This window comes from Streptomyces deserti, from assembly GCF_054782695.1.
The window spans coordinates 168,717-625,535 of record NZ_BAAGRZ010000001.1 but is presented as its reverse complement, the minus strand read 5'-3'; the positions used below and the strand labels follow the sequence as shown (position 1 = coordinate 625,535).

The window sequence follows — 456,819 nt, the reverse complement described above, 5'->3', positions numbered from 1 at the left end:
GGTCGCCGCCGGCGTCCTCGTGCACGTGACGTACACGATGCTCGGCGTCGGCCTGCTGATCGCCTCGTCGACCTTCCTGTTCACGGTCATCAAGCTGGTCGGCGCGGCCTACCTCGTCTACATCGGCGTCCGCACCTTCCGCGCCCGCGGCGAGGTCGAGGTCGACCTGAGCGACAAGACGGACCTCACCCCGTTGGCGGCCCTGCGCACCGGCTTTCTGACCAACGTCCTCAACCCGAAGACGACCCTCTTCGTCGTCTCGACCTTCGCCCAGGTCGTCAGCCCGGGCACCCCGGTCGCCCAGCAGGTGGGCTACGGGCTGTTCATGTCGCTGGCCCACCTGCTGTGGTTCGCCGTCGTCGCCGTGTTCTTCTCGCACGACCGGATGCGCACCCTGATGCTGCGCGGCCAGAAGGTCCTCAACAAGCTCATCGGCTCCGTCCTGGCCGGCCTCGGCGTCAGCCTCGCGTTCGCTCCGTCGCACTGATTGCGACCGTCAGGATCGACCGGACCTGGGCGATGATGTCCAGCCGGTTGCGCACGAACTCCGGGTCGGTGACCTCGGCGGTGTTCCCGGCGCCGAACCGCAGCACCGGTGTGTGCACATGCCCGCCCGGCAGCGTGCCGTGCAGCCCGAGACGGTCGCGCAGCAGCGTCGCCCGGTAGGCGATCTCGTTGGACAGGTAGTTCCCGCCGCCCCCTTCCCGGGCGGTGGACCCCTCCGTCGGCCCGTCCGGCCGTACGACGGGCTGGGTGCCGCCCGCCGGGACCTCGGTCACGCTCGTGTTGTCGTACACGGGGAAGCGCCCGGTGTCCGCCGCCACGATCTCCTGGTAGGGCAGGGTGGTCGACGTCCACTGCGGCTGCGAGGCCGGGTCGGCGACCGGGATCGTCCCGGTCCGGCTGATGTTCTCGTTGTCGGGGAAGCCGCCCCGCCAGGCCCCGTTGGTCCGCTCGATGTCGAACCGGCCGACCCGCCCCTGGCTGACGGTCGCGAACAGGTCGGCCTTCGGCAGATACGGCCGCAGCGTCCGCTCCACCGTCCCCTCCGCGAAGTCCTGCCAGCGCACCGGGAACACGGCCGTCTCGACACGCGCCGGACCGCCCGCCGTCTCGATCACCGTGCCGTCCAGGGCGAGCGCGGTGGCGCCCGACGGGTTGGAGATCCGGATGTCCCGGTCCAGGGTGAACGGGTCGAAGCCGGTGACCAGGATCCGCTTCAGCCCCTTGCCGTGCGGATAGCGGATGGCGGTCTGACCGCGCGAGGTCCGCTCCACGGCGGATATGAGCCTGGCCCGTTGTGCGTCACTCAGCCCGAACCGCGGCTCCCAGGCGCGCACTTCCCTCGTCATCCCGAGCCGCGCCCAGTACAGCGGCCGGTCGTCGTCCCGGCTGAGGTCCCCGCCCGCGGGGCCGCGCCCCTGCGCCCGGTCGACGGCCCGCCGCCACAGCTCCGAGCCCTCGCGTACGACGATCCGGCGGGCCTCGGCGTAGGAGCGCGCCGCGATGAGAGCGCGGGCGAACTCCGGTGCCACGGTGTCGAATCCGGAGCGGCGGAGGATCTCCTGGGGCACGGCTTGGCCGAGGCGCTGCTCCTCGACGGTGGGGGAGGGGACCGGCTCGGCGGCGGTGGCGGCCGTCGGGGCGCAGAGGCCGGTCAGCAGGGCGAGGCCGAGCACACCGATCCGAACACGTAGGGAATTCAAGGGAGGTCAGGTCCTTCCGTCGTGAACGTGCGGGACGTGTCGCAGTATCAGTGACGGAAGTGACGTACGCCATGGTGCGCGGCTCAGGGGATCGTCGCGGCCGCCTCCCGCAGCGCGCCCAGGAAGGCCGTCGCTGCCGGCGTGCGGGAGCGTCCCCGCACGGTCGCCGCGTACACCGCCCGGGCCGGGGCGTCCTCGTCGAGCACCCGCAGCAGGGCGACGTCCGGGCGTACGGACCCGGCGGCGAGCGCCGGAACCAGGGTCACGCCGAGACCGGCGGCGACGTACCCCTGCTTGGCCGTCCACTCGCCGACGACATGTGCGACGCGCGGCCGGAAGCCCTGGCGCAGGGCCGCGTCGAGCAGGGTGCCCTCGGGGCGGGGGCTGCCGGAGATCCACTCGGCGTCGGCGAACTCCCCGAGCCGCACCGGGCTGTCGCGGCCCGCCAGGGGGTGGCCGGCGGGGACGGCGACGTACAGGGACTCGTCGAGGAGGTGGTGCAGTGCGTACGTCTCCAGCGGGGCACGGCCCGTGGTCGACACGACCGCGAGGTCCAGGTGACCGGCGGTCAGGCGGTCCAGCAGGGCGGGGGTGAGGCCTTCCTCGCGGGTGACGCGCACGTGGGGGTGGCGGGCGCGGAAGGCGGCCAGGGCCCGCGGTACCAGCGCCGCGTCGGCGGTGGCGAACGCGCCGAACCTGAGGCGCCCGCCGGCCGCCTCACGCAGCGCGGCCAGGTCACGCCGGGCGCCGTGCAGCGCGGCGGCGACCGCTTCCGCGTGCGGTACGAGGATCCGCCCGGCCTCGGTCAGCCGCACCCCGCGCGGCAGCCGGTCGAAGAGCGGGGCCCCGCCGAGCGCGGCCTCCAGGGACGAGATCTGCCGCGACACCGCGGACTGGGTCCAGCCGAGCGTCCGGGCGGCGACCGTGAACGAGCCCTGCCGGGCGACCTCCAGGAAGACCCGCAGCCAGACGGTGGAGAGCTCCGGGAGGCCGTCGTCCGCCACCTCGGCATGCTGTTCGGGCATGGCAGCCATGCTAGACATTCGCTGGTCGCATCGACGGCCCGGCCGTAACGTCGTCGGCATGGAGAAGATCGCATTCCTGGGTCTCGGCCACATGGGCACGCCCATGGCCCGTCGGCTCCTGGCCGCCGGGCATCCGCTGACCGTCTGGAACCGGACGGCGGCCAGGGCCGAACCCCTGGCCGCCGAGGGCGCCGTGCGCGCCGCGTCCCCGCGTGAAGCCGTCCGGGACGCCGACGTGGTGATCACGATGCTCGCCGGGCCGGACGCGCTCGGCACGGTCGCCGACGCCGTCGCCACCGAGGTGCGGCCCGGCGCCTACTGGGTGGAGATGTCCACCGTCGGGCCGGACGCCATAGGTGAGTTGGCCGCCCGGCTGAAGGACGGGGTGACGCTCGTCGACGCGCCCGTCCTGGGCAGCACGGACCGGGCCGCCGCCGGCCGGCTCGGCATCCTCGCGGGCGGGGACGCGGCCGGTGTCGAACACGTCCTGGCCCACCTCGGCGAGGTCACCCGCACCGGACCGGCCGGTTCCGGGGCCGCGCTCAAACTCGTCGTCAACGCGGCCGTGATCGGGGGGATCGCCGTCGTCTCCGAGGCGCTGCGCCTCGCGGATGCGCTCGGCCTCGCCGACGACACCGCCCGGACCGCCCTGGCGCACAGCCCGCTCGGCGGAGCCGTCGCCCGCGCCTTCGCCGAGGGCGCGCACTTCGGCACCGCGCTCGCGGTCAAGGACCTCGACCTGGCCACGCGGGCGGCCCGACTGCCCGCGCTGGAGGCCGCGTTGGAGCACTACCGGCGCGCCGCCGCCGACCCGGCCGTCGCACACGCCGACATCGCCCGGGCCGCCGCCGTCATCCGTACCGCCTGAAAAGCCTCAGGAGACAGCCATGCACGTCACCCTGGACAACCCCGCCTCCGCACCCCAGCCCCTGAGTCCCTACTACTCCCAGGTCGCCCGAGTCGAACAGGCCGACGGCAGCGCCCTGTTGTTCCTCTCCGGCCAGATCGCCGAGGGCGCCACGCTCGCCGAGCAGACCCGCGGCGTCTTCGAGACCATCGCCGCCCTGCTGAAGGCGCACGGCGCGACCCTGGCCGACGTCGTCAACATCCGTACGTACCTCACGGACATCTCCAGACTGGAGGAATACGGCACCGTACGACGGCAGTTCCTGACCGGCACCCCGCCCACCAGCATGACCTTCGAGGTACCGCGCCTGTTCCGGCCCGAGGCACAGGTCGAGATCGAGGTCGTGGCCGCCGTACCCGCACCGGCCGTACCGGCGCCCTAGGCGTACCCGGCCACGACGTCGGTCGCATCGTTGGGGCAGGGCGAGATTCACGGACCGGCTTGACCCTCACGTCGCGTGAGGCTGGAGGGTGGGGTGCATGAGCGACTACTACAACGCGTTCGAGATGAGTCCCGTGCCCGCTCCCGGCCCGGATGCGGTTCCGCCGGAGCCGTTCCGTGGCATCTACGGAATGCCCGCGTTCGTGACGATCCCCACGAGCGATCTGGCCGCGTCGGTGGACTTCTGGACTCGCGGGCTCGGGTTCTTCGAGCTGTTCAGCATCCCCGGCAGGCTTGTGCATCTGCGCCGGTGGGCGTTCCAGGACGTACTCCTCGTCTCGGAGGGGAGTGTTCCGGAGCAGGCACCAGCGATGAGCTTCAGCTTCGCGTGCGTGCTCAGCCAGGTCGATTCCCTTGTCGAGGCCTGTCGTGCGCTGCGCCCGGACTCGGTCGACGGTCCACGGGACACTCCCTGGAACACCCGCGATATGACGGTGATCACCCCCCAGAACGCACGGATCGTCTTCACCGCGGCGAAGCCCTTTGATCCGGCCAGTCAGGAGGCACGGAACCTTGCAGCCATCGGGATCACCCCACCGGGCGTCGGTCGCGGCGATCATCAGGAGCATGCCTGATGACACCGACGCCGACGGCCTGACCGTCGGTCAGGTCTCGACGCGTCTGGGCGTGACAGTCCGCGCGCTGCACCACTGGGACGAGATCGGTCTGGCGCGACCGTCGCTGCGCACGGCTGCCGGATACCGGCTCTACACCGCTGGTGATCTGGAACGCCTGCACCGCATCGTCGTCTACCGTGAGATCGGTCTCGGCCTGGACAGGATTCGGGCCATCTTGGACGACCCGGCCGCAGACGTGCCCGGCGCACTGCGCGCGCAGCGCACCCAGGTCGCTGAACGGATCGACCGCCTCCAGCAGCTCAGCGCCGGACTGGACCGGATGATCGACGCCCACGAGCGCGGCCTGCTGCTGACCGTCGAGCAGCAGGCCGCGATCTTCGGCCCCCAGTGGAACCTCGACTGGCCCTCCCAAGCCCGTCAGCGCTACGGAGACACGGCGCAATGGCAGCAGTACGCCGAACGCTCAGCCTCTCGCGGTCCGGAGGAATGGCAGGCCGTCGCCGACGCCGTGGCCGCCTTCGACCGCGCCCTCGGGAATGCGATGGACGCCGGCGTCACACCCGGTAGCCCAGAAGCGAATCAACTCGTCGAGTGGCACCGCGAAGTCTTCGCCTCGTACTTTCCCCTCACCAGGCAGATGCAGGTCTGTCTCGGCCGCATGTATGAGGCCGATCCGGGATTCGCCGCCCACTACGACGGCATCCGCGCCGGCCTGGCCACGTGGTTCCGTCGAATCATCGACGCCGGCGCGCGCGCCCACGGCATCGACCCCGACACCGCGACCTGGCAGTAGAGCGCGGGTCCGGAAAGCCTGCACCCGTGGGGGCGTCCTACGGGCAGGATGGAGACGTCCAAGGACCCCGACGCGGAGGTGCCGACGTGGTGGACACAGCACAGGTACGGCGGGACGCGGCCCGGGAAGCGGTCGTCGAGGCGGCGCTCGGCAAGCTCGGCCTGGACGCGAAGGCTCGGCTGCTGTCCGGCCAGGACATGTGGTCCCTGCCCGCGCTGCCGGAGATCGGCCTGACGTCGCTCGTCATGTCCGACGGCCCGATCGGTGTGCGCGGGGTGCGCTGGAGCGCCGACGACCCGTCCGTCGCGCTGCCCTCGCCGACCGCGCTCGCCGCCACCTGGGACCCCGAACTCGCCCGCCGGGCAGGCGTGTTGCTCGCCCAGGAGGCCCGCCGCAAAGGCGTCCACCTGCTGCTCGCCCCCACGGTCAACCTGCACCGCTCCCCGCTCGGCGGCCGCCACTTCGAGGCCTACAGCGAGGACCCGTACCTGACGGGGCGGATCGGCAGCGGCTATGTCGAGGGAGTGCAGTCGGGCGGCGTCGGCACCACCGTCAAGCACTTCGTCGCCAACGACGCCGAGACCGACCGGCTCACGGTGAACAACCTCGTCGGCGAACGCGCCCTGCGCGAGCTGTACCTGGCCCCCTTCGAGGCCATCGTCGCGGGCGCCCACCCCTGGGGCATCATGACCGCCTACAACTCGGTCAACGGCACGACGATGACCGAGCACCACCACCTGGTCAACGAGGTCCTGCGCGGCGAATGGGGCTTCGACGGCTGCAACGTCTCCGACTGGACCGCCGCCCGCGACACCGTGGGCGCCCTCGACGGCGGCCTCGACGTCGCCATGCCCGGGCCGCGCACCGTGTACGGCGCCGCCCTCGCGCAGGCCGTACGGGACGGCCGGGTGGCGCAGGCGAAGGTCGACGAGGCGGTCCGCAGGGTCCTGCGGCTCGCCGCCCGCGTCGGCATCCTTCACGGCGCCGAACCGGTCGTGACGGACCTGCCGGCCGAGGTCGACGGCGAGACCCTGGCCCGCGAGATTGCCCGCCGCTCCTTCGTGCTGGTACGCAACCGGAACAACGCCCTTCCCCTGAAGCCCGGCAGGGTCGCGCTGATCGGCGCCGCCGCCCGCGACGCCCGCATCCTCGGCGGCGGTTCCGCCACCGTCTTCCCCGCCCGGGTCGTCTCCCCGCTCGACGGCCTCACCGCCGCCCTCCCCGACGGCGCCCTCACCTACGCCGTCGGCGCCGACCCGAACACCGAACTCGCCGTCGCCGACCAGGGCTTCGAGCTGCGCGCGGTCTGCCGCGACAACGACGGCCGGGTCATCGGAACCCGCTCCGCCCCGAGCGGTCACATCCAGTGGATGGGCTCCGACCTCCCCGACGGCGTGACGCACGACACCCTGCACACCGTCGAACTCACGGGCACCTTCGTCCCGCGCGAGAGCGGCCCGCACACCTTCGGTATCAAGGGCACGGGCGCCTTCACGCTCACCGTCGGAGGCACGACGTACTTCGACGACGTCCAGCGCCCCGCCGAGGACGAACCCTTCGCGGCCTTCTTCGGCGCCCCGGAGCCTCGCGCCCGGGCCGAACTCACCGCGGGCGTCCCGGTCGACGTCTCCCTCACGTACCTCGTCGAGGGCCCCGCCGACCACCCCATGAGCGTCATCGGCTTCACCCTCGCCCACCAGGGACCCCAGCGCCACCCCGACGACCTCATCGCCGAGGCCGTCGAGGCCGCCCGGAACGCCGACACCGCCGTCGTCGTGGTCGCCACCACCGACCGTGTGGAGTCGGAGGGCTTCGACCGCACCGACCTGAAGCTGCCCGGCCGCCAGGACGACCTGGTCCGCGCCGTCGCCGCCGCCAACCCCGACACCGTCGTGGTCGTCAACTCCGGCTCCCCGGTGGAACTGCCCTGGCGCGAGGACGTCGCCGCCGTGCTGCTCACCTGGTTCCCCGGCCAGGAGGGCGGCGCGGCCCTGGCGGACGTCCTCACGGGCGCGCACGAGCCCGGCGGCCGGCTGCCCACCACCTGGGGTTCCCTGGCCGACGCCCCGGTCACCCAGGTCGTCCCGGACAACGGCGAACTGCGTTACTCCGAGGACGTGTTCATCGGTTACCGCGCCTGGGAGAAGGAGGGCCGCACCCCCGCGTACCCCTTCGGCCACGGCCTCGGCTACACCGACTGGACGTACGAGTCGCTCCAGGTCACCGCAACCACCGCGCGGATCCGCGTCCGCAACACCGGCGAGCGTGCCGGGCGCGAGGTCGTCCAGCTCTACCTGGCCCCCAGCACCCCCGACCCCGCGCGCCCGGCCCGCTGGCTGGCCGGTTTCGCCACGGTCGAGGCCGCGCCCGGCGAGAGCGTGGAGGCCACCGTCGTACTGCCGCGCCGCGTGTTCGAGATCTGGGACGAGATGACCAAATCGTGGTCGTTTGTGAAGGGTTCGTACGAGATCCAGGCGGGCCGCTCGATCGCGGACCGCAGGCTCACCGCGACGACTAACGTCTGATCCGGGACAAGCCCCCCCAAGCAGCCCCGGTCCGGCACCTGACCCCGGACCGGGGCTCATCCCGGCCGTCAGCGCGCCGAGAAGCCGTACACCGTCTCCGACCGGAACACCTCACCCGGCCGCAGCACCGTGCTCGGGAACTCGGGCCGGTTCGGGGAATCGGGGAAGTGCTGGGTCTCCAGCGCGATGCCGTCGCCGGGGGCGAAGGGCTCGCTCAGATGATCCGCGGTGTAGAGCTGCAGGCCGGGCTCGGTGGTGGCCACCGTCAGGACCCGCCCGGACGCCGGGTCGTGCAACTCGGCCACCTCCACGGGCGCGTCCGTCACCCCCTTGTCGAGCACGAAGTTGTGGTCGTAGCCGGAACCGGCCTTGCGCCCCGTACGGAAGTCGAAGCGGGTGCCGGAGACGTCCTCCAGCACACCGGTCGGGATCAGGTCCGCGTCGACCGGCGTGTACCGGGAGGCGGCGATCCGCAGCTCGTGCCCGCCCGCGTTCCCGGAGCCGGCGAGGTTGAAGTAGCCGTGGCTCGTCAGGTTCACCACCGTCGGCGCGTCCGTGACCGCCTCGTACGCGATCCGCAGCGCGCCCGCCGCGTCCAGCGTGTACGTCACCGCGACGTCGAGCCGGCCCGGGAAGCCCTCCTCACCGTCCGGGCTGACCCGCGTCAGGCGCACCCCGTGCTCGACCGGGGCCGCGTCCCACACCCGCTTGTCGAAGCCGTGCTCCCCGCCGTGCAGCGCGTTCGGCCCGTTGTTCCGCGCGAGGGTGTACGTCCGCCCGTCCAGCGGGAACCGGCCACCCGCGATCCGGTTGGCGTACCGCCCGATCAGCGCACCGAGGTAGGGCTCCGGGTGCGCGAGGTAACCGTCGAGATCCGCGAACCCAAGCACCACGTTCCCACTGCGCCCGTCCCGGTCCGGCACCTCCACGGACTGCACGATCCCGCCGTACGACAGGATCCGCACCCGTATGCCCGCCCGCTCAAGGGTCCACCGGTGCACCGGTGTGCCGTCGGAAAGTGTGCCGAAGAGTTCGTTCATGCGCGGAACTCTAGGTCAGGAGGTCTTCGCCGTGACCGTCCGGTACGCGATCTCCGCCAGCCGGGCCTGACCGTTCACGCTGGGGTGGAACCAGTCCCAGGGGCTCAACTGGTCCGTGCCGAAGCGGTAGTCGTACACCGCGCCGCCGTCGTGACGGCAGCGCTCGTCCTTGGCGCAGACCTCCTTCAGCACCCTGTTGTAGTCCTCCACCCGCTTTTGCACCGTGTCCCGCCGCAGCGTCGCCGCCGCGTCCAGGGCGTCCGCGTCGCCCAGCATCGACGGGCAGATGCCGAGCTTCCACACCTGCTTGCCGAGCGGGTTCGTACGGCCCTGGGACCACAGCCGCTTCAGGTTCGGCACGCTCGCCACGTACACCTGGGCCTTGGGCAGGGCATCGCGCAGCGTGCGCAGGGCGTCCTGGAAGTCGGCGCGGAAGTCGGCGACCGACGTCATCTGGGATGTCGTCGCCCGGCAGGCGTCGTTCGCCCCCACCATCACCGTCACGAGCTGCGGCTTGCGCGCCACCGCCCGGGCGATCTGCCCGGGCAGGTCCGCGATCCGCGCCCCGGAGACCGCGTAGTTCCAGCTGCGCTCGGCCGCCCTCGCCCGCCCCAGCAGCCGTACGGCCAGACTGTCGACCTCCTTGCTGCTGCCGGTCGCCCAGGACGCCTCCGGGCAGTCCGACAGGACGGAACAGGCGTCGAAGCCGGTGGTGATGGAGTCACCGACGGCGGCGATGGAGCTGGGACTGGTGTCCCAGAGCGGGGTCGGTTTCGGGGACGGGCTGGTCTTCCGCGCCCCGGAGGGCCCGGGGGAGTCACCGCCCACGGCGTCACACCCCGCCACGCCCAGCACGGCCGCGACCGCCACGGCGAGAACGGCCCGTGAGCGGTGGCTTCGTTTCCGCATCCCCTGGTCCCCTCCCTCGCGCGGCCGTCACTCTCCCCAACCCTTACCAGCACCCGAGGGTTCCCGCCCGGCCAGGTGCAACGGCTCACACCCGTACAAGCGTCCCCCTGGGTGAATGGCAGGCGTTTCCCGGCACCGGGAGCGACGGTACGTCACACTCCTTGCGCCGCCGCACGGTAGCCTCGCCATCAACGTGGCCCGCCCGGCCGCGGCCGTTCCGCCCGTTTCCCAGATGTCCCGCTCTGCCCGGAGGTCCCGGTGACGACACGTGGAGTTCTGTACGTGCACTCCGCGCCGCGCGCGCTGTGCCCGCACGTCGAGTGGGCCGTCGCCGGGGTGCTCGGCACGCGCGTCAGCCTGGACTGGATCCGGCAGCCCGCCGCGCCGGGCACCTGGCGCTCGGAGTTCTCCTGGCAGGGCGAGGCGGGCACGGCGTCCAAGCTGGCCTCCGCGCTGAGAGGCTGGCACCTGCTCCGCTTCGAGGTCACCGCCGAGCCCTGCGCCACCGCCGAGGGCGAGCGCTACAGCTGCACCCCCGAGCTCGGCATCTTCCACGCCGTCACCGGCATCCACGGCGACATCCTCATCCCCGAGGACCGCCTGCGCGCCGCCCTGCAGCGCTCCCAGCGCGGCGAAACCGACCTGGAGTCCGAACTCTCCAAGCTCCTCGGCAAGCCCTGGGACGACGAACTGGAACCGTTCCGGTACGCGGGCGAGGGCGCGCCCGTCCGCTGGCTTCACCAGGTGGTCTGACTCCCGCTCAGCACGCGTGAAGGGCCCCCACCGGCCGGTGGGGGCCCTTCACGTATACGGATCGTACGGATGCCGGTCAGACCGTCCGGAACGCCAGCACCACGTTGTGCCCACCGAACCCGAACGAGTCGTTCAACGCGGCGATCCGCCCCTCGACCGGCAGCTTGCGCGCCTCACCACGGACGACATCCGCGTGCGCCTCGGCCTCCGGGTCGAGGTTCTCGATGTTGATGGTCGGCGGCGCCACCCGGTGGTACAGCGCCAGCACGGTCGCCACCGACTCGACTCCACCGGCACCACCCAGCAGATGCCCGGTCATCGACTTGGTCGCGGACACCGCGATGTGGTCCGTGTCGTCGCCGAACACCTTCCGCAGCGCCTTCAGCTCGGCGATGTCCCCGGCCGGCGTCGACGTCGCGTGCGCGTTGACGTGCACGAGCTCCGCCGGGTCCAGGTCGGTGCGCTCCAGCAGGTTCTGCAGCGCGTGCGCGATGCCGCGCCCCTCCGGCTCCGGCTGCACGATGTCGTGGCTGTCGGCGGAGATGCCCTGCCCGACCGCCTCGGCGTACACCCGCGCCCCGCGCTTGGCGGCGTGCTCGGCGGACTCCAGGACGATCACGCCGGCGCCCTCGCCGAGGACGAAGCCGTCGCGGGCGACGTCGTAGGGCCGCGAGGCGCCCTGCGGGTCGTCGTTGTTCTTGGACATCGCCATCATGTTGCCGAACGCGGCGATGGGCAGCGGGTGGATCGCCGCCTCCGTGCCACCGGCGACGACGATGTCGGCGCGGCCGGTGCGGATCATCTCGATGGCGTAGCCGATGGCCTCGGCACCGGAGGCGCACGCGGAGACCGGGGTGTGCACGCCCGCGCGGGCGCCCACGGCCAGACCGACGTTCGCCGACGGGCTGTTCGGCATCAGCATGGGGACGGTGTGCGGGGAGACGCGGCGGACGCCCTTCTCCTTCAGCACGTCGTACTGGTCCAGCAGGGTCGTCACGCCGCCGATGCCGGAGGCGATGACCGCGCCGAGCCGGTCCGGGTCGACGTCGGCGCCCTCACCGGCCTTGGCTTCGAAACCGGCGTCGGCCCAGGCCTCCTTGGCCGCGATCAGCGCGAACTGCGCCGAGCGGTCCAGGCGGCGGGCCTGCGGCCGGGGGATGACCTCGGTCGGCTCCACGGCGACCGGGGCCGCGATGCGGACCGCCTGCTCGGCGGCCCAGTCCTGCTCCAGGGGCTTGACGCCGGAACGTCCGGCGACCAGGCCCTCCCAGGTCGAGGCTGCGTCGCCACCCAGCGGTGTGGTTGCGCCGATACCGGTGACGACCACGGTGCGATTGGTCGAGCTCACGGGAATTCTTTCTCCAACGGATACGAGGATCAGCGGCGCCACCGCCGGGTGGCGGGGCCGGAGCACCGGCCCAGGGCAGGGCTTTTAGGCCTGGTGCTTGAGGATGTAGTCGGTCGCGTCGCCGACGGTCTTGAGGTTCTTGACGTCCTCGTCCGGGATCTTGACGTCGAAGCGCTCTTCGGCGGCGACGACGACCTCGACCATGGACAGGGAGTCGACATCCAGGTCGTCGGTGAAGGACTTGTCCAGCTGGACGTCCTCAACCGGGATGCCGGCGATCTCGTTCACGATCTCCGCGAGACCGGCGACGATCTCTTCCTGAGTGGCGGCCATGTGGCGCTCCTTCGTAGATATCCGTAAGGGTGTGGCGCCCGCCGCGGCAGCGGCAGGTGGTTGCGGTCCTCCTGTGCCGGACCGCGTGATCCGGCACGGAGTGCCTAGGGGAGGGTAACGACAGTCGCGGCGTAGACGAGACCCGCCCCGAAGCCGATGACGAGCGCGGTGTCGCCGCTCTTCGCCTCGCCGGTCGCCAGGAGCCGCTCCATCGCGAGCGGGATCGAGGCGGCCGAGGTGTTGCCGGTGGTGCGGATGTCACGCGCGACCGTGACGTGCTCCGGCAGTTTCAGGGTCTTCACCATCGAGTCGATGATCCGCACGTTGGCCTGGTGCGGGATGAAGACGTCCAGGTCGTCCGAGGTGATTCCGGCCGCGTCCAGCGCCTGCTGGGCGACCTTCGCCATCTCGAACACGGCCCAGCGGAACACCGCCTGGCCCTCCTGCGTGATCGCAGGGAACTTCTCGACCGTTCCGTCGCGGTAGTCCGTCCACGGCACGGTCTGCTTGATGGTGTCGGACTTGTCGCCCTCCGAGCCCCAGACCGTCGGGCCGATCGCGGGCTCCTGGGACGGTCCGACCACGACCGCGCCCGCGCCGTCGCCGAACAGGAAGGCCGTCGCCCGGTCCTCCAGGTCGGTCAGGTCGGAGAGCCGCTCCACGCCGATGACGAGCACGTACTGGGCCGAACCCTCGACGACCATGCCCTTGGCGAGGGTCAGGCCGTAGCCGAAGCCCGCGCAGCCCGCCGAGATGTCGAAGGCGGCGGCCCGGTCGGTGCCGAGCTTGTCGGCGATCTCCGTGGCGACGGCCGGGGTCTGCTTGAAGTGTGAGACGGTCGAGACGATCACGGCACCGATCTGCTCGGCGGAGATGCCCGCGTCCGCGATGGCCTTGCCGGAGGCCTCCAGGGACATCGCGGCGACGGTCTCCTCGTCGGAGGCCCAGTGCCGGGTCTCGATGCCGGAGCGTGAGCGGATCCACTCGTCGGACGAGTCGATCTTCTCCAGGATCACCTCGTTCGGCACGATCCGGGTGGGGCGGTAGCCGCCCACACCGAGGATGCGCGCGTACGGGGCGCCCTTGCCGGGCTTGATCTTCGCCATGCGGTCGGCTCCTTGTCAGGCGCCCGCCGCGTCAGCGGCAGGTGTTGCGGCCTCGGCGATGAGCTCGCGAGCCGCGTCGAGGTCGGCGGGGGTCTTCAGGGCCAGCGTCTTGACGCCGGGCAGGGCGCGCTTGGCGAGCCCGGTGAGGGTGCCGCCCGGGCAGACCTCCAGCAGTGCGGTGACGCCGAGCTCCTTGAAGGTCTCCATGCACAGGTCCCAGCGGACCGGGCTGGCGACCTGTCCGACCAGGCGCTCGAGCACCTCGGTGCCGGTGGCGACGGCCTTGCCGTCCTTGTTGGAGACGTAGGTGACCTTCGGGTCGGCGGGCGCCAGGGCCTCGGCGGCCTTCGCCAGCGCGTCGACGGCGGGGGCCATGTGGTGCGTGTGGAACGCGCCGGCGACCTGGAGCTTGACGACCTTGCGCACGCCCTCGGGCTTGTCCGCCTCCAGCGCGGTGATCTGCTCCTTGGTGCCGGCCGCCACGATCTGGCCCGCGCCGTTGATGTTCGCCGGGGTCAGGCCCAGCTTCTCCAGGTGCGGGAGGGTCACCTCGGGGTCGCCGCCGAGCAGCGCCGCCATACCGGTCTCGGTGATCGCGGCCGCCTCGGCCATCGCCAGGCCCCGCTTGCGGACGAGGGTCAGCGCGGCGGTGTCGTCGAGGACGCCCGCGAAGGCGGCGGCGGTGATCTCGCCGACGCTGTGACCGGCGACCGCACCCGGCGCGATGCCCTGGCCCGCCGCGTCAGCGGCAGATGAGTCAGTACCGAGTGCCGAGGCGGTCAGGAGCCCGGCCGCGACGAGCAGCGGCTGGGCCACGGCGGTGTCGCGGATCGCGTCCGCGTCGGCCTGCGTGCCGTAGTGGACGAGGTCGAGTCCGATGGCGTCGGACCAGGCGGCGACGCGGTCGGCGGCACCGGGCAGTTCGAGCCATTCAGTCAGGAAACCGGGCGTCTGAGCGCCCTGGCCGGGAGCGACGAGTACGAGCACTCTCACACTCTCTCTTGGGGACGGCCACGGCCGCCCGTGGGGACAAGGACGAAGAACAGGAAGGGGTTTTGTGGAGCCCCGACAAAACCTTAGGGCTGGAGATCTCCGTCGGCCAGACGCCCCAGGATCAGGGCGATTCGCAGCGTGAACGCCGAGCGTACATCTGAGGGCGACCATCCGGTGACGTCAGTCACACGTCGAAGCCGGTAGCGCACGGTGTTGGGATGGACGAACAGCATCCGGGCGGCTCCTTCCAGACTGCTGGCCTGTTCCAGATAGACGCTGAGCGTCTCCAGCAGCGCGGCGCCGGCCTCCTCCAGTGGTCTGTAGATCTCCTCCACCAACTGCTCACGGGCCGAGGGGTCCCCGGCGATCGCGCGCTCCGGGAGCAGGTCGTCCGCCAGCACCGGCCGCGGGGCGTCCTGCCAGGCAGAACACGCCTTCAGCCCTGCCGCGGCGGCCTGCGCGGACCGGGTCGCGGCCAGCAGGTCCGGCACCACCGGGCCCGCCACGACCGGCCCCGCCGCGAACGGCCCGATGAGCGACTTCGCCACGGCCAGCGGATTGTCGCTGCCGCCCGCGATGACGACGAGCCGGGCCCCGAGCACCCCGGTCAGGACCTGGAGCTTGGCGTGCCGGGCGGCCCGCCGTATCGCGTCCACGGTCAGCTCGGAGTCACCGTCGGGCGCGGTCCCGAGCACCACGCACACGTGCTCGGGCGAGTTCCACCCGAGGGCGGCGGCCCTGCTGACCGCCCCCTCGTCGGCCTCGCCGCTGAGCACGGCGTTCACGACCAGGGACTCCAGCCGCGCGTCCCAGGCACCGCGTGCCTCGGCGGCCTGCGCGTACACCTGGGCGGTGGCGAACGCGATCTCCCGCGCGTACACGAGCAGCGCCTCGCGCAGCACGGACTCGTCGCCGGGCGCCGCCACCTCGTCGATGGCCGACTCCATGACCTCGATGGTGGTGCGCACCATCTCCACGGTCTGCCGCAGCGTGATGGCCCGGGTCAGTTCGCGCGGCGCGGTCCCGAAGACGTCGGTGGAGATGGCCTGCGGGGCGTCCGGGTGCCGGAACCACTCGGTGAACGCGGCGATACCGGCCTGCGCGACCAGCCCGATCCAGGAACGGTTCTCCGGAGGCATCGCCCGGTACCAGGGCAGCGTCTCGTCCATCCGCGCGATGGCCTGCGCGGCGAGAGAACCGGACGACTTCTCCAGCCGCTTCAGCGTCGCGGGATGCGGGTGGACGTCGTGGGCCGCGGCTTCGTTCTTGCTGGTTTCGGGTTCGGGCACGGGACAAGACTGCCTTATCCGGACGGGAGGGTGCGCCGCCGGGTCGCTGTGAGACCTTCCGACGGCCCGTGGCGGGTCTACGGTGGTGCCCGTGATGGACGTACGGCGCGCGCACGAGCGCTACCGGGGCGGCGATCCGGCGGCCGGAATCAACACCTGGCACGCCTTCTCCTTCGGCCCCCACTACGACCCCGGCAACCTCCGCTTCGGCGCGGTGATCGCCTGCAACGAGGAGCACCTCGCCCCCGGCGCCGGCTTCGACGAGCACCCGCACAGCCACACCGAGATCGTGACCTGGGTCGTCGAGGGCGAACTGACCCACCGGGACTCCACGGGCCACGAGACGGTGGTCCGCCCCGGCGATCTGCAGCGCCTCAGCTCGGCGTCCGGCGTCCGGCACGTCGAACGCAACGACGGCCGGACACCGCTGACGTTCCTCCAGATGTGGCTGGCGCCCCGCGACCCCGGCGGCGACCCGTTCTACGAGGTCGTCCACGGCATCGCGGACTCCACGCCCTACGCCGTCCCGGAGGCGGGCGCGCTGCTGCACGTACGGCGGCTGACCGCGGGGGAACGCACGGCGGTGCCGGACGGGGCGTACCTGTACCTGCACGTCGTACGAGGTGAGGTGCGCCTGGACGGCGAGGAACTGGGCGCGGGCGACGCGGCCCGCATCACGGACGCCGAGGATCTGGAGGCGGTGGCGGTGACCCGGGCCGAGCTGCTGCTGTGGGAGATGTCCGGCTGACACGGCCTCACACGGGTTCCTCCCGGGGCCGGACCAGGCGGGCCAGCTGGGCCGCCAGGGCCCGGTGGCCCGCACGTTCCGCTCCCTGCCGCAGCCGCCCCAGGTCGGGTACGTCCAGCCGCAGTTGCCGCGCGAGCCGGTCGACGTACGACTCGGCCTCCACGCGCTCCACGCGCCGCCCGGTGCCCAGCCGCAGGTCCAGGCGTTCCAGCAGCGCACGCTTGCGCACGTTCTCGTCCTGGCACCACAGGTGGAAGAAGCTGGAGCCGCGCAGGGCGTAGGAGCCGACCCGGGTCAACGCGATGCCGTCCGGGCCGAACGCGGACTTCGGCAGCTCCACCGAGTACGTGCCGTCCGGGCGGCGCCGCGCCAGATGGGCGCCCAGCCCCCGCTGGTTCAGCCACTCCTCGGCGGCCCGGCGACTCGCCTCGCGGTGCTCCGCCTCCCGCTCCTCGGCCTCGATCACGTTCAGCACGTGCACGGCCCGCTCACACACGGCCGTGAGGGCCGGATCGGGCTCGGCATCGCCGACCTGGCTGTAGACGAGCAACCCCGGCCGCCCGTCCTCGCGCAGCCCGCGGACCACCTGGACCGGCAGGAACACCAGCTCCTCGCCCAGGCTCTCCACGTCGTCCAGGGCGGCCGGCAGGTTGAGCCGGTCGCGCTCCTGGTGGCCGACGTGCCGGGTGAGCCGGGTCAGCGCCTGGCGGTCGAAGCCGGACATGGGGTGCACCATCGTGAACCGCGGGTACTGCCTGCCGTTCAGGACCCTGCTCAGGGTGTCGTCCGACAGCAGGGTGACCGTGCGGTCGTCGTAGTGGGTCCGGGGCAGCGCGGTGCAGGCCAGTGCCTCGAAGCAGAGCTTGCGGCGGTCCTCGTGGGTCACCCGGTAGCGCCGGTCGTCCTGCACGGAGCGCAGGCCGAGCGGGGTGAGGGCGAGCCGCCCGGCGCGTTCCTCGATGTGGCCGGTCCTGGTCAGGAAGCGCACCGCCTGCGCGACCAGCGGTTCCTCCAGGGCGAAGAACCGGGCCAGTTCGGCGACGGTGTCCAGACCGCAGTACGCCAGGCCGCGTTCCAGGAAGCGGTCGATGAGAGAGAAGTCCTCGCCCTCGGTGACCGTGGCCCGGATCTCCACCCGCCACACCGGCAGCAGCAGGGCGTGCAGCCGGGTCGGGCTCAGGCCCCGCTCGACGGCGGCGTCCTCCAGGACGCGTTCCGGCGGGAACGGCATCAGCCGCCGGTCGTCACTCATGCTCCGTCCCTTCCGGCCCGGGCTTGCCCAGCCGGGCCATGACGTCGCGGTACGCCCTGATGTCGCCGCGGCTTCTGAGGTGCTCGTGGAGGTCCTGGGCGAGGGCGCGGAAGTCCGGGTCCTCGGCGCGCAGCAGGGTGCCGAGGTCGCCGACGAGGACGAGTTGCCGTTGGGCACGGGTGAAGGCGACGTTGGCGCGGCGCAGTTCCTTCAGGAAGCCGATGTGCCCCTGGGCGTTGCTGCGGGTGAAGCCGTAGAGGATCACCTCCCGCTCGCCGCCCTGGAAGGAGTCGACCGTGCCGACCGAGGCGGCGGCGAGCCTGCCGTCCCCGATCAGCGGGGACAGCTCGGCGATGACCGTGGCGACCTGCGCCCGGTAGGGCACGATGACGGTCCAGTCGCCGCCGCGCCGGTGGTAGAAGGCCGCGAGCCGGGCGAGCAGCCGCGCCTCGCAGCGGTTGAGGACGCCGCTGCGGCCGTAGGACTCCTGGGCGCGCCGGTCCGCCGACTCCTGCCGTTGCCGGGCCGGCAGCGCCCCGGTGTCCACGAAGGCGATCGGGCTGTCGAACAGCGGGTCGTGGTGGGTGTGCTCCTTGTCGGTGCGCAGCACGTTGCCGTAGAAGGCCGACGAGACGAAGCCGGCGATCTCGACGGGCATGCGGCGCTGCACGGTCAGCTGGACGACGTGCGAGGACGGCAGCCCGTCGACCAGCAGCTCCAGGGCGCTCTTCGTCATCAGCTCACGCAGTTCGGGGGAGGCGATGTCCCTGCCCCAGTTCTCCACCTCGGTGTCGAGGAACGGCGGCAGCTGCTGGTGGTCGCCGACGAGCACCCCGCGCCGCGCCCGTACGAGGGGGACGAGGGCGTCCGCCACGCCGATCTGCCCCGCCTCGTCGACGATCGCCAGGTCGAAGTCGATACCGGAGAGCTCCGGCCGGGACGCCGTGCCGATGCAGGTCGCGCCCACGACGTGGGCGTAGCGGATGAACTCCGGGACGAGCTGCTCCGACTCGGCGGCGACCGCGGCCCGCCACTCGGCCGTCAGCGCCCGCCGGGCGGCGAGCAGCGGAAGCCGCTCATCCAGCCAGCGGTGCAGCGCCCGCAGTTCGGCGTCCGCGCCCTCGGCGGGCCGGTTCAGCGGCGGCGGGGAGTCCAGGCGGGCGGCGGCGCCGGCGGCCCGTTCGGCGGCCGTGTACGCCCGGGCCAGGCCGTCCGTCCGTGCGTCGGCCGCCCGCTGCCGGAGCTGTGCGGCGCGGCGTACGGCGGGCGCCTCACGCGTGACCCGCTCCAGCTCCTGCCGCGCCTGGGCGATCGCGGTGCCGGTGGCCGCGAGCGCGGCGCGCAGTTCCTCCTCCCGGGACTCCAGCGCATCGAGCCGGTCTCGGTGGCGTTTCGCCAGGGCGCGGAAGAACCAGCCGGCCGCCGGAGTTCCCGACCGCTCCTGCGCCCGCCGGTGCTTGAGCGCCGCGCGTACCACCTCCCGCCCGACCTGATCCCGTACATCCTGGTCGGCCGCCTGCCGGGCGGTCAGCGCGTCCAGGCGCTCGCGCACCGGGCCGCCGGCCGCGCGGCGGGCCTTCTCCAGCTCGGCGGTCGCGGCGGCCTCCTGGGCCGTCAGTTCGTCGAGCCGGTCCAGCTCCCTGGACAGTTCGCCGGCCCAGGCCGTGGCGGTGTCCACGTGTGCGTACAGCTCCGTGCGCAGGGCCATGACATGGTCGATCTCCTCCGCCAGCTCGCTGATCTGACGGTCCAGCAGGTAGGGGAGGCCGTCCTCGTGGACCTTGCCCTCGTTGCCCACGCGGACCACGACCAGGTCGCGCGGCAGCTTGTCCAGGATGTTGTCGACCGCGCGGTTGGTGTGCGAGGTCACCAGCACCCGGCCCCGCGCGTCGTCCTCCGCCCGGCTGCCGGCCCGGCCGGTCGCGCAGGCGTGCGCGATCTGGGTGATGGTGCGGGTCTTGCCGGTGCCGGGCGGCCCCAGGACGATCAGGACGTCGTCCGTGGCGAGAGCCTTGCGGAACGCGGTCAGCTGATCGGGGTCCAGCGGCTCGACCGGTGCCACCGAAGGCGGCCGCAGGCCCCGCACCTGCTGTTCCGCCAGGGCGGGCAGGAGCCGGGGATTGCGGCTCTGCCCGTCCCTGAGCAGCCGCACAGCCTCCCGCTGCTTGTCGAAGACGACCGAACTCGGCGTCACGACGAGTTCGCCCTGGGGCGGAATGCGTCCCCAGGACACGGACTGGTCGAAGCGGACGGTGACCAGGCCGCCGTCCACCCGCGTGACCTGACCGCGCATCTCGATCTCGCCGCCCACCTGGACGAAGGTGCCCTCCGCCGGCCCCTCGGGGACGGCGAGCCCGAACTCGTACAGCGGACGGCGGCTGTAGCGCTGCCCGCCGGTGGCCGCGACCTTGGCGTACGGGTACGGGCCGTCGCGCCGCTCCTCCCGGGTGGTGATCCGCTGGGTGGCGTCGACGAGTTGCCCGACCCGGTCGAGGAACGCGGACTGCGCCGGGCTCGGCGCCGCCGCCGTCTCGTGGTGCCCGGCACGCGTGGTGCCGAGGCGCTGCCAGGCCCGGTGCAATTGCTCCCAGCCCGCGTCGGAGCCCTGCGGTATCTCGCGGAAGGTGAAGACCAGCTGCCACCCGGGCGGCCGGACCAGCAGGCAGGACCTGGCCAGTTCGTGATGGTCGCGCAGCCGCAGCGGATCGATGGCGCCCAGGAAGTAGCCCCTTCTGTCGTCCGTCGGGTACAGCCGCAGCCGGTACGCGGACGTGTGCAGCAGCAGGCTCGGGTCCCGTCCGCCGCCGCCCTCGTCGATCCGCGCGGGCACCCCACCGGCCAGCGCGGTCAGGTCCCGGGCGATCTGCCCGACGTCCTGGGCGGGCAGCGCCCGGTGGAGCCGGGCCTTGTCGCGCAGCTGCTTGTCCAGGGACTGGCCGGGAACGAGCACCACGGGGTGCGGCAGATCAAGGGTGGCGAAGGACACGAGGCCGCTCACTGCTCCTCTCACCTGGAGTCGGCTGTGACGTCACACGGACCCGGCCCTGAAGTGGTCGCTCAGGCCACGCAACGCCGCAGCCAGCTCCCGCGGACCCGGACGGTGCCCCGGTGCGGGCTCGAGCGCGGCACCGAGCACCGCGGTGACAGGGGACGGAAGGGCCGGGCCCACCGCGCCGAACGCCGTCGGCATACCGGGAACCGGCGGGGTACCGGTGAGCAGATGGTGGACGAGCGCGCCCAGCCGGTAGACATCCGTGGCGCCGTGGGCGTGATCCGCAGGACGGCCACGGGAGCCCCGCCGCTGCTCGGGCGCCTGGTACGGGCCGGGCGCCTCCCCGGGCTCGGGGCCGGTCGCCGCCAGTCCCAGATCGCGCAGGAACAGGTGCCCGTCGTCGCGCAGGATCAGGGCGGTCGGCTGCAGCGCCCGGTGGGACAGGCCCTGGGCGTGCAGGGCGGTCACCGTACGGCACAGCCGGGCCAGGCCGTGCAGCACCCGGTGCAGGCGCCAGGTGTCGAGCGGCCCGGTCCCCTCGGGGAGGACGGCCGCGAGGGTCTCGCAGGGCGTGCCGGAGCGCCGGGACAGCGGCCAGGCCAGGGCGAGGACCGCGGTGTCGCCGCGCCGCACGTGATGGGTGACGGGCAGGACGTCGGGCCAGTGGCGGCGGTGCTTGTGCAGCAGGTCCCGCTCGTCCGACAGCGCCGACAGGGCCGCCTCCGCCGCCGGACCGGGCTGGCTGGCGACGACCTGCCGCAGCCACACATGGCGGGAGGTGCGTGCGGTCTCCGGGGCCGGGCCGGGCAGGACACGGGCCAGTGCCTGACGCCGGACGACGCCGTGGCCGGGCGTCACGGCCTCGGCCAGCAGGTCTCCCGGGCCGTCGTGCAGCAGGCAGCGCTCCCCGTCCACGCTGACGGTGGCTCCGCCGCGCCAGGACGAGGAGTCGAGGGCCTGTCCGGCGGGGCGGGGCGCCAGCACGACCAGCGGAGCACGCGGGGGATCCGGGGGATCCGGAAGATCCGGCCGGGGACGGGGTACGGGCAGTTCCTGCAGGATGCGTACGGCGACGGCGGCCGCGTTGCGGGCGGCCACCGACTGCCAGCCCTGCTGGTCCATGACCCGCTTGCGGCCGTCCGCGAAGTCGCTGATGCCGCGTACGGTCAGCGCCGGGCTCTCGTTCAGGTGCGCGGCCTGCGCCGCCCCGGCGCTCTCCATGTCGATGGCCACCGCGTCGTTGTAGACGCGGTCGATCAGGTCGGCCAGGCGGGACGTCCGGGAGTTCAGGACGACGTCGCCCGCGACCAGCGGTTTGAAGTGCACGCGGGCAGGCGCGGAGCCGCCCGGGCCGGGGAGCCGCCCCCAGGGGTCGCGCAGCGCCCGGCGGACCCGCTGTTCCAGACCGGGCAGCGGAAACCAGGTGCTCGGCCGGGCACGAAACCCGTCGTCCTCCTCCTTGCCGCCGTGGTGCAGATAGATCTTGCTGGGCACCACCACGTCCCCCAGCTCCACGTCGTCGCGCAGGGACCCGGCCACCCCGACGAAGAACACCGCCGCAGGCCGGAAGAAGGCCATCGCCCGCTCGGTGTGCACGGCGGCGCCGCTGTTGCCCTCACCGATCTCGGCGAGCGCCACACGCCACGGCAGGCCCGGCACACGGCCGACGTCGAAGAGGGTGCCCTGCGGGTGTTCCGCCACCTCGACGTGCGTCAGATGGTGGCGTACGGCCTGGAACTCCACGGGCAGTGCCGTCAGGACGACAACCGTGGGCTCTGTGTGACGCGCTCCCCGCAACGGGCTTACCTCGTCCTTCCTGCTGAGACAAGTGGCCGTGAGAACAAGGGAGTTCACTCTAGCGAGCGGAGCGCGCGCCGGAGGCGGGAACGGTCAGGCCTCCGCGAGCACGGCGTCCGTGAACGCCGGCCACGCCTCGATCGCCCACGGCCCGAACGCCCGGTCCGTCAGGGCGACGCACGCCACCCCCGCGTCCGGGTCGATCCACAGGAACGTACCCGACTGCCCGAAATGCCCGAAGGTGCGCGGCGAGGACGAGGCCCCCGTCCAGTGCGGCGACTTGGCGTCGCGGATCTCGAAACCGAGCCCCCAGTCGTTCGGGTTCTGGTGCCCGTATCCGGGCAGCACGCCCTTCGTGCCCGGGTACTGCACGGTCGTCGCCTCGGCCACCGTCCGGGGATCCAGCAGCCGCGGCGCCTGCACCTCGGCCGCGAACCGCAGCAGATCCTCGACCGTGGACACCCCGTCCTTGGCCGGGGAGCCCTCCAGGGCCGTCCGCGTCATCCCCAGCGGTTCCAGCACCGCCTGCCGCAGGTACTCCGCGAAGGGAATGTCGGTCGCCTTCGCGAGGTGGTCGCCCAGCTGCTCGAACCCGGCGTTCGAGTACAGCCGCCGCTCACCGGGCGCGGCCGTCACCTTGTGCTCGTCGAACGCGAGCCCCGAGGTGTGCGCGAGCAGGTGCCGTACGGTCGCCCCCTGCGGCCCGGCCGGCTCGTCCAGCTCGACCGCTCCCTCCTCGTACGCGACGAGCACCGCGTACGCCGCGAGCGGCTTGGTGACCGAGGCCAGTGGGAAGCGCTGCCCGACCGGTCCGTGGGTGCCCAGGACGGTGCCGTCCGCGCGCACGACGCCCGCCGCGGCGGTGGGAACCGGCCAGTTCTCGATCAACGCAAGGCTCTTCAAGGACATGCTGTGAGCCTAAGCCGCTCACAGGTGCGGCCGCATCGAGGGGTCCCGGTCCCGGGTGAACCCCAGCGACGCGTACAGCGGCTCGGCCTCCTCGGACGCCGTGAGGAGCACGTGCCCGGCGTCCCGCTCCCGGAACCACTCCAGCAGGGCCTCCATGCACGCGCGTGTACCCGCGCCTGCGGGCGTCCGGGTCCGTCGCGACACTGAAGACGCACCCCACGCGCCCGTGCGGATGGCCGGCCCGCCCGATCCGGTGGTCCACCGTCCCGGCCGCCTGCGCCGCCAGCGCCCCCGGCCGCCGCGGATGATCGGCCACGAACACCGCGAAATCCCCGTCCGGCTCGGCCAGTCGGGCCCGCAGTGTGGGTCGCGATTCCGCGTGCCAGTGAGTCGGGCCGCCCACGGAGGACAGCGCGTCGAGCGTCACCTGCCGCGGCCGCAGCACTTCCCCGGCGTCGCCGGGCACGGCGCGTCGTACAAGACTCATGGCCCGTACGCCAACCAGCCGGTTCAAGGCGCGTCCCGCCGATTTCTTACCGTCGGCGCTTGCTTGGAGTGCACTCCAAGGTCCTACGTTGAGGTCATGACGGTGATGGAGACCACGAGCACCAGTACCGACACCTGCGCCGGCCCCCGGCCGCAGAACCGCCGGCCGGACGGCGAGGACCAGTACACCATCAGCGAGGTCGCCGCCCTCACCGGCCTGACGGCCCACACCCTGCGCTGGTACGAGCGCATCGGGCTGATGCCGCACATCGACCGCTCCCACACCGGCCAGCGCCGCTACACCAACCGCGACCTGGACTGGCTGGACCTCGTCGGCAAGCTCCGCCTGACCGGCATGCCGGTCGCGGACATGGTGCGGTACGCGGAGATGGTGCGTGAGGGCGACCACACCTACGGCGAGCGTTTCGAGCTGCTGAAGGCGACCCGCGAGGACGTACTGGCGAGGATCGCCGAACTCCAGGGCACGCTCGCCGTGCTCGACCGGAAGATCAGTTTCTACGCGGACGCCGGGCGTGCCCTGGCGTCGGAGAGGTCCCGATGACGGACGGCAGGATCACGAAGGTGAAGCTCGGCGCGGACGGCCCCGAGGTGGGCGTCCAGGGCCTCGGCTGCATGGGCATGAGCTTCGGCTACGGCCCCGCGGACGCGGACGCGTCCCGGGCGACCCTGGAGCGGGCCCTGGAACTGGGCGTCACGCTCTACGACACGGCGGACGCGTACGGCGCCGGGGCGAACGAGCGGTTCCTGTCGCCGTTCTTCAAGGCGCACCGCGACGAGGTCGTCATCGCGACCAAGTTCGCCCTGTCGATCCCCCCGGACGACCCGACGAAGCGGATCATCCGCAACGACCCGCCCTACATCCGCCAGGCCGTCGAGGCGAGCCTGAAGCGCCTCGACGTCGACGTGATCGACCTCTACTACATGCACCGGCGTGATGTGAACGTGCCGATCGAGGAGACCGTCGGCACCATGGCCGAACTGGTCCGCGAGGGCAAGGTGAAGCACCTGGGCCTGAGCGAGGTCACCGCCGACGAACTCCGCGCGGCCCAGGCCGTCCACCCCATCGCCGCCGTGCAGTCGGAGTGGTCGCTGTTCAGCCGGGACATCGAGGCGAAGGTGGTGCCGGCGGCCCGCGAACTCGCAGTGGCGCTGGTTCCGTACTCACCGCTCGGCCGGGGCTTCCTGACGGGCTCCTTCACGAACGCCGAGACAGACCTGTCCGCCGATGACTTCCGCCGCCGGCAGCCCCGCTTCACCGGCGAGAACGCCGCCGCCAACGCGGCACTGCTGGAGCCGATCCGCACGGTGGCCAAGTCCCACGACGCGACCCTCGGCCAGATCGCCCTGGCCTGGGTACAGCAGCGGGCGGCGGTCCACGGCCTCCCGGTCGTCCCGATCCCGGGCACGCGCAAGCCGACCCGGGTGGAGGAGAACGTACAGGCCGCACGGATCGTGCTGACCGAGGAGGAACTGACCCTGCTGGATCCCATCGCGGGCCGGGTGGCAGGCGACCGTTACCCGGACATGCGGTTCGCTTCGGCCGGCCGCGAGTAGCGGGGACACCTTTCGGGCGCTGGAACCGCAACGCGCTCGGGGGCGCGGGGAACTGCGCGAGCTACCCACCCACAACCCGCGCCCCACCACCGGAGGTACCTGGCAGACGCTAGAGCTCAGCCAGCAACTCCGCCTTCTTCACCGAGAACTCCTCATCCGTCACCAACCCGGCCTGGTGCAACTCCCCGAGGTGACGGATGCGCTCGGCGATGTCCGCGGGATCCCGTCGCGGCGCAGCCGCGGACACCGCGGCCACCGGCCCACATGTCCGCACCGCCGCCAACACCGCCGCAGCGAACGGCAGTGACTCGTGCACCGGCCCATACCCCAGCCCGAACACCACCGCCGCCGGATCCTGGTCGGCCTGCGCCGGCTGCGGCGTGGCCGCATCGCGCCGCAACAACCGCAGATGCCCCTCGAACACCTCGGGGGACCGCCACTCCACCCCACTGAGGTCGGCGACCGCGAACGTCTGGTCGCCGGCCTTCCACTTCGCCGACGACGCCCCGGTCCAGAACCACCGGAACGACACCGACGTCCCGTCGAAGGACGCCTTCGCGTCGTACGCCTTGAACGACTGCGGCCCCTCCGGCGCCCGCACCAGGAACCGTTCGGCAGGCCCGGACCCGGTCAGCTGCCCGCGCAGTTCGTCGGCGTAGTACTCGGCGAGCACCTCCCGCTCGGCGGGCAGCACCAGCCGGTAGGGGTCGCAGCTCTCCTTCAACTGCCCGGCCGCCGCCTCCATCAAGGGGTCCGCGCCCGGCCGGGGCTCGGCCCGCAGGACGACCGTGCCACGCTTCCCGGGCGTCAGCGTCACCCGGGCGATCGCCTCCAGCGGAACACGTCTTTCCCCGAGCGCCTGGAACAGCTTGGGTGTTCGAATCCCCCGTTCGTAACGGATGAGCACGGAGTCGGACTCGAACTCCCAGACGGCATGAAATCCGGCCAGTACGTCACCCATGCGGCTCATCGTATGCGGCACGCCCTCCTTCGTCCCCTCCCCGCGCACACCGCAGTTCCTGCTGTCTCTACGCGCGTCCGGCCGTCGTCGTGCCGGGCAGACCCGTCCGGCAGACGCCGTCTTCGCGTGCGCAGTCCACCGCGTCGTACGCGCCGACTCCGATCTCGGCGAAGTTCGCCAGGCTCTCCGTGCCGGGCACGAAGTAGCCGCTGTGTCCCTCGGCGCCCCGTGCCGACAGCACCCGCGCACCGAACCCGGCGGAGACCGGGTCGGCGCCGTGGCCGAGCCCGCCGACCTCGAGGTACGGCACGTCCTGAACCCAGTCGTCGGCGTCCCGCATGGCCCACACGTGGGCGGTGGTGCGCAGCTGGGAGACCTGCTCGACGCGCATGCCGGGGCTGCCGGCCACCGCGATGTCGGCCACCCGGCCCGGCAGGGTGCGCGCGGCGAGCCCGCACACCACGGAGCCGTAGCTGTGGCAGAACAACGAGACCGGCGAGACGCCGGGCAGCCCGCGCAGCATCGCGTTCAGCCGTACGGCACCGACCTCCGCGCGCATCGCCGTGGCCGCGTCCATGCCGAGCCCACTGGGCGCCGTGTAGTCGGCCCAGGCGATCACGGCCGTACGCGTCGCCGGGCTCGCCGCGCGCTCGGCCGCGTACAGCGACTCGGCCATGCCGGCGGGCGCCGAGTACTTGCGGTGGGTGCGCTGGAAGGTGAGCAGGTCGGTGTCGACGCCGGGGACGACGACGGAGACCCGCTCGGCCCGGCGCAGATCACCGAACACCTCGGCGACCCGGCCCGAACCCTCCGGGTCGAAGGCGAGGATGCGGCGGCCGGAGCCCATCAGCGCCTCGAAGCGGTGCATACGGCGGCCCGCCTCGTGCTGCCCGGCCGGAGTGAGGCCGCTGTCATGCATGCGTTCGAGCTCGACCTCGCGCGCCTGGCCGATGGCGATGCGGTTGGCCCGGTAGCGCAGTTCGACCGGGGCGCCGTTCATGTTGCCGACCGCGAGCGGATAGCGGCGGGCGAGGCTCGCGCGCTGTCCCTCGGTGAGGGAGGCGAAGAAACGGGCCAGGCGCGTGGGGGCCGACCGGGGGTCCGGCAGCCGGTGCCCGTCGATGCGGCCGTGCTCCCAGGCGCTGAGCGAGGCCTGGAGCGGTGTCTCACTCCGCTGGCTCCGCAGGGCGGTCCAGCCGGTGGTCGCCAGCATCACGAACACCACGGCCAGCGCGAGCAGGGCGCGCCAGACGTTCAGTTGCGGGGAGGTGTCGAAGGAAGTCACTGAAAGGACACACTAGGAGAACGAGAGGGTCTCGCGTTAACCAAGTGACTGGGATCACGTTTCGACAAAGGTGATACGGGTTTCAGTCCGCACGCCAGTTCCCCACCAGGGCGGGACCCACGTGGTCGAGGTAGGCGGTCATCAGTTCGCGCATCGCCCCGAGGCTGTAGTCGTCCCCGGCGGACCACATCCGTTCCGTGACGCGGATCACTCCGCCGAAGAGGGCCACCACGATCCGCGGGCGCGGATCCGCGTCCACGTCCAGCCCCTCCCGCTCGGCGATGATGCGCGCGAGCTGCTCCTCCAGCTCCGCCGAGCGGCGCAGGTGCGCGGCGAGCAGCGCGGGCGTCGACTCGATCACCTGGTAGACGCGCATGTGGAGGTCGATCGGCACGATCTGCTCGACGGCCTCGTTGATCGTGTCCCAGCTCTCCAGCACGGCGCGGCGCAGCGCCTCCAGCGGGGCCTCGCCGGGCGGGCGGGCCCGTACGGCTGCGACGACGTGCGACTCCGCGAGCCGCGGCACGAAGAACGCCGCCTCCTCCTTGCTGGCGAAGTACCGGAAGAACGTGCGCTGCGAGACGTCGACGGCCGCGGCGATGTCGTCGACGGTCGTCGCCTCGTACCCGCGTGTTGTGAACAGTTCGAGGGCGGCCCGCAGCAGCGCGTCCCGGGTGCGCTGTTTCTTGCGTTCGCGCAGGCCCGGGCTGCCGTGCTCGCTGTCCGCCGTCTTCAAGGGCTCTCTCTCCTCCGAACTGTTTTCCCAGTTCAGGCTATAGGGAGTCTCGTGTCAGTTACCGACTTGTGAATTGGTTTGTCAACTGTCAGTGGCTGTCATTAGCCTCGAACACATGACTAGTCAGACCACCATCGACACGACGGGGCCGGGGGACAAGGCGCCGCCGGCCTCGCCGGACGCGACGCCGGCCAAGGGGCTGCGCGGCCACCCCTGGCTCACCCTCATCACCGTCGCAGTGGGGGTCATGATGGTGGCCCTCGACGGCACCATCGTGGCCATCGCCAACCCGGCCATCCAGAGAGACCTCGGCGCCAGTTTCGCCCAAGTCCAGTGGATCACCAACGGATACTTCCTCGCCCTCGCGGTCGCCCTGATCACCGCGGGCAAGCTCGGCGACCGCTTCGGTCACCGCCAGACCTTCCTCATAGGCGTCGTCGGCTTCGCCGCCGCCTCGGGCGCCATCGGCCTGTCCGACAGCATCGCGCTGGTCGTCACCTTCCGGGTGCTGCAGGGCCTGTTCGGCGCGCTGCTCATGCCGGCCGCGCTCGGCCTGCTGCGCGCCACCTTCCCCGCCGAGAAGCTCAACATGGCGATCGGCATCTGGGGCATGGTCATCGGCGCCTCCACCGCCGGCGGCCCGATCCTCGGCGGCGTCCTCGTCGAGCACGTCAACTGGCAGTCGGTGTTCTTCATCAACGTGCCGGTCGGCATCCTCGCCGTGCTCCTCGGCGTGTGGATCCTGCTGGACCACCGCGCCGAGAACGCGCCGCGCTCCTTCGACGTCCTCGGCATCGCCCTGCTGTCCGGCGCGATGTTCTGCCTCGTCTGGGGGATCATCAAGGCCCCGCCGTCCGAATGGGGCTGGGGCGACGGCAGGACGTGGGCCTTCCTCGGCGCCTCCGTGCTGGGCTTCGCGCTGTTCGCCTGGTGGGAGACGAAGGTGAAGGAGCCGCTGATCCCCCTGGGGCTGTTCCGCTCGGTCTCGCTGTCCGCGGGTGTCGTGCTGATGGTCCTGATGGCCATCGCCTTCATGGGCGGCCTGTTCTTCGTCACCTTCTACCTGCAGAACGTGCACGGCATGGGCCCGGTCGACGCCGGTCTGCACCTGCTGCCGCTCACCGGCATGATGATCGTCGGCTCCCCGCTCGCCGGCGCGATGATCACCAAGCTGGGCCCGCGTGTCCCGCTGGCAGGCGGCATGGCGGTCACCGCGATCGCCATGTACGGCATGTCCACGCTGGAGACGGACACCGGCAGCGGCATCATGTCCGTCTGGTTCGCCCTGCTGGGCCTCGGCCTCGCGCCCGTCATGGTCGGCGCCACCGAGGTCATCGTCGGCAACGCCCCCATGGAGCTGTCCGGTGTCGCCGGCGGTCTCCAGCAGGCCGCGATGCAGATCGGCGGCAGCCTCGGTACGGCCGTACTGGGCGCCGTGATGGCCTCCAAGGTGGACAACGACCTCGCCGACAACTGGAAGGACGCGGGGCTTGCGCAGCTCACTCCGGAGCAGCTGGGTCAGGCCGCCGAGGCGGTGCAGGTCGGCGTGGCGCCCGTGGCCAAGGGCACGCCGGAGCCCATCGCCGCGAAGATCACCGAGGTCGCGCACGACACGTTCATCTCCGGCATGAGCCTGGCGTCGCTCGTCGCGGCGGGGGTGGCGGCCGTGGCCGTGCTCGTCGCGTTCCTCACCAAGCGCGGGGCGAACGCGGAGGCCGGTGCGGGCGTCGGTCACATCTGACCCGGATCCGGTCCCGTTCGCCTATCAGGGTGAACAGGACCGTCGATCTCTCCCCTCCGGCCGCGCCGCAGGTCACAGTGGGTCAAGTCCTCCGCAGGGCACGGGGGACGGTTGCTGCGGGCGCGCTGCCGGAGGGGGGCAGCGCGCAGGCAGCGCACCCGCGTGCCGTACTTCCGTTGAAAACGGCAGGATTGCCGACCGCATCGGGGGTACTCGCCACACCGAACCCCGAACGAACCCGAACTCGACGCGGGGTTCAAGGAGTTGATGATGGCGAGCTTCGGACACGGAACGCGCAGGTACCCCCGCTCACGTGGCCGGACGTGGTCACGGACCGGGCCGGATCGCGCGACGCTCGGAATCATCGGAGTCATCTGCGCGGTCGTCGGATTCTTCGTGCTGGGGATCATCCTCGGCCCCGTGGCGATCGTCTGCGGCTGGCTCGCCATGGGCCGCACCTGGGCGGGTTCCCGCCCCGTACCGGCCGTGGTCGCCCTCGTTCTGGGCGCTATTGACACGCTCCTGGCAGTCATCTGGCTCGCCGGAGCGACAACCCCGGGCAACGGAATGCTGTTCTGACCCGGGCAAGTGAGGGAAGGGCCTCCGGCGGTTCGGCCGGGGGCCCACCTCGTGCCTCCGGCGGTGGGGATGCGTGCCGCCCGGGGCGGCACGGGTGGGCGCGGGCGGGCGCGGGCGGCACCCCGTGGCGCCGGGTTGCGCAACTCCCGGCCCCAGCACCGACGCCGGGCAGCCGGTCACCTGGTCCGCGGCACACCTACTTGGCCGACGTCGACGTCCCCTTCAGCACTGCCAACTCGTCCCGCAACGCCCGCACCTCCTCCGTCAACTCCCGTATCGCCTCCGTCTGCCGCCGCTCCTCCACATCGTCCTTCTCGAACCGCGCTATGAACCACGCCGCGATGTTCGCGGTCACCACACCCAGTAGCGCGATCCCGGACAGCATCAGCCCGACCGCCAGCATCCGCCCCAGCCCCGTCGTCGGCGCATGGTCGCCGTACCCCACGGTCGTCATCGTGGTGAACGACCACCACACCGCGTCACCCAGCGTCCGGATGTTCCCGTCCGGTGAGTCCCGCTCCACCGACAGGACCGCCAGCGACCCGAACATCAGCAGCCCGACCACCGACCCGGCGACGTACGTCGTCAGCCGTATCTGGGAGGCCATCCGCGCCCGCTGCCCGACCAGCAGCAGCGTCGACACCAGCCGCAGCAGCCGCATCGGCTGCAGCAGCGGCAGCAGCACCGCGGCCAGGTCGAGCCAGTGCGTCCGTACGAACTCCACGCGCCGCTGCGCGAGGGCGAGCCGTATGGCGTAGTCGAGCGCGAACGCGCCCCACACCACCCACTCCACGGCCGTGCACACGGCCACCACGTCCCGGCTCGCGTCGGGCCGGACGATGGGCACGGCGTAGGCGACGGCGAAGGCCACGGCCAGGCCGAAGAGCGGCCGTTGTGTGTGCTGTTCCCAACGGACTTGGGCCGACTGCTGCTTCATGGCCGAATCGTAGGAAACGTGAAGGGGTGGTGTACGCCCAGGTACACCACCCCTTGACGGCAGCTCGTGCTTAAGCGTCGCCGCCCGCGACCCCGGGGTCGGCCGCCGCCACGTCCAGCACCTGATAGCGGTCGATGGCCTGCTTCAGCACCGAACGGTCGACCTTGCCCTCGCGGGCCAGCTCGGTCAGCACCGCCACCACGATGGACTGCGCGTCGATGTGGAAGAAGCGGCGGGCCGCACCACGCGTGTCGGCGAAGCCGAAGCCGTCGGCGCCGAGGGACTGGTACGTGCCGGGCACCCAGCGCGCGATCTGGTCGGGAACCGACCGCATCCAGTCGGACACGGCCACGAACGGACCCTGCGCGCCGGCCAGCTTCCGCGTCACGTACGGCACCCGCTGCTCCTCCTCGGGATGCAGCAGGTTGTGCTCCTCGCAGGCCACGGCGTCGCGCCGCAGCTCGTTCCAGGAGGTCGTCGACCAGACGTCGGCCTTGACGTTCCACTCCTCGGCGAGGATCTTCTGCGCCTCGATCGCCCAGGGGAGCGCCACGCCGGACGCCATGATCTGCGCCGGGACGGAGCCCGCCGTGCCCTCGCTGAAGCGGTAGATGCCCTTGAGGATGCCCTCGACGTCCACGTTTTCCGGCTCGGCCGGGTGCTGGATCGGCTCGTTGTAGACGGTCAGGTAGTAGAAGACGTCCTCACCGTGCGGGTACTCCTCGGAGCTGCCGTACATGCGGCGCAGGCCGTCCTTGACGATGTGCGCGATCTCGAAGCCGAACGCCGGGTCGTACGCCACACAGGCCGGGTTCGTGGAGGCGAGCAGCTGCGAGTGGCCGTCCGCGTGCTGGAGGCCCTCACCGGTGAGGGTCGTACGGCCCGCGGTCGCGCCCAGCACGAAACCGCGCGCCAGCTGGTCGGCCATCTGCCAGAACTGGTCGCCGGTGCGCTGGAAACCGAACATCGAGTAGAAGACGTAGACCGGGATGAGCGGCTCGCCGTGGGTCGCGTAGGCCGAGCCCGCCGCGATCAGGGAGGCCGTGCAGCCCGCCTCCGAGATGCCGTCGTGGAGCATCTGACCCTGCGGCGACTCCTTGTAGGCGAGCAGCAGGTCACGGTCGACCGCCTCGTACTGCTGGCCCAGCGGGTTGTAGATCTTCGCACTCGGGAAGAAGGAGTCCATGCCGAACGTGCGGTACTCATCCGGCGCGATCAGCACGAAACGCCTGCCGATCTCCTTGTCACGCATGAGGTCCTTGAGGAGACGGACGAAGGCCATGGTCGTCGCGATGGACTGCTGGCCCGAGCCCTTCTTCACGGTCGCGTACGTCTTGTCGTCCGGCAGGCTCAGCGGCTTCGACCGTACGACGCGCGTGGGCACGTAACCGCCGAGCGACTTGCGGCGGTCGTGCATGTACTGGATCTCCTCCGAGTCCCGGCCCGGGTGGTAGTACGGCGGCAGGCCGGACTCCAGCTCCTTGTCGGAGATCGGCAGGTGCAGACGGTCACGGAAGTGCTTGAGGTCGTCGACCGTCAGCTTCTTCATCTGGTGCGTCGCGTTGCGGCCCTCGAAGTTCGGGCCCAGGGTCCAGCCCTTGATCGTCTTGGCCAGGATGACCGTCGGCTGGCCCTTGTGCTCGACGGCCGCCTTGTAGGCCGCGTAGATCTTGCGGTGGTCGTGACCGCCGCGGCCCAGGTGCAGGATCTGGTCGTCGGTCATGTTCTCGACCATCGCGCGCAGCCGGTGGTCGTCACCGAAGAAGTGCTCGCGGATGTACGCGCCGGTCTCGGTGGCGTACGTCTGGAACTGACCGTCCGGCGTGATGTTCATCTTGTTGACCAGGATGCCGTCCCGGTCCTGCGCGAGCAGCGGGTCCCAGGTGCGGTCCCAGATCAGCTTGATCACGTTCCAGCCGGCGCCCCGGAAGACCGACTCCAGCTCCTGGATGATCTTGCCGTTGCCGCGCACCGGGCCGTCGAGGCGCTGCAGGTTGCAGTTGACCACGAAGGTCAGGTTGTCCAGGCCCTCCCGGGCGGCGAGCGTGAGCTGGCCCAGCGACTCGGGCTCGTCCATCTCGCCGTCGCCGAGGAACGCCCACACATGCGACTTCGACGTGTCGGCGATCCCGCGTGCGTGCATGTAACGGTTCATGCGCGCCTGATAGATCGCGCCGATCGGGCCGAGGCCCATCGACACCGTCGGGAACTCCCAGAAGTCCGGCATGAGGCGCGGGTGCGGGTACGACGACAGGCCGTACGGCGCCTTCGACTTCTCCTGGCGGAAGCCGTCCAGGTGCTGCTCGCTGAGCCGGTCCAGCAGGAACGCGCGGGCGTAGATGCCCGGCGAGGCGTGCCCCTGGAAGAAGACCTGGTCGCCGCCGTCGCCCTCGTCCTTGCCGCGGAAGAAGTGGTTGAAGCCGACGTCGTAGAGCGAGGCGGAGGAGGCGAACGTGGCGATGTGGCCGCCGACGCCGATGCCGGGCCGCTGGGCCCTGGACACCATCACGGCGGCGTTCCAGCGGGTCGCGTTGAGGATCTTGCGCTCGATCTCCTCGTTGCCCGGGAAGAACGGCTCACTCTTGGTGGGGATGGTGTTGACGTAGTCCGTGCTGCGCATCTCGGGCACGGCCACGCGCTTCTCGCGGGCCCGCTCGATCAGCCGCAGCATCAGGTAGCGGGCCCGCTCCCGGCCGCGCGCGTCGACGGCGGCGTCGAGGGAGTCGAGCCACTCCTGCGTCTCTTCGGGATCGAAGTCAGGAACCTGACTCGGAAGGCCGCCAATGATGATCGGGTTTCGATCGGATGCGGAAGCCACGCTGTTCCTTACCTGTCAGAGGGCCGTGCGAGGGCCGCTGTTTCGCTGATGTCGCTGGGGCTGCGCCGCTCCCCATGGTCTACCTAGGGACGGAAAACGTCATCTCTACCGAGTGGTAACCCGGGTGGGGAGCGGTTCCGTGACGTATGGGCGAATACCTTCGAGTCTCGTACTCGCAGACGATTCCCAAACGTGCAAACAGGGCAGAAAGGTGTGGTGTGTGTCACTACGGACCATGATGGTGTGCATGGAGTTGCGGTGACACGGCCAGGATCGTCACCGTTTCGGCGGTCTGAACGGCCGGGTACTTGCGCGATCCGCCCCGCCCGTGTGGACTACGGCCAATGCTTCGCGCACGCGCGTGGCTGAGATATTCCCAAAACATGATCAGGAGGCAACCCGTGAGCGCGACCGCGGACCACGCGGAGGAGCGGACGAACCCTGCCGCCAGGCTGGGGTTCCAGCCCGGGCAGGTGGTCCAGGAGATCGGCTACGACGACGACGTGGACCAGGAGCTCCGCGAGGCCATCGAGGAAGCCATCGAGGGCGACCTGGTGGACGAGGACTACGACGACGTGGCCGACGCCGTTGTGCTGTGGTTCCGTGACGACGACGGCGACCTGACGGATGCGCTGGTGGATGCCACCACGTACATCGAAGAGGGCGGCGCGATCCTGCTCCTCACGCCGAAGACCGGCCGTGCGGGGTATGTGGAGCCGAGCGACATCTCGGAGGCCGCCACGACGGCCGGTCTGACGGCGTCCAAGAGCGTCAGCGTCGGCAAGGACTGGAGCGGCAGCCGGCTGGCGACGCCCAAGGCTGCCAAGTCCAAGCGTTAGTCGTACGGCAGGGCGGGCCGACGACGTCGGCCCGCCCGTCGGCCTGTGACGATCCCTGCGTAGGGTGTTCTCGCCCGAACAACCTCCGAAGGGACGAACAGGACCATGGCGATCCAGGTCGGCGAAAAGGCTCCCGACTTCGAGCTCAAGGACAACCACGGCGCGACCGTGAAGCTCTCCGACTTCCGCGGTCAGAAGAACGTGGTGCTGCTCTTCTACCCCTTCGCCTTCACCGGCGTGTGCACGGGCGAACTGTGCGAGCTGCGTGACAACCTGCCGCAGTTCTCCGACCGCGACACCCAGCTGCTCGCCGTCTCCAACGACTCCATCCACACCCTGCGCGTCTTCGCCGAGCAGGAGGGCCTGGAGTACCCGCTGCTGTCCGACTTCTGGCCGCACGGCAACGTCTCGCGCGCCTACGGCGTCTTCGACGAGGACAAGGGTTGCGCCGTGCGCGGGACCTTCATCATCGACAAGGAGGGCGTCGTGCGGTGGACCGTCGTCAACGGCCTGCCGGACGCCCGCGACCTGAACGAGTACGTGAAGGCGCTCGACACCCTGTGATCTCGACACCCTGTGAAGCCGAAAGTGTTCGACACCCTGTGATTCTTCGGCTCCAGGGCCTGCGGGGGGCGGGAACCCGTCACTAGGATCGACTCGTTGATCCGACATCCGAGTACGACGGGGCATCCCGCCCCTGGACACCAATGGAGGACTCGTGGGAGTCAGCCTCAGCAAGGGCGGCAACGTATCGCTGACCAAGGAGGCGCCGGGCCTGACCGCGGTCATCGTCGGTCTGGGGTGGGACGTCCGCACCACGACCGGCACCGACTTCGACCTGGACGCGAGCGCGCTGCTGCTGAACAACTCCGGCAAGGTCATCAGCGACCAGCACTTCATCTTCTTCAACAACCTCAAGAGCCCGGACGGCTCCGTCGAGCACACCGGTGACAACCTCACCGGTGAGGGCGAGGGCGACGACGAGCAGATCAAGGTGAACCTGGCCACGGTCCCGGCCGAGATCGAGAAGATCGTCTTCCCGGTCTCGATCTACGACGCCGAGAACCGCCAGCAGTCCTTCGGCCAGGTGCGCAACGCGTTCATCCGCGTCGTGAACCAGGCCGGCGGCGCCGAGATCGCCCGCTACGACCTGAGCGAGGACGCCTCCACCGAGACCGCCATGGTCTTCGGTGAGCTCTACCGGCACGGCGCGGAGTGGAAGTTCCGCGCCATCGGCCAGGGCTACGCCTCGGGCCTGCGCGGCATCGCGCAGGACTTCGGCGTGAACGTCTGAGCCACCTGAAAGTCCCGTCGTCCGGCGCCGCACGGTTTACGTGCGGCGCCGGACGCGCAGGACAGCCAGAGAAGCATCACCTCGGGGAGGGACCAGCATCATGGGCGTCACGCTCGCCAAGGGAGGCAACGTCTCCCTGTCCAAGGCCGCACCGAACCTCACGCAGGTGATGATCGGGCTCGGCTGGGACGCGCGCTCCACCACGGGAGCACCCTTCGACCTCGACGCCAGCGCGCTGATGTGCAACAGCGGCCGGGTGCTCGGGGACGAGTGGTTCATCTTCTACAACCAGCTGAAGAGCCCGGACGGTTCGGTGGAGCACACCGGTGACAACCTCACCGGTGAGGGCGACGGCGACGACGAGTCGGTCCTGGTCGACCTCTCCAAGGTGCCGCCCCAGTGCGACAAGATCGTCTTTCCGGTCTCCATTCACCTGGCCGACGAGCGCGGCCAGACCTTCGGCCAGGTCAGCAACGCCTTCATCCGCGTGGTGAACCAGGCCGACGGCCAGGAACTCGCCCGGTACGACCTCAGCGAGGACGCCTCCACGGAGACCGCCATGATCTTCGGCGAGCTCTACCGCTACCAGGGCGAATGGAAGTTCAGGGCGGTCGGACAGGGGTACGCGTCGGGGCTGCGGGGCATCGCTCTAGACTTCGGAGTCAACGTTTCGTAAAGCCGGATGCGGCGCGGGGGAGATACCCGTACATACACGATTGGGTAGCCAGTGGTTCTGAAAACCTTCGGGTGGTCGTTCGCGGTCACCGCGCTCGGCCTCGTCGCAGCCATCTTCTACGGGGGGTGGGCCGCGTTCGGCATCGTGGCGATCCTCTCCGTCCTCGAGATCTCGCTGTCCTTCGACAACGCGGTGGTCAACGCCGGAATCCTGAAGAAGATGAGTGCCTTCTGGCAGAAAATCTTCCTCACGATCGGCATTCTGATCGCCGTCTTCGGTATGCGGCTCGTCTTCCCTGTCGTGATCGTCGCGGTCAGTGCCCAGCTCGGACCGATCGAGGCCGTCGACCTCGCGCTCACCGACAAGGACCGTTACCAGGAGCTCGTCACCGACGCCCATCCGTCGATCGCCGCGTTCGGTGGCATGTTCCTGCTGATGATCTTCCTGGACTTCATCTTCGAGGACCGGGACATCAAGTGGCTGGGCTGGCTGGAGCGGCCCCTGGCCAAGCTCGGCAAGGTCGACATGCTGTCGGTCTGCATCGCCCTGATCGTCCTGCTGATCTCCGCGATGACCTTCGCGACCCACGCCCACCAGCACGGCGGCACGCACGTCGACAAGGCCGATACGGTCCTGCTCTCCGGCATCGCGGGTCTGATCACCTACATGATCGTGGGCGGTCTCTCCGGCTACTTCGAGGACAAACTCGAAGAGGAGGAAGAACGCGAACACGAGCAGGAGGAAGAGGCCGTCCGCGCCGGCAAGCCGCGCTCCGCCGTCGTCGTGGCCGGCAAGGCCGCGTTCTTCATGTTCCTCTACCTGGAGGTCCTGGACGCGTCCTTCTCCTTCGACGGCGTGATCGGCGCCTTCGCCATCACCAACGACATCGTCCTCATGGCCCTCGGCCTCGGCGTCGGCGCCATGTACGTCCGGTCGCTCACCGTCTACCTGGTCCGCCAGGGAACCCTCGACGACTACGTCTACCTGGAGCACGGCGCGCACTACGCGATCGGTGCGCTCGCCGTGATCCTGCTCGTCACCATCCGGTACGAGATCAACGAGTTCATCACCGGCCTGGTCGGCGTCGTCCTGATCGCCTGGTCCTTCTGGTCCTCCGTCCGCCGCAACCGCGCGCTGGCGGCGGCCGAGGGAAAAGCGTCGGGCTCGGACGAGAAGACTGAAGTCTCGTCCGGGGTGTGACACCCCTCCGGGTGAGGAACGCTCTGTGCGGGGCGGCCACCGAGGACGACTCCTCGGGGCCGCCCCGCCGGTCGTCAAGGCCCGTGGGCCCCGCCTGGGCCCATGGGTCCTTCACATGAACCTGGGGGCGGAATGGGCTTCTTGGACGGACTCCGGCGCGGACGTGCGGTCGACTTCGACTCGGGCAACGCGGCGACGAACGCCATCGAGCTGACCAAACGGCACAGCCAGGTCTCCCTGACCAAGCAGGGCGCGGCCACCGGCCATCTGCGCATCAACCTGAACTGGCGCATGCGGACCTCCGACATCGGCGGCTCACAGCGCGAGAGCCTGCTGCGGCACCCCTTCAAGGCGCTCAAGCCCCCGGAGGTGCTCGGCCACAGCCAGAGCATGGTCAACGTCGACCTCGACCTGGGATGTCTGTACGAGCTCGCCGACGGCACCAAGGGCGTCGTACAGCCGCTGGGCGGCCTCCTGGGCGACGTCAACGCACCGCCGTACGTCAAACTCAGCGGCGACGACCGGTTCGGCTCGGCGTCGGGCGAGACGATCTACATCAACCTCGACCATCGCGAGCACATCAAACGGCTGCTGGTCTTCGCCTACATCTACGACCAGACGCCGGCGTTCGACCGTACGCAAGCCATCGTCACGCTGTACCCCAGCAACGGGCCGCGGATCGAGATAAGCCTGGACGAGCGGCATCCGCAGGCCCGCTCCTGTGCGGTGGTGATGATCGAGAACGTCAAGAACGAGATCATCGTGCGGCGCGAGGTGAAGTTCGTGTACGGGTTCCAGGCGGAGCTGGACCGGTTGTACGGGTGGGGGTTGCAGTGGGGCAGGGGCTACAAGACGAAGGTGGAGCGGTAGTGCCCCTCTTCGCCTGAGGGCGGGGCGCGTCGCTCCGCCTAACGCCCGATGAACTGTGGGCCCTGCGGCGGCATCCTGAAGTCCGGGTCGGGGATCGCCGTGACCGGCGGTGGATAGCCGTAGCCGGACTGGGCGCCCGTGGCGGCCGCTGCCGGGTAGCCGTGGGCGGGCTGGCCGGCCGGATGCGGATAGCCGTACGCCGGCTGGGTCGCCGGGGGCTGCTGCGTCGGGTAGCCGTACGCGGGCTGGGCCGGTACGCCGGTCGGCTGGGCGGGGGCCGTCGTCGGCTGTTCCGGCGGCAACGGCCTCGACACCTCGGGCGCGGGCTGGGGCGGAACCGGCTGGGTGGCGGCGGACGCCGACTGGGCGGGGCCGGCCGTGGCGGGTTCCTCCTCCTGAGCCGCCTCGGACTCGTCCACCGAGATGCCGAACTCCGTCGCCAGGCCCTGCAGGCCGTTCGTGTAGCCCTCGCCCAGCGCGCGGAACTTCCAGCCCTCCCCGCGCCGGTACAGCTCGCCGCAGATCAGTGCCGTCTCCTTGCCCGTCTGCGGCTTGACGTCGAAGTACGCCAGTGACTCCCCGTCGGCTTCCGCCGCGTCGTACAGCAGGATGCGCAGGCCCGGCACCCGCTCGAAGGGGAAGTCGTCCGCCGACGCGACCAGCAGAATGCGGCTGACATCGGACTCGACACCCGCCAGATCTGTCTGGATCGTGTCCGTCAGGCCCTCGGCGACCCGCTTCTTGCCCAGCCGCCAGACCTTTCCGGAGGGGTGTCGGGGCTGGTTGTAGAAGACGAAGTCCTCGTCGGAGCGCACACGACCGTCGGGGCCGAGGAGCAGCGCGGAGGCGTCGACGTCCGGTACCCCCTGCCCGGGCGTCCAGCGCAGCACGGCGCGTACCGTGGTGCCTTCCAGCGGGACGTTGGACCCCTTCAGCATCGCGTGCGTCATGCCGTCATCCTGCCCTCTCCGTCCTGGTCACGACAACGCGGGGGTACGCCCTTGACACAGCCGGGTTACCGGAAATTCATGCCTGGAGGGAACCTGAGACATGGACGTCTACGTACTATTACCGGCCACCTTTCGATATTCCACAGGTCGCCCAGCCACCACGGGGGAGTTCCATGCGTCATTTCGGGCATATCGCCCCTGAGGTGCGGAAGCGTCTCTTCCACCAGGAGCCGTGTACGTTCACGCCGGATTCACCGGCCCGACTTCTCTCCGCCGCCCTGGGCGCCACGCTCTACAGCCCGGCGACCCGGCCCCGCCTCGCCGACGACATCCTCAAGCAGGCCGGACGCGGCGTGGTGTCGATGGTCCTCTGCCTGGAGGACTCGATCGACGACGCCGACGTCGTGGCCGGCGAGGAGAACCTCGTACGCCAGTTCGCGGACCTCGCCGGTCGCCCGGAGGCGGATCTGCCCCTGCTGTTCATCCGGGTCCGTGTGCCCGAGCAGATCCCCGACCTGGTACGACGCCTCGGCCCGGCCGTCCGGCTGCTGTCCGGGTTCGTTCTGCCGAAGTTCACCGAGGGACGCGGCATACCCTTCCTGGAGGCGCTCGCCGACGCCGAGGCCGAAAGCGGGCGGCGGCTCTTCGCCATGCCGGTCCTCGAGTCCCCGGAGCTGCTGTACCGGGAGTCGCGCGTGGCGACCCTGGAGGGCATCTATCGCGCGGTCAGCAAGTACCGCGACCGCGTGCTCGCGCTGCGCCTCGGCGTGACGGACTTCTGCTCCTCCTACGGGCTGCGCAGGGCGCCTGACATGACCGCCTACGACGTGCAGATCGTCGCGTCCGTGATCGCCGACGTGGTGAACATGCTGGGGCGGGCCGACGGCACAGGCTTCACCGTGACCGGGCCGGTGTGGGAGTACTTCCGGCTGCAGGAGCGCATGTTCAAGCCGCAGCTGCGGCAGAGCCCGTTCCTGGAGGTGCAGGCCGTGGAACTGCGCGAGAAGCTGATTGAGCACGCCATGGACGGCCTGCTGAGGGAGATCTCCCTGGACCACGCCAACGGCCTGCTGGGCAAGACCTGCATCCACCCCTCCCATGTGCTGCCCGTGCACGCGCTGTCGGTGGTCAGTCACGAAGAGTTCAGCGACGCCCAGGACATCCTGAAGCCCGAGCGCTGCGGCGGGGGTGTACTGAGGTCGGCGTACACGAACAAGATGAACGAGGTGAAGCCGCACCGGGCCTGGGCCGAGCGGACCCTCCTGCGCGCCGAGGTCTTCGGCGTGGCCAACGAGCACATCGGCTTCGTGGAGCTCCTCGCCGCCGGTCTGGCCGACTGAACGCACGGGACTCGAAGAGTTCGCGGAATCCGACGCAAGGAATTCATGGAGAAGGCAGTGAACGAGGGGGTGCACCCCGAGGGGGTGCGCGACGGAGCCCGGGCCGACGCGGCAGACGGTGCGGACGGCGTCTGGTCCGGCCGCTGGGTCGCCGAACGGCTCGGTGTCGAGCTCGCCGGCGACGACACGCTGACCGACCTGCTGGGACTCGCGCTGCGCCGCAACCCCAAGCGCGCCCACCTGCTCGTGTCGAACGTGCTCGGCAAGCACGTACCGCAGACACCGTCCGTCGTGTACGGGCACGGGGTCACGCTCGGCCGCCGGGTGCGCGAGCTGCTCGGCGACGAGGAGGCGAGCCGGGCGGTCGTGCTCGGCTACGCGGAGACCGCGACCGGGCTCGGCCACTCGGTCGCCGACGGCCTGGGGGTCGCCCCCTACCTGCACTCCACCCGCCGCCCGGTCGCCGGTGTCGCCCCGGCGGGCGGCTTCGAGGAGTCCCACTCGCACGCGACCTCGCACCTGCTGCTGCCCGAGGACCCGGCGCTGCTGGCCGGCGAGGGGCCGCTGGTCCTGGTCGACGACGAGTTCTCCACCGGTAACACGGTCCTGAACACCATCCGCGACCTGCACGCACGCTACCCACGCGCGCGGTACGTGGTCGTCGCCCTGGTCGACATGCGCTCGGCCGCCGACGCCGGCCGCCTGGACGACTTCGCCCACGAGATCGGCGCCCGCGTCGACCTGATCGCGGCCGCGTCGGGCACGGTGACGCTGCCGGAGGGAGTGCTGGAGAAGGGGCAGGAACTGGTGGCACGGCAGGAGGCGGCGGCTGGGGCGGCTGCGGCCGGACGTGTGACCGGTTCGGTGGCCGGGGCCGGTCAGGTGGCTGGGGCTGGGGCTGGAGTTGCGGCTCAGGCTGGGGTCGGGGCTGACGACGGGCCCGGTGGCGTTGAGGCTGGGGTCGGGGCCGGCGATGGGCCCGGTGGGGCTGGAGCTGGGGTCGGAGCTGGTGCCGGGCCCGGGGCGGCCGAATCTGGCGGCGGGGCTGACGCCGGGCCTGGGGCGGATGCGGACGGGCCGGGCGTCGGGCTCGGGGCGCCCGTGTCCGACGGTGCGGCCGGGCCGGTGGCCCCCCAGGGGCCGTCGTACGGCCGTGTCGCGCGTGTCGACCTGGGCTGGCCCCGGGGGCTGCCCGACGGTGGGCGGCACGGGTTCACGCCCGCGCACCGTGCGCGGCTGGAGAGCGCCCTGCCCGCCATGGCCGCGCGGCTCGCACAGGCCCTGCCCGCCGACGCCCGCGGCGTGCTCGTCCTCGGTTTCGAGGAGCTGATGTACGCGCCGCTGAGACTGGCCCGGGAGCTGGAACAGGTGGTGAGCGCCGAGGTGCGCTACTCCACCACGACCCGCTCGCCCGTCCTCGCGGTCGACGACCCCGGCTACGCGATACGCACCCGCCTGGTCTTCCCCGCCCACGACGACCCCTCCGACGGCCCCGGCGAGCGCTACGCCTACAACGTCGCGGGCGCCGGCTTCGACGCCGTCGTCACCGTCGTCGACTCGGTCGCCGACACCCCCGCGCTGCACGCGCCCGACGGCCTGCTGGCCCAGCTCGCCGCGCACACCCCGCAGGTCCTCCTCGCGGTCGTACCGAGTTACGTCCCCGAACGCAGGCCCGTCCCCGAAAGGCCCTCCATGCTGCCCGAGCCCCTCCGCGGCCCCGCCTTCTCCTCGTACGCGCCCGACGAGGTCGGCTGGCTGCTCCAGGACCTCTCGGACGTGACGCTGGAGGCCCCGACCGAGGAGCGGGAGGAGGCGATCCAGAGCGGCGGCGCCCACTACGCCGAGTCCCTGCCCGTGGAGTACCAGCCGAGCGAGCAGTACCAGGAGCTGTTCCACGCGGCCCTTCAGGCCTCGGCGGCGCGCCTGGCCCAGGCGATCGGCGCCGTCACCGAGATCGTGCTGGCCGAGCGGTCGCCCCGGCCCGTCCTGGTGTCCCTGGCCCGCGCGGGCACCCCGGTCGGCATCCTGATGCGCCGCTGGGCCCAGCACCGGCACGGACTCGACCTGCCGCACTACGCCGTCTCCATCGTCCGCGGCCGCGGCATCGACGCCAACGCGCTGCGCTGGCTCGCCGAGCACCACGACCCGCGCGACGTCGTCTTCGTCGACGGCTGGACCGGCAAGGGCGCCATCACCCGCGAACTCGCCCAGGCCATCGAGGAGTTCGAGGAGTCCGACGGCATCACCGGCTTCGACCCGGAGATCGCGGTCCTGGCCGACCCCGGCTCGTGCGTGCGGACGTACGGCACCCGCGACGACTACCTCATCCCCTCCGCCTGCCTCAACTCGACGGTGTCCGGCCTGATATCGCGCACGGTGCTGCGCGCGGACCTGGTCGGCCCGTACGACTTCCACGGCGCGAAGTTCTACCGCGAACTCGCCGGTGCCGACGTCTCGGTGGCCTTCCTCGACGCGGTGTCCGCCCGCTTCCCGGAGGTCACGGACGCGGTCGACACCCAGGCCAAGGAACTGCTCGCCGCCGACCGCACCCCCACCTGGGAGGGCTGGGCGGCGGTCGAGCGCATCAGTGAGGAGTACGGCATCCACGACGTGAACCTCGTCAAGCCCGGCGTCGGCGAGACCACCCGGGTGATGCTGCGCCGGGTGCCCTGGAAGGTGCTCGCGCGCGCCGGGGCGGGCCGCGATCTCGACCACGTCCGTCTGCTGGCCGAGCAGCGGGGCGTGCCCGTCGAGGAGGTCGCCGACCTGCCCTACACCTGTGTCGGCCTGATCCACCCCAAGTACACCCGGGGCGCGACCGGCGCCGACGGCAAGGCGGTGACGGTCTGATGCCCGTGCTCGTCGCGAGCGATCTCGATCGCACACTGATCTACTCCTCTGCCGCTCTGGCGCTGACCATGCCGGACGCGCGGGCGCCCCGGCTGCTGTGTGTGGAGGTGCACGAGAGCAAGCCGCTGTCGTACATGACGGAGACATCGGCCCAGCTCCTCACCGACCTCGGCGACACGGCGCTGTTCGTGCCGACCACGACCCGCACCCGCAAGCAGTACCAGCGCATCAACCTGCCGGGCCCGCCGCCGAAGTACGCGATCTGCGCCAACGGCGGGCACCTCCTGGTGGACGGCGCGTCCGACCCGGAGTGGCACGCGCGGGTGACGGCACGGCTGGCCGACGAGTGCGCGTCGCTGGCCGAGGTCAGCGAGCACCTGATGAGGGCCGCCGACCCGGCGTGGGTCCGCAAGCACCGCATCGCCGAGGACCTCTTCGTCTACCTCGTCGTCGAGCGTGAACTCCTTCCTGAGGACTGGGTGAAGGAACTCGCGGTGTGGGCGGAGAACCGCGGCTGGACGGTCTCGCTCCAGGGCCGCAAGATCTACGCGGTCCCCAAGCCGCTCACCAAGAGCGCGGCGATGCACGAGGTCGCCCGCCGCTCCGGCGCCACCCTCACCCTCGCCGCCGGTGACTCCCTCCTCGACGCCGACCTCCTCCTCGCCGCCGACCGAGGCTGGCGCCCCGGCCACGGCGAGCTGGCCGACACCGGCTGGACGGCCCCCGCGATCAGCGCGCTCCCCGAGCGGGGCGTGCTGGCGGGGGAGCGGATCCTGCGGGAGTTCCTGCGGGGGGTACGGGCGCCTCGGTGAGCGGGGCCCGGGTGGGCTGGGGGGAGTCGGCTGTCCTGGCGACCTCAAGAGACAGGGCCATCCAGGTGGCCTGGGATTTGAGGCGCTCGTCGGCCCGGCGTATCTCGGTGAGGCCACCTGGATCGACGGTGGCGTCGGCGGGACTGGGTCAGCGCATGCCGCCCTCGGTGGTGTTGGCGGGCCCAGGCCGGCGTATGACGCCTTCGGCACCGTGGGCCGGCACCGGCCGGTGTATGCCGTCGTCGCTGTAGCCGTAGTCGGCGCGGCGCGGGCGCCCGGCGCCGGAGACATGACCGGTGTACCGCAGGCTCCCGGTGTCGTCGGCCGGATCGGTCGGCTGCGTGCCCTGGTCCTCGCCGCGTCCGCGTCCTCGCCTGCGCTGACCGGCCCCCGGCCGCAGCAGGCGCATGCCGATGAACGCCAGCACCGCCAGGGCGGCCACGCCGAGGACCATCTTCGAGTAGGTGGAGACGATGCGGGTGACCTCGGGCCAGTTGTCGCCCAGCGCGTAACCCGCCAGCACGAACGCGGTGTTCCAGATCGCGCTGCCCAGCGTGGTCAGCCCGAGGAACACGGACAGCCGCATCCGCTCCACGCCCGCCGGCACGGATATCAGGCTGCGGAAGATCGGGATCATCCGGCCGAAGAACACCGCCTTCGTGCCGTGCCGCAGGAACCACGCCTCGGTCCGCTCGATGTCCGCGACCTTCACCAGCGGCAGGCGGCCCGCTATGGCCACCGTCCGGTCGCGGCCCAGCAGCGCACCCACTCCGTACAAGGCGAGCGCGCCGATCACCGAGCCCGCCGTCGTCCACAGCAGGACGGCGAGCAGGCTCATCCGGCCGCCGCTCGCCGCGAACCCGGCGAGCGGCAGGATCACCTCGCTCGGCAGGGGAGGGAAGAGGTTCTCCAACGCGATGGCCAGGCCGGCACCCGGCGCGCCCAAAGCGTCCATGAGGTCGAGGACCCACTGCGGGGCGGCACCGCTGTCCGCCGCCGGGACTGGTGCCGCCCCGGCCGTGGTGTGCGCCGTGATCGTCTGCGCTGCGATGGCTGTCATGTCGATCACGCTAGAAAATCGCGGCTGAAGAGACCCTGAGGAAGACCGCACGAATCCCTGCGGTCGACCGCAGGCGGGAATTGCGGTTTTCCGCAGTGTGCGCGGTACTCGCGCCGGGCTAGCCTCACGATCATGCGAGACATGGCGCGACGTGGAATTCGGTGCGCGGTGGGGCTCATGGCAGGAGCCGCCACGGCTGCCGTCGAGCTGCTCTTCGCCGTTCTGGCAGGGGTAGCCCTGCTGCCGGTGGCGGCCTGGCCGTCCGGCCGCCGCGCCATACTCCGCCCGGTCCTCGCGTGCGCGCGACGACTGGCGGAGCTGGAGCGGGCCCGGCTGAAGATCTGGCTCGGCATCCGTGTCCCGCCCGCGTACGAGGACATGCGGGCACTGCGGTACGTGGCCTGCCGCTGGACTCTGGGCGTCCTGGGCGGAGTCGTGATGGTATCGGTGGCCGGCGGCCTCGGATACAGCACGCTGTGGATGTACGCCTGGCTGCTTCCGGGAGGCGTCGAGCATCCCGGCGCGATCGCGTTCACCGCCCTCGGCGGTCTCTTCCTGCTGTTCCTCGCCGTGCAGGGGGTATTCGGCGTCGCCGAGCTGGAGCGGCGGCTGGTGCGGTACTTCCTCGGTCCCCGCCACCAGGAGGAGTTGGAGAGACGCATCGCCGAACTGTCCGCGAGCCGTGCCGCCGTGGTCGACGCGGTGCACGACGAGCGGCGCCGCATCGAGCGGGACCTGCACGACGGCGTGCAGCAACGCCTCGTCGCCCTCGGCATGTTGCTCGGCCGCGCCCGGCGCAGCCAGGACGCGGACCGCCGGGACCGGCTGCTGCGCCAGGCCCACGAGGAGAGCCGCCAGGCCCTGGAGGAGTTGCGCGAGGTGGCGTGGCGGATCTATCCGACGACGCTGGACGAGGCGGGACTGCACGCGGCGCTGGAGACGGTCGCCGAGCGGGCGTCCGTGCCGGTGCAGGTGGAGTGCGAGCTCACCGAGGAACCAGGGAAAGCCGTGGCGACCGTCGCCTACTTCGTGGTCAGCGAGGCCGTCACCAACGCGGTCAAGCACGGGGCGCCGAGCCGGATATCGGTCGGCGTCGGGACCGAGGAGGGGATGCTGTACGTGTGCGTCGAGGATGACGGCTGCGGTGGGGCCAACGCCTCCGGCAGCGGGCTGTTCGGGCTCGCCCGGCGCGTCGCCGCTCTCGACGGCGATCTCAAAGTGTTCAGCCCGGCGGGCGGGCCGACCGTGGTGACCGCGGAGCTGCCATGCGAGTGATCCTGGCCGAGGACTCGACCCTGCTGCGCGAGGGCCTGGTCCGTCTGCTCGCCGAGGAAGGGCATGAGGTGCTCGCCGCCGTCGGCAATGCCGAGCTGCTGCTGAAGGCCGTCGCCGAGGACCGGCCGGACGTGGTGGTCGCCGATGTGCGGATGCCGCCGACGCACACCGACGAGGGCCTGCGGGCGGCCCTGGAGATCCGGGAGCGCTGGCCCGAGGTCGGCGTGCTGGTGCTCTCGCAGTACGTCGAGAAGCGGTACGCGACAGAGCTGTTGACCGGTGAGTCGGAAGGGGTGGGATATCTGCTCAAGGACCGGGTGGTCCAAGTGGACGAGTTCCTGGACGCGTTGGAGCGTGTGGCCCGTGGCCGTGCGGCCTTCGACCCGGAGGTGGTGCGCCAGTTGCTCGGCCGTACGACGCACACCGACCTCCTGGCCCGGCTCACCACACGGGAGCGGGACGTGCTGGCCGAGATGGCCCAAGGCCACACCAACGCGGCGATCGCGCAGCGGCTGCACATCTCGCAGAGCGCGGTCGAGAAGCACACCAACGCGATCTTCGACAAGCTCGAACTGACGGGAGGTGAGGGCTACTCACGCAGGGTGCTGGCGGTACTTCGCTACTTGGGGAGCTGACCGATCCCACGGGGAGGTGCCCCGGCCGCACGGGAGGTGCCCCGGGCCGCACGGGAAGGTGCCCTGGTGTCAGCCGCAGCACCCTCCGCCGCAGCAGCCGCCCCCGCCGCCCGCGCGGGGGGCGGGCGCCGGGGCGGAGGAGGCTGTGCCGCCCACCGCGACCGTGGACAGCAGCTTCACCGTGTCGTCGTGTCCCGCGGGGCAGGCGGCGGGAGCGGAGGACTCCGCCATCGGACGGCTGAGTTCGAAGGTGTCGCCGCAGGTGCGGCAGCGGTACTCGTAGCGAGGCATGGGCACAGGTTAACCGGCGCCCGGCGGTCGCGACCGATGTCCGGTGAGCCAGTGTCCGGTGAGCCGGTGAGCCGGTGAGCCGGTGCACCGTGGCCGGTGAACCGGTGGTCTGGCGACCGTGGCGGGCGGAACGTGACCGTGGGCGGAACCCGGTCGGGGCTGCCGAGCACGCGCCCGTCCAGGCACGGCTGCCCGCGCAAGGCCCCGCTCCGGTCAGTGCTGTCCGGCTCCGTGCTCCTCGCGGATCTGTGCCACCACCCGTGCCACCGACTGCCGTACCGCTTCCGTCTCCGTCAGGAAGTGCCAGTAGTCGGGGTGGCGGCCCTCCAGGGTGGCGATCGCGCGGTCCAGGCGGGCCACCGCGTCGTCCAGGGGGCGTGCGTGGCGCGGGTCGGGGGTGTTGCGGCCGGCCATGGCCAGGCGCTGGGCGTCGCGGATGGCGAAGCGGGTGCGGTCGATCTCCTGCTGGGGGTCCTTCTGCACGGCGTTCAGGCGCCGCAGGCGGTCCCCGGCGGCGGACACGGCCTCGTCGGTGGAGTTCAGCAGCGCCCGCGCCGTCGACAGCAGGGCGGTCGCGTCCGCCCAGTGCTGTTCGTCGCGTGCGGTCTGCGCCTCGGCCAGCTTCCGCTCGGCCTGCCGTACGGTCTCGGCCGCCTGCCGCGGCACGTGCTGGAGGTCCTGCCAGCACGCCGCCGTGAACCGGCGGCGCAGTTCGCTCAGCACCGGCTCGACCTGTTCGGCGCGGGTGGTGAGCGCCTGGGCGCGGGTGCGCAGGGAGACCAGGCGGTGGTCGATCTCGGCGGCCCGTTCGGGCAGCCGCTCGGCCTCCACGCGGACTGCCTCGGCTTCCCGGGTGACCCGCTCGGCACGCTCGAGGGTCTGCGGCACGCCGTGCTGCCCTGCGCCCTGGTTCAGCTTGGTCAGCTCCGGGGACAGGGCGGCGAGCCGGGCGGCGAGGTCGTCCGCCTTCAGGCCCGACGTCCGCACGGTGTCCAGGGCGTTGGACGCGGCGAGCAGGGCTTGGCGGGCGCGTTCGACCGCGGGGGCCAGCCGGGCGAGCTGGGTCTCGGCCTTGCCGATCAGCGGCCCGAGGCCGTCGGCGAACCGGTCCAGCTCCTGCTTGACCCGCCCGAGCTCCTCCTTGGCGGCGGTCAGCTCGGCACGGGCGCGGGAGGCGGCCGACGCCTCCAGGTCGTCCCGGTCCAGGTCGTGGGCGTCGACGGCGTTGATGTACTGGTGGCTGACCTCGTCGATGCGCCGGCCGAGCGCGTCGAAGTCGGTGACCGCGCGCCGGGCGGCGGGGGAGTCGTCGACGGCGGTGATCGTCTCGATCGAGATCCGCAGGTCGCGCTGTGCGGTATCGAGCTCGTAGAACGCGGCCGCCGCCGCGTCCTTCGCGGCCTGTGCCTCGGCCCGCTGGCTCTCGGCCCGCCCGCCGAACCAGCGCCGGGTGCCGCCGCCGGTGAACGCGGCGGGCAGCGCCAGCGCGGCGACCAGCGGCAGCCCCATCAGGGTGAGCGCGTCACGGACCGGCCCGGGGGCCGGGCGCGAGCGGGCCCGGACGGAACGACGGAGAACGTGACGCACGCGGTGGACACACGGAACCAACGGCGAATCCGGCTGCGCTGGTGTCGCCGTCACATCCCTCTCCCGCACTGTCGTCCACCCTGCCCGGTGTCATTGTCCCACCGGTTATGGACGAACACACGGGCCGGTCAGTTCACGGTCTTGACGGTGACTTTGCCGTCGTGGGTCTCGGCCGACACGACATGGGAGCTGGAGTCGTCCCGGGGCACGGACACGTCCTGCGCACCGTCGCCCGTACGGGTCGAGACACGGTAGGTCGCCTTGGGCAGCGTGATGGTCACCGATCCGTCGCCGGTGCGGGACTCGACCAGGTCCGGTACGGCGCCGAGTTCCAGGTCGACCGAGCCGTCGCCGGTCCGGGCGCGCACCTGGCGGGAGGTGACGTCCGCGCGTACGGAGCCGTCGCCGGTGCGCAGTTCCAGCGGCCCACTGGAGTCGGTGACGTTGACGGATCCGTCGTCCGTGGTGATGCCCAGTGCCTGTCCGTGCGCAGCACCAGGCGGTCGCCGTCCATCGACCAGCGCAGCTCCGGGCCGTCGCCGACCGTGACCGATCCCTCGAACCACCGGGTGACCTCGACCTTGCCCTCCGCGTTGTCGTCGGCCGCGACGATCTCGAGGGCCGAGTCGTCGGAGCCGACGGTGAAGGTGCGGCCGTCCAGGTCGAAGGCCCGGCGGTCGGGGTCCTCGTCGTCGGACGCGGACGGGCCGCAGGCGACGGCGGTGGCGGCGAGCGTCGCGACGAGACCGGTGACGAGGGTCGCGCGGGCCGAGGCGGTGGTGGTACGGGCCATGATGATCTCCCCCTGGGGCGGACCGCGGTCCGAGTCGGTTCCACTGCCTTGGACCGTAGGGATCCGCCATCGGCCGGACGATCGTGCGGACACCCGGATCCGAGGTGGGGACAACCCCCTGCGCGACGGGTTTGCGGGACCGGGGCCCGGGCAATGTAGGCTGTCGACTCGTCCTGGGCGCGCAGCCCGGGGAGCGGGTGCGTAGCTCAGGGGTAGAGCGCCTGCCTTACAAGCAGGATGTCGGCGGTTCGAAACCGTCCGCGCCCACCGGGATCACCCAAGCAGCGCCCCGGGCCGCCGTCGGCCCGGGGCTTTTCTCTAGGATGAGCCCCGTGAACGGCCCCGAGCAGCGTGATCCGCGACCGCCCGTGCGGTGGTGGCGGGCGTTGTGCGTGCTCGGGCTGCTGGCGGGGGTGCTGGCCATGCACGGGCTGGCGCCCGGTGGCGGCGCCCCGGAGCACTCCCACGCCCGGCCGGCCACGGCGGCCGCCGCCCCCGAGCACTCCCACGCCCGGTCGGCCACAACGGTCGTCGTCACCGCGCACGGCGAGTGCCCCGACGGCCAGTGCGGCGGCGGACACGCCCAGCACGCCGATCCGACCTGCGCGTCGGCGGCGGTGAGCGGCGGGCCGGTGCTGCCCACGCTCGTCCCCGACCCGGTCCCCGCGCCCGTACGCGCCGATGCCGTACGGGCGGCTGCGCCCGCGGCTCCGGACGGTGCCCGCGCCCCGCCCGACCTGGCCGAACTACAGCTCCTGCGGATATAGGCCGCACCCGCGCCGCGCCCGGCGGGTGCGGAGCGTCAGCGTGCCCGACATCCCTTTCACCGCAGGAGTTCACCCATGCACAGCAACATCTTCCGTACCCTCACGCGCCGCACCGCCCTCGTCACGGCGACGGCCGCCGCCGCGCTCGTCCTGGCCGCCTGCGGCGGCGACGGCAGCGGCAGCGGCGGCCACGACGGGCACGGCTCCGTGTCGTCCGCGAGCGCCGGGGCCACGGCGAGCGCCGGGGCCGCGACCGGGGCGCACAACGCGCAGGACGTCGCCTTCGCGCAGGGCATGATCCCGCACCACCGGCAGGCGCTGGAGATGGCGCGGCTGGCCGCCGACCGGGCCGCCTCGGGTGAGGTCAAGGACCTCGCCGCACGGATCGAGAAGGCGCAGGACCCGGAGATCAGGACCATGACCGGCTGGCTCAAGGCCTGGGGAGAGGACGTGCCGGAGGAGACGTCCGGGATGGACCACTCGGCCTCCGGTCACTCCGGCATGGCCGGGATGATGAGCGAGGAGGACATGGCGAAGCTGGAGAAGGCCTCGGGCCAGGCCTTCGACACGATGTTCCTGACCATGATGGTCGAGCATCACGAGGGGGCCGTGGAGATGGCCACGACGCAGAAGGGCAAGGGGCAGTACGGTCCGGCCAAGGCGATGGCCGAGGACATCGTCACGGCGCAGACCGCCGAGATCACCGAGATGAACAAGCTCCTCGGCAAGGACTGACGGCCGTCCGACGGGAGGGGCCGGCCACCGGACCCGCTGCCGGGCGTGGTGGCCGGCCCCTCCCACCCGTTCTCATGCCTCCTCGGTGTCCTCCGCGGCAGCCTCGTGGGCGTGCTTGAGCTGTGAACGGGCGTCCACCCGGTCGGGGCCGGTGAGCTCCGCCCAGTAGCGGTGGGTGCTGACGAACACCGCGAGTTCGTGCTCGCGCTTGCGGAGCTTCTCGACCTCGGCCTGTTCGTCGGCGCTCCAGCCGGGCGAGGCGGAACGTTCCACCTTGCGCCAGCCGTTGTCGTCACTGAAACCGTCCAGCGGCTCTACCGACCAGGGCAGCCGCTTCAGCAGGGCCGACAGCTCGGCCCGGACCTGATGCAGTTCCTCCTGACCGGCGAGGAGGTCACTCGGAAAGTCATAGGTCGTAGCCACGGTCCAATGATACGCCTGTTCGATTTTGGGTGGCGAGTTCCTTCTGTGGTTCATCCGAACGGGTGTGCCCTCTGTCCCGTGCCACTGGGCTGTCCGTTTCGGGCGGGCGGCGCCGGTGCGTCCGTTCCGCCGGCCCAAGGGCGGGGGAGAGCTTCGCGGGCTGGTAGTTCTGCGTGACGACCGGACGACGGTGGCTGTCGCGCTACCGCAGACCGCGGTGCCTGCACCGGGACGTTGCCGGGGCCAGGCGGCCGAACCCGGCGAACCCGGGTGACGCGCGTCCACTGCGCTGGCGGAGGGCGCTCCGGCCGCTCCGGTGTCACGGCGGTCGGTCTCGTGGGAATCAGGGAGATCGTGGGTCGGCGGCGCGTCCTGCGAGGGCCGGAAGTGCCCGTCCCAGGCGGGCGAGCGGGGACAGGGCCATCAGCACGGGGGACAGCATCATGCCTGCGGCCGTCACCAGGAGGCTGGTGCGCAACCCCCACTCCTCCGCGAGGAATCCGCCGAGCAGGGAGCCGAGCGGGGTCAGTCCCATGCCGACAAACGTGATCGTGGCGGCCGCACGGCCTTGCATCCCGTCCGGCGTGACCGCCTGCCGGACGGCCATGATCGTGACATTCACCAACTGGCCGGCGGTCCCGAACACGAAGTTGATCGCCAGGAGCGCGGGGACCATCACCGAAGAGGAGCCGTGCAGCGCGGGCACGCACAGGAACACGCCGTCGCCGAGTGCCGCCGCGGACACGAGCACCGCACCATGACCGAACCGGCTCGGCAGGCGGGCGGCCAGCATTGAGCCCAGGAGCGCGCCCGGCCCCGTCGCCGCGAGCGACAGCCCGACGGCGGTGCCCGACAGGTGCAGTTCCCGCGGCAGGAAGAGCAGGTAGACGGTCATCATGGCCGCGAAGGAGAACTGGAAGGCCGCCGAGGCGAGGCACACGGTCCGCAGCGAGGTATCGCTGACGACGAAACGGAGTCCCTCATGGATCCGCCGCCAGACCCGAGGGGGACGTTCCGAGCGCTTCGGGATCGATTCGGTCCGGCGGATCCGTCGGACCGACAGGAACGACAGCGCGAAGAACAGCGCGCTGGAGGCGGCAGCGATCGGCGCCGACAGCAGGGACACCAACACGCCCCCGAGGGCGGGACCCCCGATCTGCGCCGCGGACCGGCTGCCCTCGAGCGCGCTGTTGCCCCGCACCAACTGTTCGCGTTTCACCAGCCGTACGAGAGAGGCCTGGTATGCCACGTCGAAGAACACGGACAGGGCCCCGACGGCGAAGGCGACCACGAGCAGCGCCGGCAGGCCGAGCCAACCGAGGAGGCCGGCCAGGGCGGCGGCGCCCAGTGCGAGCGTCCGGCCGGCGTCCGTCAGCACCATCACCGTGCGGGTCCGCCATCTGTCCACCCACGCGCCGACGAAGAGCGAGAGCAACAGGATCGGCGCCTGCCCCACCGCGCGCAGGACGCCCAACTGGCCGGCACCGGCGTTGAGCGCCAGAACGGCGAAGAGCGGCAGAACCACCAGACTTGCGTGTTCACCGAGTTGGGAGGCCGTCTGGCCCACCCAGAGTCTGCGGAAGTCGCCGTTCCGCCAAAGGCTTGACGGAACAGGTCGACCGGAATCGGATACAGCGGAGGAAGCGGACGGCACGGGGACCCCTTGATTGCCGACAACGAGGCCCGTCGCCCGGCGCACGACAGGTGCACCGACGATTCAGGCGGGATAAGGCTCGCTGTGCCGCAACATCAAGGGCAGCACGCGATGACAGGCCGATCACGGCCTACGAAGTCAACGCGCGCTCGGACGACCGACCATGTTTCAGCTCCTCGTGAGTCACTCGCTGCACTCGAACACTAGCCCCCGGTGGCCAGGCAGGAAAGACAATTGAAGCCGGGGCCGCTCGCCTAAGGCGCGCGGTTACGGGAGCGGGTCCGCCGTGACGTTCGGCCGCGCGGAGCAACGCACCGCCGATCGCGTCCAGTTCGAGGGGGCAGCCCGCCTCGGTGTCGCGCTGCATCGACGACCTGGTCTGGGGAGGGAAGGCGTCGTACCGGCCCTGGCGTGGGCCGGGTGGCGTCGGCCGTCGCATCGCCGGTCAGGCAGATCACCCGGTGGCCCGCGTGGGACAGCAGGGCGGCGAGCAGGCCGTCCACACCGCCGGGACCGAGGACGGCCACGGTGAGACCGTTCGCCATGGTCGGCATCCGTTCGTCGGTCGGCCCCGGGTCGGTGGCCGCCGGGTGATCAACCCAGGGGCGCGGGGTGTGGCCGTTGGGGAGTCCGGCGGGTGAGACTGGGGGTATGTGCCGGAGTATCAAGACGCTTCGTCCCCCTGTGCTGGCCGAGGAGGCCACGGAGGAGGAGATTCGGGCTGCCGCGTTGCAGTACGTGCGGAAGGTGTCCGGGTTCCGGGCGCCGGCCGCCCACAATCAGGAGGTGTTCGACCGGGCCGTGGACGTGATCGCGCAGGCCACGGCCGAGTTGCTGGGCGGGCTGGAGGTGCGGGGGGCCGCGGCCCGGCGGGCCGGATAGCGCACCGCGGGGCCCGCGCCCTGCTCCCGTCCGCTACGAAGCCTGCGAAGCCTGAGGCTGCCTGCGCATCAGGTACGCCGCTCCCGCCCCGGCACCGAACAGGGCTGCCACCGAGACGGCCGTGGCCAGCCAGGTCGCGCCGAGCCAGTGGGCACCCAGGTAGCCGAGGGTGACGCTGTACGCGGCCCAGGACAGGCCGGCCAGGGCGGACCAGGGGAGGAACTCCCGGACCCGGCGGTGGGCGGCGCCGGCGCCGAGGGAGACGACCGAGCGGCCGGCGGGGGCGAAACGGGCGAGGACGACCAGGGCTCCACCACCGCGGGCCAGGGCCGCGCCGAGACGTTCCTGCGCGGCGGTCAGGCGTCGGGAGCGGGCGATGGCGCGGTCCAGGCGGGCGCCGCCGCGCCAGGCGATGCGGTAGGCCACCAGGTCGCCCAGGACGGAGGCGGTGGCCGCGCAGAGGGTCAGGACGAGGATGTCGGGCACGTCGGTCGCTGTGCCCGCGGCCGCCGCCGTGGCGGCCGTGATCACCAGGACGCCGCTCGGCAGCACCGGCAGGAACACGTCGAGCAGCACCGACAGGGCCACCACCGCGTAGATCCATGGGCTGCCCGTCAGCGACCCCATACTTTCCAGCACCGCGACTCCCCGTACTCCCCCGTGGGCCAGACCGTGCCGCGCGATCTCGCGGGGGGAGCGGCAGGAGTGGCCGATGACAGCCATACAGCGTACGCCTGGGGTGTGACAGCAGGTTCGTAGGGGGCTCATGTGTTCGGCACGGTGTGTTCACCGGGCAGCAGGCCGCGTGGTGTCGGGCCGCTGCCCGGTGGTGTTCGGCCAGCAGGCCCCGTGGTGTTCGGTCGGCAGGCCCGGCCCTGCTCGGTCGCCAGACTGCCTGTGGTGTTCGCCCTGCCGGGCCCCGAAAACGGACGGTGCCCTCCCCGCCGTACGGGAAGGGCACCGCGTGGTGTCGCGTCGTAGGTCAAGCCGCCACCGGCGCCTGCTCACGCGTCGACTTCTCCGCCGACGAGCGCCTGGCGAGCAGCCGGTCGAGGCCGAACGCGCCGGAGCCGGTGAAGATCAGCAGGAACATGGCCCAGCAGAACATGGCCGCGCCCTCGCCGTTGTTCTCGATCGGCCACAGGGCCTCGGGCTGGTGGACCTTGAAGTACGCGTAGGCCATCGCGCCGGAGGAGATGAACGCCGCGATGCGGGTGCCCAGACCCAGCAGGACCAGGCTGCCGCCGACCAGTTCGATGACGGCCGCGTACCAGTTGGGCCACGCGCCGGTCTCGACGCTGGCGCCCTTGCCGTCGACGCCGCCGAAGGCACCGAAGAGCCCCATGGCGCCGTGGCAGGCGAAGAGCAGTCCGACGACGATGCGGAAGAGGCCGAGGGCGTACGGCTGGGCGCTGTTGAGGCGTCCGGTCATGTGGGGGGTCGCTCCTTCGGTAGGCCGGCCCTGGGGTGCGGGCCGGTCTGGGGACAGAACCGAGTGGTAACGACACGTTAGGTGCACCTAATCGATGCTTTCAAGTTCAACATTTGGCCATCGATTGACGTCCGCTTGGCCTTCCCCTGGTGTCACAACCGCACGTACCGCCGCTCTCGCCACCGCGTCCGAGTCCGCCAGCGTGACCGAATCCACACCTGGTCTGGCCCCTGCCGCGGTCACCCAGTGCACACCCTCCGTCGGCACTCCGAAAGCCAACCTCCTTGGATGCGAACAGCCTTGACGGTCAATCAGGTGATACGGGCGCTCTGTCACGTCCAGTCCGCCCGTTTCGTAACCGTCGACGACATGCGGACGGCACTGGCCCGTCTTCAGCAGCCCGGCGAGGAGGTCGTCGGCCGTGCGCCGCAGATCCGGTTCCGGCAGGCGGGCCTCTATGAGGGTGGTCACACGGACCGCGGAGCCCGGCACGTCGGGGGAGTGCGCCACCCATCCCCCGTCCTCGTCCGCCACCCTCAGGCGCGGCCCGAGCACCTCCACCACGCCCGCCTCCACCAGGGCCGCGAGCTCCTCGATGCGGCGCCGGGGCGGGCCGATGGACAGGAAGGCGTTGAGCGGGGTGTACCAGCGGTCCAGGTGGTCCCGGCGGGAGGTGCCGGTCAGTCCGCCGTGGTCGACGATCAGCCGGAGTTCGTTGCGCAGGTCGCGCAGCACGTCGAGGGCCGCCTTGAGCGGGCCGCGCACATTGCCCAGCGCGGCCTGCGCGGCGTCCTCGCGCAGGTACGCCAGCAGCCACGCCCGCCAGGCGCCGGGGTGCGCGAACGAACGCCCGTGGTACGGGCGGGAGACACGGTCCCAGCACCACCGCTCGGCCTCCGGTATGCCGAACTCGTCGAGCAGCCGGGCCTCTTCGCGGGCGCGGTGGGGGACGGCGAGGAACCGCTCGGCGAAGTCGGGGCGGCCGGTCAGGGCCGAGTAGTACACCGTCTCCACCTCCTTCGCCACCAACGGCCATATCTCCGCCAGGAAGTCGGGTGCCTCGCCGGAGTCGGCGCGCTTGCGGAAGCCGGCGATCACCTCCGGTGTGAGGACGAGCGGGAGGTGACGGCCGTACGGCCCCTTGGCGTTGTCGCCACGCGCCTGGTACGGGATGCCGCGCCGCGAACCGGCGTACAGGCGCGGCTCGCGGCCCGAGGGGACGTACCTCAGGCCATGGCGGCCGGGTACGAAGCGGCCGCCGCGGCCGGTCGTCAGCAGGGCGGTGTGGTCGAAGAAGTTGAGGCCGAGGCCGCGCAGCAGGACCGGTTCGCCGGGGGCCACGGGGGACAGGTCGACGTCGGCCGGGTTGGCGGGCGGGACGTACCGCAGGCCGTGGCGTTCGGCGTGGGCGGCCAGGCGCCGCTGCTCCGCGTCCGCGACCACCGGCAGGTGGCCCTGCGCGAGAACGACGGCCGACAGGCCGGTCAGGACGCGCCCGTCGTCGAGGGTGAGCACCTGGCGGCCGTCGGGGGCGTCGTCGAGCCGTACCGCGCGGGCCCTGTGGGTCTCGACGTGTACGGCGGGCGGCGCCTCCCGTACGACCTTCGCGAACACCCACTCCAGATAACGGCCGTAGTGCGCCCGGGTCGGATACTCGTCGGGGCCCAGCGTGCCGCCCGCCCACTCGTACAGGCTCGGGCCCGGGCGGATCGGGCCCGAGCAGTCCACGCTGTCGTCGGTGAACAGGGTCACCTGGCAGGCCACGGTGTTCATCAGCAGCTCGGACGACTGCGCGGTGCGCCAGACACGGCCGGGGCCGGGCGGGGCCGGGTCGACGACGTGGACGGTCAGCCGTGCACCGGGCGGGAGGAGTTCATCCGCGGACGCGCAGAGGCGCTCCAGCACGCTGGTGCCGCGCGGTCCCGCGCCGACCAGGGCGACGGAGACCGATACGGCCGGTCCGGCTACCGGTGCGGATTCCTCGGTCGGTGCAGACAAGGGCGGGACTCCCGGGCGTTTGGACGTAGGGGCGCGTAGGCGGCGAACCGCCGTGCTGGAAGCGGACGGTCCGCCTCATCATGCCGTCGCCGGGACCGGGAACCGAGCCCTGGAGGGCACGATCGCCGCCCGCTGTGGGATGCGTCACGAGCATCAAGGTCACGGATGCAGCAAGCAGCGACAACCGGGCAGAACGGGGGGATTCCGGGGCGAGCCCGGCCTCTGTGCGGTCGGTCCTCAGCAGCAGCCCGTCACGGCGCCAGTTCGGTGTCGGTGACCGTCCTGAGACGGGGCTTCGCCCCCTTCGTCGCCCGTGCCTGCTCCAGGCGCAGTCGTGCCGAACGTCCGCGCATCGTCAGGGTCATCAGCTGGTTGCCGAACCAGGGCCCGCCCGTCCTGCGCCAGTCGATGGGCGGGCGCGGGACCCGGCCGTGCCCGGCGATGGAGCGCCCGAGGACCCGGGCGGCGGCGCTCCAGCCGAAGCGGAAGCCGAGGCGGATGGACAGGGGGACGGAGTTGTGGACGGGGGAGCAGGTCAGCTGCACCACCCGGGCGTCGGGGCCGTGCCCCGGCCAGCTCGGCTCGGCGATGTAGGCGTGGTGCACATCGCCCGAGAGCACGCACACCGTCGCCGGCGCATCCGGCCCCGAACCCACCTCGGCGATCAGTTCCGTCAGCGCGTCGAAGGAGGCCGGGAACGCCGCCCAGTGCTCCAGATCCGCCCGGCGCCGCAGGTCCTCCCCGAACCGCGTCCAGCGCGCGCCCTTCTCGCCCCGGCACAGCGCCGCGTTCCACGCCTCGGCGTCGTGCACCAGCTGCGGCAGCAGCCAGGGCAGTGACGTGCCGATGAGGAGGTGGTCGTACGCACCCCGGTCCTCGAGGGCCTGCTCGCGCAGCCACCGCGCCTCGCCGGGGTGGAGCATGGCGCGGGCGTCCTCGTCGAGCACCCGGGCCGCGCGGGTGTCCACCATCACCAGCCGTACGCGGCCGAAGTCGCGCCGGTAGCTCCAGCGCACGGAGGCCGGGTCGGCGTCGGCCCGGGCGGCGAAGGCGCGCAGCACGTCCGTGGCGTCGGGGGTCTCCCGTACGGCCGCGTACAGCGGATCGGCGGCCAGTTCGCCCGGCGACAGGTTTCCCAGGTGCTGGTGCACCCAGTACGACATCAGGCCGCTGAGCAGCCGCTCCCGCCACCACGGCGTGGCGCGCATGTCCGCCAGCCACGCGGCGGAGGTGTTCCAGTCGTCGATGACGTCGTGGTCGTCGAAGATCATGCAGCTGGGCACGGTGGACAGCAGCCAGCGCACCTCCGGGTCGAGCCAGGACTCGTAGTAGAGCCGCGTGTACTCCTCGTAGTCCGCGACCTCGGCGCCCGGGGGCTCGCGCAGGTCGCGGCGGGCTGCCAGCCAGCGGCGCGTGGCGTCGGAGGTCTCGTCGGCGTAGACCTGGTCGCCGAGCAGCAGCAGGACGTCGGGGCGTTCCCCGTCCGGGTCGGCCGCGATGCGTGCGGCCAGCGTGTCCAGGGCGTCGGGGCCGACGGGGTCGTCCTCGGCCGAGGGCGGCGCGGCCCAGCGGCAGGAGCCGAAGGCGACGCGGACGTCACCGGCGCCCAGCGTGCGGATCACCGAGGGCGGAAAGGGCGCGTCGGGCAAGGGCCACACGCGCGTGCCGTCGAGGAACACCTCGTACGGCGTCGCCGTACCGGGCGTGAGACCGGTCACCGGGACCAGGGCGTAGTGGTGGCCCGCCACCTGGAAGGTGCGGGCCGTGCCGTGCGCGCCGTCCGCGCAGCGCACCTCGGCGGTGCACGGACGGCTCGCCTCGACCCAGACGGTCGCGGACGAGCCGTCGGTGTACCTCAGCAGCGGCCCGAGGCGCAGTGCGGCCATGGTGGTCCCTCCTCCGTCGCCCCGTACGGTACGGAACGACGGAGGTCAGCGGGGAGGTTCCGGCGCTGAAATCCGCGGAGGCCGGCGGAAGGTCAGCAGTTGGCGAGGTGGCTCTGCAGCGCGGACTTCTCGGCCGAGTCGACCGAAAGGTCGTAGTAGTACTTCACCTGGACCCAGGCGCGGACGTAGGTGCAGCGGTAGGTCGTGCGGGAGGGCATCCAGGTGGCCGGGTCCTGGTCGCCCTTGGCCTGGTTGACGTCGTCCGTGACGGCGAGGAGCTGCGGGCGGGTCAGGTCGTTGGCGAAGGCCTGGCGGCGGGAGGTGGTCCAGCTGTCGGCGCCGGAGTCCCAGGCCTCGGCGAGCGGGACCAGGTGGTCGATGTCGACGTCGGAGGCGGCGGTCCAGGTGGCGCCGTCGTACGGGGAGTACCAGCTGCCGCTGGTGGAGGCGCAGGAGGAGTCGGTGACGACGTTCGAGCCGTCGCGCTTGAGGACCGTCTCACGGGTGTTGCAGCTGCCGCTGATGGTGATCCAGTGCGGGAACAGGTCGCGGTTGTAGCCGGTGCGGTCCTCGGTGGCCACGGTGAGGGTGGCGAGGTAGCTGCGGGCGGTGGTGGCGCTGACCGGGGTGGGGAGGGCGGCGGAGGCGGTCGGGCCGTTGAACAGGCCGACGGAGGCTATGAACCCGGTGAGCGCCGCGAGTATGCTGAGCCGTCGACGCGCGTAGAACCTGGGCATACGAACTCCCTTGTGAGGTGCGGGCGTTGGAGAGCGAGCGAGGGAATGCTCGCCACGCCGTGTTGCGGTGGGGTGTGTGTTCGGTAAGAAGTTAGTGACGCGTACATGACACGACAATGTCCGTGCGTGAACTTTCACACCCCGGTTCCGGCCGGGGCCTCACGTACCATGGACGGCGCAGAAGGGGAGTAGCTCTTCGCCGGACCGTCGACATACTGCTCAGCCCGCCTGAGCCGGCGCCCGGAGGCGGACCCCGCGTGGATCCGTCAGCGAGACCTTCGGCAAGCAGTGCATTCCACCCGTGCCGCACGGCACGGGTGCCGTGTGTGCTGCCGTGCCGAGGTGTCTTGCCGCAGGATCTCGAAGGCCTTCGAAGAACCCGAAGGAACTCGAAGGAATTCGAAGGCTCAGCACTCTCGGTGGGGCAGCCCCGACCGATTGAGGAACCTTGATCAGCTTCACCGTGACGGCCGTCGTCTTCGGCGTCGTCTTCCTCGCCGAACTGCCGGACAAGACCGCGCTCGCCGGGCTCGTCCTCGGCACCCGCTACCGCGCCTCCTACGTCTTCGCCGGTGTCGCCGCCGCCTTCGCGCTGCACGTCGCGCTCGCCGTCGCGGCCGGCAGTGTGCTCACGCTGCTGCCGCAGCAGATCGTGCACGCGCTGACGGGCGTGCTCTTCCTGGGCGGCGCCGCGATGCTGCTGATGAAGAAGGACGAGGACGACGAGGAGATCCGCAAGCCGGAGAACCAGTCCTTCTGGAAGGTCGCCGGGTCCGGGTTCATGCTCATCCTCGTCGCCGAGTTCGGTGATCTGACCCAGATCATGACGGCGAACCTCGCGGCCCGCTACGACGACCCGCTCTCCGTCGGTTTGGGCGCGGTGCTCGCGCTGTGGGCGGTGGCCGGGCTCGGCATCGTCGGCGGGAAGGCGCTGATGAAGCGGGTGCCGCTGGGGCTGATCACGCGCATCGCGGCACTGGTGATGATCGCGCTGGGCGTGTGGAGCCTGTGGGAGGCCGTGACCGGCTGAGCTGAACCGCAAGCTGAACGGCTCAGTCGACCGGCGGAGCTGACCGGCTCGGTTGAACGGTGAGTGAACGCTTGCCGAAGGTGGTGGCGTAATGCCGGGCTGTTTTGTACCGTGGAGGAACAAAGTGGCTCCCGCCCGTTTTCCCTGACCGGCGGGCGGGGCCGCCTTGTTCCCTCCGGGGCTCACTTCTGTGCCCCTCTTCCGCGCCTGGAGCTTGGAGCTGCCGATGACGGCCACCACCCTGCTCACCGCCCGCGCCCTCCTGCTGGACATGGACGGCACCCTCGTCAACTCCGACGCCTCGGTCGAACGTGTCTGGCGGCGCTGGGCCGAGCGGCACGGGCTCGACGGCGACGAGGTCATGAAGGTCGTGCACGGGCGGCAGGGCTACGCGTCCATGGCGCTGCTGCTGCCCGGCCGGCCCATGGAGCAGAACTACGCGGACAACGCGCGCATGCTCGAGGAGGAGACCGCGGACACGGAGGGTGTCGTCGCGATACCCGGGGCTCGTGAGTTCCTCGCCTCGCTGCGGGGGTTGCCGCACGCGCTGGTGACCTCGGCGAATGTGGCGCTGTCCAGGGCGCGGATGGCCGCGGCGGGGTTGGAGATGCCCGAGGTGCGGGTGACCGCGGAGTCGGTCGGCGCGAGCAAGCCGGACCCTGAGGGGTTCTTGAAGGGGGCCGCCGAGTTGGGGGTCGCGCCTTCGGAGTGTGTGGTGTTCGAGGACTCCGGGGCGGGGATCGCCGCGGGGCGCGCCGCTGGGATGCGGGTGGTGGGGGTTGGGCCCCGGGCCGGGTTTCATGCGCCTGATGTGGTGGTGGGGGATTTGACGCGGGTGCGGGTCGAAGGGCTGGGGGATGCGGGGATTCGGCTGCACGTGGGGTGAATTCGGCTGCACGGGGGTGAGGTGTGCGGCCTGCTGGTGCTGAGCGCGGAGGTTGCGCGACCCTGCGCTGCGGGGGGCCGCTGCGCCCATCTTCCCCCAAGCTCTCGACTCCGCGCGAGCAGGGGGGACCCCCATCGCCCCGACGGCACGACTGCCCGCAGCCAGGCAGCTACGGCTCCTTCGTCTCCGACTCCAGTTTCGCGCGGGTCTCTTCGCCGTACACGCCCAGTTCGTCGGAGCGAATGCCCCGCGACCACTGGTAGTTGCGGAGAGCGCCCTCGACCTGGGTGGTGAAGTGGCCGTCGGCCTCGCCGTTGTAGAGGTACAGCTGGCGCAGGCGCAGTTGGAGTTCGGTGACCTCCGGGCCCCGGTCGCCGCGGCGCAGGACGGGGTTGCCTCTCTCGCGGGCGGCGTCGTCGGACTCCGGCGAGGAGCCGGAGGCCGTCGGGGTCGGTGACGTGGGCTCGGTCGGCTTCGTCGGGCTCGGCGAGGCGCTGGAGGCCGCCGGGGACGGCGACGGGCTCGCGCTGGCGGACGGGGACGGCGAGGGTGCGGCGGACGAGGGCCGTACGGAAGGCGTCGTCCGGGCCGGTTCCTCGGACGGCGGGCTCGTCGAGGTGTCCGGGACGCTCGCCCGGATGTCCTCGGGCAGCGCGGTGTCCCGGGACGGCTTCTCGTAGGAGAACAGTCCGCTCGCGTACCCGGCCGCCGCCACCACCGCGACGAGCGCCCCCGTCACGGCGAGCACGGCCGCGCGGCGCCGACGGCGCGGCCGCTCCTCGCCGGTCTCGTACGGGCCCGGCCCGGCGGGGTCTGGTTCCGTCCCCTCCAACAGGCTCAGGTCCGTGGCGTTCGGCTCGGTCGTGGGAGGGACCAAAGGGGCCGGGAGGACGGAGGTCGCGTCCGGGGCGGGCTGTGCCGCACTCGCCCGTTCCCGTGCCGCACTCGCCAGTCCCTGTGGCGCCCCGTCCAGTCCCTGTGACGCCGCGTCCAGCCCCTGTGACGCACCGTCCAGTCCCTGTGCCGCACCCTCGCGTCCCTGCGGCCCGCCCGCACTGTCCGCCGTACCGCCACCCGCGCTGTCGGCCGTCACGTCACCCGCGCTGTCCGCCGTACCGCCACCCGCGCTGTCCGCCGCACCGCTGTCGGGACGGTCCGCCGTACCCCCGCCCAGTTCGACGTACGGCCGGATCCGCAGCGGGTCGAAGTCCTCCGCCGCGGCCGCCTCGGCCGTGCGGGTCTCGCGCAGGGCTTCGGACGCGCGTTGGGTGCAGGTGCAGGAAGGGGTGTTGTCCGGCTCTCTGGGTGCTCCGCACTCCGGGCACGGGTGGCCGTTGGGCTGTTCCATGCGTTCGTCCCTCCCCTCGCGAACTCCAGAGATTATGCAGACCTTCTTCACAGCGCTGCCCGGAAGCCCCCGGAATACCGACTTCCAACAGGACTCGACAGGCCATAACCGGTCACACCCCTCACCATGGGAAGGTGTCGCGAGAGCCTCGGGAGGTCCGCATGGCCGGGGAAGTGCACGGGATGACGGACAAGGTGGGCGACGCGCCGGAGCCGCGCCCGGAAGGGCGCGACGAGCACGTGCCCGGGAACGTTCTCGTCTCGATCGGTGCCCTGCTCCTCGGCATGCTGCTCGCGGCCCTCGACCAGACCATCGTGTCGACCGCGCTGCCCACCATCGTCAGCGAACTCGGCGGCATGGACCACCTGTCCTGGGTCGTCACCGCGTATCTGCTGGCCTCGACCGCCGCGACCCCGCTGTGGGGCAAACTCGGCGACCAGTACGGGCGCAAGAAGCTGTTCCAGACCGCGATCGTCATCTTCCTGGTCGGCTCGGCGCTGTGCGGCATGGCGCAGAACATGCCGCAGCTGATCGCCTTCCGGGCCGTGCAGGGGCTGGGCGGCGGCGGGCTGATCGTGCTGTCGATGGCGATCGTCGGTGACGTCGTGTCGCCGCGGGACCGGGGACGCTACCAGGGCTTGTTCGGTGCGGTGTTCGGGGCGGCCAGCGTGCTCGGGCCGCTGCTGGGCGGGCTGTTCACCGAGCATCTGAGCTGGCGGTGGGTGTTCTACATCAACCTGCCCGTCGGGGTCGTCGCGCTCGCGGTCATCGCGGCGGTCCTGCACATCCCGCGCAGGCGCATGCCGCACGTCATCGACTATCTCGGCACCTTCCTCATCGCCTCCGTCGCCACCTGCCTGGTGCTGGTCGCCTCGCTCGGCGGGACGACATGGGGATGGGGCTCGCCGCAGATCGTCGGGCTGGCGGTGCTGGGTGTCGTACTGGCGGTCGTCTTCGTGGCCGTGGAGCGGCGGGCGGCGGAGCCCGTGCTGCCGCTGAAGCTGTTCCGGATCCGCACCTTCACCCTCTCCGCGGTCATCAGCTTCGTCGTCGGCTTCGCGATGTTCGGCGCGATGACCTACCTGCCGACCTTCCTCCAGGTCGTCCACGGCGTGAGCCCGACCATGTCGGGCGTGCACATGCTGCCGATGGTGTTCGGCCTGCTGCTGTCCTCGACCACCTCCGGGCAGATCGTCAGCCGCACCGGCCGCTGGAAGGTCTTCCCGGTCGCCGGCACCGCCGTCACCGCCCTCGGCCTGCTCCTGCTCCACCAGCTCGACGAGAACAGCTCCACCGCCGTGATGAGCGTCTTCTTCTTCGTCTTCGGCCTGGGGCTCGGCCTGGTCATGCAGGTGCTCGTCCTCATCGTGCAGAACGCCGTCGCCTACGAGGACCTGGGCGTCGCCACCTCCGGCGCGACGTTCTTCCGGTCGATCGGCGCGGCCTTCGGTGTCGCCATCTTCGGCACGATCTTCGCCAGCCGGCTCGGCACCATGCTCGCCGACGCCTTCCGGGGCGCCCAGCTGCCGCCCGGCGTCTCCGCGGAGGCGCTGGAGGCCGATCCGCGCGGCATCGCCGCCCTGCCGCCCGCCCTGCGCCCGGCCGCCCTGCACGCTTACGCCTCGTCCATCACCGACGTCTTCCTGTACGCCGCACCCGTCGCCCTCCTCGCCTTCATCCTGGCCTGGTTCCTGAAGGAGGACCGGCTGCGCGGCTCCGTCACGGCGCCCGACGGCACGGAGACGTTCGCCAGCAACCCGGTCGAGCGGTCGTCGTACGACGAGGTGTGCCGCGCGCTGTCGGTGCTGGGCACCCGCGAGGGCCGGCGCGAGATCTACCGGAAGATCACCGCACGCGCGGGATACGACCTGCTGCCCGCCGCGAGCTGGATGCTGCTGCGGATCAAGAAGTACGGCTCGGTGGAACCGGCCGTGCTCGCCGAGCGCGGCCCCGTCCCGCTCACCACCGTCATGGAGGCCGCCCGCCAGGTCGAGGAGCGGCGCCTCGCGGTGCGCCAGGGCCTCGACCTGGTCCTGACCGACCGGGGACGCGAGGTCGCCGAACGGCTCGCGCAGGCCCGCCAGGAGTCCCTGGCGGAGCTGCTCGGCGACTGGTGGGGCCCGGACCGGCCGACCGACCTGGTGCAGCTGGTGAAGGACCTGAACGGCGAGCTGTGCGGCTCGGAGCGGGAACGCCCGCACGAGATCCGCCCGGTGACGCTCGTCAGCTGAGGCGCTTGCCGAACCAGTGCTCGGCGTGGACGTCGTCGTTGTACGGCTCGGTCTCCTGGTAGCCGAGGCGGGCGTACAGGGCGCGGGCCTCGACGAGGTCGCCGCGCGTGTCCAGGACCATCCGCGTGGCGCCGAGCGCGCGGGCCGCGTCCTCGGCGGCGTGCACGAGCAGCGGGGCGCCGCCCTTGCCGCGCATCCGCTCGTACAGGAAAACCCGGGTGAGCTCGGCGGTGGCGCCGTCCAGCAGCCGTACGCCCGCACTGCCGGCCGGCTCGTCCCCGTACCGCGCCACCAGCAGCCGCCCCCGCGGTGGCGCGAGGTCGGCTCCCGAACACGCGGCGATCTCCCGCTCCAGCTCGTCCGGGTCGGTGCGGCGCCCCTCGTGCAGCAGGTACCAGCGGTCGCTGACCTCCGTGTAGTACGCGCGCCACAGCGCGGCGGCGACGGGGGAGTCGTACGGTTCCGGGGCGACGGTCCAGATCATGAACCGCATTCTGCGGGCGCGCCCCAGGCGTCACGCAACCGAACAGGCGCGAAACCGGCGGCATTCGGACGCCGTTTGAGGCCTGCCCGCGGGGCTACCCGGTCGGCGAGCCGGCTCGCCAGGAGCCGGCTGGGTCGAGAACCCGGAAGGCATTCATGTCCACAGGCGTGATCATCGCTCTGATCGTGATCGTGGCGGCCGTCGTCATCGTCGCGGCCGTCCTGACCCTGCGCTCCCGCGGACCACGAGGCGGTATGAGCCTCAAGCGGCGCTTCGGGCCCGAGTACGACCGGGCCGTCGCCCGGCACGACGGGGACACCAAGGCGGCCGAGCGCGAACTCGCCGAGCGCGTGGAGCGCCACGGCGACCTGCGTGAACGGCCCCTGGAACCCGCCGAGCGCGAGCAGTTCGAGGCGCGCTGGACGGCCGCACAGGAGCGGTTCGTCGACTCGCCGCACGAGGCGCTCGCCGAGGCGGACCGGCTGCTCTCCGAACTGGCCGGCGCCCGGGGCTTCCCGGACGCCGGGCACTACGAGGAACAGCTCGCCGCCCTGTCCGTGCACCACGCTCACCACGTGGACGGCTACCGGCGCGTGCACCGCGTGACGCACGCACGCGTGAACGGCGCCCAGGACGGTGGCGCGGGCACGGAGGAGATGCGTGAGGCCATGGTCGAGGCCCGCGCCCTGTTCGAGGAACTGGTACGGCCGTCCCGCCACGACGGCGGCCGTCACGACGGCGGACGCCACCGCGCCGGCGCGAACGACGACCAGAAGGCCCCGGCCGCCCGAGGCCACCTGCCCGTGTTCCACCGGCGTCAGGCGAAGGAGAGTTGAGGCACATGTCCGACGTGACCCGGCCGCCCGGCGACGAGACACCCGCCGATCGCGGCCAGAAGGCCCCCGACGCCCGTGGCGAGACCGCCCTGGGCACGGGCCACGGCACTCCGCCCACCGGCTCCCCGGCCGGTGACACCTCCGGGACGGCCGGGGGGAACGTACGCGGCGCGGGGGAGACCAGCGCGGCGGGCGCCGGCACGGGGATCGCCCCGGCGGGGGACGCCTTCGGCACCCCCGGCACCCCGGGCACCACGGGCGCCCCCGGTGGCCAGGAGGCCCCCGGCGCCACCCGGCTCCTCCCCCACGAGGAGTGCGACAAGCTCGAGTCGCGGTTGCGGCACGCCGTCGCCGAGTTCGTGGACAGGCCCCGTGACGCCGTCGAGGAGGCCGACCACGCGCTGGAGGAGATCGCCGCCCGCTTCACGGACGCCGTGACACAGCGCCGCCGTACCCTGCGCAGGTCCTGGCAGTCCGCCGACGCGGGCGGGGGCAAGCCCACGACGAGCACCGACACCGAGCAACTCCGCCTGGCCCTGCGGGACTACCGCGAGCTGGCGGAACGGCTGCTGCGCGTGTGAGTCATGCGAGCTGTGTCAGCCCTGTGACCCCTGCGCGTCCGATCCACCTGCCGCCCGGCGCTCCCGCCACTGCCGTACGACCTCGTCGACGTCGTACGGCTTCATACCCAGCGGGGGCCCGGGCGGCGGCTTGAACATCATGTCGCGGATCCTGACGTTGATGTCGGTCAGGATCTTCCTGACGACCCGCTCGGAGGGGGCCGCGTACGCCGCGGCGAGCGCGTCCTCCGCCTCCTTGCGCAGCGCCAGCGCCGGCGGCAGGACGGAGACGCCCTCCCGGGCCAACTTGCGCTTCACCCACCACAGTTCGTCGTACGACGACTCCAGGTCTCTGGGCAGCGGCTTGCCCGCACCGGGCAGCCGGTCGAAGTCACCGCGTGCCTTCGCGTCACGGATCTGCTTCTCGACCCAGGACTCGAACGGAACACCGGGTGGCTTTCGCTCGGTCATGAGGCCATTGTGCCGGACGCCGTGCACCCGGGCGATTTATCATGCGGCGGCGGACCAACCCGGCCACCGCGCAAGGCCGTTCCGGCCACCAGGACGTCTCAGGAGGAGCGCACGTGCTCGAACTCACCATGGCCGCCGTCTCCGCGGCGGACGCGGGTGCCACGGCCGGCATGCTCATGGCCGACGCGCCCAGCGAGCCGGGCGCCGTGCTGCGGGTGGGCCGTGACAAGTCCGTGTGCCGGCTCGCGACCCCCGACGACTGGCTGTTCGTCTCCCGGGTCCACCTGGAGTTCCTGTGCGGGCCCGACGGCAGCTGGCAGCTGACCTGGCTGCGCGGCTCGCAGCCCGACCCGTCCTCCGAGGTCCGGCTGACGAGCGGCGAGTACGCCCAGCCCGTCGCCTACGGCGGCACCGTGACGCTGCCCCGGGGCGGCAGCGGCGAGGTCGTCATCCAGGACCGCACCGGTCCGCGCAGCGTCAACGTGGGCTTCTTCCACGAGGCCTGACGACGGCCGGCCTACGCCAGCACCCGCGCCAGCGCGAAACCGTCGTAGCCCTTGCCACCGACCGTCTGGATCGCCGTGCCGCTCAGCCTCGGGTGGCCGGCGATCAGTTCGATCGCGGCGCGGGTGCCCTGGATGTCGGGCTCGGTGCTGTCCGCGTCGAGGACCCGGCCGCCCCGTACGACGTTGTCCAGGACGATCAGGCTGCCCGTGCGGGTGAGCTTCAGTGCCCAGTCCACGTAGTGCGGGTTGTTGACCTTGTCGGCGTCGATGAAGACCAGGTCGAACGGGGGCGGGTTCTCGTCGGCCAGCTTGGGCAGCGACTCCAGGGCCGGGCCCACCCGCACCTCGACGAGCTTGTCCAGGCCGGCCCGGGCGATGTTGCGGGTGGCGACCTCGGCGTGCTTGGGGTTGTACTCCAGGGAGATGAGCCGCCCGTCGGCCGGCAGGGCGCGGCCCAGCCAGATGGTGCTGTAGCCGCCCAGCGTGCCGATCTCCAGGATGTGACGGGCGCCCTGCACCTGGGCGAGGATCTGGAGCAGTTTGCCCTGGGTGGCCGTGACGCTGATGGCGGGCAGCCCGGCGGCCTCGCTGTCGCGCAGCGCGGCCTCCAGAGCGTCGTCCTCCGGCGCGAGGTGGGCGGTGAAGTAGTCGTCGACGTCGTCCCAGAGCTGCGACTCGCTCATGCACCTAAGCCTTCCGTATGGCTAGTTAGAATTGCTAACTAGTTTCTCGAATATAGCCGTGAGTCGCCCTTCCGTGAGTGGGTTCATCCACCGGTGTGTCGCCGTGTGCTTCCGATGCTGGAGCGGGGTGGGTGCGTGCCTCCGGCGGTGGGTGCGGGATGCCCGACGCATCAACGCTCAGCCGGCTCCACCGCCGGCGCCGACCCCGGCAGCGGTCGTCCCGCCGACTCCGTCATGCGCCACACCGCGACGCCGCCGATCACGGCCGCGGCCATCATGTAGTACGCGGGCATCATCATGTCGCCGGTCGCCCCGATCAGCGCCGTGACCACCAGCGGCGTCGTCCCGCCGAACAGGGACACGGACACGTTGAAGCCGATCGACAGCGAGCCGTACCGCACCCGCGTCGGGAACAGGGCCGGCAGCGCCGACGGCATCGCCGCCGTGAAGCACACCAGCAGCAGGCCCAGCGCGCCCATGCCCAGGCCCACCGCGGCCAGGCTGCCCTCGCGGATCAGCAGCAGGGCCGGGATCGACAGGAGCAGGAACCCCGCGCAGCCCGCCGCGATGACCGGGCGGCGGCCGACCCGGTCGGTCAGCGCGCCCACGAACGGCTGGGCGATCATCATCAGGGCCATCACGGCGAGGACGACCAGCAGGCCGTGCGTCTCGTCGTAGTGCAGCTCACTGGTCAGGTAGCTCGGCATGTACGACAGCAGCATGTAGTCGGTGACGTTGAAGACCAGCACCAGGCCCACGCAGAGCAGCAGCGCCTTCCACTGCCCGGCGATCATCTCGCGCAGCGGCACCTTCGGCCGGGCCGCCTCCGCCTTCTCGACCTCCGCCGCGAACGCCGGGGTCTCCTCCAGTCGCAGCCGCACGTAGAGGCCGATGATGCCCATCGGGCCCGCGATCAGGAAGGGGATGCGCCAGCCCCAGGACGTCAGGTCGTCGGCCGACAGCAGCGCTGTCATCAGCGTGACCAGGCCCGCCCCGCCGATGTAGCCGGCCAGCGTGCCGAACTCCAGCCAGCTGCCGAGGAAGCCGCGCCGCTTGTCGGGGGCGTACTCGGCGATGAAGGTGGAGGCGCCCGCGTACTCACCGCCGGTGGAGAAGCCCTGCACCAGGCGGGCGGCCAGGAGCAGCAGCGGCGCGCCGACGCCGATCGTCGCGTACGACGGGATCAGGCCGATCGCGAACGTGCCCGCGGCCATCATGATCATGGTCAGCGCCAGGACCTTCTGGCGGCCCACGCGGTCACCGAGCGGGCCGAAGACCATGCCGCCGAGCGGGCGGACCAGGAAGGCCGCGGCGAAGGCGCCGAACGTGGACAGCAGCTGGGCGGTGGGGTTGCCGGAGGGGAAGAAGACCTTGCCCAGCGTGACCGCGATGTAGCTGTAGACACCGAAGTCGAACCATTCCATCGCGTTGCCCAGCGCGGCCGCCTTCACCGCCCGCCGGACGAGTGCGGGGTCGGTGACGGTCGCCTCGGAGGTCTGCGCCTGGCCGGCCGCCAAGGAATTCAAGGACTTCACGGTCTTCGGGGTCTTCGGGGACTTCGGGGGCTTCAGGGTCTTCTTGTCGGACGGGGGAGCGGCGACCGGGACAGTCGACAAGACTTCGCTCGCCTACCTTTCGACGGGAACAGGGACGCGGTCCGCGCGGCGGCGCTGTCGGCGGGCCGAAAAGCGACGATAGGCGCCGATGTGCCCCTTACGGGCCGTACGCCTTTTGTTGCACCCTGCATCTAAATGGGGGATACGCAGGCACGTAGGTCCGGCCCCGCGCGGACCCGCCGGACAGCGCATGTGATCCTTCTCGCGCCCACCAGAGGCAACCCCACCACCTGCGCACTATCGTCATCCGGACAAAAGGAGGACGGACGTCAGGTGAAGCGGGGATTGCCTGCGTCTCATTCCGGGGGTGGTGCGAGCCGCATAGGGTTCGCGAAGGGATCCCCCACGCACGGGACGCGTGGGACGAACGGGGCGGGAGGCCGACGAGGCGTGGCGAATGCGGAGCACAGCGGGCGACCGGCGGAGGCGTTCGGGGCGACGGCCGTCGAAGAGGCAAGGGCACGCCTGCACGTGGCGCGCCTCGGACTGTGGCTGATCGCCGCCGTCCTCGCCGTACGGCAGGTGGCCGTCGTCCTGAGCACCCCGCGCGGGGAGCGGCTGACGGACCTCGAGACCTGGGTCGGCCCGAACGGCGTCCTGCACGTGAACGGGTCGCTGTACGACTCGACGCGCTTCACCGGCACCCCCTTCGGCGGTCTGGTCCTCAAACCCCTTACCCGGTCGGCCGAGCAGGCCCTCGGCTGGGGCTGGACCTTCGGCACGCTGCTGCTGGTCGTCGCGCTCGGCCTGGTCGCCGCCCGCGCCCTGCCGCAGCCCATCGGCCGCCGCACGGCGCTGCTGGCCGCACCGGTCGCGATCAGCCTGCTGATGCTGTCGCTGCCGGTGCGCAACACCCTCTGGCTCGGCCAGACCAGCATCATCCCGGTCCTGCTGGTGCTGCTGGGCTGCTTCGTCGCCCACGGCCAGAGAGTCAGCGGCCTGCTGATCGGTGTGGCGGCCGCGCTGCAGCCCACCCTCCTCCTCTTCACGCCCCTGCTGTGGTTCACCGGCCGCAGACAGGCCGCGCTGTCCACCGGCGTCACGTTCGCCGCCTGCACCGCGCTCGCCTGGGCCGCGATGCCGCACGACTCCTACACCTACTGGGTGCACCACATGGCGGGCGTCGGACTCGGCGGCAGGGCCGACGACCTCGCCAACCAGTCCCTGCACGGCGCCCTGCTGCGCCTCGGCCTGACCGGTCCCCTGGAGATCGGGCTCTTCCTGACGCTCGGCGCGGCCGTCGTCGCCCTCGGTCTGCGCCGCGCCGTGCGCTACGCCCGCGACGGCCAGCTGCTCCTCGCCGTCGCGATCACCGGCTGCGCCGCGATCGTCGTCTCACCCACCGCCTGGCAGCACCAGCTGCTGTGGGTGCTGCTCGCGTTCGTCGGCCGGGTCGGCAGACGCGCCTCCGACCGGTACGTCTGGCCGGTCGCCGTCGTCCTGGTGATGACGCTGCCGGCGAAGATGATGCTGCCGAACATGGCGGCCCTGTACCCGCTGCGCGACAACGTCGTCCTGCTGGCCGCCCTCGCCGCCGCCACCGCCATACCGTTCCTGTCCCGCACCTCGCCGTACTACCAGTCGCCGATCCCCACCGAGTACGCCCCTCCCGTACCCACCCGCTTCAGGCACATCCCCCTGCTGCCGTTCCTGCGCCGGGTCCTCACCCGCCCGAACCTCCTGCTGGAACTGCTCCTCATACGGGTCACGTACGCCGCCTACTCGAAGGTCCGCCTCGCCGCGACCGGCGGCAGCAACTCGGCCGGCCGGGCCCGTGCCGAGGAGCACGGCTGGCAGATCCTCGACCTCGAACGCGTCCTGTACCTCGACATCGAGCACACCATCAACCACGCCGTGGTGAAGATCGGCTGGCTGCGGAACTTCTTCGACTTCTACTACACGTCGTTCCACTTCGTGGTCCCGCTGACCGTCCTCGGCCTGCTCTACTGGCGCCGCCCGGTCGACTACCGCTGGGCCCGCGCCGCCCTCGGCTTCACCACCCTGCTCGCGCTCGTCGGCTTCTGGCTCTACCCGCTGGCCCCGCCGCGCCTGATGCCGACGCTCGGCATCATCGACACCGTGCACGGCGTGCAGGACTTCTCCAAGCCGGACTACGGCACACTGACCGCGCTCACCAACCAGTACGCGGCGATGCCGTCGCTGCACTTCGGCTGGTCGCTGTGGTGCGGCGTGGTGATCGCCGTCATCGCGCCGAAGGCCTGGATGAAGGCGCTGGGCCTGCTGCATCCCCTCTTCACGGTCTCGGCAATCGTGGCGACCGGCAACCACTGGGTGCTGGACGCGGTGGGCGGCGCGCTGGTCGTCGGCGCGGGCTTCGGCCTGACGTACGTCTTCCAGGGCCCGCGCGCGCGGACGGTGACGGCGGCGGCGGTCAGCAGCGAGCCGTCGGACCCGGTGAAGGACCGTACTCCGAGCTGATCCGGTACTCGCCGGGCGCGGACACGGTCAGCCGCGTGAACTCGCCGTCGCGGGACAGGCACCCGCCGTCGGACCGCAGCCACGGCGAGTACGCGATCCGCAGGGTGACGGCCCCCGGCCGCGACACCCGCAGGACGACATCGGCGCTGCTCGCCCGTACGACGGTCCCGGGCGCGGAGACGAGCGGTACGGCGTCCCGCACCCGGTAGACCCGCCAGTGCGCGTCCTGCCAGACCGGCTCCAGCCAGTCGGGCCGGTGGTCGCGCACCAGCCGGGCCTCCTCCTCGGCGAACCCGTCGGGCGTGCCCAGCGGCAGCACGACGAAGCCGACCGCCCACCGGTCCAGCCAGGCCCGGTAGGTGGCGGCGGAGAAGGAACCGTCGTAGAAGAGGCGGGCGCGCTCCATGTCGAGCTGGCGGTTCCAGCCGCGCGCCATGTTGATGTGCGGGGCGAGCTCGACGGCCTCACGGTGGTTGCGGGCCGGGACGACCTCCACCCGCGTACGGTCGGCACCGAGCCCGTCGAGGGCCCGTACGACCCCGTGGGTCTCGGCGGCCCAGGCGGGCACCACGGTGGAGACCCGGAGATCGTCGGCGGTCTTCTTGCCGACCCAGGCGACGGAGAAGACCAGGGCGGCGACGAGCAGGTTGCGGCGCAGCTTGCCGAGGCCGGGCAGGCTGAGGAGGGCGGCGAGCAGGACGGCGGGGGCGAACAGCTCCGCGAACCGCTCGACGTTCGTACCGACCGGGGAGGGGATGAGGTACGCGAGCACGGTCCCGGCCGCGTACACCGACCCGCCCCACCGGGCGACCCGCCACGAGCGCGGCGCCAGCGCGGTGACCGCCAGACCGAGGGCGACGGGCGGCCAGATACGGGCGAAGGGCATCAACTGCTCGCCCGTGAACGGGAAGAAGAGGGTGGTCAGCCCGACCACGGCGGCGGGCGGCGCCAGCAGGGGCAGGGCCCGGCCCCAGTCCCGTACGAGGAGAAAACCGGCGCCGACGACGGCCAGGAACAGCCCGGCGACCGGCGACGCCATGGTGGCGAGGGCGGCATAGGCCCCGGCGAGGACGACCCGCTTCTCCCGGGTGAGCAGCACACAGGCCGCGAGCCCGAAGGCGACGCCGAGCGCGAAGGTGGTGCGGCCGGAGGCGACGTTGCACCACAGCGCGAGGGAGGCGAGCAGGGCGGGGCCGAGGGGTCTTCGGACCCCGGCGCGCCTGATCAGCACGGCCGCCAGCCAGGAGGCGAGGAGCCCGGAGACGACGGTGACGGTCCGCACGCCGAGGGCGGCCATCAAGTACGGCGATATCAGGCTGTAGTTGGCGGTGTGCATGCCGCCGTACCAGAAGAGGTTGTACGCGGAGTCGCCGTGCCGGGACGCGAAGCCGGCCCACGCCTCCTGGGCGGCGAGGTCGCCGCCGCCCGTGGCGAGGAAGATCCACCAGAGCGCGTACAGGGGGAGTGTGGGAAGGGTGGCCAGGAGGGGGACGCGGTGGCGGGCCCACAAGGTGCGGAGGGGGTGGTTCCGCGCTGGGGACGGGAGTTCGGGCCGGGCACGGGTGAGTTCGGCTGAGACCACGGTTTCGAAGACGTGGAATCAGGCGGGAGCGTTCATCGGCGGGTGAAGACGGCTACGTCGCTGTCGAAGGCGCAGGCCAGAAGACCGCTCCTGTCGACGGCGAGAGCATGGCAGGGTCCGGGTACGGGGATGACGTCGACGGTGCCGCGGCTTTCGAGGTCCCAGACCCGGATCGTGTTGTCCGACGCGCCGGTGACGGCGACCGGGCGGTCGTCCAGGACGGTGCACGCGACGGCGAGCACCGCCCCCGTGTGCTCGGTCATCGGCCGGCCCATGGGCCGGCCGGTTCCCAGGTCCCAGACCTCTACCGACCGGTCATGGGAGCAGATCACGGCCACCGGGCGGTCATCCAGCACCACGCAGGCGATGGCATGCGCGTAAACGCCGTACAGGGTCCGTCCCGTGCGCTGACCGGTACGCAGATCCCAGATCCGCACGGTGAAGTCCTCCGAGCCGGTGACGGCGACCGGGCGACCGTCCAGCACGGTACAAGCCGCCGCTGACACCGGTCGCGTGTGGCCTTCGAGAGGCGGGTACAGGGCATGGCCCGTCGGGAGGTCCCACACCCATACCGTGTCGAACGTGCCGCCGACGACGGTCGGGCGGCCGTCCAGGACGGTGCAGGCCAGGGAGGTCACCCAGTCCTTGGGGCCGGTGAGCGGTGGACACGCGGCCTGCCCTGTCTCGATGTCCCACACCCGCACCGTGTCGTCGAGGGAACTGGTGACGGCGACCGGGCGATCGCCGAGCAGCGTGCAGGCCACTGACCACACGTCGCCGGTGTGACCCTCCAGGGGTACACCCACGGGCTGACCCGTGGCCATGTCCCACACGCGCGCCGTGTTGTCGTCGGAGCCGGTGACGAAGACGGGCCTCTCGCGTACCACCGCCAGGTCCATGGACCCGATGTCGTCGGCGTGACCGATCCTCGGCCGGCCGCATGCCTGACGAGGGGACAGGTCCCACACTCGGGCGGTGTCGTCGAACCCGCCGGTGACGGCGACGAGCCGTCCGGCCACCGACGCGGTCGCCACCGACCGCACGGCATCGACACGGCCACTGAGGGGAGTTCCCACCGGCTCGTGGGTTTTCAGGTCCCGGATCCGCAGCTCGCCGTTCACGGAGACAGTGATCGCGACCGGCCGACCGTGCAGCTCCGCACACGCCAGCGACGTCCCCCAGTCGTCGCCGTGATCGTCCCACGTGGCCAGGAGCCGGCTCGTCTCCAGATCCCAGACCTGCACCTTCTCCTCGTGCCCGGTTCCCACCACGACGGCGCGGCCGTCCACCTCGGCACACGCCAGCTCCGTCACCCAGACCTCTCCGTCACCCTGCAGCCGGCCCCGCTCGCGCAGCGTCGCCAGGTCCCACACCCGGAGGGACTCCCTACAGGCCGTGACGGCGACCGGCTCTCCGCCCACCACGGCACACACCATCGAGCCCACGTTGTCGGCGACCTCCACCGGCCTGCCCAGCGGCCGGCCGGTGGTGAGGTCCCAGAGGCGCAGCGTCCCGTCACCTGATGCGGTCACGACGACGGAAGTGCCGTCCAGTTCCGGGCAGGCCACCGCGTTCACGATCGAGGTGTGGCCGGTCAGAGGCCCTCCCCGGGGTCTGCCGGTGGTGAGGTCCCAGACGCGTACCGTCCCGTCCTCCGATCCGGTGACGGCGAGGGAGGCGCCGTTCAGTTCCGTGCAGGCCACGGTGGTCACGACCGCGGTGTGGCCGGTCTGCGGCGCTCCCAATGGTCTGCTGGTGGTGAGGTCCCAGACGCACACCGTCCCGTACGCCGATCCGGTGACCGCGACGGGCCGGCCGTCCAGCACGGTGCACGCCACAGCGGCCCCGCCGTCCGTGTGGGTCAGGGCGATGCTGTGCACGTTGCCCGAAACCCTCGAACCGGACGCGGCGAGCGGCTTCCACACCCGCTCGGCCGCCTTGCCGTTGAGCTCCTCCAGGACGGACGGCACGTTGTGCCGTGCCGCGTCCACCGCGAGGACCCGGCGGCGGCTCTCCGGGCCCAGGTCACGGTGGACGTCGACGGCGGCGAGGTAGACCGCCGCATGGAGCCGCGCGGTATCGCTCCCGGCCTTCAGCAGGTGGACCGTGAGCGTGTCGCAGTCCGCGTGGACCAGGTAGTCGAGGTCGGCCACCAACTCGTCGAGCAGCCCGGCCCGTACCGCGTGCGTCGCCAGATGCCGCAGCGCGTACGGATGCGCCCGCCCCCAGTCCCGCGCCCCGTCCGACCGGTACGGCACCGCCTGCCGCAAAGCCGCCGTGAAGCCCCGGTGCACCCTCCTCACGTCCTGCCCCTGTCGCAGATACTCCGCCATCGCCTCGTGGTACAGCCGGTACACCGACCGGCCGTCCTCGACGGCCTCCACGACGTACGCGCCGGCGTCGCGCCGCAGCCGGTACAGGTCCTGGTTGGTGTACGGCCATCCGGACAGCTCCGAGGCGAGGGGAGCCCAGATGTCCTCCCAGGGGACGCCCTGGCCCTCCGCGTAGGCCAGGGGGCGCAGGAGGCCGAGGATCCGCTCGGCGTCCTCGCCGAAGCGCTGGTGCAGGTCGCGGTGCATGGCGTCGGCGGCTCGGCTCGGCAGGGACCGGAGCCAGGCCGGGTCACTCGGGTCGGGCAGGGCCGGGGTCGCGGCGAGCGTGCCCGCTGTGATGCGGGCGACGAGGAAGGAGTGGTCGGCCGCTGTGGCGACCGCCCGGGCCACGGCGAGCCGGTGCGAGGCGTCGCAGTCGAGGTAGGGGGAGTCGGGGTGGGCGTCGAGGAGGTTGCGGACGGTGTAGGCGAGGACGGCCCGCGGGTCGGCGTAACGAGGTGAGTCGAGGTCGATGTGGCCGGCCCGGTCCAGGCCGAGCGGGGCGAAGAGGTGGGGGCGGGTGCCCAGGAGCAGGCGCAGATGAGGGCCGGCCAGTTCCATCAAGGGGCGAAGGACCCGGCCGCACAGGGTGGACGGCGTGACCGCCTCGTCCAGGCCGTCGATCAGGACGACGTGCGGCCGGTCCGGTTCCGGGCGCGTGTTCAGGTGGTTCAGCAGCTCCGCCAGAACCTCCGTGGACGGCGACCGCAACGCCGCCGCGATCGCCCGTACGACCTGCTGGTCGGTGAGGTTCTGCGCGTACACCGCCGTGCCGACCGCCTTCTCGCGCGGCAGCTGTCCGTCCCTCAGGCCCAGGCTCGCCAGCGGTACCGTACGCCGGTACGCGGGGTCGCTCAGCGCTGCCAGCAGCCCCAGGACGGCGGTCTTGCCCGACCCCGGATCACCGGTGACCACCAGCGTCGGGCGATCGTCCGGCAGGTCGCCGAGCCAGCCGGTGATGTCCCCCAGGGCCCGGTGGCGGCCGGAGAACCACCAGCCCACCCGGGTCGGATCGCTGTGTCCCATCGCCCGCCGCAGCAGCCGCGTCCGGAACTCCACGTCCCGCCGCCGGTCCTGCTCGTCCCACTCGGCGGCCTGCTGAAGGGCCATGTCCGTGTGGGACAGCCGGGGACTGTGCTTGGCGTTGGGCAGGAAGGGAGGGATCTCCCCGGTCAGGCCGATGATCTCCAGGCCGATGTGCTGGAAGCCGGGACGCCTGGGGTTCTTGGCCGTCGCGTTGACCACCGCGTCCAGGGACAGGAGCTCCGGTGTGCAGCCGGCCGTGGCCAGACTCGTCACCGCCTCCGTCAGCAGCTCGGGGAAGGCCCCGGTCCGGGCGAGCTCGGTCGGCTGGGCCGACGTGACCACCGCCAGGCCCGCGTCCTTGTCCCGCCAGTCGTTCTTCAACTTCGCCATGGCGGCGAGCAGTTCGTTGCCGCCGTGCCCGGAGAAGCACGTGTCGAGCATCAGCAGCAGCCGGCGCACCTTCGTCCCGGCGAGGATCTTGCGTGCCAGCGTGCTGGGCAGCAGCGCGTCGTACAGGTCGTCGGGGTCCGTGTCGGAGGTGAGGAGGACGTACTCGCCGTTGTCCAGCACCTCGCCGTGCCCGGCGACGTACACCGCCACCACGTCGTCCGGGCGGCGCTCCGGCGAGCGGCAGAACTCCCGCAGCTCCCACAGGAGTTGGTGTTGAGTCGGGTTCAGGCCCAGGTCGGACACGTGCTGATAGCCGAGCTTGCCCGTGAACAGCTCCACCATCCGACGGCGTGCCTCGGCCAGGCCCGGCCGGTTCCACTCCAGCTCCGCGGGCGCGTGCGGATAGTGGCTGATCGCGGTCGCGATGAGAAAGCGCCGAGGCTCGCTCCCGCTCATGCCAGGCCCTCCGCCACCGCTTCGCCCGTCTCCTTCGCCGTGAGGTAGCGCGTGGCGTCGTGGGCGTGCGAGCCGTTGTGGACGACTTTCCCTGCCACGCCCGTGCCGAAGAACAGCGACAGGTCCCGCACCGCGGCCACCACGTCACCCTCGTCGACGACGTTCGTCCACCGCACGGTGCCCGGCCACGCTCCCGGCTCGGGGCGCAGCCGGTCGTGGACCATCCGCATCCCCAGCGGCGATCCCAGCGTCACCAGCGTCCGCACCTGGTGGTCCTCGGACCGCGCGCACAGCGCCTCGTACGCGACGACCGAGCCCAGCGAGTGTGCGACCACCACCCGCGTGTCCGGCCCGATCAGCTCCTCCACCCGGCTTCGGGCCGCCGCCCGCAGGACGTCGTCCGTCAGATAGCGGTGGACCTGCTTCAGGTCGAAGACGAGGGCCCGCAGGGAGACTTCGGCGAAGAAACGCGAGTGTTGCAGGACCCGCAGGGCCGTCTGCACCGCGCGCGGTGAGCGAGTCAGCGTGTCCGCTCCCGGCGGTGGCACGGCCGGGTCGGTCCGGGCACAGGCCGCCCACCACTCCAGCAGCAGCTCGCTTTCCAGACCCTCGTCACCCTCGTCGACGTCGCTCGCCGTGAACAGCGGGTCGCCGACGGCGAGCGTGTGTCCGGCGGGCCGGAACAAGTCGCCGTAGAACGCCATGCGCAGGTCACCGGAGGCGAGTTTCGGACCGTCCGCCCGGTCCAGTCCGTCGGCGAGCGCCGGCTCCCAGTCCTTCAGCAGCGTATGGGCGCCCAGCCGCTGCTTGCCCACCCCGTGCACACCGACAATCCGCGCCATCGCCCCGTCCCCCGAGCCCCGCAAGGTGCGTTCACTCTAGAGCGACCGGTGCGGCCCCGCATTCGAACCACACGGTCTTGCCGCCCCGGGGCCCGGGATCCACGCCCCACTTGTCGGCCACCGCGTCCAGCAGCACCAGCCCACGACCGCTCTCCGCGTCCCACGCCAACCCGGTCGGCAGCGCGGGCAGTTCGTCGCAGCCGTCCGTCACCTCCACCCTCACCCCCGCGGCCTGCCGCAGCAGCAGGAGGGTGCAGCGCCGGTCCGGGACGTGGCGTACGACGTTGGCGAGCAGCTCGGTCACGCCCAGCTCGACGGTGTCGGACAGCTCGGGCATCTCCCATTCGTTCAGAAACGAGCGGACGATGCGGCGGATGTGCCGGGCCGCGTGCTCGCCGACGGTGAGGCTGAGGGTGTACTGCGAGGGGCGGGGCACCAGGGCGGTGGGGGGAATGTATGCGTTCACGCCACGAGAGTGCCCCCGCGCGACTACTCTCGGCTACCGAACGGATACAACCGGTCCTGGAGTGGGCCGAGTTGTGCGAGAGGGGGCTCTGCGTGACCCACATCAACGCTCTGGACCCGGGCGCTTCTGCGCTCGACTACTACGGCTATGAGCTGCGGCGGCTGCGGGAAGCCGCCGGACTGACGCAGAAACAGCTCGGAAGCATCCTCAGCTACACGGGGTCCCTGGTGGGCCAGATCGAGACGGCCAGGAAGGTCCCGACACCGGAGTTCAGCGAGCGGGCGGATGCGGCGCTGGGGTCGGACGGTTTGCTGTCCCGGTTGGTGGAGTTGGTGTTGCGTAGCCAACTTCCGGCGTGGTTTCAGCAGGTGGCGGAGTTGCAGGCGCGGGCTGGAGAGATCTACTCCTTCGAGACGCACATGGTGCACGGTCTCCTCCAGACCGAGGCGTATGCCCGTGCCGTGCTCGGCGTTCTCGACCAGACTCGCCTTGACGACCGTGTTGCGGCCCGGCTCGCGCGTCAGCGCATCTTCGAGAAGGAGGAGCCACCGGTCTTCTGGGCGATCCTCAGCGAGGCTGCGCTGTACCAGGAGATCGGCGGCCGAGAGACCATGCGGGGGCAACTCGCTCATCTGTTGTCTTTCAAGGGCAACCCTCGGATCAACATCCAGGTGTTGCCGTTCTCCGCCGGGGCGCACACGGGGCTGCAAGGCTCGTTCGACCACTACCGCTTCGACAGCGACCCGGCCATCGTTTATACGGAGGGCTACGGCGGCAGCGGGCATCCAACCGCAAACCCGGACACAGTCAAGAAGTGCTCGCTCCGTTACGATCATCTTCAAGCCGCCGCTCTCTCCCTCAAGGACTCGGCGGCGCTGATCCGGCGGGTAATGGAGGAACGCTATGGAGAACAACGCGATACTGACGGGGATCCAGTGGCGTAAGTCCAGCTACAGCGGAGACGAGGGCGGCAACTGCGTCGAGTGCGCGCCGATCGGGGCCCTGGCCTGGCGCAAGTCCACGTACAGCGGCGACCAGGGCGGCGAGTGCGTGGAGATCGCCGAACTTCCCGGCGCCGCCGTCGCGGTACGCGACTCCAAGAACCCGGCGGGCCCGACCCTCACGGTCGCCCCCGCCGCATTCACCACCTTCCTCACCTGGACGGCGACTACAACCGCTGAATGATCGTCCCGGTGGCCAACCCGCCCCCGGCACACATCGTCACCAGCGCGAACTCCTTGTCCGCCCGCTCCAGTTCATGCAACGCGGTCGTGAGGAGCCGGGCCCCGGTGGCCCCCACCGGGTGCCCGAGCGCGATCGCACCGCCGTTGACATTGACCTTCTCCAGGTCCTGCTCGAAGACCTGCGCCCAGCTCAGCACCACCGACGCGAACGCCTCGTTGATCTCCACCAGGTCGATGTCCCGCAGGGACATCCCCGCCTTGCCCAGCACGGCCTTCGTCGCGTCGATCGGACCGTCCAGGTGGAAGTGCGGGTCGGCACCGACCAGCGCCTGGGCGACGATCCGCGCCCTCGGCCTCAGCTTCAGCGCACGCGCCATCCGCTTCGACGCCCACAGGAGCGCCGCCGCGCCATCCGAGATCTGTGACGAGTTGCCCGCCGTGTGCACCGCCGTCGGCATGATCGGCTTCAGGGACGCCAACGCCTCCATCGACGTGTCGCGCAACCCCTCGTCCTTGTCGACCAGGCGCCACATGCCCTGACCGGCGTACTGCTCCTCCTCCGTCGTCGGCACCTGGACCGCGAACGTCTCCCGCTTGAACCGCTCCTCGGACCAGGCGATCGCGGCCCGCTCCTGCGAGAGGAGCCCGAGTGCGTCGACGTTCTCCCGCGTCAGGCCCCGATGCCGCGCGATCCTCTCCGCCGCCTCGAACTGATTGGGCAGGTCCACGTTCCACTCGTCCGGGAACGGCTTCCCGGGCCCGTGCTTCGACCCCGACCCCAGCGGCACCCGTGACATCGACTCCACCCCGCACGAGACACCGACGTCGATGACCCCCGCCGCGATCATGTTGGCCACCATGTGCGAGGCCTGCTGCGAGGACCCGCACTGCGCGTCGACCGTCGTGGCCGCCGTCTCGTACGGCAGGCCCATGGTCAGCCAGGCCGTGCGCGCGGGGTTCATGGACTGTTCGCCGGCGTGGGTGACCGTGCCGCCCACGATCTGTTCGACGCAGTCGGCGGGGATGCCGGTGCGGCCCAGCAGTTCGCGGTACGTCTCGCCCAGGAGGTAGGCGGGGTGCAGGTTGGCGAGCGCGCCGCCGCGCCTGCCGATGGGGGTGCGTACGGCTTCGACGATCACGGGTTCGGCGACCATGGGGGCGGTCCTCTCCTCCGGCACCAGGAACTAGTACGCGTTCTAGTCCTGTCATGCAGTCTGCTGACGTGACGTGCAACACCGCAAGGGTCGGGACCCAATTGGGGTCGACATGGCTCTTGCCTCTTCTAGAACCCGTTACTACCTTCGCGGCAGCTCGATTCCTGATAGTTCGTCAGATTGCTGGAGCCTCTCATGCCCTGTCCAGCGCTGCCCGACGGGTTCGACTTCACCGACCCGGATCTGCTGCACCACCGCGTGCCCCTGCCGGAGTTCGCCGAGCTGCGCCGGGTGGAACCGGTCCACTGGGTCCCCCAGCCCGCGGGCGTGGCCGGCTTCCAGGACGAGGGCTACTGGGCCGTGACCCGGCACGCCGACGTCAGGTACGTCTCCACGCACCCGGAGCTGTTCTCCTCGTACCTCAACACGGCGATCATCCGCTTCAACGAGCACATCGACCGCGACTCGATCGACGCCCAGCGGCTCATCCTGCTCAACATGGACCCGCCGGAGCACACCCGGGTGCGGCAGATCGTGCAGCGGGGGTTCACGCCCCGGGCGATCCGCGTGCTGGAGGAGCGGCTGCGGGCCCGGGCCCACTCCATCGTGCAGGGCGCCCTCGCGCACTCCGGGCCCTTCGACTTCGTCACCGAGGTCGCCTGCGAACTGCCGCTGCAGGCGATCGCCGAGCTGCTCGGCGTACCGCAGGAGGACCGGGCCAAGATCTTCGACTGGTCCAACAAGATGATCGCGTACGACGATCCCGAGTACGCCATCACCGCGGAGGTCGGCGCCGAGTCGGCCACCGAGATCATCGCGTACGCGATGAACATGGCCGCCGAGCGCAAGCGGTGCCCGGCGCACGACATCGTCACCCGGCTCGTGGCGGCCGAGGACGAGGGGAATCTCAATTCCGACGAGTTCGGGTTCTTCGTGCTGATGCTGGCCGTGGCCGGCAACGAGACGACCCGCAATGCCATCACCCATGGCATGCACGCCTTCCTCACCCACCCCGGCCAGTGGGAGCTGTACAAGAGGGAGCGTCCGGCGACGGCGGCCGAGGAGATCGTGCGGTGGGCGGCGCCCGTCGCCGCCTTCCAGCGCACGGCCACGCAGGACACCGAGCTCGGCGGGAAGCGGATCAGGAAGGGCGACCGGGTCGGGCTGTTCTACGCCTCCGCCAACCACGATCCGGAGGTCTTCGACGACCCCGACGTCTTCGACATCACCCGCGACCCCAATCCCCACCTCGGCTTCGGCGGGGGCGGACCGCACTACTGCCTCGGCAAGTCGCTGGCCGTGCTGGAGATCGACCTCATCTTCAACGCCGTGGCGGATGCCATGCCCGGTCTGAGGCTCGTCGACGAACCCCGGCGGCTGCGCTCCGCGTGGATCAACGGTGTGAAGGAACTCCCGGTGAGCGCCGGCTGACGCTGAAGCGCCACGGGCGCGGCGCAGGTGAGGGGCATGGCGAAGGCGACGGCCCCGGGGATCCAGGGGGCCGCCGCCTTCGGTATGGGGGGCCGAGACGGGCCGGGATCAGTACCAGCCGTTGGCCTGCCAGAAGCTCCACGCGTCGCAGGCGCTGCCGTAGCGGTCCTTCATGTAGTCCAGGCCCCACTCGATCTGGGTGGCCGGGTTGGTCTTCCAGTCGGAGCCCGCCGAGGCCATCTTGGCGGCCGGCAGGGCCTGGACCAGGCCGTACGCGCCGGACGAGGCGTTGGTGGCGTTCACGTTCCAGTCGCTCTCGTGGTCGACGATCTTGGAGAAGCACTCGTACTGGGCCGAGTTCCCGATCATCTTCTTCGCGATCGCCTGCGCCGAGGAGGCCTCCGTCGTCGCGGCCTGCGCGGGCGCGGCGGCCATCAGCGTGCCGCAGGTGACGGCGGCGACGGCGGCACCGGTGAGGGCCTTCTTCGGAGTGGCGATGCGGCGGAGGAGGGAAACGGCGGTCACAGGGAGGTGCCTTTCGTCGGGGGCGGGGCGGTCGCGGCATGCCGGAACCAGGCGGTGCGGGGCGGTGACATGCGGCGGCGCCGCGGCCCTGGGGGCACGCCGGCGCCTGGTGACCCGTCCAGAGAAACAGCCCGGCCACCCGGCCGCAATCACCCCTTTTACTAGTGGTGGTCGCATGTGGGGTGTTGGTCCGTTGTGTGACTCGGCTCTCAACGCGCAGGTCAGAGCGGTGTGTGGCGGGTGCAGCGATGCCGCGGCGGGTACGGCCCCGCTTCGTAGGTGACCCACGTCATGTGGGGCGGTTCACCTCGGCGGGGTCTCGAACGTGACCGGCGTCTCGAAAGCGGCCCGGCGTGTGGCACGCCGTAGCGCCTTGAGCACGGGGCGGCCGAGGACGACGGTCAGGACGACCGTGACGACCGCGCGGCCCAGGTCCCAGCCGAGCGAGGTGGCCAGGCAGTAGGCGAGGAACCGGGCCAGGTTGGCCGGGAGCGCCGCCTGCGGGTCGAAGGCGATGGTCGAGGAGAGGGCGTTCATGAAGGGCCAGCCGGCCAGGTTCATCACCGTGCCGTAGGCGAAGGCGGCCAGGAAGCCGTATGCGGCGAGCAGCAGGAGTTCCGGGCGGCCGCGCAGGCGGTCCGGGCCCGGCAGCAGGCCCGCGCCCATCGTGAACCAGCCCATGGCCAGCATCTGGAACGGCATCCACGGGCCCACCCCGCCCGTGAGCAGCGCGGACGCGAACATCGTCACCGCGCCGAGGACGAAGCCGAAGCCGGGGCCGAGGACCCGGCCGCTGAGCACCATCAGGAAGAACATCGGCTCGATGCCGGCCGTACCGGCGCCGATGGGCCGCAGGGCGGCACCCGTGGCCGCCAGGACACCCAGCATCGCGACCGCCTTCGGCCCGAGCCCCGACTCGGAGATCGTCGCCGCGACGACCGCGACCAGCAGCACCAGCAGGCCCGCGAACAGCCAGGGGGCGTCCTGGGCGTGCGCGCCGAGCTGTGAGGTGGGCGGCGTGAGGAAGGGCCAGCCGAAGGCGACGACGCCCACGGCGCTCACGAGGGCGAGGGCCGCGAGGGAACGGGGGCCGAGGCGGACGGCCCGCGCCTGGCGCTGCGGGCCGGTCACGTCAGAGCCCTCCGGACCTGGGCGACCGTGAGCCACCGCTGCGGGGCGAGGATCTTGGTGACCTGCGGGGCGAAGGACGGTGAGGACACCACCACGTCCGCCGTCGGGCCGTCGGCGATCACCTCGCCGTCGGCGAGCAGGACCACCCGGTGGGCCAGCTCGGCGGCCAGCTCCACGTCGTGCGTGGCCAGCACGATGGCGTGCCCCTCGGCGGCCAGCCCGCGCAGCACGGCGACCAGGCGGGCCTTCGCCGCGTAGTCCAGGCCGCGGGTCGGCTCGTCCAGCAGGAGGAGGGGTGGGCGGGCGGTCAGGACGACGGCCAGGGCGAGCGCCAGGCGCTGGCCCTCGGAGAGGTCCCGGGGGTGCGTGCCGTCGGTGACGCCCGGGAGCAGGCCGGTGACCAGGGCGCGGCACGTGCCGGGGCTCGCGCCCGCGTCCGCGTCGGCCGCCGCGCACTCGGCGGCGACCGTGTCGGCGTACAGCAGGTCACGCGGCTCCTGCGGGACGAGACCGACCCGGCGTACGAGGTCACGCGGTGGGGTGCGGTGCGGGATCGCGTCACCGGCCCGGACGGAACCCGCGGCCGGTTCGACGAGCCCGACCAGCGCGCTGAGCAGCGTGGACTTCCCGGCACCGTTGCGGCCCATGAGGGCGACCGTCTCACCGGCGTCGACGGTCAGGTCGACATGGCGCAAGGCCCGGACACGGCCGCGGCGGACGGCGAGGGAGTGAACTTCCGCCGCGTGCCGGGGAGTTGCCGTGGTGGTGGGGACGGGGCGCTCGCGTCGCAGGCGCCAACGGGTGCGGAGGGGGGCCGGTTCGGTGGCGTGCGGTGCGGTGCCGGTGGGGGCCGGCGGTGCGCCGTCCGCCGGAGGCCGGGGCGCGCCCTCTTCTGCTGCGTCCGCCCGCTCCGTCAGCCGTTCCCGAAGAGGCGCCGCCCGTCGGCGCGCGTCCCGGACCGTCAGGGGCAGCGGGGCCCAGCCCGCCAGGCGGCCCAGGTCCACCACCGGCGGACACACCGGGGACACGGTCATCACCTCCGCCGGCGTGCCGAGGACCGGTGCCGCGCCCGGGCTCGGCAGGAGGACGACCTGGTCGGCGTACTGGACGACGCGTTCCAGGCGGTGTTCGGCCAGGAGGACCGTCGTGCCGAGGTCGTGGACGAGGCGTTGCAGGACCGCGAGGACCTCCTCGGCGGCCGCCGGGTCGAGGGCGGAGGTCGGTTCGTCGAGGACCAGCACCCGGGGGTGCGGGGTGAGGACCGAGCCGATCGCGACCCGCTGCTGCTGCCCGCCGGAGAGCGTGGCGATCGGGCGGTCGCGCAGGTCGGCCAGGCCCAGCAGGTCGAGGGTCTCCTCGACACGGCGTCGCATGACGTCCGGGGCGAGCCCCAACGACTCCATTCCGTAGGCGAGTTCGTCCTCGACGGTGTCCGTCACGAAGTGGGACAGCGGATCCTGGCCCACCGTGCCCACCACGTCGGCGAGTTCGCGCGGCTTGTGCGTACGGGTGTCACGGCCGGCCACCGTGACACGGCCGCGCAGGGTGCCGCCGGTGAAGTGCGGCACGAGCCCGCTGACCGCGCCGAGAACGGTCGACTTGCCGACGCCCGACGGGCCGACGAGCAGGACGAGTTCACCCTCCGGGACCTCGAAGTCCACGTCCCGGACGGTTGGTTCGGGCGCCCCGTCGTACGTCACGGAGACATCCTCGAAGCGGATCACGACGGCTCCTTGCGGGTGTCTTCGGGTGCTGGGGTGACGAAGGCCGGGAGCAGGCCGAGGAGAACGGCCGCCGCGGGCCACAGCGGAAGGGTGGGCGCGACCAGCGGGACCACACCGGGATGCAGGGCCGCCGGGTCACGGGAGGCCGCGAGGGCGAGCAGTGCCGCGACCGCCGCGCCCGAACCGGCGACCAGCCAGGCGCGGGCGTCCCAGCGGTCGGGCCGGTACCGGGTGCGCGGCGAACGCCGGCCGCCGAGCCACAGGCCCGCGAGGGCGGCGGTGAGGCCCGCGGCGAGGACGGGGAGCCCGTACGTGCCGCCTTCGGCGGTGAGCAGGCCGTACGTACCGGCGCAGACGCCGAGCAGGCCGCCGAGCGTCAGCACGGCGGTGGTACGGCGGACCGGGGCCGGGACCTGCGCGGTACGGCCGTACCCGCGGGCGTCCATCGCGGCGGCGAGGGCGACGGAACGCTCCAAAGCGCCCTCCAGGACCGGGAGTCCCACGTGCAGCAGGCCCCGTACGCCCTTGTCGGGGCGACCGCGCAGACGGCGGGCGGCGCGCAGCCGCTGGACGTCGGCGATGAGGTTCGGCGCGAAGGTGAGGGCCACGACCACGGCGACGCCCGTCTCGTACAGGGCGCCGGGGAGCGACTTGAGCAGGCGGGAGGGGCCGGCGAGGGCGTTGGCGGCGCCGACGCAGACGAGGAGGGTGGCCAGTTTCAGGCCGTCGTACAGGGCGAAGGTGAGGGCCTCGGCGGTGACCCTGCCGCCGAGGCGGATGCCCTGGGCCCAGTGCGGGAGCGGGAGTTCGGGAAGCGTGGCTATCACGTGCGTGCCGGGGATGGGGGAGCCGAGGACCACTGCGAAGAGGAGGCGGATGAGCAGGACGGCCAGGGCCAGTTTGAGGAAGGCGCCGTAGGAACGGGACCAGGGGGTGTTCGGGCGGCGGGTGGCCACGACGTAGGCCGAGACCGTGAGGAGGAGGGCGAGGAGGAGGGGGTTGGTGGTGCGGGTGGCGGCGGTGCCGAGGGCTGTCGCCCAGAGCCACCAGGCGCCGGGGTGGAGGGGGGCTGGGCGGTGGTGCCGGGAGGTGGGGTGCGCAGCCCGGCGCTGCGGGGTGCCGCCCGCAGGCTGCGCGCCGTTACGCATCCCCGCGCCGCCGTACCTGCCAGGTCGCTGCTGCGGCGAGCAGGGCGACCACGGCGATGCCCGCCACCAGACCCACGGACGGGCCGTCCTGCGAGGTGTTCTTCTCCGCTGCGGGCTGCTTCTCCTGGCTGCCGCCCGCCACCTGCTCGCCGCACCCCTTCTCCGGATACCCGGCGATCGCGCACAACAGCGCGTTGGTGTCGTAGCGGAGGGGCTTGGCGACCGTCGCAAGGGCGTCCGCGGTCGTCGCGTCGGGGGAGACGCGGGCGCAGGCCGTGCGGCGGGCCGGTGGGGTCTCGCCGGACGGGGCGTCCGCCGCCGTACCGAAGTCGAGGACGAGAGCCACCCGCTTCCTGCCGTCCTGCGCGGGTGTGTTCGCGCAGATGGTGGCGAAGTCGGCCGTGCCCCGGGGCTGGGCCGCGTCCGCCGAGTCCTCGCTGACCGTGAACCGGAAGCCCTGGACGTCGCCGTCGGAGGGGCGGGTGGTGGACGGGCCCTGGGTGGCGTAGGTCCAGTGGTCGCCGTCGCGCTCCCAGAAGGACCAGTAGCGGTAGCCCGTGGCCTGCGCCTGGACCGCACCCGCCAGGAGCAGGAACACGGCCAGGGCAAGGGTGACGGTCCGGCGGATCACGACTGTCGCCTCCGGGTGCGGCCGCTGAGCAGGAAGCCGATGCCGATGCCGGCGACGAGGCAGGCGCCGACGAACCACCAGACGTCGTAGGTCGGATTGTCCTTCGCCTCGTCCCGGGCGCCTTCCTGGTACGGGGTCGATTGCGGAGCCGGTCCCGTCGCGTTCAGCCGCGCGACCAGGTCCTCGCCGCCGAAGTCGGTCGGGTCGGTGTCCGTGGCGTGGGCGGCCAGAATCAACTGGGCGTAGGCGGCGGGGCCGTTCTGCTTCGCCCAGGCCGCGGAGTTCCGCTCCAGCCACCGCAACGGCTTCCTCGCCCGTTCGGCGCCGCCCTGTGCGGCGAGCGCGACGACGGCGTCGGCGGTGTTGCCGTGGTCGGGCTGGTCCGTGGAGCCGCCGAGGGCGGACGTGAGGTGGCCGTTCTCGGCGACCGCGGCCGCGAGATGGGCGGCGCCGTTGGCCGCCGCCTGTTCCGGGGTGCGGGGGCCGGTGCACTGGGCGGCGTCCGTCTGCTTGCCGGGCTTGACCGCCAGGCCCTTGCCGAGCGCGCCGAGCACACCCGCGGCCGTCGCGTCCGCGTTGGCGACGAGTTCGCCCTTCTTGCCCGGCTGGAAGGCGAACGCGCCGCCGCCGTCCTCCCCGCACGGCACCGCCAGCTTCAGCAGCGCGTCGTACGGCGACCTGCCGTCCTTGACGACCTGCGCCGGTTTCTCGCCGACGGCGGTCAGTGCGCCGATGACGACGGACGTCGAGTTGGCGTCGCTGGGTCCGCCCGGGGTGTAGCCCCAGCCGCCGTCCTCGTTCTGCACGGACTTCAGCCAGGTGACCGCCTTGCCGGTGGCGGCGTCGTGGCCGCCGAGCGCGGTGAGGGCCTGGACGGCGGCGGCCGTCTGGTTCGTGTCGACGGGCGTCTTGGCGTCGCAGGCCTTGGACGGGTCGGCGCGGAACGGGGCGAACGCGCCGTCGGCGCACTGCTGCTCCACCAGCCAGGCGATGGCACTCGACGCGGGCTTCACGCCCACCGTGTCCTGCGCGAGCAGGGCCAGCGACTGGCGCCAGACGCCGTCGAACTTCGGGTCGGCGGTGCCGTACAGGCCGGCGGGCAGCTTGGGCGACGGGGACGGACCGGCGGCGACGGCGGGCGTGGCGGCGCCGATCACGGCGGTGGCGGCCAGGACCGCGGCGCTGCGGCGGACGTTCATGATCGGCGGGTGCCTCTCCCTGTGGGGAGCCGGGCAGCACGGGACACCCCGGCGGCTCGGCTCCGCATTCCTCGACGGTGCCGTGCGGCGGCGGACTGCCGGCGCACGCGAGCCGGTCACGATCCCGAGCGGGGCGATCCGGCTCACCGCCCGGAGGCGGGCGGCTCACGGTTGCGGGTCAGCGCCGGAATTGCACCGGCTTTCCCCCGTACGGGTGTGGACGACCTGGCCACTGTACCCGCCCGTAGGGAACGGGCTGAGGGGTCCCTGCGCGCCGGGGTGGGTATGGCGCGGTTGAAGGTGACGGAGTTCCCGGACGGTTTCGTCGATCCGGCGGTCATCAGATGCGACGCGAAGCTCTGGGACAAGGCCGAGGAGGCCTGAGGCGAGTCGCCGCCACCCTGTCCACCCGGGGCAGCCGGGACTCACACCGCCACGTACGTCACCGGATCGCTCCCCGCCACCGCCTCCGCCCGGCCCAGCTTGACCAGGCGGCGCAGGTGGGCCTCGGCCTCCGAGACGGCGATGTTCCTCGACCCGTACGGGATTTCGGCCCAGGGCCGGTTCCACTCCATGCGTTCGGCGAGCTGCCAGGGGGTGAGGGGCTCGGCGAGCAGGGTCAGCAGGCCGCTGAGCCGTTCCTCGTGGTGGGCGAGCAACTGCCGTACGCGGGCCGAGGCGTCGCAGAACGCGTGCTGGTGGGCCGGGAGGACCTCGGCGGGGGCCAGGCGGCCGACGCGTTCGAGGGAGTCGAGGTAGTCGCCGAGGGGGTCGGTGACGGTGGCGTCGTCCGGGTCCTCGTACAGGCCGATGTGCGGGGTGATCTCGGGGAGCAGGTGGTCGCCGGAGAACAGGCGGCCGTGGCCGGGGAGCCGGGCCGGGTGGGCCTCCTCCAGGTGGAGGCAGACGTGGCCCGGGGTGTGGCCCGGGGTCCAGATCGCGCGCAGGCGGCGGCCGGGCAGGTCGAGGAGTTCGCCGGGGACGATCTCGCGGTCGGGCAGGGCGGGGGAGAGGCCGGGGAGGGCGCGGGGGTGGGCCGCTCGTAGGGGCGCGATGTACTCCTCGGGGGCGCCGGCGGCGGCCAGCTTGGCCGCCATGTACGACAGCCACTGCTCGGGGCGGGCCTCGCGGGTGCGCCGTACGACCGCGGTGTCCGCCGCGTGCATGGCGATCCACGCCCCGGACGCCTCGCGGACCTTGCCGCACAGGCCGTGGTGGTCGGGGTGGTGGTGGGTGACGACCACGCCGTGGATCTCGGTCACCGAGGTGCCGCACGCCGTCAGGCCGTTGGTGAGGGTGTCCCAGGACGCCGGGTCGTCCCAGCCGGTGTCGACCAGCACCGGGCCGCGGTCGGTGTCGACGACGTACACCAGCGTGTGGCCGAGGGGGTTGTCCGGGATGGGGACGCGGACGGACCGCACGCCACCGCCGTGATCGGACACGTACGCCATGGGCCCGCTGTCCTGCTCGCTCGTCATCCGCCCTCCGCTCCACGGCCATTGCCCACTGTAACGGGAACTGGTATCAGTTCTGAAACACCGTCAGAAACACTGTGAGTAACTGCGTCTGCGCAGGAGGCGTCGGCCATGACCGAGCTCGTGGAACACGGACAGCTGTTCATCGGCGGGGAGTTGACCGACCCCCTGGGCCGGGACGTCATCGAGGTGATCTCGCCGCACACCGAGGAGGTCATCGGACGGGTCCCGCACGCCTCGACGAAAGACGTGGACCGGGCGGTGGCGGTGGCGCGCCGGGCGTTCGACGAAGGGCCCTGGCCGCGCATGAGCCTCGACGAGCGGATCGAGGTCGTCAGCCGGATCAAGGACGGGATCGCCGCCCGGCACGACGAGATCGCGCGCGTCATCTCCTCCGAGAACGGCTCGCCCTACTCCTGGAGCGTCCTCGCGCAGGCCCTCGGCGCGGTGATGGTGTGGGACGCGGCGATCACGGTCGCGCGGACCTTCCCGTACGAGGAGACACGCGACGGGATGCTCGGCCGTATCCTCGTGCGGCGCGAGCCGGTGGGGGTGGTCGCGGCCGTCGTCCCCTGGAACGTCCCGCAGTTCGTGGCCGCCGCCAAGCTCGCGCCCGCGCTGCTCACCGGCTGCACGGTGGTGCTCAAGCCGTCGCCCGAGTCGCCCCTGGACGCCTACCTCCTCGGTGAGATCGCCCGGCAGGCCGGACTCCCGGAGGGCGTGCTGTCGATCCTGCCGGCGGACCGGGAGGTCAGCGAGTACCTGGTCGGGCATCCCGGCGTCGACAAGGTGTCCTTCACCGGGTCGGTGGCGGCGGGGAAACGGGTCATGGAGGTGGCGGCCCGCAACCTCACCCGCGTCACCCTGGAACTGGGCGGCAAGTCGGCGGCCGTCGTCCTGCCGGACGCGGACGTCGAGACGGCCGTCGCGGGGATCGTGCCCTCCGCCTGGATGAACAACGGGCAGGCGTGTGTCGCCCAGACCCGGATCCTCCTCCCGCGCTCCCGCTACGACGAGTTCGCGGACGCCCTCGCCGCGGCGGCGCGCGCGCTGGTGGTCGGCGACCCGCTGGACCCGGCGACACAGGTGGGCCCGCTGGTGGCCCGGCGCCAGCAGCAACGCAGCCTCGACTACATCCGGATCGGCCAGGAGGAGGGCGCGAAGATCCTCACCGGCGGCGGCCGCCCGCCGGGCCTGGACCGCGGCTGGTACGTCGAGCCGACCCTCTTCGGCGACGTCGACAACGCGATGCGGATCGCCCGGGAGGAGATCTTCGGGCCGGTCATCTGCCTGCTCCCCTACGACGCCGAGTCCGAGGCGGTGAAGATCGCCAACGACTCCGCGTACGGGCTGAGCGGCAGCGTGTGGACGGCCGACGTCGAGCGCGGCATCGAGATCGCCCGGCAGGTCCGTACCGGCACGTACTCCGTCAACACCTTCAGCCTCGACATGCTCGGCCCGTTCGGCGGCTACAAGAACTCGGGCCTGGGGAGGGAGTTCGGCCCCGAGGGCTACGGCGAGTACCTGGAGCACAAGATGATCCACCTCCCGGCGGGGGCCCGGTGATGGGCGATCGCTGGCACGTCGACGTCGACCGCTCCCTGTGCATCGGCTCCGCCCAGTGCCTCCACCACGCCCCCGGCGCGTTCCGCCTCGACTCCGGCCGCCAGTCCCGCCCGGCCGAGCCGGAGACCGACGCCGACGAGAGGGTCCTGACGGCGGCGGAGCACTGCCCGGTGGAGGCCATCGTGATCACGCTGCTGGGGAGCGGGGAGGCGGTGTTTCCGCCGGAGGAGTAACCGCGGAGCGGGACCGGTATCGCGACCGGGAACGGAACCTCTACGAAACTTTCGGACTCGTCAGGTCGATCAGTCGGCACACCGTCTCGATGTCGATCTTGACCTGGGCGATGGAGGCGCGTCCCGAGAGCCAGGTGATGAGGGCCGAGTGCCAGGTGTGCTCGATGACGCGGACCGCCGAGAGCTGCTCGGGCGTCGGGTCCTCCAGGCCCATGGCGTCCAGGATGATCGCCGTGGTCTGGCGGGAGACCTGGTCCACCTCGGGCGAGACGCTGCGGTCGGCGAAGGTCAGGGCCCGGACCATGGCGTCGGCCAGGTGCGGCTCGCGCTGCAGCGCGCGGAAGGCCCGCATCAGGGTCTCCGCCACCCGCTCCGCCGCCGTCTCGCCCTGCGGCGGCTTCTTCCGCAGCGTGCCGTGCATGTGCTCCAACTGGTCCTGCATCGTGGCGACCAGCAGATGGATCTTGGACGGGAAGTAGCGGTACAGCGTGCCGAGTGCCACCTGCGAGGACTCCGCCACCTCCCGCATCTGCACCGCGTCGAACCCGCCCCGGCTGGCCAACTGCGCGCTCGCGTGCAGGATGCGCCGACGCCGGGCCTCCTGCCGCTCGGTGAGGGGCGCGGACGCGGAGTTCGCGGCACTGGCTTCCACCTTGGCCACCTTGTTCACCTTGGCTTCCGCAGGCATGGGTCCCGTTCCGTGACAGTCCGTGAGGGCGAGTGATCAGACAGCATGGCACGGCGTCAGCCGTGGCGTGAATCACCTGATCCACTGGTCACAGCGCCCCTACCTGCCGGTAGATTCGGAGCCTCTGAACGATCAAGTCTGAAACTTGTTCTAGATTAGCGTCCCGGCGTAATCTCGCGGGACAGTGCAGGGAGAAGGGGGCCCAGAGTGACCGCTGAGGCCAGTCAGGCCGGGCCTCTGGAGGGCCCCGCAGCCGACGGCTTGCGACCGCTCCGCATCGCGCTCCTCACGTACAAGGGAAACCCGTTCTGCGGCGGCCAGGGCGTCTACGTACGGCATCTCTCGCGCGAGCTCGCCCGCCTCGGCCACCGCGTCGAGGTCATCGGCGCCCAGCCCTACCCCGTCCTCGACGAGGGCCACGCCGGCCTGAGCCTGACCGAGCTGCCCAGCCTCGACCTCTACCGGCAGCCGGACCCCTTCCGCACCCCGAAGCGCGACGAGTTCCGCGACTGGATCGACGCCCTCGAGGTCGCCACCATGTGGACCGGCGGCTTCCCCGAACCGCTGACGTTCTCGCTGCGCGCCCGCCGCCATCTGCGCGCCCGGCGCGGCGACTTTGACGTCGTCCACGACAACCAGACCCTCGGCTACGGGCTGCTGGGGGACATTGGCGCGCCCCTGGTGACCACCATCCACCACCCCATCACCGTCGACCGGCGGTTGGAGCTGGACGCGGCGGACGGCTGGCAGCGGCGGTGGTCCGTGCGGCGCTGGTACGCCTTCACGCGCATGCAGAAGCGCGTGGCGCGCCGTCTGCCGTCCGTGCTGACCGTGTCGGGGACCTCGCGTGCGGAGATCGTCGATCACCTGGGCGTGCGCGAGGACCGTATCCACGTCGTCCACATCGGGGCGGACACGGATCTGTTCTCGCCGGATCCGTCGGTGCCCGTCGTACCGGGCCGGATCGTGACGACGTCCAGCGCCGATGTCCCGCTCAAGGGCCTGGTCTTCCTCGTCGAGGCGCTGGCGAAGGTGCGCACCGAGCACCCCGACGCCCACCTCGTCGTCGTCGGCAAGCGGCCCGCGGAGGGGCCCGTCGCCCAGGCGGTCGAGCGGTACGGCCTTCAGGGCGCCGTCGAGTTCGTCAAGGGCATCTCGGACGCGGAGCTCGTCGACCTGGTGCGCTCGGCGCAGGTCGCGTGCGTGCCGTCGCTGTACGAGGGCTTCTCGCTGCCCGCGGCCGAGGCCATGGCGACGGGCACACCGCTGCTCGCCACGACCGGCGGCGCGATCCCGGAGGTCGCCGGGCGCGACGGGGAGACGTGCGTCGCCGTACCGCCGGGCGACGCGGGGGCGCTGGCCGCCGGGCTCGGCCGGCTGCTGGGTGATGGTGAGCTGCGTGAGCGGCTCGGCCGCGCCGGGCGTGAGCGGGTGCTGGAGCGGTTCACCTGGGCGCGCGCCGCGCAGGGCACCGTGGAGCGGTACCGGGAGGCCATCGCCCGGTCCACGGCCTCACCCGGTGCCGCACCCGCACCCCCGCCGACTGCCGTACCCTCCCCCGATGTTGAAGGCGTCTACCCCGAAAGCAGGGCCACGTGCTGACCGTCGACTTCTCCCGGTTCCCGCTCGCCCCGGGCGACCGTGTCCTGGACCTCGGATGCGGTGCCGGACGGCACGCGTTCGAGTGCTACCGGCGCGGCGCGCAGGTCGTGGCGCTGGACCAGAACGGTGAGGAGATCCGCGAGGTCGCGAAGTGGTTCGCGGCGATGAAGGAGGCCGGGGAGGCCCCCGCCGGGGCCACCGCGACCGCCGTGGAAGGGGACGCCCTGGCCCTGCCCTTCCCCGACGAGTCCTTCGACGTCGTGATCATCTCCGAGGTGATGGAGCACATCCCCGACGACAAGGGCGTACTCGCCGAGATGGTCCGGGTGTTGCGGCCCGGCGGGCGCATCGCCATCACCGTGCCGCGGTACGGGCCCGAGAAGATCTGCTGGGCGCTGTCCGACGCGTACCACGAGGTCGAGGGCGGCCACATCCGCATCTACAGGGCGGACGAGCTGCTGGCGAAGATCCGCGAGGCCGGTCTCGAGCCCTACGGCACCCACCACGCGCACGCGCTGCACTCGCCGTACTGGTGGCTGAAGTGCGCGTTCGGCGTCGACAACGACAAGGCGCTGCCGGTGCGGGCGTACCACAAGCTGCTGGTCTGGGACATCATGAAGAAGCCGCTGGCGACGAGGGTCGCCGAGCAGGCCCTCAACCCGCTGATCGGCAAGAGCTTCGTGGCCTACGCGACCAAGCCCCACCTGCCGGCGGTGGACGCCAAGTGACGACCCCCCGGACGGAACACCTGGTCCTGCCCGGGGTGCTGACCGCCGGGCAGGCCGCCGCCACCGTGCGCGGCATGCTCTCCGTGCAGCGGGAGGACGGCGCGATTCCCTGGTTCCGTGGCCACCACCTCGACCCCTGGGACCACGTCGAGGCGGCGATGGCGCTGGACGCGGCCGGTGAGCACGAGGCCGCCGAGCGGGCCTACCTGTGGCTGGCCCGGCACCAGAACGAGGACGGCTCCTGGTACGCGGCGTACGCGGACGGGGACTTCGCCGAGGTCACCGACCGGGGCCGCGAGACGAACTTCGTCGCGTACATAGCCGTCGGCGTCTGGCACCACTATCTCTCCACCGGTGACGACGCGTTCCTGGACCGCATGTGGCCGGTGGTGTACGCGGCGGTGGAGTTCGTGCTGCGGCTGCAGCAGCCGGGCGGGCAGATCGGCTGGCGGCGGGACGAGGACGGCACGGACACGGCCGACGCGCTGCTGACGGGCTCCTCCTCCATCCACCACGCGCTGCGCTGCGCGCTGGCGATCGCCGAGCAGCGCGAGGAGCCGCAGCCGGACTGGGAGCTGGCCGCGGGGATGCTGCGGCACGCGATACGCCGCCACCCGGAGCGGTTCCTCGACAAGGACCGCTACTCGATGGACTGGTACTACCCGGTGCTGGGCGGCGCGCTGACCGGCGCCGAGGCCAAGGCCCGCATCGAGGAGAGCTGGGACCGCTTCGTCGTCCCCGGCCTCGGGGTGCGCTGCGTCGTCCCCAACCCGTGGGTCACGGGAGGCGAGTCGGCCGAACTCGCCCTCGCCCTGTGGGCGATGGGCGAGTCCGACCGGGCGCTGGAAGTGCTCCAGTCGATCCAGCACCTGCGCGACGCGGAGACCGGCCTGTACTGGACCGGCTACGTCTTCGACGACGACGCCGTCTGGCCCCGCGAACTGACCACCTGGACGGCCGGCTCCCTGCTGCTCGCCGTAGCCGCCCTCGGCGGCCACGAGGCCACCTGCCAGGTGTTCGGCGGGGACCTGCTGCCACGGGGCCTGGACCCGGACTGCTGCGACACCTGAGCGCTCAGTGCCGGTGAACCCGGTTGGCGTGAGCGCTCAGTGCCGATGCACCCGGTTGGCGATCGCGTGGCCGACGAACAGGTACACGACGGCGGCCAAACCGTAACCGGCCACGACCCTCGCCCACGCCTCGTCGAACGTGAACAGGTCGTGCGACCAGCCCGCGAGCCAGCGGGCCGCGTCGTGGATGAACTGCACGAAGTCGTTCGCGCGGTTCGCGTCCAGCAGGTACATCAGGATCCACAGGCCCAGGATCAGGGCCATGATGTCGGCGACGACAGCGATGATCGTGCCGGCCTGATTCGCACCGTTGCGATATCGAGGGGACATGCCCATCGGGTAACCCTTGAAGGGCATACGAAACCTCGTGCGAAACCACCTGACGAAACCACGTGAAACCACCTGACGCAACCACTATGACCGCGGGTCAGGAAGTGAGCTCGGCGAGCACCCGCAGCGTGTGCCGGTCGGTGGTGAGCACCAGCAGGTCCGTCACCGGCCCCTGGCGCCACAACTCCAGCCGCTCGGCGATGCGTTCGCGAGGCCCGACGAGTGAGATCTCGTCGGCGAAGGCGTCCGGCACGGCGAGGACCGCCTCCTCCCGGCGGCCCTCGCCGAACAGCCGCTGGATCCGCCGGGCCTCCTCCTCGTACCCCATGCGCGCCATCAGATCGGCGTGGAAGTTGCGGGCCGCGTGCCCCATCCCGCCGATGTAGAAGCCGAGCATGGCCTTGACGGGCAGCAGACCTGCGGTGACGTCGTCGCAGACCCGCGCCTGGGCCATGGGGGCGACCAGGAAGCCCTCCGGCAGGTCGGCGAGTACCTCCCCGTACACCTCCGTCGGCCGGGTCGGCGACCAGTACAGCGGCAGCCAGCCGTCGGCGATGCGGACGGTCTGGGCGACGTTCCTCGGCCCCTCGGCGCCGAGCAGGACCGGCAGGTCACGGCGGAGGGGATGGGTGATCGGCTTGAGGGGTCTGCCGAGGCCGGTGGCGTCCGGACCGCGGTAGGGGTGGGCGTGGAAGCGCCCGTCGAGCACGACCGGCGCCTCCCTGCGCAGTACCTGCCGTACGACGTCGACGTACTCGCGGGTGGCGGTGAGCGGCGACTTCGGGAAGGGCCGTCCGTACCAGCCCTCGACGACCTGCGGACCGGACAGGCCGAGACCCAGCAGCATGCGTCCGCCGGACAGATGGTCCAGCGTCAGCGCGTGCATCGCGGTGGTGGTCGGCGGACGGGCCGCCATCTGGGCGACCGCCGTACCCAGCCTGATGCGTGAGGTGTGCGCCGCGATCCAGGTGAGCGGCGTGAACGCGTCCGAGCCCCACGACTCGGCCGTCCACACGGAGTCGTAGCCGAGCCGCTCGGCCTCCTGCGCGAGCGGCACATGGTCGGGACGGGGGCCGCGGCCCCAGTAGCCGAGCGCCAGACCGAGCCGCACCTCTGCCTCCTGACGGATCGTCAGCTGAGCGGGGCGTCGACTGTACGACAACGGCCCCGCACCCGGAAGAGGGGTGCGGGGCCGTACGGCCGGTCCAGGGGGTCAGCCGCGCTGGATGCCCGAGGTGTCCTGCAGCACGCCACGGCGGCCGTCCTGCGTCTGGGCGACCAGGGCCGCGCCGCGCTGCTCGACCGCCAGGTACCAGGTGCCCGGCGCCAGTTCGGCGATCGGCGTCGGCGAGCCGTCCTCCGAGAACAGCGGCCGCGGCACCGGCACGGCGAACCAGAACGGCGAGAAGTCCGCGGCCGGCGCCGGCTGCTGCTGCGGCTGACCACCGTAGGGCTGCCCCGGCTGCCCGGGCTGCCCGCCGAACGCCGGCTGCTGCGCACCCGGGTAGCCGTAACCGCCCTGGGGCTGGGCACCGTAGGGCTGGGGCGCGGCGGGGCGCGGGGCGGGGATGAGGGCGCCCTTGAGGGCGGGGACGAGGGGGGTGGCGAGGGCGGCGGCGGCCATGAGCAGCGTGGCGATGAGAGCGAGGATCAGGCCGATGCCGGCGTCGACTCCGCCGTCCGAGCCGGAGCCGACGTTGTCCACCCCGCCCACCGGATCGAAGATGTTCCCGAGCGCACTCCAGGCGGCGAAGACCGTGAAGGCGATCCCGAACTGACCGAGGTCGAGGCCGGCGACCTTGGGCACCTGCGGCAGACCACGAGAGACGACGACGAGCGCGGCACCGATGATGCCCGCCAGGATGACGCTCATCAGGAGCGGTCCACTGCCCCAGGCGTTGGGGAGATCGGCGCTGTCGGGGGCCCCGTCGATCGAGTAGATGTCGAGGAACGACGCGATGAACAGCAGAACCGCTGCTCCGATCACCACGCCGTCGCCTCGAGTGAGGGAGCGGATATTCACTTCAGGTCCTTCGTCAGTCGTCTCGTCGTCGGTAGAGGCGTCGCTGTCACCATGTCGCCGTCAGGCCCCGGTGTGAAGCGCGGGGGTGGCCCCTCATCGTACGGACGGACACTATCGTCCGCCCGACCAGGGTGTCCGCCGGGATCAGCGCGCTGATCGCTACCCGCGCAGGAAACTCACGATTCCCTCAGAGATCCCTTGCGCCGCTTTCTGCCGCCAGGCGCCGCTGGTCAGCAGCGCCGCGTCCTTGCTATCGCGCATGTTGCCGCACTCGATGAACACCTTGGGAACCGTTGACAGATTGAGACCGCCCAGGTCCTTCCGCGTGACGAGTCCGGTGCCGCCGCCGACGTAGTTGGAGGGCGCGCTGCCCGTGACACGGACGAAGTTGCCCGCGATGCGCTCGCCGAGGCCGCGGGAGGGGCCGACGATGGGGCCGGTGTCGGCGGCGCCCGCGTGCACGGTGCCCGGCAGGATGACGTGGAAGCCGCGGTTGCCGGCCGCCGAGCCGTCCGCGTGGATCGAGACCGCGGCGTCCGCGTGCGCCTGGTTGCCGATCCGGGCCCGCTCGTCCACGCACGGCCCGTACGGCCGGTCGCCGTCCTGCGTCAGTTTCACCGTGGCGCCCTGCTGTTGGAGGAGCGCGCGGAGCCGGTGGGCCACGTCGAGCGTGAACTCGGCTTCCGTGTACCCGGAGTTGGTGGATGTGCCTGTCGTGTCGCACTCCTTCCGGTTCGTTCCGATGTCCACCTTGCGGTTGATCTCGGTGGCGTGCCGGAAGTTGCCCGGATTGTGGCCGGGATCGATGACGACGACCTTCCCCTTGAGGGGGCCGGAGGCGGCGGGCGCGGAGGCGGAGGGGGTGGTGGCGGCCGGGGTGGTGGCGGCCGGGGAGGCGCCCGGCTCCTTGTCGTCCGAGGCGTCCGAGCCGTCGCTGTGGGAGGCGGGAGTGGTCGAGGGCGGTGCCGTCGATGTCCGCACGGCGGCGTTGCCCGAATCCCCTCCGTCCCCCGAGCCGCCCAGCGCCTCGTACGCCAGCCACCCGAGCAACGCCCCCGGCACCAGCGCCGCGACCGCCACGGTCAGAGGGCCGCGCCGGGGGCGACGGGGCTGGGGAGGATCGAAGTCCGGGCCTACGTACGACACGCCTGCCACCCTAGCGGCCCTCCTGGGTGTCCACAGGGCGCACTGCGGCAATGGGTGGCCGGAGCGCGCGGGACCATGAAGTGGGCCGGGCCCGCGCCGCCGACCGCTGAGCGGGCGCGTTCAGATCCCCGTGCTCGTGCGCCGCAGGACCCGCAGCGAGTCGGTCACCGAGACCTCCGTGAAGGCGCCGGACTCCAGTGCCCGCAGGAAGATCCGGTACGGGGCCTGGCCCGTGAACTCGTCCTTCGGGTCGGGGAAGACGTCGTGGATGACGAGGAGGCCGCCCTCGGCCACGTGCGGGGCCCAACCCTCGTAGTCGGCGGTGGCGTGCTCGTCGGTGTGGCCGCCGTCGATGAAGACGAGGCCGAGCGGGGAGTTCCAGAGCGCCGCGATGCGCGGGGAGCGGCCGACCAGGGCGACCACGTGGTCCTCCAGGCCCGCCCGGTGCAGGGTGCGGCGGAAGGCCGGCAGCGTGTCCATCAGGCCGATCTCCGGATCGACCGTCTCCGGGTCGTGGTACTCCCAGCCGGGCTGCTGCTCCTCGCTGCCCCGGTGGTGGTCGACGGTGAGCGCGGTGACCCCGGCCTGCCGGGCCGCGTCGGCGAGCAGGATCGTGGAGCGGCCGCAGTACGTGCCGACCTCCAGGAGGGGGAGCCCGAGCCGCCCGGCCTCGACCGCCGCCGCGTACAGGGCCAGGCCCTCGTCCACGGGCATGAACCCCTTCGCCGTCTCGAACGCGGCCAGGATCTCCGGCTTGGGTGCCGCGGGCATGGGGCCTGCCTTTCCCGTGAGTGTCGTACGTGAGTGTGGGCGCCCATGCTGCCGCACCCCCGGTCGGCGGGGCGACCGGGGGTGCGGTGCCGGTGCGGCTCAGGCGGTGACCGTCTCGCCCGGCAGGGACAGGTCCAGGTCGACCGGCCGGGCGTCGCCCGCGTGGGTCGCCGAGGAGGCGAGCGGGGCGTGGCCCGCGGCGCGGGCGGCCAGGACGTACGGGCCCTGCGACGGCACGGGCAGGACGTAGCTGCCGTCCTCGGCGGAGAGGGTCGCGCCCGCCTGGCGGCCGTGGCGGTCGATCAGGGTGACCTTGGCACGGGCGACCGGGGTGCCGTCTGAGCCCAGGACGCGGCCCCGGAAGCCGCGCAGCGCTTCGTCGGCACGGGCGAGGTTCGCGTCCTCCTCGCTGCTCGCACGCAACCGCGGCTTGTCCGACGGGCGTCGGCGCGGCAGGAACAGGGCCAGGAGCAGGCCGAGGGCCACCGCGGCCGCCGCGATCAGGAAGGAGACGCGGAAGCCGTGCATCGTCGGGACCGCGACACCGTTCACCTCGTTCGCCGTGTTGGCCAGCACCATGCCGATGACGGCGCTGGACACCGACGTACCGATGGAACGCATCAGGGTGTTGAGGCCGTTGGCCGCGCCCGTCTCCGAGGCCGGGACCGCGCCGACGATCAGTGCGGGCAGGGACGAGTACGCCAGGCCGATGCCCGCGCCCAGGACGACCGACGTGACCACCGTCTGCCAGGCGGCGTCCATCAGACCGAGGCCGCCGCCGTAGCCGAGCGCGATGACCAGCAGGCCGATGATCAGGGTCGTGCGCGGGCCGAAACGCGCCGACAGACGGGCGTAGACCGGGGCCGTGAACATCATCGTCAGGCCCAGCGGCGCCACGCACAGGCCCGCGACGACCACTGATCTCGCGTCAGGTCCGGGCCCGGGTCGGTCGGTCGGCCGGGTCGGCAGGGAAGGGGGGCCCAGGTCCTGGGACCGAGAGAGGTGCGGCGAAATCTCGATGCACTGGGCACGGAGGATTGAGAACATGACAGGCATGCTCGACGCCGCCTCCGACACCACCCGAACCTCCCGCCGCGCCGCGCCCCCCACCTGGCTGGTGGTGGCGCTCGCCTGCGCCGGGCAGTTCCTCGTCGTGCTCGACATCTCCGTGGTCAACGTGGCCCTGCCCTCGATGCGGACCGGCCTCGGGCTGAGCGAGCAGGGCCTGCAGTGGGTGGTGAACGCGTACGCGATCGCCTTCGCCGGGTTCATGCTGCTCGGCGGGCGGGCCGGGGACCTCTACGGCCGCAAGCGGATGTTCCTGATCGGGCTCGGCCTGTTCACCCTGGCCTCGCTGGGCGGCGGGCTCGCGCAGGACGGCTGGCAGCTGCTGCTGGCGCGGGCCGTGCAGGGACTCGGGGCCGCCGTGCTGGCGCCCTCGACCCTGACCATCCTCACCGCGTCGGTGCCGGAGGGAGCCGCCCGGGCCCGGGCGATCGGGACCTGGACCGCGGTGGGCGCCGGTGGCGGCGCGGCGGGCGGTCTGGTCGGCGGGCTCCTGGTCGAGACGCTGTCGTGGCGGTGGGTGCTGCTGATCAACGTGCCCGTCGGGGCCGTGGTGCTGGCCGGTGCCGCCTGGTACCTGGCGGAGGGCCGGGCCGGCGACGGGCGGCGGCTCGACCTGCCGGGCGCGCTGCTGGTGACGGCCGGGCTCGCCACGCTCGCGTACGGCATCTCGCAGACCGAGGCCGCGGGCTGGACGGCGACGGCCACGCTGGTGCCGCTGCTGGCGGGCCTGGTGCTCATCGGGCTGTTCGTCGTCGTCGAGGCGCGGGCGAAGGCCCCCCTGATGCCGCTCGGGCTGCTCCGGCTGCGGTCGGTGTCCTCGGCGAACGTGGCCATGTTCCTGTGCGGCTCGGCGATGTTCTGCATGTGGTTCTTCATGACCCTGTACGCGCAGAACGTGCTGGGCTACTCGCCGCTGGAGGCTGGGCTCGCGCTGGTGCCGAGCTCCCTGGCCGTGGTGCTGGGGTCGAAGGTCGCGCCCCGGTTCATGCGGACGGTCGGACCACGCACCGTGGCCGTCCTGGGCACCCTCGTCGCGGTGGTCGGCTTCGGCTGGCAGTCGACGATGAGCGCGGACGGGGCGTATCTGACGACGATCATGTTCCCGGGCGTGCTGATGATGCTGGGCGCGGGCCTGGCGGGCACGCCGCTCGCCGCGCTGGCCACATCAGGGGCACCGCCTCAGGAGGCCGGCCTGGTGTCCGGCCTCGTCAACACCTCACGCACGATGGGGGGTTCGCTGGGCCTCGCCGTGATGTCGACGCTGGCGGCGGCGCGGTCGGCCGGGAGCCATACGCCCGGGGCGCTGACGGAGGGGTATGCGTTGGCGTTTCGGGTGGGGGCTGTTGTGTTGGCCGTGGGGGTGCTGTTGATGTGGGTGTGGCTGCCGCGGAGGGCGGTGGCCGGGGCCGGCTGAGGCGGTGGGCGTGGGTTGGTGTGGAAAAGTGGGCGCCGGGTGGCCCGGGACGGTGCTTTGACGGCCCTCGGTCGGGGCGGCGCCGCCCTTTCCCCCGACTCGCGGGTGACGCCCCAGGGACCGGCTCACCGGCGCCGCACAGGCCCGAACAGGTCCGTCCGCGCACCCTCAACCACCCCTTCTGACCTGGGCTTTCCAGCTGTCCCGGCATACGATCGCCGGGCGTGGAAGGGGGCCGGATGGACCGGAACATACGCACGGTGGACGATCTGCTCGAGCTGCTGGACGGCCTGTTCGCGGCGGAGGCCGACCGGTGGACGGACCGGGGGGCCGGCTGGTGGGACGGGTTCTACGCGGACCGCTCCCGGCCGGTGCCGTTCTTCGCGGCGAAGCCGGACGAGAGCCTGGTGTCGTACCTGGACCGCGGGCTGCTCAGGGGCGGGCGCGCCCTCGATCTCGGCTGCGGGCCGGGGCGCAACGCGCTGTATCTGGCCAAGCGGGGGTTCGAGGTGGACGCGGTCGATCTGTCGCCGGCGGCCGTCGACTGGGCGCGGGAGCGGGCCGGCGAGGCGGGAACCGGGACCGGGACTGGGACCAGGACGGGGACGGGGACGGGTACGGGGGCGGTTCGATTCCACTGCGGCGACGCGTTCGCGCTCGTCGGTACGGAACGCCACGGGCTCGACGGGCCGTACGACCTGATCTACGACTCGGGGTGCTTCCACCATCTGCCGCCCCATCGCCGGATCAGCTATCTGGCCCTGCTGGAACGGGCCCTGGCTCCCCGTGGGCTGTTCGCTCTGACCTGCTTCGCTGCCGGGGGAATGGGGTCCGAGCTGCCGGATGCCGAGTTCTACCGGCAGGCCGGTCTGCAGGGCGGGCTGGCGTACACCGCCGAGTCGCTGCGGTGGATCTTCTCGGAGCTGACGGAGGTGGAACTGCGCCGGATGCGGGACGAGCCGGAGGACTCGCCCCGCTTCGGGGAGAGCTTTCTGTGGACGGGGTTGTTCCGGCGGGAGCCGGGCGCGCAGGCACCCGGCTGACACCTCGTCAGGAGCCTTCACAACTAGGGAGCCCTGGGCTATACAGAGGGCGCCGGACTGGAACGCGTTTCAGTCCGGATCGTGACGGCCTCGGCGCGGACGACGGTGCGGACGGCCGTGCCGAGGTCTCTTGCGGTCTCTCTCCCACGGCGATCAGGAGCCCCATGCCCATCGACGCAGCCAAGGCGCTCGCCGCCGAGCCCCGGACCGGCGAGATCTCCTGGGTCCCCAAGGACGTTCAGCTCTACCACCTCGGCATCGGCGCGGGCCGCCCCGCCACCGACCCCGACGAGCTGCGCTACACCCTGGAGTCCCGGCTGCACGTCCTGCCCAGCTTCGCCACCGTCGCGGGCGCCGGATCGCCCGGGGTGATCAGCGGACTGTCCATGCCGGGCGTGGAGGTGGACCTGGCGCGGGTGCTGCACGGGGGGCAGAGCCTGCGGCTCCACCGTCCGATCCCGGTCCGGGGCGGCGCGACCGCCACCTCCCGCATCGCCGCCGTGTACGACAAGGGCAAGGCGGCCGTCCTCGTCCTGCGCACCGATGTCGCCGACGCCGACGGGCCGCTGTGGACCAGTGACGCCCAGATCTACGTACGGGGGGAGGGGGGCTGGCGTGGTGAGCGGGGGCCGTCCTCGCGTCTGGAGGCGCCCGCCGGGGAGCCCGAGCGCGTCGTCGAGCGGCCGGTGCGTGAGGACCAGGCGCTGCTCTACCGCCTCTCCGGCGACTGGAACCCCCTGCACGCCGACCCCGAGTTCGCCAAGCTCGCCGGGTTCGAGCGGCCCCTCCTGCACGGGCTGTGCACGTACGGCATGACGCTCAAGGCGGTCGTCGACACGCTGCTCGGCGGGGACGTGACGCGGGTGCGCTCGTACGCCACGCGGTTCGCCGGGGTCGTGTACCCGGGGGAGACCTTGCGGATCCGTATGTGGCGGCGCGCCGGCGAGGTGCGGGTCGCCGTGAGCGCCGTCGAGCGAGGAGACACACCCGTGCTCGTCGACACCATCGTCCAGCACTCCTGAGCCAGCACTCCTGAGCCAGTACCCCTGAGCCAGTACTCCGGAGTTCCGTCCTTCGAGGGGAGCCGCACCATGCGGGCAGCCGTACTGCACGAGACCGGACAGGACAAGCTGGAGGTCCTCGACGACGTCGAGGCGGTGGGCTTCGGCCCCGGCAGGGTGCGGATCCGGGTGCGGGCCACCGGGCTGTGCCACTCGGACCTGTCCGCGATGAGCGGGGTGCTGCCGCAGCCGGCGCCGTTCGTCCCCGGGCACGAGGGCGCGGGCGAGGTGGTGGAGGTCGGCGAGGGCGTCACACGGGTGAAGCCCGGGGACCGGGTCGTCGTGTGCTGGCTGCCCGCCTGCGGGGCCTGCCCCGCCTGCCGGCGCGGGCAGACCGAGCTGTGCCTGGCCGGGTTCATGAACGCGGGCACGCCCAACTTCCGGCGGCCCGGCCTGGACCTGTTCGGTTTCGCGGGCACCGGCACCTTCGCCGAGGAGGTCGTCGTCGACGCCGGGTGCGCCGTGCCCATCCCGGACGACGTGCCCTTCGACATCGCGGCGCTCATCGGCTGCGGGGTGACGACCGGGCTGGGGGCCGCGCTCAACACCGCGGACCTGGCGGCCGGTTCGTCGGTCGCCGTCATCGGGTGCGGGGGCGTGGGCATCTCCGTGATCCAGGGGGCGCGGCTGCGGGGCGCCGCCGAGATCGTCGCCGTCGATCCGGTCGTTTCACGGCGGGAGTCGGCTGTGAGGTTCGGGGCGACGAAGGCCGTGTCCCCCGAGGAACTGCCCGACGCCAAGCAGCAGGTCACCGGTGGCGAGGGCTTCGACTACGTCTTCGAGGTCGTCGGCCGGGCGGCGACGGCCAGGACGGCGTACGAGACCACGCGGCGCGGCGGCACGCTGGTCGTCGTCGGCGCGGGCGCCATGGACGACTTCCTCCAGCTCAGCATGTTCGAGTTGTTCTTCGACGAGAAGCGGATCCTGCCGTCCCTGTACGGCGGCGGGGACGTCCTGCGCTCCTACGAGCGGACCGTCGCCCTGTGGCGGGCCGGCCGCGTCGACCTGGACGGCCTGATCACCCACCGGGTGCCGCTCGCCGACGTCAACGAGGCCCTCGACCAGATGCGGACGGGCACGGCCCTGCGCACCTGCGTCGAGATCTAGCCCCGTCGCATCCCAGCTGGAGACCTGCTGGAGACCTGCTGGAGACCTGCCGGAGACCTGTCGGACCGCGAAGGACACGTATGCCACTGCCACTTCAGGGACGCGTCGCGATCGTCACCGGCGCCGGGCGCGGGATCGGCCGGGCCGAGGCGCTGGAGCTCGCCCGGCTCGGCGCGGCCGTCGTCGTCAACGACTACGGTCAGCCCGGCCGATGGGGGTCCCCCCCGCTCGAGCGAAGCCGAGAGCTCGGAGGAGGCACGGGCGCGGCCTCCGCCGGGCCCGCCGAGCGGGTCGTCGCCGAGATCGAGGCCGCGGGCGGGACCGCGCTCGCCCACACCGGGGACGTCTCCGACTTCCACCGGGCCGCAGAACTCGTCGAGTCGGCGATCACGGAGTTCGGGGAGCTCGACATCCTCGTCAACAACGCGGGCATCCTGCGCGACCGCATGGTCTTCTCCATGACCGAGGACGAGTGGGACGCCGTGATCCGCGTCCACCTCAAGGGACACTTCAACACCACCCGTTTCGCCGCCGCGCACTGGCGGGAGCGCTCCAAGCGGGCCGGCGGCCCGGTGTACGGGCGGATCGTGAACACCTCCTCGGAGGCGTTCCTCGCCGGCAGCGCCGGACAGCCCAACTACGCGGCGGCCAAAGGCGGCATCGTCGGCCTGACCACCTCCACGGCCCATGCCCTGGCCAAGTACGGCGTCACGGCCAACGCGATCTGCCCGCGCGCCCGCACCCGTATGACCGAGGACGTCTTCGCGGGCGTCGAGCAGCCGGACAGCGGCCTCGACCCGCTCGCCCCCGAGCACGTCGCCCCGCTCGTCGGCTACCTGGCCTCGCCCGCCGCCGAGCGGGTCAGTGGACAGGTGCTCGTCGTGCACGGCGGCATGGTGGCCGTCGTCGAACGGCCCCGGGTGGCCGCCACGTTCGACAGCAAACAGGACACCTTCACGTACGAGGAACTGGACGCGCTGCTCACCCCGTACTACGCGGACCGGCCGGCGCGGGAGACGTTCGCGGCGGTGGAGGTGCTGGGGCTGCGGCGCGCGTAACCCCGGACGCGTAACCCCGGACGCGCAATGGCCCCGGATGCGCGACGGCCCCGCCCGTCGTGCGACGAGCGGGGCCGGGCGCCGCCCGGCCCGTCCTACGACGAACCGGACCTGCGCCGTCTGCTGCCTGCTGCTGACGCTCCGTCAGGCCGCCGTCTCGGTCTGCTCGGTCTCCTGGACCGGCTTGCGGTGGCGGCCACGCGGAGCCGTCTCACTGTCCTGCGTGGAGACCGGGCCTCGGTGCCGGCCGTGGCCGGCGGCGATCTCCTGGACGTCGGCAGAGGGCTGGTTCGTGCTGGCGTCGCTCATCGGAAGGAATTCACCCCGTCAACATGATCTTTCTTACAGCCGGGCGAGTTTAACCGGCACACCTCGCCCCGAATCCAGACGGGCACGCCAACCGGCACTACTTCGTTACAAGCCGCCCAGCGGCGCCTGTTGGAGGGGCACGGGACGCGCGACGACGGGTTTCGGAGGTTCCGGTTCCGAGGGCTTCTCCGGCGGTCTGCCAGCTGATCTGTCAGCTGGTCTGTCAGTCGCGGGTCCCGGCTCCTGCGAAGGCTCTGGCGACGGCTCCAGCGACGGCTCCTGAGACGGCCCTGGTGACGGCTCCGGCGACGGATCCCGCGACGCCGGCACGCTCAGCCGCGCCAGCCCGCACGGCGACTCCCGCGTGGCGTACGGCAGATGCAGCACCCCGTCCGGCGTCCACAGCCCGGCCCCCGCCAACCACCCCTCGGGCGCCGGGAGATGGTGCACCTGCCGCCCGGCCGGCCGCCACACGCCGACCCAGGTGCCGAGCGGACCGTCCACGCGCAGCGCCACCGCGCAGCTCTCCGGCATCAGCACCTGCCCCGGCTGGATCGCGAAGGGCGTGACCGTGCAGTCGTTCACCCTGAGGCTCTCCGGGAAGCGCACCGGCAGGGTGCTGCCCAGCACGCCCCAGCCCAGCCGGTCCCGGCCGGGCGAGGGCGCGTCCGAGCGGATCAGCAGCAGCCCGCTGTCGGGATCGGCGAGCAGCAGCCGGTCGTCGCTGTCGGCGGCGATCTGCAGCAGCGGCGACACCTCGCCGCCCCGCTCCAGATCCACCACGACCGTTTTGACGGGCCCGCCGATCTCCCGGTCCAGCGCCAGCATCCGCCCGGCGCGGTCCAGCCACACCCCGCCCGAGCAGCGGCCGGGGACCTCGGCCAGCTGCTCGGGCCCGTAGGCACCGCCCGCCACCAGCCACACCGCCGTCGAACGCCGGCCCACGGCGAGGGCGTACGCCTTCTCGCCGTCCGGCGCGGGCGGCAGCAGCCGCAGCCGGGTGCCGTCGTCCGGGCACTCGACCGCGCCCAGCGGCAGCTCGCCGGTGCCGGGGCCGGTCGGGTAGAGCAGGCTGAAGGCGTGCCGTCCGGCCACCAGCCGGTGGATGAGGACGCGCCCGTCGCGCATCGGCTGTACCTCGGTGCCGGGTTCCTCCGGCTGGTTGCCGGGCAGCGGCACCGCGTACGGCTCGGGGCCGTCCAGGGTCCAGCGCTCCGGGTACCAGGAGTCGCCGCTGCGGGCGAGGCGCGCGGCGTAGCCGCCGTCCACCGTGATCACGCACCCTGTCCGCGGGGAGACACCGTCCTCGTCCGCCGCCGGGGGCTCGGTCGCACAGGCCGTCATCGTTCGGTCACCTCCAGCGACGAAACTAGATTTCGCACGCACAGACGTGGGACGGGCGGGCTCCCGCTTCACACATAAGGGTGTCCCAGGAACGATTCGCCTGAGGAAACCGCGGTGGTTGTGCTCGGCGGGGCGGGGGCCGTTCCGGGAGGGCTGTGCCGGTTCAGCGGCGCCGAACACCCAGGTAGCCTTGCATCCGTGCCCCGTCTGTCTGAAGTCATCGCCGCGCTGGAGAACCTGTGGCCCGCCGAACGGGCCGAGTCCTGGGACGCGGTCGGCACCGTCGTGGGCGACCCCGACCAGGAGGTCACGCGGGTCCTGTTCGCCGTCGACCCCGTGCAGGAGATCGTCGACGAGGCCGTGAAACTGGGCGCCGACCTGCTCGTCACCCACCACCCGCTGTATCTGCGGGGCACGACCACGGTCGCGGCGACGCACTTCAAGGGCCGCGTCGTCCACACGCTCATCAAGAACGACATCGCGCTGCACGTGGCGCACACGAACGCCGACACGGCCGACCCGGGCGTGTCCGACGCGCTGGCCGGCGCGCTGGACCTGCGGGTCGTACGACCCCTCGTACCGGACCCCACCGACCCCGAGGGCCGCCGCGGCCTGGGCCGGGTCTGCGAGCTGGACCGCCCGCTGACCGTGCGCGAGTTCGCCGCCCGCGCCGCCGAGCGGCTGCCCGCCACCGCGCAGGGCGTCCGCGTCGCCGGCGACCCCGAGGCCACCGTCCGCACGGTCGCCGTCAGCGGCGGCTCCGGCGACAGCCTCTTCGACCACGTACGGGCGGCCGGTGTGGACGCCTTCCTCACCGCGGACCTGCGCCACCACCCGGCAGCAGAGTTCATGGCGGCTCGTGCCCACAGTCCCCTCGCGCTGCTCGACGCGGCGCACTGGGCCACCGAGTGGCCCTGGTGCGAGCTGGCCGCGAGCCAGCTCGACGAGATCTCCGACCGCAACGGATGGGACCTGAGGGTCCACGTCTCGAAGACGGTCACCGACCCCTGGACCGCCCACGCGGCGTCCACCCCGACGCACACTCCTGGAGCCCCCAACTGAACGCCGAGCCCGCCGACCAGATCCGACTCCTCGACGTCCAGGCCCTCGACGTCCGCCTCCAGCAGCTGGCGCACAAGCGGAGGTCGCTGCCCGAGCACGCCGAGATCGAGTCACTGACCAAGGACCTCACGCAGCTGCGCGACCTGCTGGTGGCCGCGCAGACCGAGGAGAGCGACTGCGCCCGCGAGCAGACCAAGGCCGAGCAGGACGTGGACCAGGTGCGCCAGCGCGCCGCCCGCGACCAGCAGCGCCTCGACTCCGGCCACGTCAGCTCGCCCAAGGACCTGGAGAACCTCCAGCGCGAGATCGCCTCCCTCGCCAAGCGGCAGGGCGACCTGGAGGACATCGTCCTGGAGGTGATGGAGCGCCGGGAGTCCGCGCAGGAGCGGGTCGCCGAGCTCACCGAGCGGGTCACCTCCGTCCAGGCGAAGATCGACGACGCGACCGCGCGCCGGGACGCCGCCTTCGAGGAGATCGACGGCGAGGCCGCCTCGGTGACCAAGGAGCGCGAGGTCATCGCGGCCTCGGTCCCCGCCGACCTGCTCAAGCTCTACGACAAGCTGCGTGAGCAGCAGGGCGGCGTCGGCGCGGCGAAGCTGTACGCCCGCACCTGCCAGGGCTGCCACCAGGAGCTCCCCATCACCGAGGTGAACGAGATCCGCGCCGCCGCGCCCAACACCGTGATCCGCTGCGAGAGCTGCCGCCGCATCCTGGTGCGCACGGCCGAGTCGGGCCTGTAAACGGCGGTAAGAGGGCAATAAAGGGCTGGCAGTAAGGGGCTTTGGCCGTGCGGGAGTTCATCGTCGAGGCGGACGGCGGGTCACGGGGCAACCCGGGGCCCGCGGGCTACGGAGCCGTGGTCAGTGACGCGGCGACGGGCGAGACGCTCGCGGAGACGGCCGAGTACATCGGCGTCGCCACCAACAACGTCGCCGAGTACCGGGGCCTGCTCGCCGGCCTGCGCGCCGCCCACGCCCTGGACCCGTCCGCCACGGTGCACGTCCGCATGGACTCCAAGCTCGTCATCGAGCAGATGACGGGCCGCTGGAAGATCAAGCACCCCGACATGAAGCCGCTCGCGGCTCAGGCGGCACGCGTGTTCCCGCCGGACCGGGTGACGTACGAGTGGATCCCCCGCGACCGCAACAAGCACGCGGACCGGCTGGCCAACGAGGCGATGGACGCGGGGAGCCGGGGCGAGCAGTGGTCGCCGTCGGCGTCGACGGCCGACCTGGACACCCGCGCGGCGCGGGCTGCGCTGCCCGAGCCGACGGGCCCGCCCGGGGACGCGGCGGCGGGCGCGGCGAAGGCACGCGCGGCACTGGCGGGCGCGGCACTGGCGGGCGCGCGTGGCGAGCGGGCCTTGTCCGGTGACCCGGCCTCCTCCGGTGACCCGGTCTCCTCCGGTGGCACGGGCCGGCCGGGATCCCCGGCGGCTCCCGGACCCCGGGACACCGCACAGAGCCCTACCGCCGCCCTCGGCGCGGAGACCGACAGTCCGATTGCCGACGGCGTACGGGCCGACGGCGTACAGGCCGACGACGTACGGGCCGACGGCACACGGGCCAACGACGTGCAGGCCGACGACGTGCAGGCCAACGACGTACGAGCCGCGAAGAACGTGGCCGCGGCCACCGCGCCCTCCGTCGGCTGGGCACCCGCCGACATGGGCCCGCCCGCGACCTTCGTACTGCTTCGGCACGGGGAGACCCCGCTCACGCCCCAGAAGCGGTTCTCCGGCAGCGGCGGCACCGACCCCGCGCTCTCCGGCATCGGCCGGGAACAGGCCGAGAGAGTCGCCGCCGTACTGGCCCGGCGTGGCACGATCCAGGCCGTCGTGTCGTCGCCGCTCGCCCGCGCCCGGGAGACCGCCGGCATCGTCGCCGCCCGCCTCGGGCTCGACGTGAGCATCGACGAGGGCCTGCGCGAGACCGACTTCGGCGCCTGGGAGGGGCTCACCTTCGGCGAGGTGCGCGAACGCTACCCGGACGACCTGACCGCCTGGCTCGACTCCCCGGAGGCGGCCCCCACCGGAGGCGGCGAGAGCTTCGCGGCGACCGCGACCCGGATCGCCGCCACCCGCGACAAGCTGGTCGCGGCGTACGCGGGCCGCACGGTCCTGCTCGTCACCCACGTCACCCCGATCAAGACGCTGGTACGCCTCGCCCTGGGCGCCCCGCCGGAGTCCCTGTTCCGCATGGAACTGTCGGCCGCGTCCCTGTCGGTGGTGGCGTACTACGCGGACGGCAACGCCAGCGTCCGGCTCCTCAACGACACCTCGCACCTGCGCTGAGCCCGGCCGCCTCCCGGGCCGGCCCCTCGGGCCGCGCCCAGTCCAGCGGGACGTCCGTCCACCCTGGGCTGATCAGTGGACCTCCGTCACCAGCACATCCAGCGACCAGGCCTGCCCCGCCCTCGCGGGCGCCTGGGCCTCCACCTCGTATCCCAGCTCCCGCAGCGCCTCCACCAGCTCGGCGGGGTCCTGCGGCGCGGCCCCGGCCGTCAGCAGACTCCGTACGATCCGCCCCTTCGTCGCCTTGTTGAAGTGGCTGACCACCTTCCGGGTCGGCGCGTGCAGCACCCGCACGGTCGCCGTCCGCCCAGCGACCTCCCCCTTCGGCTTCCACGCGGCGGCATAGGCGGAGGACCGCAGGTCCAGCAGCAGCCCGTCCCCGGCCGCCTCGGGAAGGACGGCCGCCATCGGCGTACGCCAGTACGAGCCCAGCGCCCCCAGACCGGGCAGCTTCACGCCCATCGAGCAGCGGTACGACGGGATCCGGTCGGTCATCCGGAGCGCCCCCCACAGCCCCGAGAAGACGAGCAGGGAGCGGGCGGCGCGCTGCTTGGCGGCCGTGTCGAGGGAGGCGAGGTCCAGGGCGTCGTACAGCACTCCCGTGTAGATCTCCCCGGCGGGCCGCGCCCCGGCCGTCCGCAGCTCCGCGTTCTTCGCGACCTCGCCCCGCAGGCCCTCGCTCAGCCCGAGCACCTCGCGCGCCTTGCCCTCGTCAGCGGCACACAGCTCGACCAGCTCCTCCAGCACGGCCGCACGGGCGGCCGTCAGCCCCGGCAGCGACAGCGACTCCAGCTTCAGCGGGGCGCCACGGCCGGAAGCGGCCTTGCCTTCGGACGGCGGCAGCAGGACAAGCACACGTACTCCTTCGGTCGAGCTCCGGGACAGCGTACGGCGGCCTCAGACACGCTCCTGGGCGAGGGCCCGTACGAGGCCGTCGGCGTCGTCGGCGTGGAAGCGGAGCACGCGTACCTCCCGGCGGCGGCCGAAGAAGGTGACATGGGTGACCGGCTCGGTGAGTTCGAGCGTGACGGAGGTCTGGGAGCCGACGGCGACGTCGAGCTCACCGTCGGCCCGCTCGTGCGTCGTCCGCAGCTCGCGGCGCACGGAGGCGATCCGCTCCAGCGGAACGCGTACGTCGACGTGGAGGGCACGGCGGATCCGCAGTGAGTCGCCGTGGAGGACGTGGGGGCGGACCACGGACGCGGCGTGCAGGGCCACGACGAAGACGACGGTGTACACGTCCAGGACGAGGACCACCGCGTGCGCGGCCGGCCAGTCCCGCAGCAGCACGGATATCCCCACCGTCTCGACGACGCACACGAACGCGACCCCGAACATCATCGCGGCCTGCCCGCTCATGTACCCGAAGACCCGCCCGCCGTCCGACCCGTGCGTGCGCCGCGCCGCCCACAGCACGAGACTCGCCAGCAGCCGCGCCTCGTGCCGGACGAGCGCGTACGCGACTCTCATCTGCCCTCCTCGGCCAGCATCCGCAGCGTGCGGCGGATCGCCTCGGCCTGGGCCGGGGCGAAGTCGGCGTAGAAGGCGCGCAGGAAGCTGTCGTCGTGGTCGACGGCCCCGTAGTCCGGGAGCAGGTCGCGGGGGACGCAGTCGGCGAGCGCCCGGGCCGCCTCCTCGATGCGCGGGTCGTCGGGGCCGGCGTCGGCGAGTTCGTCGAGCAGCGCGTAGGCTGCGCGCGTCCGTTCCACCCCGTCCGGGGTGCCCAGGGTGCCGTTCAGCGCCGATGCCATGCGCTCCCGGACCTCAGGGGGTGCCGCGGTGTCCAGGAAGGCGAGGATCTCGCGGTCCTTCGCGGCCATCGGGGAGACCGCCAGATGCGCCGTCTCCGCGAACAGCGCGGCCAGCTCGGGCGAGACCGGCCCCTCGGCGGACACCCCGCCCTCCGTCTCCAGCAGCGCCCGCAACCGCGCCCGCCGCTCACGGATCGCCTCCTCCTGCCGCGCCAGGTCCTGATCCAGCTCCGTCAGCACCTCGACGAGGTCCTTCCCGGCGTCGTCCGCGAGCACGTCCCGCACCTCGGCGAGGCCGAGCCCCAGCTCGGTCAGCCGCCGGATCCGGGCGAGCACGACGGCGTGCCGCAGCGTGTAGTGCCGGTAGCCGTTGGCCCGCCGCTCGGGCTCGGGCAGCAGGTCCAGATGGTGGTAGTGCCGCACGGTCCGCGTGGTGACGCCCACGGCCGCGGCGAGTTCTCCGATCCGCATGGGATCAGTAGAGACGTTGACGTCGCGGCAGGGTCAAGCGGTCGGCTCGCCGCCTGACGGCGGCGTTGATCGTGTGCCACGATCGAGGGGAACGGGTCCCGATCTCACGGACAGGTGATCAGCCGATGTCCCAGTCTGGCGAGCGACCGAAGGAGGGGCGTGACATGACTGCCATGGCCCATGAGCCGCTCACGCAGGAAGAGGTCCTGCTGGAGGGTTTTCTCGCCCTGGACACCCCGGAGGGTTTCCGGGCCGAGCTGATCGAGGGGGAGATCGTTGTGACGCCGCCGCCGGACGGGGATCACGAGGACTACATCGGGCTGATCGTGAACCAGGTGATCAGGCGGTCCCGGACCGACATGCAGTTCGCCGGGAACAAGGGACTGAAACTGCGAAGCGGGGGCGGTTGCCCGAAGGACCACGTGATCCCGGACGGCACCTTCGCCCCCACCGAACGGCGGCTCTACCGGGGCGCCGACTCCTGGATGCCCTGCGACGGCGTCGCCATGGTCCTGGAAGTGACGTCCACCAAGCCCCAGGCCGACCGCGAGGCCAAACGCCGCTGCTACGCCCGCGGCGGCATCCCCCTCTACCTGCTCGTCGACCGCGAAGCCTCCTCGATCACGCTGTTCAGCGACCCGGAGAAGGACGACTACCGCGAGCACTGCACCCGCCCGCTCGGCAAACCGATCGCCCTCCCCGAGCCCTTCGGCTTCGACCTGGACACCAGCGACTTCCTCTGATGCCCTGTGAGCGGGGGTGTGAGGTGAGCGCAGAAGACCGGATACGCGAGCAGGCCCACTGGACCAGGGCACGACTGGGCCGCTGCGGCCCACCCCTCGACCTGCTCACCGCCCGCTTCGACCGGCACGTCTACGCCCCGCACGCCCACGAGGAGTTCACCGTGGGCGTCTGCGTCGGCGGCTCGGAGGTCATCGCCTACCGGGGCGGCCACATCCACGCGGGCCCGGGTTCCATCGTAGTCCTGGACCCCGGCGAGATGCACACCGGCGGCCCGGCCGCCTGCGACGGCTACGCCTACCGCGCCCTGTACGCCGACCCCGCCCTCCTCACCGACGGCACCCTCGGCGGCCTCCCGCACTTCCGCGAACCCGTCCTCGACGACCCGGAGCTGGCCGCCGCCCTGCGCCGCACCCACACGGACGTCAGTACCTGCCCCGACCCGCTGGAGACCGAGTCCCGCCTCCCCTGGCTGCTCACGGCCCTGGCCCGCCGCCACTCCACCGCCCGCGCGACGCCCGACACCCTCCCCGGCGCCGGCCACATCGCCCAGGCCGTCCGCGACCGCCTCGCCGACGAACTCCTCGCCCCGCCCTCCCTCGCCGACCTCGCCGCCGACCTGGGGCTGTCCCGCTACCAGCTGCTGCGCGCCTTCCGTACGACGATGGGAGTGCCGCCGTACGCCTGGCTCGCCCAGTACCGCGTGACCCGGGCCCGCGGCCTGCTGGAGTCCGGACTGCGCCCCGCCGAGGTCGCGCCGCTGGTGGGCTTCGCCGACCAGGCGCACCTCACCCGCTGGTTCCGCCGGGTACTGGGCGTGACCCCGGCCGCGTACCGCAACAGCGTTCAAGACGCCGGACGATGACGAGACGCACACTCCCCGCATGACGGCACGCGGCTGGTTCCTGTTCTCCCTGATGGGAGTGGTCTGGGGCATCCCCTACCTGATGATCAAGGTGGCGGTGGACGAGATGTCCCCGTCCATGGTGGTGTTCACGCGCTGCGCGCTCGGCGCCGCGCTCCTGCTGCCCTTCGCCCTACGGCAAGGGGGCCTGACGACGGCCGTACGGGCGCACTGGCGCCCCCTGCTGGCCTTCGCGTGCATCGAGATCATCGGCCCGTGGTGGACGCTGACCGACGCCGAGCGCCACCTGTCCAGCTCCACGGCCGGCCTGCTGATCGCGGGCGTCCCGATCGTCGGCGTCGCCCTCGCCCGCTTCTTCGGCGACACGGAACGCCTCGGCATACGCCGTCTGACGGGCCTGGCGCTCGGCCTGGCGGGCGTGGCGGTCCTGACCGTCCCCCACCTGACCGGCGGCGACGCCCGCTCCCTGGCGGAGGTGCTGGTGACGGTGCTGGGCTACGCGACGGCCCCGCTGATCGCCGCGCGGTGGCTGAAGGACGTCCCGTCCCTCCACCTCACGGCGTCCTGCCTGGCACTGGCGGCGCTCGTCTACGCCCCCGCGGCGGCCCTCACCTGGCCGTCCACCATGCCCTCCGCCTCGGCCCTGGCCGCCCTCGCCGGCCTGGGCGTGATCTGCACGGCGATCGCCTTCGTCGCCTTCCTGGAGCTGATCAAGGAGGCCGGTCCGACCCGGGCGACGGTCATCACGTACGTCAACCCGGCGGTCGCGGTGGCGGCCGGCGCGCTCTTCCTGGACGAGCCCCTGACCGCGGGCATCCTGGCCTCCTTCGCCCTGATCCTCACCGGCTCGGTGCTGGCGACGGCCACCGGACCGAGACCGCGCTCCCGCCCGGTACCATGGTCGACACGGCAGACGAGCCGGGCGGACGGCCGCGTGGAGTCCCCCTGACGGGGAGCTCCCCGAGGAACGTCCGGGCTCCACAGGGCAGGGTGGTGGCTAACGGCCACCCGGGGTGACCCGCGGGACAGTGCCACAGAAAGCAAACCGCCGAGAGCTCCGGCCCTCGGTAAGGGTGAAACGGTGGTGTAAGAGACCACCAGTGCCCAGGGTGACCTGGGCAGCTAGGTAAACCCCACCCGGAGCAAGGTCAAGAGGAGACGCCTCTTCGCAAGGAGCGGTGTCTCTGCGCGGACGCTCGAGGGCTGCCCGCCCGAGTCCGCGGGTAGACCGCACGAGGCCGACGGCAACGTCGGTCCTAGATGGATGGCCGTCGCTCCAGGGGCCGTGAGGACCCTGGAGAACAGAACCCGGCGTATAGCCTGACTCGTCTGCCGCTCTTTATTTTCGCAGGTCAGAGGCTATGTTTACTAGCTGAATAAACTGCCGGGTCGAATCCGGGGCGAATTTGGGCTGCAAGGATTGTCGTCCCTGTCCACCGCACGTGCGACATATTCGGTATTCCGGGCGTCAAGTGCGGTCCAATGCCGAATCTGTGGCGGACATCTCGGTACCGGATGTATCGGAAGTACATGTACGGGGTGTCTTCTCGTCGACCGCTCCGGCTGAACTCGATCACCGATGGTGCGTCCGGCAGTGGAGCCTGTTAGAAGTGATCACTGGCGAAAGCGTCTCGTTGCCCGCTCCTGCCGGGAACCACTGTTCCTCGCGAAGGTGGCCATATGAGGCATGGGGTTCCGCTCCCTACTCAACAAGGTGGGGGACGCAGGCTCAGCCCCATGAACGGGGCTATCCAAGACGGATCCGACGCCGTGATTGTCACATCCAGTGACCAGCAGTTACGGGACAAAATTACTCAGGTTGAACTCACGGAGTCCGATGCACTGGTCAGGTCGTAGTCCATGATCAGGCCGGTGGGCGGCAGGCAGCCGTCGATCAGGTGGGGCCGGTACTGGAGCTTCTTCAGCTTCCGCTTGATCACGCGGGTCAGGTGGGCGAGGTCTGCCGCGGCGAAGTCGGCCAGGTGCCGCTTGAGGAGCGACCAGATTCCCTCGGCTGGCCTTCGGCTCGCCCCGGCGGCCGTGCCAGATGTGCAGCTTGAGAAGAAGCGCGGCCGGTGTCCGGCGCGGTAGCAGGCCAGAGCAATGCTCAAGACCTGAGATCGGCCTCGGGTTGGACGCGAAGGGCGTACCTTCCCGAGTGATCGACTGAAGGTCACCGAGTAGGCCCGCGTTGGCGCGCGGGTCGGTCGCCGGTGGCCATGTCCGCCCGCTTGTCGTTCACGAGTACCTAGCCGAGTTGGCCGCCGAGACGGACGAGGCCGGGCGCCGCCTGGTGGTCCGCAACGGCCACCACCGGCCCCGGACCGTGACCACCGCCGCAGGCCCCGTCGAGGTCACGGCCCCGCGCGAGTCGACGACCCGTCCATCTGGGTGGACGATCGTCGTTTTCAAAACAGGGTGCGCACGTCGCAAGATCGTGGCCGCCGACGTCCGCGACGCCGGTTCAGCTGTTCGTCAGGCTGCGGCCGGTCCGGCCGGCGGGGCGAGTTCCCTGCGGATGACGGGGGCGATCTCGGTGGCGAGAAGCTCGATCGAGTCGTGGACCATCCCGGCGGGCATACCGCCGAAGTCGATCTGGCCCAGGTAGCGGTCGATGCCGAGTACGTCGCGTTCGGCGAGGATCTTGTCGATGATCTCCTGGGGACTGCCGACCATCAGCGCGCCGAACGGTACCGCTGCGGCGTCGAACTCGGCGCGTCCGATGTGAAAGCCGCGTCCGGTGGGCGGCTTGGGGCGGACGTATTCCTTGTAGAAGGGGAAGACGTCGTCGCGTGCGCCCTGGGAGGTGCGGCCGACGTAGAAGTGGCCGGATCTGCCGAGCCGCAGCCGGTCGGCGGGGTGGCCGGCCGCTGTGCCGACCGCGCGGTAGTGCTCGATGAGGGGGCGGGCACGTCGGATGTCCCCGCCGATGAGGCCGAGCGCCATGGGCAGGCCGAGGCGTCCGGCGCGTTCCACGCTGGAGGGGGTGCCGCCCACGCCGAGCCACAGCGGCAACTGCGGCTGCTGGGGCGGGGGCTGGACGGACAGGCTGTCCATGGCCGGGCGGAACCGTCCGCGCCAGGTGACGTGTTCGGGGTTCTCACGGATGGCGAGCAGCAGCCGCAGCTTCTCCGCGAACACGTCGTCGTAGTCCTCGAGGTCCACGCCGAACAGGCGGAACGCCTCGACGAACGCACTGCGCCCGGCGATGATCTCGGTGCGGCCGTCGCTGATGAGGTCGAGGGAGGCGAAGTCCTGGTGCCGCCGGACCGGATCGGCGGTGGAGAGCACCGACACGGCACTGGCCAGCCGGATACGGCTGGTGGCCTGGGCGATCGCGGCCAGCGGGACGGCGGGGTTGGCGACTGCGAAGTCCCAGCTGTGGTGCTCGCCGAGACCGAAGACGTCCAGGCCGGCCTGGTCGGCGGCGATGGCGTAGGAGACGATCTCGCGGGTGCGGCGCCCCGGGTCGTGCAGTTCTCCTGTGGTGGGGTCGGTCTGCAGGTCGGACAGGGAGAGGATGCCCAGTTCCACGGTCGTCTCCGATAGGGGGACAGGGGTTGGGAGGAGCGGCCCGGCCGGCGTGGTCGCGGGCCGGGCCGCTGTGATGGGGCGGGGGACTGGGGGTTCAGAAGGAGTAGGGCCCGAACCGGCCCCACATGATGACCGCGGCGACGATGAGCAGGATCGCGTTGAACCCGATGGCCTGCGGCTCCTTGCGGCGGGCGTGGAGGCCCATGGCCAGGAACATGATCACAGCCAGGCCGGTGGCGGCCAGCGGGGTGAGCACGGTGGCGATGTCGAAAGCACCCGGCAGGATCAGCCCGAGGGCGCCGGCGAGTTCGGCGGCGCCGATCAGACGCACTACGGGTGTCGAGACGTCACTGACCCACGGCAGCTGGGATATGAGCTTTTCGCGGGGCTGGGTGGACTTGGTGACGCCGGCGGCCACGAACAGCGCGGCGAGGACTCCCTGCAGGATCCACAGGAACACGTTCATCGGAGCGGAGACCTTCTTCTTCGGTCGCGCCGCGGTGGGGATCGCCGCGGCGGATGAGGAGTGAGCGGATGAGGAGTGAGCGGGTCAGGATTCAACGGGGGAGCGCCGGGAGGCGTCAGACGGTGAAGACGCGCTCGGCTTCGTCGCGCTGGGTGTGCAGGTCCCAGTAGAGAGGGGCGATGTCCTCGGCCTCGGCGGTCGGGATTTCGGGAGGGCCGCCCGCGCCGATCCACACGCCGATGGCGACGTGCGCGGCCTGGATACCGGTGCCGGCCAGCTCCTTGTGCAGGTTGAGCACCCAGTTGCGCAGCGCCGCCTGGGCGGGGTTGACGTTGCCGAGCATCGGGATGGGGTCGACCGAGCCGGCGCCGTTGGTGAAGAGCAGGGTGCCTGCGCCGGCCTCACGCATCGCGGGCAGGACGGCCTGGGTGGCGGTGATGGCGCTGTAGAGCAGGAAGTCGATCCATCCCTGTACATCGGACGGGCTGGTCTGGGACGGGGAGGTGAGGTTCACGGAGGCGATGCTCGGAGCGGGGGAGTGCTCCAGGACGTCGATGCCGCCGAAGCGGGTCGCGGCGTCCTTGAGGGCCTGGGTCAGCGCGTCGTGGTCGCGCACGTCCGCCGGGAACGCGGCGGCGGTGATGTCCTCGGCGGTGAGCCGGCCGACGAGGTCGTCGAGCTTGGCGCGGTTGCGGGCGATGAGAGCGACGTCGTAGCCGCGCGAGCCGAAGGTGCGGGCGATGGCGAGGCCCATTCCGGGGCCGGCTCCGACGATGGCGATGCTGGGCATGGTGAAGTCCTTTCGTGGGGGAAGCGTCTGGGATACGGACTGGTCAGGCGACGGTGATGGCGATCTTGCCGACGGTGCCGGCGCCGAACGCGGCGAATGCCTCGGGGCACGCTCGAGGTCGAACTCGGAGTTCACCGACACCTTGAGGGCGCCGGAGGTGACCTGCCCGGCGAGGGTGGACAGGGTGTCGGCGTCGGGTTGGACTGGATCATGGCGGTGTGCAGCTTGCGGTCCTCCGAGGCCTCGGGGACGGTGAGGGCGGAGGCGACGGCGCCGCCGTCGCGGGTGAGCGCGGTGAGCTCGGCCAGGTCGCCGGCGAGGTGCAGCACCGCGTCCACGCTGTCGGGGGCGATCGCCCGGACCTGCGCGGTCATGTCCTGGGTGTAGTCGATGACGGTCACCTCGGCGTCGGTCAGCGCCGAGACGAAGCCGCTCTCGGAACCCGACTTGGCCGTGGCGATCACCCTCGCGCCCCGGGCAGCGGCCAGCTGTACGGCGATGGCACCCACGCCGCCGGTGGCACCGGAGATCAGCACCGTCCTGCCCTCCAGCGGGCCGAGCAGGGCGAGACCGTCGAAGGCGGCGGTGCCCGCCGGCCCGAGCGCGCCGGCGTCACGCACCAAGACCCCGTCGGGCCGGTGGGCGATGCCGATGGCAGCGGGAACAGCGACGTACTGCGCCATCGAACCGGTGCCCACGTGCGCCTTGGTGACCACGCCGAACACGGCGTCGCCGACCGCGAAACCCTCGACACCCTCACCGACCGCCTCGACGGTGCCGGCGAAGTCCTTGCCGGGGATCAGTGGGAAGCGGTGCTCCATCATGCCCTGCAGGTATCCGGCCACCGTGCCCAGGTCGAAGCCGTTCACCGAGGACGCGGCCACCTTCACCAGCACCTCACCGGCCTCGGGGCGGGGCACCTCCACCTCGGTCACCTCGGGGCTGCCGGGTACCTGTGCCGATGTCACAGCGCGCATGATCATCAACTCCTCGACATGGGTATTGCTCGAATTGGAAAGAGCTATCCGATTCGTGATCCGGAAAGGCCTCTCCGGTTTCGCGGTGTCCACGATAGCACTGAAAGTGGATAGGGCATTCCGATTCGGTAGACTGAGCGTCATGAACCTTGGCGCCCGATCCAGCGATGACCCTGCCGCACAGCCTCTGCGCAGCGATGCCGAGCGCAACCGTGCGCGGATCGTCGCCGCCGCGCGCACGGTGTTCAGGCGTGACGGCCTGAATGCCTCCATGGCTTCCGTGGCCCGCGAGGCGGGGGTCGGCATCGCCACTCTGTTCCGCCGATTCCCGACAAAGGAGGAACTGGTCGCCGCGGTCTTCGCCGACCGTATGGACGCCTACGTCGACGCAGTCGGCGTCGCCCTCGACGACCCCGATCCCTGGCGCGGTCTCGCGGGGTTCATCGAAACCGCCTGCGCGATGCAGGCCGCCGATTACGGCTTCGCCGACGTAATGACCATGACCTTCCCCACAGCCAAGGCTCTGGAGGAGCGCCGAGACCAGGCGTACGAGGCCGTTGTCCAGCTCATCGGCCGCGCCAAGGCCGCAGGACGCCTGCGTGAGGACTTCAGCCCCGAGGACCTGGTGCTGGTGCACATGGCCACTGCCGGCGTCGTCAACGCCACTGGCGACGCCGCTCCCGACGCCTGGAAACGCGTCGTCGCTCTGATGCTCCAGTCCTTCGAGGCCCCCGCCCGCGGCCCCCTGCCCGACCCGCCCGAGCCCCGCGCCCTCTATAAGGCCATGCTCCGTGCCAGTCAGGCGTGCTCCGCCTCGCCGGAACCAGGGAGGAAGGACTGAAGGGCCACGTCCCGGCGCCCTGGCAGCGGAGTTCGACGCGCTCGTGGACTGCCACGGAGGCTCCGCGCGTCAGTACCACCGGATGGTGCGCAGAGGAGGCCGAGCCGTCACCATGACCATGAAGGGCCTGCCGTTCGCCCTGCTCTCCGTGCTGCTGCCCGGCCCCCGGATGCGTTTCATGTCCGAGAAGGTGGGGCGCGACGACATGGAGACCCTGGCCGGGTATGTGGACCGCGGCGAACTGCGCCCGGTGGTCGAGCAGGTCTACCCGCTGAGTGCCGTCCAGGACGCCCACCGCGCGGTCGAGACCGGCCACGCCCGAGGCAAGCGCGTAGTCGACCCAACTCAGTGAGTCGGCCCTGCTCACCTCGTCAACGAGTCGTTCTTTGAGGGTGGGGCTCGCGCACCCAGATTTCCCCGGCTGTGCCGGCCGGGGCGGGTACTCCGGCCCCGGCCATGACCGTCAACTTGACCTGAGCGACCGGGAACCCCGGGGGGCGCGAGCTCGCCTGACGTTCATCGGCACGGTCAGTCAAGGTGGCTGACATCCGATGTATTGCGAAGCTCCTCGCTGTCCTCTGCTGCTTCCGGGCGCAGTCGACATGCGGGAAGTTCGTTCTCATCACCCCAGAGTGGTCTGTCGAGTTGCCGGTGGAAGTCACACGAGTTGGTGCTGCAGCCCCTCTAGACATCCGATCTATACCGCGGCAAAGATGACGTGCCCCTCGGAGGACTCGAAGAGGTTGCCCTTCCTCTCGTGTCGAACGCCCATGGCTGGGAGATCTTGCCGTGACCCATGCATCCCACCCGCAGCGAAGAAGCGTCCTGAAACTGGGCGGCGCCCTCGCCCTCGCACCCTTGATCACTCAGCTGGCCGGCGGCACCCCTGCGGGGCCGGCCTTCGCCGCCACTTCCACCGCATCGGCGGCCGTCCGGTGGCCGACCCTGTCGCGCAAGGCGCTGAAGTACTCGGTGCCCGCCCTGGACTGGCAGTCGCAGGCCCTGCCGATCGGCAACGGCCGTCTCGGCGCCATGCTCTTCGCCGACCCTGACCAGGAGCGCATCCAGTTCAACGAGCAGAGTCTGTGGGGCGGGGTCAACGACTACGACAACGCGCTCGCGGGCAAGCCCGACAGCGCGTTCGACACCAGCATGACCGGCTTCGGCTCGTACCGGAACTTCGGCGACGTCGTCGTGACCTTTGCCGACCGTGCGAAGGTCACGGCCCCCGGGGGGCCATACCGCACCTCGTCGTCGGAGGGCGTGGAGAAGTCGTACGACGGGAACGCGAGCACCAAGTGGTGCATCGGCGGGCCCGGTTCGAGGGTGCAGTGGCAGGTCGAGCTCCCCGAGCCCGTCGCGGTCGCCTCCTACCGGCTGACGAGTGCCAACGATGTGCCCCAGCGCGACCCGCAGGAGTGGACGCTGTCCGGTTCCGCCGACGGCGCCGACTGGACAACGCTGGACAGCCGTACTTTGGCGGCGCCCTTCGAGAGCCGTTTCCAGACGAAGGAGTTCACCTGCGCCACCAGCGGGTCGTACCGCTTCTACCGGTTCGACTTCATCCCCAAGGCAGGGGTCAGCCACTTCCAGGTGGGCGAGATCGGTCTGTCCGGCGTCGACCTCGGCGGCGCCGCGCTGTACCTGTCGTCGCCGAGCGGGCACTCCGAGGGATCGGGTGCCGGGGCCGGGGCCCAGGCCATGGACGTCTCGTGTTCGGTGGACCGCGATCCCGCCACGGTCTGGCGGGTCGACGACGCCGCCCCCGCGGTCGTCTGGCAGGCCGACCTGCCCCGCCCGGTCGCCGTCACCTCGTACACGCTGACGGCGGCCCCGGACCGTCCGCAGGACGACCCACGGCGATGGACGCTCGAGGCGTCGCAGGACGGGCGAGCCTGGGTGACCCTCGACACGCAGAACCCCGGCGCGCCCTTCGCCAACCGCGGCGAGACCCGGGCGTTCCGGATCACCAACAGCACCGCCTATCGCACCTACCGGCTCACGTTCACCCCCGGCGAGTCGTCCACCGGCTTCCAGATCGCCGAAGTCGCCCTGGAAGGCAGGGGGTTCGACACGCGCACACTGCGCACGTTCGTCGACTACCAGCGCGCCCTGGACTTCTTCGACGGTATCCATGTCACCCGGTTCGGCGCGCCGGGGCGGCGCGTCCTCAGGGAGGCGTTCGCCAGCCGGTCCGCGGACGTCATGGTCTTCCGATACACCTCGGACAGCGACCGGGGACTGTCCGGAGCGATCTCCTTGACGTCCGGACAGCAAGGGGCTCCGACGACCGTAGACGCCGCCGCCCGGCGGATCGCCTTCCGCGGAGTCATGGGTAACGGCCTCAAGCACGCGTGCACCGTCCAGGTCGTGCACACCGACGGCAACCTCCGCGCCGACGGACCGGCCCTCCGGTTCAGCGGCTGCACAAACCTGACCCTGCTGCTCGACGCCCGCACCGACTACAAGCTCGACGCCGCCGCCGGATGGCGCGGAACCGATCCCGAACCGATCATCACCAGGACACTCGACAAGGCGGCCGCCCGGTCCTACAAGGAACTGCGCGAGGAGCACACCGCCGAGACACGTGCTCTCATGAACCGCGTCTCCGTCGACTGGGGCACCTCCGACGACGCCGTCGTCGCCCTGCCCACCAACGCCCGGCTCGCACGTTACGCGTCGGGCGGAGAGGACCCGACCTTCGAACAGGCGATGTTCGATTACGGCCGATACCTGCTGATCAGTTCCTCGCGCCCGAACGGCCTGCCCGCCAACCTCCAGGGCCTGTGGAACGACAGCAACTCACCGGCCTGGGCCTCCGACTACCACACCAACATCAACATCCAGATGAACTACTGGGGAGCCGAGACGACGAACCTGCCGGAGTGCCACGAAGCACTCATCGAGTTCATCAGGCAGGTGGCGGTGCCCAGCCGAGTGGCGACCCGCAACGCCTTCGGAAAGGACACACGCGGCTGGACCGCCCGCACCAGCCAGAGCATCTTCGGCGGCAACGCGTGGGAGTGGAACACCGTCGCGAGCGCCTGGTACGCACAACACCTCTACGAACACTGGGCGTTCACCCAGGACATGAAGTACCTCCGTACCGTCGCCTACCCGATGATCAAGGAGATCTGCGAGTTCTGGGAGGACCACCTCAAGGAGCGCGAGGACGGACTCCTCGTCGCGCCGAACGGCTGGTCCCCCGAGCACGGGCCGCGCGAGGACGGCGTCATGTACGACCAGCAGATCATCTGGGACCTGTTCCAGAACTACCTCGACTGCGAGGCGGCGCTCGAGGCCGATCCCGCCTACCGTGCCAGGGTCGCGGACATGCAGGCGCGCCTCGCGCCGAACAAGATCGGCCGGTGGGGGCAGCTGCAGGAATGGCAGGAGGACATCGACAGCCCCACCGACATCCACCGCCACACCTCACACCTCTTCGCGGTCTACCCGGGCCGCCAGATCACCCCGAAGACACCCGACTTCGCGGCCGCCGCCCTCGTCTCGCTCAAGGCACGGTGCGGCGAGAAGGAAGGTGTTCCGTTCACGGCCGCGACGGTGTCGGGTGACAGCCGCCGCTCATGGACCTGGCCCTGGCGGGCGGCCCTCTTCGCCCGCCTCGGTGACGGGCAACGCGCCCAGATCATGCTGCGCGGACTGCTGACCTACAACACGCTGCCCAACCTGTTCTGCAACCACCCGCCCTTCCAGATGGACGGCAACTTCGGCATCACGGGCGCCGTGGCGGAGATGCTCCTGCAGAGCCACGACGACGTCATCCACCTGCTGCCCGCCCTGCCCGACGCCTGGAAAGCCAGGGGTTCCTTCACCGGACTGCGCGCCCGCGGCGGCTACGAGGTCAGCTGTGAATGGCGGGACGGGAAGGTCACGTCCTACAAGATCGTGGCCGACCGGGCACGTAACCAGGGGAACATCACCGTGCGGGTGAACGGCGCCGACAGGAAGGTGAAGCCGGTCAAGTCCTGAAGGCGGCAAAGCGGCCGCGGCGGCCGCGGGGCCATGACGGCGAACACCGATCCTTGATCGTCCCGCGCCGTTGCCGTCGTCGGCACGGCCGGTTTCGCGACCGCGTCCTGCCGACCGGTACAAGACACGTCGCGTCCGGCAATCGTGCGGAACCTCGTTGCTGGCAAGGTCGGAATCAGCCAGCAGGATGCCGTGAAGCAACCGCCACAGAGCGGCCGGGTCGGACGAATCTGACGTTCGTCGGGTTGACCGAACGAGCCGCCGACCGGGTTCCTGCGCGGCGTCACGCGGTGTGCGGTTGCAGAGAGCCGTCGTTGCCGACCTCGGCCACGGCGAACCAGCCATGGTCTGCCACCGACTGATGACCCCGTGGACGATCTCGCTAATGAACTGCGGGGTTGGGGATCCTGAGGTGGTTTCAGGCCTTGGTTGTGTGCTTGAGGTGGGAGTCGAAGAAGGCCTCAATGCGTAGCCATGCGTCAACAGAGGCTTCTGGGACAGGTCCGAGCCCGGCGACACGGTACAGCGGGTGCAACAGGCGCGGGCCGAATTGTTCGTCGTTGAGGAAGGCGTGCCCTGCCTGTGGGTACTCCTTCACGTCGTGTACGACGCCGAGCCTGTCGAGGGCGGAGTCGAGCTTCGCCGCCGCTCCCTTGAGCTGTCGATCGCGGCCCCCGTAGCTGGCGACGATGGGACAGGCGCCGGCCAGGGCCTGGTCCATGTCCTTGGGGAGCCGGCCGTAGTTGGCGGACGCGGCGTCGAAGATGCCGCTGCCTGCCGCCATAAGGGCGAAGGACCCGCCCATGCAGAAGCCGATGATCCCGACCGCGCCGGTGCAGTCGGGGTCATCGACGAGGTAGGTTCTCGCGGCGGCGATGTCCTGGTAGGCGCGGCCGTGGCCGGACAGCGCGGCCCGCATGGTGGGTATCAGGCAGCGGCGTGCGCCTCCGTCCGTGTACAGGTCGGGCATCAGGGTCAGATATCCGGCGCTTGCGAGCCGCCGCGCCTGTCGGAGCATCTCGTCATTGGCACCCATGACCTCGTGCGCGACCACGACTCCGGGCCATGGGCCAGGTCCGTCCGGCCGGACGAGATGCCCGGTCAGCCGCTTGGAACCGCCGACCGGGGCGCTGAGGTGGGTCAGGGAGACGGAAACGGGATCTGGCACGGCATCCTCCGGAAGACGACATGGGGTGGTGTGGTGTGGGTGAGGCCGATGGGTCTCGTGGCAAGGGAAGGAACTGTGCCGAGTCATGGTGGATCCACTCCCAGGCGCACCACAGCCCTGTGAAGAGTCCAGGACTGGGGTTCTTACCTGGGCGGTGGTGACACAGTCGTTGCTCTTTCCCCGGGCAACCGTGAAGGGCACTGGGTCCCCGTTGCGCGGGCAGGCAGCCGCGGTCGCTCCGCGTCGATCACGTCGGACGAGGCGCAGCACCGGGCCTCACTCACGTGTGCCGCCTGGGGTCGGGTCAGGCCGGGCGGACGCCGTCCACGGTGATCCGCAGGGCCGACGGGCCACGCAGGTCGGCCATCGGGCGGTAGGGCGGCGGGTCCTGCGACAAGCGAGGGTTGACCAGACGTCGAGTCAGCTCGCGGACCGCGAATGGCTGGTACCCAGGACAGCAATGACGCGGACGCGGTGGTACGCAGTACCACCCGGAGCGGAATGTCGGTACGGGGCCCCGTCGAGTAGTGCAACCCGAGGGGTGACCTCGCAGACGGTTGTGTCCGGCCTCGTGACCGCTTCGTGATGGAGGCGACCTTGCCCAGTTGATCGCCTACACCACCTGGCGGCAAACACCGTTGTTCTTGGCGGAACGCCATCTCGCGGGCTGCGGGCCGGATTCGGCGGCCGCCGAGCACGCATGACTGATGGAGCGTCAGTGCCCACGGTCCGTCGATGCCTCGCAGCCGATAGCCGCCGAGGCCAGTCCACGGGCCGGCAGACGATCACCAGTCCGAACCGGCGGCGCGTCAAGCGACCTCCGCCGTCGGACGGGAGCGTTGTGCGCACGACCTGCGTCGTCGCCGTGATCGCGGCTCACCCGTTCGCGGGGGACCTGACCGATGGCCGCGCTCTGCGCCAGCCGGACGGTGTGGTGCCGCCACTGGTCGACACCGGCCTCCGCGTATGCTCCTGTCGTCACGCCAGCCCGCGCTTGCCCGGCGCCCAGAACGGCTTGGTGAGGACCGATCGCCGGTCCCAGCCTGCGTCCGCACGAGCACCTGTTTCACCGCTTGCACCGTCCGTGCTTCCCCTGCGACATAGGCGATGCCGCCGGGCGGGGGAGCGAGCCGTCGTACGGCAGCAGGCAGCGGTGTATAGCCCCTGACCAGCCAGTCCAGGCGGTCGCCGTGGTCCAGCGGCAGCCGGTCGGCCTCCATCGCCGTCTCCACGCAGCCCGAGACCGCGCGTTCTCAGGGAGCGCGGCCAGCATCGCCCCGAAGGCGATGGCAGCGGTCTCGTCCCCGGCGAAGAAATGGTTGGTGGCGTCGGGGCGCAGCACGAAGGATCCCTCCGGCCTGCTCAGCCGCACCTGGTCTCCCACCTCGGCGGTCCGTCCCCACCAGGTCCCGCGCCCGGATGATCCAGCACGCACAGCTCGACAAGGCCCGCGAATTCCTAGCGCCACACCGAGTACGTACGCCGGGTCAGCTCGCTGCCCACCAGCACCAGCACCAGCACCAGCACCCGCACCTGCTGGCCGGGCTTGACCCTCAGCCCGGCGAGCGAGTCGCCCTCGATGCGTAGCCGGCGCATACGCGCGGCGACCGGCTCGGTGGCCGTGACGGTGCCGCGCAGCATCAGCAGGTCGAGGACGGGGTCCAGCAGGGCGGGCATGGCGGGCTCCAGGGGGATAGTGGCAACAAGGCGATGAGGGAACTGAGTTGGCGTCAGGTGGACGCCGGGACAAGCGAGGGACGTACAGGTTCCCGAGTTCACGGAGCGCCTGAGCCCGACCAGCGGGGCCCAGGTGCCGGACTGGCGCCTGGTCACCGAACCGAGCTCAGTGGCATGACCCTGTAGTACGTCGGCACTGCGATCACCGCGACCGCGACGTGCATCAGGAGCAGCGCCACCACACCGGTCACCTCGCCCTCGCCGAACAGGAAAAAGTCCGGCACGAAGGACAACACGACGACCGACGGGACGAGTCGGCGGAGCAGCCGTTCGGGATCGGGGGAGAACCTGCGGACGAGGGTCCACCCGACGGATCCTCCCAGCACTCCTAGCGCGGTCAGAAAGACGTACGACGAGGGCTCCAACGGGCGGAAGTCGTTCGGTGCACCGAGCGCGTGCGCCAGTACGGCGATCAACGCGTTCACCAGAGAGGACAGCAGGAAGGCGACGAACACACCTCCCGCCACCATGATCGGACCCCGACGTGAGGGGAGCGTCTCAGAGACACGGGACATGGCAACTCCAAACGGATGCGAGGGACATTGGTCAGTTCTTGGGGCTACTGGTGGCATTCACTTGTTGAAAGAGACGGCCGCGTCGACGCCGTCACGCCTGCCGGCTGCGCGCCGTGTCGTAGCCACGAGGTAGTGGACGGCAACGGCGAAAACCAGCAGCGCGGTCCAGTTGTTCAGGCGCAGGCCGAGGATGTGGTGGGCCTCGTCCACCCGCAGGTACTCGATCCAGAAGCGACCTGCGGCGTACGCAGCGGCGTACAGCGCGAACGCCCGCCCCCGGTCGAGACGGAAACGGCGATCCGCCCACAGGACCAGGGCGACCACGCCGAGACACCACAACGACTCGTACAGGAACGCCGGGTGATAAGTGGCCAGGTTCGGGGTGTCCTCAGGCCGGTGCGCGGGGTCGATCTCCAGGGCCCAGGGGAGGGCGGTGGCCCGCCCGTAGAGCTCCTGGTTGAACCAGTTGCCCCAGCGGCCGAGGGCCTGCCCCAGTGCGATGCCGGGAGCGACGGCGTCGGCGTACGCGGACAGCGGAACGCCGCTACGGCGGCAGCCGATCCAGGCGCCGACGGCACCGCCGGCGATGGCGCCCCAGATACCGATACCGCCGTCCCAGATGAACAGGGCGCTGGCCGGATCACCACCCTTGCCGAAGTACGGCTCGCTGGAGGTGATCACGTGGTAGAGGCGGGCGCCGACCACGCCGAAGGGGACCGCCCACAGAGCGACGTCCGTCACGACGGTCTTCTCTCCGCCGCGTGCGGCCCATCGACGGCCACCCAGCCACACGGCGGCTGCGATGCCGAGGATCAGCATGAGTGAGTAACCGCGCAGCGGCAGCGGCCCCAGGTGGACCTCACCGACGGACGGGCTGGGAATTAAGGCCAGGGTCACGGGTAGTTCCTCACAAGGGGCGGTGGAAGAGCAGGCCGTCGGCTGCGGGGCCGATCGTCGCCGCCCGCGCCCCTCCCGCACATCGACCGATCGACGCGCCCTTCGTCCACCGATCGGTGGACCCGCCCCGCTGGTCGGCTGATTCTGCCGCTAAGCGGCTGCACCTACTCTGTAGGCCATGGCACTGCAACAGGCGTGGGACCGGCAGCGGTGGAAGACCATGGGGCAGCACGCCTTCTTCGTCACCGTGCTCGCCCTGTCCGTGCCGGGTGCGCTGGCCGGGGCGAACATGACGACCGGCGCCGCGCTGTCGCGGATCGGCCCGGCAGTGGGGCTCGCCCTTTGGTATGCGTACTGGATCGCGCTGCGCGGTGGCGCCGACCGCCCGCCGCTGCCTTACCTCGTCGGGGCCTTGTCCGGGTGGGCGGTCATGGCCACGGTGGACCCCGCGTTCCTCCCGGTCGCCGTGGCGGTGCTGAGCCCGTACTGGCTGCGGCGGGCCTGGTGGTCGGCCGGCGGGGTGCTGGTGCTGGGCGCCGGCTGGTCGTGGCAGAGCCTCACCACGGACGGCTCCGTCGACGTGCGGGCGCTCACGGGATGCGTACTTGGTACCGCCGTGGCGGTCACGATCACCTGCTACGTCGTGACCCTCGATCACGAGAGTCACAAGCGGCAGCGGCTCCTCGACGAGCTCACTGCCACCCAGGCCGAACGCGCGGCAGCGGAACGCCAGGCGGGCACCCTGGCCGAACGCCAGCGCCTGGCCCGCGAGGTCCACGACACGCTCACCCAGGGGTTCGCCTCCATCGCCATGCTGCTGGACGCCGCACGCGACGACCTGCCACTCGACTCCGCTGCGGCCCGCCGCGTCGAGCATGCCATGCGCACGGCCCGGGACAACCTCGCAGAGAGCCGCCGCCTTGTGCACGCTCTTCGCCCGGCGCCACTGGACCGCACGCACCTGGCAGAGGCGGTCCGTGAACTCACCGCCCGGCTCGCGGAGGAGACCGGCACCGAGGCCTACACGGTTGTGACCGGCCGCCCGGCCGCCCTGCCTCCCAGTACCGAGGGCGAGTTGCTGCGGGTCGTGCAGGAGGCACTGACCAACGCCCGGCGGCACGCCCGCGCGATGAGTGTCTCGGTCACGCTGTCGTACCTCGGCGACGTCCTGGCGATCGACATCCAGGACGACGGCACCGGGTTCGCACCCGTTGCCCGGCATACGGGCGTTGGCCTGATCACCATGCGGGAGCGCATTGCCGCTTTGTACGGCACGTTCGCGGTCGAAAGCTCCCCCGGCGAGGGTACGACCGTCGCCGTCACGGTGCCACTCCCGGTCGAGCCTTCCGCCTCCGGCCCCTCAGCCGTGTCGGGCACCGAACGGATGGCCCCGGCGTCATGAGGACGTCGGCCGTTCCCACGATCAGAGTCCTCCTCGCCGACGACCACCCCGTGGTCCGTGACGGGCTTGCCGCCATGCTCTCCACCCAGCCCGATTTCACGGTCGTCGGCGAAGCCGCCACCGGCGCCGAGGCACTGCGCCAGACCGCCTCACTCGCACCCGACGTCGTGCTGATGGACCTGCAGATGCCCGGCATGGACGGCACGACCGCGACCGCCGCCATCCGTGCCGCCCACCCCGAGGTGCGGGTACTCGTCCTGACCACCTACGACACGGACGCCGACATCACTGCCGCCGTCGACGCCGGCGCAGTCGGCTACCTGCTCAAGGACACCGGACGACACGAGCTCTGCGAGGCCGTTCGGACCGCGGCTCGGGGAGGCGCGGCACTGTCGCCCACAGTGGCCGCCAAGGTCCTCGCCCATATGCGCGGCGACCGGGGCGACGGCTTGTCCGGCAGGGAGCTCGAAGTCCTGTCCGCCGTGGCCCGGGGGCAGAGCAACAAACAGATCGCCCGCGCCCTGCGCCTGTCGGAGGCCACTGTCAAGACCCATCTGCTGCACATCTACGCCAAGCTCGACGTCCGCGACCGGACCGCCGCCGTCACCGCCGCACTGGGCAGGGGAATCATCCGCATGGACTGAAGGCCTTGCTGAAGGCACAGGGGCCTGGGGCAGTCCGGTGGGAGAGAGGCCGAGGAGGTCGCGGCGTCGCGCCGCCCGGGAACACGAAGCACCCCACAATCGTGGGCTCGGCAGCCGGGCTGGCGAGACCGAGCAGAATGCCGGAGACCAGCGGCCGTATGGTGACGATACTGTCTTCACCGACTGGTCACGGAATTACCCCAGTTGACTTCCTGCGCCTCGGTATCCCACCAACACTCAGGACAAGCACGGCGACGAACCGCTCGTCGTCGCCGGTCTGTTGGACACAGGAGTTGCACCGGTCCAGGAGCGTCCCGTTGAGCCAGGATGGTGGCGTACGGCCAGGGCAGGGCCGGGTTCTTGGCGATGTTGAGCTTGACGATGTTGATCTTGTCGCCGTGCTCGGCGGCGATCGCCTCCAGCGAGGGGGCGAGCTGTCGGCAGGGGCCGCACCAGGCAGCCCAGAAGTCCACCAGGACCGGCTTTTCGCTGGCGACGACGTCCTGCTCGAAGAAGTCGTCGGTGACGTTCTTGAGAGCCATGATGTGTCTCCGGGCGTCAGACGGCGGCTACGGCCGGTTCGCCCGCGGTGTCGATGTCGCTCAGGGCGGCGAGATAGCGCTCGGCGTCCAGGGCAGCCGCACAGCCAGAGCCGGCCGCGGTGATGGCCTGACGGTACCGGTCGTCGGATCGACCGCCCTGCTTGTACCGCCGGAAACGGAGCCGCTGAGCCATCGCCCGGACAGCGCTTACGCGAGCCGACCTTCCCGTCGGTCTGCGGCTTCAGGATACGTCGGACGCCCGAGCAACAACGGTTGCCCATTTCGCAGTGCGCCCGCCGGTGTGTCGATGTGTGAGAACGCGGTCCCGAACACGGTGACCGTGACCTCCTCCACAGCGAGGGGTGGGTGGGCGTAGGTATCCCAGGTCTCAGAGAATTTGGCATGCCGGGAGAGTGCTTGCACGGTCTTCGGGTCGTGCTTGCCGGAGCCGCCGAGCGTGGTGGTGTAGAAGTGCTTGAGGTCGTGGAAGTGGGTCCTGGGACTGCTGCATGATCGGGTGACAGCCGGTCATTCCGTGACGGACGAGCGCGGAGACGAACTTCCGGGACCGGAACTGCGAGCCGCGGTCCGAATGCACTACGCACCCGGCCACCTGGCCGCGGCGGGCAACGGCGGACTCCAGCGCGGCCACGGCGAGGCGGGACTGCATCCGGGCGTCGATGGAGTAGCCCACAATGCGGCCCGAGAAGGCGTCCTTGACGGCGCACAGGTACAGCTTGCCCTCGCCCGTCGCGTGCTCGGTGATGTCCGTGAGCCACAACCGGTTCGGCCCGTCGGCGGTGAAGTTCCGCCGCACCAGGTCGTCGTGGACCGGTGGTCCGGCTTTGGCGTTCTTGCCGCAGCCCCTTCGCTTGCCGAAGGCACTCCACCAGCCATTGTCCCGGCAGATCCGCCAGGCGGTCCGCTCGGCCATCGCCTCACCGGCGGCGCGGGCCTCGTCGAGCAGGAAGCGGTGCCCGAACTCGGGATCGTCGCGGTGCGCGTCGAACAGAGCGTTGGCCCGGTACGCCTCGGCCATCTCGGCATCGGTGACCGGCCTGGTCAGCCACCGGTAGTAGGGCTGGCGGGCCAGCCCGAGCACCCGACACGTCACCGCCACCGGCACCCGGTAAGGGGCAGCGGCGGCGGCCAGCTCGCGGACGAGCGGCCGCTGCGCCGCCGCAGGATGTCCGCCGACTTGGCGTCGAGCTTGCTCAGCAGCCTTTGTTCGATGTCCTCCCGCGACCACTGGGGGTGAAGCAGGTCTTCGGGCCCCAGAGAAGGCAGGTCGTAGGAGAGGGCGTCGCCGAGGTTGGCGCCCTCGAACAGTTCACGGTCGAGAGAGGCGGTCACCCTGCTGATACCACGGATCTCTGTCACACGGGTCACCGTGAGACCCGTGGCAACGGCGACAGCCTCCTTGGTGGCCGCACGGCCCAGCGCATGCAGCTTGGCTTCGGCCGCTGCCACCTTGTGCATCTCTTCATGCAGGTGCACCGGAATGCGGATGGCGCTGCCGAAGTCCGCTATCGCGCGTGTCATCGCCTGACGGATCCAGTGGTAGGCGTAGGTCGAGAGCTTGAAGCCCCGGGCCGGGTCGAACTTGCAGATCGCGTGCATCAGGCCGAGCACCCCGTGGTGAAGCAGATCCTCGTCCTCCAGGCCCTGGCCCGTGTACTTCTTGCGCAGCTTGGTCCGCCATGAAGGTCATGATGCCGGATCATCGGCATCCGGGGGCTGGGCTAGGGAAGTCCGTGGCCGGTGCCGGAACGGGGAGCCGCGGTGGATTCCCGTCCCGGCCCGGCTGAGCGGTCACCAGGGTTCGAGCTCCCGTGTGCCGGGAGCCTCGGCAGGCAGCGACGCCTCTCGGGCACGGGAGTTGAGGGGGGTCAGCCTGCCTGTCGTCCGGTCCAGGTGGAAGGCGTACGCCTTGGCCTTGTCGGCGAACTCCGCTGCCGGGCGGGTGAGACCGCCGCCCGTGATGAGGATCAGGCGCTTGGGCAGTTCCTCGCCGACTGCCGCGGCCATGCCGTTCAGCCGCTGGAGCTCAGGAGCCGACACGTCTTTGCCGGTGCTGCGCCACTCGATGTGGAACACCTCGGACTCGATCGGGATGTCGGCTTCACCTTCCACGAGATCCGAGAAACCGAGCGTGGTGAGTTGGTGGAGGACCGCTTCCGCGATCTCCCGAGGGGTCAGCGGGCCCGGGCGGCGTTCGGGCACGCTCTCCTCGAATCCGTCCAGGAGATCGGAGAACTCCTCCACCCACTCGGGGAGATCGTTCTGCACGGTCAGGTCGGCGAAGAGGCTGTCCTGCAAGGCGGACCTGGGCTTCTGAGAGGTTGGGGCGGCAGGCTCCGGCGGCGCCCACGGTGGCTGTGTGTCCCACGCTTCCGGTCCCTTGCACAGCAAGTCGGCAAGCTCATCCACGGATACGTCCGCGCGCGGCACGCCCGGGGTGGAGGACGATGTGTTGCGGAGGCACCATGCGAGTTCGACACGACCCCACCCGCCCCACTGCGGTGTGTGCACGTCCACCAGCCATCCGAGGGTGGGCTTGAGCGAGACGCGCACGAAGGCCTCGGGAAAATCAGCTTCCAGGAACGCTCCCTCGCGCGCGTCGAAGACGTCGAGCTTCGGCGCGTGGCGTGGCCCGTAGGCGAAGTATCCGTTCCCGGCGACCACCCGCCGCACGCGTACACCCCGCATGTCCAGAAGGTCGGCCAGCTCGGTCATCTCGGACGGCTTGCTCTCGTTCCAGCGCCAGGGAGACGAGAGCGGTTCTCCGCTGAGCTGGGCGGAGGCATGGGCGTGCACGGCGTCCACGAGTACGTCGTCGGGGGTGTTCAGTGGCCAGAGGGACGGCTCACTGTTCAGGACGGGGTCCATCACCGCCCAGACGATGCTGTGCCCCACGCGTACGTGGGCCAGGGCGACCGACTGAGCCCCGGACAGGAGAACTTTCAGGAGCATCCTTCCCTGCGAGTCGTCTAAGTGGACCCGTTCGGCCAGTTCGGGATGGCGTTCGCGCAGGTTCTGTTCCAGAGTCTGAAAGTGCACGTGTATGCCGAAGGCGGCGACCATGTCACCGGGAGGGAAGGGCAAGGGACTTACTCCTGTCGGGGCGGGCCGCGCGCTGGACGGGCGGCGGTGTCGTGGTGCCTCGTCGTAGAGTAAGCCGCTTGGTCACCGGCGTCTGAGCGAGTAGTCACCCACCACTGAGCCGTAGGGCTTCAGGAGCGGCTGCAGTTCCCGCTTGATCAGGGCCGCGTCGGCGGCCGGCAGCCGGAGCGAGGCCCGGCGCATGCGGAAGCTCCAGTGAGCGGGGTCGGGGAAGACCTGGAGGTCGTTGACGAGATCGCGCAGGACGACGCCATCGCGGAAGGGCGTGAGGCCGTGGACGCGCAACCTGCACCCTTCGGTGAAGCGGCGCTCCTGGAAGACTACGGCGGTATCCAGGGTGCGGACCTCGCTGGTGACGGTGGCCAGGCCGATCACACGTCCGAAGTCCCGGGTGTGGTTCCCGAAGCAGCCGCGTGTGGTGTACAGCAGGATCTCGTCGCCCTTTTGGAGGGAGAGGGACTGCTGGGTGCGGCCGGCGGGAAAGGCCATCCGCTGGTTTTCCAGGACCCAGGCGAGGGGCTCGTGGGCGTTGATGATCAGCAGGTGGGTGGCGGATTCGTCCGAGGTGGTCATGAAGGTGTGTCCTTGGTGAGAGGCGGCGGCCTGCCGAAGGACTGCAGAGAATCAGCTGCTGCGCGAGTCCGGCTACCTCCGTAGGGACTTCAGCTCGTCGCCGCTGCTTGTGACACGCCAGAACAACCAGCCGTTCGAGTTGGGGGACCGGTCCGGGTTGAGTTCCCGGATCACCGCCATGGCGGCGGCGCTGGGCGAGGAGAAGGACTGACCGGCGCGCGGTCCTCGGGTGATCGTCAGGGCGCGTGTGTCCGGGTGGAAGAGGCCCTGGATGCGCTCGCCCCGGTACACCGCGTGGACACGGACGCCGTCCGGCTCTTCGTCGGACTCCTCGGGGGTGCTCCATGACTCCACCAGCCGCCGTACCACTTCGGGCGGCGTGCACGCCATGAGACGCGCGGCGAAGACGACCTTCTCATGAGTCTGCTCATCGAGTTCGATAGACGGCATAGCGCTAATAATGTTCAACTTGCGTAGGGGTGTCAAGGTGATCGGCGTTCGGGGGCTTGCCGGTGCGGTCAGGTGATCACCAGGTGTCTTTATGATCAGTCGCGGGGACGAGGACAAGGGGGGGAACGGCGTGACCACGACGTACGACACAACGCCCGACGCGGAGGTTCCGGGCGACCGCGAGGACGACGACCTGGACCAGTCACTGCGGAACATCGAGCAGGCGGTGCGCACCGCACAGCGGGCCTTCGACGAGATCGGCCGGTGCAACCGACTGCTCGATCACGCGCAGGAATCCGGTGAAAAGGCGATCCGGGAATTCGACGAGCTGCTACGCCGCCGCGAGCACGTGGCCGTCCCGGCTGTCCTCGACCGGCTCGACGCGCTCGCGGCCGAGGTGGCCAGGTCAGAGGCGGACCGCACGGTGGTGCGTCGCATTCTTTTCGGCGAGGACGGGGACGGCGAACCGGCCGATGCCGTCGGCGCATGCGCGGTTCCGCGCCTCACCGAGGACGACCTGCCGCGGATCCCCACGGTGCACGACGTGGAGGACCCGGGGGACAGCACGCTGGAGGACATGTGGGAGCGGGACCAGGCGCTCGCCTCACGGCAGCACGAGGTCCGGCGGGAGCGGACCGAAATCGCCGCCGATCACCTGCGCACGGTGACCGCGAGGGCGGTGGACTCCTTCGGCACTCCGGCCGCCACTGCCGCACTGCTCGCGGACGCTCGTCGGGCCTACGGGCTGTGGGCGTCCTGCCTCCGGTGAGTCACTGCACCCCGTCGAGGATCCGCCAGACCGTCCGGTAGGCCGGGCCCTTGGGACCCAGGGCCGACCGCCAGGCCGTCTCGGGCAGCGCGGCGAGCCGACTGCGCGCCGCCGCGGGGCCGCTCGTGCGGTCCTCGGTGGCGATCGTCGCGGCCATGCGGGCCGCCGCCGACCGCGGTACGCCGGCGAGCCGCATCGCGATGGCGTCCTCGGAGCGGACGCCGTAGAAGGCGTACGACGGGATGTTCCGCAGCTCGCGTTGCGCCTCGGCGGTGAGGGTCGCGAACTCCTGGCCCAGGGTCAGTGACTGGAGCGCCGACAGGCCCCAGGAGACCGTGGGGGCCATCTCTCCGAACAGCCGTTGGCAGCACCGGGTGATCGCCTTGAGGCTGTCCTTCTCGCCGTCCTTCATGAAGTGGTCTTCGGCCAGCTGCGGTACGGACGCACCGCCCACCCAGTCCTGGATGACGCGCGCGATGTAGTCACCGGCACGGCCCTCGTGCTCCGCCGTGATGTCTTGCAGGTTCTCCCGCAGTTCGGGCACCTGGAGCATGACGCCGATCAGCTGGGCGAGGGGCCGGCGGTCCCCCTCGAACAGGGGGTTCCCCCACACGTCCCGGTCGATCTGCGCCTCCCCCAGCCGTTGGAGCGTGCCCGCGACGCTCTCCCACGAGAAGCCGGTGCTGTCGACCAGCCCCAGTGCCTTGCCGGACAGGCGTTCCGCGTACTCGCGCACGCTGCGCGTCAGCTGGGCCGCCCAGTCGCGGTTCGCCTGACGCAGGTCCTGGAAGCCCAGTGTGCCGCGGAGGATCTGCTCGGCCTCCTCGGCGAACTCCTCGTGGTCACCGATCTGCCGGTACGTGTGGGCCAGGTACTGCACGAACGACGACCACTCGGGCAGATGCGCCAGGGTGTGCAGGTCGAGGTGGCCGTATTCGCTCATGGCCTTGCGCACCATCTCGACGAGGGTGGAGTTCAGCTCCGCCACCTGTCGGCCGACGAACTGCCGCAGTTTCCCGGCGCGCACCTCGTCCTCAGCGGCCAGCGCGATCAGGCCCACCTCCCCCTGCTCGACCCGCCCGGCACGCCCGACGAGGTTCCAGAAGTCGGGCGCCGGAATGTCGTTGCCGTAGGGGAACTGGTGCGAGGCCAGAACGACGTTCGCCACTGGGAAGTTGACGCCCTGGGCGATGGTCGTGGTGGACACCAGGTGGGTCAGGTCACCGGTCTCCATCAGGTACTCCGTGACGACCCGGATCTCGTCCGGGAGTCCGCGGTGATGGACGCCGATCCCCTTGGCGAGCAGACCCGCCAGCGGGAAGTCCGCGCCGAACTCCTCCTCGACCACCTTCCGGACCGCTCGCAGGTCTTCGCCCATGTCCGTCAGCTCGGCGCGCCCGCCCGCGATGGTCTGCGCGATCGACCAGGCGTGGTCCGGCCGTTGGGCCAGGGTGATGGTCTGGCCGCGTGCCGCGAGAACCGTCGCCGTCGCCGCGGCGAGCTTGCCCGGGCTGTTCACCTGCGACCAGGACAGCCCGAGCGGCCGGTATCCGTCCAGGGGCAGCAGGTCCGGAACACTGAGTGTCCTCCGGCTGGTGACCAGGGGTTCCAGGGCGACCCGGAAACCGCCGCTGCCCGGGGCGCGCTCACGCCGGGCCAGCGCCAGGATGCGGTCGTTCGGTGTCCAGTCCACGGACAGGCCGACCGACTGGTGGCTGCCGCTGTCCAGCCACTCGGCGATGACGTCCCCGTTGTCGATGAAGGGCGTCAGGAGCAGGAATCCCGCGTCCTGGGCCTCACGGTTGACCGTGGCGAGCAGCAGCTCCAGTTTGATCCCGCGCTTGTCCACGCCCAGGTGGTGTGCCTCGTCCGCCACCACCAGACACAGCGGACGCCCGATCTTCTCCTGCCAGCCGGACCGCAGCAGCAGGTCCAGCTTCTCCGGTGTGGACACCAGCACCCGGAACTGCCGCTCGCTGCGGTCGGTGAGCATGTCCGCTTCCAGACCGTCGAACTCCAGGGCCGGACTGACCCGCTCCACCCCGATCCCGAGGCCGGCGAAGTCGCGGCGCAGCCGGCGCGTCACCTGGTTCACGAGCGCCCGGTTCGGGGCGACGTACGCGACCCAGCCGTGCTGCTTGTCGTAGGCGTTGAGCGCCTGGAGGATCCGGAACTGGGCGATCAGGGTCTTGCCCGCGCTGGTGGGCAGGCTGACGACCACACTGCGGTGCGCCGTCCTGATCAGGCCCTGCTCGGCGAGGGCCACGCGCTGCGGCGGCAACACCTCGAAGATCGGGCGCGGTCGTCCCCGGTCGACGAGGGAGGCGACGAAGGCGTTCACTTCCGGGCTGACCGCGCGGGCCACCGTCCACAGGCTGTTGTCGACGATCTGGTCCGCCGTGGCCGCGAGCAGCCTCACCAGCACCTCCAGATCCGGGTCGGCCGAGGCCACCGCCGCCTCCAGGGCCCGGTCGCAGTGCGCCTGCACGCGCTGGCGCACCCCGTAGTGACGGCTGGGGCGCTTTTCCCGCATCAGGTGTCCGGTCGCCAGATACTCGGCGAGCAGTTCCGCCGTCTTGAGCAGGTGGTAGTGGGCGGCCAGCGACCAGGCGGCGGGCCGGGCGTCGTCCCCGGCCTCCGACAGGTACGCCTCCTCCCACACCGCCTGGTCCTCGCGCAACCCGGCGATGACATGGTCCAGGGCGTCGAGGTCCTCCCACCCGCGCTTGCGCAGCAACAGCAGCCACGCGTCCGCGGTACCGCGCCGCACCCGGCCCTCCCAATCCTCCTCGGGATCCGGTGCGGAGGGCAGCTCGACGTCCGCGAGCAGCCGGGCCGCGAGCGGCGTCTCGTCGGCGATCCAGCCCAGGCAGGCGGTACGCAGCAGCTCCAGCCGCGCCTCGGGAGAGTCACCCTCGGGCAGCCGTGCCCGCGCCAGGGCGAACATCTGCCCGCACAACCGGCGCGTGGCCGGAGCCTTCGGGTCCTCCGCGATGGCGTCCCACGCCAGCAGATCCAGTGCCCCCACCGCGAAGTCGACCGCCTCGCGACTGTCCGCGGAACCCTGGGGAACCTCCGCGTCGACCGCCCGCAGGGCCGAGCCGATCAGCACCCGCTGCGCCCGCTCACCCGCCTCCCGTACGAGACTCGGTTCGAGCGCGCCTTCCAGCCAGCCCAGATCAGCCAAGGTCACCCACCCCCGCGTGGGCGGGCCAGGCGGCCATGCCGATCGGCAGGTACCAGGCGGTCAGCAGCGCGTGCATCGGCTCCACGACCGTTTTGGCCAGCTCTGCCGCAGGCCCGCTCAGGTCCGCGGCCACGGGAGCGGTGTCCCGCACCAGACAGCCGAACAGCCGGAAGTCCCTGCCCTGCGAGCTGATGAAGCGACGGGCCGCGATCTGGTACGCGCTGACGTGCTCGGCGCTGCGACACCGATGGCGCAGCCACTTCATGAGAGTGAAGTGGTCGTTCCCCTGCGACAGCCGTTTGAGCTGCTCGATCATGCCGTCCGGCCGGGCGGTCATCACCTTCGGCGGACTCTTCGCCTCCGACGACGACTTCACCTCGCCGAACAGCAGCGTCGCCGTCCCGTCCGCCACCCACAAGCCCACCAGGTCGGCACCCGGCAGACTCGCCTTGCGGGTACGCCGGTCCCGGGCCCCGTCCCACAGCCACACCGCGCCGTGCCAGTGCTCCAGCAGCACCTCGGCCAGGGCTTCCCCGAACTGCCAGGGTTTCGGCTCGGGCTCGGTCGCCAGCAGGGCGCCGATGAACTCGGTCTCCATGTCGGTCGTGGCCAGCGACCGCAGCTCGGTGACGATGTCCCGGGTCGCCTCCAGGTCGCCGGCCCGCTCGGCCCACGGCCCGGCACCTAACTCCCGCATCACCTCGGCCGTCAGCCCGACACCGCTCCATGTCACGGCTCCGTCGGTGCCGCCGTACAACTCGATCCCCTGCGGGATGCGCGGTGCGGCGCTGCCTTCCCCCACGCGTACGTCCTTCCCCCCACCCGGCACCCCCGTGCCGGCCCCGTGATACCGCCCCACCGGGCCGGGTGGTGCATCCGGCCACTGCTGAGAACGACGGTGTGATCAGAATTCTCTCCACCTCCCCGGCCGTTGTCCACGCCGTGTGTCCGCCTGTGGACGGACTGTCTCGCATTCCCCGTCAGGTGAGCGGGAGACATGCCCACACGGTTTTCCCGGATGGCGGCCGGGGCTCCGTGCCCCAGCGGGTGGCGAGCGCGTCGACGACGAGCAGGCCGCGTCCGGACTCGGCATCGGGATCGGGGGTGGTGGTACGGGGCTGGGGTCGACGATCGCCGCGAGGGTCGGCGACCTCGACACGGAGGGTGTCCGGCGCCTCGACGACCAGCCTCAGGCGGAAACAGCGGCCTCTCACCCGGCCGTGCATCACCGCGTTCGCAGCCAGCTCGGTGACCACCAGGGCGGCGGACTCACTGGCGGTGCAGGAGGGCGGCCAGCCCCACTCCGCGAGCTGCTGCACAGCCAGGAGCCGGGCCAGGCGGGCACCGCGGGGTGTGGCGCTGAGGAGCTGGGTGAACTGCCGGGTCGCCCCGGGGGTGGAGATGTGTGACTCTGTCACCGAGCGTGGTCGGCTCGCTCTACGCTGACCAGGAATCCCTTCGGTACGGAGGGTGTGTGTACCGGCACGGAAGGTGTCCCGTACGGGGCGTCGGCCGTGGCCCGAGTTGGGGGTGACGGTGGCGGAGACGCAGGAGTCCTACGAGTCGTACGGCGACGACGGCGAGCTGAGCAGCGACCTGATGCGGGCGATCGGCAAGCAGGTGAAGGTGCTGCGGGAACGGGCCGGGCTCACTCAGCGGGAGTTGGGGGATCGGCTGGGGTACAGCGAGGATCTGATTTCGTCGCTGGAGAGGGGGCGGCGGACGCCGCAGCGGGAGTTTCTGGTGGCGGCGGATGAACTCCTCGATGGGCGTGGACTGTTGAAGGCCACGGTTGAGGATGTGGAGAAGGCCAAGGCGAAGGCGAGGGTTCGGCATCCGGCTTGGTTTCGGGATTACGCGCGGTTGGAGCGGGAGGCTGTTGAGATCAACGACTACAGCTGCCATGACATCCCTGGGCTGTTTCAGACGCACGGTCGTGCCAGGGCGCTGTACGAAATGCGCAAACCCCTGCTGGATGAGGAGACCATCGAGCAGCGGGTCGCCTCTCGGCTTGCGCGCCAGGAGATCCTCACACGGTGGCCGCCGCCGATGGTCACCGCTGTCATCGACGAGTCCGTGTTGCGGCGCCCCCTCGGGGGCCGGGAGGTCCACAAGGAGCAGCTGGAGCAGCTGCTACGGCTCGGCTCGATGCGCAACGTGGAACTGCAGGTCATGCCAATGGACCGGACCGAGCACGCGGGTATGGGCGGAGCCTTCATCCTGTTGACGCCCAAGGGCAGGTCCCAGGTCGGATACACGGAGGTGCAGCACTATGCACGCCTGACCTCGGACCTCGAAGAAGTCCGTATTCTGGCCGCACGGTACGGCAGCATCAGGGCACAGGCGCTCACCATGCGGGAGTCTCTCGCCCTGATCAAGGACTTGCTGGGAGAGCTATGAACACTCCAGGACCCACGCACCTCGCCTGGTTCAAGAGCAGCTACAGCGGTAACGAGGGCGGTGCGTGTCTGGAGGTCGCCGCCGCTCCCGGCGCCGTGCACGTGAGGGACTCCAAGGACCCCGCCCGTGCCCAGCTCGCCTTCCGGCGCCGGGAGTGGGATGCATTCGTACGGTTCGCCTCCGGACGCTGAGCCGTCAGGTCTTGGTGTTGGTGGGGTGTGGGCCGAGGTAACCGACGTAGACCAAGCCGGTGTTGGGGCCGTCGTCGTGGAAGTAGAGCCGTGGGGCCACCATGTTGCCGCCGCCGATGCGGAGGTGGGCCTCCATGAACAGCTTCCTGCTCGGGTCGACGGCTTCAGGAACCGGAAAAGTGCGCTCGCGGCGCCAGTCCTCGCGGCCTCCGACGGTCTTGGACTCCTTCATCTTGACCTTGCCCGCCGGGAAGGGGTGCTCACAGTCGTCCGGCAGGTGGGAGCACCAGTGGCGGAAGTCGCCGCCCGCCGTTCCGGCGGCTGACGCGGCGGCGTAGTCGTCGAGGGCGTGGAGAGCGTCCCAGGCGACCTCGACCCAGTTGCCGATGCACTGGGCGTCGAGTTCCCTCGTGATCTTCCGGTTGCCCGTGAAGCGCAGGTGGGGGAACTCGCCCATCCGGTCGAGGATTTCGGCAAAGGTGGCCGGGTAGTCGGCGGGTTCCTCGACGGGCGCGTGCGCGAGGTCGTACTGACCTGCCTTTTCGAGCAGTATCTGAAGGGCCCGTACCTGGCGCTCGGCGTGCTTGAGCTTGGCGTAAAGGTCCTGGTTCTCGGCGGCCTGGTCGAACTCCTGCTCCGCGGCGATCTGGAGCTGCTGGCGCAGGTCGCTCAGGACATCCCCGTAGGCGTTCTCACGCTGCTCGGCCTCTTCGAGCATCTTGGTGAGGGTGGTGTTCTCCGCGCGGAGTTCATCCAGGCCGGAGCCGTGGGCCGCCGGGCGGGGGCGGGTGCGCTGGACGGGCAGGTTGTCCAGGGGCCCGGGGAGCGGCAGGCGCAGGGCCAGCCGCTGGGGGAGGGCCGCGAGGATGGCCGCCGCACGTTTCGGGTTCGCTTCCAGTGTGGCCCGTGACATCACGGGATGGCGCTGGGCGTCGGGTTGCCAGGCCGGGTCCACGCCCGGGAGGTAGGTGCGGATGCCGCCACCGAAGACGCGGTGGTAGTCGAGGGTGTCCTCGAACAACTGCTGTGCGTCCGGGCGGAGTACGTACATCACGGCGAGGCCGGTGAGGTGCTTGAAGGCCGGTTCGACGACCTTCTCGGTCCAGGCTTCCGGGTTATGTCCGTAGGGAACGCTCGCCACGACGATGGGGAGCCGGCGGTCCAGGTCGCAGAGTTCCTCGATCACCTCCTCCACGTCGTCCGGCTCGATGAACTTCGGGACCGTGCCGACGTCGGCGAGACCGTCCTGGGCGTCGAGCGCGTCGAGCAGCAGCTTGGCCATACCGGGGGTGTTGGCGCGGATGGGCTGCACGTCCGATGACGCGGGGAGGTGCTCGATGTCGACCTGGATCCAGGTGCGGCGGTCGTCCTCCCGGGGGTCCGAGCGGACGACGAGCGTGGACTGCCAGGTGCCCGGGACCGGCCGCTCTTTCCACTCGCGCAGGCGCCAGCGGGAGTAGGCGCCGTGCCGGCCGGAGACGGTGTCGTAGTCGAGGGTCACCCCCTCGGCTATCTCGTTACGGCCCTCGTCCAGGACCGAGGTGTCGTATCGCTTCATCGCCCCCAGCCAGTGGTGCAGTTGGCGGTCCGCGATGGCGGAGGCCGTGACGAAGTCCTGCTTGGTCGACACGACCATGCGGTAGTGGCGTGGTTCCATGGGCGGCTCCTGGGCGGTGCGGCGGGCGATGGAGACGCCGAGTACGGCGCACCGCGTGGGCGGTGCGCCGGTGGGGGGTGCTCAGGCGCGGTGACGTGGGAGCGGTTGGGTCACGCCGGGTGGCGGGGGCCCTGGCCGGGGGGCGGGTCGAGGATGGTCTGGTAGGCGGTGCCGGTGCGCTTGGCTTCGGCCATGCGGTCGTAGATGTCGAGGATCAGGTTTTTGGTGCGGTAGGTGCCGTGGGCGGCTTCGTCCTCGTTCTTGACCACGTGGAACGTTTCCATGACGTACGCCACATCGTCGAGGTCGAGGCCGTAGAGATGGAAGAACGCGGCGTCCAGCTCGGCGCGGAGCAGTTCACGGCGCGGTTCATCCCAGCGGAACGGGGCTCCGCCATCGCCGAGGTCGGCAGCGAAGGGAGCCATGTTCTTGCTCGTGTACACGAGTTCCAGCGCGCGGGCGGCGATCCAGTCTCCGATGCGACCGGCGTAGCACGGCTCCTCGTCCTCATAAGTAGATGGCGGCAGGAGCGCGAGCTGCTCGAACTGAAAGAAGTTGAGGTTGCTGCCTGCCAGCTTCTGACGGAGGACGTAATCGAGGACGAACGACGCCGTATTCGCGTAGAGCGCGGCGAGATTGCCCCCCGCCGTTGGCAGCAACAGGTTGGCGGAGTCGCCGAGTCCATGCGCGGGGAAGGCGAACGACAGGACCGTGCGGCGGTCGGTCGAGCGGCAGATCTTCCGGAAGCCGCTCAACCACCCACGGTCCCACTCCCGCTCCGCCAGCCGTGAAGCCACCCCATGCTCCTTGACCGGCTTGCCCTTCCTGTCCTTCTTCTCGGCGTGCACGTCGAGCTCCGGCACCCAGTATCGAGGCATCGGCACAAACTCCGGGTCGTCATGCTGCTCAGGCGACACCCGAGGCAGCGTCCCCATGTTGGCCTGCGCCTCCGTCTGGCCCTCGTACGTGCCGAGGCGGTGGTCGAAGTGGTGCAGCATCTTCGCCTCGTACAGCGGCAGGTACCGCTCCCCGTCCCGCTCGAAGACGTTGCCGTTCAGGGTCCAGCCCTCGGCCGACAACTCCTCCTGTGTGCGGAATAGGTGGGAGTCGTTGGACATGTGGAACATCGTCATGAACGACAGGCCCCACGGGTTCCCGTCCGGGTCGCCCTCCCTGATCAGGACCGGCACCCGGCGGTAGATCCCCAGCGTGATCTCGGCGTCCCTGCGCGAGCGGAACACCGGTAGCGTGCCGGTGTTGGGGTTCACCAGCAGGATCTCCTCGGGCGGCATCGCGAAGCGACGGTTCGGCAGGTCCTCCATATAGCGCGTGCCGAATGCGAAGGACACCTCCCGCACCCGCTCCTCCCGGCCCGCCACCGTCAGGAGGCAGAAGCGGACCGAGTGGTGCACGGCCCGGCTGAGCAGAAACGCCTCGTTCTCGAAGTCCAGGAAGGACGCGAGCCGCGCGCTGCGCACCAGGTCGGAGAAGAACGGCGCCGTCGTCGCGTCCGTCGCGATGCCCGTCGGCAGCACCAGGCCGAAGCGCCCGTGCGGGGCGATGCCCAGGGACGCGGTCTCGGCGAACACGGCGTACGTGTTCACGTCACCACGGCCGGCCAGCGGGAAGCGGCCGGAGTCGCGCAACAGGTGACTGATGCCCTCCGCCTGGCGCTTGGCCGCGACGAAGTCCGTGTACAGCTTGCGCTCCGCAGCCTCCTCGCTCGTCACCAGCGCCTTGATCAGCCGTTCCCGGGCCGCCTTGTTCTTCGCGCCCGCGATCTGCTCACTCCGCGTCGCGAAGAACTCCTGCTCCTGGAGCTTGACGCGCTCCCACGGCGGATTCCCCAGCACACAACTGAATCCCCCGCCCCACCCGGTCCGCTCATCCACCCCCGCGGCCGAGAAGTCCGCGTCCTCCGGCACCGAGAACACCTCGGGGAACTCCAGGTGCCAGTGGAAGAACCGGTACTCGTCCCGCAGCCGGTAGACCTCGTCCCGGGTTCCCCCCGGCAGGTTCTCCCAGCCGCCCTCCCGCAACGCGAGCAGGCTCTCCAGGGTCAGAGCCGGAGGACGGGCCTCCTTGGTCTTCTCCCAGACGAACGCCGCACACCACGCGTCGGCCAGGTCCCGCTCACGGACGTACTCCGACTCCGGGTCCGCCGTGAGCGCCAGGTAGGCGTCCCGCTGCCGGTGCACGTGCTCCAGGTCGTCGTTGCGCGCGTTGGTGATGTCCGCCGCCGCCCGCGCCAGCTTCACGTTCGAGCCCGCCAGCGCCGTGACCGACGTGAACAGCTCGCCCTGGTGGACGCCGGACGACCGGGCCTGCCACGCCACCCGCTCCGCCGCGTTGCGCTTGCGCAGCGCCGTCACCCAGGCCTTCTCGTCGCCCTCGATCGGCTTGAACGCGTCGTCGGGCAGGCCCTCCGCCAGCAGCTTCGGCGTCGTACCGACCAGGCCGTTGCCGTGCCTGAGGTGCGAGTCCAGGAAGCTGAGCGGCTTGCCGGGCTCCAGGGACTCGATCCACAGGGAGACCTTGGCCAGCTCCACGGCCATGGAATTCAGGTCCACGCCGTAGATGCAGCGGCTGATGACGTGCCGCAGGGCCGTGCGCGTGGCCTCGGCGCTCGGCTCGGGCGAGTCCGTCCGCACCGCCGCCAGGCGCTTGGCGATACGTCGTGCCGCCGCGACCAGGAAGTGGCCGGAGCCGCACGCCGGGTCGCAGACCGTCAGGCGCAGCAAGGCCTCCTCCTGCTCCTCCCGCGTCGCCCCCGACTTGACCGCGTCGTCTATCACCGGGTCAAGGGTGGAGTCGAGCAGGCAGTCGATCAGTGAGGACGGCGTGTAGTACGAGCCGGTCGTCTTGCGTTCGTTGCCGGCGAGCGTGCGCAGCTCGAAGCTGTTCGCCGCGGGGTTGAAGCGGGGTACTAGCTCCAGGAGGGACTCGTAGATCGAGCCGAGTTCCTCCGCGCCGAGGTGGCGGTAGTCCACGCGACGGGGGCGATTGAGCTTCGGGTCGACGACGACGGACAGAGCCTTCACTGCCGTGAAGAGGGCCTCGTTGGACAGCTCCAAGCCGTCCAGGACCTCGTCCTTCTCCGTGCGCTCGAACAGGCCGCCCAGGCCCGGCAGGCCGAGTTCCGGCAGGCCGCCCTCCTTGCCGAGGCTGTCCAGGACCAGGCGCAGGGCGTGCCACTGGTCGCCGTGTGGGCTGCCCGTGCGGCGGGTGGCCGTGCGGCGCAGGCGGGCCGTGGAGAAGTACGTGTCGTAGCGCTCGCGGGCCGTCGCCGGAGCGTCCGGCGGGATGAGCAGGTCGCGGTCCTCCGCCACGAACAGGAACAGCAGCCGGTACACCAGGTTCAGCAGCGCCGGGTGCATCTCCCGGACCGTGACCTCGGACTCGTGGAGCTTCTCGCGGAGCCCGCCGTTGTCGGGGTGGGAGATGAACCCGGTGCCCAGGGTCACCAGGGCCTTCTCCACGCCCTTGCGCAGCTGGTCAAGGGCGCGGGTGCCGCTCGCGATGGCCTCCGTGCGCCACTTCTCCAGCCAGCAGCCGGCTGGGCCGCTGTCGCCGTGGACTTCCACGCGGGAGCGGTGGGTCAGGCGCCACAGGAGCAGGAAGTCGGCGAAGCGGTCGCCCTCGAAGATGGCCTCGACGTCGAACTCGACGTACGCCGAGCCGACCATGGAGGTGGAGTCGCGCAGCAGGCGCAGCAGTCGGCCGTTGGCGAGCATGCCCCACAGGGCCTGGTCGCCGCTGCGGTTGAGGTACTCCTGGAGCAGCGACTGCGGGGCCGGGCCCGGCAGCGTCGCGTTCCTCCGGTCCAGGTCGACGTTCCAGCCGGTCAGGTGCACCGGCGCGCCCTGCCACACGTGGCTGACCGCGAACCGCTTCTCGCCATCCGCCGACGGCAGGCCCTCCCCGGGCGCATCCGGCAGGCGGCCGTAGCCCAGCTGCTCGAACAGCGGCAGCAGCCAGCGCTCGACGGTCACGCCCACGGCCGGGATGCCGTCGTTCGTGTCGGCGCCGTCCTTGGCGAGCGCGTCCTGGAAAGCGGTCCACACGCCCTTGAGGTACGACCAGGAACGCTCGGCGGCGTCCCGGACGGTGTCGTTGACCGCGAACAGGCCGTAGTCGGAGGGCTGAGCGCCCGGCACGTCCTTGCCGTCGCGGACGCGCATCAGCATGTCCGGCGGCAGCAGGCCGCCCACGGTGAGGACCGAGTCGGTGACGATGGTCTTCGCGAGGCTCATCAGCGGGCTTCCCCGTTCGTGGTGGTACCGGTGAGGACGGGGACCGGCAGGTAGTGGTACACACCGAGCACGTCCGGGCGGCCCTGGACGGCGACGCGCAGGCCGCGGCGGGCCGGGCCGGAGGCGCCGCGCACATCCCGGAAGGCGCCGCGCACCCGGCGGTGCGACTCCAGCAGGCGGGTCGCCAGCTCCTCGCCGCGCTGCTCCAGGGTGGGCATGAGGGAGTCCAGAGAGGAGAGGATCTTCTCGATGTGGTCCTGGGCGAACTGGCGCTCCGTGTTCTGCGCCGCACGGGCATCCAGCAGCGCGAACGCCTCCTCCTCGGGCAGCCACTCGGGGTTCGCCGCGCCGCCGCGGAACGCCAGCAGGCGGGCGTCTTCGGCCAGTTGCTGATGGTTTTTGCCGTCGCGGCCGGGCAGCGTGAGCTGGAAGCGGTAGCGGACCAGGAGGAGCGTGGTGCGCTTGGTCACCGCCGTCGTACGCACCACTCCGCAGCGGCGGGCCGGGCGCTGCCACTGCGGCATCCGGTCGTCGAGCGCCGCGTCGAGGACGAAGCGGGCGACGGCCGCCACGACCGGGTCGGTGCGGGTGAGCGCCACCTCACCGCGCGGGGCGGTCGGCGCGTCATGGAACGCCACCGGCCGGGGATGACGCGGGCCGAGCAGCGTGCCGAAGGCGTCGCGCAGGGCGGCGGGCAGGGCGTCGGTGTGCAGGGTGAAGCCGTCCGGTTCGCCGCGCAGGGGGCCGGCGACGCCGCGCAGCGCTGTCAGGGCGTGACGGGTGAAGCGGCGTACCTCCTCGCCCGTGCCGAGCGACGCCCGTACCTCGGCGACCTCCCTGGCCACCTCGTCCTTCTTCACCGCGTGCTGCGCGTACCGGGAGCGCGAGGCCTTCTCCCGCTCGGCGGCGCTCTGCCAGGCCTCGTGCAGGTCCGCCGCCTGCTTCCCGGCGACCGACTCCGCCGCGAACAGGCCCTCCTGCTCGAACTCGGCCCGCTCACCGCGCAGGATGAGCCCCTCCAGGACCGCCTGCATCACGTTCTCGGAGGAGTCCGGCACGGGTACGGAGATGCCGGTCGCCTTGCGGATACGGGCGTGCTTGCGCAGCAGCACGTCCAGGACGATGCCGTCGATGGCGTTGTCGGAGCCGTACAGCGTGACCGCCTTGACGACGTCCCGGCGCTGCCCGAAGCGGTCGACGCGGCCCTCCCGCTGCTCGTGCCGGGTCGGGTTCCAGGCGAGGTCGTAGTGGATGACGGCGTCGAAGCTCTCCTGGAGGTTCACGCCCTCGGAGAGGCAGTCGGTGGCCACCAGCACCCGGCGCTCCGGAGGTGCCTCGCCGTCCTCGTCCTCCTGGGTCAGCGCGGCGATACGGGCGACCCGCTGGTCGGGGGAGAGCTCGCCGGTGACCGCCTCCACGGCGTACGCCTTCTTCTGGCTGCCCTTCTTGCCTTTGCTGCCCTTGTTGAGGGCGGCGTCGAGGTAACCCTTGACGTACTCGGCGGTGGAGATGAAACGGCAGAAGACGATGGGGTTGTAGCCCTCGTCCAGCAGCTCCTTCGCCGTGGCGATCAGCTGCTTCAGCTTGCGGTCCTTCGCCGGGCCGGCGAGCGCCTCGGCGGCCTCGGCCATGGCCAGCAGGCGGGCGCGGTCCTCCTCGTCCAGGGACTGGGCGTCCGGGTCGGTGTCGCCGGGGACCAGCAGGGTGCCGGGGACGGCGTCGGCGGACTCGGCCGACTCGTCGTCGGCGGGGTCGGTGACGGTGCGGCTGCCGATGGCGTCGGCCTCGGTCGCCGAGTCGGCGTCCTGCACCCCGGCCCGGGTGCGCAGCGTCTTGCCGACGGCGGCGGGGGAGGAGCCGAGCGCGCGCAGCAGGGCGAGTGCCGACCACCAGCGGATGCGCTGCTGGAGGGCGCCGTCCGCGCTGCGCACCGTCTCCCGGGCGTAGCCGAGCACCTCGTCGAGGAGGTTCCGGTACTCCGGGTGGAGGGTGTAGGGCACCTCGCGGGAGAGCCGGTCGCTCGGGAAGTTGGCGTCGTCGCGGAAGTCGTCGCGGATGTCGGCGCGACGCCGCTGGACGAAGTGCTGGGCGAGCAGCGTCCGTCCCGCCTCGTGGTCGAGGCTGATCGACTCCAGCTTCTTGTCCAGCAGGCCGAGCAGGTTGCGGAAGGGCTCCTCCTTGCCGTTGTGCGGGGTCGCCGTCACCAGCACCAGGTGGCGTGCGGGGTCGTCGGCAAGGGAGCGCAGCAGGGCGTAGCGCAGCTGACGCTGCCGGCGGCCGCCGCCCGGGGAAGAGTCCGCGACACAGGTGTGCGCCTCGTCGACGATCACCAGGTCCGGGCAGTTGTTGATGAACTCGTCCCTGTGCCGGGGTGACTTGATGAAGTCGGTGGAGACTACGTAGTTGCGGTCCGGGCGGAACACTGACTTCCCGTATAGGCGGCTGCGTTCCAGACGCCCGATCGTCGAGGCCAGCACCAGCTCGGCGTCGATGCCGAACTTGCTGCGCAGCTCCGCCCGCCACTGTTCCGCGAGAGCCGGGCTGCACAGCACGGCCAGTCCGCGGGCGTCCCCCTGGGCCAGCAGCTCTTTGGCGATCAGCCCGGCCTCCACCGTCTTGCCGATACCGACGTCATCGGCGATCAGCAGCCGCACGGTCTCCTGCCGCAGCGCCATCAGCAGCGGCACCAGCTGGTACGGGCGGGGCTCCACGGAGATGCCAGCCAGGCAGCGGAACGGGCCCGCGCTGGACCGGAACCCGATCCGCAGGGCGCTGCGCAGCAGCCCCGCCGCCGCCTGGTCGCCGAGATCGGCGGGGCTCGGCGGGTCGAAGCTGGCGTGCTCCACCGTCTCCAGGGCCGGCAGCACCCCGGCGATGTCGTCGTCGGTGCCGCCCAGCGGGCGCAGGACGAGCAGCTCGGGCTTCGACTCGGGCAGTACGACCCATTCCCGGCCGCGGGCCCGCACCAGCGAGCCGACCGTGAACCGCTGTTTGCCGTCCCGGGCGGGCGCGGCGGTGGTGGACGACGTCATCGGTGGACCTTTCGGAAGAACGTGCGTGGTGCAGACAGAGGCAGGTCAGGAGGCGTCGGAGCCGAACACCGAACGGTAGCGGCCGACGACCTCGGACCAGTCGTCGTCGTGACGGAAGCGGATGACGTCCCAGCCGTCGTCGTACAGCCGCTCCTGCGCGTCCTCGTCCCGCTGGGCCTGTACGTCGTCGTCGTGGTGCGGCCCGTCGATGAACACGGCCACCGGGCCGGTCTTCGTCTCGTACACGAAGTCCGGGCGGGACAGCGCGCTGGAGACGAAGACCTGCTGCTTGTCGGGCAGCTTCAGGCCCTTCCTGGACAGGAAGGCGATGAACCGGCGCTCCAGCGAGCTGTCGGCGCCGTCGGTGAGGGCCCGGGCATGCTCGTCGCGGGAGACGCCCGGACCGGCGTCGGCGACCTTCGCACCGGCGAAGCGCAGCAACAGGTTCAACACCAGCTTGCGGTCGATGACTTGGTGCCAGCGCTGGTTGCCGAAGGACAGCAGGCAGTCGTAGCAGCCCATCTCACAGCGCGGGCCGCCCTCCCGGCCGCCGGTGTCGGTGCCGTCGGGCCGGAAGTGGGCGATCTCCAGAGCCCGGGCCGCCGCCCGGCGCAGGGCCTCCGGCTCGGCCTGCAGGCGGCGCAGCACGCCCGCCCCGCCCTCGGCGCTCTCGATGAGCAGGATGCGGTCCCGCGGACCGTCGAGCGGGGGCAGCTGCTCGGTGTCCAGCTCGCTGTCCTCCAGCTGGAACTCCGCCTCGATGCCCCGCTCCAGGGCGTACTGCAGCGTCACCGCCACCTCGGGGGCCACCTTCTCGGCGAGCTGGAGGACCAGGATGTTGCGGGTGTCCTGGACATACGGGATCACCGGCACCTTGCGGTCCGCCTTCTCCGCGCTCTCCAGCCCGTCCTGCTCCTCGGTGGTCTCCTTGCCGGGCTTGTCCTGGTCCTTCTTGGCGTCCAGCCACTTGCCCTCGACCGGGTCCAGCCAGAAGCCGGAGCGCTGCTTGCTGCGCCGGTAGCCGAGGTTGGTGAGGCGGACGGTGGCGCTGTCGCCGTAGGTCAGCTCGGCGAGCTGTGCGCCGTCCGCATCGACCGCCGTCGCGTTCAGCGATCCGTCCCGCGTGCCGTGCTTGTTGAACTTGTACGACACCTCAACCCAGTAGCCGGTGCGCTGCCGTTCCTCCTCGTCCGAGGAGATCCGGTCCCGGCGCTTGGTGAAGACCGTGCGGAGCTGGAGCAGGTTGTAGCGGGCCTCGGTCAGCTCCTTGTGGCAGGAGTCGCAGGTGCTCTCCAGCGTCTCGCCGGTGTGCAGGTAGCCGCAGTGTTCGCAGACCTTGGCCTCCTCGGTCTGCAGATCGCCGGAGGCGCTGGTGGGCAGCTGGATGCGGTCGACCTGGAAGCGGCTGCCCTCGTGGTAGATGAAGGCGCCGGGGCCGAACTCGCGGATCGCGATGAAACGCGAGCGCTGCAGGTAGTCGCCGTCCCGGCCGCCGCGCACGGCCCGGCCGGTGCCCGGGATGAACGCGGCGAGCGGCAGGCGGGGGAAGGAGTACCCGGGCAGGAATCCCTCGGAGGCCAGATACCGGTACGGCGTGAAGTCCGACAGCAGGGTGCTGCCCGAGGTGTCCTCGTTCTTCAGCAGCTTCAGCTGCGTCTCCGCCTGGTGCCGGCGGCGCTCCGCCTGCGCCGAGGCTTCCTTGCCCAGGGTGTTGTCGAGGATGCGCCGGTGCTGGATTTCCCGCTCCCGCAGCGCCTTGCGGAACAGCTCCCGCCAGCGGCCGAGCGCGTTGTCGAAACCGCCCGGTGCCTTCTCCACCGTGCGCTCCAGCCACTGCTCGTCCCACCACGAGGTGGCGCTCAGCCGGTCCATCGACTCCTTCAGGACCGCGGTGGCCCGCTTCAGCGCCCGCCGCTGTGCCGCGGGGTCCCGGATCTGCTCGACGACGTGCGGGAAGAGCCGCAGCGACGGTTCCTCGCCGTCGGCGTCCAGGATGTGCGGGATGCGCCGGCCCAGCTCCAGGCCCGTCTCCGCCAGCCAGATGGCGTGCACGTGCGAACGCACCAGGTCCTCATTGGCGAGGTCCAGGCGGGGCGGGGCCACCTCTCCGGCCACCATCAGGTGGGACAGGCGGAAGTAGTACTGGTCGTGGCTGTTGCCGGTGGCGCAGTACGTCGTCACCAGCGCCGGCTGGCCCTGCCGGCCGGCCCGGCCGCTGCGCTGGGCATAGTTGGCCGGCGTCGGCGGGACGTTGCGCATCGCGACCGCGTTCAGACTCGCGATGTCCACGCCCAGCTCCATCGTGGGGGAGCAGTAGAGCAGGGGCAGCGGGGTGCCTTTGCGGAAGTCCTCCTCGCGCTTCTCCCGGACCGGCGCGGGTACCTGCGCGGTGTGCTCGCGTGCGAGGAGTCCGGCGAGCGTGCCGGCGACGTTCTTGTAGAGGTTCTTGAAGAACGGGTTGACGCGCGGGCCCCGGCCCTTGCCGTACGTCCGGCGCAGCCGGTCCACCGCGCCGAACTCGTCGTCGCGGGCCGTCCACACCACCGCCGTGTGGTTGATGCGGTACCCGGGCGACTCACCGCGCCCTGCGGGCACCTCGGTGAGCAGGCCGCCGTCCTCCAGCACCTCGACCAGATCGACGATCACCTGCTGTGCCTCGTCCAGGGTCAGGGCCCGGCCGAGCGCCGGGAACTGGCCGGGCCGGCGCAGGAACTTGCCGAAGGCGCCCCGGGCGGTGATGTTCATCTCGCTGCGGGACCGGTTCGGGCGGCCCGGGCGCACGTACGCCGTGCCCGGCGGAGGCGGGGTGCGCTCGGTCTCGGCGAGCCCCCACGGGTCTGTCAGCAGGTACGACAGCCTGCGCAGCTCGTCGAAGTCGGACTGCTCGAAGTACGGGAAGTCCAGGGCGCGCACGCGGCGCAACTCGTCCAGGAGGATGCGGGACAACTCCGCGCGCTTGGCCGGGTCCGCGGTGCGCAGCGGCCCGGAAGCCCCCGCCCAGCGGTCCTCTTCCGCGGTGATCTCCTCCAGGTCCGCGTACTCGAGCCGCAGCAGGCCGGTCTGCTCCAGGTTGGGCATGGTGACCCGCCAGCCGCGCTCCAGGTCCAGGTACAGGCGGTACTCGACCACCTTGGCCAGGGCCCCGCGGGTGCGCCGGGCCTGCCGGGAGCCCTCCTTGGGGTTCGCGGAGTAGTCCTGCGGCTTCAGACCCAGCTTGTCGACCACCGCGGGAGCCAGGTCCTCGTGCAGCAGGCCGTCCTCGCCGGCCTCGGTCATGGCCTGATAGAGAGCCCCGCGCAATTGGGTCACCAGGACGAAGTCGTTGAAGTGGCCGGCCTGGAGGCTGGCGTCCTGGCGGTTGTCTACGAAGGTGAGCAGCTTGCGGGCGTCGTCGTCCAGCTCGCTCGGCGGCAGCTGATTGAGGTGTCGCACGATGCTGGAGCTGATGACGGAGGTGGCCGTGGAACGGCCCTCCTGGTCCATCGTCATCAGCTTGCTGAAGTCCTTGCCGCGCGCGGACTCGTAGCTGACCCCGCAGTTGAGGCAGAACATGAACGGCATGGGGATGTACGCCGCGTACAGGCCCTGCTCCCTGTCGACGACCGAGCCGTCGGGCCTGACCCACACCGGCTGCGGCACGCGCTTGCGGCGGCTGTCGACGAGCACCTGGACACCCCGGTCCTCGTCCGTCTTCAGCCAGCTGTCGGGGAAGCGCTGCTCGTCGATCGCCTTGCCGGTCTCGTCCGGCCAGGGGTTCTCGCCACTGACGTACAGGTAGCCGTTGTCCTCGTCGTCCTCGGTGCGCGGCCGGAAGCGGTACGAGCCGTCCGTGCGCTCCTCGCGGGCCACGGTCAGGTACTCCTGGCCGCACTCGCGGCAGAAGGACAGCGGCAGCAGGATCTTGTCCTTGTCGCCGGGCACCCGCACCTGGTAGGTGCGGCTGATGTACCGGGTCCGCTCGTCCTCCAGGGAGACGTACACGGAGTCGCCCTTGGACAGGAACTGGTGGAGCCGGAAGGCGAACAGCGGCCGGCCGGTCTCCGGGTCCCGCGCCTGGGAGCCGGCGTGCAGCGTGTCACGGATGGCGGCCACGCACGCCTGCTCGGACTCGCCGGTGCGCGCGGCGAGCTTACGGGCCGCCTTCTGAACGGTCGTCGGCTCGGCCCGTACCAGAGTGCCCTTGTCCGGCCCGTCGGTGAGCGTGCGCAGACCGAACACGGTCTCGATCCAGGAGGCGAGCGGATCGGCGGCGAGGACGCGATAGTCGGCGGACGGTGCGTTCGTCCGTATGCGCTCGGCCAGTTCCGCGTCGGCCGGTTCCTGGTCGCGGGTGGCACGCACCAGGGTCTCGCCCACGACGCGGTCCGGGGTAACCGGGGTGGCGAAGAGGGTCGTCGCCACGTCGGCCACGGCGCGCCGCCGGTCCTCCAGCGTTCCCTGGGTCGACATGGTCGCCGAGGTGCCCACCACCTGCAGGTCCGGCGCGGCACAGGCGTCGCGTACCCGGCGGACGAGCAGGGCGACGTCCGCGCCCTGGCGCCCGCGGTAGGTGTGCAACTCGTCGAGGACCAGAAACCGCAGGCCCTGGGCGGCGCGCATGAGGGCCTTGCGCTCCCGGGGCCGGGTGAGCATCAGCTCCAGCATCACGTAGTTGGTGAGCAGGATGTCCGGCAGGCTCTCGAGGATCTTCTCGCGCTCGTCCTCCCTCTCCTGGCCCGTGTACCGCGCGAAGGTGACGGGCTCCCGGCCCTCGCCGTAGCCGTGCTGCAGGAACTTCTCCAGCTCGTACTTCTGGCTGTTGGCCAGGGCGTTCATCGGGTAGACGATGATCGCCTGGACACCGGAGGTCGCTCCCTGTTCCTTGGCACGCAGCACGCTGTCCACGATCGGCACGATGTAGCCGAGGCTCTTGCCGGAGCCGGTGCCCGTGGTCAGCACGTAGCTCCCGCCGGCGCGGGCCACCTCGATCGCGTCGCGCTGGTGACGGTGGAAGGCGATGGGACGCCCCTGCTCCGGCGGACCGTTCTTCTCCTTGCCCACACGGAAGATCCGCTCGCACTCCGGGTGCAGCACGCCACCGGCCACCAGCTGACCGACGGTGCCGCCGGGGGCGAAGCTGGGGTTCAGGGAGAGCCACGGGTCGGGCCACTGGTTGCCCTGTACGAGCGCTTCGCGGACGGTCTCCTCGATCCGCTCGTTCTTCACGACGACGGAGCCCGTGGTGAAGTCCTGATAGTCGGCGATCAGCTGCTCGTGCACCTTGAAGACGTCCACAAAACCTCACTCGTTCCCACGCCGACCTGCACCGTTCACCGTAGTGGTTGAGGTGCTTGTGACGGGCCGGTATCCCTCAGATCCCATGAGACCATCGTCTGTGAACTCAGTCAACATGTATAGGCCTTTGAGGGGTGTGTACAGGATGGACCAGTGCGATTCCTGGTCGCGCACGACAGTGGCACACTCAGTCACCTATGGACATCGGAACGCTCATCGCCAAGCGCTACCGCATCAAGAGCCCCATCGGCCGCGGCGGCATGGGACAGGTGTGGATGGCGGACGACGAACACCTGGGCCGACCGGTCGCCGTCAAGACGATGACGCCGACCAGTGGGCTGACACCGGATCAGATCGCTCATGACGCCGGGCGGTTCGAGCGCGAGGCGAAGGCGGTCGCGCGGCTCGACCACACCGGGCTCGCGGCGGTGTACGACCTGGGTGTCGAAACGGGCACGCACTACCTGGTCATGCAGTACGTCCAGGGTCTGGACCTGGGCGATTACATCGCGGAGCGGGAGAAGCTCACCCTGGAGGAGGCCGCCGCCGTCGGTGTGCAGATCTGCTCCGTGCTGGCCGCCGCCCACACCCGGAGCGTCGTCCACAGGGACCTCAAGCCGGGCAACGTGCGCATCCGCACCGACGGTGTCGTCAAGGTGCTCGACTTCGGTGTCGCGGCCATCCTCGACGGGGAGACCAAGAAGCTCACCACGACCGGCGAACGGCTCGGCAGCTTCCAGTACATGGCGCCGGAACAGGTGCTGGGCGAGCCCGTGGACCGGCGCACGGACCTCTACGCCCTTGGCTGCCTGATCCACGAAATGCTGACCGGCCGACCGGTTTTCGAGCACGAGTCGCCGCTGATGGTGCCGAGCCTGCACACCGAAGCCACTCCCGAACCTCTGCGGGAACTGCGGCCCGACGTCCCGGAGGACGTCGAGAGCCTGGTCCTGGAACTCCTCGCCAAGAAACCGGGCGACCGCCCCGCACACGCGGGTGAGGTGTATCGGCGTCTCGCCGCTCACCTCCCCGCGCCCGGAAACCCGGAGCGGGCTCTGGTGCCCTGGGCCGAGGCGGATCCGTGCCGACCGTTCCGATTCCCCATGGCACCGGACGCGCGGCCCGTCCGCCAGTGGGCCAGGGAGGCGGACGGGGCGCGGTAGCGGACCTCAACGAAGCTCGGTCTCCTGCAAGTTCTCCACAGACGCGGACTGCGCCGGGATCGTCAAAGCAAGCTGCTCCCAGTCCGTCTCCTCCGGCTCGGGCGCCGTCTCGATGCCCGGGGCCGCCCCCGTGTCCGGGTCGGCGTCGGAGGCGGAGTCGATGGCGTCGCCGCCGTCCCCGCTGTCCTCGTTCTGGGTCGGCAGTACGTACTCCTGGGCGAGTCCCGCGAGGTGGAGGGGCAACGGCAGACTCAGCGCGTCCGGCAGGTCGGGAGCTTGCCGGAGCTGGTGCACGGCGAGCGCGAGCGCTTGCGGAACGTCGCCGTCGCCGGGGTGGCACCCCAGAACGGCGATCTCCACCAGCCCCGGATTCCAGGCCGCCTTGTCGGTGTCGATGGTCACCTTGCCCTTGGTGTTGACGCGGGGCGCCAGCTTGTCGGCGGCGACCGACAGCTTGAAGGTGCGGGCCTTGGGCGTCGTGGACCAGAAGACGCGGGCCTTGTCGGGGTCCGCGGCCGGGTCCGCCCACAGGTGGGCGGCCAGGCCGTTGGGGCCGTCCGAGTTCACGCCCCACCACTGGGCGGTCTCCCGGTTGCGTGCCGTACGCACCCGCACCAGCCGCAGGTCCGGGTCCAGGCGGCGCGAGGGGGCATGGCCGTCGCGGAACTTGTCCGCCACCACGGTGCCGTCCTGGAGCCACGTCCAGTGCGAGCGCATGTTCTGCCCGTGGGCCAGCAGCATGGTCGGCGTGCCGCGCAGCGTGCGGCGCACCCGCTGGAGCCACTCCTCGGTCGCCCGCCGCTGCTCGGCCATGTCCGCCCACCAGGACGGCCGGGCCACCGGGGCTTCGGCGTCGTGCGGTGCGGGGACGGCGTCCTTCGGCACCTCGCACTGCCTGGTCAGCTTCAGCAGCATCACCGGGTACGGCACCCAGGCGCGCGCCTCGTCGTCCCAGCCCTCCACCCGGGCCAGCCCCTCACCGGACGGATCCGGGGTGACCAGCACGGCAACGGGCACATGCCCCGCCCACCGGGTGCGGCTGCGCCGGTTCATGCGCACCATCCATACCGCCGCGTACCGCAACCCCGTGGGCAGACGCTCGCCGAGGCTGTGCTCGGGGTGGACCCGCACACCCAGCTGCCGCAGTCCGTCGTCCCACGCCTTCGCCGCGCGGAACTCCTTGTTCTTCTCGCTGTTGTAGCCCTTGGCCTTCTTCGGCACGGCCATGAACTGGGTGAGCACGCCGGCGTCCGCGCAGCCCAGCCGCAGCGCGAACTTCGCGTCGTGGTCGGGGGACGAGAAGTCCTTGGCCCGGTCGATCTCCACCAGGGCGAGGGTGGGCGCGGGCGAGGAGACTCCCTCCTCGGTGAGGAAGGCAGTCATCTCCCGGCGGCGGTCGCGGATCGCGGTGGTGATCGCGGCCCGCGAGTGCCGGGTACCCTCCGGCAGGGCGAGGTCCTGGCCGAGAGAGCGGGAGAGCCTGCGGCAGCGCAGCCGCACGGTGAGTTCGGGGGACTGCCACTCCAGGACCACCGTGCCGTCGTAGGCCTCCTCAGTCGCCGGCGCGCCGCCGTCGCCCTTCAGATCCAGGTGCGCGACGAGAGCGTTGATCGCGGTGTCCCGCATCACCGGGGTCTGCCAGAGCAAGTGCGCGTGAAGGGTGGGAAGTTCGCCCGGGGAAAGGTCCTGGGGCAGATGGCGCAGCGCGAAAGCCGTGCCGCGCCGCCGGGCCTCCGCGCGCCTGCGCTCCTCCTCGGTCTTCGCCGGTTCCTTGGAGGGCTCCTGACGAGGGTTGCCGGGCGTGCTGCCCGACAGCCGGGTGCGGACCAGCGCGGGCACCGGCTCCAACTGCTCCGGAAGGGCCTGCAGGGCCCACTCCACGATCTTCGAGCGCTGGTCTGTCATCAGGCCTGCTCCGACCTCGTGCGTCCCCATGGCCGTGCTGTAGAGGACCGCCGCACGCATGTCGTCCGCCAGCCAGCCGGCCGGGTCGGTGAGGATGGCGTCGGCGTCCGGGAACGACTCCGTGAGGGACATGCTCCGCAGCATCCCGGCAGGCCCGCCGCCGACCCAGTCGTACCCGCCCAGGCTCCAGGCGAGTCGCGCCACCGCGAACCGGTCGCTCGCCGGCGCCCCGGGCAGCCAGGGCACCCGCGGGCGCAGCAGCACCGTGGTGCGGCGGCCGAACGGCAGGTACAGCCGCCCCGTCCTGGCGCTCACCCGGGTCGCGTACCGGCGGATGTGGCTGTGCACATGGAAGCGGGGCAGCGGGTCGAAGGGGACCGTCTGCAGCGTGATGTTCAGGACGACGGAGTACCACTCGGAACCCCGGTTTCCCTCGAACTCCAGCGCCTGTGAGACGAGTTCGGCGCCCCGGTCCATCGGCCCGCGCGGCATCGCCCGGAAACGCAGTCGCCCGCCTGCGAAGTCATAGGGCTCCAGGGCGAGGATCCGCCGGGCCAGCCAGTCGGTGGACAGCTGGAACTGGCGCGGCTCCGGAGCGGCCGTGTCACCGTCGGTGGGCCGCTCGTGGCGCAGCAGCTCCACGGGTACGCCCTCCTGCCACCGGGGAGGGTTCTCCAGCAGCGCCGAGCGGGTCTCGGACAACAGCGAACGGAACTCGGGCTCCGGCCGCAGATCCTTCAGCCAGGCACCGAGGAGCCCCCTGAGCGCCGCGTCGGGCAGCGGATCGGGCACGTCCTCGGGGGCGTACAGCCAGAAGTCCCGGCCCTCCCCGCGGTGGCGGTTGGGGCGGGGCCGCACCAGGACGTCGGGGGCGAGCGCCTGCACGACCTGGTCCATACGGAACGTGGGCACCGTCTCCAGCGGCTTGTCACGGCCCGCGTTGCACAGGGCCAGCAGCGCCCCGGTCCACTCCTCGGGAAAGGGCAGCGCGCGGTAGCGCTCGACCACCGAGGCGTCGCGGGAGACGGGACGCGCGGCGGCGGTGCGGATGGAATCGTAACGGCGAGCCATGGTCAGGTCCTCTCTGGTGAAGGTCAGGACGTGTGGTGTTCGATGGCGCGCAGCGCCTTGTACAGCGGCGCGTACAGCAGCCGGGCGACCGCGGGGTCCGCCGGATCCGGGCAGTCGGGCGGCGGGGCGCCCTCCGCGAAGTAGGGGGCGAGCACGTCGCGCAGACCGGTCAGCAGGCCGTCCTCCTGCGGAAGCGGTGCCGCCGCGGCACCGGGTGACAGTAGCTTGGCCGTACGCGGCGCGAACCGGGCGTCGACGAAGACCACGCGGGCGGGCACCCCACCCCGCACCAGACGGCCGATGACCTGCCAGATCGTCACCAGCTGGTCCCACGTGAAGGACGTCTTCTCGTGGTCGGACAGGCGGGAGTAGATGTAGCGGCGGGACAGCAGTCGACGCCACTCGGCGCGCGCCACGTGCCGGAAGGCCAGCCCAGCCGCGTCCAGGTCCGTCGCGGCCATGACCAGCTTGCTGAACGTGCCCTGCGGCAGCCCGGGTTCGTCGCGGGCGAACCGGGCCGCCCAGTCGTTGATCGCGAACACGGCCAGGGCAAGGTCGTCCGGGCGCGGATGCGGCCGGGCGAGGAACAGCGCCGTGCCGAAAGCCGCGTTGCGCTGGGCGTTGAGGATGTTGTGCCCGCGTTCCACCGCCATCAGCGGGGCCACGAGGATCTCCGCCGTGGGGTCCTGGGCGAACATGGCGAGATCGCCCCGGCGCAGCGCCGTGACCCGGTCCGCCTCCGCCCGCGGCGGTGCCGAGCCGCGCACGGCCTGCTCCAGGTCGGCGTCGTCCGCGGTCAGCACACGGACGCGGCCGTGCCAGCGCTCCATGTCGTGCAGGACCTCCGCCGCGGTGTGCGCCTCCTTGTAGCTGCCGACCAGGAGGATCGCCCGGCGACGGCGGCTGTCGGCGACCCTGGCCAGTTCCTGCTCCAGCGGGCTGGGGGCGCCGCCCCGGCCGGGGGAGCCGAGCCGGCTGACCATCGCCCGGCAGGCGGCGGGCCGGGCCTTCGGGTCGGTGCCCGACAGGCTCAGGGGGCGGCCCTCGTCGTCGTACAGGAAGTGCGTACTGAATTCCGACGCGCTCACGGCTGCGAGGGACCGTGGCGAGGGTGTCAGCACCGCGCCCACCGGGGCGACCACGTGCGCGCGTGTCGAGGTGCCCGCCCAACTGGTGCCGGACATCAACACGACGTGCGGTCCCTTCCGGCCGCGGCCTGCGTCGGCGCCCACGTCGGGCAGGGAGAGCAGGAGTTCGCGGCCCACACCCGCGCACCGGAAGAAGCGCAGGGTGCCGCTGTTCCGTCCCTCGACATCGCGTTCCCGCTCGTCGGGCAGGTACTGGAACCCCAGGACGTTGCCCATCGGAGCCTCCGGCACCAGGGGGGCGTAGTCGAGCGGCGGACGGCGGGACAGCTCGTTGCCAGTCGAGTCCAGGTGGAGGGCGGCCTCGACCTGGGGCCAGAGGAAGACCAGCCGGTCGAGACGCTGGTTCAGGGCGCTGAGCAGCAGCATGAACTCCAGGCGCCGAGCGGTCAGATCGAGCCAGGCCTCGTCCTGGGCCCGGGCGGAGGCGGGGGTGCCCGCGAGCAGCGGGCGCAGCACGGCGAGGACGCGCTCGCGGGTGTCCGAGGAGGACAGCGTGGTCAGCAGGTCCTGAGCCAGGCGCACCAGTTCATCCGTCAGGTTGCCGTACGGGCCTTGGCCACCCAGGGGATCGTCCCGGAAGTCGTCGAACCGTTCGGTCAGTTCGGCACGGTGGGCATCCACCTCCGGCCCGGCCGACTCGGGCTCCGGAGCGTCGTCCTCGTACGCCTCGTACAGCTCCGATTCGTCGGATACCCCGTCCGGAGCGCCGACATCGGGGTCGTGTGCGAACCAGGAGCCGAACAGCTTCTCCTGGAGGGTCCAGGGGCTGAAGTACTCGATGTCGGCCCACTCGCGCAGGTCCGCGTCGGAGATCAGCAGCTTGTACAGGCGGTCCGTGGCGGCGTGGACCACCGTCAGTGAGGCGGACCAGCGCTCGACCTCCTGGTCGGTGAGCGGCAGCCGGCCCTGCCGGCACAGTTCCTCGATGCGGTGGGTCTGCACCTGGTCCAGCCAGGACTCGGGGCCGGGGGAGACCAGCGTCGCCGAGGGCGCGAAGATCTCGTCCAGCTTCATCTGCACCGAGTCGGCCTCGTCGACGACGATGATGTCGCTGCGCAGGCAGGCCAGTTCCAGGTGGCGCAGCCGCTCGTCGCCCAGGTGGCGCGGTACGGCGGACTGTACGAGGCTCGCCGGGTTGGCCACCCAGATCAGGGAGTCGACCAGCTCCCGGGCCGCACGGTGACGCGGGCACACGTACCACAGGGGGCACCCGTGCGGTGTTCCCTTCACCTCAGCCGGACGGTCGTCCTCGGCCGGGGGCCGCCGCTGCCCCGGCCGGTAGGGCTCGGGCAGCGCGGCGGAGTCCGGGTTCTCGTCCTGCGTGTGCTTCTTCTGCGGGTAGAGCGAGGTGCACGGCGCGTCCGCGAGCCGCAGGGGTTGTGCCGCCTCGGTGCCGCGCAGGGCGTCCACCACGCACACGGTGCTCAGGTGGTCGAAGCCCGGGTCGTCGTGGTCCAGCAGGTTGTGCACGCCGCGGGAGGCGAGCCGCCGGTGCAGCCGCTGCACATGGGTCTCCCGTGTGGTCAGACCCAGCACCGGCGTGGCGGTCAGTCCCAGATCGCGGAACAGAGCCGTGAGGCGCAGCTGTTCGGCCACGTCGCCCACGACGAGCGTGGTGCGCAGCGCCGGAGTCCGGCGGGCTCCCCAGACCGCGAGGAGCGTCATCAGGGTCGACTTGCCCGCACCGACCATGCCGGCCAGGTGCAGCAGTCCGTCGAGCCGGAGATCACCCTCCTGCGAGAAGCCCAGCCCGTCCGCGTCGCGCGGGAAGATGTGCAGCTCGGTGAGGCGATCCTCCCAGTGGCCCGGGTTCTCCACCTCGTTCGCCCGCTCCGTCGCGTCCATCCAGCGGGCCGTTTCGACGAGTTCGGCCCGGCTGATCGTGAGCGGCTCACCCTTCCCCGGCCGTCCCGTCTCCGGGGCGTGACCGGGAACGGGGTCGGGACGCAGTTCCTCGGGCAGCGTCACGGAGGTGGGACGGCGCCGGTCGACGAAGGTGGCACGGCCGGGTGGCGCGAGGGGCAGGGCCTTGCGGGCCAGCGGAGGCAGCGCGGCTAGAGCGTCGTCGTACACGGCGAACCGGTCCGAGGCGACGGCCGGCTCACGCCGCCGCGCCGGCCGGTCGAGCGCGAGGACCTCATAGGCCCGAAACCGGTCCGGCAGGCCCCGGTAGGTCTCCAGCGTGCGCTCCCAGGTGCGGCCGCGGCGCAGGTGCCACAGCAGATGGCGGCCCGCGATGAGCATGACCTCGTGTTCGGGCGAGGACACGTATCCCCGGGCGCCGGCGAACTCGTAGCCGCCGAACAGGACGTAGGCACCACGGGCGGGCTCATGCGGCGCGATGTGCTCCAGGATCCGCAGGGCCAGTTCCGCCTGACACAGCAGACTGGGCTTCACGTCGCCGAGTTCGGCGGGCACCTCGTCCCACAAGCGGGCGAGCTCCCTGCTGACCGGGTGATGCCAGCTGTCGCGGTCACGCATCGCCGGTCTCCTCCTTACGCGTGGCTCCGCCGACGCGCGCGAGCCGGTCCTCGGCGCGGGCGAGCAGGTGAGTGTCGGTGAGCAACGGAACTCGGCGGGCGGCGGCCGGGCGGTTGCGCTCATAGGTGGCGATGTAGCCCGGCCGGTCGTCGACACGGTCCTGCGGCACCACCCAGAACGCCTCGTCGTACCGGGGCTCCTGCGGCACCGGCCGGGCAGCCCGCCCCAGGAACGCCGGATGGGCCCAGTCCTTCACATCCACCGCCCACTCCCAGCCGTCGGGAAAGGTGATGTGCACGTCATAGGCGTCGTACGCCGGCCACATCCGCACCTTCAGCCCGAGCGCGGTGAGCCGCCCTTCCAGCTGCACCTCCGCCCGCCCGGGACCGGTGACGAACTGGCGCAACGGCCTGGCCAGCTGCAGCAGTTCACCGGCCTCCTCCTTCGAGATGCGGCGCCCCACCGGCGGCCGGCCCCGGCGGCGGCAGCGGTCCCGCTCGCACCACCAGCCGCCGTCGGGCAGCGGCGTCAGCAGGGTGAGACACCGGCCGCAGGTCGCGTAGACGTCACCGCGCAGATAACTGTCCGGGACGGGGCTGTAGATGCGGCTCAGAAGCTCCTTCACCGGGTCGAGCACATGGTCCATCGACACGGCCCACTCCTCGGCCGAGGTGAGGACGGGCCGGGTGACCAGGAGCCGCCGGAACTCGGTGTACGCGTCCTCCTCGCCGTACTCGCGGCACAACCGCAGCGCGGCGCGGATGATCTCACGGTCGTAGAGAACCAGCGCGCTGTCCGAGAACTGCTCCGCCCACTCGTAGCACAATTCGGTGGGGCGCGAGGAGTCCGGGTCGAGCAGCAGATCATCCGGTCCGGCCGCCTCGGCCGGCAGGTCCACCGGCCAGTCCGCCACCGGTCGCTCGCGGCACCAGGACAGCAGGTCCGGAAGGCTCACCGGAGGCTCGGCCCCGCGCTCCAGACAGGCCAGCACCGTCCGGTCGAGGGCGCGCTGAACCTCGGGCGGGTAGGGCAGGGAGTAGGCCTCGGGGCCGGTGGCCGCGTCGAGCACCGTGAGAGCGGTGGCGAGCGTGCGCATGAGGGGGATGCCGCGATGGGCGGACCAGTCGGCGTCGTGCAGCGGCGTTCCGTCGCCGGTCGTCGCGGTCACCGTGCCTCCAGGTGCGCGCGGCCGGCCGCGCAGTGCGTGAGCACGTCGCAGCCGCCGCAGTGGCCGCCGGGCGTCGGCGCGTACGTCTCGTCCACCGCCCAGGGGCCGGCGAGCCCGGCGATGATGCGGCGTGCTTCGGTCCGGGTGTCCGGATCGCCGGGATCGATCTCCTCGCAGCGCGACTTCCCGGTCCCTTCCGCGTCCAGGTACAGCACCTCCAGCTCGATCAGCGACCGGCGCGGATCACCACCGGGCACTCCGGCGGACATCATCAGCACCGCGAAGGCGAGCTGCGGGTACGTCTCCATCAACGCGCGTCCCTCCCACGGGGGTTTCGCAACCGTTTTCGTCTCGTGCCAGATCCAGCCTCCCGAGCGGGTGTACAGGAGGTCGGGGTCGGCGATCAGGACGACGTCCAGTTCGGGGTCGTACGCGGTCAGGCGTGGCTGCACCCGTACGACCTCGTCGGACGGCAGGCCGTCGAGAGGGCAGGCTCGCTGGTGTTCGGCGAGCAGGGCGAGGGCGGTCGGCAGTTCGGCGGGGGAGAGACCGGGCAGGGCGTCCGGGAGGGGGGCCGTGCGACAGCATCCGTTCTCGTGACGGAGGTTGAGCCACTCGTCGACCGCGCGCCCCCTGCGGATCGGCTCGCTCTCCGGACCCCCCGACTTCAGGTGCAGTACGCGGGTGAGGTGGAACTGCGCGGGGCAGCGCGCATGGACGCGCAGGTCGCTCGCCGATACGGAGCGGCGGGTGCGGGGGCGGCGTGGCCCGGGCACCCCGAGAACGCCGGGAGTCCGGGGCGGCTGCTCGCACGCGACCAGACCTTCGCAGCGTGTGCAGCTGGAGCCGGGGTTGAGCCGGTCGTCCTCGATCACCCGGCGCAGCACCGGCTTGGCGTGCTCGGTGAACCGCCGCTCGGCCTCGTCGGCGTCCCAGTCGGCCAGCACGTCGTGATCGCCGCTGCCGCAGCCGATGCCGATGATCCGGACGCGCTGCGGGCGGACGGTGCTGCCGGGCGCCGGACGGAAGATGTCCCGGAATGCCGACTGGGAGGGGATGCCCGTCACTGCCACGGCCGCCGCCTCCGCGATCTCGGCGGACGGCCGGTCCCCCTTGACGGAATTCACGGACAGCAGCCACAGCTCACGTTCCGACCCGTCGGCGGACGCGTACCGTCGTCCCCACGCCGTGCGCTCGTAGCGGATCGCCCCGCGGGCGTCCGGGACCTCGCGCTGGGTGATGGCCGTCCACTGGGCGCGGACCGGCAGAGTCGGCGGGCGCCCGAGCACGCGCCGCTGCGCTTCGCGCGCCGTGCGCGCCAGCAGGTAGGACCGAACGGCTGATTCGGCCCAACTCACGTGTCCGGCGTGGTACTTCTGATTCCCCAGAAGCCGCGTCAAGGCGCTGTCGACGTCCTCTCCCTCGTGCTCGATCGCGTCCAGGACGCTCATGACCGGCCCGAGGGCGAAGTCCTCGACGGGCTTGCCCCGCGGGCGCGGCGGAACCTGCCCGAGCAGCGCCCTGGCGCGCAGGGCGTTGCCGCGCGGGCAGTCCTGAGAGTCCTCGCGCAGCAGTGGCAGCGAGGTGCGGATGAGCCGGATGTCTCCGTTCGTTCCGGGCGGAGGCAGGTGGAGCGACACGATGCACCCCTTACGGGCGTGGTGAGACGAGAGCACCAACGCACCCAGAGAAGCGTATGTTTGTGAACTTAGTCAAGCGATTGACTCGATGTGATCCGTGAACCGCTACAGTGTGACTGACACCAGGTCATGAACAGCCGGGGGTGAGGCGTGGAAGCCGGGGAAGTCCTCGACGACCGCTACCGAGTCAATGAGGCGCTCGACCAGGGCGGCATGGGCACCATCTGGACGGCCACCGATCTGGGAACCGGGCAGTTGGTCGCCGTCAAGGTGCTGCGGCTCGACGCTTACACACAGGGCCGATTCACTCCGGCAGAGCGCGCGCGACGCCGGGTCGAGCTGCTGAAACGGTTCGAACGCGAGGGTGTCGTCCTCGAGGAACTGAAGCACCCTGGGATCCCGCGTCTGCTGCACCGTGGCTACCTGGGTGAGGAGCCGTACCTCGTCATGGAATACGTCGAAGGGGTCAGCCTGCGCGAACTCCTGGACATGCGCCGGCCATTCCCGTTCGACGCCGCTGTCGCCATCGCCGTCCAGGTCGCCGAAGCCCTGGGGCACGCGCACGCGAACGGCGTCGTGCACCGCGACCTGAAACCGGGCAACGTGGTCATCGCCTCCGCGGACGGAGCGGTGAAGCTGCTCGACTTCGGTATCGCCTACCTCACCGATCCCGACGCGACCCGTTACACCGCACTCGGTGCGACCCCGGGCAGCGCCGGGTACATGGCTCCGGAACAGCTGCGGGGCCAGCAGGACATCTCCGCCTCGGTGGACCTCTACGCGTTCGGCTGTGTGCTGTTCGAACTCCTCACCGGAGAGAAGCCCTTCGAGGACAAGCCGGACCGGAACAAGGACACCCAGCACCTCGAGGACCTGCCGCCGCGCCTGCGGAGCATCAATGTCGGCATTCCGGAGGAACTGGACGACCTGGCCTGGGACCTCCTCGCCAAGGCCCCGGCGGACCGCCCCGAGACCATCGACGAAGTGCTGGGCGTTCTTCGTGACTTCCTGCCGAATCCGGGCGACCCGGCCCCGGATCCGGAACTGGATCCGGACCCGACCGCGCGCTATCGGCTGCGGGAGAGCTCGGTGGCCGGCGCGGCGGACACGCGGCTCACCCCCCGTGCCGCATCACGACGTCCGGTCCGCCGTCGTGGCGGGTGGCTGGGACGCAACCAGTTCGCGGGGCGGATCGCCCGGGCCCGGGCGGAACTGCTCGCCGACGGTCCTGGCGACCGCTGCGCCGAGCTCCTCGACCTGCTGCCCAAGGCGGTGTCGGACTGGGGTGCCCGCGAGCCGATCGTCCTGGAGGGGCGGCTGGTGTGTGCCGACGCCGCCCGGCTGGACGGTCGTACGGGTGAGGCGAAAGAGCAGTACCAGCACGTGGCCGAGAACGGAGACCCCTCGGATCCTCTCGTACTGGAGGCCCGTCTCGGGGTTGCCGAATGCCTGATGCCCGAGGGGGACTTCGCCGGGGCGTTCAGCGGCTGGCGCGCGGTGGTGCACAGCTTGTCTCTCGTCGCCGTACCGCATTCCGACCGGCTGACGAACCGCTGCCGCGAGGTCGCCGTCGAGCTGGCTGAATCCGGTTACGAAGCGCGGGTGACCGACCTCCTCGCCCGGCTGCCCGAGCTGTAGCCGGATCAGTTCCGGGGAAGGTGCCCCGCGGCCAGCAGGTCCCCCAGCGCCCGGCTCAGCTCACCGCCCACGCTCTTCATATCGGTCATTTCGCGTTCGAAGGTGGTGATCTTCCGGTAGATGTCCCCGTACCGTCGCTGTTCCTCCAGCGAGAGCCTCGGGATGTGCAGACGCCGCACGTCGATGCGTGACGTGGTGGACGCGTGAGTGCCGGCTCTGTGCACATTGGCCGGGGCACGCAAGCAGCCGGACAGGAACCATGGGTCGAGAACGGCGGGATTCGCCCTGAGCGCCGCGAGCTGGGGCCCCAGGACGGACGGGGCGTCGGTGTCCACCCGTACGTCGAAGGCCCGGGCCAGCACCGAGACGATGACGTCCTGGGACGCTGTGACCGTGAGCGAGCCGTCCTGCTCGCCCGCCGCGACGGCTGACGCCGGAAGCCACAGCTGCGCCTGCCCGGACAGCGGAGCACCTGTGAGGACGCGCGCCTCGTCCTCCTGGCGTTCCCCGCGGCGCACCAGAGACTCTGGCAGCCCCTGCCCGGTCCGGATCTCCAGGGCTCCGGCTCGTTCCAGCTCGCCGACGCTGATGAGCGGAACCGTCTCGTCGCCGTCTGCGGGTACGAGTGCCGAGAGGGCGTCGGCGGCATCGCGAAGTTCCCTCATATGCACGTCGAACCGTGTCCAGAGGCGCCTGAGGTCGACGATGGTGGCGGCCCGTGTCCTCGGAACACGCCGCGCAGGCGTGAGGTCCACCTGGTCGTCCAGCAGGTCGACCACGGGCACCGAGACGCTTCCCAGCGTGCTTGTACCGCCGAGAACCCCCACGATCTGCGCCGTCACGGCGGACCAGTCGATGCCGCCTCTGTCGACGGACACGGGACGGGCGGTGTGTGTGGTGTCCACGAACGTGAGCTCCGCTCGGTCTGCTCCGCCCGGGCCTTCGGCACCGTCCGCGCACAGGATCCACAGATGCAGCCCGACGCCGTAAGGCGGGGCGGCACCGGGCGGCAGGGCGATCACGGTCCGGAGCACGCCGGACCGCAGGAGACCGGCCCGGATCCGGCGACCCGCGCGGCGCGCCGCCACAGCGGGCGGCAACACGAGAACCGCAACGCCGCCAGGAGCCAGAGCTGCCGCGGCATGCTGTACCCAGGCGAGTTCCGGCTCGGTGCGCGGAGGCTGCCCGTACACCCAACGCGGGTCTGTGGCGAGATCCGCGTGACCCCAGTCACGCTCGTTCGACGGCGGGTTGGAAAGGACCACATCGGCCTGCGCTCCGGGGTGGGCATCGGCCCGCAACGTGTCACACGCTGCCAACGAGACGTTGGACAGGTCACGCTCGGCGAACCCGCCGACCGCCAGGCGCGCCTTGGCCAGCTCCACAAGAACCGCGTCGCTGTCCTGGCCCAGGAATCTCCATCCCACCGCATGGTCAGCACCCCACTGTCGGCCGGCTGCGACGAGCAACGTTCCCACCCCGCACGCAGGATCCAGCACGGTCCGTACAGGTCCGGGGTGATTCATGGCTGCGGCTTGGGCCATGAGCTCGGCCAGCTGCACCGGAGTCGTTGTGATCTGCCGCACGTGCGTCCGGAGCCATCGCTCCAAAAGGAGGTCGAAGGCCCTGTGCTCCTCGTCCTGCTCTGCCAGCTCGAGAGTGCGTTCCAGAAGGCGAGTCTGACGCTGATCAAGGAGCGGCCCCACCGCCGGCCTGCCCGTCTTGACGCCGCTCTGCCGGAGTCCTACCTGGGCCACCAGCAGGCCCGTCGTTTCCCGGTCGCCCAGGGACTCGTATTCCGGCCAGAGCCGGTCGAGCGGGTTCAGCGCCGTCTTGAGTTTGTTCTCCCGCCTGAGCCACTCCTCGACTTGCGGAAGTGAGAACTGCGGGCTCGTGTCGGTGCCGCCGACAGGAGAGGGGAAGTTGTCGTACCGTCGCCGCCAATTGCTGACGGCGGCGCGCCCGACCCCCGCGATGCGGGCGATCTCCGCCAGGGTGACGACAACCGGGGGCGACCCTGCGGTCGTGGACATGATCTCCTCCGGAGCTCGTGGCGGCCTCGCGCCTAATGGATCCGTGATCACCTGCGTATGAGGGGGCGCATTGTTTGACTGAGTTTACGCACATGGTGGGGCCCACACTGCGCGCCTCACATTGCTCGCTCGGCCGGTCCGGGGCGGTCGCATGTCCCGGTGAGGCGAGGCCCTACGCCGAGTGGACGAGTTGGCGATCCCTTGAAGTGGCTGCTCGAGGCGTGCGTTTGATGAGCGTTCCTTGTGCGCCTGCCGTCGTTGTGGTGATGTGGGGGCGTCGCAGGCCGCGGTGCGTTCGCCCACGGGTGGGGATGGGTGTTCGACCAGGGGGTACGCGCGCACGCCGGTGCTTGTTCACGCGTCTCCCGCCAGGACGCCCCGGCCGTCCGTCCCCAGTGACCGCTCCGTCACCCGCGCCAGATGCCGCCCGAACACCTCCCGCGCCTCCGCCGTCAGCGTCCGCAGCGACACCAGGGCTGTGATGACCACGTCGCACAGTTCCGCCTGTACGTCGTCCCAGGTGTGGGTGACGCCCTTGCGCGGGTTCTGGCCGGTCGCGCCGATCACCGCCTCGGCGACCTCGCCGACCTCATCCGACAGCTTCAGGATCCGCAGCAGCAGATCCTCCCGGCCGCTGGCCGGGCGGTTGGCGTCCAGCCAGGTCCACAGGTCGTCGATGGAGTCCCAGAGGTCGGTCCGGGCAGGGGCGGACGGGGAAGGGGCGGACGTCGCGTGGTCGTTCATGGGGGCAGAGCCTGCCATGGGGGTCTGACAACGAGGGGCGGGAGGAAGCGTCACCGGGAGCGATGAGTCCGCCCCGCTTCGCGGGTCATCACCTCCACCCGTCGAACGAGAGATGATCCATGGACCTGTCTCGGGATCACCTGCCCCAAGGCGACCTGAAGCTGCTCGAGACCGACGTCGCCCAGCGGCTCCTGCACTCGACCATCCCCGCGCGCCTGGCCTACATGGCCGTCGACGGGACACCCAGGGTGATATCGACCTGGTTCGTCTGGGACGGTGGCGAGCTGGTCATGGCCACATTCATCCACTGCCCCTCGCTGGGGATCAGCCGGCCGACCCGGCGGCTGCGTGCCCTGCGGGCTAACCCGGACGTGGCCGTCACGATCGACACGGAACCCCAGCCGCCGCCGGACGTCATGCTGAGCGGCCGGGTCTCGGTCACCGAGGTCGACGGCATGGTGCCGGAACAGTAGCGGGCGGCGCGCCGCTATCTGGGTGAGGAGGGCGGAGCGTCCTACGTCGCCCAGGCCCGACACCCCGAGACGAGGATGGCGCGTATCGCACTTCGGCCCACCTGGGCGGGCCTACTGGACTTCCGGGACCGGCTCCCGGCGTCATGGGAGGCTGACCAGGCGTCGTCGGCCTCCTGCCTACTCCTCGAACAACGGCTCCTGCTCGCCCTCCTTCTCCTTGCGCAGTCGCCTGCCGCGCGCCCCCACGACCAGCACCACGCCCGCCGCCGTCGCCGCCAGTGCCGTCGGCACCATCCAGCCCCGGTCGAAGCGGTGGCCGAGTACGTGGTCCAGGGACAACCGGCCCGGCCCTGCCACCGCGATGCCCGTGGCGGCCAGGCCCAGGGACGCGGCGTACTCGTAGCCGCCGCTCTGGTTGAAGAAGCCGGCCGGTGCGTGCACCGCGGCCGCGCCCGCCATCGCGCCGGCCGCCGCCGCGCCCGCCGCCGGGGTGGCCAGGCCCAGCGCCAGCAGCGTGCCGCCGCCGGCCTCCGCGAGGCCCGCCGCCGTCGCGCTGGCCCGGCCCGGGGCGTAGCCGACGGACTCCATGAACTCGCCGGTGCCCTGGATCCCGCCCCCGCCGAACCAGCCGAACAGCTTCTGCGCGCCGTGCGCCGCCAGCACACCGCCCGTTCCCAGCCGGAGCAGCAGCAGGCCCAGATCACGTCGGTCGTAGCTCGTCACGTCGTCTCCGTCTCCGGGAACAGACAGCAGGAACATTTCCCACGCTCGCCTCGCGGTTCTTCACGCTCGCCTCGCGTTCCCCTCCGCGTGTCCACCGTCGCACCCCTGACGCCCGGCGACACCCGGCGGGCCCGCCCGGGCCGCCGTTCGGGTGGCGCGGGTGGCGCGCCGCAGCGGCCGGTACGAGGCTGGCGTGCATGACGATTCAGACCACCCGCCTCAGCGACCCGGCCGTCCGTGCCTTCGTCACCGCCGTCAACCACCACGACCGCGAGGGCTTCATGGCGATCCTCGCGCCCGGCGCGACCATGGCGGACGACGGTGCCGACCGCGACCTCGCCGACTGGATCGACCGGGAGATCTTCTCCTCCCACGGCCACATGGAGGTCGACAACGAGTCCAACGGCGGCCGTTCCCTCATCGCCCGCTACAGCAACGACACCTGGGGCGAGATGCGCACACGGTGGAGCTTCACCATCGACGAGGACGGCAGGATCTCCCGCTTCGAGACCGGCCAGGCCTGAACCGCTTCGAGACCGGTCAGGCCCGAAATTCCGGTTCCGAAATCCCGAAGTCCCACATCCCGAAATCCCAAGCGGGACCTTGCCTTCGCGTGCGCTCCAACACCTAGCGTCCCGGTCATGGAGACCGACAGGAACGACAGGAACGACAGGACCACACGAACACTGGGACGCACCGGCATCGAGGTCAGCGCCCTCGGCTTCGGCTGCTGGGCGATCGGCGGCGAGTGGCAGTCCACCGACGGGCAGCCGCTGGGCTGGGGCAGGGTCGACGACGAGGAGTCCGTACGGGCGATCCGGCGCGCCCTCGACCTGGGCGTCACCTTCTTCGACACCGCCGACACTTACGGCACCGGGCACAGCGAGCGCCTGCTGGGCCGGGCCCTCGGCACACGCAGGGACGAGGTCCTCCTCGCCACCAAGTGGGGCAACGTCTTCGACGAGGAGACCCGCACGCTCACCGGAAGCGACGACTCCCCGGCGTACGTCCGCCGCGCGCTGACCGCCTCCTTGCGCCGCCTCGGCACCGATTACGTGGACCTGTATCAGTTCCATCTCGCCGACGCCGATCCCGAGCGCGCCGCCCAACTTCGCGACGTGTGTGAGGAGTTGGTGCGCGAGGGGCTGATCCGGGCCTACGCCTGGAGCACCGACGACCCCGCCCGCGCCGCCGTGTTCGCCAAGGGGCCGAACTGCGCCGCCGTCCAGCACTCCGCCAACGTCCTGCAGGACGCACCCGAGATGCTCCGGCTGTGCGAGGAGGCGGACCTCGCCGGTGTCGTGCGCAGTCCGCTCGCCATGGGGCTGCTGACCGGCAAGTACGCCGCCGGGCGGGCGCCCGGAGACGGAGACATCCGCAGCAGGCCGCCGGCCTGGCTGCAGGGCTTCGGGGACGGAACCGGCGCCGACCCGCAGTGGCTCGCCCGCATCGACGCCCTCAAGGACGTCCTCACCAGCGGGGGCCGTACGCTCGCCCAGGGCGCCCTGGCCTGGCTGTGGGCGCGCAGCCCGCGCACCGTGCCGATCCCGGGCTTCCGCTCGGTGGCCCAGGCCGAGGAGAACGCGGGCGCGCTGGAGAAGGGCCCGCTCACCGTGGAGCAGATGCGAGAGGTCGAGCGGATCCTCGGGCGCTGAGGAGCGCCCAGAGCGTGAAAGGCGAAGAGCGCGCAGACCGTGAAAGGCGAAGAGCGCGCAGGCCGTGAAGGGCCGAGAGCGCCCAGACCGTGAAGGACCGAGGCCGACGAACGCGGCAGCCGTTCCACGTACCGGTGCGTACCCCGCGGTCCCGCGCGGAGTCCACCCCCGCCCGGTGCGTGGAACGGCTGCCGCCTCCCCCCGGAAGGTGGTCGACGGAAGCCCCCTGCCCCAAGTGTGAAGCTTTGGTGGAGGCAGGCTTGAGCATAAGTCCGCGACCGGCCGGAATGGTGCGGAGTCCGGGATTCCGCTTGTGCAAGTTGAAGAAGTGACGGTCGCGGGCGGGTCCTCAGCCGCGCCCCACGTACGGCATCGTCGTCGCCAGTACGGTCGCGAACTGCACATTCGCCTCCAGCGGCAGCTCCGCCATGTGCCGGACCGTGCGTGCCACGTCGGCGACGTCCATGACCGGTTCCGGGGCGACCTCCCCGTTTGCTTGCAGCACTCCCTTCTGCATACGGGCCGTCATGTCGGTCGCCGCGTTGCCGATGTCGATCTGGCCGACGGCGATCCGGTACGGCCGCCCGTCCAGCGACAGCGACTTGGTCAGACCGGTCAGCGCGTGCTTGGTCGCGGTGTAGGCGACCGAGTGCGGGCGGGGCGCGTGCGCCGAGATCGAGCCGTTGTTGATGATCCGGCCGCCCTGCGGGTCCTGCTCCTTCATCTGCCGGTACGCCGCCTGCGCGCACAGGAACGCCCCGTTGAGGTTGGTGTCCACCACATGCCGCCAGGCCTCGTACGACAGCTCCTCGACCGGCACCCCGCCCGGCCCGAACGTCCCCGCGTTGTTGAACAGCAGGTCGACCCGCCCGAAGCGTTCGACGGTGGCGGCGAAGAGTGCTGTCACGTCCTCGGGGCGGGACACGTCCGTCCGTACGGCGATCGAGGCTGAGGCGCCCTCGGGCACCAGCGTCGCCGTCTCCTCCAGCGTCTCCACGCGGCGGCCCGCCAGCGCCACCGACCAGCCGGCGCCCAGCAGTTCCACGGCGACCGCGCGGCCGATGCCGGAGCCCGCGCCGGTCACCACGGCGATCCTCGACCGGCCGTCCGACAGCCCGTCCTGCCCGTCCCGCCTGTCCGTTTGCATGGCATTCATGGGCCCGCAGCGTACGGGAGGGTCCGCCATCCGGAGCTCATGCGCCCGTCATGTGGGTGTTGTGTACGTGCCAATCCAGGGTCGTCCCCGGCCACTCCAATGCCCCCTGCATCCATGCGACAGGGGAGGACCGGATGACACCCGAAGCACGCCCGTCCCAGCACGCCCCCGAACTCCGCGCCGCCGCGCGGCACATCGGCCGCCGCCGCTTCCTGACCGCCACCGGCGCCGCCGCCGCGCTCGCCTTCGCGACCAACCTGCCCACCGCCGGAGCGGCTTCCGCCGCCGAACTCGACGCCGCGAAGATCACGGACGACCCCTTCACCCTCGGCGTCGCCTCCGGCGACCCCCTGCCGGGCTCCGTGCTCCTGTGGACCCGGCTCGCCCCCGCCCCGTACCAGCCCGACAGCGGACTGCCCGCCGAACGGATCACGGTGCACTGGGAGCTGGCCCACGACGACCGCTTCCGCCGCATCGCCAGAAGGGGCACCGCCACCGCCCACCCCGAGTTCCACCACAGCGTGCACGTCACGGTGAGCCACCTCGACACCGACCGGGTGTACTACTACCGCTTCCGGGCGGGCAGTTGGGTGAGCCCGACCGGCCGCACCCGCACCGCGCCCGCCCCGGGGAGCCACGCCACCGCGCTCACCCTCGCCGCCGTCTCCTGCCAGGCGTACCACGACGGCTACTACACCCCGTACGCCCATCTCGCCGCCGACGACGTCGACCTCGTCTTCCACCTCGGCGACTACCTCTACGAGTACGCGGTCAACTCCGTGGGAGGCCGGCGGAACTACACCGACCGCACGCTCCCCGCCCTCTTCAACCGCGAGACGGTGACCCTGGAGGACTACCGCCTGCGGTACGCGCTGTACAAGTCCGACCCCGACCTGAGGGCCGCGCACGCCGCACACCCCTTCGTCGTCACCTGGGACGACCACGAGACCGAGAACAACTACGCCGACGGCATCCCCGAGAACACCGTCCCGCCGGAGGAGTTCCTGCTGCGCCGCGCCTCCGCCTACCGCGCCTACTGGGAGAACCAGCCCCTGCGCCGCCCCCAGCGGCCCGAGGGCCCCGACATGCGGCTCTACCGGCGTCTGCACTGGGGCCTGCTCGCGCAGTTCGACGTCCTGGACACCCGCCAGTACCGCTCCGACCAGGCCTACGGCGACAGGGCCCACGTCCCCGGCCCCGAGTCCGACGACCCGGCGCGCACCATGACCGGCGAGACGCAGGAGCGGTGGCTGCTCGACGGCTGGCGGGCCTCGCGGGCGCTGTGGAACGTCGTACCGCAGCAGGTCATGTTCTCCCGGCGGAACATGGACCTGACCACGCCGTCGCGGGTGTCCATGGACGCCTGGGACGGCTACCGGGCCTCGCGTCGGCGCGTCCTCGACGGAGCGAAGGCGGCCGGCGTCGAGAACCTGATGGTGCTCAGCGGGGACGTGCACTCGGCGTACGCCTTCGACATCAAGGACGACTTCGACGACCAGACGTCGCCGACGCTCGGCACGGAGATCGTGGCGACCTCCGTCTCCAGCGGCAGGGACGGCGCCGACCGGCCCGCGAACTGGAACACCTACATGACCGCCAACCCGCACCTGAAGTTCTACAACGGGCGGCGCGGCTATGTGACGGTCACGCTCGGGCAGGAGCAGGCCCGCGCCGACTTCAAGACCGTGCCGTACGTGACCACGCCCGGGGCGCCGGTCACGACGGCCGCGTCCTTCGTGACGGAAGTGGGCGAGCAGGGGCTCAAGCCGGCGTGAGTTCCGGCTCGCCCGTCTCGCTGGGGTAGCGGACGCCGATGCGGTCCCGGATGGCGTCGAGCGTCCGCATCACGGCGAGGGTGCCGTCCAGCGGGACGAGCGGGGACTCGGTCTCCCCGGCGCGCAGGGCGCGCATCACCTCGCGGGCCTCGTGGCGGAACGTGTTGTACGGGCCGTCCGCCGGGTCGGCCGCGAACTCCTCGGGCTCGCGGCCGTCCCGGTGCAGCACGATGCGGTCGGGGTGGAAGAAGGTGTGCGGAACGTCGATGCGGCCGTGCGAGCCGGTGACCGACGCGGTGCGGGGCGTGCCGCTGACGATGGAGCAGTGCACCGAAGCGAGAGCACCGCTCTCCCAGGAGAGCACCGCTCCCGTCTGGAGATCGATGCCCTCGTCCGAGAGCAATGCTCTCGCCGTGACGTCCGCGGGCTCACCGAGCAGCAGCTGCGCGAACGACACCGGATACACCCCGAGGTCCAGCAGCGCGCCGCCGCCCTGCGCCGGGTCGCGCAGCCGGTGCGCGGGCGGGAAGGGCCCGGCGATCCCGAAGTCGGCCTGCACGGTCCGCACCTCGCCGATCGCGCCGTCGTCCACCAGCTCCTTCACGCGCCGGATCAGCGGGTTGCAGTACATCCACATCGCTTCCATCAGGAAGCGGCCGTGCTCCCGCGCCAGCGCGACCAGTTCCTCCGCCTCGCGCACGTTCAGCGTGAACGGCTTCTCGCACAGCACGCTCCGCCCGGCCGCCAGGCACAGGCCGGCCGCCGCGCGGTGTGCCGAGTGCGGGGTGGCGACGTACACGACATCGATGTCGGCGTCCTGGGCGAGCGCGTTCCAGTCGCCGTACGCCCGCTCGATCCCGAACCGCTCGGCGAACACCCGCGCCGACGCCTCGGACCGCGAGGCCACCGCCACGACCTCCGCGTCCGGCAGGTCCAGCAGGTCCGCCGTGAACGCGGCCGCGATCCCGCCCGTCGCCAGAATCCCCCACCGCACGCTGTCCGCCGTCATCTACGCCCCACCCTCGCTGTTGCGGTTTCAAGCAGTCTGTACGACCTGAGAGCATAGGTGCCGGATCCGTGGAAAGGGAGGGGCACATGCCCGAGGGTGGGGCGTCCATACCGAACACACCATCGAGCACGACACCGAGCACAGCACCGGACACCACACCGGACACAGCATCGGGCACAGCGTCGGGCACAACTCCGACCACAGAGTCTCAGGCGGCCGTACCGAAGACCGGAACGGCCGCCGCTTCCGCGGTGGTCCGCCGCACCAGCCTCCTGGTCACCCTCATCCTCGGCGGCCTGACCGCCACGCCCCCGCTGGCGATGGACATGTACCTCCCCGCGCTCCCGGAGGTCACCAGGTCCCTGCACGCGCCCGCCGCGACCGTCCAGCTCACCCTCACCGCCTGCCTGGCGGGCATGGCACTCGGCCAGCTGGTCGTCGGGCCGATGAGCGACCGGTGGGGACGCCGGCGCCCGCTGCTGGCCGGGCTCGCCGTCTACGTCGTCGCCACCGTGCTGTGCGCGCTCGCGCCCACCGTGGAGGTCCTGGTCGCCTTCCGGCTGGTGCAGGGCCTCGCGGGCGCGGCCGGGATCGTCATCGCGCGGGCCGTGGTCCGCGACCTGTACGACGGCGTGGCCATGGCCCGCTTCTTCTCCACCCTCATGCTGATCTCGGGGGTCGCCCCGATCGTGGCGCCGCTCATCGGCGGGCAGATCCTGCGCGTGACGGACTGGCGGGGCGTGTTCGTCGTCCTGACGGTGCTCGGGGTGCTGCTGGCGGCCGTGGTCTGGGCGAAGCTGCCCGAGACGCTGCCGGCCGCCGACCGCCACGGCGGGGGCGTCGGCGAGGCCCTGCGCGCGATGCGCGGACTGCTCGCCGACCGGGCCTTCGCCGGGTACACGTTCGCGGGCGGTTTCGCGTTCGCCGCGCTGTTCGCCTACATCTCGGCGTCCCCGTTCGTGATCCAGGAGATCTACGGCGCCTCCCCGCAGATGTTCAGCCTGCTGTTCGGCATCAACTCGGTGGGCCTGGTCGTCGTGGGCCAGATCAACGGCAAGGTCCTGGTCGGCCGGGTGGGCCTGGACCGGGTGCTGGCCGTCGGCCTCGCCGTCGTCATCGTCGCCGCGACCGCGCTGCTGCTGATGTCCCTGGGCGTCTTCGGCGAGGTCGGGCTCGCCCCCGTCGCCGCCGCGCTGTTCGTCCTGATGTCCGCGATGGGCATCACCCTGCCCAACACCCAGGCACTCGCCCTGATGCGTGTCAAGCACGCCGCCGGCTCCGCGTCCGCCCTGCTCGGCACGTCCTCCTTCCTGATCGGCGCGGTCGCCTCCCCGCTCGTCGGCATCGCCGGCGAGGACACCGCCGTCCCGATGGCCGTCGTCCAACTGGCCGCCGCACTGGTGGCGCTGGCCTGCTTCGTGGGACTGTGCCGACCCTGGACGAGTACACACGCGGAGGGAGCGGGGAGCTGAGCGCACCGCGACTGCGCCACGGCACACCGGAGCGCGCCGGGCTCGACCCCGGGGAACTCCGCCGCCTCGTCCGGGAGGTCCGCGCCCTCACCACCGGGGAGCGCCCCTGGGCGGCGGGCGCCGTCGTGGTCGTCGGGCGGGGGCCGGTGATCGCCGTCGAGGAGGCGGCGGGCTGGGCCGTGCGGTACGCGGCGTACGACGAGCAGACGGACACGGGCGTGGAGCTGCCGCCCGGGGAGCGCGTGCCGATGACCGTCGAGACGCCGTTCGACCTGGCGTCCCTGACGAAGCTGTTCACCTCGGTGGCCGCCGTGCAGCAGATCGAGCGCGGCACGCTGGGCATCGACGCCCGGGTGGGCGCCTACCTGCCGGACTTCACGGCCGCCGCCCGGCACGGCATCACCGTACGGCAGCTGCTCACCCACACCTCCGGGCTGCGCCCCGAGCTCCCGCTGTACGACTGCGCCGACGACGCGGAACGCCTGGCGATGCTGCGCGCCGAGCCGCCTGCCGGGATGCCCGGCACCTACTGCTACTCCGACCTGAACATGCTCCTCCTCCAGCACGTCCTGGAACGCCTCACCGGCCGCACGCTCGACACCCTCGTCCACGACGGCATCACCCGGCCGCTCGGCATGACGGCGACGGACTTCGGGCCGTGCCCGGGCGCGGCGGCCACGGAGGACCAGCGGCGGCCGTGGGCCAAGGCGGACCGGGGGATGCTGCGGGGTGAGGTCCACGACGAGAACGCGTGGGCGCTGGGCGGGGTGGCCGGCCACGCGGGCCTGTTCTCGACGGGCCGGGACCTGGCGGTGTTCTGCCGCGCCCTGCTCACGGGCGGCTCCTACGGCCCGGCCCGCGTCCTCGGCCCGGACTTCGTGGAACTCCTCTTCACCCCGCCGGGCCTCGGCTTCGCCCTGGACCAGCCGTGGTTCATGGGCGAGCTCGCGGGCCGCGGCGCGGCGGGCCACACGGGCTTCACGGGCACGTCGCTGGTACTGGACCCGGCGACCGACACGTTCCTGATCCTGCTCGCCAACGCGGTCCATCCGCGCCGGCGGGAGCCGGACAGCCGACCGCGGGCGGCGGCGGGGACGCGGCTGGCGCGGGCGGTGCGCGGGGCGTAGGGGCACGCGACCCCGGGGCGTCGGTGACCTGAGAGAATCGCACGGTGAACGCCCCCGCACTCCCGGCCGCCGAAACCCTCCGCACCGCCCTCGCCGGTCTGCTCGACGGGATCCCCCCGAAGCAGGCCGCGCAGGCCGTCGAGCGGCTGATCGCCAACTACCGGGGGAGCATCCCGACGGACGCGCCCGTGCTGCGGGACCGGGCGGACGTGGCCGCGTACGCCGCGTACCGGATGCCCGCCACCTTCGAGGCGGTGCGGTCGGCGCTGGCGGCGTTCGCGGACGCCGTTCCCGGCTGGGTGCCGGGCAGCCACGTGGACGTGGGCGGCGGCACCGGCGCGGCGACCTGGGCGGTGAGCGACACCTGGGACGGGGAGCGGCCCGTGACCGTCCTCGACTGGGCGGAGCCCGCGCTCGCGCTCGGCCGGGAGATCGCCGCCGCCAACCCCGCCCTGAAGGACGTACGGTGGCAGCGCTCTCGGATCGGAGCGGCGCTCACCATCGAGAGCACTGATCTCGTCACCGTGTCCTACGTCCTCAACGAGCTCACCGAACCCGCCCGCGCGGCCGTGGTCGACGCGGCCGCGTCCGCCGCGCAGGCCGTCGTGATCGTCGAACCCGGCACCCCCGACGGCTACGCCCGCGTCATCGAGGCCCGCGACCGCCTGGTCACCGCCGGGTTCCGTATCGCCGCGCCCTGCCCGCACAGTGCCGCCTGCCCCATCGTGCCCGGCAGCGACTGGTGCCACTTCGCGGCCCGGGTCAGCCGCTCCTCCCTGCACCGCCAGGTCAAGGGCGGCTCCCTGGCGTACGAGGACGAGAAGTTCAGCTACGTCGCCGCAGCCCGCTTCCCGGTCGCCCCGGCCCCCTCCCGTATCGTCCGCAAGCCGCAGATCCGCAAGGGCCAGGTCCTCCTCGACCTGTGCGAGACCGAGCCGTCCCTGCGCCGGTCCACCGTCACCAAGCGCCACGGCCCTCTCTACAAGGCGGCCCGGGACGCCGACTGGGGCGACGCCTGGCCCCCCGCGGAGGACTGACGCCCAGCATGTGTCCGGCTCCGCCTCGGCTCATGAGGAACTCCTTCCGTACGGTGGCCACGTGCGACCACTCATGAAACGAGACGGATCGTCTCGCTTAAACGCGCTCCACTCTCCGGCGAGACGCACCGTCTTGTCAAGCTGATAAATTCGCCCCATGGCCACACACAAGTCCGCCCAGCCCGCGCCCACCCGGCCCGCCCCCGACTCCACCCGTCGCAGTGAGAAGTCCCGGCGCGCCATCTACGACGCCGCCCTCGCCCTGGTCGCGGAGGTCGGCTACCCCAAGACCACCATCGAGGGCATCGCCGCCCGCGCCGGTGTCGGCAAGCAGACCATCTACCGCTGGTGGTCCTCGAAGGCGGACGTCCTGATGGAGGCGTTCCTCGACCTCGGGGAGCAGGCGTCGCGGGAGGCGGGCCAGGAGCAGCCGTACGCCATCCCGGACACCGGTGACATCGCCGCCGACCTCAAGGCCGTTCTGCGCGCCACCGTCGACGAGCTGAAGGACCCCCGCTTCGAGGCCCCGTCCCGCGCCCTCGCCGCCGAGGGCGTCGTCAACGAGGAACTCGGCCGGGAGTTCGTGGCCAAGCTCCTCAGCCCCTCGCTCCAGCTCTACGTCGACCGGCTGCGCGCCGCCCAGGAGGCCGGCCAGGTGCGCCCCGACATCGACCCGCGCATCGCCCTGGAGCTCTTCGTCTCCCCGCTCGCCCAGCGCTGGCTGCAGTACACGGGCCCGATCTCGTACGAGTACACCGACACGCTCGTCGACTACGCCCTCTACGGCCTCGCGCCCCGCTGAACATCCTGCTGAGCACCCCGCTGATCACCCCGCACCGGATGCCGGGCCAGCCGCCCCGGCGCGTCCGTGATGATCCCGTCGCAGCCCAGCGCGAGGGCCCGGTCCCGCTGCCGCGGGGTGAGGACCGTGTGCGCCCACACCCGGGGAATCCCGGACCGCACCGCCCGCACCAGGTCCGCGTCCCGCGCCTTGATGTCGACGTCCAGGAGATCCACGTACGACCGCCACCGCTCGGGCCGGTCCGTGCGCAACTGCCGTGCCGAGCGCCACAGTTGTGTCAGCAGGCCCATGCGGTGCGCGCGCCGGGCCACCTCGGGGTCGTTGGAGTTGACGAAGACCGAGCGGGTCAGGCCCCGGGCCCGGATCAGCGCGGCCAGCGGGCCGAGGCCGCGCGGGTCCTTGGCCTCCAGCATCAGCACGATCCGCCCGCCGAGACGGTCCAGCACCTCCGCCACCGTCGGCGGCCGCTCCGACCGCCAGCTCCCGGGCAGCGACGCCCGGGGACGCAGCCGTACGCCCTGCCACTCCCGCAGGTCCAGGCGGTGCACCTCGCCGCCGAGGAACGTGGCCCGGTTCAGCGTCGGGTCGTGCATGACCACCGGCGTGCCGTCGCGCAGCACCCGCGTGTCGACGTCCAGGACGTGTGCCGTGCCGCGCCGGTAGGCGGCCATCAGGCCCGACATGCTGTTCTCCGGGACCTCGCGGGCGCCGCCGCGGTGGGCGACGTACGTGACGCGGGGCAGGGCCGCCACGGTCACGGGGCCGGTGCCCCACTCCAGCGGGGCCGGCGCCCCGCCGCCGTGTCCCGTGAGGGTCAGCGAGACCACGGACGCCGCGGAGGTCAGTCCCGTCAGCGCGATCCTTGTGACCATGGCGACCACGGTAGGTGGCCACATCCCGGCACAACGCGCAATGACACCCGATCCGGGTGCGAAGTACGCCTCGTCCCACGGGCATATGCCTCGCCCCACCTGTGTGCGTCTCGCCCCACCCGTGTGCCTCTCACCCCACTTGCTCCGGATGTGGGCACCGGCCCCCCGGCGCGCAGGATGATGGGACCATAGGGCATGCTGTTCCGCACGACAGCGAGGCGAGGGGATAGATGAGCGCGACGTTCGGCGGCCGGAACGGCCTGCAGGGCAAACTCTCCCAGTGGCTGCGGGGACGCCGCCCGAAGGAGGCCGCCGCCGGTGACGGTGGCCGTGATGCCCTGCTGCTCGCCGCCGCCGCCGCGGGCCTGCCCCTCGCGCCCGCCGCCCACCCGGCCGGCTACCGGTGCTCCTGCGACCGCGTCGGCTGTCCCACCCCGGCCCGGCACCCGGTGTCGTTCGCCTGGCAGACGCAGTCCACCACCGACCGCGCCCAGATCGAACGCTGGGCCCGCCACCAGCCGCATGCCAACTTCATCACCGCGACCGGCATGGTGCACGACGTCCTCGACGTGCCCCTGGAGGCCGGTCGCGCGGCGTTGGAACGCCTGCTCGCCGCCGGTATCGAGGTCGGTCCCGTCGCCGAGAGCGACGACGGCCGCATGCTGTTCTTCACCCTCACCCGCGGCACCCCCGAGGACGAGGACGAGTGGTGGCCGTGCGAGCTGGACTGCCACCCGGAGACCATGGACGAGCACCCCGGCCTGCGCTGGCACTGCCGTGGCTCCTACGTCCTCGTACCGCCCGCCCGGCTGCCCGGCGAGGACCAGACCGTGCACTGGGTACGCGGCCCCGAGCACCAACTGCCGGACCCGCTGAGCCTGCTGGAGGTCCTCACCGACTCCTGCGCCCGGTACGCGGGCGAGGAGCCCGACCACGCGGGCACGGCCTGGCCCCTGCGTCACTGAACCCCCGCCGGGCCTACTCTCCCCGCGCCGACGTCAGTCCCTGGATCCGCCCCAGGATCGACACCTTCCCGCCGCCCTTCCTCGGGGTCAGGGCGACCTCGTTGGAGACGAACTCCATCGTCAGCGACTGCTTGATCTCGCCCTTCGTCAGCGCCAGCACGTCCTTGTTGGGCGTGGGCACCGAGGTCCCGGGCGCGGCCGTCTGCTTCTCGTAGTGCCGTGTGGTGAAGAACACCAGGGCTCCGCCGTCCTTCGTGCGCACCGCCAGCGGCGCGTAGGCGCCGTTCGTCAGCGGCTCGTCGATGTACTGCGTGGCCAGGCCCGGCCTGGTGGCCTTCTCGCGCAGCTGCCGCCACCCGCTGGTGTGCGAGCCCGCCGCGAAGGTGTCCCCGCCGTCCTTGAGATACGTCGCGTAGTCCTGGCTCAGATCGCCCGGCGGGACGGCCAGTTCGGTGGAGTTCGCGGGGACCGCCTCGGCCCAGCCGTCCTGGTCCGTCTTGAACTGCGGTACGTCGTCGGGGGCCACCAGGGTCAGGTACGCCACCTGCCAGGTCTCGTCCAGGCCGCCCCGGGTGAACACCAGCAGCCAGCGCGCCTGGCCGCCCTTGTTGCCCGCCGCGTCCGCGACGAACCAGCGTGGCCAGCCCGCCTTCTTGGGGATCGTGAACCTGGCGTCCGTCAGCTTCAGCGGCGTGTGGTTGGGGTTGCCGCCCGGGTTGTTGGCCTTCCCGGCCTTCAGCCGGGCCCCGTCGATGTCGGCGAGGGCGCCGGTGGTGTGGTCGGCGTCCAGGGAACCGTCGTACGCCTTGTCGGCCTTGTTGTACGCGGTCGTGAACTGCTGGAGCGCCCGCGCGGCCTCGGCACGTGTGGTGGCCGGGAGGACTTCCCGCTCCCCGTGCACCACCACGCATCCGCTCGCCGTCAACGACAAAGCGGTCACCGAGGCCGCTATGAGGGCGCTCCGGTCAAGCCTGCGGAGCCTTCGAGGGCCGCGATCCCTGCTCATCGGGTTCCTTCACCTTCCCCTTTCCGGAGGCGAACCCTACCGGGGCGGGAATACGGGCGAGTGCCGGGTTCCCGTTCCGCGCCCGCACCGTGATCCCCGGGCGGTGGAGGCGGTGCGGCGCTGCACCCCGCAAGTGCGGCGGCCACACCGTGATCTGAAGCACTGTCAGCTGCCCGGAGGGCACCGGTCGCGGCGCGGGTTCACCGCGAGTGCCCCCGTCCGCGGATGCGGAAGAACCTCCACGTCACGAGGCGGCCGCCACCCTCACCCGGCCCCTGCCCGGCGACCGGGCGGCCTGGGGCGACCCGGCCGCCCGCGCGATGCTTCAATGCCCCCGTGACTGACTATGACGTGCTGCGCGTCTTCTGCGGCCCCGGCGGCGGATACGGCAACGAACTCGGCGTCGTGCGCGACGGCTCCCAGCTGCCCGACCCCGCGGAGCGGCAGGCGTTCGCCGCGAAGCTCGGTTTCAGCGAGACCGTGTTCGTCGACGACCCCGAGCGCGGGGTCGTCGACATCTACACGCCGACCCTGCGCCTGCCCTTCGCCGGGTACCCCTGCGTCGGCGCGGCCTGGCTGCTCGACGTGCCCGAGCTCGTCACGCCCGCCGGGGTGGTGGGGGCCCGGCAGGACGGCGAATTCTGCTGGATCGAGGCCCGCGCGGAGTGGGTGCCGCCGCGCACGCTGCGCCAGTACGCCACCGCCGCCGAGGTCGACGACCTGCCCGTGCCGCCGCCGGGGGAGTGGGTCTACGCCTGGGCCTGGGAGGACGAGGCGGCAGGGCGGGTCCGCGCCCGGGCCTTCCCCGGCCGCGACGACGGCATCGAGGAGGACGAGGCGACCGGCGCGGCGGCCCTGCTGCTGACCGACCGGCTGGGCCGGGCCCTGAACATCACCCAGGGCGCGGGCTCCCAGATCCTCACGGCACCGCAGCCGCACGGGTGGACCGAGATCGGGGGACGGGTGCACCTGGAGCGCTGACCCCGGGTGCGCTCACGCCGACAGCGGGAACTCCTCACCCAGCGCCCGGAAGACCGCCGTGTTCAGCGCGAAGGCCCGCTTGCACTCGGCCACGATCCGCTGCTTCTCCAGCTCGTCCGCCGGGACCGCGTCCAGCAGCTCCCGGTAGCCGCGCTTGAACGCGGCCGGGTTCGGGATCTCCTCGAAGACGTAGAAGCGCACCCCGTCGCCCTTCTTGGCGAAACCCCACGTGCGCTCGGCCCTGTCACGGATGATCTGGCCGCCGGAGAGGTCGCCGAGGTAGCGCGTGTAGTGGTGGGCGATGTAGCCGGCCGGCCAGCCTCGGGCGCACTCCTCGATCCGCGCGGCGTACGCCCGGGTGGCGGGCAGCGCGGTCAGCGTGGACCGCCAGCCCGGGCCGCGCAGGTGCGCCAGGTCCCGTTCCAGGGCGGCCAGGCGGAACAGCTCCGGCCGGACGAACGGCCCCGCCACCGGATCCGACGCCAGCCGTGCCGCACCGGACTCCAGCGCCTCGTACACGAACCACAACTGCTCGGTGTAGCGCGCGTACGCGTCCACCCCCAGCCGGCCGCCCAGCAGATCGCTCATGAACGTCGAGTTCTCCGCCTCCACGTGCTGCTCGTGCGAGGCGGTGCGGATGAGGGTGGAGAAGGAGTCCATTTGCCCATCTTCCGAGGTTAGGCTTACCTAAGTCAATGCGTTGCCGACAGTCTGTCGGTAAAACCGTACCCCGGGATCGGACGAAGGGCGCGCGTGAAGAGGCCCGCCCTCCGAAGAGAGCGGGCCATGGAGGCGGGTGTGCGGGTGTCCGGCGCTACGGCAGCGTGAGGATCTCCGCGCCCGTGTCCGTCACCACCAGCGTGTGCTCGAACTGGGCCGTGCGCTTGCGGTCCTTCGTCACGACCGTCCAGCCGTCGTCCCACATGTCGTACTCGTGCGTCCCGAGCGTCAGCATCGGCTCGATCGTGAACGTCATCCCGGGCTGCATGACCGTCGTCGCGTGCGGGCTGTCGTAGTGCGGGATGATCAGGCCCGAGTGGAACGCCGTGCTGATGCCGTGCCCGGTGAAGTCCCTGACGACCCCGTACCCGAAGCGCTTGGCGTACGACTCGATGACCCGGCCGATGACGTTGATCTGCCGGCCCGGCTTGACCGCCTTGATGGCGCGGTTCAGGGCCTCCCGGGTCCGCTCCACCAGCAGTCGGCTCTCCTCGTCCACGTCGCCCACCAGGTACGTGGCGTTGTTGTCGCCGTGCACCCCGCCGATGTACGCCGTGACGTCCAGGTTGACGATGTCGCCGTCGCGCAGCACCGTCGAGTCCGGGATGCCGTGGCAGATGACCTCGTTGACCGAGGTGCACAGCGACTTGGGGTAGCCGCGGTAGCCGAGCGTCGACGGGTAGGCGCCGTGGTCGCACAGGAACTCGTGGGCCACCCGGTCCAGCTCGTCGGTCGTCACGCCCGGCGCGATGTGTTTCGCCGCCTCGGCCAACGCCTGGGCGGCGATCCGCCCGGCGACACGCATCGCCTCGACGGTCTCCGGGGTCTGCACCTCCGGGCCCGTGTACGGCGCCGGGGCGGGCTTGCCGACGTACTCGGGGCGGCGGATGTTTCCGGGTACGGAACGGGTGGGAGACAGCTCCCCTGGTACGAGCAGCGACTGGCCAGACATGCCAGCGAGTCTAAGACAGCCGCCATGGGGGACCATGTCCGTGGCGAAAGGAGCCGGTCATGCCCCTGTTCAAGAAGCGGACGGTCGGGAAGCCGGGCGAGTGGTACTACTGCCTGGAGCACAGGAAGGTCGAGGAGGGGCCGGACTGTCCCGGCAAGGACCGCTTCGGGCCCTACACCAGCCGCGCGGAGGCCGAACACGCGATGGAGACGGCCCGCGAGCGCAACCTCCAGTGGGAGAACGACCCCCGGTGGCACGACGCCCCGGCGGCCGGCCGGGACGAGGACTGAGCGCGCCGGTGTCGTCCTGAGCGGTCTGAGAGTCGCCTGCGAGTCTGAGGGGCGGCGGTGCGGCTGCGCGCTGTTCACGCAGCCGCGCCGCGTGCTCGTTCGTCCGCACGTCGTACGTCACGTCGTATGTCACCTCGTACGTCACCTCGTACGTCACCTCGTACGTCACGTCGTACGTCTCGGCCTCCGTCCGGTGCGACCGCCGCCGAGCCGGCTCACCAACGGGCGGGCGGCGGTGCCGTCAGTGACTCCGCCAGCCGGGCCAACCGGTCCCGGAACCGCCGCCGGCCCCTCGCGGAGCCCGGCACCGCGTTCTCCCCGGCGGCCGCGCTCACCAGGTGCTGCACCGTGTCGAGGTCCAGCTCGGAACCGTCCGGCACGGCCAGCGTCTCGTGGGCCATCGCCGGCAGCTCCCCCTCGCCGGGCCCCAGCGCCAGCACCCTCGCCCCGGCCCGCCGGGCGTCGTACACCCGCTCCAGCAGCCCGGCACCGGGCCCCTCAGGCGCCACCATCAGCAGCGTCTCGCCCCGCCGTGCCGCCGTCAGCCGCCCCGGGCCGACCGCCAGGTGCGGCGGATCCGAGGGGCACGCGTCATGCCGTACCAGGGTCGGGGCCAGCTCCGGCGTCCCGGACCACGCGGCCTCGTCCACCAGGTGCGCCGCCAGATGCCACGGCTCGTACTCCTCCGTGCCGACGAGCAGCAGCCCGCCCCCGTGCGAGACCACCGACCCGCGCAGCACCCCCGCGAACCGCCGCGTGGCCCCCAACCACTCGGTCCCGGCGAGCACTTCCCGCAGCAGCGCGACCCGTACCGCATCCATGTGACCGCATCCTGCTCCGAGCGCTCATTCGTGACGTGGAGTTCACCACGCATTCGCCCGAGTTGGGCATGGGGACGGATCACCCGTACCACTGTCGAACACCCGGAGGAGTCCGTCGATGGCAGGTGCCGTGGAGACCAGCGTGCCGTTCCGTGCCGGCCGCGAGGGATACGCCAGCTTCCGCATCCCGGCCGTCGTCTGCACGGCCGACGGCACCCTGCTCGCCTTCTGCGAGGGCCGGGTCGGCTCCCGCGACGACTTCGGCAACATCGACATCGTGCTGAAACGCTCCACGGACGGCGGCCGCACCTGGGGCCCGCTCCAGGTCGCCGCGAAGAACGGCGACGACCTCGCCGGCAACCCGGCCCCCGTCGTCCTCGACACCGGCCGCGTCCTGCTCGTCCACGTCCGCAACGCGGCCCTCGCCACCGAGGACGCCATCCGGCGCGGCAAGGTGAGCGCCGAGGACGGGCGCCGCGTCTGGATCCAGCACAGCGACGACGACGGCCTCACCTGGTCGGCTCCGAGGGAGATCACCCGGCAGACCAAGAGGCACGAGTGGCGCTGGTACGCCACCACCCCCGGCCACGCGATCCAGCTGGGCACCGGCCGCGTCGTCGTCCCCGCCAACCACTCCCTGCCGCCCACCGGCACGGACAACGGCACGGAGGGGAAGTACAACGGCGGCCACTGCCTGCTCAGCGACGACCGGGGCGAGACCTGGCGCCTCGGCTACGTCGACGACAACACCGACGGCTACATCAACGTCAACGAGACCACCGCCGCCGAACTCCCCGACGGCCGCGTCTACTTCAACACCCGCAACGACTCCCCGTCGCCCGGCACCCGCGCCGACGCGTACTCCCGGGACGGCGGACAGACCCTGGTGAAGCCCTTCCGGCCGCAGGCCGGACTCGTGGCGCCCGTCTGCGAGGCGAGCGTCCTGCAGCTCCGCGACCCCGACGTGCTGCTGTACTCCGGCCCAGCCGACCCCGGCTTCCGCGCCCTGATGACGATCCGCGCCTCCACCGACGGCGGCACCACCTGGCGCCCGGCGCACACCGTGGACGGCCTGCCCGCCGCCTACTCCGACCTGGTCCGGATCGACGCCGACACCGTCGGACTCCTGTACGAGACCGGCGACTTCAGCGCCTACGAGACGATCGGCTTCCGCCGGGTGCCCGTGACGGAGCTCACCTGAGGCCGGGGGCGCGGGGGAGGACGGCAGCGGACGTAAAGTCGGGCCATGACCTCTACCGACAGTGCACAGCAGCCCGCCGAGACCCCGGCGAAGGCCCCCGCCAAGGACCCCTGGGACCTGCCCGACGTCTCCGGGCTCGTCGTCGGCGTGCTCGGCGGGACCGGCCCGCAGGGCAAGGGCCTCGCCTACCGGCTCGCCCGGGCCGGCCAGAAGGTGATCATCGGCTCGCGGGCCGCGGAGCGCGCCCAGGCCGCCGCCGAGGAACTCGGCCACGGCATCGAGGGCGCCGACAACGCCGAGTGCGCGCGCCGCAGCGACATCGTGATCGTCGCCGTGCCGTGGGAGGGCCACGGCAAGACCCTCGAATCCCTGCGCGAGGAACTGGCGGGCAAGCTCGTCGTCGACTGCGTCAACCCGCTCGGCTTCGACAAGAAGGGCGCCTACGCCCTCAAGCCGGAGGAGGGCAGCGCCGCCGAGCAGGCCGCGGCCCTGCTCCCCGACTCGCGGGTGACGGCCGCCTTCCACCACCTGTCGGCGGTGCTGCTGCAGGACCCGCGGATCGAGGAGATCGACACCGACGTGATGGTGCTGGGCGAGGTGCGCGCCGACGTGGAGATCGTGCAGGCGCTGGCGGGCCGCATCCCCGGCATGCGCGGCATCTTCGCCGGGCGGCTGCGCAACGCCCACCAGGTGGAGTCGCTGGTCGCGAACCTGATCTCCGTCAACCGCCGCTACAAGGCACACGCGGGGCTCCGTATCACCGACGTGTGAGCCCACGCCGTCCCTGGGCAGTCCATGGGGGACACTGGTGACCGCAAGCTTGTCCAGCAGCGTCCAGCAGTGTCCCCGACAGGAGCCGACCGAAATGCCCCGCCTCGCCCTCTATGCCCTGATCGTCTGCGTCCTCTCCGTGGCCGCGGCCGTGGTCTCCTTCGTGCAGGGCAGCTGGCTGGGGATCGTCTGGGTGCTGCTGGCCGGACTGTCGTCCAACATGACCTGGTACTACGTCAAGCGCGCCAAGGTGGACAAGTCGGTCACGAGCTGACCGAGCAGAACTCGTTCGTGCCCTGCCAGAAGCGGTACAGATCCTGACCGCAGTAGGTTTCGAAGTCGGAGATGCTCAGGGCCTTCAGCACCGTGTCGACCATGTCGAAGAACGCGCTGTTCACCGACGGCACCCACAGCAGCGCGAACACGAACAGCAGGCCGAACGGGGCGAACGGCTCCACCTGCCGCCGGATGCCGTACGACAGCCAGGGCTCGATGACGCCGTAGCCGTCCAGGCCCGGTACCGGCAGGAAGTTCAGGATCGCGGCCGTCACCTGGAGCAGGGCGAGGAACGCCAGCGCGAACCGGAAGTCGGCGGGCACGCCGTCCAGCGCGTCCAGCCAGAACGGGGCGGTGCACACCACGGCGAACAGGACGTTCGTCAGCGGGCCCGCGGCCGAGATGAGACTGTGCCGCCACCGACCGGGGATCGAGCCGCGCTCGATGAAGACGGCACCGCCGGGAAGCCCGATCCCACCCATGATCACGAAGATGACCGGGAGCACGATGCTCAGCAGCGCGTGCGTGTACTTCAGCGGGTTCAGTGTGAGATAGCCCTTCGTGCCGACCGAGATGTCACCGCTGTGCAGGGCGGTACGCGCGTGGGCGTACTCGTGCAGGCACAGGGAGACGATCCAGGCGGCCGTCACGAAGAAGAACACGGCCACACCGGGCTGCGCGGCGAAGCCGGTCCAGGTGGCCCATCCCGTGACCGCCGCGATGGCCAGGATCCCGAGGAAGACAGGACTGACCCGCCGGTCGCTGTGGCGGGTGGTGGCGGTGGTCATCGGGCTCCCTGGACTCTCGTGCAAGCGGTGTGCCGTGCGGATGGGACATGCGGATCGGACGTGCGGATCGGACGTGCGGATGGGATGTGCGGAGCAGATGTGCGGATCGGCCATGTGGGCGACTGCCCGACCGTACCGGGCGCAGGGGGAAAACGTCTCGCGCGGGGCTGCCGGTTCCGGAGAGGGTGGGCACATGGGGCTCTGGCGGCTCGGGGGAGGCGGGCGCGGGCGGTACTCCGCCGGCGCCGGTCCGCGTGACCCGCCCCGGCCGCAGCCGCCCCCGGCCACGCAGCTCCGCCCCTCGGGCCGCAGCCGCCCCCGGCCGCGCAGCTCGCCCCTCGACCGAGCCCACCAGAGACAATGGACCCCGTGCGTTACCGCATCCTCGGCACCACCCAGGCCCTCCGCCCCGACGGCACCGTCGTCCCGGTCGGCGGAGCGCGGCTGCGCGCCCTGCTGACCGTGCTGGCCCTGCGGGCCGGCCGGACCGTACCCGTGCGCCTTCTCGTCGACGAGGTGTGGGACGGGAACCCGCCCGCCGACGCGCCCGGCGCGCTGCAGGCGCTGGTCGGCCGGCTGCGCCGGGCTCTCGGCGCCGCCACGGTCGCCTCCGCCGAGGGCGGCTACCGCCTCACCGCCGCCCCCGACGACATCGACCTGCACCGTTTCGAGCGGCTGGCCGGTGAGGGCCTGCGCGCGCTGTCCGACGGCGACGCCGCCAAGGCGGCCGTCGTCCTCGACGACGCCCTCGCCCTGTGGCACGGCCCCGCCCTCGCCGACCTCCCCGACCGCACCGCCGAGGCGGCCCGCTGGGAGACCCGCCGCCTGGACGTGCTGCGCGCCCGCCACACCGCAGCCCTCGCCCTCGGCCACGCCGAACGGTCCCTGCCCGAGCTGACGTCCCTGTGCGACAGCCACCCCCTGGACGAACGCCTCCAGGCCCTCCGGCTGCGTGCCCTGCGCGACGCGGGCCGCACCGCCGAGGCGCTGGCCGCGTACGAGGACGTACGACGCCTGCTGGCGGACCGCCTGGGTACGGACCCGGGCCCGGAACTGCGGGCCCTGCACGCGCGGTTACTGAATCCCGCGGAACCCGGTGCCCCCGAGCCGTCCGGCGCCGGCCACCTCCCGCCCACCGGCGACGCCGCGGAATCAGCCGGCCCGGGCTCGCCCGAACCCCCCACGGCACCCACGACCGACCCCACGCCACCTCCCGCCCCCGGCAACCTCCGCGCCCGCCTCACCTCCTTCGTCGGCCGGGAGGCCGACATCGAGGCCATCCGGGGTGACCTCGGGTCGGCCCGGCTGGTGACCCTGTCCGGGCCCGGCGGGGCCGGGAAGACGCGGCTGTCGCAGGAGGCCGCCGAGACCGTGCGGCACGCGACGCCGGACGGCGTGTGGCTGGCCGAGCTCGCACCGGTCGACGACCCCGGCGCCGTACCGGAGGCCGTGCTCACCGCCCTCGGCGCCCGCGAGACCGTGCTGTACGGCGCCGGCGCCGAGAGCATCCGGGCCGCCGTCGCCGAGCGGCACGACGACCCCGTCGAGCGTCTCGTCGCGCACTGCGGCAGGCGCCGCATGCTGCTGATCCTCGACAACTGCGAGCACGTCGTCGACGCGGCGGCCCGGCTCGTCGACGAATTGCTGGCGCGCTGCCCGGGCCTGACCGTGCTCGCCACCAGCCGGGCACCCCTCGGCGTACCGGGAGAGGTGCTGCGGCCGGTGGAGCCGCTGCCCGAGCCGGTCGCGCTGCGGCTGCTCGCCGACCGGGGGGCCGCCGCCCGGCCCGGTTTCCGGGTCGACGCCGACGAGGAGACCGCGGCGGCCTGCGCCGAGATCTGCCGGCGCCTGGACGGCCTGCCCCTGGCCATCGAACTCGCCGCCGCCCGGCTCCGTATCCTGACGCCCCGGCAGATCGCCGACCGGCTCGACGACCGCTTCCGCCTCCTCACCTCCGGCAGCCGCACCGTCCTGCCCCGCCAGCAGACCCTGCGGGCCGTCGTCGATTGGTCCTGGGACCTGCTCGACGAGGACGAACGGGACGTGCTGCGGCGGCTGTCGGTCTTCGCGGGCGGCTGCGACCTCGCCGCCGCCGAGGCCGTGTGCGGCCCGGTCGCCCTGGAGGCGCTCGCCTCGCTCGTCGACAAGTCCCTGGTGACGGCCACCCCGTCCGGTGACCACGAGATGCGCTACCGGCTGCTGGAGACCGTCGCCGAGTACGCGGGCGCGCGCCTCGACGAGTCGGGGCGGCGCGACGAGACGGAGCGCGCGCATCTGACGTACTACCGCGAACTCGCCCGCACCACCGAACCGTTGCTGCGCGGCCCCGGCCAGCTCGCCGCCATCGAACGGCTGGAGCGGGAGTACGAGAACCTGCGCACGGCCCTGCGTCACGCCGTCGCCCGGCGCGACGAGCAGGAGGCACTGTGTCTGGTGCTGTCGCTGGCCTGGTACTGGCAGATGCGCGACCTGCGCATCGAGGCCCGTACCTGGTGCCGCGAGGTCATGAACCTCGGGCCCGACCCGTTCACCGAGCCGGTCCGCCACGCCGCCCCGGTGTGGGAGCGGTGCACGTCCGCGCCGCCCCCGATGACCGGCGAGGTCCTGTGGGAGGCCCGGCGCGGTGTCCATCTGACCCATCTCGCCTGCATGGACACCGAGTTGGATGCCTGGCAGACCCCGCAGGCGGAGCGGAAGCTGCGGATCATCACCCAGGTCTACGAGCCCGGGCTTCCGCAGGCGTGCCGTTTCCCCGGCATCTTCTGGTTCTTCGCCGTGATGCTCACCGGCGACTTGGACAGGCTGCGCACCGTCGTCGACGCGACCATCCGCACCTGCCGGGAGACACCCGGGTACGAGTGGGAGCTGGCCGACGGACTCCAGCTGCGCGCCAACTTCCTCGCCAACCGCCCCGACTGGGCGGGCGACGCGGCCCGCGACGCCGACGAGTCGCTGGAGATCTACCAGCGTCTCGGCGACGCGTGGGGCACCGCCGAGGCGCTCGCCGCGCGCGGCGAGGCGTACGAGCGCCGGGGCGAGTACCTGCCGGCCGCCGCCGACTACCAGGCGGCGATCGAGCACGCCGAACGCCTCGGCGCCCGGGTCCAGGCGGCCGTCCTCGGCGCCCGCCTGGGCAGCGCGCTGCTGGAGGTGGGCGACGACGAGCGCGGTGAGCGGCTGCTGCGCGACGTGATCGCCCGGCACGAGGGCACGCACAACCAGGCCCTGCCCGCCGCGCGCCTCTTCCTGGCCGGCTGGCTCGGCATGACCGGCCGGACCGCCGAGGCGCGCGAGCATCTGCGGCTGCTGCGCGAGGAGTTCCACATCGCCCACTTCGTCGTCTTCGACGCGTTCATCCTCGGCACGGAGGCCTGGCTGGACACGGCCGACGGCCATCACGAGGAGGCCCTGGACAAGGCCCGCAAGGCGCTGAAGCGGGCCGCCGATCCCCTGGCCGAGGCCATCGCACCGAACATGCGCTCCGCGTACCTCACCGTCGCCGCCGCGGCCCTGGCCGGTCTCGACGGCGGACAGCGCGCCCGCGACGCCGCCCACTGCCTCGGCACCGCCGACGCGCTGCTGCCGCCCGGCCATGTCGCCCCACGACAGGAACGCGCGGTACGCGACCAGGCCGTGCGACGGATCCGGGAGGTGCTCGGCGACGAGGCGTTCGAGGCGGCGTACGCGCACGGCGGCGGCCTCTCCGCGGAGGAGGCCACCGCCCTGCTCTGACGCGCGCCGGCGAACCGCCGCGGCCGGTCACTCCTTCGTACGGAACTCCCGGTTCTCCATGCGGGACTTCAGCCCTTCGTGCGGACCTTCAGCTCTTCCTGCGGAACTTCAGCTCTTCGTGCGGAACTTGTGGATGGCGACCGGCGCCATCACCGCCGTGATGGCCACCGACCAGCCCAGCGTCACCCACAGGTCGTGCGCGACCGGGCCGCCCACCATCAGCCCGCGCGCGGCGTCCGCGAGCGAGGACAGCGGGTTGTAGTCGGTGAAGTTCTGCAGCCAGCCAGGCATCGACTGCGTCGGAGCGAAGATCGACGAGCCGAACTGCAGGGGCATCAGCACCAGAAAGCCCATCGCCTGCACGGACTGCGCGTTCTTCATGACCACACCGAGGGTCAGGAACACCCACATCAGGGCCGTACCGAACACCGCGGCGAGGCCCACGGAGGCCAGCAGACCGGCCCAGTTCGTGATGTCGAAGCCCACGAGGACGCCCACGACCAGCAGGATCGCCGTCGCTATGAGCATCCGGAACAGCTCCACGGCGATCTTCGCGAACAGCACCGAGCCGCGGCCGATCGGCAGGGACCGGAAGCGGTCCATGACACCGGTGTTGAAGTCCTGGTTGAAACCGGTGCCCACCCCCATGGCCATGTTCATGCCCAACATGGCCATCAACCCGGGCACGACGTACTGCACGTACGCCTCCTGCCCGCCGCCCAGCGCCTGCCCGATGGACCCGCCGAAGACGTACACGAACAGCAGCGTGAACACCACGGGGAACAGCACGGCGTCGAACATCGACTCCGGGTCCTGCCGGATCCACAGCAGGTTGCGGCGGACCAGCGCGCCGGTGTGCCGCAGATGGGCGCGCGGGGAGATCCGGGCGTCGGCAGGGGCGGTGGTGACGGCGCTCATACGGCGACCTCCTCGCGGGCGTCGGTGGGTACGGCGTCCTGCGGGGCACTGGCGCGGTGGCCGGTGAGGGACAGGAACACCTCGTCCAGGCTGGGCAGTTCGGTGGTGATGGCGGCCAGCGTGATGCCCCGCGCGGTGACCGCGCCGACCACCGCGGTCAGCTGCTCGTCGCTGAGGATCGGCACCAGGACGGCGCCGCGCTCGGCGTCCACGGTGGAGGTGGCGAGTCCGGTGATGCCCAGCTCGTCGAGGGCGGCGGCGAGCGGCCGCAGCTGCGCCGGGTCGGCCGGGCGGATCCGCAGCGTCCGTCCCCCGACCTTCGCCTTGAGCTCCTCGATGCCGCCGCCGGCGATGACCTTGCCGCGGTCGACGACCGTCAGCTCGGAGGCGAGCTGCTCGGCCTCCTCCATGTACTGCGTGGTCAGCAGCACGGTCACGCCGTCCCCGACCATCCGCTTGACCTCGTCCCACACCTCGTTGCGGGTACGGGGGTCCAGTCCCGTGGTGGGCTCGTCGAGGTACAGCACGACCGGCCGGCCGATCATCGAGGCGGCCAGGTCGAGCCGCCGCCGCATACCGCCGGAGTACGTGCCCGCCGGCCGCTTGGCGGCCTCGGTCAGCGAGAACCGCTCCAGCAACGCGTCGGCCCGGGCCCGCGCCTCCTTGCGGGACAGGTCGAGCAGCCGCCCGATCAGGTAGAGGTTCTCCCAGCCCGGGAGCTTCTCGTCCACGGAGGCGTACTGCCCGGTCAGCCCGATCACCCGCCGCAGCTGCCGAGGCTGCCGTACCACGTCGTACCCGGCGACGACGGCCTGCCCGGCGTCCGGGGCCAGGAGGGTGGACAGGATCCGTACGAGGGTGGTCTTCCCGGCCCCGTTCGGCCCGAGCACCCCCATCACGGTGCCCTCCCGCACCTCCAGGTCGACCCCGTCCAGCGCCTTGGTCTCGCCGTAGTGCTTGACCAGCCCCCGCACGGTCACGGCGGAGCCGCCGGGGTTCTTGTCGATTCGCGTCATGCCCACGACGGTGTCAGCCGCCACCGACAAACCACCGACACGTCACCGACAGCGTTCCGCCGTACCGCGGAACAGAGCAGCCCCGCCGACGGGGGAAGATCGGCGGGGCTGTCTGTGGTACCGCAGTGGCTCAGTGCACGGAGTGCTCCTCCTGCGGGAACGTTCCACCGACCACATCCTCGGCGAACGCCTTCACCGCGTCACCCATGACCGCGCGCAGATCGGCGTACTGCTTCACGAACTTCGGCACGCGGCCACCGGTCAGTCCCAGCATGTCCGTCCACACCAGCACCTGCGCGTCCGTATCCGCCCCGGCCCCGATCCCGACCGTCGGGATGTGCAGGGTCCGCGTCACCTCGGCCGCCAGCTCCGCCGGCACCAGCTCCAGGACGACCGCGAACGCACCGGCGTCCTGAACGGCCTTGGCGTCCCGCAGCAGCTGCTGCGCCGCCTCCTCGCCGCGCCCCTGCACGCGGTAGCCCATGGCGTGCACGGACTGCGGGGTCAGCCCGATGTGCGCCATCACCGGGATCCCGGACTCCACCAGCAGCTCGATCTGCCGGTGCGAGCGCTCGCCGCCCTCCAGCTTGACGGCGCCGACCCCGGCCTCCTTCACCAGCCGGGTCGCCGAGCGCAGCGCCTGCACCGGCCCCTCCTGGTACGAGCCGAAGGGCAGGTCGCCGACGATCAGGGAGCGCCTGGTGCCGCGTACCACCGCGGCGGACAGCATGGTCATCTCGTCGAGTGTGACGGGCACGGTGGTGTCGTACCCGAGATGGCAGTTGCCCGCCGAGTCGCCGACCAGGATCACCGGGATCCCGGCCTCGTCGAAGACGGACGCGGTCATCGCGTCGTACGCGGTGAGCATGGGCCACTTCTCGCCGCGCTCCTTGGCGGCGGCGATGTCGCGAACGGTGATGCGGCGGGTGCCCTTGCCCCCGTACAGCGCCTTGCTGCCGTCGGGGGACTGGTGCTGCGCGGTCTGCGCGTGGTGGCGGGCAGCCGAGAGCTGCGTCATTGCAACGGCTCCTAACACGTCATCTCGAGGCGCCCTGACGGCGTCCCCGGACCACCTCTCATGGTGGCACCTCGTGCCATCGACGGCTAGAGGACCCCCGTCACGTCCGGACAGCGCGTAAGAGCGGGGTAAGAGTTCTCCGATACGGAACGGTCTCGTATCGTAAATCGCCTAGTCTGGGCGCCATGACATCTCCCGTCGACCCTGCCAGTCACGGTCCCCGGATACCGGAAGCCGTGCACCGGCGCCGCTGGGCGATCCTCGGCGTCCTGATGCTGAGCCTGCTGATCGTGGTGCTGGACAACTCGATCCTGAACGTCGCCATCAAGACGATCTCGACCCCCGCCCCGACCGGCCTGGGCGCCACCCAGAGCGAGCTGGAGTGGGCGATCAACGCCTACACCCTCGTCTTCGCGGGCCTGCTGTTCAGCGCCGGTCTCCTCGGCGACCGGCTGGGCCGCAAGAAGGTGCTGCTCGGCGGGCTGACCGTGTTCGGCATCGGCTCCGCGCTGGCCGCGTTCTCCGGCTCGCCGGGCGAGCTGATCACCTTCCGCGCGGTCATGGGTCTCGGCGCCGCGTTCGTCATGCCGGCCACCCTCGCCGTCCTCATGAACGTCTTCGAGCGTGCGGAGCAGCCCAAGGCCATCGGCATCTGGGCGGGCGGTGTGGGCCTGGCCATCGCCATCGGCCCGATCACCGGCGGCCTGCTGCTGGACCACTTCTGGTGGGGCTCGGTCTTCCTGGTCAACGTGCCGATCGTGCTGCTCGCGCTCGCGCTGATGCTGTGGCTGGTGCCCGACTCCCGCGACCCGAGCCCCGGGCGGATCGACCCCGCCGGCGTCGTGCTGTCCGTCGTCGGCCTGGTCCTGCTCGTCTACGGCATCATCAAGGGCGGCGAACTCGCCGACTTCACCGACGTGACCGTGCTGTCGACGATCGGCGCCGGACTGGCCGTCCTGGTCCTCTTCGTCCGGCACGAGAAGCGCAGCGACCACCCGTCCATCGACGTCGCGTACTTCAAGAACAAGGTCTTCTCGGCCGCGATCGCCGCCATCGCGCTGGTCTTCTTCGCGCTGATGGGCGTGACCTTCTTCTCGGTCTTCTACACCCAGAGCGTGCGCGGCTACTCCCCGCTCCAGACCGGCCTGCTGATGCTGCCGCTGGCCGCCGCTCAGATGATCTTCGCGCCGCGTGCCCGGCTGCTCGTCGACCGCTTCGGCAACAAGGTCACCACCACGGCCGGCATGCTCGTCATCGCCGCGACGCTGGCCGCGTTCGCCACGCTGGAGGCGGACACGCCCATCTGGATCCTCGAGGTGATCTTCTTCCTCATGGGCACCGGCATGGCGCACATCATGACGCCGGTCAGCGTCGTCATCATGCAGGCCCTGCCCCGCGAGAAGGCAGGCTCCGCCTCCGCGCTCAGCAACACCTTCCGGCAGGTCGGCGGCGCCCTCGGCATCGCCGTCCTCGGCTCGGTGCTGTCCACCGCGTACCGCACGGGCATCCAGGACAGGCTGGGCGCGCTGCCGGCCGGCGCCCGCCACACCGCGGGCGAGTCCATCGAGGCCACCCTGGGCGTCGCCGCGAAACTCGGCCCGCAGGGCAGGGGCCTCGTCGCCCCGGCTTACGACGCCTTCCTGCACGCCATGCACGTCACCGCCCTGTGGGGCGCGGGCGTGGCCGTGATCGGCGCGATCGTGGTGGCCCTGTTCCTGCCGGGGAAGCAGCCGGCGCCCCACGACAGCGAGGAGGAGGCACAGTTGGTCGCGGCGGACTAGGAGGATCTGTTCCGCCCCACCGGGAACCGCCCCGACCGGGACCCCCCGATCGGGAAGCACCCCGACCGGGAACCGCCCCGACCGGGAACCGCCCCGACCGGGAAGCACCCCACCGGGAACCACCCCGGCCCACCGAAAGGACGCAGCGACGTGAGCCTCGCCGACAGCCACCCCCGGCAGGACACCCCCGCACGGGGCCGTCCCCGCAGCGAGGCCGTGGAGCACGCCATCATCGAGGGCGTCATGCGGCTCCTGGAGGAGGGCGTGCCCCTCGCCGAGCTCTCCATCGAGCGCATCGCCCGCACCGCCGGCGTCGGCAAGGCCACCATCTACCGCCGCTGGAGCGGCAAGGAGGAGCTCTTCGTCGACGTCCTGCGCGCCTCCGAGCCCCCCGACCCGGAACTCCCCGGCACCTCGGCGCGCGACGACCTCGTCGTCCTGCTGGAGGCGCTGCGCCGACGCGGGCTTGCCGCCCGCTCGTCGGCGATCCTGTACAACGTCCGCGCCCAGATGAAGAGCAGCCCCAGGATCTGGACCGCGTACCACAAGACCGTCGTCGCCCCGCGCCGCCGAGCCGGTCTTGAGGTCCTGCGCCGCGGCCAGCGCGACGGCGAACTGCGCACGGACGTCGACGTGGAACTGCTGTACGACATCGTCGTCGGCCCCCTGCTGGTCCGCGCCGTCCTGCACCCGGACGCCGACCTCCCGGAAGGACTCGCCGAACAGGTGGTCGACACACTGCTCGAAGGACTACGGCCCGTCAGCTCACCGCCCGTCAGTTCACCGCCACGGCAGCCCTAGTGTGCGCGTTTCGTCACAGAGCGCGCTTTCCGTGCCGGTGGCCGGAACTCCCGCGAGCGGCTCGTACGTCCTCGCCCCCGTACGGCCGTCGAGGGACGGCAGGAACGGGGCCGATCATCCCCTAGGGTCTTGAAGACACGGGGGAGACGGTGTGCACGGCAGGCAGTGAGGCGACGGTATGGCGCAGCAGGCATACGTGAGGGAGACGGCAGGCGGCGGCACGGGGTCCGAGCGCCGGGGAACCCGGCTTCGGAGCCTGCCCGGCCGCGTGACCGCCGGCTGGCGCGGCGACAGGCGGATCTGGCGGCGCGGTCTGATCACGGCCGTGTGCGCGGTGCTGCTCGCCGTGGTCATGCTGGTCCACTCGTACATCCCGAACGCGGTCGGCAACCTCGGCAGCCTGATCGAGACCTTCCTGCCCTGGCTGGGCCTGCTGGTCCCGGTCCTGCTGCTCCTCGCCCTGCTCCGCCGGTCCGCGACCGCGCTGATCGCGGTGGTGCTGCCGGCGGTGGTGTGGCTGAACCTGTTCGGCGGCCTGCTCACCGACAAGGCCGTCGCGGGCGGCGACCTGACGGTGGCCACGCACAACGTCAACGCCGACAACGCCGACCCGTCCGGCACCGCCCTCGACGTGGCCGCGTCCGGCGCGGACGTGCTCGCCCTGGAGGAGCTCCGGGCGAGCGCGGTCCCGACGTACGAGAAGGCCCTGGCGTCGACGTACCGGTACCACTCGGTGCAGGGCACCGTCGGCTTGTGGAGCAAGTACCCGCTGACCGACGTGCGGTCCGTCGACATCAAGCTGGGCTGGACGCGCGCCATGCGCGCCACCGTCACCACGCCGAACGGGCCGATCGCGGTGTACGTCGCCCACCTCCCCTCCGTCCGCGTGAAGCTGGAGGCCGGTTTCACCGCCCGCCAGCGCGACAAGAGCGCGGACGCCCTCGGCGAGGCCATCGCCGACGAGAAGCTGACGAAGGTCGTCCTGCTCGGCGACCTGAACGGCACGATGAACGACCGCGCGCTGAACGCCGTCACCTCCCAGATGCGCTCCACGCAGGGCGCCGCGGGCAGCGGCTTCGGGTTCAGCTGGCCGGCGTCGTTCCCGATGGCACGGATCGACCAGATCCTGGTCAAGGGGCTGGAGCCGGAGAGCTCCTGGACGCTGCCGGAGACGGGCAGCGACCATCTGCCGATCGCGGCACGTGTGAAGGTCGCCACATCCGGCTCCTGAAAACCCCTGGTCACCGCCTTCTCGGCACTCCCCGGACATCGGGTCGTCACCTCATGGAATACCGCGCCTGCGAGACTTTGTTCCGTACTTGAACATACGGATCCGCACGTACCCCGAAAGTCTTGAAAGGCTGGTTCTTCATGCCCCTGGCCCTGCTCGCCCTGGCCGTGGGTGCCTTCGGCATCGGTACCACCGAGTTCGTGATGATGGGGTTGCTCCCCGAAGTCGCGGGCGACCTGAACATCTCGATCCCCACCGCCGGCCACCTGGTGTCGGCGTACGCACTCGGCGTCGTCGTCGGCGCCCCGCTGCTGGCGGCGGCGACCGCGCGGATGTCCCGCCGCACGGTCCTGATCGCCCTGATGGGTCTCTTCGTCGCGGGCAACGCGCTCTCCGCCTTCGCCCCCGACCACAACTGGCTGCTGGCCGCCCGCTTCCTGAGCGGACTGCCGCACGGCGCCTTCTTCGGCGTGGGCGCGGTGGTCGCCACCAGCATGGTGACCCCCGAACGCAGGGCCCGCTCGGTCTCTCTCATGTTCCTGGGCCTGACGGTCGCGAACATCGTCGGCGTACCGGTGGCGACCCTCATGGGCCAGCACCTCGGCTGGCGGGCGACGTTCCTCGGCGTCAGCACGATCGGCGTGGCGGCGATAGCGGCCCTCATGCTCCTCATCCCGCACGACCACACGCACGCCCCGACGACCAGCCTGCGCGGCGAACTGGCCGCGCTGCGCTCCCTGCCGGTCTGGCTGGCACTCGGCACGACGGTCGCGGGCTTCGGCGCGCTGTTCGCCGCGTACAGCTACATCACGCCCATGCTCACCGACGCCGCCGGCTACGCCGACGCCAGCGTGACGCTGCTGCTGGCCCTGTTCGGGGTGGGCGCCACGGCCGGCAACCTGCTGGGCGGCCGGCTGGCCGACCACTCGCTGCGGGGCACGCTGTTCGGCGGCCTGACCGCGCTGGTGGTGGTCCTGTCCCTCTTCCCGCTCCTGATGCGTACGGAGCTCACCGCTGCCATGGGGGTCGTGCTGCTCGGCACGGCGGCCTTCGTCACCGGCTCCCCCCTCCAGCTGATGGTCATGGAGAAGGCGTCGGCGGCCCCGTCCCTGGCGTCCTCCGCCAACCAGGCCGCCTTCAACCTGGCCAACGCCGGCGGCGCCTGGATCGGCGGCCTCACCCTGGCGGCGGGCTTCGGCGTGACCTCCCCGGCACTGGCGGGCGCGGCCCTGGCCGTACTCGGCGTGGCGGTGGCCTCGGTGGCGTACGGGGTGGACCGCCGCGGGGTTGCTCCGCGGACCGGGCGGGAGCGTGTGGTGGCGGGGCATGTTCCGCAGGCTTCGGAGGCGGCGCGTCACTGAGGTCCTCCACGGGGCCCGCCCGGACCGATGAGTTTCCGCCCGGCACACGGTCTGAAGGGCAGGGACGGTCGCGTCCCCCGCCCCACAGAGAGACACGATGCGCCATGCGGTTGACACTGACGGAGTTCCTGACGCTGGACGGCGTCTCCCAGGGCCCCGGGGCCCCGGACGAGGACACCAGCGACGGGTTCACGCGAGGCGGCTGGTTCGTGCCGCACCTGGACGAGCAGTTCGAGCGGCTGGCCGGCACCTGGCTCGGGGAGGCGGACGCCTTCCTGTTCGGCCGCCGTACCTACCTGAACTTCGCGCGGGACTGGCCGAAGATGACCGACCACCCGTCCGCCGGCATCCTGAACGGCCTGCCGAAGTACGTGGCCTCCCACACCCTGACCAGGGCCGACTGGGACCCGACCACGATCCTCTCCGGCGACATCCCCGCCCAGGTCGCCGACCTGAAGCGGCAGCCCGGCCGGGAGCTGCAGATCCACGGCAGCGCCCGGCTGGCCCAGTCGCTGCTGGCCGCCGGACTCATCGACGAACTGCGGCTGGTGATCGCCCCGGTCGTGGTGGGCCAGGGCCGGCGCCTCTTCCCGGACGGCGGCGCCCCGGCCGGCCTGCGCCTCAAGCACAGCGGGACGACGCCGGGCGGACTTGCCGTGCACGTCTATGAAGCGGCGGGGCTTGCGCGGTACGGGACGTACGGGGCCGAGGTGGGGTGAGACTTCCTGCCGACGGCCCACAGACGGCCCGGAACGACCACGGGGCGACGGATCAACCCGTCGCCCCGGACCTGCTCAAGGGGGCTCGAGCCCCGTGACTCGCGCCTACAGCACCGGCAGGTTCTTCCGCAGCTCGAACGCGGTGACCTCCGAGCGGTACTCCTCCCACTCCTGCCGCTTGTTGCGCAGGAAGAAGTCGAAGACGTGCTCGCCGAGCGTCTCGGCGACCAGGTCGCTGCGCTCCATCAGGGTCAGCGCCTCGCCGAGGTTCTGCGGGAGCGGCTCGATGCCCAGGGCGCGGCGCTCCGCGTCGGACAGGGCCCAGACGTCGTCCTCGGCGCCCGGCGGGAGCTCGTAGCCCTCCTCGATGCCCTTCAGGCCGGCGGCCAGCAGGACGGCGTAGGCGAGGTACGGGTTCGCGCCCGAGTCCAGCGACCGGACCTCCACCCGCGCGGAGCCGGTCTTGCCGGGCTTGTACATGGGCACGCGGACCAGGGCCGAGCGGTTGTTGTGGCCCCAGCAGATGTACGACGGGGCCTCGCCGCCGGCGCCCGCGGTGCGCTCGGTGCCGCCCCAGATGCGCTTGTAGGAGTTCACCCACTGGTTGGTGACCGCGGAGATATCCGCCGCGTGCCGCAGCAGGCCCGCGATGAAGGAGCGGCCGACCTTGGAGAGCTGGTACTCGGCGCCGGACTCGTAGAAGGCGTTGCGGTCGCCCTCGAAGAGCGACAGGTGCGTGTGCATGCCGCTGCCCGGGTGCTCGCTGAACGGCTTCGGCATGAAGGTCGCCTGGACGCCCTGCTCCAGCGCCACCTGCTTCATGACCAGGCGGAACGTCATGATGTTGTCCGCCGTGGAGAGCGCGTCCGCGTAGCGCAGGTCGATCTCCTGCTGGCCCGGGGCGCCCTCGTGGTGGGAGAACTCGACCGAGATGCCCATCGACTCCAGCATGGTGATCGCCTGGCGGCGGAAGTCCATGCCGATGTTCTGCGGGGTGTGGTCGAAGTAGCCGGAGTTGTCGGCGGGGGTCGGCACCGAGCCGTCGACCGGCTTGTCCTTCAGCAGGAAGAACTCGATCTCGGGGTGCGTGTAGAAGGTGAAGCCCAGGTCGGAGGCGCGGGCCAGGGCACGCTTGAGCACATACCGGGGGTCGGCGAAGGACGGGGAGCCGTCCGGCATGAGGATGTCGCAGAACATGCGGGCCGTGCCGGGGGCCTCAGCGCGCCACGGGAGGATCTGGAACGTCGACGGGTCCGGCTTGGCGATCATGTCGGACTCGTATACACGGGCGAAGCCCTCGATGGCGGAGCCGTCGAAGCCGATGCCCTCGTCGAAGGCCTGTTCCAGTTCGGCCGGGGCCACGGCCACGGACTTGAGGAAGCCCAGCACGTCCGTGAACCACAGGCGTACGAACCGGATGTCGCGCTCCTCCAAGGTCCGGAGCACGAACTCCTGCTGCTTGTCCATCTTCCGCTTCCCCATCCTTGCTGGTCAGGCCGCCTTCTCTCCCGTAGCACGGGAGGCGGTCGGGCACCTGAGCATCCCACCACAACACCATTTCATGCGCGTTGCGGACCTTGATCGGCCGGCCGACTCCGGCCTGAACGCCTCACGTACGGCAGGTGTACCGCGTCCGCGGCAGGTGAACTGCTCTGCCGCCCATCTTGCCTGCTCGGACCGACATCCGTAATGGCCGGATCGTCACTCTGGCAGGGTAGTGGTCAGGTGTTCGATCCTGAAACTCCCAGCCATTCCTGCGGCCTCTCTACGAGGGACCCCCCACCCCCCATTACGATCAGCAAACCCGACTGTCACACCTTTTCCCTAAGGACACACCCCATGGGTACCGCCAAGAAGAGCAGCGCGGCACGCAAGGCGCGCATAGAGGAGATGCGGCGCGCCGAGCAGGCTCGTGAGCGCCGCAATCGCATCCTCACCATCGCGACCAGCGTGGTGATCGTCGCCGGGCTCGTCGTCGGTGGTGTCGTCCTGGTGCGGTCGCAGTCCGACAACGGCGACAACGCGGCCTCCGACTCCAAGACCACCGGCCGCCTGGTCGCCGGCGAGGACGGTGTGGAGACCTGGAAGGGCACCCTCGCCCGCAACCACGTCACCAAGGCCGTGAAGTACGCGGTCACGCCCCCGGTCGGCGGCGACCACAACCCGGTGTGGATGAACTGCAACGGCGACGTCTACACCAAGGAGATCAACAACACCAACGCCGTGCACTCGCTGGAGCACGGCGCGGTGTGGGTGACGTACAACAGCAAGGCCGCCAAGGCCGACGTCGACGCGCTCGCGGCGAAGGTGAAGAAGACGCCGTACACGCTGATGAGCCCGGTCGACGGCCAGAAGGACCCGATCATGCTCACGGCGTGGGGCCATCAGCGCACGGTGACGGGGGCCGACGACCCGAACGTCGACAAGTTCCTCGAGAAGTTCGTCCAGGGCAAGCAGACGCCGGAGCCCGGTGCCGCCTGCACGAACGGGCTGTCGCAGTGAGGCACGTGGGACTGATCGCGGGGGCCGCGGCGGCGGTGCTCGTCGCGGCCGGCGCGATCACCTACGCGGTCGCCGAGGACGGCGGCTCCGGCGACACCCCCGCCGCCGACTCCGCGGACGCGGGCTTCGCGCGCGACATGGCGGTGCACCACCAGCAGGCCGTGGAGATGTCGTACATCGTGCGCGACCGCACGAAGAACGAGGACGTGCGGCGGCTCGCGTACGACATCGCCCAGACGCAGGCCAACCAGCGCGGCATGCTGCTCGGCTGGCTCGACCTGTGGGAGCTGCCGAAGGTGTCGTCCGAGCCGCCGATGACCTGGATGGACATGGGCGACATGGCCTCCGGCAAGGACGGCGCGCTGATGCCGGGCATGGCCACCAACACGGAGATGAAGAAGCTCGGCACGCTCAGCGGGAAGCAGGCGGAGATCTTCTACCTCCAGCTCATGACGGACCATCACAAGGGCGGCGTCCACATGGCCGAGGGCTGTGCCGACAAGTGCGCGGTCGGCGTGGAGAAGCGGCTCGCGCAGGGCATGGTGGACGCGCAGGAGTCGGAGATCGCGCTGATGGCGGACATGCTCAAGGAGCGGGGCGCCGAGCCGCGTTCGTGACGCCGGCTCCCAGGTCGCCCCTCACGTCACCCCTCAAGTCGCCTTGTAAAGCCAGACCTTGGGGGCTTCTTGGCTTCCCTTGGGGCCATCTTGGCCCGGGCATTCCCCTGGCATGAACGGTTCATCGCAAGAGTGGCGAGCGTCGAGTGATCCACTCGCGACGAACCGCACAGGGGGTTCCATGAGATCCAACCGCGCCACGGTGCGCGCCGGTGTGAGCATGGCAGCGACACTGCCCATGATCGCCGGGGCGCTGGCGCTCGGCATACCCGCGGCGCACGCCGCCACCCCGGCCCGGGACACGCTGGCCGGGACCAAGCCCGCGTGGGCCACGCCCAGGGCGGACCGGGGCGCCACCTCCGACAGCGCCCGGGTGACCGCCCGCGTCTACCTCGCCGGGCGGGACGCCGCCGGTCTGGCCGCGTACGCGAAGGCGGTGTCGGACCCGCGCTCGGCCTCGTACGGGAAGTACCTGAGTGCCCAGCAGGCGCAGACCCGCTTCGGCGCGACCGAGGAGCAGGTCGCGGCCGTGAAGTCCTGGCTGACGGCGGCGGGCCTGAAGGTCACGGGTGTCACGCGGCACTACGTCGCCGTCACCGGTGACGTGGCCGCCGCGGAGCAGGCGTTCGGCACCCAGCTGCACAACTACGTCATGGGCTCCAGGACCTACCGGGCCCCGGCGCACACCGCCACCGTCCCGGCGAGCCTGGCCGACGCCGTCCTGACCGTCACCGGCCTGGACACCGCACCCCACAAGGCGACCCACGACGACCGACTGCCGCCGCCGGAGACGGTGTTCCGCAACGCGGGGCCCTTCTCCTCGTACTACGGCTCGAACACGGCGACCACGCTGCCGGAGGCGTACGGCCAGAAGATCCCGTACGCGATCAAGGGCTACACGGGCAAACAGCTGCGGGCCGCGTACGGCGCGGGCACCCGCACCGGCAGGGGCGTCCGCGTCGCCATCACCGACGCCTACGCCTCGCCCACCATCGCCTTCGACGCGGCCACCTACGCGAAGAGGCACGGCGACGCCGCCTGGCGCAGCGACCGGCTGCACCAGGTGCTGCCCAAGAACTACACGAAGACCACGGAGTGTTCGGCCGCCGGCTGGTACGGCGAGGAGACCCTCGACGTCGAGGCCGTGCACGCGGTCGCGCCCGCCGCGGACGTCACGTACGTGGGCGCAGCCTCCTGCTACGACGACGACCTGCTCGACGCGCTCGGCAAGGTCGTCGACCACCACCTGGCCGACATCGTCTCCAACTCCTGGGGCGACATCGAGGCCAACCAGACTCCTGACCTTCAGGCCGCCTACGACCAGGTCTTCCAGCTGGGCGCGGTCGAGGGCATCGGCTTCTACTTCTCCTCCGGCGACAACGGCGACGAGGTCGCGGCCACCGGCACCAAGCAGGTCGACACCCCGGCCGACTCGGCGTGGGTGACCGCGGTCGGCGGCACCTCGCTGGCGGTCGGCAAGGGCGACACGTACCAGTGGGAGACCGGCTGGGGCACTCAGAAGGCCGTGCTGTCGTCCGACGGCAGGAGCTGGACGGACTTCCCCGGCGCCTTCACCTCCGGCGCGGGCGGCGGCACCAGCAGGACGGTGGCGGAGCCCGCCTACCAGAAGGGCGTGGTCCCCGACGCGCTGGCGAAGGCGTACAGCGCGGCCGGCAACCGGGTCGTCCCGGACATCGCGGCGATCGCCGACCCGAACACCGGCTTCCTCGTCGGCCAGACGCAGACCCTCCCGGACGGGAGGACGCAGGCGTACGACGAGTACCGCATCGGCGGCACCTCGCTGGCCGCGCCCGTCGTCGCGGCCGTGCAGGCACTGGCGCAGGAGGCCCGGGGTGGCGGGCCGATCGGCTTCGCCAACCCGGCGATCTACGCCAGGTACGGCTCGAAGCTGTACCACGACGTCACCGACGACCCGACGGGCTCCGGCCTCGCCGTGGCCCGCGTCGACTTCGTGAACGGCTACGACGCGACGGGCGGTGTGACCACGTCCGTGCGCAGCCTTGGCAAGGACAGCTCGCTGAAGGCCGTCAAGGGCTACGACGACGTGACGGGGGTGGGCACGCCCGCCGGCGGTTACGTCGAGTCGTACCGCCACTGAGGGAGCGCTGTCAGGGGGTGGCCCGCTGATGAGGCGGGCCACCCCATTGCGTCGCTCTGACGATTACACTGGGCGCGTGCCTCAACTACGTCTCGCCCTGAACCAGATCGACTCGAGCGTCGGCGACCTGGCCGGGAACGCCGAGTCCATCGTCCGCTGGACCCGGCACTGCGCCGAGCAGGGAGCGCATCTCGTGGCGTTCCCGGAGATGGCGCTGACCGGGTATCCCGTCGAGGACCTGGCCCTCAGGGCGTCGTTCGTCGAGGCGTCCCGCGCGGCCCTGCGCTCGCTCGCCGCCCGGCTCGCCGAGGAGGGGCTCGGGGAGCTGCCGGTGCTCGTCGGCTACCTCGACCGCTGCGAGACCGCCCAGCCGAGGTACGGCCAGCCGCCGGGCGCGCCGCAGAACGCGGCGGCGGTGCTGCACCGCGGCGAGGTCGTCCTGACCTTCGCCAAGCACCACCTGCCCAACTACGGCGTCTTCGACGAGTTCCGCTACTTCGTGCCCGGCGACACCATGCCGGTCCTGCGGCTGCACGGCATCGACATCGCGCTCGCCATCTGCGAGGACCTGTGGCAGGACGGCGGCCGGGTCCCGGCCGCGCGCTCCGCGCAGGCCGGCCTGCTGATCTCCATCAACGCCTCGCCCTACGAGCGCAACAAGGACGACACCCGTCTGGAGCTGGTCCGCAAGCGGGCCCAGGAGGCGGGCTGCACGACGGCCTACCTGGCCATGATCGGCGGCCAGGACGAGCTGGTGTTCGACGGCGACTCGATCGTGGTCGACCGGGACGGGGAGGTCGTCGCGCGGGCCCCGCAGTTCGCGGAGGGCTGCGTGGTCCTGGACCTGGACCTGCCGGCGGCGTCGCCCGACGCGCCGACGGGCGCGGTGGACGACGGCCTGCGCATCGACCGGGCCGTCCTGTCCGAGGAGCCCCTGCCGGCGTACGAGCCGGAGCACACCGGCGGGTGCGCGCAGCGCCTGGACGACGACGAGGAGGTGTACTCGGCGCTGGTCGTGGGCCTGCGGGCGTACGTCGCGAAGAACGGCTTCGAGTCGGTCCTCATCGGCCTGTCGGGCGGCATCGACTCGTCCCTGGTCGCGGCGATCGCATGCGACGCGCTGGGCGCGCGGAACGTGTACGGCGTGTCGATGCCCTCGAAGTACTCCTCCGAGCACTCCAAGGACGACGCGGCGGAGCTGGCCCGCCGAACGGGCCTGAACTTCCGTACGGTCCCGATCGCCCCGATGTTCGACGCGTACATGGACTCACTGGGCCTGACGGGCCTGGCCGAGGAGAACCTCCAGGCCCGGCTGCGCGGCACGCTGCTCATGGCGCTCTCCAACCAGGAGGGCCACATCGTCCTGGCCCCCGGCAACAAGTCGGAGCTGGCGGTGGGCTACTCGACCCTGTACGGCGACGCGGTGGGCGCGTACGGCCCCATCAAGGACGTCTACAAGACGTCGGTCTTCCGCCTGGCCGAGTGGCGCAACCGCGCGGCGCGGGAACGGGGCCAGACCCCGCCGATCCCTGAGAACTCCCTCACCAAGCCCCCGAGCGCCGAGCTGCGCCCGGGCCAGGTCGACACGGACTCCCTGCCCGACTACCCGGTCCTGGACGCCATCCTGGAGCTCTACGTCGACCGGGACAGGGGCGCGGACGAGATCGTGGCCGCCGGCTACGACCGCGACCTGGTCACCAGGACCCTGCGCATGGTCGACACGGCCGAGTACAAGCGGCGGCAGTACCCGCCGGGGACGAAGATCTCGACGAAGGGGTTCGGGAAGGACCGGCGGTTGCCGATCACGAACGGGTGGCGGGAGTCGGCCTGACGGTCCTCTCCACCAGGGAGACGGTCTCTCCACCAGGGAGACGGTCCTCTCCACCAGGGACACACGGCTGCCCTGCGGCCGCCAGCATCGCGCTCACCAGGCACCGTGCGTCCCGGATGCCGGGTCCGACGCGCGACCTGGTCGTCAGCCCTCCTGCCGCCGCTTCAGGTCGGCCAGCACCTGGTGCAACGGCTCGGTCGCCCGGCGCCGGTACTCCTGGATCGCCCAGCCGTTGCCGTCCGGGTCCGTGAAGTACAGGAACGTCGCGCCGTCGTCCGGGGCGTACTGAACCGGCTCGGAGACGTCGAGGCCGCGTTCCACGAGTTCGGCGTGGGCCGCCTTGATGTCGGCGACGCACAGTTGCAGGCCCTGGTAGGAGCCGGGGGCGGGGCGCGGGCCCTTGGCCATCTCCCAGATGCTGTCGCCCAGGGCGATCGAACAGCCGGAGCCCGGAGGCGTCAGCTGGACGATCCGCATGCCGGGCATGACCTCCTGGTCGATGTCGACGTGGAAGCCGACCTTGTCCCGGTAGAAGTCCCGGGCCCGGTCGATGTCGCTCACGGGCAGGGGGATCACTTCGAGCGTGTAGTCCATGGCGTGACTCCTTCGTCGGCGTCCGGCTCAGCGGAACCGCCAGCGGGTCTGGCTGAACGGCTCTCCCTTACCGAAACCGAAAACCGTGCGCGGCGCCACCGAGTAGACGGCGGCATGGCCGGGGCCGTGGTGGAAACAGCCGTCCCGTACCTCGAAGTGCCAGAAACTGCCGTACTTCGTCTCCCACGCGGCGGCCAGCTCGCGCAGGCGGGCGTCGTCGGTGACGCGTACCGCCTCGCCCTCGACCACCAGGTCGTAGCCCTTGTTCCAGGTGTTGGTGCCGGTGGTCAGCACCACGTGCGGGTTCGCCGCCAGGTTCTTCGCCTTGCGCTCCTCGGGGCCGGTGCAGAAGTGCAGCGCGCCGTCCGACCAGACGGCGGGCAGCGGGGTCACGTGCGGCCGTCCGTCCGGACGTACCGTCGAGATCCAGAACAGCTCCGCCTCGGCCAGCAGCGCCTGAGCCTCGGACCAGTCGGGCGCGGTGGCGCCCGCGCTGCTGTACCGGGGGTCCAGCTCGGCCTTGGGTTCCCGCATGGTGCCCACCTCCGGATCGACGAGTGTTCCCGCAGTAGGGACCCGGGCCGGCCGCGGAACTCATCGGTGCCCGTCCCGGCGCTTCCCACCAGGTCTCCGGTTAGGCTCAAGGCCGTACGACCTTGATCCGAGGGAGGCCGAGGATGACGGCGGCGCCGGGGCGCAGGAGCAGTACCTTCACGCGGCTGCTGCGGCACGGCTTCACCGATGCCACCGCCGCCGAGCGGCTCCTGGACAGCCCGGAACTGGCACCGGTCCGCAACGACCCGGTGCTGCTCGACGCCCTCGGCGCCACCGCCGACCCCGACCTGGCGCTGCTCGGACTGGTCCGGCTGCTGGAGGCCCAGCCGGGCCCGACCGCACGCCGGGAGTTGCTCGACACCCTGATAGCGGCCAAGCCGCTGCGCGACCGGCTGCTCGGCGTGCTCGGCGCCTCGGCCGCCCTCGCCGACCACCTCACCCGGCACCCCGCCGACTGGCACGCGCTCGTCATGTACGAGCCCCGGGACCTGCACCCAGGGGTGGAGGAGTTCGAGCGCGGCCTCGCCGAGGCCACCGACCCGGTCTCCCTGCGCGTCGCCTACCGGCGCTGCCTGCTGTCCATCGCCGCGCGCGACGTGTGCGGCACCACCGACGTCGCCCAGACCGCCGCCGAGCTCGCCGACCTCGCCACCGCCACCCTGCGCGCCGCCCTCGGCATCGCGCGGGCCGCCGCCCCCGAGGACGCCGCCCTGTGCCGGCTGGCCGTCATCGCGATGGGCAAGTGCGGCGGCCACGAGCTGAACTACGTCTCCGACGTGGACGTCATCTTCGTGGGGGAGGCCGCCGACGGGGCCGACGAGGGCAAGGCCCTGCGCGCCGCCACCAGGATCGCCTCGCACCTGATGCGGATCTGCTCGGAGACCACCGTCGAGGGATCCATCTGGCCCGTCGACGCCAACCTGCGCCCCGAGGGCAGGAACGGCCCGCTCGTGCGCACCCTCTCCAGCCACCTCGCCTACTACCAGCGCTGGGCGAAGACCTGGGAGTTCCAGGCGCTGCTCAAGGCCCGCCCGGTCGCCGGTGACCTGGAGCTGGGCGAGGAGTACGTCGCCGCCGTCCAGCCCCTCGTGTGGAAGGCCGCCGAGCGGGAGAACTTCGTCGCCGACGTGCAGAAGATGCGCCGCCGGGTGGTGGAGAACATTCCCGCCGCCGAGATCGACCGGCAGCTCAAACTCGGGCCGGGCGGCCTCAGGGACGTCGAGTTCGCCGTGCAGCTGCTGCAACTGGTGCACGGGCGGGCCGACACGTCCCTCAGGAGCGGCACCACCCTGAACGCGCTGAAGGCCCTGGCCGCCGGCGGGTACGTCGGGCGCGCCGACGCCGCGCAGCTCGACGAGGCGTACCGGTTCCTGCGCTCCATGGAGCACCGGATCCAGCTCTTCCGGCTGCGGCGCACCCACCTCGTGCCCCAGGAGGAGGCCGATCTGCGGCGCATCGGGCGGTCGCTCGGACTGCGCGCCGACCCGGTCGCCGACCTCAACCGCGAGTGGAAGCGGCACGCGGGCGTCGTACGCCGCCTGCACGAGAAGCTGTTCTACCGGCCGCTGCTCGACGCGGTCGCCCAGCTCGCCCCCGGCGAGGCCCGGCTGAGCCCCGAGGCGGCGCGCGAGCGGCTCGTCGCGCTCGGGTACGCGGACCCCGCCTCCGCCCTGCGCCACCTGGAGGCGCTGGCTTCCGGCGTGTCGCGCAAGGCCGCGATCCAGCGGACGCTGCTGCCGGTGCTGCTCGGCTGGTTCGCGGACTCCGCCGACCCGGACGCGGGACTGCTGAACTTCCGCAAGGTGTCGGACGCGCTCGGCAGGACGCCGTGGTACCTGCGGCTGCTCCGCGACGAGGGCGCGGCGGCCCAGAACCTCGCCCGCGTGCTGTCGGCCGGGCGCCTCGCCCCGGATCTGCTGATGCGCGCGCCGGAGGCGGTCGCGCTGCTCGGCGACGGGGACGGCGGCGGCCTCGAACCGCGCTCCCGGGCCCATCTGGAGCAGGAGATCCTCGCGGCCGTGGGACGGGCCGACGGGGCCGCCCAGGCGGTGACGGCCGCGCGGGGCGTGCGGCGCCGCGAGCTGTTCCGTACGGCCGCCGCCGACATCGTCGGCTCCTACGGCACCGAGTCCCAGCCGGCCGAGGCCGACCAGGGCGCCCTGGTGGACCGGGTCGGCCGCGCGGTGTCGGACCTGACGGCGGCGACCCTCGCGGGCACGCTGCGGGCGGTCGTACGGGAGGGGTGGGGGGACACCCTGCCGACCCGGTTCGCGATCATCGGCATGGGCCGGTTCGGCGGGCACGAGCTGGGCTACGGCTCGGACGCGGACGTGCTGTTCGTGCACGAGCCCCGGGACGGCGTGGCCGAACGGGAGGCCTCCGAGGCCGCCAACAAGGTCGTCTCCGAGATGCGGCGCCTGCTGCAGATCCCCAGTGCCGACCCGCCGCTGCTCATCGACGCGGACCTGCGCCCGGAGGGCAAGTCCGGGCCGCTGGTACGGACGCTGAAGTCGTACGAGGCGTACTACCGCCGGTGGTCGCTGGTGTGGGAGTCGCACGCGCTGCTGCGGGCCGAACCGGTCGCCGGGGACGAGGACCTGGGGCGGCGTTTCGTCGAGCTCATCGACCCGCTGCGGTATCCGGCGGACGGGCTCGGCGACGACGCCGTACGGGAGATCCGGCGGCTGAAGGCCCGCATGGAGTCCGAGCGGCTGCCGCGCGGCGCCGACCCGAAACTGCACGCCAAGCTGGGGCCGGGCGGGCTGTCCGACGTGGAGTGGACCGTGCAGCTGCTGCAACTGCGGCACGGGGCCGCCCAGCCCGGGCTGCGGACCACCCGTACCCGAGAGGCGCTGGCGGCCGCTCAGGAGGCCGGGCTCATCTCCGAGGAGGACGCCGGGATCCTGGACGAGGCGTGGGTGCTGGCCACGCGGGTGCGCAACGCGGTGATGCTGGTGCGCGGACGCGCCGGGGACACGTTCCCGGCGGACAGCCGGGAACTGGCCGCCGTGGGGCGGTACTTGGGGTACGGGCCCGGGCATGTGGGGGACATGCTCGACGCGTACCGGCGTACGGCGCGGCGGGCTCGGGGCGTGGTGGAGGAGCTGTTCTACGGGGCATAGGGCTGCGGCGGCCGGGCCGCCGAGCCCTACCTAAGACGCGGAAGACGCCGACTGAGACGCAGACGCCTGGGACGCGGCGGCCTCGGACGCGGGCGGAGGCACAGCGGCCTGCGACGCCGCGGCCTGCGGTGCAGAGGCCTGGGGCGGGGCGGCCCCTGGCCGGCTCGGCACCGCCGGCCACCGCCACCGCGGCCGAGCACCGTCCCGGCGGGAGGCCCGGTGCGGCACCGTCCTCGGCAGGGCGTACGGCAGGCTCCCGAACCACACCCACGCCACCGCGAAGCCGAAGCCGAGGCACAGCACGCCGCCCACCGCGTCCAGCCAGAAGTGGTTGGCCGTGGCGACGATGACGACCAGGGTCGCCGCCGGGTAGAGCAGGCCCAGGACACGAACCCACGGCACCGTGGCCAGCGCGAAGATCGTCAGACCGCACCACAGCGACCAGCCGATGTGCATCGACGGCATCGCGGCGTACTGGTTCGACATGTTCTTCAGGTCGCCGGACGCCATCGACCCCCAGGTGTCGTGCACCAGGACCGTGTCGATGAAGTGGCCGCCGTTCATCAGCCGGGGCGGGGCGAGCGGATACAGGTAGTAACCGACCAGGGCGACACCCGTCGTCGCGAACAGCACCAGCCGCGTGGCCGCGTAACGGCCGGGATGACTGCGGTACAGCCACACCAGGACACCCAGCGTGACCACGAAGTGCAGGGTCGCGTAGTAGTAGTTCATGCCCACGATCAACCAAGTCACCGCGTTAACGGCGTGGTTGACGGACTGCTCGACGGCGATGCCGAGTTGCCGCTCGGCCTGCCAGATCCAGTCGGCGTTGCGCAGCGCCTCGGCCTTCTGCTCCGGCACGGCGTTGCGGATGAGTGAGTACGTCCAGTAACTGACCGCGATCAGCAGGATCTCGAACCAGAGCTGGGGTCTGCGCGGAGTACGCAACCGGCGCACGAACCCCTGCCCCGCCTCCTCCGCGACGGGATGTGGAACGGCCGCCTCCCGGCCCTCCAGTGTCGTCACGGTCGTGTCACCCATAGGCACAGAGTCTGCCAGAAAAGCCCTGCTCCCCGATCATCCTCTCGTCTGGTTCAGGTCGCATGTTCTACGGCCGAAGAAGAACCCGGCCTCCTACCACCGCACGGCTGCGGAGCGCGAGTTCTCCACCCAGAGGACGATTACGGGACCCTGAGGTCGATCAGGGGCGATTCACGGACGAGTCCGGTCCCCAGGGGCGGAAGCGGTCGAACCGCGCACCACCAGTTCCGGCATGAACACGAACTCGCTGTGCGGCGCGGGCGTCCCGCCGATCTCCTCCAGCAGCGTGCGCACCGCCGCCTGGCCCATCGCCGGGACCGGCTTGCGGATCGTCGTCAGCGGCGGGTCGGTGAAGGCGATCAGCGGGGAGTCGTCGAAGCCGACCACCGAGATGTCCTTGGGTACGTCCAGGCCGCGCTGCCGGGCCGACCGTATCGCGCCCAGCGCCATCATGTCGCTGGCGCAGACGATCGCCGTGCAGCCGCGCTCCATGAGCGCCGTCGCCGCGGCCTGCCCGCCCTCCAGGGTGTAGAGGGAGTGCTGGATCAGCTCCGACTCGACGGTCTCCGCGTCCAGCCCCAGCTGGTCCCGCATGGTCCGCACGAAGCCCTCGATCTTGCGCTGCACGGGCACGAACCGCTTCGGGCCCAGCGCCAGGCCGATGCGCGTGTGACCGAGGGACGCCAGGTGCGTGACCGCCAGTGTCATCGCCGCCCGGTCGTCGGGGGAGATGAACGGCGCCTGCACCTTCGGGGAGAAGCCGTCGACCAGCACGTACGGCACGCCCTGCGCGCGCAGCCGGTCGTAGCGCGTCATGTCGGCGGTGGTGTCCGCGTGCAGGCCGGAGACGTAGATGATCCCCGCGACCCCGCGGTCCACGAGCATCTCCGTCAGCTCGTCCTCGGTCGACCCGCCCGGGGTCTGCGTGGCGAGCACCGGCGTGTAGCCCTGCCGCGTCAGCGCCTGGCCGATGACCTGGGCCAGAGCCGGGAATATCGGGTTCTCCAGCTCGGGGGTGATCAGACCCACCAGCCCCTCGCTGCGCTGCCGCAGCCGCACCGGGCGCTCGTAGCCCAGCACGTCGAGAGCGGCCAGCACGGACTGGCGGGTGGTGGCGGCGACGCCCGGCTTCCCGTTGAGGACGCGGCTGACGGTCGCTTCGCTCACCCCCGCCTGAGCAGCGATGTCGGCAAGCCGTGTGGTCACGGCACTGGACTGTAGCGGCCGTGGCGTCATCGCGGTCCCTCGTGTCCTGGTCGGTGTCCGGTTCGCAACGGATGATTCCCCGCTGCCGCAACGTATGGCAAGTGCTTGCAGAGTCTTGCACAAGGGGCCGGGTCCCCGCCGATCAGCCAGAAAGCCGGGTTTCACGGGGATCGAGGAGAGGTCACGGCCGGATAACCATCGTCAGCTCTTGCGGTTTTTTGCTGCAAGGTCTTTCGCAAGCCTTGCAGGCGCAGCTACTCTCACCGACGCCCGGCCGCCGCGACGGCGCAGTCGGCAGCACCAAACGGGCTTTCACCCTCAAGGAGAACTCATGCGGCGTGGCATAGCGGCCACCGCGCTGGTGGCGTCCCTCGCCCTCACGGCGACGGCGTGCGGCTCAGACAGCGACAGCGGCGACAAGGCCGGTCCGGTCACCCTCACCTGGTGGGACACCTCCAACGCCACGAACGAGGCACCGACGTACAAGGCCCTGGTCAAGGAGTTCGAGGCCGCCAACAAGGACGTCAAGGTCAAGTACGTCAACGTCCCCTTCGACCTGGCGCAGAACAAGTTCGACACCGCCGCCGGTTCCAAGGGCGCCCCGGACGTGCTGCGCTCCGAGGTCGGCTGGACCCCCGCCTTCGCCAAGAAGGGCTTCTTCCTCCCGCTGGACGGCACCGAGGCCCTCGCCGAGCAGGACAAGTTCAAGCCCAACCTGATCGAGCAGGCCAAGTACGAGGGCAAGACCTACGGCGTCCCCTTCACCACGGACACCCTCGCCCTCGTCTACAACAAGGAACTCTTCAAGAAGGCCGGCGTCGAGGCCCCCAAGACCTGGGACGACCTGAAGAAGGCCGCCGCCACCATCAAGGACAAGACCGGCGTCGACGGCTACTGGGGCTCCACCCAGGCCTACTACGCCCAGTCCTTCCTCTACGGCGAGGGCACCGACACCGTCGACGTCGACGCCAAGAAGATCACCATCACCTCGCCCGCGGCCAAGAAGGCCTACGGCACCTGGCAGAGCCTCTTCGACGGCAAGGGCCTGCACAAGGCCGACACCACCGCCGACGCCTACGCCCACATCCAGGAGGCGTTCGTCAGCGGCAAGGTCGCCTCGATCATCCAGGGCCCGTGGGAGATCACGAACTTCTACAAGGGCTCGGCCTTCAAGGACAGGAACAACCTCGGCATCGCCACCGTCCCGGCCGGCTCCACCGGCAAGGCCGGCGCCCCGACCGGCGGCCACAACCTCTCCGTCTACGCCGGCTCCGACGAGGCCCACCAGAAGGCCGCGCTGAAGTTCGTGAAGTTCATGACCTCGGCGAAGGCCCAGGAGACCATCGCCCTGAAGAACTCCACCCTGCCGACGCGCGACGACGCCTACACCGCCGAGGTCAAGGCCGACCCGGGCATCGCCGGATACCAGACGGTCCTCTCCGCCGCCCAGCCGCGCCCGGAACTGCCCGAGTACAGCTCCCTGTGGGGCCCGCTGGACACCGAGCTCAACTCGATCGCGGGCGGCAAGAAGTCCCTCGACAAGGGCCTGAGCGACGCTGAGCTCGCCATCGCCAAGCTGGTGCCGGACTTCAGCAAGTAGCCCGACGTGGCCGCCGGATCCCCCGGACGCATGGGGCGGAGTGATCCGGCGGCCACCGGCCTGTGTGCCGTACCCCTTGATCCAGCAGGACTCCGAGAAGGTTGTCGAACCATGACAGTCGCCATCGACCGCGCGACCGGCAAGCGCCGCGGGGAGCGCGCCCCGCGGCCCGGGCCGGCCCGGCGCCTGAAGCACAGCTACCAGAAGTACTGGTACGCCTACGCGATGATCGCCCCGGTGGCGGTCGTCCTCGGGGTCATCGTGCTGTACCCCCTGGCGTACGGCTTCTACCTCACGCTCACCGACGCCGACAGCCTCAACAGCGCCCGCACCATCGGCATCAACGAGATCGCGGCCACCTACAAGTTCATCGGCTTCGACAACTACGCCGACATCCTGTGGGGCCCGACGGCGTACGACCGCTTCTGGTCGCACTTCGTCTGGACGATCGTGTGGACGGCGGCCTGTGTCGCCCTGCACTACGGCATCGGCCTGGGCCTGGCCCTGCTGCTCAACCAGAAGCTGCGCGGCCGCACCTTCTACCGGCTGGTCCTGATCCTGCCGTGGGCCGTGCCGACCTTCGTCACCGTCTTCGGCTGGCGCTTCATGCTCGCCGACGGCGGCATCATCAACTCCGGCCTGGAGTTCCTGCACCTGCCGACGCCGGCCTGGCTGGAGGACACCTTCTGGCAGCGGTTCTCCGCGATCATGGTGAACACCTGGTGCGGTGTGCCGTTCATGATGATCTCGCTGCTCGGCGGACTGCAGTCCATCGACGCCTCGCTCTACGAGGCCGCCGAGATGGACGGCGCGAACGCCTGGCAGCGGTTCCGGTACGTCACCCTGCCGGGCCTGAGGTCCGTCAGCTCCACGGTCGTCCTGCTCGGTGTCATCTGGACCTTCAACCAGTTCACCATCATCTTCCTGCTGTTCGGCGGCACCGCCCCCGAGGCCGACATCCTCGTGACCTGGGCGTACTTCCTGGGCTTCGGGCAGCAGCCGCGCGAGTTCGCCGAGTCCGCGGCCTACGGCATGCTGCTGCTGGCCATCCTGATCGTCTTCACCTCCTTCTACCGCCGCTGGCTGAACCGCAATGACCAGCAGCTCGCGATCTGAGGCAGGAGTCCCCATGAGCACGACCACTGTCGACACCGCCGCCGCGAAGACCGAGCACAGCCCCGCGGCCGACCGGCCACGCAAGGTCCGCCGGCGCGGTGAGGGCGGTCTCCTCGCCTCCCTCACCTCCCACGGCATCCTGATCCTGGCCAGCGTCGTCGCGCTGTTCCCGGTCGCCTGGCTGGTCTTCCTGTCCCTCGGCCCGGACAAGGACGACTACCTGCACCCCGGACGCATCTGGGACAAGATGACGCTCGACAACTACGCCTTCGTCCTGCGGGAGACGAGCTTCTTCGACTGGCTCAAGAGCTCCCTGATCGTCTCCCTCGGCACCACCGTCATCGGCGTCCTGGTCGCCGCCACCACCGGCTACGCGGTCTCCCGCATGCGCTTCCCGGGCTACAAGAAGTTCATGTGGGTACTCCTTGTGACCCAGATGTTCCCGGTCGCCGTCCTGATGGTGCCGATGTACCAGATCCTGTCCGAGCTTCAGCTCATCGACAGCTACCTTGGACTCATCCTCGTCTACTGCTCGACGGCGGTGCCGTACTGCGCCTGGCTGCTCAAGGGCTACTTCGACACCATCCCGTTCGAGATCGACGAGGCGGGACGCGTCGACGGGCTGACCCCCTTCGGCACGTTCGCACGGCTGATCCTGCCGCTCGCCAAACCAGGGCTGGCGGTCGCCGCGTTCTACAGCTTCATCACCGCGTTCGGCGAGGTCGCCTTCGCCACGACGTTCATGCTGGACGACGAGAAGTACACGCTCGCCGTCGGCCTGCAGAGCTTCGTGAGCGAGCACGACGCGCAGCGCAACCTCATGGCCGCCACCGCGGTCCTGATCGCGATACCCGTCTCCGTGTTCTTCTACCTCGTGCAGAAGAACCTGGTGACCGGCCTCACCGCAGGCGGCACGAAGGGCTGATCCTCCTTCGTACGCGGACTCCCGCGCGCTCGCCGCGCGGGGTGGCGGCCGCGGTGCCCATCCGACCCCGCTGTCACCGCGGCCGCCTCGTCACCCACCCGCCGACCCACGCCTCCATGACCCGAACTTCTCCGTTACGCATCAAGGACGACATGAGCCAGCAGCACTCCGCCGCCCCGGCCCCCGGCCCCCTGACCGACTCGGCTGTCGCCACCGTCACCAAGCACCGCGACTGGTGGCGGGACGCGGTGATCTACCAGGTGTATCCGCGCAGCTTCGCCGACAGCAACGGCGACGGCATGGGCGACCTGGAGGGCGTACGCTCCCGCCTGCCGTACCTGCGCGACCTCGGCGTGGACGCCGTGTGGCTCAGCCCCTTCTACGCCTCGCCGCAGGCCGACGCCGGCTACGACGTCGCCGACTACCGGGCCGTCGACCCCATGTTCGGCACCCTGCTCGACGCCGACGCGCTGATCCGCGACGCCCACCGGCTGGGCCTGCGCATCATCGTCGACCTGGTCCCGAACCACTCCTCCGACCAGCACGAGTGGTTCCGGCGGGCGGTCGCCGAGGGCCCGGGCTCCCCGCTGCGGGAGCGCTACCACTTCCGGCCCGGCAAGGGGAAGAACGGCGAACTCCCGCCCAACGACTGGGAGTCCATCTTCGGCGGCCCGGCGTGGACCCGGGTCACCGAGCCCGACGGCACGCCCGGCGAGTGGTACCTGCACCTCTTCGCCCCCGAGCAGCCCGACTTCAACTGGAACCACCCGGCCGTCGGCGACGAGTTCCGCTCCATCCTGCGCTTCTGGCTGGACATGGGCGTCGACGGCTTCCGCATCGACGTCGCCCACGGCCTGGTGAAGGCCGAGGGCCTGCCCGACCTGGGAGCCCACGACCAGGTGAAGCTGCTGGGCAACGATGTCATGCCGTTCTTCGACCAGGACGGTGTGCACGAGATCTACCGGCAGTGGCGCCGCATCCTCGACGAGTACGCGGGCGAGCGCATCTTCGTCGCGGAAGCCTGGACCCCGACCATCGAGCGCACCGCGAACTACGTCCGCCCGGACGAGCTGCACCAGGCCTTCAACTTCCAGTACCTCAGCACGCACTGGGACGCCGAGGAGATGCGCGAGGTCATCGACCGCACGCTGGAGGCGATGCGCCCGGTCGGCGCGCCCGCCACCTGGGTGCTGTCCAACCACGACGTCACCCGGCACGCCACCCGCTTCGCCAACCCGCCCGGCCTCGGCACCCAGATCCGCCTGGCCGGCGACCGCGAACTGGGGCTCAGGAGGGCGCGGGCGGCGACGCTGCTGATGCTCGCGCTGCCCGGTTCGGCGTACCTCTACCAGGGTGAGGAGCTCGGGCTGCCCGACGTCGTCGACCTGCCCGACGAGGTGCGCCAGGACCCGGCCTACTTCCGAGGCGCCGGCCAGGACGGCTTCCGGGACGGCTGCCGGGTGCCGATCCCGTGGACCCGGACCGGGTCGTCGTACGGCTTCGGCAGCGGGGGCAGCTGGCTGCCGCAGCCGGAGGGCTGGGGCGAGCTGAGCATCGAGGCGCAGACCGGGGTGCCCGGCTCGACGCTGGAGATGTACCGGGCCGCGCTCGCCGTGCGCCGGGAGCAGACCGACCTGGGCGCGGGCGACTCGGTGGAGTGGCTGCGGGCGCCCGAGGGCGTGCTCGCCTTCCGGCGCGGGGAGTTCGTGTGTGTCGCGAACACCACCGGCGAGTCGGTGCGGATCCCGGCGTACGGGCGGGTGCTGCTGGCGAGCGGCGACGTGGCCGAGACGGGCGGGGAGGCGAAGGTGCCGGCCGACACGACGGTGTGGTGGTCGACCGGCTGACGCCCCCCGGACGACCCCCGGACGACCGCCTGACGCCCTGACAGGCCCTGCGGCTATTTTCTTGAATCGCGTACGGCCCGCTGCCCTTTCGGGTGGCGGGCCTTTAACATCTGCGTCACCGCAAGGTTGCTGAAGCTTTCAGCAAGAGCCTTCAGCTGTGCCTTGCGCTCCCCACAGTGCCTTCGATGAAGAAGGAACCCACACATGGCACGCAGATCCCTCTCGGGGGCCCTCGCCCTGGCGACGGCCGCCCTTGTCATGACCCCGGCTACCGCACAGGCCTCCCCGCCCGGCACCAAGGACGTCACCGCCGTCCTCTTCGAGTGGAACTTCGCCTCGGTCGCCCGCGAGTGCACCCGGACCCTCGGCCCCGCCGGATACGGCTACGTCCAGGTCTCCCCGCCCGCCGAGCACATACAAGGCGCGCAGTGGTGGACGTCGTACCAGCCGGTGAGCTACAAGATCGCGGGCCGCCTCGGCGACCGCGCGGCCTTCCAGAACATGGTGAACACCTGTCACGCGGCCGGCGTGAAGGTCGTCGTGGACGCGGTCGTCAACCACATGTCGGCGGGCAGCGGCACCGGCACGGGCGGCTCGTCGTACACGAAGTACACCTACCCGGGCCTGTACTCGTCGTACGACTTCGACGACTGCACCTCCCAGATCAGCAACTACCAGGACCGCTGGAACGTCCAGCACTGCGAACTGGTGGGCCTCGCCGACCTCGACACGGGGGAGGACTACGTCCGCCGAGCTGTCGCCGGCTACCTGAACGACCTCCTCTCCCTGGGCGTGGACGGCTTCCGCATCGACGCGGCGAAGCACATCCCGGCCGCCGACCTGGCGAACATCAAGTCCCGCCTGACGAACCCGTCCGTGTACTGGAAGCAGGAGGTCATCCACGGCTCCGGCGAGGCGATCCAGCCGACGGAGTACACGGGCAACGGCGACGTCCAGGAGTTCCGCTACGCGTACGACCTCAAACGCGTCTTCAACAACGAGAACCTCGCCTACCTGAAGAACTACGGCGAGGGCTGGGGCTACCTGAACAGCGGCGTCGCGGGCGTCTTCGTCGACAACCACGACACCGAGCGCAACGGCTCGACGCTCAGCTACAAGGACAACGCCAGCTACACCCTCGCCAACGTCTTCATGCTGGCCTGGCCCTACGGCGCCCCCGACATCAACTCCGGCTACGAGTTCACGGACACGGACGCGGGCCCGCCGAACGGCGGCCAGGTGAACGCCTGCTGGCAGAACGGCTGGAAGTGCCAGCACGCCTGGCCGGAGATCATGCGCATGGTCGCCTTCCGCAACGCGACCCGGGGTGAGCCGGTCACCAACTGGTGGGACAACGGCGGTGACGCGATCGCCTTCGGCCGGGGCGCCAAGGGCTTCGTGGCCATCAACCACGAGCCGGGCCCCCTGACCCGGACGTACCAGACGTCCCTCCCGGCCGGGACCTACTGCAACGTCCAGAACAACACGACGGTGACGGTGAACGGCTCGGGCCAGTTCACGGCGACACTGGGCAGCAACACGGCACTGGCGCTGTACGCGGGCAAGTCCAGCTGCTGAGCCCGCCCCTGCGGCAGGCACTGGCATGATCACCGCCATGCCTGCCGTGACGGTGGTGGTCCTCAACGCGGGCACCAGCAGCAAGCCCGTGTCGTTCAGCCTGCGGAACATCGGCTTTCACCACCGGCACGGCGACCCCGTACCTCACCGACACCACGCACAACACCGCGCGGCAGCCCGCGCTCGCCCTCAGCGGGGGCTCGCTGAACGCCACGCTTCCGGCCCGGTCGCTGGTCACCTACACCCTCAAGCGGTAGCCGCTGAGCCAACGAGCGAGAAGCCCGGCCACCCTTCGGCGGCCGGGCATTGAAATCTCTTGCTCTTGGTTTCAGGACTCTTGCTGTAAGGCTTTCGTCGGCGATACGGTCGCGCGGGGTCGGACCCAAAGAGCCGCAATCGCAAGGAGTTCCCGCCCGTGATAACGAGATGGCCGGTGCCCGCGAGGCGCCGTACCCGACGAGTGAGACGCGTCGCCGCCGTCACCGTCGCCGCGCTCGCCGCAGCCCTTGTCCAGCCCCTGGCCGCGCGCGCCGACACCCCGCCCGCGCCGCCGTCCGACGCCGAGCTGGCGAAGGCCGCCGCCCGGCACGACCTGACCCGCGAGCAGTTCTACTTCGTCCTGCCGGACCGTTTCGCCAACGGCAGCACGGCCAATGACCGGGGCGGGCTCACCGGTTCCCGCCTCACCACCGGCCACGACCCCACCGACAAGGGCTTCTACCAGGGCGGCGACCTCAAGGGCCTGACCAAGAAGCTGGACTACATCAAGGGCCTCGGCACCACCGCCCTGTGGATGGCCCCGATCTTCAAGAACCAGCCCGTGCAGGGCACCGGCTCCAACGCCTCGGCCGGCTACCACGGTTACTGGATCACCGACTTCACCCAGGTCGACCCGCACTTCGGCACCAACAAGGACCTCGAAACCCTCATCGACAAGGCCCACGCCAAGGGCATGAAGGTCTTCTTCGACGTCATCACCAACCACACCGCCGACGTCGTCGACTACGAGGAGAAGTCCTACGACTACCTCTCCAAGGGCGCCTTCCCCTACCTGACCGAGGACGGCGAGCCCTTCGACGACGCCGACTACGCGGTGGGGAACAGGGACTTCCCCGCCGTGGACCGCGACTCCTTCCCACGCACCCCGGCCGTCCCCGCCGCCAAGAAGAACCTCAAGGTCCCGTCGTGGCTCAACGACCCGGCGATGTACCACAACCGCGGCGACTCGACGTACGCCGGCGAGTCGACCACGTACGGCGACTTCTCCGGCCTCGACGACCTGTGGACCGAGCGTCCCGAGGTCGTGAAGGGCATGGAGCGGATCTACCAGCGCTGGGTACGGGACTTCGACGTCGACGGCTTCCGGATCGACACCGTGAAGCACGTCAACATGGAGTTCTGGACGCAGTGGGCCACCGCCCTCGACGCGTACGCGGCCAGGCAGGGCCGGGACGACTTCTTCATGTTCGGCGAGGTGTACTCCGCCGACACCTCGGTCACGTCCCCGTACGTCACCCAGGGCCGTCTCGACTCCACGCTCGACTTCCCCTTCCAGGAGGCGGCCCGCCAGTACGCCTCGCAGGGCGGCAGCGCGCGGAAGCTCGCCGCCGTCTTCGGTGACGACTACAAGTACACGACCGACAAGGCCAACGCGTACGAGCAGGTCACCTTCCTCGGCAACCACGACATGGGCCGCGTCGGGCACTTCCTCAAGCAGGACAACCCCAAGGCCACCGACGCCGAACTCCTCGCCAAGGACCGGCTCGCCAACGAGCTGATGTTCCTCAGCCGCGGCAACCCCGTCGTCTACTACGGAGACGAGCAGGGCTTCACCGGCTCCGGCGGCGACAAGGACGCCCGCCAGCCCCTGTTCGCCTCCCGCACGGCCGACTACCTCGACGACGACCAGATCGGCACCGACCGCACCCACGCGAGCGACGCCTACGACACGCGAGCACCGCTCTACCGGCAGATCAGCGCTCTCGCCAAGCTGCGCAAGGCCCACCCGGCCCTCGCCGACGGCGTCCAGCAGGAGCGGTACGCGGCCGACGGCCCGGGCGTCTACGCCTTCTCCCGCACCGACGCGAAGACCGGCACCGAGTACGTCGTCGCCTTCAACAACGCCGACGAGGCCAAGTCGGCGACCTTCCCGACCGGCTCGGCGAACATGCCGTTCCGGGGCATCTACGGAACGGCCGACTCCGTGACGTCCGCCGCCGACAAGAAGGTCACCGTCACCGTTCCCGCCGGTTCGGCCATCGTCCTCAAGGCGGCCGGCAGGCTCGCCCCGCCCGCCACCAAGCCGACGCTCACCCTCAAGGCACCGGCCCCCGGCGCCACCGGCACCGTCGAGCTCACCGCCGACGTCGACGGCGGGCAGCTCAACCGGGTCGTCTTCGCCGCCCAGACCGGCGACGGCACATGGCAGACCCTCGGCTCCGCCGACCACGCCCCGTACAAGGTCACCCACACCATCGACAGGGACGTACCGGCCGGCACGGCCCTGCGCTACAAGGCCGTAGCGATCGACTCGGCCGGGCGCACGGCGAGCGCCACGGCCGCGAGCAGCACCGGCACCCCGCCCGCCGAGCAGCCCCCCACGGCCTCCTCCCGGGACTACGCGATCGTCCACTACAAGCGCACCGACGGGAACTACGAGGACTGGGGCCTGTACGCCTGGGGCGACCTCGCCGACGGCGAGTCCACCACCTGGCCGGACAGCCACCCCTTCACCGGCCGTGACGCCTACGGCGCCTTCGCCTACGTCAAGCTCAAGCCCGGCGCCTCGAACGTCGGTTTCCTGGTCATCGACAAGGACGGCGACAAGGACGTCGCCGCCGACCGCACGATCGACGTCACCAAGACCGGCGAGGTGTGGATCGAGCAGGGCAAGGCCGACGTACGCACCGACCGGCCCGAGTACCCGGCCCAGGACAGGACCAAGGCCGTCCTGCACTACCACCGTGCCGACGGGAACTACGACGGCTGGGGCCTGCACGTGTGGACCGGTGCCGCACACCCCACCGACTGGTCGAACCCCTTGAAGCCGGTGAAGACTGACCCGTATGGCGCGGTCTTCGAGGTTCCGCTCACCGAGGGTGCCACCAGCCTCAGCTACATCATCCACAAGGGCGACGAGAAGGACCTGCCCGCCGACCAGTCGCTCGACCTCAGGTCGAACGGCTACGAGGTGTGGCTGGTGAGCGGCCAGGAGAAGTACCTGCTCCCGCAGCCCGCGGGCTCCGCGGCCGCCCTCGACCTGACCACCTCCAAGGCGGTCTGGATCGACCGGAACACCGTCGCCTGGAACGGCTCCGAGGCTGCCGCCTCGACCCAGCTGCGCTCTTCCCGCACCGGCTCCATCAAGGCCGACAACGGGGTGCTGACCAGCACGGACGAGCGCTGGCTGCGCCTGAACAAGACGTCCCTGACCGACGCCCAGAAGGCGAAGTTCCCGCACCTGAAGGAGTACACCGCCTGGTCCGTCGACCCGCGCGACCGCGACCGGGTCCGCGAGGCCCTGCGCGGCCAGGTCGTCGCCTCCCAGCTGGCCGCCAACGGTGCCGTGCTCGCGGCGACGGGCGTCCAGATCGCCGGAGTCCTCGACGACCTGTACGACGCGACGTCCGCCGACCTCGGCCCCACCTTCCACCACGGCCGTCCCACCCTCGCGGTCTGGGCCCCCACTGCCCAGAACGTGTCCCTGGAGCTGGACGGGTCCCTGAGGCCCATGCGCCGGGACGCCGCCACCGGCGTCTGGTCCGTCACCGGCCCGGCGTCCTGGAAGAACAAGCCGTACCGGTACGTCGTGAAGGTCTGGGCGCCCAGCGTCCGCGAGGTCGTCACCAACAAGGTCACCGACCCGTACTCGGTGGCCCTGACCACCGACTCGAAGCGAAGCCTCGTCGTCGACCTGGACGACAAGGCCCTGAAGCCCAGCGGCTGGTCGACGTACGCCAAACCCAAGGCCGTCCCGCTGAAGGACGCCCAGATCCAGGAGCTGCACATCCGCGACTTCTCGATCGAGGACAAGACCGCCCGGCAGCCCGGCACCTACCTCGCCTTCACCGACGAGGACAGCGACGGCAGCAGGCACCTGCGCGCACTCGCCCGGGCGGGCACCTCGTACGTCCATCTCCTGCCCGCCTTCGACATCGCCACGATCCCCGAGAGGAAGGCCGACCAGGCCACCGTCGACTGCGACCTGGCCTCCTACCCGGCCGACTCCGACCAGCAGCAGGAGTGCGTGGCGAAGATCGCCGCCAAGGACGCCTACAACTGGGGCTACGACCCCTTCCACTACACGGTCCCCGAGGGCTCCTACGCCACCGACCCGGACGGCACGGCCCGTACGGTCGAGTTCCGCGAGATGGTGAAGGCGCTCAATGAGGACGGCCTGCGGGTCGTGATGGACGTCGTCTACAACCACACCGCCGCCAGCGGCCAGGCGGACACGTCCGTCCTCGACCGGATCGTGCCCGGCTACTACCAGCGGCTCCTCGCCGACGGCTCGGTCGCCAACAGCACCTGCTGCGCCAACACCGCCACCGAGAACGCCATGATGGGCAAGCTGGTCGTCGACTCGGTCGTCACCTGGGCCAGGGAGTACAAGGTCGACGGCTTCCGCTTCGACCTCATGGGCCACCACCCGAAGGCCAACATCCTCGCGGTCAGGAAGGCCCTCGACGCGCTCACGCCCGAGAAGGACGGCGTCGACGGCAAGAAGATCATCCTGTACGGCGAGGGCTGGAACTTCGGCGAGATCGCCGACGACGCCCGCTTCGAGCAGGCCACCCAGAAGAACATGGCCGGCACCGGCATCGCGACCTTCTCCGACCGCGCCCGCGACGCCGTGCGCGGCGGCGGCCCCTTCGACGAGGACCCTGGCGTGCAGGGCTTCGCGTCCGGGCTGTACACCGAGCCCAACTCCTCGAAGAGCAACGGCACTCCGGCCGAGCAGAAGGCCCGCCTGCTGCACTACCAGGACCTGATCAAGGTCGGGCTGAGCGGGAACCTCGCCCGCTACACCTTCACGGACACCAGCGGCAAGCAGGTCAAGGGCTCCGAGGTCGACTACAACGGTGCCCCCGCCGGATACGCGGACGCGCCCGGCGACGCCCTCGCCTACGCCGACGCGCACGACAACGAGACGCTGTTCGACGCGCTCGCCTTCAAGCTGCCCACCTCCGTGAGCGCCGCCGACCGGGCCCGCATGCAGGTCCTGGCCATGGCGACGGCCACCCTCTCGCAGGGCCCGGCCCTGTCCCAGGCGGGCACGGACCTGCTGCGCTCCAAGTCCCTGGACCGCAACTCCTACGACAGCGGCGACTGGTTCAACGCCATCCACTGGAACTGCGCCGACGGCAACGGCTTCGGACGCGGACTGCCGATGGCCGCCGACAACAAGGCCAAGTGGCCTTACGCCAAGCGCTTGTTGACGTCCGTCGAGGTGGCCTGCCCGCAGATCGACGCGGCCTCGGCCGCGTACCGGGACCTGCTGCGGATCCGTACGACGGAGCAGGTCTTCTCCCTCGACACGGCCGAGCAGGTGCAGTCCCGGCTCTCCTTCCCGCTGTCCGGGAAGGACGAGACACCCGGCGTGATCACCATGAGGCTCGGTGACCTCGTCGTGGTGTTCAACGCGACGCCCGAGCGGCAGGAGCAGCGGATCACGGCACTGTCCGGGACCGCCTACCGGCTGCACCCGGTGCAGGCGGGGGGCGCGGACGCGGTGGTGAAGACCTCGTCGTACGAGGCGGAGACCGGCTCCTTCGCCGTGCCGGGGCGCACGGTGGCGGTGTTCCGCCAGCTACGGTGATCCCCGCTGTCATGGAACAGTCGTAGAACAGGAGCGCTCATGCCGCAGATCACCGTCGACTACTCCGAGCAGCTCGCGGACGGCTTCGACCGGCCCGGGTTCGCCAGGGCGCTGCACACCGCCGTGGTCGACATCGCGGCCGCCAAGCCGCCGGCGTGCAAGACGCGGTTCCGCCGGACCGAGGACATCGTGGTCGGCCCCGACACCGAGGGGCACGCCCTCGTGCACGTCCACATCGCCCTGCTCGCCGGCCGCACCGACGAGACCAAGTCCCGGCTCACGGAGGCGGTCCTGGAACTGCTGCGGCAGTACGTGAAGCCCGCGGGAGGTCTGGCGCTGCACGCCTCGGCCGAGGTGCGCGACCTCGACCCTTCGTACCGGAAGTTCGAAACCCAGGGAAGTTAGGAAACCCAGCAAACCCGGAAGACCCGGGAAATCTGGCAAAGCCAGGAAATGCGGGAAGCCAGGAAGGCTAGGACGCAAGGGCCATGAGCCGGCCGGCCAGGTCGCTGAACGGACCGTCGGCCGGCTCGTCCTTGAGGATGCGGCGCAGCAGGGCGCCCATCTCCTCGTCGTACGCGGCGCTGACGGCGGCCAGCGCGGCGAAGTCGTGCACGAGCTGGGCCTCCAGCTCGGCGCGCGGGATGCGCCGGCCGTCCAGCCAGAGCAACGCCGTCGACTCGGCGAGCGAGATCCAGGAGCGGACGACCAGTTCCAGTCGCGCGGGCGGGTCCGTCACGTCCAGATGCGAAAGGATCTGGACATACGCGGCCTGCCGTACGGAGTCGATGAGCGCGTTCGTCGTCGACGAGCCGACCGCCGGGCCGCCGCGCATCAGGGCGTAGAAACCGGGGCCGTGCTCGTCCACGAAGTCGAAGAAGCGGCCCATCACCCGCAGCAGCCGCGCCCCCAGCGGGCCCTCGCGCGGCTCCACGAACCGGGCCGCCAGATCGTCCGAGGCACGCTTCAACGCGGCCTCGTACAGGCTGAGTTTGCCGGGGAAGTAGTGGTAGACCAGCGGGCGCGAGATGCCCGCGGCCGACGCTATCTCGTCGATGGAGACCTCGTCGGGCGAGCGGCGGCTGAACAGTTCGAGGGCGACGCCGATCAACTGCTGCCGTCGCTCCTCGACTCCCATTCTGCGGCGTACCCCGGTAGTCATGCGAACACCTTACCGATCGAATCCGGCCTCGAACGGGCCGGACCTGTTACCGGCGTTCACCTGCCGTGTCAGCGCAGTCCGCTGATCGACCGCCCGTCGTCCAGGGTCCCCTTCAGGTCGGCCCGTGCCCCCTGCTCGGCCCGTACGGCCAGCAGGTGCCCCTGTGCGGAGCCGTCGATCCCGCCCGTCGCCCGGACCGACGTCGTGTCACGGCTGCCGGCCGCCAGCAGGTACCAGTTGCCTCCCGCCGACTTCCACAGCACACCGGCGAGCACGTGCGCGAAGCGCGCCCCGCACGCCGGGGAGTCCTCGGCCCGCGCCGTCACCGCCCCGTACTTCCCGCCCGGCGTGCGGAACTGCGCCAGCACCCGGGCCCCGGCACCGCGCCAGGTCTCCGCGCGCGTGCACACCCACGCGGCCGACCCGCTCGCGTCGGGCAGCGGCTGCTCGGCGAACTCCCAGGCGTTCACGCTCCGTACGCCAGCGCCGCGCACCGCGCTCAGCGAGCAGGCGTACGGCGCCCAGGTGCGCTGCGCCGCCGCGCCCGACGCGTCAACGGCGGAGCCCGGCCGCCCGGTGGTCAGACGGGCCGGGACCAGTTCGCCGAGGTCGGTCAGCAGCCGCGTACCGGTGTCGTCGGTCAGCTGGAGCACGTTCCACGAGGTGCACGCGCCGGACCGCAGCGCCGGGCTGGCCAGCGGCGAGGTCACCCCGTCGGTCAGGGGCAGGTCCATGGCCCCGGTGCCGGGCTTCAGCAGGTCCCGCTCGGCCGCCTTGCGCACCCAAGGCGCCGTCAGATAGCGGACGTTGCCGTCGGCCCGGCCCAGTACCACCGCGCTCGCCTCGGCCCTGGTCGCGCCGTCGGTCCGGGCGAAGTCGAGGGCGGCGCCCTGCGTGCCGTCCTTCGGCTCGGCGTACCGGGCGATGCGCAGACCGTCGTGGAGGATCACCACGCGCGCGTTGTCGACGACCCCGGCGTACAGCAGCTGCGGCGGGCCGGCCGGACCGCCGGTCGGGGTGCCGGGCGTCGCCGACACCTTGACCCGCTCGCCGGGGCGGGCCCAGACGGCGAGCGCGCGGCGCAGCAGCGCGGTGTCGCCGGTCAGGTCGCCGCGCGCCGGCCACACCGAGAAGTCGGTGCGCGCGGCGGTCCGCCACGCGGTGGGGGAGACCCTGGTCAGCTTCCCGGGGTCCAGGGCGGCCTGGGCGGCCGGGTTCTGCGCGTACACGGGCGCGGCGGCCCCGTCCGGGCCCCAGCCCTCGCCGGGCAGTCCGAGCAGCGCCCCGCACACGAGGAGGGCCGCCCCGCCGGCCAGCGCGGCCTTCAGATGCTGCCGACGGCGCATCAGGTCGGTGGGCCGGGCCTGGAGCGAGCAGGGGTCGAACTCGGGGGAGTCGAGCAGCGGGTACTGGGCGGGCACCTCGTCGGCCTCGCACAGCGCGGCGTCCACGTCGGTGACGCCCGCGGCCGTGAGCACCCTGCGCACGTCACCGTCCGGGAGCCGCTCCAGACCGCGCAGCACGTACGCGGCGCGGCCCGGGCCGGACAGGGCGGACAGCCGCTGGTCCAGGGCGAGTTCCTCGGCGCCGCCGGAGCGCGGGAAGAGGCGCAGCCCCCACACCTGGGGCAGCAGCGGCGGCAGCTGGGACCGCCTGGGCCAGGCCCGGCGCCGCAGCGGCAGGCCCGCCTCCAGCGCCGTACGCACGACCTGGAGGCGGATCAGGGCGTAGCCCGGGTCGGCGTCACGGTCCGCCGACTGGGCCGGGATCACGGGGGCCGGGGTGCTGTCCCTGGGCAGGGCGCGCTGGGTGAGGGCGTGCGCGGTCATCACGCGCCTGCTCCGGCCCAGGCCCGGCGGCAGCACCAGGTAGGCCAGCCGGACGAGTCGTGGGTAGTGCTCGACGAGCGCGGCCTCGGCCTGTTCGACGTCGACGACCGGGCCGGCCGGGAAAGTGGGGGCGGGGCGCTGGGCGACATCCTGTGACTGCACGTTCAGCAGAACGAGGGAATCGGTGGATGGTCACCTGACTGCGGAGCGTTACGCCTCCGGCTCCACCAGAAGCCGCGCGTAGTTCGCCATCGACCGCTGGTAGCGCGGCGGATGGCGGGCGAGGGCGCCGAGCACGAGCGACAGGCCCTCGCGGTCGCGGCCGAGGCCGGAGGTATTTTGAGCGCTCCGCGCGCCACAGCCGTATCGAAGACGAGGGCCCCTCGCCGGGGCTCCGTGCGGCATGTCGTGGAAGGACCGGAGGAACAGATGAGGTTGACCCGACCGATGCTCGCGCTGGGCGGCGCGGTGGCGGTACTGGCACTGGCGGGCTGCGGATCCGGTGGGTCCGGTGAGGCGGCCGTGCCAAAGACGGCGACCGGCAGCCTGGAGCATCTGGCCGCCGAGGTGAAGTGCACGCCGAACATGCAGACGGACGCGGACACCATCCGGCAGGCCATCTGCAAGAACTCCGACGGCAAGTTCGTCCTCGCCACCTTCGCCACCGACCGCGGTCAGCGTGAGTGGCTGAACGGGGCGAAGGACTACGGCGGCTACTACCTCGTCGGCCGCAAGTGGGTCGCCGTCGGCGAGGAGAAGACGGTCACGGCGCTGCGCGGCACGCTCGGCGGGACCATGGAGGAGGGGTCCGCTCACATGAACCCCGGTGGCAGTCACAACAGGGGCAGCCACCACGGCTGACCTGGCAGGTCCTGGCAGGTCCGGCGGGCAGGCGAAAGCCGGCGGTGGGCATCCACCGCCGGCTTCCTACCGCGTGCGGACTACTGGCAGTCCTCGCCGTTGTTGATGCACTGGACCATCTCGTTCATCAGGTCCTCGTCGAAGAAGTTGATGAAGTCGTTGTGGTCGGTGATCGGCTTGTGCAGCTGCTCCGGGAAGGAGTCGATCGCGTACGCGTTGGCGACCTGTCCGTTCTCGATCTGCGGGGCCGGGATGTCGTAGACCAGCCGGACCTGCAGCTGGGGGATCGCCTGGAAGCCGTTCGGGCAGCTGCCGTTCGCCTGCACGAAGGCCACGTGCGTGCGGTGGTTGGCGCTGTCGATGTTCTGGCCGTCCCAGCAGCTCTGGAAGTTGGACGTCCGCACCACGGAGCTGCCCTCGGGGCAGATCGGGTACTTGTCCGTCACCTGACGGTCCTCGAAGCCGGTGCAGCTCCAGGAGGTGTTGGCGTTCGCGAGACCGTTGGTGAAGGACTTGGCGTCACCGGTGATGATGCGCAGGGCCTTCGGCATCGCGACGACGTCGCTCGTCCTGTTGCCGACGAACTTCAGCTGTGCCTCGCTGGGCTCGACGATCTTGCCGACGTTGCCGTCCTGACCGCCACCGGGCTGGTTCTGGTCGATGTCCTGCGTACCGTCCTGCAGACGGATCACCGGCCAGAAGTACGACGACTTGTCGCCCTGGTTCTGGCAGGTGGTGTCCGCCGCGGCCAGGTCCTCGTCGCTCGCGAACGCGTTGTTGCCCTGGTTGCCGACGTAGTCGTGGTGGTGCTGCGCACCGTTGCTGACGCCGGGGGCGACGATCACGTTGTCCGAGTTGCGGTTCTCGTTCTCGTTGGTGCCGCAGTTCGTGGTGAAGCTGCCCGTCGAACCGGTGTCACCGTTCGCGGCCAGGCCGTTCGGCAGGTTGCGGGAGCCCGGCTGGACGTCCTCGATGTTGATGAAGTCCTCGGCCGCCGGGCCGTTGCCGGCCTGACCGCCGTTGCCCTGGTCCTGGCCGCCGTCCTGGCCGCCGTCCTGGCCGCCGTCCTGGTTCTGGCCGTCGCCCTGGTCCTGACCGCCGTTGTTCTGGTCCTGGCCCTCACCGTCGTTGAGCTCGGGCTGGTCGGCCGGGACGCCCTGGCACTCGGCGAGCCGGTCGAGTCCCTGCGGAGCCTTGCCGCCCACGCGCTTGATGTTGATGCCGATCCGGTCGAGGGTGGCCACGCGCTTGGACTTCAGCGGGCCGAGGATGGCGTTGTTGACGAAGCCGGGGTCACCCGCCTGGGCCCGGCGCGTCTCCGCGAGACGCGTGTACGCGTCCGTGATCTGCCTGTCGAGCAGTGCCAGCTCCTTGGCGACGCCCTGGCGCGCGCGCTCCGGCACGTTCGTCAGCTTCTGGCCGACGTCCGGGCAGTTGATCGTCGCGATCTGCGCGGCCGTGGCCTTGGTGTTGTTCTGTGCCGAGTTCTCCTCGTGTGCCGATGCGTAGAAGTTCGCCCAGATCAGCCCGCCCCCACCGAGCGCTAGGGCCGCCGATGCGGCTATGGCCTTGGTGGCCAGCGGCGTACGGCGTTTTCTTGTGTTGCGTCCCATGGAACTCCTCTGACTTCCTTTTTCGGGGGCATCGAGGCGCCCGACAGGAGTGAAGCGGCTCCCTTCCATACGGAGGGCGTCCCACGGGTGTTCAACCGCCTCGGAAATAGTTGAGAGGTTCGTGAGGACACTGTGTCCTCAACAGACGCTGTAACACCGGGAGTTGCTGATCCTCCACGGCGGGTGAACGCGCGGGGCCGGTTTCACCGGCCGTGGTCGAGATACGCGAGAACCGCCAGCACGCGGCGGTTGTCGTCGTCCGAGACCTCCAGTCCCAGTTTCGCGAAGATGTTGGCGGTGTGCTTGGCGATCGCCCGTTCCGTGACGACGAGCCGGGCGGCGATCGCCGCGTTGGACCGGCCCTGCGCCATCAGCTCCAGCACCTCCAGCTCCCGGGGCGTCAGCCGCCCCAGCGGCTGGTCGCCGGCCGTCCGCCGGGCCAGCAGCTGCTGGATGACCTGCGGATCCATCGCCGTACCGCCCGCCGCCACCCGCCGTACGGCGTCCACGAACTGCTCCGCGTCGAACACCCGGTCCTTCAGCAGATAGCCCACCCCGCCGCTGCCGTCGGCGAGCAGCTCGCGCGCGTACAGCTGCTCGACGTGCTGGGAGAGGACCAGCACCGGCAGTCCGGGCCGCTGCCGGCGGGCCTGGAGCGCGCACTGGAGCCCCTCGTCGGTGTGCGTCGGCGGCAGTCGTACGTCCACCACCGCCACATCGGGTTGCTCCTCGGAAAGGGCCCTGGTCAGCTCTGGGCCGGACTCGACGGCCGCGGCGATCTCGAAGTCGTGGGCGTCGAGCAGCCGGACGAGTCCGTCGCGCAGCAGGAAGAGGTCTTCGGCTAGGACAACGCGCAAGGGATCTCCATGGTGACCATGGTGGGACCGCCCGCGGGGCTGCTGACGGCCAGGACGCCGTCGAATGTACCCAGCCGCCGCTCGACTCCGGCCAGGCCCGAACCGGCCCCGATCACCGCACCTCCCTTGCCGTTGTCGGTGACGGTGGCCCGCAGTCGGTCGTCGGTGTGATGCAGGTCGACCCAGATCCGGTCGGCGCCCGCGTGCTTGACGGCGTTGGTGAGCACCTCGCTGACGGCGAAGTACACGGCCGACTCCACGGGCGCCTCCGCCCGCCCGGGCAGCTCCACGTTGACCTCGGTCGGCACCGGCAGCCGCAGGGCCAACGCCCGTACGGCGTCGCCCAGTCCGCGTTCGGCGAGCACCGGCGGGTGGATGCCGCGCACCAGCTCGCGCAGCTCGGTCAGGGCCTCCACGGAGGACTTGCGGGCCTGCGCGATCAGCTCCTTCGCCTGGGCCGGGTCCTTGTCGAGCAGCGCCTCGATGGTCCCGAGGTCCATGCCCACCGCGACCAGCCGGGCCTGCGCCCCGTCGTGCAGGTCCCGCTCGATGCGCCGCAGCTCGGCGGCCGAGGAGTCGACGGCGTCGCGTCGCGTCTCGGTCAGCACCCGCACCCGCTCGGCCAGTTCACTCTGGTTGGAGGCGAGCACGGCCCGGGTGAGCCGGAAGTGGACCTGGAGCAGGCGCGGGGTGAAGAAGTGGGCGAGGACGAGGAGGACGGCGCCCAGGGCGGCGGCGCCGAACGCGGACGCCTGCCCGGTGATCGGCACGAACCCGTACCAGTACCCGTCGGGGAACACCCGCCACAGCCCCGCCGCCAGCGCGAACCCCTCCAGCGGATACAGGAGCAGTACGGCGGGCAGCAGCGCGGTGACGAAGCCCGCCGTCATGTCGGCCGGCAGCCACCTGAGGTCCCGCCAGGTCGCCGGGTCGCGCAGCATGCCGAAGGTGCGCCTCCACGGGTTGGCGTTCTTCGGCAGCGGCCGGTACGCGGGCGGAATCCGCACCCCGCCCCACTCCGCCGCGAGCACCCGCCGCCAGTTCGCGTACGTCCGCACCCCCGTCAGCACGTACGGCGTCGCGACGAGGCCGACACCGATCGGGATGAGCGCGAGGGAGACGGCGGACAGGACGAAGCACAGGACCGACCCGGGTAAGGCGACGAGGGCCAGTGCGAGCCCCCGTACCGCGGCCCGTCCGATGCCCCGCCCCGTCGTCCGCCCGTTGCCGTTCTTCGAGTCGATGGTCATGGCGTCAGTCTGGCCGAGCCGCCATCGGGGGTCACTGGGCCGAGCACCCCGGTCAGGGGGTGGTGTCAGGTACACCCCCGGCGGCCGCGAGCACCTTCGCCTCCACCTCCGGATCGAGCCCCTTCGCCGACCGGTCCGGGCGGCGCGGAGGCGTGCCGCCGATGCTTCGCAGCCAGCTCCAGGTGCCGGCGACGGTCTCCTCGACGGGGCGGCAGCGCAGCCCGTCCCGCACGGCCCGGGAGACGTCCGCGCCGTGCAGGGCGTCGTACAGGTCGCTGCCCGGCGGCACCCACACCGGCAGCTGGGTCCACGGCTCGACGCCCGCCTCCAGGATCACCTCGGGCTCGGTCCACCGCAGGTCGGCGGCACCGCCGGTGACCCGCACGCACGCGTCGAGCAACTCGCCCGTCGTGGTGTGCCCCCGCGGGCCGACCAGGTTGTACGGCCCGCTCAGCTCCCGCTCCGCCGCCCGGAGCAGCCACTCGGCGAGGTCACGGACGTCGATGTACTGCAGGGGCAGGTCCCGCGGCCCCGGCGCCAGGACCGGGCCGCCACGCGCCATGCGCGTCAGCCACCAGGGCAGCCGGCCGACGTTCTCGTACGGCCCGAGGATCAGCCCGGCCCGCGCCAGCAACGACCGCCGGGCGCCGAAGGCGTCGAGGACGGCCAGCTCACCGCCCCGCTTGTCCTGCGCGTACCCGGTCTGCTCCGCGTCGGCGGAGGCGCCCTCCACCAGCGGCGCCTCCTCGGTGTACCCGGCGGGCGGGGCCCACGCGTACACCGAGCAGCTCGACACGTACACGTACCGGCGGGCGCGGCCCCGCAGCAGCCGCGCCGCGTCCCGCACCGCGCGGGGCGCCGCCGACCAGGTGTCGACGACGACGTCCCACTCGCCCGGGTCCTCGGCGAGGGCGGCCAGACCGTCGGGCGCGGTGCGGTCGCCGTGCAGCGACCGCACCCCGGCCGGGGGCGTGTGCCGCCCCCGGTGGAAGACGGTCACGTCCCAGCCCCGCCCGAGGGCCGCCTCCACGACGGCCCGCCCCACGAACTCCGTACCGCCCAGCATCAGGAGCTTCATGCCGGTGACTCTGCCCGGTGCGGCGGGGGAGGGGAACGGGAATCTGCCGTCAGCAGACGATCAAACCGGGTCGTACCGGCTGCACCCGGCCTGAGGCCTCACGTCCGGCCGTCGGCGTCAACGCGCGGCCGGTGTCAACGCGCGGCCGGTGGCACGTACTTGTAGCCGACCCGGCGTACCGTCCGGATCGTGTCCCGGTACTCGGCGCCCAGCTTGCGGCGCAGCCGGGCGATGTGGACGTCGACGGTACGGCCGTCGCCGACGTGCCCGTAGCCCCACACCGTGCCCACCAGCTGGTCGCGGGTGTGCACCCGGCCCGGGTGGGCGACGAGGTGGGCGAGCAGCTCGAACTCCAGGTACGTCAGGTCGAGCGGGCGCCCGGCCACCGCGGCGGTGCGCTGCACGGTGTCGACGCGGATGAGGGGATCGCCGTCGGCGGCCGTCCCGGCGGCCCGCGCCCGGTCCGGCACGGCCACCGGCGGGAACGGCGGCTGCTGGTCGGCCGGGACCAGCACCAGGTAGCCGATCATCGGCGGCTGCCCCGGCAGCGTGGGCAGGGTGTGCTGCGGCGCGGGCAGCCAGGTGGCACCCGGCGGCAGGAGGTCCGCGACGGTCACGACCTCGTCCCGGTCGACGGCCCGCAGCCGGTGCCGGGAGCCGTCGGGGGAAGGGGCGTCGAGCGTGGCGGTGGACAGAGAACGAGTGGTCGCCATGAGAGGTCAGCTCTTTCGCGCGAGAGGTTCGTCGGACGGGTCGACGGCCCCGAGTTGTGGTCGGGCTCGCCGAGGGACGTACGCCGGTCGCGCTGGCCGAAGGCCGGGGTGGTTACGGCTTTAGAGGGCCGGCGCGTTCACGCGCGGCAACACACCCGGTCGAAGTCGTGGCGCTGACGGGAAGGCCAGAAGGGCTCGAGGTCATGGCGACCTGTCGCGGAGTGCTTCTGGAAGCTGGCCATGGCCCCATTGAAGCAGACAGCCGCCGTCGGCAGGACCCCCTCTCTCACTGTCCGGACAACGCGAGGGGGCGCCCACCGCGACGGTGGGCGCCCCCTGCACGGAGCCGTGGGCCGGATCAGACCTGGCCGGCCTTCTCCAGCGCCGAGCAGCAGGTGTCGACGAGGAGACGGGTCACGACGTACGGGTCGACGTTGGCGTTCGGACGGCGGTCCTCGATGTAGCCCTTGCCGTCCTTCTCGACCTGCCACGGGATACGGACCGAGGCACCGCGGTTGGAGACGCCGTAGGAGAACTTGTCCCACGGGGCGGTCTCGTGCAGACCGGTCAGGCGGTCGTCGATGCCGGCGCCGTAGTTCTTCACGTGGTCGAGCGGCTTGGAGCCCTCACCGAGCGCCTCGCACGCGGTGATGATCGCGTCGTAGCCCTCGCGCATCGCCTTGGTGGAGAAGTTGGTGTGCGCACCGGCGCCGTTCCAGTCGCCCTTGACCGGCTTCGGGTCCAGGGTCGCGGCGATGCCGAAGTCCTCGGCGGTGCGGTACAGCAGCCAGCGGGCCACCCACAGCTGGTCGGAGACCTCCAGGGGGGACAGCGGGCCGACCTGGAACTCCCACTGGCCGGGCATGACCTCGGCGTTGATGCCGGACAGGCCCAGGCCCGCCTTCAGGCAGTTGTCCAGGTGGGCCTCGACGACGTCACGGCCGAAGATCTCGTCGGAGCCGACGCCGCAGTAGTAGCCGCCCTGCGGGGCCGGGAAGCCACCCTTGGGGAAGCCGAGCGGGTAGCCGTCCTTGAAGAACGTGTACTCCTGCTCGATGCCGAAGATCGGCTCCTGCGCGGCGAACTTCTCGGCGACCTCGGCCAGCGCGGCACGCGTGTTGGTCGGGTGCGGGGTCATGTCCGTGTTCAGGACCTCGCACAGCACCAGCACGTCGTCGCCGCCGCGGATCGGGTCGGGACAGGTGAAGACCGGCTTCAGCACGCAGTCCGAGGCGTGGCCCTCGGCCTGGTTCGTGGAGGACCCGTCGAAGCCCCAGATCGGCAGCGCGTCGAGACCGGCGGGGGAGCCCGCGATAATCTTCGTCTTCGAACGCAGCTTGGCCGTCGGCTCGGTGCCGTCGATCCAGATGTACTCAGCCTTGAAGGTCACGGGCCACATCCTTCGGGGGTGGGTCTAGGCGCGTTTTGCGGGTGCTGCGGCGCTGCGGCACTGAGGCGCCGCGCTGATGCCCGGCAGCCTGTCAACGGGCGATTTCCCGGCCATTGCTCGCATGTGAACCCCGTGTTACCTGGTGGTTCTGTGTCGCAGCTCACTCTGTGAGGGCCCGCGCGGTGCGGAAAGCGACACGGAAAGTCGACACGGAGACAGCGCGGGCAGGGCCGGAGGGCGTCGCCGGCCCGGCTCGTATGCGATGGGAATACCTCGCAGGCGAGGGAAACGGCACCCGGTGCTGCGGCGGGGGCCGAGGGGTCGCGCAACCCGGCGCCGCGCCCACCCGTGCCGCCTGGGGGTACCCCCTGCTCGAAGAGCGGAGGCACGACTGCCCGCAGCCAGACGGTATGGCCGCCGCAGCTGAGCGGCTGCGCGCAGCAAGGTGGGCGCACCCGCAGCCGCCCGCGCGCGGAAGGGGACGTGTCGGGGGGTGTCCGCCCGCAGCGGCTGGGGAAACGCCCGATCCCCTCGGCAACGGACCAGCTCGCCGGACCGAGGACGGACACCCCCGGCGAGGCCCCGACCCACCCCCACGCCGTAGGCGCTACACCAGCCCCCACCCCACCCGCACAGGCCGCGGCAGGCATCCCGCCGCCCCACCGCCGGAGGCACGCAGCACACCGGCCGGCGACCGCGACCCCCGAACGGTCGTCGGCCTGACGTGCTGCCCGGCCCCCGGACGTGCCGGTCCTGCCGCTCCCGGCCGGGAGCGGCAGGACCCGTGACACGTACAGCTTTCTGACTGCCTGAGCCTCACCCCACCTTCTCGATCAGTGCCCGGCGGATCAGGAACTTCCCGGGCTCACGGACCTGTTCGAAGGCCGCGTTGTTGAGCAGGACACAACTGCCGGAGACCGAGGTGACCTCCACCGTCGTGGACTTGTTGTTGTCGAGGTTGGTGACCTTCAGCTTCGTCCCGGCCGGGAACTGGTTGCTCGACGCGGCAGGCGCACCGCCCTCGCCGGAGAGGGTGACCGTGGACCCGTTGCACACCTGCTGGCCGGAGGCCGCGGCACCGCCGCCGGGGTTTCCCGCGGAAGCGGTCTGCGAGGGCTGCGCGGCCTGCTCACCGCCCCCGGCCTGCTCACCGCCCCCGGCCTGCTCGCCGGCCTGGCCGTTCTGTGCCGGTTGCGTGGCCTGGGAGCCCTGAGCCGACTCCCCAACCACACACCCGGAGGCCTCCTGCTTGCGCTTGATCTCGGCGATGACCGCCTCACGGTTGGCGATCCGCGCCTCGGACTGCGCGTCCGGATCGGCCCGCTGGTCCTCGATGAACCGCTGGTTGTTGCCGAGCGCGGTGGCGAGCCCCTGGCAGACGGTCGACTCCGCGGCCGACTTGGGAGTCTGCGCGGCGTTCGACGTGCTGGCCATGACGAAGGCACCGCCTCCCGCCACCGTCGCGGCGCTCACCAGCAGGGCGAGCTTCTTCTTCGTGCTGAGAGTTCTCCTACGCGACATGCGCGCCTCCTGAAGAGGTAGGGGAGCGTACGCCGCTATGTACGAGATACCGAACGGAGTTACTCAGCGGTTACAGGAGTCACCGAAGTAACCTGCGTCACAGGTGAGTTCACAGGGAGTTCACGGTGCGGCTCAGGGGAGTCCGAGGCACCCGCTCAGGTGCCGCTCCTGCCCTCCTCGTACGCCACGACCCCGTCGTTGACGTACTGGAGCAGGTCCTCCGTCTGCCGTGTGAGGGCGGCCTCCTCGGTCTCCCCGCCATCGCCCCACTGCCCGTTGGCGAACACCACGGACCGTACGGTCATCAGCCGCCGGAAGATCCCCGCCGAGCCCGGCGGCACGGTCGGCAGCCCCGCCTCGGGCGGCGGGTCGAGGGACACGACCTGGTACGTCACCGGGTCCATGGAGGCCATCATGAACACGCGCGAGGCGTCCTCGACGCGCCGGAAGCTCAGCACGGACACCGTCACCTGCGAGCGCCGGTCGGCATCCGTGAACAGGGCCGCGGTCAGCCGCGCGCACTCCTCGCCCTGCGCGATCAGCTCCGCCAGCTCCTGCGACATGCCGCGGGCGCAGTCGGTCGTGGTGGCCAGGTCGACGCGCGCGTACCGGGAGCCGTCCTTCAGCCGTACGTTCTGCTCGGGAAACGCCTGCTCCGGGCGGATGACGGGCCGCGAGAGCAGCGAGGGCAGGGCGGTGGGCGCGTCCGGCGGGAGGGTGACCTCGACCGAGGGGACGGGGGGCGAGCCGGAGGCGGTGGTCGCGGGCGGGGCCGCGGCCGGGCCGGAACCGCCGCCGGTGCCCGCGTACATCACCGCGCCGGCGGCGATGGCGGCGCAGAGCACGACACCCGTCGCGGCGCCCACCGCGCGCCGGGTCCGGCGCCGCCTGCGCAGGCGCTCCTGCTCGGCCGCCCACTGGGCGTACGGGTCGGGCGGCCCGTACGGCGTTCCCGATATTCCTTGATCACCGAAGGTCATGGCGGCGGAGGGTAACACCGCGGGCCGCCCGAACGCGCGCCGCCCGACAAACCGCCGTCAACGGGACAGGGCGTCCCGAACGGCCTCGTCCGTGCGGGCCACGACGGCCGTGCCGTCGTCCGCCGTGATGATCGGACGCTGGATGAGCTTCGGATGCTCGGCCAGCGCCTTGATCCAGCGGTCGCGCGAGGCGGCGTCCCGCGGCCACTCCTTGAGGCCGAGCTCCTTGGCGACCGCCTCCTGGGTGCGGGTGATGTCCCACGGTTCGAGGCCGAGGCGCGTGAGGACCTCGCGGATCTCGTCCTCGCTCGGCACGTCCTCCAGATAGCGGCGGACGGTGTAGTCGGCGCCCTCGGCGTCGAGCAGTCTGACGGCGCTGCGGCACTTCGAACAGGCCGGGTTGATCCAGATCTCCATGCCGCCACGGTACGCCCGCGCCGTGCGAAGCTCCTCGGGCGCCTGACGGGTCTCTGACGGTCTGTGCCGGGTCCATGCCGGGTATGCCGGGTCTATGCCGGGTCGAGGGTGATCCGGGTCTTCGCGTTCCGCTCGATCGCCGGCCTGCTGTACAGCAGCGGGAAGTACGTGCCCGCCGCCCACTTCTCCGCGAGGTCGTCGTAGTGCGGACTGCGCTCGTCCCCGGACTGGCCCGGCGCGTTGACAGCGCGTGAGTCGTCCCAGGAGCCGACGTCGAGGACCATCTTGAAGGTCGGCCCGCCCACCTGGACGCGGGGGAAGACGCCGGCGAAGTAGACCGAGTTGCGGAGCGTGTGGTGCGTGCCGTCCATGGGAGTGGGCCCGACGTGCGGACCGCCGAGCGGGTGCTGGAACAGGTGGATGTGTGCGGAGCCCCAGCTCCAGGTGCGCGGGTCGGGGCCGAGGTGCGCGCTCACCTCGTCGTACGCCTTCGGCAGGGTGTCCAGGATCAGCCCGTCCCGCGCCGCCGCACCGCCCTGGCCGAACCACTGCTCCGGGTCGGCGAAGGAGTCGGTCACGACCCGGAAGTCGGGGGAGAGGCTGCTCCTGACGAGATGGCCGGCGGCGTCCTCGGGCAGCATCGCGTGTGCCCACGCCGGGTAGAGCGCGTTCATGATCCAGGTCTCGAACAGCACCGCACCGGCGGAGTCCCTGCTCGCGACGCCGTCGTAGTCACGCAGCAGCTCCAGCGCCTTCCTCGTCTTCGGGTCCGGCGAGTCCAGCTTCCTCAGGTACGGCAGGATCTCGGTGGCCGCGAGCGACTTCACGTCGTTCTGGAGGTCCATGGTGTCCTGGACGGACGTCCCCGCCTGCCGGGCGAACACCTCGTCGATGCGGCTCTTGCGGTAGTGCTCCGCCCACTCGTAGCCGAGGACCGGGAAACCCTCGGGGAAATTGTGCTCGTTGGCGGTGGCGAAGTATCCCGACTCCGGGTTGTGCACGCCGGGGAAGCCGCCGCTGTCCTCGAACCCGTCCCACTCGTGGCGTCCGTCGCCGGGCACGGGAAGCAGGCCGTCGTACCCCTTGCCCAGGCGCTTGGGCACGAGCGCGCCGGGCACCCAGCCGATGCCGCCCTTCTTCCCGGCGTACACGAGGTTCGAGCCGGGGGACCTCCACCGGCGCACCGCCGTGGCGAACTCGTCGAAGCTCGTGGCCTTCTGGAACCTGAGACTGCCCAGGTAGGCCGATGTGCCCGGCTCGGTCCAGACCGTGCGGACCGCGTACGCCCTGTTCGCGGCCCGGTCGATCTTGACGACCGGGCCGTGCCGGGTGAACGGGAGCGACACCTTCCGCGGGCTGCCTCCGGCCACCGGGATCTCCTCCTCGACGGTCTTCATCGAGGCCCAGCCGCCGCGATAGCGGTACTGGGTGGGGTCGTCCGGATTGAGGTCGTAGACGTAGAGGTCCGACTGGTCCGCGGCCAGGTTGGTCAGCCCGAACGCGATGGACCCGTTGTGCCCCATGCTGACGCCGGGGTTCCACGGCTCACCCGCGCCGATGATGTTCAGGCCCGGGGCGGAGAGGTGGGTGATGTACCGGTTCGAGGGCACCGCGTGGTTCGCACGGTGCGGGTCGCCGGCGAGGATCGGCCTGCCGGTCGCGGTGCGGCGCGGCGCGACGGCCCAGGCGTTGCTGCCGCTCCTGGCCTCCCGCAGCGCCGCGACGGCGTCCGGCTCCCGCACCAGCCCGCCGTCGGCGAACCGCACCTCCGCCGTGGCGAGGTGGTAGGTGTCCAGGGCGTCGTCCGGAAGCGAACACGGGTCGAGACCGTCCGGCACCCGTACGGTGTGCGCCGGCTCCAGCTTCTTGTAGTACCTGTCGGCGCCCGGCCCGCCGAGGCAGATGAGTTTCGCGCGGGCGAACTCGGAGCGCAGGTTGCTGACCAGGCCGTGGGCGCGGATCCGTACCAGGTCCTCCGGCTTCCAGCGCGCGGGCCGGTAGCCGAGCTTGCGGAACTCCTCCGGCATGGCGTCCGGGTGCTTCGTCAGCCAGTCCACATAGGCGTTGACGCCCGCCGCGAAGCGGGTCGCCGCCGCCCTGGCCTCCGGGCCGTAGCTCGCCCACTCCTTCTCCATGTCGCCGCGGTAGAGGAACAGCCGCGAGGCCCGGTCCTGCTCGACGTAGTCCTGGCCGAGGACCTCGCTGAGCCGGCCGAGTCCCTTGCGCCGCCAGGTGTCCATCTGGAACAGCCGGTCCCGGGCGGCGACGAAGCCCTGCGCCTGGAAGAGGTCGCCGGTGCTGGAGGCGGAGATGTGCGGCACACCCCAGGTGTCGACCGTCACGGAGACCGGCCCCGCCAGCCCCGGCACCGCATAGGACTCCTCGGCCCTCTGCCCCTTCACCGCCGGCCCGGCCCCGTCCGCCGAGGCCGGCATCGACACCATCATCGACGCCGGCATCGACACCGAGACGGCCACCGTGACGGCCAGTACTCTCACGCGCCGTTCCATCAGGGCCATGACCTCCATGACGACCGGGCAGGTGCTCTCGCCGCACGGAAGCTACCGCGCCACGGAAGGGCACCACACCCCTCAACGACCCTTACTGGACACGGTCTCGCTGCGGCGCGACACACGAAGCCGCGGACGTCGACCCGGCCGGGTGGTCCTCGCCCAACGCCGTGCACCACCGGCTCTGTTCGAATTTCTGCCGCCCCACGCACACCTTGCGGACCTGGTGTGACGGGGCGCCAAAATCCCTGCTCACCTGGGCATTTGGCGAACTCTGCGGACTCCCCGGATGTCAGTGGCGGCCAGTAAACTGGAAGCAGTGTTCGAGGGTGTTGGCCGGGGCTCCGGGCGGCGCCCTGACCGCGACAGGAGGATGCCTGTGCCCGCTGCCGCACTGAAGCCGAAGCCGGCTCGCAAGCCGTTGCCCACCCAGTCCACCGCGAAGCGTCCCGTCCTGCTCGACATGCCCTACGCGCCCGTGGAGAAGCGGCCGCTGCCGCCGGGCCGTCCGCGCGAGTGGTACATCACGCACAACCGTCGCCTCAAGGCCATGCGCCTCGCGATCGCCCTGCTCGACTCCGGTGTCTACGTGCCCAACCAGGCGCGCAACGAGACGATCCGGAGCACGGCGGAGCAGATCGGTGTTCACCCGCCGTCGGACACGACCTGCCACATGGTGCGGGCGTTCATGCGCTACAGCCGTTGAGGCCGCTGCCGGGCGCCCCGCAGCACGGGGTGCCCGGCACCGCGTGCGCCTAGGCCCTGTCGTCAAACTCCCGTCGTCCGCCCGGCGGAGCAGGCGGGAGTTCGACGACAGGGCCTACCCCGCCAACTCCTTCTCCAGCGGCGTCCGGAACCGCGGCGTGAGTCTCGTCGCCCCCACCCACTCCCGCAACCGCTCCGCTTCCCCCGCGACGGCCGCCTCCGCCTCCCGCCCCACACCCGCCCCGTCGAGGATCCGCCACACGATCTCCCCGTCACCCCGCTGCGCCCAGCCGCCGATCACCCGCCCGTTCCACCACACCGTCGGCCCCACGTTCCCGCTGCGGTCGAACAGCAGCGGCCGCAGCTCCGGCGCGAGATACCAGTCCCGCTGCTGCCAGCCCATCGCCGTCGGATCGAGCGCGGGCAGCAGCGCGGCCCACGGTTCGCCGGGCTCGGCCACCGGGTCGACGTCGCCGTCGACGACGTACCCCGTGCCCTCGTCCACGGAGACCACCCGGGCGCCGATCGCGGCCAGCGCTCTGCGCACCTCCGTCACCCGCCAGCCCGTCCACCACTTCAGGTCCGCCTCCGTCGCCGGCCCGCACACCGCCAGCCAGCGCCGCAGCAGCTCCGCCTGGGCACCGGCGACCTCCAGCTCGGGATGCTCGGGCGCGACGGCCCACCGGAACTGGGACGACGTCCAGGAGCCCAGCGGCCGCCCCCGCACCACCTTCCCCTCCACGCCCAGCACCTTCAGCAGCCGCGTCGAGACGGTGTGGACCCCCTCGTAGCTCTTCCCGGCCGCGTACACGAACTGCTCCTTCAACCGCGGCTCGTCCTCGGCCAGTTCGGCCGCCGTCGCCTGGCCGCGCCGGGCCAGCGCGGCCAGGGCCGACTCCTCGACCTCCTTCAGCCAGGCCGCGTCCGGGGCGCCGGCCTTCGCCATGTCCTTCAGCAGCGCGGCCCGTTCGCGCGCGGCGACCGCCGCACCCGTCGAGGCGTGCACGACGGCGGTCAGCTCCCTCGGGAACACGAACACCGTGTGCCGCATACCGTGCATCCGGACCAGGCTGCGGTCCTCGTACAACGCGCGCTCGGTCTTTGGCACCGTCCTCGAGGGGTCCGCGAGGCGCGCGCCCACCGCCAGATACACCGTCGCGGGGTCCGAGCCGTGCAGGGCGACGAGGGAGCCGGCGACCTCCTCCGGACGCGCCGCCTGCTCCTTCCCGGCCAGCCGGTGCCGCAGCGCGAGCCGCGCCCGCCGTTCCGCCACGCCGATGTACCTCTGCTCCTCGCTCATGCAGACCTCCACCCGTCGCGCTTCCGCTGACCTGAGTGCATCTTCGCCGACCCCACTGACAATCGACTGCGCCCATTCACGCACGGTGACGCACCAGCGGTCCGCGAGAAAACCGGATGCACGATGCGTGACCGCGTCCCTACGCTGGATGCACCACACAGCACACCCATCCCACCCACACGGAAGAGACCAGTCATGAGCACTCTCGTCATGGCCGGCACCGTGGTCCTGGTGGTCCTGGGCTTCGGCAACCACGTCTGGTGGCTCGCCGCCGTCGCCCTGCTCTACCTGTACGTCCAGTACGGGCGGGGCTCGGCCTCGGCGTCCTCGACGGGCGGGGGCCCCTCCCCGGGGTCCGTGCCCGCCACCTACCGGGCGTACCGGGCCCGTCGCGACCAGCAGGCCAAGTGGGAGCGCCGCTACCGCCGCGAGCGCCCCTTCGAGGCCCGCCGCCAGGAGCGCGGCAGGTAAGCCGGCGCACCGATCGCGCGGGTGGCTCCCGGCCGTCACAGGCCGGGGGCGCCCCATACCGGGAACCAGCGTTCCAGATCCTGTTCGATCCGCAGGTCGTCGGCGAGCGCCGCCCTCACCTGCAGCTCCAGTGCGTTGTCGCGCCGCTGTCCCTCGCCGGGCAGCGGCGCGAAGGGGTAGAAGGTGCCCCGCTTGTAGAGGTAGACCAGCGCGAGCCGCCGGTCGGACTCGTCCCGGAAACCGGCCAGCGAGCACAGCAGCTGCGGGCCGAAGCCGTTGACCTCCATCTCGCTGTTCACGGCGTGCAGATCGTTGACGAGGAGCGGCAGCTCGTCGGGGGAGCGGCGGGAGACGAGCCAGGAGTAGCCGTAGCGGTCCTGCGTCAGCTCCACGGGTCGGCCCTCCCGCCCGGCATCCGCGTCCAGCAGCGCCTGCACCTCGCGGTGCGTCTGCTCGAAGGCCGAGCCCTCCACCGTCGCGAAGCACACCGCGCCCTGCCCGGTCGGTGTGAAGCCGGCCGCGGCCTGCAGCGTCACCGCCGCCGAGGGCAGCGCGAAGAGCTGGTCGAGATCGGGCGCGACCGGCTTCGTACGGCCGAGGAGGATGTCCAGCAGGCCCATGCTCACGCCCCTCCGGGTGCCGCAGCCTCGCCCAACTCGACGGAGATCCGGCCCAGTTGCTCGAGCCGCTGCTCCAGGCTCGGGTGGGTCGAGAAGAGCCGGGCGACACCGGGCTCACGGCCCAGCGCCGGCGTGAAGTAGAAGGCGTTGAAGGCCTGGGCCGTGCGCAGGTCCTTCGTCGGGATGCGGGCGATGTCGCCGGAGACCTTGGTCAGCGCGGAGGCCAGCGCCGAGGGCCGGCCGGTGAGCAGCGCCGCCGCCCGGTCCGCGGCCAGCTCCCGGTACCGGGACAGGGCCCGGATCAGCAGGAAGCTGAGCGCGTAGACGGCCGCCGACACCCCCATCACGGCGGCGAAGACGACCGCGGTGTTCTGGTCCCTCCTTCCCCCGCCGAACAGCTGCGAGTAGAAGGCGAACCGCACGATCAGCCCGGCGATCACACCGAGGAAGGACGCGACCGTGATCACGGCGACGTCCTTGTGCGCCACATGGGACAGCTCGTGCGCGAGCACACCCTCCAGTTCGGCCGGCTGCAGCCGCCGCAGCAGCCCGGTCGTCACACAGACCACCGCGTTGTCGGGATTCCGGCCGGTCGCGAACGCGTTCGGCATGTCCATGTCGGACACGGCGACCACCGGCTTGGGCATGTCGGCGAGCGCGCACATCCGGTCGATCACCGCGTGCAGCTCGGGATACTCCTCCCGCCGCACGACCCGCCCGCGCATCGCGTACAGCGCGATCCGGTCGGAGAACCAGTACTGCGCACCCAGCAGCGCCGCCGCGACCACCACGACCAGCACCCACGACTCCAGCAGCACGATCAGCGCCGCGACGAACCCCACGTACACAAGCCCGAGCAGGAACAGCGTGACCGTCATACGCGCGGTCAACCGCCGGTCGCTCCGGAAGCGGCTGTGCATGGTGCATCACCCCGCAGTTCAGGCACTCGTCCCACTGCCAGTGTGCACCCGGCCAGGCCCATGAACGGGTCCTGATAAGCCCCAGGGCGGGCAAAAGGTCCCCTCCGCCTCAGGCACTCAGCCCGGCCTCCCCCTTGCGCCGCTTCAGCACGTGGTCGCTGAACAGGTGCCGCGCCCGGTCGAGCAGCTCGCCCACCTCCGCGTCCCCGCGCGCGGTGTCCGCCGCGGGATGCCAGCCCTGCACGGACTGCCCGGCCCAGGACCGCAGCTTGGCGTCCGGATCGCCGAGCAGCGCCACGGCGGCCCGCAGCCGGACGATGCCCCCGCGCGTCCAGCAGCCGGAACGCGGCCACCCGGACGTGCCGGGGCCGGTCCGCCGCGAGCCGCTCCCGCAACCACGGCTCGGGTACGACCCGCGCGGACGGCAGCAGCGCGACGGCCGCCTCCCGCACCACGCCGGGCGCGGGATCGTCGAGCAGCGGCAGCAGCCGTCGTACGTCCGTCACGTCCAGCGCGCGCAGTGCGGCCACCGCCCGCGCCCGCACCCCCGGCGCCGGGTGGACCAGCAGCGGCCACACCAGCCCGGCGTCCGCGCGCTCCCCGCACTCCGCCAGCCCGATGACCGCGCCGGGCGGCAGCGCCGGGTCGGCCGGGTCCGCGCACCGCTCCCGGTACCAGGGCAGCGGGTCCCTCCCGTACTGCCGCACGACATACCGCGCACAGGCCCGCACCAGCGCGGACCGGTCGCCGAGGAACTCCGCCGCCCGCTCGGGCCGCCCCGCCCGCCGCAGCGCGGTGACCCCGGCCGACCGGGCGCGCGGGTTGCGGGCGGCGAGCAGCGGTTCGAGTACGTCGTCCGACGCGCCGCCGTCCGCCTCCCGTACGGCGGCCAGCGCGGCCTCGGCGCACAGGTCCTGCACGACGGTGTCGTCGTCCCGGGCGACGGTGCGCGCCAGCCGGCCGGGGGACAGGAACTGCTCCTCGACCGCGAGCCGGTACGCGAAGCGCCGCACAGCGCGGTCGGGGTGGACGAAGAGGGTGGCGAGCGTCCCGTGCGGCGATGCCCGGCGCAGTACCTCGCCGAGCAGCTCGACGCCGTACGCGCCCCGGTCGCGTCGGCCGACGGCCAGGATCAGGGGCGTAAGGGTGACGGCGGTGCCCACGTCGAGGACCTCGCGCAGCACCTGCCGGGCCCGCTCGCGCACCGGCGCGGCCCAGTCGGCGGCGCGGACGACGACCAGCGGCAGCAGGGCGGGGTACTCGACGGCCCTGGCGAGCGCGGCCTCGCGGACCCTGCCGTCCGGATGGCACAGGGCGAGCGCCAGACGGGGCTCGACCGCCCGGGTGGAGCGCCGGCCGATCAGCGGCAACGTCCTCGTGGCGCGGCCCTCGACCCAGGACTTCCCGGGCAGCGACTGCCGGTACCAGCCCGCGGCGCGTACCCCCGCGTCCAGACCCGTCCACGCGCCCGGGTCGGCCACGTCGAGGACGTCGCACAGCCGCGCCCCCGACGCCAGCCGCACCGCCGCCGCTTCCCCGCCCCGGATGTCCTCACTCATGCCCGCCCCCGCCACGACCTGCCGTTTCGGGCGATCGTAGGGGGCGCGGCACCGGGCGGTCGCCCGATTTACGGCCGGACAGGCCCTAGTAGGGAGCCCGGAAGTTGATGTACCCCAGCAGAAGGATCACCGCGACCACACAGCCCAGCACCACGGCCGTCGATATCCACGACGACCGGCGGCGGGACCCCACATGATCCGGGTCGGCGCGGAACGGCACCGGCCCGGGCGGGTTGTCCTTCCAGCGCGCGGCGAGCATCCGGGCCCGCGCGGACGGCTCCCTGTGATGCGCGCTGTCCGCCCACTTGAGGTCGAACTCCCGCTCCTCGTCGTCCCGTTCGGACATCCCCGTGACCCTTCTCGAACAACAGTGTCAGGACCAATGATCCCGCGTCTGTGCCCGATCTGTGAAGCGCGTTCCGCGGACATGCCCGGGAACGCGGCGGGGCCGCCCCCCTCGCGGGAGGCGGCCCCGAAACGCGGTGAGCCGGGTCGGTCACACGGGGATCACACGTCGAAGTAGAGCTCGAACTCGTGCGGGTGCGGACGCAGCTGCAGCGGAGCGATCTCGTTCGCGCGCTTGTAGTCGATCCAGGTCTCGATCAGGTCGGCGGTGAACACGTCGCCCTGGAGCAGGAACTCGTGGTCGGCCTCGAGGGAGTCGAGGACGGCCGACAGGGAGGTCGGGACCTGCGGGACGCCCGCGTGCTCCTCGGGAGCCAGCTCGTACAGGTCCTTGTCGATCGGCTCGGCCGGCTCGATCTTGTTCTTGATGCCGTCCAGGCCCGCCAGCAGCAGCGCGGAGAACGCCAGGTACGGGTTGCCGGAGGAGTCCGGGGCACGGAACTCGACGCGCTTGGCCTTCGGGTTCGAGCCGGTGATCGGGATACGCATGGCCGCGGAGCGGTTGCGCTGCGAGTACACCAGGTTGACCGGCGCCTCGAAGCCCGGCACCAGGCGGTGGTACGAGTTCACCGTCGGGTTGGTGAAGGCCAGCAGCGACGGGGCGTGCTTGAGGATGCCGCCGATGTAGTAGCGGGCGGTGTCCGACAGGCCGGCGTAGCCCTGCTCGTCGTAGAACAGCGGGTCGCCGTTCGCCCACAGCGACTGGTGGACGTGCATGCCCGAGCCGTTGTCACCGAAGATCGGCTTCGGCATGAAGGTCGCCGTCTTGCCGTTGCGCCAGGCGACGTTCTTCACGATGTACTTGAAGAGCTGGAGGTCGTCGGCGGCGGCGAGCAGCGTGTTGAACTTGTAGTTGATCTCGGCCTGGCCGGCGGTGCCCACCTCGTGGTGCTGGCGCTCGACCTTCAGGCCGGCCTTGTCCAGCTCCAGGGTGATCTCGGCGCGCAGGTCGGCGAAGTGGTCGACCGGCGGGACCGGGAAGTAGCCGCCCTTGTAACGGACCTTGTAACCGCGGTTGTCCTCCAGGGCACCGGTGTTCCAGGCACCGGCCTCGGAGTCGATGTGGTAGAAGGACTCGTTCGCGCTGGTCGAGAAGCGGACGCTGTCGAAGACGTAGAACTCGGCCTCGGGACCGAAGTACGCCGTGTCGGCGATCCCGGTGGACGCGAGGTAGGCCTCGGCCTTCTTCGCCACGTTGCGCGGGTCACGGGAGTACTGCTCCCCCGTGATCGGGTCGTGGATGAAGAAGTTGATGTTCAGCGTCTTGTCCCGGCGGAACGGGTCGACCCGGGCGGTCGACAGGTCCGCGCGCAGCGCCATGTCGGACTCGTGAATGGCCTGGAAGCCGCGGATCGAGGAGCCGTCGAAGGCGAGCTCGTCGTCCGGGTCGAACGCCTCAGCAGGCACCGTGAAGTGCTGCATCACGCCCGGGAGGTCGCAGAAGCGGACGTCGATGAACTTGACGTCCTCGTCCGCGATGAACTTCTTGGCCTCGTCGGCGTTCTGGAACATCCAGCTCCTCCTACTCCCGACCGTCCCGCCGGGGTGGTAGATCGTTCGTGCGGCCAGTGCGGTGGCACACGCTGTTCTCGACCCTAGGGACGGGTGATTTCTCGGGCGTGACCCATTTGTTTCGCACAAGTTAACCGGCTCACCTCCCACGGTAGCTCCGACCGACCCCGGCGTCCCCCGGTCATTTACGGGCGCAGTACCGTGGACGGGTGGACAACAGGCAAGCAATCGGATCGTGGCTTTCCGGGCCGCGCGCGGCCATGGAAGACGCCGGTGCCGACTTCGGATACCGGGGCGAGCGGCTCGGTCTCCCGGAGCAGGGACCGGGTTCGATCGCCCGCCCCGGCCGACGGCTCGGCGCCCTGGCCGTGGACTGGGGTCTGTGCCTCTTGATCGCATACGGTCTCATCACGCACGGCTACAACCAGGCGACCAGCAACTGGGCACTGCTCATCTTCTTCGTACTGAGCGTCCTCACGGTCGGTACGGTCGGCTTCACTCCCGGCAAGCGCCTCTTCGGGCTGCGGGTGCTCACCCTCGACACGGGCACCGTCAACCCGCTGCGCGCCCTGCTGCGCTCGGTCCTGCTGTGCCTCGCGATCCCCGCCCTGATCTGGGACCGCGACGGACGCGGTCTGCACGACCGGCTGGCCCGCACGGTCGAGGTCCGCATCTAGCGGACGCGACACAGAGACCCGCACACAGGGCGGCCCGCATGACGACGAAGGGGCGCCCGGAGAGTGATCCGGGCGCCCCTTCCGCGTATGCGGGTTCCGCGTGTGCGGGTCGGGTCAGCGGGCCCTCGGCCCGCCCTTCGGCAGCTTCATGCCCTTCGGCATCGGGCCCTTCGGCAGCGGCATGTTGCTCATCAGGTCGCCCAGGGCGCGCAGCCGGTCGTTGGTCGCGGTGACCTGCGGACCGGTCAGCACGCGCGGCAGCTTCAGCATGGTGGTGCGCAGCTTCTTCAGCTCGACCTGGCCCTCGCCGGTTCCCACGATCAGGTCGTGCACCGGGACGTCGGCGACGATCCGGTTCATCTTCTTCTTCTCGGCGGCGAGCAGGGACTTCACCCGGTTCGGGTTGCCCTCGGCGACCAGCACGATGCCGGCCTTGCCGACCGCGCGGTGCACCACGTCCTGGTTGCGGTTCATCGCCACCGCGGGGGTCGTCGTCCAGCCCCGGCCGATGTTGTCGAGCACCGCCGCGGCGGCGCCCGGCTGGCCCTCCATCTGCCCGAAGGCCGCTCGCTCGGCCCGGCGCCCGAAGACGATCGCCGTCGCGAGGAAGGCGAGCAGGAGGCCCAGGATGCCGAGATAGATGGGGTGACCGATCAAGAAACCGATCGCGAGGAGGACACCGAAGACGCTGATGCCGACAGCCGCGAGTACAAGACCGATCTTCTTGTCGGCCCTGCGGGTCATCTTGTAGGTCAGGGCGATCTGCTTCAGTCGCCCGGGGTTCGCAGCGTCCGCTGCAGTTTCCTTCCTCGCCATGCCCCGAAGTCTACGTGGCCGCACAAGCGCGGACGACGGCAGTGCCCGCGGGGCCGGGGGCGGAGCCCCTCAGGGGCGGGCGGACAGGGTCTGCTCGAGGACGCGCTGGGCCTCGACCCGGTCCTTGGCGCGACGCCGGTCCTCCAGGACGGAGGTCCAGGCGTTGCGGCGGGCGGTGCGCTGGCCGCCGCTCATGAGCAGCGACTCGACGGCACGCAGTGCGGTGGTGAACGACGGGATCGCTGTGGCGCGAACGGGCGCGGCCTGCATCGTTGAGGTCCCCCCTCGGTACGACTTCGGGTACGGGTGTACGTGGCGTGATTCCAACGTCACTGATTGGTGTTACCAGGGCGTGACCGACCGGTCAAACGCCCATGAAACCTTGGTGCTCGGGCCTGAAACGCCGACGCGGCCCTGACATGCGCCCTCATCTGCGAGGACGGTCAGAGCCGCGCCTTCTCGGCCACTACCGGCGAGTAGGTTCTTGTGCGCGAATTCACACGCATGCCGGAGCCCCGTAGGGGCAAGGCGGGTGACGGTGTGTCAGACGGCCTGCGCCGCGACGTACGTCCCGCGCTTCTCGACGGCCATCTGGTACAGCCGCCCGGCGCGGTACGAGGACCGCACGAGCGGGCCGGACATCACGCCGGAGAAGCCGATCTGCTCGGCCTCCTCCTTCAGCTCCACGAACTCCTGCGGCTTCACCCAGCGCTCCACCGGGTGGTGGCGCACGGACGGGCGCAGGTACTGCGTGATGGTCACCAGCTCGCAGCCGGCGTCGTGCAGCTGCTTGAGGGCGTCGCTGACCTCCTCGCGGGTCTCGCCCATGCCGAGGATCAGATTGGACTTGGTGACCAGGCCGTAGTCGCGGGCGGCCGTGATGACCTTCAGCGAGCGGTCGTAGCGGAAGCCGGGGCGGATCCGCTTGAAGATCCGCGGGACCGTCTCGACGTTGTGCGCGAAGACCTCGGGGCGCGAGGAGAAGACCTCCTCCAGCTGCTCCGGAACCGCGTTGAAGTCGGGGGCCAGCAGCTCCACCTTCGTACGGCCGCCCTCGCGGTTCGCCGTCTGCCGGTGGATCTGGCGGACCGTCTCGGCGTACAGCCAGGCGCCACCGTCCTCCAGGTCGTCGCGGGCGACGCCGGTGATGGTGGCGTAGTTCAGGTCCATGGTGACCACGGACTCGCCCACGCGGCGCGGCTCGTCGCGGTCGAGCGCCTCGGGCTTGCCGGTGTCGATCTGGCAGAAGTCGCAGCGCCGGGTGCACTGGTCGCCGCCGATGAGGAAGGTCGCCTCGCGGTCCTCCCAGCACTCGTAGATGTTGGGGCAGCCGGCTTCCTGGCAGACCGTGTGCAGGCCCTCGCTTTTGACGAGGTTCTGCATCTTGGTGTACTCGGGACCCATTTTCGCCCGGGTCTTGATCCACTCGGGCTTGCGCTCGATGGGGGTCTGGCTGTTGCGGACCTCCAGGCGCAGCATCTTGCGTCCGTCGGGTGCGACTGCGGACACGTCGGCTCCCTAGCTTCGATTCTTCGGCGTACACCAGGGTACGCCCGTGGTGTGTACGGCCCTGCGCGTGGGCCAACCCCCGACCGCGGGGGTGCATTCCCTACGCCGGGGCCCTCTCGATCTCCCGTGGCTTCAGCTCCGCGTTCTCCAGCACGTCCCGCAGGTGCCGCTCCACCACCGGCAGCACCTCGGCGATCGTCACGTCCCGGCCCAGTTCGTTGGCCAGGGACGTCACGCCCGCGTCGCGGATGCCGCACGGGATGATCCGGTCGAACCACTGGTTGTCGGGGTTCACGTTCAGGGCGAAGCCGTGCATGGTGACGCCCTTGGCGACCCGGATGCCGATCGCGGCGATCTTGCGGTCCTCGCGGCGCTGGCCCGCGTTGGAGGGGGCGTACTCCGGGCCGTTGAGGCGCGGGTCGAACTCCTCGTCGTTCAGGCGGGGGTCGAAGTCCAGGGCCAGGCCGCCGAGCGAGGTGCGCTGCTCGATCGGGTCGCCGAGCACCCAGACCCCGCTGCGGCCCTCGACGCGGGTGGTTTCCAGGCCGAACTCCGCGCAGGTGCGGATGAGGGCCTCTTCCAGGCGGCGTACATGCGCCACGACGTCCACCGGGCGGGGCAGCTTCTGGATCGGATAGCCCACCAGCTGGCCCGGGCCGTGCCAGGTGATCTTGCCGCCGCGGTCCACGTCGATGACCGGGGTGCCGTCGAGGGGGCGCTCGTTCTCCGCCGTGCGGCGGCCCGCCGTGTAGACCGGCGGGTGTTCCAGGAGCAGTACGGTGTCGGGCACCTCGTCGGCGAACCGTGCCGCGTGCACCCGGCGCTGCTCGTCCCAGGCCACCTGGTAGTCCACGGCCTCGGCACCGAAACCCATCCGGACGAACCGCAACTCACTCACGGCAAGCGCCTCCCTAGAAGGTCGTAAGGCACGAAACGCGCCTACGCCACTGTACGACCGCCCCCGGACCGTCACGCGTCCGGCCGTCACTCGTCAGCTTCGCGGTCAATCCTCACACGATCGGATGAATGCCTGGGGAAGTGTGCGATCGTGTGCTTACTCTCCGCTACATTCGCGCCGTCCACTAGGCCGTAAGGGCTGCTCACAGGCAATCCCGGCACGTCACACGCCCGGAAGGCAGGAGACCGCACCACAGATGACGGAACGACCCGCGCAGCGCACCCCCAACCGCCAGCTCGCCGCGCTCATCGCAGAAGCGGGGTTCTCCAACGCGGGACTCGCCCGTCGGGTGGACCAGCTCGGTCTCGAACACGGGCTGGACCTGAGATACGACAAGACATCCGTCACCCGCTGGCTGCGCGGGCAGCAGCCGCGAGGCACCACGCCCGCGCTCATCGCCGAGGTCTTCACCCGCCGCCTCGGCCGCCGTCTGACCGCCCAGGACCTCGGCCTGGACGCCTGCGCGCCCGTCTACGCGGGGCTGGAGTTCGCCGCCACCCCGGAAGAGGCCGTCGACATCGTCAGCGGGCTGTGGCGCAAGGACTCCGGCAGCCACGCCGAGCTGCGCAAGATCGCCTTCACCCCGGCCGGGCTGGTCGTGCCCAGCCGGGACTGGCTGATCGGCCGCCCCGACGAGCGGGTGGCCCGCGGCGAGCCGCCCGCCGCCCGCGTCCCGGCCCAGAAGCGCGCGGCCGAGCCGGCCGTCGCCAGGTTCCCTGCTCCCACCGAACCGGGGGCGTCCCCGTTCGGCCGGCGCGGCCCGGCCGAACGCGGGCCCGGCCAGCGGGTCACCGCCGGCGACATCGCCGCCCTGCGCTCGGTGGGCGAGCTGTTCCGCACCCTCGACGACGCCTACGGCGGCGGCCACGCCCGCCAGGCCCTCGTGCGCTACCTGGAGCACGAGTGCGAGCCGATGCTGCGCGGCACCTACGGCGAACAGACCGGCCGCCGTCTGTTCGCGGCCGCCGCCGACCTGACCCGGCTCGCGGGCTGGACGTCGTACGACATCGCCGCGCACGGCCTCGCCCAGCGCTACTTCGTGCAGGCGCTCAGGCTCGCGCAGGCCGCCGGGGACCGGGCGTACGGCGCGTACGTGCTGGTCACCATGAGCCGGCAGGCCGTCTACCTCGGCCACGGCCGGGAGGCCGTGCAGCTCGCGCGCGTGGCGCAGCAGGGCGTCGGGACCTCCGTGCCGCCGGTCGTGCAGGCACTGCTGCACGCGGCCGAGGCGCGCGGGCACGGCGTGCTGGGGGAGGTGCGGGCGTGCACCGCCGCGCTGGTCCGGGCCGAGCGCGCCCTGGACACCGCCCGGCCCGGGGACGAGGTCCCGTACTGGGCGCGGTTCTTCGACGAGGCGCAGCTCGCCGACGAGTTCGGGCACTGCCACCGGGACCTGCAGCAGTTCCGCGCCGCCGCGCAGCACGCGGAACGCTCGCTGCAACTGCGCGCGCCCTCCTACGCCCGCAGCCGCCTGTTCTGCCGGGTCGTCCTGGCCACCGCCCGCCTCGGCCTCGGCGAACTCGACCAGGCCTGCCAGCTGGCCGCCGAGGCGGCCGGACAGGCGGCGGAGATGCGGTCGGTGCGGGCGGTGGAGTACGTCCGGGACTTCGAGCGGCGGCTGGAACCTTACAAGGACGCGGCGCCGGTGCGCAGTTACCGGGACAAGGTCGCTGCGCTCGGCTAGGCCCTGTCGTCGAACTCCCGTCGTCCGCCCGGAGGGCGGGCTCCGCGGCGTCAGGTGCGTGCTCTCGGCGTGCCGGGACTTGGCCCACGTACTGGATGTACTTGGGCCGGGGCCCGGTGCGGCGAGAGTGCGTGCATGGCGTCGCGGAGCAGGCGGGAGTTTGACGCCAGGGCCTAGGCCGCCCGTGCCGTCGGCAGGGGATCCGCCACGTGCATCGAGCCCTTCGCCCCCAGATCCGCCAGGATCGCCGCCGACGCCCGGTGCCCCGAGTGCAGCGCGCCCTGCACCGTGCTCGTGTCCCGGTGGTCGCCGCACACGTACAGGCCCGCCAGCAGCCGTACCGGGCGGCGCAGGTCGTGCGGCGGCCGCATGGCGGGGACGGCCGCGGCGGTGTGATGCACCGCGAGGGTCTCCCAGCGTGCGGTCGAGGTGCCGTACAGGCGGGCCAGGTGCCTGCGTACGGCGGTATCGAGGTCGGGTGGCGGCGGGCCGAGGACCGTCGAGGAGACAAGCGACCGGCCCGCCGGGGCGCGGGACGGGTCGACGCGGCTGACCACCGCCGTGTGCGCGACCGGGCCGCCCCGGTCGGCGTCGAGCAGCAGGGACGCGCCGGTCGCGGGCGGCTCGTCCGTAGTGTGGTGGACCACCGTCACCGGGTGGAAGTCCGGGACCCGCAGGCCGGGCAACAGCTCGGCGGCGGCCCGGGCGTCGGTGGCCAGCAGCACGGCCCGGCAGCGGATCTCGCCGTGCTCGGCGGTGGTCACGGAGGTCGTGGAGACGGCGGTGGCCCGGACCCCGGTGTGCACGGTGCCCGGTGGCAGGGTGCGCGCCAGCAGCTCCGGCAGGGCCTCGGCGCCGCCCTCCGGCAGGCACAGCCGACCGCTCGCGAAGGCCCGCAGCGCCAGGTCCGCGCAGCGGCTGGACGTGGTGAGGTCCGGGTCGCACAGCAGGGCCGCGAGCAGCGGACGCAGGAAGCCGTCGATGGTGCGGGCGGGCAGACCGCGGGCCGCCAGGGCCGCTCCGGCCGGCAGCTCCGGGCGGGCCAGCAGCCGCTCGACCGGGGTGCCCGCGAGCCGGGTCAGCGCGGCGCCGAGGCGGGCCTGGTCCAGGCCCGTGCCCAGCGGAGCCCCGGCCCGGCTCCTGGGCACCGACACCGGCCGCCCGGGCACGGCCGCCGGCCTCCTGGACGGCCGGGGCGCGGACGGCGGCCTCGGGGCGCTCGCCAGAGCGCGCACAGCGTGGAGCGCGCCTCGTGCGCCCCCTGCGCCCGCTTGGGCGCCCGCGCGGTGGTGGCGGCCGTCGCTGTGCAGCAGGACACCGGGCGCGAAGGGGCGCAGTACGAGTCCGTCGAGGCCCGGTGTGAGCCGTAGATCGGGATATGCCATCGAGGGCATCGACAGCAACTGGCCGATTCTGTCGAGCCGGAAGCCGTCGACCTTCTCGGTCGCCATCCGGCCGCCCACGCCATGGGCGGCCTCCAGCACCACGGTCGTCACTCCTGCGCTGGCCAGCCGATGCGCCGCCGAGAGTCCGGCGACCCCGGCCCCCACGACGACGACGTCGGCCTGATACGCGGGCTCAAGCACGTGCCCCTCCTCGAGGTTGCGCGGGCGCTGGAGACGTGATGCCCCCGACCCGCTCCAGGGATTCCCGAGTTCTGGTCGAGGGTAGGGCCGTGATCGGTCAGGAGGAGTCAGCGCATGAACAGGGCACGGTCGCACGACGGTCGCATACGGTCCCTCGGCTACCGCAGCGCCGCACGAATCGCTCCCTCGATGTCCGGGAACGCGAACCGGAAGCCCGACTCCAGCAGCCGCGTCGGCAGCACCCGCGCACTGCCGAGCACGTCCCCGGCCAACTCGCCGAGCACGGCCCGCAGGACGGGCGCGGGGACGGTGAACAGCGTCGGCCGGCGCAGTACCCGGCCCATGGCCTCGGTGATCTCACGGTTCGTCAGCGGCTGCGGGGCGGTGAGGTTGAACGGCCCGGACAGGTCGTCGCGGTCGATGAGGTGCCGGATCGCGGCGATCTCGTCGTGCAGCGCGATGAACGACCAGTACTGCCGCCCGTCGCCCATCCGCCCGCCCAGCCCCGCCTTGAACAGCGGGAACAGCCGTCCCCAGGCGCCGCCCCTGCGGGACACCACCAGCCCGGTCCGGGTGAACACCGTTCGTACGCCCGCTTCCTGGGCGGGCGCCGCGGCCTCCTCCCATTCCACGCACAGCTCCGGCAGGAAGCCCTCGCCCGCGGGGGCGCTCTCGTCGACGGCCCGGTCGCCGGTCTCGCCGTAGTAGCCGATCGCGCTGCCGTTCACGAAGACCCGCGGCCGCTCGCGCTCGTCCAGCGAGGCGAGGACCCCGGCGAGCGCCGCCGTGCCGTGCACCCGGCTGGCGCGGATCCGCGCCTTGTAGGCCTGCGTCCAGCGGCGGTTGCCGATCCCGGCCCCCGCCAGGTTCACCACGGCGTCGCACCCGGCGAGCCCGGCCGCGTCAACGGACCCGCCCTCGGGATCCCAGCGGACCTCGTCCGCCGTGCGGGGCGCACCGCGCACCAGGCGCACCACCTCGTGCCCGTCCGCGGTCAGGGACCGCACCAGGGCGCTGCCGATGAGACCGGAGGCGCCGGCCACCGCGATTCGCGAACGTTGCATGCGGTCAATCCTGCCGGGTGACCGCACGAAAACCCCGTTGGGCGCTCCTGCCGGACGTCATAGGGTGGCCGTCATGCCGGTTTCGCACATACGTCAGGCACGGCCTGAAGACGAGGAAATGCTGGGGCGCCTCGACCGCGACACGTGGTCCCCGCTGCACTCGGTCCAGCCCCGCCCCGAGCCGCCGTACGAGCCCTTCTTCAGCGAGCGGTCCGGGCCGCGCGACTACCTGGTCGCCGAGCTCGACGGCGCTGTCGTCGGCTTCGTCAAGCTGGGCTTCCCGACGCCGCTGGCCTCCAACACCCACGTCCGCCAGATCCAGGGCCTCGTCGTCGCCGAGGAGGCGCGGGGGGCGGGCGTCGGGCGGACGCTGCTGCGGGCGGCGCGCGACGAGGCCCGGCGGCAGGGGGCGCGACGGCTCACCCTGCGCGTCCTCGGCCACAACACCCCGGCCCGCAAGCTCTACGAGTCGGAGGGGTTCGTCACGGAGGGCGTCCTGCCGGAGGAGTTCCACGTCGGCGGTACCTACGTCGACGACGTGCTCATGGGGATGTTCCTGTAAGCCCGGTACGCGTTACGACGTGACCAGGTCCCCGGTGCCCACCGGCGCCGTCGCGTCGGCCGCGCGCTCCGCGTCGGAGGCGACCTCGGCCGCCGTCAGGACGTAACCCGTCTCGGCGTCCGAGGTGGAGCGGGCGAAGACCACGCCGTACACCCGGCCGTCGGTGGTCAGCAGCGGGCCGCCGGAGTTGCCGGGGCGCACGGTGGAGCGGATCGAGTAGATCTCGCGGGTGACCGTCCCGTCGTTGTAGATGTTCTGGCCGGTGGCCCGCATTCGGTTGGCGACCGTGGCCGCCTGCAGGTTCAGGTCGCCGTCCTGCGGATAGCCCGCGACGACCGCCTGCTCGCCCCGCTCGGCGCTGTCGTCGAAGCGCAGCACGGGTGCTTGGAGACCGGGCACGTAGAGCACCGCCACGTCCTTCTCCGGGTCGAAGAGCACCACCCGCGCCTCGTACGACCGCCCGACCCCGCCGACCTGCACGGTCGGCTCGTCGATGCCCGCCACCACGTGCGCGTTGGTCATCACCCGCTCCGGCGCGTACACGAAACCGCTGCCCTCGCGGCCCTGGGTGCCGGCCACGCCCTCGACCTTCACCGTGCTGAGCTTGGCGGCGTTCGTGGCGGCCGGCGTGACGCTGTCGCCGGTGGGCCGGGCGACCTCGGCGGTCGACTCGTTCTCGAAGGGGTTGAAGACCTGCGGGAAGCCCGCCTGCGTCAGCGCCGACGTGGCCCGGGAGAACCAGGCCGGGGTGGTGTCCGGCATCGTCTGCTGCACGGTCCCGAGCAGTCGCGAGTCCCGTATGGCCGAGGTGACCAGCGGGGACGAGGACGCGCCCAGGACGCTCGCGGCCACCCACGCCACGATCAGCACGGCCGCCGCGTTGGCCACGGCCCCGCCGATCCCGTCCGCCACCCTGAGCGGCCCCCGGTCCAGCTCCCGCCGCAGCCGCAGGGCCAGCCGCCCCGCCAGCTCGTGGCCCACCACCGCCGGCAGCAGCACCGTGAACACCGCCGTCACCGTCGCCGCCGTCGTCCCCGGCTCGACCGACTCCATCACCCACGGCAGGATCCACACGCCGACGACCGCACCGCCCACGAAACCGGCGAGCGAGACGCAGCCGGCCACCAGCCCGCGCCGGTAGCCGGACGCCGCGTAGGCCAGGATGACCAGCAACAGCAGGATGTCGAGCAGGTCCACGCAAGCCGCCTTTCTCCTCGGACCCCTTAGTACGTGGGGGACGGGCCCGGTGATCAGCCACACGTGCGCGTGATCGCCGGGATGCGGCCACGCGCACGTGCACTCGGAAAAACGTCGCGGACCCGGACGATGGTTCCACTGGGTGGCACAGCACACATCGCGGACGGACCGGATCCGGCCGACAGTGGGACCATGCGTGTCTTCCGACGACCGCGGGGCGCGCGAAAGCGCCGCACACCCCGGGCCCCCGGCACACCCGACGCCCGAATACCTGGCATACCCGGTGCAACCGGCGGTATACGCGGCACGCGCGGTGTTCACGGCCCACGCGGTGTACGCGGCCCACGCGGTGTTCACGGCATACCCGTCCCGCCGGGTGCCGTCCGGGCGCTGCTGGGCTGTCTGCCGGGGCTCGCGGCCGCCCTCGCCCTGGTGCTGTGCGCGTACGGCGTCGAACGGGCCGCCGCGCCCTCCGCCCGCCCGGCCACGGACCGCTCCGCGCTCCCGTACACCGCCCCGCGGCCGCCCATCCGGCCGAGATCGGCCTGGTTGGGGGACGCCGCCCGCGACCAGCCGCCGCCGCGCTACGACGACCAGGTCGTCGCCGTCTTCGTCCACCACACCGACTCGCCCAACGGCTACGACTGCGCCGACACGCCCGGCATCGTCCGGCACCTGTACGCGGGCCAGACCGGCAGCCGCGACTGGGACGACATCGGCTACAACTTCCTCGTCGACCGCTGCGGCACCGTCTACGAGGGCCGGGCCGGCGGTGTCGACCGCCCGGTCATCGGCGCCCACACCCAGGGCTTCAACCACCGCACGGCGGGCATCGCCGCCATCGGCACCTTCACGGCGGGCGTGCCCGTGCCGCCCGCGATGACCCGCGCCATCGCCGCGCTGGCCGCCTGGAAGCTCGGGCTGTCCGGCACCGACCCGCGCGCGAAGGTCCGGCTGGTCTCCAGCAACGGCCGCAGCCGCTACGCGTCCGGCACCACGGCCACGCTGCCCGCCCTCGCGGGCCACAACGAGGCCTTCATGACCAGCTGCCCGGGCGCCGCCCTGCACGCCCGCCTCCCGGAGATCAGGGAGCTGGCGGCCCGGCTGCAGGGCCGGGGCCCCGTCCCACAGGGACATCACAGCCGGGCCGCAGGGTCCTCCCAGCCCGGCGCCCTACCGTCGTCGGCACGAGCCGACCGGAGGTGAGGAACATGAACAGCGACAGCCGTACGCGGGAGCGGAAGCAGGAAGACAGGACGCGCACCTGGACCGGGGCCGTGCGCGGCCCGTGGACGGTGCTCTGCGCGGTCGCCACCGTCGTCCTGGGACCGGCCGCGGTCACCGCGTCCGCCCTCGACCAGGCCAACGCGGCACCGCCGTACCACGCGGTGAAGGCCGACCAGACGCAGGCGTACATCCCGTCGGACAGCAGCCGCAGGCGCACGGCGGCCTAAGGTGTGCGGCGTCAGCCCCGGAACCGCTCCCAGAGCCGGGGATACCGCTCGGCGAGCAGCCGCTCGTCCTCCAGGTCGAGGGGTGTCCCCTCCGGTTCCGGGGGCGCGGGCGGGATGCCCAGGTCGGGGGCGACCGTGCCGGTGAGCTGCTCGTAGGCCTCGTCCGCCGCGTAGCCGAGCTCCTCGCCGTCGCCGTCGATCTCCTCGTCGAAGTCCTCCAGGAGGTCGGCGAGTGAGTCCGGGTCGTGCAGCGCGCCCTCGAAGACCTCGCGGCCCTGCCCGATCAGCCAGCACCGGAAGAAGTCGAAGGCGTCGTCGCTCGCCCCGTCGAGCAGCACCCAGGCGGCGCCCCACAGGTCCCAGCGGTAGGCGCGGTTGTAGCGGGACTCGAAGTGACGGGCGAAGTCCAGGACCGACTCCGGGTCCAGCTCGAGAAGCCGCGCCACGAGCAGGTCGGCCTGCTCCTCGGGGTCGCCGTCGGCGGCCTCGCGGGCGTCGTCCACCAGCTGCCAGAACTCCGTCTCGTCCATCACGCGTTCCAGCATCGGTCCTGGGGCAGAGGGACGCACCTGGAGTGCGGGGGATTGTCAGGCGCGGTAGAGCGCCGCCAGCCGTATCGCGTCCCGAGCGAAACGCTCGCGCAGACTTTCCGGCGCCAGCACCTCGACCTCCGGCCCGAGCATCGCCAGCTGCGTGTGGGCGACGTCCTCGGACTCCACGGGGAGGGTCAGCGTCACCCACCCGTCCCCGTCCGGGTCGCCCGCGGCGGCCAGCGCCTCCCGCGCGGACAGCGCGTCGACGGCGTACGGCAGCCTGCGCGCCCCCGCCTCCGACAGCCGCACCACGACCTCCGCCCGCAGCAGGGACCGCGCGAACTGCTCGGCCCGCTCCTCCCAGAACGCCGGCAGATCGAACTCCCGGTCGCGCTCGAAGCGCTCCTCGCCGGGGTCCACCGCCGTGAACCGGTCGATCCGGTACACCCGGAAGGACGCGTGGCCCGCGACCCGCGCGCACAGGTACCAGACGCCCGCCTTGAGCACGAGCCCGTACGGCTGCAGCTCGCGTGTCACCTCGCTCTCGCCGCGCCGGTAGCGCGCGGTGATCCGCCGGTCGTCCCACACGGCGTCCGCGACGGCCGGCAGCAGCTCGGGCGTCTTCGGCTCCCGGAACCAGTTCGGCGCGTCCAGATGGAACCGCTGGCCCGCCGTCTTCGAGGCGTCCCGCAGGGAGGGCAGCAGCGCCGCCGACACCTTCAGCCGGGCCGCCGAGGCCGCGTCCTCCAGCCCCATCTCACGCAGCGCCCCCGGCACGCCGGACAGGAACAGCGCCTCCGCCTCACTGCGGTGCAGCCCCGTCAGCCGCGTCCGGTACCCGCCGATGAGCCGGTAGCCGCCGGCCCGCCCCCGGTCCGCGTACACCGGCACACCCGCCTCCGACAGCGCCTGCGCGTCCCGCGTGACGGTCCGCTCCGACACCTCCAGCTCGCGCGCCAGCTCGGCGGCGGTCATGGCGGGCCGGGACTGCAGGAGCAGCACCATCTTGATCAGGCGGGCAGCACGCATACGGCCATCATGCCGGGCGCCACTGACAGTGAAGGGGCACGGCGGCCGCCGTACCCCTTCACCACACGCCCGTTCCCACAGGCTTCCTACAGGCCGTACTTCTCCCGCGCTTCCTTCACCGCGGCCGCCTTGACCTCGCCGCGCCGGGCGAGCTGGGCGAGGGCCGCGACGACGATCGACTCGGCGTCGACGCCGAAGTGGCGGCGGGCCGCCTCACGGGTGTCCGACAGGCCGAAGCCGTCGGCGCCCAGCGAGGAGTAGTCCTGCTCCACCCACTGCGCGATCTGGTCCGGGACCTGGCGCATGTAGTCGGAGACCGCCAGCACCGGGCCCTCGGCGCCCTGGAGCGCCTGACGGACGAACGGCACCCGCTCCTCGCCGCGCAGCAGCGCCTCGTCGGCCTCCAGCGCGTCCCGGCGCAGCTCGCTCCAGGACGTCGCCGACCACACGTCGGCCGCCACGTCCCACTCCTCGGCGAGCAGCCGCTGCGCCTTGAGCGCCCAGTGGATCGCCGTACCGGAGCCGAGCAACTGGATGCGCGGGGCGTTCGCCGGCACCGTCACGCCCGCCGACTCCGCCGTGTTGAAGCGGTACAGGCCCTTGACGATGCCCTCGTCGATGCCGAGACCCTGCGGCTTCGCGGGCTGCGGCAGCGGCTCGTTGTAGACGGTCAGGTAGTAGAAGACGTTCGGGTCCTCACCCGGGGCGGCCTCGCCGTACATCCGGCGCAGACCGTCCTTGACGATGACGGCGATCTCGTACGCGAACGCCGGGTCGTACGTCAGCGCCGCCGGGTTGGTCGCGGCGATGACGGGGGAGTGGCCGTCGGCGTGCTGCAGGCCCTCACCGGTCAGCGTGGTGCGGCCGGCCGTCGCGCCGATGAGGAAGCCGCGGCCGAGCTGGTCGCCGAGCTGCCACATCTGGTCGGCCGTGCGCTGCCAGCCGAACATCGAGTAGAAGATGTAGAACGGGATCATCGGCTCGCCGTGCGTCGCGTACGACGTGGAGGCGGCGATGAAGTCGGCCATCGAACCGGCCTCGGTGATCCCCTCGTTGAGGATCTGGCCGTTCTTGGCCTCCTTGTAGTACATCAGCTGGTCGCGGTCGACCGGCTCGTAGGTCTGGCCCTTGGGCGAGTAGATGCCGAGGGAGGGGAACAGGCTCTCCATGCCGAAGGTACGCGCCTCGTCCGGGACGATCGGCACCCAGCGCCTGCCGGTCTCCTTGTCGCGGACCAGGTCCTTGACCAGGCGGACGAACGCCATGGTGGTGGCCACGTTCTGCGAGCCGGAGCCCTTGTCGAAGGCGGCGAACGCCTTCTCGGCCGGGGCGGGCAGCGGGGCGACCGGGTGGACGCGGCGGGCCGGGGCCGGACCGCCGAGGGCGGCGCGGCGCTCCTGGAGGTAGCGGACCTCGGGGGAGTCGGCACCGGGGTGGCCGTAGGGCACGACCCCGTCGACGAAGTCGCTGTCCTTGATCGGCAGGTCGAGCAGGTCGCGCATCGCCTTGAACTCGTCCACCGTCAGCTTCTTCATCTGGTGGTTGGCGTTCTTGGAGGCGAAGCCCTCACCGAGGGTGTGGCCCTTGACCGTCTGGGCCAGGATCACGGTCGGCGCGCCCTTGTGGGCGAGCGCGGCCTTGTACGCGGCGTACACCTTGCGCGGCTCGTGGCCACCACGGGAGACGTGGAAGCACTCGAGGATCTTGTCGTCGCTCAGCAGCTTCGCCATCTCCACGAGCGCCGGGTCGGCGCCGAAGAAGTCCTGGCGGATGTAGGCGGCGTCGCGCGTCTGGTACGTCTGGATCTGCGCGTCCGGTACCTCGCGCAGCCGGCGTACGAGAGCGCCCGTGGTGTCGAGCTGGAACAGCTCGTCCCAGGCGGAGCCCCACAGCGTCTTGACGACGTTCCAGCCGGCGCCGCGGAACTGGGCCTCCAGCTCCTGCACGATCTTGAAGTTGGCGCGGACCGGGCCGTCGAGGCGCTGCAGGTTGCAGTTGATGACGAAGGTGAGGTTGTCCAGCTCCTCGCGGGCAGCGAGCGTGAGGGCCGCCGTCGACTCGGGCTCGTCCATCTCGCCGTCGCCGAGGAACGCCCACACGTGCGAGCCGGAGGTGTCCTTGATGCCGCGGTTGGTGAGGTAGCGGTTGAAGCGCGCCTGGTAGATGGCGGAGAGGGGACCGAGGCCCATCGACACCGTCGGGAACTCCCACAGCCAGGGCAGGCGGCGTGGGTGCGGGTACGACGGGAGGCCGTTGCCGCCCGCCTCGCGGCGGAAGTTGTCGAGGTGGTCCTCGTTCAGGCGGCCGTCGAGGAAGGCGCGGGCGTAGATGCCGGGGGAGGCGTGGCCCTGGATGTAGAGCTGGTCGCCCGAGCCGTCGGCCTCCTTGCCCCGGAAGAAGTGGTTGAAGCCGGTCTCGTACAGCCAGGCGGCGGAGGCGAAGGTGGCGATGTGGCCGCCGACGCCGTATGCGCTGCCCCGGGTCACCATCGCGGCCGCGTTCCAGCGGTTCCACGCGGTGATCCGGGCCTCCATCTCCTCGTCACCGTCCACGGCGGGCTCGGCGGCGGTGGGGATGGTGTTGACGTAGTCGGTCTCGAGGAGCTTCGGCAGCGCGATGCCGGCGCCCTCGGCGCGCTCCAGCGTGCGGCGCATCAGGTACGCGGCACGGTGCGGCCCGGCCGCCTTGGCGACGGCGTCCAGGGAGGCCTGCCATTCGGCGGTCTCCTCAGGGTCGCGGTCCGGGAGCTGGTCGAGCTCGCTCGGCTGGATGGCGTTGGGGTCGGTCATGTCGCCGCCTTCCTCAGTCGAAGGGGTTCCCTCATCGGTAAGGGTTCGGGGGTGCCCTTGGTCTTTGGCAGGACAGGGCGTGAGGCTCCGGTGCGGTAACACCTTGCGGCTTGCGCCGCATGGCCCGTCGGCGACTGTAACTCCCTGATCGATGATCGATCAAAGGGTTGAGGAGGAAAATCTCTTGACACGAGAAAATAGGCACGGGGTGCCTTTCGGGCAGGCACCGGGTGCCGCGTCATGGAGGGGTTTTCGCAGGTCGGGCCACGTTTGAGCGGCGGCGCGCTCAGGGTTCGTGGCGCGGTGCGCAGCCGAGGACGTGCGCCTTCACGAGCTCGGCGATGCGCGGGTCCCGCCTGCGGAAGGCCGCCACCAGCTCCTCGTGCTCCTCCGCGTACGACTGCTGGACCGTCCCCAGCCAGCGGATCGACAGGGCCGTGAACACCTCGATGCCCAGCCCCTCCCAGGTGTGCAGCAGCACCGAGTTGCCGGCCGCCCGGACCAGTTCACGGTGGAAGCCGACCGTGTGGCGGACCTGGGCGGTTCCGTCCGACCTGCGGTCGGCCTCGTAGAGGGCGGCGACGTGCGGTTCGAGGGCCGAGCAGTCCTCCGCGAGCCGGTCCGCCGCCAGTTCCGCCGCGATCGCCTCCAGGCCGGCCCGGACCGGATAGCTCTCCTCCAGGTCGGCCGCCGTCAGGTTCCGCACCCGTACGCCCTTGTTCGGCGCGGACTCGATCAGCCGCAGCGACTCCAGCTCGCGCAGTGCCTCCCGCACCGGGGTCTGGCTGACCTCCAGCTCGGTGGCGATGCGCCGCTCCACGATCCGCTCGCCCGGCTTCCAGCGCCCGCTGATGATCCCTTCCAGGATGTGCTCGCGGATCTGTTCGCGCAGCGAGTGGATGACGGGCGCGGTCATGAGGGCTCCTTAGGGCGTTTGACGTTTAGACAATAAGGCCGGGGCGCTCCGCGGGAAGGGCGCGTAGGGGGCTTTCGCGCAGGTGAGACGAGACTTACACGGGGTGACGCGGCGTTTGGGCGCCGTTGGGCTCGGGGTGGTCCGACGGCTGCCGGTGTCTGTGGCCGGCCGCGCAGTTCCCCGCGCCCCTGTGGGGGCGTACCCGCAAACGTCGGTGCCCCCGCCCGGGGAATTCCGGACGGGGGCACCGTACAGCCGTACCTGGGACAGGCGTTACAGGCCGAGCTCGACCTCGAACTCGCCCGCCTCCAGGATCGCCTTGACCGCCGTCAGGTAACGGGCCGCGTCGGCGCCGTCCACCAGGCGGTGGTCGTAGGACAGGGTCAGGTAGGTCATGTCGCGGATGCCGATGACCGTGCCCTCCTCCGTCTCGATGACGGCCGGGCGCTTGACCGTGGCGCCGATGCCGAGGATCGCGACCTGGCCCGGCGGCACGATGATCGTGTCGAACAGGGCGCCGCGCGAACCGGTGTTGGAGATGGTGAAGGTCGCGCCGGACAGCTCGTCCGGGGTGATCTTGCTGGCGCGGACCTTGCCGGCCAGCTCCGCCGTGGCCTTGGCGATACCGGCGATGTTGAGGTCACCGGCGTTCTTGATGACCGGGGTCATCAGGCCCTCTTCGGAGTCCACCGCGATACCGATGTTCTCGGTGTCGAAGTAGGTGATGGTCCCCTCGGCCTCGTTGATCTTGGCGTTGATGACCGGGTGGGCCTTCAGCGCCTGCGCGGCGGCCTTGACGAAGAACGGCATCGGGGAGAGCTTGACGCCCTCGCGGGCCGCGAAGGAGTCCTTCGCCCTGGCGCGCAGCTTCATCAGGCGGGTGACGTCGACCTCGACGACGGACGACAGCTGTGCCTGCTCGTGCAGGGCCTTGACCATGTTGTCGCCGATGACCTTGCGGATGCGCGGCATCTTGACGGTCTGGCCACGCAGCGGGGAGGCCTCGAGCACCGGGGCCTTCTTCGCGGCGGCCGGAGCGGCGGCGGCCGGAGCCGGCGCAGCGGCGGCGGCCTTGGCGGCCTCGGCGGCGGACATGACGTCCTGCTTGCGGATACGGCCGCCGACGCCGGTGCCCTTGACGGTGGACAGGTCGACGCCGTGCTCGGCGGCGAGCTTGCGCACCAGCGGGGTGACGTAGGCGCCCTCGTCGGTCGGCTGGGCGGCGGCCGGAGCGGCCGGAGCCGGGGTGACCGGGGCGGGGGCGGGAGCCGGAGCCGCGGCGCGGGCCGGGGCGGGAGCGGCGGCGGCCGGAGCGGCCGGAGCAGCGGGCGCCGGAGCCGGGGTGGGCGCCGGGGCGGGCTGGGCCTCGGCGGTGGGCGCCGGAGCCGGAGCGGCCGGGGCGGGGGCAGCCGCCGGAGCGGCACCCGGGGCGCCGATAACGGCGAGCTTGGCGCCGACCTCGGCGGTCTCGTCCTCGCCGACCACGATCTCCAGCAGCGTGCCGGAGGCGGGCGCCGGGATCTCGGTGTCGACCTTGTCGGTGGAGACCTCGAGCAGCGGCTCGTCGGCCTCGACGCTGTCACCGACCGACTTCAGCCAGCGGGTGACGGTGCCCTCGGTGACGGACTCGCCGAGCGCGGGCAGGACCACGTCCGTGCCCTCGGCGGAGCCGCCGCCGGCCGCGGCCTCGGCGGTGGGCGCCGGAGCCGGAGCGGCCTGCTCGGTGGACGGCTGGGCGGCCGGGGCCGGCTCGGGAGCCGGCGCGGCGACCTCCTCGGCCGCCGGGGCCGGGGCGGCGGCGGGCGCGCCCGTGCCGTCGTCGATCACGGCCAGCTCGGCGCCGACCTCGACCGTCTCGTCCTCGGCGACCTTGATGGAGGCCAGCACGCCGGACGCCGGGGCGGGGATCTCGGTGTCGACCTTGTCGGTGGAGACCTCGAGCAGCGGCTCGTCGGCCTCGACGCGCTCGCCCTCGGCCTTCAGCCAGCGGGTGACTGTGCCCTCGGTGACGCTCTCACCGAGCGCCGGAAGGGTTACGGAAACCGCCATGGTTTCGGTTGCTCCTAACGAATTGCGGAAGTCTGTGTCGTCGCGCCCGATGACTGAAGGCGTCAGTCGTGGGAGTGGAGGGGCTTGCCCGCCAGGGCCAGGTGGGCCTCGCCGAGCGCCTCGTTCTGCGTCGGGTGGGCGTGGATGAGCTGGGCGACCTCGGCCGGCAGCGCCTCCCAGTTGTAGATCAGCTGGGCTTCGCCGACCTGCTCGCCGATGCGGTCGCCGACCATGTGGACGCCGACCACGGCCCCGTCCTTGACCTGGACGAGCTTGATCTCGCCCGCGGTCTTCAGGATCTTGCTCCTGCCGTTGCCCGCCAGGTTGTACTTCAGAGCGACGACCTTGTCCGCGCCGTAGATCTCCTTGGCCTTCGCCTCGGTGAGACCGACGGAGGCGACCTCCGGGTGGCAGTACGTCACCCGCGGCACGCCGTCGTAGTCGATCGGGACGACCTTCAGCCCGGCCAGCCGCTCTGCCACCAGGATGCCCTCGGCGAAGCCGACGTGCGCGAGCTGGAGGGTCGGGACGAGGTCACCGACGGCGGAGATGGTCGGGACGTTCGTCCGCATGTACTCGTCGACGAGGACGAAGCCGCGGTCCATGGCGACTCCGGCCTCCTCGTAGCCCAGGCCCTGCGAGACCGGTCCGCGGCCGACGGCGACGAGGAGGTACTCGGCCTCGAACTCCTTGCCGTCGGCGAGGGTGACCTTGACCCCGTCCGCCGTGTACTCGGCCTTCTCGAAGAAGGTGCCAAGGTTGAACTTGATGCCGCGCTTGCGGAACGCGCGCTCAAGAAGCTTCGAGGAGTTCTCGTCCTCGGCCGGGACGAGGTGCTTCAGGCCCTCGATGATCGTGACGTCCGAGCCGAAGGACTTCCACGCGGAGGCGAACTCGACGCCGATGACACCGCCGCCCAGGATGATCGCGGACTTCGGCACACGGTCCAGGACGAGGGCGTGGTCGGAGGAGATGATCCGGTCGCCGTCGATCTCCAGGCCCGGCAGCGACTTCGGCACGGAGCCGGTCGCCAGCAGGATGTGGCGGCCCTGGATCCGCTGCCCGTTGACGTCCACCGAGGTCGCCGAGGACAGCCGGCCCTCACCCTCGATGTAGGTCACCTTGCGGGAGGCGATGAGCCCCTGCAGACCCTTGTACAGACCGGAGACGACCTCGTCCTTGTACTTGTGGACCGCCGGTACGTCGATGCCCTCGAGGGAGGCCTTCACACCGAACTGCTCGCTCTCGCGGGCCTGGTCGGCGATCTCACCCGCGTGCAGCAGGGCCTTGGTGGGGATGCATCCTCGGTGCAGGCAGGTGCCGCCGACCTTGTCCTTCTCGATCAGGGCGACGTCCAGGCCCAGCTGCGCCCCGCGCAGGGCCGCAGCGTAACCACCGCTGCCACCGCCGAGGATCACTAGGTCGAAAACGGTGCTGGCGTCGTTCGCCACGTCACGTCCTCCATGCATGTGCGCCACGCCGGTCTCCAGTGACCGGTCGGCGGCTGGTGTCCGGCCGCTCTTTGCTTTCGGCCCTTCGGTGGGGGCCCTGTCCTGCCGTGCCCCATCTTCGCACTTGTCAGCACAGGAAGAGACGCGGGGCCGGTGTGTGAGACGCAGCACCTTTGACGCAGGGGTGAGCCGGCCCACCCAGGGGCGCGGGGAACCGCGCGCCCAGCCGCGAACGATTCGAACCCGCCGTACGACGGAACGGACCGAGCCGCTGGGCGCACGGCAACACCGACTCAGCCGAGGTCACCGGCCGCCGTCAGCTCAGCCAACCGAACCAGCGTCCGCACGCCTGTCCCGGTCCCGCCCTTCGGCGTGTAACCGAACGGCCCTCCCTCGTTGAACGCGGGCCCCGCGATGTCGAGGTGCGCCCAGGTGATCCCCTCGCCCACGAACTCCCGCAGGAAGAGCCCGGCGACCAGCCCGCCGCCCATCCGCTCACCCATGTTCGCGATGTCGGCCGTGGCCGAGTCCATCCCCTTGCGCAGGTGCTCCGGCAGCGGCATCGGCCACGCCGGCTCCCCGACCTCCTCCGCGGCCTCGTACACCGCCGTACGGAAGGAGTCGTCGTTGCCCATGATCCCGAACGTGCGGTTGCCCAGCGCCAGCATCATCGCGCCGGTCAGGGTCGCCACGTCCACGATGGCGTCCGGCTTCTCCTGGGAGGCGGCCCACAGCGCGTCGGCCAGCACCAGGCGGCCCTCGGCGTCGGTGTTGAGCACCTCCACCGTCTTGCCGCTGTACATGCGCAGCACGTCACCGGGACGGGTGGCGGAACCCGACGGCATGTTCTCGGCGAGCGCCAGCCAGCCGGTGACGTTCACCTCCAGGCCCAGCCGGGCGGCGGCGACCACGGCCGCGAAGACGGCCGCCGCACCGCTCATGTCGCACTTCATCGTCTCGTTGTGGCCGGCGGGCTTGAGCGAGATGCCACCGCTGTCGTAGGTGATGCCCTTGCCGACGAAGGCGAGGTGCTTCTTCGCCTTGGAGTTCGTGTACGTGAGCTTCACCAGGCGCGGGGCCGAGGCCGAGCCGGAGCCGACACCGAGGATGCCGCCGTAGCCGCCCTTGGCCAGGGCCTTCTCGTCGAGCACCTGCACCTTGAGGCCGTGCTCCTTGGCCGCGGTCTGCGCGATCGCCGCGAACGCCTCCGGGTTGAGGTCGTTCGGCGGCATGTTGATCAGGTCGCGGGCGCGGTTCAGCTCCTCGGAGACGGCGACGGCGCGCTCGATCGCCGCCTTGTACGCCTTGTCGCGGGGCTTGCCGCCGAGCAGGACGACCTCGGCGAGCGGCGCCTTGCCGTTCTTGGCCTTCTGGGCGTTCTTCGCGGGCGCGTTCTCCTTGTACGCGTCGAAGGAGTACGCGCCGAGCAGCGCGCCCTCGCCGATCGCGCCGGCGTCGGCGGCGTCCGCCACCGGCAGGGCGAAGGCGGCCTTCTTGGAGCCGGCGAGCGCGCGGGCGGCCACACCGGCGGCCTTGCGCAGCGCCTCGCCGTCGTAGGACGCGTCCTTCTCGGGCTCCGCGCCCAGGCCCACCGCCACCACGAGCGGGGCCTTGAAGCCGGACGGTGCCGGCAGCTTCGTCACCTCGCCCTCGGCACCCGAGGCGCCGAGGGTCTCCAGGACGCCGGCCAGCTTGCCGTCGTACGCCTTGTCCACGGCCTCGGCGCCCGGTGCGACGACCGGCCCCTTGGCGCCCTTGGCGACACCGATCACGATCGCGTCGGCCCGCAGGCCGGGCGCCGCGGCGGTGCTGAGAGTGAGAGCAGTCACGGTGGTGAAATCTCGCTTCCGATTGTGTTGTTGCTGTGGTCGGACGTGTGGGTCGACCGGGCCCGACATCCGACCCTAGGGCCGGTCGACCCCAGACCCGTCGTCGGAAACGGTCTGATCCGACCTGAGGGTGTGGTCTCAGCGGGGCCTTCCCCGGTGCGGCGAACACTCGGGACGAGACTACGCGCGTGCCCGGGGTGCCGTCTTCGCCCTCCCGGCCTCGCCCACGTCCTCGGCGGCCCCCTGCTCACCGGCCCGCAGGGCGACTTCGGCCTCCGGGCGGGCACCGTCCCGCTGCCGGCCGGGGCGCTGTGCGGCTGGACGCGGAACCAGGGCCTGGTCCACCGGGCGTACTCCTGGCTCCGCCCCGGCGACCGCCCCGACGCGGCGTTCGCCGAGGTCGCCGCCCGGCTGCGGGCCGCGGGCGTACGGGTGCTCGGCTACGCCGACACGGACTACGGCCGCCGCCCGCGCGCCGACGTCGTCCGCGACCTGAGCCGGTACCACGAGTGGTACGGCACGGACGGCGCCTTCCTCGACCAGGTGGCCGCAGGGCCGGACGAGTTCACCCACTGCCAGCCCATGGCGGTGGCCGCCTGGGCCCTCGGCTGCGCCACCCTCGTCCTCAACCACGGCACCCCACCGCACCCCGCCTACGCCCGGATCGCCGACGTCCTCGTCACCTTCGAGGGCACCTGGACGTCGTACCGCCGGCAGCGCCCCGAGCCGTGGCCGGGCGGAACCGGGGTGCGGCTGTGCCATCTGGTGTACGGCGTACCGCCCGGCGTCGACCTGGCGGAAACAGCCCGGGCGTGGGGCGCGACGGTGCACTGCGCGGTGCCCGGCGTCGGCGATCGTCCTTGGGGTACGTTGCCGCACACCCTGGAGTCCGCCCGGTGAGACGCCCCCTCCTGCTGGCCGCCCTGCTCGTCCTGCTCCTCGCGGGCTGCTCGCAGGCCCCCGACGACAAGCCGGGCGGCCCGCGCTGGCAGCCGCGCCCCGGCACCGCCTGGCAGTGGCAGCTCAGCGGCCGTCTGGACACCTCCGTCGACGTGCCGGTCTACGACATCGACGGCTTCGACCACTCCCGGGCCACGGTCGCCGCCCTGCACCGCGCGGGCCGCCAGGTCATCTGCTACCTGTCCACGGGCGCCTGGGAGGACTGGCGCCCGGACGCGAAGAGGTTCCCCCGGCCGGTCCTCGGCCTCGGCAACGGCTGGCAGGGCGAGCGCTGGCTCGACATCCGCCGCACCGACCTCCTGGAGCCGCTCATGGCGGCCCGCCTCGACATGTGCCGCGCCAAGGGCTTCGACGCGGTGGAGCCGGACAACATGGACGGCTACCGCAACCGCACCGGCTTCCCGCTCACCGCCCGCGACCAGCTCCGCTACAACCACCTGATCGCCAAGCTGGCCCACGACCGCGGCCTCGCCGTCGGCCTGAAGAACGACCTGGACCAGATCCCGCAGCTGGTGGGCGACTTCGACTTCGCGGTCAACGAGCAGTGCGCCCAGTACGGCGAGTGCGCGGCCCTGAAGCCCTTCATCGACGCGGGCAAGGCGGTGTTCCACGTCGAGTACGAGCTGCCCACCGGCCGGTTCTGCGCCGAGTCCCGCCGGCTGAAGCTGAGTTCGCTGCTCAAGGAGTACGAACTGGGCGCATGGCGCCGGGCATGCTGAGCGGCGTACCCGGCGGCGTCCGCAGTGGTGGGTGACCGCTGCCCGCAGCGCGGCCCGGCGCGGCAGCCGCGGGGTGACCTTCAGTCCCACCAGCCCCCTGCCGAGGGTGCGCGAGCGCCGAGGCCGGCGCCGGGGGATCGGTTCAGCCCAGTGACAGAACGACGAGTGCCGTCGTCGCCGCCGTCTCCGCGAGCCCGCCGAACACGTCACCGGTGACCCCGCCGAAGCGGCGGGTGCAGTGGCGCAGGAGCAGTTCGGCGGCGGCGAGGGAGACGACCACCGCGAGCGCCGTACGGACGGCGTCGTACGGGCCGAGCACCGCGCCCCCGGCCGCGCAGACCGCGAGGACGGCCACCGCGGCGGCCAGCGCACCGGGCCCCGGCACCACGCCCGCGACCGCCGCCCCCAGCCCCTCCGGCCGCGCGGCCGGCATCCCGGAGCGCGCCGCCAGGGTGAGCGCCAGCCGGGCGACCATCGCCGCGACGACGGCGGCGAGCGCACCCCGGGTCCAGGAACCGCCGTACGCCTGCGCGAGCGCGGCGACCTGCGCGAGCAGCACGAAGACGAGCGTGAGCACACCGAACGGCCCGATGTCCGACTGCTTCATGATCCGCAGCGCGTCCCCGGCGGGCTTCCCGCTGCCGAGCCCGTCGGCGGTGTCCGCGAGCCCGTCGAGGTGCAGACCCCGGGTGAGGACGGCGGGGACGGCGGCGGTGGCGACGGCGGCGAGCAGCGCACCGGCCCCGAGGACCAGCAGCAGGAGCCCCGCGGCGGCGGCCGCGGCGCCGGCCACCAGCCCGACGAGCGGGGCGCACAGCATGCCGCCGCGCGCGGCCTCCCGGTCCCAGCGGGTCACCCTGACCGGGAGCGCGGTGAGGGTTCCGAAGGCGAAGCGGAGGCCGTCCGGCCAGGGAGTCGTGGACACCGGCGCAGGTTACCCGGCGGTCACGAGAGCGGTGGCAAGGGCCGTGGATAAAGTGCACATATGGGAGATTGGTGGCAGCGGAACATCATCGAGCCGGGCAAGCTGCCGCTGCTGCTCGCCCTCACCGCCTTCGTCCTGACCTTCCTGATCACCCGTGTCATCACCCGGCTGATCCGCGCGGGCAAGGGTCCCTTCGGCAACGTCGAGTCGGGCGGGGTGCACATCCACCACGTCGTGCCCGGCGTCATCCTCACGATCATCGGCGGCTTCGGCGCGGTGGCCGGCGGCGCGCACGGCTTCGGCTCGGCCCTCGCCGCGGTGGTCTTCGGCATGGGCGCCGGTCTCCTCCTGGACGAGTTCGCCCTGATCCTGCACCTCGATGACGTCTACTGGACCGAGGCGGGCCGCAAGAGCGTCGAGGTCGTCGTCCTCACCGCCGCCCTCGTCGGCCTGCTGCTGATCGGTTTCTCGCCCTTCGGTGTCAACGACGTCACCGAGGACGAGGAACAGGGCCGCGCGGGCTTCATCGTGAACATCGCGGTGAACTTCCTCTTCTCCCTCGTCGCCCTGGCCAAGGGCAAGACCCGGATCGCGATCTTCGGCGTGATCGTCCCCGTCATCGCCCTGATCGGCGCCGTACGCCTGGCCCGCCCCGGCTCCCTGTGGGCCAAGCGCTTCTACCGCCGCCGCCACCGTGCCCGGGCCCGGGCGACCCTGCGCGCCTACCGGCACGACCGCCGCTGGTCGGGGCCCCGGCGCGCCGTCCAGGACTGGATCGGCGGCAAACCCGATCCCGCGCCGCCCCGCTCCCTCGAACGCCGGTGACGCAGCGCGCCGAGCGCGCACACCACCAGCACCGCCGCGATCGCCGCCAGGTGCTCCTTGCCCGCGAGGTTCTCCTTCACCAGCACCTCGACCACCATCGCCAGCGTCACCGCACCCGCCGTGACGTACGCGCCGTAGCGCCAGCCGAGGAACACGGCCAGGCCCACCACCGCCGCCGACGGCCCGGTGTCCACGACCCGGGCGTCCGAGCCCGGCAGCCCCAGCGGGGCGGCGTCCGGGCCCAGCCAGATGCCCACGCGCGCGTACAGCGTGCCGGCGAGCGTGGCGACGTACGCCACGACGAGCGTCCGCCACCAGCCCAGGCAGATCTCGGCGATGCCGAACACCAGCAGGATCTGCGCCAGCGCACCCCACACCGGCAGGTCCAGCGCCGGCACGAACAGCGACAGCGGGGTGCGCGGCAGCGCCAGCCACAGCGGGTCCTCGGCCCGTACGGTCCCCAGGTGCTGCACGACCTGGTAGCCCCAGGACTGGTGGTGCACGAAGTGCAGCAGCGCCGTCAGGCACACCGCCCCGGCTGTCATCGGGGCCGCCCGCCACCGCCGCTCCCGCACAGGCTCGCGCACCGCGGTGTACAGCGGTCCCCATTCGGCGCGGGCCCAGCGGGCGAGCGTGGTCATCGGGCGGTCCTTCATCCCTGCGTCGGTCATCCCCGGGTGGCTACGGCCGAGCGAAGCCGACACCACCTTCGAAGACCAACCGGGACGGGACGAAGTTGAGCCGGGCGGGCGTGATCCGGCTCTCCCGGGTGCTACTCGGTGACAGGCTCCCCGGCGCCCTCGGCCTCAGGCGCGCCGGACACCTCGGAGGCCTCGGACACCTCGGACGCCTCGGACTCCTTCGGCTTCTCGGGCAGTTCCGCCGCCAGCGCGGCGGCCGCCTGCACCAGCGGAAGAGCCAGCAGGGCCCCGGTGCCCTCGCCGACGCTCACGCCCTGGGAGAGCAGGGGCTCCAGCGCCATCCGGTCCAGCGCCTTGGCCTGCCCCGGCTCCCCGCTGTCGTGCGCGGCCAGCCACCAGTCCGGCGCCCGGAACGCGATCCGCTGCCCCACCAGCGCGCACGCGGCCGTCACGACCCCGTCCAGCACCACCGGCATCTTGCGCACCGCGCTCTGCAGCAGGAAACCCGTCATCGCGGTGAGGTCGGCCCCGCCGACCGTCGCCAGCAGCTGCAACTGGTCCCCGAGCACGGGCCGGGCCCGCCGCAGCGCGTCCCGGATCGCCGCGCACTTGCGCATCCACGCCAGGTCGTCGATGGCCAGCCCGCCCCGCCCGGTGACGACGGACGCGTCCGTCCCGCACAGCGCCGCGACCAGCACACCGGCCGCCGTGGTCCCGCCGACGCTGACATCGCCGAGCACCACCAGATCCGTACCGGAGTCGGCCTCCTCGTCGGCCACCGCGACCCCGGCCCGGAACGCGGCCTCGGCCTCCTCCAGGGTCAGCGCGTCCTCGACGTCGATCCGCCCGCTGCCGCGGCGGACCCGGTGCCGTACGACGTCCGCCGGCAGCGTGGCCGGATCGCAGTCCAGCGCCATGTCCACGACCCGCACCGGCACGCCCTGCCGCCGGGCGAGCACCGACACGGGACGGCCGCCCTCCAGCACCTCCCGCACCAACTCCCCGGCACCGCCCGCCGGACGCGCCGAGACACCCAGCTCGGCGATCCCGTGGTCACCGGCGAAGAGAACCACCCGCGGCCGTTCGATGGGCCGCACCGGCACGGCGGACTGCGCCGCGGCCAGCCACTCACCCAGGTCGTCGAGGCGGCCCAGCGACCCGGGCGGCACGATCTGACGCTCCCGGCGCGCCTCGGCATCACGGCGCACCCCGCCGTCCGGCCGCTCGATCAGATCGGTGAAGTCGTCGAGATTAAGCGAGCTCATTCGCCGAACAGTACCGGCCCCGGTCGAACAGGACGCCGCCACATCGCCACCACGCCGTCCCGCAGCGGATGCACCAGAGAGCGCTATCCGATACGTACCGTTTTGCCGAGGAATGTCGTACGCCCCTCGCATCACCTCGTATCACCTCGCATCGCGGGGCCTCGCCCACGTCCGCCGTGCCGCACGTCCTCTCTCCGGGAGCCGCCCAGTGCCCGCACCCCCAGCGCCCTCCGCACCCTCCATCCCGCAGCCGACCGTCCGTGTCCACGAGCCGCGCCGCGCGGACTGCCCCTGGTGCGGCTCCGCACGGCTGCGCACCCGGCTGCGCTGCGGGGACCTGCGGCGGTACAGACCGGGCAGTTTCACTGTCGACGCGTGCCGGGACTGTGGCCACACCTTCCAGAACCCCCGCCTCACGCCCGAGGGCCTGGCCCTCTACCTGCGGACCGTCCGCGGCGAGCCCCGCGACCACGCCGCCGAACTCGTCCTCGCCCTGCGCGGCAGCCGGCGCCGCCGGCGCCGTGCCGCCCGCGCGATGCTGCGGTTCGGCGAGCCGGAGAGCTGGCTGGACGTGGGAACGGGCCACGCCCGCTTCCCGGCGACGGCCCGGGAGTTCTTCCCGTACACCTCCTTCGACGGCCTGGACCCCACCGCGCGCGTCGAACGCGCCCGCGCCGCGGGCCGTGTCGAGGAGGCCCACGTCGGCCGGCTGACGGACCCGCGGATCACGGCCCGGCTGCGCGCCCGCTACGACGTGATCAGCATGTTCCACCACCTGGAACGCACCCCGGACCCCCGCGCGGAACTGGCCGCCGCCCTCGACGTCCTGCGCCCCGGCGGCCACCTCCTGATCGAGGCCCTGGACCCCCGGTGTGCGTTCGCCGCGCTGTTCGGCCGCTGGTGGCTGCCCTACGACCCGCCCCGCCGCCTGCACCTGATGCCCCCGCACAACCTGCGCACCGAACTCCAGGCCCGGGGCTGCGCGATCGTCACCGTCGACCACCGCACCGCCCACGTCCCCCACGACCTGGCCGGCGCGACCGCCCTCGCCCTCTCCCACGCCCTGCCCGCCCCGGACACCCCCTGGCGGACCATCCCCCCGACACCGCTCCAACAGCATCTGCGTACGGTCCTGTCGCGCGCGGGCTTCCCCTTGGTGGCGGCCGCGGCGGCGACGGACCTGGCGCTGGCTCCGCTCCTGCGCCACACGCGCTTCGCGAACACGTACCGGCTCATCGCACGCAAGCAGTGACCAGCCGGCCGGAGCCGCCGGCCCGCGGGCCGTCCTGCCTCACCCCCGCAGCACCACCGCCTGCCCCGCCACCACCAACAGCACGTGCTCGCACTCCTGCGCGAACGCCGTGTTCAACCGCCCGAGTTCGTCCCGGTAGCGCCGCCCGGACGCCGTGGCCGGCACGATCCCCGAGCCGACCTCGTTGGACACGGCCACCACGGTCCGCCGCGTCGCGCGCACCGCGTCCGTCAGCTCCCGCACCCGCTCCCGCAGCACCCGCTCCCCACGGTCCGCCCACTCCACGTCGTCCCACGCCCCCGCCGAGTCCATCGCGTCCGTCAGCCACAGCGACAGACAGTCGATGAGCAGCGGCGGCCCGTCCTCCTTCAGCAGCGGCACCAGATCGCAGGTCTCGACGGTCCGCCAGGACCCCGGCCGCCGCTCCCGGTGCGCGGCGACCCGTGCCCCCCACTCGGTGTCCCCGTTGCGCGACCCGCCCGTCGCCACGTACAGCACGTCGGGAAAGGCCTCCAGGCGCCGCTCGGCCTCCACCGACTTGCCCGACCGCGCCCCGCCCAGCACCAGCGTCCGCCGCGGCAGGTCGGGCACGTCCTCGTACGCGCCCACCGCCAGCGTCGTCCCGTCCGGCACCGCCCGTGCCCCGGCCGCCGCGAGCCGCCGCGCGAGCTCCGGGCCCGGCGGCACGTCGTGGTCGAGGTGCACGGCGATGACATCCGTCGTCGGCCGCACCGCGCCCACCGCCCGCAGCTTCGCCAGCGCGTCCGGCCGCCCCACGACGTCCGCGAGCACCATGTCGTACGACTCGGCCGGCTCCTCCAGACCCGCCGGCGCCCCGCCCGGCGGCAGGTACAGCAGCCGCTGTCCGTCCGGCCCGGTCACCGCGTACCCCGTCCCCGGCGCGTCCAGCGCCACCGCCCGCACCCGATGCCCGGTCAGCAGCGCCAACTCCCGCCCGTCCGGCACCCGGCCGGGCTGCGGCACCCCGGCCGGCACCTCGACCGCCGGCCCGTCGTGCGGATGCGACAGCAGCACCTGCTGCAGGCCGCCCAGGGAATGACCCGCACGGGCGGCCGCGAACGCCGCGCCCGGCGTCAGGTCGAGCAGCAGCGCCCCGTCGACGAGCAGCGCGGTGGCCGCCCGCGCGTGCGCGCCGAGGGCCGCGGCGCAGGCCGCGCAGGGACAGTCGGGGCGGGGGAGTCCCGCGGGGGCACCGGTGCCGAGCAGAGTCAGGTCCACGCAGTGATTTTCGCGTGTCCGCGCAGCTCTTGCGCGTCCGGCTAGGCTCTGGGCAGGAGCCGGACCAAGATCCGGCTCCCGCTGTGCAGTGTGCTCACACATGGGAGGCGTACATGGCGGCATGGACGTGGCGGTTCGAGAAGACCGACGGGACGGAGGTCCAGCCCGCGGTGCCGCCGGAGGAGTTCCCCACGCAGGGGGACGCCGAGTCCTGGATCGGGGAGCACTGGAAGGCCCTGCTGGAAGGCGGCGCGGACCAGGTGCGGCTGTTCGAGGACGCCACGGAGATCTACGGGCCGATGAGCCTGCACGCGAACGAGGCGTGACCGCCCGGGCGGGGGCCGCCGGCCCTCGCCCGAGGCACTCCCGGCGCCGGACTCAGCCCCGTACGCCGCACAGGTGGAGCAGAGCCGCCACCCCGCGGTACGGATCCGTCCGCCCGGCCTTCTCCTCGACCGCGAGCAGCGTCTCCACGTCGGCCGGGAGCTCGGCGCCGTCCGCCGCCGTGTCCGTGAAGACGCGCACGCCGTACCACGCGTGCAGCGGCGCCCCGATCCCGGCGAGGGTGGCCGTCAGCGTGCCCAGCCGGTCGGCCCGTACGGCGAGCCCCAGCCGGTTGCGGTAGGCGGTCGTGTCGAACGCGGCCAGGGCGCCGGCCCAGTCGCCGGCCAGGCCGGGCCGCATCGCGAGCGCGTCCCCGTTCCGTACGAGCAGCGACAGCAGCCCGCCGTGCGCGAGCATCCGCGCGAGCCCCGCCAGCAGCGGATCCGGCTCCTCGACGTACATCAGCACGCCGTGGCACAGCACGACGTCGAAGCTGCCGGGCAGGAAGTGCACACCGGTGTCCCGGCCGTCGCCCTCGATGATCCGCATCCGCTCCCGGATGCCCTCCGGTTCCCCGGCGAGCGCCTCCCGGGCCGCGGCGATCATCCGCGGGTCCTTCTCCAGCCCGGTCACCTGGTGCCCCTGCCGGGCCAGCCGCAGTGCCTGCGTCCCCTGGCCCATCCCCACGTCGAGCACCCGCAGCCGCTGCCCCACGGGGAACCGCCCGACTATCTGCTCGTCCAGCTGCCGGGCCACCAGCTCCTGCCGTACGACGTCCCGCAGACCGCCGAGCACGCTCAGCCAGGCGTCCGTGGCGCCCCCGGTGAACGGCGTCGTGCTCAGGGCCGCTCTCCGCGCTTGACCTGCGGCTTGGGCAGCCGGAGCCGGCGCATCTGGAGGGAGCGCATCAACGCGTAGGCGACGGCGCCGCGCTTGTTCTCGTCCGGGAAGCGCTCGGCCAGCCGCTTCTTCAGGCGGAAGCCGGTGACGAACGAGTCGAGCACGATCAGCACGATCACGACGAGCCACAGCAGCAGCGCGATGTTCTGCAGCGCGGGCACCCGCACCATGCTCAGCACGAGGATGACCACGGCCATCGGCAGGAAGAACTCCGCGATGTTGAACCGCGAGTCGACGAAGTCGCGCGCGAAGCGGCGGACCGGGCCCTTGTCACGGGCCGGCAGGTACCGCTCGTCGCCGCTCGCCAGCGCCTGGCGCTGCCGCTCCAGCGCCGCGCGGCGCTCCTCGCGGTTGCGCTTGGCGGCCTCCTTGCGCGACATGGAGGTGTTGGCGACGCTGCGGCGCTGCGACTGGGCCTGGCTGCGCTTGGGCGTGGGGCGGCCCTTGGGGGCCTCCGGATGACGGGGCTGCTTGGAGTCGGTCACCGGCGCCTTGTCGGCGCTCGGGGCCTTCTCTTCCTTGGCACGGCTACGGAACACAAAACCCAAGGGTAAGGGCTTGACGGGCATGGACCCCAGTCCCGCGGGGAACGATCCGGCAACACCAGTCGTCTGTAAAGGGACAGAGGGGACGTTGTGTGCGACTCCGGTTGTCTCCGGATCACCCTCGGGGTGCGGCTCCGGCCGACCCCGGGGAGCACCTACTCCCTACGCCGGAGGGGGAGCGTACACAGTCGTCCTTGGGGATGAGCGCATCCGTCCCCGAACAGTGCGGTAATGGATGCAGGGCCCGTACTGTGGGTTCTGTCGCAGAGCTGGAGCCGGAGTCGGTCAGAAGGGGGCGCGCGAAGCCCATGAGCGGTGTCATGAAGCGTATGGGGATGATCTTCCGCGCGAAGGCGAACAAGGCCCTTGACCGGGCCGAGGACCCGCGCGAGACCCTCGATTACTCGTACCAGAAGCAGCTCGAGCTGCTCCAGAAGGTCCGCCGCGGTGTCGCGGACGTGGCCACCTCCCGCAAGCGCCTGGAGCTCCAGCTGAACCAGCTGCAGCAGCAGTCCTCGAAGCTGGAGGACCAGGGCCGCAAGGCGCTCGCCCTGGGCAGGGAGGACCTCGCCCGCGAGGCGCTCTCCCGCCGTGCCGCGCTGCAGCAGCAGGTGACGGACCTGGAGACCCAGCACGCGACGCTCCAGGGCGAGGAGGAGAAGCTCACCCTGGCGGCCCAGCGTCTCCAGGCGAAGGTCGACGCCTTCCGCACCAAGAAGGAGACCATCAAGGCGACGTACACGGCGGCCCAGGCCCAGACCCGCATCGGCGAGGCCTTCTCCGGCATCTCGGAGGAGATGGGCGACGTCGGCCTCGCGATCCAGCGGGCCGAGGACAAGACGGCCCAGCTGCAGGCCCGCGCCGGCGCGATCGACGAACTCCTGGCCTCCGGAGCCCTGGACGACCAGTCCGGCATGCACAAGGACGACATCCAGGCCGAGCTGGACCGGCTCTCCGGTGGTACGGATGTAGAGCTGGAGCTGCAGCGCATGAAGGCGGAGCTGGCCGGCGGCACGACCGGAGGGCAGCAGGCCATCGAGGGCGGTCCGGGCCAGCAGCAGTCCCAGTCCCAGCAGCAGCCGCAGGACACCCCGCGCTTCGACAAGCAGTAGTCGGCTTCACGGCCGGGGCCCACGCCGAGGAGGGCGACATGATCGTACGGATCATGGGGGAGGGGCAGGTGAGGCTGGCCGACAGCCACCTCTCCGAGCTGAACAAGCTGGACGACGAGCTCCTGGCCGAAATGGAGAACGGCGACGGCCCCGGCTTCCGCCGCACCCTCCAGGCCCTGCTCTCCAGGGTCCGGGAACTGGGCGAACCACTCCCGGACGACTCCCTGGAACCCTCGGAGCTGATCCTCCCGTCCCCGGACGCGACCCTGGAGGACGTACGGGAACTGCTGAGCGACAACGGCTTGATCCCGGGCACCTGAACCACGCGCCGAGCCGCCCTCCGGGCGTGGCCGGGTCCGCGATCCGTGTGGCGCCGCACCCGGGCAGGGCGGCGGCCGGTTCCGCCAGCCGCCCAGCTGCGGGCAGTCGTGCCGCTGGGGCGATGGGGGGTCCCCTGCTCGAGCAAGCCGAGAGCTTGGGGGAGGCACCCCGCGGCGCCGGGTTGCGCGGCCTGCCCCACCCCTGCAGTCCCCCGCACCGCCGGAGGCATACGCACCGACGTACAGCCCGGCTACCGTAAACCCCCGTGAGCACCCTCCAGCGCGCCAGATGCCGCGCGAAGGCGCACCCCTTGACCGTGGACGCGGCCCTGGCCGCGGGCGTTCTCGCGTGCATGGTCGCCGGCTCCTTCGTGGACCCGCACGGCCCGGACGGCGTCACCTGGGGCCTGCGCACCCCCGACGCCCTCAGCCTGCTCCTCATCGCCCTCGGCGCCGCCGCCCTCGTCTTCCGCCGCCGCGCCCCGAGAACCGTCCTCGCCCTCACCGGCTCCGTCTCCGTCGTGGAGTCCGTCACCGGCGACCCCCGCGCCCCGGTCGCGATGTCCGCGGTCATCGCCCTCTACACCGTCGCCTCCACCACCGACCGCCCCACCACCTGGCGCTTCGGCCTGCTCACCATGACGGTCCTGACCGGCGCCGCCATGATCTGCGGGCCACTGCCCTGGTACGCCCAGGAGAACCTCGCGATCTTCGCCTGGACCGGCATCGGCGCCACCGCCGGCGACGCCGTCCGCAGCCGCCGCGCCGTCGTCCAGGCCATCCGCGAGCGCGCCGAGCGGGCGGAGCGCACCCGGGAGGAGGAGGCCCGCCGCCGCGTCGCCGAGGAGCGCCTGCGCATCGCCCGGGACCTGCACGACGTCGTCGCCCACCACATCGCCCTGGTCAACGTGCAGGCGGGAGTCGCCGCCCATGTGATGGACAAGCGGCCCGACCAGGCCAAGGAAGCCCTCGCCCACGTACGGGAGGCCAGCCGCTCCGCGCTCAACGAGCTGCGCGCCACCGTGGGGCTGCTCCGCCAGTCCGACGACCCGGAGGCCCCGACCGAGCCCGCCCCGGGCCTGGACCGCCTCGACGAACTCGTCGGCACCTTCCGCAACGCGGGCCTGCACGTCGAGGTCGCCCGCGCCGACCAGGGCACCACCCTGCCCGCCGCCGTGGACCTGGCCGCGTACCGCGTCATCCAGGAAGCCCTCACCAACGTCCGGAAACACGCGGGTGCCGAGGCGAAAGCGGAGGTCAGCGTCGTACGCGTGGGACCGAACATCGAGATCACCGTGCTCGACGACGGCACCGGCGAGGACCACGCCCCCTCCTCCGGCGGCGGGCACGGCCTGCTCGGCATGCGTGAGCGCGTCACCGCGCTGCGCGGCACCCTCACCACCGGTTCCCGCTACGGAGGCGGTTTCCGCGTTCATGCGATCCTGCCGGTCAAGACCCGCGCACGCGCCTCAGAGGACTCCGTATGACGATCCGTGTCCTGCTCGCCGACGACCAGGCGCTGCTGCGCAGCGCCTTTCGGGTGCTCGTCGACTCCGAGCCCGACATGGAGGTGGTGGGCGAGGCGTCCGACGGCGCGGAGGCGGTACGCCTGGCCAAGGAGCAGCGGGCCGACGTCGTACTGATGGACATCCGCATGCCGGGCACCGACGGTCTCGCGGCCACCCGCTCGATCAGCGCCGACCCGGCCCTCGCCCACGTCCGCGTGGTCATCCTGACGACGTTCGAGGTCGACGACTACGTCGTGCAGTCGCTGCGCGCGGGCGCCTCCGGCTTCCTCGGCAAGGGCTCCGAGCCCGACGAACTCCTCAGCGCCATCCGGATCGCGGCCGGCGGCGAGGCCCTGCTGTCCCCCACGGCCACCAAGGGCCTGATCGCCCGCTTCCTCGCCCAGCAGGGCACGGCCGACGACGACCGCGACCCCGCCCGCTCCGAGCGGCTGAGCTCCCTGACCGTGCGGGAGCGCGAGGTGCTGGTGCTGGTCGCCGGCGGGCACTCCAACGACGAGATCGCCGAACGGCTGCAGGTCAGCCCGCTGACGGTGAAGACGCACGTCAACCGGGCCATGGCCAAGCTGGGGGCCCGGGACCGGGCGCAGCTCGTGGTGATCGCGTACGAGTCGGGCCTGGTCCGTCCAAGGGTGGAGTGACCCCGGCCGGAGCCTGCGGGAGTCCGACGGACGGCGAAAGGGCCGGGTCTCCTGCGAGACCCGGCCCTTTCAGGAGTGCTACGGCAGCGCCAGCATCCGCTCCAGTGCGAGCTTCGCGAACGCCTCCGTCTCCTTGTCGACCTCGATGCGGTTGACCAGGTTGCCCTCGGCGAGGGACTCCAGGGCCCACACCAGGTGGGGGAGGTCGATGCGGTTCATCGTGGAGCAGAAGCAGACCGTGCGGTCGAGGAAGACGATCTCCTTGCCCTCGGGCGCGAAACGGTTCGCCAGACGGCGGACCAGGTTCAGCTCCGTGCCGATGGCCCACTTGGAGCCGGCCGGGGCGGCCTCCAGGGTCTTGATGATGTACTCGGTCGAGCCGACGTAGTCGGCCGCCGCCACGACCTCGTGCCTGCACTCGGGGTGGACCAGGACGTTCACGCCGGGGATCCGCTCGCGTACGTCGTTCACCGAGTCCAGGTTGAAGCGGCCGTGCACCGAGCAGTGGCCGCGCCACAGGATCATCTTGGCGGCACGCAGCTCGTCGGCCGTCAGGCCGCCGTTCGGCTTGTGCGGGTTGTAGACGACGCAGTCGTCGAGCGACATCCCCATGTCCCGCACCGCGGTGTTGCGGCCCAGGTGCTGGTCCGGCAGGAACAGGACCTTGCTCGTTGAGGGATCCCTCTGCTGGAACGCCCACTCCAGGGCCCGCTTGGCGTTGGAGGAGGTGCAGATCGTGCCGCCGTGCTTGCCTGTGAACGCCTTGATGTCCGCGGACGAGTTCATGTACGAGACGGGCACGACCTGCTCGGCGATGCCGGCCTCGGTCAGCACGTCCCAGCACTCGGCGACCTGCTCGGCCGTGGCCATGTCGGCCATGGAGCAGCCGGCGGCCAGGTCCGGCAGGACCACCTTCTGGTCGTCGGACGTCAGGATGTCCGCGGACTCCGCCATGAAGTGCACACCGCAGAACACGATGTACTCGGCCTCGGGGCGCGCGGCGGCGTCCCGGGCCAGCTTGAAGGAGTCGCCCGTGACGTCGGCGAACTGGATGACCTCGTCGCGCTGGTAGTGGTGGCCGAGCACGAAGACCTTGTCCCCGAGCTTCTCCTTGGCCCTGCGGGCGCGCTCCACCAGGTCCGGGTCGGACGGCGAGGGCAGGTCGCCGGGACACTCCACACCGCGCTCGCTCCTCGGGTCGGCCTCACGGCCGAGGAGCAGCAGGGCGAGGGGCGTCGGCTGTACGTCGAGCTCCTGGGTCTGGGCGGTGGTCACGACACGCACCCTTTCTGTTCTGCGGCTCGCCGGGTCCGGGCCTGCGGGACAGGTCCGGACCCGGCGGGACATTGCGGGACACCGTTTCGACTTTTCGTCGATTTGACGCTATCTATCATAACCGCTTCACGTCACTTTGACGATGGCCATAGCGTCTGTGTGACGTGAATCCCGGCGATCGGCCTTTCATTCCCGAAAGAGTCGTTTTCCGCTTCCCGGCGCGTGTGCGAGCATGAAGAAGGACCGACATGACGAAGGACCGAGGGAAAGACGCGGGCCCGGCCCGGAATGAATCCGCGGCCCCGCCGGTTGCAACCGTCGGCAAGCAGTCTCCGTACAACCCGGGAGAGATGTAGATGTCCGTATCGGACGAGACCACCACCGTCACCGACGGCATCATCCTGACCGACGCCGCCGCGGCCAAGGTCAAGGCCCTGCTCGACCAGGAAGGCCGTGACGACCTCGCGCTGCGCGTCGCCGTCCAGCCCGGTGGCTGCTCCGGCCTGCGCTACCAGCTCTTCTTCGACGAGCGTTCCCTGGACGGTGACGTGGAGAAGGACTTCGGCGGTGTGAAGGTCGTCACCGACCGCATGAGCGCTCCGTACCTGGGCGGCGCCACCATCGACTTCGTGGACACGATCGAGAAGCAGGGCTTCACGATCGACAACCCCAACGCGACGGGCTCCTGCGCCTGCGGCGACTCCTTCAGCTGAGCCTCGCCCGCCCGCAGCGGACGTACGAAGGCGGCGGCCCCCTCCGACAGGGCCGCCGCCTTCGGGCTTTCCCGGCGCCTAACGCGTCCCGGACGGGGGCGCCGGCAGCCGTGCCCCGTCCTTCCGGAGGGGAATCGGCTCGCCGTCGGTCCCGACGACCTCGCGGTCACCGAGCGGCTCGTCCAGCGGCACCGTCTGCTGGTACTCCTTGGCGATCAGGATGCAGACCTTGCCCGGCCACGGGGTCTTGGTCACCTTGACCGTCACCTTGTCCGCGCTCTCGCTCGCCGACGCCTCGTAGTCGGCGCACACCCCGCCCGTGAAGGTCACGGTCAGCTCGCTGCCCTCGGCCGTGTAGCCCTCCACCTCGACGTCCCGCGGGGCAGGCGCCGAGGTCGGCTCGTCGGGTCCGGTCGGCCGCGGGCTGGGCCGGTCGGTCGGCTGCCCGGACGGCGTGGGCGGGGCCAGGTACTTCGGGTCGACGGCCGGGTACGTCACCGTGAACGCGTCCTGGGCGCCCGCCGCCCGCACCTGGAACAGCCAGGACGGCACCAGCGCCTGCCGCGCGTCCACGAAGTGCGACGCCAGCCCGAACACGGCCTTCTCGACCGTGATCGTCTCGGTCTTCTGATCCTTCTGATTCTTCGGAGCAGCCGTGGAGGAACCGCACGGCTCCTCCAGCCGGTCCTTCAGCGGTACGGGGGTGGCGCAGCCGCCGATGCCCACCCGGTGGTCGCCCTGCTCGCCCGCGTTCATCAGCTCCAGCGCCTTCCCGGCGCTCACCACGGGGTACGTGTCCCCCTTCAACGGCGCCTTCAGCTGGCCGCTGCCGCCGACCACCTCGCCCTGGGCGCTGACGCTGATCCCGGTCGTCCAGCCGTACGTCGGCAGCCCGCCGACCACGGGATCGGCGTTCACCACCCGCTGGGCGCCCATGACCTGGCTCGCGTCCCACTTCGCGTCGTCCTGACCCACCGCCTTCAGGACAGGAGCCGCCGCCTTCTTCGCGGCCTCCTCGCTCACCGGGCCGGTGTCCGGGGAGGCCGGGTCGTGCGCGCACACGGTGGGCTTCTGGCAGTTGTCCGTGCCGGGGGCGTACCGGCTGAACGTCCAGGTACCCGGCGCCTGCTTGTTCACCTGCAGACTCGGCCCCTGCCCGTCCTTGCCGGACCCGACCTTCCAGGCCTGACCCTCGGCCACCGGCCTCCCGTCGATCCCCAGGGCCTTGGCCAGCCGGGCCACCTCCTCCTCGGTCACCTCACCCGCCGCCCGGTACACGGGCGCAGAGCCGGGACCGGCGGGCAGCGCGGTGTCGGCCCGGTACGTGGCGCCGTAGGGGTTGGGTTCCCCGGGTGCGATGCCGTTGCCGCCCTCGGAGTAGCCGTCGAGGGCGAGCGGCGGGGGAGTGCCGGCACCGCCGGGCGCCCCCGACGAGGCACCCCCGTCCGAGCCGCCGGAGGCGGTGGCGGCGAGGTAGGCCCCACCACCGCCGACGAGCAGCACGGCGGCGGCCACGGAGGCGACGACCGCGCTCGTACGCCGCCGGGCACGCGGTCCGGCATCGGCGTCGTCGCCATGGGGGGCCTGACGGCGAGGCTCGGCGGATTCCGGCGTACCGGTCTCCTCCGGCGTACGGGTCTCCTCCGGTGTACCGGTGTCATCGGGGGTACCGGTGTCATCGGGGGTACCGGTGTCATCGGTGGTACCGGCGTCATCGGAGGTACCGGTCTCATCGGCACCGATGTCCTCCGGCGTACCGGCCTCCTCGGCACCGGTCGCATCGAGACCGGCCTCTCCGGCACCGGCCTGATCGGCACCAGCCTCTCCGGCGCCAGCCGATCCGACACCGGTCTCTCGGGCACCGGCACCTTCCGCCTCGGAGCCCTGCCCCCCGGAGCCCTGCCCCTCAGCTGCCCGGTTCCCAGAAGCCTCGCCTTCCGAGGCCCGGGTTTCACTGCCGCCGGAAGCGCTCCCTGCGTCCCGCGCGTGCTCGGCGGTTTCGGCGGCGCCGGCCTCGGTCTCGGCGTCGTCGTGGTCGGGTCGCTCGGTGTTCACCGCATCGCTCCTTCGGCTGCACAGCTGTCCCGTACGCCCGCCCGTGCCCGAACGGGCCGTGACGGGTCGTATCCCGCATCCTCTTTACGGGGGACAGCGATGGGACGCAGCGGGGGAGCACCCGGTTCCCTGCCGGGGCGGCTCTCGCTCAGTCGCCGTAGTCCGACATGGCGTCCAGCAGCCGGGCCGACGCCGGCGGTACGGTCACGCCGTGGATGAGGGAGGGGGAGACCGGCACCGGGCTCACCCGCTCCGGAACCGTCCAGTGGGGAGCCATCCGGGCGCAGTCACCGCGCAGCGACGCCAGATCGCCGTCGTTGTCGGCCGGGCCGGGGGCGTGGATCTTGAGGTTCGTCATAGCGGCACCGTATGCACGCTCGAGCGCACGAAGAAAGATCTACTATCGGGTAGTTTCGGCGGCTTCAACGTGGCCGCACCGACCCGATAGCGTGAACTGTCCACCGTCCTCCCTCCAGGAGAATCCACGCCGTGCGCATCGCAGTCACCGGCTCCATCGCCACCGACCACCTCATGACCTTCCCCGGCCGCTTCTCCGACCAGCTCGTCGCGGACCAACTGCACACGGTCTCGCTGTCCTTCCTGGTCGACAAGCTCGACGTGCGCCGGGGCGGGGTCGGTGCGAACATCGCCTTCGGCATGGGCCAGCTCGGCACCCGGCCGATCCTGGTCGGCGCCGCGGGCTCCGACTTCGACGAGTACCGGTCCTGGCTCGACCGGCACGGCGTCGACACCGCCTCCGTCCGCATCTCCGACACGCTGCACACCGCCCGTTTCGTGTGCACGACCGACGCCGACCACAACCAGATCGGCTCCTTCTACACGGGCGCCATGAGCGAGGCCCGCCTCATCGAGCTGAAGACCGTCGCCGACCGCGTCGGCGGCCTCGACCTGGTCCTGATCGGCGCCGACGACCCGGAGGCGATGCTCCGCCACACCGAGGAGTGCCGCTCCCGCTCCATCCCGTTCGCCGCCGACTTCTCCCAGCAGATCTCCCGCATGGACGGCGATGAGATCCGCATCCTGCTGGACGGGGCGACGTACCTCTTCTCGAACGAGTACGAGAAGGGCCTCATCGAGAGGAAGACGGGCTGGACGGACGCCGAGATCCTCTCCCGCGTCGGCCACCGCGTCACCACCCTCGGCGCGCGCGGCGTGCGCATCGAGCGGGCCGGTGAGGACCCGATCGAGGTCGGCTGCCCGGAGGAGGAGCGCAAGGCCGACCCCACCGGCGTCGGCGACGCCTTCCGCGCCGGCTTCCTGTCCGGCCTGGCCTGGGGCGTCTCCCTGGAGCGCGCCGCCCAGGTCGGCTGCATGCTGGCCACGCTGGTCATCGAGACGGTCGGCACCCAGGAGTACCGGCTGCGCCGCGCGCACTTCATGGAGCGCTTCACCAAGGCGTACGGCGACGAGGCCGCCGCCGAGGTCCAGGCGCACCTGAGCTGAGCGCGGGTCAGGACACCCGGCGGATCACATAGGCCGAGCCCCGGTCCGCCGGCTCCTCACCCACGTACTCCTGGCCCCGCATCGCGCACCACGCCGGAATGTCCAGCCGGGCCGCCTCGTCGTCCGCGAGGACACGCACCGTGCCGCCCACGGGTACGTCGCCGATGACCTTGGCCAGCTCGATCACCGGGATCGGGCAGCGCCTGCCCACCGCGTCCACGACGAGGGTCTCGGCCTCCCGGCCCACCTGCGAGGCAGCGGGCGCGCCCAGCTTCTCCCGGACCCCGGCGACCGCCCCCGGCAGCACGTCCAGGAACCGCTCGACGTCCTCACCGGCCGTCCCCATCGGCAGGGACACCCGCACATTGCCCTCACTCAGCACACCCATGGCCTTCAGCACATGGCTCGGCGTCAGCGTGCTGCTTGTGCAGGACGATCCGGACGAGACGGAGAAACCCTCCCGATCCAGCTCGTGCAGCAGCGTCTCTCCGTCGACATAGAGACACGAGAAGGTGACGATCCCGGGCAGCCGCCGCACCGGATCCCCCACCACCTCCACATCCGGCACCAGCTCCGGCACTCGCACCCGGATCCGCTCCGTCAGCTCCCGCAGTCGCACCGCCTGCTCGGCCGCCTCCGCCCTCACGGCCCGCAGCGAGGCCGCCGCGGCGACGATCGCCGGAATGTTCTCGAACCCGGCGGCCCGCCCCGACTCCCGCTCGTCCACCGGCCCTTGCGGCGCGAACCGCACACCCTTCCGTACGACGAGCAGTCCGACCCCCGACGGCCCGCCCCACTTGTGGGCGCTCGCCGCGAGCAGCGACCAGTCACCCTCCACCGGCCCCCACCCCACCGACTGCGCCGCGTCCACCAGCAACGGCACGTCCGCCGCCCGGCACGCCTCGGCCACCTCGGCCACCGGCTGCTCGGTGCCCACCTCGTGGTTGGCCGACTGCAGACAGGCCAGCGCGGTGTCGGCACGCAGGGCCGCCGCGTACGACTCGGCATCCACCCGGCCCTGACGGTCCACGGCGACCTGCGTCACCGTCCCCCCGTCGGCCTCGTGCACCTCGGCCGCGTGCAGCACCGAGGAGTGTTCGACCGCTGACACGATCAGGTGACGCCCCACCCGCCGCCGCCCGGCCAACGCCCCCGCGATCCCCGAGTGCACGGCCCGCGTACCGGACGGCGTGAACACCAGCTCGTCCGGGCGGCACCCCACCGCCTCGGCGGCCGCCTCCCGCGCCGCATCCAGCAGCATCCGGGCCCGCCGCCCCTCCCGATACAGCCGGGCAGGATCGGCCCACCCTTCGCCGAGCGAGGCCAACAGAGCCTGCCGGGCGACGGGATGAAGGGGAGCACTGGAAGCAGCATCGAAGTAGGCCACGCAGCAACGCTAAGCGCCCCAAAGGGCTGTGCGGAACTGCGCGCTCACCCACAAACCACCGCCACTCGCCGCACAACCGGCACCTCCGAGCCATTAGGCGGCCGATCCCACCCCTTCGGATTGACCCACGGCGCGTATGCCCACCCTCCCCGCGACCCCCCGGAGGGCGTCGGCTAGGGTTTGGTCCGCATAAACATCCAAACCCCTGCCCGACGCAGGGCGGCGACCGACCAGCGAGAAGGCCGCAGCCAACAGCGCGGGCGAGACTCTCGGGAAGGCGCTACGTGAGTCCCAACGGCTCCGACCGCTCGCCGCGGCGCCCGATGCGGCGGAAGCTGCTGCAGGCACTGACCGCGGGCCTGGTCCTGGCGACCGCCACCGGTTGCACATACGAGGACTTCCCCCGCCTCGGCATGCCCACCCCGACCACGGAAGAGGCTCCGCGGATCCTCTCCCTGTGGCAGGGCTCCTGGGCCGCCGCGCTCGCCGTGGGCGTGCTGGTGTGGGGCCTGATCCTGTGGAGTGCTTTCTTCCACCGGCGCAGCCGCACCAAGGTCGAGATCCCTCCGCAGACCCGGTACAACATGCCCATCGAGGCGCTGTACACGGTGGTCCCGCTCATCATCGTCTCGGTGCTCTTCTACTTCACCGCGCGTGACGAGTCCGAGCTCCTCAGGCTCGACAAGAAGCCCGACGTCACGGTCAACGTGGTCGGCTTCCAGTGGAGCTGGTGCTTCAACTACGTCGAGAACGTCGACGGTTCCTCCGGTGACGCCAAGACCGCCAAGGAACTGGACGCGATCCCGGACCGCTACAAGGACGCCTTCCCGGCCAACGCCGGCGGTGTCTACGACTGCGGTATTCCCGGCACGCGCAACCCTCAGACCGGCAACCCCGGTCCGACCCTGTGGCTGCCCGAGGGCAAGCGGGTCCGCTTCGTCCTGACCTCGCGCGACGTCATCCACTCCTTCTGGGTGGTGCCGTTCCTCATGAAGCAGGACGTCATCCCGGGCCACACCAACGCCTTCGAGGTGACCCCCAACAAGGAGGGCACCTTCCTGGGCAAGTGCGCCGAGCTCTGCGGCGTGGACCACTCCCGGATGCTGTTCAACGTGAAGGTCGTCTCCCCTGAGCGCTACGAGCAGCACCTCAAGGACCTCGTGAAGAAGGGGCAGACCGGTTACGTTCCCGCCGGCATCGAGCAGGCGGGCCACGAGAAGAACCGGGAGACGAACATCCTGTGAGCATCCTCAACGAACCCCAGGGTGCCGCGGCAGCAGGGTCCCACTATGCGGACGAGCTGCCGGTCCGGCGCCAGAACCGCGGCAGCGTCGTGGTCAAGTGGCTGACGACCACGGACCACAAGACGATCGGCACGCTGTATCTGGTCACGTCGTTCGCGTTCTTCGTCATCGGTGGCGTCATGGCGCTGTTCATGCGCGCCGAGCTGGCCCGGCCGGGTCTGCAGATCATGTCGAACGAGCAGTTCAACCAGGCGTTCACGATGCACGGCACGATCATGCTGCTGATGTTCGCGACGCCGCTGTTCGCCGGCTTCGCCAACTGGATCATGCCGCTGCAGATCGGCGCGCCGGACGTGGCCTTCCCCCGGCTGAACATGTTCGCCTACTGGCTGTACCTGTTCGGCTCCCTCATCGCGGTGGCGGGCTTCCTGACCCCGCAGGGCGCGGCCGACTTCGGCTGGTTCGCCTACGCCCCGCTGTCCGACGCGGTCCGCTCCCCGGGCATCGGCGCCGACATGTGGATCATGGGTCTGGCGTTCTCCGGCTTCGGCACCATCCTCGGCTCGGTCAACTTCATCACCACGATCATCTGCATGCGCGCCCCGGGCATGACCATGTTCCGCATGCCGATCTTCACGTGGAACGTGCTGCTGACCGGTGTGCTGGTCCTGCTGGCCTTCCCCGTGCTGGCCGCCGCGCTGTTCGCGCTGGAGGCGGACCGCAAGTTCGGCGCCCACGTCTTCGACGCGGCCAACGGCGGGCCGCTGCTGTGGCAGCACCTGTTCTGGTTCTTCGGGCATCCCGAGGTGTACATCATCGCGCTGCCGTTCTTCGGCATCATCTCCGAGGTGATCCCGGTCTTCTCCCGTAAGCCGATGTTCGGCTACATGGGTCTGATCGGCGCGACGATCGCGATCGCGGGTCTGTCGGTGACGGTGTGGGCGCACCACATGTACGTCACCGGCGGAGTGCTGCTGCCGTTCTTCTCCTTCATGACCTTCCTGATCGCGGTCCCGACCGGTGTGAAGTTCTTCAACTGGATCGGCACCATGTGGAAGGGCTCGCTGTCCTTCGAGACCCCGATGCTGTGGGCGACCGGCTTCCTGATCACCTTCACCTTCGGTGGTCTGACCGGCGTCATCCTGGCCTCGCCGCCGATGGACTTCCACGTCTCGGACTCGTACTTCGTGGTGGCGCACTTCCACTACGTCGTCTTCGGCACGGTCGTCTTCGCGATGTTCTCCGGCTTCCACTTCTGGTGGCCGAAGTGGACCGGCAAGATGCTCGACGAGCGCCTCGGCAAGATCACGTTCTGGACGCTGTTCATCGGCTTCCACGGCACCTTCCTGGTCCAGCACTGGCTGGGCGCCGAGGGCATGCCCCGCCGGTACGCGGACTACCTCGCGGCCGACGGCTTCACCGCCCTGAACACGATCTCGACGATCAGCTCGTTCCTGCTCGGCATGTCGCTCCTGCCGTTCTTCTACAACGTGTGGAAGACGGCCAAGTACGGCAAGCCGGTCGGCGTCGACGACCCGTGGGGCTACGGCCGCTCCCTGGAGTGGGCGACCTCCTGCCCGCCGCCGCGGCACAACTTCCTCACCCTGCCGCGGATCCGCAGTGAATCCCCGGCGTTCGACCTGCACCACCCGGAGATCGCCGCGCTCGACCAGCTCGAGAACGTCGGTCACGGCGAGAAGGCGGCCGTCGCGGGCGGCAAGGAGGCCGGCAAGTGAAGATCCAGGGCAAGATGTTCATGTGGCTGAGCGTCTTCGTCCTCGCCATGGCGGTCGTCTATGGCGTCTGGTCGAAGGAGCCGGCCGGTACCACGGCCCTCTTCCTGGCCTTCGGCCTGTGCATCATGATCGGCTTCTACCTCGGCTTCACGGCCAAGCGGGTCGACGTCGGCGCACAGGACAACAAGGAGGCGGACGTCGCGGACGACGCCGGCGAGGTCGGGTTCTTCAGCCCGCACAGCTGGCAGCCGCTCCTCCTGGGCATCGGTGGCGCGTTCGCCTTCCTGAGCGTGGCCATCGGCTGGTGGCTGATGTACTTCTCGGCACCGCTGATGCTGATCGGCATCTGGGGCTGGGTCTTCGAGTACTACCGCGGTGAGAACCGCACCCAGTAACACAGGCCGCACGCCTTTTCGGGCCCGGATACTCCGTCAGGAGCGTCCGGGCCCGTGATCTTGCGGCAAGTGCAGCAAATATCGTCCCTCGTACGAGTCACCCAGCGCGCCGGGGTTGACGCGGCTTCCTACGTTGAGGCCATGAGCCACATATCGCGCACCACCACCGTCGCCGGCTGCGCCCTGCTGGTGCTCGCCCTCGGCGCGGGCCTCATCGCCTGTGACAACGACGGCAACCCGCTCTCCGCCGCGCCGTACGACGCGGCGGACCAGATCTCCTTCAACGGCCCCACCGGCGCCGGGAAGAAGGCCGACCCGGACAAGCCCCTGGAAGTCGTCGCCGAGGGCTCCGACGGACGCATCACGGACGTCACGGCCATGGACAGCGCCGGACGGTACGTCGCCGGCGAACTCTCCGCCGACGGCAGCCGCTGGCACAGCACCTCACCGCTCGCCGCCGACGCCCGCTACACGGTCCGCGTCAGCACCGAGGACGAGGACGGGGCGCCCGGCCGCAAGGTGCTCACCTTCGTCACCGGCAAGCCCACCACCAAGAAGCGCCTGGACGTCACCTTCGGCCCCAAGGCGGGCACCTACGGCGTCGGCCAGCCCATCACGGCGAAGCTGAGCGAGCCCGTCAAGGACCGCGCCCAGCGGGCCGTGGTGGAGCGCGCCCTCAAGGTCGACTCCACGCCCTGGGCGGAGGGCGCCTGGCACTGGGTGGACGACAAGGAGCTCCACTACCGCCCCAAGGAATACTGGCCCACGCACGCCACCATCCAGGTGCGCAGCACCATAGAGGGCATCAAGATCAGCGACCGCCTGTGGGGCGGCACGGCCAAGCCCCTGAAGATCACCACCGGCGACCGCCTGATCGCCGTCACGGACGCCGCGGCGCACCAGATGACGGTCTACAAGAACGGCGAGGCGATCAAGACCATCCCCGTCACCACGGGCAAGCCCGGCTTCGACACCCGCAACGGCGTCAAGGTCGTCCTCGGCAAGGAACGCTTCGTACGCATGCGCAGCACCACCATCGGCATAGCCGAGGGCTCATCGGAGTCGTACGACCTGCCCGTCTACTTCGCCACCCGCGTGACGTGGAGCGGCGAGTACGTCCACGCCGCCCCCTGGTCCGTCGGCTCCCAGGGCTACGCCAACGTCAGCCACGGCTGCACCGGCATGAGCACCGGCAACGCCGAGTGGTTCTTCGACACCGTCCGCGAGGGCGACCTCGTCGAGGTCGTCAACTCGGCCGGCCACACGATGGAACCCTTCGGCAACGGCTTCGGCGACTGGAACCTCCCCTGGGACAAGTGGCGCACGGGCAGTGCCCTCGTCACCGGAAACCCCCAGGGCCCGGGCCCCGAGGAGGCAGCACGGCTCCGACCGGCAGCTGTGTGAGGTACCCCTCAGGGGCGCGGGGCCGGATCGATGGGCCGCTCCGCCGCGTGGGCGCGACAAGCCACAACGGACCCGCAGCCGCCGGACCACCTCAAGCCCCGAGCTCTCAGGCGCTCAGAACCTTCCGCTCCCGCAACAGGGAAGCCAACGCCGAGGCGAACTCCACCGGCTCCACCGGCAGCGTCACCGCCGCCTCCGCCCGGCTCCACGTCGCCAACCAGGCATCCTGAGGCCGCCCGATCAGCAACAGCACCGGCGGGCAGTCGAAGATCTCGTCCTTGATCTGCCGGCACATCCCCATGCCGCCCATCGGCACGGCCTCACCGTCCAGCACACAGACGTCGATGCCCCCCTTGTCCAGCTCCTTGACGACGGCCGCAGGAGTCGCGCACTCCACGAACTCCACGACAGGCACGTCCGGAGCCGGACGGCGCCCGGTGGCCAGCCGCACCTGTTCGCGGGTGGTGGAGTCGTCGCTGTAGACCAGCACCGTGGCGGTCGGCTGCATGCTTCCTCCGAGACGTCGTCGTAGCCCGTGGGCCGGATGCTACTCCCTTGAACACCACGTCAACACCGGTACGACCGGTGAAGACACTCCGAACGGCACCCCCCGGAGTGAGGGCGGGATAAGCGACCGACATAATGTCGGTCGTGGCGACAGCAACGACAGTAGAAACCGGGCACGCGCACCCGTCGGTCAATCGGCCGAACCTCACCAGCGTCGGAACCATCATCTGGTTGAGTTCCGAGCTGATGTTCTTCGCGGCCCTCTTCGCGATGTACTTCACCCTGCGATCGGTGACCGGGCCCGACTTCTGGTCGGAGAAGGCCGACGCCCTGAACTTCCCGTTCTCGGCGACGAACACCACGATCCTGGTGCTCTCCTCCCTCACCTGCCAGCTCGGCGTGTTCGCCGCCGAGCGCGGTGACGTGAAGAAGCTCCGGGGCTGGTTCATCGTCACCTTCATCATGGGCGCGATCTTCATCGGCGGTCAGGTCTTCGAGTACACCGAGCTGGTCAAGCACGAGGGCCTGTCGCTCTCGTCCGACCCGTACGGCTCGGTCTTCTACCTGACCACCGGCTTCCACGGCCTGCACGTGACGGGCGGTCTCATCGCCTTCCTGCTGGTCCTCGGCCGGACCTACGCGGCGCGGAGGTTCACCCACGAGCAGGCGACCGCGGCCATCGTCGTGTCCTACTACTGGCACTTCGTCGATGTCGTCTGGATCGGCCTCTTCGCCACGATCTACATGATCAAGTAGCCGGGCCGCATCCGCGCGCGCTCCTGACGAGCGCACATCCCAGAAGCATCGACGCAGAAGATCCTGACACCGGGGTAATCCGTGAAAAAGCTCTCCGCACGACGACGCCACCCGTTGGCGGCGGTCGTCGTCCTACTCCTCGCGCTGGCATGCACCGGGGGGCTGTACGTCCTGTTCGCACCGACGGACAAGGCGAAGGCCGACGAAACCGCCCAGTCCCTCACCATCGAGGAGGGCAAGAAGCTCTACGCCGTCGGTTGCGCCAGCTGCCACGGCACCGGTGGTCAGGGCACCACTGACGGCCCGAGCCTGGTCGGCGTGGGCGCCGCCGCCGTCGACTTCCAGGTGGCCACCGGCCGTATGCCGGCGCAGCAGCCGGGCGCGCAGGTCCCGGAAAAGAGGAACATCTACTCGCAGGCCGAGATCGACCAGCTCGCGGCCTACATCGCCTCGCTGGGCGCCGGTCCGTCCATCCCGACGGAGGAGCAGTACGGCCCCGAGGGCGCGGACATCGCCAAGGGTGGTGAGCTGTTCCGCAACAACTGCGCGCAGTGCCACAACTTCACCGGCAAGGGCGGCGCGCTCACCCACGGCAAGTACGCGCCGAGCCTCGAGGGCGTCAGCCCCAAGCACATCTACGAGGCCATGCTCACCGGCCCGCAGAACATGCCGTCCTTCCCCGACACCTCGCTGACGGAGAAGAACAAGAAGGACATCATCGCGTACCTGAACGCGGTCAACGGCGACGAGACCGAGACCCCGGGTGGCCTCGAACTGGGTGGCCTCGGGCCGGTCAGCGAGGGTCTGTTCGGCTGGATCTTCGGCCTCGGCGGGCTGATTGCCGTCGCTGTGTGGGTTGCCGCTCGGACCGCAAAGGCCAAGAAGTCATGAGTAGCCAAGACATTCCCGAAGAGAACCTGCCTGCCGCGCAGTCCGCAGGACAGGACGAGCACGCCCACGGTGCGGTAGGCGTCGCGGACGAGAAGCACCCGTTCGCCGACCCCGGCCTGCCGCCCCACGAGCACCGGATCCAGGACATCGACGAGCGGGCCGCCAGGCGGTCCGAGCGCACGGTCGCCCTGCTGTTCACGGTGTCGATGCTGGCCACCATCGGCTTCATCGCCGCGTTCGTGGCGATCCCGGTCGACAAGTCGGTCTACATCTTCCCGCTGGGCCACATCAGCGCGCTGAACTTCGCCCTCGGCATGACGCTCGGCATCGCGCTGTTCTGCATCGGCGCGGGTGCGGTCCACTGGGCGCGCACCCTGATGTCCGACGTGGAGATCGCCGACGAGCGGCACCCCATCGAGGCCGCCCCGGACGTCAAGTCCAAGGTCATGGCCGACTTCCGGCAGGGCGCCAAGGAGTCGCAGCTCGGCCGCCGCAAGCTGATCCGCAACACGATGCTCGGCGCGCTCACCCTGGTGCCGCTGTCCGGCCTGGTGCTGCTGCGTGACCTCGGCCCGCTGCCCGAGGAGAAGCTGCGTCACACCCTGTGGCGCAGGGGCAAGCTGCTCGTCAACATGAACACGAACGAGCCGCTGCGTCCCTCCGACATCGCCGTCGGCTCGCTCACCTTCGCCAAGCCCGAGGGCCTCGAGGAGCACGACCACGGCTTCCACAACGAGATCGCCAAGGCCGCCCTGATGATCGTCCGGATCCAGCCGGGCGACATCAAGGACAAGCGCGAGCTCGAGTGGTCGCACGAGGGCATCGTCGCGTACTCGAAGATCTGCACCCACGTCGGTTGCCCGATCTCCCTGTACGAGCAGCAGACGCACCACGTGCTGTGCCCCTGCCACCAGTCCACCTTCGACCTGTCCGACGGTGCCCGGGTGATCTTCGGTCCCGCCGGCCACGCCCTGCCGCAGCTGCGCATCGGCGTGAACGACGAGGGCTACCTCGAAGCGCTCGGCGACTTCGAAGAGCCCGTCGGTCCTGCTTTCTGGGAGCGCGGATGAGCACTACAGCCAGTAACACGAATCCATCTGCCGCTTCCGCGGCGGGCCGCTCTCGCGGGAAGGCCCCGGCCGGCGAGCGCGTCGCCGACTGGGCCGACGGCAGGCTGGGGATCTACTCCCTGGCCAAGGCCAACATGCGCAAGATCTTCCCGGACCACTGGTCCTTCATGCTGGGCGAGATCTGCCTCTACAGCTTCATCATCATCATCCTCACGGGTGTGTACCTGACGCTGTTCTTCCACCCGTCGATGAACGAGGTGGAGTACCACGGCAGTTACGTCCCGATGCAGGGCCAGCTGATGAGCGAGGCCTACAAGTCGACGCTGGACATCAGCTTCGACGTGCGCGGCGGTCTGCTGATCCGGCAGATCCACCACTGGGCGGCGATCATCTTCCTCGCCGGCATGTTCGTGCACATGATGCGCGTCTTCTTCACCGGCGCGTTCCGCAAGCCGCGTGAGATCAACTGGCTGTTCGGCTTCCTGCTGTTCGTCCTGGGCATGTTCACCGGTTTCACCGGCTACTCGCTCCCGGACGACCTGCTCTCCGGCACCGGTGTCCGCTTCACGCAGGGCGCGATCCTGTCCATGCCGATCGTCGGCACGTACATCTCGATGTTCCTGTTCGGCGGCGAGTTCCCCGGCGACGACTTCGTCGCCCGGTTCTACTCGATCCACATCCTGCTGCTGCCGGGCATCATGCTCGGGCTCGTGGTGGGCCACCTGATCCTGGTCTTCTACCACAAGCACACCCAGTTCGCGGGCCCCGGACGCACCAACAAGAACGTGGTCGGCATGCCGCTGCTGCCGGTCTACATGGCCAAGGCCGGAGGCTTCTTCTTCCTGGTCTTCGGTGTCATCGCGGCCATCGCCGGCCTCGTGACCGTCAACCCGATCTGGGCCCTGGGCCCGTACCGTCCGGACATGGTCTCGACGGGTGCCCAGCCCGACTGGTACATGGGCTTCGCCGAGGGTCTGGTCCGCGCCATGCCCGGCTGGGAGATCAACTTCTGGGGCCACACGCTCGTCCTGGGTGTGTTCATCCCGCTGGTGATCTTCGGTCTGTTCCTCGGGGTGATCGCCCTCTACCCGTTCATCGAGTCCTGGATCACCGGGGACAAGCGCGAGCACCACATCCTGGACCGGCCGCGCAACGCCCCGACCCGGACCGCCTTCGGTGTCGCCTGGGTCACGGCGTACATGATCATGCTGATCGGCGGTGGCAACGACATCGTCGCCACCCACTTCCACCTGTCGATCAACGCGGTCACCTGGTTCGTCCGGATCGGGTTCTTCGCCGGACCGGTCATCGCGTTCATCATCACCAAGCGGATCTGCCTCGGCCTCCAGCGCCGGGACAAGGACAAGGTGCTGCACGGCCGCGAGTCGGGCATCATCAAGCGCCTGCCGCACGGTGAGTTCATCGAGGTGCACGAGCCGCTCAGCCAGGAGCAGATGTACACGCTCACGGCGCACGAGCAGTACGAGCCGGCCGAGATCGGCCCGACGGTCGACGAGAACGGTGTCGAGCGCAAGGTGAAGGGCTCCGAGAAGCTGCGCGCCAAGCTCAGCAACGCCTACTACGGCGAGGGCGCCCAGATCCCGAAGCCCACCGTCGAGGAGTACAGGGAGATCACGAGCGGCCACGGCCACCACTGATCACTGCGTTCGCCACGCCACGGCGAAGGGCCCCGTCCGGTGTTCGGACGGGGCCCTTCGCCGTGCTCCCGGCTGGATAGGGTGGGAACCACACCGACGTGTTCCACGACGACCAGGAGCGGCTGATGAGCGCTGTGACCCCCGCTGGAGGCGACAACGCGGCGGGCCGCACCTGGCCCGCCCTGCTGAACGGCCTGCTGGACGGCCGTGATCTGGCCGCGGACGACACCGCCTGGGCGATGGACCTGATCATGCGCGGCGAGGCGACCGACGCGCAGATCGCCGGCTTCGTGGTGGCGCTGCGGGCCAAGGGCGAGACCGTCGAGGAGATCACCGGTCTCGTCCGGACGATGTACGAGCACGCCAACGTGATCGAGGTGCCCGGGGCCACGGTCGACATCGTCGGCACCGGCGGTGACGGCGCGAAGACCGTCAACATCTCCACCATGTCGGCGATCGTCGTCGCCGGCACGGGCGCGAAGGTCGTCAAGCACGGCAACCGCGCCGCTTCGTCGGCGTCGGGGGCGTCCGACGTCCTGGAGAAGCTGGGCGTCAACCTGAATCTGGACGTGCGGCGGGTCGCCGCCGTCGCCGAGGAGGCGGGCATCACCTTCTGCTTCGCGGTGAAGTTCCACCCGGCACTGCGCCATGTGGCCGCCGCTCGTGGGCAGTTGGGCATCCGGACGACCTTCAACGTCCTCGGTCCGCTGACCAACCCGGCGAAGGTGAAGGCACAGGCGGTCGGCGTCGCCGACCGCCGGATGGCGCCCATCGTCGCGGGTGTCCTCGCCGAGCGCGGCAACTCGTCGCTGGTCTTCCGCGGCGACGACGGCCTCGACGAGCTGACCACCACGGCCACGTCCCGGGTGTGGGTCGTCCGGGACGGCAAGGTCACCGAGGAGACCTTCGACCCGCGGGACGTCGGCCTCGAGCTGGTGCCGGTCGAGGCGCTGCGGGGCGCCGACGCGTCGTACAACGCGGAGGTCGCGCGGCGTCTGCTGGACGGCGAGAAGGGCCCGGTGCGGGACGCCGTACTGCTGAACTCGGCGGCCGCGCTGGTGGCGCTGGAGCCGACGTCGGCGCCGCTGGCCGAGCAGCTGCGGGCCGGGATGGAGAAGGCGGCGGAGTCGATCGACTCGGGGGCCGCCAAGCGGGTCCTGGACCGCTGGGTGGCCGTCAGCAACGCATAGCCTGAGCGGAGGTGGCCGTCCCGCGATCCGGACACGAGTTGCGGGACGGCGATCACCTCACCTAAGTTCCTGACCAGGTCATGAGTGACAGTCATGAGGCCCCGGCCGACTGTCCGGCAACCCTCCGTCCGTGGCGGGGTGCCCCGGGTGAAGACCAGGCCGTAGGCAGCAGGGTCTACGGCAAGCGCGGACCCCTCGCGAAACCAGGGGTCCTGGTCGTCGAGGAGTCTTCCGTGAGCAAGCGAATGCGATAGGGCCGCCGAGCCCCGCCTCCGCACGCCCTTTTTCTCTCCTTTTTCGTATGCCTCACGGGAGTTCAGCCATGTCCGTCTCCACCGCTGCCGTCAACCAGTCCGTTTGTGCCCCGCTGCCCGTTCTGGGGCGGGATGTCACCGTCCCGCTCGTCACCGGTGGCGAGGTCACCTACGCCGCGCTCGACTACGCCGCCAGCGCTCCGGCGCTGCAGCGGGTGTGGGACGACGTGGCGGCGTACGCGCCGTACTACGGCAGCGTGCACCGCGGCGCCGGGTATCTGTCCCAGCTGTCCACCGACCTGTTCGAGAACGCCCGCACAACGGTCGCGGAGTTCCTCGACTGCCGGGAGACGGACCAGGTGGTCTTCACCCGCTCGACGACCGACTCGCTCAATCTCCTGGCCCGCTCGCTCCCCGCCGACTGCCAGGTCTTCGTCTTCGAGACCGAGCACCACGCCTCCCTGCTGCCCTGGAAGAACGCGCAGGTCACCTGCCTCGACGCGCCGCGCACCCCGCGGCAGGCCGTCGCGGCCCTGGAGCGCGCGCTCGCCGACCGCGACCCCTACGGCCCGGCCCTGGTCTGTGTCACCGGCGCCTCCAACGTCACCGGCGAGCTGTGGCCCGTACGGGAGCTCGCGGCGGCCGCCCACGCGCACGGCGCCCGGATCGTGCTCGACGCCGCCCAGCTCGCCCCGCACCACCCGGTGAGCGTCCGGGACCTGGACGTCGACTGGGTCGCCTTCTCCGGGCACAAGCTGTACGCCCCGTTCGGCTCCGGCGTGCTGGCCGGCCGCGCCGACTGGCTGCGCGAGGCCGAGCCGTACCTCGCGGGCGGCGGCGCCAGCCGCAAGGTGACCCGGCGTACGGACGGAGGAGTGGACGTGGAGTGGCACGAGACGGCCGCGCGGCACGAGGCCGGATCGCCCAACGTCATCGGCGCCTACGCCATCGCCTCCGCCTGCAAGGCGCTCACCGAGGCCGGGTTCGAGGCGCTGGCCGCCCGTGAGCAGTACCTGATCCGGAAGGTCAGGGAGGGGCTCGCCGACGTGCCGGCGGTCCGGGTCCTGTCCCTCTTCGGGGACGACTCCCCGCGCGTCGGTGTCATCTCCTTCGTCGTCGACGGCTGGAACAGCTCCCACTTCGCCGCCGCGCTCTCCGCCGAGTACGGCATCGGGGTGCGCGACGGACTGTTCTGCGCCCACCCGCTGGTGCGCACGCTGCTCGGGAGCGACCCGCAGACGCAGGGCGAATGCGGTGCCCCCGAGGCGGCGCCCGGCGAGAAGTCCCTCAACGCGATCCGGGTCAGCTTCGGCGCGGGGACCCCCGACGAGCACGTCGACCGGTTCGTCAGCGCCGTGCGGGAGCTCGTGCGGGACGGGGCGAAGTGGAGCTACCGCACGGAGGACGGGCGGTGCGTGCCGGACACGTCCGCCTCGGCCGTCGGCACGGGCGTCTCCGCCTGACCCGCCGTCCCCGTCGCGGGCACCTCACCGGGAACCACCGGTAGCCGGGCCCCCAGGACGATCATCCGCAGGGCGCGTTCGGTGGCGTCCGTGAGCAGTTCGCTCGCGCGGACCAGCGCCTCGGCCAGGGCCATAGGGGCAGGCAGGATGCCGTGACAGGCGTCCACGCCCGGCACCTCGTGGGCGCCCTCGCCGAGGGTGCCCGCCAGGGCCAGCACCGGGCGTCCGTACAGCTTGGCGCGGCGGGCCACCTCGGCGGGGACCTTGCCGCGCGGCGTCTGGTGGTCCAGGGCGCCCTCGGCGGTGACGACCAGGTCGGCGCGGGCCAGGCGGGCGTCCAGGTCGAGGTGGTCCAGCAGCACGTCGAAGCGGGGCAGGAGCCGGGCGCCCAGGGCGGCGAGGCCGGCGCCCAGGCCGCCGGAGGCTCCGGTCCCGGGGCCGCCCCGCAGGTCGGTGTCCGGGACGGCGACGTCGCGGGTGAGGACGAAGGCCCAGTTCTCCAGGGCCGCCGACAGCTCCTCGACCTGCTCGGGGGTCGCGCCCTTCTGCGGGCCGAAGACCCGGGCGACGCCCCGCTCGCCGCACAGCACGTTGTACGGGTTGCAGGCGACGAGCAGCTCCACGTCCTTCAGGCGGGGATCGAGGCCCGAAGGGTCGATGCGGTGCAGGCGGGGCAACTCCCGTCCCCCGTAGGGCAGTTCGTGACCGTCCTCGTCCAGCAGCCGGGCCCCCAGCGCCTGCAGCGCGCCCGCGCCGCCGTCGGAGGTGCCCGAGTCGCCGCAGCCCACCAGGATCCGCCGTACGCCCATGTCCAGCGCGGTCAGGATCAGTTCCCCGACGCCGTACGTGGTGGTGGCGCCCGGGTCGCGCAGGTCGCGCGGGACCAGGGACAGGCCCGCGACCGCCGCCATCTCCACCACCGCCGTGTCCCCCCTGCCCAGCAGGGCGAAGTGGGTGCCGACGGTCTCCCCGACCGGGCCGGTGGCGGGCTGGGTGACGAGCCGGCCACCGGTCGCGGCGGCCAGGGCGAGGGCCGTGCCCTCGCCGCCGTCCACCAAGGGGACGAGGTCGATCTCGGCGTCGGGCAGGACACGGCGTACGCCCGCCGCGATGGCGTGGGCCGCCGCCTCCGCGGACAGGGACTCCTTGAAGCCGCTGGGGGCTACGACGACACGGGTCAGCATGGAGGCTCCTTAACGGGTGAGGGGAACGCCGAGCAGCGGCCACACCGCGACGGCGAAGAGCAGGACGAGACCGGCGGTCAGCGGAGCCAGGACGGCGGACAGCCGCAGCAGGTCGCGCGGGGTGTAGGTGGGGGTGCCGGGGATCTGCGAGAAGAGCGTGACCGGCTTGGCGGAGGCGGGCAGCGTGTGGCAGAAGCCCGCGGCGGCGGTGGAGGCGAGCGCGGCCGCGGCCGGGTTGACCCCGACGCCGACGGAGGCGGCCACCACCAGCGGGACCAGGACCGACGAGCGGGCGGAGCGGGACTGCAGGACCAGGTGGGCGGCCGTACTGACCGCGATCACGATCGCCAGGAACACCACCGGCGGTTCGCCCGTCGGCAGCCCGGAGACCAGCCACTTCGCCGCTCCCGACTCGGCGAGCGCGACACCCATCGCCATCGTCGCCGCCATGAACAGCAGCAGGGGCCACGGCACGGTCTTCAGCGCGTCCTTCAGGCGGACGGTGCCGAGGGCGGGCGAGGAGGCCACGACCGCGCCGGTCAACGCGACGATCGCGGGCGGCAGCCGGTGCAGCGGCTCGCTGCACCACAGCAGCACGACCGTGGCGAGCAGCAGGGCGCAGCGCTTCTCGGCCTGCGTCCAGGGGCCGGTGACCGCTCGCTCGCTGTGCTGCTGGATCTGCTCGGGCGTGATGCGCACCGGGCCGCGGCGGTCCACCGCTCGGGTCATCGTGAGCAGGACCAGCTCGGCGGCCAGGTGGGAGGAGACCACCGCCAGCGGCAGGCCCACCAGCAGCCACTCCGTGAAGCCGATGTGCTCCCCGGTCGCCTCCCACAGCACCGACACGGTGATCAGATGCGCACCCGCGCCGATCAGGGTCGCCACCGCCGACAGCAGGATCACGGTCGGGAACAGCAGCGCCAGCATCACCACCAGTCGCTTCCGGTCGGCGAGGACCTTGGCGAGGGCGAGGAACACCGGCAGGGCGAGCGCGGCCCGGCCGGAGGTGGCGGGCACCGCGAACGCCGTGACGACCAGGGCCGCCGTCGTCAGGTGGACCAGTTGCCGGACGGTGCGGGCCCCGCTGACCAGGAACACCGCCGCCCGCCCCGCGAGACCGGTCCGGGCCACGGCGGCCGCCAGGACGAACGCGCAGATCAGCAGCCACACCGTGGAGTCGCCGAGGGTGCCGAAGAGCGTGTTGTCGCTGATCACGCCGGTCACCGTGAGCGCCAGTGCGGCGCCCAGCGCGATGTACGTGTCGTCGATCGACGTGCCGATCCAGGCGCAGGTCGCCAGGGCGAACACGGCGAGGGTGAAGCGGGCGTCGGCGCTGAGGCCGGGGACGTTGCCGGGCACCGCGAGCAGCGCGCACAGGGCCAGCGCCACGCCCAGGGCTGTGGTGGCTCGGAGGTTCGATGTCACGTCATCGAGAGTTCACCCGGGCCGTGAGCCGTCGATGAGCCGAAGATGAAAGGAACTTCACCCGGGCCTTCACCCGGTGGGCAGCCGGTACCCCATCCCCCGTACCGTCTCCACCCGCTCCGCGCCCAGCTTCCTGCGCAGCGTGCGGACGTACACGTCCACGATGTTGGAGCCGGGGTCGAAGTCGTAGCCCCACACGTGGGACAGGATCTGCTCCCGGGACAGCACCTGCCCCGGATGCCGCAGGAACAGCTCCAGCAGCACGAACTCACGGGCCGTCAGGTCGACGGTCCGGTCGTCGGCGCGGGCACGGCGGGTGCGCAGGTCCAGGCTCAGGGAACCGGACTTGAGCACCGTCACCTCCGGCGCGCGGGCCGCCGTACGCAGTCTGAGGCGTACCCGGGCGAGCAGTTCCTCGAAGCGGAACGGCTTCGTCATCCAGTCGTCGGCGCCGCCCTCCAGGCCCGCCACCGTGTCCCGTACGGAGTCCCGTGCGGTGAGCACGATCACCGGGGTCGTCACTCGGGCCTCGCGCAGTTCGCGCAGGATGGTGAAGCCGTCGCGGCCGGGCAGGTTGATGTCCAGGACGACGAGGTCGAACCCGCCGGTCAGGGCGTACTCGTAGCCGGTGTCGCCGTCGGTGACGACGGTCGTGGTGAAGCCGTTGGCACGCAGTCCCTTCTCGACGAAGGAGGCGATGCGCTCCTCGTCCTCGACGATGAGGATGCGGTTCACGGGGCATTCCCTTCCACTGCTCGGGGTGCGTTGAGGACGAGGGCGAAGGTGGCGCCGCCGCCGGGGGTGTCGGACAGCCGTACCCGCCCCCGGTGCCCTTCCGCGATGGCTTTGACGATGGACAGGCCGAGCCCGGCGCCGGAGCCGCGGGTGCCGCGCCGGGCCGTGCCGCGCCGGAAGCGTTCGAAGATGATCTCGGCGTCCTGCGGCTGGACACCGGGCCCCGAGTCGGCGACGTACAGCTCGATGCGGGGGCCGTCGGCGCGGGAGCCGATCCGGATGCTCTGGCCGGGCGTGGTGTGCTGCACCGCGTTCTGCGCGAGCTGCACCATCGCCTGGGTGATCCGCTGGGGGTCCGCCTCGGCCTCCAGGTCGGCGACTTCGGCGAGTTGCCAGTCCCGTTCGCCCAGGGTGCGGGCCTTGACGAAGACGTCGGCGGTGAGTTCGGCGAGCTGGACCGGCTCGGGGACGACGAAGTCGGGGCGTTCGGCCTTGGCGAGCAGCAGCAGGTCCTCGACGATGCGGCTCATCCGGTCCAGTTCGTCGGTGACCAGACGGATGGTCTCCTCGCGGTCGGCCGGGTCGTCGCCCATGACCTCCAGGTGGCCGCGCACGATGGTGATCGGCGTGCGCAGCTCGTGGCCGGCGTCGTCGACGAACTCCCGCTGCGCGGCGAACGCGCCCTCCAGCCGGTCGAGCATGGCGTTGAACGTCTCGGCGAGAGCGGCGATGTCGTCGTTGCCGTGCACCGGGATCCGGCGGGTGAGGTCCTGCTCGGTCAGCTCCGCCGCCGCCATACGCACCACCCGCACCGGTTTGAGGATGCGTCCGGCGACCGCCCAGGCGATACCGGTGGTGAGCAGCAGGGCGACCCCGGAGATGATGAGCAGCGTGCGGAACACCTTGTTCACGCGCGCCTGCTCGCGCTCCGGGTGGATGGCCACGACGAACGCGGCGTCCGGCGCGCTGCCCTCCCGCGCGATGGTGACCTTCGCCCAGCGGATCTCGCCCTCCGGACGGCGCAGCACGCCGGTGGAGTCGGACGAGTCGAAGATGCGGCGGAGGGCGTCGCCGTCCTGGTACAGGGGCAGCGTGACGGGGATGTCGTGCTGCTGCCTGATGTGCGTCAGGTCGCCGCGCGGCCCGCTCAGCAGACCGATCAGCTCCTCGTCCGGGTCGGGGTACTGCCGTGCCAGGAAGCCCGTCAGCAGCTGTCTGGCGTCGGTGAACGGGCGATCCGTCTCCGGATCAGCGCCCTCCTGCTCGAAGTTGGCGAACTCGCCGGTCTCCTGAGTGAGCAGGCGGTTGATCCGGTTGTCGACGTCCCGCATCAGGAACGAGCGGGTGGTCGTGCCCACCTGCAGGAGCGCGACCGCCATGAGGAGGAGCAACCACAGCAGGATGCGGACCCGGGCGGTGATCCGCCGGCGGCCCGGGTCAGTTGTCGGTGCCGGGTCCGTCGTCGTCACCGGGTCCGTCGTCTCCGGCGCCCTGGCCGCGGTCGTCGTCATCGTCACCACTCGTGGGGCTGTCGGTCACCGGAGGCCGCGACACGACCTCGTCGCCCGGAGCCGTCCCGGACCGGTCGGGCGCGGGCGTGGATGCGGGGGTGCGGGTGGGCGTGGGGGAGCCGCTGTCCAGCTCCACCCGCTGGGAGGGCACCTTCGGCGACTGGGGGCTGTCGGCGAGGGCGAAGCTGGTCGCGGCGATACCCAGCGGGATCAGCACGACGGCGGACAGGGCCGCCATTCGACGGGAGAAAGCCATGTGCCCGATCCTGCGGCCGGTACCCGACGAGAAGGATGAGGCCCGGATGAAGAACTCTTCATCTCCGGGCCGGGGGCCGGACGCTCAGTTCTCCGGTCCGACCCTCAGTCGTTCTCCAGCCCGGCCCTCAGTTGTCCAGCCCGATGGAGAACGCCGCCTCCAGGTCGTGCTGCGAGTACGTACGGAACGCCACGTGCGTGTCCGTGGCCTCCACGCCCGGGATCTTGCTGATCCGTCCGGGAATGACCTCCGCCAGATCCTCGTGCTGCTTCACCCGCACCATGGCGATCAGGTCGTACGTCCCGGTGACGGAGAAGACCTCGCTGATGTTCTCCAGCGAAGCGATCTGCTCCGCGATCTCGGGGATCCGGTCCACGCTGGTCTTGATGAGGACGATCGCGGTGATCACGGTTGGTTCTCTCCCTCGGACGCCGGAGCCGGTGCGGGCCTCACTCTAGTCGTACGGCCGAACCGGACCCAGGCGTAGCCGAAGCCCAGGCCGAAGCCCACCAGGTGGGCCAGGTACGCCACCTCCGGCCCCTGGGACTCCCGCCCGGCGGCCAGCCACTGCAGGGCCGCCCAGAACGGCAGCACGATCCACGCCGGGAAGCGCACCGGCAGGAAGAACAGGAAGGGCAGGAGACTGGTCACGCGCGCCCGGGGGAACAGGTACAGGAACGCGCCGAGGACCGCCGAGATCGCCCCGGAGGCACCGACCAGGGACTGCTCGGAGTCCGCGTTGGCGGCGGCGTAGCCCAGCAGCGCCAGGTAGCCGCAGCCGACGTAGAACAGGGTGAACCGCACACGGCCCATCCCTTCCTCGGTCATCGCCCCGAAGACGTAGAGGAAGAGCATGTTGCCGAGCAGGTGCACCCAGCTGCCGTGGACGAAGAGCGCCGTGGCCGGGGTGAGGACGGCGGCCGGGGACCCCTCGAACAGTTCTGCGGGGATCACGCCCCAGCGCCGGAAATAGGCGCGCTGCGCGATGAGCAGCTCGTCGCCGGTGCCGTACGCCGGATTCAGCCCCGCGGCCGGGGAGAGCACGAAGAGCAGGCAGCACAGGGCGATCAGTCCGTACGTCACCGGCGCCGACGGCCCCCTGGCCGGTCTGCCCGCCCTGCCGGAGGCGAGCCGGGCTCTGGAAAACACCGCGCTCCACTTGCTGATCATGAACACAGAGCATGACGTACCGGGACGCAAGCCGACAGATCGCCTCGCCGCCGTGGACGGGCGGGCGACGAGGACCCGCCAGGCCGTAGGGTTACGAGCCATACGCACCGGGGAGACCGATGCGTCACGGACACTAGAAGGAAAGCGAACAGTCACGATGACGGTTCCCCTGCCGACCGCCACGACGCGGTGGCGCTGCACCCTCTGCGGCAACCTCACACGCTTCGACGTGACCCGCTCGTCGAAGGTCGTCGAGTACGTCCACCTCGACCTGGCCGGTGAGCCGAAGGTCGAGGAGCGCGAGGTGCTCAGTGAGACCATCGAGTCGGTGCGCTGCCGCTGGTGCAACGCCGTGGACCAGGTGGAACTCGTGGACAGGCCGGGTGCCGGCTCCTGAGGGGGGCCGGCCCCGCACAGGCATTGGGGTGTGAGGGATGGTGGAGACACAAGGCGGGGGGCCGGGCGACGGCGCCGCTGAGGTGCTCGACCGTCCGCTGCCCGACGGTGTGCGCCGCAGGGTCGTCCAGATCGTCTCGGACGGCTTCGGCTCGCTGACCGTCACCGAGCTGCCCACGCAGCTGAGGCAGTACGCCCGGTTCGCCCCGAACCGCCGGGCCAAGTTCGCCGGCAACGCCATGGCCGCGGCGCTGGAGACCGACCCGCTGTTCCGGCAGCGCATCGGGGAGAAGCTCAGAGAGGCCCAGCCGGAACTGGCCGGCGCCCTGGACTCCGGCTCCCCGCCTCCGGCCGCGGACCCGCTCGACGTGGCGGCCGCGGCCTATGTTCTGCGGCCGGTCGGCTGGGTGAAGCTGGTGACCGCCGCCGGCGAGGAGGCCCTGCGCGCGGACGCCGAGCGCGCCGACGAGGAGACCCGGGCGGAGCTGGAGCGGCTGCGGGCCGAGCTCGCCCGGGCCCGGGAGCACACCAAGGCCGAGACCGAGCGGCTGCGCGGGGAGCTGGAATCGGCCAAGAGGGAAGCGGAATCCCTGCACCGCAAACTGCGCGCCGCCCTCAGTGACGTCAAGCGCGGCGAGGCCGCGCTGCGCAAGGTCCAGGGCGAGATGGAGGCCGTCCGCGCCGAGGGGCAGGCCCAGGTGTCGGCGGCCGAGAGCGAGACCCGGCGGCTCAAGGCGCGGCTCGGCGAGACCGAGGCGGCCCTGGAGGCCGCGCGCCGGGCCGCCCGCGAGGGACGCAGCGTCGAGGACATGCGGGTGCGGCTGCTGTTGGACACCGTGCTGGACGCGGCCCAGGGGCTGCGCCGCGAGCTCGCGCTGCCGCCGGTGTCGATGCGGCCGGCCGAGACCGTGGACGCCGTCGAGCCGGGCCGGATGACCCCGAAGGACATCGCCGCCCGCGCCCTGTCCGAGGACGACCCGGCCATCCTCGACCAGTTGCTCGCGCTGCCGCAGGCCCATCTCGTCGTCGACGGCTACAACGTCACCAAGACCGGCTATCCGCAGATGCCGCTGGAGAAGCAGCGCCTGAGGCTGCTCGGCCAGCTCGCGCAGCTCGCCGCGCAGTCCGGCGCCGAGGTGACGTGCGTCTTCGACGGGGCAGAGCTGGCCGCGCCGGTGCTGCTGGCGCCGCCGCGCGGGGTGCGGGTGCTGTTCTCCAAACCGGGCGTCACCGCCGACGAGTTGATCCGCCAGCTGGTGCGCGCCGAACCGCCCGGCCGACCGGTCATCGTCGCCTCCACCGACCGCGAGGTCGCCGACGGCGTGGCCCGCGCCGGCGCCCGCCCGGTCGCGTCGGCGGTACTCCTGAAGCGGTTCTCCAGGGCCTAGCCACGTCGGCCCCTGCGCCCCATGGGCGGTGTACGTCCCCGTCCGCAACGTACCGGCGGATTGCCCGAATTGACTCGCTTCCGGGGCAACGGAGCGTCAAATGTCTATCACGTCAGGTGAGTCATGTGTAAATAATGAGCTCGGTGAGGGGGATTTTGCAGCTGAGGATTTGATCTGATCACAGACGGGTCACTAGGGTCTGCCTCCGAACCTCCGCTCGGGTGTTCGCTCGCAAGGGGTGAGTGACGGCGGAGGGCACCGCCCACCGGTGTGTCGGTAGGCGGCTGGAGGAAGAAGGAGCTCGCCTCCGTGGCGTCCCACCGTCGTCCCAAGCAGCCGAGCCGCGCACGTGTGACCGTGCTGACCACCGCTGCCGCCGCTGCTGTCGCCCTTGGCTCGCAGGCCGCCAACGCCGCACCGAGCGAGAAGCCGAGCAAGGACGAGGTCAAGGCCAAGGTCGACAAGCTCTACGAAGAGGCGGAGCAGGCCACCGAGAAGTACAACGGGGCCAAGGAGAAGCAGGAGAAGCTCCAGAAGGAGATCTCCACCATCCAGGACAACGTCGCCCGTGGCCAGCAGGACCTCAACGAGTTGCGCGACAGCCTCGGTCTGGCGGCCGCGTCCCAGTACCGGACCGGCACCATCGACCCGTCCGTCCAGCTGTTCCTCTCCTCGGACCCGGACGACTACCTCGACAAGGCGTCCACCCTCGACCAGCTCAGCAGCCAGCAGGTCGAGGCGCTGAAGAAGGTCCAGGAGAAGCAGCGCGAGCTCGCCCAGGAGCGCGCCGAGGCCTCCGAGAAGCTCAAGGACCTCGCCTCCACCCGGGCCGAGCTCGGCAAGAAGAAGAAGGAAGTCCAGGGCAAGCTCGCCGCCGCGCAGAAGCTGCTCAACAGCCTCACCGCCCAGGAGAAGGCGGAGCTCGCCGCCGAGCAGGAGCGCGCCAGCCGGGCCAGCGAGCGCGACGCCCTCACCGCCGGCAAGGTCCCGCCGGGCTCCGGCCGGGCCGCCGCGGCCTACGCCGCCGCCCAGAGCAAGCTCGGCTCGCCGTACGTCTACGGCGCCACCGGCCCGTCCTCCTTCGACTGCTCGGGCCTGACCTCCTGGGCGTACGCCCAGGCCGGCGTCTCCATCCCGCGCACCTCCGAGGCGCAGTCCCAGATCGGCACCAGGATCTACTCGGTCAGCGACCTGAAGGTCGGCGACCTGGTGTTCTTCTTCAACGACCTGCACCACGTGGGCCTGTACGCGGGCAACGGGCAGATCATCCACGCCCCGCGCACCGGCACGGTCGTGCGGTACGAGTCGATGGACACCATCGGCGGTCCGTTCATGTGGGGCGTCCGCGTCTGACCCGAGGGAGTGCCGTCCCCCTCCCGGCGTCTCCAAGATCAGGACACCGTGTCCGCCGTCCGGGGGAATCCCCGCTCCGCACAGTGACCGCACGCCCCGCCGATGACCTGCGTCAGCGGCGGGGCGTCACCGTGTGTGCCCACGGCGGTCGTTGTCGGCACCCCACGGCGGGGCTACTGTCTGCCGCGTTTCCATGTCCGCCAGCGGAAGGAGAGCGGCTTCCCGTGGGGTCTCATCGCCGCCTTGCACCGTCCGGGTCCGACCGGGGCGCCAGTGCCGTCGTCGGCCTTCTGTCCATCGCGGCCGCCGCCCTGGGCGCCGTACCGGCGCAGGCCGCGCCGCTCGACGACACCCGTGCCGAGGTGGACCGTCTCCACGAGGAGGCCGAGAAGGCGACCGAGGCCTACAACAAGGCCGACGAGCGCACCGACGCGCTGCGCGAGCGGGTCGGCACCGCTCAGGACCGGATCGCCCGGCAGCAGGAGCGCATCAACACCATGCGGGACTCGCTCGGTTCCCTCGCCGGCGCCCAGTACCGCTCCGGCGGCATCGACCCCTCCCTGGCGCTGCTGTTCTCCGACGACCCGGACGACTACCTCGACAAGGCCTCCGTCCTGGGCCGGATCAACGCCCACCAGGCCGGCGAGCTGAACGACCTTCAGGCGGCCATGCGCGAACTCGCCCAGGAACGCGCCGAGGCGTCCCGCACCCTGCGCGAACTGGAGAAGAGCCGCAAGGCGGTCGCCGTCCACAAGAAGACCGTCGAGCGCAAACTCGCCCAGGCCCGGCAGCTGCTCAACTCCCTGCCCGACGAGGCGCGCGCCGCCTACGACCGCGCCACCCGCTCCGGCCGCGCCGACCTGCCCGGCCTCGGGGCCGTCGCCCCGGCCTCCGGCCGTGCGGCCGCCGCGATCGCCGCGGCCCGCTCCGCGCTCGGCAAGCCGTACGTCTGGGGCGCCAACGGCCCGAGCGGCTTCGACTGTTCGGGCCTGATGCAGTGGTCGTACGCGCAGGCCGGGGTCTGGCTGCCGCGCACCTCCCAGGCCCAGAGGTACGCCGGCCGGCAGGTCCCGCTGTCCGAGGCCCAGCCCGGTGACCTGGTCATCTACCGGTCCGACGCCAGCCATGTCGGGATGTACATGGGCAACGGCCAGGTGATCCACGCGCCCTACCCGGGTGCGCCGGTGCGCTATGACCCGGTCGGGATGATGCCGGTCTCGTCGGTCACCAGAGTCTGACCAAGAGCCCGGCCCGCCCGTACGATCGGAAACGTGGCTGGTCGAAGGCGGGCGTCGGGATCCGGAGTCGTCGCGCTGTGTCTGCTGCTCGTCTCCCTGGTCGCCTGCGGCGGGCGGTCCGCCGCCGACGGGGCCACCGCCGACGTGCGGCGGACACTGGACCGGCGGGCGGAGGCGGTCCTCGACCGCGACCGGGCCGCCTTCGCTGGGACGGGCGCGCTCAGCTGGTTCGACAACCTGAGCGCGGTCCCGCTCGCGGAGTGGTCCTACCGCCTGACCGCCCTGCACCGCACCGGAGACAGGGCCACCGCCGACGCCGAACTGCGCTACCGCGTCGAGGGATACGACAGGGCCCCGGTCACCGTCGGCCGGACCCTCACCCTGAGCCGGGGCGCGGACGGGCACTGGGACGTCGACACCGACCGGCCCGCCGAGAAGTCCGCCCAGCAACTGTGGGACCAGGGCCAGGTGGAGGTCGTACGCGGCGAGCGCAGCCTCGTCCTGGGCGTCGGGCAGTCCGACGCCACCCTGCACGGGTACGCGGATCTGGCCGACCGGGCCGTGCCCGCGGTGTCGGCGGCATGGGGGAGGGACTGGCCCCGGCGCGTCGTGGTTCTCGTACCGAAGTCGCTGGAGGGGATGGCGGGGCTGCTCGGCTCGCCCGCCTCCTCCTACCGCGGGATCGCGGCGGTCACCACCGGCGAGGTCGGCGCCCCGGCGCGGGCGCCCGCGGACCGGGTCATCGTCAACCCGGACGCGTTCGGGCTGCTCGGCACGCTCGGCAAGCAGGTCGTCCTCACCCACGAGGCCACCCACGTCGCCACCCGCGCCCACACCAGCCCCGCCACCCCGCTGTGGCTCTCCGAGGGCTACGCTGACTGGGTCGGCTACCGGGGCAGCGGGCGTACGCCGGCCCAGGCCGCGCCGGAGCTGGCCCGTGCGGTGAGCCAGGGGCGGGTGCCGGACCGGCTGCCGGAGGACGAGGACTTCGGCTTCTCCGGCGACGGGAACCGGCTCGCGCGGGCCTACGAGGGCGGCTGGATGGCCTGCCGGCTGATCGCCGAGCGCTGGGGAGAGGCCCGGCTGCGCGAGTTCTACCGGGCCGTCGGGGCGCACGAGAAGCGGGCCGGGGCGGTCGAGGACGCGCTGAGCGAGGTGCTCGGGACGACGCCCGAGGAGTTCACGGCGCAGTGGCGGGACTTTCTGCGGGCTCAACTCGGCTGACTCAGCAGGGAGATGGCCTCCCGCAGCCAGGCACGCTCGGCTTCGCCCGTCGCCCGCGCCACCCGCAGCATGCCCTGCCGGAACAAGTCGTCGGCCTCCTCCGCCCGTACGGGCCTGCCCTCCCGGTAGAAGAAGCTGCGGTTCTGCTGGCGGTGGCGGCCCCGTGGCTCATGGCCGCCTTCGGTGCCGGGCCCGCCGTCGCCCACCAGGGCGTGCTGTTCCTGCGCTACGTCGGGCCCTACCTCGTGGTGATGGCCTGCTGCATCGCGCTCGGCGGGGTCTTCGAGGGGAGCGGGGCCGCCCCGTTGCTGCTGCGCGTGACGCTGCTCGGCACGGTGGTCCAGCTCGCGCTGGCGTACGGCCTGACGGGGCTCGGCCTGCCCGGCGTGTGCCTCGCGCCGGCGCTGGCCATGGCGGTGCAGTGCGCGGTGGTGGGGGTGTTGTTCCGGCGGGCCCCGCGTCAGGAGGAGACGGGCGTCTCGCTGGTGCGGGCCGTCTGAGGGGGCAGGGGAGCCGGGCGGGTCCTGGGCGGTACCGTCGCGCGCCACAGTTCGCGGGCCGCGGTGACCGTGGCGGCCACCAGCAGGCCGTTGCGCACGACCAGGAGCGCGATGCCGAGCGGGTCGCTGGCCACCACGTGCGCGAACCAGACCGGGAACTCCAGCACCGTCACGAAGGCCGCCGCGAGGACCAGGGCGACCGGCAGCCGCATCCGGCTGGTACGGAAGCCCAGACACACCGCCGCCAGGCCGACCAGCCACACCATGTACTGGGGGCTGATCACCCGGCTCGTGGTCGTGAACATCAGCACCGCCACGAACGCCGCGTCGGCGACCGTGTGCGCCTCGAAGCGGGTGGCCAGCAGCCGCCACAGCAGCAGCCAGCCGAAGGCCGCCCCGGTCAGGAACAGCGCGCCCGTGCTCACCCAGTTCACGTACGGGCCGAGGAACTCCACCGAGCCGTAGTTGAGCAGCACCTCGCCGTCCCAGCCGTGGTGCCGGGCCACGTGGAAGACGAGCGCGCCCAGCGACTCCACCTCGGTGCCCCGGTCGCGCTGGAAGGTCAGGAACGCGAACGCGCCCGGCATGGCCACGGCGAACACGGCTGCCAGGCCGGCGCCGGTCACCGCGGCCGCCGCCCAGGAGCCGCGCCGCCGGACGCCGAGGAGCAGCAGCGCCGGCCACACCTTCAGCATCGCCCCGAAGGCCGCCAGCGCCCCCATCGCCCGGGGGTGCCGGGCACCGGCCAGCAGCGCGGCGATCGCCACCGCCGTGACCATCACGTCGTAGCGCGCGTACACGGTCGGGCCGAGCAGCGGGACGCCCGCCACCCACACCCAGGCGCCCCGCAGGGTCCGCTCCGGGCGGCGGCCCGCGTACAGCAGCAGGGCCAGGGCGGCCAGGTCGGCGAGACAGGCCAGGACGAAGAAGGCCGTCGCGTAGTCCAGGAACGGCAGCAGTCCGGGGGAGAGGATCGCCAGGGCCGCGGCCGGCGGGTACTGCCAGGTGACGTCGTCCAGCGGGAACGTTCCGGTGCGCAGGACGTCGTACCAGCCCTGGTAGATCACGGACACGTCGCTCGTGACGTCCGGGCCGGGGAAGACGTACACCTTGAGGACGAACAGCAGGAGCAGCAGTCTCGTCAGTCCCCAGGTGACCAGCAGCCAGTTCAGGGACCGCCTCGCGCCCGTCGTCTTCACGTGATCCCTGCCCCGTCCGCGTGCCGTCTTGATGGGGCCATGATGTCCCGGACCACCGTGTGCGTGCCATAAGGGCCGCCGCCCCAGGGTGGGCACGGCGGTTTCGGTAGGGTCGGCGGCGATGCACAAGACCCTGATCGTGACGAACGACTTCCCGCCCCGGCCGGGCGGCATCCAGGCGTTCCTGCACAACATGGCGCTGCGGCTGGACCCGGACCGGCTGGTCGTCTACGCCTCGACGTGGAAGCGGACCCGGGAGGGGATCGAGGCGAGTGCCGCCTTCGACGCCGAGCAGCCCTTCACCGTCGTACGCGACCGTACGACCATGCTGCTGCCGACCCCGCAGGCCACCCGGCGGGCCGTCGGGCTGCTGCGGGAGCACGGGTGCACGTCGGTGTGGTTCGGGGCGGCGGCGCCACTCGGGCTGATGGCACCGGCGCTACGGAAGGCCGGGGCCGAGCGGATCGTGGCCACCACCCACGGGCACGAGGCCGGATGGGCCCAGCTGCCCGCCGCGCGCCGGCTCCTGCGCCGGATCGGGGAGTCGACGGACACCATCACCTACCTCGGCGAGTACACGCGGTCCCGGATCGCCGCCGCGCTGACGCCCGAGGCCGCCGCGCGGATGGTGCAGCTGCCGCCCGGAGTCGACGAGAAGACCTTCCACCCGGAGTCGGGCGGCGACGAGATCCGGGCCCGGCTGGGACTCACCGACCGGCCGGTGGTCGTGTGCGTCTCGCGGCTGGTGCGGCGCAAGGGGCAGGACACGCTCATCCAGGCGATGCCCCGGATCCTGGCGGCCGAGCCGGACGCCGTGCTGCTGATCGTCGGCGGCGGGCCGTACGAGAAGGAGCTGCGGCGGCTCGCCCACGAGACGGGGGTCGCCGGTTCCGTACGGTTCACGGGCTCCGTGCCCTGGTCCGAGCTGCCCGCCCACTACGGCGCCGGGGACGTCTTCGCCATGCCGTGCCGGACGCGCCGGGGCGGGCTCGACGTCGAGGGACTCGGCATCGTCTACCTGGAGGCCTCCGCCACCGGGCTGCCCGTCGTCGCCGGGGACTCCGGCGGCGCACCCGACGCCGTCCTCGACGGGGAGACCGGCTGGGTCGTGCGCGGCGGCTCTCCCGAGCAGGCCGCCGACCGGATCGTCACGCTGCTCGGCGACGCCGAACTGCGCCGCCGGATGGGCGAGCGGGGGCGGGCCTGGGTCGAGGAGAAGTGGCGGTGGGATCTGCTGGCGGAGCGGCTGAAGTCCCTGTTGTAACGGTGGCACCGGGACGTGACCGGCCCGGTGGGCTCCCGGCAGGGAGGTGCCATGGGCGAGCACGGTCGGCGTGGGGACAGCGATGAGGTGGTCCGGCGCGCCGAGCAGGTGACGCGGTTCGGCTGGACCGCCGCCCAGAGCGCGGTGTCCGCCGCCATGGCCGGGAAACCGTTCGACCGGATCAACGCGGCCAACTCGACGATCTACCGGTACGACCTGTTCGGCTCGTCCAGCAGGGCCTTCCCCGACGACTGGGGGGCTCGTGCCCGGGTCGATCGGCGTGAACCCCTTCGTGACCGTCACGGCGCTCGCCGAAAGGACGATGGCGCGGGTCCTCGCCGAGGACACCGCGCCATGACCTTCGTGAAAGGTGCCGCTACTTCGCGTAGATCGCCTCGATCTCGTCCGCGTAGTCCTTCGCCACCACGTTCCGCTTCAGCTTCAGCGACGGCGTGAGGTGGCCGGACTCCTCCGTGAACTGGGAGGACAGAATGCGGAACTTCCGCACCGACTCCGCCTTCGACACCGCGGCGTTGCCGTCGTCGATCGCCGCCTGGATCGCCGCGAGCAGATCCGGGTCCTCGCGCAGCGACGCCGCGGTGGAGCCCGCCGGCTTGCCGTGCTCGGCGCACCAGCGTCCCAGGAACTCCTCGTCGAGGGTGACCAGCGCGCCCACGAACGGCCGCCCGTCACCGACCACCATGCACTCCGCGACCAGCGCGTGCGCGCGGATCCGGTCCTCGATCACGGCCGGGGCGACGTTCTTGCCGCCCGCGGTGACGATGATCTCCTTCTTGCGGCCGGTGATCCTGAGGTAGCCGTCCTCGTCGAGGGTGCCGATGTCCCCGGTGTGGAACCAGCCGTCGGCCAGCGCCTCCTCGGTCGCGCCGGGGTTGTTCCAGTACTCCTTGAACAGGTGCTCGCCGTGCAGCAGCACCTCGCCGTCGTCGGCTATGCGGACCACCGAGCCGGGCAGCGGCTGGCCGACCGTGCCGATCTTCTGCCGGTCCCAGGGGTTGAACGCGGTGGCCGCGCAGGACTCGGTCAGGCCGTAGCCCTCCAGGACCGTGAAGCCGATGCCGCGGAAGAAGTGACCGAGGCGCTCGCCGAGCGGGGCGCCGCCGGAGATGGCGTACTCGCCGCGGCCGCCGAGCACCGCGCGCAGCTTGCTGTAGACGAGCTTGTCGAACGCCTTGTGCTTGATCTTCAGGCCGAGGGACGGGCCCGAAGGGGTGTCCAGTGCCTTGCTGTAGGCGATGGCCGTGTCCGCCGCCTTGTCGAAGATCTTGCCCTTGCCGTCGGCCTGCGCCTTGGCGCGCGCCGAGTTGTAGACCTTCTCGAAGACGCGCGGCACGCCGAGGATCAGCGTGGGCCGGAACGTGGCCAGCTCGTCGGTGAGGTTCTTGATGTCCGGGACGCAGCCCAGCTTGATCGGCGCCATCATCGGCGCGATCTGCACCAGCCGTCCGAAGACGTGCGCGAGCGGCAGGAAGAGCAGGACGGAACACTCGCCGGTGCGGAACAGCGGGCGCAGCCGCTCCACGATGTTGCCGCACTCGGCGAAGAAGCTGCGGTGGGTGAGCACACAGCCCTTGGGGCGGCCGGTGGTGCCCGAGGTGTAGACGATCGTCGCCGGGTCGTCGGCCTTGGCGATGTTGCTGCGCTCCTCGACCGTCTCGTCGGTGACGTCCTGGCCGAGGCGCCCGAGCTCCTCGACGGCACCGGCCTCGATCTGCCACACGTGCTTCAGGGCGGGCAGCCGGTCGCGGACCGACTCGACGGCGGCCGCGTGCGTGTCCATCTCGACGAGGCAGGCGGTCGCGCCCGAGTCGCCGAGGATCCACTGCACCTGCTCCGCCGAACTGGTCTCGTACACCGGCACGGTGACCGCGCCCGCGCTCCAGATCGCGAAGTCCAGCAGGGTCCACTCGTAGCGGGTGCGGCTCATCAGGCCCACCCGGTCGCCGGGCTGGACACCGGCGGCGATCAGGCCCTTGGCGGCCGACCGCACCTCGGCGAGGAAGGCGGTGGCCGTCACGTCCTGCCAGGTGCCGCCGGCCTTGCGGGCGATGACGGCGACGTCCGGGTGCTGCGCGGCGTTTCTGCGGACGATGTCGGTCAGATTCCCGTCCGCAGGGACCTCGTACAAAGCCGGAAGGCTGAACTCGCGCAAGACTGCTGCTCCTCATAGGGCGCCGGCGCCACGACGTTGTGTGATGCGACGATGCGGTCCAAGGCTCGGGCAAGTGCTCCGGGATTCACATGTCGATTCACATGTTGAAAACCTGAGCACGACTGGACTGCCCGGACGTTACCCGCCGGTATGGCTTCTTCGACAGGGGTTCCCGGCGAGATGTTCGCTGCGTCACACAGATGGGTGTTGCTTCGCGCACAGTAGTCCAGGGCCTCGAAAACTGGCCAGTAACCGCAGGGCCCGACGGCACTGTTCACGTATGCCGCACACACTTACCCTTGATCGTCATGGCACCCACATCGGCCGGTAACCGCAGGACGCGCGCCCATCGCGTACACGTCGTCAGCGACGTGCACGGCAACGCCCGTGACCTGGCCAGAGCCGGCGAGGGCGCCGACGCGCTGATCTGCCTGGGCGACCTCGTCCTCTTCCTCGACTACGCCGACCACTCGCGCGGCATCTTCCCCGACCTGTTCGGCGTCGAGAATGCCGACCGCATCGTCGAACTGCGCACCGCCCGCCGCTTCGCGGAGGCCCGCGAGTTCGGCGCCCGGCTGTGGGCCGGAATCGGTCAGGACCGGTCCGCCGTGATCGAGAAGGCCGTGCGCAGGCAGTACGCCGAGATGTTCGCCGCGTTCCCGACCCCGACGTACGCCACCTACGGCAATGTCGACATGCCGCCCTTGTGGCGGGAGTACGCCAGCCCCGGCACGACCGTCCTCGACGGGGAGCGCGTGGAGATCGGCGGCTGGGTGTTCGGCTTCGTCGGCGGCGGCCTGCGGACACCGATGCGCACACCGTACGAGATCAGCGACGAGGAGTACGCGGCGAAGATCGAGGCCGTGGGGGAGGTGGACGTGCTCTGCACCCACATCCCGCCCGAGGTGCCCGAGCTGGTGTACGACACGGTGGCGCGGCGTTTCGAGCGGGGCAGCCAGGCGCTGCTGGACGCGATCCGCCGCACGCGGCCCCGCTATGCACTGTTCGGGCACGTGCACCAGCCGCTGGTGCGGCGCATGCGGATCGGGGCGACGGAGTGCGTCAACGTGGGGCACTTCGCGGGGACCGGGCGGCCCTGGGTTCTGGAATGGTGACGAACCGCAGGTGGGGTGACGTCGGCGCACCTCATGCGCGGTAGCCTTCACGCTGCACACACGTGAGGCTTCGCGCTGCACACGCGTGCGTACGACCTCTTACCGGCCCGCATCTGGAGGAGCCACGGCGATGGCGGAACACACCAGCTCGAGCATCACGATCGAGGCGGCACCGGCCGATGTCATGGGGGTGATCTCCGACTTCGCCCGCTATCCCGAGTGGACCGGCGAGGTGAAGGAGGCCGAGGTCCTCAAGACCGACGACCAGGGCCGCGCCGAGCAGGTGCGCCTCGTCATGGACGCCGGGGCCATCAAGGACGACCAGGTCCTCGCGTACACCTGGACCAGCCAGAACGAGGTCTCCTGGACGCTGGTGAAGTCCCAGATGCTGCGGTCGCTGGACGGGTCGTACATCCTCGAGCCGGCGGGGGCGGGCGCCACCGCGGTGACGTACCGGCTGACGGTGGACGTCAAGATCCCGATGCTGGGGATGATCAAGCGGAAGGCCGAGAAGGTCATCATCGACCGGGCGCTCGCGGGGTTGAAGAAGCGGGTGGAGTCGGGGCGGTAGGCGGTAGGTGGCTGGCCGCGGGTGCGTGGGGGTTCGGCGCACAGAGTTTCCCCCCACCCGTTCGGTCGGCCCAGCCGCGGGCCGGGCTGCGCACCCGACCCGCCACCGGCACCAGCGCCGGGCACCTCGTCGGCGCCGGGTAGCGTTCACCTCCATGCGCACCATCCTGATCACGGGCCCAGGCGGCAGCGGCCGTACCACCATCGCCGCCGCCACCGCGCTCACCGCCGCCCGTGAGGGCACCCGCACCCTCGTCCTGAGCGCCGACCGCGCGGACACCCTGGGTGCGGTGCTGGGAACCAGCACGGGTACGCGACCGACCGGCGTCGCCCCGCACCTCACCACCTGGCGCCCCGACCCCACCGCCGCCTTCCGCGAGGACCTCGCCGCCTTCCAGGACCGCGCCACCGCCGCCCTGGATCTCCTCGGCGCCTCCCGTCTCGACCCCGAGGAGCTCACCCCGCTCCCCGGCGCCGAGGAACTCGCCCTGCTGCGCGCCCTGCGGGATGCGGCGCTGTCGGAGGCGTACGACCTCCTCGTCGTCGACCTGCCGCCCGCCCCGCAGGCCCTCGCCCTCCTCGCCCTCCCCGAGGAACTGCGCCGCTACCTGCGCCGCCTGCTCCCGCCCGAACGGCAGGCCGCCCGCGCCCTGCGTCCCGTACTGGGCCGGCTCGCCGGCGTGCCCATGCCGGCGGAGTGGCTCTACGAGACGGCCGCCCGCTGGGACGTGGAGCTCGCCGCCGTCGAGGCGGTCGTCGCCGACCGCGACACCGTCGTACGGCTGGTCGCCGAACCCGGCCCGGCCGGCACCGACACCGTCCGCACCGCCACCCTCGGCCTCGCCCTGCGCGGCCTGGCCGCCGAGAGCCTGGTCGCCAACCGGGTCCTGCCCGACGTCGTCCCGGACAGCTGGCTCGCCGGGCCCGTCGCCCAGCAGCGCAAGGCCCTGGAGGAGTGGCAGCTGGCGTACGACGTACGACCCGTCCCGCACCTCGGACGTGACCCACGCGGCACCGACGACCTCGCCGCGCTCGCCGTGCCCGGCGTCAACCAGACCGTGTCCCCGGTCGAGTGGCCCGTCACCGACCGGCTCGCCGAGGACGGCGTGCTCGTCTGGCACCTCCCGCTGCCCGGCGCCGTACGGGACGAACTGGACCTCGTCCGGCGCGGCGACGAACTCGTCGTCACCGCCGGGCCGTTCCGCCGCATCGTCCCGCTGCCCTCCGCCCTGCGCCGCTGCACCGTCGACGGGGCGGCGCTGCGCGAAGGCGAGCTGCGCATCCGGTTCGCGCCGGATCCGGAGCTGTGGCCGCGTACCCGATGACGACGGCGCGCGGCCATGACGACGGCGCGCGGCCATGAAGTCGGCGCACCCTGTGAACCCGGTACGCCCGTTCGGGTAACGTCGTAGGGACGAACCGTAGTCAGGAGTCCGTCATGAGCGAAGAGCTCCCCCCGTCCGACGCCGAGCGCGAGGCGATCGACGAGGTGCGGGCGACCGACGCCGACGCCTGGGCGACCGCGTGCGCCGAGGACCTGGAGGCGGAGAATGCCCGCCGCCGCGCCCAGTACGGACCGCCCCCGGGCTCGGCCGCCGAGGAACTGAAGAAGCTCGTCGACACCGTCGCCGACAAGCTGGCCGGGCTGCAGTCGCCGCTGTTCGGCGCGGTCGCCGGGCCCGCCGCCCAGCAGGTGGTGCGGCAGGTCGTCGAGCAGGCCAAGGCCGCCGTCGAACCCGTCATCGAGCGCAACCCGGATGTCTTCGACCACCTCGCGGCGGCCGGCAACGAACTGCTCGCCGCCTACCGCTCCGCCGTCCAGGCCCAGGAAAAGCGCTGGACGAGCCGCGAGCGGGACGCGAGCGACCTGGACGGCCGCGACCCCGGCGACGGAACCGGCCCAGGGGAACGCATCGACCTGGACTGACGCCCCACGGCGCCCTCCTGACGCCGCATGGCGCCCTCGTGACGTCCGCAGGCCCGTCCGCCGGGCGGACGACGGAAATTCGACGGCAGGGCCTCGGGTACCGTTGGCCGTAGCGGGGCTCGACCGAAACTGAGGGATTCATGGGACTCACCATCGGCGTCGACATCGGCGGCACGAAGATCGCGGCCGGCGTGGTCGACGAGGAAGGCAACATCCTCTCGACCCACAAGGTGCCGACCCCGGGCACGCCTGAGGGCATCGTGGACGCCATCGCCTCGGCGGTGGAAGGCGCACGCGTCGGGCACGACATCGTCGGCGTGGGCATCGGCGCGGCCGGCTACGTGAACCGGCAGCGCTCCGAGGTCTACTTCGCGCCCAACATCCACTGGCGCAACGAGCCGCTCAAGGAGAAGGTCGAGGCCCGCGTGGGCCTCCCGGTGGTCGTCGAGAACGACGCGAACGCCGCGGCGTGGGGCGAGTACAAGTTCGGCGCCGGCAAGGGCCACCGCAACGTCATCTGCATCACGCTCGGCACCGGCCTCGGCGGCGGCATCATCATCGGCAACAAGCTGCGCCGCGGGCACTTCGGCGTGGCCGCCGAGTTCGGCCACATCCGCATGGTGCCGGACGGCCTGCTGTGCGGCTGCGGCTCGCAGGGCTGCTGGGAGCAGTACGCGTCGGGCCGGGCACTGGTGAGGTACGCCAAGCAGCGCGCCAACGCCACCCCCGAGAACGCCGAGATCCTGCTCGGCATGGGTGACGGCACCCCCGACGGCATCGAGGGCAAGCACATCTCCATGGCCGCCCGCCAGGGCTGCCCGGTGGCCGTCGACTCCTACCGCGAGCTGGCCCGCTGGGTCGGCGCGGGCCTCGCCGACCTGGCCTCCCTCTTCGACCCCTCCGCCTTCATCGTCGGCGGCGGCCTGTCCGACGAGGGCGAACTGGTCCTGGAGCCGATCCGCAAGTCCTACAAGCGCTGGCTGGTCGGCGGCAACTGGCGCCCGGTGGCCGAGGTCCGCGCAGCAGAGCTCGGCAACAAGGCGGGCCTGGTCGGCGCAGCGGACCTGGCCCGAGAGCCCGACCCGATCATGTAGCTCTCCTTTTTGCGCCCGAGGGTGCGGGCCTCCAGGGGCGCGGGGAACTGCGCGACAAGCCATCCACCACCTGCAGTCGCACACGAACCTCGCGCCCCGGGTTCTTGGACGGCCCAGCCCCGCTGCGTCATAAATTGACGGCATGCCAACACCCCCACCGCTCCCGGACTCCCGCACCGAAGCCAACGGTTCAGCCGTCATCCGCGTCCTCAGCTACAACATCCGCTCGATGCGCGACGACACCACCGCCCTCGCCCGGGTGATCCGCGCCTGCGCCCCCGACCTGGTCCTCGTCCAGGAGGCCCCCCGGTTCTTCCGCTGGCGCAAGAAGCTCGCCCGGCTGGCCCGCGCCGCCGACCTGGTGATCCTCACCGGCGGTGCCACGGCCGCCGGCCCGGCCATCCTCTGCTCGCTGCGGGCCACCGTCGAACGCACCGAGGACGTACTCCTGCCGCTCACCCCCGGCCTGCACCGACGCGGCTTCGCCACCGCCGTCGTACGGTTCGCCGGGGCCCGGCTCGGCGTGCTCAGCTGTCACCTGAGCCTGCAGGGCGACGAGCGGTACGAGCAGGGCGGCATGCTCCTCGACCGGCTGGCCGGGCTGGGCGTGGAGCACGCGGTCGCGGGCGGCGACCTGAACGAGCGCCCGGACGGCCGCACCTTCCGGCGCCTGGCCGACGGCCTCCAGGACTGCTGGGCGGTGGCGCCCTGGGGCGGCGAACACACCTGGACGCCCGCCGACCCCTACCAGCGCATCGACGCGATCTTCGCGACCAAGGGCATCGAGGTGCTGGGCTGCGGAGTGCCCCTCGGGCAGCCCGGCGTGCGCGAGAGCGACCTGAGGGCGGCCACGGACCATCTCCCGGTCCTGGCCGCCCTCAGGGTCCCGGCGTCGTAGGAGCCGGCTCAGACCACTGCCAGGAGCCCGGCAGGAGGGGCCGGCTCAGACCACCGCCAGGGTCCCGGCGTCCTGAGGCCGGCTCAGACCACCGCGCCCCGGCCCGGATCGTCGTCCTCCTCGTCGCCCGGCCTCATCCGCATCACCAGCGTGGCGATCCCGCCGAGGAAGCCGCCGATGCACAGCGTGGTCAGCCACCAGGTCATGTCCCAGCCCAGCAGGACCGCCAGCAGAAGCAGCACCGGCCCGCCGAGCACCCCGAGCCAGGCGAACTTGGCGGTGGCGTCGGCCTCCGGCAGCGGTGGCGGCTCCGGCGGCACGAAGTGCCCCTCGTCGTCCTCGTCGAAGTCGTCGTCGGACGCCTCGGGCGCGCTGTAGTCGCGCGGGCCGACGCCGGGCGCGAAGGCAACGGAGCTGCCCAGCGGCTGGGCCGCGGCGGGCTTGTCCTCCCTGCCCCCCTTGCTCTTTTCCCCTTTGTCCTGTTCGTTCTGCTTGCCGGTGTCCGTGTCCTTGCCGGTGTCCGTGTCCCGCTCGGCGGCGTCGGGCCTGTCGTCGTTGGTCTCGGCCTCCAGCAGCGCCAGGTCCTCGACGGACTTGAACGGCTTGGCGCCCGGCGGGTCCGGCGGTTCCTCCCCGTACCCGGCGACGATCGCCGCCCAGGCGGCCTCCTCGTCGAACGGGACGCCCTTCTCCTCCGGCTCGCGGTCCTCGCGGTCGGAATCGTGCTCAGCCACCTGCGGTCGTCCCTTCCTTGCCGAGAGCGGGCTCTGTGCCGAAGCCGGGTGCGAGCCGGCCGATGAACGCGAGGCTCTCCTCGAAGATCCGGTCCGCGTCATGGTCCAACGTGGCGACGTGGTAGCTCTGTTCCAGCAGGACCTCCGTCACGTCCGTCGAGGAGACCCGGCTGAGGATACGGGCCGAGTCGGCCGGCGGCACCACATGGTCGCGGGGGCTGCGCAGAAGCAGCAGCGGCTGGGTGACCTGCGGCAGCTCGCGGTCGACGAGACGGAAGAAGGCCCGCAGGGAGTGCGCCGCGTGCAGCGGCACCCGGTCGTAGCCCAGTTCCGTGCTCGACGGCTTCGCGATGTCGTTCGCGATGCCCCGCGCCGTGGGCACCACGTGCCGGACCACCGGAAGGGCGTGCGCGGCCAGGCCGTGCACCTTGTTCGCCGGGTTGACGAGCATGACGCCGCCGACCGCGCTCCCGTGCCGCGCGGCCAGCCGCAGGGCGAGCGCCCCGCCCATGGACAGCCCGCCCACGAACACCGTCGCGCAGCGCTCGCGCAGGACGCGCAGCTCGCGGTCCACCTCCGCGTACCAGTCCTGCCAGCCGGTGAGCCGCAGGTCCTCCCAGCGCGTGCCGTGCCCGGGCAGCAGCGGCAGCGAGACGGTCAGACCGCGCTCGGCGAGATGCTCCGCCCAGGGGCGCAGCGACTGCGGCGAACCGGTGAACCCGTGGCAGAGGAGGACGGCGACCTCCCCGCCCTCGTGGCGCAGCGGCTCGGCTCCGGCGAGGAGCGGCACCTTCGGCCTCCTGTCGGTGAAAGGGACTTCCTCAGACTTCCTGAAAGCACGTTCTGCATGGACCCGTCGTGTGCCCGACCGGGCCGGCACGTCTTCGCGGGACCTTCACCGTACGCGACCGCACTGACACCGACCAGGGCCGTCGGCGCCTTTGACAGCGCACCGGGATAAGGTTGATCGACGGACACAGGAGGCACTCGGTTGTTGTACGGCGCGATGAAGGTCACCGTCGGGGGGCCGCTGAAGCTCGCCTTCCGCCCCTGGGTGGAGGGCCTGGAGAACGTTCCCGCCGAGGGCCCCGCGATCCTGGCGAGCAACCACCTGTCGTTCTCCGACTCGTTCTTCCTGCCCGCCGTCCTCGACCGCAAGGTCACCTTCATCGCGAAGGCCGAGTACTTCACCACGCCCGGTGTGAAGGGCCGGCTGACGGCGGCCTTCTTCAAGGGCGTCGGCCAGCTCCCCGTGGACCGCTCCGGCGCGCGCGGCGCGGGCGAGGCCGCGATCAGGAGCGGCATCGAGGTGCTGGAGCGCGGTGAGCTGTTCGGCATCTACCCGGAGGGCACGCGCTCGCCCGACGGCCGCCTCTACCGCGGCAAACCCGGCGGCCTCGCGCGCGTGGCCCTCGCCACCGGTGCGCCCGTCATCCCGGTCGCCATGATCGACACGGAGAAGATCCAGCCGCCCGGCAAGATCATGCCGAAGCTGATGCGGCCGGGCATCCGCATCGGCAAGCCCCTGGACTTCAGCCGCTACCAGGGCATGGAGCACGACCGGTTCGTGCTGCGCGCGGTGACCGACGAGGTCATGTACGAGATCATGAAGCTCTCCGGCCAGGAGTACGTCGACATGTACGCGACCGCCATGAAGCGGCAGCTCGCGGACGCGGCGAAGGCCGAGAAGGAAGCGGAGAAGGCGGCGAAGGCCGCGCTCGCGCGGGCGGAGAAGGAACAGGCCGAGAAGGAGAAGGCCGCGAAGAAGCGGTCCGAGCCCTAGACGGGCTCCGGGGCGGGGCGGGAGCGAGCCGCGGGGTGCCGGTACGCGCACCCGGGGGCGAGCGGCCCCAGAGGGTGGGGGACATGACCAGGCGCGAAAAAGTCATGAGGATGTCGGTCGAGCAGCCGCTGTGGCGCGCGCTCGCCGCCTACCGGGTGCTCACGATGCTGTACGCGGTCGGGCTCTTCGCCACCGCCTACGACGAGTTCGCCCGCCCCTGGCTCGCCGTCGCCTACTTCGCCGTGCTGGCCGTCTGGACGCCGGCCACCCTGCCCCGGGTCGCGAACGCCGCCAGCTGCACCAAGCGGTTCCTGACCGCCGACCTCACCATCGCGCTCACCGGCATCCTGCTCACGCCCCTCGCCGACGCGCACGAGCGGGTCCAGGCGGGCGGCCCGACGCTGCCGTCGATATGGACGGCCGGATCCGTGCTGGCCTTCGCCATCAAGGGCGGCTGGCGCTGGGCGGCCCTCGCCTCCACGCTCGTCGCCGTCGCCAACCTGGTCGAACGCGGCAGCCCCGCCCGCGACACCGTGCACAACGTGATCCTCGTCTGGGTCGCCTCCATCGCCATCGGGTACGTCGTCGAGGTCGCCCGCGCCTCCGAACGCACCCTCGCCCGCGCCCTGGAGATCGAGGCCGCGACCAGGGAACGGGAGCGGCTCGCCCGGGACATCCACGACAGCGTGCTCCAGGTACTGGCCATGGTGAAGCGGCGCGGGACCGCGCTCGGCGGCGAGGCGGCCGAGCTGGGCCGGCTCGCCGGTGAGCAGGAGGTGGCGCTGCGCACCCTGGTCTCCGGCGGGCTGGTGCCCGTCTCCCGGGTGTCGGAGGACGCCGCGCAGGGGGCGGTCGTACGGGCCGTGGAGGAGGAGCCGGACGGCGACGAGCCCGTCGACCTGCGCGCGCTGCTCGCCCCGTACGCGGGGGCCGGCGTCAGCCTCGCCGAGCCCGGCGCGCCGGTGTTGCTGGCGCCGCTCGCCGCGCGGGAGGTGGCGGCGGCCGTCGGAGCCGCCCTGGACAACGTCCGCAAGCACGCCGGGGAGCACGCGCGCGCGTGGATTTTGGTCGAGGACGAGCCGGACGAGGTGATCGTCACCGTACGGGACGACGGCCCCGGCATCCCCGAGGGCCGGCTCGCCCAGGCCGAGGGCGAGGGACGGCTCGGCGTGGCCCTGTCGATCCGGGGCCGGCTGCGCGACCTGGGCGGCAGCGCGGAGCTGGTCTCGGTGCCCGGGCAGGGCACGGAAGTCGAACTGAAGGTACCGAAGGACGCGAACGACGTGGACGGGGCACGGGGGAAGGCGGAGAGCCGATGACGGACACCACTGAGGACCGGCGGGACCCGATCAAGGTCATGGTGGTCGACGACCACCCCATGTGGCGCGACGCCGTCGCCCGCGACCTGGCCGAGTCCGGCTTCGAGGTGGTCGCCACCGCCGGCGACGGCGACCAGGCGGTGCGCCGCGCCAGGGCCGCCGTACCCGACGTCCTGGTGCTCGACCTGAACCTGCCCGGCAAGCCCGGCGTGCAGGTCTGCAAGGAGGTCGTCGCCGCCAACCCGGCACTGCGGGTGCTGGTGCTGTCGGCGAGCGGCGAGCACGCCGACGTGCTGGAGGCGGTGAAGTCGGGCGCGACCGGCTATCTGCTGAAGTCGGCCTCGACCGAGGAACTCCAGGACGCGGTACGCCGTACGGCCGTCGGCGACCCGGTGTTCACGCCGGGGCTGGCGGGCCTGGTCCTCGGCGAGTACCGGCGCCTCGCCTCCGAACCGGCCCCGGCGCAGGACACCGGCGAACCCAAGGCGCCCCGGCTCACCGACCGTGAGACCGAGGTACTGCGCCTGGTCGCCAAGGGCCTGAGTTACAAGCAGATCGCCGAACGTCTCGTCATCTCCCACCGCACGGTGCAGAACCACGTCCAGAACACCCTCGGCAAGCTCCAGCTGCACAACCGCGTCGAGCTCGTCCGGTACGCGATAGAGCGCGGACTCGACGACGAGTGAATCCGGCGGGTGAAGCGGTGCGGTGACCCGTCTCACCGTTAGCGTGGCCTCAGCAGGACACCGCGGCGAAGGGACACACCCATGCGGGTCGGAGTACTGACCGGAGGCCGTGACTGCCCCGGCCTCAACGCCGTCATCCGGGCCATCGTCCGCAAGGGCGTGCAGGAGTACGGCTACGACTTCGTCGGCTTCCGGGACGGCTGGCTCGGGGCACTGGAGGGCGACGCCGTCCAGCTCGACATCCGCGCGGTGCGGGGCATCCTGCCGCGCGGCGGCACCATCCTCGGCTCCTCGCGCACCGATCCGCTGAAGCAGGAGGGCGGCGCGCGGCGCATCAATGAGAACCTCGCCCAACGGGAGATCGACGGGCTCATCGTGATCGGTGGTGCGGACACCCTGGGAGTGGCCGTCCGGCTGTGGCAGGAGCACGGCGTGCCGTGCGTCGGCGTGCCGAAGACGATCGACAACGACATGGCCGCCACGGACCGCACCCTCGGCTTCGACACCGCGGTCAACACCGCCACGGCGGCGATCGACCGGCTGCACACCACCGCCGAGTCCCACATGCGCGTGCTCGTCGTCGAGGTGATGGGGCGCAACGCCGGCTGGATCGCGGTCCACACGGGCCTGGCCGGCGGTGCGAACGTCATCCTCATCCCCGAGCAGCCCTTCGACCTCGATCAGGTGTGTACCTGGGTGACGTCCCGTTTCCGGGCCTCGTACGCCCCGATCGTGGTGGTCGCCGAGGGAGCCCGGCCGAAGGGCGGCGGCGACCTGGGGCTCCGGGGCGACACGCCGGACACCGCCGTACCGGTGCCCCTCTCGGGAATCGGCGACTGGCTCGCCAGGGAGATCGAGAAGCGCACCGGCAAGGAGGCCCGTACCACGGTCCTCGGGCATGTGCAGCGCGGTGGCTCGCCCAGCCCCTTCGACCGCTGGCTCGCCACCCGCTTCGGCCTGCACGCCATCGACTGCGTCCGCGACGGCGACTTCGGAACGATGGTCGCCCTGCGCGGCACGGACGTCGTCCGCGTCCCCCTCGCGGAGGCGACGACCCGGCTGAAGACGGTGGATCCCGAGCTCTATGAGGAGGTCGGGGTGTTCTTCGGCTGAGCCGACCTGCCCGGCCCGGACGGGAACGAGCTCGTGCCGCGCAGCCGACCCACCAACTCCCGCACGACCGCCGCGCCGTTCAGCGTCAGCACCGACTCAGGGTGGAACTGCACCCCGGCGACCGCGTTCATGGGCGCGCCTCCGGCACGACCCGGGCCCCGCAGCGCGTGCACCTCCCCGTTCGCGGCCCGGCTGACCTCGATCCCGTGCGCGGCGAGCTCGCCGGCGGCCTCGTCGTCGCAGCGCGCCACGAAACTGTTGTAGAAGCCGACGGTCTCCTGCCGCCCGAACAGGTCGATCACCGTCTGCGCGCCCTGGTACGGGACTTCCTTCCGTACGATGTCCAGCCCCAGCTCGGCCGCGATCAGCTCGTGCCCGAGGCACACCCCGAGGACGCCGTGCCGGTTAACGCGGACGACCTCGGCGGTGAGCTCCCGCAGGAACCGCATCTTGGGGTCGGCCACGTCACCGGGATCCCCCGGGCCGGGCCCCAGCACCACCGGCCCCTCGTGCGCGCGCACCGCCTCCCGCAGCCCGGGCTCGTCGTACCGCTGGACGGTGACGTCCAGCCCACTCGACCGCAGTACGTGCGCGAGCATCGCCGTGAAGGTGTCCTCCCCGTCGACGACCAGGGCGTGGCCTTCGAGGGCGTCCGACCGCTCCTGCATCCGCAGCCAGAACGGCGCCAGCGAGGCCCGGCGTCCGTCCAGCGCCGCCCGCACCCGGGGATCGTCGGCCAGCTTGGGCCGTACGGCCTCCTCGCGCGGACGCGAGGGACGTACGCCCAGCGCCGCCAGCACCCCCGCCGCCTTGGCGTGGGTCTCCGCGACCTCGCCCGCCGGATCCGAACCCCGCACCAGCGTGGCGCCGACCGGCACCCGCAGCCGCCCGGCCGCGTCGATGTCGGCGGTGCGGATGAGGATGGGGGAGTCGAGGGTCTGGGCCCCGCCCGAGTCCCTCCCCAGGAGCGCCAGCGCACCGGCGTAATAACCCCGGCCGCCCACCTCGTGCCGCTCGATGACCCGGCAGGCGTTCTGCACGGGCGAGCCGGTCACGGTCGCCGCGAACATGGTCTCCTTCAGCACCTCCCGGACATCCAGCGAGGACCGGCCGCGCAACTCGTACTCGGTGTGCGCGAGGTGCGCCATCTCCTTCAGGCGCGGCCCGACGACGACCCCGCCCATGTCGCCGACGGTGCACATCATCTTGAGCTCCTCGTCGACGACCATCGACAGCTCCTCGATCTCCTTGCCGTCGGCGAGGAAGTCCAGCAGGTGCTCAGGGGTCGGGCCCTCGGCGGGATAGCGGTACGTCCCGCTGATCGGGTTCATGACGACCGTCCCGCCCGACATCCGCACATGCACCTCGGGACTGGCACCGACCAGCGTCCGTCCACCCGTCTCCCGCCCCCGCCCTTCCAAGGAAGGCTCTTCGGGCCCTTTCTCATCTCCCGTGTGAACGACGAACGTCCAGTACGCGCCCCGCTCGCCCTCCAGCAGCCGCCGGAACAGCGCCAGCGCGTCGGCGCGCCCGAACCCCGGGATCTCACCCTCGTACGTCCGCCGGATCACGAAGTTCGCGCCCTCGCCCTGCCCGATCTCCTCCCGCAGCACGCGCCCGACGATCTCCGCGTACTCCTCGTCGGCCACGTCGAAGCCGCCGCCCTCGACCCGCACGGCGTGCCGGGGGAGCTGCGACAACGCGTCCGCGAGCGGAATGGCGTACGTCTCCTCGGGCGTCAGCACCAGCAGTGGCGTGCCGTCGTCGCGGACGTCGAAGCCGCGCTCGCTGATCTGCCGGAAGGGGACGAGCGCCAGGCCCGTCTCGGGCAGGTCGGCCAGTCGGTCGTACGTGCCGACCGGGCCGAGCAGGACCTCGACCAGGTCGTGGTCGTGGCCCGGGGTGCGGCGGCGGAGCAGGGCGAAGGGACGGGGGTCGTGCAGGAGCTGTGCCAGGTCCATGGTTCCTCTTCCGTACGGGTCGGGAGGAACGGCCCGGCTCCGGAGGACCCCGGAAAACGCGTAAGGCCGCCCCTCGGGCGGCCTTCGCGAAGTCGTGCGTACGCGCAGTCAGTGGGCCGCCGGATGAGCGGTCCACCACCAGTGGTACTGGGTCGAAAGCGCGAACATGCGACGCACCCTACCCCATGCCCGGCGCGCCCACAGGCCAGCGCGGGAGCGTCTCATCTGTCGAGCGGGGGGAAAACGGCTCGACACGACCCCGTAATGTGGTGGGCGTGACCGTGAACGCTAAGACCAGCGCGAGCGCTGGCAACACCTGGCGAAACCTGCCCGCGGCGCAGCAGCCCGAGTACCCCGACGCCGAGGCTCTGCGCGCAGTGATCGCGGACCTCGAGTCGTATCCGCCGCTCGTCTTCGCGGGCGAGTGCGACCAGCTGCGCGCCCGGATGGCGGCCGTCGCCAAGGGAGAGGCGTTCCTCCTCCAGGGCGGCGACTGCGCCGAGGCTTTCGACGCGGTGTCCGCCGACCACATCCGCAACAAGCTCAAGACCCTGCTCCAGATGGGCGCCGTGCTGACGTACGCCGCGTCCGTGCCCGTGGTGAAGGTGGGCCGGATCGCCGGCCAGTACTCCAAGCCGCGCTCCAAGCCGACCGAGACCCGCGACGGCGTGACCCTGCCCGTCTACCGGGGCGACTCCGTCAACGGCTTCGAGTTCACGCCCGAGTCCCGCATCCCGGACCCCGAGCGGCTCAAGCGCATGTACCACGCCTCGGCCTCCACGCTGAACCTGGTGCGCGCCTTCACCACCGGCGGTTACGCCGACCTGCGCCAGGTGCACGCCTGGAACCAGGACTTCGTGAAGTCGTCGCCGTCCGGGCAGCGCTACGAGCAGCTGGCGCGTGAGATCGACAACGCGCTGAACTTCATGCACGCCTGCGGGGCCGACCCGGAGGAGTTCAAGACCGTCGAGTTCTACTCCTCGCACGAGGCGCTGCTGCTCGACTACGAGTCGGCGCTCACGCGGGTCGACTCGCGCACCGGGCAGCTGTACGACGTGTCGGCGCACATGGTGTGGATCGGTGAGCGCACCCGGCAGCTGGACCACGCGCACATCGAGTTCGCCTCGCGGATCCGCAACCCGATCGGCATCAAGCTCGGCCCGACCACGACGGCCGAGGAGGCGCTGCAGTACATCGAGCGTCTGGACCCCGAGCGCGAGCCGGGCCGGCTGACCTTCATCGTCCGCATGGGCGCGGACAAGATCCGCGACCGGCTTCCCGAGCTGGTGGAGAAGGTCACGGCGTCGGGCGCGGTGGTGGCCTGGGTGACCGACCCGATGCACGGCAACACCTTCGAGGCGGCCTCCGGTCACAAGACCCGCCGCTTCGACGACGTGCTCGACGAGGTCAAGGGCTTCTTCGAGGTCCACAAGGCGCTGGGCACCCACCCGGGCGGCATCCATGTGGAGCTCACCGGTGACGACGTCACCGAGTGCGTGGGCGGCGGCGACGAGATCTTCGTCGACGACCTGCACCAGCGCTACGAGACGGCCTGCGACCCGCGCCTGAACCGCAGCCAGTCGCTGGACCTGGCGTTCCTCGTCGCCGAGATGTACAGGGACCAGTAACCGGATCGCCTGTTACCGGGACGTCGAGTGGGGCGCGGATCACATACGATCCGCGCCCCACATGACTTTTGCGGCTCCTGAGCGACGGGTAAGGTTAGGTTAGCCTCACCGATCAAGGGTCGGGACGGCGCGACCCAGATCCCGGCAGGAGGTGACCGCGTGTACGTCTGCAGTTGTTTCGGCATCACCGAGCAACAGGTCAAGCAGCACGCGGAGAATGGTGCCTGCACACCCCGGCAGATCGCCTCCGCCTGCAAGGCGGGCACGGACTGCGGGTCGTGCGTACGCCGGATCCAGGCCCTGCTGGGCAGGGGTGCGTGCCCGCGCCGTGAGCTGGCCGACCAGGGCAAGCCGGTGCTGGCCGGGCTGGAGGAAGCGGCCTAGCTCGGCTGCTCGATCTGCTGCGCGATGTACAGCGCCTCGCCGAGCTTGTCGATGAGCTCCAGCTGTGTGTCCAGGTAGTCGATGTGGTGTTCCTCGTCCTCGAGGATCGACTCGAAGAGGTTCGCGGACGTGATGTCGCCCTTGGCGCGCATCACCTCGATACCCCGCTTGAGGCGGTCGATCGCCTCCACCTCGATCTGCCGGTCGGCCTGGAACATCTCGGTGACCGTCTGGCCTACCCGTACGTGGAACAAACGCTGATAGTTGGGCAGGCCGTCCAGCATCAGAATGCGCTCGGTGATCTTGTCCGCGTGCTTCATCTCGTCGATGGACTCGTCACGCGTGTACTTGGCGAGTTTGGTCCAGCCTTTGTTGTCCTGGATCCGGTAGTGCAGCCAGTACTGGTTGATCGCGGTGAGCTCGCCGGTCAGCTGCTCGTTCAGGAATTCGAGGACCTCGGGGTCGCCCTGCATCGCAGAGGCTCCTTCCAAGCGGGGGAACTGGCAGGATGCGCCGCATGATTCCACCGGCGACGAAGATCGTCCAGTAAGTCTGCACTTAGTAAGTTAGGGCAGGCTTAGTTCTAGTTGTCATTGATTGCCCGAATGCGGGTGGGCCCGGTCCTGTGCATCCCCCGGGGTCTGTCAGGATGGAGTCATGGGTCAGCCGGTGGAACGTGAATCGGGAGAGGGCGGTTCAGGAGGAGCGGTGCGGTTCGAGCTTCCGCCGGGACAGCGAGTGCAGAAGGGCTGGCCGGTCACGCACTACGGGCCGGTGCCCAGGTTCCGGCCCGAGCGCTGGGAGTTCCGGGTCTTCGGCGCCACCGCCGACGGTGAGAAGCACTGCTGGACCCACGAGGAGTTCACGGCCCTGCCGTACACCACCGTCGTGGCCGATCTGCACTGCGTCACGAAGTACAGCATGCTCGGTGCCGAATGGGGCGGCATCCCGGCCCGGACGATCCTCGAGAAGGCTCCACCGGCACCCGGCGTCACCCATGTGATGGTGTGGGCGGAGTACGGCTTCAGCTCGAACATGCGGCTGTCCGACTTCGCCTCCGAGCACACGATCTTCGCCACCCACAAGGACGGCGAGCTGCTGACCGCGGAGCACGGCTTCCCGCTGCGCCTGATCGTCCCCCACCTGTACGCCTGGAAGGGCCCCAAATGGGTCCGCGGTGTGGAGTACATGACCGCCGACCGCCGCGGCTTCTGGGAGGAGCGCGGCTACCACAACATCGGCGACCCGTGGAAGGAACAGCGCTACTCGTACCAGGAGGAGCCCGGGGACGGCCCCGAGCTCTGACTCCTGGTGTTCCGCGTCAGCATTCCCTGAGCTTCTTCAGCCGCTCCACGTCCGCCGCGTGGCCCTCCTTGCCGCCGGGCGTCTCGATGATCAGCGGTACGCCCTCGGTCGCCGGGTGGGTCATCAGCGCCCGGAACGGGTCCTCGCCGATGTGGCCGGCGCCGATGTTCGCGTGCCGGTCCTTGTGGGCGCCGACCACGTCCTTGGAGTCGTTGGCGTGGATGAGCTTCAGCCGGCCCTCGCCGACCGTGTCCACCAGCAGGTCCAGCGTCTGGTGCATGCCGCTCGGCCCGGTCAGGTCGTGGCCCGCCGCGAAGACGTGGCAGGTGTCCAGGCACACGCCCAGCTTCGGATGGGCGTCCAGTGCCTCGAAGTAGGGACCGAAGTCCCAGGTCCGTGAGCACAGCGAGGCGCCCTGGCCCGCCGTCGACTCCAGCAGCAGGTACGGATCGTCGTCGTGGGTGAGCTCGTCCAGCAGCGGCAGCAGGTACTCCCGTACCTGCTTCAGCGCCACCGCCCTGTCCCGGCCGCCGGTCGCGCTGCCGGTGTGCACGACCACGCCCAGCGCGCCGATCTCCCGCCCGCGCCGCAGCGAGTGCCGCAGCGACTCCACCGACCGCTCGACCGTCGCCTCGGTGTGCGAGCCGAAGTTGATCAGGTACGGGGCGTGGACGTACGCCGGGATCGACTCCGCCTCGCACGCCGCGCGGAACGCCTCGTCCTGCTTCGGATTGCCGGCGGGTGTGGCCCAGCCACGCGGGTTGGCGACGAAGACCTGCACGGTCTCGGCCTGGAGGTCACGGGCGTAGGACAGGCCGACGGAGTGGAGACCGCCGGCCACGGGGACGTGGCCGCCGACGGGGTTGCGCGGGCGACCGGACTGCTGATGGTTCACCCGTTCAGGGTGTCATGGGGCCGGGCGCGGTCTGCCGGTGGATGGGGGTGGCGTGCGCCTCAGCGGATCTCGATCGTGATCGTCGATCCCTTGGGCGCGGTGTCCCCGCCCTCCACGGACTGGCCGTTGACGGTGTCGCCGAACAGGCCGAGCAGGCCGCGGTCCTCGTCGACCTGGAAGCCGGCGGCCTCCAGCTTCCGCTTGGCGTCGTCGACGCTGTCGCCGACCACGTCCGGGACCTCCACCATCTCCGGGCCCTTGGACAGCGTCAGGGTCACCGTGTCGCCCTCGGCGGCCTGGCTGCCGCCGCCCGGGGTCTGGCGGGCGACCTGGCCCTTGTCGTGCTCCGAGTTGACGCGTGCGGAGGCGATCTCCACCTTCAGGCCGGCGTTCTCCAGGTCGGCCCTGGCCTCGGCGAGGTCCTCGCCGGTCACGTCCGGCACGTCCACCGGGCTGCCCTTGCTGACGGTGAGCGCGACGGCCGAGCCCGCGCGCAGCTTCGTGCCGCCCGCGGGATCCGTGGAGATCACCAGACCCCGCGGCAGGTCCTCGCTGAACGCCCGCGTTACCATGCCCGGCTCCAGGCTCTCGTCCTTCAGCTCGGCCCGGGCCTTGTCCAGGCGCTTGCCCTCCAGGGCGGGCACCCGTACGGTCTGCGGCCCGTCGGAGATCGTGAGCGTCACCGAGTCGTTGCTGCGGATGCGCTCGCCCGCCGCCGGGTCCGTGCCGATGACCGTGCCCCGCCGCACGGTGTCGCTGTAGGCGTGCTCGACCTTGCCGACCTCGAGCCCGGCCGCCTCGAGCCGGTCCCGGGCCTGGGCCTCGGTCTTCTCCAGCAGCGGCGGGACCTTGGTGAACTGACCCGAGTTGATGTACCAGATGCCCGTACCGACGCCGAGCACCAGCAGGACGGCGGCGACGATCGCGAGCGGCCCGCGCCGGAGGCCGGAGCGGCGCCGGGGCGGCGGGGGCGGAGGCGTCGCCAGACGGCTGGTGCGGTTGAGGGCGGGGGCCTCGGCGTCGTCGTCCTCGTTCACGGGGAGCGGCCGGGGCATGGTCAGTGCGCGCGGGATGACGCTCGTACGGTCCTCGGCGATGTCGTGCTCCGCCGAGACCGCCTGCGGCGGCACCGCGTCCAGCTGGTCCGCGCTGAGCCGGCCGCGCGCCTCGCGGGCCTGCGCGAGCAGTGCCACCGCGTCGTGCGGGCGGACGTCCGGGGTGCGGGCGGTCGCCGAGGCGACCAGCTCGTCCAGCTCGTACGCCAGGCCGGGCGCGGTGGCCGAGGGCGGTGGCACGTCCTCGTGGAGGTGCTTGTAGAGGATCGTGGCGGGGGAGTCCCCGTCGTGCGGCTTCTCGCCCGTCAGCATCTCGAAGAGCATCACGCCGCACGCGTACACGTCGACACGCGGGTCGGCGGTGCCGTGCTCTATCTGCTCGGGTGCGAGGTACGCGACCGTGCCGAGCACGGTCCCGGTGGTGTTCGTCACCGTGTCCACGGCCCGGACGAGCCCGAAGTCGGCGACCTTGACCCGCCCGTCGTCCCCTATCAGGACGTTCTCCGGCTTCATGTCCCGGTGCACGAACCCGGCGCGGTGCGCGGCGCCGAGCGCGGCCAGGACCGGCTCCAGGATGTCCAGCGCGGCCCGCGGCTGCAGCGCCCCGCGCTCGCGCAGCACGTCGCGCAGGGTGCAGCCGGCGACGTACTCCATGGCGAGGTAGACGTACGGCCCGTCGGTCCCCTGGTCGAAGACCTGCACCACGTTGGGGTGGGCCAGCCGGGCCACCGACTTCGCCTCGCGGATGAACCGCTCGACGAATGAGCCGTCGGCCGCGAGGGTCGGGTGCATCACCTTGAGCGCGAGGACGCGGTCCAGACGGGTGTCCACGGCCCGGTAGACCGTGGCCATCCCGCCGACCGCGATCCGCGCGTCGACGCGATACCGGCCGTCGAGCAGCTGCCCGACCAGAGGGTCCTGAAGGGTCGTGTCCACGCAGGTGAGTGTACGAGCCGCCGCCGACAGCCCGCCCCTTCGGCCGGTATCGGGGCGGGACTGCAGCGCACCTGTGACTGTCGCGCGACGGGCGCGACAGGGCCTAGAAGGCGGGGCGCTCGGGATCGAGGTGTGCGCGGCCCTCCGTCGGGGAGGACGCCTCCGCGAAGTGGCGGCGCGGAATCCGCCCCGCCAGCCGGGCCAGCCGGCCCGCCTCCACCGCGTGCTTCATCGCCTCGGCCATCAGCACCGGCTCCTGCGCCCGCGTCACCGCCGAGGCGAGCATCACACCCGCGCACCCCAGTTCCATCGCCAGCGCCGCGTCCGACGCCGTACCGGCCCCCGCGTCCAGGATCACGGGCACGTGCGCGTGCTCCACGATCAGCTGGAAGTTGTGCGGGTTGCGGATGCCGAGCCCGGAGCCGATCGGTGAGCCGAGCGGCATGATCGCGGCGCAGCCCACGTCTTCCAGCTTCCGCGCCAGCACCGGGTCGTCGTTGGTGTACGGCAGGACCGTGAACCCGTCGTCGACCAGCGTCTCGGCCGCCTCCAGCAGCTCGATCGGGTCGGGCAGCAGGGTGCGCTCGTCGGCGATGACCTCCAGCTTGATCAGGTCGGTGCCGAGCGCCTCGCGCGCGAGACGGGCGGTGAGGACGGCTTCCCCGGCGGTGAAGCAGCCGGCCGTGTTGGGCAGCACGCGGATGCCGAGCTTGTCCAGCACGGACAGCACGGAACCGTGCACCGAGGGGTTCACGCGCCGCATCGCGACCGTGGTCAGCTCCGTCCCGGAGGCGACCAGCGCGCGCTCCAGCACGTCGAGGCTGGGCGCACCGCCCGTACCCATGATCAGGCGGGACGTGAAGGACGTACCGCCGAGGACAAACGGATCGTCGGCCACGGTTCAGCCTCCTTGGACGGCGGTGAGGACTTCCACGCGGTCCCCCTCGGAGAGGGGCGTGGACGACCACTGCGCGCGCGGGACGACGGTTTCGTTCAGGGCGGCGGCCACTCCGGAGGGCGCCGCGGTGAGGGTCTTCACGACGGTGTCGAGAGCCGTGCCGGGGCGGACCTCCCGGGGCTCCCCGTTGACGGAGATGGTGACCGAGACGCTCATGCGGGCTGCTCCGTGAGGACGGCGGTGCTGAAGCGCCGCGGGGTGAAGGGGCGGGCCTCGTCGGGGAGTTCACCGATGGTCAGGACGTGCGCCATGACGTCGCCGGTGACCGGTGTGAGCAGCACGCCGTTGCGGTAGTGCCCGGTGGCCAGCAGCAGTCCGTCCAGCTCGGTCGGGCCGAGCAGGGGCGCGTTGTCGGGGGAGCCGGGGCGCAGGCCGGCCCGGGTCTCGGTGAGCGGCAGCTCGGTGATGCCGGGGATCAGTTCGTGCGCGTCGCGCAGCAGCTCGTACACGCCGCCCGCGGTGACCGTCGTGTCCCAGCCCATCTCCTCGCTCGTCGCGCCGACGACGAGTTCGCCGCTCTCGCGCGGCACCAGGTAGACGTGGCTGCCGCGGACGACGGCCCGCACGGTCCGGCTCAGGAACGGCTGCCGGCCCGTTGGCATCGTCAGCCGTACGACCTGTCCCTTCACGGGCCGTACGGGCGGCAGGACGTCCTGCGGCACGCCCGCCAGGCGCCCGCTGAGGCTGCCCGCCGCGAGGACCACCTGCCCGGCGCCCAGCGCGGTGCCGTCGGCCGTGACGACACCCGCGGCCCGGTCATGCAGGACGGTGAGCCGCTCGGCCCACACCCGGTGGAAGACCACGCCCGCCCGCTCGCAGGCGGCCACCAGTGCTCCGGCCAGCCGCCGGGGGTCAATCTGGTGGTCGCCGTCGACCCGCAGCCCGCCGCGCACCCCCGGCGCGAGCATCGGCTCCAGGCGCCGGCACTCCCGCCCGGACAGCCACTGCGCGTCCAGCCCCGACTGCTGCTGCAGTGCGTGCAGTTCGCGCAGATGGGCCCGGTCGTCGGCGTCCAGCGCGACCGCGAGCGTGCCGCTGCGGCGGTAGCCGAGGTCGTGGCCGGTCAGGTCGGTGAGCTCGGCCGCGAAGTCCGGATAGCGGCGGGCCGATGCCAGATTGAGGCCCAGCAGGGTCTGCTCGCCGTAGTGCAGTTCCGTGACGGCGGCCAGCATCCCGGCCGCGACCTGCGCGGCACCGCCCCCTGGCTCGGGATCCACCACGGCCGTGGCCAGCCCGCGTTGCGCGGCCCGCCAGGCCGTGACCAGGCCGATGATTCCGCCCCCGACGACGAGGACGTCTGACGTACGCGTAGGCGACATGGGCGTCCAGCCCCTCCCTTCGCCGGCATGACCCGGATCAGGTTCGTACGGTCGGAGGCCGCCAGCCTCCCTCTCAGCCCGGTGCGTCCGGGCTCCCGCGAGTGCTTTACGTTGGCCACCCTAGCCCTTGGTTCCGCGCGTCTGTAAGGGAGCCTCAGCCCGTGGCACGTTCGCTCGACGGACTCGTCCTCGCCCCGGTGGCCGATCAAGCCCCAGGTCAGGTGGGTACACGCACCCGGTTCACGTACCACGAGAAGGACGGCGCGATCTGGGCCGAGTACGCGGGTGGCGACGTCGTACGCGGATACCTGGTGGGTACCCGGGAGGGGGACCGGCTGGACTTCCGGTACGTGCAGCTGAAGCAGGACGGCACGACCTCGTCGGGGCACTGCGTGTCGACGGTCGTGGAGCTGCCCGACGGGCGGGTGCGGCTGGAGGAGACCTGGGAGTGGGAGTCGCAGCAGGGCGGCGGGACCAGCGTTGTGGAGCAGGTCACGGCACATGAGCGCTGACTGACGACATGTCAGCTGACTATGGTGATCAGGTGAGCGAGCAGACGCAGGAACGGCGACCCGGACTGGGAGAGCCCGTGCCGCGGCGCGTGGTCGTGGCGGGCGCGGGCATGGCCGGCGTGCAGTCGGCGGTCGCCCTGCGGGAACAGGGCTTCACCGGCACCGTGACCCTCATCGGCGCCGAGCCCCACCAGCCCTACGACCGGCCGCCGTTGTCCAAGGCCGTGCTGCTCGGCAAGGCCGAGGGCTCCGCCTTCGACGTCGACTTCGAGGCGCTCGGCATCGAACTGCGGCTCGGCTGCGAGGTGCTGGGCGTGCGCCCGGACGCGCACGTGCTGGACACCTCCGACGGTCCCGTGCCCTACGACGTCCTGGTCGTCGCCACCGGAGCCGAACCGGTCCGGCTGCCGGGCGCGGAGGGCGTCCCCGGCGTGCACCTGCTGCGCACCCTGGACGACGCCGAACGGCTGCGGCCTGTGCTCGCCCGCCAGCACGACGTCGTGGTCGTCGGCGCTGGCTGGATCGGCGCGGAGTTCGCCACCGCCGCGCGCGAGGCGGGCTGTGCGGTGACCGTCGTGGAGGCCGCCGGCCGGCCGCTCGCGGGCGCGCTGCCCGCCGAGGTGGCCGCGCCGATGGCCGCCTGGTACGCCGATGCCGGCGCCGTGCTGCGCACGCACGCGCGCGTGGAGCGTGTCGAGCCGGGCGCGGTGATCCTGGACGACGGCTCCCGGCTGCCCGCGGGCGCGGTCGTCGTCGGCATCGGCGCCCGCCCGGCCACGGCCTGGCTGGCCGGCTCCGGGATCGAGCTCGGCACGTACGGCGAGGTGGTGGCCGACGAGCACCTGCGCACCTCGCTGCCGGACGTGTACGCGGTCGGCGACTGCGCCTCCTTCCCTTCCGGGCGGTACAGCGAGCGCCTGCTCGTCCACCACTGGGACAACGCCCTCCAGGGGCCGCGCACGGTGGCCGTGAACATCATCGGGCAGGCCACCGGCGAGACACCGGCGGTCTACGACCCGGTGCCGTACTTCTGGTCCGAGCAGTTCGGCCGTTTCGTCCAGTACGCCGGCCACCACGCGTCCGCCGACCGGACCCTGTGGCGCGGCGACCCCTCCGGACCGGCCTGGACGGTCTGCTGGCTCCGCGAGAACCGCCTGGTCGCCCTGCTCGCGGTGGGCCGCCCCCGGGACCTGGCCCAGGGGCGCCGCCTGATCGAGGCGGGCACGCCGATGAACCCGGAGCTGCTGGCGGATCCGGCCAGGCCGCTCAAGGCGGCGACGGCCTAGCACCTGTCCGGCGGGGCAGCCGCGTCCGCCCAGGTGGACCGGCCTGACTTCCGACTGTCAGTGGCGGATGGCAGGCTAGTTTCCGTGACCGAGATTGACGCAAAGATCGATGCTCTCGTCCCCGCCTGGCTCACCCTCCCCGACATCGCCGAAAAGCTCGGCGTCGAGGTGACGCGTGTGCGGCAGCTGGTCAAGGACGGCCAGCTCATCGCCGTACGCCGCGGTGAGAACCGCGCGCTGCACGTCCCCGCGGCCTTCATCGACGGGGACAAGGTCGTCAAGGGCCTGTCCGGAACCCTGACGCTCCTGCGGGACGACGGCTTCACGGTCGAAGAGATGCTGGAGTGGCTCTTCACCCCCGACCCGACCCTGCCCGGCACCCCCGCGCAGGCACTCAGCGAGAATCGCGGCACGGAGGTGAAGCGCCGCGCCCAGGCGCTCGCCGTCTGAACCAGACCCGACCGAACAACCGTCCGGCGTTGTGTGAGCAGGGCCGGACCTGAACAAACCGCCCGGTGTACGGGCCGCGGTCCATCGGGGTCACGGCCCCGGTGGACCACGGCCGCCGGCCGTCGGCTCCACCCGGGCCCGTGCGCCGGTGGCCTCGGGCCCTGCCGCGGCCCGTACGCCACCGTCAACGGCCCTGGTGGGCCCTGCCCACGTCACCGCCGACGGGGCCCTGGTGGGTCCTGCCTACGTCACGACGTACGGGCCTCGCCAGGCCGGTACGCCACCACAACGGCCCTTCCGGGGCCTGCCTCGCCAGGCCCGCCAAGGCCCGTACACCACGACAACCACGGGGGACACCCGCATGCCCGACACCGCCGACACCGTCTCCTCCGCACGCGCCCGGCTCGCCGACGCCCGTGTGTACCTCTGCACCGACGCGCGCAGGCGCCAGGGCGACCTCGCGGAGTTCCTGGACGCGGTCCTGGCGGGCGGGGTCGACATCGTGCAGCTGCGTGACAAGGGCATGGAGGCCGCCGAGGAGCTGGAGCACCTGCGCGTCTTCGCCGACGCCTGCGCCCGCCACGGCAAGCTCCTGGCGGTCAACGACCGCGCGGACGTCGCCCACGCCGCCGGTTCCGACGTCCTCCACCTCGGCCAGGGCGACCTCCCGGTCCCCGCGGCCCGCGCGATCCTCGGCGACGAGGTCCTGATCGGCCGCTCCACGCACGCCGAGTCCGAGGCCGCCGCGGCCGCCGCCCAGGACGGCGTGGACTACTTCTGCACGGGCCCCTGCTGGCCCACCCCCACCAAGCCGGGCCGCCACGCCCCCGGCCTCGACCTGGTCCGGTACACCGCCGGCCTCAGCACCGACCGACCCTGGTTCGCCATCGGCGGCATCGACCTGGGCAACCTCGACGAGGTCCTGGAAGCGGGCGCCCGCCGGGTCGTCGTCGTACGGGCGATCACGGAGGCGGACGACCCGGGCGCCGCGGCGGCGGAGTTCGCCAAGCGGCTGCGGCAGGCGTAGGTAACGGCTGCGGCAGGCGCAGGAGCGCCGGTTTGGCTCGGGTTTGTCCAAGGGGTGGACAACAGGGCGACAAAACGGGCAATTCTCCGTCGCCTGGTTGGGGGACCGCCGCCCCCTGACTAACCTGCCCGTATGGCCCTCGGAACCGCATCCACCAGGACTGATCGCGCACGCACCGTGCGTGACATGCTCGCCACCGGCAAGACGACGTACTCGTTCGAGTTCTGGGCTCCCAAGACGGAGAAGGGCGAGCGGAACCTGTGGAACGCGCTCCGCAGGGTCGAGGCCGTCGGCCCCGACTTCGTCTCCGTGACGTACGGCGCGGGCGGCTCCACCCGCGCGGGCACGGTGAAGGCCACCGAGCAGATCGCCGCCGACACCACCCTCACCCCGGTCGCGCACCTCACCGCGGTCGACCACTCCGTCGCCGAGCTGCGCAACATCATCGGCCAGTACGCCGATGCCGGGATCCGTAACATCCTCGCCGTGCGCGGCGACCCGCCCGGCGACCCGATGGGCGAGTGGATCCCGCATCCGCAGGGCCTGACCTACGCCGCCGAACTCGTCCGGCTCATCAGGGAGTCGGGCGACTTCTGCGTCGGTGTCGCGGCCTTCCCGGAGATGCACCCGCGCTCCGCCGACTGGGACACGGACGTCGCGCACTTCGTCGACAAGTGCCGGGCCGGCGCCGACTACGCGATCACGCAGATGTTCTTCCACCCGGAGTCCTATCTGCGCCTGCGTGACCGAGTCGACGCGGCCGGCTGCGAGACCCCGGTGATCCCCGAAGTGATGCCGGTGACCAGTGTGAAGATGCTGGAACGGTTGCCGAAGCTCAGTAACGCCTCGTTCCCGGACGTCCTGAAAGAGCGGATCCTCACAGCGAAGGACGATCCGGCGGCGGTACGCTCCATTGGCATCGAGTTCGCCACGGAGTTCTGTGCGCGGCTGCTGGCCGAGGGAGTGCCCGGGCTGCACTTCATCACGCTCAACAACTCGACGGCGACGCTGGAAATCTACGAGAACCTGGGCCTGCACCACCCGCCGCAGGCCTAGACCGGCCGCACCGGTGTACGACACACTGCGTAGCGGCCACTGGGAGAGGGGCGTACATGGGCTGGACGGTCCTCTACATCGCGTTCGGCATCGTCGCGCTGTGGCTGCTGGGCGAGGTGCTGCTGCAGTACAAGGCACGTCTGCGCTGGCGGCTGCTCGCCTTCGTCGGCTTCCTCGGTGTCGTGGTCGGTGTACTGATCCCGTCCGTCGTCATCATCGGACTGGGCGCGGCCGCCTTCGCGGTCGGGCAGACCTACGTGACGCTGTCGTTCCGCCGCGGCTTCGCGGCCGGCTGGGCGATGTCCGCCCCGGCCCTGGGCGGCAGCAAGCGCCGCCGCGGCGAACGGGGCCGCCAGGCCCCCACCCTCGAGGTCTCCGGCCTGGAGGCCGCCGAGGTCGGCTACGGCGACGGCGAGCGCACCCCGGGCCGCGACAGCGTGTCGTACGGCCAGGACGACGACTATGACCGCGACGACGTCTTCACGCCCGCCCGCCCCGTCCAGCCGACGGCCGCCGAGACCACCGCCGTGTACGAGCCGCAGCCCGTTCCGGAGGACACCGGCAACTACGGCGTGTACACCGACTCCGGCTACGCCCAGGACCAGCACGCGACGGCCGCCCAGACCGCCGACCAGTCCTACGCCTACGACTACTCCGGCTACGGCCAGCAGGGCTACGGCTACGACGCCACGGGCCAGCAGCAGTACGCCGCCTACTCCGACCCGTACATCGGCACCCAGTCCTACGGCGGCGGCGCGTACGACACCGACTACGGCACCCAGCAGCAGTACGGGCAGCAGGGCTACGGCCAGGACCAGTACGGCACCGGCGGCTACGGCGAGACCCCGCCCGGCGGGTTGTGGGTCCCGCAGCAGCGCAGCACCGACGACCCCCCGTATGGCGGCGACCTTCCGCCGGAGCAGCCGTACCCGTACCAGGGCAACGGGCCGCAGACGCAGGGGAACGGGTTCGACGAGCAGTACCGCTTCTGAGGGCCTGCGGCGGCGGGCCGTTACTGCGAACCCCGGAAGTCCGGCCCCTCCACGATCAGCCCGGCGACCAGGGCGCCCGACATGCCGGCGTGCGGCAGGCCGCCGCCGGGGTGTGCCCAGCCGCCGACGGTGAACAGGCCGTCGACGCGCGTGCTGTTCGACGGGTGCAGCAGCCGTCCGCCGGCCGCGGCCAGCGCGGGTGCCGGGATCGCGCCCCCTTCCGCACCGGTCGCCTCCGCGATGTCGGCCGGGGTGCGGACCTCGTGCCAGAGGAGACGGTCGCGCAGGCCCGGTATCGCACGCTCGGCGACGGTGATCAGGCTCTGGGCGTACCCATCGTCGACCTGTGCCCCCGCGGGCACGGCCGAGGTGAGCGTGACCGCCTCGTGGCCGGAGTCTGGGACCAGCCCCGGATCGTCGGGCCGCAGGACGGTGACGGTCGGGCGCGCGGCCGGGCCCGGCGCCGCGCCGAACAGGGCGTCCAGCTCCGCCTCCCGGTCCTCCGCGTGCACCACCGTCCGGTGCGCCGTGCCCTCGGGACGGCCGCCGCGCAGCGCCAGCAGCACCGTGACACGGCTCGCCGCTCCACGCCGCGGCGGGACCTCGCCCTCGCCCCGCACCGCCGTGCTTCGGGTGAGGCGGTCCAGCGTGCCGGGCGCGACACCGGCGACCACGAAGTCCGCCTCCGCCACCGTCCCGTCGGCGAGCTCCACCCCGGCCACCCGGCCGTCCTTCTCCAGCACTCCGGTGACCTCGGCACCGAAACGGAACTCGACTCTCCGGGCCGTGCACCGCTCGTACACCGCACGCGCCAGCTCCCGCAGGCCGCCGCGCACGTACCAGGTGCCGAAGGCGTGCTCCATGTACGGCAGTACGGCCGCGCTCGCCGGGGTGACCCGCGGATCCAGGCCGTACGCCAGCGCGTGGCTCTCCAGCAGGGCGGCCAGCCGGGGGTCGCGCAGCTCCCAGGCGCCGACCTCGGCGAGCGTGCCGGCCCGGCGGGTGCGCAGCAGCCGCTTGTGGGGGACCGACGGGTAGGGCTCGCGGTCGGCCAGCACCTGCCAGTTGGGCCACAGCGGCTCCTCCAGGAGCGGCCGGCGGGTGCGGTCCCAGGCCTCGCGGGCCCGCACCAGGAAATCGCCCCAGCGCCGGCCCGCCCCCGACCCAAGCGCTTCGTCCAGGGCCGCGACGACGCCCGCGCGGGAGGCGTTGGGCAGCGCGGCCCGCGTACCGTCCGCGAACACGTGCCGTGCCGACGGGTCGACCTGGACCAGCTCGACGCACGCCTCCAGCGGCTCCTTGCCCGTCTTGACGAACAGGTCGCGGTGGACCGCGGGCAGCGGCAGCAGGCCGGGGCCGGTGTCGAACCGGAAGCCGTCCCGCTCCAGGCGGCGCAACGCTCCGCCGTACGTCTCCGTCCGCTCGTACACCGCCACCCGGTGGCCCGCGACGGCCAGCCGGGCGGCGGCCGCCATCGCGCCCATCCCGGCGCCGATCACCGCAATCCGTGCCATGCCTGCGACTTTATCGGCCGCCACTGACACTCCATGTCCGGGCCTGTGACCAGCGGCGTTCCGCCCCTTGAGCGGCACGGCGCGGCCGGGGGAGTACGGGCGCGCAGGCGCTCGTGACCAGGCGGCGGCGCGGATGCCTGGGGGCGCGTGCGCAGGACTGAGTATCCGTACCTAGTGACGGAGATGAGTACGCGCGCGGATGGGCCCCGACCTGCGTGAACGAGAGAGTGGAGACACGGAGAGGGGCACGGCTCCGGTACCGGCGACACGGGGCGCCGGAACGGTCCGGCCCACGATCCGCTCCTTCCGCCGACGGTGTCGGCGGGAGCGAGGCACGGGGGATCCCGGGGGACGACCGAACGGGGGTCCAACGGGGGGACGTACGGGGGATGTACGGGGGAGCAAGGAAGGCGCCGGTCCTACGGTGGCCCGCGGGGGACGCGGCCACCTCGGACCGGCGCCTTCGCCTTTTCGTGTACGGCTGCTTCAGGTAGGCGTGTACGGCCGGCCGGTTCCGGCCTTCGTGTACGGCTGCTTCAGGGGCGGCCGCTCACCCGCCCCTGAAGCAGCCGGGACAGTGCCGCGTGGACGTCGTCCAGGGAGCGTTCCGGCTGGAAGGCCTTCCAGTCCAGCGCGGCCACCAGCACCATGCCGACCAGCGCGGCCGCCGTCAGCGGGATGTCGATCTCCTCGCTGAACTCGCCGTTCTTCACGCCCTCGCGCAGAACGCCCTCGACGACCGCGACGGCCTCCTGACGGACCACCATCAGCGTGGACTGCCAGGCCCGGTTGGTGCGCCACAGCTCGGCGACGTACAGCTGGGTGAAGGCCGGGTAGCGGTCTATGAAGACGAGCCCCGCGCGGATCATCGCGTCCAGCGCGTCGACCTTGCTGCCGCCCTCCTTCTCCGTCCGTTCGGCCGCCTCCTTCAGGGAGGAGGTGAGGAGGCCCACGCCGTGCCGCAACAACTCCTCGAAGAGGACCGATTTGCTGGCGAAGTTGTAGTAGACCGTGCCTTTCGCCACCCCCGCTCGCTCGGCGATCTCGTCCACCGTCGTGGCGGAGAAGCCCTGCTCGGCGATGAGCGTGACGGCCGCCTCGTAGAGCTTCTGCCGGGTGGCCTCGCGACGGGTACTGCCGCCCGACGCGGCACTGCTGCGTTCCATGGCCCTGATTGTCACAGCAACCGTCTCCCCGGATGTCCGCGAGGTCACAGCGTCAGCTCCGGGTGCAGCCGGTCCAGCGTCCACACCTGCCGGCGGCGGGCCGACAGCGCGGTCAGCGCGAGGGCGCCCGCGGTGAACGCCGTCAGCACCACGCACGCGTGCCACACCGGTTCCAGACCGCCGCCCGTGATGAGCCGCCTGAGGGCCTCGACGACGTAGCTCATCGGCAGGAACGGGTGGAGCGCGTTGAAGAAGCCGGGACTGGTCTGCACCGGGTACGTGCCGCCCGCCGACGTCAACTGGAGCATCAGCAGGGCGAGGACGAGGATCCGGCCGGCCGCCCCGAAGCGCGCGTTCAGCCACTGCACGATCGCCGCGAAGCACGCCGTCACCAGGAACAGGAAGCCCACCGTGCCGGCCGCCCGGGCCATTTGCAGACCGACCGCCCAGTGCAGCACCGACATCAGGGCGACCGTCTGCAGCACCCCGATCGTCACCACCGGCAGCCAGCCCGCCAGCGCGATCCGCCACGCGGAGGCGCCCGCGGCGAGCGCGCGCCGGTTCATCGGCGCGATCAGCATGTACGCCACCATCGCACCCACCCACAGGGACAGCGGGATGAAGTACGGAGCGAATCCGGTGCCGTAGTTGGGCGCCTTGTGCAGGTCCCGGGAGACGAGCTGGACGGGGTCCGCCATGACCTCGGTGCGCCGGTCGCGGTCCTGCTTGTCGTAGTCGGGGATCCGCTCCGCCCCGTCGTGCAGCCCGCCGGCGAGCTCGCCGGAGCCGTCGACCAGCTTGTACATGCCGCCATTGAGGTCCTCGGCGCCCGTCTTCAGATCACCGACGCCCTTGTCGAGGTCCACGGCGCCGGTCTTGGCGGTGCCGAGCCCCTTGTGGAGCTTCTCGGCTCCGGCGGCGACCTTGGCGGCCCCGTCGTTCAGCTTGTTGATCTTCTTGACGGCGTCGTCGAGGTCCTCGGACAGGTGCGGCGCGCGGTCGGCGAGCGCCTGGGACTGCTTCTCTAGGGTGGCGAGGTTCTTGTCGAGCTTCTTCACGTCGCCGTCGTGGTCGGCGATCAAGGTGTTGAGGTCGTCGGCGATGAGCGCCACGTCGGCCGCGGAGTCCTTGGCCTTCTTCAGGTCGGCGCAGGCCGCGTCCGGCAGGACGGGCTCCTCGCAGCGCCTCCTGTGGATCTCGTCGAGCGCGTCGGACGCCGCATGTGCCCCCTTGGCGGCCGTGGGCGCCCGCTTCACCAGGGTGTCGAGGTTGTCGCGGATCGCCCCGGACGCGTCGGCGACGAGCTGGGCCGTGTCCCCGATGGTCTTCTCGTTGTCCTTCAGGAACGGGCCCACCTTGGCGTCGATCCCGTTGACCTTGTCGGCGAGCGCCTGCGTGCCCTCCGCGACCCGCTGGGAGCCATCCTCCAGGTCACCCGCGCCCTTGTGGAGCCTCTTCAGGCCCTTGGACAGGTCACCGCTGCCGTCCTTGGCGTCCTTCAGCCCGTCGGCGAGGTCCTGGGAGCCCTTCTCCGCCTTCCCGATGCCGCCCTTGAGATTGTCGGCGCCCTTCGCCGCCTTCACGGTCTCACCGTGGATGTCGGAGAAGGAGACGAAGATCTTGTCCAGGAAGGACCGCGACGTCTTCTTGGAAGCGGCCTGGCGCACCTCACTGAAGACCGTCCGGGAGATCTGCCCGACGATGTAGTTGTTGGCGTCGTTCGTCCGCACCTGGAGCGCGCCCGTCTCGGGGGAGTCGCCCGAACTGGAGGCGACGCGCCTGCTGAAGTCCGCCGGCATGGTGAGCGACAGGTAGTACGTGCCGTCCTCGACACCCGCGCGGGCCTCGGCGGCGCTCACCTCGCGCCAGTCGAAGGTCCTGCTGTCGCGCAGCCCCTCGGTGATGTCGTCGCCCGCCGAGAGCCGCTTCCCGTCGACGGTCGCCCCCTTGTCGGCGTTCACAAGGGCCACGGGGATGCGGTCCAGTCGCCCGTACGGGTCCCAGAACGACCACAGGTACAGCGCGCCGTACAGCAGGGGCAGCACCAGCAGCGCGACCAGGGCGGCACGCGGCAGCTTGCCCCGGCCGAAGCGGCGGAGCTCAAGAGCGGCCAGTTTCGGCGAGCGCATCGGCCGCCTCCTTCGTTTCGTCGGCTTCGCTGTGGGAGTCCTCGGCCTCGGTGGCGGAGCCCCTACGGGTGGACACGGCCACCGAGGCCTCGGGAGCCTCGCTGCACACCGCCAGGACCGTCGTCCCGGCCTCGGCGATCGACCTCAGCAGGGACCAGGCTTCGGCCCGCTCGGCGGTCGAGAGCTTCAGGTCGGTGTCGTCGACGCCGAGCAGCCGGGGGCGTCCCAGCAGAGCCAGGGCGATGGACAGCCGCAGCGCCTCCAGGCGCTCCAGGTCCCGTACGGCGGTCCGCGCGCCCTTGGGCAGCGCCTCGGGGTCGAGACCGGCGGCGGCCAGCGCGGAGTGGATCCGCAGCCGCTCCTCACTCCTGCGCTCGCCGCGTGGCCGCAGCAGGGCGCGCAGCGAGTCACCGAAACGGCGCTGCAGCAGCGCCCGCTCGCGCAGATGCTCCCCGACGGTGAGGGCCGGGTCGAGGTCGGTGACGCCGGCCACGTGCGCCAGCGCGCTGACGCGGCGTACCGCCGCCATCCGCTTCGGCAGCAGGGCCTCTCCCACGACGGCCGTTCCCTCGGTGGCCTTCATCCGTCCGGTGAGCGCGAGCAGCAGGCACGTACGGCCGGAGCCGGACGGTCCTTCGATCGCGATCAGCGCACCGGGCTCCGCGTCGAGCGAGACCCCGCGGAACGCCCATCCGCGGGATCCCTCGAGCCCGAGGCCCCGGGCCGTGACGGTGATTCCGCCCACGGCTCCCCACCCCCTGAACTTGAACCTGGGACTTTTTGAACTGACTGGTCAGTGCAAAAACTAACCCGAACCTTGGATCGAGGCAAAACCGCAGGTCAGAACGGATTGTCAGTGCCATACCTCACGATGGGCACATACGGCACCTCATAGCAGGGCGTGCCGTCACGCAGACGACAGGAGGTTCGTCATGGCCAGCTACCACGCAGCAGCCGCCCGTCGGCGCCGCGCCACCGGCCCTGCCCCCTCACTGACCGGCCCGGCGAGCGACGTGCACCCCGTGCTGCGCCGAGCCTCGGCCCCGCCCGCCGCCCTCGACCTGCTCGCCCAGGCTCGCGCCGGGCTCGACGAGGCGGCCGGCCTCCAGACGCCGAACGAGCGCTACGCGACGGCCCACCTTGCCGCCCTGCGCACGGCCGCCGCCGTGCTCGCCGCCCGAGGACGGCCGGAGACCTCACCGCGGGCCCGGGCCAAGATCAGGAGCGCTTGGGAAGTGCTCCCCGAGATCGCGCCCGAACTCACCGAGTGGAGCGCGCTGTTCGCCTCGGGCGCCCGGCGTCGCGCCCGGGCCGAGGCGGGCATCCAGGGCGCGGCCAGCAGCCGGGACGCCGACGACCTGATACGGGACGTGGCGATGTTCCTCCGCCTGGTCGAGCGCATGCTGGTCCTCCAGCCGGTCCTCCCGCAGCCCCGCCCGGACACGGACCAGCCCGAGGGACGCGCCCCAGGGCACGACATGCCGGACGCGGGCTGATCGCGGGCGCTGGCTTGGGCTGATCGCGGGCACCGGCTGGACTGACGGTGAGCACCGGCTTGGGCTGGTCGCGGCCACCGGTCTGGGCTGACCGTGAGCACTGGCTCCGGCTCACCGGCGATCACTGGCCGGGCTCACCGGCGAGCACCGGCTCGGGCTCACCGGCGAGCACCGGCTCCGGCTCACCGGCGAGCACCGGCTGGTCGGCAACGTACGGACGGAGACCGACCCGTCACGCCGCCGTGGCGCACCCGCGTGACCAGGCAGGGCGCTGGAGGTGATGCGGTGACCGGGTGCGGCGCCGGAGGCAATAGGGTGGAAGACGCCTGAAGCCTTCCCGCCCGCCGGCCGGGCCGGGGAGGCACCCCGTTCGCTCCGCCCTTGCACGAGGCGGTGCCGCGCCGAGGAGTCAACTGCCGTGTCGGACCCGATGCGCCCCCGCGCCTCTCTCCGTACCGCCGTGGTCTGGGAGGTCCTCCAGGACGCCCTGGACCGCCGGGTCAAGGCCACGGGGCGTCAGGCGCTGGACGTCCTGGACACCGGAGGCGGCAGCGGCAACTTCGCGGTGCCCGTCGCCCGCCTCGGCCACCGGGTCACCGTCGTCGACCCCAGCCCCAACGCGCTCTTCGCGCTGGAGCGCCGCGCCGCCGAAGCCGGTGTCGCCGACCGCGTCCAGGGGGTCCAGGGCGACGCCCACGGCCTGTTCGACGTGGCCGAGCGCGGCGGCTACGACGTGGTGCTGTGCCACGGCGTCTTGGAGTACGTGGACGACCCGGCCGAGGGCGTGCTCAACGCGGTGGCCGCCCTGCGCTCCGAGGGCGTCCTCAGCCTGCTCGCCGCCGGTCTGGGCGGTGCCGTGCTCGCGCGGGCCCTCGCTGGTCACTTCAAGGAGGCCAAGCAGGCGCTCGAGGACCCGAACGGACGATGGGGCTCGGGTGACCCCGTGCCGCGCCGCTTCACCGCCGACCAGCTCACCGCACTGGTCGAGGGCGCGGGTCTGCGGGTCGGCGCCGTGCACGGCGTGCGGGTCTTCGCCGACCTGGTCCCCGGTGTGCTCGTGGACACCGAGCCGGGAGCCCTGGAGGCGCTGCTGAAGCTGGAGGAGGCCGCGGCCGAGCTTCCGGCCTTCCACGCGGTGGCCACGCAGCTTCACGTGCTCGGTGAGACGCCAGGGGCCGACGAGGCCTGAGCGGCCTCCGAGGTACGTCCCTGATCAGCGCCTCGGCTGTGCATGGAGTACGCCACAGGCCCCCCGAACGGGGGCTTGGCGCCGTATGATCGAGGGAGACCGTCCGGCATGACCGGTCGGCCGCTGGGGAATGCAGACCTCAGCGAGCCGGGACGTTCGTGGCGGGTTCCGGTTGGCCAATTGGCGCAGAGGGGCGGGTTTCACGGGGGCGATTCCCTGCCTATCCTGAAGAGACCCCCCAGGGTCGCCCCGGCGACTGCACGATGAGGAGGACTCCGTGCCGCTCTCGGAGCACGAGCAGCGCATGCTCGAGCAGATGGAGCGAGCGCTGTACGCCGAAGATCCCAAGTTCGCGTCGGCGCTTGAGGGAAGCGGGCTGCGTACGTACACCCGGCGGCGGGTCTACCAGGCGGTCGCGGGCTTCCTCGTTGGTATTGCGCTCCTCATGGCCGGTATGGTCGCCCAACAGGTCTGGCTCAGTGTCGTGGGCTTCCTCGTCATGCTGGGCTGCGCGGTTCTCGCCGTGACCGGCTGGCGCAAGGCCCCGAAGCCGGGCGAACAGCCCGCCGGTGCCCCCGGTGCGCCGCACGCTCGCCGTCAGGGCCGGCAGCGGCGCTCCATGATGGACCGCATCGAAGAGCGCTGGCAGCGGCGCCGCGACGAACAGGGTCATTAGCTCCACGCCCCGCGCTCCACGACCTACGCGAAGACGACGTACGTCAGGGGGTGACCACTACCTGGGTGGTCACCCCCTGACGTATGCGCGCAGACAGCGGCAGAACGGCAGACTGCGGATGTGGCCGGGCCGGCCGGTGGGCCGCAGCGCTGTCCGGGTCGAGGACCGGCCAGTGGCCCGGTGAATCCGGTAACCGACCCAAGGCCCGGCGACTCCGAGGACCGACAAACGGCCGGGCGGCGAGGGGGCAGGGACCTGGCCGCCTGTCCCGCCTGTCCCGCCTGTCCCTGCCCCCTCGCCCGCCGGCCCAGGTGCAGCTCGCGCCGTCGGCCTCAGCCCCGCTGCCCCGACGGCCTCAGCCACGCGGGCCGGGCTGCCAGAGCGCGTTCCCGGAGGCCCGACCACCAGGCCGATACCGCCCAGACCACCCGCACGGTGGAGCGGGGAACGAGCACCGCCCGGAGCCGGGTGCTGCGGCCGGCCGTCGCCCGGAGGCCGGCGGTGGTGCGGTGGACGTCGTCCGTCAGGCCCGCCGTCGGGCGGGGATGCGGCGCGTACAGGACCTGCTCCACGGCGTCCGCGACCCGGTGCACCGCGGCCGCCGCCGTCGGGTCGAGATGGCCGAGGCGGACGATGCGGGCGGCCGCCTTGCGCGGGGTCAGTGACTCGTCCGGCGCGATGCCGAAGTCCCACGCGGTGTCGGTCAGCTCCTGCCAGACCGCCAGGGTGTGCACCGCCGCGTCCGCGTCCGTCCGGCCGTGCGCGCCCAGCCGGACGGCCCGCGTCCGCAGCCGCCACAGCATCGGCGACAGCGGCAGCGCCAGGGCCGCGAGACCGCCGAGGACCCATGCCAGGACCGTGTACCACTTCGGGCCGTCGTCGTCCGTCGGCAGGGCCGCCTGCGGGGACTCGCTCGCGCAGCCGCCGTCCAGCTTCTTCTGCTCCGGCGTGCAGCTCTCGCTCGCCGAGGGCGCGGCGGACGGAGCCGCAGACGCCGACTGGGACGGCTGCGCCGGGTTCGGCAGCGCACTGCCGGGCGATTCGGGCACCGTGTACGACGGAATGGAACCGCGGGTCGGGGTCGGCTCGAAGCGGGTCCAGCCCACGCCCTCGAAGTACAGCTCCGGCCAGGCGTGCGCGTCCCGCAGCCCCACCGAGACCGAACCGTCCGCCTGCGGGGCACCGGGCGCGAAGCCCACCGCGACCCGGGCCGGTATGCCCAGGGAGCGGGCCATCGCCGCCATCGCGAAGGAGAAGTGCACGCAGAAGCCCTGCTTGTCCCGCAGGAAGCGGGCGAGCCCCTCCGAACCGCTGCCGACCTGCACCTGGGTGTCGTACTCGAAGCCGCCGGTCACGGCGAAGTAGTCCTGGAGCTTGACCGCCTCGTCGTAGTGGCTCGTCGCGCCCTCGGTGATCCGGCGGGCGGTCCTGGCAACCACCGACGGCAGCGAGTCCGGCAGCTGGGTGTACTCGCGCTCGATGGCCGCGGACGGCTCCGGCGCCGAGGCGAGCTGCTCCGGCGTCGGCTGCACGTCCAGGCTCTTCACCGCGTACGTCAGACCGCGCGTGTTCTGGCCGTGGTCGCCGACCAGCGTCATGCCCACGGGCTCGTAGCGCCAGTTGCCCCTGATGGTCACGCCGCTCGGCGGGTAGGGCATGGGCAGCCAGTCCTGGGCGTACCAGTCGGCCGCCGAGATCGTGGTGTCGAACTCCGTGCGCCTGACGTCCGGGCCGAGACCCATCGGCGTCGGGAACCCGTCCTCGGGCACGGCGGTGATGCGCCGCTTGGACGGCTTCCAGGTCGTGCCGTCGAAGTCGTCCAGGGACACGATCCGCAGGTAGAGGTCCGAGACGTCGTCGTTGTTCCTGGTCCGCAGGGACAGAACCTGGCGGTCCTCGTTCACGTTGAGGCTGTCGCGCAGGGACACCAGCGGGTTGACCGCGGAGATCGTGCCGCCGCCCCCGGTGCCGGAGCCCACGCCCGTCCCGGCGGCGTCCAGCAGGCCGCCGTTCATCGCGGGCAGGCCGAGCGGCACCACGAGGGCGATGCCGAGCGCCACCACGCCGATGCGCCGCCCGGTGCGGACCGGAGCGCTCGCCCCGCTCGGCTCCCCGCCCGAGGCGTGCGGCGCCCCGCCGAAGACCCGGCCCCACTGCGAGAGCCGGTCGCGTCCCTCGGCCAGCAGCAGCATCAGATAGCCGGCCGCCGCGACCAGGAACCACAGCCAGTCCGTGCCGCCGTCGGACAGCCCCGCCGCCACGGAGTACAGGGCGAGCAGCGGCAGCCCGGCCGGGGCCGCGCTGCGGAAGGTCACCGCGAGGATGTCCACCAGCAGCCCGATCACCAGGACCCCGCCGATGAGCATCAGCCGGATGCCCTCGGACGTCAGCGGGGCCGGGATCGCGTACCGCGCGATGTCGTCGGAGCCCTGCTGCAGCAGGTCGGCGAAGTGACGCAGGGCCTCCGGGCCGGGTATCAGCCCGGCGAAGGCCTGCTCACGGGCGAACACCAGCGTCAGCAGCAGCAGCGCGACGACCGCCTGCGCCGCCACCGTCAGCGGCCGTGGCAGCGGCACTCGCCGGGTCGCCGCGCCCACGCCCGACTGCACCGCCAGCAGGAACGCCGCCTGCAGGATCCAGCTGGCCGGTTCGACGAGCGGCAGCAGGGCGCACGCGGCCATCAGCGTGGCCGCCCACGCGGCCAGCGCCAGTCGTGCGCGCCCGCTCATCACGGTGTCCCCCCGTCGATCGTCCCGCCCGCCACGGCCACGCCCGTACGCTCCCGGTCCGCCTGGCGCCACAGCTCGTGCAGGGCGGCGCCCCGCGGCACGCTCAGGGCCGTCCAGCCGGCCTCGCGCAGCATCCGCAGCCGCTCCTCGTGGTTGTCCAACGGGCCGGGCACATCGGTCGGTTCCCGCATCCAGGCGGCGCTGTCGAGCAGGAAGGCGACCGCGCCCGAGCTGCGCTGCCGCATCCTGGCCAGCACCGCGGCCTGCTCCTCGTCCAGGTCGCCGAGGAAGGCCACCAGCAGCCCCTCATTCCCGCCGCGCAGCACGTCGTACGCCCGGGACAGGCCCGCTCCGTCGGAGTGGTCGATCACCGCGAGGGTGTCCATCATCAGCCCGGCCGCGTCCGCCGACTCCTGGCTCGCGCCCGCGAACCCGTCACCGCCCTCGCCGGGCACCGCGTTGCCGGTGTCCGTCAGCAGCCGTACCGAGAAACCCCGCTCCAGCATGTGCACCAGCACGGACGCGGCTGCCGAGACCGCCCACTCGAAGGCCGAGTCCGGGCCCGCGCCCTCGAAGGCGATGCCCCGGGTGTCCAGGAGCACCGTGCAGCGGGCACGCTGCGGCTGTTCCTCGCGGCGCACCATCAGCTCGCCGTAACGGGCCGTGGAGCGCCAGTGCACGCGGCGCAGATCGTCGCCGTAGCGGTACCCGCGCGGGATCACGTCGTCCTCGCCGGCCAGCGCCAGCGAGCGCTGCCGCCCCTCGCCGTACCCTTTCGCCTCACCGCTCAGCCGCACCGGCGGCAGCGGCTCCACGCGCGGGATGACCGTCAGCGTGTCGTACGTCGAGAAGGACCGGGTCAGCTCGCACATCCCGAACGGGTCGGACAGGCGCAGCTGGAGCGGCCCCAGCGGATAGCGGCCGCGCAGGTCGGAGCGCACCCGGTAGGACACCTCGCGGCGGCCGCCCGCCTCGACCCGGTCGAGCACGAAGCGGGGGCGCGGGCCGAGCACGTACGGCACCCGGTCCTGGAGCATCAGCAGGCCCGTGGGCAGCCGTGAGACGTTCTCCATCCGCAGATGGACCCGGGCCTCGCTGCCGGCCGGCACGCGCGCGGGGGAGAGCCGGCGGCTGCCCGCGACCCGGTAGCGCGTGCGGTACAGCACCGTCGTGCACACCAGCGGCAGCACCGCCAGCAGCAGGCCGACCCGCAGCAGATCGCTCTGCCCGAGCACATAGGCGCACACGGCCGCCGCGACACCGGCGGCCAGGAAGGAGCGCCCGCGGGTGGTCAGCCCGGTCAGAGCGGTGCGGATCCCGCTCTTGTCGCCCCGGTCGGTGTCCACCGGTCCCGGGCCCGGGGTGGTCATCAGAGCCTCCGTGGCGGCTGCTGGGGATACGCCGGCGCACTCCCGCCCAGGCCGAGGCCGCTGTGCTGCTGGGGCGCCGCGGGCACCGGGGTGCGCTGCAAAATCTCCTGGACGACCTGCTCGGCGGTGCGGCGGTTGAGCTGTGCCTGGGCGGTGGGCAGCAGGCGGTGGGCGAGGACGGCCACGGCGAGCGCCTGCACGTCGTCCGGCAGCGCGTACTCCCGGCCGCTGAGGGCCGCGGACGCCTTGGCCGCGCGCAGCAGGTGCAGCGTCGCGCGCGGGGAGGCGCCCAGTCTCAGGTCGGGGTGGCTGCGCGTGGCGGCGACCAGGTCCACCGCGTACCGCCGGACCGACTCGGCCACGTGCACACCGCGCACCGCCTCGATCAGCTTCACGATCTCGTGCGCGTGCGCCACCGGCTGGAGGTCCTCCAGCGGTGAGACGCCGCCGTGCACGTCCAGCATCCGCAGCTCGGCCTCCGCGCTGGGATAGCCGACCGAGACGCGGGCCATGAAGCGGTCGCGCTGGGCCTCCGGCAGCGGGTAGGTGCCCTCCATCTCGACCGGGTTCTGCGTCGCCACCACCAGGAAGGGGCTCGGCAGCTCGTAGGTCTTGCCGTCGATGGTGACCTGGCGCTCCTCCATGGACTCCAGCAGCGCGGACTGGGTCTTGGGCGAGGCGCGGTTGATCTCGTCGCCGATCACCACCTGGGCGAAGATCGCGCCAGGCTTGAACTCGAAGTCCTGGCGCTGCTGGTCCCAGATGGACACCCCGGTGATGTCCGACGGCAGCAGGTCGGGCGTGAACTGGATACGCCGCACCGAGCAGTCGATGGACCGTGCCAGCGCCTTGGCGAGCATGGTCTTGCCGACCCCCGGGACGTCCTCGATCAGCAGATGTCCCTCGGCGAGCAGCACGGTCAGCGAGAGCCGTACGACCTCGGGCTTGCCCTCGATCACGCCCTCCACCGACCCCCGCACGCGCTCGACCACGGCGGTCAGATCAGTGAGGCTCGCTCGATCGTCATAGGTCGTCACCCGGCCCTCCTCGGCCCGTTCTTTCTTCGGGCCGACGCTGTCGATGCGCAACCGGCCCACCCCGAATCACGGACACCACGCGCGAAAAGTTCCGCAAGCTCCGCGTGACGCCACTCCCGCATTCTTGCTGCCGTTACCGATTCGTGTCACTCGACTGTGGACAACTGGCGGCGACATGTCCGGTCTTACGGCCTTTCGCCGCGAGAATGACAGGAATCCGACAGCAAGCCGTTTCCGGGGTGGGCGGCTGGCTCAGGCGGGGTCGATCTCCCGCAGCCGGCCGGTCTTCACGTCGAAGACGAAGCCGCGCACGTCATCGGTGTGCGGCAGGAACGGCGAGGTGCGCACGCGCTGCATGGACTGCCGTACGTCCTGGTCGACGTCCCGGAAGCACTCCACCGCCCACGCCGGGCGCTGCCCGATCTCGGCCTCCAGTTCGTTGCGGAAGTCCTCGGTGAGGGTCTCCAGGCCGCAGCCGGTGTGGTGGACGAGGACGACGCTGCGCGTCCCCAGCTTGCGCTGGCTGATCGTCAGCGAGCGGATCACGTCGTCGGTGACCACGCCGCCCGCGTTGCGGATGGTGTGGCAGTCGCCGAGCCGCAGGCCGAGCGCCGCGTGCGGGTCGAGACGCGCGTCCATACAGGCCACGACGGCGACGCGGAGGACGGGGCGGGCGTCCAGTCCCGGGTCGGTGAACGCGGCGGCGTACCGGGCGTTGGCCTCGACGAGCCGGTCGGTCACGGTGCCGCCGCCCGGGGCGGACTCGGAGCCGGTGGGAACCGATGCAGAAGTCGTCATATTCATGACGGTACTGGTCACGCCCGGAACCGGCCTCCTGTGAGAGTGGACAAAAGAACCACATTGAGCCTTGGTGTGAGGTACCCCATAGCGCGGCGGCGAGGGGGGTGGCGACGCGCAGGCCGGTTGATTGACCGGGAGACACCGTGGACTAAAGTGACGCGAAGCGGGAGGCGAGGCTCTCTCAGGAGACTCTCCCCGCTGGACGATTACCCCCGGAGACCTGGGCGACGTTCCGGAGATCTCCCCACGTGCGCGGCGCGTACGTACGGCTCGGCCTCCTCCCGCTCCCGGTCGGCTGACGCTTCCGGCGCCGGCAGGCCTCCCCTTCACGAGAGGGCGGGGACCCGGCGGTGCGTACCGGCGTGCCGGATCTGAGAGGGCCCCTTGAGCCAGAGTCGACACGTCCCGGTGATGCTCCAGCGGTGCCTGGACCTGCTGGCACCCGCCCTGGAGCGGCCGGACGCCGTGGTCGTCGACTGCACGCTCGGCCTCGGTGGCCACAGCGAGGCGCTGCTGGAGCGGTTCCCCGAGGTCCGTCTCATCGGCCTGGACCGCGACAAGGAGGCCCTGCGCCTGTCCGGCGAGCGGCTCGCCCCGTACGGCGAGCGCGCCACCCTGGTGCACGCCGTCTACGACGAGCTGCCCGAGGTGCTGGACAGGCTCGGCGTCGGGCGCGTGCAGGGCGTCCTGTTCGACCTCGGCGTCTCCTCCATGCAGCTCGACGAGGCCGACCGCGGCTTCGCCTACGCCCAGGACGCCCCGCTCGACATGCGCATGGACCAGACGGCCGGCATCAGCGCCGCCGAGGTCCTCAACACCTACCCGCCGGGTGAGCTCGTGCGGATCCTGCGCGCGTACGGCGAGGAGAAGCAGGCCAAGCGGATCGTGTCCGCGATCGTGCGCGAGCGCGAGAAGGAGCCGTTCACCACCAGCGCGCGCCTGGTGGAGGTGATCCGCGACGCGCTGCCGCAGGCCGCCAAGCGCACCGGAGGCAATCCGGCCAAGCGCACCTTCCAGGCCCTGCGCATCGAGGTCAACGGCGAACTGGCCGTCCTGGAGCGGGCCGTCCCGGCCGCGGTGAAGGCGCTCGACGTGGACGGGCGGATCGCCGTGCTGTCGTACCACTCCCTGGAGGACCGGCTGGTCAAGCAGGTCTTCGCGGCGGGCGCCGCCAGCACCGCGCCGCCCGGGCTGCCCGTCGTCCCCGAGCGCTACCAGCCCCGGCTCAAGCTGCTCACGCGCGGTGCCGAACTTCCCACCGAGGAGGAGATCGCCGAGAACCGGCGGGCCGCCCCGGCCCGGCTGCGCGGCGCCCAGCGCATCAGGGAGGACGTCGAGTGAGGCCCGCGAAGGGGAGCGTGAGTGAGTAGCAAACCCGAACTGAGGGGGAGGGCGGCCCGTCTCGCGCAGCTCTTCCCGACGGCCTCCGGACAGGCGGCCCGCACCCCGTTCGTGCTCCTCGTCGTGCTCCTCCTCGGCGGCGGCCTCATCGGGCTGCTGGTGCTGAACTCGGCCCTCAGCGAAGGCGCCTTCAAGCTCGACGACCTCCAGCGCGAGACGAAGAACCTCACCGACGAGGAACAGGCCCTCCAGCGGGACATCGACGCCTACTCCGCCCCCGAGGCCCTCCAGCGCCGCGCCCGCGAGCTCGGCATGGTGCCCGGCGGCGGCCCCGCGTTCCTGGGCCCCGACGGCACGGTCAAGGGCGTTCCCGGCCCGGCCTCCGCCCGGCAGGCCGCCGCGCACGACCCCCTGGTCCTCGCGCCCGAGGCGATGATCACCGCCACGCTCCCGCCTCCCACGCCGACCCCGACGCCGACGGCTCCCGCAGCCACCCCCACCCCCGCCACGACCCCGACCTCGACCCCCGGCAGGTGACGGAAGTGTCCGACAGGGAACCGCCGCGCCGCCGTGTGCCCGGCCCCGCCAGGCCCGCCCGCCCCCACGGCGGGTGCCGCCCCGGCCCCGGCGCCCGCACCGGCCGCCGGCCCGCCCCGCCCCGCCCGGCGGCCCCACGCGTCATCAAGCTGGGCAGCCCCCGCCCCCGGCTGCGCCTGGTCGGCCTCGCGCTGACCCTGGTCCTGATCGCCTTCGTCGTACGGCTGTTCCAGGTGCAGGCCGTCGACGCGAGCACGTACGCCGCCAAGGCCGAGAAGAACCGGTACGTCGGCCAGGTCCTGGCCGCCGAACGCGGCGAGATCACCGACCGCAACGGCATCGCCCTCGCGAGCAGCGAGGACGCCTACGACATCACCGCCGACCCCACGATGTTCACGCCCGACGAGCTGAAGATCGGGGACGGGCCCGAGCAGGCGGCCGCGCTGCTCGCGCCGATCCTCGGCCAGGAACAGGAGACGCTCGTCCATAAGCTGCGTCCCGAGAACAAGAACCTGCGCTACGTCAAGCTCGCCGGCCGCCAGACCCCGCAGGTCTGGAAGCAGATCAAGGACCTGAAGAGCGCGCTCGCCACCAAGGCCGAGAAGGACAAGTCCGCCGCCAACGTCCTCTCGGGCGTCTTCGCCGTCCCCACCAGCAAGCGCGTGTACCCCAACGGCGACCTCGCCGCCGGGATACTGGGCTGGGTCAACGGCGAGGACAAGGCCGGCGGCGGCATCGAGCTGCAGCTGAACAAGCAGCTGGCCGGCGAGGACGGCAAGATCCGCTACGCCCAGTCCGGCGGCCGTCTCGTCCCGACGGCGGGCGGCTCCACCGAGACGCCCGCCGTGCCCGGCAGCGACGTCGAACTCACCATCGACCGCGACATCCAGTGGGCCGCGCAGAACGCCATCTCCGAGCAGGTCGAGGAGTCCGACGCGGACCGCGGCTACGTCATCGTCCAGGACACCCGCACCGGCCAGATCCTCGCCATGGCCAACGCGCCCGGCTTCGACCCCAACGACCTGTCCGACGCCGGCCCCGAGGCGCTCGGCAACGCCGCCGTCCAGGACGCCTACGAGCCCGGCTCCACCGCCAAGGTCATGTCGATGGCGGCCGTCCTCGAGGAGAACGTCGCTACGCCGATGACCCACGTCGTCGTACCCAACCGGCTGCACCGCGGCGACCGGCTCTTCAAGGACGACATCGACCACCCGACCTGGTACCTCACGCTCAACGGCGTGCTCGCCAAGTCCAGCAACATCGGCACCATCCTGGCCACCGGCCAGCTCGGCAGGACCCAGTCCCAGGCCAACAAGGTCCTGTACGACTACCTCCGCAGGTTCGGCCTCGGCAGCTACACCGGACTCGGCTTCCCCGGCGAGACCAAGGGCATCCTCGCCCCGCCCGACCAGTGGTCCACCTCGCAGCAGTACACGATTCCTTTCGGCCAAGGCGTGTCGATCAACGCGATGCAGGCGGCGTCCGTCTACTCGACCATCGCCAACGGCGGCGTACGCGTCGAACCCACGCTGGTACGCGGCACGAAGGGACCCGACGGGCAGTTCACCCCCGCCCCGAAACCCAAGAAGACCAGGGTGATCAGCGAGAAGACGGCGAAGACCCTCGCCCGGATGCTGGAGTCGGTCGTGGACGACGAGGAGGGCACCGGCACCAAGGCGCGCATCCCCGGCTACCGCGTGGCGGGCAAGACGGGTACGGCCAACCGCGTGGATCCGGCCACCGGCAAGTACCGCGGCTACACCTCGTCGTTCGCCGGGTTCGCGCCCGCCGACAACCCCCGCGTCACGGTCTACTGCGCCATCCAGAACGCCACCAAGGGCAGCTACTTCGGAGGCCAGATCTGCGGACCCATCTACAAGAGGGTCATGGAGTTCGCCCTGAAGACCCTCCAGGTCCCGCCGACCGGCGCCAAGCCCGCGAAGCTGCCCGTCACCTTCAAGCCCTGACCCGTCCCGTACAAGCCCCGACCCGCCCTCTTCCAAGCCCCTGATCAGCCCGAGCAGCACCGAGCAACCAGGACCCTCCCCGTGACAACGATCACCCCCGATCCCGGGAACCAGAGCGACCCCCGCCCCTCGCTTCGCTCCCAGGCGGGTGCGCCCGGTACGCTCACCGCCGTGCCACACGCTGATCAGTCCCAAACCACCCAGAAGGGCCACCCCGTGACATATCCCGGGCCGCCCCGGCCGGTGCAGGTCTCCGCCACACCCCTCGCGGAACTCGCCGGCCAGCTGGGTGCCACCGCGCCGGAGAGCACCGCCGAGGTCACGGGCATCACCCACGACTCACGCGCCGTCCGCCCCGGCGACCTGTACGCCGCCCTGCCCGGCGCCCGCGCGCACGGCGCCGACTTCGTCACCCAGGCCGCCGGCCTCGGCGCGTCAGCCGTGCTGACCGACCCGGCCGGCGCCGAACGCGCCGCCGCGACCGGACTGCCGGTCCTGGTCGTCGACGACCCGCGCGGGCGGATGGGCGAGCTGGCGGCCACGATCTACGGCCACCCGGGCCGCGACCTGCTCCAGATCGGCATCACCGGCACCTCCGGCAAGACCACCACCGCCTACCTCGTCGAGGGCGGCCTGAAGACCGTCAAGTCGACCGGTCTGATCGGCACGGTCGAGATACGCATCGGCGACGAACGGATCAAGTCCGAGCGCACCACCCCCGAGGCCACCGACCTGCAGGCCCTGTTCGCCGTCATGCGCGAACGCGGCGTCGAGGCGGTCGCCATGGAGGTCTCCAGCCATGCCCTCGTCCTCGGCCGTGTGGACGGCTGTGTCTTCGACATCGGCGTGTTCACCAACCTCAGCCCGGAACACATGGAGTTCCACTCCGACATGGAGGACTACTTCCGGGCCAAGGCACAGCTGTTCACGCCGAAACGCAGCAGACTCGGCGTGGTCAACGTCGACGACGAGTACGGCCGCCGCCTCGCCAAGGAGGCCGGCGTCCCGGTCGTCACCTACTCCGCCGAGGGCCACCCCGACGCCGACTGGCGCGCCGAGGACGTCGAGGTCGGCCAGCTGGACTCGACGTTCACGGTCATCGGCCCCAAGGACGAGCGGATCGCCGCCAAGTCGCCGTTGCCGGGGCCCTTCAACGTGGCGAACACCCTCGCCGCGATCGTCGCCCTGGCCGCCGCCGGCCTCGACCCGCAGGCCGCCGCCGACGGCGTGGCCGCCGTACCGGGCGTGCCGGGCCGCCTGGAGCGCGTGGACGCCGGACAGCCCTACCTCGCGGTCGTCGACTACGCCCACAAGACGGACGCGGTGGAATCGGTCCTCAAAGCGCTCCGCAAGGTCACCGAGGGCAGGCTGCACGTCGTGCTCGGCTGCGGCGGCGACCGGGACAAGAGCAAGCGGGCGCCGATGGGCGCCGCCGTGGCCCGGCTCGCCGACACCGCCGTACTGACCTCCGACAACCCCCGCTCCGAGGACCCCCTCGCGATCCTCGCCACCATGCTGCAGGGCGCGGCCTCCGTGCCCGCGCACCAGCGCGGCGAGGTGCAGGTCTTCGAGGACCGGGCCGCCGCCATCGCCGCCGCCGTCGCCCGCGCACAGCCCGGCGACACGGTGCTGGTCGCGGGCAAGGGCCACGAGCAGGGCCAGGACATCGCCGGGGTGGTCCGTCCCTTCGACGACCGCCAGGTGCTTCGCGAAGCAATCCAGAAGACCCAGGGATGAAAATCCAGAAGACCCAGGGGATGAACTTGTGATCGCCCTCTCCCTCGCCGAGATCGCAGCAGTCGTCGGCGGGCAGACGCACGACATACCGGATCCGTCCGTCCAGGTCACCGGCCCGGTCGTCCGGGACTCCCGAGAGGTGGTGCCCGGCAGCCTGTTCGCCGCCTTCGTCGGCGAGCGCGTGGACGGCCACGACTTCGCACCGGCCGTGGTGGACGCGGGCGCGGTCGCCGTGCTCGGCTCGCGCCCCGTCGGCGTGCCCGCGATCGTCGTCGAGGACGTCCAGACGGCCCTCGGCGCCCTCGCCCGGCACGTCGTACAGCGCCTCGGCGCCACCCTCGTGGCCCTCACCGGCTCGGCGGGCAAGACCAGCACCAAGGACCTCATCGCCCAGGTGCTCCAGCGCAAGGCGCCGACGGTGTTCACGCCCGGCTCGCTCAACAACGAGATCGGGCTGCCGCTCACCGCGCTCAGCGCCACCGAGGAAACCCGCTTCCTCGTCCTGGAGATGGGCGCCCGCGGCATCGGCCACATCCGGTACCTCACCGGCCTGACGCCCCCGAAGATCGGCCTCGTGCTCAACGTCGGCTCCGCCCACATCGGCGAGTTCGGCGGCCGCGAGCAGATCGCCCAGGCCAAGGGCGAACTCGTCGAGGCACTGCCCTCAGCGGACGAGGGCGGTGCCGCGATCCTCAACGCGGACGACCCGTTGGTACGGGCCATGGCCTCCCGTACGAAGGCGAAGGTGATCCTTTTCGGAGAGTCCGACGAAGCGGACGTTCGCGCCGAGAACGTGCGACTCACGGACAGCGGACAGCCCTCCTTCAGGCTTCACACACCCTCCGGTGCAAGCGATGTGACCATGCGCCTGTACGGTGAGCACCACGTGTCGAACGCGCTCGCCGCGGCCGCCGTCGCCCACGAGCTGGGCATGTCCGCAGACGAGATCGCCGTCGCGCTCTCCGAGGCGGGCTCCCTCTCCCGCTGGCGGATGGAGGTCACCGAGCGCCCGGACGGCGTGACGGTCGTCAACGACGCCTACAACGCGAACCCCGAGTCCATGAAGGCCGCTCTGCGCGCGCTCGCGGCCATCGGCAAGGGGCGCCGTACGTGGGCGGTGCTCGGCAAGATGGCCGAGCTCGGGGACGAGGCTCTCGCCGAGCACGACGCGGTCGGACGGCTCGCCGTCCGGCTCAACGTCAGCAAGCTCGTCGCGGTCGGCGGCAGGGAAGCCGCCTGGCTGCAACTGGGCGCATATAACGAGGGTTCGTGGGGTGAGGAGTCGGTGCACGTGTCCGACGCACAGGCGGCGATCGACCTGCTGCGCAGCGAGTTGCGCCCGGGAGACGTCGTACTCGTGAAGGCGTCCCGGTCGGTCGGGCTCGAGAAGGTGGCCGAGGCGCTGCTCGAGACCGGTGCCGAGGGTGAGGTTGCCGCCCGATGATGAAGCAGATCCTGTTCGCAGGAGTCATTGGCCTCTTCCTGACACTGATCGGCACCCCGCTGCTGATCAAGCTCCTCGCCCGCAAGGGCTACGGCCAGTACATCCGCGACGACGGCCCGCGCGAGCACCACAGCAAGCGCGGTACGCCGACCATGGGCGGTATCGCCTTCATCCTGGCGACGATCGCCGCGTACTTCCTGTCCAAGGTGATCACCGGCTACACCCCGACGTACTCGGGTCTGCTGGTGCTCGGCCTGATGGCGGGCATGGGCCTGGTCGGCTTCCTCGACGACTACATCAAGATCGTCAAGCGGCGGTCGCTGGGTCTGCGGGCCAAGGCGAAGATGGCCGGCCAGCTGATCGTCGGCATCGCCTTCGCGGTGCTCTCGCTGCAGTTCTCCGACGCGCGCGGCAACACCCCGGCGTCCACGAAGCTGTCGTTCATCACCGACTTCGGCTGGACGATCGGCCCGGTGCTGTTCGTCGTCTGGGCGCTGTTCATGATCCTCGCGATGTCGAACGGCGTGAACCTCACCGACGGTCTGGACGGCCTGGCCACCGGTGCCTCCGTCCTCGTCTTCGGCGCCTACACCTTCATCGGCGTCTGGCAGTTCCAGGAGTCCTGCGCCAACGCGCAGGACCTGACCAACCCCAACGCCTGCTACGAGGTGCGCGACCCGCTCGACCTCGCCGTCGTCTCCGCCGCCCTGATGGGCGCCTGCCTCGGCTTCCTGTGGTGGAACACCTCGCCGGCCAAGATCTTCATGGGCGACACCGGTTCGCTCGCGCTCGGCGGTGTGCTCGCGGGCCTGGCGATCTGCTCCCGCACCGAGCTGCTGCTCGCCATCCTCGGCGGTCTGTTCGTCCTGATCACCATGTCGGTGGTCATCCAGGTCGGCTCCTTCCGCCTGACCGGGAAGCGCGTCTTCCGGATGGCGCCACTCCAGCACCACTTCGAACTCAAGGGCTGGTCCGAAGTCCTTGTGGTGGTCCGCTTCTGGATCATCCAGGGTATTTGTGTGATTGTCGGACTGGGCCTCTTCTATGCGGGATGGGCAGCGGACAAGTGACCTCCTCCTCGGTGCCTTCGGAGTTCCAGGGCAAGCACGTCACCGTCGCCGGGCTCGGCGTCTCCGGCGTCCCGGCGGCCAAGGTGCTGCACGGCCTCGGCGCGATCGTCACGGTCGTCAACGACGGCGACGACGAGCGCGCCCGGGCCCAGGCAGCCGAACTTCAGGCCCTGGGCGTCACCGTCCGCCTCGGCGACGGCGACACCCTGCCCGAGGGCACCGAGCTGATCGTCACCGCCCCCGGCTGGAAGCCCGACAAGCCCCTGTTCGCGGCGGCCGAGAAGGCGGGCGTCCCGGTCTGGGGCGACGTCGAGCTGGCCTGGCGGCTGCGGGGGCCGGACGCGCCCCCCTGGCTCGCCGTCACCGGCACCAACGGCAAGACGACGACCGTGCAGATGCTGGCCTCCATCCTGACGGCGGCCGGCCTGCGCACCGCGGCCGTCGGCAACATCGGCGTCTCCCTGCTGGACACGGTCCTCGGCGACGAGCAGTACGACGTCCTGGCCGTGGAGCTGTCCAGCTACCAGCTGCACTGGGCGCCCTCCCTGCGCGCCCACTCGGCCGCCGTGCTGAACCTCGCCCCCGACCACCTCGACTGGCACGGCTCCATGGAGGCGTACGCGCGCGACAAGGGCCGCATCTACGAGGGCAACCGCGTCGCCTGCGTCTACAACGTCGCCGACAAGGCCACCGAGGACCTGGTGCGCGAGGCCGACGTCGAGGAGGGCTGCCGGGCCATCGGCTTCACCCTCGGCACGCCCGCGCCGTCCCAACTCGGCGTCGTCGAGGGAATCCTGGTCGACCGCGCCTTCGTCGAGAACCGGCAGAAGAACGCCCAGGAGCTCGCCGAGGTCTCCGACGTCAATCCGCCGGCCCCGCACAACATCGCCAACGCCCTCGCGGCGGCGGCGCTCGCGCGCGCGTACGGGGTGCCCGCCGCCGCCGTACGCGACGGGCTGCGTGCCTTCCGGCCGGACGCCCACCGCATCGCGCACGTGGCCGACGTGGCCGGGGTCGCGTACGTCGACGACTCCAAGGCCACCAACACGCACGCGGCGGAAGCCTCGTTGGCGGCGTACGACTCGATCGTGTGGATCGCGGGCGGCCTCGCGAAGGGCGCCACCTTCGACGAGCTGGTCGCCAAGTCGGCAAAGCGACTTCGCGGCGCCGTCCTCATCGGCGCCGACCGTGCCCTGATCCGCGAAGCCCTCGCGCGACACGCCCCCGAAGTACCCGTCGTCGACCTCGACCGGACCGACACTGGGGCGATGCTCCAGGCCGTCCAGGAGGCGAAGCGGCTCGCACAGCCCGGCGACACGGTGCTGCTGGCCCCAGCCTGCGCCTCGATGGACATGTTCGCCAACTACAACAAGCGCGGTGACGCGTTCGCGGAAGCGGTTCGCGAACTCGAAGCCTGACCCGGCCGCCTGCGCCGGGCGACCTTGGGAGGGACGCGTGGGACCGGTGAGGCCGATGTGCCCGGTGCGGCCGTCGTACGGGGGAGGCCGCGATGCCCGGTAGCCGCACCGGAGGTGCGCCCGCGCAGCGGTCCGTACGCGGGCCCGCGGCGCCCCGGCCGCCGCGCGAGAACCCCGTCCTGAACCTGTACACGCGCGTGCGCCGGGCCTGGGACCGGCCGCTGACCGCGTACTACGTGATCCTCGGCGGCAGCCTGCTGCTCACCGTGCTGGGCCTGGTGATGGTCTACTCGGCCTCCCAGATCAAGGCCCTGCAGATGTCGCTGCCGGGGTCGTACTTCTTCCGCAAGCAGCTGTTCGCCGCCGTGATCGGCGCCGCGCTGCTGTACGCGGCCTCCCGGATGCCGGTGAGGCTGCACCGGGCGCTGGCCTACCCGATCCTCGCGGGCGCGGTCTTCCTGATGGCCCTGGTGCAGGTGCCGGGGATAGGGATGGCGGTCAACGGCAACCAGAACTGGATCGCCCTCGGCGGCTCCTTCCAGATCCAGCCCAGCGAGTTCGGCAAGCTCGCCCTCGTGCTGTGGGGCGCCGACCTGCTCGCCCGCAAGCAGGACAAGAGGCTGCTGGCCCAGTGGAAGCACATGCTGGTGCCGCTGGTACCGGCCGCCTTCATGCTGCTCGGGCTGATCATGCTCGGCGGCGACATGGGTACGGCGATCATCCTCACCGCGATCCTGTTCGGCCTGCTGTGGCTGGCGGGCGCGCCCACCCGGCTGTTCATCGGCGTGCTGGCGGTCGCCGCCGTGATCGGCGCGATCCTCATCACGTCCAGCTCGAACCGCATGGCACGGCTGCAGTGCCTCGGCGCCACCGAACCCCAGTCCGGAACGGTCGACTGCTGGCAGGCCGTGCACGGTATCTACGCCCTCGCCTCCGGCGGAATCTTCGGTTCCGGCCTCGGTGCGAGTGTGGAAAAATGGGGCCAACTCCCGGAAGCGCACACGGACTTCATCTTCGCCGTCACCGGTGAGGAACTGGGCCTGGCGGGGACGCTGTCGGTACTCGCCCTCTTCGCGGCTCTAGGCTATGCGGGTATCCGCGTGGCCGGACGCACGGAGGACCCCTTCGTGAGGTATGCCGCGGGAGGCGTGACCACCTGGATCACGGCCCAGGCCGTGATCAACATCGGTGCGGTGCTCGGTCTGCTGCCGATCGCCGGCGTCCCCCTCCCGCTGTTCTCCTACGGGGGATCCGCCCTGCTGCCGACCATGTTCGCCATCGGGCTGCTGATCGCCTTCGCGCGCGACGAGCCCGCTGCGCGGGCGGCGCTTGCGATGCGGCAACCCCGCTTTGGTAGAAAGCGGGGGGCCAGGGGTTCCGCGTTCAATCGCAGTCCCCGGAGAAGGAACACGATGCGACGGCGCGCCTCGGCGGCGCGCTCGTCCGGAGAGCGGTGAATTTCGGTGCATGTCGTACTCGCCGGCGGAGGAACCGCGGGCCACATCGAGCCCGCGCTCGCCCTCGCGGACGCCCTGCGCAGGCAGGATCCGACCGTGGGCATCACGGCCCTGGGCACGGAGCGCGGCCTTGAGACACGTCTCGTACCCGAGCGTGGGTACGAGCTCGCGCTGATCCCCGCCGTACCCCTGCCACGCAAGCCCACCCCCGAGCTGATCACCGTCCCGGGCCGGCTGCGCGGCACGATCAAGGCGACCGAGCAGATCCTGGAGCGCACCAAGGCGGACGTCGTGGTCGGCTTCGGCGGCTACGTGGCCCTGCCCGGCTACCTCGCGGCCAAGCGGCTCGGCGTGCCGATCGTCATCCACGAGGCCAACGCCCGCCCGGGCCTGGCCAACAAGATCGGCTCGCGCTACGCCGCCCAGGTCGCCGTCTCCACCCCCGACAGCAAGCTGCGGGGCGCCCGCTACATCGGCATCCCGCTGCGCCGCTCCATCGCCACCCTGGACCGGGCAGCCGTACGCCCCGAGGCCCGTGCCGCGTTCGGGCTCGACCCGAACCTGCCCACGCTGCTGGTCTCCGGCGGCTCGCAGGGCGCGCGCCGCCTCAACGAGGTCGTCCAGGCTGTCGCCCCCTACCTCCAGCAGGCCGGGATCCAGATCCTGCACGCGGTCGGCCCGAAGAACGAACTGCCGCAGGTCCACCAGATGCCGGGAATGCCCCCTTACATCCCGGTAAGTTACTTGGACCGGATGGACCTCGCGTACGCCGCGGCCGACATGATGCTCTGCCGCGCGGGCGCCATGACCGTCGCCGAACTCTCCGCCGTCGGCCTGCCGGCCGCCTACGTCCCGCTGCCCATCGGCAACGGCGAGCAGCGGCTGAACGCCCAGCCGGTGGTCAAGGCCGGCGGCGGTCTGCTGGTCGACGACGCGGACCTGACCCCGGAGTGGGTGCAGCAGAACGTCCTGCCCGTGCTCGCCGACCCGCACCGGCTGTACGAGATGTCCCGCGCCGCCGCCGAGTTCGGCCGCCGGGACGCCGACGACCTGCTCGTCGGCATGGTGTACGAGGCGATCGCCGCCAGCCGTGCACACCGCTAGGCCCGTATGACGGAAGGCAGGGGAGCGTGGCCGGATCGACCACCGCCGAGCGCGGTGAACGCCAGCAGGGGTCGTCCGGCCCGCGGCCCATCCGGCGGTTGAGGCGGACCCACCTTCGTGTGATCGTCATCCTGGCCCTCGCCCTGGTGTTCCTCGGAACCCCGACGCTCTGGCTGCTGTACGGCTCGAGCTGGCTGCGCGTGGAGACCGTGTCCGTATCGGGGACACGGGTCCTGACACCGGATCAGGTGCGCCAGGCCGCCGACGTTCCCCTCGGGGAGCCGCTGATTTCCGTCGACACCGATGCGATCGAGACGCGACTGCGCCGGAAATTGCCCCGAATTGACGCGGTTGACGTGGCCCGTTCCTGGCCCCATGGAATCGGGCTGAAAGTGACTGAGCGGACTCCGGTTCTGATTGTGCAAAAGGGCGGAAAGTTCGTCGAAGTGGACGATGAGGGTGTCCGCTTCGCCACGGTTTCTGAGGCTCCGAAAGGAGTTCCCGCACTGGAAATGGCGGTGTCCCGGTCCAGCTCCGCCGCCGCGAGCCTGCGCCGCTTCGGCGAGGGCCGTCTGGTGCGGGAGGCGGTGCGGGTCGCCCGGGCCGTTCCGGCCGCGGTCGCCCGCGAGACACGGACCGTCAAGGTGCGTTCGTACGACGACATCTCGCTGGAGTTGAGCGACGGCCGCACCGTCGGCTGGGGCAGCGGAGAGAAGGGCGCCGCGAAGGCGCGTACGCTCACCGCCCTGATGAAAGCGGCGCCGGACGCGCGGCACTTCGACGTCAGCGTTCCCACCGCGCCTGCGTCATCAGGGAGTTGACGCACATCCGCGCAGGCCAGCACCCTGGTTGGGCATCGCTACGCCTGATCACATAGGGTGAAAAGAAAAACGGGAGGTTCGGCGTGTTCGTTGAACGTGCGCCACTTGTCGACTTAGTGTCCTGTTCAGAAGACTCCAGGGAACAGACACACTGGTAACCCTAAACTTCAGGGTTAGGGTTCGGGTCGGCGATACGGACCGTCCCATTCGGCATCAGTCGTCGGAGCGCGGGGCGCAGCGCGCCACGGTGATTCGGCGACACGTAACTCGAGGCGAGAGGCCTTCGACGTGGCAGCACCGCAGAACTACCTCGCAGTCATCAAAGTCATCGGTGTCGGCGGCGGTGGTGTCAATGCCATCAACCGGATGATCGAGGTCGGTCTCAAGGGCGTCGAGTTCATCGCCATCAACACCGACGCGCAAGCTCTGTTGATGAGCGACGCCGACGTCAAGCTGGACGTCGGCCGTGAACTCACCCGCGGACTCGGCGCCGGAGCCAACCCGGCCGTCGGCCGCAAGGCCGCCGAGGACCACCGCGAGGAGATCGAGGAGGTCCTCAAGGGGGCCGACATGGTCTTCGTGACAGCCGGTGAAGGCGGCGGCACCGGCACCGGCGGCGCGCCCGTCGTGGCCAACATCGCACGCTCGCTCGGCGCCCTCACCATCGGCGTGGTGACGCGCCCGTTCACCTTCGAGGGACGGCGCCGCGCCAACCAGGCCGAGGACGGCATCGCCGAGCTCCGCGAAGAGGTCGACACCCTCATCGTCATCCCGAACGACCGGCTGCTGTCCATCTCGGACCGCCAGGTCAGCGTGCTCGACGCGTTCAAGTCCGCCGACCAGGTGCTGCTCTCCGGTGTTCAGGGCATCACCGACCTCATCACCACCCCCGGCCTCATCAACCTCGACTTCGCCGACGTCAAGTCGGTCATGTCCGAGGCGGGTTCGGCCCTCATGGGCATCGGCTCGGCCCGCGGCGACGACCGCGCGGTGGCCGCGGCCGAGATGGCGATCTCCTCGCCGCTGCTGGAGGCCTCCATCGACGGCGCCCGCGGCGTGCTGCTCTCCATCTCCGGCGGCTCCGACCTCGGCCTGTTCGAGATCAACGAGGCCGCCCAGCTGGTGAGCGAGGCCGCCCACCCCGAGGCCAACATCATCTTCGGCGCGGTGATCGACGACGCCCTCGGCGACGAGGTCCGGGTCACCGTGATCGCGGCCGGCTTCGACGGAGGCCAGCCGCCGGCCCGCCGGGAGAACGTCATCGGCTCGACCTCCGCCAAGCGCGAGGAGCCGGCCCCGGTCCGGCCGACCGAGTCCCGCCCGTCCTTCGGCTCGCTCGGCAGCGTGACCCCGAAGGAGGAGCCGGAGCCCGCGCCGGAGCCGGTGAAGGACATCCCGGTCGCCCCGCCGGTCACGCCGGCCCCGCGGACGTACTCGGACAGCGCGGCCGAGGAACTGGACGTCCCGGACTTCCTTAAGTGATGCTCCTGACGTGATAGGACAGCGCGAGAACGTGAGCGGCGCGCACTTCGCCTTCACCGACCGGTGGGGCGGGGTGAGCGCCGCTCCGTATGAGGAGCTCAACCTCGGCGGGGCGGTCGGCGACGACCCCGACGCCGTACGCACCAACCGGGAACTGGCCGCCAAGTCGCTCGGCGTCGACCCGGACCGGGTGGTCTGGATGAACCAGGTGCACGGGGCGGACGTGGCGGTGGTCGACGGCCCCTGGGGATCTTCCTCGGAGATCCCGTCGGTCGACGCGATCGTCACCGCCCGGCGTGGGCTCGCCCTCGCCGTCCTCACCGCCGACTGCGTGCCGGTGCTGCTCGCCGACCCGGTCGCCGGGATCGTCGCCGCGGCCCACGCGGGCCGGCCCGGCATGATCGCCGGAGTCGTCCCGGCCGCACTACGCGCGATGACGGACCTGGGCGCCGAGCCCTCCCGGATCGTCGCCCGCACTGGACCGGCCGTGTGCGGCCGGTGCTACGAGGTGCCGGAGGCGATGCGCGCCGAGGTCTCAGCCGGTGAGCCGGCGGCGTACGCCGAGACGAGTTGGGGCACGCCGGCCGTCGATGTGAGCGCCGGTGTGCACGCGCAGCTCGACCGGCTCGGGGTGCGCGACCGGGCGCAGTCGCCGGTGTGCACGCTGCAGTCGACCGATCACTTCTCGTACCGCCGCGACCGCACCACCGGGCGGCTCGCGGGATATGTCTGGCTGGACTGATAGGGCATGACGGACCGTAAGGCAGAACTCGCCGGAAATCTGGCGAAGGTGGAGCAGCGCATCACCGCCGCCTGTGACGCCGCCGGGCGCAAGCGCGAGGAGGTGACCCTGATCGTGGTCACCAAGACCTACCCCGCGAGCGATGTGCGGATCCTGTCGGAACTCGGTGTGCGTCATGTCGCCGAGAACCGCGACCAGGACGCGGCTCCGAAGGCGGCCGCATGCTCGGATCTGCCCCTTACATGGCATTTTGTCGGTCAACTCCAGACCAACAAAGTGCGATCGGTGGTCGGTTACGCGGATCTCGTGCAGTCCGTCGATCGTTCCAAGCTCGTCACCGCCCTGTCGAAGGAGGCCGTCCGGGCCGGGCGCGAGATCGGGTGTCTCATCCAGGTCGCGTTCGACGCCGGGGTGAGCGGACGAGGGGAGCGGGGCGGCGTGGCCCCCGAAGGAATCGAAGAGTTGGCCGACCTCGTCGCCGAGGCGCCGGGGCTGCGGCTCGGTGGACTGATGACCGTCGCGCCGCTCACCGGGAAGTACGCAGGACGCGAACAGGCGGCGTTCGAGCGGTTGGTGGATTTGTCGACCGACCTGCGCCGGAACCATCCGGCTGCGAACATGGTCTCGGCAGGAATGAGTGCGGACCTCGAACAGGCCGTGGCAGCCGGAGCGACACATGTGCGCGTCGGCAGCGCGGTACTCGGAGTACGCCCCAGGCTCGGGTAACGTCGCCAGGAAGTCGGACCACAGCAGAAAATATGGTCATTGCCGCCGAAAGGCGGACTTAAGGACCTCGTGGATCGCGGGCACTTGGCGGTCGTCAGCCGATCCACCACAGAGCGGAGGACTCAGAGCATGGCCGGCGCGATGCGCAAGATGGCGGTCTACCTCGGCCTCGTGGAGGACGATGGGTACGACGGCCGCGGATTCGACCCCGACGACGACTTCGAACCAGAAATGGACCCGGAGCCCGAACGGGACCACCGACGGCATGAGCCGTCCCATCAGTCGCATGTCTCACATCAGTCCCAAAGGGACGAAGAGGTACGAGTCGTGCAGCCGCCCGCGCCCCGCGAACCGGTCGCCCGTTCCGCTTCGCTACCCGCGGAATCCGGCCGCCCGGCGCGCATCGCGCCCGTGGCATCCATCACACAAGAACGCGCAAACCTGGAGAAGAACGCACCGGTGATCATGCCCAAGGTCGTGTCGGAACGAGAGCCTTACCGGATCACCACACTTCACCCGCGGACCTACAACGAGGCCCGTACCATCGGGGAACACTTCCGTGAAGGCACCCCGGTGATCATGAATCTGACTGAGATGGATGACACAGACGCGAAGCGACTTGTCGACTTTGCGGCCGGTTTGGTGTTTGGTCTTCACGGCAGTATCGAGCGGGTGACGCAGAAGGTGTTCCTGTTGTCGCCTGCTAACGTCGATGTCACGGCGGAGGACAAGGCCCGCATCGCAGAGGGCGGGTTCTTCAACCAGAGCTGAGACGCAACACCGGAAACAGAAGTACACAGCAGGGCACTGGGGAGAGGGAAGCACAAGGTCATGAGCGTGGTTCTTGATGTCATCTACATCGCGCTGATGTGCTTCCTCATCGTGCTCATCTTCCGGTTGGTCATGGACTATGTCTTCCAGTTCGCCCGCTCGTGGCAACCCGGCAAGGCGATGGTGGTCGTTCTGGAGGCCACCTACACTGTCACCGATCCACCGCTCAAGCTTCTGCGGCGGGTCATCCCGCCGCTGCGTCTCGGGGGCGTGGCGCTCGACCTGTCCTTCTTCGTACTGATGATCATCGTCTACATCCTGATCTCGATCGTGAGCCGGCTGTGAGCGATGTGAACTACGGTCTTGCCGAATGCCGACGACTACGTTGAGGTGAAGAGATGCCGTTGACCCCCGAGGACGTGCGGAACAAGCAGTTCACGACCGTCCGCCTCCGAGAAGGCTATGACGAGGACGAGGTCGATGCCTTCCTCGACGAGGTCGAAGCCGAACTGACCCGCCTGCTCCGTGAGAACGAGGACCTGCGCGCCAAGCTGGCCGCCGCCACTCGCGCCGCCGCGCAGAACCAGCAGAACATGCGCAAGCCTCCGGAGCAGCAGGACCAGCAGCACCCTCAGCAGCAGGGCATGCGCGGTCCTGGCGCCCCCGTTCCCGCCGGCATATCGGGCCCGCCGCAGCAGCAGATGGGTGGCCCCATGGGTGGTCCGCCCCAGCTGCCGAGCGGTGCGCCGCAGCTGCCCGCCGGCCCCGGCGGTCAGGGGGGCCCGCAGGGTCCCGGCGGTCCGATGGGGCAGGGTCCCGGTCCGATGGGCCAGGGTCCGATGCAGGGGCAGATGGGCCCCGGTGGTCCGATGGGCGGTCCCATGGGCGGTCCCGGTCCGATGGGGCAGGGCCCCGGTGGCGACAGCGCCGCCCGTGTTCTGTCGCTGGCGCAGCAGACCGCCGACCAGGCGATCGCGGAGGCCCGTTCCGAGGCCAACAAGATCGTCGGCGAGGCGCGTTCGCGTGCCGAGGGCCTCGAGCGTGACGCCCGTGCCAAGGCGGACGCCCTGGAGCGGGACGCGCAGGAGAAGCACCGCGTCGCGATGGGCTCCCTGGAGTCCGCCCGCGCCACGCTGGAGCGCAAGGTCGAGGACCTGCGCGGCTTCGAGCGCGAGTACCGCACACGGCTGAAGTCCTACCTGGAGTCGCAGCTGCGTCAGCTGGAGACCCAGGCGGACGACTCGCTCGCCCCGCCGCGCACCCCGGCCACGGCGTCTCTCCCGCCGTCCCCGGCGCCCTCCATGGCCCCGGCCGGCGCGAGCGCCCCGTCGTACGGCGGCAACCAGACCATGGGCGGCAACCCGTCGCAGTCCGGTCCGTCCTACGGCGGTCAGCAGCAGATGTCTCCCGCGATGACCCAGCCCATGGCGCCGGTGCGCCCGCAGGGGCCGTCGCCGATGGGGCAGGCTCCCTCTCCGATGCGGGGGTTCCTCATCGACGAGGACGACAACTGACGGCCTGATGGGCATGGGTACGGCGTAGACGTCGGCAGCGTTCAGGGCGAGGCCCCGGGAATCAGAACCCGGGGCCTCGCCCCTTTGCTACGCGCGTTCGTGACGCCCTCGGGCGGTTGTTCGAGGCCGCGAGGCAGGTGTTCGTGCGGACGCAACGCCGAAGGCCCGGTCCTGCCAAGATCTTTGGCGGGAGCGGGCCTTCGGTGTGCACCGGGCCTTCGGTGTGTGGGCTACGCCTTGCGCAGGCGGAACGTCAGGGACAGGCCCTCGTCGGTGAAGGGCTCGCCGTACGTGTCGTCCGCCTCGCCCTGGGCGAAGTCCGTGGCCAGGACCTCGTCGGCGATCAGGCCCGCGTGCTCGGTCAGGGCCGCGACCGTCGCCGGGTCCGTGGCGGTCCAGCGCAGGGTGATGCGGTCGGCCACGTCCAACCCGCTGTTCTTACGGGCCTCCTGGATCAGGCGGATCGCGTCACGGGCGAGGCCCGCCCGGCGGAGCTCCTCCGTGATCTCCAGGTCGAGCGCCACCGTCGCGCCCGCGTCGGAGGCCACCGACCAGCCCTCACGCGGGGTCTCCGTGATGATCACCTCGTCCGGTGCCAGCGTGATCGTCTCGCCGTCGACCTCCACCGACGCCGTGCCCTCGCGCAGGGCCAGGGACAGCGCGGCGGCGTCCGTGTTCGCGATGGCCTTGGCCACGTCCTGGACCCGCTTGCCGAACCGCTTGCCCAGGGCGCGGAAGTTGGCTTTGGCGGTGGTGTCCACCAGGGAACCGCCCACCTCGCTCAGCGACGCCAGGGACTCGACGTTCAGTTCCTCCGTGATCTGCGTGTGCAGCTCGGGGTGCAGGGCCTCGAAGCCCGTCGCCGCGATCAGCGCGCGCCTCAGCGGCTGGCGCGTCTTGACGCCCGACTCCGCGCGCGTGGCACGGCCCAGCTCCACGAGGCGGCGGACCAGGACCATCTGCTTCGACAGCTCCGGGTCGATGGCGGTCAGGTCCGCCTCCGGCCAGGAGGCAAGGTGCACCGACTCCGGTGCGCCCGGGGTGACCGGCACGATCAGGTCCTGCCAGACCCGCTCGGTGATGAACGGGGTGATCGGCGCCATCAGCTTCGTGACCGTCTCCAGCACCTCGTGCAGGGTGCGCAGCGCGGCCTTGTCGCCCTGCCAGAAGCGGCGCCGGGACCGGCGTACGTACCAGTTGCTCAGGTCGTCGACGAAGGCGGACAGCAGCTTGCCGGCGCGCTGGGTGTCGTACGCCTCCAGGGACTGGGTCACCTGGTCGGTCAGCGCGTGCAGTTCGGACAGCAGCCAGCGGTCCAGGAGGGGGCGGTCGGCCGGAGCCGGGTCGGCCTCGCTCGGCGCCCAGCCCGACGTACGGGCGTACAGGGCCTGGAAGGCGACCGTGTTCCAGTAGGTGAGCAGGGTCTTGCGCACCACCTCCTGGATCGTGGTGTGGCCGACGCGGCGGGCCGCCCACGGGGAGCCGCCGGCCGCCATGAACCAGCGGACCGCGTCGGCGCCGTGCTGGTCCATGAGCGGGATCGGCTGGAGGATGTTGCCCAGGTGCTTGGACATCTTCCGGCCGTCCTCGGCCAGGATGTGACCGAGGCAGACCACGTTCTCGTACGACGACTTGTCGAAGACGAGTGTGCCGACCGCCATCAGCGTGTAGAACCAGCCGCGGGTCTGGTCGATGGCCTCGCTGATGAACTGCGCGGGGTAGCGGGACTCGAACAGCTCCTTGTTCTTGTACGGGTAGCCCCACTGTGCGAACGGCATCGAGCCCGAGTCGTACCAGGCGTCGATGACCTCCGGCACGCGCGTGGCCGTCTTCTGGCACTGGGGGCAGGCGAAGGTGACCTCATCGATGTACGGGCGGTGCGGGTCGAGGCCCGACTGGTCGGTGCCGGTGAGCTCGGTGAGCTCGGTGAGGGAGCCGACGCACGTGAGGTGGTCGTCCTCGCAGCGCCAGATCGGCAGCGGCGTGCCCCAGTAGCGGTTGCGGGACAGCGCCCAGTCGATGTTGTTGTTCAGCCAGTCGCCGTACCGGCCGTGCTTGACCGTCTCGGGGAACCAGTTGGTCTTCTCGTTCTCCTCGATGAGGCGGTCCTTGATGGCCGTCGTGCGGATGTACCAGGACGGCTGCGCGTAGTAGAGGAGCGCGGTGTGGCAGCGCCAGCAGTGCGGGTAGCTGTGCTCGTACGGGATGTGCTTGAAGAGCAGACCGCGCTGCTGGAGGTCCTCGGTGAGATTTTCGTCCGCCTTCTTGAAGAAGACGCCGCCGACGAGGGGGACGTCCTCCTCGAAGGTGCCGTCCGGGCGGACCGGGTTCACCACCGGCAGACCGTAGGCGCGGCAGACCTTCAGGTCGTCCTCACCGAAGGCGGGGGACTGGTGGACCAGACCCGTACCGTCCTCGGTCGTGACGTACCCGGCGTTGACGACGAAGTGCGTGCCGCCCTCGGTCTCCGGGAACTCCACGAGTTCGAACGGACGTTGGTACGTCCAGCGCTCCATCTCGGCGCCGGTGAAGGTCCGGCCGGTGGTCTCCCAGCCCTCGCCGAGCGCCTTGGCGACCAGCGGCTCGGCGACGACCAGCTGCTCCTCGCCGTTCGTCGCGACGACGTAGGCGACCTCGGGGTGCGCGGCGACGGCGGTGTTGGACACCAGGGTCCACGGGGTCGTCGTCCACACCAGGAGGGCGGCCTGGCCGGCGAGCGGACCGGAGGTGAGCGGGAAACGGACGTACACGGACGGGTCGACGACCGTCTCGTAGCCCTGCGCCAGCTCGTGGTCCGACAGGCCGGTGCCGCAGCGCGGGCACCAGGGGGCGACGCGGTGGTCCTGGACCAACAGGTCCTTCTTGAAGATCTCCTTCAGCGACCACCAGACCGACTCGATGTACTCGGGCTCCATGGTCACGTACGCCTCGTCGAGGTCGACCCAGTAGCCCATGCGGGTCGTCAGCTCGGAGAAGGCGTCGGTGTGGCGGAGCACGGACTCGCGGCACTTGGCGTTGAACTCGGCGATGCCGTACGCCTCGATGTCCTTCTTGCCGGAGAAGCCGAGCTCCTTCTCGACCGCGAGCTCCACGGGCAGGCCGTGGCAGTCCCAGCCGGCCTTGCGGGCCACGTGGTAGCCGCGCATGGTGCGGAAGCGGGGGAAGACGTCCTTGAAGACGCGCGCCTCGATGTGGTGGGCGCCCGGCATGCCGTTGGCCGTGGGCGGGCCCTCGTAGAACACCCACTCGGGGCGGCCCTCGGACTGCTCGAGGCTCTTGGCAAAGATCTTCTGCTCGCGCCAGAAGTCGAGCACCGCGTGCTCGAGCGCGGGCAGGTCGACCTGGGCGGGCACCTGGCGGTACTGCGTCATCGATCTTCCTCCGGCGGACGTGTTGCCTTCCGTCGGAGGGACGAGAGCTACGTCATTCTCTACGCCGCCTTCGGCGCGCTCCCGCGGTACCACCCTCCTTGGCCCTCCGGTGCCTGGTGCGCACCGGTGAGCCCCCTCATTGGGGTCGCGATGCCGGTTCTACTCGCCTGTGCCTTGCGGCCGGGGCTTTCTTCCGGCGGCTCCGGGGTGATCTTCACGTCGCGCTCGCCCCCGGGCTCACACCGTCCCCGGGTCGCTCTGGGCTGCGTACGTCGCTACTCGTCCCCATCCACGCTTTTCGCTCCGCCCAGTGTACGGCGCGGCGCGGACAGCGGCCGACCGGTTTTCGGGGGGCTGGGGGCGAGGGTGCGGTGTGGTGTTTCCGGTACCGGGGGTGGGAGGTGGTGTATGGCGTGACATGCCCCGAATGGCGCGGTACGCGTGTTCGGATCCTGGGACGTCCGGCTCGGCGGATTACCTGGCGGGGAGCTGGGCACAACGGATGCATGCTGGCCGCGCGACGTGCGCGAGGCGGGCGAATCGGGCGGTGTGCCCCGTTGCCGCGGGCCTCGAGTCGATTTATCGTCCCAGCACGATTCGCGAGCAAGATCACAATATGTGAAGGGGCCGCGGCCATGGTGGCGAAGAAGACCGCCGTACAGCAGTCGGCGTCCGGCAGGTCCGGGAGCGCCAAGGCCTCCGGCGGTGCGGGGGCCTCCGGCGGTGCGAAAGCCTCCGGCGGTGCGGCCAAGGGCGTGGGTGGGAAGAAGGGGACGCAGGGGGGTGCGGTTTCGCGGGCCGCGGGGGCCGTGGGGGCGGCGGTGAAGACGGTGCGGGGTGCTGCTGCGACCTCGAAGGGGGCCAAGGGGGCCGGGGAGGGGGCGGCGGCTGGGGGGAGCGGTACCACGAGTACGAGGGCGGCCGGCAGGACGACCGTGGCCAAGAAGGCGGTGGTCAAGAAGGCTGTGGCCAAGAAGGCGGTGGTCAAGAAGGCAGCGGTCAGGCAGGGCGGCGCCAGCGCCGGGGGAACCGCAGCCCAGAGGGCGTCGGCCGAGAAGCCGGCGGGCAGTGGAGCGGCGGCCAAGGAGGGCCGGGCCAGAAAGACGTCGGCTGGGAAAGCGACGGGCGCCAGGGCGTCGGGCGCCAGGCCGGCGGGAAAGCAGGCGGTAGCCAAGGAGGCCGAGGCCGCGGGGGCGGCTGTCGGCAGCACGGCGGCCAAGAAGGCGGCGGGGGAGGAGGCGGCGGCCGAGAAGGCGGCGGCTACGGAGGCGGCGGCCAGGAAGGCCGCGGACGGACGAGCGGCGGCCGAGACAGCGGCGGCTGCCAAGGCGACCGGCGAGCAGGCGACAGCCGTGAAGGTGGTGGCTGAGGAGGCGGCGACCGCCAAGAAGGCGACCGCCAAGCCGACGACCGCCACGGAGGCGGCAGCGGGGAAGGCGGCGCGCAAGAAGAAGACGGCCGCCAAGACGTCGGCCGCCAAGACGACGGCGTCTCCCAAAACGGCGACCGCCACGAAGGCCGTGGCTGCCAAGGCGGCGGCCAAGAAGGGGAGCGCCGGGAAAGCGGTGGCTACGGAGGTGGCGGCCAAGAAGGGGACCGCCAAGCCGACGACCGCCACGGAGGCGGCCACCACGGAGGCGGTCACCGAGAAGCCGGTCACCGAGAAGCCGGTCACCGAGAAGCCGGCCACCAAGAAGGCGGTTACCGAGAAGGCGGCCACCACGAAGGCGGTCACCAAGAAGCCGGTCACCAAGAAGCCGGTCACGAAGAAGGCGGCCACCAAGGGCGCGGTCACCAAGGACGCGGTCACCAAGAAGGCGGCCACCGACATGGCAGCCTCCAAGAAGGCAGCCGCCAAGAAAGCCGCCGCAAGGAAGGCGGTCTCAAGTGTGTCGGCCGCCCAAGGGGTGGTCGGGGAAGTGGCGGAGGAGGCCGCCGCGGTTGAGGGTGGTGTCCGGGAGGGCGCCGGGAAGAAGAGCGCGGTCGGGAAGAGCACCACCAGGACCAGCGCGGTCACAGAGGACACGGCCGAGAGCAGTTCGGCCAAGAAGGCGGGCGCGGCCGGGGCCGCGCCGCAGACGGGAGCGACGACGGTGGTTGCGAAGAAGACTCCTGGCACGGCCACGGCGGCGAAGACCGCCGTTCCGAAGGCACGGGTCGCCGCGGCGGAGCCGGGCGAGCTCGCGGTACGCCCGGGCGAGGACCCCTGGACCCCGGAAGAGGTCGAGGAGGCGCGTTCCGAGCTGCTGTCCGAGGAGGCACGGCTGCGTGAGGAGATCACGTCGTCGGAGCGGTCGCTCGCCGGCCTGATGCGGGACTCGGGGGACGGCGCGGGCGACGACCAGGCGGACACCGGCACCAAGAACATCACGCGTGAGCACGAGCTGGCGCTCGCCGCCAACGCGCGCGAGATGCTCACCCAGATCGAACGCGCCCTGGAACGCCTCGACGCCGGCACCTACGGCCTGTGCGAGAACTGCGGCAACCCCATCGGCAAGGCCCGCATGCAGGCCTTCCCGCGGGCCACCCTGTGCGTGGAGTGCAAGCAGAAGCAGGAGCGCCGGTACTGATCAGCCGCCGTAAGCCTCCTGAGCACGTACGCAGCACAGGGCGTGCCGTACCCTCGTCCTCAGTCAGGCACCTAGGTTGAGGGACTCACGTGGCAGAGGCGGAGCGCATCATCGGTACGCCGGACACCCCGGACGCGGCACGGGCCGAGCAGGAGCAGCCCCGCGAGAACGCGGCGTCGGGTGAGCGGTCCGACGCCGGGCAGGCACAGGCCCCGGTCGGCGGGTCCGGCGCCGATGAGGCGGCAGAGTCGGCTGAGTCCTCCCGCGCGGACGAGCCGGGCGGTGCTGCGCAGCGGCCCCGGGGCAAGCGCCGTATCGCCGTGCTGTTCGCCGTCGCCGCCTTCGCGTACGCGCTCGACCTGATCAGCAAGATGATCGTGGTCGAGAAGCTGGAGCACCATCCGCCCATCGAGGTCATCGGGGACTGGCTGAAGTTCGAGGCGATCCGCAACGCGGGCGCGGCCTTCGGTTTCGGCGAGGCCTTCACCGTGATCTTCACCGTGATCGCGGCGGCGGTGATCGTGGTGATCGTCCGGCTCGCCCGCAAGCTCTACAGCCTGCCCTGGGCGATCGCGCTCGGGCTGTTGCTGGGTGGTGCGCTCGGAAATCTGACCGACCGGATCTTCCGTTCGCCGGGTGTCTTCGAGGGCGCGGTCGTCGACTTCATCGCGCCCAAGTACTTCGCCGTCTTCAACCTGGCCGACTCGGCGATCGTGTGCGGCGGCATCCTGATCGTGCTGCTGTCGTTCAAGGGGCTCGATCCGGACGGGACCGTCCACAAGGACTGAGCCCCGAGGGCTGATCACAGGCTCTCGTACGGGGCTGTCGGACCCGTCCGGCATACTCGACGGGTGAGCACGATTCCCGAGATCCGTACCCTGCCCGTGCCCGACGGCCTGGAGGGCGAGCGCGTCGACGCCGCCATCTCCCGCATGTTCGGCTTCTCCCGGACGAAAGCGGCCGAGCTCGCCGCCGCGGGGAAGGTCACGGTCGACGGGTCGGTGGTCGGCAAGTCGGAGCGCGTGCACGGTGGCGCCTGGCTGGAGGTCGAGATGCCGCAGGCGCCCGCTCCGGTGCAGGTGGTCGCCGAGCCGGTCGAGGGCATGGAGATCGTGCACGACGACGAGGACGTGGTCGTGATCGTCAAGCCGGTCGGGGTGGCCGCGCATCCGTCGCCGGGCTGGACCGGCCCGACCGTGATCGGCGGGCTCGCCGCCGCCGGGTACCGGATCTCCACCTCCGGCGCCGCCGAGCGGCAGGGCATCGTGCACCGGCTCGACGTGGGCACGTCCGGGCTGATGGTGGTGGCCAAGTCGGAGTACGCGTACACGTCGCTGAAGCGGCAGTTCAAGGAGCGCACGGTCGACAAGCGCTACCACACGCTCGTCCAGGGCCACCCGGACCCGACCAGCGGCACCATCGACGCGCCCATCGGCCGACACCCGAACCATGACTACAAGTGGGCGGTCACCGCCGACGGCAAGCCCTCCGTCACGCACTACGACCTCATCGAGGCGTTCCGCGCGGCCTCCCTGCTCGACGTGAAGCTGGAGACCGGCCGCACCCACCAGATCCGTGTCCATATGGCCGCCCACCGGCATCCCTGCGTCGGCGACCTGACGTACGGCGCCGACCCGACGCTCGCCAAGCGCCTCGGCCTGACCCGCCAGTGGCTGCACGCCGTACGGCTCGGCTTCGGGCACCCCGGCAGCGGCGAGTGGGCGGAGTTCGCGTGCGACTACCCGGAGGACCTGCAGAAGGCCCTCGACCAGGTCCGGGAGGAGACGTACGCATGAGCCTGCCGCCGTCGTCCTCGTACGTCGTGCGTGTCGCCGAGGACCCCGCCGACCGTGAGGCGTGCTTCGCGGTGCGCAAGGAGGTCTTCGTCGGGGAGCAGGGGGTGCCCGAGGACATCGAGTACGACGCGTACGACGCCGGCGCCGTGCACGTGCTGGCGGTCCGGGAGGACGACGGGGCGGCGCTCGGGACCGGGCGGCTGCTGTTCGGGGAGGCGGCGGCCGCGCAGACCGGCGGCGACCGGTCCGTCGGGTCCCTCGGGCGGCTCGCCGTGACGAAGAACGCGCGGGGGCTCAGGGTCGGGGCCGCGCTGGTGCGGGCCATCGAGGACGCGGCACGCGCGCGTGGGCTCACGGCCGTGGACCTGCACGCGCAGACGCACGCGCTCGGGTTCTACGAGCGGCTCGGGTACCAGGCGTACGGGCCGGAGTACCTGGAGGCGGGCATTCCGCACCGGGCGATGCGGCGTTCGCTGTGACCCGCCGCGAAGGCGGCGAAGAGCGCTGAGGGTACCGGGACGGCTGTGAAAGAGGCGGCGTGGCAGGCTTGAGGTCTGTTCTGTGCACACCTGACCTCCCGGAGCGCTGACCGTGGATCAGTTGGCCCTGTTGTTCGTGCTGTTGCTCGGGGCCCTGGTGAGTGTCCCGGTGGGGGACCGGCTCGGGCTGCCGGCGCCGGTGCTGATGACGCTCCTCGGGATCGTTCTCGCGCTCCCCGACTTCGTACCGAACGTCGACATTCCGCCGGACCTGATCCTGCCGCTGCTGCTGCCGCCCCTGCTGTACGCGGCGGTGCGGCGCACCTCGTGGCGGCAGTTCGCGGCGAACAAGCGGCCGATCTTCCTGCTGGCCGTGGCGCTCGTGTTCGTCACCATGCTGTGCGTGGCCACCGTGGCCAACGCGATCGTGCCCGGGCTGCCGGTCGCGGCCGCCTTCGCGCTCGGCGCGCTGGTCGCGCCGCCCGACCCCGTCGCCGCGACCGCCGTCGCCGGGCAGCTGGGGCTGCCGCGCCGCCTGGTGTCGATCCTGGAGGGCGAAGGGCTGTTCAACGACGTGACGGCCATCGTCCTGTACCACGTGGCGATCGCCGCCGCGGTCAGCGGGACGTTCTCGCCCTGGCGGGCCGGGCTGGACCTGGTGCTGTCGGCCGTGGTGGCGGTGGTGGTCGGGCTCGCGCTGGGCTGGGGCGCCAACAAGCTGATGGACCTGCTCGGCGACGCGACCCTGCAGATCGGGCTGACCCTGCTGGTGCCGTACGCCTCCTACGTGCTGGCGGAGGAGCTGCACGGCTCGGGCGTGCTCGCGGTGCTCACCACCGCGCTGTTCCTCACCGACTACGCGACCGACGCCGACGACGTCATGACGCGGCTCGCCGGGCACACCTTCTGGGACATCGCCGACACCCTCATCACCGGTGTCGCGTTCGGGCTGATCGGGCTGGAACTGCACAACGCGATCCACACCGCGTCCGGCCGGTGGGGTGAGCTGCTCGGGTGGGCGGCGGCGATCGCGGGCGTGGTCGTTCTGGTACGGCTGCTGTGGCTGCTGCCGGCGACCTGGCTGACCCAGCGGCTGCACGCGCGGCGGGACCACGACGAGGACATCCCGATGAGCCGGCGCGAGACCGTGGTCATGTGGTGGGCCGGGATGCGGGGGGTGGCCTCGGTGGCGCTGGCGCTGGCGATCCCGCTGGAGACGGACGACGGGGGCGCCTTCCCCAGCCGGGACGAGATCATCTTCATCGCCTTCGGGGTGATCATGGCGACGCTGGTGGTGCAGGGGCTGACGTTGCCGTGGCTGGTTCGGCGGCTGGGGGTGCGGGCCGACACGGAGCGGGAGAAGGAGTTCGAGAAGCAGCTGGCGGTGCGGGCGGCCAAGGCGGCGAAGCGGCGGCTGAAGGAGATCGAGGCCGTGGAGGAGCTGCCGGAGGAGTTGTCCGAGCAGATGCTGCGGAGGGCCTTCGACATCGGGCTGCGGATCAGTCCCGACCTGGCGGACGAGGAGCGGCGGGAGGCGTCTCGGCAGCGGGCGCGGCGGTTGAAGCGGGTGCGGCGGATTCAGGGGGAGATGCTGAGCGCTGCCCGGCATGAGGTGCTGGCGGCGCGGAACGAGCCCGGGGCCGATCCTGAGGTGGTGGATCGGGTGTTGCGGCATCTTGATGTGCGTAGTTTGCGGTGAGTTTCGGCTTTCTCTTGGTGAGGGTTGCTCGCAGTTGGGTTTTCTCGCTGTGGGGTTTCCCGCCCGCGCGCCGCCGTGCTACTTGGCCGAGACATTGCTGTATCCCGTGAGGGCTGATCGTCGTCGGCGGCATTCCGGTCGTAGGGTTTGATCATGACTCGCAACGTCGTGATCAGTGGTGGCGGTACGGGGATCGGACTTGCGGCGGCGCAGGCGTTCGCCGCGGACGGGGATCGGGTGCTGCTGCTCGGGCGGCGGGCCGAGGTGCTGGAGCAGGCCGGAGTGCCCGGGGCGCTCACCTACGCCGCGGACCTCAGCAAACCGCGCAGCGTGCGCGGGGTGGAGCGGTTCGTGGCGGCCGAGTTCGGCACCGTGGACGTACTGATCCACAGCGCCGGAGGCGCCGGGTACCAGGAGCCGAGGGTGGACAGCGACGAGCCGCTCGACGTCGTCCTGCACAACTGGGCCCTCAACTTCGGGCTCAACACCCTGACCGCCGTGCTGCTCACCGAGGCGCTGAAGGACCGGCTCGCCGACCCCGGCGGGCGAGTGCTGTTCCTCAGCTCCATCGCCGCGTACCGGGGGTCGGGGAGCGGGGCGTACGCGGGGTCCAAGGCCGCGCTGCATCCGTACGCCCATGATCTGGCCCGGCAGTTGGGGCCGCGCGGCATCACCGTGAACGTGGTGGCGCCCGGCTACATCGAGGACACCGAGTTCTTCGGGGACGCGATGGACGAGGAGCGGCGGGCCCGGCTCATCGCCGAGACCTCGACGGGGCGGGCCGGGACGCCCGGCGACGTCGCCACGACCCTGCACTGGCTCGCCTCCCACGCCGCCGGGCACATCACCTCGCAGATCATCCAGGTCAACGGCGGCGCCGAGCGCGGCCACTGACAAGGTGTCGGCGGTCTTGCGCCCCGGCGGCCGCGGCGCGGACCCTGACCGGCCGTCAGCGCTCCGTCCGCGGCGACCCGTGGTAGCGGCGCTGGACGGGCACGCCGTCCGGCGACGCGCGGTGGCCGTTGCGGCCCGGCGGCAGCACCGCGTCGGCGGTGTTGACCCGGGGCAGGGCGTACGGGTGCTCGTCGGCCAGCCAGCGGATCATCCGCTCCCGGACCGCGACCCGTACCGTCCACAGGTCGTCCGCGTCCTTGGCCGTCACCAGGCCCCGCACCTGCATGGTGTTCGGGGTGGTGTCCGTGACGTCCAGGCCGTAGGCGCGTCCGTCCCAGGCCGGACAGTCGCGCAGCAGGTCGCGGAGCTTCTCGCGCATCGCGTCCAGCGGGGCCGTGTGGTCGAGGTGCCAGAAGACGACGCCGGTCATCTGCGGCGTGCCGCGCGACCAGTTCTCGAACGGCTTGGACGTGAAGTACGACACCGGCATCGTGATGCGGCGCTCGTCCCAGGTGCGCACGGTCAGGAACGTCAGCGTTATCTCCTCGACCGTGCCCCACTCGCCGTCCACCACGACCGTGTCCCCTATGCGCACCATGTCGCCGAAGGCGATCTGCAGCCCCGCGAACATGTTGCTGAGCGTGGACTGGGCGGCCACACCGGCGACGATGCCGAGGATGCCCGCCGAGGCCAGCAGTGAGGCGCCCGCCGCGCGGAACGTCGGGAACGTCAGCAGCATCGCCGCCACGGCGACCACCCCGACGATCGCGGAGACGACCCGCCTGATCAGCGTCACCTGGGTGCGCACCCGCCGGACCCGGGCCGGGTCGCGGTGGGAGCGGGCGCTGGCGTACCGGGTGTACGACGTCTCCACTATCGCCGCCGCGATACGGATCACCAGCCAGGCGGTCGATCCGATCAGCACCAGCGTCAGCGTCCGGCTGATGACGGCCCGGTGGTCCGGCAGCAGCTGGGCCTCGTCGAACGACCCTCTCAGCAGGGCCGCGCACAGAACGAGCTGGTACGGGATGCGGCCACGGCGCAGCAGACCCCACATCGGGGTCTCGTGGTGCCGTTCGTCCGCCTTGCGCAGCAGCAGGTCGGTGGCCCAGCCGATCACCAGCGTGAGCACGACCGAGCCACCGACCACGATCAGCGGTCGCAGCAGGTTTTCCATGCCTCCGAACCTAACCGGCTCCGGGCGGGCATGAACATGTGACTTCGTGGCCGTCGCGGGTACTGCCACGATCCCGCGTTGTCATACCCGGCTGGCACCATGGCCTCATGAACATCATGCTCTTTCACTCGACCCATGGCCTCAGGCCCGCGGTGCGCCAGGCCGCGGACCGGCTGCGGGCGGCCGGACACGAGGTGTGGACGCCCGACCTCTTCGACGGGCGGACGTTCGAGACGGTCGAGGAGGGCATGGCGTACCAGGACGAGATCGGCAAGGACGACCTGCTGAAGCGGGCGGTGCTCGCCGCCGCGCCCTATTCCGAGCGGGGGCTGGTGTACGCCGGGTTCTCGCTCGGCGCCTCCATCGCGCAGACCCTGGCCCTCGGCGACGACAAGGCGCGCGGGCTGCTGCTCCTGCACGGCACCTCGGACATCGCGCCGAACGCGAAGGTGGACGACCTGCCGGTGCAGCTGCACGTGGCCGAGCCGGACCCGTTCGAGACGGACGACTGGCTCAGCGCCTGGTATCTGCGGATGGGCCGGATCGGCGCCGACGTGGAGATCTACAGATACGCCGGGGCCGGTCACCTCTACACCGACCCCGGCCTGCCGGACTACGACGAGGAGGCCGCCGAGGCCACCTGGCGGGTGGCGCTCGGCTTCCTCGACAGCCTGCAGAGCCTGTAGCGACCGCTACACGGGGTCGTAGGCGCGCTCGACCTTCTGCGTGCCGCTGCGGGTGCGGTACGAACGGGCCCACGTCGAGGTGGTGTCGCGCCTGGTGCGGTCGGACAGCACGTAGTAGTCCATCTGCGCGCGCTCGGCGGTGATGTCCAGGACGCCGTAGCCGTGCCGGTCGGTGTCCACCCAGTGGACGTGCCGGTTGGCGGCGCGGATCAGCGGCGCGGCGACGGCGGAGATCGTGCCCTCGGGGGCCTTGGCCATGTCGTCGAGGTTGTCGGAGGTGACCGAGGTGACGACGAACTCCGTGGCGGCCGAGGCGGACAGCGGGTACGTCCCGGCGTCCACCGGCACGTCGTTGGCCCACGCCATGTGGATGTCACCGGTGAGGAAGACCGTGTTGCGGATGGCGTTCGCGCGCAGGTGGGCGAGCAGTTCCCGGCGGTCGTCGGTGTAGCCGTCCCACTGGTCGGTGTTGAGGGCCAGGCCCTCCTGCGGCAGCCCGAGCAGCTTGGCGAGCGGCTTGAGCAGGTCGGCGGAGAGCGAGCCGATCGCGAAGGGGGAGATCATCACCGAGTTGCCGACGAGCCGCCAGGTGGTGTCGGACGCCTTCAGGCCCGCCTTGAGCCAGTCGAGCTGGGCGCGGCCGGTGAGCGTGCGGTCCGGGTCGTCCACCTCGCCGTCGCCCACGGTCACCTGCTGCGAGCGGAAGGAGCGCAGGTCGAGCAGCGAGAGGTCGGCGAGCTTGCCGAAGCGCAGCCGGCGGTACGTGGTGCCCGCGACCGCCGGACGGACCGGCATCCACTCGAAGTAGGCCTGCTTGGCGGCGGCCCGCCGCGCGGCCCAGGCGCCCTCCGCGCCCTCGGTGTGGTTCTCGGCGCCGCCCGACCAGGCGTCGTTGGCGAGTTCGTGGTCGTCCCAGATCGCGATGACGGGTGCCGTCGCGTGCAGGGCCTGCAGGTCGGGGTCCGTCTTGTAAGTGGCGTGCCGCAGGCGGTAGTCGGCGAGCGAGAGGATCTCGTGGGCGGGCGCGTGCGGGCGTACGACGGTGCCGCGCGTGCCGTACTGGCCGGTGCCGTACTCGTAGATGTAGTCGCCCAGGTGCAGCCAGGCGTCCAGGTCGCCGCGGGCCGCGAGATGGCGGTAGGAGGAGAAGTAGCCGGCTTCCCAGTTGGCGCAGGACACCACGCCGAAGCGGAGGTTCGTGACGGCCGCGTCGGCCGCCGGGGCGGTGCGGGTGCGGGCGACGGGGGAGTCGGTGCCCCCGGCAAAGAAGCGGAACCAGTAGTCGGTGGCCGGTTCCAGGCCACGGATGTCCGCCTTGACGGTGTGGTCGGAGGCGGCGGTGGCGACGGTGGAGCCCTTGGCGACGACGGTCGTGAACGCCTTGTCCTTGGCGACGACCCAGCTGACCTCGGTGTCCGGGCCGAGCCCCGAGCCTGGGATCGCCTCCGGGATGGGCGTCACGCGGGTCCACAGCAGGACGCCGTCGGGCAGCGGGTCGCCGGAGGCCACGCCGTGCAGGAAGGCGGGGCTCTGGGCGGCGGCACGGGCAGGGAGGGCGGCGGCGAGCGGGCCGGCCAGAACCGCGGTGGCGGCCGCGGCCTTGACGACCGTACGGCGGCGCGGGGCAAGGGTGTTGGCGGAGTCGGTGCTCTCGAATGATCTGTGTCGACTGGTCACGGCCGATCAGGTTACTGATCGGTACAAGCGAGAGCGGGCGAACTCGCCAAAGTTCGCCCGCTCTTCGCTCAGGGGTTGACGGTGCGCCTGCTCAGCCCTTGAGCGCCGCGTCGATCACCGTGGTGAACTCCCCGGCCGTCATCGGCGGGTTGCCGGCGGAGGTGGTGAGGGTCTTGCCGTCCATCTTCAGGGTCGGGGTGCCCTTCACTCCGCTGTCGTCGAACTTCTGGGACATCTCCAGCGCCCACTTGTCGTAGGTGCCGTCCTTGACCGCCGTCTGGAACTGCTTGTTGTTCTTCAGGGCGGGAACGGTGTCCGCCACCTTGATCAGGTAGGCGTCGTCCTTGAACTTGTCGTCCGACTCCTCGGGGTGCCACTGCGCCGAGTACAGCGCGGACTTGTACTGCAGGAACGCCTCGGGGCTGACGTCGAGCGCGGCCCCGAGGGCGCTCAGGGCGTTCTTGGAGCCTTCTCCGTTGGTCGAGTCGTCGATGAACGTGGCCCCGATGAACTGGACCTTGTACTTGCCGTCCTCGACGTCCTTCTCGACGGTCTTGCCGACGCCCTGCTCGAACTGGGCACAGATCGGGCAGCGCGGGTCCTCGTACAGCTCCAGCGTCTTCTTCGCGCCGGACTTGCCGATGACGACGGTCGTGCCGTTCTCACCGGAGGTGTTGGCCGGCTTGACGAGCTTGTCGTCCTTGGCCGCCTCCCAGTAGCCGGGCTTGTTGCCCTGGACGACGGCGTAGCTGATGCCGCCGGCTATCGCCAGGACACCGATGATGGAGCAGGCGACGATGATCTGCCGCTTGACCTTCGCGCGCCTGGCCTCGCGCTCGCGCTCGGCGCGCAGCCGCTCGCGGGCCGCCATCTTCGCCGCCTGACTGTTCCGCTTGCTCATGGGTGATCTCCTGGGGGACGCACACACCTCGTGTGCGGGATACGTAGAGGGGACTGCTGGTGCTCAGGGGGTTCACGCGAGGCGGTGGTGCCGCGTCACGCGAAGGCGACCGAGCGGGGCGGTCCACGCCGTCCCAGGGAGTGCGCGAGGAGCAGGTCGCGGGCGAGAGCCGTACGGCGGACGGGGCGCGGGGACGGGCGGTGCACCGCCGGAGCCCGCCGTACCGTCACCGCCGCGGCGGCCGCGAGCAGCAGCGGCCGGACCGCAGTCGAAGCTGTCGCCGCCAGCGCCCGCAGCAGCTGGGCCAGCGCCCGCTCGCCGCGGCGCAGCCAGGCGGCGGCCAGGAGGCCGACGCCGACATGCGCGCCGAGCAGCAGCCAGGCGGTGGCCGGATCGGCGTGGGCGAGCAGGGCCGCGAGACGCTCGCCGCCGGTTGCGCTGCCGGTCGCCCGGGCCAGCGGGGCGCCCACGCTGCTGCCGTCGCCGCACAGCAGGTCGAAGCCGACGGAGCGCAGCGGGCCGGCGACCGGGCCGCCCGCGCGGCCGTAGCAGACGTGCTGGCCGGTGGTGAAGACCGTGTCGGCGGCGAGCTCAAGAGGGATCAGCAGGGCGGCGATCCGCCCGAAGGACCGCTCCCGGCCCGCCAGGGCGTACGTCAGGACGAACACGGCGGCGGCGACCGCGGCCACCGTGTTCAAGGGCAGCGGAACCCGGGACAGCAGCACGTGCGACGCGGTGCTGAGCGTCACGACCACTGCCGTGAACAGCGCCGCGCGGACGGCTCTGAGCTGGGTTCCGGATATGTCCATGGCGGAGAAGAGTCTGTCACGGAGGGCTGTAAGGGACCCCTAAAGGGTGCCTGTGAGAGACCGGGCGGGCCAAGACCGGTATCTGCCGGGATCTAGAGACCCGGAATCCGGCCGTTGCGGAACAGGTCCACGAAGATCTGGTGGTCGGCACGCGCGCGTGCCCCGTAGCTGTGCGCGAAGTCGACCAGCAGGGGCGCGAAGCCGTCCTCGTCGGCCGCGATCGCCGCGTCGATGGCCCGCTCGGTGGAGAACGGCACCAGGGACTCCCCGGACTGGTCGTCCGCCGCCGAGTGCATCGTGGCCGTGGCCCGGCCGAGGTCGGCGACGACCTGCGCGATCTCCTCCGGGTCGTCGATGTCGTCCCAGTCGAGATCCACGGCGTACGGCGAGACCTCGGCGACCAGCTGGCCCGCGCCGTCCAGCTCGGTCCAGCCCAGCCACGGGTCGGCGTGCGCCTGCAGGGCGCGCTGGGAGATCACCGTGCGGTGCCCCTCGTGCTGGAAGTAGTCGCGGATCGCCTGGTCCGTGATGTGCCGGGAGACGGCCGGGGTCTGGGCCTGCTTGATGTAGATCACGACATCGTTCTCCAGGGCGTCGCTGTGGCCCTCCAGGAGGATGTTGTACGACGGCAGCCCGGCCGATCCGATGCCGATGCCGCGGCGGCCGACGACGTCCTTCACGCGGTAGGAGTCCGGGCGGGCCAGCGAGCTGTCCGGGAGCGTCTCCAGATAGCCGTCGAAGGCGGCGAGCACCTTGTAGCGCGTGGCCGCGTCCAGCTCGATGGAGCCGCCGCCCGGCGCGAAGCGGCGCTCGAAGTCGCGGATCTCCGTCATCGAGTCCAGCAGCCCGAACCGGGTCAGCGAGCGGGCGTCACGCAGCGCGTCCAGCAGCGGACCCTGCGCGGTGTCCAGCGTGAAGGGCGGCACCTCGTCGCTCTTGGCGCCGGTCGCCAGGGCGTGGATGCGCTCCCGGTAGGCGCCCGCGTAGATCCGCACCAGCTCGGTGATCTGATCGTCGCTGAGCGCCTTCGCGTACCCGATGAGGGCGACCGAGGCGGCGAAGCGCTTGAGGTCCCAGGTGAAGGGGCCGACGTACGCCTCGTCGAAGTCGTTGACGTTGAAGATCAGGCGGCCCTGGGAGTCCATGTACGTGCCGAAGTTCTCCGCGTGCAGGTCGCCGTGGATCCACACGCGCGAGGTGCGCTCGTCCAGGTACGGGCCGCCCCGCCGCTGCGCGTCCAGATCGTGGTAGAAGAGGCACGCCGTTCCCCGGTAGAACGCGAACGCCGAGGCCGCCATCTTCCGGAACTTCACGCGGAACGCGGCCGGGTCGGCGGCCAGGAGCTCGCCGAAGGCGGTGTCGAAAACGGCGAGGATCTCCTCGCCGCGGTGCTCGTCGTTGAGCTGCGGGACCGACATCGCTGGGTGCCTCCTGGTGCATACGTTGGGGACGGCTGGTCCGTCCCCTGCCTAACGCGCGGCGGTCGGCGGGAGTGCCCGCGACCCCGGCATGAAGGTACGCGGGGATGCCCCCCGAGTGTCAGTGCCGGGGCATAGACTTCGACGCTGTCCCCCAGACTGTCCGCAGCCCGTCGGACCCTCGTCGACGTACGTTTTTCTTGGAGGCTCCAGTCGTGTCAAAGCCGCCGTTCACGCACCTGCACGTCCACACCCAGTACTCGCTGCTGGACGGTGCCGCGCGGCTGAAGGACATGTTCAACGCCTGCAACGAGATGGGCATGACGCACATCGCCATGTCCGACCACGGCAACCTCCACGGGGCGTACGACTTCTTCCACTCCGCGAAGAAGGCCGGAATCACCCCGATCATCGGGATCGAGGCGTATGTCGCCCCCGAGTCGCGCCGCAACAAGCGCAAGATCCTCTGGGGCCAGCCGCACCAGAAGCGGGACGACGTCTCCGGTTCGGGTGGTTACACCCACAAGACGATCTGGGCGTACAACAAGACGGGCCTACACAACCTCTTCCGGCTCTCCTCGGACGCCTACGCCGAGGGCTGGCTGCAGAAGTGGCCCCGGATGGACAAGGAGACCATCGCCCAGTGGTCCGAGGGGCTCGTCGCCTCCACCGGCTGCCCCTCCGGCGAGGTGCAGACCCGGCTGCGCCTCGGCCACTTCGACGAGGCCCTGAAGGCGGCCGCCGACTACCAGGACATCTTCGGCAAGGACCGCTACTTCCTGGAGCTGATGGACCACGGCATCGAGATCGAGCGCCGGGTCCGCGACGGCCTGCTGGAGATCGGCAAGAAGCTCGGCATCCCCCCGCTGGTCACCAACGACTCGCACTACACGTACGCGCACGAGGCGAGCGCGCACGACGCGCTGCTGTGCATCCAGACCGGCAAGAACCTCTCCGACCCGGACCGCTTCAAGTTCGACGGCACGGGCTACTACCTCAAGTCCACCGAGGAGATGTACGCCATCGACTCCTCGGACGCCTGGCAGCAGGGCTGCGCCAACACCCGGCTGATCGCCGAGATGGTCGACACCACGGGCATGTTCGAGAAGCGCGACCTCATGCCCAAGTTCGACATCCCGGAGGGCTACACGGAGGTCACCTGGTTCCAGGAGGAGGTCCGCCGCGGCATGGAGCGCCGCTTCCCGGGCGGCATCCCCGAGGACCGCATGAAGCAGGCCGAGTACGAGATGGACGTCATCATCCAGATGGGGTTCCCGGGCTACTTCCTCGTGGTCGCCGACTTCATCATGTGGGCCAAGAAGAACGGCATCGCGGTGGGCCCCGGCCGAGGCTCCGCGGCCGGCTCGATCGTCGCCTACGCGCTCGGCATCACCGACCTCGACCCCATCCCGCACGGCCTGATCTTCGAGCGGTTCCTCAACCCCGAGCGTGTCTCGATGCCCGATGTCGACATCGACTTCGACGAGCGCCGGCGCGTCGAGGTGATCCGGTACGTGACGGAGAAGTACGGCGCCGACAAGGTCGCCATGATCGGCACGTACGGCACCATCAAGGCCAAGAACGCGATCAAGGACTCCGCGCGCGTGCTGGGCTACCCGTACGCGATGGGCGACCGCATCACCAAGGCGATGCCCGCCGACGTCCTCGGCAAGGGCATCCCGCTGTCCGGCATCACCGACCCCGAGCACCCGCGCTACTCGGAGGCGGCCGAGGTCCGGTCGATGTACGAGAACGAGCCGGACGTAAAAAAGGTCATCGACACCGCGCGCGGTGTGGAGGGCCTGGTGCGGCAGATGGGCGTGCACGCCGCCGGCGTGATCATGTCCAGCGAGACCATCACCGAGCACGTCCCCGTCTGGGTCAGGCACACCGACGGCGTGACCATCACGCAGTGGGACTACCCGAGCTGCGAGTCGCTCGGCCTGCTGAAGATGGACTTCCTGGGCCTGCGCAACCTGACGATCATGGACGACGCCGTCAAGATGGTGAAGGCCAACAAGGGGATCGACATCGATCTCCTGAGCCTCCCGCTCGACGACCCGAAGACCTTCGAGCTGCTCCAGCGCGGCGACACCCTCGGCGTGTTCCAGTTCGACGGCGGCCCCATGCGCTCCCTGCTCCGACTGATGAAGCCGGACAACTTCGAAGACATCTCCGCCGTGTCGGCCCTGTACCGCCCGGGCCCGATGGGCATGAACTCCCACACCAACTACGCCCTGCGCAAGAACGGCCAGCAGGAGATCACGCCCATCCACCCCGAGCTGGAGGAGCCGCTCAGGGAGGTCCTGGACGTCACCTACGGCCTGATCGTCTACCAGGAGCAGGTGCAGAAGGCCGCCCAGATCATCGCGGGCTACTCGCTCGGCGAGGCCGACATCCTCCGCCGCGTCATGGGCAAGAAGAAGCCCGAGGAGCTGGCGAAGAACTTCGTCCTCTTCAAGGAGGGCGCCCGCAAGAAGGGCTACAGCGACGAGGCCATCCAGGCGCTGTGGGACGTGCTGGTCCCGTTCGCCGGCTACGCGTTCAACAAGGCGCACTCCGCCGCGTACGGCCTGGTCTCGTACTGGACCGCGTACCTGAAGGCCAACCACCCCGCCGAGTACATGGCCGCGTTGCTGACCTCGGTCAAGGACGACAAGGACAAGTCGGCGGTCTACCTCAACGAGTGCCGCCGCATGGGCATCCGGGTGCTCCCGCCGAACGTCAACGAGTCCGAGTCCAACTTCGCCGCGCAGGGCGACGACGTGATCCTCTTCGGCCTGTCCGCCGTCCGCAACGTCGGTCAGAACGTCGTCGAATCGATCATCAGGTGCCGCAAGGCCAAGGGGAAGTACACCTCCTTCCCCGACTACCTCGACAAGGTCGAGGCCGTGGTCTGCAACAAGCGCACCACCGAATCGCTCATCAAGGCCGGCGCCTTCGACTCGATGGGCCACACCCGCAAGGGCCTGATGGCGCAGTACGAACCGATGATCGACAACGTGGTCGCGGTCAAGCGCAAGGAGGCCGAAGGCCAGTTCGACCTCTTCGGCGGCATGGGCGAGGAGACCAGCAGCGAGCCGGGCTTCGGGCTGGACGTGGAGTTCTCCACCGAGGAGTGGGACAAGACCTATCTGCTCGCCCAGGAGCGGGAGATGCTCGGTCTGTACGTCTCCGACCACCCGCTGTTCGGTCTGGAGCACATCCTGTCCGACAAGGCCGACGCGGGCATCTCCCAGCTCACCGGCGGCGACTTCGGCGACGGCGCGGTCGTGACGATCGGCGGCATCATCTCCGGCCTCCAGCGCAAGATGACCAAGCAGGGCAACGCCTGGGCCATCGCCACCGTCGAGGACCTCGCGGGTTCCATCGAGTGCATGTTCTTCCCCGCGACCTACCAGCTCGTCTCGACCCAACTCGTCGAAGACGCCGTGGTGTTCGTCAAGGGCCGCCTGGACAAGCGGGAGGACGTGCCGCGGCTCGTCGCGATGGAGTTGCAGGTCCCCGACCTGTCCAACGCGGGCACCAACGCGCCCGTCGTGCTGACCATCCCGGCGACGCGGGTCACCCCGCCCTTGGTCAGCCGCCTCGGCGAGGTCCTCAGCCACCACAAGGGCGAGAGCGAGGTCCGGATCAAACTCCAGGGCCCGACCAAGACGACGGTGCTGCGGCTGGACCGGCACCGGGTGAAGCCGGACCCGGCGCTCTTCGGCGACTTGAAGGTGCTGCTCGGGCCGTCGTGCCTGGCGGGCTGACGGAGAGCTTGTGACGCGTGTGCGGCGCCGTACCGGCTCTTGACGCGCGTGAGGGGCGTACCCGATCCCGGGTGCGCCCCTCATTTCCTGTGCTGGGTCTCAATGACCCGTTGCGCAGATGTCAGTTGTGGCCGACGTCAGTTGTGGCCGAAGCTGCGCTTCCGCTTGTGGGACGCCACATCGCCCGGGGTCGCCTCGACGTCGGGCTGGGGCTCCGTCTCCGCCGTGGGGTTCCGGTCCGCCCGCCGGCCACGCTCGGTCGGTCGCTGCTTACGGTCACGGTTCTTGTTCTTGGCCATGGTGATGCCTCCTGGGGGGAATCTAGGTGCCAGGGCCGGGACCAGATTCACATAGTCTGACAACGCACGCATGTCGGACAATTACCGTCTGTGACAGGGCTGGTCGCAGAGGCAACTTCCGAAACGCCACGCCGAAGATCGAGTTCCGGCCGTTAACCTCCGCGCGGTCGGGCAGACTCGAAGCAAGCCCGAAGCAAACCTCCCGGAAAGAGGGTGGATCGCGTGGACCGCTGCATCGTCCTGGTGGACGCCGGGTATCTGCTGGGGGCCGCCGCCAGTCTCCTCGCCGGGGAACCCTCGCGGTCCCGCATCACGGTCGACCATGCCGCCCTCATCCAGGGGCTGCGGGAACGCGCCGAGGCGGACACCCAGCAGCCCCTGCTGCGGATCTACTGGTTCGACGGCGCGCCCGACCGCGTGCCGCAGCCGGAGCACCGCCGCCTGCGCGTGATGCCCCGGGTCACCGTCCGGCTGGGCGCGCTGACCCGCAGTGACGGCCGCTGGGCGCAGAAGGGCGTGGACGCGGCGATGCACGCCGAGCTGACCGAGCTGGCCCGCAACCGTGCCTGCTCCGACGTCGTCCTCGTCACCGGCGACGGCGATCTGCTGCCCGGCATGATGGCCGCCAAGGAGCACGGCGTCGCCGTCCACCTGTGGGCCGTCCAGGCCGCCGACGGCGACTACAACCAGTCCGAGGACCTGGTCGCCGAGGCCGACGAGCGACGCGTCCTGGACCGTACGTGGATCACCAAGGCCGTCCGCGCGAAGGAGCTCACCGGGGTGTGCGCGCCGCCGCCCGCGCCCCGGCCCGAGATCGCCGCGATCCTCTCCGCGCCGCTGCCCGAGTCCGCGCTCGCCGCGGCGACCGAGCGCCCCGACCCGGAGCCCCAGCACCCGGCCGCCACCGCCGCGCAGAACGGCACCGCGGACCGGGCCCCGACGACCAAGGGCGTCCCCACCCCCAAGGACCTGGCCGCCCTGCGCACCCCCAGCACGCAGCCCGCCCAGCACCCCACCACCGCCACCCTGCGCTGGTCCTCCGACAAAGGCTGGGTCGACCGGCCCGTCGCCGAGCCCCCCGAGGCCGCCTCCATGCCGACGCTCGCGCAGCTGACCACCGCCGAGCAGCGGTGGGCCGACCGCGAGGAGGACATCACGACCGTCGGCGGCGATCCGTACGAGGTGGGGCAGGTCTTCGCGCGCCGCTGGGTGGAGCGGCTCGGCGACCAGAGCCACCTGCAGAAGCTGTCCGGCATGTACCCGCGCATCCCGCACCGCATCGACGGCGAACTGCTGCGCTACGCGGCCCGTTTCGGACTGCTCGCCCACAAGGACGACCAGATCGACGAGCGGGACCGGTACGCGATCCGGGCCGGGTTCTGGCGGGAGATCGGTGTGCGGACGGGGGTCGAGCACGCGCCTGCCGGTGATTGAGCCCGTCGGGTGTGGCCTTGGTGTCGGGCTGGTGGCTGGGCCGCTGGGTGTGGCTGTGATCGTCGGGCTGGTGGCTGGTGGCTGGTGGCTGGTGGCTGGTGGCTGGTGGCTGGCCCCGCTGACCGTCGCTGTGCCAGTCGGCGGTGGAGATCTTTACCGGCGGATTTCCCGTTATGGGCCGACCCGGGAGCGGGCCGGGGTTCCCGACCCCGTAGTCTCGTCCCTTGTGAGTACGCGCGCGGCACAGGCACTTCGGCACGGTGGCGACGTCGTGTGTGCGGTGCGCGGGCTGACCAAGACCTATCCGGCGGTCCGCGGGCGGCGCGGCGTACCCGCGACGCCCGAGGTCCGGGCCACCGACGACGTACGGCTGGACATCCGGCAGGGCGAGATCTTCGGGCTGCTCGGGCCGAACGGGGCCGGCAAGTCCACCCTCGTACGGCAGCTCACCGGGCTGATGCGGCCCGACAGCGGCAGTGTGGAGATCCTTGGGCACGACATCGTGCGCCACCCCGAGCGGGCCTCGCGGATCCTCGCCTACCTCGGGCAGGAGTCCACCGCCCTCGACGAGCTGACCGTGTCCCTCGCCGCCGAGACCACCGGACGGCTGCGCGGCCTGGAGGCACGCCAGGCGCGGGCCGAGCGGGACGCCGTCCTCGACGAGCTCGGCCTCGCACCGCTCGCCGGGCGCCCGCTGAAGAAGCTGTCCGGCGGCCAGCGGCGCCTGGCCTGCTTCGCCGCCGCGCTGGTGGGGGAGCGGCCGCTGCTCGTGCTCGACGAGCCCACCACCGGGATGGATCCCGTGGCGCGGCGGGCGGTGTGGTCCGCCGTCGACCGGCGGCGCGCCGAGCGCGGTACGACCGTGCTGCTCGTCACCCACAACGTCATCGAGGCCGAGACCGTCCTGGACCGGGTCGCCGTCCTCGACCGGGGCCGGGTGATCGCCTGCGACACCCCGTCCGGGCTCAAGGAGCAGGTCGCCGGCGAGGTGCGGGTCGAGCTGGTGTGGCGCGAGACGGCACCGCTGCACGTGCCCGAGGTGGCCGCGCTGCGCGACCGCGCCGTGGAGTCCGGCCGCCGCTGGACCCTTCGGCTGGCACCCGAGGAGGCCCGTGCGGTGGTCGCCACCGTCACCGGCGGGGCCGCCTTCGCCGCCCTGGACGACTTCACGCTCGCCACGCCCAGCCTGGAGGACGTGTACCTGGCGCTGGGCGGCGCCGTACAGCAGGGGCTGGTGAAGGTGTGAGCGCACGAGCCGCGAGCGCGCAGGCGTCGGCCACGCAGGCTTTGAGCACGCAGGCCATGAGCACGCAGGCCATGAGCACGCAGGCCATGAGCACGCAGGCCTTGAGCGGACCGGCCGCCGGATCCGTACGCAACGGGGCGACCGCCGCAGAGGACCCGAGTGAAGGGGAGCAGCGCGACGTGAGTGTCGTACCCGCCGATGTCCTGCCGGGCGGAGCCCTGGCCGTTCAGGAGGCCGCCCCCGGCCCGGCCGAGCTCGGACCGCGGGCGCGGCTGTGGCCCTCGCTGGCCGCCGTGTACCGGGCGCAGCTGTCCCGGGCGCGGGTCGCGCGGATCCCGCTGCTGTTCGTGGCGACCTTCCAGTCGATCGGGATCATGATCCTGATGCGCGGGGTCGTGGACGGCGGGGGCGAGGCGAGAGCGGTCGTCGCCGGGGCGTCGGTGCTCGTGGTGGCCTTCGTCGCGCTGAACCTGCTCGCCCAGTACTTCGGGCAGCTGCGGGCCAGCGGCGGGCTCGACCACTACGCGACCCTGCCGGTGCCGCCGGCCGCGGTGGTGCTGGGGGCGGCCGGCGCGTACGCGTCGTTCACCGTGCCGGGGACCGTCGTGACCGCCGTCTTCGGATGCGCGCTGTTCGGGCTGCCGCTGGCGCACCTGTGGGTGCTCGTCGCCGTGATCCCGCTCGCCGGCGCCGCGCTCGCCGGGCTGGGGGCCGCGCTCGGGTTGCTCGCGCCGCGGCCGGAGCTGGCCACGCTGCTCGGGCAGCTCGGCATGTCGGCGGCGCTGCTGCTGGGCGTGCTGCCGGCGGAACGGATGCCGGAGGCGGTGCGTTTCGCGCGGGACCTGCTGCCGTCGACGTACGGCGTGGAGGCCTTCGCCCGCACCTTCGGGCCGGACCCCGACTGGGCCTTCGTGCTCGGTGATCTCGCCGTGTGCGGGGTCGTCGGGGTCATCTCGCTGGCCGTGGCGACCTGGGCGTACCGCCGGGCGGCCGTCCGGTGACGGCGGGGCGATCGTCCGATGGCGCGTCGCACAGCCGCAACTGGCACGATGTCAGGGTGACCGCACCTCTGACACCACCTCCGCCACCGCATGAACATTCGACGTACCAGGGATGGCAGGTGCCGCCGCCTGCCGGTCCCGGCGCTGGGGGAACCGCGTACGGACAGGACGGCCCCGGGATGAAGACCGAAGTGCGGGAGGCCGCCGTGGTCACGGTGGCGGTGGGGCTCGGCGGGGTGCTGCTGGGCGTGCTGTGGTGGTGGCTGGCGCCGCGGGTGCCGCTGGTCGGTGACGTGGTGGACGGGAACTGGGTCGTCTACCTCAAGGAGACCGAGGGCGAGCAGGCGGTGGGGGTGGACGGGACGTTCACGCTGCTGGCGCTGGCCTTCGGTGCGGTGAGTGCGGTGGCCGTCTTCGCCGTGCGGCGGCGTGGGGGCGTGCCGTTGGTGGTGGCGCTCGGGGTCGGGGGGCTGCTCGGGGCGCTCCTGGCGTGGCGGGTCGGGGTGTGGCTCGGGCCCGCGCAGGATGTGATCGCCCATGCGAAGGACGTGGGCAAGGGGGTTACGTTCTCGGCGCCGATGCGGCTGGGGGCCAAGGGGGCGTTGCTGGCGTGGCCCCTCGCCGCGTTGGTGTTGCATCTGGGGTTGACGGCGTTGTTCGGGCCTCGGGATCCGGAGCCGGGGTATCCGGAGCACGGGCCGTACGGGGGAGCATCGGCGCCGTAGGTTCACTACCCCCTGCTCGAAGAGCTTGGGGGAGGCACGACTGCCCGCAGCTGAGCTGCGCCGGGCGCCGTCCGTGGTTCGAGCGGCCCTTGTGCGCCACTCGCGCTTTCGCGTTCTCTTCGACATGTCCCTTCTGCCCAGCCGAGAAGACCGGTCGTCGAGAGGTCACGCACGCCCGATGGGGGCCAGGGTCGCGTCCGTGAGTTTCGCCAGGTCGTCCGGGGACAGTTCGACCTCCAGGCCGCGACGGCCCGCCGAGACGCAGACCGTCTCGTGGGCGGAAGCGGAGGCGTCCAGCACCGTCGGGAGCTTCTTGCGCTGGCCCAGCGGGGAGATGCCGCCCCGGACGTAACCCGTGGTGCGTTCCGCGAGGGCCGGGTCCGCCATCGTGGCCCGCTTGCCGCCCACCGCCGAAGCCAGCGCCTTCAGGTCCAGTTGGCCGGCGACCGGGACGACGGCCACCGTCAGGGCTCCGTCGACGTCCGCCACCAGCGTTTTGAAGACGCGGTCCGGTGAGACGCCCATCGCCTCGGCCGCCTCCTCGCCGTAGGAGGGGGGGGAGGGGTCGTGGTCGTAGGAGTGGACCGTGTAATCCACTCCGGCCGCCGTGAGCGCCACCGTCGCGGGCGTGCCTCCCGGCTGCTGCTTCTTCGCCTTCTTCGCCATCCCGGCCTGTACCCCAGAGATCGTGCGTCAGTTGAGACTTGTCGGGCCGCGCGTCAGGTCCGACGCCGGCAACGACGGCAGACTACGGATGATGGCGGTCTCCGCGCGAAGGAGTTTCAGTTCGTCGCGCAGGCGGGAGGCCGTGTCCGGGGCCTGGAGCAGGCGCTGCTTGGTCGGGGTGTCCAGCATCATCGCGGCGGCCACCAGGTAGGAGACGACGCCCGGTTCGTCCGGCAGGTCGGCGCCGGTCGCCAGTGACCGCTCCCGTGCCCCCGCCAGCCGCTTCTGGTACTGGCGGAAGGACCGCAGTACGCCCTCGGCGAGCGCGCCCGCCTCGTCGCCCGGCTCCTCGGGCAGCGGCGCCAGCTCGGCCGTCAGAAAGGGGCCGGAGGCGTCCACCGACAGCAGCCGCACCCGGGTCGTCCCAGTCGCCAGCACCTCGAACGTGCCGTCGGCCCGCTCCCGGATCGTGGCCGCGTCCGCGACACAGCCCACCTTGTGGAACGACTTCAACGGGTCGGGGCCGAAGCCGGCCGCGGGCCCGCGCTCGGGCAGGGCCGTCGGATCCGGCATGCCCGGGGCGCTCGGCGCCACCTCGTGGCCGTCGCGGATCGCCACGACGGCGAACCGGCGCGGCTCGTCCTCCGGGGTCTTGAGCAACTCGCGCATCATGGCGCGATAGCGCTCCTCGAAGACGTTCAACGGGAGCACGAGCCCCGGGAAGAGCACCGAGTTCAGGGGGAAGAGCGGGAGCCGGACGGTGGTCACGACGCAAGAGCCTAATGGTCGCCGCAGCGGATGCGTCCGCCGTGCCCACCTGGTGGATGCCACGGCGGCGTTCCGGCCGCCGCGACCCGGATGCCGTCGCGCACCCGCAGGAAGTGGCCGAGCGGGTCGTCCGACACCCGGTCCCAGGGGAAGGAGGTGGCGTACGGGCCGTTCAGGCGCAGCTGCTCCGCGGCGTCCGCCCAGCGCTCCAGGCGGACGAGGACGAAGAGGAGAAGGTTGCGCATCCGGGCCGGCCAGGGGTCGGCCGGCGGGAGCAGCGGGGACAGGACGATGGCCCGGTCGGCCGCCGCGTCCAGCCGCTCGCGCGGTATCTCGGGCCCGCAGCCGTCGGTGAGGTAGGCGAAGGCGGCGTGCAGCGGCAATGCCTGCACGAGCGCGTCGGCCGGGGCGTCCTGCGCGGCCCGGTCGGCGAAGTCGAAGCACTCGCGGTGCGAACCGTGCCAGGACTCGGCCAGGTAGCGCAGGGCCGCCACATGGCAGCCGTAGTGGTGCGGGGCACGGCGTACCGCCGCCGCCCACAGCTCCTCGAAGTACGTGTGCCCGGCCTGGGCACCGCGGGCATGGTCCAGCGCGAGCCGCCACGGCACCGGGTCTCCGTGGTCGGCCCGTGCGGCGGCCGTGATCAAGGGGCTCACCTCGCGCAGCAGTTCGACCCGGGCCGGTGACTGCCAGGCGCGGTCCACCGCCAGCTGGGCCGCGACCAGCAGCGCGTCGGGGTCGTGCGGGGCGGCGGCGCGCCAGGCGTCCAGCCACTCGGGGCGTGAGCGCGCGAAAGCGGCCAGCCGGGTCGTGTACCGGTCGCGGCGCTCCCACTCGGCTGCCGCACGGGTGGCGGCGAGCAGCCCGGCGGCGGCCTCGTACCCGCCGTCGGCGGCCCCGACCAGCGCGGGGGCGAGTCGGTCGTCGGGCGCGTCGAGCAGCGCCTCGTCGTCGGCGGCGGGGCGTGCGGCGGTCCTGGTCATCCGGCTCGCGCGGATGAAAGGGGGCAGCAGAGCCATGGTGTCGACCATTGAAAGACGCAGGTCACTGTGGCGCCAGAGCCTTCGCGGAACTCGTCGAAGGTTGTACGCCGATTGGTCAAGGAGACGTAAAATGGCGACTGTTCAACAACTGCTGCAACGGTAGCCCCAGTGACGACACACCTCACTAATTGCGCCGCAGCAGCCGCGTCGCCCCCGCCGCCACCGTCGTCGCCAGGACCCAGCCCAGCAGGATCATCGCCGCGGCCAGCCACTGCCAGCCCCCGCGCAACTGCCAGAAGCCGACCTGCCCCAGGTCGATGACCGGCAGCAGCAGGTCGAGGGCGAAGAGGGCCGGGTTCCAGTCCGGATGCTCACCGGTCTTCAGCGGCGGGTGCTCGGCGTGCGCGAAGGCGAAGGAGCCCGCCGCCCACAGCACCGCCATCCACACCGCCGCCCGGCCGGGCCGGTACCCGTAGGCGACCGTCCAGTCCTGCGCGTACCCCCACAGCTTGGCGGCGAGCGGCAGGCTCTCGCGGCGCCGGCGCTGCTTGGCGAGCAGCACCTCGCGGGCGTCCTCGTCCTCCCCGCCGGCCCGCAGCACGGCGGCCAGCCGCTCGTACGGCTCCGGGTTGTACTCGGCGGTCGCGGCGGCCACCCAGTCCAGCCGCTCGGCCAGCGGGAACGGGCCGCGCGGCACCAGGTTCTCGTAACTGAAGCCGCCCATGTGCAGCCGGCCCGGGCCCGGCCAGCTGTCCGCGCGGTCCATCAGGTTGACGATCCTCGCCCCCGACAGCACCACGCGCCCGCGGGCCGGCCGCTCCCCGAGGAACCGCAGCTCCGGCGTCTGCACCCGGCGCAGCGACAGCTCCTGGTCGTCGGTGAAGGTGAACCGGGCACCCTCGAAGTCGACGGCGTCCCCGAACCGCCCGTCGTCCAGCCGCACCCCGCCCTGGCACGCGAACCGCTGCACGCGCGTGCCGCGCGCCGGGGTCGTGCCGCTCAGCGCCTGACCGCCCAGGCCCGCCGGGGTCAGGTACAGGGTGCGCTCGACGGTCAGCTGCGGGGCGTTCAGCGCGAGGCGCGCGTACGGGTTGGCCAGCCGGGCGCCGCGCAGGCTCAGCGACACGCCGATCTTGGCGCTGCGCAGGCTGAGCTCGCCGTGCGACTCCAGCATCTCGGCCTGTAAGTCCTGGCCGACGCTCAAGCCGTCCCCGGCGATGGAGCGGCCGCTGCGGTCCCGGTACACGATCGCCTGGTTGAGCAGCAGGTCCGTGCCGATCTGCGCGTCGGTGAGCCGGATGCCGTGGTGGAACCTGCAGCGCGGCAGGTGCAGATCACCCTCGGTGTGCACCCGGGCCGCCTCCAGCCGCGGCACCGAGCAGTCCACCATCCGCACGGTCGTGAAACGGGCCTCCGGCAGCAGGACCTCGCGCTCGAAGCGGCAGCCCCGCATCTCCAGGTACGGCACCACCGTGCCGCCCGCGAGGTCCATCGTGCCGCTGATCTGCACGCCGACCAGCTTCAGCGACGACACCCGGCCCGCCAGCGCGGGCGGCCCGTCCAGCAGGAGCCAGCAGATGATCCTGGCCCGTACGGTCCGCTCGGGGCCCCAGGGGTGTCCGCCGTGCGGGTCGTCGACGACCGCGTCACCGCTGCTCAGGTCGTACACACTGCCGTTGCGGAAGGCCTGCCACATGCCGGCCTCAGCGGCGGTCAGGTCCTCCGGCAGATCCCCGGCACGCAGGCCGGCCCCGTCGGTCACAGCTTTGCCTTCCTCCCCGGACATCCCGGATACTCGCGGGTTCGTACAACCGTTCATGCCCGCTGGGTGACGGCGTGAACACTGGATGTAACGGCGATCTTGCGGGTACCGCCGAGGGCCCCTTCCGGAGCCGTCGAGAGGGGGCTTGTATCAGCCACTGGAACGTGCGGACGGGGCACGAGCCGGGTCTGAGAGAATTGAGCACGTGATCTCCCGAATCGATCTGCGCGGCGACGCCCTCCCCGAGGGCCCCGCCTTGCGTGACCTGCTGCCCCGAGCCGATTTCGACGTTCAGGCCGCCCTGGAGAAGGTGCGTCCTATCTGCGAGGCCGTGCATCATCGGGGCGACGCGGCGCTGATCGACTTCGCCGAGAAGTTCGACGGCGTCAGGCTCGACCAGGTGCGGGTGCCGGCCGCCGCCCTCACCCGCGCCCTGGAGGAACTGGACCCGGCCGTGCGCGCGGCCCTGGAGGAGTCCATCCGCCGCGCCCGCCTCGTCCACCGCGAGCAGCGCCGCGGCACCCACACCACCCAGGTGGTGCCCGGCGGCTCGGTGACCGAGAAGTGGGTACCGGTCGAGCGGGTCGGGCTGTACGCGCCCGGCGGCCGCTCCGTGTATCCGTCCTCCGTGGTCATGAACGCCGTACCGGCCCAGGAGGCCGGCGTCGAGTCCATCGCGCTCGCCTCCCCGGCCCAGGCCGAGTTCGGCGGGCTGCCGCACCCGACGATCCTCGCCGCGTGCGCCCTGCTCGGCGTCGACGAGGTCTACGCCGCCGGCGGCGCCACGGCCGTCGCGATGTTCGCGTACGGCACCGAGTCCTGCCCGCCCGCCAATATGGTCACCGGCCCCGGCAACATCTGGGTCGCCGCCGCCAAGCGCTACTTCACGGGCAGGATCGGCATCGACGCCGAGGCCGGCCCGACCGAGATCGCCATCCTGGCCGACTCCACCGCCGACCCGGTGCACGTCGCCGCCGACCTGATCAGCCAGGCCGAGCACGACCCGCTGGCGGCGGCCGTGCTGGTCACCGACTCCGTCGAACTCGCGGACGCGGTGGAGAAGGAGCTGGAGCCGCAGGTCGCGGCCACCAAGCACGTCGAGGACCGGATCGTCCCGGCGCTGTCCGGCAGGCAGTCCGCGATCGTGCTGGTCGACGGCGTCGACGAGGGCCTCAGGGTCGTAGACGCGTACGGCGCCGAGCACCTGGAGATCCAGACGGCCCGGGCTCAGGAGGTGGCCGACCGGGTCAAGAACGCCGGTGCGATCTTCATCGGTCCCTGGGCGCCCGTCTCGCTCGGCGACTACGCGGCCGGCTCCAACCACGTCCTGCCCACCGGCGGCTGCGCCTGCCACTCCTCGGGCCTGTCCGTCCAGTCCTTCCTGCGCGGCATCCACATCGTCGACTACACGAAGGACGCGCTGGCCGAGGTCGCGCACCACGTGGTGACGCTGGCGGAGGCGGAGGACCTGCCCGCGCACGGCGCGGCGATCAAGGCCAGGTTCGGCTGGAAGGTGCCCGAGAGCAAGTGAGCGACGTGAGGATCGACGATCTCCCCGTACGGGACGAGCTGCGCGGCAAGTCCCCCTACGGTGCGCCCCAATTGGACGTCCCCGTACGGCTGAACACCAACGAGAACCCCTACCCGCTGCCCGAGCCGCTGGTCGAGCGGATCGCCGAGCGGGTGCGCGAGGCGGCCCGGAACCTCAACCGCTACCCCGACCGGGACGCGGTCGAACTGCGCACGAAGCTCGCCGAGTACCTGACGAAGACGGCCGGACATCCGGTCGGCCTGGCCAACGTGTGGGCCGCCAACGGCTCCAACGAGGTCATCCAGCAGCTGCTGCAGACCTTCGGCGGCCCGGGCCGTACGGCGATCGGCTTCGAACCGTCGTACTCGATGCACGGCCTCATCGCGCGCGGGACGGGCACGGGATGGATCTCGGGCCCCCGGAACGACGACTTCACCATCGACCTCGCGGCGGCCCGGAAGGCCATCGCCGAGAACCAGCCGGACGTCGTCTTCATCACCACCCCCAACAACCCCACGGGCAACGCGGTCCCGCCCGAGACGGTCCTCGCGCTGTACGAGGCCGCGCAGTCGGCGAAGCCGTCGATGGTGGTCGTGGACGAGGCGTACATCGAGTTCAGCCACGGCGACTCGCTGCTGCCGCTGCTCGAAGGCCGGCCGCACCTGGTCGTCTCCCGCACGATGTCGAAGGCGTTCGGCGCGGCGGGCCTGCGCCTGGGCTACCTCGCCGCGCACCCGGCCGTCGTCGACGCCGTCCAGCTCGTCCGGCTGCCGTACCACCTGTCGGCCGTCACCCAGGCGACCGCCCTGGCCGCCCTGGAGCACACCGACACGCTGCTGGGTTACGTCGAGCAGCTGAAGGCCGAGCGGGACCGGCTGGTCACCGAGCTGCGCGCGATCGGCTACGAGGTCACCGAGTCCGACGCGAACTTCGTGCAGTTCGGGCGGTTCGACAACGCCCACGAAGCCTGGCGGAAGATCCTCGACCGGGGCGTCCTGGTCCGGGACAACGGCGTACCGGGGTGGCTGCGGGTGACCGCCGGGACCCCGGCCGAGAACGACGCGTTCCTCGACGCGGTACGGGACTTGAAGAAGGAGCAGAACACATGAGCCGCGTAGGACGCGTGGAGCGGACCACCAAGGAGACGTCCGTCCTCGTCGAGATCGACCTCGACGGCACCGGCAGGACGGAGATCTCCACCGGGGTCGGCTTCTACGACCACATGCTCGACCAGCTCGGCCGGCACGGCTTGTTCGACCTGACCGTGAAGACCGAGGGCGACCTGCACATCGACTCGCACCACACCATCGAGGACACCGCCCTCGCGCTGGGTGCCGCCTTCAAGCAGGCCCTCGGCGACAAGGTGGGGATCTACCGCTTCGGGAACTGCACGGTGCCGCTCGACGAGTCCCTCGCCCAGGTCACCGTCGACCTGTCCGGCCGTCCGTACCTCGTGCACACCGAGCCCGAGAAGATGGCGCCGATGATCGGCGAGTACGACACCACGATGACCCGGCACATCCTGGAGTCCTTCGTCGCCCAGGCCCAGATCGCGCTGCACGTGCACGTGCCCTACGGGCGCAACGCGCACCACATCGTGGAGTGCCAGTTCAAGGCGCTGGCGCGGGCCCTGCGGTACGCCTCCGAACGCGACCCGCGCGCGGCCGGCATCCTTCCGTCCACGAAGGGCGCGCTGTGAACGGTCTGTCGACCCTCCTGATCGTCGTCGGCCTCTTCCTGGTCGGCGGGATCATCTCCTTCGTCAAGCAGCAGATGCCGAAGAGCCTCATCGTGCTGCTCTCGATCGGCGCCGCGATGTGTCTCGTCGCGGGCGTCATGCGGCTGGAGGTGTGGAACTGATGAGCGCCGCTGCGCCATCCAAAAAGGTCGTCGTCTTCGACTACGGCTTCGGCAACGTCCGCTCCGCCGAGCGCGCCCTCGCGCGCTCGGGAGCCGACGTCGAGATCACGCGTGACTTTGACAAGGCCATGAACGCCGACGGGCTGCTGGTGCCGGGCGTCGGCGCCTTCGCCGCCTGCATGGCGGGCCTGAAGGAGGCCCGTGGCGACTGGATCATCGACCGCCGCCTGTCGGGCGGGCGCCCGGTGATGGGCATCTGCGTCGGCATGCAGATCCTGTTCGCGCGCGGCATCGAGCACGGCGTGGAGACCGAGGGCCTGGCCGAGTGGCCCGGCTCGGTCGAGCCGCTGCAGGCCGACGTCGTGCCCCACATGGGCTGGAACACCGTGGACGTACCGGCCGGCTCGCAGCTGTTCGCCGGCCTGGACGCGGACGCGCGCTTCTACTTCGTGCACTCCTACGCCGTCCACGACTGGCAGCTGGAGACGCACAACCCGGCGATCACGGCCCCCAAGGTCACCTGGTCCACGCACGGCAAGCCGTTCGTGGCGGCCGTCGAGAACGGCGCCCTGTGGGCCACGCAGTTCCACCCCGAGAAGTCCGGCGACGCCGGAGCCCAGCTGCTGAACAACTGGATCGGAACCCTCTGATGGCTTCGAAGCTCGAACTCCTCCCCGCCGTCGACGTCCGTGACGGTCAGGCGGTCCGCCTGGTGCACGGCGAGTCCGGTACGGAGACCTCCTACGGCTCCCCCCTGGAGGCCGCCCTCGCCTGGCAGCGGTCGGGCGCCGAGTGGCTGCACCTGGTCGACCTGGACGCCGCGTTCGGCACCGGGAACAACCGGGAGCTGATCGCCGAGGTCGCGCGGGCGATGGACATCAAGGTGGAGCTGTCCGGCGGCATCCGCGACGACGACACCCTGGCCGCCGCCCTCGCCACGGGCTGCACGCGCGTGAACCTCGGCACGGCCGCCCTGGAGACCCCCGAGTGGGTCGCCAAGGTCATCGCCGAGCACGGCGACAAGATCGCCGTCGGTCTCGACGTACGCGGCACGACCCTGCGCGGCCGCGGCTGGACCCGCGACGGCGGCGACCTCTACGAGACACTGGAGCGCCTCAACAAGGAGGGCTGCGCCCGGTACGTCGTGACCGACATCGCCAAGGACGGCACGCTGCAGGGCCCGAACCTGGAGCTGCTGAAGAACGTGTGCGCGGCGACGGACCGCCCGGTCGTGGCCTCCGGCGGCGTGTCGTCGCTGGACGACCTGCGCGCGATCGCCGACCTCGTCCCGCTCGGTGTCGAAGGGGCCATCGTAGGGAAAGCGCTGTACGCGAAGGCGTTCACCCTGGAAGAGGCCTTGGAGGCTGTGTCGTCATGAGCGATGCCGTGCGGCGTGTGCAGAGCGGAAGTCCCTGGGAAGAGTCCTTCGGTTTCGCACGCGCCGTCGCGGCGGGCGACCGCGTGCTGGTGGCGGGCACCACGTCCTTCAAGGGCGACGTGCTGTACGGGGAGGGCGACCCGTACGAGCAGGCCAAGGTGGCCTTCACCAGCGCGATCGAGGCGCTCGGCGAGTTCGGGCTCGGCATCGGGTCCGTGATCCGCACGCGGATGTACCTGACCCATGCGCGGGACGTGGACGACGTGGCCCGCGCCCACAAGGAGTTCTTCGACACGGTGCGTCCGGTCTCGACCCTCCTGGTGGTGGAGGGGTTCGTCGACCCGCGCATCCTGGTCGAAGTGGAAATAGAAGCATTCAGAGGACATTCAGAGGAGCCCGGTTCATGACCCTGGCGATCCGAGTCATCCCCTGCCTGGACGTGGACAACGGCCGGGTCGTCAAGGGCGTCAACTTCCAGAACCTGCGCGACGCGGGCGACCCCGTCGAGATGGCCAAGGTGTACGACGCCGAGGGCGCCGACGAGCTGACGTTCCTGGACATCACGGCGTCCTCCGGCAATCGCGAGACGACGTACGACGTGGTGCGGCGCACGGCCGAGCAGGTGTTCATCCCGCTGACGGTCGGCGGCGGTGTGCGTACGGCCGACGACGTGGACAAGCTGCTGCGGGCGGGCGCGGACAAGATCGGCGTGAACACCGCCGCGATCGCCCGCCCGGACCTCATCCGGGAGATCGCCGAGCGCTTCGGCCGGCAGGTGCTGGTGCTGTCCGTGGACGCGCGGCGGACGGAGAGCGGCTCCTTCGAGGTGACCACCCACGGCGGCCGCCGCGGCACCGGCATCGACGCCGTCGAGTGGGCGCACCGGGCCGCCGAGCTGGGCGCGGGGGAGATCCTGCTCAACTCCATGGACGCGGACGGCACGAAGGACGGCTACGACCTGGAGATGATCGCGGCGGTCCGCAAGCACGTGACCGTCCCGGTGATCGCCTCGGGCGGCGCCGGCAAGCTGGCCGACTTCCCGCCCGCCGTCGCCGCGGGCGCGGACGCGGTGCTGGCCGCCTCCGTCTTCCACTTCGGGGATCTGCGGATCGGCCAGGTGAAGGAGACACTGCGGGCGGCCGGGCATCCCGTGCGGTGACCTGACCTGACCTGACCTGACCTGGCCTGGCCTGGTCTGGCCTGGCCTGATCCGACCTGAGCCCCGGTTGCCTGGTGGTGGCCGGGGCCTTCTTCCGGGCGGGTGCGAAAGGAAAATTGCGCAAAATAAGTTGTGCAACTCTTCCTTTCCTGCCTACGGTCGTGAGCATGGCAAGCAAGGAGAGGGACCGCCGGATCACCGACCTGGGCACGCTCAAGGCGCTCGCCCATCCGTTGCGGATGAAGCTGTATCGCGGCCTGCTGATGGCCAAAGTCGCCACCGCCTCGCAGCTCGCCGAGCAGGTCGACGAGGCCGTCTCGCTGGTCAGCTACCACCTGCGCAAGCTGGCCGAGCACGGGCTGATCGAGGAGGCCGAGCCGCGCAGCGCCGACGGGCGGGAGCGCTGGTGGCAGCCGGCCTCGGACGGGCTGAGCATCCACGACGAGGATTTTCGAGACGCCCCTGAGAAGGCCGCCGCGCACACCGCGGCGAGCCGGCTCTTCTTCGAGCAGCGTGCGGACATGTACCGCCGCTACCTCGACGAGCGGGCCCACTGGGGCGCCGAGTGGAACGCCGCGGTCGACTCCTCCGAGACCGTCCTGCGCCTCACGGCCGCCGAACTCGCCGCCCTCACGGCCGAGTTGCGGGCCCTGGCCCAGAGGTACCAGGAGATGGGCCGGGCCGCCGACGCGGCCGGCGACACCGCGGGACGCGAGAACGTCGCGCTCCACACGAACGCCTTCCCGTTCCGCAGCTGAGGAGTCACCTGGCATGACCGCGCCCGACGTAGCGGTGGCGCCCGACCTCACGAGACCCGCCCACCGCGATCCCGACGTCCTGCGCTGGTTCGGTGCCTACACCTCGTCCGCGATGGGGGACAACGTCTACTACATCGCCCTGTCCTGGGCGGCCGTGCAGGCGGGCACGCCCGCGCAGGCCGGGCTGGTCACGGCCGTCAGTGCCGTGCCCCGCGCGCTGTTGATGCCGGGCGGGGGAGTGGCCGTCGACCGGTACGGGCCGCGCCGGGTCGTGCTCGGCAGCAGTGTGGTGCGCTGCGTGCTCGTCGCGACCGCGGCCGGACTGCTCCTCGTGACGCGTCCGGGGCTGTGGGCGCTGGGTGCGGTGGCGGTCCTCTTCGGCGTCGTCGACGCGGTCTTCCTGCCCGCCGCCGGTGCGCTGCCCGCCCGGATCACCGGTCGGAGCCAGCTCGCCCGGGTCCAGGGCATGCGCGGCCTCGCGACCCGGCTCGCAGGCGTCCTCGGCGGGCCGCTCGGCGGCCTCGGCGTCGCGCTGGGCGGCACCGCCGGGGCGTTCGGGCTCGCCGCGCTGCTGATCGGCGGGTCGCTGCCGGTGCTGTGGGCCGTACGCGTCGGGCCGCCGCCGGACGACGGGAAGGAACGGGGCGCCGTCCTGGCCGAACTCCGCGACGGCCTGCGGCACATCGGCCGCGACCGGGTGCTCCGCCCCCTCGTCCTCGCCATCGCCCTCGCCGACCTGGGCTTCGTCGGGCCCATGAACCTGGGGCTGACCCTGCTCGCCCAGGAACGCGGCTGGGGCTCGCCCGGCCTCGGCTGGGTGCTCGCCGGGTTCGGCACCGGAGCCGGGGCCGCGTCACTGCTGCTCACCCTGCGCGGGCGGGTGCCGCGCGCCGGGCTCGTCATGACGGTGGCGGAGGCCGGCGGCTGCCTGGCGATCGCCGGGCTCGCCCACGTGGCGTCCGTGGCCGCCGCGGCGGGTGTGGCCTGCTCATCGGGCTTCTCGCCGGGCTGGGCGGCGCCCTGAGCGGAGCCCTGCTCCAGGCGCGGGCGGGCCCCGCCTACGTCGGCCGCGTCACCGCGGTCTCCACCCTGGTCGGCTTCGGAGTCGCACCCCTCACCTTCCCCCTGGTCGGCGGCGCGGCCGACCGGTGGGGCACAGGCCCGGTCTTCGCGGCCTGCGCCGCGATCTGCGCCCTCGGCGCACTCCTCGCCCTCGGCTCCGGCCCCGTCCGCCGCGCCGAACTCCCCCGCTGAGCCGGGGCCCAGTCGTCAGCCCCGGCCCGGCGAATCGGCTCGGCGACGGGGCCCCGGCCTCTCAGATACCGAGCTGCTTGGCCTCGTGCAGCTTCGCGATCGCGTTCTCGTCGCCGTCCAGCTCCACCTTGGCGGCGCTCTGCCGGCCGTACATGAACAGCACCAGCTCGGACGGCTCACCGGTCACCGTGACCACCGGGGTGCCGCGGTGGGCGACCGCCGTCTCGCCGTTCGGGCGGCGCAGCACCAGGCCCGTCGGGGCGCCCCGGCCCATCAGGCGGGCCGAGCGCTCCAGACGGGACCACAGGGTGTCCTGGAAGACCGGGTCGAGCTCGCGCGGTGTCCAGTCGGGCTGGGCGCGCCGGACGTCCTCCGCGTGGACGTAGTACTCGACGATGTTCGACATCTCGTCGACCGGCTTGAGCGAGAACGGCGAGAAACGCGGCGGGCCCGTACGGATCAGCTGGATCAGCTCCTCGTACGGCTTCGCCGTGTACTCCGCCATCACCCGGTCCAGGCGCGGCGCGAGCTGCTTGATCAGTATCCCGCCGGCGGCGTCGGGGCGCCGCTCGCGCACCACCACGTGCGCGGCGAGGTCCCGGGTCGTCCAGCCCTCGCACAGGGTGGGCGCGTCCGGACCCGCTGTCTCCAACAGATCGGCGAGGAGAAGTCGTTCACGCTTGGCATGGGTCGACATGGAGCCAGCCTACGACCGGGCACCCGGTCCGGACAGTGGACGCGGCCGGGCCCCACCGCCTCCGCGCGGCACAATGGTCGACATGACCAGCACGTCCCCCCGGCCCAGCCGCCTCGACCCGGAGATCGCCGCGCGCCTCAAGCGCAGCGCCGACGGCCTCCTGCCCGCCATCGCCCAGCAGTACGACACCGGAGAGGTGCTCATGCTCGGCTGGATGGACGACGAGGCGCTGCACCGCACCCTGACCACCGGCCGCTGCACGTACTGGTCGCGCAGCCGCCAGGAGTACTGGGTCAAGGGCGACACCTCCGGTCACGTCCAGCGGGTCAGGTCCGTCGCCCTCGACTGCGACGCCGACACCCTGCTCGTCAAGGTCGACCAGGTCGGTGCCGCCTGCCACACCGGCGCCCGCACCTGCTTCGACGCCGACGTGCTGCTCAAGGACGGCGCCGGTTCCGCCGTACCCGCCTCGGATCAGTAAGGTCTGCCGCCATGGACCTCGAGACGTTCCGCAAGCTCGCCACCGACCGGCGGGTCATCCCGGTCACCCGCAAGCTCCTCGCCGACGGCGACACCCCGGTCGCGCTCTACCGCAAGCTGGCCGCCGAGCGCCCGGGCACCTTCCTGCTGGAGTCCGCCGAGAACGGACGCTCCTGGTCCCGCTACTCCTTCGTCGGCGTACGCAGCGCCGCCACCCTGACCGAGCGTGACGGCCAGGCCCACTGGCTCGGTACCCCGCCCGTCGGTGTGCCCGCCGACGGCGACCCGCTCGCCGCCCTGCGCACCACCCTCGAGGCCCTGCACACCCCCCGCGACCTCGCCCACGACCTCGGCCTGCCGCCCTTCACCGGCGGCATGGTCGGTTACCTCGGCTACGACATCGTGCGCCGCCTGGAGAAGATCGGCCCCGGCGAGCGGGACGACCTGAGGCTCCCCGAGCTGACCATGCTCCTCACCAGCGACCTGGCGGTCATGGACCACTGGGAGGGCTCCGTCCTGCTGATCGCCAACGCGATCAACCACAACGACCTCGACACCGGCGTCGACGAGGCCCACGCCGACGCGGTCGCCCGCCTCGACGCCATGGAGGCCGACCTGTCGCGCGCGGTCGCCCAGCCCCCGGCCGTGCTGCCGCCCTCCGAACTCCCCGAGTACACGGCCCTGTGGGGCGGCCCCGACTTCCAGGAGGCCGTCGAGGACGTCAAGGAGCGCATCCGGGCCGGGGAGGCCTTCCAGGTCGTCCCCTCCCAGCGGTTCGAAACGCCGTGCACGGCGAGCGCGCTGGACGTCTACCGGGTGCTGCGGGCCACCAACCCGTCCCCGTACATGTACCTCTTCCGCTTCGACGGCTTCGACGTCGTCGGCTCGTCCCCCGAGGCCCTGGTGAAGGTCGAGGACGGGCAGGCCATGGTGCACCCCATCGCCGGCACCCGGTGGCGCGGCGCCACCCCGCAGGAGGACCAGGCCCTCGCCGAGGAACTGCTCGCCGACCCCAAGGAACGCGCCGAGCACCTCATGCTCGTGGACCTGGGCCGCAACGACCTGGGGCGGGTCTGCGAACCGGGCTCGGTCGAGGTCGTCGACTTCATGTCCATCGAGCGGTACTCGCACGTCATGCACATCGTCTCGACCGTGACCGGCCGCGTGGCGGCGGGCCGTACGGCCTTCGACGTGCTGACCGCCTGCTTCCCGGCCGGCACCCTCTCCGGCGCCCCCAAGCCCCGCGCCATGCAGATCATCGACGAACTCGAGCCGTCCCGGCGCGGGTTGTACGGCGGCTGCGTCGGCTACCTCGACTTCGCGGGCGACTCCGACACCGCCATCGCCATCCGCACGGCGCTGCTGCGGGACGGCACGGCGTACGTCCAGGCGGGCGCCGGCATCGTCGCCGACTCCGACCCGGTCGCCGAGGACACCGAGTGCCGCAACAAGGCGGCGGCGGTGCTGCGGGCCGTGCACACGGCGAACCGGCTGGGGCGGTAAGGCGTTTCCCGGGCACTAGGCCCTGTCATCAAACTCCCGCCTGCTCCGTGACGCCATGCACGCACTCTCGCCGCACCGGGCCCCGGCCCAAGTACATCCAGTACGTGGGCCAGGGCCCGGCACGCCGAGAGCACGCACCTGACGCCGCGGAGCCCGCCCTGTGGGCGGACGACGGGAGTTTGACGACAGGGCCTGGAGGCGTTTCTCACTGAGCCCCGGGTGAGGGTTCGCCCGTGGCTCGGGCGATAGTGGAGTACGTGACTGCTGCACCTCACCCCCGTTCCGAAGCCTCCGGATCCGCCCGGGCCGGCCGCCTGAGCCTCGCCGTCGCCCTGCTGAGCGGCGCGCTGGGCGCGGCCGTGGCGCTGCTCGCCACCCGGCAGCGCTGGTCGGAGGGCACCGCGACGGTGGCCGGCGGCGCGTTCCCCCTGACCGCCAGGGGCAGCGACGTCACGGGCGTCCCCGCGGCCCTGGCCATAGTGGGCCTCGCCGCGCTCGTCGCCGTCTTCGCCGTCCGCCGCGCCGGACGCCTCATGGTCGCCGCACTGCTCGCGCTCTCCGGCGCGGGCACCGTCGTCGCGGCCCTGCTCGGCGCCTCCGACAGCTCCGCACTCGACGAGAAGGCCGCCCAGGCCTCCGGCGACACCTCCGCCACCGTGGACGCCCTCAGCCACACTGCCTGGCCGTACGTCGCGGCCGCGGGCGGCGCGCTGATCCTCCTGGCCGGACTGCTCGCCCTGCGCTACGGCCGCCTGTGGCCCGCGATGTCCGGCCGCTACGAACGCGGCGGTGCCCCCCGCCCGCGCCGCCGGTCCCCGGCCGTCGACCCCGACCGGCCCGAGGAGCTGTGGAAGGCGCTCGACCGGGGCGAGGACCCGACCGGGGCGTAGGCCTCCACGTGCGCGTCCTCCCATGGACGCGCGGGGAGCCACCCCCGCTCACGGCACGCGCGCGCGTGCGGGACAATGACCACGAGCGTCCAGCTCAGACACGCACACAGCAACGAGGAGCAAGCAATGGCGGGCAGCAGCCACGGTCACACCCCGGCCGCCTGGACCGGTGTCACTATCGCCTTCATCGGTTTCTGCGTCGCGGGCGCGTTCATGGTGATGGCCCAGCCGGTGGGCTTCTGGGCCGGCCTGGGGATCGTGGTCCTCGGCGGTGTCGTCGGCGGCATCATGCGCGCGATGGGCCTGGGCCAGCCGAAGGACCTCCACCCGGTGCACAAGATGACGGACGAGCGGGAGCCGGCACGCGCCGAGAGCTGATCCCCGCGCACGGGCCCGCGTACGACGCGTGGCGTGCACGACTCGCAGAGGGGCGGCCGGCACCAGGGTGCCGGGACCGCCCCTCACGCGTGTGCGGGGGCACAATGTCTGCCGTGAACGCCGACAGCCGGAGAGCGACCCGGAAAGTGACCCGGAGCCTGCCGGGCCGCCTGGCCGTCCCCGCCGGGCTGCTCGCGGCCGTCGCCGGGGCCTTCGCGTACGTCGGGGCGGTCGACCCCCACGAACCCGGCCACTACCCGGTCTGCCCGCTGCTGCGCTTCACCGGCCTGTACTGCCCCGGCTGCGGCGGGCTGCGCAGCGCACACGCCGTCGTCCACGGGGATCTCCTGGCGGCGCTGCAGGACAACGCGCTGGCCGTCCTCGGCTATGTGGGCTTCGCCGTGCTGTGGACCGTATGGGTGGTCCGCGCGGTGCGCGGCCGGCCGATGCGGATCGATCTCGGGCCGGTGCACCTGTGGAGCCTGGGAGCGTTGCTGCTGGTCTTCACCGTTGTCCGGAACCTGCCGTTCGGTGGCTGGTTGCATCCTTGATCAACTGGCAGATGTCCAGGTAGTGGGACCGGCGTCAACCGGATGCGAGGCCTACGCCTTCCTCCGGATACCATCGCAGTGACCATCGGTTTCGCCTGATGATCCGCCCCAGGAGGCGGGCCCGCGGCGGAAACGACCGCTTTGGAAGCCAACCGTCTGGAAGGGGGCCGCTCGCGTGAGTGTGCTCGACGAGATCATCGAGGGAGTCCGTGCCGACCTCGCGGAGCGGCAGGCGCGCGTCAGCCTCGACGAGCTCAAGGAGCGCGCGGCGAAGGCTCCCGCCGCCAAGGACGGGGTCGCCGCGCTGAAGGGCGACGGCGTCAAGGTGATCTGCGAGGTCAAGCGCTCCAGCCCGTCCAAGGGCGCGCTCGCCGCGATCGCCGACCCGGCAGGCCTCGCCGCCGACTACGAGGCGGGCGGCGCCGCCGTCATCTCCGTCCTCACCGAGCAGCGCCGTTTCGGCGGCTCGCTGGCCGACCTGGAGGCGGTCCGCGCGCGCGTGGACATCCCCGTGCTGCGCAAGGACTTCATCGTCACCTCGTACCAGCTGTGGGAGGCGCGCGCGTACGGCGCCGACCTCGCGCTGCTGATCGTCGCGGCCCTCGACCAGTCGGCCCTGGAGTCGCTGATCGAGCGCGCGGTGTCCATCGGGCTCACGCCGCTCGTCGAGGTGCACGACGAGGACGAGGTCGACCGTGCGGTGGACGCGGGCGCGAAGGTGATCGGCGTCAACGCGCGCAACCTGAAGACCCTGGAGGTCGACCGCTCCACGTTCGAGCGGCTGGCGCCGGAGATCCCGGACGGCATCGTCAAGATCGCCGAGTCCGGCATCCGCGGCCCGCACGACCTCATCGCGTACGCCAACGCCGGCGCCGACGCGGTCCTGGTCGGCGAGTCCCTCGTCACGGGCCGCGACCCGAAGACCGCGGTCTCCGACCTGGTGGCGGCCGGTGCGCACCCCGCATTGCGGCACGGCCGGGGCTGATCACCCGATAAGCTGAGCGGCGATGACTTCCTCGACCACCATGGCGACCCGGGACCCGTACGCCCGCCTCGCGCGCGGCTGCCGGCCCCGAGGCTGTCGCGCGCCCGCCCGCCGGGTGCACGGGCGACGCGTGCGCTACGTCATCGGTGACGAGCCCGGGCAGGTCAACGGACGGCGATGGCAGCGCCCTTTCAGGGGTGCGGGGAACTGCGCGACAAGCCACAGCCGGCCCGCAGCCGACTGACCATCCCCGCCCCCACGGCGATCAGCGTCTGTCCACACGCTCACCGTGAGGTTTCCGCATGCCCAGCCAGTTCTTCATCCCCGACCCAGAGGGTCAGGTCCCCAGCGCCGAGGGCTACTTCGGCGCGTTCGGCGGCAAGTTCATCCCGGAGGCGCTCGTCGCCGCCGTGGACGAGGTCGCCGTCGAGTACGAGAAGGCCAAGGCCGACCCCGAGTTCGCCCGCGAACTCGACGACCTGCTCGTCAACTACACCGGCCGCCCGAGCGCCCTGACCGAGGTGCCCCGGTTCGCCGAACACGCCGGTGGCGCCCGCGTCTTCCTCAAGCGCGAGGACCTCAACCACACCGGCTCCCACAAGATCAACAACGTGCTCGGTCAGGCCCTGCTCACCAAGCGGATGGGCAAGACCCGTGTCATCGCCGAGACCGGCGCCGGTCAGCACGGCGTGGCCACCGCCACCGCCTGTGCGCTCTTCGGCCTCGAGTGCACCATCTACATGGGCGAGATCGACACCCAGCGGCAGGCCCTCAACGTGGCCCGTATGCGCATGCTCGGCGCCGAGGTCATCGCCGTGAAGTCCGGCAGCCGGACCCTGAAGGACGCCATCAACGAGGCGTTCCGCGACTGGGTCGCCAACGTCGACCACACCCACTACCTCTTCGGCACCGTCGCCGGCCCGCACCCCTTCCCGGCCATGGTCCGCGACTTCCACCGCGTCATCGGCGTCGAGGCCCGGCGCCAGCTGCTGGAGCGCGCGGGCCGTCTGCCCGACGCGGCCATCGCCTGCGTCGGCGGCGGTTCCAACGCCATCGGCCTCTTCCACGCCTTCATCCCGGACGAGAGCGTCCGCCTCATCGGCTGCGAGCCCGCCGGCCACGGCATCGACACCGGCGAGCACGCCGCCACCCTCACCGCCGGCGAACCCGGCATCCTGCACGGTTCCCGGTCGTACGTCCTCCAGGACGACGAGGGCCAGATCACCGAGCCGTACTCGATCTCGGCCGGCCTGGACTACCCGGGCATCGGACCGGAGCACTCCTACCTCAAGGACACCGGCCGCGGCGAGTACCGCGCCATCACCGACGACGCTGCGATGCAGGCGCTGCGGCTGCTGTCGCGGACCGAGGGCATCATCCCGGCCATCGAGAGCGCCCACGCGCTGGCCGGTGCGCTGGAGGTCGGCCGGGAGCTGGGCGAGGACGGGCTGATCGTCGTCAACCTCTCCGGCCGCGGCGACAAGGACATGGACACCGCCGCCCGCTACTTCGGCCTGTACGACACCGACGCCGAGGTCGCCGCCGACGCGGACACCGACACCGCCGAGATCGAGGGGGACGCCAAGTGAGCGGCAACATCCAGCTGTTGACGGACACCCTCGCCGAGGCGAAGTCCGAGGGGCGCTCGGCGCTCATCGCCTACCTCCCGGCCGGGTTCCCGACCGTGGACGGCGGCATCGAGGCGATCAAGGCCGTCCTCGACGGCGGCGCCGACATCGTCGAGGTGGGCCTGCCGCACAGCGACCCCGTCCTCGACGGCCCCGTCATCCAGACCGCCGACGACATCGCCCTGCGCGGCGGCGTCCGGATCGCCGACGTCATGCGGACGGTCCGGGAGGTGTACGAGGCCACCGGGAAGCCCGTCCTCGTCATGACGTACTGGAACCCCATCGACCGCTACGGCGTCGAGCGGTTCACCGCCGAGCTCGCGGAGGCGGGCGGCGCCGGGTGCATCCTGCCCGACCTGCCCGTGCAGGAGTCGGCGCTGTGGAGGGAGCACGCCGAGAAGCACGGCCTCGCCACGGTGTTCGTGGTGGCTCCCAGCAGCAAGGACGAGCGGCTCGCCGAGATCACCGCGGCGGGCAGCGGCTTCGTCTACGCGGCCTCCCTCATGGGCGTCACCGGCACCCGCGAGACAGTCAGCTCGCAGGCCCAGGACCTGGTGCAGCGCACCCGGGCCACCGGAACCGGCCTGCCGGTGTGCGTCGGGCTCGGCGTCTCCAACGCCCGGCAGGCCGCCGAGGTCGCCGGCTTCGCCGACGGCGTGATCGTCGGCTCGGCGTTCGTCAAGCGGATGCTCGACGCCCCGGACCACGCGGCCGGCCTCGAGGCCGTCCGCGCGCTCGCGGGCGACCTCGCGAAGGGCGTCCGCGGACAGGCCTGACAAGGCGAGCTCATACCGGGTCCCTCGTACGGGTGGACCTGGGGCCGGGGAGGCGCGCTGCGCCTCCCCGGTTCGTTCTGCGGGGTGTGAGCGAGAAGAACCGTGAGGGAAAGCGCACCGCCCGGGAGCGGCTGGCGGTCGAGCGTGAGAAGCAGAAGGCCGCGGAGAAGCGACGGCGGGCGTTGATCGTGGGCGCGAGCGTCGTCGCCGTCCTGGGGCTCGCGGCGGTGATCGGCGTCGTCGCCGCGAGCGCCGGCAAGGACGACGGCAGCGAGGCGGCGGGCCCGGTCGTGGCGCCCTCGGGCGCACAGGGCAAGGACGGCCTGGCCATCCCGGTCGGCAAGGACAGCGCCAAGTCCACGCTCACGGTGTGGGAGGACTTCCGCTGCCCGGCCTGCAAGGTCTTCGAGCAGACGTACCGCCCGACGATCCACGAGCTGACGCAGGCCGGACAGCTGAAGGTGGAGTACCACCTGGTCACGCTCATCGACGGCAACATGGGCGGCACCGGCTCCCGCAACGCGGCCAACGCCGCGGCCTGCGCCCAGGACGCCGGCAAGTTCCCCGCGTACCACGACGTGCTGTTCGACAACCAGCCCCAGGAGGTCGACGACGCCTTCGCCCGGAACGACAAGCTGATCGAGCTGGCCCGCAAGGTCGACGGCCTCGACACGCCCGCCTTCCGCACGTGCGTCGAGGACGGCACGCACAACAGCTGGGTCGCCAAGTCCCACGAGGCGTTCGGCAAGGGCGACTTCTCGGGCACGCCGACCGTGCTGCTGGACGGCAAGAACCTCTACCAGGACCGGACGATGACCCCCGCGAAGCTGAAGCAGATGGTGCAGGAGGCGGCCAAGGGATGAGGCGGCGTCACACCCGCCCGTTATGGAGCCGTAGCCGGGCTGCCTGCCGTGCGCGCGGCCCGGCACGGTAGCGTCGACCTTGCCATGGAACTTGCCTACATTCCCAGCCCGTCGCGCGGGGTGATCCACCTCGGCCCCATTCCGCTGCGCGGCTACGCGTTCTGCATCATCATCGGCGTCTTCGTTGCCGTCTGGCTCGGCAACAAGCGCTGGATCGCCCGCGGCGGGCGGGCCGGCACGGTGGCCGACATCGCGGTCTGGGCCGTGCCCTTCGGCCTCGTCGGCGGCCGGCTCTACCACGTGATCACGGACTACGAGCTGTACTTCAGCGAGGGCCGTGACTGGGTGGACGCCTTCAAGATCTGGGAGGGCGGCCTCGGCATCTGGGGCGCGATCGCGCTCGGCGCGCTCGGCGCCTGGATGGGCTGCCGGCGCCGGGGCATCCCGATGCCCGCGTACGCCGACGCCGTCGCGCCGGGCATCGCCTTCGCGCAGGCGATCGGCCGCTGGGGCAACTGGTTCAACCAGGAGCTGTACGGCAAGCCCACCGACCTGCCGTGGGCGCTGGAGATCACCTCGTCGGCGGACGGGCGGGTCCCGGGCACGTACCACCCGACGTTCCTGTACGAGTCGCTGTGGTGCATCGGTGTCGCGCTCCTGGTCATCTGGGCCGACCGCCGCTTCAGGCTGGGCCATGGCCGGGCGTTCGCGCTGTACGTCGCCGCGTACTGCGTGGGCCGCTTCTGGATCGAGTACCTGCGCGTCGACGACGCCCACCACATCCTGGGCCTGCGGCTGAACAACTGGACCGCGCTGTTCGTGTTCCTGCTGGCGGTCGTGTACATGGTGCTGTCGGCGCGGAAGCGGCCCGGCAGGGAAGCGGTGGTGGAGCCGGCTGCGGAGGCCTCCGGCGGTGCAGCAGACGGTGACGGTGAGGCCGGGGCCGAGTCCGGTGAGAAGGCCGACGTGGAGTCTTCCGAGGAGAAGGCCGACGCGGAGTCTTCTGCGGAGAAGGCCGACATGGAGAAGGCCGGCACCGAGAAGGCCGGCACCGAGAAGGCCGACCTTGAGAAGGAAGACGCCAAAGACGGGGCCGAGTCGGCCAAGAAGAGCTGACGGTTGGTCGTACGTCGACGTTGAGGGCGCCCGGAATCCCTCGGGCGCCCTCGACGTCGTCAGATCCTGCGTGCCAGGGACAGGGTGCGGTGGGCCGCCGTCACGGCCGCCGCGTCGATGAAGGTTCCGTCCGGGAGGGCCTGTGCGCCCTGCTCCGTCGACGCCGCCTTGATGATCCGCTCCGCCTGGTCGAGTTCCTCCTGGGTGGGGAGGTAGGCCCGCTCGATCACGGGCAGCTGGCGGGGGTGGATGGCGGCGCGGCCCAGGAAGCCGAGACCGCGGCCGTGGGCGCAGGACGCGGCCAGGCCCGCCAGGTCACGGGTGTCCGGGTGGACCGACTGCGGTGGCGGGGGCAGGCCCGCCGCCCGGGCGGCCACGATCAGGCGGGAGCGGCACCAGTCGAGGCCCGCGTCCTCGCGTACGCCCAGGTCGGACCGTAGGTCGGCCTCTCCGAGCGCGATGCCCCGCAGCGAGGCGTGGGCCGTGGCGACGGCGAAGGCCCGCTCGATGCCGAGGGCCGTCTCCAGCAGGGCGTACAGGGGGAGCGGTCCCCCGTCGGCGGCCACGGCGCGCTGCGCGACCCGTACGACCTCGGCGGGGGAGGTCACTTTGGGGAGTCGGAGGCCGGCGAGGCCCGGGGCCGGGGCGATGGCGGCGATGTCGGCTTCCGCCCAGGGGCCGTCCAGGGCGTTGACGCGGACGTGCACCGGGACGGGCTGCCGGTCGCGGAGCAGTTCGGCGGTGGCCTTGCGGGCGTAGGCCTTGCGGTCGGGGGCGACCGCGTCCTCCAGGTCGATCACGACCACGTCGGCGCCGGAGGTGAGGGCCTTGGCGACGACGTGCGGCCGGTCACCGGGAGCGTAGAGCCAGGTCAGGGGGCAGGCCGTCACAGGGCGCCCTCCGCGCGCAGGGCGGCCAGGTCGGCGGGGGTGAGGCCGAGTCCGGTCAGGACCTCGTCGGTGTCCGCGCCGTGCGGGCGGCCCGCCCAGCGGATCCGGCCGGGGGTGGCGGAGAGGCGGAAGAGGACGTTCTGCATGCGCAGCGGGCCCAGCTCCGGGTCGTCGACCGTGGTGATGGTGTCGAGGGCCTCGTATTGCGGGTCGGTCATCACGTCCCGTACGTCCTGTACGGGGGCCACCGCCGCCTCCGCCTTCTCGAAGGCCGCCAGGACCTCCGCGCGGGGGCGCTCGGCGATCCAGCCGCCGACCGCCTCGTCCAGGACGTCCGCGTGGCGGGCCCGGTCGGCGCCGGTGGCGAACCACGGTTCGTCGATCAGCTCCGGGCGGCCCACCAGGCGCATCACGCGTTCGGCGACCGACTGGGCCGAGGTGGACACGGCGACCCAGGTGCCGTCCGCGGTGCGGTAGATGCCGCGCGGGGCGTTGTTCTGGGAGCGGTTGCCGGTACGGGGCTGGACGTGGCCGAGTTGGTCGTACCAGAGGGGCTGGGGACCGAGGGCGGTCAGGATCGGTTCGATGAGGGCCAGGTCGACGACCTGGCCCTCGCCGGTGCGGTCCCGGGCGGCGAGGGCCGTCATCACCGCGTACGCCGTGGTCAGGCCCGCGATGGAGTCGGCCAGGCCGAACGGCGGCAGGGTCGGAGGCGCGTCCGGTTCGCCGGTGATCGCGGCGAAGCCGCTCATCGCCTCGGCGAGGGTGCCGAAGCCGGGGCGGTGCGCGTACGGGCCGAACTGGCCGAAGCCGGTGACCCGGGCCAGGACCAGGCGGGGGTTGGCGGCCGACAGCTGCGGCCAGCCCAGGTCCCATTTCTCCAGGGTGCCGGGGCGGAAGTTCTCGATGACCACGTCGGCGGTGGCGGCGAGGCGGAGCAGGGTGGTGCGGCCGCCCGGTTTCGACAGGTCGAGGGTGATCGTGCGCTTGTTGCGGCCGAGCAGCTTCCACCACAGGCCCACGCCGTTCTTCGACGGGCCGTGGCCGCGGGAGGGGTCGGGCTTGGCCGGGTGCTCGACCTTGATGACCTCGGCGCCGAAGTCGCCGAGCAGGGTGGCGGCGAGCGGGCCGGCGAAGAGGGTGGCGAGGTCGAGGACGCGGAGGCCGGTGAGGGGCGCGGTCATGAGCGATGGGTCTCCTGGTGTGTGAGGTGGGCGAGCGCGTCGAAGCCGATGCCGTTGAAGTCGCCGATGGACGTGGCCAGTCGGTTCTTGAGGGGGGTGGTCCAGCGGTCGGGGAGCGCCGCGGGGTGTCCAGCCAGCAGGCCCGCGATGCTGCCTGCGGTCGCGCCGTTGGAGTCGGTGTCCCAGCCGCCGGAGACGGCACGGCAGATGGAGCCGGTGAAGTCGCCGTCCGCGTGGGTGAGGGCGGCGGTGATCAGGGCGGTGTTGGGGACGGCGTGCACCCAGTGGTGGGTCGCGGCGTGGGTGGCGTGGAGTTCGTCGACGACGGTGTCGAAGTCCGCGTGGGTCTCGGCAAGTTGGACGGCGTGGCGGACGGCCCGGGCGAGGCGTGAGTTCGGGGGGACGACCGTGAGGCCGGTGCGCAGGCAGGTGTGGACGTCGTGGGTGCCGGTCGCGGCGGTGGCGATGGTGGCCGCCGCGAACATCGCCGCGTAGACGCCGTTGGCGGTGTGGGTGAGGGTGGCGTCGCGGTGGGCCTGTTCGGCGGCGGCGGCCGGGTCGCCGGGGTTGGTCCAGCCGTGCAGGTCGGCGCGGATCAGGGCGCCGATCCATTCCCGGAAGGGGTTGCGGTGGCGGGCGGTGTGCGGGGGTTCCAGGCCGGTGAGGAGGTTGCGGTAGGCGACGCGTTCGGCGGTGAACGTGCGGCCGGCGGGGAGTTCGTCGAGCCAGGTGCGGGCCACGTCCGTGGGGGTGAAGGATTTGCCGTGGCGTTGGAGGAGGACGAGGTTGAGGAGGGGGTAGTTGAGGTCGTCGTCCTCGGGCATGCCGTCGATGTTCTCGGCGAGGGAGGTGTGGGCCGAGCGGCGGTTCCAGGGGTGTGCCGTGAGGAGTTCCGGAGGAGCTCCTCGGGCTGTGAAGTACGTGTTCAGCGGCCAGTTGCCGGTGGATTCGGCCAGTTGACGGATGCCGTCGAGGGGGAGTTTTTCGACGGGTTTGCCCAGGAGGCAGCCGGTGGCCCGGCCGAGCCAGGCGGCTTCCAGGTGCTGCGGGGTTGTGGCTGGGGTGGGGTGGGTCGCGCGACTCGGCGCCGGCGAGGTGCCGCTCTCGGTGGGACGGGCGCCGCCGCGGGCGGCACGCCCGCCCGCGAATTGCGGGCTCAGGCTGCCCGCAGGCTCTGGCCAACCGGGGCACAGAGCGCGGATCTTCGCCAGGTCGGTTGGTTCGTCGTCCGCCAACCTGCTGGGCAGGTCCGCCAGTTCGTCCAGCAGGTCCTCTGCCAGTTGCCGCAGGTAGCGGGAGGCCGGTTTCGGGGATGCGCCCGCGCGCAACGGGGCCTCGTCGCCGCCCGCCGACCGCCACCGGGCCGCGATCGCCGACGGTTCGCGGCCGTCCTGGGCCGCCTGCCGCAGCTCGTGGCCGATCAGGTCCTCCGGCTGGACCCAGGTCAGTCGGAGCAACTCGGGCCTCCCAGCTCGGCGAAGGCGCGCTCGTGGGTGCGGCGTCGGTGTACATCGCGCGCGAAGATCTCCCGGGCCACCTCGGTGAGCGTGCGTGCCGGTTCCCACAGGTCCAGGCGGCTGGCCTCCGCCACCGTCTTCGCCCAGTCCTCCGGTACGGGGAAGCCCAGCGCCCCGGCCAGGGCGCCCGCCATCGTGGCGATGGAGTCGCAGTCGCGGCCGTAGTTCACGGCGCCCAGGACCGCGTGGCGGTAGTCGCCGCGGGCCACGAGCAGCATGCCGAGCGCGATGGGGAGTTCCTCGATGGAGTGCAGGCGGGAGGGCCGGCGGGCGCCCAGGGAGGGGGAGCGGTAGTCGGGGCCCACCGTGTCGTACGCGGAGACCGCCTCCCGCAGCGGGCGGAGTGCCGACTCGAAGTCCGGGTGGCGGGACGCCTCCTCGCAGACCCGCTCGACGGCTGCCCTGGTGCCGTCCTTGGCCAGGGACAGGCAGGCCGTGACGACGGAGTCCGGTGTCGCGCCGGGTGTGCAGGCCGCGGCCACCGCCGCCGCGAAGACGCCCGCCGCCTCACGGCCGTACGACGACTGGTGGGCGCCCGCGATGTCCAGGGCCTCGGCGTACGCGGCCAGTGGGTTGGCCGCGTTCACCAGGCCGACCGGGGCCATGTACATCGCGGCGCCGCAGTTGACGATGTTGCCGACGCCGGCCTCGCGCGGGTCCGCGTGGCCGTAGTGCAGCCTCGCCACCAGCCACTTCTCCGCCAGGAAGATCCGTTGAAGGGGCAGGGCCTCCGTCTCCAGTTCCGGGATCCAGCGCGGGTTCGTCATCAGGTCCGGGACCAGGTGGTCGGCGATCGCGTAGGCGTCCAGGTGGTCGCGGACCGTCGCGTACACCCGGATCAGCGCGTGCGTCATCAGGGTGTCGTCGGTGACGTGCCCGTCGCCTTTGTGGTACGGGGCGAGGGGGCGGGCGGTGCGCCAGGCGTCGCCGTGCCAGGGGCCGACGATGCCGTGGACGCGGCCGCCGTGGCGTTCGGTGATCTGGTCGGGGGAGTAGCCCTCGACGGGGCCGCCGAGGGCGTCGCCGACGGCGGCTCCCACGAGTGCGCCGGTGATCCGCTCGTCCAGGGGCACGTCCCGGGTTTCTTGCTGTTTGGGCGTCATGCCCGAATCATCCTCCTGGTGGGGCCGGTTGTGCGGCTTCCAGGAGTTCGGCGAGTTCCACCAGGTCCGTGCCGGTGAGCCGGGGGAGGACGCAGCCGGGGAGCGTGCGGCAGGTCTCCCGCCAGGACGCCGGGATCGCCGCGCCGCCGCCCAGCGCGCCGGTGAGGGCGCCGGCCAGCGCCGGGGCCGAGTCGGCGACCCGGGACAGGCAGGCCGCCGCGGGGACGGCCTCCGCGATGCGGCCACGGGCGGCGGTGGCCAAGGCGAGGGCGACCGGGACGGTTTCGGCGGCGGCGATGCCGTAGCTGTAGACGTGGTCGACGATCTGGTGTTCCAGGGGTGGGACCAGGGCGAAGGCGCTGTCCGCGTCCCTGGCCAGTTTCAGGGCGTGGCGGGCGTTGCGGCCGATCTCGGTCTCCTCGGGCAGTTCGGCGAGCGCGGCCGTGACGCAGGCGTCGACCTGCTCGCCGGACAGGGCGAGCGCGAGCGCCGCCGCCATGGCCCGCGCCCCGTGCACGCCGTCGCCGTCCTGGGTGTAACGGGCGTCGAACTCGGCCAGGTCGGCGGCCCGTTCGGGGTCGCCGGGGTGGGCCACGGCCAGGACGCAGGCCCGTACGCAGGCGGCGTCGTCGAAGTAGTGGGGGTTGTCGTGGCCGGTGGCGGGCGGGCGCAGGCCGGTGGCGAGGTTGCCGAGGCCGGCGCGGACGGAGATGCGGGCGCGCAGGGGGAGTACGGCCGACTCGATCTCGGGAGCCCGTTCGGCGGCTGCGGCCACCTCGCCGGCTACGGCGTTCCAGGTCAGGTCGATGGCGGCGCGGGTACGGCGTTCGCGGCTCAGGTCGCCGAGTGCGGTGTCGTCGCCGGCGCGGAGGACGGCCTCGGCGGCGAAGGCCGCCCATTCGGCGTCGTCGGAGGGGCCGAGGCGGAGGGGTTCGGGGGGTTGGTTGAGGGCGATGGGGACGGGGAGGGTGGTCGTGGCGTTCTGCTCGGCGAAGGTGTCGAGTTCGCGGGTGAGGCGGCGGGTCCACTCCGGCATGCGGGCGGCGCGGTGGCGGGCGGCGGGCCAGCCGGCGGCGTCGCCTGCGGCCAGGCCGAGGAGGAGGCCTTCGATTCGGCGAGGGTGGGGGTGGGGGTGTGGTGTTTCGGCCTCGGCTGCGCCTTCGGCCGGATCGTTCCCACCGGCACCACCCGTGCGGCCATCGTCGTCGGGTGCGGGTGGCCCCTGTGGGGCGTCCTCGCCGTCGGCGGTCGCAGGTGTGTCCGGCTGGTCGGTGAAGGGCGTGCCGAGCGTCCCCTCGTCCCACGGGGCGGGCGGTCTCACGGTCGTACCTCCGCCTCGTTCTGGTCCGCCGTCAGTACGTACGCGGCCGGGTCCGGCGGCGGACCGGTGTCCGGCCGTACGAGCTCCTCGTCGTGGACGAGCGCCTGGGCCTCCTCCCGGATCAGCAGGTCCGCGATCTCCAGTACGTGGTGCCCTGCCATGGCCGGCAGGCAGCTCCCCCGGGCCGGACCGATGGCCGCCGCCCAGTCCGCCGGGATGGCGGCGACGCCCTGGGTCGCCCCGGCCAGCGCGCCCGCGACCGCTGCCGTCGTGTCGGCGTCCCGGCCCATGTTCACGGCCGTCAGGACGGCCTGCCGGAAGTCGCCGTCGGCCGCCGCGTACGCGCCGAACGCGAGAGCGACCGCCTCGGGGGCCAGGTCGGTCCAGGGGTAACCGCCGATGACGACCGCGGAGCGGACCGCTCGCTCACCCCGGTGGGCCACGGCGACGGCCCGGCGCAGCGAGCGGGCGGTCCAGGAGTCGTCGGGGACGACGGCGAGGGCGGAGGCCACGACCGCGACGGTCGGGGCGCCCGCCATCGCCGCCGCCACTCCGGCCGCGACCGCCTGGCCGCCGTAGATGCCCTCGCCGTCGTGGCTGACCGAGCCGTCGACGGCCACCAGGCGGGCCGCCTCCGCCGGGCGGCCCGCCGCGAAGACGCCGTACGGGGCCGCGCGCATGGCCAGGCCGTCGCTCCAGGCGTGCCGGTGCTGGGCGGAGCTGGGGGCGGCCAGGCCTCGGCGGAGGTTCTCCAGCGTGCCGCGTTCGCTGAAGCCGGCGCCCCGGAAGGGGCCCTCCTCGCGGTCCGCGATCCACTCGTGCCAGGCCGCCTCGACATCGGCCGGGGTGAGCGCGGAGCCGTGCCGGGCCAGCAGGAGGCCGGAGAAGATCGCGTACTCGGTGTCGTCCGTACCGCAGGGGTGTTCGACGACGAACCCCGTGATCCGGCCCCACCGCGCGCGGATCTCGGAGGGCCTCAGGTTCTCGGCCGGAGCCCCGAGCGCGTCGCCGACGGCCAGACCCAGCAGCGCCCCGCGCGCCCGTTCGCGGATGGATGCCATGCGCGGCCTCCTCTCGGGGAGCACCTCTCAAGACGCGGAGTCCTTTGCGGAACTGTCCCCGGCGAGACGGCCGCCGCAGCCTCACAGGGCGCAGCGTCACCCGGTCGACATCTGTGCGACTTCCCCCACGGATGAGCGCAGCGAGGCAAAACCGCAGGTAAGAGCAGCCTTTCCTTGCTGGCGAAGGGAACATGGCCGGCGTACTTTGGGTTGTTGTCGAAAGATAGAACGTGTCCAAAGAAGCTCTCTGGGGGACCGCATGGCCATCATCGAAACCGAAGCGGCGCTGCACGAGGCGCACCGCGACAACCACACGCACCGGGACGTGACCGGCGGCTGGCTGCGCCCCGCCGTCTTCGGGGCGATGGACGGCCTGGTTTCCAACCTCGCTCTGATGACCGGTGTCGCGGGCGGCTCGGTCAGTCACCAGACCGTCGTGCTCAGCGGACTCGCGGGGCTGGCCGCCGGCGCCTTCTCCATGGCCGCCGGCGAGTACACCTCCGTCGCCTCGCAGCGCGAGCTCGTCGAGGCCGAGCTGGACGTCGAGCGGCGCGAGCTGAGAAAGCACCCCAAGGACGAGGAGGCCGAGCTCGCCGCGCTGTACGAGGCGCGGGGCGTCGAGCCGGAGCTGGCCCGGGAGGTGGCCAGGCAGCTTTCCCGTGACCCTGAGCTGGCGCTGGAGATCCACGCCCGCGAGGAGCTGGGTATCGACCCGGGTGACCTGCCCTCGCCCACCGTGGCCGCGGTGTCGAGCTTCGGCTCCTTCGCGCTGGGCGCGCTGATCCCCGTCCTGCCGTACCTGCTCGGCGCGAGCGCCCTGTGGCCGGCCGTGCTGCTGGCGCTGCTCGGGCTGTTCCTGTGCGGTGCGGTGGTGGCCAAGGTGACGGCGCGGACCTGGTGGTTCAGCGGGCTGCGGCAACTCGCCCTGGGTGGCGCGGCGGCCGGTGTGACGTACGTCCTGGGCAGTTTGTTCGGAACCGCCGTAGGATAGCTGAGCTCGCACTTATGCGTTGGGCCGCATAAGTAGCCGTTACTCGCTGGTTTCGAATGCTTAACCACGGGGCATGAGCCGTAAGCGCTGTGGGCAATGAGGCCTGCCGCGCACTCGCGGGGTGGGCGACGACGCTCTCCCCGCTCCCTTGGGCCGACGGGCATCGATCCGACCGATCAGTCCGTGTCGGTCCCCATAGCTTCCGCCGCCGGGTGCGGTACCCCCGCCGCAACCCCCTGCGGCGTCCGCATGTTGGAACGGATTATCCCGGTTCCCGAGAACCGCTCCATCATGTAACCTGCACGAAATTTTGCGATCACGCAGAGGGCCAACGTCGTCCCTCGGCACCTTGCACATGCCACATGACGACGACGGGAGAGCCGATGCGTACGCCGCGCCAGCCGTCCCAGCACTCCGCGAATGGCCAGAACTGGTCGTTCATGGATGCTCGCCCTGCTGCGCAGGGTATGTACGACCCCCGCAACGAGCACGACGCCTGTGGCGTCGGCTTCGTCGCCACCCTCACCGGCGAGGCGTCCCACACCCTGGTCGAACAGGCACTCACCGTCCTGCGCAACCTGGAGCACCGCGGTGCCACCGGCTCCGAGCCGGACTCCGGCGACGGTGCGGGCATCCTGTCGCAGGTCCCCGACACCTTCTTGCGTGAGGTGGCCGGATTCGAGCTGCCCGAGGCCGGTGCGTATGCCGTCGGTATCGCCTTCCTGCCGGAGGACTCCGCCCACGAGGCCGTCTCGCGGATCGAGACGATCGCGGACGAGGAGGGCCTGACGGTCCTCGGCTGGCGTGACGTCCCCGTCGCCCCCGAACTTCTGGGTGCCACCGCCCGGTCGACCATGCCCGTCTTCCGGCAGATCTTCGTCAGCGACGGCGCCGGTGCCACGGGTATCGACCTCGACCGCAAGGCCTTCGTGCTGCGCAAGCGCGCCGAGCGCGAGGTCGGCGTGTACTTCCCGTCGCTGTCCGCGCGGACGATCGTCTACAAGGGCATGCTGACCACCGGACAGCTGGAGCCGTTCTTCCCGGACCTGTCCGACCGCCGGTTCGCCTCCGCGATCGCACTCGTGCACTCCCGGTTCTCGACGAACACCTTCCCGAGCTGGCCGCTGGCCCACCCGTACCGCTTCGTCGCGCACAACGGTGAGATCAACACCGTCAAGGGCAACCGCAACTGGATGGCGGCCCGCGAGTCCCAGATCGTCTCCGACCTGTTCGGCGGCCAGGACAAGATCGACCGGATCTTCCCGATCTGCACGCCCGACGCCTCCGACTCGGCGTCCTTCGACGAGGTGCTGGAGCTGCTGCACCTGGGCGGCCGTTCGCTGCCGCACTCCGTGCTGATGATGATCCCGGAGGCGTGGGAGAACCACGACTCCATGGATCCGGCCCGGCGCGCCTTCTACCAGTTCCACGCCACGCTGATGGAGCCCTGGGACGGCCCGGCCTGCGTCACCTTCACCGACGGCACCCAGGTCGGCGCCGTGCTCGACCGCAACGGCCTGCGCCCCGGCCGCTACTGGGTCACCGACGACGGCCTCGTCGTCCTCGGCTCCGAGGTCGGCGTCCTCGACATCGACCCGGCCAAGGTCGTCCGCAAGGGCCGCCTGCAGCCCGGCCGCATGTTCCTTGTCGACACCGCCGAGCACCGCATCATCGAGGACGACGAGATCAAGGCCCAGCTCGCCGTCGAGCACCCGTACGCGGAGTGGCTGGAGGCCGGCGAGATCGAGCTCTCCGACCTGCCCGAGCGTGAGCACATCGTGCACACGCACGCCTCGGTCACCCGCCGTCAGCAGACCTTCGGGTACACCGAGGAGGAGCTGCGCGTCATCCTCGCGCCGATGGCCAAGTCCGGCGCCGAGCCGATCGGTTCGATGGGTACGGACAGCCCGATCGCGGCCCTGTCCGACCGCCCGCGGCTGCTCTTCGACTACTTCACCCAGCTGTTCGCGCAGGTCACCAACCCGCCGCTGGACGCCATCCGCGAGGAGCTCGTCACCTCCCTGCGGTCCTCCCTCGGCCCGCAGGGCAACCTGCTGGAGCCGACCGCCGCGTCCTGCCGCAGTGTCGTGCTGCCGTTCCCGGTGATCGACAACGACGAGCTGGCCAAGCTCATCCACATCAACGCCGACGGCGACATGCCCGGCTTCAAGGCCGCGACCCTGTCCGGCCTGTACCGGGTGTACGGCGGCGGCGAGGCGCTGGCCGCCCGCATCGAGGAGATCCGCGCCGAGGCCGACGCCGCCATAGAGAACGGCGCCCGCCTGATCGTCCTGTCGGACCGCCACTCGGACGCCGAGCACGCGCCGATCCCGTCGCTGCTGCTCACCGCGGCCGTCCACCACCACCTCATCCGCACCAAGCAGCGCACCCAGGTGGGCCTGCTGGTCGAGGCCGGCGACGTCCGCGAGGTCCACCACGTCGCCCTCCTCATCGGCTACGGCGCGGCCGCCGTCAACCCGTACCTGGCGATGGAGTCCGTCGAGGACCTGGTCCGCGCGGGGACGTTCCTCCCCGGTGTGGAGCCGGAGCAGGCCATCCGCAACCTGATCTACGCCCTCGGCAAGGGCGTGCTGAAGGTCATGTCCAAGATGGGCATCTCGACCGTCGCGTCCTACCGGGGCGCCCAGGTGTTCGAGGCCGTGGGCCTCGACGAAAAGTTCGTCAACAAGTACTTCAGCGGCACGGCCACCAAGATCGGCGGCGTCGGCATCGACGTCATCGCCAAGGAGGTCGCCGCCCGCCACGCCAAGGCGTACCCGGCGAGCGGCATCGCGCCCGCCCACCGTGCGCTGGAGATCGGCGGCGAGTACCAGTGGCGCCGCGAGGGCGAGCCGCATCTGTTCGACCCGGAGACGGTCTTCCGCCTCCAGCACTCCACGCGCACCGGCCGCTACGACATCTTCAAGAAGTACACCGAGCGGGTGAACGAGCAGTCCGAGCGCCTGATGACGCTGCGCGGCCTGTTCGGCTTCAAGTCGGACCGGAAGCCGATCCCGATCGAGGAGGTCGAGCCGGCCTCCGAGATCGTCAAGCGGTTCTCCACGGGCGCCATGTCGTACGGCTCCATCTCCGAGGAGGCGCACGAGACCCTCGCCATCGCCATGAACCAGCTGGGCGGCAAGTCCAACACCGGTGAGGGCGGCGAGGACCCGGAGCGCCTGTACGACCCGGCGCGCCGGTCGAGCATCAAGCAGGTCGCCTCCGGCCGCTTCGGCGTGACGAGCGAGTACCTGGTCAACTCCGACGACATCCAGATCAAGATGGCGCAGGGCGCCAAGCCCGGCGAGGGCGGCCAGCTGCCCGGTCACAAGGTGTACCCGTGGGTGGCCAAGACCCGGCACAGCACCCCCGGTGTCGGCCTGATCTCGCCGCCGCCGCACCACGACATCTACTCCATCGAGGACCTGGCCCAGCTGATCCACGACCTGAAGAACGCGAACCCGCAGGCGCGGATTCACGTGAAGCTGGTCTCGGAGGTCGGCGTCGGCACGGTCGCCGCGGGTGTGTCGAAGGCGCACGCGGACGTCGTGCTCATCTCGGGTCACGACGGCGGTACGGGTGCCTCCCCGCTGACGTCGCTGAAGCACGCGGGCGGTCCCTGGGAGCTCGGCCTCGCCGAGACCCAGCAGACCCTGCTGCTCAACGGCCTGCGCGACCGGATCGTCGTGCAGACCGACGGCCAGCTGAAGACCGGCCGTGACGTGATCATCGCCGCGCTGCTGGGCGCCGAGGAGTTCGGTTTCGCGACCGCGCCGCTCGTCGTCTCCGGCTGCGTCATGATGCGCGTCTGCCACCTGGACACCTGCCCGGTCGGCATCGCCACGCAGAACCCGGTGCTGCGCGAGCGGTTCAACGGCAAGGCCGAGTTCGTCGTGAACTTCTTCCAGTTCATCGCCGAGGAGGTCCGCGAGCTGCTGGCCGAGCTGGGCTTCCGTTCCATCGAGGAGGCCGTCGGCCACGCCGAGGTCCTCGACGTGCAGCGGGCCGTCGACCACTGGAAGGCGCAGGGCCTGGACCTGGAGCCGCTGTTCCACGTGCCCGAGCTGCCCGAGGGCGCCGTGCGCCACCAGGTCATCGCGCAGGACCACGGCCTGGAGAAGGCGCTCGACAACGAGCTCATCAAGCTCGCCGCCGACGCCCTGTCCGCGTCCAGCGCGAACGACGCCCAGCCGGTGCGCGCCCAGGTCGCGATCCGCAACATCAACCGCACGGTCGGCACCATGCTCGGCCACGAGGTGACGAAGAAGTTCGGCGGCGCGGGCCTGCCCGACGACACCATCGACATCACCTTCACCGGCTCCGCCGGCCAGTCGTTCGGCGCCTTCGTCCCGCGCGGTGTCACGCTGCGCCTGGAGGGCGACGCCAACGACTACGTCGGCAAGGGCCTGTCCGGCGGCCGGATCGTCGTCCGCCCGGACCGGGCCGCCGACCACCTCGCCGAGTACAGCGTCATCGCGGGCAACACCCTCGCGTACGGCGCGACCGGCGGCGAGATGTTCCTGCGCGGCAAGGTCGGCGAACGCTTCTGTGTCCGAAACTCCGGCGCGCTGGTCGTCTCCGAGGGCGTGGGCGACCACGGCTGCGAGTACATGACCGGCGGTCACGCGGTGGTGCTCGGCGAGACGGGCCGCAACTTCGCGGCCGGCATGTCCGGCGGCATCGCGTACGTCATCGACCTCGACCGTGACAACGTCAACGTCGGCAACCTCAACGCCGTCGAGGCGCTCGACGACGCCGACAAGCAGTGGCTGCACGACGTGGTCCGCCGGCACCAGGAGGAGACGGGCTCGACCGTCGCCGAGAAGCTGCTGGCCGAGTGGGACAGCGCCGTGGAGCGCTTCAGCAAGATCATCCCCAGCACGTACAAGGCAGTGCTCGCCGCCAAGGACGCCGCCGAGCGAGCCGGTCTCCCCGAGTCCGAGATCCACGAGAAGATGATGGAGGCGGCGATCAATGGCTGATCCGAAGGGCTTTCTGAACCACGGCCGTGAGGTCGCCAAGACCCGTCCCGTCGAAGAGCGCGTCAGGGACTGGAACGAGGTCTACGTCCCCGGCTCCCTGCTGCCGATCATCAGCAAGCAGGCCAGCCGCTGCATGGACTGCGGCATCCCGTTCTGCCACAACGGCTGTCCGCTGGGGAACCTGATCCCCGAGTGGAACGACTACGCCTACCGCGAGGACTGGGCGGCGGCGAGCGAGCGCCTGCACGCCACGAACAACTTCCCGGAGTTCACGGGACGTCTGTGCCCGGCCCCGTGCGAGTCGGCGTGCGTGCTCGGCATCAACCAGCCGCCGGTCACCATCAAGAACGTCGAGGTCTCGATCATCGACAAGGCGTGGGAGACCGGGGACGTCGCCCCGCAGATCCCGGAGCGCCTGTCCGGCAAGACGGTCGCGGTCATCGGCTCGGGCCCGGCGGGCCTGGCCGCCGCCCAGCAGCTGACCCGCGCCGGTCACACGGTCGCCGTCTACGAGCGCGCGGACCGCATCGGAGGCCTCCTGCGCTACGGCATCCCCGAGTTCAAGATGGAGAAGCGGCACATCAACCGGCGTATCGAGCAGATGCGCGCGGAGGGCACCCGCTTCCGCACCGGCATCGAGATCGGCCGCGACCTGAAGGCGACGGACCTGAAGAAGCGGTACGACGCCGTGGTCCTGGCCGTCGGCGCCACGACCGCCCGCGACCTCCCGGTCCCCGGCCGCGAGCTCAAGGGCATCTACCAGGCCATGGAGTACCTGCCGCTGGCCAACAAGGTCCAGGAGGGCGACTACGTCGCCCCGCCGATCTCGGCCGAGGGCAAGCACGTCGTGGTCATCGGCGGCGGTGACACCGGCGCCGACTGCGTGGGCACCGCCCACCGCCAGGGCGCGGCCTCCGTCACCCAGTTGGAGATCATGCCCCGCCCGAACGACGAGCGGAACCCGGTCGCCCAGCCGTGGCCGACCTTCCCGATGCTGTACAAGGTCACCAGTGCCCACGAGGAGGGCGGCGAGCGGATCTACTCCGTCTCCACCACCCACTTCGAGGGCGACGAGGACGGCAACGTCCAGTGGCTGCACATGACCGAGGTCGAGTTCGTCGACGGCAAGCTCACCCAGAAGCCGGGCACCGAGCGGAAGATCCCCGCCCAGCTGGTCACCCTCGCCATGGGCTTCACCGGCACCGACCGGGAGAACGGCCTGGTCGAGCAGCTGGGCCTGGAGCTCGACGAGCGCGGCAACATCGCCCGCGACGCCGACTTCCAGACCAACGTGCCGGGCGTGTTCGTGGCCGGTGACGCGGGCCGCGGCCAGTCGCTGATCGTGTGGGCCATCGCGGAGGGCCGCTCGGCGGCGCGCGGGGTGGACCGCTACCTCACGGGCGCGAGCGACCTGCCGGCCCCGATCCGGCCGACGGACCGTGCGCTGACGGTCTGACACGCCTTCGTCTGACACACCCCATATACGTCCCGTACAACGGCGTACGGGCGGGATATCTGGGGGGATACCCCCCAGACCCCCCGAGACGGCGCCTGCCCCCTGTCCCCGACCGGACGAACGGGCAGGCGTCGCCGTTTGTGCCGTACTCTCTGCACCCACGTCCGGTGATCAAGGGGGCACGTATGGCGGCGATCAGTCTGCGGAAAGTGGAGGAGACCGCGCCCGCGCTGGTCGACCTGTACAAGACCGCCGGAGTGTCGCTGACCAAGCACGGGCTGGACGGGCTACGGGCCGCCGTCTACCTCGTCGTCGACTACTCGGGCTCCATGAGGCCGTACTACAAGGACGGCAGCGTGCAGGCGCTCGCCGAACGGGTGCTCGGACTGTCCGCGCACCTCGACGACGACGGCACCGTGCCGGTCGTGTTCTTCTCCACCGACGTGGACGCCGTCACCGACATCGCGCTCGACGGTCACCAGGGGCGCGTCGAGCGGATCGTGGCCGGGCTCGGGCACATGGGCAGGACCAGCTATCACCTGGCGATGGACGCGGTCATCGACCACTACCTGGACAGCGGGGCGAGGGAGCCCGCCCTCGTCGTCTTCCAGACCGACGGCGGGCCCATCAACAAGCTCGCGGCGGAGCGGTACCTGTGCAAGGCGGCCAAGCTGCCGCTGTTCTGGCAGTTCGTCGGCTTCGGGGATCCGGGCAGCCGGCAGTTCGAGTTCCTGCGCAAGCTCGACGAGCTGGCCGTGCCGGACAAGCGCGTCGTCGACAACGCCGGGTTCTTCCACGCCGGTTCGGATCCGCGGAAGATGTCCGACGCCGAGTTGTACGACCGTCTGGTGGGCGAGTTCCCGAAGTGGCTGGTGGCCGCACGGTCCCTGGAGATCGTGCGGCCGGCCCGAGTCACCCGGCCAGGCGCTTGAACTGCTCCCCGGTCAGGGCGAGTCCGAGCGCACCGACGTTCTCCGCCAGGTGGGCGAGGGAGGACGTGCCCCGGGATGGGGAGGACGTTCGGGGCGCGGTGCAGCAGCCACGCCAGGGCGGTCTGGGACCGGGTGGCGCCCAGCTCCTCGGCGACGGCGGCGACCGGGCCGCCGTCGCCCGCGTGCTCGCCCATCGCGATGGGGAAGTACGGAAGGAACGCGATCTGACGCTCGGCGGTGTGGTCGATCACGGGGTCGTGTCCCCGCGTGGCCAGGTTGTAGACGTTCTGCACGCTCGCGATCGGCGCGATCGCCGACGCCGCCTCCAGCTCCTCCACCGTCACCTCGGACAGCCCGATGTGCCGGACCCTGCCCTCCTCCTGGAGCCGCTTCAGCGCGCCGATCTGGTCGGCCAGCGGGTACGCGGGGTCGATCCGGTGCAGCTGGAACAGGTCGATGCGGTCGGTGCGCAGCCGGCGCAGGCTCAACTCGGCCTGCTGGCGCAGGTAGGCGGGATGGCCGTGCGTGACCCACTCGGTCGGGCTCGGCCGTACGACGCCGGCCTCGGTGGCGATCACGAGGTCGTCGCGGTAGGGGTGCAGGGCCTCGGCGGGGGCAGTGTCATGAAGATCGGGGAGCTCGCCCGCGAGACCGGCGTCAGCGTCCGGCTGCTGCGCTACTACGAGGAACAGGGACTCCTCGACGCGGACCGCACTCCGGGCGGACAGCGCGTGTACGGCGCCGGCGCGCCCGCGACCGTACGCCGGATCCGCGCGCTTCCCGACGCGGGCCTGCCCACGCGGCTGATCCGTGAGGTCCTGGACTGCGTCTGCGGCAGCCGGACCGAGGTCGAGCCGTGCCTGACCCCGCTCCTCGTGGACCATCTGCAGGGCATCGAGGAGCGCATCGCCCGCCTGGAGGGCTCCCGCCGGTCGCTGAGCGGCTGCTCGCCCCGTTGGCCTAGCCGTATCGCTTCTCCCGTTGGCGTGCCCGTACGGCCGTGCCACGCTGGGAGTACCCGACGGGGAGGCGACGACGTATGGGCGACGGCGCGCGATCAGTGGGTGTGACGGCGGCTTCCGACCGCAGGCGGACTCCCGGCAGGGGTGAGCGGTTCGCGGGCTGGGCCGACGGGCGGCTCGGCCTCTTCGCGCTGGCCAAGGCCAACATGCGCAAGGTCTTCCCGGACCACTGGTCGTTCATGCTGGGCGAGGTCAGCCTCTACAGCTTCCTCGTCCTGATCCTCACCGGCGTCTACCTCACCCTGTTCTTCGAACCGAGCGGCGTCGAGGTCGTCTACAACGGCTCGTACACGCCGCTCAACGGCGTCATGATGACGAGGGCGTACGAGTCCACGCTCGACATCAGCTTCGACGTGCGCGGCGGGCTGCTGATCCGGCAGATCCACCACTGGGCGGCGCTGGTCTTCATCGCCGGCATGATGACGCACATGATGCGGGTGTTCTTCACCGGCGCCTTCCGCAAGCCGCGCGAGGTCAACTGGGTGTTCGGCTGGACCCTGCTGATGCTGGGCATCATCACCGGCCTGACCGGCTACTCCCTGCCCGACGATCTGCTGTCCGGCACCGGCCTGCGCTTCGCCCACGGCGCGATCCTGTCCATCCCGATCGTGGGGACGTACCTGGCGTTCTTCCTCTTCGGCGGGGAGTTCCCCGGCGACGACATCATCCCGCGGCTGTTCCCGGTCCACGTGCTGCTGCTGCCCGGGCTCATGCTGGGCCTGGTCGCCGTGCACCTGATGCTGGTCTTCTACCACAAGCACACCCAGTACCCGGGGCCCGGGCGGGGCGAGAAATCGGTCGTCGGCATGCCCTTCCTGCCGGTGTACATGGCCAAGGCGGGCGGCTTCTTCTTCCTCGTCTTCGGCGTGCTGACGATCATGGGCGCCGTCGCGCAGATCAACCCCGTGTGGGCCTTCGGCCCCTACCGGCCCGACCTGGTCACCACCGGCGCCCAGCCCGACTGGTACCTCGGCTTCTCCGAGGGGCTGATCCGGGTGATGCCGGGATGGGAGATCAACCTGTGGGGGCACACGCTGGTGCTGGGCGTGTTCATCCCGTTCGCGCTGTTCCCGCTGGTCATGCTCGCCATCGGGGTGTATCCCTTCATCGAGGCGTGGATCACCGGCGACAAACGCGAGCACCACATCCTGGACCGGCCGCGCAACGCGCCCGTGCGCACCGGCCTCGGCGTGGCCTGGCTGAGCCTGTACGTGGTGCTGCTGATCGGCGGCGGCAACGACATCGTGGCCACCCATCTGCACCTGTCCATCAACGCGATCACCTGGTTCGTGCGGGTCGCCGTCTTC

390 protein-coding genes, 1 tRNA gene, 1 other RNA gene, 17 pseudogenes and 2 riboswitches (2 of these 411 running past the window's edge) are annotated in these 456,819 nt (G+C 71.5%); of the genes and pseudogenes, 210 read left to right on the top strand and 199 right to left on the bottom strand.

The annotated features are described in order from the left end of the window. Positions 1–487 carry the 3' portion of a LysE family translocator gene (locus ACYVMZ_RS02830; RefSeq protein ID WP_461075029.1) on the top strand. The gene continues 128 nt to the left of window position 1, outside the view, so only the last 487 of its 615 coding nucleotides appear in the window; the start codon falls outside the window, past its left edge; its stop codon occupies positions 485–487. Here the strand turns inward: ACYVMZ_RS02830 and ACYVMZ_RS02825 are convergent. Both ACYVMZ_RS02825 and ACYVMZ_RS02820 read right to left on the bottom strand, forming a co-directional pair. Continuing rightward, positions 459–1,706, bottom strand: coding sequence for a pyroglutamyl-peptidase I (locus ACYVMZ_RS02825; RefSeq protein ID WP_461075027.1), 1,248 nt, complete (start codon positions 1,704–1,706; stop codon positions 459–461). The two genes, ACYVMZ_RS02830 and ACYVMZ_RS02825, sit on opposite strands and share 29 nt — an antisense overlap. Positions 1,707–1,789: 83 nt before the next feature. Beyond that, positions 1,790–2,740, bottom strand: coding sequence for a LysR family transcriptional regulator (locus ACYVMZ_RS02820; protein ID WP_461075025.1), 951 nt, complete (start codon positions 2,738–2,740; stop codon positions 1,790–1,792). Here ACYVMZ_RS02820 and ACYVMZ_RS02815 point away from each other — a divergent pair. From ACYVMZ_RS02815 to ACYVMZ_RS02795, 5 genes are all read left to right on the top strand, one after another. Continuing rightward, a complete protein-coding gene (locus tag ACYVMZ_RS02815) occupies positions 2,739–3,599 on the top strand; it encodes an NAD(P)-dependent oxidoreductase (RefSeq protein ID WP_461076309.1) in 861 nt (286 codons plus the stop codon). The genes ACYVMZ_RS02820 and ACYVMZ_RS02815 overlap by 2 nt on opposite strands. Before the next feature lie 19 nt (positions 3,600–3,618). Further along, entirely contained in the window at positions 3,619–4,020 is a 402-nt protein-coding gene (locus ACYVMZ_RS02810) for a RidA family protein (protein ID WP_461075023.1), read from the top strand. Positions 4,021–4,117: 97 nt separating this feature from the next. Then, entirely contained in the window at positions 4,118–4,654 is a 537-nt protein-coding gene (locus tag ACYVMZ_RS02805) for a VOC family protein (RefSeq protein WP_461075021.1), read from the top strand. Further along, the gene (locus ACYVMZ_RS02800) at positions 4,647–5,450 is read left to right on the top strand and encodes a MerR family transcriptional regulator (protein WP_461075019.1); all 804 of its coding nucleotides are present in this window, start codon (positions 4,647–4,649) and stop codon (positions 5,448–5,450) included. The genes ACYVMZ_RS02805 and ACYVMZ_RS02800 overlap by 8 nt, the downstream gene beginning before the upstream one ends. An 86-nt stretch (positions 5,451–5,536) precedes the next feature. After that, a complete protein-coding gene (locus tag ACYVMZ_RS02795; protein ID WP_461075017.1) occupies positions 5,537–7,975 on the top strand; it encodes a beta-glucosidase H in 2,439 nt (812 codons plus the stop codon). 68 nt (positions 7,976–8,043) lie between these two features. Here the strand turns inward: ACYVMZ_RS02795 and ACYVMZ_RS02790 are convergent, their stop codons facing one another. Together ACYVMZ_RS02790 and ACYVMZ_RS02785 are read right to left on the bottom strand one after the other, a co-directional pair. Then, a complete protein-coding gene (locus ACYVMZ_RS02790; RefSeq protein ID WP_461075015.1) occupies positions 8,044–9,015 on the bottom strand; it encodes an aldose epimerase family protein in 972 nt (323 codons plus the stop codon). Positions 9,016–9,030: 15 nt separating this feature from the next. Beyond that, the gene (locus tag ACYVMZ_RS02785; RefSeq protein ID WP_461075013.1) at positions 9,031–9,924 is read right to left on the bottom strand and encodes an SGNH/GDSL hydrolase family protein; all 894 of its coding nucleotides are present in this window, start codon (positions 9,922–9,924) and stop codon (positions 9,031–9,033) included. A gap of 258 nt (positions 9,925–10,182) precedes the next feature. Here ACYVMZ_RS02785 and ACYVMZ_RS02780 point away from each other — a divergent pair, with 258 nt between their 5' ends. Beyond that, a complete protein-coding gene (locus ACYVMZ_RS02780; RefSeq protein WP_461075011.1) occupies positions 10,183–10,677 on the top strand; it encodes a DUF3145 domain-containing protein in 495 nt (164 codons plus the stop codon). 76 nt (positions 10,678–10,753) lie between these two features. On the opposite strand, the gene fabF is transcribed toward ACYVMZ_RS02780, so the two are convergent. From fabF to fasR, 5 genes are all read right to left on the bottom strand, one after another. After that, a complete protein-coding gene (fabF, locus tag ACYVMZ_RS02775; protein WP_461075009.1) occupies positions 10,754–12,025 on the bottom strand; it encodes a beta-ketoacyl-ACP synthase II in 1,272 nt (423 codons plus the stop codon). 84 nt (positions 12,026–12,109) lie between these two features. Next, positions 12,110–12,358 (bottom strand): acyl carrier protein, encoded by a 249-nt coding sequence (locus ACYVMZ_RS02770; RefSeq protein WP_030341284.1) that lies wholly within the window; start codon positions 12,356–12,358, stop codon positions 12,110–12,112. Between the two features lie 104 nt (positions 12,359–12,462). Beyond that, complete coding sequence (locus ACYVMZ_RS02765) at positions 12,463–13,464, bottom strand: beta-ketoacyl-ACP synthase 3 (RefSeq protein WP_461075005.1); 1,002 nt, start codon at positions 13,462–13,464, stop codon at positions 12,463–12,465. Positions 13,465–13,479: 15 nt separating this feature from the next. Continuing rightward, the gene (locus ACYVMZ_RS02760; protein WP_461076307.1) at positions 13,480–14,451 is read right to left on the bottom strand and encodes an ACP S-malonyltransferase; all 972 of its coding nucleotides are present in this window, start codon (positions 14,449–14,451) and stop codon (positions 13,480–13,482) included. Positions 14,452–14,540: 89 nt separating this feature from the next. Continuing rightward, entirely contained in the window at positions 14,541–15,746 is a 1,206-nt protein-coding gene (gene fasR, locus ACYVMZ_RS02755; RefSeq protein ID WP_461075003.1) for a fatty acid biosynthesis transcriptional regulator FasR, read from the bottom strand. A gap of 94 nt (positions 15,747–15,840) precedes the next feature. Here fasR and ACYVMZ_RS02750 point away from each other — a divergent pair, with 94 nt between their 5' ends. Further along, a complete protein-coding gene (locus ACYVMZ_RS02750; protein ID WP_461076305.1) occupies positions 15,841–16,494 on the top strand; it encodes a pirin family protein in 654 nt (217 codons plus the stop codon). Positions 16,495–16,501: 7 nt separating this feature from the next. On the opposite strand, the gene ACYVMZ_RS02745 is transcribed toward ACYVMZ_RS02750, so the two are convergent. From ACYVMZ_RS02745 to ACYVMZ_RS02725, 5 genes and pseudogenes are all read right to left on the bottom strand, one after another. Then, the gene (locus ACYVMZ_RS02745; protein ID WP_461075001.1) at positions 16,502–17,746 is read right to left on the bottom strand and encodes a hypothetical protein; all 1,245 of its coding nucleotides are present in this window, start codon (positions 17,744–17,746) and stop codon (positions 16,502–16,504) included. Next, on the bottom strand, positions 17,739–20,744 hold the full coding sequence (locus tag ACYVMZ_RS02740) for a DEAD/DEAH box helicase (RefSeq protein ID WP_461074999.1): 3,006 nt from the start codon (positions 20,742–20,744) through the stop codon (positions 17,739–17,741). The genes ACYVMZ_RS02745 and ACYVMZ_RS02740 overlap by 8 nt, the downstream gene beginning before the upstream one ends. A gap of 30 nt (positions 20,745–20,774) precedes the next feature. Then, positions 20,775–22,535: a phosphorylase family protein gene (locus tag ACYVMZ_RS02735; RefSeq protein WP_461074997.1), complete on the bottom strand. Its 1,761-nt coding sequence runs from the start codon at positions 22,533–22,535 to the stop codon at positions 20,775–20,777. Between the two features lie 93 nt (positions 22,536–22,628). Further along, positions 22,629–23,444 carry a serine hydrolase domain-containing protein gene (locus tag ACYVMZ_RS02730; protein ID WP_461074995.1) on the bottom strand — a complete coding sequence of 272 codons (816 nt, stop codon included), beginning with the start codon at positions 23,442–23,444 and terminating at the stop codon, positions 22,629–22,631. A gap of 18 nt (positions 23,445–23,462) precedes the next feature. Further along, a pseudogene (locus ACYVMZ_RS02725) lies at positions 23,463–23,931 on the bottom strand (GNAT family N-acetyltransferase). A 96-nt stretch (positions 23,932–24,027) separates the two neighbouring features. On the opposite strand from ACYVMZ_RS02725, the gene ACYVMZ_RS02720 reads away from it, so the two are divergent. Together ACYVMZ_RS02720 and ACYVMZ_RS02715 are read left to right on the top strand one after the other, a co-directional pair. Beyond that, complete coding sequence (locus ACYVMZ_RS02720) at positions 24,028–24,492, top strand: MerR family transcriptional regulator (RefSeq protein WP_461074993.1); 465 nt, start codon at positions 24,028–24,030, stop codon at positions 24,490–24,492. Then, positions 24,489–25,505, top strand: a complete 1,017-nt coding sequence (locus ACYVMZ_RS02715; protein ID WP_461074991.1) for an aldo/keto reductase — start codon at positions 24,489–24,491, stop codon at positions 25,503–25,505. The genes ACYVMZ_RS02720 and ACYVMZ_RS02715 overlap by 4 nt, the downstream gene beginning before the upstream one ends. 109 nt (positions 25,506–25,614) lie before the next feature. Here ACYVMZ_RS02715 and ACYVMZ_RS02710 read toward each other — a convergent pair whose 3' ends face one another. The 3 genes from ACYVMZ_RS02710 to ACYVMZ_RS02700 all read right to left on the bottom strand — a co-directional run bounded on the left by ACYVMZ_RS02710 (position 25,615) and on the right by ACYVMZ_RS02700 (position 28,487). Continuing rightward, positions 25,615–26,466, bottom strand: a complete 852-nt coding sequence (locus ACYVMZ_RS02710) for a DUF4429 domain-containing protein (RefSeq protein WP_461074989.1) — start codon at positions 26,464–26,466, stop codon at positions 25,615–25,617. Positions 26,467–26,533: 67 nt separating this feature from the next. Beyond that, a complete protein-coding gene (locus tag ACYVMZ_RS02705) occupies positions 26,534–27,751 on the bottom strand; it encodes an alpha/beta hydrolase (RefSeq protein ID WP_461074987.1) in 1,218 nt (405 codons plus the stop codon). An 82-nt stretch (positions 27,752–27,833) separates the two neighbouring features. Continuing rightward, entirely contained in the window at positions 27,834–28,487 is a 654-nt protein-coding gene (locus tag ACYVMZ_RS02700; RefSeq protein WP_461074985.1) for a TetR family transcriptional regulator, read from the bottom strand. A 115-nt stretch (positions 28,488–28,602) separates the two neighbouring features. Here ACYVMZ_RS02700 and ACYVMZ_RS02695 point away from each other — a divergent pair, with 115 nt between their 5' ends. Together ACYVMZ_RS02695 and ACYVMZ_RS02690 are read left to right on the top strand one after the other, a co-directional pair. Then, a complete protein-coding gene (locus ACYVMZ_RS02695; RefSeq protein ID WP_461074983.1) occupies positions 28,603–30,228 on the top strand; it encodes an MFS transporter in 1,626 nt (541 codons plus the stop codon). Positions 30,229–30,495: 267 nt separating this feature from the next. Continuing rightward, the gene (locus ACYVMZ_RS02690; protein ID WP_461074981.1) at positions 30,496–30,807 is read left to right on the top strand and encodes a small hydrophobic protein; all 312 of its coding nucleotides are present in this window, start codon (positions 30,496–30,498) and stop codon (positions 30,805–30,807) included. 196 nt (positions 30,808–31,003) lie between these two features. Here ACYVMZ_RS02690 and ACYVMZ_RS02685 read toward each other — a convergent pair whose 3' ends face one another. Next, the gene (locus ACYVMZ_RS02685) at positions 31,004–31,744 is read right to left on the bottom strand and encodes a potassium channel family protein (RefSeq protein WP_461074979.1); all 741 of its coding nucleotides are present in this window, start codon (positions 31,742–31,744) and stop codon (positions 31,004–31,006) included. A 70-nt stretch (positions 31,745–31,814) separates the two neighbouring features. Beyond that, positions 31,815–34,562: a pyruvate dehydrogenase (acetyl-transferring), homodimeric type gene (gene aceE / locus ACYVMZ_RS02680; RefSeq protein ID WP_461074977.1), complete on the bottom strand. Its 2,748-nt coding sequence runs from the start codon at positions 34,560–34,562 to the stop codon at positions 31,815–31,817. A 401-nt stretch (positions 34,563–34,963) separates the two neighbouring features. Here aceE (ACYVMZ_RS02680) and ACYVMZ_RS02675 point away from each other — a divergent pair, with 401 nt between their 5' ends. The 6 genes from ACYVMZ_RS02675 to ACYVMZ_RS02650 all read left to right on the top strand — a co-directional run bounded on the left by ACYVMZ_RS02675 (position 34,964) and on the right by ACYVMZ_RS02650 (position 39,441). Then, entirely contained in the window at positions 34,964–35,401 is a 438-nt protein-coding gene (locus ACYVMZ_RS02675) for a DUF3052 domain-containing protein (RefSeq protein ID WP_365664406.1), read from the top strand. A gap of 105 nt (positions 35,402–35,506) precedes the next feature. Then, positions 35,507–35,965, top strand: a complete 459-nt coding sequence (locus ACYVMZ_RS02670) for a peroxiredoxin (protein ID WP_400077136.1) — start codon at positions 35,507–35,509, stop codon at positions 35,963–35,965. 154 nt (positions 35,966–36,119) lie between these two features. Continuing rightward, the gene (locus ACYVMZ_RS02665; RefSeq protein ID WP_461074974.1) at positions 36,120–36,695 is read left to right on the top strand and encodes a calcium homeostasis/redox stress adaptation protein; all 576 of its coding nucleotides are present in this window, start codon (positions 36,120–36,122) and stop codon (positions 36,693–36,695) included. Positions 36,696–36,795: 100 nt separating this feature from the next. Next, positions 36,796–37,371: a TerD family protein gene (locus ACYVMZ_RS02660; RefSeq protein WP_461074972.1), complete on the top strand. Its 576-nt coding sequence runs from the start codon at positions 36,796–36,798 to the stop codon at positions 37,369–37,371. A gap of 51 nt (positions 37,372–37,422) precedes the next feature. Continuing rightward, complete coding sequence (locus ACYVMZ_RS02655) at positions 37,423–38,571, top strand: DUF475 domain-containing protein (protein WP_461074970.1); 1,149 nt, start codon at positions 37,423–37,425, stop codon at positions 38,569–38,571. Between the two features lie 132 nt (positions 38,572–38,703). Then, positions 38,704–39,441, top strand: a complete 738-nt coding sequence (locus ACYVMZ_RS02650) for a TerD family protein (RefSeq protein WP_461074968.1) — start codon at positions 38,704–38,706, stop codon at positions 39,439–39,441. A gap of 38 nt (positions 39,442–39,479) precedes the next feature. Here ACYVMZ_RS02650 and ACYVMZ_RS02645 read toward each other — a convergent pair whose 3' ends face one another. After that, positions 39,480–40,391 (bottom strand): TerD family protein, encoded by a 912-nt coding sequence (locus ACYVMZ_RS02645; RefSeq protein WP_461074966.1) that lies wholly within the window; start codon positions 40,389–40,391, stop codon positions 39,480–39,482. 173 nt (positions 40,392–40,564) lie between these two features. On the opposite strand from ACYVMZ_RS02645, the gene ACYVMZ_RS02640 reads away from it, so the two are divergent. From ACYVMZ_RS02640 to ACYVMZ_RS02630, 3 genes are read left to right on the top strand one after another with little or no spacing between them, the layout of a single operon-like run. After that, on the top strand, positions 40,565–41,731 hold the full coding sequence (locus ACYVMZ_RS02640; protein WP_461074964.1) for an HpcH/HpaI aldolase/citrate lyase family protein: 1,167 nt from the start codon (positions 40,565–40,567) through the stop codon (positions 41,729–41,731). Between the two features lie 45 nt (positions 41,732–41,776). Further along, entirely contained in the window at positions 41,777–44,581 is a 2,805-nt protein-coding gene (locus ACYVMZ_RS02635; RefSeq protein WP_461074962.1) for a phosphoribosyltransferase, read from the top strand. Further along, positions 44,581–45,393 carry an HAD family hydrolase gene (locus ACYVMZ_RS02630; protein ID WP_461074960.1) on the top strand — a complete coding sequence of 271 codons (813 nt, stop codon included), beginning with the start codon at positions 44,581–44,583 and terminating at the stop codon, positions 45,391–45,393. Before ACYVMZ_RS02635 ends, ACYVMZ_RS02630 begins: the two co-directional genes overlap by 1 nt. 148 nt (positions 45,394–45,541) lie before the next feature. Here the strand turns inward: ACYVMZ_RS02630 and ACYVMZ_RS02625 are convergent, their stop codons facing one another. Beyond that, on the bottom strand, positions 45,542–46,453 hold the full coding sequence (locus tag ACYVMZ_RS02625) for a DedA family protein (protein ID WP_461074958.1): 912 nt from the start codon (positions 46,451–46,453) through the stop codon (positions 45,542–45,544). A gap of 177 nt (positions 46,454–46,630) precedes the next feature. Between ACYVMZ_RS02625 and ACYVMZ_RS02620 the strand changes: the two genes are divergently transcribed. Then, positions 46,631–47,728 carry a sensor histidine kinase gene (locus ACYVMZ_RS02620; protein WP_461074956.1) on the top strand — a complete coding sequence of 366 codons (1,098 nt, stop codon included), beginning with the start codon at positions 46,631–46,633 and terminating at the stop codon, positions 47,726–47,728. Further along, positions 47,719–48,363: a response regulator transcription factor gene (locus ACYVMZ_RS02615; RefSeq protein ID WP_461074954.1), complete on the top strand. Its 645-nt coding sequence runs from the start codon at positions 47,719–47,721 to the stop codon at positions 48,361–48,363. Before ACYVMZ_RS02620 ends, ACYVMZ_RS02615 begins: the two co-directional genes overlap by 10 nt. Before the next feature lie 69 nt (positions 48,364–48,432). Here ACYVMZ_RS02615 and ACYVMZ_RS02610 read toward each other — a convergent pair whose 3' ends face one another. From ACYVMZ_RS02610 to ACYVMZ_RS02600, 3 genes and pseudogenes are all read right to left on the bottom strand, one after another. After that, positions 48,433–48,654, bottom strand: a complete 222-nt coding sequence (locus ACYVMZ_RS02610; RefSeq protein ID WP_381015589.1) for an FmdB family zinc ribbon protein — start codon at positions 48,652–48,654, stop codon at positions 48,433–48,435. 213 nt (positions 48,655–48,867) lie between these two features. Then, complete coding sequence (locus tag ACYVMZ_RS02605; RefSeq protein ID WP_461074952.1) at positions 48,868–50,295, bottom strand: hypothetical protein; 1,428 nt, start codon at positions 50,293–50,295, stop codon at positions 48,868–48,870. Between the two features lie 74 nt (positions 50,296–50,369). Next, positions 50,370–51,034 (bottom strand): annotated as a pseudogene (locus ACYVMZ_RS02600) (DUF4097 family beta strand repeat-containing protein). 195 nt (positions 51,035–51,229) lie between these two features. Here ACYVMZ_RS02600 and ACYVMZ_RS02595 point away from each other — a divergent pair. From ACYVMZ_RS02595 to ACYVMZ_RS02585, 3 genes are all read left to right on the top strand, one after another. Then, positions 51,230–51,301 (top strand) — tRNA-Val (locus ACYVMZ_RS02595). A 56-nt stretch (positions 51,302–51,357) separates the two neighbouring features. After that, positions 51,358–51,801, top strand: coding sequence for a DUF6153 family protein (locus ACYVMZ_RS02590; RefSeq protein WP_461074950.1), 444 nt, complete (start codon positions 51,358–51,360; stop codon positions 51,799–51,801). A gap of 75 nt (positions 51,802–51,876) precedes the next feature. Continuing rightward, a complete protein-coding gene (locus tag ACYVMZ_RS02585) occupies positions 51,877–52,536 on the top strand; it encodes a DUF305 domain-containing protein (protein WP_461074948.1) in 660 nt (219 codons plus the stop codon). Between the two features lie 72 nt (positions 52,537–52,608). Here ACYVMZ_RS02585 and ACYVMZ_RS02580 read toward each other — a convergent pair whose 3' ends face one another. The 3 genes and pseudogenes from ACYVMZ_RS02580 to ACYVMZ_RS02570 all read right to left on the bottom strand — a co-directional run. Continuing rightward, complete coding sequence (locus tag ACYVMZ_RS02580) at positions 52,609–52,959, bottom strand: hypothetical protein (RefSeq protein ID WP_461074946.1); 351 nt, start codon at positions 52,957–52,959, stop codon at positions 52,609–52,611. A 343-nt stretch (positions 52,960–53,302) separates the two neighbouring features. Further along, entirely contained in the window at positions 53,303–54,613 is a 1,311-nt protein-coding gene (locus ACYVMZ_RS02575) for an MFS transporter (RefSeq protein WP_461074944.1), read from the bottom strand. 130 nt (positions 54,614–54,743) lie between these two features. Next, positions 54,744–55,019 (bottom strand): annotated as a pseudogene (locus tag ACYVMZ_RS02570) (ketopantoate reductase family protein); the annotation flags it as partial. Between the two features lie 245 nt (positions 55,020–55,264). On the opposite strand from ACYVMZ_RS02570, the gene ACYVMZ_RS02565 reads away from it, so the two are divergent. Then, positions 55,265–55,495 carry a DUF2277 domain-containing protein gene (locus ACYVMZ_RS02565; protein ID WP_461074942.1) on the top strand — a complete coding sequence of 77 codons (231 nt, stop codon included), beginning with the start codon at positions 55,265–55,267 and terminating at the stop codon, positions 55,493–55,495. A 33-nt stretch (positions 55,496–55,528) separates the two neighbouring features. On the opposite strand, the gene ACYVMZ_RS02560 is transcribed toward ACYVMZ_RS02565, so the two are convergent. From ACYVMZ_RS02560 to ACYVMZ_RS02540, 5 genes are all read right to left on the bottom strand, one after another. Beyond that, entirely contained in the window at positions 55,529–56,122 is a 594-nt protein-coding gene (locus ACYVMZ_RS02560) for a DedA family protein (protein ID WP_461076303.1), read from the bottom strand. Between the two features lie 355 nt (positions 56,123–56,477). After that, positions 56,478–56,927 carry a DoxX family protein gene (locus tag ACYVMZ_RS02555; RefSeq protein WP_461074940.1) on the bottom strand — a complete coding sequence of 150 codons (450 nt, stop codon included), beginning with the start codon at positions 56,925–56,927 and terminating at the stop codon, positions 56,478–56,480. 87 nt (positions 56,928–57,014) lie between these two features. Further along, positions 57,015–58,925, bottom strand: coding sequence for an FAD/NAD(P)-binding protein (locus ACYVMZ_RS02550; protein WP_461074938.1), 1,911 nt, complete (start codon positions 58,923–58,925; stop codon positions 57,015–57,017). A 251-nt stretch (positions 58,926–59,176) separates the two neighbouring features. Further along, a complete protein-coding gene (locus tag ACYVMZ_RS02545; protein ID WP_461074936.1) occupies positions 59,177–60,811 on the bottom strand; it encodes an alkaline phosphatase D family protein in 1,635 nt (544 codons plus the stop codon). Positions 60,812–60,903: 92 nt separating this feature from the next. Next, positions 60,904–61,548 (bottom strand): HNH endonuclease family protein, encoded by a 645-nt coding sequence (locus ACYVMZ_RS02540; RefSeq protein ID WP_461074934.1) that lies wholly within the window; start codon positions 61,546–61,548, stop codon positions 60,904–60,906. Positions 61,549–61,996: 448 nt separating this feature from the next. On the opposite strand from ACYVMZ_RS02540, the gene ACYVMZ_RS02535 reads away from it, so the two are divergent. Both ACYVMZ_RS02535 and ACYVMZ_RS02530 read left to right on the top strand, forming a co-directional pair. Next, entirely contained in the window at positions 61,997–62,578 is a 582-nt protein-coding gene (locus ACYVMZ_RS02535) for a TMEM165/GDT1 family protein (protein WP_461074932.1), read from the top strand. Positions 62,579–62,804: 226 nt separating this feature from the next. Then, positions 62,805–63,464, top strand: coding sequence for an HAD-IA family hydrolase (locus ACYVMZ_RS02530; protein ID WP_461074930.1), 660 nt, complete (start codon positions 62,805–62,807; stop codon positions 63,462–63,464). A 169-nt stretch (positions 63,465–63,633) separates the two neighbouring features. On the opposite strand, the gene ACYVMZ_RS02525 is transcribed toward ACYVMZ_RS02530, so the two are convergent. Next, the gene (locus tag ACYVMZ_RS02525; RefSeq protein ID WP_461074928.1) at positions 63,634–64,812 is read right to left on the bottom strand and encodes a peptidoglycan-binding domain-containing protein; all 1,179 of its coding nucleotides are present in this window, start codon (positions 64,810–64,812) and stop codon (positions 63,634–63,636) included. A 161-nt stretch (positions 64,813–64,973) separates the two neighbouring features. On the opposite strand from ACYVMZ_RS02525, the gene ACYVMZ_RS02520 reads away from it, so the two are divergent. Beyond that, entirely contained in the window at positions 64,974–67,043 is a 2,070-nt protein-coding gene (locus ACYVMZ_RS02520; protein ID WP_461074926.1) for a DHA2 family efflux MFS transporter permease subunit, read from the top strand. Here ACYVMZ_RS02520 and ACYVMZ_RS02515 read toward each other — a convergent pair. Further along, positions 67,036–67,527 (bottom strand): GNAT family N-acetyltransferase, encoded by a 492-nt coding sequence (locus ACYVMZ_RS02515; protein WP_461074924.1) that lies wholly within the window; start codon positions 67,525–67,527, stop codon positions 67,036–67,038. The two genes, ACYVMZ_RS02520 and ACYVMZ_RS02515, sit on opposite strands and share 8 nt — an antisense overlap. Before the next feature lie 155 nt (positions 67,528–67,682). On the opposite strand from ACYVMZ_RS02515, the gene ACYVMZ_RS02510 reads away from it, so the two are divergent. Together ACYVMZ_RS02510 and ACYVMZ_RS02505 are read left to right on the top strand one after the other, a co-directional pair. Continuing rightward, a complete protein-coding gene (locus tag ACYVMZ_RS02510; protein ID WP_461074922.1) occupies positions 67,683–68,363 on the top strand; it encodes a hypothetical protein in 681 nt (226 codons plus the stop codon). A 5-nt stretch (positions 68,364–68,368) separates the two neighbouring features. Continuing rightward, the gene (locus tag ACYVMZ_RS02505; RefSeq protein ID WP_461074920.1) at positions 68,369–68,944 is read left to right on the top strand and encodes a hypothetical protein; all 576 of its coding nucleotides are present in this window, start codon (positions 68,369–68,371) and stop codon (positions 68,942–68,944) included. Between the two features lie 15 nt (positions 68,945–68,959). Here ACYVMZ_RS02505 and ACYVMZ_RS02500 read toward each other — a convergent pair whose 3' ends face one another. Further along, positions 68,960–69,394: a DnaJ family domain-containing protein gene (locus ACYVMZ_RS02500; protein ID WP_461074918.1), complete on the bottom strand. Its 435-nt coding sequence runs from the start codon at positions 69,392–69,394 to the stop codon at positions 68,960–68,962. Between the two features lie 113 nt (positions 69,395–69,507). On the opposite strand from ACYVMZ_RS02500, the gene ACYVMZ_RS02495 reads away from it, so the two are divergent. Continuing rightward, positions 69,508–69,900, top strand: a complete 393-nt coding sequence (locus ACYVMZ_RS02495; RefSeq protein ID WP_461074916.1) for an FHA domain-containing protein — start codon at positions 69,508–69,510, stop codon at positions 69,898–69,900. Positions 69,901–69,911: 11 nt separating this feature from the next. Here the strand turns inward: ACYVMZ_RS02495 and ACYVMZ_RS02490 are convergent, their stop codons facing one another. Beyond that, on the bottom strand, positions 69,912–70,583 hold the full coding sequence (locus ACYVMZ_RS02490) for an O-methyltransferase (protein ID WP_461074914.1): 672 nt from the start codon (positions 70,581–70,583) through the stop codon (positions 69,912–69,914). Positions 70,584–70,753: 170 nt separating this feature from the next. After that, entirely contained in the window at positions 70,754–72,118 is a 1,365-nt protein-coding gene (gene proP / locus ACYVMZ_RS02485) for a glycine betaine/L-proline transporter ProP (RefSeq protein ID WP_461076301.1), read from the bottom strand. Positions 72,119–72,589: 471 nt separating this feature from the next. On the opposite strand from proP, the gene ACYVMZ_RS02480 reads away from it, so the two are divergent. After that, positions 72,590–74,638 (top strand): bifunctional glycosyltransferase 87/phosphatase PAP2 family protein, encoded by a 2,049-nt coding sequence (locus ACYVMZ_RS02480; protein WP_461074912.1) that lies wholly within the window; start codon positions 72,590–72,592, stop codon positions 74,636–74,638. Here ACYVMZ_RS02480 and ACYVMZ_RS02475 read toward each other — a convergent pair. The 4 genes from ACYVMZ_RS02475 to ACYVMZ_RS02460 are packed head-to-tail and all read right to left on the bottom strand — an operon-like array spanning position 74,592 to position 81,772. Then, on the bottom strand, positions 74,592–76,220 hold the full coding sequence (locus ACYVMZ_RS02475; protein WP_461074910.1) for a hypothetical protein: 1,629 nt from the start codon (positions 76,218–76,220) through the stop codon (positions 74,592–74,594). The two genes, ACYVMZ_RS02480 and ACYVMZ_RS02475, sit on opposite strands and share 47 nt — an antisense overlap. A gap of 32 nt (positions 76,221–76,252) precedes the next feature. Then, positions 76,253–80,464, bottom strand: a complete 4,212-nt coding sequence (locus tag ACYVMZ_RS02470; RefSeq protein ID WP_461074908.1) for a caspase family protein — start codon at positions 80,462–80,464, stop codon at positions 76,253–76,255. After that, positions 80,461–81,306, bottom strand: coding sequence for a lipase family protein (locus tag ACYVMZ_RS02465; protein WP_461074906.1), 846 nt, complete (start codon positions 81,304–81,306; stop codon positions 80,461–80,463). Before ACYVMZ_RS02465 ends, ACYVMZ_RS02470 begins: the two co-directional genes overlap by 4 nt. A 31-nt stretch (positions 81,307–81,337) precedes the next feature. Next, positions 81,338–81,772: an ATP-binding protein gene (locus ACYVMZ_RS02460; protein WP_461074904.1), complete on the bottom strand. Its 435-nt coding sequence runs from the start codon at positions 81,770–81,772 to the stop codon at positions 81,338–81,340. 92 nt (positions 81,773–81,864) lie between these two features. On the opposite strand from ACYVMZ_RS02460, the gene ACYVMZ_RS02455 reads away from it, so the two are divergent. Further along, a complete protein-coding gene (locus ACYVMZ_RS02455; protein WP_461074902.1) occupies positions 81,865–82,716 on the top strand; it encodes a helix-turn-helix domain-containing protein in 852 nt (283 codons plus the stop codon). Further along, positions 82,676–82,957: a DUF397 domain-containing protein gene (locus ACYVMZ_RS02450; protein ID WP_461074900.1), complete on the top strand. Its 282-nt coding sequence runs from the start codon at positions 82,676–82,678 to the stop codon at positions 82,955–82,957. The genes ACYVMZ_RS02455 and ACYVMZ_RS02450 overlap by 41 nt, the downstream gene beginning before the upstream one ends. On the opposite strand, the gene ACYVMZ_RS02445 is transcribed toward ACYVMZ_RS02450, so the two are convergent. Then, complete coding sequence (locus tag ACYVMZ_RS02445) at positions 82,941–84,110, bottom strand: steroid 3-ketoacyl-CoA thiolase (protein ID WP_461074898.1); 1,170 nt, start codon at positions 84,108–84,110, stop codon at positions 82,941–82,943. The two genes, ACYVMZ_RS02450 and ACYVMZ_RS02445, sit on opposite strands and share 17 nt — an antisense overlap. Before the next feature lie 195 nt (positions 84,111–84,305). On the opposite strand from ACYVMZ_RS02445, the gene ACYVMZ_RS02440 reads away from it, so the two are divergent. Then, entirely contained in the window at positions 84,306–85,541 is a 1,236-nt protein-coding gene (locus ACYVMZ_RS02440; protein ID WP_461074896.1) for a cytochrome P450, read from the top strand. A 108-nt stretch (positions 85,542–85,649) separates the two neighbouring features. On the opposite strand, the gene ACYVMZ_RS02435 is transcribed toward ACYVMZ_RS02440, so the two are convergent. The 7 genes from ACYVMZ_RS02435 to ACYVMZ_RS02405 all read right to left on the bottom strand — a co-directional run bounded on the left by ACYVMZ_RS02435 (position 85,650) and on the right by ACYVMZ_RS02405 (position 93,350). Next, entirely contained in the window at positions 85,650–86,066 is a 417-nt protein-coding gene (locus ACYVMZ_RS02435; RefSeq protein WP_461074894.1) for an aggregation-promoting factor C-terminal-like domain-containing protein, read from the bottom strand. 303 nt (positions 86,067–86,369) lie between these two features. Next, positions 86,370–87,197, bottom strand: coding sequence for an ECF transporter S component (locus ACYVMZ_RS02430; RefSeq protein WP_461074892.1), 828 nt, complete (start codon positions 87,195–87,197; stop codon positions 86,370–86,372). After that, entirely contained in the window at positions 87,194–88,921 is a 1,728-nt protein-coding gene (locus ACYVMZ_RS02425; RefSeq protein ID WP_461074890.1) for an ABC transporter ATP-binding protein, read from the bottom strand. Before ACYVMZ_RS02425 ends, ACYVMZ_RS02430 begins: the two co-directional genes overlap by 4 nt. Then, the gene (locus tag ACYVMZ_RS02420; RefSeq protein ID WP_461074888.1) at positions 88,918–90,069 is read right to left on the bottom strand and encodes an energy-coupling factor transporter transmembrane component T; all 1,152 of its coding nucleotides are present in this window, start codon (positions 90,067–90,069) and stop codon (positions 88,918–88,920) included. The genes ACYVMZ_RS02425 and ACYVMZ_RS02420 overlap by 4 nt, the downstream gene beginning before the upstream one ends. Further along, positions 90,062–90,700, bottom strand: a complete 639-nt coding sequence (locus tag ACYVMZ_RS02415; protein ID WP_461074886.1) for an SCO2322 family protein — start codon at positions 90,698–90,700, stop codon at positions 90,062–90,064. The genes ACYVMZ_RS02420 and ACYVMZ_RS02415 overlap by 8 nt, the downstream gene beginning before the upstream one ends. Next, on the bottom strand, positions 90,697–91,899 hold the full coding sequence (locus ACYVMZ_RS02410; RefSeq protein WP_461074884.1) for a prenyltransferase/squalene oxidase repeat-containing protein: 1,203 nt from the start codon (positions 91,897–91,899) through the stop codon (positions 90,697–90,699). The genes ACYVMZ_RS02415 and ACYVMZ_RS02410 overlap by 4 nt, the downstream gene beginning before the upstream one ends. Before the next feature lie 425 nt (positions 91,900–92,324). Further along, a complete protein-coding gene (locus tag ACYVMZ_RS02405) occupies positions 92,325–93,350 on the bottom strand; it encodes an MBL fold metallo-hydrolase (protein ID WP_461076299.1) in 1,026 nt (341 codons plus the stop codon). A gap of 135 nt (positions 93,351–93,485) precedes the next feature. Here ACYVMZ_RS02405 and ACYVMZ_RS02400 point away from each other — a divergent pair, with 135 nt between their 5' ends. Further along, positions 93,486–94,940 (top strand): aldehyde dehydrogenase, encoded by a 1,455-nt coding sequence (locus ACYVMZ_RS02400; protein ID WP_461074882.1) that lies wholly within the window; start codon positions 93,486–93,488, stop codon positions 94,938–94,940. Next, entirely contained in the window at positions 94,940–95,173 is a 234-nt protein-coding gene (locus tag ACYVMZ_RS02395; protein ID WP_461074880.1) for a ferredoxin, read from the top strand. The genes ACYVMZ_RS02400 and ACYVMZ_RS02395 overlap by 1 nt, the downstream gene beginning before the upstream one ends. Before the next feature lie 40 nt (positions 95,174–95,213). Here the strand turns inward: ACYVMZ_RS02395 and ACYVMZ_RS02390 are convergent, their stop codons facing one another. Then, positions 95,214–95,861, bottom strand: a complete 648-nt coding sequence (locus tag ACYVMZ_RS02390) for a TetR family transcriptional regulator (protein WP_461074878.1) — start codon at positions 95,859–95,861, stop codon at positions 95,214–95,216. Between the two features lie 207 nt (positions 95,862–96,068). On the opposite strand from ACYVMZ_RS02390, the gene ACYVMZ_RS02385 reads away from it, so the two are divergent. The 3 genes from ACYVMZ_RS02385 to ACYVMZ_RS02375 are packed head-to-tail and all read left to right on the top strand — an operon-like array spanning position 96,069 to position 99,261. Further along, a complete protein-coding gene (locus ACYVMZ_RS02385; protein WP_461074876.1) occupies positions 96,069–97,463 on the top strand; it encodes a glycosyltransferase family 4 protein in 1,395 nt (464 codons plus the stop codon). Then, positions 97,457–98,191 carry a class I SAM-dependent methyltransferase gene (locus tag ACYVMZ_RS02380; protein WP_461074874.1) on the top strand — a complete coding sequence of 245 codons (735 nt, stop codon included), beginning with the start codon at positions 97,457–97,459 and terminating at the stop codon, positions 98,189–98,191. Before ACYVMZ_RS02385 ends, ACYVMZ_RS02380 begins: the two co-directional genes overlap by 7 nt. After that, complete coding sequence (locus ACYVMZ_RS02375) at positions 98,188–99,261, top strand: prenyltransferase/squalene oxidase repeat-containing protein (protein ID WP_461074872.1); 1,074 nt, start codon at positions 98,188–98,190, stop codon at positions 99,259–99,261. The genes ACYVMZ_RS02380 and ACYVMZ_RS02375 overlap by 4 nt, the downstream gene beginning before the upstream one ends. Before the next feature lie 36 nt (positions 99,262–99,297). On the opposite strand, the gene ACYVMZ_RS02370 is transcribed toward ACYVMZ_RS02375, so the two are convergent. The 6 genes and pseudogenes from ACYVMZ_RS02370 to ACYVMZ_RS02345 all read right to left on the bottom strand — a co-directional run. Continuing rightward, positions 99,298–99,591 carry a hypothetical protein gene (locus tag ACYVMZ_RS02370; protein ID WP_031112118.1) on the bottom strand — a complete coding sequence of 98 codons (294 nt, stop codon included), beginning with the start codon at positions 99,589–99,591 and terminating at the stop codon, positions 99,298–99,300. A 97-nt stretch (positions 99,592–99,688) separates the two neighbouring features. Continuing rightward, the gene (locus ACYVMZ_RS02365; RefSeq protein ID WP_461074870.1) at positions 99,689–100,702 is read right to left on the bottom strand and encodes an LLM class F420-dependent oxidoreductase; all 1,014 of its coding nucleotides are present in this window, start codon (positions 100,700–100,702) and stop codon (positions 99,689–99,691) included. Positions 100,703–100,804: 102 nt separating this feature from the next. Continuing rightward, the gene (locus ACYVMZ_RS02360) at positions 100,805–101,614 is read right to left on the bottom strand and encodes a hypothetical protein (RefSeq protein ID WP_461074868.1); all 810 of its coding nucleotides are present in this window, start codon (positions 101,612–101,614) and stop codon (positions 100,805–100,807) included. A 159-nt stretch (positions 101,615–101,773) separates the two neighbouring features. After that, positions 101,774–102,760, bottom strand: coding sequence for an N-acetylmuramoyl-L-alanine amidase (locus tag ACYVMZ_RS02355; RefSeq protein WP_461074866.1), 987 nt, complete (start codon positions 102,758–102,760; stop codon positions 101,774–101,776). Positions 102,761–102,880: 120 nt separating this feature from the next. Continuing rightward, positions 102,881–103,531, bottom strand: coding sequence for a class I SAM-dependent methyltransferase (locus ACYVMZ_RS02350; protein ID WP_461074864.1), 651 nt, complete (start codon positions 103,529–103,531; stop codon positions 102,881–102,883). 99 nt (positions 103,532–103,630) lie between these two features. Beyond that, positions 103,631–104,629 (bottom strand): annotated as a pseudogene (locus ACYVMZ_RS02345) (MFS transporter); the annotation flags it as partial. On the opposite strand from ACYVMZ_RS02345, the gene ACYVMZ_RS02340 reads away from it, so the two are divergent. From ACYVMZ_RS02340 to ACYVMZ_RS02320, 5 genes are all read left to right on the top strand, one after another. Beyond that, a complete protein-coding gene (locus tag ACYVMZ_RS02340; protein WP_461074862.1) occupies positions 104,577–106,013 on the top strand; it encodes a DHA2 family efflux MFS transporter permease subunit in 1,437 nt (478 codons plus the stop codon). The pseudogene ACYVMZ_RS02345 and the gene ACYVMZ_RS02340 overlap by 53 nt on opposite strands. A gap of 239 nt (positions 106,014–106,252) precedes the next feature. After that, positions 106,253–107,056 (top strand): class I SAM-dependent methyltransferase, encoded by an 804-nt coding sequence (locus ACYVMZ_RS02335; protein WP_461074860.1) that lies wholly within the window; start codon positions 106,253–106,255, stop codon positions 107,054–107,056. A 164-nt stretch (positions 107,057–107,220) separates the two neighbouring features. Beyond that, positions 107,221–108,078, top strand: coding sequence for a MaoC/PaaZ C-terminal domain-containing protein (locus ACYVMZ_RS02330; RefSeq protein ID WP_461074858.1), 858 nt, complete (start codon positions 107,221–107,223; stop codon positions 108,076–108,078). 69 nt (positions 108,079–108,147) lie between these two features. Further along, entirely contained in the window at positions 108,148–109,224 is a 1,077-nt protein-coding gene (locus tag ACYVMZ_RS02325) for a Zn-dependent alcohol dehydrogenase (RefSeq protein WP_461074856.1), read from the top strand. Positions 109,225–109,304: 80 nt separating this feature from the next. Next, on the top strand, positions 109,305–110,282 hold the full coding sequence (locus tag ACYVMZ_RS02320) for a 3-oxoacyl-ACP reductase (protein WP_461074854.1): 978 nt from the start codon (positions 109,305–109,307) through the stop codon (positions 110,280–110,282). A gap of 144 nt (positions 110,283–110,426) precedes the next feature. Here ACYVMZ_RS02320 and ACYVMZ_RS02315 read toward each other — a convergent pair whose 3' ends face one another. Together ACYVMZ_RS02315 and ACYVMZ_RS02310 are read right to left on the bottom strand one after the other, a co-directional pair. Beyond that, positions 110,427–110,591: a hypothetical protein gene (locus ACYVMZ_RS02315; protein ID WP_461074852.1), complete on the bottom strand. Its 165-nt coding sequence runs from the start codon at positions 110,589–110,591 to the stop codon at positions 110,427–110,429. A gap of 105 nt (positions 110,592–110,696) precedes the next feature. Then, a complete protein-coding gene (locus tag ACYVMZ_RS02310) occupies positions 110,697–111,935 on the bottom strand; it encodes a hypothetical protein (protein WP_461074850.1) in 1,239 nt (412 codons plus the stop codon). Between the two features lie 198 nt (positions 111,936–112,133). On the opposite strand from ACYVMZ_RS02310, the gene ACYVMZ_RS02305 reads away from it, so the two are divergent. From ACYVMZ_RS02305 to ACYVMZ_RS02295, 3 genes are read left to right on the top strand one after another with little or no spacing between them, the layout of a single operon-like run. After that, the gene (locus tag ACYVMZ_RS02305) at positions 112,134–112,997 is read left to right on the top strand and encodes a Nif3-like dinuclear metal center hexameric protein (RefSeq protein WP_461074848.1); all 864 of its coding nucleotides are present in this window, start codon (positions 112,134–112,136) and stop codon (positions 112,995–112,997) included. Continuing rightward, the gene (locus ACYVMZ_RS02300; RefSeq protein ID WP_461076297.1) at positions 112,994–113,737 is read left to right on the top strand and encodes a zinc ribbon domain-containing protein; all 744 of its coding nucleotides are present in this window, start codon (positions 112,994–112,996) and stop codon (positions 113,735–113,737) included. Before ACYVMZ_RS02305 ends, ACYVMZ_RS02300 begins: the two co-directional genes overlap by 4 nt. A 47-nt stretch (positions 113,738–113,784) precedes the next feature. Next, positions 113,785–115,290: a bifunctional RNase H/acid phosphatase gene (locus ACYVMZ_RS02295; protein ID WP_461074846.1), complete on the top strand. Its 1,506-nt coding sequence runs from the start codon at positions 113,785–113,787 to the stop codon at positions 115,288–115,290. Positions 115,291–115,362: 72 nt separating this feature from the next. On the opposite strand, the gene yaaA is transcribed toward ACYVMZ_RS02295, so the two are convergent. From yaaA to ACYVMZ_RS02280, 3 genes are read right to left on the bottom strand one after another with little or no spacing between them, the layout of a single operon-like run. Then, positions 115,363–116,145 (bottom strand): peroxide stress protein YaaA, encoded by a 783-nt coding sequence (yaaA, locus tag ACYVMZ_RS02290; protein ID WP_461074844.1) that lies wholly within the window; start codon positions 116,143–116,145, stop codon positions 115,363–115,365. A 42-nt stretch (positions 116,146–116,187) separates the two neighbouring features. Beyond that, entirely contained in the window at positions 116,188–116,760 is a 573-nt protein-coding gene (locus tag ACYVMZ_RS02285) for a hypothetical protein (RefSeq protein WP_461074842.1), read from the bottom strand. Beyond that, positions 116,757–117,512 carry a MerR family transcriptional regulator gene (locus tag ACYVMZ_RS02280; RefSeq protein WP_461074840.1) on the bottom strand — a complete coding sequence of 252 codons (756 nt, stop codon included), beginning with the start codon at positions 117,510–117,512 and terminating at the stop codon, positions 116,757–116,759. The genes ACYVMZ_RS02285 and ACYVMZ_RS02280 overlap by 4 nt, the downstream gene beginning before the upstream one ends. Positions 117,513–117,676: 164 nt before the next feature. Here ACYVMZ_RS02280 and ACYVMZ_RS02275 point away from each other — a divergent pair, with 164 nt between their 5' ends. The 4 genes and pseudogenes from ACYVMZ_RS02275 to rnpB all read left to right on the top strand — a co-directional run bounded on the left by ACYVMZ_RS02275 (position 117,677) and on the right by rnpB (position 120,450). Then, positions 117,677–118,255 carry a Uma2 family endonuclease gene (locus ACYVMZ_RS02275; protein ID WP_461074838.1) on the top strand — a complete coding sequence of 193 codons (579 nt, stop codon included), beginning with the start codon at positions 117,677–117,679 and terminating at the stop codon, positions 118,253–118,255. Next, positions 118,255–119,118 (top strand): AraC family transcriptional regulator, encoded by an 864-nt coding sequence (locus ACYVMZ_RS02270; RefSeq protein ID WP_461074836.1) that lies wholly within the window; start codon positions 118,255–118,257, stop codon positions 119,116–119,118. The genes ACYVMZ_RS02275 and ACYVMZ_RS02270 overlap by 1 nt, the downstream gene beginning before the upstream one ends. Before the next feature lie 19 nt (positions 119,119–119,137). Then, positions 119,138–119,917: pseudogene (locus ACYVMZ_RS02265) on the top strand (DMT family transporter); the annotation flags it as partial. Between the two features lie 115 nt (positions 119,918–120,032). After that, positions 120,033–120,450, top strand: an RNA gene (rnpB, locus tag ACYVMZ_RS02260) — RNase P RNA component class A. A gap of 482 nt (positions 120,451–120,932) precedes the next feature. On the opposite strand, the pseudogene ACYVMZ_RS02255 reads toward rnpB, so the two are convergent. The 5 genes and pseudogenes from ACYVMZ_RS02255 to ACYVMZ_RS02235 all read right to left on the bottom strand — a co-directional run. Further along, positions 120,933–121,265 (bottom strand): annotated as a pseudogene (locus ACYVMZ_RS02255) (IS630 family transposase); the annotation flags it as partial. A gap of 328 nt (positions 121,266–121,593) precedes the next feature. Next, positions 121,594–122,652 carry an LLM class flavin-dependent oxidoreductase gene (locus tag ACYVMZ_RS02250; RefSeq protein WP_461074834.1) on the bottom strand — a complete coding sequence of 353 codons (1,059 nt, stop codon included), beginning with the start codon at positions 122,650–122,652 and terminating at the stop codon, positions 121,594–121,596. 94 nt (positions 122,653–122,746) lie between these two features. Then, complete coding sequence (locus ACYVMZ_RS02245; RefSeq protein WP_461074832.1) at positions 122,747–123,118, bottom strand: DoxX family protein; 372 nt, start codon at positions 123,116–123,118, stop codon at positions 122,747–122,749. A gap of 115 nt (positions 123,119–123,233) precedes the next feature. Beyond that, on the bottom strand, positions 123,234–123,908 hold the full coding sequence (locus tag ACYVMZ_RS02240; protein ID WP_461074830.1) for an SDR family NAD(P)-dependent oxidoreductase: 675 nt from the start codon (positions 123,906–123,908) through the stop codon (positions 123,234–123,236). A gap of 131 nt (positions 123,909–124,039) precedes the next feature. After that, a complete protein-coding gene (locus ACYVMZ_RS02235) occupies positions 124,040–124,885 on the bottom strand; it encodes an NADP-dependent oxidoreductase (protein ID WP_461074828.1) in 846 nt (281 codons plus the stop codon). Here ACYVMZ_RS02235 and ACYVMZ_RS02230 point away from each other — a divergent pair. From ACYVMZ_RS02230 to ACYVMZ_RS02220, 3 genes are all read left to right on the top strand, one after another. Continuing rightward, on the top strand, positions 124,884–125,726 hold the full coding sequence (locus tag ACYVMZ_RS02230) for a TetR/AcrR family transcriptional regulator (protein WP_461074826.1): 843 nt from the start codon (positions 124,884–124,886) through the stop codon (positions 125,724–125,726). The two genes, ACYVMZ_RS02235 and ACYVMZ_RS02230, sit on opposite strands and share 2 nt — an antisense overlap. Continuing rightward, positions 125,677–126,078 carry a zinc-binding dehydrogenase gene (locus ACYVMZ_RS02225; RefSeq protein ID WP_461074824.1) on the top strand — a complete coding sequence of 134 codons (402 nt, stop codon included), beginning with the start codon at positions 125,677–125,679 and terminating at the stop codon, positions 126,076–126,078. The genes ACYVMZ_RS02230 and ACYVMZ_RS02225 overlap by 50 nt, the downstream gene beginning before the upstream one ends. 437 nt (positions 126,079–126,515) lie before the next feature. Further along, the gene (locus tag ACYVMZ_RS02220; protein ID WP_461074822.1) at positions 126,516–129,716 is read left to right on the top strand and encodes a glycosyl hydrolase family 95 catalytic domain-containing protein; all 3,201 of its coding nucleotides are present in this window, start codon (positions 126,516–126,518) and stop codon (positions 129,714–129,716) included. A gap of 418 nt (positions 129,717–130,134) precedes the next feature. Here ACYVMZ_RS02220 and ACYVMZ_RS02215 read toward each other — a convergent pair whose 3' ends face one another. The 4 genes and pseudogenes from ACYVMZ_RS02215 to lgt (ACYVMZ_RS02200) form a co-directional block, all read right to left on the bottom strand. After that, positions 130,135–130,884, bottom strand: coding sequence for a dienelactone hydrolase family protein (locus ACYVMZ_RS02215; protein ID WP_461074820.1), 750 nt, complete (start codon positions 130,882–130,884; stop codon positions 130,135–130,137). A gap of 978 nt (positions 130,885–131,862) precedes the next feature. Next, positions 131,863–132,561, bottom strand: a pseudogene (locus ACYVMZ_RS02210) (siderophore-interacting protein). Positions 132,562–132,713: 152 nt separating this feature from the next. Then, positions 132,714–133,091, bottom strand: a complete 378-nt coding sequence (locus ACYVMZ_RS02205) for a DUF6069 family protein (RefSeq protein ID WP_461074818.1) — start codon at positions 133,089–133,091, stop codon at positions 132,714–132,716. Positions 133,092–133,193: 102 nt separating this feature from the next. Continuing rightward, a complete protein-coding gene (gene lgt, locus ACYVMZ_RS02200; protein ID WP_461074816.1) occupies positions 133,194–134,033 on the bottom strand; it encodes a prolipoprotein diacylglyceryl transferase in 840 nt (279 codons plus the stop codon). A gap of 178 nt (positions 134,034–134,211) precedes the next feature. Here lgt (ACYVMZ_RS02200) and ACYVMZ_RS02195 point away from each other — a divergent pair, with 178 nt between their 5' ends. Continuing rightward, a complete protein-coding gene (locus tag ACYVMZ_RS02195) occupies positions 134,212–135,435 on the top strand; it encodes a sensor histidine kinase (protein ID WP_461074814.1) in 1,224 nt (407 codons plus the stop codon). After that, positions 135,432–136,079: a response regulator gene (locus ACYVMZ_RS02190; protein WP_461074812.1), complete on the top strand. Its 648-nt coding sequence runs from the start codon at positions 135,432–135,434 to the stop codon at positions 136,077–136,079. Before ACYVMZ_RS02195 ends, ACYVMZ_RS02190 begins: the two co-directional genes overlap by 4 nt. 176 nt (positions 136,080–136,255) lie before the next feature. Here the strand turns inward: ACYVMZ_RS02190 and ACYVMZ_RS02185 are convergent, their stop codons facing one another. From ACYVMZ_RS02185 to ACYVMZ_RS02155, 7 genes and pseudogenes are all read right to left on the bottom strand, one after another. After that, on the bottom strand, positions 136,256–136,621 hold the full coding sequence (locus ACYVMZ_RS02185; RefSeq protein ID WP_461074810.1) for a thioredoxin family protein: 366 nt from the start codon (positions 136,619–136,621) through the stop codon (positions 136,256–136,258). A 16-nt stretch (positions 136,622–136,637) separates the two neighbouring features. Then, positions 136,638–136,787 (bottom strand): annotated as a pseudogene (locus ACYVMZ_RS02180) (thioredoxin-disulfide reductase); the annotation flags it as partial. Between the two features lie 357 nt (positions 136,788–137,144). Next, positions 137,145–137,789: pseudogene (locus ACYVMZ_RS02175) on the bottom strand (IS3 family transposase); the annotation flags it as partial. Next, on the bottom strand, positions 137,732–138,310 hold the full coding sequence (locus tag ACYVMZ_RS02170; protein WP_461076295.1) for a sigma-70 family RNA polymerase sigma factor: 579 nt from the start codon (positions 138,308–138,310) through the stop codon (positions 137,732–137,734). The pseudogene ACYVMZ_RS02175 and the gene ACYVMZ_RS02170, both read right to left, overlap by 58 nt. 123 nt (positions 138,311–138,433) lie before the next feature. Continuing rightward, positions 138,434–139,726 carry a hypothetical protein gene (locus ACYVMZ_RS02165; protein WP_461074808.1) on the bottom strand — a complete coding sequence of 431 codons (1,293 nt, stop codon included), beginning with the start codon at positions 139,724–139,726 and terminating at the stop codon, positions 138,434–138,436. Positions 139,727–139,807: 81 nt separating this feature from the next. Beyond that, the gene (locus ACYVMZ_RS02160) at positions 139,808–140,317 is read right to left on the bottom strand and encodes an EVE domain-containing protein (protein ID WP_461074806.1); all 510 of its coding nucleotides are present in this window, start codon (positions 140,315–140,317) and stop codon (positions 139,808–139,810) included. Between the two features lie 72 nt (positions 140,318–140,389). Continuing rightward, a complete protein-coding gene (locus ACYVMZ_RS02155; protein WP_461074804.1) occupies positions 140,390–140,767 on the bottom strand; it encodes a hypothetical protein in 378 nt (125 codons plus the stop codon). Between the two features lie 91 nt (positions 140,768–140,858). Between ACYVMZ_RS02155 and ACYVMZ_RS02150 the strand changes: the two genes are divergently transcribed. After that, entirely contained in the window at positions 140,859–141,536 is a 678-nt protein-coding gene (locus ACYVMZ_RS02150; protein ID WP_461074802.1) for a hypothetical protein, read from the top strand. A gap of 1 nt (position 141,537) precedes the next feature. On the opposite strand, the gene ACYVMZ_RS02145 is transcribed toward ACYVMZ_RS02150, so the two are convergent. The 3 genes from ACYVMZ_RS02145 to ACYVMZ_RS02135 all read right to left on the bottom strand — a co-directional run bounded on the left by ACYVMZ_RS02145 (position 141,538) and on the right by ACYVMZ_RS02135 (position 146,141). Next, positions 141,538–144,723, bottom strand: coding sequence for a DEAD/DEAH box helicase (locus ACYVMZ_RS02145; RefSeq protein ID WP_461074801.1), 3,186 nt, complete (start codon positions 144,721–144,723; stop codon positions 141,538–141,540). Then, on the bottom strand, positions 144,716–145,525 hold the full coding sequence (locus tag ACYVMZ_RS02140; protein ID WP_461074799.1) for a hypothetical protein: 810 nt from the start codon (positions 145,523–145,525) through the stop codon (positions 144,716–144,718). Before ACYVMZ_RS02140 ends, ACYVMZ_RS02145 begins: the two co-directional genes overlap by 8 nt. Before the next feature lie 178 nt (positions 145,526–145,703). Continuing rightward, complete coding sequence (locus tag ACYVMZ_RS02135; RefSeq protein WP_461074797.1) at positions 145,704–146,141, bottom strand: ATP-binding protein; 438 nt, start codon at positions 146,139–146,141, stop codon at positions 145,704–145,706. 181 nt (positions 146,142–146,322) lie between these two features. On the opposite strand from ACYVMZ_RS02135, the gene ACYVMZ_RS02130 reads away from it, so the two are divergent. Then, positions 146,323–147,123 carry a helix-turn-helix domain-containing protein gene (locus tag ACYVMZ_RS02130; RefSeq protein WP_461076293.1) on the top strand — a complete coding sequence of 267 codons (801 nt, stop codon included), beginning with the start codon at positions 146,323–146,325 and terminating at the stop codon, positions 147,121–147,123. Next, complete coding sequence (locus tag ACYVMZ_RS02125; protein ID WP_461074795.1) at positions 147,120–147,314, top strand: DUF397 domain-containing protein; 195 nt, start codon at positions 147,120–147,122, stop codon at positions 147,312–147,314. Before ACYVMZ_RS02130 ends, ACYVMZ_RS02125 begins: the two co-directional genes overlap by 4 nt. 4 nt (positions 147,315–147,318) lie before the next feature. On the opposite strand, the gene ACYVMZ_RS02120 is transcribed toward ACYVMZ_RS02125, so the two are convergent. The 4 genes from ACYVMZ_RS02120 to ACYVMZ_RS02105 all read right to left on the bottom strand — a co-directional run bounded on the left by ACYVMZ_RS02120 (position 147,319) and on the right by ACYVMZ_RS02105 (position 161,530). Continuing rightward, positions 147,319–148,971: a hypothetical protein gene (locus tag ACYVMZ_RS02120; RefSeq protein ID WP_461074793.1), complete on the bottom strand. Its 1,653-nt coding sequence runs from the start codon at positions 148,969–148,971 to the stop codon at positions 147,319–147,321. Between the two features lie 110 nt (positions 148,972–149,081). Further along, a complete protein-coding gene (locus ACYVMZ_RS02115; RefSeq protein ID WP_461074791.1) occupies positions 149,082–153,224 on the bottom strand; it encodes an Eco57I restriction-modification methylase domain-containing protein in 4,143 nt (1,380 codons plus the stop codon). Continuing rightward, the gene (locus ACYVMZ_RS02110) at positions 153,224–156,256 is read right to left on the bottom strand and encodes a helicase-related protein (protein WP_461074789.1); all 3,033 of its coding nucleotides are present in this window, start codon (positions 156,254–156,256) and stop codon (positions 153,224–153,226) included. Before ACYVMZ_RS02110 ends, ACYVMZ_RS02115 begins: the two co-directional genes overlap by 1 nt. 45 nt (positions 156,257–156,301) lie before the next feature. After that, a complete protein-coding gene (locus ACYVMZ_RS02105; protein WP_461074787.1) occupies positions 156,302–161,530 on the bottom strand; it encodes a DEAD/DEAH box helicase in 5,229 nt (1,742 codons plus the stop codon). A 197-nt stretch (positions 161,531–161,727) separates the two neighbouring features. On the opposite strand from ACYVMZ_RS02105, the gene ACYVMZ_RS02100 reads away from it, so the two are divergent. Continuing rightward, the gene (locus ACYVMZ_RS02100) at positions 161,728–162,693 is read left to right on the top strand and encodes a serine/threonine-protein kinase (RefSeq protein ID WP_461074785.1); all 966 of its coding nucleotides are present in this window, start codon (positions 161,728–161,730) and stop codon (positions 162,691–162,693) included. 6 nt (positions 162,694–162,699) lie between these two features. On the opposite strand, the gene ACYVMZ_RS02095 is transcribed toward ACYVMZ_RS02100, so the two are convergent. Genes ACYVMZ_RS02095 through ACYVMZ_RS02080 form a run of 4 tightly spaced genes read right to left on the bottom strand, consistent with a single transcriptional unit; the run spans position 162,700 to position 172,106 of the window. After that, positions 162,700–165,669 (bottom strand): pPIWI_RE module domain-containing protein, encoded by a 2,970-nt coding sequence (locus tag ACYVMZ_RS02095; RefSeq protein ID WP_461074783.1) that lies wholly within the window; start codon positions 165,667–165,669, stop codon positions 162,700–162,702. 23 nt (positions 165,670–165,692) lie between these two features. Continuing rightward, positions 165,693–169,298: a pPIWI_RE_Z domain-containing protein gene (locus tag ACYVMZ_RS02090; RefSeq protein WP_461074781.1), complete on the bottom strand. Its 3,606-nt coding sequence runs from the start codon at positions 169,296–169,298 to the stop codon at positions 165,693–165,695. After that, the gene (locus ACYVMZ_RS02085) at positions 169,291–170,466 is read right to left on the bottom strand and encodes a pPIWI_RE_Y domain-containing protein (RefSeq protein ID WP_461074779.1); all 1,176 of its coding nucleotides are present in this window, start codon (positions 170,464–170,466) and stop codon (positions 169,291–169,293) included. The genes ACYVMZ_RS02090 and ACYVMZ_RS02085 overlap by 8 nt, the downstream gene beginning before the upstream one ends. Next, positions 170,463–172,106: a PD-(D/E)XK nuclease family protein gene (locus tag ACYVMZ_RS02080; RefSeq protein ID WP_461074777.1), complete on the bottom strand. Its 1,644-nt coding sequence runs from the start codon at positions 172,104–172,106 to the stop codon at positions 170,463–170,465. Before ACYVMZ_RS02080 ends, ACYVMZ_RS02085 begins: the two co-directional genes overlap by 4 nt. 150 nt (positions 172,107–172,256) lie before the next feature. On the opposite strand from ACYVMZ_RS02080, the gene ACYVMZ_RS02075 reads away from it, so the two are divergent. After that, positions 172,257–173,744 carry a serine/threonine protein kinase gene (locus tag ACYVMZ_RS02075; RefSeq protein ID WP_461074775.1) on the top strand — a complete coding sequence of 496 codons (1,488 nt, stop codon included), beginning with the start codon at positions 172,257–172,259 and terminating at the stop codon, positions 173,742–173,744. A gap of 5 nt (positions 173,745–173,749) precedes the next feature. On the opposite strand, the gene ACYVMZ_RS02070 is transcribed toward ACYVMZ_RS02075, so the two are convergent. After that, positions 173,750–175,777: an N-6 DNA methylase gene (locus ACYVMZ_RS02070; protein ID WP_461074773.1), complete on the bottom strand. Its 2,028-nt coding sequence runs from the start codon at positions 175,775–175,777 to the stop codon at positions 173,750–173,752. A gap of 354 nt (positions 175,778–176,131) precedes the next feature. Next, positions 176,132–176,521: a MazG-like family protein gene (locus ACYVMZ_RS02065; RefSeq protein ID WP_461074771.1), complete on the bottom strand. Its 390-nt coding sequence runs from the start codon at positions 176,519–176,521 to the stop codon at positions 176,132–176,134. A 119-nt stretch (positions 176,522–176,640) separates the two neighbouring features. On the opposite strand from ACYVMZ_RS02065, the gene ACYVMZ_RS02060 reads away from it, so the two are divergent. Beyond that, entirely contained in the window at positions 176,641–176,994 is a 354-nt protein-coding gene (locus tag ACYVMZ_RS02060; RefSeq protein WP_461074769.1) for a pyridoxamine 5'-phosphate oxidase family protein, read from the top strand. Between the two features lie 177 nt (positions 176,995–177,171). On the opposite strand, the gene ACYVMZ_RS02055 is transcribed toward ACYVMZ_RS02060, so the two are convergent. Next, positions 177,172–177,717, bottom strand: a complete 546-nt coding sequence (locus ACYVMZ_RS02055) for a DoxX family protein (RefSeq protein WP_461074767.1) — start codon at positions 177,715–177,717, stop codon at positions 177,172–177,174. Between the two features lie 197 nt (positions 177,718–177,914). On the opposite strand from ACYVMZ_RS02055, the gene ACYVMZ_RS02050 reads away from it, so the two are divergent. Further along, positions 177,915–178,241, top strand: coding sequence for a nuclear transport factor 2 family protein (locus ACYVMZ_RS02050; protein ID WP_461074765.1), 327 nt, complete (start codon positions 177,915–177,917; stop codon positions 178,239–178,241). Positions 178,242–178,358: 117 nt separating this feature from the next. Further along, positions 178,359–179,372, top strand: coding sequence for an aldo/keto reductase (locus tag ACYVMZ_RS02045; RefSeq protein ID WP_461074763.1), 1,014 nt, complete (start codon positions 178,359–178,361; stop codon positions 179,370–179,372). A gap of 349 nt (positions 179,373–179,721) precedes the next feature. Here the strand turns inward: ACYVMZ_RS02045 and ACYVMZ_RS02040 are convergent, their stop codons facing one another. After that, the gene (locus ACYVMZ_RS02040; protein ID WP_461074761.1) at positions 179,722–180,528 is read right to left on the bottom strand and encodes an SDR family oxidoreductase; all 807 of its coding nucleotides are present in this window, start codon (positions 180,526–180,528) and stop codon (positions 179,722–179,724) included. A 134-nt stretch (positions 180,529–180,662) separates the two neighbouring features. Between ACYVMZ_RS02040 and ACYVMZ_RS02035 the strand changes: the two genes are divergently transcribed. After that, positions 180,663–182,303 carry an alkaline phosphatase D family protein gene (locus ACYVMZ_RS02035; protein WP_461074759.1) on the top strand — a complete coding sequence of 547 codons (1,641 nt, stop codon included), beginning with the start codon at positions 180,663–180,665 and terminating at the stop codon, positions 182,301–182,303. Here the strand turns inward: ACYVMZ_RS02035 and ACYVMZ_RS02030 are convergent. Continuing rightward, on the bottom strand, positions 182,290–183,312 hold the full coding sequence (locus ACYVMZ_RS02030; protein WP_461074757.1) for a Gfo/Idh/MocA family protein: 1,023 nt from the start codon (positions 183,310–183,312) through the stop codon (positions 182,290–182,292). The genes ACYVMZ_RS02035 and ACYVMZ_RS02030 overlap by 14 nt on opposite strands. An 86-nt stretch (positions 183,313–183,398) precedes the next feature. Between ACYVMZ_RS02030 and ACYVMZ_RS02025 the strand changes: the two genes are divergently transcribed. The 4 genes from ACYVMZ_RS02025 (at position 183,399) to ACYVMZ_RS02010 (ending at position 187,750) form a co-directional block, all read left to right on the top strand. After that, on the top strand, positions 183,399–184,784 hold the full coding sequence (locus tag ACYVMZ_RS02025) for a Bcr/CflA family efflux MFS transporter (RefSeq protein ID WP_461074755.1): 1,386 nt from the start codon (positions 183,399–183,401) through the stop codon (positions 184,782–184,784). Further along, on the top strand, positions 184,739–185,911 hold the full coding sequence (locus tag ACYVMZ_RS02020) for a serine hydrolase domain-containing protein (protein WP_461074753.1): 1,173 nt from the start codon (positions 184,739–184,741) through the stop codon (positions 185,909–185,911). The genes ACYVMZ_RS02025 and ACYVMZ_RS02020 overlap by 46 nt, the downstream gene beginning before the upstream one ends. A 44-nt stretch (positions 185,912–185,955) precedes the next feature. Further along, positions 185,956–186,948, top strand: coding sequence for a small ribosomal subunit Rsm22 family protein (locus ACYVMZ_RS02015; protein ID WP_461074751.1), 993 nt, complete (start codon positions 185,956–185,958; stop codon positions 186,946–186,948). A 157-nt stretch (positions 186,949–187,105) separates the two neighbouring features. Continuing rightward, entirely contained in the window at positions 187,106–187,750 is a 645-nt protein-coding gene (locus ACYVMZ_RS02010; protein ID WP_461074749.1) for a TetR/AcrR family transcriptional regulator, read from the top strand. Here the strand turns inward: ACYVMZ_RS02010 and ACYVMZ_RS02005 are convergent. Continuing rightward, complete coding sequence (locus ACYVMZ_RS02005; RefSeq protein ID WP_461074747.1) at positions 187,729–188,622, bottom strand: glycerophosphodiester phosphodiesterase; 894 nt, start codon at positions 188,620–188,622, stop codon at positions 187,729–187,731. The two genes, ACYVMZ_RS02010 and ACYVMZ_RS02005, sit on opposite strands and share 22 nt — an antisense overlap. A gap of 230 nt (positions 188,623–188,852) precedes the next feature. Between ACYVMZ_RS02005 and ACYVMZ_RS02000 the strand changes: the two genes are divergently transcribed. Next, complete coding sequence (locus tag ACYVMZ_RS02000) at positions 188,853–189,587, top strand: bifunctional DNA primase/polymerase (RefSeq protein ID WP_461074745.1); 735 nt, start codon at positions 188,853–188,855, stop codon at positions 189,585–189,587. 13 nt (positions 189,588–189,600) lie between these two features. Here the strand turns inward: ACYVMZ_RS02000 and ACYVMZ_RS01995 are convergent, their stop codons facing one another. After that, positions 189,601–190,593, bottom strand: a complete 993-nt coding sequence (locus ACYVMZ_RS01995) for a hypothetical protein (RefSeq protein WP_461074743.1) — start codon at positions 190,591–190,593, stop codon at positions 189,601–189,603. Continuing rightward, positions 190,553–190,759, bottom strand: a pseudogene (locus tag ACYVMZ_RS01990) (hypothetical protein); the annotation flags it as partial. The gene ACYVMZ_RS01995 and the pseudogene ACYVMZ_RS01990, both read right to left, overlap by 41 nt. Before the next feature lie 170 nt (positions 190,760–190,929). Between ACYVMZ_RS01990 and ACYVMZ_RS01985 the strand changes: the two are divergent. After that, entirely contained in the window at positions 190,930–191,574 is a 645-nt protein-coding gene (locus ACYVMZ_RS01985) for a PhzF family phenazine biosynthesis protein (protein WP_461074741.1), read from the top strand. A gap of 12 nt (positions 191,575–191,586) precedes the next feature. Here the strand turns inward: ACYVMZ_RS01985 and ACYVMZ_RS01980 are convergent, their stop codons facing one another. After that, complete coding sequence (locus ACYVMZ_RS01980) at positions 191,587–192,234, bottom strand: biliverdin-producing heme oxygenase (protein ID WP_461074739.1); 648 nt, start codon at positions 192,232–192,234, stop codon at positions 191,587–191,589. Between the two features lie 154 nt (positions 192,235–192,388). Further along, on the bottom strand, positions 192,389–193,246 hold the full coding sequence (map, locus tag ACYVMZ_RS01975; protein WP_461074737.1) for a type I methionyl aminopeptidase: 858 nt from the start codon (positions 193,244–193,246) through the stop codon (positions 192,389–192,391). A 59-nt stretch (positions 193,247–193,305) separates the two neighbouring features. Here map and ACYVMZ_RS01970 point away from each other — a divergent pair, with 59 nt between their 5' ends. Beyond that, positions 193,306–193,536, top strand: coding sequence for a hypothetical protein (locus ACYVMZ_RS01970; RefSeq protein WP_461074735.1), 231 nt, complete (start codon positions 193,306–193,308; stop codon positions 193,534–193,536). 215 nt (positions 193,537–193,751) lie between these two features. Here the strand turns inward: ACYVMZ_RS01970 and ACYVMZ_RS01965 are convergent, their stop codons facing one another. After that, positions 193,752–194,357, bottom strand: a complete 606-nt coding sequence (locus ACYVMZ_RS01965; protein ID WP_461074733.1) for a hypothetical protein — start codon at positions 194,355–194,357, stop codon at positions 193,752–193,754. A gap of 118 nt (positions 194,358–194,475) precedes the next feature. Here ACYVMZ_RS01965 and ACYVMZ_RS01960 point away from each other — a divergent pair, with 118 nt between their 5' ends. The 3 genes from ACYVMZ_RS01960 (at position 194,476) to ACYVMZ_RS01950 (ending at position 196,603) form a co-directional block, all read left to right on the top strand. Next, a complete protein-coding gene (locus tag ACYVMZ_RS01960; protein WP_461074731.1) occupies positions 194,476–195,558 on the top strand; it encodes a sialidase family protein in 1,083 nt (360 codons plus the stop codon). Between the two features lie 45 nt (positions 195,559–195,603). Further along, a complete protein-coding gene (gene npdG, locus ACYVMZ_RS01955; RefSeq protein ID WP_461074729.1) occupies positions 195,604–196,329 on the top strand; it encodes an NADPH-dependent F420 reductase in 726 nt (241 codons plus the stop codon). A gap of 94 nt (positions 196,330–196,423) precedes the next feature. Continuing rightward, positions 196,424–196,603, top strand: coding sequence for a hypothetical protein (locus ACYVMZ_RS01950; RefSeq protein WP_461074727.1), 180 nt, complete (start codon positions 196,424–196,426; stop codon positions 196,601–196,603). Here ACYVMZ_RS01950 and ACYVMZ_RS01945 read toward each other — a convergent pair. Then, positions 196,593–197,393: a site-2 protease family protein gene (locus ACYVMZ_RS01945; RefSeq protein ID WP_461074725.1), complete on the bottom strand. Its 801-nt coding sequence runs from the start codon at positions 197,391–197,393 to the stop codon at positions 196,593–196,595. The two genes, ACYVMZ_RS01950 and ACYVMZ_RS01945, sit on opposite strands and share 11 nt — an antisense overlap. A 360-nt stretch (positions 197,394–197,753) precedes the next feature. Here ACYVMZ_RS01945 and ACYVMZ_RS01940 point away from each other — a divergent pair, with 360 nt between their 5' ends. Beyond that, positions 197,754–201,125, top strand: coding sequence for an AfsR/SARP family transcriptional regulator (locus ACYVMZ_RS01940; protein ID WP_461074723.1), 3,372 nt, complete (start codon positions 197,754–197,756; stop codon positions 201,123–201,125). Between the two features lie 108 nt (positions 201,126–201,233). On the opposite strand, the gene ACYVMZ_RS01935 is transcribed toward ACYVMZ_RS01940, so the two are convergent. From ACYVMZ_RS01935 to panB, 3 genes are all read right to left on the bottom strand, one after another. Next, positions 201,234–202,043, bottom strand: a complete 810-nt coding sequence (locus ACYVMZ_RS01935) for an ABC transporter permease (protein ID WP_461074721.1) — start codon at positions 202,041–202,043, stop codon at positions 201,234–201,236. After that, positions 202,040–203,059 carry an ATP-binding cassette domain-containing protein gene (locus tag ACYVMZ_RS01930; protein WP_461074719.1) on the bottom strand — a complete coding sequence of 340 codons (1,020 nt, stop codon included), beginning with the start codon at positions 203,057–203,059 and terminating at the stop codon, positions 202,040–202,042. The genes ACYVMZ_RS01935 and ACYVMZ_RS01930 overlap by 4 nt, the downstream gene beginning before the upstream one ends. Positions 203,060–203,189: 130 nt before the next feature. After that, complete coding sequence (gene panB / locus ACYVMZ_RS01925; RefSeq protein WP_461074717.1) at positions 203,190–204,077, bottom strand: 3-methyl-2-oxobutanoate hydroxymethyltransferase; 888 nt, start codon at positions 204,075–204,077, stop codon at positions 203,190–203,192. Positions 204,078–204,262: 185 nt separating this feature from the next. On the opposite strand from panB, the gene ACYVMZ_RS01920 reads away from it, so the two are divergent. The 5 genes from ACYVMZ_RS01920 to ACYVMZ_RS01900 all read left to right on the top strand — a co-directional run bounded on the left by ACYVMZ_RS01920 (position 204,263) and on the right by ACYVMZ_RS01900 (position 209,970). Next, positions 204,263–205,858, top strand: coding sequence for an MFS transporter (locus tag ACYVMZ_RS01920; protein WP_461074715.1), 1,596 nt, complete (start codon positions 204,263–204,265; stop codon positions 205,856–205,858). Between the two features lie 150 nt (positions 205,859–206,008). Next, entirely contained in the window at positions 206,009–206,659 is a 651-nt protein-coding gene (locus ACYVMZ_RS01915; protein ID WP_461074713.1) for a TetR/AcrR family transcriptional regulator, read from the top strand. A gap of 178 nt (positions 206,660–206,837) precedes the next feature. Next, positions 206,838–207,890, top strand: coding sequence for an endonuclease/exonuclease/phosphatase family protein (locus tag ACYVMZ_RS01910; protein ID WP_461074711.1), 1,053 nt, complete (start codon positions 206,838–206,840; stop codon positions 207,888–207,890). A 140-nt stretch (positions 207,891–208,030) separates the two neighbouring features. Further along, positions 208,031–209,251: an MFS transporter gene (locus ACYVMZ_RS01905; RefSeq protein ID WP_461076291.1), complete on the top strand. Its 1,221-nt coding sequence runs from the start codon at positions 208,031–208,033 to the stop codon at positions 209,249–209,251. A gap of 104 nt (positions 209,252–209,355) precedes the next feature. Continuing rightward, positions 209,356–209,970, top strand: coding sequence for a dihydrofolate reductase family protein (locus ACYVMZ_RS01900; protein WP_461074709.1), 615 nt, complete (start codon positions 209,356–209,358; stop codon positions 209,968–209,970). Between the two features lie 105 nt (positions 209,971–210,075). Here the strand turns inward: ACYVMZ_RS01900 and ACYVMZ_RS01895 are convergent, their stop codons facing one another. Continuing rightward, entirely contained in the window at positions 210,076–211,437 is a 1,362-nt protein-coding gene (locus tag ACYVMZ_RS01895) for a glutamine synthetase family protein (RefSeq protein WP_461074707.1), read from the bottom strand. Between the two features lie 372 nt (positions 211,438–211,809). Between ACYVMZ_RS01895 and ACYVMZ_RS01890 the strand changes: the two genes are divergently transcribed. The 4 genes from ACYVMZ_RS01890 to ACYVMZ_RS01875 all read left to right on the top strand — a co-directional run bounded on the left by ACYVMZ_RS01890 (position 211,810) and on the right by ACYVMZ_RS01875 (position 217,039). Then, positions 211,810–212,472, top strand: a complete 663-nt coding sequence (locus ACYVMZ_RS01890) for a DUF3105 domain-containing protein (protein WP_461074705.1) — start codon at positions 211,810–211,812, stop codon at positions 212,470–212,472. Beyond that, complete coding sequence (locus ACYVMZ_RS01885; protein WP_461074703.1) at positions 212,469–213,089, top strand: DUF305 domain-containing protein; 621 nt, start codon at positions 212,469–212,471, stop codon at positions 213,087–213,089. The genes ACYVMZ_RS01890 and ACYVMZ_RS01885 overlap by 4 nt, the downstream gene beginning before the upstream one ends. Positions 213,090–213,270: 181 nt before the next feature. Further along, complete coding sequence (locus ACYVMZ_RS01880; protein WP_461074701.1) at positions 213,271–215,208, top strand: S53 family peptidase; 1,938 nt, start codon at positions 213,271–213,273, stop codon at positions 215,206–215,208. A gap of 76 nt (positions 215,209–215,284) precedes the next feature. Next, positions 215,285–217,039 carry an NAD+ synthase gene (locus ACYVMZ_RS01875; protein ID WP_461074699.1) on the top strand — a complete coding sequence of 585 codons (1,755 nt, stop codon included), beginning with the start codon at positions 215,285–215,287 and terminating at the stop codon, positions 217,037–217,039. Positions 217,040–217,183: 144 nt separating this feature from the next. Here the strand turns inward: ACYVMZ_RS01875 and ACYVMZ_RS01870 are convergent, their stop codons facing one another. Both ACYVMZ_RS01870 and ACYVMZ_RS01865 read right to left on the bottom strand, forming a co-directional pair. Continuing rightward, a complete protein-coding gene (locus tag ACYVMZ_RS01870; protein ID WP_461074697.1) occupies positions 217,184–217,633 on the bottom strand; it encodes a VOC family protein in 450 nt (149 codons plus the stop codon). Between the two features lie 27 nt (positions 217,634–217,660). Further along, on the bottom strand, positions 217,661–218,167 hold the full coding sequence (locus ACYVMZ_RS01865) for a pyridoxamine 5'-phosphate oxidase family protein (protein WP_461074695.1): 507 nt from the start codon (positions 218,165–218,167) through the stop codon (positions 217,661–217,663). 143 nt (positions 218,168–218,310) lie between these two features. On the opposite strand from ACYVMZ_RS01865, the gene ACYVMZ_RS01860 reads away from it, so the two are divergent. Then, on the top strand, positions 218,311–221,310 hold the full coding sequence (locus ACYVMZ_RS01860; protein ID WP_461074693.1) for a bifunctional [glutamine synthetase] adenylyltransferase/[glutamine synthetase]-adenylyl-L-tyrosine phosphorylase: 3,000 nt from the start codon (positions 218,311–218,313) through the stop codon (positions 221,308–221,310). Between the two features lie 30 nt (positions 221,311–221,340). On the opposite strand, the gene ACYVMZ_RS01855 is transcribed toward ACYVMZ_RS01860, so the two are convergent. Continuing rightward, positions 221,341–222,351 (bottom strand): phosphatase PAP2 family protein, encoded by a 1,011-nt coding sequence (locus ACYVMZ_RS01855; protein ID WP_461074691.1) that lies wholly within the window; start codon positions 222,349–222,351, stop codon positions 221,341–221,343. 171 nt (positions 222,352–222,522) lie between these two features. After that, on the bottom strand, positions 222,523–223,557 hold the full coding sequence (locus ACYVMZ_RS01850; protein ID WP_461074689.1) for a LacI family DNA-binding transcriptional regulator: 1,035 nt from the start codon (positions 223,555–223,557) through the stop codon (positions 222,523–222,525). A 331-nt stretch (positions 223,558–223,888) separates the two neighbouring features. Between ACYVMZ_RS01850 and ACYVMZ_RS01845 the strand changes: the two genes are divergently transcribed. The 7 genes from ACYVMZ_RS01845 (at position 223,889) to ACYVMZ_RS01815 (ending at position 236,846) form a co-directional block, all read left to right on the top strand. Further along, on the top strand, positions 223,889–225,157 hold the full coding sequence (locus ACYVMZ_RS01845; RefSeq protein WP_461074687.1) for an extracellular solute-binding protein: 1,269 nt from the start codon (positions 223,889–223,891) through the stop codon (positions 225,155–225,157). Between the two features lie 111 nt (positions 225,158–225,268). Then, the gene (locus ACYVMZ_RS01840) at positions 225,269–226,273 is read left to right on the top strand and encodes a carbohydrate ABC transporter permease (protein ID WP_461074685.1); all 1,005 of its coding nucleotides are present in this window, start codon (positions 225,269–225,271) and stop codon (positions 226,271–226,273) included. Positions 226,274–226,286: 13 nt separating this feature from the next. Next, positions 226,287–227,198: a sugar ABC transporter permease gene (locus ACYVMZ_RS01835; RefSeq protein WP_461074683.1), complete on the top strand. Its 912-nt coding sequence runs from the start codon at positions 226,287–226,289 to the stop codon at positions 227,196–227,198. A gap of 152 nt (positions 227,199–227,350) precedes the next feature. Next, positions 227,351–229,045, top strand: a complete 1,695-nt coding sequence (locus tag ACYVMZ_RS01830; RefSeq protein ID WP_461074681.1) for a glycoside hydrolase family 13 protein — start codon at positions 227,351–227,353, stop codon at positions 229,043–229,045. Between the two features lie 204 nt (positions 229,046–229,249). Continuing rightward, positions 229,250–230,623: an alpha-amylase gene (locus ACYVMZ_RS01825; protein ID WP_461074679.1), complete on the top strand. Its 1,374-nt coding sequence runs from the start codon at positions 229,250–229,252 to the stop codon at positions 230,621–230,623. A gap of 415 nt (positions 230,624–231,038) precedes the next feature. After that, a complete protein-coding gene (gene pulA, locus ACYVMZ_RS01820) occupies positions 231,039–236,441 on the top strand; it encodes a pullulanase-type alpha-1,6-glucosidase (protein ID WP_461074677.1) in 5,403 nt (1,800 codons plus the stop codon). Between the two features lie 39 nt (positions 236,442–236,480). Beyond that, positions 236,481–236,846: a 5-carboxymethyl-2-hydroxymuconate Delta-isomerase gene (locus tag ACYVMZ_RS01815; RefSeq protein ID WP_461074675.1), complete on the top strand. Its 366-nt coding sequence runs from the start codon at positions 236,481–236,483 to the stop codon at positions 236,844–236,846. Positions 236,847–236,913: 67 nt separating this feature from the next. On the opposite strand, the gene ACYVMZ_RS01810 is transcribed toward ACYVMZ_RS01815, so the two are convergent. The 3 genes and pseudogenes from ACYVMZ_RS01810 to ACYVMZ_RS01800 form a co-directional block, all read right to left on the bottom strand. Continuing rightward, positions 236,914–237,603: a TetR/AcrR family transcriptional regulator gene (locus tag ACYVMZ_RS01810; protein WP_461074673.1), complete on the bottom strand. Its 690-nt coding sequence runs from the start codon at positions 237,601–237,603 to the stop codon at positions 236,914–236,916. 68 nt (positions 237,604–237,671) lie between these two features. Continuing rightward, complete coding sequence (locus ACYVMZ_RS01805; protein ID WP_461074671.1) at positions 237,672–239,594, bottom strand: hypothetical protein; 1,923 nt, start codon at positions 239,592–239,594, stop codon at positions 237,672–237,674. A 48-nt stretch (positions 239,595–239,642) separates the two neighbouring features. Then, positions 239,643–239,765 (bottom strand): annotated as a pseudogene (locus ACYVMZ_RS01800) (tetratricopeptide repeat protein); the annotation flags it as partial. 96 nt (positions 239,766–239,861) lie between these two features. Here ACYVMZ_RS01800 and ACYVMZ_RS01795 point away from each other — a divergent pair. Next, complete coding sequence (locus ACYVMZ_RS01795; protein WP_461074669.1) at positions 239,862–240,293, top strand: hypothetical protein; 432 nt, start codon at positions 239,862–239,864, stop codon at positions 240,291–240,293. An 80-nt stretch (positions 240,294–240,373) separates the two neighbouring features. On the opposite strand, the gene ACYVMZ_RS01790 is transcribed toward ACYVMZ_RS01795, so the two are convergent. The 10 genes from ACYVMZ_RS01790 to ACYVMZ_RS01745 form a co-directional block, all read right to left on the bottom strand. Then, positions 240,374–241,906: a DUF1996 domain-containing protein gene (locus tag ACYVMZ_RS01790; protein WP_461074667.1), complete on the bottom strand. Its 1,533-nt coding sequence runs from the start codon at positions 241,904–241,906 to the stop codon at positions 240,374–240,376. A 203-nt stretch (positions 241,907–242,109) separates the two neighbouring features. Beyond that, the gene (locus ACYVMZ_RS01785) at positions 242,110–242,763 is read right to left on the bottom strand and encodes a response regulator transcription factor (protein ID WP_461074665.1); all 654 of its coding nucleotides are present in this window, start codon (positions 242,761–242,763) and stop codon (positions 242,110–242,112) included. Then, a complete protein-coding gene (locus ACYVMZ_RS01780; protein WP_461074663.1) occupies positions 242,748–244,013 on the bottom strand; it encodes a sensor histidine kinase in 1,266 nt (421 codons plus the stop codon). Before ACYVMZ_RS01780 ends, ACYVMZ_RS01785 begins: the two co-directional genes overlap by 16 nt. Before the next feature lie 52 nt (positions 244,014–244,065). Beyond that, positions 244,066–245,091: an NAD-dependent epimerase/dehydratase family protein gene (locus ACYVMZ_RS01775; RefSeq protein WP_461074661.1), complete on the bottom strand. Its 1,026-nt coding sequence runs from the start codon at positions 245,089–245,091 to the stop codon at positions 244,066–244,068. A gap of 134 nt (positions 245,092–245,225) precedes the next feature. Next, a complete protein-coding gene (locus ACYVMZ_RS01770; protein ID WP_461074659.1) occupies positions 245,226–245,804 on the bottom strand; it encodes a winged helix-turn-helix domain-containing protein in 579 nt (192 codons plus the stop codon). A gap of 358 nt (positions 245,805–246,162) precedes the next feature. Next, a complete protein-coding gene (gene glnII, locus ACYVMZ_RS01765) occupies positions 246,163–247,194 on the bottom strand; it encodes a glutamine synthetase (protein ID WP_461074657.1) in 1,032 nt (343 codons plus the stop codon). 816 nt (positions 247,195–248,010) lie between these two features. Beyond that, positions 248,011–248,715, bottom strand: coding sequence for an RlpA-like double-psi beta-barrel domain-containing protein (locus ACYVMZ_RS01760; RefSeq protein WP_461074655.1), 705 nt, complete (start codon positions 248,713–248,715; stop codon positions 248,011–248,013). A 155-nt stretch (positions 248,716–248,870) separates the two neighbouring features. Beyond that, positions 248,871–249,695, bottom strand: a complete 825-nt coding sequence (locus tag ACYVMZ_RS01755; protein WP_461074653.1) for a hypothetical protein — start codon at positions 249,693–249,695, stop codon at positions 248,871–248,873. A 57-nt stretch (positions 249,696–249,752) separates the two neighbouring features. Further along, positions 249,753–250,112: an arsenate reductase family protein gene (locus tag ACYVMZ_RS01750; RefSeq protein ID WP_461074651.1), complete on the bottom strand. Its 360-nt coding sequence runs from the start codon at positions 250,110–250,112 to the stop codon at positions 249,753–249,755. A 92-nt stretch (positions 250,113–250,204) separates the two neighbouring features. After that, positions 250,205–252,631 carry a penicillin acylase family protein gene (locus ACYVMZ_RS01745; RefSeq protein WP_461074649.1) on the bottom strand — a complete coding sequence of 809 codons (2,427 nt, stop codon included), beginning with the start codon at positions 252,629–252,631 and terminating at the stop codon, positions 250,205–250,207. 370 nt (positions 252,632–253,001) lie between these two features. On the opposite strand from ACYVMZ_RS01745, the gene ACYVMZ_RS01740 reads away from it, so the two are divergent. Then, positions 253,002–253,328, top strand: a complete 327-nt coding sequence (locus ACYVMZ_RS01740; RefSeq protein WP_461074647.1) for a hypothetical protein — start codon at positions 253,002–253,004, stop codon at positions 253,326–253,328. Between the two features lie 114 nt (positions 253,329–253,442). On the opposite strand, the gene ACYVMZ_RS01735 is transcribed toward ACYVMZ_RS01740, so the two are convergent. Then, positions 253,443–254,627 (bottom strand): winged helix DNA-binding domain-containing protein, encoded by a 1,185-nt coding sequence (locus ACYVMZ_RS01735; protein ID WP_461074645.1) that lies wholly within the window; start codon positions 254,625–254,627, stop codon positions 253,443–253,445. A gap of 195 nt (positions 254,628–254,822) precedes the next feature. Between ACYVMZ_RS01735 and ACYVMZ_RS01730 the strand changes: the two genes are divergently transcribed. Further along, positions 254,823–255,098 (top strand): hypothetical protein, encoded by a 276-nt coding sequence (locus tag ACYVMZ_RS01730; protein ID WP_461074643.1) that lies wholly within the window; start codon positions 254,823–254,825, stop codon positions 255,096–255,098. Positions 255,099–255,133: 35 nt separating this feature from the next. Here the strand turns inward: ACYVMZ_RS01730 and pspAB are convergent, their stop codons facing one another. From pspAB to glnA, 5 genes and pseudogenes are all read right to left on the bottom strand, one after another. Further along, positions 255,134–255,718 (bottom strand): PspA-associated protein PspAB, encoded by a 585-nt coding sequence (pspAB, locus tag ACYVMZ_RS01725; protein WP_461074641.1) that lies wholly within the window; start codon positions 255,716–255,718, stop codon positions 255,134–255,136. A 2-nt stretch (positions 255,719–255,720) separates the two neighbouring features. Then, positions 255,721–256,638 carry a zinc metalloprotease HtpX gene (htpX, locus tag ACYVMZ_RS01720; protein ID WP_461074639.1) on the bottom strand — a complete coding sequence of 306 codons (918 nt, stop codon included), beginning with the start codon at positions 256,636–256,638 and terminating at the stop codon, positions 255,721–255,723. A gap of 109 nt (positions 256,639–256,747) precedes the next feature. Further along, positions 256,748–258,197, bottom strand: a pseudogene (locus ACYVMZ_RS01715) (hypothetical protein). Positions 258,198–258,282: 85 nt separating this feature from the next. Next, complete coding sequence (locus ACYVMZ_RS01710; RefSeq protein WP_461074637.1) at positions 258,283–258,543, bottom strand: SCO2583/SCO2584 N-terminal domain-containing protein; 261 nt, start codon at positions 258,541–258,543, stop codon at positions 258,283–258,285. 161 nt (positions 258,544–258,704) lie between these two features. Beyond that, positions 258,705–260,114 (bottom strand): type I glutamate--ammonia ligase, encoded by a 1,410-nt coding sequence (gene glnA / locus ACYVMZ_RS01705; RefSeq protein WP_461074635.1) that lies wholly within the window; start codon positions 260,112–260,114, stop codon positions 258,705–258,707. A 209-nt stretch (positions 260,115–260,323) separates the two neighbouring features. Between glnA and ACYVMZ_RS01700 the strand changes: the two genes are divergently transcribed. Next, positions 260,324–260,791: an RDD family protein gene (locus tag ACYVMZ_RS01700; protein WP_461074633.1), complete on the top strand. Its 468-nt coding sequence runs from the start codon at positions 260,324–260,326 to the stop codon at positions 260,789–260,791. 114 nt (positions 260,792–260,905) lie between these two features. Here the strand turns inward: ACYVMZ_RS01700 and ACYVMZ_RS01695 are convergent, their stop codons facing one another. The 4 genes from ACYVMZ_RS01695 to lipB form a co-directional block, all read right to left on the bottom strand. Continuing rightward, positions 260,906–261,607, bottom strand: coding sequence for a DUF4191 domain-containing protein (locus ACYVMZ_RS01695; protein WP_461074631.1), 702 nt, complete (start codon positions 261,605–261,607; stop codon positions 260,906–260,908). A gap of 69 nt (positions 261,608–261,676) precedes the next feature. Next, entirely contained in the window at positions 261,677–261,877 is a 201-nt protein-coding gene (locus tag ACYVMZ_RS01690; RefSeq protein WP_461074629.1) for an SCO2195 family GlnR-regulated protein, read from the bottom strand. A gap of 273 nt (positions 261,878–262,150) precedes the next feature. After that, entirely contained in the window at positions 262,151–263,116 is a 966-nt protein-coding gene (gene lipA / locus ACYVMZ_RS01685) for a lipoyl synthase (protein ID WP_461074627.1), read from the bottom strand. 100 nt (positions 263,117–263,216) lie between these two features. Next, complete coding sequence (gene lipB, locus ACYVMZ_RS01680; RefSeq protein WP_461074625.1) at positions 263,217–264,014, bottom strand: lipoyl(octanoyl) transferase LipB; 798 nt, start codon at positions 264,012–264,014, stop codon at positions 263,217–263,219. A 256-nt stretch (positions 264,015–264,270) separates the two neighbouring features. Between lipB and ACYVMZ_RS01675 the strand changes: the two genes are divergently transcribed. After that, positions 264,271–265,758, top strand: a complete 1,488-nt coding sequence (locus tag ACYVMZ_RS01675; RefSeq protein ID WP_461074623.1) for a regulator — start codon at positions 264,271–264,273, stop codon at positions 265,756–265,758. Between the two features lie 173 nt (positions 265,759–265,931). Here ACYVMZ_RS01675 and ACYVMZ_RS01670 read toward each other — a convergent pair whose 3' ends face one another. Both ACYVMZ_RS01670 and ACYVMZ_RS01665 read right to left on the bottom strand, forming a co-directional pair. Continuing rightward, positions 265,932–267,344 (bottom strand): NAD(P)/FAD-dependent oxidoreductase, encoded by a 1,413-nt coding sequence (locus ACYVMZ_RS01670; RefSeq protein WP_461074621.1) that lies wholly within the window; start codon positions 267,342–267,344, stop codon positions 265,932–265,934. A gap of 158 nt (positions 267,345–267,502) precedes the next feature. Then, positions 267,503–268,408: a TIGR01777 family oxidoreductase gene (locus tag ACYVMZ_RS01665; protein ID WP_461074619.1), complete on the bottom strand. Its 906-nt coding sequence runs from the start codon at positions 268,406–268,408 to the stop codon at positions 267,503–267,505. Between the two features lie 73 nt (positions 268,409–268,481). Between ACYVMZ_RS01665 and ACYVMZ_RS01660 the strand changes: the two genes are divergently transcribed. After that, entirely contained in the window at positions 268,482–268,970 is a 489-nt protein-coding gene (locus ACYVMZ_RS01660) for a GNAT family N-acetyltransferase (protein WP_461074617.1), read from the top strand. Between the two features lie 12 nt (positions 268,971–268,982). Here ACYVMZ_RS01660 and ACYVMZ_RS01655 read toward each other — a convergent pair whose 3' ends face one another. Next, positions 268,983–270,167, bottom strand: coding sequence for a MarP family serine protease (locus ACYVMZ_RS01655; protein ID WP_461074615.1), 1,185 nt, complete (start codon positions 270,165–270,167; stop codon positions 268,983–268,985). A gap of 402 nt (positions 270,168–270,569) precedes the next feature. Between ACYVMZ_RS01655 and ACYVMZ_RS01650 the strand changes: the two genes are divergently transcribed. Both ACYVMZ_RS01650 and ACYVMZ_RS01645 read left to right on the top strand, forming a co-directional pair. Continuing rightward, a complete protein-coding gene (locus tag ACYVMZ_RS01650) occupies positions 270,570–271,373 on the top strand; it encodes a peptidoglycan recognition protein family protein (protein ID WP_461076289.1) in 804 nt (267 codons plus the stop codon). A gap of 5 nt (positions 271,374–271,378) precedes the next feature. Beyond that, positions 271,379–271,621, top strand: a complete 243-nt coding sequence (locus tag ACYVMZ_RS01645) for a hypothetical protein (RefSeq protein WP_461074613.1) — start codon at positions 271,379–271,381, stop codon at positions 271,619–271,621. An 11-nt stretch (positions 271,622–271,632) separates the two neighbouring features. Here the strand turns inward: ACYVMZ_RS01645 and ACYVMZ_RS01640 are convergent, their stop codons facing one another. The 7 genes from ACYVMZ_RS01640 to ACYVMZ_RS01610 form a co-directional block, all read right to left on the bottom strand. Next, the gene (locus ACYVMZ_RS01640; protein WP_461076287.1) at positions 271,633–272,151 is read right to left on the bottom strand and encodes a DUF4240 domain-containing protein; all 519 of its coding nucleotides are present in this window, start codon (positions 272,149–272,151) and stop codon (positions 271,633–271,635) included. A gap of 57 nt (positions 272,152–272,208) precedes the next feature. Next, positions 272,209–273,183, bottom strand: coding sequence for a helix-turn-helix transcriptional regulator (locus ACYVMZ_RS01635; protein WP_461074611.1), 975 nt, complete (start codon positions 273,181–273,183; stop codon positions 272,209–272,211). Between the two features lie 86 nt (positions 273,184–273,269). Further along, positions 273,270–275,972: a pyruvate dehydrogenase (acetyl-transferring), homodimeric type gene (aceE, locus tag ACYVMZ_RS01630; RefSeq protein ID WP_461074609.1), complete on the bottom strand. Its 2,703-nt coding sequence runs from the start codon at positions 275,970–275,972 to the stop codon at positions 273,270–273,272. 286 nt (positions 275,973–276,258) lie between these two features. Next, positions 276,259–276,888, bottom strand: a complete 630-nt coding sequence (locus ACYVMZ_RS01625; protein ID WP_461074607.1) for a GntR family transcriptional regulator — start codon at positions 276,886–276,888, stop codon at positions 276,259–276,261. A 273-nt stretch (positions 276,889–277,161) separates the two neighbouring features. Beyond that, the gene (gene sucB, locus ACYVMZ_RS01620) at positions 277,162–278,937 is read right to left on the bottom strand and encodes a 2-oxoglutarate dehydrogenase, E2 component, dihydrolipoamide succinyltransferase (protein ID WP_461074605.1); all 1,776 of its coding nucleotides are present in this window, start codon (positions 278,935–278,937) and stop codon (positions 277,162–277,164) included. A gap of 62 nt (positions 278,938–278,999) precedes the next feature. Beyond that, complete coding sequence (gene lpdA, locus ACYVMZ_RS01615; RefSeq protein WP_461074603.1) at positions 279,000–280,388, bottom strand: dihydrolipoyl dehydrogenase; 1,389 nt, start codon at positions 280,386–280,388, stop codon at positions 279,000–279,002. Positions 280,389–280,681: 293 nt separating this feature from the next. After that, a complete protein-coding gene (locus tag ACYVMZ_RS01610) occupies positions 280,682–282,217 on the bottom strand; it encodes a leucyl aminopeptidase (RefSeq protein WP_461074601.1) in 1,536 nt (511 codons plus the stop codon). A gap of 309 nt (positions 282,218–282,526) precedes the next feature. Here ACYVMZ_RS01610 and ACYVMZ_RS01605 point away from each other — a divergent pair, with 309 nt between their 5' ends. Beyond that, positions 282,527–283,117, top strand: coding sequence for a spherulation-specific family 4 protein (locus ACYVMZ_RS01605; protein ID WP_461076285.1), 591 nt, complete (start codon positions 282,527–282,529; stop codon positions 283,115–283,117). Continuing rightward, complete coding sequence (locus ACYVMZ_RS01600; RefSeq protein WP_461074599.1) at positions 283,114–283,896, top strand: endo alpha-1,4 polygalactosaminidase; 783 nt, start codon at positions 283,114–283,116, stop codon at positions 283,894–283,896. The genes ACYVMZ_RS01605 and ACYVMZ_RS01600 overlap by 4 nt, the downstream gene beginning before the upstream one ends. Before the next feature lie 142 nt (positions 283,897–284,038). Here ACYVMZ_RS01600 and ACYVMZ_RS01595 read toward each other — a convergent pair whose 3' ends face one another. Continuing rightward, the gene (locus tag ACYVMZ_RS01595; protein ID WP_461074598.1) at positions 284,039–284,821 is read right to left on the bottom strand and encodes an adenosylcobinamide-GDP ribazoletransferase; all 783 of its coding nucleotides are present in this window, start codon (positions 284,819–284,821) and stop codon (positions 284,039–284,041) included. A gap of 60 nt (positions 284,822–284,881) precedes the next feature. Between ACYVMZ_RS01595 and ACYVMZ_RS01590 the strand changes: the two genes are divergently transcribed. Next, on the top strand, positions 284,882–285,646 hold the full coding sequence (locus tag ACYVMZ_RS01590; protein ID WP_461074596.1) for a hypothetical protein: 765 nt from the start codon (positions 284,882–284,884) through the stop codon (positions 285,644–285,646). Here the strand turns inward: ACYVMZ_RS01590 and ACYVMZ_RS01585 are convergent. Both ACYVMZ_RS01585 and cobT read right to left on the bottom strand, forming a co-directional pair. Beyond that, positions 285,544–286,287: a hypothetical protein gene (locus ACYVMZ_RS01585; RefSeq protein WP_461076283.1), complete on the bottom strand. Its 744-nt coding sequence runs from the start codon at positions 286,285–286,287 to the stop codon at positions 285,544–285,546. The genes ACYVMZ_RS01590 and ACYVMZ_RS01585 overlap by 103 nt on opposite strands. Positions 286,288–286,418: 131 nt before the next feature. Next, a complete protein-coding gene (gene cobT / locus ACYVMZ_RS01580; protein WP_461074594.1) occupies positions 286,419–287,552 on the bottom strand; it encodes a nicotinate-nucleotide--dimethylbenzimidazole phosphoribosyltransferase in 1,134 nt (377 codons plus the stop codon). Positions 287,553–287,760: 208 nt separating this feature from the next. On the opposite strand from cobT, the gene ACYVMZ_RS01575 reads away from it, so the two are divergent. Beyond that, positions 287,761–288,804 carry a class I SAM-dependent methyltransferase gene (locus tag ACYVMZ_RS01575; protein ID WP_461074592.1) on the top strand — a complete coding sequence of 348 codons (1,044 nt, stop codon included), beginning with the start codon at positions 287,761–287,763 and terminating at the stop codon, positions 288,802–288,804. A gap of 39 nt (positions 288,805–288,843) precedes the next feature. Here ACYVMZ_RS01575 and ACYVMZ_RS01570 read toward each other — a convergent pair whose 3' ends face one another. After that, positions 288,844–290,043 (bottom strand): bifunctional adenosylcobinamide kinase/adenosylcobinamide-phosphate guanylyltransferase, encoded by a 1,200-nt coding sequence (locus ACYVMZ_RS01570; RefSeq protein ID WP_461074590.1) that lies wholly within the window; start codon positions 290,041–290,043, stop codon positions 288,844–288,846. Between the two features lie 113 nt (positions 290,044–290,156). On the opposite strand from ACYVMZ_RS01570, the gene ACYVMZ_RS01565 reads away from it, so the two are divergent. Beyond that, complete coding sequence (locus ACYVMZ_RS01565) at positions 290,157–290,369, top strand: hypothetical protein (RefSeq protein ID WP_461074588.1); 213 nt, start codon at positions 290,157–290,159, stop codon at positions 290,367–290,369. 52 nt (positions 290,370–290,421) lie between these two features. Here the strand turns inward: ACYVMZ_RS01565 and ACYVMZ_RS01560 are convergent, their stop codons facing one another. Continuing rightward, positions 290,422–291,123: a class I SAM-dependent methyltransferase gene (locus tag ACYVMZ_RS01560; RefSeq protein ID WP_461076281.1), complete on the bottom strand. Its 702-nt coding sequence runs from the start codon at positions 291,121–291,123 to the stop codon at positions 290,422–290,424. A gap of 83 nt (positions 291,124–291,206) precedes the next feature. Next, positions 291,207–291,836 (bottom strand): DUF3043 domain-containing protein, encoded by a 630-nt coding sequence (locus ACYVMZ_RS01555; RefSeq protein WP_461074586.1) that lies wholly within the window; start codon positions 291,834–291,836, stop codon positions 291,207–291,209. Between the two features lie 305 nt (positions 291,837–292,141). On the opposite strand from ACYVMZ_RS01555, the gene ACYVMZ_RS01550 reads away from it, so the two are divergent. From ACYVMZ_RS01550 to ACYVMZ_RS01535, 4 genes are all read left to right on the top strand, one after another. Then, positions 292,142–292,924: a PspA/IM30 family protein gene (locus ACYVMZ_RS01550; RefSeq protein ID WP_461076279.1), complete on the top strand. Its 783-nt coding sequence runs from the start codon at positions 292,142–292,144 to the stop codon at positions 292,922–292,924. 38 nt (positions 292,925–292,962) lie between these two features. Beyond that, complete coding sequence (gene pspAA, locus ACYVMZ_RS01545; RefSeq protein WP_461074584.1) at positions 292,963–293,244, top strand: PspA-associated protein PspAA; 282 nt, start codon at positions 292,963–292,965, stop codon at positions 293,242–293,244. 266 nt (positions 293,245–293,510) lie between these two features. Next, positions 293,511–294,731: a sensor histidine kinase gene (locus tag ACYVMZ_RS01540; RefSeq protein ID WP_461074582.1), complete on the top strand. Its 1,221-nt coding sequence runs from the start codon at positions 293,511–293,513 to the stop codon at positions 294,729–294,731. Then, positions 294,728–295,411, top strand: a complete 684-nt coding sequence (locus ACYVMZ_RS01535) for a response regulator (RefSeq protein ID WP_461074580.1) — start codon at positions 294,728–294,730, stop codon at positions 295,409–295,411. Before ACYVMZ_RS01540 ends, ACYVMZ_RS01535 begins: the two co-directional genes overlap by 4 nt. Positions 295,412–295,489: 78 nt before the next feature. Here the strand turns inward: ACYVMZ_RS01535 and nadA are convergent, their stop codons facing one another. Then, entirely contained in the window at positions 295,490–296,686 is a 1,197-nt protein-coding gene (nadA, locus tag ACYVMZ_RS01530; protein WP_461074578.1) for a quinolinate synthase NadA, read from the bottom strand. 356 nt (positions 296,687–297,042) lie between these two features. Here nadA and ACYVMZ_RS01525 point away from each other — a divergent pair, with 356 nt between their 5' ends. Beyond that, positions 297,043–297,399 carry an iron-sulfur cluster assembly accessory protein gene (locus ACYVMZ_RS01525; RefSeq protein ID WP_028422454.1) on the top strand — a complete coding sequence of 119 codons (357 nt, stop codon included), beginning with the start codon at positions 297,043–297,045 and terminating at the stop codon, positions 297,397–297,399. A 78-nt stretch (positions 297,400–297,477) separates the two neighbouring features. On the opposite strand, the gene ACYVMZ_RS01520 is transcribed toward ACYVMZ_RS01525, so the two are convergent. Both ACYVMZ_RS01520 and ACYVMZ_RS01515 read right to left on the bottom strand, forming a co-directional pair. Then, positions 297,478–299,454, bottom strand: coding sequence for a hypothetical protein (locus ACYVMZ_RS01520; RefSeq protein ID WP_461074576.1), 1,977 nt, complete (start codon positions 299,452–299,454; stop codon positions 297,478–297,480). A gap of 148 nt (positions 299,455–299,602) precedes the next feature. Beyond that, complete coding sequence (locus tag ACYVMZ_RS01515) at positions 299,603–299,812, bottom strand: hypothetical protein (RefSeq protein ID WP_461074574.1); 210 nt, start codon at positions 299,810–299,812, stop codon at positions 299,603–299,605. Positions 299,813–299,943: 131 nt separating this feature from the next. On the opposite strand from ACYVMZ_RS01515, the gene ACYVMZ_RS01510 reads away from it, so the two are divergent. Continuing rightward, a complete protein-coding gene (locus ACYVMZ_RS01510; RefSeq protein ID WP_461074572.1) occupies positions 299,944–300,918 on the top strand; it encodes a carbohydrate kinase family protein in 975 nt (324 codons plus the stop codon). A 7-nt stretch (positions 300,919–300,925) separates the two neighbouring features. Here ACYVMZ_RS01510 and ACYVMZ_RS01505 read toward each other — a convergent pair whose 3' ends face one another. Next, on the bottom strand, positions 300,926–302,305 hold the full coding sequence (locus ACYVMZ_RS01505; protein ID WP_461074570.1) for an aminotransferase class V-fold PLP-dependent enzyme: 1,380 nt from the start codon (positions 302,303–302,305) through the stop codon (positions 300,926–300,928). 284 nt (positions 302,306–302,589) lie between these two features. On the opposite strand from ACYVMZ_RS01505, the gene ctaC reads away from it, so the two are divergent. The 4 genes from ctaC to ACYVMZ_RS01485 all read left to right on the top strand — a co-directional run bounded on the left by ctaC (position 302,590) and on the right by ACYVMZ_RS01485 (position 307,084). Beyond that, on the top strand, positions 302,590–303,549 hold the full coding sequence (ctaC, locus tag ACYVMZ_RS01500) for an aa3-type cytochrome oxidase subunit II (protein WP_461074568.1): 960 nt from the start codon (positions 302,590–302,592) through the stop codon (positions 303,547–303,549). After that, on the top strand, positions 303,546–305,285 hold the full coding sequence (gene ctaD / locus ACYVMZ_RS01495; RefSeq protein ID WP_461074566.1) for an aa3-type cytochrome oxidase subunit I: 1,740 nt from the start codon (positions 303,546–303,548) through the stop codon (positions 305,283–305,285). The genes ctaC and ctaD overlap by 4 nt, the downstream gene beginning before the upstream one ends. After that, positions 305,282–305,680 carry a cytochrome c oxidase subunit 4 gene (locus ACYVMZ_RS01490; RefSeq protein WP_461074564.1) on the top strand — a complete coding sequence of 133 codons (399 nt, stop codon included), beginning with the start codon at positions 305,282–305,284 and terminating at the stop codon, positions 305,678–305,680. Before ctaD ends, ACYVMZ_RS01490 begins: the two co-directional genes overlap by 4 nt. 141 nt (positions 305,681–305,821) lie before the next feature. Next, entirely contained in the window at positions 305,822–307,084 is a 1,263-nt protein-coding gene (locus ACYVMZ_RS01485) for a L,D-transpeptidase (protein WP_461074562.1), read from the top strand. Positions 307,085–307,190: 106 nt separating this feature from the next. Here the strand turns inward: ACYVMZ_RS01485 and ACYVMZ_RS01480 are convergent, their stop codons facing one another. Next, complete coding sequence (locus ACYVMZ_RS01480; RefSeq protein WP_461074560.1) at positions 307,191–307,592, bottom strand: response regulator; 402 nt, start codon at positions 307,590–307,592, stop codon at positions 307,191–307,193. Positions 307,593–307,726: 134 nt separating this feature from the next. Between ACYVMZ_RS01480 and ctaE the strand changes: the two genes are divergently transcribed. The 6 genes from ctaE (at position 307,727) to ACYVMZ_RS01450 (ending at position 314,873) form a co-directional block, all read left to right on the top strand. Then, positions 307,727–308,347, top strand: a complete 621-nt coding sequence (gene ctaE, locus ACYVMZ_RS01475; RefSeq protein WP_461074558.1) for an aa3-type cytochrome oxidase subunit III — start codon at positions 307,727–307,729, stop codon at positions 308,345–308,347. Between the two features lie 81 nt (positions 308,348–308,428). Next, positions 308,429–309,238 carry a cytochrome bc1 complex diheme cytochrome c subunit gene (gene qcrC / locus ACYVMZ_RS01470; protein ID WP_461074556.1) on the top strand — a complete coding sequence of 270 codons (810 nt, stop codon included), beginning with the start codon at positions 308,429–308,431 and terminating at the stop codon, positions 309,236–309,238. After that, complete coding sequence (qcrA, locus tag ACYVMZ_RS01465) at positions 309,235–310,308, top strand: cytochrome bc1 complex Rieske iron-sulfur subunit (protein ID WP_461074554.1); 1,074 nt, start codon at positions 309,235–309,237, stop codon at positions 310,306–310,308. Before qcrC ends, qcrA begins: the two co-directional genes overlap by 4 nt. Further along, a complete protein-coding gene (gene qcrB, locus ACYVMZ_RS01460; RefSeq protein WP_461074552.1) occupies positions 310,305–311,966 on the top strand; it encodes a cytochrome bc1 complex cytochrome b subunit in 1,662 nt (553 codons plus the stop codon). The genes qcrA and qcrB (ACYVMZ_RS01460) overlap by 4 nt, the downstream gene beginning before the upstream one ends. 125 nt (positions 311,967–312,091) lie before the next feature. Beyond that, the gene (trpD, locus tag ACYVMZ_RS01455) at positions 312,092–313,156 is read left to right on the top strand and encodes an anthranilate phosphoribosyltransferase (RefSeq protein WP_461074550.1); all 1,065 of its coding nucleotides are present in this window, start codon (positions 312,092–312,094) and stop codon (positions 313,154–313,156) included. A 76-nt stretch (positions 313,157–313,232) separates the two neighbouring features. Beyond that, a riboswitch (SAM riboswitch) is annotated at positions 313,233–313,349 on the top strand. 129 nt (positions 313,350–313,478) lie between these two features. Further along, a complete protein-coding gene (locus ACYVMZ_RS01450; protein WP_461074548.1) occupies positions 313,479–314,873 on the top strand; it encodes an aminotransferase class V-fold PLP-dependent enzyme in 1,395 nt (464 codons plus the stop codon). Here the strand turns inward: ACYVMZ_RS01450 and ACYVMZ_RS01445 are convergent. From ACYVMZ_RS01445 to ACYVMZ_RS01415, 7 genes are all read right to left on the bottom strand, one after another. Further along, positions 314,801–316,057 (bottom strand): glycerate kinase, encoded by a 1,257-nt coding sequence (locus ACYVMZ_RS01445; protein WP_461074546.1) that lies wholly within the window; start codon positions 316,055–316,057, stop codon positions 314,801–314,803. The two genes, ACYVMZ_RS01450 and ACYVMZ_RS01445, sit on opposite strands and share 73 nt — an antisense overlap. A 9-nt stretch (positions 316,058–316,066) precedes the next feature. Beyond that, positions 316,067–317,482: an SLC13 family permease gene (locus ACYVMZ_RS01440; RefSeq protein WP_461074544.1), complete on the bottom strand. Its 1,416-nt coding sequence runs from the start codon at positions 317,480–317,482 to the stop codon at positions 316,067–316,069. Between the two features lie 69 nt (positions 317,483–317,551). Beyond that, a complete protein-coding gene (locus ACYVMZ_RS01435; protein ID WP_461074542.1) occupies positions 317,552–318,217 on the bottom strand; it encodes a response regulator transcription factor in 666 nt (221 codons plus the stop codon). Next, positions 318,214–319,728, bottom strand: a complete 1,515-nt coding sequence (locus tag ACYVMZ_RS01430) for a sensor histidine kinase (protein ID WP_461074540.1) — start codon at positions 319,726–319,728, stop codon at positions 318,214–318,216. Before ACYVMZ_RS01430 ends, ACYVMZ_RS01435 begins: the two co-directional genes overlap by 4 nt. Continuing rightward, positions 319,655–319,984 (bottom strand): small secreted hydrophilic protein, encoded by a 330-nt coding sequence (locus ACYVMZ_RS01425; RefSeq protein WP_461074538.1) that lies wholly within the window; start codon positions 319,982–319,984, stop codon positions 319,655–319,657. Before ACYVMZ_RS01425 ends, ACYVMZ_RS01430 begins: the two co-directional genes overlap by 74 nt. Positions 319,985–320,111: 127 nt before the next feature. After that, on the bottom strand, positions 320,112–320,393 hold the full coding sequence (locus ACYVMZ_RS01420) for an Lrp/AsnC family transcriptional regulator (RefSeq protein WP_461074536.1): 282 nt from the start codon (positions 320,391–320,393) through the stop codon (positions 320,112–320,114). Continuing rightward, the gene (locus tag ACYVMZ_RS01415; protein ID WP_461074534.1) at positions 320,390–321,154 is read right to left on the bottom strand and encodes a rhomboid family intramembrane serine protease; all 765 of its coding nucleotides are present in this window, start codon (positions 321,152–321,154) and stop codon (positions 320,390–320,392) included. Before ACYVMZ_RS01415 ends, ACYVMZ_RS01420 begins: the two co-directional genes overlap by 4 nt. A 157-nt stretch (positions 321,155–321,311) precedes the next feature. Between ACYVMZ_RS01415 and ACYVMZ_RS01410 the strand changes: the two genes are divergently transcribed. The 5 genes from ACYVMZ_RS01410 to ACYVMZ_RS01390 all read left to right on the top strand — a co-directional run bounded on the left by ACYVMZ_RS01410 (position 321,312) and on the right by ACYVMZ_RS01390 (position 326,753). Beyond that, the gene (locus ACYVMZ_RS01410; RefSeq protein ID WP_167994558.1) at positions 321,312–321,551 is read left to right on the top strand and encodes a hypothetical protein; all 240 of its coding nucleotides are present in this window, start codon (positions 321,312–321,314) and stop codon (positions 321,549–321,551) included. 37 nt (positions 321,552–321,588) lie between these two features. Beyond that, a complete protein-coding gene (locus ACYVMZ_RS01405; protein WP_461074532.1) occupies positions 321,589–322,938 on the top strand; it encodes an NYN domain-containing protein in 1,350 nt (449 codons plus the stop codon). A 309-nt stretch (positions 322,939–323,247) separates the two neighbouring features. Then, complete coding sequence (locus ACYVMZ_RS01400; RefSeq protein ID WP_461074530.1) at positions 323,248–324,291, top strand: C40 family peptidase; 1,044 nt, start codon at positions 323,248–323,250, stop codon at positions 324,289–324,291. A 224-nt stretch (positions 324,292–324,515) separates the two neighbouring features. Continuing rightward, positions 324,516–325,529: a C40 family peptidase gene (locus ACYVMZ_RS01395; RefSeq protein WP_461074528.1), complete on the top strand. Its 1,014-nt coding sequence runs from the start codon at positions 324,516–324,518 to the stop codon at positions 325,527–325,529. A gap of 33 nt (positions 325,530–325,562) precedes the next feature. Further along, the gene (locus tag ACYVMZ_RS01390) at positions 325,563–326,753 is read left to right on the top strand and encodes a hypothetical protein (RefSeq protein WP_461074526.1); all 1,191 of its coding nucleotides are present in this window, start codon (positions 325,563–325,565) and stop codon (positions 326,751–326,753) included. Here the strand turns inward: ACYVMZ_RS01390 and ACYVMZ_RS01385 are convergent. Continuing rightward, a pseudogene (locus ACYVMZ_RS01385) lies at positions 326,741–326,890 on the bottom strand (PadR family transcriptional regulator); the annotation flags it as partial. The gene ACYVMZ_RS01390 and the pseudogene ACYVMZ_RS01385 sit on opposite strands and share 13 nt — an antisense overlap. Here ACYVMZ_RS01385 and ACYVMZ_RS01380 point away from each other — a divergent pair. Then, a pseudogene (locus ACYVMZ_RS01380) lies at positions 326,888–327,253 on the top strand (MATE family efflux transporter); the annotation flags it as partial. The pseudogenes ACYVMZ_RS01385 and ACYVMZ_RS01380 overlap by 3 nt on opposite strands. Here the strand turns inward: ACYVMZ_RS01380 and ACYVMZ_RS01375 are convergent. Then, on the bottom strand, positions 327,214–328,452 hold the full coding sequence (locus tag ACYVMZ_RS01375; protein WP_461074524.1) for a glycosyltransferase 87 family protein: 1,239 nt from the start codon (positions 328,450–328,452) through the stop codon (positions 327,214–327,216). The pseudogene ACYVMZ_RS01380 and the gene ACYVMZ_RS01375 overlap by 40 nt on opposite strands. Before the next feature lie 121 nt (positions 328,453–328,573). Between ACYVMZ_RS01375 and ACYVMZ_RS01370 the strand changes: the two genes are divergently transcribed. Beyond that, complete coding sequence (locus ACYVMZ_RS01370; RefSeq protein ID WP_461074522.1) at positions 328,574–329,716, top strand: glycosyltransferase family 4 protein; 1,143 nt, start codon at positions 328,574–328,576, stop codon at positions 329,714–329,716. A 99-nt stretch (positions 329,717–329,815) separates the two neighbouring features. Beyond that, positions 329,816–330,074 (top strand): annotated as a pseudogene (locus tag ACYVMZ_RS01365) (GMC family oxidoreductase); the annotation flags it as partial. Positions 330,075–330,092: 18 nt separating this feature from the next. On the opposite strand, the gene ACYVMZ_RS01360 reads toward ACYVMZ_RS01365, so the two are convergent. Further along, positions 330,093–331,889 carry an AMP-dependent synthetase/ligase gene (locus ACYVMZ_RS01360; RefSeq protein WP_461074520.1) on the bottom strand — a complete coding sequence of 599 codons (1,797 nt, stop codon included), beginning with the start codon at positions 331,887–331,889 and terminating at the stop codon, positions 330,093–330,095. Positions 331,890–332,197: 308 nt separating this feature from the next. Between ACYVMZ_RS01360 and ACYVMZ_RS01355 the strand changes: the two genes are divergently transcribed. The 6 genes from ACYVMZ_RS01355 to ACYVMZ_RS01330 all read left to right on the top strand — a co-directional run bounded on the left by ACYVMZ_RS01355 (position 332,198) and on the right by ACYVMZ_RS01330 (position 337,493). Continuing rightward, positions 332,198–333,004 carry a metallophosphoesterase family protein gene (locus ACYVMZ_RS01355; protein ID WP_461074518.1) on the top strand — a complete coding sequence of 269 codons (807 nt, stop codon included), beginning with the start codon at positions 332,198–332,200 and terminating at the stop codon, positions 333,002–333,004. 130 nt (positions 333,005–333,134) lie between these two features. Then, positions 333,135–333,575, top strand: a complete 441-nt coding sequence (locus ACYVMZ_RS01350; RefSeq protein WP_461074516.1) for an SRPBCC family protein — start codon at positions 333,135–333,137, stop codon at positions 333,573–333,575. Positions 333,576–333,729: 154 nt separating this feature from the next. Continuing rightward, positions 333,730–334,899 (top strand): ArsA family ATPase, encoded by a 1,170-nt coding sequence (locus ACYVMZ_RS01345; RefSeq protein WP_461074514.1) that lies wholly within the window; start codon positions 333,730–333,732, stop codon positions 334,897–334,899. 113 nt (positions 334,900–335,012) lie between these two features. Further along, positions 335,013–335,501 (top strand): DUF5304 domain-containing protein, encoded by a 489-nt coding sequence (locus ACYVMZ_RS01340; protein WP_461074512.1) that lies wholly within the window; start codon positions 335,013–335,015, stop codon positions 335,499–335,501. Positions 335,502–335,641: 140 nt separating this feature from the next. Further along, positions 335,642–336,595, top strand: a complete 954-nt coding sequence (locus ACYVMZ_RS01335; RefSeq protein ID WP_461074510.1) for an ROK family glucokinase — start codon at positions 335,642–335,644, stop codon at positions 336,593–336,595. A 142-nt stretch (positions 336,596–336,737) separates the two neighbouring features. Then, the gene (locus tag ACYVMZ_RS01330) at positions 336,738–337,493 is read left to right on the top strand and encodes an endonuclease/exonuclease/phosphatase family protein (RefSeq protein ID WP_461074508.1); all 756 of its coding nucleotides are present in this window, start codon (positions 336,738–336,740) and stop codon (positions 337,491–337,493) included. A gap of 83 nt (positions 337,494–337,576) precedes the next feature. Here ACYVMZ_RS01330 and ACYVMZ_RS01325 read toward each other — a convergent pair whose 3' ends face one another. Then, positions 337,577–338,227 carry a hypothetical protein gene (locus ACYVMZ_RS01325; protein ID WP_461074506.1) on the bottom strand — a complete coding sequence of 217 codons (651 nt, stop codon included), beginning with the start codon at positions 338,225–338,227 and terminating at the stop codon, positions 337,577–337,579. Further along, positions 338,220–339,017, bottom strand: a complete 798-nt coding sequence (locus ACYVMZ_RS01320) for an alpha/beta hydrolase (RefSeq protein ID WP_461074504.1) — start codon at positions 339,015–339,017, stop codon at positions 338,220–338,222. Before ACYVMZ_RS01320 ends, ACYVMZ_RS01325 begins: the two co-directional genes overlap by 8 nt. A gap of 216 nt (positions 339,018–339,233) precedes the next feature. Between ACYVMZ_RS01320 and ACYVMZ_RS01315 the strand changes: the two genes are divergently transcribed. The 4 genes from ACYVMZ_RS01315 (at position 339,234) to ACYVMZ_RS01300 (ending at position 343,128) form a co-directional block, all read left to right on the top strand. After that, entirely contained in the window at positions 339,234–340,010 is a 777-nt protein-coding gene (locus tag ACYVMZ_RS01315) for a lysophospholipid acyltransferase family protein (protein ID WP_461076277.1), read from the top strand. 83 nt (positions 340,011–340,093) lie between these two features. Continuing rightward, positions 340,094–341,329, top strand: a complete 1,236-nt coding sequence (macS, locus tag ACYVMZ_RS01310; protein ID WP_461074502.1) for a MacS family sensor histidine kinase — start codon at positions 340,094–340,096, stop codon at positions 341,327–341,329. Beyond that, complete coding sequence (locus tag ACYVMZ_RS01305) at positions 341,326–342,015, top strand: response regulator (RefSeq protein ID WP_461074500.1); 690 nt, start codon at positions 341,326–341,328, stop codon at positions 342,013–342,015. The genes macS and ACYVMZ_RS01305 overlap by 4 nt, the downstream gene beginning before the upstream one ends. 81 nt (positions 342,016–342,096) lie before the next feature. Beyond that, positions 342,097–343,128, top strand: a complete 1,032-nt coding sequence (locus ACYVMZ_RS01300; protein WP_461074498.1) for an ATP-dependent 6-phosphofructokinase — start codon at positions 342,097–342,099, stop codon at positions 343,126–343,128. Here the strand turns inward: ACYVMZ_RS01300 and ACYVMZ_RS01295 are convergent. Next, positions 343,098–345,089 (bottom strand): anthranilate synthase family protein, encoded by a 1,992-nt coding sequence (locus ACYVMZ_RS01295; protein WP_461074496.1) that lies wholly within the window; start codon positions 345,087–345,089, stop codon positions 343,098–343,100. The two genes, ACYVMZ_RS01300 and ACYVMZ_RS01295, sit on opposite strands and share 31 nt — an antisense overlap. 108 nt (positions 345,090–345,197) lie before the next feature. Then, positions 345,198–345,257 (bottom strand): trp operon leader peptide, encoded by a 60-nt coding sequence (locus ACYVMZ_RS01290; protein WP_461076275.1) that lies wholly within the window; start codon positions 345,255–345,257, stop codon positions 345,198–345,200. A 107-nt stretch (positions 345,258–345,364) separates the two neighbouring features. Here ACYVMZ_RS01290 and ACYVMZ_RS01285 point away from each other — a divergent pair, with 107 nt between their 5' ends. Both ACYVMZ_RS01285 and ACYVMZ_RS01280 read left to right on the top strand, forming a co-directional pair. Then, positions 345,365–346,717, top strand: a complete 1,353-nt coding sequence (locus tag ACYVMZ_RS01285) for a class II 3-deoxy-7-phosphoheptulonate synthase (RefSeq protein ID WP_461074494.1) — start codon at positions 345,365–345,367, stop codon at positions 346,715–346,717. 159 nt (positions 346,718–346,876) lie between these two features. Further along, entirely contained in the window at positions 346,877–347,101 is a 225-nt protein-coding gene (locus tag ACYVMZ_RS01280) for a (2Fe-2S)-binding protein (protein WP_461074492.1), read from the top strand. On the opposite strand, the gene bfr is transcribed toward ACYVMZ_RS01280, so the two are convergent. Then, positions 347,098–347,574 carry a bacterioferritin gene (bfr, locus tag ACYVMZ_RS01275; RefSeq protein WP_461074490.1) on the bottom strand — a complete coding sequence of 159 codons (477 nt, stop codon included), beginning with the start codon at positions 347,572–347,574 and terminating at the stop codon, positions 347,098–347,100. The genes ACYVMZ_RS01280 and bfr overlap by 4 nt on opposite strands. A gap of 184 nt (positions 347,575–347,758) precedes the next feature. Between bfr and ACYVMZ_RS01270 the strand changes: the two genes are divergently transcribed. Further along, positions 347,759–348,406: a sulfite oxidase-like oxidoreductase gene (locus tag ACYVMZ_RS01270; RefSeq protein WP_461074488.1), complete on the top strand. Its 648-nt coding sequence runs from the start codon at positions 347,759–347,761 to the stop codon at positions 348,404–348,406. A 16-nt stretch (positions 348,407–348,422) separates the two neighbouring features. On the opposite strand, the gene ACYVMZ_RS01265 is transcribed toward ACYVMZ_RS01270, so the two are convergent. The 5 genes from ACYVMZ_RS01265 to thiO all read right to left on the bottom strand — a co-directional run bounded on the left by ACYVMZ_RS01265 (position 348,423) and on the right by thiO (position 353,569). Then, the gene (locus ACYVMZ_RS01265) at positions 348,423–349,301 is read right to left on the bottom strand and encodes a deoxyribonuclease IV (protein ID WP_461074486.1); all 879 of its coding nucleotides are present in this window, start codon (positions 349,299–349,301) and stop codon (positions 348,423–348,425) included. Positions 349,302–349,360: 59 nt separating this feature from the next. Beyond that, entirely contained in the window at positions 349,361–351,292 is a 1,932-nt protein-coding gene (gene pknB / locus ACYVMZ_RS01260; RefSeq protein WP_461074484.1) for a Stk1 family PASTA domain-containing Ser/Thr kinase, read from the bottom strand. Positions 351,293–351,395: 103 nt separating this feature from the next. Continuing rightward, complete coding sequence (locus ACYVMZ_RS01255) at positions 351,396–352,190, bottom strand: thiazole synthase (protein WP_461074482.1); 795 nt, start codon at positions 352,188–352,190, stop codon at positions 351,396–351,398. A gap of 3 nt (positions 352,191–352,193) precedes the next feature. Then, positions 352,194–352,406 carry a sulfur carrier protein ThiS gene (gene thiS, locus ACYVMZ_RS01250; protein WP_461074480.1) on the bottom strand — a complete coding sequence of 71 codons (213 nt, stop codon included), beginning with the start codon at positions 352,404–352,406 and terminating at the stop codon, positions 352,194–352,196. Continuing rightward, the gene (gene thiO / locus ACYVMZ_RS01245; protein ID WP_461074478.1) at positions 352,403–353,569 is read right to left on the bottom strand and encodes a glycine oxidase ThiO; all 1,167 of its coding nucleotides are present in this window, start codon (positions 353,567–353,569) and stop codon (positions 352,403–352,405) included. Before thiO ends, thiS begins: the two co-directional genes overlap by 4 nt. After that, positions 353,567–353,678, bottom strand: a riboswitch (TPP riboswitch). (Overlaps the previous gene by 3 nt.) Positions 353,679–353,730: 52 nt before the next feature. Here thiO and ACYVMZ_RS01240 point away from each other — a divergent pair. The 6 genes from ACYVMZ_RS01240 (at position 353,731) to ACYVMZ_RS01215 (ending at position 358,892) form a co-directional block, all read left to right on the top strand. Next, positions 353,731–354,081: a hypothetical protein gene (locus ACYVMZ_RS01240; RefSeq protein WP_461074476.1), complete on the top strand. Its 351-nt coding sequence runs from the start codon at positions 353,731–353,733 to the stop codon at positions 354,079–354,081. A gap of 32 nt (positions 354,082–354,113) precedes the next feature. After that, positions 354,114–355,367 (top strand): NAD(P)/FAD-dependent oxidoreductase, encoded by a 1,254-nt coding sequence (locus ACYVMZ_RS01235; protein WP_461074474.1) that lies wholly within the window; start codon positions 354,114–354,116, stop codon positions 355,365–355,367. Between the two features lie 84 nt (positions 355,368–355,451). Next, on the top strand, positions 355,452–355,817 hold the full coding sequence (locus tag ACYVMZ_RS01230) for an Rv2175c family DNA-binding protein (RefSeq protein ID WP_461074472.1): 366 nt from the start codon (positions 355,452–355,454) through the stop codon (positions 355,815–355,817). Positions 355,818–356,178: 361 nt separating this feature from the next. Next, complete coding sequence (thiE, locus tag ACYVMZ_RS01225) at positions 356,179–356,844, top strand: thiamine phosphate synthase (protein WP_461074470.1); 666 nt, start codon at positions 356,179–356,181, stop codon at positions 356,842–356,844. Between the two features lie 132 nt (positions 356,845–356,976). Next, positions 356,977–357,900 carry a methylenetetrahydrofolate reductase [NAD(P)H] gene (metF, locus tag ACYVMZ_RS01220; protein WP_461074468.1) on the top strand — a complete coding sequence of 308 codons (924 nt, stop codon included), beginning with the start codon at positions 356,977–356,979 and terminating at the stop codon, positions 357,898–357,900. Positions 357,901–357,956: 56 nt separating this feature from the next. Then, on the top strand, positions 357,957–358,892 hold the full coding sequence (locus ACYVMZ_RS01215) for an SCO2102 family sporulation regulator (protein WP_461074466.1): 936 nt from the start codon (positions 357,957–357,959) through the stop codon (positions 358,890–358,892). Between the two features lie 20 nt (positions 358,893–358,912). Here the strand turns inward: ACYVMZ_RS01215 and ACYVMZ_RS01210 are convergent, their stop codons facing one another. From ACYVMZ_RS01210 to ACYVMZ_RS01195, 4 genes are all read right to left on the bottom strand, one after another. After that, positions 358,913–360,406 carry a phytoene desaturase family protein gene (locus ACYVMZ_RS01210; protein WP_461074464.1) on the bottom strand — a complete coding sequence of 498 codons (1,494 nt, stop codon included), beginning with the start codon at positions 360,404–360,406 and terminating at the stop codon, positions 358,913–358,915. Positions 360,407–360,942: 536 nt separating this feature from the next. Beyond that, a complete protein-coding gene (locus tag ACYVMZ_RS01205; RefSeq protein WP_461074462.1) occupies positions 360,943–361,572 on the bottom strand; it encodes a TetR/AcrR family transcriptional regulator in 630 nt (209 codons plus the stop codon). Between the two features lie 44 nt (positions 361,573–361,616). Next, complete coding sequence (locus ACYVMZ_RS01200; protein ID WP_461074460.1) at positions 361,617–363,701, bottom strand: YhgE/Pip family protein; 2,085 nt, start codon at positions 363,699–363,701, stop codon at positions 361,617–361,619. Beyond that, positions 363,673–364,446: an ATP-binding cassette domain-containing protein gene (locus ACYVMZ_RS01195; protein WP_461074458.1), complete on the bottom strand. Its 774-nt coding sequence runs from the start codon at positions 364,444–364,446 to the stop codon at positions 363,673–363,675. The genes ACYVMZ_RS01200 and ACYVMZ_RS01195 overlap by 29 nt, the downstream gene beginning before the upstream one ends. Before the next feature lie 187 nt (positions 364,447–364,633). Between ACYVMZ_RS01195 and ACYVMZ_RS01190 the strand changes: the two genes are divergently transcribed. The 3 genes from ACYVMZ_RS01190 to ACYVMZ_RS01180 all read left to right on the top strand — a co-directional run bounded on the left by ACYVMZ_RS01190 (position 364,634) and on the right by ACYVMZ_RS01180 (position 367,062). Continuing rightward, positions 364,634–365,197 carry an SAV_6107 family HEPN domain-containing protein gene (locus ACYVMZ_RS01190; protein WP_461074456.1) on the top strand — a complete coding sequence of 188 codons (564 nt, stop codon included), beginning with the start codon at positions 364,634–364,636 and terminating at the stop codon, positions 365,195–365,197. A 418-nt stretch (positions 365,198–365,615) separates the two neighbouring features. Beyond that, positions 365,616–366,386, top strand: coding sequence for a methyltransferase (locus tag ACYVMZ_RS01185; protein WP_461074454.1), 771 nt, complete (start codon positions 365,616–365,618; stop codon positions 366,384–366,386). Between the two features lie 277 nt (positions 366,387–366,663). Beyond that, positions 366,664–367,062 carry a DUF3040 domain-containing protein gene (locus ACYVMZ_RS01180; RefSeq protein WP_461074452.1) on the top strand — a complete coding sequence of 133 codons (399 nt, stop codon included), beginning with the start codon at positions 366,664–366,666 and terminating at the stop codon, positions 367,060–367,062. 332 nt (positions 367,063–367,394) lie between these two features. Here ACYVMZ_RS01180 and ACYVMZ_RS01175 read toward each other — a convergent pair whose 3' ends face one another. From ACYVMZ_RS01175 to ACYVMZ_RS01160, 4 genes are all read right to left on the bottom strand, one after another. Then, positions 367,395–369,791 (bottom strand): transglutaminase TgpA family protein, encoded by a 2,397-nt coding sequence (locus ACYVMZ_RS01175; protein WP_461074450.1) that lies wholly within the window; start codon positions 369,789–369,791, stop codon positions 367,395–367,397. After that, the gene (locus ACYVMZ_RS01170) at positions 369,791–371,161 is read right to left on the bottom strand and encodes a DUF58 domain-containing protein (protein WP_461074448.1); all 1,371 of its coding nucleotides are present in this window, start codon (positions 371,159–371,161) and stop codon (positions 369,791–369,793) included. The genes ACYVMZ_RS01175 and ACYVMZ_RS01170 overlap by 1 nt, the downstream gene beginning before the upstream one ends. Next, positions 371,161–372,198 carry an AAA family ATPase gene (locus ACYVMZ_RS01165; protein WP_461076273.1) on the bottom strand — a complete coding sequence of 346 codons (1,038 nt, stop codon included), beginning with the start codon at positions 372,196–372,198 and terminating at the stop codon, positions 371,161–371,163. Before ACYVMZ_RS01165 ends, ACYVMZ_RS01170 begins: the two co-directional genes overlap by 1 nt. Before the next feature lie 252 nt (positions 372,199–372,450). Then, positions 372,451–372,996 (bottom strand): beta-class carbonic anhydrase, encoded by a 546-nt coding sequence (locus ACYVMZ_RS01160; protein ID WP_461074446.1) that lies wholly within the window; start codon positions 372,994–372,996, stop codon positions 372,451–372,453. Positions 372,997–373,383: 387 nt separating this feature from the next. Between ACYVMZ_RS01160 and rsmH the strand changes: the two genes are divergently transcribed. From rsmH to ACYVMZ_RS01080, 16 genes are all read left to right on the top strand, one after another. Next, entirely contained in the window at positions 373,384–374,340 is a 957-nt protein-coding gene (gene rsmH, locus ACYVMZ_RS01155) for a 16S rRNA (cytosine(1402)-N(4))-methyltransferase RsmH (protein ID WP_461074444.1), read from the top strand. A 21-nt stretch (positions 374,341–374,361) separates the two neighbouring features. After that, on the top strand, positions 374,362–374,877 hold the full coding sequence (locus tag ACYVMZ_RS01150) for a hypothetical protein (RefSeq protein WP_461074442.1): 516 nt from the start codon (positions 374,362–374,364) through the stop codon (positions 374,875–374,877). 5 nt (positions 374,878–374,882) lie between these two features. After that, positions 374,883–376,844 carry a peptidoglycan D,D-transpeptidase FtsI family protein gene (locus ACYVMZ_RS01145; protein WP_461074440.1) on the top strand — a complete coding sequence of 654 codons (1,962 nt, stop codon included), beginning with the start codon at positions 374,883–374,885 and terminating at the stop codon, positions 376,842–376,844. Positions 376,845–377,060: 216 nt separating this feature from the next. Next, positions 377,061–378,581: a UDP-N-acetylmuramoyl-L-alanyl-D-glutamate--2,6-diaminopimelate ligase gene (locus tag ACYVMZ_RS01140; RefSeq protein ID WP_461074438.1), complete on the top strand. Its 1,521-nt coding sequence runs from the start codon at positions 377,061–377,063 to the stop codon at positions 378,579–378,581. 28 nt (positions 378,582–378,609) lie between these two features. Next, the gene (locus tag ACYVMZ_RS01135) at positions 378,610–380,025 is read left to right on the top strand and encodes a UDP-N-acetylmuramoyl-tripeptide--D-alanyl-D-alanine ligase (protein WP_461074436.1); all 1,416 of its coding nucleotides are present in this window, start codon (positions 378,610–378,612) and stop codon (positions 380,023–380,025) included. After that, a complete protein-coding gene (gene mraY, locus ACYVMZ_RS01130) occupies positions 380,022–381,095 on the top strand; it encodes a phospho-N-acetylmuramoyl-pentapeptide-transferase (protein ID WP_461074434.1) in 1,074 nt (357 codons plus the stop codon). Before ACYVMZ_RS01135 ends, mraY begins: the two co-directional genes overlap by 4 nt. Then, positions 381,077–382,513, top strand: a complete 1,437-nt coding sequence (gene murD, locus ACYVMZ_RS01125) for a UDP-N-acetylmuramoyl-L-alanine--D-glutamate ligase (protein ID WP_461074432.1) — start codon at positions 381,077–381,079, stop codon at positions 382,511–382,513. The genes mraY and murD overlap by 19 nt, the downstream gene beginning before the upstream one ends. Positions 382,514–382,605: 92 nt before the next feature. Further along, positions 382,606–383,970 (top strand): putative lipid II flippase FtsW, encoded by a 1,365-nt coding sequence (ftsW, locus tag ACYVMZ_RS01120; protein WP_461074430.1) that lies wholly within the window; start codon positions 382,606–382,608, stop codon positions 383,968–383,970. Positions 383,971–383,976: 6 nt separating this feature from the next. Then, entirely contained in the window at positions 383,977–385,074 is a 1,098-nt protein-coding gene (gene murG, locus ACYVMZ_RS01115) for an undecaprenyldiphospho-muramoylpentapeptide beta-N-acetylglucosaminyltransferase (RefSeq protein ID WP_461074428.1), read from the top strand. A gap of 26 nt (positions 385,075–385,100) precedes the next feature. Continuing rightward, a complete protein-coding gene (locus ACYVMZ_RS01110; RefSeq protein WP_461074426.1) occupies positions 385,101–385,895 on the top strand; it encodes a cell division protein FtsQ/DivIB in 795 nt (264 codons plus the stop codon). A 288-nt stretch (positions 385,896–386,183) separates the two neighbouring features. Beyond that, positions 386,184–387,377, top strand: coding sequence for a cell division protein FtsZ (gene ftsZ, locus ACYVMZ_RS01105; RefSeq protein WP_461074424.1), 1,194 nt, complete (start codon positions 386,184–386,186; stop codon positions 387,375–387,377). 10 nt (positions 387,378–387,387) lie between these two features. After that, the gene (pgeF, locus tag ACYVMZ_RS01100; RefSeq protein ID WP_461074422.1) at positions 387,388–388,119 is read left to right on the top strand and encodes a peptidoglycan editing factor PgeF; all 732 of its coding nucleotides are present in this window, start codon (positions 387,388–387,390) and stop codon (positions 388,117–388,119) included. Between the two features lie 6 nt (positions 388,120–388,125). After that, positions 388,126–388,845 carry a YggS family pyridoxal phosphate-dependent enzyme gene (locus ACYVMZ_RS01095; protein ID WP_461074420.1) on the top strand — a complete coding sequence of 240 codons (720 nt, stop codon included), beginning with the start codon at positions 388,126–388,128 and terminating at the stop codon, positions 388,843–388,845. Between the two features lie 129 nt (positions 388,846–388,974). Next, entirely contained in the window at positions 388,975–389,616 is a 642-nt protein-coding gene (locus tag ACYVMZ_RS01090; RefSeq protein WP_461074418.1) for a cell division protein SepF, read from the top strand. A gap of 60 nt (positions 389,617–389,676) precedes the next feature. Further along, a complete protein-coding gene (locus tag ACYVMZ_RS01085) occupies positions 389,677–389,961 on the top strand; it encodes a YggT family protein (protein ID WP_115908676.1) in 285 nt (94 codons plus the stop codon). A 53-nt stretch (positions 389,962–390,014) separates the two neighbouring features. Next, positions 390,015–391,130 (top strand): DivIVA domain-containing protein, encoded by a 1,116-nt coding sequence (locus tag ACYVMZ_RS01080; protein ID WP_461074415.1) that lies wholly within the window; start codon positions 390,015–390,017, stop codon positions 391,128–391,130. Positions 391,131–391,360: 230 nt separating this feature from the next. On the opposite strand, the gene ileS is transcribed toward ACYVMZ_RS01080, so the two are convergent. Beyond that, positions 391,361–394,501 carry an isoleucine--tRNA ligase gene (ileS, locus tag ACYVMZ_RS01075; protein ID WP_461074413.1) on the bottom strand — a complete coding sequence of 1,047 codons (3,141 nt, stop codon included), beginning with the start codon at positions 394,499–394,501 and terminating at the stop codon, positions 391,361–391,363. Positions 394,502–395,136: 635 nt separating this feature from the next. Between ileS and ACYVMZ_RS01070 the strand changes: the two genes are divergently transcribed. The 6 genes from ACYVMZ_RS01070 (at position 395,137) to ACYVMZ_RS01045 (ending at position 401,939) form a co-directional block, all read left to right on the top strand. Then, a complete protein-coding gene (locus ACYVMZ_RS01070) occupies positions 395,137–397,071 on the top strand; it encodes a TraR/DksA family transcriptional regulator (protein WP_461074411.1) in 1,935 nt (644 codons plus the stop codon). An 89-nt stretch (positions 397,072–397,160) separates the two neighbouring features. Beyond that, positions 397,161–397,859, top strand: a complete 699-nt coding sequence (lspA, locus tag ACYVMZ_RS01065) for a signal peptidase II (protein WP_461074409.1) — start codon at positions 397,161–397,163, stop codon at positions 397,857–397,859. 63 nt (positions 397,860–397,922) lie between these two features. Beyond that, positions 397,923–398,867, top strand: coding sequence for an RluA family pseudouridine synthase (locus ACYVMZ_RS01060; protein ID WP_461074407.1), 945 nt, complete (start codon positions 397,923–397,925; stop codon positions 398,865–398,867). After that, a complete protein-coding gene (locus ACYVMZ_RS01055) occupies positions 398,864–399,346 on the top strand; it encodes a GNAT family N-acetyltransferase (protein WP_461074405.1) in 483 nt (160 codons plus the stop codon). Before ACYVMZ_RS01060 ends, ACYVMZ_RS01055 begins: the two co-directional genes overlap by 4 nt. Before the next feature lie 112 nt (positions 399,347–399,458). After that, positions 399,459–401,045, top strand: a complete 1,587-nt coding sequence (locus ACYVMZ_RS01050) for a Na+/H+ antiporter (RefSeq protein WP_461074403.1) — start codon at positions 399,459–399,461, stop codon at positions 401,043–401,045. 153 nt (positions 401,046–401,198) lie between these two features. Further along, positions 401,199–401,939 carry an SDR family NAD(P)-dependent oxidoreductase gene (locus tag ACYVMZ_RS01045; RefSeq protein WP_461074401.1) on the top strand — a complete coding sequence of 247 codons (741 nt, stop codon included), beginning with the start codon at positions 401,199–401,201 and terminating at the stop codon, positions 401,937–401,939. Positions 401,940–401,994: 55 nt separating this feature from the next. On the opposite strand, the gene ACYVMZ_RS01040 is transcribed toward ACYVMZ_RS01045, so the two are convergent. Continuing rightward, a complete protein-coding gene (locus ACYVMZ_RS01040; RefSeq protein ID WP_461074399.1) occupies positions 401,995–403,116 on the bottom strand; it encodes a mechanosensitive ion channel family protein in 1,122 nt (373 codons plus the stop codon). Positions 403,117–403,223: 107 nt separating this feature from the next. On the opposite strand from ACYVMZ_RS01040, the gene ACYVMZ_RS01035 reads away from it, so the two are divergent. Further along, a complete protein-coding gene (locus ACYVMZ_RS01035; protein WP_461074397.1) occupies positions 403,224–403,802 on the top strand; it encodes a dienelactone hydrolase family protein in 579 nt (192 codons plus the stop codon). A 6-nt stretch (positions 403,803–403,808) separates the two neighbouring features. Here the strand turns inward: ACYVMZ_RS01035 and ACYVMZ_RS01030 are convergent, their stop codons facing one another. From ACYVMZ_RS01030 to ACYVMZ_RS01015, 4 genes are all read right to left on the bottom strand, one after another. Further along, positions 403,809–405,479: an alkaline phosphatase D family protein gene (locus tag ACYVMZ_RS01030; RefSeq protein WP_461074395.1), complete on the bottom strand. Its 1,671-nt coding sequence runs from the start codon at positions 405,477–405,479 to the stop codon at positions 403,809–403,811. 91 nt (positions 405,480–405,570) lie between these two features. Next, on the bottom strand, positions 405,571–406,380 hold the full coding sequence (locus ACYVMZ_RS01025; RefSeq protein ID WP_461074393.1) for a DsbA family protein: 810 nt from the start codon (positions 406,378–406,380) through the stop codon (positions 405,571–405,573). 95 nt (positions 406,381–406,475) lie between these two features. Then, entirely contained in the window at positions 406,476–407,189 is a 714-nt protein-coding gene (locus ACYVMZ_RS01020) for a hypothetical protein (protein WP_461074391.1), read from the bottom strand. A 92-nt stretch (positions 407,190–407,281) separates the two neighbouring features. Beyond that, positions 407,282–408,607 carry a DUF2252 domain-containing protein gene (locus ACYVMZ_RS01015; RefSeq protein WP_461074389.1) on the bottom strand — a complete coding sequence of 442 codons (1,326 nt, stop codon included), beginning with the start codon at positions 408,605–408,607 and terminating at the stop codon, positions 407,282–407,284. A gap of 215 nt (positions 408,608–408,822) precedes the next feature. On the opposite strand from ACYVMZ_RS01015, the gene dnaE reads away from it, so the two are divergent. Further along, the gene (gene dnaE / locus ACYVMZ_RS01010; RefSeq protein ID WP_461074387.1) at positions 408,823–412,362 is read left to right on the top strand and encodes a DNA polymerase III subunit alpha; all 3,540 of its coding nucleotides are present in this window, start codon (positions 408,823–408,825) and stop codon (positions 412,360–412,362) included. A 137-nt stretch (positions 412,363–412,499) separates the two neighbouring features. On the opposite strand, the gene ACYVMZ_RS01005 is transcribed toward dnaE, so the two are convergent. After that, positions 412,500–412,661, bottom strand: coding sequence for a hypothetical protein (locus tag ACYVMZ_RS01005; protein ID WP_461074385.1), 162 nt, complete (start codon positions 412,659–412,661; stop codon positions 412,500–412,502). A gap of 222 nt (positions 412,662–412,883) precedes the next feature. Between ACYVMZ_RS01005 and ACYVMZ_RS01000 the strand changes: the two genes are divergently transcribed. From ACYVMZ_RS01000 to ACYVMZ_RS00985, 4 genes are all read left to right on the top strand, one after another. Further along, positions 412,884–414,095: an NYN domain-containing protein gene (locus tag ACYVMZ_RS01000; RefSeq protein WP_461074383.1), complete on the top strand. Its 1,212-nt coding sequence runs from the start codon at positions 412,884–412,886 to the stop codon at positions 414,093–414,095. Between the two features lie 271 nt (positions 414,096–414,366). Beyond that, on the top strand, positions 414,367–415,341 hold the full coding sequence (locus ACYVMZ_RS00995; RefSeq protein WP_461076271.1) for an ABC transporter ATP-binding protein: 975 nt from the start codon (positions 414,367–414,369) through the stop codon (positions 415,339–415,341). A 179-nt stretch (positions 415,342–415,520) separates the two neighbouring features. Beyond that, positions 415,521–416,342 carry an ABC transporter permease gene (locus ACYVMZ_RS00990; RefSeq protein WP_461076269.1) on the top strand — a complete coding sequence of 274 codons (822 nt, stop codon included), beginning with the start codon at positions 415,521–415,523 and terminating at the stop codon, positions 416,340–416,342. Positions 416,343–416,398: 56 nt separating this feature from the next. Then, positions 416,399–417,067 carry an AAA family ATPase gene (locus ACYVMZ_RS00985; RefSeq protein ID WP_461074381.1) on the top strand — a complete coding sequence of 223 codons (669 nt, stop codon included), beginning with the start codon at positions 416,399–416,401 and terminating at the stop codon, positions 417,065–417,067. A gap of 165 nt (positions 417,068–417,232) precedes the next feature. Here ACYVMZ_RS00985 and ybaK read toward each other — a convergent pair whose 3' ends face one another. The 4 genes from ybaK to ACYVMZ_RS00965 form a co-directional block, all read right to left on the bottom strand. After that, positions 417,233–417,733 carry a Cys-tRNA(Pro) deacylase gene (gene ybaK, locus ACYVMZ_RS00980; protein ID WP_461074379.1) on the bottom strand — a complete coding sequence of 167 codons (501 nt, stop codon included), beginning with the start codon at positions 417,731–417,733 and terminating at the stop codon, positions 417,233–417,235. Between the two features lie 27 nt (positions 417,734–417,760). Further along, positions 417,761–418,501, bottom strand: coding sequence for an LON peptidase substrate-binding domain-containing protein (locus ACYVMZ_RS00975; protein ID WP_461074377.1), 741 nt, complete (start codon positions 418,499–418,501; stop codon positions 417,761–417,763). Positions 418,502–418,512: 11 nt separating this feature from the next. Beyond that, the gene (locus tag ACYVMZ_RS00970) at positions 418,513–419,532 is read right to left on the bottom strand and encodes a hypothetical protein (RefSeq protein WP_461074375.1); all 1,020 of its coding nucleotides are present in this window, start codon (positions 419,530–419,532) and stop codon (positions 418,513–418,515) included. Positions 419,533–419,668: 136 nt separating this feature from the next. After that, positions 419,669–421,246: an oxidoreductase gene (locus ACYVMZ_RS00965; RefSeq protein ID WP_461074373.1), complete on the bottom strand. Its 1,578-nt coding sequence runs from the start codon at positions 421,244–421,246 to the stop codon at positions 419,669–419,671. A 205-nt stretch (positions 421,247–421,451) separates the two neighbouring features. Between ACYVMZ_RS00965 and hisD the strand changes: the two genes are divergently transcribed. The 10 genes and pseudogenes from hisD to ACYVMZ_RS00915 all read left to right on the top strand — a co-directional run bounded on the left by hisD (position 421,452) and on the right by ACYVMZ_RS00915 (position 429,186). Next, complete coding sequence (gene hisD, locus ACYVMZ_RS00960; RefSeq protein ID WP_461074371.1) at positions 421,452–422,777, top strand: histidinol dehydrogenase; 1,326 nt, start codon at positions 421,452–421,454, stop codon at positions 422,775–422,777. Next, a complete protein-coding gene (locus ACYVMZ_RS00955) occupies positions 422,774–423,886 on the top strand; it encodes a histidinol-phosphate transaminase (RefSeq protein WP_461074369.1) in 1,113 nt (370 codons plus the stop codon). The genes hisD and ACYVMZ_RS00955 overlap by 4 nt, the downstream gene beginning before the upstream one ends. Then, entirely contained in the window at positions 423,883–424,476 is a 594-nt protein-coding gene (gene hisB, locus ACYVMZ_RS00950) for an imidazoleglycerol-phosphate dehydratase HisB (RefSeq protein WP_358783244.1), read from the top strand. Before ACYVMZ_RS00955 ends, hisB begins: the two co-directional genes overlap by 4 nt. Further along, entirely contained in the window at positions 424,473–424,637 is a 165-nt protein-coding gene (locus ACYVMZ_RS00945; RefSeq protein WP_461074367.1) for a hypothetical protein, read from the top strand. Before hisB ends, ACYVMZ_RS00945 begins: the two co-directional genes overlap by 4 nt. After that, a complete protein-coding gene (gene hisH / locus ACYVMZ_RS00940; protein WP_461074365.1) occupies positions 424,637–425,287 on the top strand; it encodes an imidazole glycerol phosphate synthase subunit HisH in 651 nt (216 codons plus the stop codon). Before ACYVMZ_RS00945 ends, hisH begins: the two co-directional genes overlap by 1 nt. Then, positions 425,287–426,015 (top strand): bifunctional 1-(5-phosphoribosyl)-5-((5-phosphoribosylamino)methylideneamino)imidazole-4-carboxamide isomerase/phosphoribosylanthranilate isomerase PriA, encoded by a 729-nt coding sequence (priA, locus tag ACYVMZ_RS00935; protein WP_461074363.1) that lies wholly within the window; start codon positions 425,287–425,289, stop codon positions 426,013–426,015. Before hisH ends, priA begins: the two co-directional genes overlap by 1 nt. Continuing rightward, on the top strand, positions 426,012–426,422 hold the full coding sequence (locus ACYVMZ_RS00930; protein ID WP_461074361.1) for a RidA family protein: 411 nt from the start codon (positions 426,012–426,014) through the stop codon (positions 426,420–426,422). Before priA ends, ACYVMZ_RS00930 begins: the two co-directional genes overlap by 4 nt. Next, positions 426,419–427,174 carry an imidazole glycerol phosphate synthase subunit HisF gene (hisF, locus tag ACYVMZ_RS00925; RefSeq protein WP_461074359.1) on the top strand — a complete coding sequence of 252 codons (756 nt, stop codon included), beginning with the start codon at positions 426,419–426,421 and terminating at the stop codon, positions 427,172–427,174. Before ACYVMZ_RS00930 ends, hisF begins: the two co-directional genes overlap by 4 nt. 167 nt (positions 427,175–427,341) lie before the next feature. Further along, positions 427,342–427,932: an ArsR/SmtB family transcription factor gene (locus ACYVMZ_RS00920; protein WP_461074357.1), complete on the top strand. Its 591-nt coding sequence runs from the start codon at positions 427,342–427,344 to the stop codon at positions 427,930–427,932. A 13-nt stretch (positions 427,933–427,945) separates the two neighbouring features. After that, a pseudogene (locus tag ACYVMZ_RS00915) lies at positions 427,946–429,186 on the top strand (MFS transporter). Between the two features lie 61 nt (positions 429,187–429,247). On the opposite strand, the gene ACYVMZ_RS00910 reads toward ACYVMZ_RS00915, so the two are convergent. Beyond that, entirely contained in the window at positions 429,248–429,883 is a 636-nt protein-coding gene (locus ACYVMZ_RS00910; RefSeq protein WP_461074355.1) for a TIGR03085 family metal-binding protein, read from the bottom strand. A gap of 82 nt (positions 429,884–429,965) precedes the next feature. Here ACYVMZ_RS00910 and hisI point away from each other — a divergent pair, with 82 nt between their 5' ends. The 11 genes from hisI to lgt (ACYVMZ_RS00855) all read left to right on the top strand — a co-directional run bounded on the left by hisI (position 429,966) and on the right by lgt (ACYVMZ_RS00855) (position 439,053). Then, entirely contained in the window at positions 429,966–430,364 is a 399-nt protein-coding gene (gene hisI, locus ACYVMZ_RS00905) for a phosphoribosyl-AMP cyclohydrolase (protein ID WP_461074353.1), read from the top strand. An 11-nt stretch (positions 430,365–430,375) separates the two neighbouring features. Continuing rightward, positions 430,376–431,866: an anthranilate synthase component I gene (locus ACYVMZ_RS00900; protein ID WP_461074351.1), complete on the top strand. Its 1,491-nt coding sequence runs from the start codon at positions 430,376–430,378 to the stop codon at positions 431,864–431,866. A gap of 248 nt (positions 431,867–432,114) precedes the next feature. Beyond that, a complete protein-coding gene (locus ACYVMZ_RS00895; protein WP_461076267.1) occupies positions 432,115–432,756 on the top strand; it encodes a TIGR02234 family membrane protein in 642 nt (213 codons plus the stop codon). A 126-nt stretch (positions 432,757–432,882) separates the two neighbouring features. Beyond that, complete coding sequence (locus ACYVMZ_RS00890; RefSeq protein ID WP_461074349.1) at positions 432,883–433,134, top strand: HGxxPAAW family protein; 252 nt, start codon at positions 432,883–432,885, stop codon at positions 433,132–433,134. A gap of 104 nt (positions 433,135–433,238) precedes the next feature. Continuing rightward, positions 433,239–433,685, top strand: a complete 447-nt coding sequence (locus ACYVMZ_RS00885) for a DUF2752 domain-containing protein (protein WP_461074347.1) — start codon at positions 433,239–433,241, stop codon at positions 433,683–433,685. Positions 433,686–433,860: 175 nt separating this feature from the next. Continuing rightward, positions 433,861–434,670, top strand: a complete 810-nt coding sequence (gene trpC / locus ACYVMZ_RS00880) for an indole-3-glycerol phosphate synthase TrpC (protein WP_461074345.1) — start codon at positions 433,861–433,863, stop codon at positions 434,668–434,670. Between the two features lie 22 nt (positions 434,671–434,692). Then, complete coding sequence (gene trpM, locus ACYVMZ_RS00875; protein ID WP_461074343.1) at positions 434,693–434,914, top strand: tryptophan biosynthesis modulator TrpM; 222 nt, start codon at positions 434,693–434,695, stop codon at positions 434,912–434,914. Positions 434,915–434,972: 58 nt separating this feature from the next. Continuing rightward, on the top strand, positions 434,973–436,259 hold the full coding sequence (gene trpB / locus ACYVMZ_RS00870; RefSeq protein WP_461074341.1) for a tryptophan synthase subunit beta: 1,287 nt from the start codon (positions 434,973–434,975) through the stop codon (positions 436,257–436,259). Further along, the gene (gene trpA / locus ACYVMZ_RS00865) at positions 436,256–437,074 is read left to right on the top strand and encodes a tryptophan synthase subunit alpha (protein WP_461074339.1); all 819 of its coding nucleotides are present in this window, start codon (positions 436,256–436,258) and stop codon (positions 437,072–437,074) included. Before trpB ends, trpA begins: the two co-directional genes overlap by 4 nt. A gap of 86 nt (positions 437,075–437,160) precedes the next feature. Then, a complete protein-coding gene (locus ACYVMZ_RS00860) occupies positions 437,161–437,937 on the top strand; it encodes a DsbA family protein (RefSeq protein WP_461074337.1) in 777 nt (258 codons plus the stop codon). A gap of 84 nt (positions 437,938–438,021) precedes the next feature. Next, complete coding sequence (gene lgt / locus ACYVMZ_RS00855) at positions 438,022–439,053, top strand: prolipoprotein diacylglyceryl transferase (protein WP_461074335.1); 1,032 nt, start codon at positions 438,022–438,024, stop codon at positions 439,051–439,053. Positions 439,054–439,112: 59 nt separating this feature from the next. Here the strand turns inward: lgt (ACYVMZ_RS00855) and ACYVMZ_RS00850 are convergent, their stop codons facing one another. The 6 genes from ACYVMZ_RS00850 to ACYVMZ_RS00825 are packed head-to-tail and all read right to left on the bottom strand — an operon-like array spanning position 439,113 to position 446,129. After that, positions 439,113–439,943, bottom strand: coding sequence for an HpcH/HpaI aldolase/citrate lyase family protein (locus tag ACYVMZ_RS00850; protein ID WP_461074333.1), 831 nt, complete (start codon positions 439,941–439,943; stop codon positions 439,113–439,115). Next, positions 439,940–441,127: a CaiB/BaiF CoA transferase family protein gene (locus tag ACYVMZ_RS00845; protein ID WP_461074331.1), complete on the bottom strand. Its 1,188-nt coding sequence runs from the start codon at positions 441,125–441,127 to the stop codon at positions 439,940–439,942. The genes ACYVMZ_RS00850 and ACYVMZ_RS00845 overlap by 4 nt, the downstream gene beginning before the upstream one ends. After that, positions 441,124–442,584, bottom strand: a complete 1,461-nt coding sequence (locus ACYVMZ_RS00840) for an ADP-ribosylglycohydrolase family protein (protein WP_461074329.1) — start codon at positions 442,582–442,584, stop codon at positions 441,124–441,126. Before ACYVMZ_RS00840 ends, ACYVMZ_RS00845 begins: the two co-directional genes overlap by 4 nt. Further along, entirely contained in the window at positions 442,572–443,747 is a 1,176-nt protein-coding gene (locus tag ACYVMZ_RS00835) for an ADP-ribosylglycohydrolase family protein (protein ID WP_461074327.1), read from the bottom strand. Before ACYVMZ_RS00835 ends, ACYVMZ_RS00840 begins: the two co-directional genes overlap by 13 nt. Positions 443,748–443,754: 7 nt before the next feature. Then, positions 443,755–445,068, bottom strand: a complete 1,314-nt coding sequence (locus tag ACYVMZ_RS00830) for an ADP-ribosylglycohydrolase family protein (protein WP_461074325.1) — start codon at positions 445,066–445,068, stop codon at positions 443,755–443,757. After that, entirely contained in the window at positions 445,065–446,129 is a 1,065-nt protein-coding gene (locus ACYVMZ_RS00825) for an ADP-ribosylglycohydrolase family protein (RefSeq protein WP_461074324.1), read from the bottom strand. The genes ACYVMZ_RS00830 and ACYVMZ_RS00825 overlap by 4 nt, the downstream gene beginning before the upstream one ends. Before the next feature lie 259 nt (positions 446,130–446,388). Here ACYVMZ_RS00825 and ACYVMZ_RS00820 point away from each other — a divergent pair, with 259 nt between their 5' ends. From ACYVMZ_RS00820 to ACYVMZ_RS00805, 4 genes are all read left to right on the top strand, one after another. After that, the gene (locus ACYVMZ_RS00820; protein WP_461074323.1) at positions 446,389–447,120 is read left to right on the top strand and encodes a VIT1/CCC1 transporter family protein; all 732 of its coding nucleotides are present in this window, start codon (positions 446,389–446,391) and stop codon (positions 447,118–447,120) included. A gap of 383 nt (positions 447,121–447,503) precedes the next feature. Next, complete coding sequence (gene gltB, locus ACYVMZ_RS00815; RefSeq protein ID WP_461076265.1) at positions 447,504–452,102, top strand: glutamate synthase large subunit; 4,599 nt, start codon at positions 447,504–447,506, stop codon at positions 452,100–452,102. Continuing rightward, positions 452,095–453,558, top strand: coding sequence for a glutamate synthase subunit beta (locus tag ACYVMZ_RS00810; protein WP_461074322.1), 1,464 nt, complete (start codon positions 452,095–452,097; stop codon positions 453,556–453,558). Before gltB ends, ACYVMZ_RS00810 begins: the two co-directional genes overlap by 8 nt. A 185-nt stretch (positions 453,559–453,743) precedes the next feature. Next, on the top strand, positions 453,744–454,490 hold the full coding sequence (locus ACYVMZ_RS00805) for a vWA domain-containing protein (protein WP_461074321.1): 747 nt from the start codon (positions 453,744–453,746) through the stop codon (positions 454,488–454,490). Between the two features lie 128 nt (positions 454,491–454,618). Here ACYVMZ_RS00805 and ACYVMZ_RS00800 read toward each other — a convergent pair. After that, positions 454,619–455,068: pseudogene (locus tag ACYVMZ_RS00800) on the bottom strand (aldo/keto reductase); the annotation flags it as partial. Between ACYVMZ_RS00800 and ACYVMZ_RS00795 the strand changes: the two are divergent. Continuing rightward, positions 455,006–455,560, top strand: a complete 555-nt coding sequence (locus tag ACYVMZ_RS00795; RefSeq protein WP_461074320.1) for a MerR family transcriptional regulator — start codon at positions 455,006–455,008, stop codon at positions 455,558–455,560. The pseudogene ACYVMZ_RS00800 and the gene ACYVMZ_RS00795 sit on opposite strands and share 63 nt — an antisense overlap. Then, positions 455,530–456,819, top strand: the 5' portion of a protein-coding gene (gene qcrB / locus ACYVMZ_RS00790) for a cytochrome bc1 complex cytochrome b subunit (protein ID WP_461074319.1). It continues 363 nt past the right edge of the window; only the first 1,290 of its 1,653 coding nucleotides appear in the window; the start codon lies at positions 455,530–455,532; the stop codon falls past the right edge of the window. Before ACYVMZ_RS00795 ends, qcrB (ACYVMZ_RS00790) begins: the two co-directional genes overlap by 31 nt.

Coding starts and splice junctions, on each gene's coding strand:
- ACYVMZ_RS02410 (WP_461074884.1), bottom strand. CDS start 91,899: ATGAACGTCCGCCGCAGCGCCGCGGTCCTGGCCGCCACCGCCGTGATC.
- htpX (WP_461074639.1), bottom strand. CDS start 256,638: ATGCACAGCCGCTTCCGGAGCGACCGGCGGTTGACCGCGCGTATGACG.
- lgt (WP_461074335.1), top strand. CDS start 438,022: ATGGAACTTGCCTACATTCCCAGCCCGTCGCGCGGGGTGATCCACCTC.
- ACYVMZ_RS02555 (WP_461074940.1), bottom strand. CDS start 56,927: ATGACCGGACGCCTCAACAGCGCCCAGCCGTACGCCCTCGGCCTCTTC.
- ACYVMZ_RS02585 (WP_461074948.1), top strand. CDS start 51,877: ATGCACAGCAACATCTTCCGTACCCTCACGCGCCGCACCGCCCTCGTC.
- ACYVMZ_RS01840 (WP_461074685.1), top strand. CDS start 225,269: ATGACAGTCGCCATCGACCGCGCGACCGGCAAGCGCCGCGGGGAGCGC.
- ACYVMZ_RS00920 (WP_461074357.1), top strand. CDS start 427,342: ATGGCAAGCAAGGAGAGGGACCGCCGGATCACCGACCTGGGCACGCTC.
- ACYVMZ_RS00885 (WP_461074347.1), top strand. CDS start 433,239: ATGTCTGCCGTGAACGCCGACAGCCGGAGAGCGACCCGGAAAGTGACC.
- ACYVMZ_RS02520 (WP_461074926.1), top strand. CDS start 64,974: ATGGCCGGGGAAGTGCACGGGATGACGGACAAGGTGGGCGACGCGCCG.
- ACYVMZ_RS02285 (WP_461074842.1), bottom strand. CDS start 116,760: ATGAGAGTCGCGTACGCGCTCGTCCGGCACGAGGCGCGGCTGCTGGCG.
- ACYVMZ_RS01625 (WP_461074607.1), bottom strand. CDS start 276,888: ATGACCGCGCCCGTCATCCACTCGCTGCGCGAACAGATCCGCGAGCAC.
- ACYVMZ_RS01430 (WP_461074540.1), bottom strand. CDS start 319,728: ATGACGACGACCGCGGCCAGGGCGCCGGAGACGACGGACCCGGTGACG.
- ACYVMZ_RS01940 (WP_461074723.1), top strand. CDS start 197,754: ATGGACCCCGTGCGTTACCGCATCCTCGGCACCACCCAGGCCCTCCGC.
- ACYVMZ_RS02645 (WP_461074966.1), bottom strand. CDS start 40,391: ATGACGCACGCGATGCTGAAGGGGTCCAACGTCCCGCTGGAAGGCACC.
- ACYVMZ_RS02240 (WP_461074830.1), bottom strand. CDS start 123,908: ATGCCCAGCATCGCCATCGTCGGAGCCGGCCCCGGAATGGGCCTCGCC.
- ACYVMZ_RS01970 (WP_461074735.1), top strand. CDS start 193,306: ATGCCCCTGTTCAAGAAGCGGACGGTCGGGAAGCCGGGCGAGTGGTAC.
- ACYVMZ_RS01025 (WP_461074393.1), bottom strand. CDS start 406,380: ATGAGCAAGCGGAACAGTCAGGCGGCGAAGATGGCGGCCCGCGAGCGG.
- ACYVMZ_RS01590 (WP_461074596.1), top strand. CDS start 284,882: ATGGGAGATTGGTGGCAGCGGAACATCATCGAGCCGGGCAAGCTGCCG.
- ACYVMZ_RS00825 (WP_461074324.1), bottom strand. CDS start 446,129: ATGGCATCCATCCGCGAACGGGCGCGCGGGGCGCTGCTGGGTCTGGCC.
- pspAA (WP_461074584.1), top strand. CDS start 292,963: ATGATCGTACGGATCATGGGGGAGGGGCAGGTGAGGCTGGCCGACAGC.
- mraY (WP_461074434.1), top strand. CDS start 380,022: ATGATGAAGCAGATCCTGTTCGCAGGAGTCATTGGCCTCTTCCTGACA.
- ACYVMZ_RS01790 (WP_461074667.1), bottom strand. CDS start 241,906: ATGGGACGCAACACAAGAAAACGCCGTACGCCGCTGGCCACCAAGGCC.
- thiO (WP_461074478.1), bottom strand. CDS start 353,569: ATGTCGCCTACGCGTACGTCAGACGTCCTCGTCGTCGGGGGCGGAATC.
- ACYVMZ_RS02160 (WP_461074806.1), bottom strand. CDS start 140,317: ATGACCACCTCGGACGAATCCGCCACCCACCTGCTGATCATCAACGCC.
- ACYVMZ_RS02800 (WP_461075019.1), top strand. CDS start 4,647: ATGCCTGATGACACCGACGCCGACGGCCTGACCGTCGGTCAGGTCTCG.
- ACYVMZ_RS01825 (WP_461074679.1), top strand. CDS start 229,250: ATGGCACGCAGATCCCTCTCGGGGGCCCTCGCCCTGGCGACGGCCGCC.
- ACYVMZ_RS02340 (WP_461074862.1), top strand. CDS start 104,577: ATGACAGGCATGCTCGACGCCGCCTCCGACACCACCCGAACCTCCCGC.
- ACYVMZ_RS02770 (WP_030341284.1), bottom strand. CDS start 12,358: ATGGCCGCCACTCAGGAAGAGATCGTCGCCGGTCTCGCGGAGATCGTG.
- ACYVMZ_RS02330 (WP_461074858.1), top strand. CDS start 107,221: ATGCCCATCGACGCAGCCAAGGCGCTCGCCGCCGAGCCCCGGACCGGC.
- ACYVMZ_RS01730 (WP_461074643.1), top strand. CDS start 254,823: ATGAGCACTCTCGTCATGGCCGGCACCGTGGTCCTGGTGGTCCTGGGC.
- macS (WP_461074502.1), top strand. CDS start 340,094: ATGACCAGGCGCGAAAAAGTCATGAGGATGTCGGTCGAGCAGCCGCTG.
- ACYVMZ_RS02615 (WP_461074954.1), top strand. CDS start 47,719: ATGCGAGTGATCCTGGCCGAGGACTCGACCCTGCTGCGCGAGGGCCTG.
- ACYVMZ_RS02045 (WP_461074763.1), top strand. CDS start 178,359: ATGGAGACCGACAGGAACGACAGGAACGACAGGACCACACGAACACTG.
- ACYVMZ_RS02035 (WP_461074759.1), top strand. CDS start 180,663: ATGACACCCGAAGCACGCCCGTCCCAGCACGCCCCCGAACTCCGCGCC.
- ACYVMZ_RS02660 (WP_461074972.1), top strand. CDS start 36,796: ATGGGCGTCACGCTCGCCAAGGGAGGCAACGTCTCCCTGTCCAAGGCC.
- ACYVMZ_RS01170 (WP_461074448.1), bottom strand. CDS start 371,161: ATGACCACCCCGGGCCCGGGACCGGTGGACACCGACCGGGGCGACAAG.
- ACYVMZ_RS02000 (WP_461074745.1), top strand. CDS start 188,853: ATGAGCGCGACGTTCGGCGGCCGGAACGGCCTGCAGGGCAAACTCTCC.
- ACYVMZ_RS02155 (WP_461074804.1), bottom strand. CDS start 140,767: ATGCCGTCTATCGAACTCGATGAGCAGACTCATGAGAAGGTCGTCTTC.
- ACYVMZ_RS01040 (WP_461074399.1), bottom strand. CDS start 403,116: ATGGAAAACCTGCTGCGACCGCTGATCGTGGTCGGTGGCTCGGTCGTG.
- ACYVMZ_RS02095 (WP_461074783.1), bottom strand. CDS start 165,669: ATGGCTCGCCGTTACGATTCCATCCGCACCGCCGCCGCGCGTCCCGTC.
- ACYVMZ_RS01005 (WP_461074385.1), bottom strand. CDS start 412,661: ATGGCCAAGAACAAGAACCGTGACCGTAAGCAGCGACCGACCGAGCGT.
- ACYVMZ_RS02060 (WP_461074769.1), top strand. CDS start 176,641: ATGGACCTGTCTCGGGATCACCTGCCCCAAGGCGACCTGAAGCTGCTC.
- ACYVMZ_RS01205 (WP_461074462.1), bottom strand. CDS start 361,572: ATGGAACGCAGCAGTGCCGCGTCGGGCGGCAGTACCCGTCGCGAGGCC.
- ACYVMZ_RS00805 (WP_461074321.1), top strand. CDS start 453,744: ATGGCGGCGATCAGTCTGCGGAAAGTGGAGGAGACCGCGCCCGCGCTG.
- sucB (WP_461074605.1), bottom strand. CDS start 278,937: ATGGCGGTTTCCGTAACCCTTCCGGCGCTCGGTGAGAGCGTCACCGAG.
- ACYVMZ_RS01425 (WP_461074538.1), bottom strand. CDS start 319,984: ATGGCTTTCTCCCGTCGAATGGCGGCCCTGTCCGCCGTCGTGCTGATC.
- ACYVMZ_RS02625 (WP_461074958.1), bottom strand. CDS start 46,453: ATGACAGCCATCGCAGCGCAGACGATCACGGCGCACACCACGGCCGGG.
- ACYVMZ_RS02685 (WP_461074979.1), bottom strand. CDS start 31,744: ATGAAGCAGCAGTCGGCCCAAGTCCGTTGGGAACAGCACACACAACGG.
- ACYVMZ_RS02450 (WP_461074900.1), top strand. CDS start 82,676: ATGGAGAACAACGCGATACTGACGGGGATCCAGTGGCGTAAGTCCAGC.
- metF (WP_461074468.1), top strand. CDS start 356,977: ATGGCCCTCGGAACCGCATCCACCAGGACTGATCGCGCACGCACCGTG.
- ACYVMZ_RS02510 (WP_461074922.1), top strand. CDS start 67,683: ATGTCCACAGGCGTGATCATCGCTCTGATCGTGATCGTGGCGGCCGTC.
- ACYVMZ_RS02065 (WP_461074771.1), bottom strand. CDS start 176,521: ATGAACGACCACGCGACGTCCGCCCCTTCCCCGTCCGCCCCTGCCCGG.
- ACYVMZ_RS02805 (WP_461075021.1), top strand. CDS start 4,118: ATGAGCGACTACTACAACGCGTTCGAGATGAGTCCCGTGCCCGCTCCC.
- ACYVMZ_RS01755 (WP_461074653.1), bottom strand. CDS start 249,695: ATGACCTTCGGTGATCAAGGAATATCGGGAACGCCGTACGGGCCGCCC.
- ACYVMZ_RS02500 (WP_461074918.1), bottom strand. CDS start 69,394: ATGACCGAGCGAAAGCCACCCGGTGTTCCGTTCGAGTCCTGGGTCGAG.
- ACYVMZ_RS01345 (WP_461074514.1), top strand. CDS start 333,730: ATGCGCACCATCCTGATCACGGGCCCAGGCGGCAGCGGCCGTACCACC.
- ACYVMZ_RS01445 (WP_461074546.1), bottom strand. CDS start 316,057: ATGCTGACCCGTGTCGTCGTAGCCCCCAGCGGCTTCAAGGAGTCCCTG.
- ACYVMZ_RS01830 (WP_461074681.1), top strand. CDS start 227,351: ATGAGCCAGCAGCACTCCGCCGCCCCGGCCCCCGGCCCCCTGACCGAC.
- ACYVMZ_RS02185 (WP_461074810.1), bottom strand. CDS start 136,621: ATGGCTCTCAAGAACGTCACCGACGACTTCTTCGAGCAGGACGTCGTC.
- ACYVMZ_RS02315 (WP_461074852.1), bottom strand. CDS start 110,591: ATGAGCGACGCCAGCACGAACCAGCCCTCTGCCGACGTCCAGGAGATC.
- ACYVMZ_RS01895 (WP_461074707.1), bottom strand. CDS start 211,437: ATGGACAAGCAGCAGGAGTTCGTGCTCCGGACCTTGGAGGAGCGCGAC.
- ACYVMZ_RS02560 (WP_461076303.1), bottom strand. CDS start 56,122: ATGGGGTCGCTGACGGGCAGCCCATGGATCTACGCGGTGGTGGCCCTG.
- ACYVMZ_RS01645 (WP_461074613.1), top strand. CDS start 271,379: ATGAACAGCGACAGCCGTACGCGGGAGCGGAAGCAGGAAGACAGGACG.
- npdG (WP_461074729.1), top strand. CDS start 195,604: ATGACCTCTACCGACAGTGCACAGCAGCCCGCCGAGACCCCGGCGAAG.
- ACYVMZ_RS01690 (WP_461074629.1), bottom strand. CDS start 261,877: ATGCAGGCCGCGCCCGTTCGCGCCACAGCGATCCCGTCGTTCACCACC.
- ACYVMZ_RS02110 (WP_461074789.1), bottom strand. CDS start 156,256: ATGACGTCGTCCACCACCGCCGCGCCCGCCCGGGACGGCAAACAGCGG.
- ACYVMZ_RS01735 (WP_461074645.1), bottom strand. CDS start 254,627: ATGAGCGAGGAGCAGAGGTACATCGGCGTGGCGGAACGGCGGGCGCGG.
- ACYVMZ_RS02695 (WP_461074983.1), top strand. CDS start 28,603: ATGACTAGTCAGACCACCATCGACACGACGGGGCCGGGGGACAAGGCG.
- ACYVMZ_RS02205 (WP_461074818.1), bottom strand. CDS start 133,091: ATGGTGGCGGGAGGTGTGTTCGTCGCCTTCCTGCTGTCCTCTCTGGTG.
- ACYVMZ_RS01910 (WP_461074711.1), top strand. CDS start 206,838: ATGGCGCAGCAGGCATACGTGAGGGAGACGGCAGGCGGCGGCACGGGG.
- ACYVMZ_RS01860 (WP_461074693.1), top strand. CDS start 218,311: ATGACGGCGGCGCCGGGGCGCAGGAGCAGTACCTTCACGCGGCTGCTG.
- ACYVMZ_RS01175 (WP_461074450.1), bottom strand. CDS start 369,791: ATGAGCGGGCGCGCACGACTGGCGCTGGCCGCGTGGGCGGCCACGCTG.
- ACYVMZ_RS02130 (WP_461076293.1), top strand. CDS start 146,323: ATGCGGGCGATCGGCAAGCAGGTGAAGGTGCTGCGGGAACGGGCCGGG.
- ACYVMZ_RS01410 (WP_167994558.1), top strand. CDS start 321,312: ATGACGGTTCCCCTGCCGACCGCCACGACGCGGTGGCGCTGCACCCTC.
- hisI (WP_461074353.1), top strand. CDS start 429,966: ATGACCAGCACGTCCCCCCGGCCCAGCCGCCTCGACCCGGAGATCGCC.
- ACYVMZ_RS01485 (WP_461074562.1), top strand. CDS start 305,822: ATGAGCCACATATCGCGCACCACCACCGTCGCCGGCTGCGCCCTGCTG.
- hisB (WP_358783244.1), top strand. CDS start 423,883: ATGAGCCGCGTAGGACGCGTGGAGCGGACCACCAAGGAGACGTCCGTC.
- ACYVMZ_RS02470 (WP_461074908.1), bottom strand. CDS start 80,464: ATGAGCGGGAGCGAGCCTCGGCGCTTTCTCATCGCGACCGCGATCAGC.
- ACYVMZ_RS01675 (WP_461074623.1), top strand. CDS start 264,271: ATGACGGAACGACCCGCGCAGCGCACCCCCAACCGCCAGCTCGCCGCG.
- ACYVMZ_RS02025 (WP_461074755.1), top strand. CDS start 183,399: ATGCCCGAGGGTGGGGCGTCCATACCGAACACACCATCGAGCACGACA.
- ACYVMZ_RS01550 (WP_461076279.1), top strand. CDS start 292,142: ATGGGGATGATCTTCCGCGCGAAGGCGAACAAGGCCCTTGACCGGGCC.
- ACYVMZ_RS01565 (WP_461074588.1), top strand. CDS start 290,157: ATGGCGGCATGGACGTGGCGGTTCGAGAAGACCGACGGGACGGAGGTC.
- ACYVMZ_RS01635 (WP_461074611.1), bottom strand. CDS start 273,183: ATGCGTGCTGCCCGCCTGATCAAGATGGTGCTGCTCCTGCAGTCCCGG.
- map (WP_461074737.1), bottom strand. CDS start 193,246: ATGTCTGGCCAGTCGCTGCTCGTACCAGGGGAGCTGTCTCCCACCCGT.
- ACYVMZ_RS02040 (WP_461074761.1), bottom strand. CDS start 180,528: ATGAATGCCATGCAAACGGACAGGCGGGACGGGCAGGACGGGCTGTCG.
- ACYVMZ_RS01070 (WP_461074411.1), top strand. CDS start 395,137: ATGGTGGCGAAGAAGACCGCCGTACAGCAGTCGGCGTCCGGCAGGTCC.
- ACYVMZ_RS00900 (WP_461074351.1), top strand. CDS start 430,376: ATGGACCTCGAGACGTTCCGCAAGCTCGCCACCGACCGGCGGGTCATC.
- ACYVMZ_RS01855 (WP_461074691.1), bottom strand. CDS start 222,351: ATGGGTGACACGACCGTGACGACACTGGAGGGCCGGGAGGCGGCCGTT.
- priA (WP_461074363.1), top strand. CDS start 425,287: ATGGCTTCGAAGCTCGAACTCCTCCCCGCCGTCGACGTCCGTGACGGT.
- ACYVMZ_RS01770 (WP_461074659.1), bottom strand. CDS start 245,804: ATGGCGACCACTCGTTCTCTGTCCACCGCCACGCTCGACGCCCCTTCC.
- ACYVMZ_RS01930 (WP_461074719.1), bottom strand. CDS start 203,059: ATGACGCGAATCGACAAGAACCCCGGCGGCTCCGCCGTGACCGTGCGG.
- ACYVMZ_RS02715 (WP_461074991.1), top strand. CDS start 24,489: ATGACGGACGGCAGGATCACGAAGGTGAAGCTCGGCGCGGACGGCCCC.
- ACYVMZ_RS02275 (WP_461074838.1), top strand. CDS start 117,677: ATGACTGCCATGGCCCATGAGCCGCTCACGCAGGAAGAGGTCCTGCTG.
- glnA (WP_461074635.1), bottom strand. CDS start 260,114: ATGTTCCAGAACGCCGACGAGGCCAAGAAGTTCATCGCGGACGAGGAC.
- ACYVMZ_RS01370 (WP_461074522.1), top strand. CDS start 328,574: ATGCACAAGACCCTGATCGTGACGAACGACTTCCCGCCCCGGCCGGGC.
- ACYVMZ_RS01810 (WP_461074673.1), bottom strand. CDS start 237,603: ATGACTACCGGGGTACGCCGCAGAATGGGAGTCGAGGAGCGACGGCAG.
- ACYVMZ_RS01920 (WP_461074715.1), top strand. CDS start 204,263: ATGACATCTCCCGTCGACCCTGCCAGTCACGGTCCCCGGATACCGGAA.
- ACYVMZ_RS02030 (WP_461074757.1), bottom strand. CDS start 183,312: ATGACGGCGGACAGCGTGCGGTGGGGGATTCTGGCGACGGGCGGGATC.
- ACYVMZ_RS01795 (WP_461074669.1), top strand. CDS start 239,862: ATGAGGTTGACCCGACCGATGCTCGCGCTGGGCGGCGCGGTGGCGGTA.
- ACYVMZ_RS01880 (WP_461074701.1), top strand. CDS start 213,271: ATGAGATCCAACCGCGCCACGGTGCGCGCCGGTGTGAGCATGGCAGCG.
- ACYVMZ_RS01775 (WP_461074661.1), bottom strand. CDS start 245,091: ATGAAGCTCCTGATGCTGGGCGGTACGGAGTTCGTGGGGCGGGCCGTC.
- trpD (WP_461074550.1), top strand. CDS start 312,092: ATGAGCGCTGTGACCCCCGCTGGAGGCGACAACGCGGCGGGCCGCACC.
- ACYVMZ_RS01270 (WP_461074488.1), top strand. CDS start 347,759: ATGGGTCAGCCGGTGGAACGTGAATCGGGAGAGGGCGGTTCAGGAGGA.
- ACYVMZ_RS01745 (WP_461074649.1), bottom strand. CDS start 252,631: ATGGCCCTGATGGAACGGCGCGTGAGAGTACTGGCCGTCACGGTGGCC.
- ACYVMZ_RS01870 (WP_461074697.1), bottom strand. CDS start 217,633: ATGGACTACACGCTCGAAGTGATCCCCCTGCCCGTGAGCGACATCGAC.
- ACYVMZ_RS02120 (WP_461074793.1), bottom strand. CDS start 148,971: ATGGAACCACGCCACTACCGCATGGTCGTGTCGACCAAGCAGGACTTC.
- qcrB (WP_461074552.1), top strand. CDS start 310,305: ATGAGCACTACAGCCAGTAACACGAATCCATCTGCCGCTTCCGCGGCG.
- ACYVMZ_RS02405 (WP_461076299.1), bottom strand. CDS start 93,350: ATGGCGTACGTGTCCGATCACGGCGGTGGCGTGCGGTCCGTCCGCGTC.
- ACYVMZ_RS01710 (WP_461074637.1), bottom strand. CDS start 258,543: ATGTCCGAACGGGACGACGAGGAGCGGGAGTTCGACCTCAAGTGGGCG.
- ACYVMZ_RS01090 (WP_461074418.1), top strand. CDS start 388,975: ATGGCCGGCGCGATGCGCAAGATGGCGGTCTACCTCGGCCTCGTGGAG.
- ACYVMZ_RS02525 (WP_461074928.1), bottom strand. CDS start 64,812: ATGGAACAGCCCAACGGCCACCCGTGCCCGGAGTGCGGAGCACCCAGA.
- ACYVMZ_RS01080 (WP_461074415.1), top strand. CDS start 390,015: ATGCCGTTGACCCCCGAGGACGTGCGGAACAAGCAGTTCACGACCGTC.
- ACYVMZ_RS00845 (WP_461074331.1), bottom strand. CDS start 441,127: ATGACCGCGCCCCTCACCGGCCTCCGCGTCCTCGACCTCGCCACCCTC.
- ACYVMZ_RS01015 (WP_461074389.1), bottom strand. CDS start 408,607: ATGTCGGTCCCGCAGCTCAACGACGAGCACCGCGGCGAGGAGATCCTC.
- ACYVMZ_RS01315 (WP_461076277.1), top strand. CDS start 339,234: ATGAAGGTCACCGTCGGGGGGCCGCTGAAGCTCGCCTTCCGCCCCTGG.
- ACYVMZ_RS02815 (WP_461076309.1), top strand. CDS start 2,739: ATGCTAGACATTCGCTGGTCGCATCGACGGCCCGGCCGTAACGTCGTC.
- ACYVMZ_RS02325 (WP_461074856.1), top strand. CDS start 108,148: ATGCGGGCAGCCGTACTGCACGAGACCGGACAGGACAAGCTGGAGGTC.
- ACYVMZ_RS02440 (WP_461074896.1), top strand. CDS start 84,306: ATGCCCTGTCCAGCGCTGCCCGACGGGTTCGACTTCACCGACCCGGAT.
- ACYVMZ_RS02245 (WP_461074832.1), bottom strand. CDS start 123,118: ATGAACGTGTTCCTGTGGATCCTGCAGGGAGTCCTCGCCGCGCTGTTC.
- ACYVMZ_RS02310 (WP_461074850.1), bottom strand. CDS start 111,935: ATGACGGCCTGTGCGACCGAGCCCCCGGCGGCGGACGAGGACGGTGTC.
- ACYVMZ_RS01405 (WP_461074532.1), top strand. CDS start 321,589: ATGGTGGAGACACAAGGCGGGGGGCCGGGCGACGGCGCCGCTGAGGTG.
- ACYVMZ_RS01865 (WP_461074695.1), bottom strand. CDS start 218,167: ATGCGGGAACCCAAGGCCGAGCTGGACCCCCGGTACAGCAGCGCGGGC.
- ACYVMZ_RS01960 (WP_461074731.1), top strand. CDS start 194,476: ATGGCAGGTGCCGTGGAGACCAGCGTGCCGTTCCGTGCCGGCCGCGAG.
- ACYVMZ_RS01300 (WP_461074498.1), top strand. CDS start 342,097: ATGCGGGTCGGAGTACTGACCGGAGGCCGTGACTGCCCCGGCCTCAAC.
- ACYVMZ_RS01450 (WP_461074548.1), top strand. CDS start 313,479: ATGTCCGTCTCCACCGCTGCCGTCAACCAGTCCGTTTGTGCCCCGCTG.
- ACYVMZ_RS01095 (WP_461074420.1), top strand. CDS start 388,126: ATGACGGACCGTAAGGCAGAACTCGCCGGAAATCTGGCGAAGGTGGAG.
- ACYVMZ_RS02350 (WP_461074864.1), bottom strand. CDS start 103,531: ATGCCCGCGGCACCCAAGCCGGAGATCCTGGCCGCGTTCGAGACGGCG.
- ACYVMZ_RS01555 (WP_461074586.1), bottom strand. CDS start 291,836: ATGCCCGTCAAGCCCTTACCCTTGGGTTTTGTGTTCCGTAGCCGTGCC.
- ACYVMZ_RS02790 (WP_461075015.1), bottom strand. CDS start 9,015: ATGAACGAACTCTTCGGCACACTTTCCGACGGCACACCGGTGCACCGG.
- ACYVMZ_RS02005 (WP_461074747.1), bottom strand. CDS start 188,622: ATGGTCACAAGGATCGCGCTGACGGGACTGACCTCCGCGGCGTCCGTG.
- ACYVMZ_RS01950 (WP_461074727.1), top strand. CDS start 196,424: ATGCCCCGCCTCGCCCTCTATGCCCTGATCGTCTGCGTCCTCTCCGTG.
- ACYVMZ_RS02100 (WP_461074785.1), top strand. CDS start 161,728: ATGGACATCGGAACGCTCATCGCCAAGCGCTACCGCATCAAGAGCCCC.
- thiS (WP_461074480.1), bottom strand. CDS start 352,406: ATGAGCGTCTCGGTCACCATCTCCGTCAACGGGGAGCCCCGGGAGGTC.
- ACYVMZ_RS01905 (WP_461076291.1), top strand. CDS start 208,031: ATGCCCCTGGCCCTGCTCGCCCTGGCCGTGGGTGCCTTCGGCATCGGT.
- murD (WP_461074432.1), top strand. CDS start 381,077: ATGGGCAGCGGACAAGTGACCTCCTCCTCGGTGCCTTCGGAGTTCCAG.
- ACYVMZ_RS01815 (WP_461074675.1), top strand. CDS start 236,481: ATGCCGCAGATCACCGTCGACTACTCCGAGCAGCTCGCGGACGGCTTC.
- ACYVMZ_RS01340 (WP_461074512.1), top strand. CDS start 335,013: ATGAGCGAAGAGCTCCCCCCGTCCGACGCCGAGCGCGAGGCGATCGAC.
- ACYVMZ_RS01900 (WP_461074709.1), top strand. CDS start 209,356: ATGCGGTTGACACTGACGGAGTTCCTGACGCTGGACGGCGTCTCCCAG.
- ACYVMZ_RS01020 (WP_461074391.1), bottom strand. CDS start 407,189: ATGGACATATCCGGAACCCAGCTCAGAGCCGTCCGCGCGGCGCTGTTC.
- ACYVMZ_RS02270 (WP_461074836.1), top strand. CDS start 118,255: ATGCCCTGTGAGCGGGGGTGTGAGGTGAGCGCAGAAGACCGGATACGC.
- ACYVMZ_RS02745 (WP_461075001.1), bottom strand. CDS start 17,746: ATGAGTGACGACCGGCGGCTGATGCCGTTCCCGCCGGAACGCGTCCTG.
- ACYVMZ_RS02090 (WP_461074781.1), bottom strand. CDS start 169,298: ATGCGTGACCGCGACAGCTGGCATCACCCGGTCAGCAGGGAGCTCGCC.
- ACYVMZ_RS01200 (WP_461074460.1), bottom strand. CDS start 363,701: ATGCGCTCGCCGAAACTGGCCGCTCTTGAGCTCCGCCGCTTCGGCCGG.
- ACYVMZ_RS02190 (WP_461074812.1), top strand. CDS start 135,432: ATGAGGACGTCGGCCGTTCCCACGATCAGAGTCCTCCTCGCCGACGAC.
- ACYVMZ_RS02630 (WP_461074960.1), top strand. CDS start 44,581: ATGCCCGTGCTCGTCGCGAGCGATCTCGATCGCACACTGATCTACTCC.
- ACYVMZ_RS00810 (WP_461074322.1), top strand. CDS start 452,095: ATGGCTGATCCGAAGGGCTTTCTGAACCACGGCCGTGAGGTCGCCAAG.
- ACYVMZ_RS02750 (WP_461076305.1), top strand. CDS start 15,841: ATGGACGTACGGCGCGCGCACGAGCGCTACCGGGGCGGCGATCCGGCG.
- ACYVMZ_RS01330 (WP_461074508.1), top strand. CDS start 336,738: ATGCCAACACCCCCACCGCTCCCGGACTCCCGCACCGAAGCCAACGGT.
- ACYVMZ_RS01780 (WP_461074663.1), bottom strand. CDS start 244,013: ATGACCATCGACTCGAAGAACGGCAACGGGCGGACGACGGGGCGGGGC.
- ACYVMZ_RS01835 (WP_461074683.1), top strand. CDS start 226,287: ATGAGCACGACCACTGTCGACACCGCCGCCGCGAAGACCGAGCACAGC.
- ACYVMZ_RS02650 (WP_461074968.1), top strand. CDS start 38,704: ATGGGCTTCTTGGACGGACTCCGGCGCGGACGTGCGGTCGACTTCGAC.
- ACYVMZ_RS01525 (WP_028422454.1), top strand. CDS start 297,043: ATGTCCGTATCGGACGAGACCACCACCGTCACCGACGGCATCATCCTG.
- ACYVMZ_RS02230 (WP_461074826.1), top strand. CDS start 124,884: ATGATCATCAACTCCTCGACATGGGTATTGCTCGAATTGGAAAGAGCT.
- ACYVMZ_RS01355 (WP_461074518.1), top strand. CDS start 332,198: ATGGCACCCACATCGGCCGGTAACCGCAGGACGCGCGCCCATCGCGTA.
- ctaE (WP_461074558.1), top strand. CDS start 307,727: ATGTCGGTCGTGGCGACAGCAACGACAGTAGAAACCGGGCACGCGCAC.
- ACYVMZ_RS02395 (WP_461074880.1), top strand. CDS start 94,940: ATGGGCGATCGCTGGCACGTCGACGTCGACCGCTCCCTGTGCATCGGC.
- ACYVMZ_RS01295 (WP_461074496.1), bottom strand. CDS start 345,089: ATGGACCTGGCACAGCTCCTGCACGACCCCCGTCCCTTCGCCCTGCTC.
- ACYVMZ_RS02690 (WP_461074981.1), top strand. CDS start 30,496: ATGATGGCGAGCTTCGGACACGGAACGCGCAGGTACCCCCGCTCACGT.
- ACYVMZ_RS02050 (WP_461074765.1), top strand. CDS start 177,915: ATGACGATTCAGACCACCCGCCTCAGCGACCCGGCCGTCCGTGCCTTC.
- ACYVMZ_RS02335 (WP_461074860.1), top strand. CDS start 106,253: ATGGACCGGAACATACGCACGGTGGACGATCTGCTCGAGCTGCTGGAC.
- qcrA (WP_461074554.1), top strand. CDS start 309,235: ATGAGTAGCCAAGACATTCCCGAAGAGAACCTGCCTGCCGCGCAGTCC.
- ACYVMZ_RS02590 (WP_461074950.1), top strand. CDS start 51,358: ATGAGCCCCGTGAACGGCCCCGAGCAGCGTGATCCGCGACCGCCCGTG.
- ACYVMZ_RS02235 (WP_461074828.1), bottom strand. CDS start 124,885: ATGCGCGCTGTGACATCGGCACAGGTACCCGGCAGCCCCGAGGTGACC.
- ACYVMZ_RS02400 (WP_461074882.1), top strand. CDS start 93,486: ATGACCGAGCTCGTGGAACACGGACAGCTGTTCATCGGCGGGGAGTTG.
- ACYVMZ_RS02785 (WP_461075013.1), bottom strand. CDS start 9,924: ATGCGGAAACGAAGCCACCGCTCACGGGCCGTTCTCGCCGTGGCGGTC.
- ACYVMZ_RS01335 (WP_461074510.1), top strand. CDS start 335,642: ATGGGACTCACCATCGGCGTCGACATCGGCGGCACGAAGATCGCGGCC.
- ACYVMZ_RS01750 (WP_461074651.1), bottom strand. CDS start 250,112: ATGGAGATCTGGATCAACCCGGCCTGTTCGAAGTGCCGCAGCGCCGTC.
- ACYVMZ_RS02505 (WP_461074920.1), top strand. CDS start 68,369: ATGTCCGACGTGACCCGGCCGCCCGGCGACGAGACACCCGCCGATCGC.
- ACYVMZ_RS00795 (WP_461074320.1), top strand. CDS start 455,006: ATGGCCGTGCGTGACCCACTCGGTCGGGCTCGGCCGTACGACGCCGGC.
- ACYVMZ_RS01965 (WP_461074733.1), bottom strand. CDS start 194,357: ATGGATGCGGTACGGGTCGCGCTGCTGCGGGAAGTGCTCGCCGGGACC.
- ACYVMZ_RS02445 (WP_461074898.1), bottom strand. CDS start 84,110: ATGGTCGCCGAACCCGTGATCGTCGAAGCCGTACGCACCCCCATCGGC.
- cobT (WP_461074594.1), bottom strand. CDS start 287,552: ATGAGCTCGCTTAATCTCGACGACTTCACCGATCTGATCGAGCGGCCG.
- ACYVMZ_RS02465 (WP_461074906.1), bottom strand. CDS start 81,306: ATGGCGCGGATTGTCGGTGTGCACGGGGTGGGCAAGCAGCGGCTGGGC.
- ACYVMZ_RS02280 (WP_461074840.1), bottom strand. CDS start 117,512: ATGCGGATCGGAGAACTCGCCGCGGCCGTGGGCGTCACCACGCGGACC.
- gltB (WP_461076265.1), top strand. CDS start 447,504: ATGCGTACGCCGCGCCAGCCGTCCCAGCACTCCGCGAATGGCCAGAAC.
- ACYVMZ_RS02720 (WP_461074993.1), top strand. CDS start 24,028: ATGACGGTGATGGAGACCACGAGCACCAGTACCGACACCTGCGCCGGC.
- ACYVMZ_RS02640 (WP_461074964.1), top strand. CDS start 40,565: ATGCGTCATTTCGGGCATATCGCCCCTGAGGTGCGGAAGCGTCTCTTC.
- ACYVMZ_RS02620 (WP_461074956.1), top strand. CDS start 46,631: ATGGCAGGAGCCGCCACGGCTGCCGTCGAGCTGCTCTTCGCCGTTCTG.
- ACYVMZ_RS02530 (WP_461074930.1), top strand. CDS start 62,805: ATGACGGCCACCACCCTGCTCACCGCCCGCGCCCTCCTGCTGGACATG.
- ACYVMZ_RS01660 (WP_461074617.1), top strand. CDS start 268,482: ATGCCGGTTTCGCACATACGTCAGGCACGGCCTGAAGACGAGGAAATG.
- ACYVMZ_RS01210 (WP_461074464.1), bottom strand. CDS start 360,406: ATGGCACGGATTGCGGTGATCGGCGCCGGGATGGGCGCGATGGCGGCC.
- ACYVMZ_RS00890 (WP_461074349.1), top strand. CDS start 432,883: ATGGCGGGCAGCAGCCACGGTCACACCCCGGCCGCCTGGACCGGTGTC.
- ACYVMZ_RS02070 (WP_461074773.1), bottom strand. CDS start 175,777: ATGTCCACGACCGCAGGGTCGCCCCCGGTTGTCGTCACCCTGGCGGAG.
- thiE (WP_461074470.1), top strand. CDS start 356,179: ATGCCCGACACCGCCGACACCGTCTCCTCCGCACGCGCCCGGCTCGCC.
- ACYVMZ_RS01480 (WP_461074560.1), bottom strand. CDS start 307,592: ATGCAGCCGACCGCCACGGTGCTGGTCTACAGCGACGACTCCACCACC.
- ACYVMZ_RS02730 (WP_461074995.1), bottom strand. CDS start 23,444: ATGTCCTTGAAGAGCCTTGCGTTGATCGAGAACTGGCCGGTTCCCACC.
- ACYVMZ_RS02420 (WP_461074888.1), bottom strand. CDS start 90,069: ATGCGTAACGGCGCGCAGCCTGCGGGCGGCACCCCGCAGCGCCGGGCT.
- trpM (WP_461074343.1), top strand. CDS start 434,693: ATGACTTCCTCGACCACCATGGCGACCCGGGACCCGTACGCCCGCCTC.
- ACYVMZ_RS02150 (WP_461074802.1), top strand. CDS start 140,859: ATGATCAGTCGCGGGGACGAGGACAAGGGGGGGAACGGCGTGACCACG.
- ACYVMZ_RS00970 (WP_461074375.1), bottom strand. CDS start 419,532: ATGGTCGACACCATGGCTCTGCTGCCCCCTTTCATCCGCGCGAGCCGG.
- ACYVMZ_RS02610 (WP_381015589.1), bottom strand. CDS start 48,654: ATGCCTCGCTACGAGTACCGCTGCCGCACCTGCGGCGACACCTTCGAA.
- pspAB (WP_461074641.1), bottom strand. CDS start 255,718: ATGGGCCTGCTGGACATCCTCCTCGGCCGTACGAAGCCGGTCGCGCCC.
- ftsW (WP_461074430.1), top strand. CDS start 382,606: ATGCCCGGTAGCCGCACCGGAGGTGCGCCCGCGCAGCGGTCCGTACGC.
- ileS (WP_461074413.1), bottom strand. CDS start 394,501: ATGACGCAGTACCGCCAGGTGCCCGCCCAGGTCGACCTGCCCGCGCTC.
- bfr (WP_461074490.1), bottom strand. CDS start 347,574: ATGCAGGGCGACCCCGAGGTCCTCGAATTCCTGAACGAGCAGCTGACC.
- ACYVMZ_RS01215 (WP_461074466.1), top strand. CDS start 357,957: ATGGGCTGGACGGTCCTCTACATCGCGTTCGGCATCGTCGCGCTGTGG.
- ACYVMZ_RS01055 (WP_461074405.1), top strand. CDS start 398,864: ATGAGCCTGCCGCCGTCGTCCTCGTACGTCGTGCGTGTCGCCGAGGAC.
- ACYVMZ_RS02370 (WP_031112118.1), bottom strand. CDS start 99,591: ATGTCCCCTCGATATCGCAACGGTGCGAATCAGGCCGGCACGATCATC.
- aceE (WP_461074609.1), bottom strand. CDS start 275,972: ATGACCGACCCCAACGCCATCCAGCCGAGCGAGCTCGACCAGCTCCCG.
- ACYVMZ_RS02320 (WP_461074854.1), top strand. CDS start 109,305: ATGCCACTGCCACTTCAGGGACGCGTCGCGATCGTCACCGGCGCCGGG.
- ACYVMZ_RS01845 (WP_461074687.1), top strand. CDS start 223,889: ATGCGGCGTGGCATAGCGGCCACCGCGCTGGTGGCGTCCCTCGCCCTC.
- ACYVMZ_RS02565 (WP_461074942.1), top strand. CDS start 55,265: ATGTGCCGGAGTATCAAGACGCTTCGTCCCCCTGTGCTGGCCGAGGAG.
- ACYVMZ_RS02010 (WP_461074749.1), top strand. CDS start 187,106: ATGGCCACACACAAGTCCGCCCAGCCCGCGCCCACCCGGCCCGCCCCC.
- ACYVMZ_RS01415 (WP_461074534.1), bottom strand. CDS start 321,154: ATGATCAGCAAGTGGAGCGCGGTGTTTTCCAGAGCCCGGCTCGCCTCC.
- ACYVMZ_RS01980 (WP_461074739.1), bottom strand. CDS start 192,234: ATGGACTCCTTCTCCACCCTCATCCGCACCGCCTCGCACGAGCAGCAC.
- ACYVMZ_RS01085 (WP_115908676.1), top strand. CDS start 389,677: ATGAGCGTGGTTCTTGATGTCATCTACATCGCGCTGATGTGCTTCCTC.
- ACYVMZ_RS02710 (WP_461074989.1), bottom strand. CDS start 26,466: ATGGGTGACGTACTGGCCGGATTTCATGCCGTCTGGGAGTTCGAGTCC.
- ACYVMZ_RS02125 (WP_461074795.1), top strand. CDS start 147,120: ATGAACACTCCAGGACCCACGCACCTCGCCTGGTTCAAGAGCAGCTAC.
- ACYVMZ_RS02515 (WP_461074924.1), bottom strand. CDS start 67,527: ATGATCTGGACCGTCGCCCCGGAACCGTACGACTCCCCCGTCGCCGCC.
- ACYVMZ_RS00910 (WP_461074355.1), bottom strand. CDS start 429,883: ATGTCGACCCATGCCAAGCGTGAACGACTTCTCCTCGCCGATCTGTTG.
- ACYVMZ_RS01350 (WP_461074516.1), top strand. CDS start 333,135: ATGGCGGAACACACCAGCTCGAGCATCACGATCGAGGCGGCACCGGCC.
- ACYVMZ_RS01305 (WP_461074500.1), top strand. CDS start 341,326: ATGACGGACACCACTGAGGACCGGCGGGACCCGATCAAGGTCATGGTG.
- ybaK (WP_461074379.1), bottom strand. CDS start 417,733: ATGGCGAAGAAGGCGAAGAAGCAGCAGCCGGGAGGCACGCCCGCGACG.
- ACYVMZ_RS02390 (WP_461074878.1), bottom strand. CDS start 95,861: ATGCCTGCGGAAGCCAAGGTGAACAAGGTGGCCAAGGTGGAAGCCAGT.
- ACYVMZ_RS02490 (WP_461074914.1), bottom strand. CDS start 70,583: ATGAGCGAGTCGCAGCTCTGGGACGACGTCGACGACTACTTCACCGCC.
- ACYVMZ_RS02195 (WP_461074814.1), top strand. CDS start 134,212: ATGGCACTGCAACAGGCGTGGGACCGGCAGCGGTGGAAGACCATGGGG.
- hisF (WP_461074359.1), top strand. CDS start 426,419: ATGACCCTGGCGATCCGAGTCATCCCCTGCCTGGACGTGGACAACGGC.
- ACYVMZ_RS02765 (WP_461075005.1), bottom strand. CDS start 13,464: ATGGCGAAGATCAAGCCCGGCAAGGGCGCCCCGTACGCGCGCATCCTC.
- ACYVMZ_RS02545 (WP_461074936.1), bottom strand. CDS start 60,811: ATGGCCGCACTGCGCCTCGGGCCGCTGCTGAGGTACACCGACGGCTCG.
- ACYVMZ_RS02670 (WP_400077136.1), top strand. CDS start 35,507: ATGGCGATCCAGGTCGGCGAAAAGGCTCCCGACTTCGAGCTCAAGGAC.
- ACYVMZ_RS01190 (WP_461074456.1), top strand. CDS start 364,634: ATGGCCAGCTACCACGCAGCAGCCGCCCGTCGGCGCCGCGCCACCGGC.
- ACYVMZ_RS01515 (WP_461074574.1), bottom strand. CDS start 299,812: ATGACGAACCTCAAGATCCACGCCCCCGGCCCGGCCGACAACGACGGC.
- ACYVMZ_RS02540 (WP_461074934.1), bottom strand. CDS start 61,548: ATGCCCAGGTTCTACGCGCGTCGACGGCTCAGCATACTCGCGGCGCTC.
- ACYVMZ_RS01035 (WP_461074397.1), top strand. CDS start 403,224: ATGAACATCATGCTCTTTCACTCGACCCATGGCCTCAGGCCCGCGGTG.
- ACYVMZ_RS01160 (WP_461074446.1), bottom strand. CDS start 372,996: ATGACGACTTCTGCATCGGTTCCCACCGGCTCCGAGTCCGCCCCGGGC.
- ACYVMZ_RS00835 (WP_461074327.1), bottom strand. CDS start 443,747: ATGACGCCCAAACAGCAAGAAACCCGGGACGTGCCCCTGGACGAGCGG.
- panB (WP_461074717.1), bottom strand. CDS start 204,077: ATGACGCAGCTCTCGGCTGCCCGCCACCACGCGCAGACCGCGCAGCAC.
- ACYVMZ_RS01640 (WP_461076287.1), bottom strand. CDS start 272,151: ATGGACGAGACGGAGTTCTGGCAGCTGGTGGACGACGCCCGCGAGGCC.
- ACYVMZ_RS00820 (WP_461074323.1), top strand. CDS start 446,389: ATGGCCATCATCGAAACCGAAGCGGCGCTGCACGAGGCGCACCGCGAC.
- ACYVMZ_RS01995 (WP_461074743.1), bottom strand. CDS start 190,593: ATGAGCAGGGATCGCGGCCCTCGAAGGCTCCGCAGGCTTGACCGGAGC.
- ACYVMZ_RS01760 (WP_461074655.1), bottom strand. CDS start 248,715: ATGTCGCGTAGGAGAACTCTCAGCACGAAGAAGAAGCTCGCCCTGCTG.
- ACYVMZ_RS02635 (WP_461074962.1), top strand. CDS start 41,777: ATGGAGAAGGCAGTGAACGAGGGGGTGCACCCCGAGGGGGTGCGCGAC.
- ACYVMZ_RS01045 (WP_461074401.1), top strand. CDS start 401,199: ATGACTCGCAACGTCGTGATCAGTGGTGGCGGTACGGGGATCGGACTT.
- ACYVMZ_RS01665 (WP_461074619.1), bottom strand. CDS start 268,408: ATGCAACGTTCGCGAATCGCGGTGGCCGGCGCCTCCGGTCTCATCGGC.
- hisH (WP_461074365.1), top strand. CDS start 424,637: ATGAGCGCCGCTGCGCCATCCAAAAAGGTCGTCGTCTTCGACTACGGC.
- ACYVMZ_RS00930 (WP_461074361.1), top strand. CDS start 426,012: ATGAGCGATGCCGTGCGGCGTGTGCAGAGCGGAAGTCCCTGGGAAGAG.
- ACYVMZ_RS01890 (WP_461074705.1), top strand. CDS start 211,810: ATGGGTACCGCCAAGAAGAGCAGCGCGGCACGCAAGGCGCGCATAGAG.
- ACYVMZ_RS01695 (WP_461074631.1), bottom strand. CDS start 261,607: ATGGCGAGGAAGGAAACTGCAGCGGACGCTGCGAACCCCGGGCGACTG.
- ACYVMZ_RS01935 (WP_461074721.1), bottom strand. CDS start 202,043: ATGAGCGCCGTCACCACCGCCCCTGCCGACGCCCGGATCTCCCCGCGC.
- ACYVMZ_RS02115 (WP_461074791.1), bottom strand. CDS start 153,224: ATGAGCCTCGCGAAGACCATCGTCACCGACTCGGTCCTCACCGTGGGC.
- ACYVMZ_RS02810 (WP_461075023.1), top strand. CDS start 3,619: ATGCACGTCACCCTGGACAACCCCGCCTCCGCACCCCAGCCCCTGAGT.
- ACYVMZ_RS01535 (WP_461074580.1), top strand. CDS start 294,728: ATGACGATCCGTGTCCTGCTCGCCGACGACCAGGCGCTGCTGCGCAGC.
- ACYVMZ_RS01585 (WP_461076283.1), bottom strand. CDS start 286,287: ATGACCACGCTCGCCCGCTGGGCCCGCGCCGAATGGGGACCGCTGTAC.
- ACYVMZ_RS02820 (WP_461075025.1), bottom strand. CDS start 2,740: ATGGCTGCCATGCCCGAACAGCATGCCGAGGTGGCGGACGACGGCCTC.
- ACYVMZ_RS01945 (WP_461074725.1), bottom strand. CDS start 197,393: ATGACCACCGCCACCACCCGCCACAGCGACCGGCGGGTCAGTCCTGTC.
- trpB (WP_461074341.1), top strand. CDS start 434,973: ATGCCCAGCCAGTTCTTCATCCCCGACCCAGAGGGTCAGGTCCCCAGC.